Consider the following 458,729-nt stretch of genomic DNA (forward strand, 5'->3'; position numbering starts at 1 on the left):
TCGATGTCATGGACGACAGCGACGGGATCTGTCCGAGCTGGCGCTCCAGCGGCGCGGTCAGCAGCGACGCCACCACGTCGGGACTCGCGCCCGGCAACTGGGTCGTCACCTGCACCGTTGGAAAGTCGACCTGCGGCAACGCCGAGACCGGCAACGCCCAATAGCCGAGCGCGCCTCCGATCATCAGCGCGATCCCGAGCAGGGAGGTCGCGATGGGACGACGAATAAACGGTTCGGAGACGCCCATGTCTATCTCGTCTATTAGCTCGTCTATCAGCTCGCTGCCGCGAATTGGATGCTCAGGACCCTGTCCCCGGGATCAAGGTTGAGCCTTTGCGTTGCCGCCCGGCTGCCCGCTTTCCTGCGTTCCGCTTCTCGAACGGTTTTGATTTCCCTCACCCCGCTTGCCGCGGCGTTCACCATTGCTGCCGCCTTGATTGTCGCCGCGCCTGCCTCGGCGGTTGTGAGGCGCAAGATCCGCCGTCGGCGGCTGGTGGTTCTCGCTCACGACCACCTTTGCGCCGTCGGACAGATTGGCAAATCCCGTGGTGACCACCCGGTCCGTGGGAGCAATGCCCTTGGCAATCACAGCGTCATTTTCGTTCTGCTGCGTCACCGTTATCGGCTTCGCTGTCACGGTATCGTCGCTTCCGATCACATAGCTGAAGGTTCCGAGCGAACCGCGCTGCACCGCGGACGTCGGTATGACCGTCGCCTGCGACAGCGTTTCCACCTTGAGGCGGACATTGACGAACTGTCCCGGCCAGAGCTGGAGGTTTCGATTTGGAAATTCGGCCTTCAGCTTCAACGTGCCGGTCGTGGGATCGACCTGATTGTCGATGCCGACCAGCCTGCCGGTATCGGCAACCGTCGTTCCGTCGTTTCCGAAGACGTCGACTTCGAGAGCCCCTTTCGCGATCGCCGCATTCACGCGCGCGATCTGCTGTTGCGGCAGGCTGAACTGCACGGCGATGGGCTGAAGCTGGGTGATGATGACAAGTCCGGTCGCATCGGAAGCATGGATGATGTTGCCCCGATCGACCTGGCGCAGGCCCGTGCGTCCCGAAATCGGCGCGATAATCTTGGTGTAACCGAGCATCGCCTGGGCGGTGTCGATCGCGGCCTGATCGGCCTTGATGAGCGCCTCCTGTTGCGCGACGACCGCCGTCTGCGTATCGGCCTGCTGTTTCGATCCGGCGTTGGAGGCGGCCAGTTGCTGGTAGCGCTTCAGATCGAGGCGCATGTTGGCGAGTTGCGCTTCATCCTGAGCCTTCTTCGCGACCGCCTGATCGTACTGCGCCTGATAGATCACGGGATCGATCTCGCCCAGCACGTCGCCCTTCTGCACGTCCTGCCCTTCGGCGAAATTGACGGCGATCAGCTTGCCGTCGACCTGCGAGCGCACGGTGACCGTGTTCAAGGCCCGGACTGTCCCGACGCCGTCGAGATAGACCGGCACGTCCTGGATGCGCGGCGTTGCAGCCAGCACCGGAACGGCATGATCGGGCCGCGTCCTTCCGTCGCGCTTGTTCTGCGTGAATGCGGTCCAGCCGAGATAGGAGAGCCCTACGGCGACCAGGAGCACGATGACGATCCACACGGGACGTCGCCGTCCGCGGCCCGTCACCTTGTTGCGTATGCCGGCGCCGGCCGCCTTCGCGGTTTCGTCCAGACCCGGTTTAAAGAGCATTGCCCGCCCTCTCTATCCTCGGTTCCCAGCCGCCGCCGAGGGACTGATAAAGACTCACGATCGCCAGGAGCCGCGCAAGCTGCGCCTGCGACAGCGAGTCCTCCGCCTGAAACAGCGTCAGTTGCGTATTCAGCACGGTAACGATATCGGCGGTGCCGGCCCGAAGCTGCTGTTCGGACAGTTCGAACGCCCTGCGCGAGGCGGCAAGGACCTCCCGCTGGAGGCGCAGCCTCTCGGTGGTCTGGCGGATCGCGATCAACGCATTGTCGACGTCGGCGAACGCCGAAACGACCGTCTTGCGGTATGTCTGAAGCAGTTCGTCCTGTCGCGCCCTGGTATATTCGAAGTTGCCGAGAATCCTGCCGCCGTCGAAGATCGGCTGCGTCAGTCCGCCGGCCAGACTGAAGAAAGCCGCATGGGGCTGGAACAGCGCGACCAGGGCCGAACTCTGATAACCGCCCTGCCCCGTCAATTGAATGCTCGGAAAAAATTGCGCGCGCGCGCTGCCCACGTTGGCGGTTGCCGATGCGAGTTGAGCCTCCTGGCGGCGGATGTCCGGACGCTGCGTCAACAATTCCGACGGCAGACCCGGAGTCACCCGCGGGACGGCAATCCGGTTGAGCGAACCGCCCTTGACCTTCACGCTCTCTGGCGGACGAGACACCAGCGTCGCGAGCGCATTGATGTTCTGTCCCAGGATCTCACGAAGCGGCGGAACGGCGGCCCGCTGGTTGGCCAGCACGCTTTCCTGTTGCGCGACGTCGAGATCGCTCCCGGTGCCGGCCTTCAGCCGCTGCTTGATCGCCTCGAGGACGCGCGCGGCGCTGGCGATGTTGCGCTCGGCGGTACTAATACGATCCTGCGCCGCAAGGACCTGAAAATAGGCGTTCGCAACGCTGGTCAGCGTCGTCAGGTCGACCACATCGCGATCAAAGCGGCTCGCGGTCGCGGTTTCCTCCGCGGCCAGGGCGGCGTCGCGATTTTTACCCCAGAAATCGACCTCATAACTCGCGGCGCTCAGCGAAGTCGAGTAGTTCACGACCTCCCGACCGCCAATGCTCAAGCCGTTGGAGCTTGAGCCCGAAGTGCGGGAATAGCCTTCCTGACCCCCGACGCTGACGCTCGGCAGCAGCGCCGCCCCCGCGATCCGGGCCTGCTGGTCGGCCTGAATGATCCGCGCCGTGGCAGCGGCAATGTCCAGATTGACGGTCTGGGCTTCCTCCATCAGGCTCGTCAGTTCGGAAGAGCGAAAGCCGCGCCACCAGTCAAGCGTGGGCGGGGCGGCAGCCGCGCTCGGCCGCACGGCGTTGTAGCCGGCGGGAATGTCCAGCGCAGGATCCGGAAGATCCCTGGTCAGGATGCAGCCGGCCGACATCGCAGCCGCCGCCAACACCGGGAGAAGCGTGGCGGAACGCCAAATCCATGTCGAAGCCCTCTTCGGATCGACCGGGTCCTTCGCCGAAGGATCACTCACGCCGGCCCCCGACGGGCGGTGGACGATAGGTATTTGCGTGAGGTGGGGGCGTCCCGTGCCAACCTATTTCAGTGTGAAAGAACGATGCGGGCACCAGTCGTTATGCTTTCTCTTAGAACGGCCCTATTCTAGCGGCCCGATCAATCGACGGACAGTCCCTGCCCGGCCACGATCATTAGATACGTTCCATTGAAGCCACGCCCGCGGATGGCCCGGACTTACCAAAAGCCCCGTTTTGAAAGGCTTTCCCGGCGCTCCGGTCGCAAACAGGTGCGGCAATCTTACCAAGATTTCATGCATCGCTGCGGCTCCGGGCCGCACGCCACCGAGGATCCTCGGGTCAGGAAGCGTTCTTCGCGCGACTCGCTCCCGGCCAATACGGATGAAGCAGACGAATCAAAGCGCGCAAAACCCTTAAAACGACAGATATGCCCTTTGCAGGCGCGCGATCCTGGGCTTGAGACGGCACGCCGCAACAGCGCCGGCGGGCGTCCGTCGGGGTGGGTCATTGCACGGAATGGCTGGCCTGTCCTGCTGATGACCTTCGCTCACTTGTGCCGTCTCCACCTCTCAACTAGTCTGGTGGCTCAGAAGTTCGCATCGCGCGTCCGGCGGGTCCGTCAAGCGAACTGCTGAACCCGAACCACACCGGAGTCATAAGGTTGCCGATGTCCCTTTGATTTCGAAATTCGCGCCAAAGGTTGCTGCAAGGACATGCGACCTTCGGAATCGGGACACCAGGTTGCCGTCAAATCCCGCAACTGCTGACAAGATTTTAGCACCTCATGAGAATCAACAACGACGTCGTCGAAGCGATCGGCAACACACCGCTTGTCAAGTTGAGGCACGCATCGGAAACGACGGGATGCACCATTCTCGGCAAGGCCGAGTTCATGAATCCGGGCCAGTCGGTCAAGGATCGCGCCGGCAAACAGATGATCCTGGAAGCCGAAAAGCGGGGCGATCTCAAGCCCGGCGGCCTCGTGGTCGAAGGCACGGCTGGCAACACCGGCATCGGTCTCGCCGTCGTCGCCAGCGCGCGCGGCTATCGCACGATGATCGTCATCCCGGAAACGCAGAGCCAGGAAAAGAAAGACATGCTGCGGCTATGCGGAGCCGAACTGGTCGAGGTCCCGGCGCTCCCTTACAGCAATCCGAACAATTATCAGCACATCGCGAGGCGGCTCGCGGACGAACTGCGCAAATCCGAGCCCAACGGCGTGCTGTTTGCCGATCAATGGAACAATCTCGACAACCCCAAGGCTCACTACGTTTCGACCGGCCCCGAAATCTGGGAGCAGACCGGCGGCAAGGTCGATGGATTCATCTGCTCGATCGGGACCGGCGGCACGCTGGCCGGGACCGGCGCATTCCTGCGGGAGAAAAAGAAAGACATCGTCATCGGCGTCGCCGACCCCCGCGGAGCCGCCATGTATGAATTGTTCAAAAACGGCGTGGCCAAGGCAACTCCGGGAGGATCGATCACCGAGGGAATCGGACTCGGCCGGGTGACGCCGGTCATTGCCGATGCCAAGGTCGATGAGGCTTATCTCATTCCCGACGAGGAAGCCGTTCCGGTGATCTACGATCTGCTTGAACACGAGGGGCTTTGCCTTGGCGGCTCGACCGGCATCAATGTCGCCGGCGCAATTCGTCTTGCAAACCAGTTGGGGCCAGGCCACACGATCGTGACGATCCTGTGCGACTCCGGCAACCGTTATCAGTCGAAGCTGTTCAATCCCGACTTCATGCGCTCCAAGAACCTTCCCGTGCCGCAATGGCTCGAAAAGCGCAGCACGGTGAAGATTCCCCTCGCGCCGGCCTAGGCTGCCTTTAGCGCTCTCAACGCAGGATCTGGCTGAGGAAAAGCCGGGTCCGCGGATGTTTCGGATTGGCGAAAAAATTCGTCGGCGTATTGGATTCGATGATCTGCCCTTCGTCCATGAACACGACGCGGTCGGCCACCTCCCTGGCGAATCCCATTTCGTGAGTGACCACGAGCATGGTCATGCCCTCCCTGGCAAGATCGACCATCGTGTCGAGCACTTCCTTGACCATCTCCGGATCGAGCGCCGATGTCGGCTCATCGAACAGCATGACCTTCGGATTCATCGTGAGCGCCCGCGCAATCGCCACGCGCTGCTGCTGGCCTCCCGACATCTGGCCCGGATATTTGTTGGCCTGTTGAGGAATCTTGACGCGTTCGAGGAACTTCATCGCCGCCGCCTCGGCGTCCTTCTTCGGGACATGGCGGACCCAGATCGGAGCAAGCGTACAGTTTTCGAGCACTGTCAGGTGAGGAAACAGGTTGAAGCTCTGGAAAACCATTCCGACCTCGCGCCGGACTTCCTCGACGCGTCGCAGACTGGGGCCAAGTTCGATTCCATCGACGACGATCCGGCCCTCCTGAAATTCCTCGAGCGCGTTGATGCAACGGATCAGCGTCGACTTTCCCGAACCTGACGGACCGCAGACCACGATACGCTCGCCTCGCGCCACGTCGAGATCGATATCCCGCAGCACATGGAAGCTGCCGAACCATTTGTTGAGGCCGACGATGGAAACGATGGCGTTCGCGTCTGTCATGGCACATCCCAAGCTCAACTTCGCCCGTGCGGATTCAGCCGATTTTCGACGAACAGCGAGTATCGGGACATGCCGAAGCAGAACACGAAATAGATGATTCCGGCAAAAGCGAACCCGGTGAACAGCGTGGTGGGCGTCGCCCAGGTCGGATCCGCGAACGAGGCCCGCAAGCTTCCGAGCAGGTCGAACAGAGCGATGATGGAGACCAGCGATGTGTCCTTGAACAATGCGATGAAGCTATTGACCAGTCCGGGGATGACATGCCGCAGCGCCTGCGGCATCACGATGAGTCCCGTCGTCGTCCAGTATGACAGACCAAGCGCATGGGCGGCTTCGGCCTGTCCACGCGGAATCGCAGCCAGACCGCCGCGGATAACCTCGGCATTGTAGGCGCCCGCGAACAACGCGATGCCGATCAGAACCCGGACCAGGCCGTCGACGGTGAAGTTTCCGGGAAGAAAAAGCGGAAGCATGTAGGTCGCGAAAAACAGCACCGTGATGAGCGGAACGCCGCGCCAGAACTCGATGAAAGCGATCGAGAAAATCCGGATCAGCGGAATGGTGGCGCGCCGTCCAAGCGCCAGCGCGATGCCGATCGGTATCGACGACACGATGCCGGTCACAGACACCACGAGCGTCACCAGCAAACCGCCCCAGAGACGGGTATCGACGACCGGAAGGCCGCCGCGATCGAGGTGCATCACCGCGATCACCAGACCAATGCCGACGAACGTCGTCAGACCCGCAAACAACGCGCGCCAGCCCGCACGGAATGCGCCGTTGAGAAGAAAGAGCAGCAGCGACACGATCGCAGCAGTGCACGCCAAGTCGTACCAGACCGGCTGATCGGAATTCTGGAGCCGGTCGCGGAGCCACGTCAGCGGCCACGCCAGAAAGTTCGCCGCATCGCCGATCCATGCAACGGCATGTCCCGCAAGCCGTAATACCGGACCGATTCCGCCTGCTTCTCCTGACGCGGCGAGCTGCCGTCCGACATCGCCGACGCCGTCGGCCAAGCTCGAGAGAAAACCGGCGGTCCAGCGCACGCCGAACCCCTCGATGCCTCCGCCATGCAGCAGAAAAAAGGCTACGACGGGGAACCCAACAAAGAACAGGCCGGCGTTGAGACTCTTGGCGGGCAGACGAGGAATTAGTAGCGGCAACAATAAAACCGCGGCCAGCAGGAACGTCAGATTCACGCGCCACCGTTCAGGCTCGGGATAAAAGCCGTAAATGAATTGCGTGATCTTCGCCTGAACGAACGGCCAGCACGCCCCGACCGACTTTCCCGCGTCCGCGGCCAGACACGATGTTCTGTCCGTGCCTTCCCAGACCGCGTCCACGAGAAGAAACCTGATCGCCGGGACAATGATGAACCACAGCAGCACGATACCGACGACCGTCAGCAGCACGTTGCCCGGAGAATTGAGCAGACGAGTCCGAAGAAAGCTGGAAAAGCCAGTGGTTCTGACCGGCGGGGGCCGCTCCGGAACAAGGTCGGCGCGAACGAACGCGTAGTCGGACCGATCGGTCATCCGCCCATGCTCCTGGCGACGCGCCAGCCATAGACGCTCATGAGCGCACTTGTCGCAAGCGAGATCAGCAGATAGACGCCCATCGTTATTGCGATGATTTCGATGGCTTGCCCGGTCTGGCTCAGCGTCGTTCCGGCAAACACCGAGAACAGATCCGGATATCCGATGCCGACGGCCAACGACGAATTCTTCGTGAGGTTGAGGTATTGATTGGTCAGCGGCGGGAGGATGACGCGCATGGCTTGCGGCACCACGATCAATCGCAGCGTTGATCCGCGCGAGAGCCCGAGCGACGCCCCGGCCTCCATCTGACCTTTGTGGACCGAAAGGATTCCGGCGCGCACGACCTCCGCGATGAACGCGGCCGTATATGTCGAAAGCGCAACGGCGAGCGCGACGAATTCCGGGGTCAACCGCGCCCCGCCGGAAAAATTAAATCCTTTGAGGACAGGCGTCTCGAATGTGAAGGGAGCGCCGAAGAGGAGCACCACGACCAGCGGAACGCCAATCAACAGACCCGAAATATAAGGCCACACGACCACCACTCGTCCATATTGAAAGAGCGCGCGGCGCGAGTAATGGCGCAGCAAGAGGCAGCCGATGGTGGCAGCCACGACCGCGACGACAAAGGCAAGAAGCCCCTCGTGTTGTCCGATCGGCTTCGGAATGACGAAGCCGCGATTGCTGAGAAAGAAGGTGTCGAAGATCGAAAGGCTTTGCCGCGGACTCGGCAGCGTTCCCAGCACCGCAAGATACCAGAACAAAATCTGGAACAGCAGCGGCTGGTTTCGAACCAGCTCTACATAGCCGCCCGAAATGCGTGATATCAGCCAATTCGGCGACAACCGCCCGAGCGCCACGGCAAAGCCGATGATCGTCGCAATGACGATGCCGACCACGGCTACCAGCAGAGTATTGAGGAGGCCGACCAGGAACACGCGCGTGTAACTGTCGCTTTCGGAATACGGGATCAAAGTCTGGTTGACGCCGAATCCGGCGGTCTGCGACATGAAGCCGAATCCCGAGGCGACGTGCTGCGCCTCCAGGTTTCCCCTCGCGTTGGCCACGATCTCGTAGCCGATCCATGCCAGGATGGCGAGGAACAGGACCTGCAGCGCAAGTCCGCCCCAGCCCGCCTTCCCGCCTAGCGCACGCCGCAGCTTGAGGAAGAACTGCAGCGGCGGCTTTCGAGGCTCTGCGGCCATCGTTGCGGGCGTTGGCGCTAGCGGATCGGCGGCGCGTACTGAATACCGCCCCGGTTCCAGAGTTTATTGAGCCCCCGCGCGATCCCGAGCTTCGAACCCGCACCGACATTGCGGTCAAACGCCTCGCCATAATTTCCGACCGCCTTGACGATACGCGCGACCCAGTCCTTGGTCAGGCCCAGTTGTTCGCCGAAATTGCCATCGGTCCCGAAGACGCGCTTCAGTTCCGGGTTATCCGATTTGGCCATCTCGTCGACGTTTCTCTGGGTTATGCCGAGTTCTTCGGCATCGATCATTGCAAACAGCGTCCACTTGACGAGATCGAACCACTGATCGTCGCCGTGACGCACCATCGGCCCGAGCGGCTCCTTCGAGATGACCTCGGGCAGGACCGCGTGATCGGCAGGATTGGAGAGCTTCAGCCGTTCGGCATAGAGTTGCGAAATATCGGCGGTAAAAACGTCGCACCGGCCCGATTCGTAGGCTTTGATGGTTTCGTCGGCCGTGCTGAACGCGATGACCTCGTACTTCATCTTGTTGCTCTTGAAGTAGTCGGCAAGATTCTGTTCGTTCGTGGTGCCCGTCTGCACGCAGACTGACGCGCCGTTCAATTCCAGCGCCGAATTGACCTTGAGCGATTTCCTGACCAGAAATCCCTGTCCGTCGTAATAGGTCACGCCGGTGAAATTTCCGCCAAGCGACGTGTCGCGCGAGAGCGTCCACGTCGTATTGCGCGACAGGACATCTATCTCGCCGGATTGCAGGGCGATAAACCGGTCCTTGGCGGACAGCGGGACAAACTTGACCTTGCTAGGGTCGTTGAACACGGCGGCCGCAATCGCGCGACAGACATCCACATCGAGCCCCGTCCAGTTGCCTTTGTCGTCAGGCGCGGAGAACCCGGGCAACCCTTGGCTCACGCCACAAGACAGCATGCCTCGCGCCTTGACTGCGTCGAGCGTGGTCGTCGCCTTCGCAGACTCCTGCGCGGATGCCGATTGCAATGAAAGACCGGCAACGCAGGCGAAAATGACAGCAAGTACGCATTTCATGGTAATGCCTTTCAGGGACATCGATGGATCGTCAGTTCGGCGGCGTTCAGACGCCGGGTTGGGCCTTGCTCGATTTGTTTTCTTCACCAATCCGGCCAAAATGGACCTTGTCGATTACCGAGGCTGAAACTCGCGGCAGGCCTCTCGATACAGGGTTACCAAAGGAGCTGGATTTCATCACGGAAATGACTGGCGGGCGGCCTGTTCTAACATTCGCACGCTGTATCAGCGAGCCCTCCTGCGCGTGAAGCTGCCGGCGGAGTTTTTGAATTCGATATTAATTCGATATTGATGTCCGGGGCGCATAGCTAGCGAGGCGGTTCCGAAATCGCTTCATTTTCTCAGCCAGTCCCTCGAGCGAACTCCGCCGTGCAATGGTGTGTCTCCGGATTTACGACACCGATCGGGTCGCGCCGGTCAAATTCACTCCGCTGGCGAGCAGGGTCAAGGGGTTGACGAGGGTCTTCCCCTTCCTGTTACTAACAACATCACTCCGGAACCAGGATCCGGCTCGTTTCGAGGCAAGCGCGTCAGCGGCAAAATGCCTCCTTTGACAGCGGCGAACAGATGACCTTCTCAAAGGGCGGCAGACCGACGGATTCGCTTCGGGCGGAAACCAGACTTATCGTTTCGGGTCGAGACACCGAGGCGCAAAAGGGGTTTGTCAATCCGCCGGTCGTTCGAGGTTCGACCGTGCTCTACCCGACGGCCGGCGACCTGCATGCTCATCGCGGGGAATTCCATTACGGACGGCATGGCACGCCGACAACCCGCGCGTTGCAGGACGCGTTGATGACTCTCGAGGGCCCGCAATGCGCCGGCGCCGGCCTCGTTCCATCCGGCGTGTCCGCGATCTCCACCGCGCTACTGTCCGTACTGAAGGCCGGCGATCACATTCTCGTTTGTGATAACGTCTATCGGCCCACACGCCATTTCTGCGACGGACTCCTGCTGCGCTATGGGGTCGAAACCACATATTTCGATCCGCTGATCGGTTCGGGCATCGCTGCACTGTTCCGACCGAACACGCGTGCAGTCATGGTCGAGGCTCCGGGCTCCCAATCCTTGGAGATGCCGGACGTTCCGGCGATCGTCGCGGTCGCGCACGAACACGGAGCCCTGGTGGTTGACGACAATACCTGGGCAACCCCCCTGTTCCGCCGCGCGCTCGAACAAGGCGTGGACATCAGCATCCAGGCGGCGACCAAATATATCGGCGGACACTCCGACATCATGTTCGGCACCATATCGGCCAACGCCGAAGCCTGGCCTGCGATCGCCGAAGGCATCCGGCTGCTTGGCGTCTGCGCCGGACCCGACGACGTGTTTCTGGCGCTGAGAGGATTGCGCACCCTTGCCGTGAGGCTGCATCATCACCAGCAAGCCGCGATCGAGATGGCGCAGTGGCTCGCGAAACGGCCGGAGGTCGCGAGGATTCTGCATCCTGCAATGCCGGACGATCCCGGCCACGCAATCTGGAAGCGCGATTTCACCGGCGCATCGGGACTGTTCAGCATCGTCCTCAAGCCCGCGCCGCGAGAAGCCGTGGATGCGCTGCTCGATACGGTGGAATTGTTTGGCATGGGCTACTCCTGGGGCGGCTATGAGAGCCTCATCATTCCCTTCGATTGCACCGCTTATCGCACCGCGACCGCCTGGGCGCCGGGCGGGCCGACGTTGCGCCTCCATATCGGCCTGGAGAGCGTGGACGATCTCAAGGCCGATCTCGATCGCGGATTTTGCGCCTTCAACGCCATGCGGTGACCGCGGCCTCGGTCTGACGCTTTTCACCCTGTTATTTTGCTACGGCTGCGCCGAATAATAGAATTTGATCCGCGGCCGTTTGCCGATAGCCTGACTGTTCGACTCCAATTGTGGACGGGAAACCCATGGGAAGCCTCGTTCTTCTCGATCTGATGGGTGGCATCGCGCTTTTGCTCTGGGGCCTTCATATGGTCCGGAGCGGAATCCTGCGCGCCTTCGGTCCGGACCTTCGCCGGTTTCTGGGCAAAGCGCTTCGCAATCGCTTTGCCGCGTTCGGCGCCGGTCTCGGTCTCACCGCCTTGCTCCAAAGCAGCACCGCCACCGGCCTGATCACCAGTTCGTTCACGGCGGAAGGTCTCGTCAACCTGGTTCCAGCGCTTGCGATCATGCTCGGCGCGAACGTCGGAACCACGCTGATCGTTCAGGTTCTGTCATTCGATATCGCCGCCGTCGCGCCGGTCTTCTTCGTCATCGGGGTCACTGCATTCCGCAGCGGCGCCCGCTCGCGCATCAAGGACGTCGGCCGCGTCTTCATCGGCCTTGGCCTGATGCTGCTGGCGCTGCACATTTTGCTCACCACGCTGGCGCCGGCCGAAAACGCGCCCGGCGTGCGGATTTTTCTGAACGCCATCACCGGCGATCCCGTGCTGTGCATTCTCATCGGCGCGGTCGTGACCTGGGCCGCTCATTCCAGCGTCGCGACCGTTCTCCTCATCATGTCGCTCGCCTATTCCCACTTCGTTTCGCCATATGCGGCCTTCGCGCTGGTGCTCGGCGCCAATATCGGCAGCGCCCTCAACCCGATCTTCGAAGGCGCCCGCCGCGATAATCCCGCGAGCTATCGGCTGCCGGTCGGCAACATGCTCAACCGGCTCGTCGGAGTGCTGCTGGTCGCGCCGTTTCTACATCCGATCGTGGATGTCATGCTGACATGGCAGCCGCACCTCGCCAAGGCCACCGCGACGTTTCATATCGCCTTCAATGTCCTGACCGCGATCCTGTTTATCGGGCTGCTCGACGGCGTGGCGCGCATGCTCGTGCGGCTTCTTCCCGACAAGGCGCCAGAGACCGATCCGTCGCGGCCTCGCTACCTCGACGAGAGCGCGCTGGAAACGCCTTCGCTCGCGCTCGCCGACGCGGCGCGCGAAACGCTGCGCATGGGCGACCTCGTGGAAGCCATGCTGCGCAAGGTGATGGACGGGATGATGACCAACGACAAATCGCTGGTCGATCAGGTTTCGCGGATGGACGACGGCGTGGACGGCCTCGATGAAGCCATCAAGCTCTACGTCACCAAGCTGACCCGCGGCAGCCTCGACGAACGCGAGGGTCATCGCGCGATGGAGATCATCGCATTCGCCATCAACCTCGAACATATCGGCGATATCGTCGACAAGAACCTGAGCGAACTGGCGACCAAGAAAATCAAGCGCCGCTTTCAATTCTCGCCCGAAGGCGCCGGCGAGCTTTCGGCATTTCACAAGCGAATCATGGATTCGCTTCGTATCGCTTTCGGCGTCTTCATGTCCGGCGACGTCAACGAGGCTCGCTGGCTTGTCGCGGAGAAGGCCGCCTTGCGCAACTTCGAACTCGCGGCGATCGAACGGCACCTCGATCGGCTGCGCGAGGGACGCCTCGAAACGATCGAGACGACCTCGCTGCATCTCGACGTTCTGCGCGATTTGCGGCGGATACATTCGCACATTTGCTCGGCCGCCTATCCTGTCCTCGACGCGGCCGGCAAGCTTCCGGCGACACTGCAAAGCGAACCCGACATGAACGAAATTTCCAATCCGGCGCATCCCGTCCACGCGTTGACGCGGAGCCCTCCTCAACTCGATGATTGACGCCCGTTGAGCATGATGAAGTAGACGTTCCGGAAGTAGACGACCAGTCCGAGGGCCTGTCCCGCGATGAACACCGGGTCTCGCCGATACAGGGCGTAAGCAAGAAGAAGAACTCCGCCGCCGATCGAGAAGAACCAGAATGCAACAGGGATCACGCTTTTTCGGGCGCGCTCGGAGGCGATCCATTGCACGACAAACCGCATCGTGAAGAGCGCCTGCGCGATAAAACCGAGAACGACCCAGCCGTCGAACTTGGTCACGAACACATCGTAGAGATAATTGGACAGCATACTGACGGTATCAGTCATGATGCATCACCTCGGTCGCGACCGGCGTGGACTTTTTCCGACGTATCAACCACCACACGCCGGCGAGGTCCATGATTCCGACCCACAGCCGATCGAAGAAGCCGTAGTTCGACACGCCCGATCGCCGGGGCCGGTCGGTCACGTCGACATAGGCGATGTCGTAGCCTTCGCGCCGCACCAGCGCCGGAAGAAAGCGATGCAGGCCATCGAAGTAAGGCAAGGACAGAAACACCTCCCGCCGGAAGGCCTTCAGTCCGCAACCGGTGTCGCGCGTGCCATCGCCCAGCACCGAGCTTCGCACCTTGTTGGCGATACGAGACTGGAACTTCTTGAATCCCGTATCCTTGCGGCCGACGCGCTGACCGGCGGCAAGACCGATGCGGCCGCCGCCGCTCTCGATCGCGCCTATCAGATCCGGCAGAAACGCCGGATTGTTCTGGCCGTCGCCATCGAGCGTCGCAACGATCCGGCCGCGCGCCGCGCGCACCCCGGTCCGGACCGCCGCCGATTGTCCGGATGACTTTTCGTGGCGTATTTGACGAACGTTCCCGCGCCGGGCCATGATCGCCGCCAGCCGCTCGGAGGTCGCATCGGCGGAGCCATCATCGACGTAGACGATCTCGTAAACCCATCGACCGTCGAGCGCTGCAACAATCTCGTCAACGAGAGGCGCGACATTATCCGCCTCGTTGCGCACAGGCACAACAATGGATACCGCCGGCGCAGTCGTGCTGCTGGACATGTCGTCGTTCATCGTCTGATTGGTCCGTTGATCAGAACCCGCGCCAAACAGGTCTGGCCGAAGTCCGCTTCTTATGGCGCGCACGCGCTGTGGGCAACTCTTTTGGGCCTTTCGCGAAATGTTCTAACGCGTTCCCTCAGAGCGGAAGATGGCGATCGAGATTGTCTTGCCCTGCGAGAAGTTATAGCCGTCGATGCGAGTGGCGACGTTGTAGCGCAACCCGATCGCTTCGGCGCGCTGCGCGAACGCCCGTTCGGAACGGGATTCGACGAGCGCAAAGCGGCAGCTTCCATGGCCGAGGAAATCGGCCGCGCCCGCCCCGTCGGTCAGCAGCGTCGACGTTCCCGTCATGAAGACCAGACTTGGTTCATGATAGCCCGCCGCCGCGACCTTCGGCCCCACGCACACTACATTTCGCAGCGCGCGCGCGATTTCGGGACTGGGGAACAGCGGTGTCAGAGCGGCGACGATGATTCCGTAGACCGAAGCGCTCAGGAACAGTGCCGCCATGACCGCGTTCAGCAAGGAACGTTCGGCATTGCCGTCGTCATAGAGCCACCACGCGAACAATCCGGAGATCAAGGCCGCGGCGGCGAAAGGCCATGCGAGAAAAACCGGCTGGCGCGTCAAGGTAATCGTCGCGATGACCGCGAGCACCAGGGTGATCGCAGGGATGGCAAACCACCATGCCGCGCCCTTCCTTAGCCAGGATATGGACAGCAGGCGGTGCTCCAGCGCCCAGACCGACAGGATCGCGACCGACGGATACAGCGGCAGCACATAGTGCGGCAGCTTGGTCAACACCAGTTCGAGTACGATCCAGGATGGCATCAGCCAGGCGAGCAGAAACCGCACCTCCGGCTCCCGACGCGCGCGCCAGACCGCAGGCGCCCCCAATCCGGCCAGCGGCGCGCCGGGCCAGAACGTAATCCAGAACAGCAGGAAGTAGGTTCCGGGCGGCGCTCCGTGTGATTCCTGAGCTGCGAGCTTGCTCAGCATGTCGCCGCCGATCGAGTCCGCGAAGAAGGTGTCTCCGGCGCGAAGGAAAATCGCCACGAACCACGGCAAGACGAGGACCAGCATCCACATCAGCCCCCAGACGGGCCGCAGACGCCACAGCCATGACGCCGAGCGATCGAGAATGGCGACGGTCCCGATCGTCAATCCCACGAACATCAGGATCAATGGACCCTTGAGCAAAATTCCCCCGGCGAGCGCCGTCCAGAATATCGCCGGATACACCCAGGAGGGGCGATCCAGGTTTCCGTGCCGCTGCCACGAGAGATAAATCCGCGCCAGCGCCCCCATCGCCGCAACAACGGTCAGCAGCAGCATGGCATCGGTCTTGGCGAGACGCGCTTCAACCCCGAGCAATACCGAACTGCACATCATCAGCCCGGCCAGAACCGCGCTGCGCCGCGACACGAAAGCGAGCGCCGCCCAGTAGGTCAGAAGCACCGCGCCGATCGCACCGATCAGGGACGGGACGCGATACAGCCAGATTCGGATTTGGGCCCGCGGGAGTCCGAGCGAAGATGCCGTTTCGACGGCGGCTGCCTGCAACCAGTAAATGCCGACCGGCTTCTTGTAACGCACCTCGGATTGAAAGCGGATGTCGACGAAATCGCCGCTCTCGACCATCTGTTTGGTCGCCTGCGCGAAACGGGGCTCGTCGCGGTCGATCGGCGGGATGTTGAAGAAGCCAGGCAGAAAGAACAGCAGGCCGATGATCGCCAGAAACAGCACCGACCTGATATGGCGCGAGGCGACGAAATCGATCACGACCGCAAGCCCGCGCCCCGGGTTGACCGGAGCTTTCGGTTCACGCGACTGTCCAAATCGGGGACGGGAAAGGGTCTCAGCCATGGGGGTTTTCGCATACGCTGAACCCGACGCAGGGACAACAGCTTAGCCGGTCACTATTGAATTCTGATCGTAACTGTGTCCGCAGCGCCAGCAGCGTCCATCACCGTCAGCCGGACAAAGCCGGGTCCCGGCGGTTCGACCATCCGCTGACGTCGGCTTTCGATTTCTCCGACCGCTTTCCCGTTGACCAGCATCGTCATCGGCAAAACGCCGCCGGTCACCTTGACCGGCAGCGCGGACAGCTTCATCCCGTTCCCGCCTCCGGCATCGATCCGCGAACCGTTCAGTGGAAACTGGATACGGAGCGCATGCTCGTTGCCGGCCCGAATCAACTCGCCCGCAGGACGAAACCGCCGCAACGGAAACGGAAGCCTTGCATTACCGGCGATCAGAGTTCCGCGCGGAGCTTTTGGCAGGGGTGTCAGCAACTTGCCGGTGCGCGCGAAGGCATCGAATAAAACCGGGGCAGCGGCCACGCGTCCGATCAGGCCAGGCACCGGCGCGCCGTCCGGACGCCCGACCCAGACGCCGATCGTCATGCGGCCATCGAAGCCGACAGACCACGCATCGCGATAGCCGTAACTGGTGCCGGTCTTGAAAGCGATCCGGTTTCGGACCGCGTTTTCCGGAGGCGGCGTGCCCAAAAGGACATTGCCGACCTGCCACGCAGCAATCGGGTCCAGCAGCCGCAACGGCTCCCGCACCCCGTCGCCGTCGCGCTCGATCTCGCGCAAGGGCAACACGCTGCCCAGCCTGGGGATGCCGGAATAGGCCTGCACCAGATCATGCAGCGACACTCCCACGCCGCCGAGTCCCATCGCCAGACCCGGAACCTCGTCCTTCGGCAGCACCAGGCCGGTGCCCGCCTGTTTCAGCCGCGACGACAGCCGGCTGGCGCCGACGCGATCCAGCAGTTCGATGGCGGGAACGTTGAGCGACAATTGCAAGGCGCGACGCACCGGCACCGTGCCCTGGAACGTCATGTCGAAGTTCTCCGGCGCATAGCTGCCGAATCGAACCCGGCGGTCATCGATCAGGCTATCCGGATGAACGAACCCGTCTTCGAACGCCAGTCCATAGATAAACGGCTTCAGCGTCGAACCCGGCGAGCGCACGGCCCGTGTCATGTCCACCTGCCCGGCGCGTCGTTCGTCGAAATAATCAGCGGACCCGACATGGGCCAGCACGTCTCCGGTGGCGTTGTCGACGGCGACGATGCCGATGGAAATGTCCGGCCCCAGCGCCGCCGCGCGGTCGCGCGCCAGCGCCTCGAGCGTTCGCTGCAAACCGGATTCAAGCGTGAGTCGGATGACACTGGCATCCCTGACCGTCGCCAGCGCCTGATCCGCCGAATGCGGCGCCAGCCTCGGAAACGGCCTGCGCTTGCGCAAAACCGGAATCGTTTCGGCCCGTGCGGCATCTTCCGCCGAAATGCGTGACTCCTCGACCATGCGTTCGAGCACGCGGTCGCGGGCTGCGCGCGCAGCCGCCGGGTGCCGGTCCAGGCGACGCCTTTCGGGCGATTGCGGCAAGGCCACGAGCAACGCGGACTCCGCGAGCGACAACCGCTTCGGCTCCTTCCCGAAATAGGCGATGGAGGCCGCGCGGATACCTTCCAGATTGCCGCCGAACGGCGCAAGCGTCAGATAAAGGTTGAGGATTTCATCCTTGGAGAGTTCGTGCTCAAGCTGGAATGCACGCACGATTTGATGCAGCTTGGCGTAGATCGAACGTCGGCGGCGCGGTTCGATCAGGCGGGCAAGCTGCATGGTGATCGTCGATCCGCCCGAGACGATGTGGCCGCGCGTCAGCAGTTGGAGCGCGGCTCGCCCGAGCGCGAACGGGTCGACACCCGCATGCGAATAGAAACGCTGGTCCTCATAACCCAGCAACACGTTGAGGTATCCGGGATCGACGTCTGTCCTGGCATCGACCGGCAATCGCCACCGGCCGTCGGCCATGGCGAAGGCGCGCAGCAATTTGCCGTTGCGGTCGAGCACCGTGGTCGAGACTTCGCGCGCCTCCGCCAGCGGCAGAGGTCCCAGCGAGACGATCCAGCCCGCCGTCGCGACGGTGGTCGCGACCGTCACGACAGCGATGATCAAGGCCGCCAGTTTCATGCGTCGCCAGCGGCGCGGCCGTATCGTCATTATCGGGGTGTCGGACGCTGTCATTTCGCGGGATGCACCTCGACGCGGCCGGTGCCGGTGCGGCCGTAGCGCGAGGGATTGTACATGTCCTCGACATAGGCCTGCGGCAACACGTATTTGCCGGGCGATACCGCGCGCACCACGTAAGCGACGGTGAACACCGCCTTGTCGTTGGCCGCACGATCGATCGCCGCGGTGAACCGGTCGTCGCGGAATTCCGTGCTGACCGGCTCCTGGCCGTCCTCGATCCAGTCGAGGGTGCCGGTGTCGCCCGACGAGACCAGGTGGGGATTGTCGATTTCGAAACCCGCGGGAAGATAGTCGGCCACCATGATGTGACCGTAGGTCGGCTTCGCCTCCGTAATCTTGAGAACGACGGCGAACCGATCGTTCTGTCTCGCCTGCGCCGGATCCGCGGGCGTCCCGTCGAGCGTGAAATAGTTTCGCTCGATCGCAAAACCGTTCGACGTCGCCGGTTCAGGGGTCACCGGCGCGCCGGCCACGGAAATCGCCGCCTGTACCGGGGCATCGCCGGTGTTGGTGATCTTGATCGGCTTGCCCGCCATCTCGGCCGCCTTGTAGCTGCGATAGAGCGCGGTCTTGACCGGCGCCCCGTCGACGTCGAGCGACATGGACTCCTTCGCAAGCGCCCTCGCCGCCAGAACCAGCCACGCGTTCTCCTGCGTGGAAGTATAGGGCGTCAGTCCGCGCGCCGCCTCCACCCGCTGCACCGCCTGCGTCACCGTCGCTCGCGGCGCGTTGCCTTCGCCCGCCAGCGACACCAGCGCCGCCGCGTCGCGTAGCGCCGAGCCGTAGTCCGTCCGGCCGAACTCGATGACCGGTTTGGGCGCGAGACTTTCGGCCGCCGCCGCGTACACGCGCTCCGCCCGACGCCGGTCGCCCACGAGCGCGAGCGCCGCGGCGAGCTGTGCCTTGGCGATCGGCGTCGCCAGATCGTTCAGCTTGGTATCGGCGAGATAACGGAGGTCTCCGACCGGAGCGGTTCCGTTCCTGGCGAGAACGTAAAGCCCGTAGGCCAGATCACGGCCGCCGTCCTTCTCCGGCTCCGCCGCATTCACGACCGAGTTGCGGATGCGGTCGAGCGCGCTCCTGAACAGGGGATCGGGGACCGCAAATCCCTTTTCGCGGGCGCGGGTCAGGAAGTCGGTCACGTAGGCATCCAGCCATGGATCATCGCCGCCGGATGACCAGAGCCCGAACGAGCCGTTCGAGCCTTGCCGCGCCAGCAGGCGGTCGATCGAACTCTTGATGCGATCATCAACGCTCGTGTCCATCGCGAGATGCGCGCCGGCCGCGAGTTCATTGACGTAAAGCAGCGGCATGGCGCGGCTGGTGATCTGCTCGGAACAGCCGAACGGATAACGGTCGAGGGCTTTAAGAACGGTCGCCGCGTCCAGCGCCGACGACAGGCCGACCGACATCGACACGCCGCCGGTCCCTTGCACGAGATCGGAGAACATATCCGAGGTCAGCGTCAGGCTCTCGCCCTTCGCCAGCGTGCGGACCGAGCGGCGCGCCAGGATCTGGGTCGCGGGCTTGACCTCGAGATCGTAGTGCCGCGCCAGCGTCAGGCCGTTCGGCCCCTTGATATCGACGTCGAAGTGCGCCGTGCCGGATCCGCCGACCGCATCGAGCGTCAGCGCCGTCGAGCCGCGTTGCCTGGCCGCGAGCCTGATCGTTGTCGCGGGACTGCCCGCCACTTTCACGGGTCCCGAGGCTTTCACGTTGACGGCGTAGTCGCCGGGCGCGCCCTCGACGTTGTCGAGGTCGAAACTCATGGTGCCCTGGTCGCCGGTCAGCAGGAAGCGCGGCAACGTCGCCGTCAGCACGACCGGATCGCGCACGGTGACGTCGACCGTCGCTCGCCCCAGCTTGGTCGCGCTCCAGGCTACCGCCATCACCCGCGCTGTGCCGGCGAATTCCGGAATATCGAAGCTGATCTCGGCGGTGCCGTCCGCGGCAACCGTGACGATGCCCGAATAGAGCGCAAGCGGCTTCTGTGTCGGCGGACTGCCCTGCAACTCGGCCCCCGCCGAATCACCGCCCGTCCTGAGCTGACCGCGCGTCCCCTGCATGCCATCGATCAGTTGCCCGTAGAGATCGCGGATTTCCGACGTCATGCGGCGCTGGCCGAGATAATAGTCGTCCGGCGCTGGCGGCTTGTAATTGGTGAGATTGAGGATGCCGACATCAACCGCGGCAACGACGATCTTGGCGTCTTCGCCCGGGCTTAGGCCACCGACCTTCACAGGCAGCTTGAGCGTTGTCGATGGCCGCGCCAATGCCGGCGGCGACAGGCTGACGGACAGGGTGCGGGCCGTCCTGTCGATGCCGAACCATTTGATGCCGATCGCGCGGCCGGGCATCCGCCGTGCGGCGACGTCGAGCGGCCGCCGCAGCGTCGCCACGACATAAGCGCCGGTTCCCCAATCCTTGCCGACCGGGATTTTCACCTGCGAGGTGCCTTCCTTGACGTCTATGGTTTGCGTGGTGAGCAGCCGGTCGCCGAGAACGTTGATCGTGAGTTTGCCGGCGGACCGGGCGTTGACCGAAACGGTCATGGTGTCGCCTGACAGGTAGTCCGGTTTGTCGATCGAGGTTTCCAAGAGATCGGGCGTATCGGCGCTGCCGTCGGAATACCAGCCGACATCGAACTGAACCGAGGTCAGCGGACCGTTGGGATCGGACGATTTGACATCGAGACGGTAGCGTCCGGGCCGGGGAGAAAATTCGATCCGCGCGGGCTTGTTCGCGGCAATCGAGAGGTCACCGTCGGCGACACGCCTGGTCGATTTCACCGGCTCGTATTCCCACGACGAATCCTGACGATACCATTGATACCTGCTTTCGAGCTTGAGCAGTTCATAGCGCAGGCCCTCGCGCGCAAGCGAGGTCCCGTCGGGGGCGACGAAGGCGACATCGAAACCGGCCTTGTCGCCTTCCGCGACGTTCTTGTCGCCAAACAATGGCTTGACGCCGATCATGGCCGCGGGCGGCTTCACAGGAAGGACGAGCTTCCGCTCGACCGCGCGCCCGCCGGCCTCGGCCATGCGAATGAAGATCTGCGCTTCCTGCGGCCGGGTCGATGACGGCGGCGCGGCGAGGCTGACCGGGAACGTCGCGGCGCCGTTTGCATCGGCTTCGGGCAGGTTCTCGATCGGTTTGCGCTCGTTGTCGACACTCTCGTCGTCGGCCACGCCGAACTGATATCCGGCATAACCCGGGCGGCTCTCGACGGGAGCTACCAGCATATCGCCCTCGAGATGCAACCCGGATGCCGGTGCGCCGTAGAGGAAACGGCCGTCGACCTTAAGTTCTACCGGAGTTTCAGCACCTATCTGTTTCGCTTTGGTCGTTAAGTCGAATTCGATCCTGTCCGGAACATAGTCTTCGACCATGAAGGTGGTTTCGCCGACGGATCGTCCCTTCGGGTCGGTGAAGGCGCGAACCCGCCACGTCCCGGTGGGCACGGCCGAGTTGAGCGGCAGGCTCAGGCTTCGCCCGCCGGCGCCCTGATCGGCCAGCACGGCGCGGCGGAATTCGACCCCGTCGGGCCGTTCGACCACCAGCGTCAGCGGTCCGCCGGTCACGGCATTGCCCTGCCCGTCGCGCAACAATGCCGTCAGATGGATCGTCTCCCCCGAGCGATAGACGCCGCGCTCGGCATAAACGAAGGCATCGGCGCCTTCGGGCACGGCGCGGCCCGACACGCCGCGGTCGGTCAGGTCGAAGGCGCTCGCCTTCAGGCTGAGAAACGCATAGTCGGCGTTACCGGTGCTCACCGTCAGCAACGCCGGCGACAGCCCGCCCTCGCCTCTGGCGAGACCCGGCTCGAACAGCGCGTGGCCGGATTCATCGGTCTTGCGAGTCGCCAGGATCTCGTTGTTGCGGGCGATCAGGCGGACTTCCGCCTTGCCGATGGCATCGGTCGTCGCCAGCGAATTGACGAAGACGTGGATGCCGTCATTGCCGGAATAGGCGGTCAGGCCCAGGTCGGAAACGATGAACCACTGGGTCGCCAGCGAACCGGATTCCTCGTCGCTCGTCGAACCCGGTCCCTTGGGCGCGGCCGTCATCACGTAGACGCCGGGCTGAAGGTTTCCGAGCGCCTCGTCGACGGGAAACGCGGTGGTCACATCGGCATTCAGCGTGGCGGCTGTCGCAATCTCGCCCGACCAGACCTTGACCCCGCGTTCGTTGCCGAGATCGGACAACTGATAGCCGCTGAGCGTCTTCTGGAAGTCGCTGTCGATCACGGTGTTGATGAGATTGCGGTCGCCGATCCGGAACACCTGCACCGACACCGCCTGGGTGTTGACGCTGACCAGCGGAATGCCGCGCTGGCCGGTGCGCGGCAGCACGTAGGCGCGGCCGATGAAGCGGACGAACGGCTTGCGGTCCCGCACGTAGACGTTGAACTCCGCCGATTTCGGCAAGCCTTCCTTGACCGTCGAAGGCAGACCGGCGCGCAGATTAATGTTGTAGCGCTCGCCGTGCTTGAGACCCTCGACGCAGAGTTGTTTGTCCTCCGACGACAGCGCCGGACGGTCGGCGCCGGCAAGCGTCACGAACGGCGAAAAGTCGGTGCGCTTGGCAAGGTCCTCCGAGAACTGGAAGCAGACGCGCGGCGAGGTCGAATCCGAATCCACGGTGTAATCGAGCAGCCGGAAGCCGTGGTCGTCGCGCATCTTTTCGTATTGCTCGCGAACCTCGGCGACCTCGCGCAGATCGAGCGACAGCCGCAAGGTATCGAGCGCCGGTCGCCACAGCTTGCGCTCCGAGAAGGCGCGTCCGAGAACCGCCAGCGCATCGGCCTCGAGACCGGGATCGTGCGCCCGCTGATAGGCGATATAGGCGGCGGTGGAAGCCCGCTCGAGCAGGAAGGTCCGTTCCTGGCTCGTGGTCGGCCTGATCTGGAAAATCGTCCGCGCCAGCCGCAGCCAATTGCCGCTGTCGTCAGGGGCGACGGTCGCGATCTGGCTGAGAATCTGGAGGCCGCTGCGGAAATCGGATCGCTTGAAGGCGGCGTCGGCATCGGTCCGCAACGTCGGGGCCGATTTGGCGACGGCGCCCGCTTCGCTCTTGATCTGGGCCTCGAGCTTGATCGCCGCGTCGGCGAGATCGTCGCGCTTGAAAGCCTTGTCCGCCGCCTGCGCCGAAACCAGTCCAATCGCCAGCATCGCACAGAGAACGACGGCGCGCACCATTCCGGTCATGAAAAGCTCCCTGCGCGAAGAAATGCCGCACGGTGTCGGAATCCGAAGCTCGCCTCGCTGCGTGGCGAGCTTCCAATCCGGAGGGACACTAGCAAACCTATGATCCCGGTGTGATTCAGATTCGGAGTTCCGCTTTGAAGAGGTTCAGGGGACAATAAGGCAAACTTTCGAACCACCAGGAAAATCCGCGGAAGGTGACGGGCTCAAGCCCTTCCCCTTGCGATCCCGGACGAAACCGCATGCGATATTCCGAGCCGGTCCGTTCGCTCCCGACGACGGCACTCGCTAACGGCAAACCAGGTAGCAACGGCTCGTCCGTGCCGGTTCGTCGCCCGATTGGTCAGAATGGTTCGAATCGGGGCTTGGCGCGAGGTCGGTTTTTTCATATTGCGGTGATATGACCGGTCTTAACGGTCCCGTAGCTCAACTGGATAGAGTAGCGGATTTCTACTCCGCGGGTTGCAGGTTCGAATCCTGCCGGGATCGCCAATCGTCTTTTGCCACCAGTGATTTCAATAGGTTATCGTCACTTTTGCCTAACTCCTCGGGTGGGTTAGGCAATTTGATATCGAAACCGCTCTGCAGTTTCGCCATTGCGGTTGCGGCTAAACGCTTGCGCGCTGCGGCTCGGCAATACCGCTCAATCTCCCGAATATCGGTATGTCCCGTGATGCTCATGATTTCGAGGGCGCTGCATTGCGTCTCGGCTAGCCGCCTGCAGGCTGCTTTGCGCAGGCCGTGCGGGGACGACTTCGGCGGGAGGCCAGCCTCCTTCGCCGCGCCACTTATCCACGACGAGAACGCCTTTTCGCTGCGAGCGCGTCCGTTCTTGGTCTCGATGAAGGCTGGGCCGTCTTTCGGGCAGTCAGCAATATACCGGGCCAACTCGCGATGCACAGGAATGCATAACTCGACATGACCTTGGCTTTTTTGAGTGGTGATAACGAAGCCATCCTTCGTCAGGTGTGTCCAGCCCAGCCGAACAGCGTCGCTCCGCCGCAGGCCGGTGTGCAGCAAAACCTCCATTGCAAGCCGGAGCGGAGTGCCGACAGGCCAGCATCTGCGAAATGCGGCGATATCTTCCTCTGTCCAAGTGCGGTGCCCGGTGGTTTTCAGCTTCACCCTCTTAGCCACGACGACCGGATTGTCAGCGCGCATTCCAGCCGACACTGCGTAATCCATGACGGCTTTGAGGCGCTTGCGGAAATTGCTCGCCGCAGATGGCGTGTTGGCCATCTCATCGATCAACTTGTTGATGTGCTTCGGCTGGAGGCTGGCAATCGGCCCATCGCCGTGCTTGTCGACAAACCTATCCAGTACGCCGCGGTAGACGGCCTGTGTCGACTTCGCCAAAGCCTTGAATTCGGAGCTGCCATAGTAGCCCCTCACCGCCGCAGCAATCGTCCCTGCCCTGATTCGGCGCACCGCCGGTATCGGCTCGTCTGTCGACATTGCGGCATGATAGGCCGCCCAAAATTCCGGCGTGTATAGAGGCGCGGGCAACGCAATTTGCGGCCTGCCCGGCCGGCGCAGATAGACACGGGGTCTCCCGTGCCTATCGACGTACTCGTTTACGAATTTAGGTTTTCGCTGCCGCACGCCTTGTCCCAATATTCAGAGTCATAGTCGTTGGCCGCAGAAACGCCGTCAAATAACACGTCCAAAGCCACACGGTCCCATACACTTACACCAAATAGTTGAAGCGGCGCAGGAACGGTCCCCGCCTTCACCTGCTTGTCAAAGTGGCTCGGGCTGATTCCGAGATACCGTGCCGCCTCAACACGGCGAAGACCACGGGGGACAGTGCCGCCGCGTTGATTATCGTTGGCATGATGGAGCGTCATGGCGTCATCCAAGTTAATGACAATAGCTAAGAGTCGGCGTGCACTGGCGTCAACTCCGCCCCCGCTGGAGCGAGATCCACGAAACTCGATCCCCGACACACCTTCCCACCCGTCCTCGACGCCGGCCGCGGCTTGCGCACCGCGCCGGCGCCCCGCTCCAGGTCCGTAACTACCGTCCACTGGCCAGTCTGGCTGTCGCCGGTACCCCAACCCAAGGAATGCTCGGCGTCGACGTCAGGTTCTGGATCTTCACTGGGTTCTCGGCCGTCGTGTTCGTCTTCTAAGTCGTGGCCACCGTCTGCATTCATGTAAAATCCGCGCCCTTCTTGGCGCTGCAATTCCGGCATGAAGCCGGCGCTCCAGCCTAGGGAGGGTTCGTCGTCGGATCCGTCTTCAAGGTCGGGGTCGGGTTCGATGTCGGAATCGCCGTCGATCTGGTCGAGAAGGTCGATCAACAAGGAAATTTGGGCTTCGAGGACTTGGCGGGTTATTGGCAGATTCGTGGTATCGATAGAGTCAGCCATCGATCGCTCCATGCGCGGTTGGCGGTTAGGGCCGGTCGGGTGTTGCAAGCGCCCGGTCGGCCTGCTAATGTAACGCCACTGACATTACATAATGTAACGCCATTGTCAACACAGCGCCTTAAGACAGCCACGCTAAATCTTCGGATTAGTCCGGAGCTTAAAGCGCTTGCCGACAAGGCCGCCGCTGAAGACCAGCGGTCGCTGACTTCTCTTGTCGAAAAGCTCCTGACCGACTTTCTGAAGGCTAAGGGTTATTTAAAAAAGTGACACATGTTGATTTTCGTTCACTCCGAAGGTCAACAGATGGCGCCGCAAGCAAGAGCCGATCTTCCCTCCCGCCCCGAAGCGATTCGGCGGTTGGTTGAGTTAGGGCTGAAGAAGGGCAAGTAATAACCCCTACCCCGCGGGCCATGCTCGCACTATTCTAAGGCCATGATCGACGACGATCCTGAAATCGAAGAATCGCCGCTCAGTGGCACCGTGACGCGCGAGGGCATTTCGGTCCGCGTCGAAATCTACCGCCTGGTCGAGGGTGATCGAAGCTGGACGCTCGAGGTGATAGATCCAGAAGGTGGCTCTACGGTTTGGGATGATCGCTTCGCTACTGACCAAGATGCTTATGACGAGTTTTATCGAACGCTGGAGGTTGAAGGCATTCGGTCGTTTTTAGAAAAGCAGCCAGGATCGACAAAACACTAGGACGGGTGCGCTGCCCGGGGTTGGACGCGCTGTCGCGGACCATCAGCGAAAGTCGGTGGTGCGAGGCGCACTGGATATCCGGCGCCCGATGTCACGTTCGGCGCGCTTTTCCCATTTTTGCGCTTCCGCGATCCAGTAGTCACGCCGGTTAATATTAGTCTCGGCTTTCTCACGACATACCGCAGCTTCCGCCCGGCACGCAACGTAGTGATTCATTTTCGCGGTCATTTCGGAGTCTCCAAACCCGGCGATGATAGCCACTCGGTTGTGTGAGAGCGGTCTCTGCCCGCCGCGCTCTGCGGATAAGCCGGTCGCGTCGAACGCCTGGCTGGGTCCCCATTGCCTCTTTACGCAGGCGCTATGCTTCTTGGTCCAGGCGTCGATAAAGCGATCTGGGGTTCTGTGGAAAGCGAGGTCGAGTCGAGTCTGCATAGCGTGGCTCCTTTGTTAGCCGAAGGCTGTGTGAACGCCGCCCAGAGGTAATGAGGGCGGCGTGGAACGCTCAGAAAGCCGCTCGTGCGGTTCATTAGGGTTCGCTAATCGCCCCGAACTGCTGCTTCCGTCGTCCACCAAGCATCGCACTTAGAGCAGTGCCATTTATTGATGATGACATGGAGCGAATACCGCGAACTCACGGGTGCTGTCACGGTATACCCGCAAGCGCACGTATCAGTTCCCTCGGGACGCGATCTTCGGATAGGCAATTCACGAGGGACGCGGTTTGCCCATTTGCGCTCGGATTTTCTCTGCAGGTGAATCGGATAGACCATCGCATACATAGCTGGACTCCCTTTTGTGGGGCGGGAGCACAGGAGCGTCTCTCTGTCGCCAGCGCCGGTTATCCAGCGATCATTTAGATATGGGTGGCACAGCCGGCCGTAACCAGAGCCGCCCAAGGGAACCCAAAAAGAAATCGGTCCTTAAACTATAGGATAGTAAAGGCCAACACGACAGTGCCCTTGACCAATCGCACACCTATCTGAGGCTAATGGTTGAGATTTATCTCGAGGATTCCAGCCTCGGGTGATCGAAAACAATAAAAGCGCAGCGCGCTGCCATCTGAAGTCGATCGGAACACTACTTGGTCGTCACCATTCCACTGGCTCAGCTCTGCCACTAAATCATGGACGGTTAGCAGCTTCTCGGCATCTGGTGCGTTCCTGACGGGGGGCTCACCGCCTGGGCTCAATTCGCTATCGCGATTCATGACCAAACAACTCCGATACCCAAATTCTCGGCCGGCCCCCGCAGCGGACAAGCCCTCGCATAGCTAGGCTATCGCGTCTATTCGCAACGCTTCTTTCAGATCATCGGTGTCAATATCGAAGGATTCGGTCGTTAAACGCCCTCTGAGCGAATGGGTGGCTCTGAAGGATGTTGCTATCCGGCGGAATGCGAGGAACGACAAACCTTCGATTTCCTCCTCGTCGGTTACAACCTCATAGGTACCAGGCGGGAACGGTCGATCGATGCCGTCGATGCAGAAGCTATGTTTGAAAACGACGGAGTCTCGGCGGGATCTGACGGTCATATCGCTCTCCCCAATCACATTGGCGCCGAAGCTCCGAAGAAGGCTACCTGCGCAACTCTCGATCACGAGATTCGATCCCAGTCACCAACGCCAAATGACCGAGCCCAGAATTACTAACCCAAGGAACAAAGGAACAATGATCGGCGGAACGAGCCAGTCACGAACGCGAGATGGTGTCTGAATAGACATGAACACTTCCTGAAAACAAAACCCGGCACGCGCCGGGCTCCACTTTGCCAAAAGACAGGCTATTTCTGCTTCGGTGCATCCGAGGAAGGTTTGTTGTCGCCCTTGTTGTCGCGCGCGTTGTCTTGAAAGGCGGGCTTGGCATCGCTCGGAGGCGCGGTTTTCGGGGTTTCGTTTGAAGTGATCGGAATATCGGACATGCTGTTTCCTTTCCGGAAACGAACCTGAAATTAATTTTCTAGGCCTACCGCAAATATTGCCTTGGCCTCCACCCACAAGGGGCGAGTGAAAGTAAAGATACTGCCCGATGGAAGAAACCGTCCGTTGAGGCGAATTACAAGGACTTGAACTGCGCTTAGCGTCGCAGCTCGGCGTCTTATCCAAATCCAAATCCCAGCTCGGCCCGGACGGCGATGCTGCAGCGAGCAAACGTCACGGGTCCTGCTGACGGGCTGGCGGCTTCGGCGCTGGATTATTCGCTAGGTGTTTCCGACCTTCGATCGCATACTCTCGTATCACCGCGCGTCCATGGCTTTTATCGGTGACCGAGAGACCCGTCGCGCTCCCGCCCTTAGCCACGAGGAGCGAACATGCCCCCGATTATCTCTCCGATTCACATTCGCCGAAGTTTTAAACGCCTACATCGGTCCTTTGAAACCATTCTCATAGGAAAAAATGTTTTAATGAGAGAAGGCATTGCCCGTATTTTGCGCGCGGAAAACATCCGTGTACGGGCTTCGGGATCATCCCATGAAGTAATGGCTGGCACATTTCGGGCATCGCAACTGCTGTTTCTGATTGTCCATACCAGCGATGACTTCTCCATCGCAGTGAAACAAATCAACGTTCTCAGGGATAAACATCCTAGCGGGCGCATTATAGTTGTTGCCCACCACAACAGATCGACCGACCCGGATCTAGCGTTTCAGGCAGGCGCGGCTGGTTATCTCGTAAGCGACATGCCCTGCGATGCTTTCGTAAAATCAATCGAATTGGTTATGATGGGTGAGGCCGTTTTCCCGCGGGTGTTCCAGTCATCAGATCTCGCTAGGAAAAGTGAGGAGAGACGTAGCACTAGACGTGCCGACGAAGACGTAGGCGCGATCATTGCCTCAGAGGATACCTACACACCGCCTCTCTCTCCGAGAGAACTGGCAATTCTGCGTTGTTTAATCAGCGGCAGTTCCAACAAGTCCATCGCGCGGAAGATCGATATCGCAGAGGCAACCGTGAAGGTCCACGTCAAGGCAATTCTGCGCAAGATTCGCGTTCAGAATCGAACGCAGGCTGCGATTTGGGGAATGAACCATCCGTTACTGGAAAAATCGGCGAATAATGTCTCTCCGATTCCCCTCGCCGATTTAGATGAGCCTCTTTAATCTTTTTTTGTCTGAGGCCGTCATTGCCCTGGATAGGTCTGAAATAAAGCCCCCCCGCCTGCACACTCGTCCGCGCAATGGTGGTGGACGTCTGCCCGCCGGGAGACCCACATTGCCGGCGGGTTTTCTTTTGCCGGGATGGATTGGCGCGGAAGCCGCGCCGCCCGCTCCAGTCGCCACTCCGTCCAATCGATCGGCTGTGGCTCAATCTTTTGGCCGGGCTGATCCTCGGGCTAGGGCTTCTGGCAGAATTCCGCGTGTTGTTCTGGTACCATCCTGCAAAAAGGCTGGACGGCTCATAATGTGGGATTCGATACCAACATGGATCGGCCGGGCCGCCGTCGTGATCGCCATCATTTTTGTGATGATCGCGCTCTGGTACATCAGCCAATGATCGAGGCTGGGTCGCTAACCAGAAGCATAATGCGTGCTGGCAAATTTGCCAACGCCGACTTATTGCGGTCAATCGCGTCTTTCGATTGGACCAAGTTGGGCTTGATGCCTTTCATGCGGTTCACTGCACCCGAACGAACTTGAGATTCTCAGCCGAGACTTGATCGAAGTCTTTGATCTTGCTGTTCAGAGCCAGCGGCCATTCAGCCGGAGAAATCGTGAATGGCGTGCTCAAGGACGAGGTTTCCGCGTAGCCGGTTGTTTCAGCAAGTTGTCCGTTAATGAACTGGAAGCAGGTGATGATCGCCTTCCAAGTGCTGTCCTCATGCCAGACTTCGCACAACTCGACAGAGCGGCCATGGATTTGGCTAACCTTGGATGACGATGCAGTCGTGTACGTGCCCTGCCAAGTGTAGAGGGTAGTTAGCGTAGTCCCGTCAGGAATCGCGGCGATTCTATTCAACTGAAAACTTCCGGAGGAATAGACTGCAATGGGCGCGCCGACATCGAATAGCGCGCTGTTTGCAACCTTAACCGTCTTTGTCCCCGCTGTTGTGTCAGCCGTCAACGCAACGTCATAGCCCCCACGCGACGACAATAGCGGGTTGCTCGCATTCTTCGTCCAGCCCGAAGTGCCAAACGTGCCGGTATTATACAACTCGCCGGATTGCCATGAGGTGCCGTTGTAGCCGCTGTAAAATAACCGATAGGTAGAGCCATCCTTCAAGAAGCGGCCTGATGTTTCCAGATAGGTGCTTTCCCATCCGCTACTAACGGCAAGCGCCTGCCCAAGCACAGTCCAGTTTACGCCATCAAGCGATGTCGCCGCATAGATCGTTGTGCAGTTCGTGCCCGACGTAGCTCGCGAAAACATCATCTTGAATGGAGCGGAAGCGTCTGACGGCTCATAAAGAACGGCAGGCCGTTGGACGCTGGTGGCTCCCGATACGTTGGAATAAAGCAAAACAGGCTCTAGCGGCTTTTCGATCAAGCCGCCTTCGGTGCTGTAGATTTCAAGGAAGATGCTTTTCCTCGTGCCGTCGTAGCCCTCGTAATAGACATAAATCCTGTCGCCAACCAGGACGGGGCATGGGCACAAACGCCCGCCCGTGTCTTTGTAGGTCGTGGCATGATCCCACACGGGAGCGAGGACGCCAACGCGCCCCATAGCTAACGGGCTGGCACCCATCGCGAGGCCAAAATTATACGTACTAGCAGGCGTCGTGTTCGGACCTTGGCCGTTGTAAAAGCCGATGTAGCGCGGGGTTGCCAGTGTGTCAGCGCCTATCGCCGCCCGCGCCGCTGCAGCGTCCGCCGCCGTAAACAGTGCCTTGCCGATCGCGCTCGCGCCAGCCGCATCCTGCGCGGCAGCAGCATCCACCGCGGCAAGCAGCGCAGCGCCAACCGTGGACGCACCGGCAGCGGCTCGAACCTGTGTTGCAGTCAGTTCTTTTATTAGCTTTCCCGTTGTCCCATCGAACCCGGCAACAGCCAAATCGGTCGCACCAGAAGGCCCGACTACATCACCTGTACCGGAGCCGTCCTGTCCTTTCGGGATCTCAAAGTCGAATACCGCGGCACCTGGCGTCCCAACGTTGGTCACCGTAGCTGGTTGACCATAAGCGACACTTGTTACCGTGCCGACAGCTATCGTGGCGTCGGCTCCGGTAGCGCCAGTCGCGCCAGTATCGCCCTTGCTCGCAAAAACATCATAGTAGGATGCATTAGGCGGCGCATTGCCCGTAGTAGGCGCGGTGACGATATATGCCGTGCCACCATCGGTTAAGATGTCGTTGACTACGTATGCCGTTCCGCCGCTATACGCGCCCTTGTAATTAAATCCCTTAAACGTCCCCGCCGACACCCATGCGCCACCCTGCATCACCCACAGCGCACCAGTGTCGATCTTGAGAATCGCCTGCCCATCGTCCGCGGTAAGCGCTGGAGTTACGTCTGACGGCTGGCTGTATCCGGCTGGGAGATACCAGAGCAGGCCGTTCGTATTCAGAGTCGAAATCAGCCGCGACACGTCGACCATTGGCTGCGCGCCAGTGAAGCGGAGTGGGGAATCCCAAACGATTACGTACTGGACGTTGGTTTTATCAGCCGTCGCAGGAAGCACGAGTTCAAGGTGAGTGTCATCGGTAACGTCGACGATCTGGTTCTGCACGCCATCAATGTAGATGCTATCGCCAGCGCGCGCATTCACGCCCGACCAGATAACTCCGTCACCGGAAACTGTCGTACTGCCATTTGACACGGAAACCGTGCCTAGTTCGTAGGTGGGGAATGCGACCATTGCTCAAAGATTTCCTTCAGATGTCTCTAGATAGCCGAAGTAAAGCTTTCGCTTTTCCTCATCCTCCTGCGCTTCAGCGAGCGCTGCTGCGATTCTTGCTTTGACTTTGAGGTAGTCATCGTCACTAGCAGGCTCGCGCGCCTCTTCAATTGTCGCTTCCACGGCTGTCACACGCTTGTGTGCTGGTTCAGGCTTAAACAAAGTGATGGCATTCGTTTTCCTTTCATTGGTGGTTGCCGCGCGCCGTTACATCCACGGTCGCGCGGTGGTGGGGTTGGTAATTGAAAGCCACGGATGCGGCTGACTTCGAGGAGAACGGCTCTTTCCTCGAATTGCTTGCCGGTCTCGGAACTACGGCCCGCCGTTTCGGTTATCGACCGGACCAGGAGCGGAGACGATGGATTCAGATCGCATAAGCGAAGCCGCAGGGTCGGCTTTGGAGAAAACCCAGGACGCAGCAGGCAAGGTGAGGCAGGCTTTGATGGAAGCGACTCAGCGCCTATCTACGGCATCATCGCAAGCCTACGATCGCGGATACGAATTAGTAGAACAAAGGCCGGGCAGCTCGCTACTTGTGGCTGGTCTCATCGGTTTTGCGCTCGGTGTCCTTGTTACTCGCGGAACGCAACCTCGACGGGATTCCTTGCAGCGGCTTTATGATCGCTACGGCCCTTAGCAACTCGGCCCGAAGCCCGATCGCGACTTCTACTGACTCGCTATCGCCACCAATCAACGACCGCGGCTTAAGGTCTAACGGACACGCGGCGAACTTCGACCGACCGAGTGCGAGGGCAAGCCTGATTTTGATATCTCTCACCTTGTAGGGATCGTGCGGGCCGCGTTGCAGTTCTATGCCCTGTCGAAACAAAGAAACTGCCTCTGGCGTTAGATGCGCGGAGCGACGGCGCCTATTCTTGCGTATTCGAACGGGCATCAGCACGGATCCCCGAATTGCTCGAATCCCCAGCAGGCGTACTGAGAACCATTCGGGTGCTCGGCGTGCCACCTGGCCATGATTTGCGCCCCGTAGAGCTTCCACGCGCTGCGCGCCGCCTCCAGTTCGGGCTGGCCATGCCTGTCGAGTTCGCAGAGACCGTCCAGATCCCCTGTGCAAGGCCACCCCATTTCGAGTGCCCATTCCCAGTCATCAAAAGTGCCAGTGTCGCGCCGCCTGTTACGCCGTCTCCGCACCGGCATTATCGTCGCGCTCCGTAATCAGGTGTGCGAGGCGAGCGCGGCGCTTCTGGACCGTCGACGCCGTCGAGCGCAAGCTCACGCAGCAAACGGGCGAAACCGATACGGCTGTCGCGCTCAATGGCAACCTCTGGTCGAGGTTTTGGGCTTCCGAAGCGATCAATGAACGTCATTCCATCGCTCTCGATAATTTCACGTGCCTGTTGCCCGCGATCCCAGGCCTCTGCCGCGAGCGTCAGCAATCGGACGTGGTGCGGATCTAGATCGAAGTCGGCAATTACGGAGCGCCACCACTTTGCAGTCGGCGGCCGAAGGTGCGAAGGAGGTTTTGGTGAAGTCACATAGGTCTCCAGATTTTTGTTTAACCGGGGCAAGGCGCACGAGTGTTGTTGGGAGGCGCCGGTAGTTAGCATCGCAACCTGGAAGGCCATCGGACACCCCTCTACCCCACCCCATCAACCCGCCTGACACGAGAAACGCGCAACAGAGCCTCACATCCCTGATCGTCAGTGAATGCGATCAAAAACATCGGCGAATGCTCGTCGTCAGTAACACCGATGACGGTACAGTCAGTCCAGGCGCCGCCGCACTTGAACTCTGCGGGATAGCTAGCTACGGGGATCATACCGCGATCCCCCGCTTGCGCATCTTTTCCCGCATGCGACGTTGGGCCGCGAGATTGTTGTCGGAGCGGAGCGATGCCGACGTGCTTTCGTAGGCTGGGAATGCGGTCAGGGTTAGCTCAAAAAGATCAACGTCCGTGATCGTCCTCAACGGCAGTCGATCTCCACCATCATCCCACTTTTCTGCACGTACTCTAAATCCGAACGAGCATCCTTTCACATCCTGCCTGCCAACCGTGCCGAGCGCGGTCTGCCCCTCAGGCGTCGTCGGATCGACCTGGAGCGAAAAATATAAGCCTGCTCGATCCTCACGGAGAGACAGCGTCGTCGGGGTGCGACCCAGCACCCTGCCGGAGTCGTGATCGAGCAACATCACAACATCTGGCTTTTCTTTTAGGGTTCTGGTGAAAGCTCCGGGAGCAATCCTCTCTCGGAATTCGCCGGCAATCACAGTCTCGTCGTTAAATCGCACAGCAAAACCACTAATCACATTATCAGCCACGCGATTTTGCCTCCGCGGCGTCCAGGCGAGCCTCTCGCTTACCAAGCCTCGACTTCGACCGTAGCTCGCGGGCGATATCGATCGGGTCAGTGTTCGCGTATGTTGCTGGCTTTCCGGGAAGTTTGATGTGCCGTTTACTTTTCTGGCGCTTCTCTCGGGTGTTCTCGGCTTTTTCAAACATAACCAGCCTCCTTCGCCGCGCGCAGATAACGATCGAGATGACCATCGTGCCGATCACCGCAGAAGGTCGGTTGCATCGGGACGAGATGCGTCCACGCGATGTCGTTGGCGATAAAATCGTCGAGCAACGACTCGTAATCTTCACGCGCTACCCGCAGCGCAGTCACAGCGGCGACCATTGCTTTGACGCGACGGGTGTATTCGGGCCTAACCGCGGCGCATACCGCCACCGAGGCTGGACCACGAGCTTCTGCCAGTCTGCGGCGGATTATTTCCAATGCATCCTCCAGATCCCGCTCGGCACTACGGATCTCCGCTAGGCGCTTGTGCAAGAGCGTGTCGGTTTCTGGATCGTCACCGAGAATCTCTGCAACTCTCTGCGACGTGCGGTGCGTTGGCGCGGGAAGCGCTTTGATCTGCCTTTCCACTTCGCGGCGTTCTTCGCGTAAGGCGGATTGCCGCTCCAGCAGAGCGGATCGCTTGGCAACGAGCGCTGCATATTCCGGGCTCGATTCCAAGCTCGGTACTTCGAATGTCTCGGCTGATTTTTTCTTCGTAACTGGCATCAAAACAGATCCTTCATCAAATTTACAAACGCCTCACCTCGCACAACGCCCGCAATACGATGCGGTGCCTGCTGATGCGAAGCCAACTCTCCGGGCAGCACGAACCTGGTTACTGTGCCTTCTGGACTATGGGCGGATAGCTCTCTCCATCCATGCACGAATTCGAAGCGGTGGTTGCGAACATCTTCGAACGACTCGGCGTCACCGGATGTAACCATTAGGGCCTCGACAGTAAGATATTCGAGGGCAGACCGCGGAATGGAGTCTGGCGCATCGGCAGACAGGACAGCGCCGCCGGGCGTCATTGCGCTGTAGGCGCGGGCGTGATCGACGGCCTCGTGCAACATTGGAGCCGACATCAAGACAGCAAGGAGCAAGCAGGCATCGCGTTGGTCCAATTCCGGTGGCACGCCGGGCGCGCCGGATGGTAATAGCCCGGCTTCTTGAAGTCTCCGCGAGACGCCGGTGCTCCTACTGCGTGGGAATCCGATATGCGTCTGGATGGAATCGAGCACGCGATTCAATGTGGCCATGTGGCCGTGATCCTTTCAGATTTAGGTGTTGCGAGTTGAAGGGTAAATGAGAGACCGGCCGCGCTGCCGGAAAAAGGTGACGCGGGAGTTGAACCTGCGCCGAAGTTGTCACGTCACGTCGAGGGCAACGTGATGCCCTACATATAAATACGGTCCAACACTCCGACCGAGGGACGTCAGGCTGCCATTTTTTCTTCGAGGCAAGCCAACACCATCAACGCGGCGTCCTGCGCGGCCACAGCTTTACGCTCCGCCTGTTTGGTTTGGCCCCAGCCCATCGCCTGGGCGATCTCGCGTGCCGTCATGCCAGCGATGCTAAGGTCCAGCACCTTCGCGTGTTCACTTAGAGCCGCGTCGATACGCGGAGCGTCAATCGTCTCTACAATCTGCCGCTCGACAAGATCATGACCACCGTCCACGCCGCCCTGCATTGCGCGCGGGTTGCTATGAACGCGAAACGACAAGAACTCAGCGCCCTTGGCGATCACTGTAACGTGCCGTGGAATCCTACAGGCTGGATAGAGTCCGGCATTATTCCAAGCCTCATCAAACGAATGACGACCACCGACGCCGATCCGATCGATATCTCGCCTGTTGTCATTCGCTACGCCCATGGCTTGGACCCAATGCGCGGCGCGCAACCTACGGAAGTCCTCGCCATAACTCGGCACGGTACTGCGCTGGAATTTTTCCGGAAAGGCACCGCTTCCGCGAATACTGAGATGCCGCGCACTGTCTTCCTGACGTTCCTGTTCGGATTTCCGCCGCTTGCCCTTTGGTTGGCGGAAAAGTTCCGCGGTGTCATGCCAGCGATTATCTGAACCGCGCCATTCGGTAATAGCGCCCTTGGAATCGAACCGCAGGCGGGCACGCATTGGCGCGTCCAGATCCTGCGGTGTAATCGGGCCATAGCCGTCGCGGGCGCCGATAGCGTCCTTCGCGGCGAGCCGAACCATCTCGTCTGGAGATGGCCTCAACTCGACGACGCGATCTGGCAGAGGCTTGCCTCCAACTTCAGGAAGATTGGACTCGGCGGAAAGCCAAGTTGGGACCGATACAACGGTGCCGTGGCGAATGAGCCGCTTCAGGTCCTCTTCACGACCGGCGCGGGCGAGCCTAATTGCGAGCGGAAGCGCCGCGGTGGTTTTGCGCGGAGTGTTGTCATTATCATTCATGTTGGTTCTCGACGTGACGTGTTGACGTGCTGGCTGCTTGTGCGGATCTCGTTGCTTGTCGGCCGTCTGCGCGGCCTGGAGGGGCGGTTTCACTCTCTCCAGCGATCGGTCCCTTCCACCGGTCCTCCGATTCCTGCCGCCGTTCCACCATTCCAAATCATCTTTTGAGACACACTCAGAAGGCGTGAAAACAGAAGAAAAGGAGGATGATTTGGAATATTGGAATGAGAGAGATTTTTGTGTCTAACTATATATCTCTCTTAAAGAATCCCATTCCAAAGGCGTTGGAACGAAATGGAATGAGCTGGAATGGCGTCGCATTTTTCAGGCTTGCCATTCCAAAATTCCAATCCCGTTCCAACGCCATTCCAACCGTTTTGGAACGAGATTACGCGCCGTTCCACTTCAGTTTGCTGCCTCGTCCAACCATCGGCCGGCCAGACATGTCCATCACTTCACCGGACTGCGTAAGCCAAAGAACTGCTTGCTGAAGCTCGCGCATGTCAGAACCTGAGATGCCCTTACGCACCATCAACTTTGAGAGCGGCAAGGTGTAATCTTTAGCCTCTCGAAGGGCAGCTACGATTGCCTTGCGTAGGGCTTCCGCTGGTGACGCATGCATATGCTTTGCTGCACCCGACGTGACCAATTCAATCGAGGCATGAACGATTGCCCATCCCCACTCCACATCCGCAACCGAAATCAACGGCTGGGCTGGATTGCGGCTAATGGCGCGAATAGTTGCCAGCCTCACCGTATTCTCTGCAGCACGCCCGTTGATATTGCGTTCCGTTTCATTCCACGCTTCATGGTGCTGCCAGGTGAAAACATCGCCCCACCGACGATAGGCGTCACCGTCCTCTCCATCTTCGAACTCGACGACTATTTTTCCCACGCCGAGCATGTTCGCTGGCTTAGGGAAATGCTTCACCGCGGCCTGCAATGCTTCAACCAGTGTTTCTGGTGGAGCGTTATGGCGGTGGAGCTTTGGAGGCGCGATATCTGTCGGCGGACTTCCGGTTACGAACACAAACCGATTGATAAATCCGTCCGATATGGAGCGCTCCGAAAGTCCGGCATATAAAGTCTCCGGCGTTGTCATGCCTAGAACAGTGAGCGCAGGGCCTTTAATAGGCGAATCGTCCTTCTTGGTTTCACTGGAAGCATAGATTCGACCGTCGAACACCGAGTTTGCTTGGTCGTAGATGGCAAGCAGGAACTTGCGGATTGACGCGGCAGGCGCGGATGCGTGCCGTCCATTGACGTCCTGAAGGGTGACCCCGAATTCGTCGAATACGACAACTGTCGACGGATTCTTCCGAAGGATGCGCTCGATGGCGGCGTAGCTCGTAGGGTCGCCGTTTGTAACGGCGCCAGGCTTGCCAGCCTTCATTGCGATAGCACGGATAGCTTTCGGTGGATGACCTTTGCCTCCTGCCGTCTCTAGCAGGGTTGTTGCGAACATATTGAGGCCTGACAACGTCGGCCCGAGTGCGCGGTCGCCGAACATTCCTCCAATCAATGCTACGGCCGAAACCATCGATAATTCAGGCACGGGCACAATCGCGGTTGATGTAATCCAGCGCGCGACGTCAGCTAACAATCCGCCTGCCGACTCTGGCGCCATCGGGTCTGCCATCATTGCTGGCGGCGCGGGCAAGTCGCGCACGTCCTGCGGCGCATTGTCGTTGGCAGCAGTCGGCATGCCATAGACCGACACTTGCCATTCGAGGATGTCGCCCAAGCCGAGGTCGCGAAAGATAATAGACCGCCCAACCTGCTCATCGCCAGGAGGACCGCTCAGCTGCCAAACGACCGGAGCTTCACCACGGCCCAGATGTGGCGCTAGAAACACCGCGAACCTGCTTTCCTCGGCGCAGCCGTCCACATAGTCGACGAGCACAAACCAACGCTCGACCTCGGCGAACGTCTCTGGCACATCGTCATGGGCTGGCTTTATGTACTCTCCGCCCCGAAGCCGCTTCGCGTTCCAGTCTACGCCGCCGCGCTTGTGGAGCGGAGCCAGCCGGATGACTCCGCCAAGTGTATCGGCGAACAGGAAGTACAGCTCCGCAATACGCGAGATGTCTTTCGTTTCGAACATCTCTCGGAACGAAGGCGAGCTTTCGTCGGTGGAAGTGGATTCAGCGTGAAGTGCGGTCATGCCGGCTATCGCCCTTCCCCGAGAGAACCAAATCCGAGATCTTCTTCGCCGCTTCTGGAGAAAAAGTCGCATTGCGCGCAAGCACGCTGTCCGCAGTGATTTTGATTTTGTGGAGCCGAACGCCGTCGGTAACCTCGACTGACGCGCGCACGACATCGGGCGCGCCCGGAATGGGCGGCCACACGGATAGAAGTTTCACTTTTAGGATTCCTGGTTATTTTCGGGATGCACTCGGCAGTTGGTAGGGCCGATCGTGCTGGTAGTTAGGCGGCCTTTGTGACCGGTACCCACATTTGAACCAGCCGTCGCAATTTTTTGCGCGGCCTCATTCGGCTGGAGTTGTGTCCAGCTAAGGCGCCACATCGGCGTCCGTCAGACTGTGTAGAAAATAAAGGCCGGGATGACTTCGAGGTAGGCAATCGCCAAAATTCCCTATGGGAAACAATACGACTGAAATTGCCTAACCTCTGCCTTAAGTACCGATAATCATTGAATAAAATCAATCCTGCCGGGATCGCCACCCTGTTTTTTTCCACGCTGTTTTTTATCGTCCTCCTGTTCTTTTTGTTTGTTTTCGTTGCGACATGAGCTTTCCACGGCCATGGAACCGCAGGCTATCAGAGCTATAGGCTATAAACCGGATAATTCGCCATCGCCCGTCATCCTCTTTTCGAAAGACATCAAGGCCGGTTTCTTTGCTGATCAGATCGCCGGGATCTATCTTCAGGGTCCAGTCCAGCCGGACAACCGCGATGGTTCTGTCAACGATGATCTCTTTGACGTCGAGGACATAGCGGAATGTCCGTTGGGGATCATCGAGCGCCTTGTTGATCGTTGCGCAACGCGTTTCGTAGCCCGCCTGACCTTGACCCTGAACGTCGGAAACCAGTGATTTCGAGAACAGGTCGCAGGCTCCGGACTTGTCTCTCCTATTGAAGCTGGCTGTCCATTGTTGCAGGCGCGTTCTGATATCGGTCGCGTCATCGGCGATGGCAACCGCACAGTAAAACTGGAGTGCGAGGATTGGGCAGAGAAAATTGAGCCAGATATTGGCGTTTCTCTTCATGGCGACCTCTGCGAAATCGTCACGACGGCGGCGGAGTTTACCAGATCAGGTGCGCAGGATCGCAGGTTGCCGGTTCATTCGAGGCCGGAACCGTGGCCATGCCTAGAACGGAATATCGTCGTCCATGTCGCTGCGGCGGGCGCCGGCCGCAACGGCGCGGCGCGGGCCGCCGGATGAGCCTCCCGATCCGAAATCGCCGCCGCCGGAGTCATCCGATCCGAAGTTACCCCCGCTTCCGCCGCTGTTGCGGCCATCGAGCATCGTCAGCGCCGAGTTGAAATTCTGCAGCACCACTTCGGTGGAGTATTTTTCGACGCCGTTCTGATCGGTCCATTTGCGGGTCTGCAACTGGCCCTCGACGTAGACTTTCGATCCCTTTTTCAGATACTGCTCCGCAATCTTGCAGAGGCCCTCGTTGAAAATCACGACGCGGTGCCACTCGGTTTTCTCCTTGCGCTCGCCGCTGGTCCTGTCGCGCCAGCTTTCGGAGGTGGCGATCCGCAGGTTGGCGATCGGCCGGCCGTCCTGGGTCCGCTTGATTTCAGGATCGGCGCCGAGATTGCCGATCAGAATGACCTTGTTCACGCTCCCAGCCATCGCCGTTCTCCAAATTCAGCACGGATAGACGCCGCCGGTTCAACCCCGGCCGTTGGGCATCTTTGGGCAACCCTACACTCTCTGTCGCAGCACCGGGACGATCAATCCGCCCGTTATCCACCGGTCGAATATATATTGTTCCACGTTTGTTCTCAAGAGCGGCAGCATCACGATCCGATCGGAGCACGGATGTGCCGCCGTGGAGGTGGATTTTTTGCGCTTCGGAGCGGATCGATTTGCGCCGGACTGTGGCATTTGAGCGACGGCATTTTGTCGCACACGGGTATATAGAATTTAGCGAAATTAAGATCGCCCGCCAAGGTTGCAGGCCTGAAGTCTATAGAAACAAAGCAGAAGTCCGGGGAAGCACAATGAACAAGTTACTGATCGGGGCAGTCGGAGCTCTCGTCATCGGTTTCGGTGCCGCGCCTGCCTCCGCAGCCGACCTCGCTCCGCGTCATTATACAAAAGCTCCCCCGATGATTGCCGCGATCTACGACTGGAGCGGCTTCTACATCGGTGCGAACGGCGGCTGGGGATCGGCGCACGATCATCGTTTCAACGCGGCCGGAGTCAACCTCGGTTCCTACGACGCCGACGGCGGCGTCGCCGGCGGGCAAATCGGCTATCGCTGGCAGACCGGCAGTTGGGTGTTAGGTCTGGAAGCGCAAGGCGACTGGGCGGACCTGAGCGCCCGTACGCAAAACCTCAACAATACGGCGAACCAGATCGCCTCGAAACTGGATGCTTTCGGTCTGTTCACCGGTCAGGTCGGGTATGCGTGGAATAGCGCGCTGCTCTATGCCAAGGGCGGCGCGGCGGTGGTGGACCAGGGCTTCGACTTCATCTCTAACGCCACGGGCGCCAAGACCGCATCGAGCGGTACCGACACCCACTGGGGAGCAACGATCGGTGCGGGCGTCGAAGTCGGCATCGCCCCGAACTGGTCGGTCGCCTTTGAATACGATCATATCTTCCTGGATCGCCACGATGCCAACTTCACGACGGCGGCAGGCACTCCCTCCGCCGGAAATCCTTACCGTACGGGTGGCGACGTGGACCTGGTCACCGCGCGCATCAATTATCGTTGGGGCGGCCCGGCTATTGCGCGGTACTGATCTCGTCGATCTTCTTCTCTCGAAAAACTATTGAAGGCCGGCCTTTCCGCCGGCCTTTTGTTTTGCATTGGCGGTATCTTTGTGCAGCCGCAGGCGCACCGCTAGAGAGCGTTTTCAAGCGAAACGGCTAACGGTTCGCGTGAAGAAAACGCGTCAAATCAAAAACACGGAGTCCCGCTTCTGATTCCATCAGAAGCGGAAAGGCTTTAAGAGCCTGTTTGAAAAGTTTGCTTTCCGGGTGTCCCGGGCGCGCTGCGGCACGACGAGACGCTGCGCAGACCCGGGATCGTTGCAGAAAACCTCGCGAAAGACCCCGGCTTAGCAGCGCACCGTTTCACGCTGCGCTGCGTTCGGGGAACGGCCGGGAGATGCCCGGTGACTTTCCAAACAGACTCTAAGAATGGCGGCCCTGCTGATGCGGCAAGGCCATCGCGTGACGAAATCGTTGATGGTCGCTGCAACCCTCTGGAAATCACCCGCCGTTCTATCTACGTTCCACGGATAGCCATTACATGGCGCCAGCCGGAACCCGGTCCGGTGCGGCGCTCCCGAACGCGGCGCGATTTTCGCGTCCCGGAAAAAGCCCGTCATGGACGAAGTCATCAAGGCCAAGCGGCAACAAGCAGTTTCCGCCACGCGCGCCATCACGATCCGCGGCGCGCGCGAACACAACCTGAAGAACGTCGATCTGGAAATCCCGCGCGACAAGCTGGTGGTGTTCACCGGCCTGTCCGGCTCCGGCAAGTCGTCGCTCGCATTCGACACCATCTACGCCGAGGGCCAGCGCCGCTATGTCGAGTCGCTGTCGGCCTACGCACGCCAGTTCCTGGAGATGATGCAGAAGCCGGATGTCGATCAGATCGACGGGCTGTCGCCGGCGATCTCCATCGAGCAGAAGACCACGTCGAAAAACCCGCGCTCCACCGTCGGCACCGTCACCGAGATCTACGACTACATGCGGCTGTTGTGGGCGCGCGTCGGCGTGCCCTATTCGCCCGCGACCGGCCTGCCGATCGAAAGCCAGACGGTGTCGCAGATGGTCGACCGCGTGCTGGCGCTGCCCGAAGGCACGCGGCTCTATCTGCTGGCGCCGGTGGTGCGCGGCCGCAAGGGCGAATACCGAAAGGAACTGGCGGAGTATCTCAAGAAGGGGTTTCAGCGCGTCAAGATCGACGGCGCGTTTCACGAACTCGCTGACGCCCCGGCGCTCGACAAGAAGTTTCCGCATGACGTCGACGTGGTGGTCGACCGCATCGTGGTGCGGCCGGACATCGGCCAGCGGCTGGCGGAAAGTTTCGAGACCGCGCTGAAGCTCGCCGAGGGACTGGCCGTGGTGGAATTCGCCGATGCCCCTCCATCATCACCGGGCCGCACCGAAGATGCGAGACCCGGTGATTCATCATCTTCCAAAGAGAAGGATGGCCGGGTCAGGTCCGGCCATGACGAGAAGAAAAAGGTCGCCAAAATTCACGACAAGAGCGGCCCCGAACGCATCCTGTTCTCTGAAAGGTTCGCGTGCCCGGTGTCCGGCTTCACGATTCCCGAGATCGAGCCGCGACTGTTCTCGTTCAACAATCCCTACGGCGCCTGTCCGAAATGCGGCGGTCTTGGCGTCGAGCAGCATGTCGATGAAAACCTCGTCATTCCGGACAGGGAGCTGACGCTGCGCAAGGGCGCGATTGCGCCGTGGGCAAGGTCGTCCTCACCTTACTATCTGCAAACCCTGACCGCGCTCGGCAAGTTCTACAAGTTCACGCTGGACACCAAGTGGAAGGACCTGCCGAAAAAGACGCAGGTCGCGCTGCTGCACGGCTCAGGCGATGACGAGATCAAGTTTTCCTATGAAGACGGCGTGCGCTCCTACGATACCAAAAAGCCGTTCGAAGGCGTCATCACCAATATCGACCGCCGCTATCGCGAGACCGAAAGCGAATGGGCGCGCGAGGAACTGGGCAAGTATTTTTCCGACGTGCCGTGCGACGCCTGCAAGGGTTATCGGCTGAAGCCGGAGGCGTTGTGGGTCAGGATCGGCGGCAAGCACGTCGGCGAGATCAGCGAGTTGTCGGTGCGTCACGCCGGCGAATGGTTCGAGACCGTGCCGGACATGCTGTCGCCGCAACAGAACGAGATCGCCGGCCGCGTGCTCAAGGAGATCCACGAGCGGCTGTCGTTCCTGCTCGACGTCGGCCTCAACTATCTGACGCTGTCGCGGGCGTCGGGCACGCTGTCGGGGGGCGAGAGCCAGCGCATCCGCCTCGCCTCGCAGATCGGTTCGGGTCTGACCGGCGTGCTCTACGTGCTGGATGAGCCTTCCATCGGTCTGCACCAGCGCGACAACGCGCGACTGCTCGACACGCTGAAGCGGCTGCGCGACCTCGGCAACACCGTGATCGTGGTCGAGCATGACGAGGACGCCATCCGTCTTGCCGATCATGTGCTCGATATCGGCCCGGGAGCCGGAATGCACGGCGGACACATCGTGGCGCAGGGCACGCCAGCAGACATTATGAAGAATCCGAAGTCGCTGACCGGAAAATATCTGACCGGCGAACTGGCGGTCGACATTCCGGAACGGCGGCCGCCGAACCATCGCCGCACCATCAAGGTGGTGAACGCGCGCGGCAACAATCTGAAGAACGTCACCGCGGAAATTCCGCTCGGCCTGTTCACCTGCATCACCGGCGTGTCCGGCGGCGGCAAGTCGACGCTGCTGATCGATACGCTCTACAGGGCGATCGCGCGCAAGCTCAACCACGCCAGCGAGGGCGCAGCGCCCCATGATCGCATCGAAGGGCTGGAGCACATCGACAAGATCATCGACATCGACCAGTCGCCGATCGGCCGCACGCCGCGTTCCAACCCCGCGACCTACACCGGCGCCTTCACGCCGATCCGCGAATGGTTCGCGGGGCTCCCCGAGGCTAAGGCGCGCGGTTACGCGCCGGGCCGCTTCTCGTTCAACGTCAAGGGCGGCCGCTGCGAGGCGTGCCAGGGCGACGGCGTCATCAAGATCGAGATGCACTTCCTGCCGGACGTTTACGTGACCTGCGACACCTGCAAGGGCAAGCGTTATAACCGCGAGACGCTTGAGGTGCTGTTCAAGGGCAAGTCGATCTCGGACGTGCTCGACATGACGGTCGAGGAAGCCGCCGAATTCTTCAAGGCGGTGCCGCGGGTGCGCGAAACCTTCAAGACGCTGCAGCGCGTCGGCCTCGACTATATTCATGTGGGGCAGCAGGCCACCACCCTGTCAGGCGGCGAGGCGCAGCGCGTCAAGCTCGCCAAGGAATTGGCCAAGCGCGCGACCGGCCGCACTCTCTATATTCTCGACGAACCCACCACCGGCCTGCACTTCCACGACGTGAAAAAACTTCTGGAGGTGCTGCACGAACTGGTGGCGCAAGGAAACACCGTCGTCGTCATCGAGCACAATCTCGAGGTCATCAAGACCGCGGATTGGGTGATCGACCTCGGCCCCGAGGGCGGAGACGGCGGCGGCGAGATCGTCGCCTGGGGATCGCCCGAAGATATCGTGAAAGCGCCGCGAAGCTATACGGGGAAGTTTTTGATGCCGGTGCTGAAGAAAGCGGGAAAGCCGAAGCGGCGTGATGCGAGCGAGGCGGCGGAATAACGCCAAACGAGCCTGTCGATCGACCAGGTTCATCACCGGGTGGTATTGGCATCCGGCAAATACCGAGATCCATTGCTTGCTTCGACGAGACCCCAGCGAGAGAGCCGGATGACAACTCCGTAACTCCGATCGTGGAACTTGCCTTGCATTGCAACGTTGGAATCCGAGGCTCGATACGTCGAAATCACGATACGGAGTTGAAAATATGTTCAGTTTCAAACCAGTATTAGCCGCGGCCGCCATTGCTTTTGCGGTCCCGCTGGCCGTGACCTCTCCCAGCTTTGCGCAGGGGCCAAGGGCTCACGGATCTCACGCCATGGGCGGAGGCCACATGGGCCACGGAGGTGGTGGCCCCCACATGGGCATGCACATGGGTGGCGGACACATGCACATGGGTGGCCACATGGGTGGCGGCTGGCGGCATATGGCCAGCGGCGGCTGGCATGGCGGTGGTTGGCATGGCGGTGGTTGGCATGGCGGTGGCGGCCACTGGCATGGCGGGCATCGCCATGGCGGTGGTTTCTTTCCAGGTTTCCTCGCGGGTTCGGCGATCGGGTTCGGAAGTGCGTTCGCCAGTCCCTATTACTACGATGACCCCTATGGGTATTATGATTCCTATGGCTATTACGACGATAGTCCGACTTTCGAGGTCATTCCCAGCGGCGGCGACGACGTCGCGTATTGCCAGCGGCGATTCAAGTCATACGACGTACGCTCGGGAACCTACCTCGGTTACGACGGTCTGCGTCATCCCTGCCCGTGAAACAGAGCGGGGCTCGCTCGCGCTGGCCCGCGGGTAAATCTCGCCTCACGATCCAGGAGCGGTGCCTTGCGCGCCGCTCTTGTCACCTCCTCGCCGCCGAAATCGGCCGCCTGCAATACGGTATGGCGTCGCTGAGCCACCACAGCCACGGGTGCCCCCGCGGATAAGCCTGAGTCGCGGGGGCGCAAGTCATTGCGAACAATAAATACTTGGCCCTGTGAACAGCGTGCGAAGCTGACCCGGGAGCCGGTTCGAAGATTTTTTCGGCTTGGGAATCCCTGAGGACTCACTGATACTTGAGGCACTCCAGACGAGGGCTTGCCCTCTGGTTTTCCCTCGTTTCCCCCATATTTAGTATTTGATTCAGAAACTCGTACTAATCCTTGACGGGCGAGATGGAGTCGGCCTAGCCTCGATCCTGTTCGGCGCGAGCGCGTTGGGGGTCTCGCCGATCGCTTCTGAAGGGTTTCAGAATGGTGGCTTCGTTCGCCTGTCGAGGCAGCGGAGATGGATTTGTCCGCTCTGAAGCGGGGCCCTCCGGGGACGCTAAAAGCCGGGTCTGAACGGCTCGAATTGGGGTGTGAGGCGTTAAGTCCGAGGCGTGGTCGGGCCGCGAGGTTCCGATGCGGCGTCGGGCTGCCAAACAGGGCCGGAATCACCGGCTCGTGCGGGCCGCAAAAAGCCCGAGAATGGAAATCGCCGAAGCCGCGCCGAAGCGGTGACGGGGCAGTTACGGGGCACGACAGCAATGCGATTCGAACGGCGCTATACCAAAGACGGTCAGTCACCCTATGCGGAGATCGATTTCCGGCTGACGACGAGCGAGATCCGCAATCCGGACGGCTCGGTGGTGTTTCGCCTCGAGAATGTGGAGGTGCCGGAATTCTGGTCGCAGGTCGCCTCCGACGTGCTCGCGCAAAAGTATTTCCGCAAAGCGGGCGTCGCGGCGCGCCTGAAGAAAATCGAGGAAGAGACCGTGCCCTCGTGGCTGTGGCGATCGGTGCCCGACACCGACGCGCTCGCCGCCCTCCCCGAGGCCGAGCGCATCGGCGGCGAAACCTCGGCCAAGCAGGTGTTCGATCGGCTTGCCGGCTGCTGGACCTATTGGGGCTGGAAAGGCGGCTACTTCAGTTCGGAAGACGACGCCCGCGCCTTCAATGACGAACTGCGCTACATGCTGGCGCGCCAGATGGTCGCCCCGAACTCGCCGCAGTGGTTCAACACCGGCCTGCACTGGGCCTATGGCATCGACGGTCCCGGCCAGGGCCACTACTACGTCGACTTCAAGACCGGCAAGCTGACCCGGTCGAAGTCCTCCTATGAGCATCCGCAGCCGCACGCCTGCTTCATCCAGGGCATCGAGGACGACCTCGTCAACGAAGGCGGCATCATGGACCTGTGGGTGCGCGAGGCGCGCCTGTTCAAATACGGCTCCGGCACCGGCTCCAACTTCTCGCGGCTGCGCGGCGAAGGCGAGCGCCTTTCCGGCGGCGGCCGTTCCTCGGGCCTGATGAGCTTCCTCAAGATCGGCGACCGAGCCGCGGGCGCGATCAAGTCGGGCGGCACCACGCGCCGCGCCGCCAAGATGGTGGTAGTCGATGCTGATCATCCGGACATCGAGCAGTACATCGACTGGAAGGTGAAAGAGGAGCAGAAGGTCGCCGCGCTCGTCACCGGCTCCAGGATCAACCAGAAGCACCTCAAGGCGGTGATGCGCGCCTGCGTCAACTGCGAGGGCTCGGGCGACGACTGCTTCGTGCCGGAGAAGAACCCGGCGCTTCGCCGCGAGATCAAGCTCGCCCGCCGCGCGCAGGTCCCTGACAACTACATCAAGCGCGTCATCCAGTTCGCCCGGCAAGGCTACAAGGATATCGACTTCCCGGTCTACGACACCGACTGGGACAGCGAAGCCTATCTCACCGTGTCCGGCCAGAACTCCAACAACTCGGTGTCGCTGAAGGACGACTTCCTGCGCGCGGTCGAGACCGACGGCAACTGGAATCTGAAGGGACGCACGAACGGGAAGGTGACGAAGACCCTCAAGGCGCGCGATCTCTGGGAGAAGATCGGCTACGCCGCCTGGGCCTCGGCCGATCCCGGCCTGCACTTCAACACCACGATGAACGACTGGCACACCTGCAAGGCGTCCGGCGATATCCGCGCGTCGAATCCGTGCTCGGAATACATGTTCCTCGACGACACCGCCTGCAATCTGGCCTCGCTGAATCTGCTGACGTTCTATCGCAGCAGCGCCGCGACCGCTGCCACGCTCTCTCCCCCCTTGTGGGGGAGAGGTGGAGAGGGGGGTGAAGCTGCAAACGCCGGCGTCGATGGCTTACCCCCCTCCCTTCCCTCCCCCACAAGGGGGGAGGGAAAAGATCGCGCGTTCGACATCGACGCCTATGAACACACCGTGCGGCTCTGGACCGTGGTGCTGGAAATCTCGGTGCTGATGGCGCAGTTCCCATCCAAGGCGATCGCGGAGCTGTCTTACGAATTCCGCACGCTGGGCCTCGGCTTTGCCAACATCGGCGGCCTGTTGATGACCATGGGCCTGTCCTACGACTCCAAGGAAGGCCGCGCGCTGTGCGGTGCGTTGACCGCGATCATGACCGGCATCGCCTACAAGACCTCCGCCGAGATGGCCGGCGAACTCGGCGCCTTCCCCGGCCACAAGAAAAACGCCGGCCACATGCTGCGCGTGATCCGCAATCACCGCCGCGCCGCGCTCGGTCAAGCTTCCGGCTATGAGGCCCTCGCCGTCAACCCGGTGCCGCTCGACCATGCCTCCTGCCCGCAACCCGACCTCGTCGCCCACGCGACGAAAGCATGGGACGATGCGCTCGCGCTCGGTGAGCAGCACGGCTATCGCAACGCGCAAGTGACGGTGGTCGCGCCGACCGGCACCATCGGCCTGGTGATGGACTGCGACACCACCGGCATCGAACCCGACTTTGCGCTGGTGAAGTTCAAGAAGCTCGCCGGCGGCGGCTATTGGAAGATCATCAATCGCGCCGTGCCGGAAGCCTTGCGCGCGCTCGGCTATCGCGAGAGCGAGATCGCCGAGATCGAAGCCTATGCGGTCGGTCACGGCTCGCTGTCCAACGCCCCCGGCATCAACGTCTCGACGCTGAAGGCCAAGGGCTTCACCGACGAGGCGATCGAGAAAGTGGAGAAGGCGCTGCCGACCGCGTTCGACATCAAGTTCGCCTTCAACAAGTGGACGTTCGGCGAGGACTTCATCCGCGACACGCTCGGCATCGACTCGGAGGCCCTCGCCTCTCCGACTTTCGACCTGCTCGCGGCGGTCGGCTTCACCAGGCGCGAAATCGAGGCGGCCAACGTGCACATCTGCGGCGCGATGACGGTGGAAGGCGCGCCGCATCTCAAGGCCGAGCACTATCCGGTGTTCGACTGCGCCAATCCCTGCGGCAAGATCGGCAAGCGCTATCTGTCGGTAGAAAGTCACATCCGCATGATGGCGGCGGCGCAGCCGTTCATCTCGGGCGCGATCTCGAAAACCATCAACATGCCGAACGACGCCACGGTGGACGATTGCAAGTCGGCCTACTTGCTCTCCTGGAAGCTGGCGCTGAAGGCCAACGCGCTCTATCGCGACGGCTCGAAACTGTCGCAGCCGCTCAACTCGCAGCTCATCGCCGACGATGACGATGACGACGATGCCATCGAGGCACTGCTAGAGAAGCCGATGGCGGCGCGCGCCGCCGCCGTTTCCGAGAAGGTGGTGGAGCGGCTGGTCGAACGCATCATCGTGATGCGCGAGCGCGAGAAGATGCCGGATCGCCGCAAGGGCTACACCCAGAAAGCCGTCGTCGGCGGACATAAAGTTTATCTCCGCACCGGCGAATACGACGACGGACGCCTGGGCGAGATCTTCATCGACATGCACAAGGAAGGCGCGGCGCTGCGCTCCTTCATCAACAACTTCGCCATTGCTGTTTCATTGGGCTTGCAATACGGCGTGCCGCTGGAGGAATATGTCGACGCCTTCACCTTCACCCGCTTCGAGCCCGCGGGGCCGGTGCAGGGTAACGACTCGATCAAATACGCGACCTCGATCCTCGACTATGTGTTCCGCGAACTCGCGGTGAGCTACATGTCGCGCTTCGATCTCGCCCACGTCGATCCCTCGGAGTCCGGCTTCGACGCCATCGGCAAGGGCGTCGTGGAAGGCAAGGAGCCGGAAGGTCAGCCGCAGCAGGCCACCCGCTACGTCTCCAAGGGGCTGACCCGCTCGCGCACCGACAACCTCGTCGTCATGCGCGGCGGTGGGGGTGGAGCTGATATCGCTAACACGGATGCCGTCGCCAAATCTGATCAGCCGAGAATGGGATACTCGGATAGCAAAAGCGAAAACACAGTAACGGCTTTGCGGCTTGAGCCAGAACGTGATCGGTCGCCAACCGAAAAGCTTGAGACACAAGCGCGGAGCAAGTCTGGTTCAGCACAAGCAGCATCCGTGCAGTCTGGGCCTTCAAAAGCCGAACGACGCGCAGAAGCTCAAGCGAAAGGCTATGTCGGCGATATGTGCGCAGAATGCAGCAGCTTTACTTTGGTGAGAAACGGAACTTGTTTAAAATGTGACACTTGCGGTTCAACAACGGGCTGTAGCTAAGGCGACGGACTATGGCCCGAGATCACAAAGTTCGAATCAATGACCGCAAAGGCATCGCTAAAGTTGCGATGTCTTGGTGGCTCGTTGCGAACAGGCTTGGGCACAGCTTTAACATCTGCACATTTGTTACCGAGATACTTGCAAAAAGGCTACGCAACAAAGGGGCGCTCGAAATAATTTACTACCGCCATGAAGATTTGCGAGAGAAGGCGTGCGTAACCTTCAACCCACTAACGCTGCACATCGTCAAGCAAATCTGGATCGACGCGGACTTAGGTAAACCATACGCTCGGCGAATAGTCGCCCACGAAATTGGTCATATCGTGCTCCACGATAGTAATGCGGTAGCGTTCTCGGACGACAAAACTGCCCAGCTCAATTTCATTCAAGACGAAGAATCTGGCGAGTGGCAGGCGAACATTTTTGCCGACTATTTCTTAGTGCCCGATCATGTAGCTGTAAAACTCAAGGTACCCGATGTGATCGCCGGTCTGTGCGTAGTGACCGACGAGCTTGCCGAACGACGGCTCCGCGAAGCCAAGTCTGAGAAAGAAATATTGATGCCGACTTATGAGGGCGACATGTGCCCGGATTGCTCGAACTTCACATTGGTTCGTAACGGTACCGTCCTAGTGTGCGACACATGTGCTCGCCCAGCGGAATGTTAGCACAAACGGTTCGAGAAACGCTTTTCCGTTTTTCTCAACAAAAGTGGGGACAATCGTCAAACGCTAGGCTTGCAAAACGAACAAAGCATGATCGTTCATAGTATAAATGAATTGATTCGTTTTCCTGAAATACCAATGCCGAGGCTCGAACCTCGGCATTGGAACCCGTGAAGCACAGTTGAGGTACTTACGGGGGCACCGAGAAAGCATCGCTTCCTCTCAGTCGCGTGAGCAGTTAAGCGATTCTATCGTCCGGCGTCCAGCGGAGCTTCAACGTTTTCCAACGCCCAAAAGGGCAGGAGGCGTGAGAGATGGCAAAATATGATAGGAATTCTGGGAAAGCTTGGACGCCCAGCGAAGTGAAACAACTTCGCCAAGAGGCAAAAGGTAATACGCCGACGCGCGTGATCGGACTGCACCTCGGTCGCACGGAAACCTCTGTGCGAGCGAAAGCTTCGAAAAACGGCATTTCGCTCAAACCGACGAACCAATCCCCGTATAACCGCAAATAGCATTTCGGGGTGGCCACGAGCCGCCCCTTTTTTCATATCGGACCACTCACTGCTTTGCCTCAAACTTAATTTATCAGTGAAGGCAAGATGCTAATTTCGAAAGATTATTCGCATGGACTCTGTTTCTGTGAAGTATGGTTCTCCCGACAATCCGCTTAAGATCGGCGAGATCACCATCGAATGCTACGTATTGGAGGATGGAGAACGAGTCCTCCTATATTCAGACATTCAGAGAGCGATGGGTTTTGCTAGTGGCGGCTCAATGGTCGCGGGGAAGAATCGACTTGAGTTGTTTGCATCCCGTTGCCGTATTGCTCAGTACATTCCAGGGCATATACAGCTAAAGCTCGAAACTCCCATCGAAATTAAAAAGCCAAATGGGGCAAAAGCCTATGCCCTTCATGCGGAAGTTCTACCTGCATTGTGTGAAGCGGTCGTCGCAGCAGCACGCATGGGAGTTCTACAAGAGCAGCAGCTCTTTATCGCTCATCAATGTGAAGTATTGCTGAGCGGATTGTCTCGCGTTGGCATTATCGCGCTTGTTGATGAAGCGACCGGATATCAAAGATATCGCAAAGAGCAGGCGCTTCAGAAGATTTTAGACGCATATATTCTGCCGGAACATCGCCCGTGGATGAAAGCTGTACCTGTTGAGTTTTTTCAAGAGATGTTTCGAGTCTTCGGATGGCAACATAAGGCGGGCAACCGCGGCCCACGATATGCAGGCAAGCTTGTCCGCAATCTTATCTATCGCCATCTACCAAAGCCTGTCTTGCCCAAGCTTGATGAAATGAACCCCTCCTTGCAAAATTATCAGCGTAAACACCGACATCACCAACTTCTCACCGAGGGATTTGGCTTAGAGCACTTTCGCTCTCAAATGAGCGGCATCATGGCGCTGTTACGAGCATCCAACAATCGCAACGAATTTAATCGACTTTATTTGCGGGCGTATGGCGGCCAACTCGATCTCGATCTCGGCGACGGCTAGCCTGTGCGCTATATTCGCACATCACGGTGGTCGGCTTAACTTTCTGCCGGATGATCTACGCGCGCCCGCAAGAAGCTGTCTGTAAATCAGCAGCTACCCGCACGTCCACACCGGCCCGATCGGCGTCTGCGTCCAGCACGGGCCGACGCTGCCGCCGTTGTAGCGGCCGCGATAGAATCCGGGACGGCCGGGATAGCGCCATTCGCCGTTGTAAAAATTGAAATACTGCACGTTCGGATCGATGTACCAATGGCGCCGGGGACGGCGCGCGTTGCGCAGCACCGACGCCTCCTGCTTGAACAGCGGAGCGGCGTTGTTCAGCGGCTGACGATAGCCCGGCAGGAAGCCGTAAGAATGCGAGCGATGCGCGTGCTTCTTGTGACGCGGCGCGGCATCAGCCGCGATGGACGCGAGCGACAAGACTATGGCCATCGATAGACACAAGATTCGCGACATGAGGTCGATCCTGGCGCATTTCAGATTTTAGCTGAAACGCTGCGCGAATATGTCATTGCGAGCGAAGCGAAGCAATCCGGTTCTTGTTCTGGCCCCAATTGCTTCGTCGCTATCGAGACGACGACTGCGCGTCGCGCCGATCTCCTCGCAACGACAGCAACCAAGCGCGCCGCACCCGCCTTCACCTGCCGACATGCTCCAGCGCGCCGCCCTTGTGGGCCGCGACGTGATCGGTCTTGTCGCTCTTGATTTCGTATTGCGGGTCGTCCTCCGATGCGCGGTGGGTATGGCCCTTGTAGTCGAAATCCCCGGTGTGAATGGCGGTAATCTTTCCCGACACCCGGCCCGCTTCGGAATTCCAGCTCACATGATCGCCGACCTTGAATCTCTTCGCCATGACATCCCTCCGCTTCGCGTCGTGTTGACGCCGCTCTTTTTCCCACAACCGAAACCCGCCCACGAACGCGTCGGCGTTGTCGCCATGGCGCGATTTCGGCGGCAGCTTGTCGAGATGTTCGACATTGCCGCCCCCGATCAGCACCTCGTCCGGCTCCAGCGCGGCGGTGAGTTGCTCGACGATATCGGTGACGTGCTTGCGCCATTTCCTGCCGCCAAGGCGCTTCCGGCCGGCCTCGCCGGCATAATCCTCGTAGGTCTTGCCCTTGCGATAGGGCAGGTGTCCCAATTCCATCGGCTCCAGTTCGCCGTCGGCGATCATCGCGGAGCCTAGCCCGGTGCCGAGCCCGAGAAACAACATCCGCCCGCCGTGATAGCCACCGAACGCCTGCATCAGCGCATCGTTGACGACTTTCGTCGGTTTGCCGAAGGCTTTTCGGAAATCGAAGCCCTTCCAGCCCTCGCCGAGGTTGAAGGGATCGCGCAGCGGCCGATTGCCGGCGACGGGTCCGGGATAACCGATCGAGATGACGTCGTACGACCAATCCTTCGTCAGCGTCTTAACCCTGCGCACCATCTGCTTCGCCGTGAGATCGGGGCCGGATTCGAACTCGCGCTTGATCCGATCCTTGCTGGTCATCACCTTGACGTGAGATCCGCCGACGTCGATCGCGAGAATCGTTCGGGTCTTTCGGTTCGTGCGCGCTGTTTTCATGGTGTCTGCCTTCAGAACGCCTCATGCATGTCTCGGTTCCCATGAAGCGATCAAATGCGGCCGGATTGTCGCCGCGGGTTTGCACGCAGCGGCTTGCGGCCTCTCACGTTCGGCCCTAACTAGTTGTGGTATCCTGCCGTTCTCATTGCGATATCCCGCCTTTCCGGAGCCCTCCTTGATGACCGACGCCCCCTACACGCCGCCCAAAGTCTGGACCTTCGACAAGGAGAACGGCGGCAGGTTCGCCTCGGTCAACCGGCCGACCGCCGGCGCGACCCACGAAAAGGTGCTGCCCGTCGGCAAACACCCGTTTCAGCTTTATTCGCGGGGAACGCCGAACGGCCAGAAGGTCACGATCATGTTCGAGGAGCTGCTCGCGCGCGGCCACACCGGCGCGGAATATGACGCGTGGCTGATCCAGATCGACGGCGAACAGTTCGGCTCGGGTTTTGTCGAGGTCAATCCGAATTCGAAGATACCGGCGCTGATCGACCGCTCGAGACCCGTGCCGTTCCGCGTGTTCGAGTCCGGCGCGATCCTCCTGCATCTTGCGGAGAAGTTCCGCGAGTTCATTCCCAAGGCAACGGCGGCGCGCGCGGAATGCCTGTCCTGGCTGTTCTGGCAAATGGGCAGCGCGCCCTATCTCGGCGGCGGCTTCGGGCATTTCTACCACTATGCGCCGGAGAAGATCGAATACGCCATCAACCGCTTCGCGATGGAGACGAAGCGGCAGATGGACGTGCTGGACCGCCGGCTCAAGGACAACGAATATCTGGCCGGCAAGGAATACACGATCGCGGACATCGCGGTATGGCCATGGTACGGCGGCCTGGCCGAGGGCAGGCTCTACGGCGACAGCGCCACCTTCCTCGACGTCCAGAGCTACAGGAACGTGCAACGCTGGACCGCGCAGATCGCCGCGCGGCCTGCGGTGAAGCGCGGCCGCATCGTCAACCGCACCTCCGGCGATCCCGCAAGCCAGCTCCGCGAACGCCACGATACCTCCGATTTCGAAACCCGGACGCAGGACAAGCTGGAGAAACAAGCCTGACGCCCGCCCATCACATTCGCAGCCACTTCAACCTGGAGACCTCTTCATGCACGGAAAGGTGATCGTCATCACCGGAGCCTCCGGCGCGCTGGGCAAGGTCGTCGCGGAGACAGCCGTCGCGCGCGGCGCGCGCGTGGCCGGCATCGACCAGGCCGACGCAAAAGGAAACACCACAGCCGACCGGATCGAACTCGGCGGCGTCGATCTGTCCGACGCCGCGCAGGCCCTGAAGGCTATCGACGCGGCTGCCGCGCATTTCGGCCGGCTCGACGCGCTCGTCAATATCGCCGGCGCGTTCGCGTTCGAAACTGTCGCCGACGGCGACCCGAAAACCTGGCAGCGCCTTTACGCGATCAACGTGACCACCGCGCTGAACGCCTCGCGAGCCGCGATCCCGTATCTGGTTGCGTCCGGCGCCGGGCGCATCGTCAATGTCGGCGCGATGGCGGCGCTGCAGTCCGGCGCCGGCATGGGCGCCTATGCCGCCTCGAAAGCCGGCGTGCATCGCCTGACCGAAGCGCTCGCCGCCGAACTGAAGGGCAAGGTCACCGTCAATGCCGTGCTGCCCACGATTATCGATACGCCGGCCAATCGCCGGGACATGCCAAAAGCGGACTTCTCGACCTGGGTGACGGCGGATGAATTGGCAAACGTCATCCTGTTTCTGGCAAGCGATGCGGCAAGCGCCGTGACCGGGGCCCTGTTGCCCGTGCGCGGACGCATCTGAGCTTCCTTGCGCGTTATAAATTTTCATATATAACAAAAATGCGATAACCGGGTAACTTGTTCTTAACTGTCTTGTCCTTCAATCAGCCGGACAGCGGCCCTCCCTTACTATTCTTGCTGGTGACCATGGAATTTGCCCCGACCCTGTCGTGGGCCGGTTTCCTTTCCTCAGGTTCTGCAGGATCAGCGACGCATGCTTCAACGCCGCACCAGCTACGGATACGACGATTTGCTGGCTTGTGGCCGGGGCGAAATGTTCGGCCCCGGCGAGCCGAAGCTTCCGCTGCCGCCAATGCTGATGTTTGATCGTATCACGGAGATTACGGAAGGCGGCGGGAAGTACGGGCGCGGCCTGGTACGCACGGAACTCGACATCAAGCCGGACCTCTGGTTCTTCCAATGCCACTTCCACAACGACCCGGTGATGCCCGGCTGCCTTGGCCTCGACGGCCTTTGGCAGATGGTCGGATTTTATCTGGTCTGGCTCGGACGCGACCAGCATGTGCGGGCACGCGCCCTCGGACTCGGAGAACTGAAGTTCACGGGGCAGATCCTGCCGCACGCCCGCAAGGTGGCTTACACCGTCGACATCAAACGCGTGATGCGTTCCAAGCTTGTGATGGCGATTGCCGACGGCACGGTCTACGCCGACGGCGTGGCGATCTATCGAGCCAGCGACCTTCGGCTCGGCCTGTTCAGGCACCTTCCGGACTCGCCGATTGAGGCGGCCGGTTGATAAACTCAGGCTGTCGTCGTTCGGAGGTCGCCGTCGTGGAAACCGCTCTCTATCTTCCCGTCAAGCGTCATCTTGAAAGCCTCGGCTTCACGGTCAAGGGCGAAATCGGCGGCTGCGATCTGGTTGCGCTCAGCGGTGACGATCCCCCCGTCGTGGTGATCGGCGAGTTGAAGCTCAGCTTCAATCTCGAATTGATCCTGCAAGGCGTCGAACGCGCCGGCGCCTGCGACGAGGTCTGGCTCGCCGCGAGGTTGTCGATGCGCGGCAAGGGCCGCGAAAGCGACGCTCGCTATCGCAACCTGTGCCGGCGTCTCGGCTTCGGGATGCTCGGCGTGAGCGACCGGGGCGAGGTTGAAGTGCTGGTCGCGCCCTCCTCCGTCAGTCCCCGCCGCAATCCCAAAAAGCGCTCCCGCCTGGTCACAGAACACCGCCGCCGCAGGGGTGATCCTGTTGCCGGCGGGTCCACGCGGATGCCGATCATGACCGCCTATCGCCAGCAGGCGTTGAGCTGTGCGGCCGCGATGGCTTCAGGCCCGCGGCGCGTAAGGGATCTCAGGCCGGATAATCCCGATGCCGGGAAAATTCTTCTTCATAACGTCTATGGATGGTTCGACCGCATCGAGCGCGGGGTCTATGCTCTCACCGACGGCGGCATGGACGCGCTGCGGCGATGGCCGCAACATTCTTCGGGAGCCACGCCAATCGCCTCATGCGAAGGCGCGGCGTGCAATGGTACTGTCGTTGCGTCAGGAGATTATCGATAAGACCGGCGAGCCGGGCTTGTGCGCAGCGGCGCAGCCGGATGTTTCTCGCACCCGTTGGTATGGACTGCGACAATTTGCTGCGGCCATGATTCTGATTCAATCGGTTCGAAGAGTTAGCAGGCGCGTCAAAATGCATAGCTGTATTGCTACGTCAAATCGCGTATTGCGATGCGGTATCGAGTCTCCTAATCAGGACGGGATTTGAAGCCGTTTCGTTTGCCTGTGCGATTCTTGTCCCGGATTTCAAATCGAATCCGCTGGATGCGGAATAAAAACGAGCGAAACAGAATCTGAACGACCACGACGCGCTGATGTGCTTCATCGATGGTTTTCCCTGGTCCGGGTTCGTGCAAATCCATTGAGGCAAATGATGAGCGAAGGCTGGCAAACGAAATATGGAATCCGGCGTGTTCGCCGCGATCCTCCCACGTTGGAGGAAGCCATCTTCGCGGCCACCGGGATCACCGACGATCTCGACTCGCAGGCCGAGATCGCGGCATCGCTGATCGGAATGCCGCTCGACATCGTTCACGCCGAGATCAAAAAGACGGCCCGCACCGTTGCACGATCGCCGACAACGCGCGTGATTGCCGGCGAGCAAGGCGCGTTGCGCTCGGTTGTCGTCGAACGCCGCGTGGTCCGTAGATTCGGTAATGACAAACGAGTCTGACGTCGGGACTTAAAATCCAGAGTTCGTTTCAACGGCATTAAATCAACCCCCTGACTCATCATTTTGAACGTTATCCGGAAAACCGGTTCTTTCCCTGGCAGGCTTTGGAATCATGTTTCAGAACACGATGATTTCGGATTCGGCGGCGGAAATGGCTCTAGAATTGGCATGTATAGAATTGGCATGTGTCGGCGCAGTCAGGGAGGCGGGAAATGTCGGGTAATGGCGGCTTGCTGGTTTTGACGATCGGCATGCTAATCGTCGCGGCATCCCCGGCAAGCGCCTCACACGTGTCGCGAGAAACCGACATCGTCAATCTGCGGTTGGGCGAACGCGTCCTTGTCGATGACGGATCCTGTCCAGCGGGCCAAATCAAGGAAATCTCGGGAGCGAAACTTGGTCCGACCGGCGTCGTTCGCGCCCGCAAATGCGTGCCACGAACGGGTCCGAACCGGTGAACGGAACCGCAATCACTCTCCTGATGTGCAGCCTCCGGCCAAGCTATTTAGAAAAGTAGTCCGCGCATTTTTGTACGGCGGTATCGGCGGCACCCCATGGCATGATCGGCACCGAGGATGTCGAGTTCTTTGGAGAGCCCTCGATCAGCCGGTCGGAATAAACCATGTAGACAAGTACGTTTCGTTTCGTATCGCAGCCGCGCACGATTTGCATCTTCTTGAAGAACAGCGAGCGCCGCTGCTTGAACATGTCCTCCCCCTGTTCCATCTTTCCCTTGAAACGGATCGGTCCGATCTGACGGCAAGCCAACGAAATATCCGATACCTGCTCCGCCAGTCCCAGCCAGCCCTTGACGCCGCCTTTTTCCGGCACGGTGAAATGGCAAGCGACGCCTTCGATCTCGGGATCGTCGACGCCATAGGTCGCAAGCTTGTCATTCGGGGTCAGCAGATTGAATTTCGTCGAGCGGCGAAAGATCAGGTCGGGTTCGTCAGCCGCATAGGCTTGCGTTCCGGCCAGCACCGCAACCGCTACGAGGGCCAAGACCCGGGAGGTCCAGACGGCTCGTCCCTTGTCGTCATTCGTCTGACCTCGAAATGTCATCATTCGCTCCGTTGCTGGCCACGACCATGTGGGATCGGTTCTCGCGGAAGGGTCCGGATCCGCCCGAAACAGTAACAATTAGACTCCTGTGAAGAAATTCACACTATTTTTGACGGAAGCGAGGCCGCAGGCCGAATGCGCCAGTGAACGTGACACGCGCGCGGGGCACTAACGTGTGAACCAGGATTCGAGGAACGAAGGCGTGAATGAGCATTGGTTTTTCCTCCCGGCCTTGCGGTGGTTCACAGGTAAACTTTTCCTGCTCCGGCCAGTTCCGGTGCGGCTCGGACTGACCGCAATCCTGATCGGACTGGGATCACCCGCGCACAGCCAGATCTTCTGGCAGGACGATTATCCCGACGTCTATATCGAAGAGGTTCCACCTCCTTTCGCCACAAGACCCCCGCCGTACCGAGCCACGCATCACCGCCTCGCGAAGAAACGAGCGGCTGCGAAAGACGCGCGCAAGCCGAAAGGCCCGATCATCATCGCCATTTCGATCCGGCGGCAAACGCTGAAGATTTATGACGCCAACGGCCTTTTCGCCGAAACGCCGGTATCGACGGGAATGCCCGGCCACTCGACTCCGATGGGCGTTTTCAGCGTTATTCAGAAGCAGAAGTGGCACCGTTCGAACATCTATAGCAACGCGCCGATGCCCTACATGCAACGCATCACCTGGTCGGGCATTGCGATGCACGCAGGCGTGCTGCCGGGTTATCCCGCGTCGCACGGATGTATCCGAATGCCCATGAACTTCGCGGTGAAGATGTGGGGTTGGACCAGAATAGGCGCGCGAGTGATCATCACGCCCGGCGAAGTGACCCCCAAGGAGTTTTCGCATCCGGTTCTGATGACTCATCGGCCCGAACGCGCTCCGGTTGCGGTTGGGGTTCGAACCGCTGATGCGACCAGCGCGACGGAGCCGGCCACGGCTTCACCCGCCGCGCCGGCGACAGACGATCAGACTGCAACCGCCAAGCCGGCGGCCGAGCCGATCAAGGTCGAGACAGGCAACCCGAAGGATGCCGACGTCCCGGCGGCGGCGGTCAAGAGTGATGCGGAAACGGCCACTGCCGAAAACGAACAGCGAAACGCCGGTTCCGTCGGCGACGTCCCAGCCGCAGCGCAGGATCAACCTCAACCGCCGGGCGCCGTGCAAGCCGAACCTCCGACGATTCCTGCGCTCAAGCGCAGCGACCGGATCGCGGTCTTCATCAGCCGCAAGGACGGCAAGATTTACGTGCGGCAGAATTTTGCGCCCCTGTTCGATGCTCCTGTCACCATCACCCCGAGCGACCGGCCGTTGGGAACGCATGTGTTCACGGCGGAAACCGACACCAACGGCAAGGATGACTTCCGCTGGTCGGTCGTATCGCTTCCGGCGATCGCGCATAACAGAGAGCGGGTTCACCTCCGCCAAAGGTCGTGGCGCGAGCGAACGGCCCGTGTCGACGCAACGTCCGGGCCGGCTCCGGTTCCGGACAGCGCCGCCGACGCGCTGGACCGCATCTCCTTTCCCGAAGACGTCATGACGAAAATCGCCGACTCGCTCTCGGCAGGCGACTCCATCATCATCTCTGATCAAGGCATCAGCGGCGGCGAAACCGGCGAAGGCACCGACTTCATCGTCACACTGCGTTAGAGTCCTTCACCGTTTCAGGGAAACGGTGAAGGACTTCAGTTTCTGGAGCTGACGCGTTTTCCTTACGCGAACCGGTATCCACTTTGAAAACGCTATAGAGCATGATCCCGGAAAAGCCCGCTCCGGACGTGATCCGGGGTGAAAACCGGTTTCGGATAACACGGGCGGCTTCGGCCGATCTCGTCCGCCACGACCGATGGGAACAGCTAAGCGACTGGGGATAAATGCCATTTTCGTGGAAGGGATATTCGCAACTGCGCTAGCATGACAAAGCGTGGGCGATTCAACGCGCGACAACCTCTGGAGCAACTGAAATGCGCATCGCGACGGGGCTGATATTTGCAGGTGCGTTTTCGCTGTGCGCGACTGCGGCCGCCTGGTCGCAGACACCGGCTCCCAAAGGAGCGCCGCATCCCACCGCCGCCGTCCCAAGTCCCGCGCCGGCGAGCGGACCGAAGGTCGCCTGCAACGGCAACCCCGACGCGCTCGGCGTTGCGCGGGTGGTTCAGGTCGACACAACCGGCGGCCCGGGCTTCGGCTTCGAGCATTTCAAGCAGCTCGATTTCCTGCGGGACAAGGAAGTGGTGCTGACATTCGACGACGGTCCCTGGCCTGGACATACGCCCGCCGTCCTCAAGGCGCTTGCGGACCAATGCACCACCGGAATCTTCTTCTCGATCGGCAAGCACGCGACATACCACCCCGAGATCCTTCGGCAGGTTGCCGCGGCCGGCCACACGATCGGCGGGCACACCTGGTCGCACGCCAATCTCAATAACAAGAAGCTGTCCGAGGCCCAGCGCAAGGACGAGATCGAAAAAGGATTTAGCGCCGTCAAATGGGCGCTCGAGGCGGCCCCTGCCCCGTTCTTCCGCTTCCCGGCGCTGCAACATCCGCCGGAGATGGTCACCTACCTCGGCGAGCGCAACATCGCGATCTTCTCGTGCGACGTCGACTCGTTCGACTTCAGGGCGCACAGGCCCGAACAGGTGGTCGACACCATCTTCAAGAAGCTCGACAAGGTCGGCAAGGGCATCATTCTGATGCACGATTTCCAGAAGCATACTGCCGAAGCTCTACCGGAAATTCTGCGCAGGCTGAAAGCCGGCGGCTACAAGGTGGTGCAGATGAAAGCCAAGGCGCCGGTCGAGACGCTGGCGCAATACGACGAGGAACTGAAGAAGGACACCAAGCTGCCGACGGTGAGCACGCGCCCGGTCGACAGCGTCGTCCAGACGATCTCCGAATAGCGCGCAACGATCCGGGACGCACAATGCTTCGTATCGAAGGCTACGTCATCGTGTCGGCGGACGGAATGCTCGCCGATGCGAACCGCGTGATGCCGGAAGCGCTGAAATTCAAAGGCGACCTTGAGTTCTTCACCGCGGGGCTCGATCGCGCGGATGTCGTCGTGCATGGCCGCAACTCGTTCGAGGATCAACCCAACTCGCCGCTCCGCAAGCGGATCATATTGACTCATCGCGTCACGGGTATTGCCGCGCATCCTGACAATGCCAAGGCGACCTTGTGGAACCCTGCCGGCGCTTCGTTCGACGACGCCTGCGTGCATGCGGAGGTACGCGACGGAACGGCCGCCATCATCGGCGGCCCTTGCGTCTTCGAAATGTTTCTCGATCGTTACGACACGTTCTGGCTGTCGGAAGCTCCGCACGTAACGCTGCCTGGCGGCGAAGGCTGTTTCCCGGGCGTTCCCGAAGATTCTCCGCAAGCCGTGCTGGCGGCGCACGGGCTACAGCCTCGCGAGGTGAAAATCCTCGATGCGACGAACGACGTTCGCGTCACAGCATGGCGCCGCATAGGCTAGAGCCTTTCCGCTTCTGATGGAATCAGAAGCGGGGCTCTATGATTTTGATTTGACGCGTTTTCTTCACGCGAACCGGTAGCCACTTCGCTCGAAAACGCTCTAGGCTCCAAACCCGATCAGAGTATTGAGGTTAGGAAGCAAATCAGATTCAAGCTCTGCACGGAGCTTGACGATGGCGAATGAGTTTTGGCTAAGCGATGCGCAATGGGCAGCGATCGACCCGTTGCTTCCGAAGAACCGCCCGGGAGCGCGCCGGGTCGATGATCGCCGCGTGATCAGCGGGATCGTGCATGTGTTGAGGATCGGTTGTCGCTGGCAGGATTGCCCCTCATGCTACGGCCCGCCGACGACGATCTACAATCGCTTTCATCGATGGTCGGCGCGCGGCCTGTGGCAGAAGTTGTTTCGCGCCTTGGCAACAACAAACCCCAACGACGTGCACATGATCGACAGCACGACAGCAAAGGCGCATCGCTCGGCAGCGGGCGGAAAAGGGGGGCGGAGGAACAGGCGATTGGTCGCTCGCGCGGGGGGCGCACGACCAAAATCCACGCCGTCGTCGACGGCCAGGGCCGACCGCTCGCCATCGAGATAACACCCGGACAACGCGGATCTTCGCGTCGCTCTGCCTCTTCTCTCCGGTTTGCCAGCGGCACGCTTATGCGCCGCCGATGCCGCCTACGACAGCGACGGCTTTCGGCTTTTTCTGCGTCAACGCGGGACCCTCCCGGTCATCCCGAACAATCCAACGCGAAAGCGAACCCATCCCTTCGACGCCGAAGCCTATAAGCTGCGCAACCGGATCGAGCGCATGTTTTGCAGGCTCAAGGATTGGCGCCGCATCGCCACCCGCTACGACAAGCTGGCGCGCAACTTCGAAGCGGCCATCAATATCGCCGCTGTCATAACTTGGTGGACCAATTGAGTCTGGAGCCTAGAGTCTGTTTCAACTGCGTTGAATCAGACTCGTCGCTTATCTTTTTGTTTGAGCATGATCTTTTCCGAAAACCGGTTTCCACTTTTCGGGATCATGCTCTAGGTTTCGCCGACCGTCTCCGAGGTTCGCGGGCGGCCGATTCCCGCAATGATGAACAACGCCCCGATCAGCGACAGGTTCTTCAACGCTTGGATCATGTTGTTCCTGGCTTCGGGTCCGGTCTGGTTCCAGGAGTCGTGGTAGTAGAACGTCGCCGCGACGATGAATACCGCCAGCACCAGTGAAAAGAAACGCGCTCCGAGGTTGAGCGCGATAAACACGCCGCAGACAAGCTCGGTCGCGCCTACCGCGATGGCCAGCATGTGAGAGGTCGGCATGCCGGTGAGGCCCTCAAGTTGGGTCGTGAAGCCCATCAGCGCGGACGGGATAACAACCTTGGCCGCAATCCCTTCCGCCGTCCCCGCGATGTCGAACAGCTTGAACGCGCCTGACACGATGAACAACACCGAAAACAAGACCCGTCCCACAGTGATGAACGCTGGCATGATCGGCCCCCAATTAGGCAGACGTGAATCGTCCCTCAAGGGTTCGAGTATGGACGCCTCGCACAGTGTTTTGAAAGGCGGAAAAAAGGGCCGCTCGTCATATTTCAGCCGAACAAGGTCGGTTGTCGACTCGCGCGTTCCTGCGCCTCGACCACCGCCACGGCCGTCATGTTGAGTATTCCGCGCGCCGTCACCGACGGAGTCAGAATGTGCGCCGGCCGCGCGGGACCGATCAGAATGGGACCGACCTGGAGTCCGCCGCCAAGCACCTTGATCATCTGGTAGGCGGCGTTCGCCGCATCGAGATTGGACAGCATCAGGACGTTGGCGACACCCGTCAGCCGCGAATGCGGCAGAATCAGTTGTCGAGCCGACTCCGACAAGGCGGTGTCGCCCTGCATTTCGCCATCGGATTCGATCCCGGGATGACGTTCAGCGAACAGATCGGCCGCCCGACGCATCTTGCGCGCGGATTCGGTATCGTAGCTGCCGAAATCCGAATGCGATACGAACGCGACCTTCGGCTTGATGTTGAAGCGTTGCACATGCATCGCTGCCTGAGCGGCGATGTCCGCGAGTTCTTCGGCGGACGGATTGGGGCGCACCTGCGTGTCGGCTATGAAATACGCGCCCTTGCTCGTGATCATTAGCGACAGCGCGGCGAAGTCGCCGGTGCCGGGCATATAACCGATGATCTCGCGGATGTGCCGGAGGTGTCGCATGTAGCTGCCTTCGACACCGCACAGCATGGCGTCGGCTTCGCCACGCACCACCGCGAGCGCGGCAATGACCGTCGCATTGGTGCGGATCGTGGTCCGCGCGACATCGGGTGTCGCGCCGTGACGGCCGGCGACGTCGATATAGGACTGCACATATGAACGGTAACGAGGATCGTCCTCGGGATTGATGAGTTCGAAATCCGTGCCGGCCCTGATCGCGAGACGAAGACGTTTTATCCGCGTTTCCACGACAGCCGGGCGACCGACCAGAATCGGACGCGCAAGCTGCTCCTCGAGCACCTGCTGGGTTGCCCGCAGCACTCGCATGTCCTCACCTTCGGCGTAAATCACCCGAACCGGCCGGGTTTTCGCCTTGGTGAACACCGGCTTCATGACGAGGCCGGAACGGAACGCAAAGCGTTCGAGCCGTCCCTGGTATTCGTCGAAATTCGCGATCGGTCGCGTCGCGACGCCGGACGCCATGGCGGCTTTCGCAACCGCAGGCGCGATGCGCAGGATCAACCGCGGATCGAACGGACTTGGAATCAGCGAACCCGGTCCAAACCCTTCGGTCTCTCCGTCAAACCTGACCGCCGCGTCCGACGGCGGTTCGCGCGCAAGCCGCGCGATGGCATCGGCGGCGGCGCGCTTCATGTCCTCGTTGATCGCGGTCGCGCCGACGTCGAGGGCGCCGCGGAAGATGAAGGGAAAACACAGGACGTTGTTCACCTGATTGGGAAAGTCGGAACGGCCGGTGCAGATCATGGCGTCGGGCCGCACCTTGCGCGCTTCGTCCGGCATGATTTCCGGAGTGGGATTGGCGAGCGCCATCACCAACGGCTTGTCCGCCATCTGCGCGACCATCTCGGGCTTCAGCACGCCGCCAGCCGAAACGCCGAGAAACACGTCCGCGCCCGCGATCACATCGGCGAGCGTGCGCTTGCCGGTGTTCTGCGCATAGGCCGCCTTCCATCGGTCCATCCGTTCGCGGCCCTGATAGACGAGGCCGTCGATATCGCAGACCCAGATGTTCTTGCGCTGCGCGCCCATCGATACCAGGAGATCGAGGCAGGCGATGGCGGCCGCCCCCGCGCCGGAGGCGACGATCTTGATATCCGCAAGCGTCTTGCCGTTCAGGAGCAGCCCATTGGTGATGGCGGCTGCGACGATGATGGCGGTGCCGTGCTGGTCGTCATGGAACACCGGGATTTTCATCCGGGCCTTGAGCTGCTCCTCGATCTCGAAGCATTCCGGACCCTTGATGTCCTCGAGATTGATCCCGCCGAAGGTCGGCTCGAGCGCCGCGACCGTCTCGACCACGCGCTCGATGGTATCGGCTGCGATTTCGATATCGAACACGTCGATGCCGGCAAACTTCTTGAACAGGACCGCCTTGCCTTCCATGACCGGCTTGGCGGCGAGCGGGCCGATATTGCCGAGGCCGAGCACGGCGGTGCCGTTCGACACCACCGCGACCAGGTTGGCGCGGCCGGTCAGCGTCGCGGCTTCCGCCGGATCGGCGACGATCTCCTCGCAGGCCGCGGCTACGCCGGGCGAATAGGCGAGCGCGAGGTCGCGCTGGTTGGCGAGCGGCTTTGTGGCCTGTATTTCAAGCTTGCCGGGGCGCGGCGAGCGGTGGAAGGACAGCGCGGCGGAGCGAAGATCCTCGGAATACGACACGATAGACGTCTCCGCAGTTTGTTCGGCCCTCTATTTTTGCGGCAGATTGAGCCGGATGTGAAGCTCCCGCAACTGCTTCGGCGTGACTTCGGACGGTGCGCCCATCAACAGGTCTTCGGCGCGCTGGTTCATCGGAAACAGCGAGATTTCGCGCAAATTGGTGGTGCCACAGAGCAGCATCACGATGCGATCGACGCCCGCCGCCATGCCGCCATGCGGGGGGGCGCCGTACTGGAACGCCCGGTACATGCCGCCGAACCGCTCGACCACCTCGGCTTCGCCGTAGCCCGCGATCTCGAACGCCTTCACCATCGCTTCCGGCCTGTGATTGCGAATGCCGCCGGAAGCGATCTCGTAGCCATTGCAGGTGATGTCGTACTGGAAAGCGTTGATCGTCAGCGGGTCTCGGGTGTTCAGCGCATCGAGCCCGCCTTGAGGCATCGAGAACGGGTTATGGGAGAAGTCGATCTTCTTGTCGTCCTCGTTGTATTCGTACATCGGAAAGTCGACGATCCAGGCAAGCTCGAACCTGTCGCCGTCGATCAGGTTCAATTCCTCGCCGAGCTTGGTGCGGGCGAGGCCCGCGAACTTCCAGAACTTCGCCGGATCGCCGGCGACAAAGAACGCGGCGTCACCCGCCTTCAGCCCCAGTTGCTCGCGAATCGCGGCCGTACGCTCCGGCCCGATGTTGTTGGCGAGCGGGCCCGCGCCCTCGCCTCCCTCGCGCCACATGATGTAACCGAGGCCGGGCTGGCCCTCGCCCTGCGCCCATGAATTCATGCGGTCGCAGAATGCGCGGCTGCCGCCGCCCGGACCGGGGATCGCCCAGACCTGATTCTTCGGCTCCTCCAGCATCCGCGCGAACACCTTGAAGCCGGAGCCCCGGAAGTGCTCCGACACGTCCTGCATTATCAAGGGATTGCGCAGGTCCGGCTTGTCGCTGCCGTATTTGCGGATCGCCTCCGCGAACGGAATCCGCGGCCAGGTCCTGGTCACCGGCTTGCCCGCGGCGAACTCCTCGAACACGCCGGTAATGACAGGCTCAACCGCAGCGAAAACATCGTCTTGTTCGACAAAACTCATCTCCAGGTCGAGCTGGTAGAATTCCCCCGGCAGGCGGTCGGCGCGCGGGTCCTCGTCGCGGAAACAAGGCGCGATCTGGAAGTAACGGTCGAAGCCGGACATCATCAGGAGCTGCTTGTACTGCTGCGGCGCCTGCGGCAGCGCGTAGAACCTGCCGGGATGAATGCGGCTCGGCACCAGGAAGTCGCGCGCGCCTTCCGGCGAGGACGCCGTCAGGATCGGGGTCTGGAATTCGAAAAAGCCCTGCTCCTTCATGCGCCTGCGCATCGAATCGACGATAGCGCCGCGGGTCATGATGTTCTGGTGCAGCTTGTCGCGACGCAGGTCGAGGAAACGGTACTTAAGCCTTATATCTTCTGGATATTCCTGCTCGCCGGCGACCGGCAGCGGCAGCGTGCCGGCGGGGCCGAGCACCTCGATGTCGCTGGCATAGACTTCGATATCCCCGGTCTTCAATTCCGCGTTCTCGGTCCCGCCCGGACGGCGTCGGACCTTGCCCTCGATGCGCACGACCCATTCGGCGTGCAGCGTTTCCGCGATCTTGAAGGCTGCCGAATCGGGGTCGACCACGCATTGCGTCAGGCCGTAATGATCGCGCAGGTCGATGAAAAGCACCCCGCCATGGTCGCGAATGACATGGCACCAGCCGGACAGGCGGACCGTCTGGTCGATGTGGCTGTCGCGGAGCGCGCCGCAGGTATGGGACCGATAGCGATGCATGGAAATCCTGAAAGAATGCGTCAGAGGCGGAATCAGAGCGGGATCCAGGGCGGCGAGCGTCAGGGTTTACCCGAGCGCGAAGAGCGCGGCAACCGAATGACGGAGCTTGCAATGACTGTCAGGGATGCCATCCTTGACCGGAAAGGTCCGGGAAAGGAGCGCGCCGCGCGCCGAATGCGGGCAGACAAGGGCGAAAAGACGGACTATGGAGCGCTCATGGACCTGATCACGACCACCGATGAGCTGACCTCCGTCTGCGCCCGCTTGGCCAGGCACCCCACCATCACCGTCGATACGGAATTCCTTCGCGAAACCACCTACTATCCGCTGCTCTGCGTGGTCCAGATGGCGAGCCGCGACGAGGCCGTCGTCGTGGATGCCCTTGCCGAAGGGATCGACCTGAAGCCTTTTTTCGAGCTGATGTCGAACGAGCGCGTGTTGAAGGTCTTTCACGCCGCCCGCCAGGACATCGAGATCGTCTGGCATCAGGCCGGCATCATCCCCTACCCGATCTTCGACACGCAAGTGGCCGCCATGGTGCTCGGCTACGGCGATTCGATCGCCTACGACGTCCTGGTGGAACGCATCACCGGCTATCGGCCGGACAAAACCCACCGTTTCACCGACTGGTCGCGCCGCCCGCTCACAGAGGAGCAGCTCGAATACGCGGTGGCGGATGTCACCCATCTGCGGGACGTCTTCGCCGACCTCGACGCCGACCTCAAGAAACGCGACCGCAGCGATTGGGTCAGCGAGGAGATGGACGTGCTGACCTCGCCGAAAACCTATGACTTCCACCCCGAACGCGCATGGGAGCGATTGAAGACACGGGTTCGCAAACCGAAGGACCTCGCCGTGCTCATGGAAGTCGCGGCCTGGCGCGAACAGGAAGCCCAGAAGCGCGACGTCCCTCGGTCCCGGGTGCTCAAGGACGACGCGGTCGGCGATATCGCGACCCATGCGCCCACCAGCCCGGAGCGGCTGGCGGCGCTGCGCTCGCTGCCGAAGGGTTTTGAAAAATCGCAATGGGGCGCCGACATCGTCGCGGCCGTCCAGCGCGGACTTGCCCGGGATCCGCACTCCCTGCCGAAGATCGAGAAGCCCCGGAACAACTCGAACGGAGCCGCCACCGTCGAACTTCTCAAGGTGCTCCTGCGCATGACGTCCGAACGCCATGCCGTCGCCAGCAAGGTCATCGCAACGGTCGACGATCTCGAACAGATCGTGGCCGACGACGCAGCCGATGTCGGCGCGCTGCGCGGCTGGCGGCGCGAACTGTTCGGCGAGGCGGCGCTCGCGCTGAAGCATGGCAGGCTGGCGTTGGCGATCGAGAAGGGCCGCGTGGTGCGCGTGGAGCGGGACTGAGGTCGCTTCTCTCGGGTCGCTTCTCCTCGGCTATAGCGTTTTCGAGCGAGGAATGTCTTCGGACTTGACCCGAGGACGGATGTCGGCGTGAAGAAAACGCTTTAAATCAAAACTTTAGAGTCCGCTTCTGATTCCATCAGAAGCGAAAGGACCCTAGATTTGCCGGATGCTCTCGAAGCTGAAATGCGAGTCGGGCGGATTCTCGCCAATCCGGATCTTGTGATCATTCACAAAACGATAGGGCGGCACCGGCAGATTATACGGCGCCGGCACGCCGCTGAAGACGCGCCCCGCAAGATCGTATTTCGAACCATGACAGGGGCAGAAGTAGCCACCGAGCCAATCCGAGACCGGCGCCGACGCGCTCGGATTCGGATAATAGAGCGGGATGCACCCCAGATGAGTGCAGATACCGACAAATACGCCGTATTCCGGCTTGGCTGAACGGTGCCAGTTTTGTGCGTATTGCGGCTGCTGAAACTCTTTGGATTGGGGATCGGACAACCGCTCAACCAGCTTCGGATTCTGGAGCATCTTGAGCGCCGCGGCCGGCCGGTTGACGACGAAGATCGGATGACCGCGCCAGTGAACCACCACCTGCTGTCCCGCCTGAACCTGGGTCAGATCGAGTTCCACCGGACCGCCCGCCGCCAGGGTTGCCTTGTCGGGCTCGAGTTGCGCAATCATGGGAACGATTGAAGCCGCGACTCCGACAGTGCCCATGGCCGCCGTGGCAATGTAAAGGAAATCACGCCGCGTCCGTGCGCCGGAAGACATCGGGTCAGTTATCGGAGCCTTGGACGGAATATCGGTCATGGATTGCTCCGCAAGCAGACCGGCGCTCCTGTCGGACAAAATCGAACGGTCGCTCGCCGGCCCCCGCTTTCCTGAAATAGGCGCGGGCATTGGGATAACCCGCGTGAGGCGGTTCCGAACCGCCGGCACAATTCACAATGGTGAGACCGGACGGCCGCTTGCGGATCGTCAGCGCAGCACGATCGAACCGGAGCGGCCGACAAGGCGCGCCAGTTGCTTGAAGCGGCCGCCGACGCGATCCGCGACGAGATCGACCAGACGATGCTCGAACACCAGCTTCAGCTTGCGACCGCTGATCCTGAAATGGGTCGCGGATAATACACCGGGCCTGGCCGCCGAAATCAGATGAGCGACGCGAAAGGCTGCGCCGAGAATGCGCGCTCTCTCGTTCATGGCCGGCGTTACCAATTCGCGCACCACAGCGGACGGTTCATTGATCTCATTCAGTCCGACATATCGATAAAACACCGCAAGCGCGATGAACGTCCGCCCCTGATGGTCGACGTCGCCGAAATTGCCGTTCATGATCAGGTTGAGCGTCTGCTCGCCGCGATAGTCCGGATGGATGCGCCAGCCGATGTCCGAGAGCAGGCAGGCGGCGTGACGCAGTCGCCGATCCTCTTCGGTTTCGTGCAGTTTCGCGATCCGGATCAACCGATCGGTCCATCCGATCAACTCTTGCGCGTGACGCGCTGAACGCGACAACAGGCCGTTCAGCGTTTGCGCCGCGCAAATCAATCCATCCCTGGACCGCTCTCCGGCAGGCAGCATCGAATAAAGCAGACCCTCGCGGACGCCATAGGTCGAAAACATGATGGTCTTCGGCTTCGCGATCCGGATGACATATTCCATTACGAGAGCGGCATAAGTCAGCAGCGGCTGCCGCGCATCCGCGACCGCCTCGATATCCGCCAGCATATGAGACGCCGCCAGACGGCGAAGCCGCCTGACGAAATCAAGCGCGTCGGCGGCGGGAATGGAATAGCCGTGCATGACGCGGAGCGGGTAGCCGCTCTGGATGATATGAATCCGCGCCAGCGCCCGCCACGTCCCGCCGACGGCATAGAAGGTCCGGCCCCGGCCGGCCTTGAGCGGCGCGGCATCCGACAGTGCGTCTTTTACAATCCGCTCCGCGCGCTTCAGCGAGGTCTTCGATGCGTCCTGCAACGCGAGACTGCCGAGCGGCAGCGTCACTCCGCGCCGAACGCGGTGGCCGCGCACGCCGGTCAGCTCAAGCGAGCCACCGCCGAGATCCCCGACGATTCCGTTCGGCTTGTGAACGCTGGAGACGACGCCCTGCGCCGCCAGACGCGCCTCCCGCGATCCCGACAGGACTTCGACCGGCACGCGGCAGACGCGTTCCGCCCTGGCGATGAAATCCGCGCCGTTCGTGGCGTCGCGGCAGGCGGCGGTAGCGATGGCGTAAACGCGACCGACCTTCATCACCTTGCATAGCGCGTGAAAGCGCCGCAGCGATGTCAGCGCCTTCTTGATCGCATCGGGCGCGAGCAGGCCGGTGGATTGCACCTCGCGGCCGAGCCCGCACAACGCCTTCTCGTTGAAGATCGAGACGAGGCTGCGCTCCAACGCTTCGTAAACGACGAGGCGGACCGAGTTGGAGCCGATATCGATAACGGCGACGCTGGAGTCCGGTTTGCGCCGAGGCTTCCGCACAGGCCCGCTACGGAGGCGGCTGCCGCTCTGCGCGACGCGTGAGGCGGCGCGGCGAGGATTCCTTGAGCGACTTTCCACGGCCGGACAGACTCGGGTTCGTCATGAAATAGTTGTGCAGGTTGAAAGGCTCCTCACCCTTCGCGGCCTTCATACGCGTTGACGATCCATCCGGCAACAACCGCCAGCTCTGTTCGGTATCCTTCAGGTTCGCAACCATGATCTGCTCGAGAACCTGCTGATGCACCGTCGCATTTTGCAACGGGCACAGAATTTCGACGCGCCGGTCGAGGTTGCGCGGCATCATGTCGGCGGACGAGATATACACAGCCGCTTTCGGGCCCGGCATGGGTTGCCCCATGCCGAAGCAGTAAATCCGGCCGTGTTCCAGAAAGCGCCCGATCACGGACTTGACGCGAATGGTCTCCGACAATCCGGGAACTCCGGGCCGCAGGCAGCAAATGCCGCGCACGATCAGCTCGACCGGAACGCCGGCCTGCGATGCCTCATACAGCGCATCGATGATGTCGGGATCGACCAGCGCATTCATCTTCATCCAGATCGCCGCCGGCTTGCCGTGGCGCGCGAAATTGGTTTCGCCGCGTATGTGATCGAGGATCCGGTTGCGCAGGGTCAGCGGCGACACCGCCATCTTCTCGATGTCGCTCGGCTCCGCGTAGCCGGTGATGTAATTGAACACGCGCGCGGCATCGCGGCCGATGATCGGATCCGATGTAAAATACGACAGGTCGGTATAGATGCGCGCGGTCACCGGGTGATAGTTGCCGGTGCCGGTGTGGACGTAAGTCGCGAGGCTGCCGCCTTCCCGGCGCACGACCAGCGACAGCTTGGCGTGCGTCTTCAACTCGAGGAAGCCGTAAACCACCTGCACGCCGGCGCGCTCGAGATCGCGCGCCCACCGGATGTTGGCCTCCTCGTCGAACCGCGCCTTGAGTTCGACAAGCGCCGTGACCGACTTGCCCGCCTCCGCGGCTTCCGCCAGCGCCCGCACAATCGGCGAGTTGTTGGAGGTGCGGTAGAGCGTCTGCTTGATCGCGACGACGTCGGGATCTCGCGCGGCCTGCTGCAGGAACTGCACCACGACGTCGAACGATTCATAGGGATGATGAACGATCAGGTCCTTCTGCCGGATCGCGGCGAACACGTCGCCGCCGTGATCGCGCACGCGCTCGGGATGGCGCGGCACGTAGGGCACGAATTCAAGATCGGGCCGGTCGAGCCGCGTCAGTTGCGACAGCTCGTTCATGGCCAGGACGCCGTCCACCAGCAACACTTCGTCGTCGGTTGCCGACAGCGCTCGCTGTACAAATGCGCGCAGTTCTGCCGGCATCGCGGCTTCGATTTCAAGGCGGATGACGGAGCCGCGCCGGCGGCGCTTCAATGCGGTTTCGAACAGGCGAACCAGATCCTCCGCCTCTTCCTCGATTTCCAGCTCGGAGTCCCGGATGATGCGGAACGCGCCCTGCCCCTTGACCGTGTAGCCTGGGAACAGCCGGTTGATGAACAGGCTGGTGGCGCCTTCGAGCGTGATCAGCCTGACGGGGTCGTCCTTGGCCGCCGGCGGCAGCCGCAGGAAACGGTCGATCTTGCCGGGCATGCGGATCAGCGCATTCATCGACTTGCCGTCGGACGCGCGCGCGAGTTGCAGCGCGATGGTGAAGCCGAGACTCGGAATGAACGGAAACGGGTGCGCCGGATCGATGGCGAGCGGCGTCAGCAAGGGAAAGATATTGTGGAGAAAGTGATCCGCGATCCACGTGCGTTCGGCCTTGGTGACGTCCTTGCCGTCGATCAGGACAATGCCAACCTCGGTCAGCACGTTGCGCAGATCACGCCAGATCGCCTGTTGATCGCTCGCAAGATTTGAGACGGTCTCGTTGATAAGAACGAGCTGCTCCGACGGCGTCAGGCCGTCCGGACTGCGCTCCGTGATCCCTTCCCGCACCTGCGCCTTGATGCCAGCGACGCGGACCATAAAGAACTCGTCAAGGTTATTGGCGGAAATCGACAGGAAGCGGACGCGCTCGAGCGCGGGATGGCCGGGGTTGACCGACTCCTCAAGCACCCGGCGATTGAAATGCAGCCAGGACAGCTCGCGGTTGATGAATCGTTCCGGGCTGGTCCGGATCGCGGAGTCCGGCTCCGGTTCTTGTTTTTTACCTTCAATAACAATCGCTTGAACGGAATCCATAGATTTATTGGTCCATATCTCGTCGAGCCGCCGGCAAGCCGCGCAAACAGCAGCGAACCATGGGTCAGCTCGATGACGTTTCAATGACATTGACGTTCCGGAACGCCGGCGCGTCAAGATCGGCCGAAGGGGACGGGCGCGGCGGAAATCGTCCGGTTTTCAGTTTCGATCGCGCAGCAATTCGGCGGCGAGCGCGCGCGTCACCGGCCGGCCCTGCCGCAGCGATTCCGCATCGAGTTGTTCGACGATCCGCCGAACCGCAGCGAATGATCTCTCTATTCGCGTTGCGATAAAGTTGACGACGGTCTCGTCAATGCTCATCTGGCGGTCCGTGCAGAGCTTGACGACCAGCGCCCGGAGCAAGTGATCGTCGGGCGGCATCAGCGTGACCACAGGCACGGCGCGAAGCCGCGACCGCAGATCGCGCAACCCGATCTCGATGGCAACGGGAGGCGCCCGCGCGGTAAGCAGGACGAAGGCGTCGTCCTCACGGGCAAGATTCATCAAATGAAACAGCGCAAGTTCATCGAAGGCCCGCGGGTTGAGGTCCTCGACGACCAGCGCGCCGGTCGCCAGCGCCGCGGGCACCGCCGTCGCGCTCACGGCGTGCGCGCCGACCACGCGCGCGCCCGCCTGCTCCGCCCAGATCGCCGCGAGATGACTCTTGCCGCAACCTTCGGGGCCGGCAAGCAGCATGATCCGGTTTGGCCACTCCGGCCAGCTTTCGATCAGCGCCAGCGCCGCCGCATTCGCCGAGCCTTCAAGAAAATCGTCCCGCGAAAGGCTTTCCGCGTGCGGCAACGCGAATGCGAGCTGACGGGGTCCGGGGCGGCCTGCCACGCATCTACTCCATGCCAGATCCAACTCGCGCGCACCATCGAGCGACCTTCATTTCTGCTCGATGGTGCTCATGTGGCGCACCCACTCCACGAGATAAAGGGACACTGAAACCAGGGTCAGGACCGCAATACCGGCCATCAGAATTGCCTCGTAGGGAGAGGTATTGAACCCGAAGCCCAGAGCCGCCAGCACCAGCGCCGCAAACGCAACCTGCGCTCCCGTGTTGAGCTTGGAGACCATCAGCGGCTTCATGGGTATCGGCTTGTTGAACAGCCACGACACGATCACGGCGCCGACGATCATGATATCGCGCGAAACCACCAGGATAACCAGCCAGCGGGGGACGGCGCCCCAGATGCCGAGCGCCACGAAGATCGAGACCAGCAGCGCCTTGTCGGCCAGGGGATCCAGAAGCGCGCCCAGTTCGCTCGCCATGTTGAAGCGCTTGGCGAGAAATCCGTCCACCGCATCGCTGACACCGGCGACCACGAAGATTGCAAAAGCGATTTCCATCTGATTGGAGGCGATAGCCCAGATAATGATCGGCACCAGCAGAATGCGACCGAGTGTAATAATGTTCGGAATACTCACGCGACGTTTCCCGCCCTCCGGCCCGTTTCCGCATAACCAATGCGGAATTCGAGGCTTCCGCAGCCCGGAACAGCCTCCTGTCTACATAGTATATGCTGAGGAGACTTTGCGAGCGAGCTGCCTATTTTGTCGGAAAGGGCCCATGATCGGATTTAGGATAGGCTCAATCGACGGGAATTGATGGGCTAAGGTCTTGCCAAGTCTGCATTTCACAGGTTACTAGGTGAGTTAGCTTTGTACTTTCTCCCGCAGTGTAGCTCGCATCTTATGTGCGAAGTTCGCTGTTGATGACATGTGGCGCCGCTTGTCGGGCATTTGCAGAGCTGCTCCGATTGGCAAACCGATTCTCGCTGGAACACGAATAATGGTCGCGCTCAAAAAAAAGTCGTCTGCTCGAACGACCTATCGCGATGCTGGGGTCGATATTAGATTAGCGGATGATTTTATTAGAACAATTGGTCCAATCGCGGACGCGACAATTGCCGAGCGATCAGGTCCAATGGAAGGGATCGGCGGATTTGGCGCCCTTTTTGATCTGAAGCGTGCCGGCTTCCGCGATCCAATTCTGGTTTCTTCGACCGACGGGGTGGGCACCAAACTTCGAATTGCTATCGAAACCGATCAAGTCGATACGATTGGAATCGACTTAGTTGCAATGTGCGTTAACGATGTGCTGGTGCACGGTGCCGAACCACTTTTTTTTCTAAACTATTTTGCTCTTGGTAAACTCAATAATAGACTTGGAGAACGAGTTTTAAAAGGAATCGCGGAAGGATGCCGTCAAGCAGGGGTAGCTTTGGTCGGTGGAGAGACTGCGGAAATGCCTGGCTTTTACGCGGATGGCGATTTTGACCTCGCGGGTTTTACTGTAGGTGCTGTTGAGCGCGGACAAGAGCTCCCTCGCCGTCAGGATATTTGCGATGGGGATATTCTCATCGGCATTTCATCTTCTGGCGTACATTCCAACGGCTATTCGCTTGTGCGTAAACTCGTTGAGCGATCTGGCCTCAAATGGTCCGATTCTGCTCCTTTCGAACCAAGCAAGACCCTGGGGGACGCATTACTTGAGCCGACCCGGATATATGTGAAACCCGTTCTGCAGGTTCTCAAAAGTACCGACGGCATCAAAGCCTTTGCACACATTACGGGAAGCGGTGCTCTTGGAAAGCTTCATCGCATCCTTCCGAGTCCTTCGGCTAATGGAGTCCGAGCTCATATTGAGTTGGGCACTTGGCAAGTACCAACGGTGTTTCGCTGGCTACGTGATCAAGCGAACTATTCTGATTCCTACGAAGATGAGAAAGAGTTATTGCGCGCCTTTAATTGCGGAATTGGAATGGTGGCGGTAGTTGCAAGAGAGAAGGCGAAACAAATACTAGAACTCCTTAAAGCTTCCAAAGAAGAAGCTTTCGTTATTGGAAAGATAGAAAACCATGGCGAGCCTTCTGGGCATTGGCCTAAGGTCGAAGATGCTGTGCGTCTTACCGGGAATCTGTCATTCGAATAGAAACTGTGTGCGTTGAAGCGTTAACGTGAACACTCATGAAACGCCGCGTCGCAATCCTGATTTCCGGGCGCGGGTCGAACATGACCGCGCTGGTGGAGGCCGCAAAAGCCAAGGACTTCCCGGCTGAAATCGCCGTCGTTATTTCCAATAAGGCCGCAGCGGAGGGCCTCGCCAGAGCGCAGGCGGCCGGCATTCCAACCCTCGTCATCGAGAGCAAACCGTTCGGCCAGGACCGCGCGGCGTTCGAAGCCAAACTGCAATCGGCGCTGGACGACAACCGCATCGATCTCATCTGTCTCGGCGGTTTCATGCGGCTGTTCACCGCCGATTTCGTCCAGCGTTGGCAGGGACGAATGCTCAACATCCATCCGTCGCTGCTTCCGTCGTTTCGCGGCCTCGATCCTCACGGCCAGGCGTTGCGGGCCGGCGTGAAGATTTCCGGCGCGACTGTCCACTTCGTCATTCCGGAGACCGATGCCGGTCCCATTATCATCCAGGGCGCGGTCGCGATACGCGACGACGACACGGCGGAGACGCTGGCCGCGCGCGTGCTGGAGATCGAGCACCGCATCTACCCGGATGCGCTGCGGCTTGTCGCGAGCGGCGGCACGCGACTGGACGGCGACATCTGCAAGACGTCGGCAAACGCCAGTCCGGACGACAGCCTGATCTCACCCTCGGTGATATGACCGGGTCCGGACCGGAAAAGGACAAGTCCCCGGGTCGCGAATTGGAGGCACGCCGCAGCGGCTTGCGCCAATCGCCGGAAACATAATGGAGTTATGAGACCTTCAGATTTTCAGCCGAGGTCTTGCCGCGATTTTCGACCAGATCGAATTCGATCACCTGATCCTCATTGAGGGTGCTGAGGCCAGCCCGCTCCACGGCTGAGATGTGAACGAAGACGTCCTTGTCGCCGGTCGTCGGCTTGATGAACCCGTACCCCTTGGTCGGATTGAACCATTTGACGGTGCCCTTCTGCATCGTCCGCCTCCCCTGTCTGGGTATAAAAAAGACGCGGCCGCGCACCACGCCACAAACGGCCCCCTCCTGATCTCTGCTGAACCTTCGAATTCGCGAAACGCACAGACGAACGGACCAAGATCCGATTGCACCAGGATTGCAACACGAAAATTACCTCTTAGCAAGCCACGACCAGCGATCGTGAAACTGGCCGAGGCCGTGGTTTCCAAACGCCGGCGGGACGACACACCCGGCTAATGATACGTCGTTTCAACGGGTCATTGCGGACCGACGCGGCGGGGGCACCGGCCTTGCTTTGCGGGCGATGTCCCGGCTATCCACATGTTTGATACTGCGGTGAAAAACGCGGCGCGACGGATCAAGCCCGTTCTAGAAACGCTCGGCGGAGACCTGCATCCGCCTGCGCCAGAGCGAGCCGGCGATCAGCACGATGATCGCTCCCAGTACGGCACAAACAATTTCCTCTCCGGTCCCGCCGTGAACGGCAAATTGCGGCGCAAGGCCGAACCGCGCCAGCATCGTATCCAGAAACGCACCGGCGCCAGCGTCGAACAGCGCGTGCAGTCGCGGCGCGACCGCCGGATCGGTCGCGATGACATCCCCCGCGATCCAACCCAGCAAGGCCGCTCCGGCCCACACCAGAAAAGGCAGGCGATTGAGCAACAGCATGATCAGCGCGGCGCCGGCCACGATCAGCGGCACGCTGATGGCCAGTCCGATGATCAACAGCGGCAAACTGCCATTCGCGGCCGCCGCGACCGCGATCACATTGTCGAGACTCATCACGATGTCCGCGACGACCACGACCTGAACGGCGGCCCACAGATGCCGGGCCGCGGCAACCCCCTCCTCGTCCTCCTTCTCCGGCACCAGCAACTTGGCGGCAATCACGAGCAGCGCGATGCCCCCCGCCAGCTTGAGGTAGGGCAATTCCATCAGGGTTGCGACAATCCCCGTAAAGACAATGCGGAGAACGACCGCGGCGGCGGCTCCGAGGACCATGCCCCAAAGCCGCTGCGGCGGCGCCAGCCCGCGACAGGCCAGCGCAATGACCAGCGCGTTGTCGCCGGACAACAGCACGTTGATCCAGATGATCTTGCCGACGGCAAGCCAGAACGCCGAATGATGCGACTCGCTTCGAAATTCGGCGAAGACCGATGTGATCGTCGCCAGATCGAAGATGTGCAGCAGTGAATCCAATGGCGTCCTTTACCTCACTGTCTAGCCGACGATCTCGTTACTTGAGAAAAACTGGGCGATTTCGACCGCAGCGGTATCGGTTGCGTCCGATCCGTGAACGGAATTTTCGCCGACCGACTTCGCATGGAGCTTGCGGATCGTGCCGTCGGCGGCCTTGGACGGATCGGTCGCACCCATGATCTCGCGATACTTGAGGACGGCGTTGTCCCCTTCCAGCACCTGCACGACGACGGGAGCGGAAATCATGAAATCGACCAACTCTCCGAAAAAGGGGCGCGCCTTGTGCACGGCATAGAACGTTTCGGCCTGCTCGCGGGTCATGCGGATGCGCTTCTGGGCCACGATCCGCAGGCCTGCCTTTTCGATCAGGGCGTTGATCGCACCGCCGGCTTGAGAATGGAAAAGGTGCGTTCAGTCGCCATGTCGAGATCCTTGATTGAGCGGCCGTGGGAATTGCGGCGCTTATATCGGCGCGCCTCATTGACGGCAAGCGCGCTCGGCACGCCAACGCCAGGCTGGCAACGCAGAGAAACAGCCCGCACAGGGGATCGCGCGCCATTGAAAATCTGGCGATTTCGGTAGGTAACGCGTTTTTCCCAGCGCATGCGATGGCGAAGCTGCTATAAGCGCCCCCACACCAGCTATTAGTATGAACGAACTGGCTCGACAGATGAGTGGATTCAAGGAGCCCGGCTTTGCTGACCGCCAAAAGGCGGCGCTTGAGGCCCGGAAAAATATTCTCGACAAGTTTCGCGCGCAGCCCGGTCCTGACGACCCCGTCGTGAAGCAAAGACAGGCCGAGCGCGAGGCCCATGCGGCGGCCCGCGAGACGGCGCGGCAGGCCCGCGAAGCCGAGAAGGCTGCGCGAAAGGCCCACGAGGCGGAGGCCGCTGCAGCCGCCGCCGCGCAGCTCGCTCTGGAGAAAGAAGAAGCGACGGCCGCCAAGGCCACTTTCGAAAGCGAACGCAAGGCGGCGCGCGATGCCCGCTATGCCGCCAGAAAGAAGCGGAAGAAGTAACCCGCGATACGGCGGACGTTGGTCCCTTACCCAGTATACCGGCGGCATACCGGCGAAGGAGCGGCGGAGACGAACCGGCCAATGCGGCGTCTCGTCGCGAGCAGGACTGACCGAAAGTCGCCAGGACGAAAACCCGGCAGTGTAATTATCAAGCGGCGGGCTCGATCTCGGCGAGTTCGACGCCCTCCTGCACGATGTCGCCGACCTTGCACCTGATCGTTTTCAGCGTCCCCGCGTAGGGTGCGCGCAGCGTCTGCTCCATCTTCATCACCTCAAGCGTGAGAATGGGTGCGCCCTTCTCCAGAACCGCGCCCTCCTGCGCGAGCAACGCAACCACGATGCCGGGCAGCGGCGCAATGATGCGGTCCTCATTGGCCTGCTCCTCGTCGTCACCGCCGAAGGGATCGACCCAGTGCAACGCGAACCGGCCGTTACGAGTCCGCACATACACCTCGCGGCCATCGACAACAAAGACGATGCGGCTGCGCATCCCATCCAGCGTCAGCGTGATATCTTCCGCTTCGTCCGGCTCGAATGCGAATGCAATATCCTTGTCTCCGACGCGCAACTGCGACGGCCCGTTGCCATAGACAAGAATGACTTCGTGCTCGCTCTGTCCGTGACGAAACACAAATTGGCGTTGACGGCGACCGACCGGCATCCAGCCCGCGGTTCGCCACGGTGACGCCGCATCGGTCCGAGAGGCCTCGCGTTCCACCTGCATGATGCCCGCAACCGCGCCAGCAAGTTCGGTTTCGCCAGGCGCCGCCGACATCCCGGTCAGGTCTGTCAGATGGCGTTCGATGAAGCCGGTGTCGATGGCATTGGCGCGCACGTCGGTATGCGTCGCCAGCGCGGACAGGAACGGAACGTTGGTGACGACGCCGCGGACGTCGATCCCGTCCAGAGCGCGCGCGAGCCGGCTGATCGCGGCATCGCGGGTTTCCGCCCAGGCGATCACCTTGGCGAGCATGGCGTCGTAATGCGGCGAGACCGTATCGCCTTTGCGATAGCCGGAATCGATACGCAAGCCGTCAATCTCCGGCGGCGTGCGCCAAGTGGTGATGCGGCCGACCGAAGGCATGAAATTCCTGTTCGGGTTCTCGGCGTAGACGCGCGCCTCGATGGCGTGGCCTTTCATGACGATCCGATCCTGCGCCAGCGGTAGCTTTTCGCCAAAAGCAACGCGGAGCTGCCATTCGACCAGATCGATGCCGGTGATGAGTTCGGTCACGGGATGCTCGACCTGCAAGCGCGTGTTCATCTCGATGAAGAACACCTCCTTGCCGTCGGACACGAACTCGACCGTGCCGGCACCGACGTAGTTCACCGCGCCGGCGGCCTTGCGCGCCGCTTCGCACACTGTGTCGCGCCGCGCCGCGTTCAGGGTCGGCGAAGGCGCTTCCTCGATCACCTTCTGGTGCCGTCGCTGCAAGGTGCATTCGCGATCGAACAGCGACAGCAGATTGCCGTGCGTATCCCCGATCACCTGCACCTCGATGTGGCGCGGGTTCTCGACGTACTTCTCGATCAGCATCCGCTCATCGCCGAACGCCGCTTGCGCCTCGCGCCTCGCGCTTGCCAGCGCCGCCGCAAGCTCACCGGCCTTGCGCGCGATCCGCATGCCGCGGCCGCCGCCGCCGGCGGATGCCTTGACCAGAACCGGATAGCCGATGCGGTTCGCCGCACCTTGAAGCGTTGCGTCATCCTGCGCCTCGCCGTGATAGCCGGGCACTAGCGGCACGCCCGCCTTCTCCATCAGCGCCTTGGCGTTCGATTTCGAACCCATCGCCGTCATCATCGCTGCCGTCGGGCCGACGAATACGAGGCCCGCATCGGCGCAGGCTTGCGCGAAGGCAGGATTCTCCGACAAAAACCCGTAGCCCGGATGGACGCCTTCCGCGCCGGAGCGGCGGGCGGCGGCAATCACCTTGCCGATATCGAGATAGCTGTCGCGGGCGGGCGCAGGTCCGATCAACACAGCCTCGTCGGCGATCGCGACATGCAGCGCGTCGCGGTCGGCCTCGGAATAGACGGCGACAGTGCGCAGCCCCATGGCGCGGGCGGTGCGGATCACGCGGCAGGCGATCTCGCCGCGATTGGCGATCAGGAGCGTGTTGAAGCGCCGATAGTTCGGAGCGCGCGCCATGGTCACATCCTGAACAGGCCGAACGTCGTCGGCTCAACGGCTGCATTGGCCGCCGCCGACAATCCGAGCGCCAGCACCAGGCGCGTATCCACCGGGTCGATCACGCCGTCGTCCCACAGCCGCGCGGTGGCGTAATAGGGATTGCCCTGGCTTTCGTATTGCGCGCGGATCGGCGCCTGGAATTCGCGCTCCTCCTCGGCCGACCAGGTGCCGCCTTTGGCCTCGATGTTCTCGCGTCGCAGCGTGCTGAGAACGATCGCGGCCTGCTCGCCGCCCATCACGGAAATTCGCGCGTTCGGCCACATCCACAGAAATCGCGGCGAGAAAGCACGGCCGCACATGCCGTAATTGCCCGCGCCGTAGGAGCCGCCGATCACCACGGTGAATTTCGGCACGGCGGCGGTCGCGACCGCCGTGACAAGTTTAGCGCCGTCGCGCGCGATGCCGCCGGCCTCGTATTTCTTACCGACCATGAAGCCGGTGATGTTTTGCAGGAACACCAGCGGAATGCCGCGCTGGCAGCACAGCTCGATGAAATGCGTGCCCTTGAGCGCGCTTTCGCTGAACAGGATGCCGTTGTTGGCGACGATGCCGACCGGATAACCCCAGATATAAGCAAAGCCGCACACCAGCGTCTGCCCGTAGAGCTTCTTGAACTCGTCGAATTCAGATCCGTCGACAATGCGCGCGATGATGTCGCGCACGTCGAACGGCTTGCGGCCGTCCGCTGGCACCGCGCCGTAAATTTCCTCTCTGGCGAACAGCGGCTCTCGCGGCGCGCGCATGTTGAGCGGCGCGTGCTGCGGCGGCTTCAAGGTCGAGACGATGCGGCGCGCGATCCCGATCGCGTGGGCATCGTTCTGCGCATAGTGATCGGTGACGCCGGACTGCCGCGAATGCACGTCCGCGCCGCCGAGTTCTTCCGCCGTGACGACCTCGCCGGTCGCGGCCTTCACCAGCGGCGGACCGCCGAGAAAGATCGTGCCTTGATTACGGACGATGATGCTCTCGTCCGACATCGCCGGCACATAGGCTCCGCCCGCGGTGCAGGATCCCATCACGATGGCGATCTGCGCGATGCCCTGCGCCGACATGGTGGCCTGGTTGTAGAAGATGCGGCCGAAGTGGCGCTCGTCGGGAAAGATCTCGTCCTGCCGCGGCAGGAACGCGCCGCCGGAATCCACCATGTAGATGCACGGCAGATTGTTCTGCCGCGCGATATCCTGCGCCCGCAGATGCTTCTTCACGGTCATCGGATAATAGGTGCCGCCCTTGATGGTGGCATCGTTGGCGACGATCACGCACTCGCGGCCCGAGACGCGGCCGACGCCGGTGATGATGCTCGCCGAATGCACGTCGCCGCCGTACATGCCGTTCGCCGCCAGCGGCGACAGTTCGAGAAACGCGGTGCCGGGATCGAGCAGCAGATCGACGCGCTCGCGGGCCGGCATCTTGCCGCGCGAGGCATGGCGGGCGCGCGCGGCCTCGCCGCCTCCGCCCGCGGCGATCGCGAGCTTGTCGCGCAACTCCGCGACGAGAGCCTTCATCGCTTCAGTGTTGCGCGCAAAATCGGACGAGGTGGGATCGATACCGGAACGAAGCGCCATGGCGGCCCAGGATGGTGGCAGGCGTTGAAGCTCTCGTCTGAGCATGTTTCTTTTAGACGGAATCAGCAACCCGTCATGCCCGGCTTTATGACGGGCATCCACGTCTTTGGAATTTCAGCGAAAAACTATGGAAGGCCGGGACCATAGGCGAGCGAAGCGACGCCGTTCTTCAAACGGCTATGGCCGAGCGGCAACGGCGCCCTTCCCCGAACGGCCATTCCGGGCCATGACGATTATGGGCGACGCGACCTGCGCTAATGCGTCCAGGGCTCGATGCGGCGAAATGCGAAATTGTCGGCGTAGGCCGCCTTTCGCTCCGCCTTCGGCTTCGGCTCGATCACCTGATAGGGAATGCCCTCGCGCTCACAATAGGCGATGGCGTCCTCCTTTGTATCGAAGCGAATCGTGATCTGCTGCTTCATGTCGCCGGAGCTGGTCCAGCCCATCAGGGGCTCGATGACCTGCGGCTGCTCAGGCTCGTAGTCGAGCTGCCATTCCCTGGTCTGGACGACCCCCGATTGCATCGCATTTTTGGCGGGCTTGAAGATACGTGCTGTCATGGATCGCTGTAACCTGCTGCCATGCCGCCCGGCAAAGCCCGACGGACCCGTTGGGTATATTCTTTATGCCGCGGCAAGACAATCTCGTCGACTGCGGCAGTGCGGCAGGGAGACGCATCCGGCGGCCCGGTCCTTCCGGCCTGCCAGAGTAGCTGCGGCCGACATAGGTGTGCTCCAGCACGAGCCCGCGCCCTTTTTTCAGCACGTCGAGCCAGCCTTTTAATAGCCGCAGCCGATGGCAATGACGTCCCCTGCGGCGGGCTGAATACCGTCGACACCGCCTCGATGGGCCGGGCAAGGTAACTCTGGTCGGGGCACCCAGATTCGAACTGGGGACCTGCAGTACCCAAAACTGCCGCGCTACCAGGCTGCGCTATACCCCGATCTCCTGGAAACGTGTCGTTACATGCTTCCGGCTGACCCAGCAAGCGGCCTGGCGACTTTCCGCTTCTCGGAGCGGGCTTTTATGATTTTGATTTGACGCGTTTCTCCACGCGAAGGGATGTCCATCCTCGCATCAGCCCGCGGACATGCTTTGCTTGAAAACGCTTCAGGGGCGTCAATGACCGTTGAAGAGCGGATGCGAAACCCGGTCGCCCGGCGCAATACCGTACTTTTTCGCGGTCCCCGCAATCACCTCGAGCACGGCTTTTGCCAGGCCGCGCGAGGGAATGATCTGGGTCGAAAGCGGCTCGGTGTTCTCGGCGATCCGGAGAACGCGGCCGTCCGGATCGATAAAGATCATGTCGAGCGGGATATAGGTGTTTTTCATCCACATCGACACCTGCTGGGCCGGGGAAAAATCGAACAGCATGCCCTGCCCGTCCGGCAGATGCTTCCGATACATCAACCCGGTCTCCTTCTCCTTCTCGGTCTTCGCCAGTTCAACCGAGAACACCTTCACGCCAGTCCGAGTCGCGATTTCCAGCGGCTGGAATTCGGCGGCGCGAACACCGTCCAACGTGACCAGGCCGATGCAGGAAATCAGCGCAATCCATAAACCGACGCGCAGACACGCCAGACCGAGTTTCGGCATCCGCATCATCGGGGACAACTCGTCAGGATAAAAAATCACGGGTAAGCACCTGGATCGCCGGGTCCAGGATTCATAACGGGCGGCCGCCGCGGCCGCAAAACACGATTTCCGGAAAGCGCGCGCGCTTGCCCGACCCGTTGGTGGATCAGTGAGAGAACAGACCGGGGGCACCGGTTTCCGGTTGAACTTCGGCAGCCATCATGCCCTTGGAGCCCGGCCCGAACCGAACCAGAACGAACTGCCCCGGCCGGAGTTCGGTCATGCCGAAGCGCCGCAGCGTTTCCATATGAACGAAAATGTCCGGCGTCCCCTCACCGCAGGTCAGGAATCCAAAGCCGCGCAACCGGTTGAACCATTTCACCTGCGCCCGCTCCAGGCCGCTGGTCGGCGTCACGCTGACGTGGGTGCGTGGCGGCAACATCTGCGCCGGATGAATGGCCGTGGACTCGTCCATGGAGGTGATCCGAAACGCCTGATAGCCCTTCGATCGCTGCACGCATTCGCAGACCAGACGGGCCCCCTCATAAGCCGTCTGATAGCCGTCGCGACGAAGCACGGTGACATGCAGCAGCACGTCCGGCCAGCCGTTGTCCGGGACGATGAAACCGTAGCCCTTTGAAGCGTCAAACCATTTGATGACGCCGCTGATCTCGACGATGTTCGTAGGGGATTCTCCGAGCCCCGTGAACGGGCCGAGCCCCGACTCCCGATCCGCCGTTCCACAAAAGTCCTTCGACCCGAGGCGATCACTCACCGCCGGACCTCCAAGCTTCCTGGATTCAAATCCGTCCGACCCCATGACGCAGCACCCCACACAATTTACTACAGCTACTGTCTGTTACGGCTATCGTCTATGCAACACCGTTATTTACGGATATATATAACCGAGCGAATCTTATTAATCAAAAGATAACACTCTCGCGAGCGTCGCAAGACAAAAAATAAATTGACCGCGACCTATGAACAGCCTTGCACATCCGCGAATCATTTTCGGCCCCGGGGCCCGTTAACCATTTCCGTATCGTCAATGGCGCGTCGGATAGAAGGAATGATCTGTCCGATGCCTCTTTTGTCGAGAACATCGGCTCTGCTCCACATCATTCTGGTGATATTCGCGGAAGCTGGGAAGATTGGCGCACGTTATTCACGGCATTTTAGGCGCGGGTAGCATCTATGCAAGGTCTCTCGATTGACGCGTGCCCCCCGCTTTGTTGAAATCATTCCAGACAGAGCCGGATAATTTAATTCGCAAGGGCGGAAGGAGGGAGCGCGATGGCGCACAGGCAGATAAATCAGAGCCGTCCCGACCACAATCCCGGGTCGGAGCGAGCTGATATCGTGCGGCGCGTCGCCAGCTTCAAGGCGCATCAAGCCCGGCTCCAGCAGGAACGGAACGCTTACTACGAGTCGGTTCGCGCGCAAATGAGCAGAACACTGGACGGAACGCGGCGTACGAACACCGCAAATCCGCCCGAGTGAGTGAGGCTTAAACTCCTGGGAAAAATATTCCCGACAAATATTCTCCGGGACTATTCACCGGAGAATTTCGATCTGTGATCGACCCTTCTGTGATCGACCCTCCGGCGCCTCCAGCGTCGGATCACCAGCGATGGCGCCAGTGGTGCCAGTGTCTGTGGCCCCAGTATCTGTACGGGCCTCCGTAATAGGCATAAGGCCCGCCATAATAAGCGGGTGACCACCCGTAAGCCGGTCCATAATATGGCCGATAGTAGCGCGGCCGATAATAGCCCCCGTAATATCCGTAGGGTCCATAATAGTATGAACTCGCTGCAGCGCCCGCAGCCAGCGCGCCGAGGGCGAGACCAAATCCAAGACCGGGTCCAATTCGATGGGCTTGAGCCGGCACCGGCGCAACAACAGCACTACCGATTGCCGCCACGGTCGCAATCGTGATCGCCATTCTTTTCATGTGCATGTTCTCCCGCGAAACGTCCGAAAAAGCAACGCGGTTCATTCGGTTTGGTTGCACTCGGAAAGCGGCCGGATCGGAACAGCCCTTCGAGCCATTATCAAGGAATCGATGTTTCGGAATCCATCAATTATGCGATTGTCTTGAGCCGTTTAGCGCACGAACAGCGAGATGAGGAACGCGAGCACCACGCAACCCACCAATCCCGCGAGAAAAATGGTCTTGCGGGCTTTGGTTCTCAGGATGATCTCGCCACCGCGCGCCTTCTCGGCCGGATAAGGTTTCGGCGGCGGGGGTGGCTCTGCCGGGCTTTCGCGTACCATCCTGGTCAATGGCGGGCGGCCGAATGCGTTCCGCCGGCGAGATCGAATGCCGCTTGACGGTGTGTTCACGCCGAACCAGGCAAAATCAAATTGCTCACGGCGCGAAAAATCCGTCTCGCCGCTCTGCTTTCGCGCCGGTTCGTTGCTATCTGCCAGTGTGGCGGCTCGTTTTCATTGCCTAATCGAGGCTGAACCTAAACCACACCCTTTGATTTCGAGGTTCGCATCAAAGGTTGCCGCAAGGGTATGCGAACTTTGAAATCGGGACACCAGGCCGGATCCGACGTCTCAGGAGACATGGAACATGCGTTACCTTCACACCATGCTGCGCGTGCGCGACCTTGAAAGCGCGCTGAAGTTTTACGTAAATGCCCTGGGCCTAAAAGAAGTCCGCCGCGTCGACAACGACAAGGCGAGGTTCACGCTGGTCTTCTTGTGCGCACCGGAAGACGAGAACCTCGTCAGGCAGTCCAGGGGGCGCGGCGCGCCGCTGATCGAATTGACCTACAACTGGGATAACGAAGCATACGGAGAGGACCGTTATTTCGGTCACCTCGCTTATGAGGTCGACGACATCTATGCGACGTGCGAGCGGCTTATGCAGCTCGGGGTCACGATCAATCGTCCGCCCCGCGACGGGCAGATGGCGTTCATCCGCTCGCCGGACCGGCACTCGATCGAGTTGCTGCAAAAGGGCGAGGCCCGGCCCCCGGCTGAACCGTGGAATTCGATGCCGAACACAGGTCACTGGTAGCCGGCGGACGGCTGCGTCAACCCCGGTGACCTTGCGTCTCGTCAAGCCACGCGTGACGCCGACGCACGACAACTGCCTCTCCGCAGAAAACAGTCACGGCCGCTATTCCGAAGCGCGACGCGCCGGAACGATTCCGGTCCCTGCCCGTTCCACTTGCAAGATCGACATCCGAGGAGACGAGAATGGGACGCGGACTTTTGCTTTGGCTGTTAGGCGTGCCGATACCGGTGATTATTCTTCTTTGGCTGTTCTTCGGTCGCTGACGCTTCCAGCGTTAAAGGGCCTCGCTTCGGTGAGGCCTTTTGACGTTCGCCATAGCTGGCATCCGATCTCGAGTCTTTCGCTCCCCGGCTGAGCAGGGGTGACCCATCCGGACGCGGGCACGTCAGCGTCCGATGCCGCCGCCACCAACGCCGATGCCGCCGCCGATCCGGACGCAGCTTGACGAGCCCTCGACCCACACAAAGCCTGGTCCGAATTCCGCACAAGGTTTTCGCGCAGGCGGGGCGGCTTTCCTGGCCGGCTGCTCGGCCTTGATATCGTGGTTGGAGATATGTGAGCCGCGCGTCTGCGCCCACGCGGGCAAGCCGGCGACGGACAGCGCCACGACAATTCCGCGTAACGATCGCCACGTCATGCCCGGATGCTCCGTCGCAGATCCGCTTCAGCCTCTCGCAGCCTCTTTTTGCATCGCTTTTCGAGCTTGCATCGCTTCCGAGGTAAGCCCCCGAACCGCATTCGGCCTCCTTCGGGGAGAGTGCTTGCCCCTCCGGTCAAACGCCACTATACGTTCCGCCGCTGCCGCCGGTCCGGTTAGCCGCCTCCCGGAGACCTCTCCTGTCAGGGCAATGCCAGGACATTGATCTGATGGAAGTATTGCAGCGGATTTGAGACTGAAACGACGGCGCCAATCGTCGCTGAAAAGTTCAGCTCCCTTCGTCTATCGGTCAGGACGCCACCCTTTCACGGTGGAGAGAGCGGTTCGATTCCGCTAGGGAGCGCCAGCGCCAATTTTGGCGTTGAATTCATTCAATAAAATTGATCTGATTGACCCGCTTTTTTGGAACGGATGTTCTGGTGGGTCACGGCCGATGCTGGTCGGCCTGTTCGATCCGAATCCCGAACCGGAGACGCCGGCAAGGGCGGTCCGCCGTTGCACTGGTCTCGCCGCTTCGACGATCCGATGCCGGACGGCAGCACGATTCGGACCAGCGGTCACAGCCGGTGATGTTATTCCTAAATGGAGCGCAGCATGGTAGTCCGAATGGCATTTCATCTGGAGGGTGAACACTATGAGCGTCAAAACAGGCTGGATTATCGGAGGCGCGATCCTCGCGCTGCTGGTCATTCTTTCCTACGTCTACGCCGGGAACGGCCAGCATCCGACGTATATCCCAACGCAGACGCAGCCGCAGGGATGAACTGTGTGCGGTCACCCCATCCACCAAGCCAGCATCACCCTCTTGAGACAGGTCATCTATAGTTCACGCTAATTCCGCCGTTCCTGCGCTGCCGAAAGGCATCAGGCGTTCAGGAGGAGGCAGCTGCGTAAACGAGCGACGCCAAGCTCACTGCGCGGTTCTGAAGATTAAAAGCCCCCCCCGTACAGGAAACTGTGCGGGGGGTTTGGCATTTGGCGCCACGCAACCTCTCCCACCCACGCATTGTCTGGCCGGACGGGGTCTCCCAGATGCCCCAAAACCCGTCTCGCCCGCCGGTGCCCGAATCGCCGGAATGGCATTTCGTTGTCCATTTGCGCCTGGGCACCCCTCCACCCCACGCATTGCTTTGGGCCAGAGCAAAACATGGATATCAGATGTATGTATCTTTGGTGCGTCGCATGGCGGTCCGAGATCAGGGTCACCGCCACGAGAAAGGCAAGATCAACCACACCATAGGAGACTTGGCATGTCTGATCATAGCGGACCTGTTTATTCGACCGCGGAATGGATGGATTATCCGGAGCACGAGAAAACGTATAAGTTCTTCGTTAAACTAGGAACGACTTTCGCGGCCACCGTCGCCACCGTTCTCGCGTTGATGGCGATTTTCCTTACGTGATTATCCGCTCGTCGTTCGACGACGACGCCTCGTAGTTCATCCAAAACAGTCCGCCCTCACCGGCGGGCTTTTTGCGTCTTTCCGCCCCGCTAGAGTGTTTTCAAGCGAAGTGGCTACCGGTTCGCGTAAAGAAAACGCGTCAAATCAAACCATAGAGCCCCGCTTCTGATTCCATCAGAAGCGGAACGGCTCTAGGAACTCTGCAGTGCGGCGTAATTTGTCTCCATCGACTGATTGCCGGTCGTGGGATCGGTGATGACGGTATTGATCGTCATCTGGCCAGCGCTGGTCAGTTGCATCTGGGAACTGCCGACGCGGAAGACATTGTTGGTGTTGATATAGACGCGTCCAGTCTGCAGCCCGGTATCGGCACTCTGAAAGCGGACGGTCGCGCGATACCCGCTGACGTTCGAAATTTTGAGTGTAACCGGCTTACCGTTGGAGTCCTTCGCCGTCCAGGTGCCCTGCCATTGCGATGGATCGACATTGGCAAACTTTGAGCCGGGCGGGATCGAGATCTCTGTCGGAGCGGTATAGGCCGATTGCAGAATGCTGAAGATGTTGGTCGATGACGCCGACGTGATTGCCATGGGTGGGTTCCGCGTCTGAATCAAGTCTGCTGGATCAAGAAGGACCAATTGCACATTAAAGCTAATCAGGTATTAACCTTCCGCCAATGCAGCTATTCTTTGATTGGAGCGCTCTTGAACGCGGGCCGACTATGAGCTCGTGGGTGGTAAGCGACACGCCTGTCAGTTCCGGCGGATCTGACGAGCCGACATTCCTCTGCTTCGGTGCGGGTTCTTGTGTGGCCAGCCGGCGGTGTCTAATCCGCACTCCGTGCGTATCAGCAGCAACCATATTGATCACGAGATCGAATCTGGTCGCGAATTGAAACGGTAGTTCCGAGGGCGCGCCCCTACATCCGTTCTGGCACGTCGATGCCAAGCAAATCGAGCGATCTCTCCAGAACGAGACCGGTCAGGCGGCACATCGCGAGCCGCGACGCCCGCTCGGCGGCGCTGGGAGCCGTTAACACCGGACATTCCGGGTAGAAATGGCTGAAGCTCCGCGCGAGCGTGAAGGCGTATTCCGCCAGTACGCTGGGCTCCAAGCGCCGCGCAGCGTCGGATACGGCCGCGGGGAAGCCGAGGCACGCAAGCAGCAAATCCATTTCCGGCCGCGATGCCGGCGCCGGCATGCCAGCGCACTCCCTTCGCTCATCCGCTTTCGCGACAATGGAGCGGATACGGACACACGCGTACTGCAGATATGGCCCGGTCCGACCTTCAAATGTCACGAACCGCTCAGGATCGAAGACGTAGCCGGACAGTCGCTCGCCGCCGAGGTCTGCGAACTTCACCGCGGCAATCCCCACCTTGCGCGCCAGCTCGGTCTTTGCCGCCTCGTCGAGGCCGATGCCGTATCCACTTTCCGCAAGACGCAGTGCCGCCTTCGCCACCGCTTCGTCGAGCAAGTCGGAGAGCCGAGCGACACCACCTTGACGGGTCTTGTAGGGCTTGCCGTCCGGTCCATTGACGGTACCGAAGCCGACATGACGCAACTCCGCGGCGCCGGAGAGCCCGGCCTTGCGAGCGGCCCGGAATACCTGCTCGAAGTGGAGTGCCTGCCGCTGGTCCACGACATACAGAATCCTCTCCGCGCCCATTCTGGCGACGCGGTCGGCCAGCGTCGCCAGATCGGTTGTCGCGTAAAGCGCGGCGCCGTCGCCCTTGGCAAGCAGCAGCGGCGGCATCTCCTTCCGGTCGTTGGCCTCGGCGATCGGAAACACGGTTGCACCGTCGCTTTCGATGGCCAAGCCGCGGCGCTTGAGATCATCGACCAGGGGGCCGATCAGCGGCTGCGCATCACTCTCGCCATTGAGGAGATCGAACCGCACGTTGAGCGAAACGAAGTCACTTTTCTGGGCCTCAAGCGACAGTGTTCGAAGCGAACGCCATAATGCCGTCAACCCGAGGTCGCCCGCCTGGAGCGCGGCGGTATCGGCGCGCGCTTCGGCCATCCGGGCGGGATCCGCAGTGCAAGCGGCGGCAGCTTCCGGGTATAGGAGTTCTAATTCGTCCACTGTCACGGGCGCGGCAGTCGGCCAAGGCCCTTCGAAACCGGGCGCAAACCAGGGCGACGACGGCGCACGACGCCTGATCTCCGATATTAGCATGCCCAATTGCAGCCCCCAGTCGCCCAGGTGCGCGTCGGCAACGACCTTCCACCCCAGTGCCTTATGAATCCGCCGCAGGCTTTCGCCGATGACCAGCGAGCGCAAATGTCCGACATGGAGCGGCTTGGCGACGTTCGGACCGCCAAAGTCAATGATGGCAACCCGGCCCCGACCTTCGTCGGCGATGCCGAGGTTTTCGTCCAGCCCCATCTCGGCGGCGGTCCGTCCAAGCAGAGCAGGCGAAAGCCGCATGTTGAGGAATCCAGGTCCGGCCACGGAGACTTCGGAAAACTCCGGACGCTGGCGGATCATGTCCTTGATGGCGGATGCAATCGCCCCGGGATTGCCACCGACTGCCTTTGCGGCTGGCATCGCGCCGTTGCACTGCAGGTCAGCCAGTTCAGGCCGACCTGAAACCACAGCGTGCGCATGCTCGGAAGGCAAGTTAAGCGCAACGAAGGCATCGCGAAGGATGGCATCGATTTGGGCTGTAAGCGGCTGAAACATCGGTCATCTCCAGAAACGAACGAACGGGATCGTATCGGCCGCGCACAAGCGCCAGCCGGTCTGGATCAGCGTCGTCGTCTCGGAAAGACCTGGATCGATGTCATAAGGAGCAGCTACTATTTTTCGGATCGCATCTCAAGTGCTCATGCGACCCGCAGCGTCGAAACGCGAGCGGAAGGCCAAGAGAGTGAATCCTTGAACCCGGCTGTGAAGAAAGGTCAGGCACACGAATGATGCCGCGATGCTGTTGTACAAAATCCGATGCTGCTGACTCAGATCCAATAAAGACAGTTGCTGTGCATCGATCCCGCCAAGATCAATGGCTCACCGTTCCGACTCCGCTCCGAATACATATATCGTCACAACAGCTCAGCTCTGGCTTTCAGCCACCGGGTGACGCGGGGAGGAATTTTTCTACCACCACCGCCGGCGAGATGCGCCGCAAATGCAAGCTCGCTGGCAAACTTGTCGTTTATGCCGCATTGGATCTTGCAGAAACGTTCCACAAGTTCCGCGCCTCGTGGCGTCAACATCGCGCCCGCGTTGGGTACGAACAATCTCACCTGGATGCCTAATCCTACATTCCACATCATGGTAGGTTAGATCCATCGCGCGCGCGGCTGCTGCGATTGATCCATGTTTTGCGATGGCCCGGAGGCCGCGCCATCGGACCATCCTGTGATCGTCACCTGTCGTCTTGGCCGCGAGAGTCTCCTGAGCGAGGTCGCCGAAGGTCAGGGCATCGCGCTGCAATGGGAATCCGCGTCGGCCTCACCAGCCTCGGCGTTGTGTTCCGACAGGTTTATGGCGGCGTTGCAACACGCGGGACGTGAACTAACCGTAACGAAGGAACTGCTGTTCCTTCGGAACGCGTACTGAGCGCGCCGGTTGTCCCCGACATTGAGCGAAAAAAGGGAGAGCCGACATGTCAGACGACGCAGACGCCACCGGTATCAACAACTCGGGAGGATCGCTCGACGCTGAGGCGAAGAAAAAGACCGGCAAGACCATGGAACAGTTGACGGAGGAAAAGAGGAAAGAACTCGACGAGAAGATCAAGAAAGGCGGGGACGAGAATATCAAGTACGCCAAGCCAGGGAGGAGCGACATCCTGCCGTAGAACGTGGGGCTGGTGGGCTCGGAAGGGATCGATCCCTTCGGAGCGTTCGCGCTCACGTCTTGCCAAATCCTGAGCCACCCTGGGTCAAACAGCGGCCTTCATTGTCCATTGTCGTAGAAGCGTCATGGCGCAGGCGTTCGCAGACGAGCGGACGACGCATAGCAGGGTCGCCAGAATGACGATAACTCCGTGGCTTATCCTCGGATATAGTTTGGATGCTGGTGTCAGTGTCGCCGGCAATGGGGCTGCCGGTCTTCCATACCCATTTGGCTGGCAGCCCCGCTCCGACAGCGCGCAGCGTCGCCAGAGCAATGGTGATTGGTCGCATTGATCTCTGATGCATAAGGATAGCTGGAGCCATTCCGGCTGATGGAATCAAAGCCGGGCTCAAGGGATCCGGATCTGCTTCACTCGAAAACGCTGTAATCTACCGCTAGGCGCGGTGCGGCGGCCGTCGCGGCCACGGTGAAGAGGTTCTGATCGCGCATCCGCATTTCGGACCGGCGAAGAAACGCGCGATCCTCGTTATCCGGAAGTTCCTGGTGAACTACTCTCACCGTCTCACCAACGAGCAGCTCAAGCCCTCGCAATCTTCCCGTAGCTCACCGCGGCCGTCGCGCTCCATGTCGTGAATCGGGCGGGATTGTCGGAGCCGTCACCGGATGGCCCGCGATGATGCCGAATTGGGAAGCATAAGAATCTCGTGGAACCCCTCCGGGTCTTACGTCAGCCCAACGCTTGACAATGCTCAACCGTCCTGATCCGCCAAGCGCGCCATGGCCGCCCTGCCCCTCGCGCTGCGCCGAGAAGAATGACGCCGGGCCAGGCGCGCGCCCCCTGTACAAACAGTCGCAGGGCAGTCATACTCCGCGCCTGACTTGAAGGGAGGTAACGTGATGAACGAACACGGTCGCTCCAATCAGTTGATCTGGGGCATAGCTGTTATCGGCGTGATGTTCCTGGGCAGCATGGCCTTGGTATGGAGCAGCAACGGCCGACTTACAAGTGAAGCGAAAGCGGCGGTTCCGCCTGCGCCTCACGCGGCACCTCATGCAGACGCGACCGCCGGGCTTGAAAAGCGGGTGCTCAATCTTGAAGCCAAGATGAAGACGCCGCCCTCATTCGACACGTCGCAGATCGAAGCACAGCTCAAGGATCTGGGATCCCGCATCGCAGCCGTACAAACGCAGTTAGGCTCTTTCAAGGGAGCGGATTTCAACACTCTCGAGGCGAAGCTGGAGACAAAGATCGATAAGGCGGGGACGACAAGTTCTGAATCCGTCAAGAAGTCGATAGGCGCTCTTCAGACGGACGTGGGAAATCTGCATACACGCCTTGATCAGCTCTCGCAGCAGGTTGCTTCTGTCGGGGAACCTGCTTCCAAACACAGCAGTTCGCACTCCTCGCATTCTTCCCACTCGAAGTCGAGAAGAGAATAGAGATACGAGCGCGGATTTGACGGCCCTGAGGCGTTGCGCCGGGAATACAGGTGCAACGCCGACAGGCGTTTGCTGATAATCGTAGCAATCATGCCGCCGCTTGCCTTCACCTCTTTTCCTTCACTTCGCCGACAGCCGCGGCAATGTCAGGCATCCCTCGATAGCGGCGCGTCGACACTCCATAACCAAATTAAGGCCGGAGTTCAGGTCAACGCAGTTGGATGAAACTCTGGGCGTGAAGCAGTCGCGCAAGCAATTTTCCGAGGGCCTGCAAGCTTGGGAATAAGTCGAACGCTTCAGCCAGGAAAATGAACAAAAGCGCATGAACAATATACATGCGGCCCTCGAACCACGCGAGCAGGCGTCGAAAAAGACCCTTTGGATACGAAAACCCGGTAAAAATAAAAACGCTCGCCAATCCCAGAACGAATGCGCCAATGACATCGCTCGGATAGTGAAGCCCGACGATAATCCTGGGAATCGCGACGATCGCCGCGACCCAGACGAAACAAAAAAGCCCGGCGGAACGCTTCTCAACAAAAACAACCGCAGCTAGGGCGAAAAACAAGGTCGCCGTATCGCTCGGAAACGAATTCGTCCGATCCCACGGCGTTCGGGGAATGACGGTGTCGAGCGGAATGGCCAGATCTATGATCGGACGTATATGGACGGCGGTATGAAACTGCGACCAGACCGATAACATCGTCGCCAGACAGACCGCCAACAGTCCGGCCAGCATTCGAGCGCGACGCTCCGGTTGTTCGTTGGCGAACCAGAGCGCGACAATGGAAAAAAACAGCGGGAATCCTCTAAAGAGCGAATTGTTCGCGAGGTCCCAGAGGCTCTGGTTTCGCCCGCCGAATGCATTGAACGCAAGCAGGATTTCTTTATCGAGAGCCATAATGGTCGTCGTTAATGTACTCATCGCATCAACCGGAAATGAAGGTTCGTGCAAGCGCAGATATCCAGGGGGCTTGCTATTGCGTGCAAACTCGTCGCCGGTCAACAAGCAATCATGGCTGGCGGCCGTTCACCGGCACAAAATCCACGGCTATCGCGGCCCACACAGGGAGAGATGCGATCGGACCTCGTTTGCTGGCGCCTGAAGCGAGCGCGCGAACGTATCGCTGAATATGTGAAAACGGGATGCAAAGGACGCCCGAAGCAGATGTGCTTGCGACGGCGACGGCGCTGTGTGGCCCGCGCCTGTAGCGTTTTCGCGCGAAGCATGTCCCCGGGGCCTGATTTCGAGGATGGATACCGGTTCGCGTGAAGAAAACGCGTCAAATCAAGAACCTGGAGTCTTTCACCGTTTCCGTCAGAGGCAGGAAGGGGTCGATCCAAATCATGAACGTGTTCGATTCCGGCATTTCAGACTCGAGCGGGAGACGGACGGAAAGCCGCCGCACACTTTTCCTCCCCCTCCTCCCTCGCGGGGGCGACCGCCCCCTCGCCACTCGCCTATCGCCATTACCCTTTGTTGACGTTTCTTTGCGAAGGTCCGGCAAAGCGAAAACGTAACCAGAATACGATAACAGGCTTCAGCGATGACCATGGCGGCCGTGATCGGGAGCCAGACGGCGACGGCACAGGCGCAGTCGGGCGAGCGGCGTATCGCGCATATCGACATCCTTCATGATATGCGCGAGGCCGAGCCGATCTGGCGGCGCCTCGAGACATCACAGTTCTCGACCCCCTATCAGCGCTTCGACTTCCTCTCTGCCTGGCAGCGGCACGTCGGAACCGGCAACGATCTTCGGCCCTGCATCATTGTCGCCTGCGACGCCGAGCGGCGGCCGTTGTTGTTGTTGCCGCTCGTGGCAGAAACCGAGAACGGCGTCGGCGTCGCCCGCTTCATGGGCGGCAAGCACACGACCTTCAACATGGCGCTCTGGCAGCGGGATTTCGCGGCCGCGGCCACGCCGGCCGATCTCGACATGCTGCTTCGCGGAATCCGCCAAGCTCCCGCGAAGCTCGACGTGCTGGCGCTCACGCGGCAACCGCGGCGCTGGCGCGACCTGCAAAATCCGATGGCGCTGCTGCCGGGCCAGTCTTCCGCCAACGGCTGCCCGCGGATAACGATGGCGCCGGGCGCGCCGCCGGCCGAGCGCATCAGCAACTCGTTTCGCCGTCGGCTCAAGGGCAAGGAACGAAAGCTGCAGGCGCTGCCCGGCTACCGCTACTGCGTGGCCACGACCGACGCTGAAATCAAGCGGATGAGCGACGCGTTCTTCACCATCAAGCCGCTGCGGATGGCCGCGCAGAAGCTGCCGAACGTGTTCGCCGATCCCGGTGTCGAGGATTTCCTGCGCGCGGCCTGCCTGACCCCGCTGCCGGGCGGCGGTCGCGCCATCGAAATCCACGCCCTCGAATGCGACGCCGAGGTGATCGCGATCTTCGCCGGCGTCGCCGACGGGCAGCGCTTCTCGATGATGTTCAACACCTACACGATGTCGGAGAACGCCCGCTACAGTCCGGGGTTGATCCTGATGCGGGATATCGTCGACCATTATGCCGAGCGAGGCTACACCTCGCTCGATCTCGGGATCGGATCGGACGACTACAAGCGCCTGTTCTGCAAGGAGGACGAGCCGATCTTCGACAGCTACCTGCCGCTCACCACGCGCGGCAGGATGGCCGCCCTCGGCATGTCCTCGATGGCTCACGCCAAGCGGATCGTCAAACAGACGCCGGCGCTGAAGCGGATGGCGCAGGCGCTGCGCGGCGCGCTGCGCCGCTGACGACGCGATATTTCGAGAGCCTTTCCGCTTCTGGTGGAATCAGAAGCGAAAGCTCTATGATTTTGATTTGATGCGTTTTCTTCACGCGAACCGGCACCCGTCCCCGGGGTGAAGCCCCAGGACATGTTTCGCTCGAAAACGCCGTGGCGAACGATCAGGCCGCCTCGCGGGGATCGGTCCGGATCTCCGGTGGCAATGACACCGGATCGAGCATCGTCACCGAGGCGAAGCCTATGGTCGTGAGTTGGCCGCTCAACCGTGCGCGCGCCTCCGCGGTCATCGAGGGATCGGGAACGACGATCGCCCGCGCTTGATCGGTCAGCAATTTCGCCGGCAGATCGGTGGCGGTGCCCGCGGCGAGCAGAACGTGGTCGTAGACGCGCAGCAGAGCATCGAGGGCAATCGTCAGGCGCGGCGATTGCAGCAGCGCGCGATCGATGCCGGACCGCCCCGCGAGGACGAGATGGAGCGGCGACTGTCCGTCGCGGCTGATGACCTGCCCGAAGGAAGCCTCCCCCAGCATCAGTTCGGCTACGCCCGGCGCCGTCGGATCGACCGAGGCGGCGGTCAGGGTCGACGATGCGAGCGACAGATCGACCAGGACGACCTTGGCGTTCTGCGCCAGAAGCCGCGCGAGCGCGAGCGCGCTCTGCATGACGCTCTCGTTCCGGCCGGTGCCCATCAGCGTGACCTTGCGCGCGGACTCGCCCGCAATCCGCAGGTCATTCGCGAGACGGTCGATCCCGATCAGGTCCACCGCAGGCTCGGAACGGATTTCGCGCGGCGCCGGCGCGACTTCCGCCCGCGGCGCAACGGCGTCGAACGCCGCCGGCGCCCGTGGCGCGGTGATGCGCAACAGTTCGCCGGTCGCGACAATGCCGGCCGTCAGCATCAGGGTCGCCAGCGTCGCGATCAGGACGATCGGCAGCTTTTTCGGATACGCCGGCGTGTTCGAGACGATGCCGCGCGAGATGATGCGGCCATCGGAAGGTGCGGCGTCGATGTTTTCGCGCGTGGTGGCCTCACGATATTTCGCGAGATAGGATTCCAGCAGGTCGCGCTCCGCCCTCGCCTCGCGCTCCAGCGCGCGCAGCTTGACGTCGTCGCCGTTGGATGACGTCGCCTGCTTTTTCAACTGGTCGAGACTGTTGCTGAGACTCTCGACCCGGCCGCTGGCGATGCGCGCGTCATTCTCCAGCGAACGGGAGATTTTCTCGGCCTCCTCGCGTATCTGATGATCGAGATCGGCAAGCTGGGCCTTCAGTTCCTTGATCCGCGGATGCTGTCCCAGCAGGGTCGACGACTGTTCCGCCAGTTGCGCCCGCAAGGTGACACGCTGTTCCTGCAGCCGGCGCATTAGTTCCGAATTGAGAACCTCGGAAGCCTCGATCGGCTTGCCGCTCTGAAGCATCCCGCGGATCAGCCGCGCTTTCGATTCCGCGTCGGACTTGAGGGCGCGTGCGTTGTTCAACTGGGTGTTGATCTCACCCAGTTGCTGGTTCGACAGCGAGGTGTTGTTGGTGCCGATGAAAAGGCTGGACTTGGACCTGAAATCCTCGACCCGCGATTCGGCATCCGAAACCTTCTTGCGCAGGCTGTCGATTTCTCCGGACAACCACTGACCGGCGGTCTTCGCCTGCTCCTGACGCGCGCTCATTTGCAGGACGAGATAGCCGTCGGCGATCGAGTTGGCGATGCGCGCCGCGAGTTCCGGATCGCGCGACTGGAATTCAATGACGATCACGCGGGATTTATTGACGGCGTACGCCGTCAGCCGGCTGTAATAGGCATCCAGAACGCGTTCCTCGGGCGTCATCCGCAGCGGGTCGCGGCCGATTCCGAACAGCGCCAGCAGCGACCTGATCGGCGACACGCCGCGCAGCACCGGATCGAATTCCGGATTCTGCGCAAGCTTGTTCTTCTCGATCACCTCGCGGGCGAGATCGCGCGACAGGACGAGCTGGACCTGGCTGGCGACGGCTTCGGGATCGAGCGCGTTGCGCTCGTCGTTGCGCTCGCCGTTCGGACGCAGGAAAACGTTCTCGCGGCCATCGATCAGGATGCGGGCTTCGGACTTGTATCTGGGCGTGATCAGGTTGACGACGGTGAGCGAAAGCACGAAAGCGAGCAGCGTCGGGATGATGATCGCGCGCTTCTTTCGCATCAGCGCCCGCCAGATCGCGCGCACATCGAGATCGCCCGGCTGCGGCGAAGCGGCGCCCGACGGCGCAACCACGGGCGCGGACACCGTGTTCGGGGGCGACTTCCTGTCCTTGCCGTTACGCCATAACGCAAACCGCATCGCATACTCCCGCCGAACGCTTACGTCCCTCGACCTGCCGCCGCGACGATTACACCCCATTATGGTTGCCGCCTGGTTAACTCAACGAGCAGGCGCATTCGCCGACCGGTGCGTCCCGATTTGCCGATTACGCTTTATTAACCACAAAAGCCCTTAAATGGATTTGATATTTCATGGAAATGCCTGATGCGAAGCGTGCGCGCCATCACCCTGTGCCTGCTGACCGCGCTGGCTCTGTCGGGGTGCATGCGGCGCCCGGCGCCGGCGGCGATGGTGCGTCCGCACAACGATCTCGATGCGCTGGCCTATGGCGGACCGCGGGCCGCCGCGCCGCCGCCGGTGGTCCGCCGCGACATGAGAAACCGGCCCTCGCGCACCGCCGTGCCCGTCGTCTACGCCGCGCCGCCGCCGCCCGTCGTGCACGATCCCGCCTACCGCCTCGATGCCGGCGACCGGCTGCGCATCGTGGTCTACGGACAGGAGGGACTCACCAACACCTATCTGGTCGATGCCGGCGGCAGCATCACCATGCCCCTGATCGGCGCCGTCGCCGCGCGCGGCCGCACCCCGGCCGAGCTGTCCGCCGCGATCGCCGCGCGCCTGCGCAACGGCTATATCCGCGAGCCCTATGTCGCCGCCGAGGTCGAGGCCTACCGGCCGTTCTTCATTCTCGGCGAGGTGGCCGCGCCGGGGCAGTATCCGTTCGTGCCCAACATGACGGCCGAGAGCGCGGTCGCCATCGCCGGCGGCTTCTCGCCCCGCGCCAAACGCGACCGCGTCACCCTCACCCACACCGACGCCCGCGGCACCGTCCGCCTCGTCGTGCCCACCACCACCCTGCTCAGCCCCGGCGACACCGTCCTCGTCAATGAACGATGGTTCTGAGGCATGACGCCATCGTCCGATCGACCGCTTCGCATCCTGCATGCTGTCCGCGCGCCGGTCGGCGGAATCATCCGGCACATTCTCGATCTCGCGAACGGCCAGGCCAGTGGCGGCCATCTGGTTGGCATCGTCGCCGACAGCCTCACCGGGGGCGAGCGCGCGGATGAGGCTTTCGCGGAGATTGCGCCGCGACTGAAACTGGGTGTCCACCGCATTCCGATCCGCCGCGAACCCCACCCCACCGACCTGTTTGCGTGGACGCGGTTCGCCGCGCTGGCTCGAAAGTTGAAGCCGGATATCCTTCACGGACACGGCGCAAAAGCCGGCGCCTTCGTACGGCTCAAGGGACCGTCGAAAACCACCATCCGAGTCTACACGCCGCATGGCGGGTCGCTGCACTACCCGCTGACGACGATGAAAGGCGCGTTCTACAGCCGTCTCGAACGAGCGCTGATGAACCGCACCGACCTGTTCCTGTTCGAGAGCGCATTCGCGCGCAATACGTATCAGCGGATCGTCGGCACGCCCGCCGGCCTTGTGAAATGCGTATTCAACGGCGTCACCGCCAATGAATTCGATCCGGTCGCGCTTTCCGACGACGCGACCGATGTCGCCTATGTCGGCGAGTTCAGGCACATCAAGGGCGCCGATCTCCTGATCGATGCGGTGGCCCGATTGCGAGCCGGCGGCAGGCCCGTCACGCTCACCCTCGGCGGCGACGGCGAGGAAACCGAGGCATTGAAAGCCCGGATCGAGCGGCTCGATCTCGGCGATGCGGTCCGCTTCATCGGACATGTCAAGGCGCGTTACGGATTCTCGAAGGGCCGATTGCTGGTCGTTCCGTCGCGCGGCGATTCCATGCCGTACGTTGTGATCGAAGCGGCCGCGGCGGGCGTTCCCACGATCGCGGCGAACGTCGGCGGCATTCCCGAGATTTTCGATTCCCATACCGACGCACTGTTCCCGCCCGACGACGTCGGCGCCATGGCGGAGGCCATCAAGACTGCGCTGGATGAACCCGCGGCCGCGGCCGAGCGCGCGAAATCGCTGCGCGAGCGCATCTTCCTGCACTTCTCGCAGAAGGCGATGGTCGAAGGCGTCATGGCAGGCTATCGCGAGGCGTTTGCGAAACGTTAACCGTTTCCGGAATGCTTCGGGTTCCACGAAACCAAATCTTCCCGATTAGTCCTTAAGTCCGGACTGCACGGCACCACATCGCGCCGTGCACGCAGATGCGGACTTGAGGACATGAACCTTATCAACGCTCGCTCGAGGACTGATGCGGCGAGCAGCGGCCGTGCGGTTCCCGTGGAGCGCCGGCGACGGCTGTCGCCCGCGGCGCTCGCGATCACCAATCAGAAGGTGCGCCCGGCCTATTCGCCCGTCGTCATCGCCGGCGTCGTCCGTGCCGCCGACTTCGTGCTGCTGAGCCTGATCGGTATCGCGCTCTACCTCGGATACGTCGCCCGCATCGACGGCTTCAACTGGGATTTTATCGCGGCGATTCTGGCGGTGGCCGCCGCCGCGGTCGTCTGCTTCCAGGCCGCGGATATCTACGAGGTCCAGGTTTTTCGCGGCCAGTTGCGGCAGATGACGCGGATGATCTCGTCATGGGCCTTCGTTTTCCTGCTGTTCATCGGTGTCTCGTTCTTCGTCAAACTTGGCGACACCGTCTCGCGACTCTGGCTGGCCTCGTTCTTCTTTGTCGGCCTGGCCGGCCTGCTTGCGGGGCGGCTCGTGCTGCGCGCGATCGTCCGCCGCTGGGCGCGCCATGGCCGGCTCGATCGCCGCACCGTCATCGTCGGCGCGGATGAGAGCGGAGAAAATCTCATCAACGCGTTGCGAGCGCAGGACGACTCCGACATCGAGATTCTCGGCGTGTTCGACGACCGCAACGATCAGCGTGCGCTCGAAACCTGCGCCGGAATCCCGAAGCTCGGCAAGGTCGACGACGTGCTTGAATTCGCGCGGCGGACACGGCTCGACCTCGTGCTGTTCGCGCTGCCCATCTCGGCGGAAACCCGCATTCTCCAGATGTTGAAGAAGCTGTGGGTGCTGCCGGTGGATATCCGGCTGTCCGCGCATACCAACAAGCTTCATTTCCGTCCGCGCGCCTATTCCTATCTCGGCGAAGTTCCGATGCTCGACGTCTTCGAGGCCCCGATCACCGACTGGGATCTGGTGCTGAAATGGCTGTTCGACAGGGTGGCCGGCGTCTTTATCCTGCTGCTGGTCTCACCGGTGATGGCGCTGATCGCGCTCGCGGTCAAGCTCGATAGCCCGGGCCCCGTGCTGTTCCGCCAGAAACGCTTCGGCTTCAACAACGAACGCATCGACGTCTTCAAGTTCCGCTCGTTGTTTCACGATCAGGCCGATCCGCTGGCCGCGAAGGTCGTCACTAAAAACGACAGCCGCGTCACCCGCGTCGGACGCTTCATCCGCAAGACGAGCCTCGACGAACTGCCGCAGCTTTTCAACGTCGTCTTCAAGGGCAACCTGTCGCTTGTCGGGCCGCGCCCCCACGCCATCCAGGGCAAACTGCAAAGCCGCCTGTTCGACGATGCCGTGGACGGCTATTTCGCGCGCCATCGCGTCAAGCCCGGCATCACCGGCTGGGCGCAGATCAACGGCTGGCGCGGCGAGATCGACAACGAAGAAAAGATCCAGAAGCGCGTCGAGTACGATCTTTACTACATCGAGAACTGGTCGGTGCTGTTCGATCTCTACATTCTGCTCAAGACGCCGCTGGCCCTGTTGAAGTCCGAAAACGCTTATTGATCCGATCCTCGCGCGTTGAGTTTTTCGAGAGTGTGATGGCGTATCCCGCGGCGTTTGACAGTTCGTTCCCACCCTTGACGCAGGCGCCGGGCGTCGTCTCGCTCCAGCGCGCGCTGCTGTGGCTGGTCGGGGCCGGCGGCGCGATCGTCTATATCGAGCCCAGCCCGTACGAATTTGCAACCTTGCTCGCGATGATCGTATTCGTCGCGACGGGCCTGCGGATGCGACTGGCGTTCGTTCCGCTGGTGCTGCTGCTGTTTCTGCTCAACCTCGGCTACACGATCTGCGCCGCATATCTCATGGACAAGACCCAGATCGTCAACTGGATCATGACCTCCTGGTACATGGCCCTGACGGTCATCTTCTTCGCGCTGGTGTTTTCGCAAGACACCGCGGCGCGGCTCGACCTGCTGCGGCGCGGCCTGATCTTCGGCGCTGTGATCGCGTCTCTTGCGGGCATCGCGGGCTATTTCCATCTGGTGCCGGGCGAACACGACGTGCTGACGCTTTATGGCCGCGCGCGCGGCACCTTCAAGGACCCGAACGTGCTCTCCGCGTTCCTGATCCTCCCGGCGCTGTTCGTTCTGCAAAGCATCGTCACGGACAGCTTCGGAAAGGCTGTTCGCAGCGCCATCGTGCTCGGGATCATCAGCCTTGCGCTGCTGCTGGCGTTTTCGCGCGCGGCCTGGGGCCAGTTCGTGCTGACATCGGCGTTCATGCTGGCCTTGATGTTCCTGACCAGTCCGTCAACGAAACAACGGTCGCGGCTGGTCACGACCGCGGTGGTCGCGGCCGCCGTGATCGCGTTGCTGCTGGCGATCCTGCTGTCGTTCGATTCGATCGACAGCCTGTTCAAGGAGCGCGCGAGTTTCGACCAGAGCTACGACGAGGGCCGTTTCGGCCGCTTCGGCCGTCATATTCTCGGCTTCCAGATGGCGCTGAACCTGCCGCTCGGCATCGGCCCGCTGCAGTTCACGCGGTTCTTTCCGGAAGACACCCACAACTCGTATCTGAACGCCTTCATGTCAGGCGGGTGGATTTCGGGCATCTGCTATCCCGTGCTGATCTTTACCACCGTCATTCTGGGCTTTCGCTACATTTTTGCCCGCGTCCCCTGGCAACGAGCCTATCTCGCGATCTTCGCGGCGTTTCTCGGCACCGTCGGCGAGAGCTTCGTCATCGACACCGATCACTGGCGCCACTTCTGGATGATGCTCGGTATGATGTGGGGTATGTTCGCGGCCTCCCACCAGTACGCGGCCGCCTCCCGGCAGCCTCCCGTTCGGCAGATGCCGCTATAGGGCCGGGCAAAAGGGCTATGCCTCGATCGTGAACGTCATGCCGGCGCGATCGACCAGACGCTTGAGCAGCGCGTCCTTCATCGCAGCGCCCGGCGTCCAGAAGCCGCCCGCGACGTCGGGAGTGTCGCGCCGCAGGCAGATCGCGCATTCCGCGATCATCCTGGAGGTCGATCCGTAGCCGGGATCGCGGTCGCCGGTCACGACCGCCTTCACCTGCCGTCCGTCGGGTGCGATACCGACGAAGAGAAGATCGTAATATCCGCTCTCGCGCTCCTCCTTCGACGGCCCCTCGCCCGGTTTCGGACCGCCCTGCGCGCCGAGCTTGTTGTTGGCGGCGATGATGGCCTTCGCGGTCGCCTCGCCGGTGTCTTTCGGCCCCGCCACCATCATCTCGTCGTAGACGAAATCCCGCCCGTAGGGGAAACCGAGCAAAAAGTTGGAGCGGTGGACGTTGCGGGTGTTGATGTTCGCCATCACGAACGGCGCCACCCACATCCCGAGATCCTCGTCGAACAGCGGTTTGTTGCCCGGCGGCTGCTTCGGCCCCTCGAACCCCGGCGTCAGCACGAAGGGGTCGCGCAGCTTCGGCAACAGGCTCGGATCGTTGGCGGCCGCGGCGAAGATCGCCTTCATGCTCGCGGCCGTGCCGCCGGAAAACGTGCCCTTCATCTTGCGCACGCGGCCCTTGACCCGGGGGACGCTCGATCCGAACTGCTTCTTCGCGGCCTCCTGTAGAAAGAACACGCCGAGCTCGAACGGCAGCGAGTCGTAGCCGCAGGAGAACACCATCCGCGCGCCGCTCCTGCGCGCCTCCGCCTCATGGGCGTCGATCATCTGCCGCATCCAGATCGGCTCGCCGCAGAGGTCGAGATAATCGGTCCCGCCGGCCGCGCAGGCCGCGACGAGACCGGAACCGTAAAGCTGATAAGGTCCGACCGTGCTCAATACCGACGCCGTGCGGCCAACCATGGCCTCGATCGACGCCGGATCGCCGGCGTCCGCGGCGATCAGCGGCAGGTCGCGCGGCGCGCCGATGGCGTCGCGCACCGACGCGAGCTTGTCGAGGCTGCGGCCCGCGATCGCCCACCTCAGATCGCTGCCGCGATACGCCGTGGCAAGATATTCCGCGACCAGCCGGCCGGTGAACCCGCTTGCACCGTAGACGACAATGTCGAATTCCGCCGACGCCATGGCCGATTCCCCGAAAGCGTCCTGCTTAGCCCGCGGGCGCGCATCTGCCTATGTGCGCATTCTGAAGGTAGCGCAACCACGTCCCTGCGCCCTGAACCTGCCCTGGAACGCGCCGCTACCTTCGGACCGGTTCATCACGCAAATACTATTTGGATACCTCTTTTGCGCCTCGTTTATGAGGTTTTTGTGCCACACTTGCCCGCAAAGCGCCTTAAACGAGGCTTCGAGCCGTTCATAGCTGTTCGAATCTTCAACCTGCTGGGAACCGTTATGTTATCAAACAATACTCAACGGCTGTCAGATTTTGAGTATTGCTAATGCGATTTCAGATAATTGTACCTATTGCGATCGGCTTGGCGGCCTTGCCTATCGCGGCTCATTCTCAAAGCGGTTTTTCGATCAACGATGCGTTAAAGCAAGCGGTTGCCACGAACCCCGGCGTTGGGGAGGCCGCCGCCAACCGGCGTGCGACCGAGTCGGAACTTCGTCAACAGCAGGGAACGCTGCTGCCGCAGGTGCGCGTGGAAGGACGCTGGGGTCCTGAGCGGTTCAACCAGAATGTTGTTCCGGCTCCCCTTGGCAATGGAGATTGGATGAACGGACGCGCCGCATCGGTCGTCGTTCGGCAGTTGCTATTCGACGGTTTTACCTCGATCAACGAGATCTGGCGCCAAACGGCGCGCGTTAACGCCGCCGCAGCGCGCGTTCACGAGCGAACCGAACTGCTGGCGCTCGATGCCGCCGAAGCCTACATCGACGTGACGCGCTATTTGCGTCTTATCGCCATAGCCGAAGATAACGTCAGGGTTCACCGAAACCTGTTCGCGAACGTCCAGGCCCGCTTTGACGGCGGGCGCGCGGGGGAAGGAGATCTTGAACAGACGCGTGAGCGCGTCGAGGCCGCCGAGGCGACCCTGGCCGGTTTCCGGCAGAGCCTGGATGAAGCTCGCGGGAAGTATCGCAGAGCCGTCGGCCTGGAGCCGATCAACCTGCGGACGCCCGGACGGCTCGGTGGAATGCCGAAATCGAAAGATGACTCCCTCGCCCGGGCGCTGCAGTTCAATCCCACCATCAAGGCCGCCGATGCCGATGCGCGCGCAGCAAAATACGCGTTCGACGGTACGGCCGGCGCGTTCGTGCCGAACGTCTATCTTGAGGGACGTGCATCGCAGGGTATCGATTCGGACAGCTATGTCGGACGCCGTGACGACGTCAGCGGCAAGGTGGTCGTAAGCTGGGATATCTTTCGTGGCGGCCAGGACACCTGGAAGCGAAAGGAAATGGCGGAGCGGTACATCGAAGGCACGATGCGGCACGCCCGCCTGCAGCGCGATGCGGTGGAATCGATCGACAAAGCCTGGGCTGCCCGAACGCTGACCGCCGACCGGATCGCCGCCTTGAACCGGCAGATCACCTCAGACCGTAAAGTCATCGTTTCCTATCAGAAGGAATACGAACTTGGACAGCGCTCCCTGGTCGATCTTCTGAACGCACAGAACCAGCTCTTCAACGGGCTGGTGTCCTTGGTCTCCACCCAAGGCGTCGCGGTGTTCGCCGACTATCAGCTCCTCGCCGCGATGGGTGAACTGGTCGAATACATCAAAGCGCCTCCGCCGGCCGACGCAGCACCGCTGCCGATCAAGCCGTTCGGGCTGTTCCCGACCAAGTTTCCGCCTGTGCTGCTGCATGCGCCGGTGTCCGGACCCGCCCCCCTCAAGACCGAGATCGGTCAGCCAGTCGGTCCTCTGAATTATGCGTCGACGGGAAGTCGGACTGCTACCCGGGATCCCGGCTTTACCGACCGTTGGAGTGCGGTCAACCCGGCGTCCGAATTGGTCGAGGCCGCCGCCAACTGGCGCGCAATGCCTCACGAGGCTGCGGCTGCGAAATAGTCTCGGCGGGCCAGCGATAATTTGGGCGGCGAGATTGCCGGCCGTGCTCTTTATGGCGTTTCGAGTGAAGTGGTTACAGGTTCGCGTAAGGAAAACGCGTCAAATCAAAATCCTGGAGCCCGCTTCTGATCCCATCAGAAGCGAAGGGTCTCTAGAATTGAACCGATGCAGCGGCATGCTGCTGACAGTATAAATTAGTATTATTGCTACGCCGGTACGAATTAGTATTGTTTTGATGTTTTCCGATTTCCGGACCTGATTGCGCTTACGATAGGACGGCATCGAGCCAGGCCAGGAAAGCGATCCGTGAAACCCAACGCGTCAGTCAGCCATCAGTCGGACGAGTCCGGACGTGCGGACAGTCAACCGGACTACCTTGCCGACGCGTTACTTTATCTCGCCGCCCACCATGGTCGTGCGATCAGCCGTCAAGCCCTGATCGCCGGACTTCCCACGGTCGACGGAAAGTTGACCGCGACGCTCGTCGAGCGCGCGGGGCTGCGCGCGGGTCTCGAGATCGAGCCGGTCCAGCGCGCCCTTGCCGATATCCCCGCGCTGGTTCTTCCCGCGCTCCTGATTATGAAAAACAGGCCGCCTTTCATCCTGATCGGCATCAATGGCTCGGAAGGAACCGCAACCGTCATCGACGCCATGAAGCTGGAGGCGCGCGAGACCTACGGAATATCCGAACTGGCTGCGAATTATTCCGGCTACACCTTTCTGGTCAAACCGGCAGGCCTGGCGGATGCTCGCGCCATCGCAGCAGGCGATGCTCCAAGGACGCATTGGTTCTGGACCGTGGTTCGCAAGTTCGGTTCGAACTACTGGCATGTCGCCCTCGCAGCGTTTCTCGTCAACATGCTTGCCCTCGCCGCCCCGCTGTTCACGATGAACGTCTACGATCGCGTCATTCCGAACGGCGCGATTCCGTCATTGATAGCGCTCGCGGTCGGTCTCGGCCTCGCGATCGTTTTCGACTTCATCATTCGAATCGTGCGCGCCCGGATCATCGACATCACCGGCAAGAAAATCGATGTCGTTCTGGCATCCGATATTTTCGAGCACGTTCTTGCGTTGAAGATGGCGAACCGGCCGACCTCCGTCGGCATCCTCGCCAACCAGATGCGCGATTTCGAATCCGTCAGGGATTTCTTCACGTCGGGAACGATCGTTGCCGCAACCGATCTTGTGTTCGCCATCATTTTCATCGGCGTCCTTTTTCTGATCGCAGGACCTCTCGCCTGGATCCCGCTGACCATGCTGCCGATCGTGCTGACTGCGGGCATCATCCTGCAACGCCCTCTCGACCGGGCGATAAACCGACTCCAGGCGGAATCGGCTGCCCGGCATGGCGTCCTGATCGAGTCCTTGTCGGGAATAGAGACCGTCCGCGCGACCGGAGCGGAATCGCGAATGCAGACCGCGTGGGAACGTTCGGTCGCGGCGACCGCAAGATCCGGCGAGGAAGTCCATCTCTGGTCATCCATCGCGCTGACGGTTTCAAGCTCTGCTCAACAGATCACCAGCATGCTCCTGATCGTCGTCGGCGTTTTTCTGGTCCTCGACGGTCAGATCACGATGGGCGCGCTGATCGGCGCAAATATGCTGTCGGGTCGCGTGCTGGCGCCAATCTCCAGCCTTGCCTCCCTGATTACGCGCGCCACGCAGACAGTCATCTCGCTGCGGGCGATCGACAAACTCATGAATCTGGAGCGCGAACGACCGCCGGGGCGCACCTTTGTCGAGCGAAAGATCGCGCAAGGCTCGATCGTCTTCGACAACGTCAGCTTCTCCTATCCAAACAGCAACGAGAGTGCTCTGGAAAAGGTCTCTTTCAAGATCGCGCCCGGCGAGCGGGTCGCGATCATCGGTCGCGTGGGATCTGGCAAGACCACGGTCGGTCGCCTGCTCGCCGGCTTCTACGAGCCGCGGGAAGGAAACGTCTCGATCGACGGCATCGACTCGCGGCAATACGATCCGGCGGACCTGCGCACCGGCATCGGTTTTGTCATGCAGGACACCGACCTGTTTTTCGGCAAGCTGCGCGACAACATCACGCTTGGCAAACCCTCCGCGACGGACGAGGAAGTCGTGAGCGCCGCGAGGCTTGCCGGCGTCGAACAGTTCATCGCGGGACATCCGCTCGGCTACGACATGCCGATCTCCGAGGGCGGGCGCAGCCTTTCCGGCGGACAGAAGCAGGCGATCGGCCTGGCGCGCGCCATGATCCGCAATCCCAAGATCATCTTCATGGACGAGCCGACGGCGCACTTCGACGTCCGCAGCGAGGCCGAATTTCTCGAACGCCTGAAGACGCTCGCGAAAACCGACATGACGATCATCGTCTCGACGCACCGGCCGTCCCTGCTCTCGCTGGTCAATCGCATACTGGTGTTCGAGCGCGGCAAACTGGTTGCGGATGGTCCGCGCGAAGCGATCCTTGCGACCCTCCAGGCAACCGCGCGGGCGAATGCCAAACGCAAAGCCGAACCGGTCAGATTCGAAACTCCGGCGATGACGTCAAATGCACCAGTCTGATTTCGCATTCGCGAACGATGTGCGCGCGGCCGTCGAACTCCGCACTCCGCGGACATCGAGCATGATCCTGTTCTCGACGCTGGCCCTGATTGTGGTCGCGTTGATATGGGCAAATTTTGCAATTCTGGACGAAGTCAAGCGTGGCCATGGCCGCGTGATCCCAACTCAGCAGATGCAGGTCTTGCAGTCGCTCGAAGGCGGCATTGTCGGCGCCATCCTGGTGAAGGAAGGCGATATCGTCGCCAAGGGCCAGACCGTGATGCGCATCGAGGATATCAAATTCGCGTCCGAACTCGGCGAGATTCGCGAGCGTCGATACGCCACCGCCGCGCGCGTTGCACGGCTGGAGGCCGAGTCGGCCGGAAAAAGCACGCTGGAATTCCCGCCCGAGCTTGTGAAAGCCGCACCTGCCGCGGTGGCGGCGGAGCAGAGCGTGTTCCAGGCCCGCGCCCGCAAGCTCGCGCAGGACATCGACGTGATCGCCCAGCAGGCAACCCAGCGCCGAAGCGAGCTCGAAGAGTACAGGGCGACGGCGGACAAACTGACCAATACGCTGAAGCTTTTGCAGCGCGAACTCGATCTCACGCAGAAGCTGTATCACCAGAAAGTCGTTCCCGAGATTGAAATGCTGCGGGTCCAGCGGCAGGCCACCGACATGCAGGGGCAGTTGGAAGTCGCAAAAGCATCGATGGCCAAGGCGGAGGCGGGAATTCATGAAGCGGAATCACGCCTCAAGAACGCGAAGGCCACATTGCGGGCGCAGGCCGACGAAGACCTCGCAAAGTCCCGCGGCGATCTCGCGGTGCTCGAGGAAAATATCAAGTCGGCAAAGGACCGTGTTTTCCGCGCGGAAATGAAATCCCCGGTGCACGGCATCGTCAACAAGATCAACGTGACGACCATCGGAGCCGTCATTCAGCCCGGCGGCAACTTGATGGACATCGTTCCGCTGGACGATAACCTGCTGGTCGAGGGCCAGATCCGGCCGCAGGACATCGCCTTCATCAGAGCCGGCCAGGATGCGATCGTGAAGATCTCGGCCTACGACTCGTCCGTCTACGGATCGCTGAATGGAAAGGTGGAGCGCGTCAGCGCCGACGCGATCACCGACGACAAGCCAGGCCGCAACGGCGAGAAGGAAACCTTCTATCGCGTCATCGTACGAACCGACAAAAACCATCTCGGCACCAGCAAAGCGCCGCTGCCGATCATTCCGGGCATGGTCGCAACCGTCGAGGTGATGACGGGACACAAATCGGTGCTCGATTATCTGATACGGCCCGCCCGCCTGCTCCGCGACGAGGCGCTCCGCGAGCGTTAAGCGGCGCGCAGTTCGGCTATCGCCCGGCGGCGGTGGCTCGTGCTTTTCACTTTGATTCAAATCTTACGCAATTCTTCGATTAAATCTGACGTGCTTCGGCATCCTCTTATTGGCCTCGTTGCCGGATATCCGGTTGAGGCAACGCCGCTTTAACGCGGTTCTAGCCGCGCTCGACTATTGATCGTCCCAAACACGGGACGAGGATCGGCTGAAGCCGACCGACGATCCCGGGAAAACTGGGGCGTCTCATGTTGATCGGATTCCGGTGCCGCATCGTCGTCACGGGGACATTCCTGAGCCTCGCGATCCTGGCCGGCACCACGCACGAAAGCCAGGCGGCCAGGAAAGACAGACTCAAGACCCACATCTTCGATGACCTGATAACGCCATCGATGCTGGAGTCGCTCAAGCCTGCACCGGCGCCGCGGACCGGCGGCGCGCGCTTCTTCTCGATCAACGGCGTTCTGGCGAGGCTCGACGGGAAAGCGCCGCCCGACCAAAACGTCCGCGTCGCTTCGACCGCCGGCGAGACCGTCGCCTCGGATGTTCCCGGACCGATCGCAGGCGCGATGTCGGCGACGCAGGTGTCGGCCGAACCGTTCGGCCTGTTTACGTTCAAGGCCCCCGAAGGTCCGCTATGGCGCAAATGGCGCGCGTTGAAAGCGAATTACGACGTCGAGATGCGGGCCGTCGCGGCCTGCCGCAGCGATCCCGCCACCTGCACGCCGGCTGCCAGCCGTTTCGTCGCGCTCGCCGCCGAAACGAAGGCGCATGACGGCCTTGCCCGTCTGGAAACCGTGAACCGGCTTGTCAACCGCGAGATCGCCTACGCCAGCGACCTGACGCAGCATGGCGTGCTCGACGTCTGGTCGGCCCCTCTCGCGTCGCTTCGCAGCGGTCGCGGCGACTGCGAGGACTATGCAATTGCCAAATACGCGCTGCTCAGGGAGGTCGGCATCGCCGAGCAGGACCTGCGCATCCTGCTGGTACGCGACCGCTCGGTTCGCGAGGACCACGCCGTGCTCGCGGTTCGGCATCGCGGTAGCTGGATCATCCTCGACAATCGCCGCGCAACCCTCGCGATCGATAGCGAGGCCGGTTACCTGACGCCGATGTATGCGCTCAACGCGAACGGCATCAGCCTGTTTGCCTCGCCCTACCTGTCGCAGCGACATGATCGCAACGTGGATGCGGTGCTGCCCGCGGCGGATGGCGCTGATGCGGCTGAAGGCGGAGGGTCGTCCGCGCCGCTCGTCACTTTCCGAATCCGCGATATCGTCGAGCCAAAGACCCCAGCGGTTTTGGGAAACGCTGGCTCCGAACATCCTCTTCTGCTCTGATGATCGCTGCCAGGGCGCCGAAGGCCGCGCCCTCTTCGAGTAAACGGCCGCGCCCTTCTCCTCATCCAGGCTGCATGGCGTACGGTTTCATGCTAATCTTCAGGCTCGGCGGCGACGTGATCCGCCGCAGCCGACCCTGCTTGCATGGTGCGCTCCGTGACATCAAAAACCCGCGCCGCTCTGGAACCTTTTCAAGCAAAGCGGATACCGGTTCGCGTGAAGAAACCGCATCACATCAAGATCATGGAGTCCTCTTCTGATTCCATCAGAAGGGGAAGGGCTCTGGACGGCATGGTCTCGCTGGCGACATTCGGCGTGAGTTTCTCGCTCGCTGTCGCCCTGATGTCTTCGGCATGGGCGCAGACTGCGACCGTCGAGCGGTCGGCCAAAGGCGCGGCAGCCGCCAACATCCGGGTCGGTCTCTATCTCAACGTCAAGCCCGACTGCACCAGCGGCCCCCTGCCCGCCATTCGGCTGCTCAAGCCGCCGGCCAACGGCACGCTCACGATCAGGCGCGGTAACGTCACAGCCACCAACTACAAGCAGTGCCTCGCGCTCGAAGTGCCCGGTTTCGTCGCCTTCTACAAGTCGAAGCCTGATTTCGCCGGCGTCGACAGCGCGACCATCGAGGTGAGGTACCCGGCAGGCCGCACCGAAATCCAGCGCATCAGCATCACCGTCGGCGGCGGCAAGGGCGGGCAGAAGATTTAGAGCATGATCCCGAAAAGTGGAAACCGGTTTTCGGGAAAGATCATGCTCAAACAAAAAGATAAGCGACGAGTCTGATTCAACGCAGTTGAAACAGACTCTAGGTGTTTAGTCCCAGCATGTCATGGCTTGGCTGACGGGTGAACAACTGTGGCTTTTCGGCGCTGATTTGTTTGATGGCTTCGAGCGGGGTTTTGAAGCGGAGTGCCTTGAGCCGCTTGGCGTAGTTGTAGGCCAGCAACCAGTCCCGGACGTGGCGTCGCAGGTCGTCGATCGAGGCGTAGTGGAAGGCGCGAACGGTGGCGTCTTTGATGGTTCGGACCATTCGTTCAGCCTGGCCGTTGGTCCAAGGATGATAGGGCCTGGTGAGCCTGTGCTCGATACTGTTCTCGGCACAGGCCCTTCCGAAGACGTGAGCGACGAAGCCGCCCTCGGCTCTCTTGTCGTGCTGGACGAACTGAACGCCGTTATCCGTCAGCACCGTGTGGACCTTGTAGGGAATAACTCTCACCAGCGCCTTGAGGAAACCCGCCGCCACGAGCTTGGTTGCCTTCCGATAGATTCTGGCGAAGACCAGCTTGGAGGTCCGGTCCACGGCCACGAACAGATAGGCCTTGCCGCCTTCATATCGCAGCTCGGCGATGTCGATGTGGAAGTAGCCGATCTCGTAAGCCTTGAACCGCTTCGGTTTTTCACGATCGATCTTCGGCAGCCGAGAAATTCCATGACGTTGAAGGCAGCGATGCAATGACGAGCGCGTCAGGTGCGGGATGACGTCCTTCAGTGCGACGAAGACGTCGTCCAGGGGCAGACGGGACTGCACGCGCAAAGCGACGATCGCGGCCTCCTCAATGCCCGAGAGGACGGAGCTTCGCTGCTGTTTCGGACCCATCGGCTCGTCCTCGACCGTCTGACGGAGCCGCCATTTCCTCACGGTCTTCTCGTTGATCCCGAAGCGCCGCGCGAGTTCCGCGGCTGAAGCCTGCGATCGCTGTAGCTCCGTTCGAACGGCGTGCGTGGTCGTGGCGCTCCCGTGAAGAACTTGGCCCATAGCGCGTCCCTCTCTGACGACGATAATGATACGCCATCACACTGTGGGACTAAACATCTAGGCTCCAGACTCAATTGGTCCACCAAGTTATGACAGCGGCGATATTGATGGCCGCTTCGAAGTTGCGCGCCAGCTTGTCGTAGCGGGTGGCGATGCGGCGCCAATCCTTGAGCCTGCAAAACATGCGCTCGATCCGGTTGCGCAGCTTATAGGCTTCGGCGTCGAAGGGATGGGTTCGCTTTCGTGTTGGATTGTTCGGGATGACCGGGAGGGTCCCGCGTTGACGCAGAAAAAGCCGAAAGCCGTCGCTGTCGTAGGCGGCATCGGCGGCGCATAAGCGTGCCGCTGGCAAACCGGAGAGAAGAGGCAGAACGACGCGAAGATCGCCGCGTTGTCCGGGTGTTATCTCGATGGCGAGCGGTCGGCCCTGGCCGTCGACGACGGCGTGGATTTTGGTCGTGCGCCCCCCGCGCGAGCGACCAATCGCCTGTTCCTCCGCCCCCCTTTTCCGCCCGCTGCCGAGCGATGCGCCTTTGCTGTCGTGCTGTCGATCATGTGCACGTCGTTGGGGCTGGTTGTTGCCAAGGCGCGAAACAACTTCTGCCACAGGCCGCGCGCCGACCATCGATGAAAGCGATTGTAGATCGTCGTCGGCGGGCCGTAGCATGAGGGGCAATCCTGCCAGCGACAACCGATCCTCAACACATGCACGATCCCGCTGATCACGCGGCGATCATCGACCCGGCGCGCTCCCGGGCGGCTCTTCGGAAGCAACGGGTCGATCGCTGCCCATTGCGCATCGCTTAGCCAAAACTCATTCGCCATCGTCAAGCTCCGTGCAGAGCTTGAATCTGATTTGCTTCCTAACCTCAATACTCTGATCGGGTTTGGAGCCTAGAGCGGGGTGGGTTTAGGTTTGGTTATATCCTGCGTTTGCGAAGTAGTTGGTGCATTCGTCCGGTGAGACGGTTTGCAGGATCGACCCGATAGCATCGTAGACAGCCTCGGCGGTTCGCTGAGCGGCCTTGCGCAGCCAGTGTTTGAACTTGGCGAAGAACTGCTCGATCGGGTTCAGATCGGGCGAGTATTTCGGCAGATAGAAGAGCCGAGCGCCAGCGGCACGGATGGCGCGACGCACGGCGTTGGCCTTGTGCGAGCCGAGATTGTCCATGATGACGATGTCGCCGTGCCGCAAGGTTGGGGCCAGAACCTTCTCGACGTAGAGAAGGAAGGCTTCGCCGTTGATCGGCCCCTCGATGAACCACGGGGCAGTGATGCGATCGTGGCGCAAGGCGGCCATGAAGGTCATGGTCTGCCAGCGGCCGTGCGGCACCTTGGCTTTGATGCGTTGACCGCGCAGCGCCCAACCCCGCAGCGGCGCCATATTGGTTTTGGTCCAGGTCTCATCGATGAACACCAGCCGAGTGGGATCGATCCGATCCTTATACTTGGCCCACTGCGCCCGCCGACGGGCGACATCGGGACGATCCTGCTCGGCGGCAATCAGCGTCTTTTTTTGTAACTGAGCTTCTCAGCGTGGATGAACTCCCACATCGTGCGATAATCGACCTTGAGGCCACGTTCAGTGAGTTCAGCCACCAGACCGCGCACGGTAAAATCCTTCCGGCACCGCTGGATCAGCCACTCGCGGTGCGGCCCCGAAATCTTTTTTGGCCTATAGCCGCCGATCTGGTCCGGCTTGACGCTGCCGGTCTCGAGGAAGCGCTGCACCCAGTTTATCGCCGTGCTGATGCCGACTCCAAATCGGGCCGCCGCCTGATGCCGCGACAGGCCACCTTTGACGACAGCCCTCACCACCCGCTCACGAAGGTCGTCCGAATAGGGTCGTCCCATCCATACTGGCCTCCTGCCCAGCCAGCATGTTGAATCAGATGCACTCCGATTTGGGAATCCCCAATCGATTCAAACTAGACCCATCCCGCTCTAGACCGGTTCCTGTTTAGGCGGAATCGGATTTTGGTTTTCAAATCAGGGGTCTTCTGATTCAAGATTCTTGCTGGATTGGAGGCCAGCAAGGATGGGACGACCACTTTCTGGCGATCTTCGACGGCGGGTTGTGGCAGCGGTCTCGAAAGGTGAGAGCTGCCGCTCGGTTGCCTCACGGTTCGGGGTTGCGATTTCCTCGGTCGTGAAGTGGTCTCAACGCTATCGTGCGACCGGGTCCGTTGCGCCGGGCCAGATGGGCGGCCATCGCAAGGCGGTGCTGGAAGCGCATCGCGCCTTTATCGCGGCCCGGATCCGCCAGACGCCTCATGTGACGCTGCACCAGCTCAGGGACGAATTGGCCGCGCGCGGCATCAAGGTCGGGCATAATACGATCTGGCTGTTCCTGCGGCGCGAGGGATTACGGTTCAAAAAAAACACTGTTCGCCCTTGAGCAGGGCCGGCCCGACGTCCTGCGCAGACGTCGACGCTGGCGATCATGGCAAGCGGGCCTCGATCCTCGCCGGCTGGTCTTCATCGACGAGACCTGGATCAAGACCAACATGGCGCCGCTGCGCGGATAGGCTCCAAAGGGCGAGCGCCTGCGGGCCTTCGCACCGCACGGTCACTGGCGCACACTGACCTTCCTCGGCGCGCTGCGCTGGAATCGCCTCACGGCCCCTTGCGTCTTCGACGGGCCAATCAACGGCGAGTGCTCCCGCGCCTATGTCGCCCAGCAACTCGTGCCGGTTCTCAAATCCGGCGACATCGTCATCATGGACAATCTCGGCAGCCACAAATCCGCAGAACTGCGCCGCATGATCAACGCCGCAGGAGCCAGGCTCTGGTATCTGCCGCCTTATTCTCCCGATCTCAATCCAATCGAGCAGACCTTCGCAAAGATCAAGCATTGGATGCGCATCGCGTAAAGGCGAACCATCGACAATGTCTGCCGCACCCTCGGCGAACTCGTCCAAGCCATCCAGCCAGCAGAATGCCAAAACTACTTCATCAACGCAGGATACGCTTCTACCTAAATAGGAAATGCTCTAGAGCGACGCACGGAGGCATTCGCCAAGGCACTGTCACAGCATGAAGATGAAGAGGGCCGCGGGATGACTCCAGCGGCCCTTTAATCGTCATTCAGACAGAATGATGCCGCTATACCACGACTTGATGCTGTGACTGGTCGATCATGTGACCCAGCACAACGTCCACCACATTGCCCGCGTGATTGTAGCCAGACAAGATCGCGACCGTGTGCCAGTCCCCGGCGTTGGAACCGCTCGTATCGACCTGAACGCTGATGTCACTACTACCGCTCGCCTGCAACCTGACATCGTTTGTGGTTTGGTGGCCGTTGTAAACCGCGTCGAGCAGGGCTCCAAGGTCAAGAACGTCGCCTTGCGTGTGGCTGTAGTTCAGGATCGTGTCGATGCTGTTGTGGCTGCCGCCATCATATTCCCCGGCACCGAAGGCGAAAACATCCGGGCCAGTGCTGCCGATCAGAACATCATTTCCGTCGTGTCCGGCGAGCGTGTAGCCGTCCTGTTCCGAGATGGTAGTTACAGACGGCTTGCCTTGGTCGACTGTGCCGCCCTTATTGGTGAACCCCGACGAGATCGAGAACGTATCTCCCGGATCGCCCGTCAACGTCACCGAATGGTTGCTATCCAGATGGGCAGCCCAAGTCACGCCGCCGGCATTGCCGCCGTTCAGATGATTCCCATGACTATCCGTCAATCCCTCGTACACAGTTTCTGCCGATGCACCGCCTTTACCAACCTTATAACTATACTGGGTGCTACCCACTGTGAGGTAGACCGTATCGTTTTTGTCATAACTGGGATCGAACGTGATCGTCGTGACCTGGGTCGATAACGCCGGTCCCGCGACGATGATGTCATCGCCGGCCGTTCCGTCGAGAATCAGGTCGTTCGTGTCTTGCTGATAGGTCACATGCGCAGTGTCCGTACTGCCCTGACCGTCGGACACCGTTACGTCGAATGTACCACCGGGCGTGCTGTCGTCATCAATGAAAACCCAGTGGTCTGAATTGCTGTGCGACAAACCATTCTTGGCGAAACCCGAACTATGCGACACCGAAGAAACGGTCAGCGGATCGCCATCGGGATCCAGTACGTAGTTCAGAAACGCCGCGTCGGATACGGTAAACTGGTTCGAGCCGTAACTCGAAACGACGGTCAGATCACTTTCAATGACCGGTGCGTGGTTCACATGTTGGACGGTGATCGCGACCGTATCCGTGTCGGAAAGCGGCCCGCCGGTTCCGGTATGGCCGTTATCATTGGTGGTGATCGTCAACGTATCCGAGCCACTGTAATGCGAGTTGCCCTGATACGTCAGCCCATCCAACGCCGCGTTCAAATGCGTGAGATCACCGGTCAGCGTCACGTGGCCAGTGTTGTTGCCAACCACCGTCAGGCCGGCGACTGCCGCAAGGGTCAGTGCGCCGTGTTGAACATCAAGCGTAACCTGCTCGTCGCCGCCATTGCTGTCGACATCGGACACGGAAATGCGATTTCCGTTCGCCGCGCTGAAGACAAGTGCGGTGTCCTCGTTTATTGACTGCGCGCCAGGGACGCTGTTGACCGGCGCATCGTTCACGGCCGTCACAGCTATCGTCAGCGCCGCCGAGGCGTGATCGCCATCGTTGTCGGCCAGAACGTACGTAAATGTCTCATTGGCATCGGAAACGAGATTTTGCGGCGCCGAATACGACCAGTCGCCCGCTGCGTGCGAACCGCTTGCCGCAAAATAGAATGTGAAATGCCCGCTCAGGCTGGTGCCGACCGCGGCAAGCTGAGTCCCGCCGATCGTGGCGATAGCATTCCCGCCCGAGTCGGTCTCGGTGATCGACGCCGTCTCGTCCGTCTTGCCGTTCCAGGTGTAGGTATGGCCGTCGAACGTGATTGACAGAATACGGCCCCCATCGGCCCCGAAGGCGTCGCCGTTGCTCAGCACATTGCCCGACGCATCGCTGCCAACCAACGTCACCAGGGCATCGATCAGGTCGCTGAACTGGGAGACGTTGACCGTATCGACATGACCATCGACGTCAACCTTATGAAGTGTGCCGTTGTCGAGGCCGTTGCCGATACCGATCGTGGTAACCGAAATGGGCGCGGTCGCATTGTTGACGAAATTATTCCAGTTCGTAGCCGTGGTGTCGTCGAGCGCTCCGTTGCTCCCAACTTGTTCATTCGGATTGCCGTCGCTCAGGAAGAACACCTGATTGTTCGCGCCGGCGACAGCCGTGTAGTGTGCCATCAAGGTCTTGATGCCGGCCGTGTAGTCCGTGCCGCTATTGAGCGGACGATGCGCGAGCAGATAGGCGATTTCAGTGTCGAACGCGGTCTGGGTCGTGTACGGCCCGTAAGCGTTAGCCGACGATGAGAATGCGACCAGTTCGATCTTCACGTCGCCGGTGGCATTGGCGAAGATTTCATCACCCGCCGCCTTCACCGCGTTCAGCATCTGGCTGTACTCGCTGCCATCGATGCTGCCGCTGAAATCGAGCACGAAAGCACCGTTGAAATCCTGGACGACCTTCTCGCTGACCGATTCCGATTCCGGCACCGCCACCGGCGCGTCGTCGATGATGTCGATCGTCAGGTTGGCCGGAGCGTTGGTGCTGCCGTCCGAATCGGTCACCGTCACCGCGAACGTAGGCTTCACCTCTGACGTCCGGCCGTCATCGACGGCCGGGCTCTTGAGATAGTTGTCCGTCAGCGTGTATTTATAATCGATCTCGCTATGGGCGGCGTCCCACCACACTTCGAGGCTGCCGCCATGCGCGCTGTCGTCGATCAGCGTATGTTCGCCGGTCAACGCGACGTTGTGATCGTCGACCTTGATCGACGCAACGCCGTCCGGCGCGTCCACGCCGACCGAACCGGTCGCGACCGTGTTCGTGCCGCCGACACTTGAACCCGAAGGCTCGCCGCTACGCGCCGGCAAGCCCGCTTCGTAAACCGTGTCCGTCGCACCCCCGACCTCGGGTGGCGTCACCGTCACGCCCGCGTTCTCGCTCTGGATCGTCAACGTCGCATGCGACAGGTCGCCGTCGCCGTCCTTGATCGTATAGGTGAAGACGTCGTTGACCGTGCCCGCCGTTGTCGTCGCGCGGGCGTAGGCGTAGCTGCCGTCCGCGTTCAGCGTCAGGTCACCGTACTGGCCATGAATCAAATGTCCGACCGTCGCCAGGTTGTCGAGATCCGCATGGGTGTCGCCCGGGGCCACGCCGACCACGCCGCCACCCGACGCGAAACCGTCCGCGCCCGCAACGTCGTTGTTAAGAACGCCATCCGTCGCCAAGACTTCGAGCGTTCCGCCTCCCGTCACGCTATTCGTGTCGTCATGCGCAACTGGCGCATCGTTGACGATGTCGATCGTCAATGTGGCGGACGAAGTCTGATTGTCGATATCCGTTACCTTGATATCGAAATCGTCGTGCGTACCGTTGCCGATCGTGCTCTTGAACAGAGTATAGCTGTAGCCGATCGCGGTGGAACTGAAGCTGGTGATCGTCAGGTCGCCGAAATCGCCGCTGATCGTGTGGCCCACGAAACTGGCATCGACAGCTTGCCCCTTGACCGTCACGACCGATGGGCCGTCGCCGAGGCTGATCGCGATCGTGCCGGTGTGGGTTTCGCTCTTATCGCTGTTGTCATCGGGAATCGAATTAGCCATTTCGCCGGAGCCGGCAGGCAGGCCGCCATGGGGCGGAAGACCCGCTTCGCTGACCGACACGGTGACGTCCGAAACGCTCGGCAGATGATCGACGGAGTTGATGTTGACGAGGAATTCGCCGGCACCGAGCTTGACGCTGTCGCCGTCGTAATCCGTCACAATCACGAAATTCGAGAAGTCGATCTGGTTCGACAAACCACCATCGATCGGTTTGTAGAGATCGAAAATCGCGTGACCGGCTTCCGAGGTTGACATCGTCAGCGTGAAGATCACGGTCCCGCCGGCAACGCCGGTGATGGTGTCCCCGTTCGACGACATGGTGATCTGGGTGCCGTTGTAGCTCAGCGTCCCGACGTTCTGCGACGCGAAGGAGGTGAGCGACCAGGTGCCCGGTTGATCGGGGCCGATATCGACCAGAGACGTCAGGTCGATTGTGGTCTCGATATAGTTTTGCGTCGGAGCAATTGTGCTGGTGACAGACAAATTATCGAGGATCACCCGGCCCGAGAAGCCGGGATTGTCGATCTCGAAATGCGTAAGTTCGAGGCCGGCAAAGGCCGTGAACAGCGCACTCGGCGTTTGAGAATTCGACAGCGAGAGCGTCACCGAATGCTGCACGCCGTGAATATCGATGCCGATCGCCGTGGCGTTCAGATTGCCCGAGCCCCACAGGCTCAGGTTGACGCTGTTGAGCGTGAAAGAGGTTCCAGGATCAGCCTGAAGTACGAACGGGCTGAAGCCGGTCGGCTGGCCGTTCACAAGCGGCGCGTCGGGTCCATATAAAACATGCTCGCTACCAACAAGCGCGACGTGGCTTCCCGGCACATGCAGATTCGACGATCCCAGATTCGGTGTCTGGTCCGGTGCGTCGCTGTCAAATGTAAAGGTGAAAGGCGTTACCACCGGAACCGGAATGTCGCCCTCGCTCACATTGCCGGTTGCGGTCTCGCCGGTCACTACCGGCACGTCATCGTTGACGACGACCGTGAAGCTGCCGGGCGTCGAGTCGCCATCGGAATCGGTGGCGACGTAGTTGAACGACAGCGCGATGTTGTTCTCGTTGTCGCCGAGAGCGTGATCGAGCCGGTCCAGCAAAACGAAACGGAACGAGCCCGATCCGTCGTCGGACAGCGACACCTCGAATACGGTGCGGATATCGTTGCCCGTTCCCGCCTTGCCGTACAGGATCGTTTGGTCGCCATTGAACGAGAAGTGGATATCCTCGCCATGCGAGGTCAGGTGGCCCGCTGTCAGCGTTCCGCTGAACGCGGCGGGCGCGGCGCTGTCGAAAGTGACGCTGCGATCGCCCACGCCATCCGGGTGGTCCTGAACCAACCGACCGGACGCTCCGGCCGTCGAATCCACGCTGTCAACACCCGTGTCCGCATTATCGGCGCCCCACTTGATGCCGAGCAGGCCGGTCGCCGTGGCTTCGTTATGATCATGATCAGCGTCGGGAACGGCGATATCGCCGGCCGACGGCGTAGGCTGGTCGTGATGCCCGTCCGGCACCAGGCCGTCCTCATCGACGACAACGGCCGCAACCAGGCTGACGTTGTCGATCAACGCGCCAAGCGAGTTCTCCTGTCCGATCGCGTGGAAACCAAGCACATCGCCGGGACCGGTCCCTTCAACGAAAACGGTGATCTGCTGCCAGGCTCCAGGCGCCATGCCGGTGGAGTCGATCGTCTTCACGACATCGCCGTTCCACAGCACTTCCATGCTGCCGCTGTCGGGGTCGCCTTCGCTTGGGCGCGGCGCGTACCAGAAGGTCAGCATGTAGGTCTGGCCGTCTTCGGTGCCGGCGACGGTCTGCTGGATGGTGGAATTGGTGTGGCCGGTATTGTTGGCATGGCCGGACAGATTCCCTCCGGTGAGGTCGGAATCGAGTTCGATCAGGGTATTGCCATCCTGCGCCGGCACGCCGCCGGGACCGGAGCCATCGGTATTGTTGATCTGCACCTCGAACGGCACATTGCCTCTGCCGTCGCCGAGGTCGGCCGACGTCCACGTTCCGTCGAGGCTGTTATAGATCGACCACTGGCCGGCCCCGAGGTCGTCGTGCCCCTGCTCGAAGCTGCCATTGACGATGAGGTTGGTCTGCGTGGCCACCACCGGGACGTCGTTTTCGATGGTGATGTTGAGACCGCCATTCAGCACGGCGCTGTCGCCGTCGCCATCGGTCGCGGTGAACAGCGACGCCAGATTGAGCGTGAGCGTGCCGGTATCGCCGCTCGCCGGATGATCGATGTTGCCGAGCAACGTGAAGGTATAGCCGCCCGAACCGTCCGCGCCGAGCGTAAAGATTAGCCGGTTATCGGCCGTGATGCCGCTCAGCGTGCCGCCTGAAATCTCGTAGTGGATCGGCGAGCCATCGGACGTCAGGCCAGACATGGCCCCCTGGGCGGCGGCATTGAAGCCGAATTCGCCCGGACCGTCAGCGCCGAAGCTCACCAGTGCGGTCAGGTTGTCATGAGTGATCGTGATGGTCGTCGGCTGGCTGGCCGGCGCACCTTCGAGATTGCCGGTCTGAACGCTGTTGTGCAGGCCGTCTTCATAGACTCTGCCGACGTCGACGTTGCCGCCGAGCGCAACTGGGCCGTCGTCCTCGAAACGAATATTTGCTGAAATATCGAGCGATTTGGTGACGTAATCGCCATCACCATCGGTCGCGGTGACCGAAACGCCGAGCGTGTTCGCATCCAGGGAGACGCCTTCGTCATTGCTGGTGGTGTCGCCGTGCCGGAGCGAAACATACTGCGCCACGGTCACCTGGCCGGTCGCCGCATCGATGTGCAGCGCGAAGGCCGCGACCACATCGCCGCCATCCGAATAGACGCCGAGCACACGCCCCTGCGAATCCAGGACGAGATCGATCGGAGCGTGGCCGGTGGTCTCAAGCCCGGAGTGCACAGGACCGTTGCTGCCGAGATCGAAAGCATATTTTAGACCGTCGGAAGCAGAAGGGCCGTCGGCGCCATAATCGACGCTGGCCGCGACGATCGCACCCGAGCCCTGCGCATACTGTGGCGACATATCGTGATCGGTTCCGGCTTGGACACCGGCGAACAGCCCTGAAACCAGGGCTGCATTGACCTCGCTCGAATCGGGATCCTTGCCTGCGGTCTCGTCCACGATGATGACGTTCGACAGCTTCACATTGGCGAGATACGTGCCGGTGTTGTCGCCGCCGGCGCCGACCTCCCTGAAGGCAAGCTCGTTGTCGCCGCTTCCCGCCGTCACCGGCAAGGAAATCGTCTGCATCGTGCCGGTGTCGGGCACGAAAATCCCGACGGAGATTCCATTCCAAAAGACTTCGACCTTGGCGGTGTCCGGATAATCGCCGGAATTGGGCGCTCCGAGCCCGATCTCAAAGGTCAGGTTATAGGTCGCGCCTCCGGCAAGGCCGTGGATTGTCTGAGAAACCTGGACGTTGCCCGGCGTGGCCTCGAGATCCACCATCACGCTGTGCGTGGGGCTCTCCGCGCCGCGGTAGCCTTCGCCGACCTTCTCCAGTTGCGTCGAGCCGAACGTATCCGACGACGTGATCGTCCAGCCGTCGGCGTGTCCGTTGGCGACACCGCTGCCTTGTCCCCAGGCATTGTTGTTGGACGTGAAGCCGCCAAAGAACAATCCGTTGGCGATGCCGTCGATATGGCTCAGCGACAATGTCGGGCCGTCGTCCTGGAAGACGATGTTGCCGCTGATGTCGATGGTCTTCGCGGCGTGGTCACCGTCGCCGTCGGTGACGGTCAGGACCGCCTGAACGTTTTGCAAGAAACCGGTCGTGGGATCGTCGTGATCGGCATCGCTCGAACCCTCGACCGGATTCTTGAGCGAGACATACTGCGCAACGCTGATGCCGCCGTCCTGATCGATCGCGATGGCGAAAGCGGCGGGATCGACAAAGCTGCCGTCAGCGTGTTGGGGATTATTGGAGCTGTAGCCGTTGGTCACGGCCGAGCCGCTGCCCGTTCCGTCGTAGCGACCGACGATCAGGCCGTTCTCGATGAAGAGATAGATCTCGTGCCCGTCGGTGGTCCGGAGGCCGGAATCCGCTTGGTTTCCGCCATTGATGGCAAGCGAAATGATTTTCGCGTTGCTGGCCGCGGCACCATCGGCGCCGTAGTCCACGCCGCCGACCTGCACCACCCCCGCGCTGAAGGCGTAGCCGAGCGCGCCGTGATCCAGTTGCGAGGAGTTGACATCGTTGTCGACGCCCTTTTGCGCGACATTGTCGAACAGCGTCTTAACGGGCGTTGAAAGATTATCGTAGCTGACGTCGTTCGACGGGTTGGGGTCGTGCGCCGGATCGTAAGCCGGATTGGAAGCGTTCTGAACGCCGGGCGTCTCGTCCTGGATCACCGTTCCCGAAGCGGAGAAGCCGGTGATCTGCGGCCCGTCATCGGCGAACTTGATGTTGCCGCCAAGATCGATCTTGGCCGAATCCGTATTCTGGTCGCCGTCGTAATCAGTGATGGTCGCCGTTGCGACCAGCGAGATCAGGTGGCTGGCAAGATCCTTGGTTTGGCCGTCATACGGTCCCTGGGTCGCGCCTGGCAAGCCGTGATCAATCGACTCGTACTGCGTCAGGGTCACCTGACCGCTCGAATCCACGGACACCGTGAACACGGTATTCGCGCCGCTCACGTCGCCTGCCGACAGCGCGGTCGAGCCGACGATCGCACCTTGCGCGTTCTCATAGAGATAGACGGACTGACCCTGGTGATCCAGATGGGAATCGACACGGCCATGGCTGTCCGGCGACGCCGTGATGTCGAGCGAATACGTCGTGACGGTCTCGCCGGGACCGTCGGCGCCATAATGCGAGGTCGCGGCGAATGAGCCGGCGAAACTCGCACTCGCCGTCGAGTGACCCCCATCCGTCGTCCCGGCGTCATAGGTCTTCAGATCGGGGCCCGAGGAAATCCCCTTCACCGATACCGTCGGTACGTCGTCGATGACGCCGACGAGGAAGCTGTTCCCGTCAAGCGCGATCGCGTCCCCGTCGTAGTCGGTGTATTGGAGCAGCCCCGAAAGGTTGAGCTTCTCGACGCCTTCGATGTTATCCGCCGGAAGATCGTCGAGCGGCGCCTTCAGCGTGAACGTCCAGTTGCCGTTGTCGTAAACTTTCAGCGTGAAGACGTCGTGCGCACCCGCCCCGGTCGTGCCGGCGGTCAGCAATTCATAGTGGCCGCCGATGTCGGAGCCGCTTGTGGTGCCGGTGACGGACACCGTGCCGCCATGCGACAGGACCGGGCTCCCGCCATCGGTGGTGACGCCTGAGCCGATGACCTGCGACACGAAGGAGAACTTGCCGCCATCGTCCGCGCCAGGATCGACCAGTGTCGCCAGCGAGTTGAAGCCGACGCCCGAGACGGTCTGCGTCGTATTGTCAAGGAAGAAGCCAAGGAGCTGACCGTCTCCGTCGCCATAGGCGCCGGAGCCGCCGGTGGTGTCCTCGTTGCCGCCTCGAAGCTGCTCCTCCTCGACGACGCCATGGACCTGGCCGCCCTGAACCGCCTTCGGAATGTCGTCGGTCACGGTGACGCTGAAGGCGCCGTCCAGCGTGATGCTGTCGCCGTCGCCGTCGGTGACCTGAATGATCCGGCCGAAATCGATCGCGCCGGTGGCCAGATCCGGATTGCCGTCCTGCAGCGTCGTATTGGTGTCCGCGCCCGACGGCGGCTTGTCATGGTCGAGCTGGTCGAACAGCTCGAAATTGTAATTTCCGTTCGCCGTCAGCGTCAGCGCGAAGACGGGCCGGTCGCTGGGGCTGGGCCCTGACGAACCATGATCGACGTAGCCGACCAGCACGCCGTCGACGAACGTATAGGACAGCGCCTCGCCCTTTGACGACAGATGAAGCGTCTCGAGCTGGCTCACCGCGTTGGCGGTGAAGCTGAACGAGCCGAGCCCGTCCGCGCCGGGATCGACCGTGCCCGACAGCGAGCCGGTCGCATAGGCCGCCCCCAAAATATCGGTGTGCGCGGGGAAGTCGGGGTCGGTGCCCTGCGACGCCAGCGTATGAATGTTGGCTTCGTTGACCGCCGCGGTCACCGGGCTGTCCGTCAGCGTCGGACCGTCGTCTCTGAAAACGATGTGATCACCGATGGTCACCGAACGGGTGACGGTGTCGCCGTCGTTGTCGGTCACCGCAAGCTCGACCGACACCAGTTGCCCCAGCGTCTTTGTATCGTTCTGGTCCGGGTTGATGTCGTGACGGATCGACAGGTATTGCGCGATGCTGATATTGCCCAGGGGGCTCAGCGCGATCGCAAATGCGGCAACGTCGGCCGCATTGCCGTCGAAGACGCCGTCCTGGTTACCGTCGATGCGGCCGACAATGAGGCCGTTCTCCTCGACCAGATAGATCTTGGCGCCCTCCGTCGTCCTCAGGCCGGAGTCCACGCCCGGTTCGCCCTGGACGGGCACGCCGTTGATCTGCAGCGACAGCGCCGCATGGGCCGGCTCGTCCGCGCCCGGAAGAAACGTACCCGCCACCACCGGCGCGATGTTCGTCGCATAGATCGGCTTGTTGTCCATGTCCGGGTCATGGCCGACATTGGCTACGCTCTGGAACTGAGGCGCGACCACCAGCGTGACCGGCCAGCCGACATCGTTGCCTTGCTCGCCGGCGGTTTCGTCGATCGTCACCGAAGCGCCGGTCGCCGTCAGCGTCACCGCCGGAACGTCGTCGGTGATTTCGATGGTCAGCTTGCCCGCCAGCGCAACGCCGTCGCCGTCGCCGTCCGTCGCCAGGATCAGCGAGCCGAAGTCGAGCCCGTCGACCGTCGTGTCGTTCGCACCCTGAAGCGCCGTGTTCTTTGAATTGGTGCCGTCATCGACGTGATCGAGCTGGTCGTACAGTTTGAACTGGAACTGGCCCGTCGCCGCATCCACCGTCAGCGTGAACACCGTGCGGTCATGGGAGTCATAATGCCCGTTGCCCCGATCGACATAGGCGGTCAACGTGTTGCCGTTCACCACGTAGTGAATCGTGCCGCCTTTCGAGGTCAGGCCGAGCGCATCCAACGTCGCCGCCGCGTCCGCCGTGAAGGAGAAGCCGCCCTCGCCGTCCGCGCCGAAATCGACCGAGCCCGCGAGCGAGCCTGTCACCACGGCCGGCCCCGTCAGATTGTCTGCCGGCGAGCCAGTGACCGAGCCGTCGCCGGCGCCGTCGTTCGGGCTGGTCCCAACAGACTGCAGGGTGACGATGTCGCCCTCGTCCGCGTGATAATGAGGCACGTCCTGATCGACGAGCACCGGCGAGTCATCATCGACGCTGATGGTCAGCGTCGATGTCGTATAGTCGCCGTCGCCATCGGTGATGGTGAATCCGAAATCGAGCGCCAGGTTGTCCTCGAAGGAACCCGCAGCGCCGTGCCCCGGATGGTCGAGCGGCGCCTGCAGCGTGAAGGTGTAGGTGCCGTCCGAACGGATTTCGAGCGTGAAGGCAGGCACATCGACGCCGTTGACGTTCATCGTGCCGACCAGCGTGCCGCCCTTCTCAAAACCCGCGGTCGCATTGCCGGCCGCGTCCTTGCCCGCCACCCAGGCGGTATCGATGGCGTAGGACGTTCCGATCCCATCAGTGCCAACGTGAATGCCATGCAGGCCGCCATTGCTCAGGGCGGCCTCGATCGACCTGAGGCCGTCGCTGCCGGCGTCGAAATCGATCTTGCCGGAGGAAACGAGACCGAAGCCGTCGTCGCCGGGACCTCCGGCAATGCCGTGCGCCAGGTTTTCGTCGTCGAGCACCTGTGAATGAACCGCCTTCAGGCTGACATCATCGATCAGCGCGCCGAACTCGTCGGGCGTGCCGGTGCCGGTGAAGGCCAGCACCGCATCGTCGACGGGAGCGGTGACCTCGATCGTGATCTGCTGCCACGTATTGGCGGCGTAGGTCGCGTCGTCGGAATCGAACACCTTCACGCCGCCGAAGGTCACTTCCAGACCGGCCGTGGTCGCGGCGTCGCCGCGCGGCGCGTACCAGAAGGTGAGTTCATAGGTCTCGCCGGCATGGGTGCCAGCCACCGCCTGCTGGATGGTGGAGTTGGAAGACTCCGGATTCGGAGTCGCCTGATTCGAATGCCCATTGCCTTGGAAATCGCCGTCGAGTTCGATGATCGCCGTGCTGTTGCCGGGCACGCCGCCGGCGCCTCCGGTCTGCACCTCGAACGGAACGCCGTTGCCGGCGCTCCAGCCCGCGATCTGGTTGAATATCTCCCAGTCGCTGCCGCCGAGCTGCGGATGATTTTCGAAGCTGCCGTTGACGATGAGGTTGGGTCCGTAAGCACCCTGATCGGGCGTGACGCTACGGATCACCGGACCGTCGTCGTCGAAGTGGAAGGCCGAGCCCTGCGACGTGATGAGATCGACGGTTGCCGCCCGGGTGGCCGTGTCGCCGTCGCCATCGGTGACGGTTACGGTCATCTGCAGTCCGACCGGGCCAGCGCCGTCCAACAGACTCAGGATCGCTTCGCTGTCGAACTTGTTGCCATCGCTACCATGGTCGATCGCCGCATAGAGCGTCGTCTGCAACTGCGGACCATCCACGGTATCGACGATTTTGATCGTCAGAACATCGGTCTCGATGCCACCGACCATCGCCTTGCCGACGATCGTATTGGTGGCCCCATCGAGATAGAGCGTGATCGGTCCGCCATTGGTCGCTTTCAGGTTGGTTTCCACGCCACCGGCCGAGATGCCCGTGAACGCAAAGCCATGAGCTTCTTCAGCGCCTTTTCCGTCGGCGCCGTATATGGCCGTGACGTCGAACAGGCTGGCGAGACCCCCGTTGCCAAGGCTGGTCGTGACCTGCGCCAGTGTGCCCGCCGCATCGTCATGGTTGCCGCTGTCGGGCGACTCACCGATAGCCGCATTGTAGCGATCGTCACCGACCGTCTCGTCGAGTCCGATCGTCAGCCGGGAACCCGCTTCGCCATCCGCCGTCACGGTGAGCGTCGGACCGTCGTCGTCGAACCGTATGTTCGCCGAGATGTCCGCTGACTGCGACACATGATCGCCGTCGCCGTCCGTCACGGTGACGGTGACCGACAACGAGCCGGTGTTGAGGAACACGCCCTCGTTGTTGCTGTTGGTGTCCGGCTGATGCAGCGACACGTATTGAACGAGCGAGAGCACGCCGGTCGTCGGGTCGATCCGGAACGCGAACGCGGCGTCCCCTTGCGCGTCGCCAACCCGGCCGACGACGTAGGTGACCCCGCCATAGGTCTCGTTGAATAGATAGATTTCCTGCCTGGCTGTCGTCATCAGGCCCGAGTCGGTCCCGTTGACCGTGGCGGACAGCGAATAGACCGTCGCCTCCGCGGCCGAATTATGCCACGGGCCGTCCGTGCCGAAATCCGCCGCGATGTGGACCACGGCGGAAATGCCGGCGGCGAACTGCGGACCGCCCGTCATGTCCGCATCGACGCCCTTGTTCGCGACGGCATCGAACGAGGTGTTGGAATCGACGTCGTTTGTGCCGGCCTGATTGCCGGCGGTCTCGTCAATGACGATGACGCCGACCGACACGTTTGCCAGATAGGTGCCCTGATTGTCGGGCGTACCCGTCTCGCGGAATTCAAGCAGGTTGCTTCCGTCGCCAAAGCCGCCTGTGATCTTGAGGTCGTAGGCGGTCATCTGACCGTTCGGCGTGATATCAGCAATCAACTGTCCGCCGAACCAAATTTCCAGATGTGCCGAATCCGGGAACGGAGCGCCGGCCTCGAAGCGCAGGTCGTAGATCTGATCGTTGACCAATCCCGTAACGGTCTGGCTGATCTTGACGTCATGCGGCGAGGCGTCGAGATCGACCATGTCGCCGTTGTTCGACGAATGCATGCCCTGATAGCCGTCGCCGACGCGCTCGAGCTGCACCGCGCCGCTGCCGGTGTTACCGATCTGGTCGCCTGCAGCATGTCCGTCGTTGGCATCGGCGATGGTCCAGCCGCCGTTGTGGCCCGTGGCCACGCCGCTGTCCTTGCCCCAGGCGTTCCCGTTCGGCGCGAAGTTTCCGAAATCGAAGCCGTTGATCACGCCCGGCGCGGTGACGGACAAAGTCGGCCCGTCGTCAAGGAACGAGATCGAGATGGCCGGAAACGTCGCCGTTGCAACCAGCGTGCCGGCGGTAACGGTCTGGGTGACATGAACGAGGCCGCCGAGATTGACCGAGTCGTTCGGATTGCCCGTGTCAGGATGGCTGATCGCCGCGTATTGCGCCACGTCGAGCTTCAGATCCGGCTCAAGGTAAAGCGCGAACACGATCTTGCCGTCGGCGTCGGGCACGCCGCCGGTCCCCTCGCGGCCGACCACGAGGCCACCCACGGTATAGAGGAAGATTTCGTTGCCGCTGACCGTCGCCTTCAAACCGGAGTCCACGCCGTTGAACGCGTGGCCTCCGGCGTCCGTCAGAGCATAGGTCACCGTGCCGGTTTTGGCGGTCCCGAAGGTCGCCGTGGACGCGCCCACGACGGGGTCATGACTCTGCGCCCAACCAATCGCCTCGGCCAACGCCGCAAGCGGCGCCGGCAGATCAGCCAACGGCTGATCGTTGGCGCCGTCCGCCGCGCTCTGAACGCCGGCGGTCTCGTCCTCAACCACCGACGTGCCCGACAGCGAGAAGCCCGGCGTCGGGCCGAAGCCTTGATTGTTATTGTTCTCCGCCAGAATGTTGTCGATCTTGAAGCCGGGCAGTTCCTCCTGGCCCAGCAACGCAAGCGGATTGCCCACCGCGAGCGGATCGATGCCGACTGAGGTAAAATTGGCGCCGGACGCCTGCGCGCCGCTTCCATCGCCGGTGCCTGCCGCCGGAAGGACCGATTGATCATCGGTGACCGGAAACAGCGTCGCGAATTCCGCGCTGGTGATATCGCGACCGGGCGCCACCTCTACGGTGATATCCTGCAGCGGCTTGCCGGTGCTGTCGAAAAACGGTTCGAGCGTGACCGTCGAATGGTTGTCGAACAGGATGATGAGCTTTTCGCCGATGTGAACCAGCGTGATCTTTTCGCTCGCGATCGCCGAGAGATCCGCCTTGACGCTCCCGTCATAGCTCAGGGACACGACAACGGACTGATCGCCGTAGGGCTTGGTTATCTTGACGATTCGTGGATGCTGTTTGTCGCCGCCGTTGCTGCCGGTTCCGGAAGTATCCGCCTGCGCAACTTGGAACGGTCCGTTCATGACGCTGTCCTCAAAAAACTCAAATCCGGCAAATGGATTTAACTGAATCTTACCCATCATAATCTTGCCGCATTGAAACAGGTCAAGAATTCTTTCGATCAATACTGATGCAGTTCTGGGTGTGGTTAAATTACAACGCTCGCTAGACTGTCGCGTTTTCGAGCGACGAGGCGCATTGACCGGCCGGAGCGCATACCGGATGATCGCGCAGGGCTTACGCGAGGCTGACCATGTCAATCAAAAATATTTTTAATTTCAAATATTTAGCTTTTGCCGGGATATTTGCTCTGGGGAGTCAGATGCCGGCGCGTGGGGCGGATCTCGGTATTGTGCCGCCTAGCGGCGCGGTTCTCGGCGGTTGCTCGGACATCGTCCTGAGCTGCGCGAACGGTCGGGAATACCCGATGTGCCCGATCGCCGTGAGTCTCGCAGGCGATATCGTGACGGCCGAGCTTCACACCGGGTTGAATCGTCCGGCTTACGTCCGGCTCGTCCCGATGGGAGTCGGCTATCGTTATGCCGGCCGCAATATCTGGCTGGACGGGCTACGGGAAAACGCGATCCTGAACTTCGGCAAGCACAGTTCGGTCGCCTGCACCGTCACCACGCCGTAAGCGCGGGTCGCGACGGAAATCGCGACCGCCGCCGCGACACGCGTCCGAATCTCCCGGGCGTCTGGATGGCCGAGAGTCCGGATATCACCGGATCATAAACCCGCCAGAGCTATTCCGGCCTTGATGGAATCAAAGCCGGGCTCCAGCTTTCTATTTTGACGCGTTTTCTTACGCGAACCGGTATCCGCTTCGCTTGAAAACGCTATAGTCCCGACGTATGCGCGATCGCAGTTCATGCGATTGCGTTTTATTTTCCCGCAATCGAACCCGCATCAGTCCTTGGCGCGAAGCACCGCGTGAGTACGGCGCGGATACATGTATGCCTTGGGATGCACATAGACCGGGCAGACATTGTAATTGGCGTGCTGTTGCCAATTCCACTTCCAGCAGCCGACATCGACAGCGGGATCGAAATAATTATCCGGCACGTCACCGAACGCATGCGCGCGCCCGCTCGGAACGGCAAACGCCGCCGCAAACGCGGCCAGGATCAGGGCACGGCGAAAAACGGTCATAACGACTCCATCGGAGGAATAATATACGCGCGAGTATGATGCGACCAAAGATTAAGAATCAATATTCCGCGGCGTCCTGACCCCTGCTTTACCGACACTTCAGCCGGTGTGGCGATCAACCGGAAATAGACCGGCACGATGACAAGGCCGGTCCTGCAATTTGGTCGGAGCGAGAGGATTTGAACCTCCGACCCCTAGTCTCCCAGACTAGTGCGCTAACCGGGCTGCGCTACGCTCCGTGCCGTTACGGCTCCATTCCATTATAGCGCTTTCAAGCGAAGCGGTACCGGTTCGCGTGAAGAAAATGCGCCAAACGAGACGAAGCCCCGGCCCTGATTTCATCAAAGCCGAAGGTAGCTCTAGCCGCGTTCCAGAGGCGGCGCAAGAAGCGGCGGCGTCCGCCCGAGCGACGCCAAAACGCGACTGCCGGAAACCGTCAGCCGTTGCCGAGCGCGTCGTCCAGCAGCCGCCTGCAGGCGACCAGGTCGGCCAACGCATCCTTGAGTCGTGCCAAGTCGACCGCTGCGTTCACGCCCGGAATTGCCGCGCTGTCGAGACCGGACCACAGCACCTCGTCGAGATTGTGCCGCAGCGGCTTGTGCTCGGCCGGCTCCCGCGCACGGACCGGAATGTCGCCGGCGTCCCCGTCGCCTTCTCCGTCCTCATCCTCGTCGTCGGCCTCGTAATCGGGGGCGCCGTCATCATCGATCTCGCCGAGCGTGCTGCGGATATCATCCTCGATGGCGCCGAAGGCGGCTGCGGACGACCCCTCGGTCAGGCCCTGCACCGATTTGATGCCGTGCTCTTTCAGGATTCGCTGCACGCCGCGGATCGTATAACCCTCGCTGTAAAGCAGATGGCGGATGCCGCGCAGCAGGTCGACGTCGTCCGGGCGATAGTAACGCCTGCCGCCGCTTCGCTTCATCGGCTTGATCTGGGCAAACCTGGTTTCCCAGAAGCGCAGCACGTGCTGGGGAACATCGAGGTCGGCGGCGACCTCGCTGATGGTCCGGAAGGCATCCGGTGCTTTGTCCAAATGCTCGCTCCTCTGCCAATTGGGCTTCGAACGCCGAACTCGTCAGCCAGCCATGTTACTCAGCCTTGGTGTTGGCGCCGTTGCCGTTGATCCGCTGCTTCAGGATGGCCGACGGCTTGAAAACCATGACGCGGCGCGGAGAGATCGGCACCTCGGTGCCGGTCTTCGGATTGCGGCCGATGCGCTGGCCCTTCTTGCGCACCATGAACGAGCCGAACGACGACAACTTCACCGTCTCGCCCTTCTCCAGGCAGTCGGTGATCTCCTTGAGAACGAGTTCCACGAACGCGGACGACTCGGTCCGCGACAGTCCCACCTTTTTGTAGACCGCTTCGCAGAGATCAACGCGCGTGACGGTTTTTCCGGTTTCTGTCATCGCCTGCCCCAAGCTTCCGGCGAACAATTCGTAACTGAAATTAAGAGTTTAACGACGCACGGTCAACCTATCACATCATGCTTTCGCACGATAGTTGACGACCATTGCGGCGGACATTTTAATTCAACTCTTACCACCGCAGGAGCACTGAGCCCCAGGTGAAGCCTCCACCCATCGCTTCAAGCAGTATCAGGTCGCCTCTTTTGATGCGTCCGTCGGCGACGGCAACCGACAACGCCAGCGGAATCGACGCAGCGGAGGTGTTGCCGTGGCGATCGACGGTCAGCACGACTTTCTCGGGCGCAATGTGCAGTTTGTGGGCCGATGCATCGATGATTCGCTTGTTGGCCTGATGCGGAACGAACCAGTCGATGTCGTCCGCGCTCGTGCCGGACGCATTGAATGCATCGACGATGACGTCGGTGATCATGCCGACCGCGTGCTTGAACACCTCGCGGCCTTCCATCCGGAGATAACCCACCGTTTGGGTCGAGGAAGGTCCGCCGTCGACGTAAAGTTTTGATCGATGGCGGCCGTCCGAGCGCAGATGCGTGGTCAGAATGCCGCGATCGGAGGGCTTGCCGGGCTGCTTTTGGGCCTCCAGCACGACCGCGCCGGCCCCGTCGCCGAACAGCACGCAGGTCCCGCGATCGGTCCAGTCCAGAATGCGCGAGAAGGTTTCCGCGCCGATCACCAGCGCGCGCTTGAAAGCGCCCGCGCGCAGGAAATTGTCGGCGGTGGCCAGCGCGAACACGAACCCGGAGCAGACCGCCTGGAGGTCGAAGGCGGCGCCGCGAACGATGCCGAGCCCGCTCTGAACCGTGACGGCGGTGGCCGGAAACGTATTGTCCGGCGTCGAGGTCGCCAGCACGATCAGGTCGATCGACTGCGCGTCGATCCCGGCGTGAGCGAGCGCAGCGTTCGCCGCATGGATGGCAAGGTGCGACGTAAACTCATCCTCTGCAGCGATGTGGCGCTGCCGAATGCCGGTGCGCTGGACGATCCACTCGTCAGAGGTATCGACCCTGGTGGCCAGTTCGGCATTGGTCAGGACCTTTTGCGGCAGATAGGAGCCGCAGCCGAGCACGACCGAACGTATCGCAGTCAAGAGAGGGCCTCCTGCACTGCCGACGCCGAAGCAAGGGTGTGGCCGTGGCGGTTGAGCGTCTGGTTGATCTTGGTCAGGAGATCGTAACGGACCATCTCATAGCCAACATCGACAGCGTAGGCAAAGCCTTCGGCATCGGTTCCCCCATGACTCTTGACCACGATTCCGTTAAGTCCAAGGAATACGCCGCCATTGGACCTGTTCGGGTCCAGCTTTTCCTTGAGCGCCTTGAAGGCGCCCCGGGCAAGAAGATAGCCGAGTTTTGAAGTCCATGTGCGCGACAGCGCCGCCCGCAGGAATTCGCTGATCTGCCGCGCCGTGCCTTCGGCGACCTTAATGGAGATATTGCCGCTGAAGCCTTCGGTCACGATGACGTCCGCAGCGCGTTGGCCGATACCGCCGCCTTCGACGAAACCGATGAAATCGAGTTGCGGCAGATCCGCCGCGCGCAGCAACTCGGCCGCTTCGCGGATTTCCTCGCGGCCCTTCATTTCCTCCGTGCCGATGTTGAGAAGCCCGACCGTCGGCCGTTCCAGATCGAACAGCACCCGCGCCATGGCGCTCCCCATCACCGCCAGCGCCACCAGATGCCGGGCATCGCCACCGATGGTGGCGCCGACATCGAGCATCACCGAGTCGCCGCGCTGGGTCGGCCAGATCGCCGCAATGGCCGGACGCTCGATCCCCGGCAGCATGCGGAGGCAAAAACGCGCCATCGCCATCAACGCGCCGGTATTGCCGGCCGACACCACGACGTCGGCCTCGCCTTTCTTTACCGCGTCGATCGCAAGCCACATCGACGAGGTCTTGCGGCCACGGCGCAGCGCCTGGCTCGGCTTGTCGTGCATGCTGACGGCGACGTCGGTGTGGATGACGCGGGACACCGCCTTCATCGCCGGCTGCGCGGCGAGTTGCGCTTCGATCAGGGCGCGGTCGCCGTAAAGCAGAAACTCGGAATCGGGATGACGGTTCAGGAAAATCGCGGCGCCCGGAATGACCACCGATGCGCCGATGTCGCCACCCATGGCGTCAAGCGCGATTCGAACCTTTTTCGGCATGGAAATCCCGGAAAACCCTGATCTCTTGCGGCCCCGAAGCGCGCGGCCACACAAGGGCGGCGCTTCATCGGCCCGGCCGCGACAATAGCGTGTCCCGGCCTCGATACAACATAGCGCAGGCGCGGATTTCCGCAGCCCCGCGACTCAAAAACAGACGTCAAAGATCACATGAAATTCTTTTATCTTCAATAGTTTAATCGTTTTGTCCTGAGGTATCGCATCCGGCGTCTCATCCTCAATCCTGCCTTGGTTTCTTCCTGCGCGGCGGATTCGGATCGATTTTCAGCGCCTTCAAGGCGGCGAAGGGACGATCCTCGGGGTCAACCGTGCTGGATGGCGGCGCGAAAACGGCATCGGGTTTGCGCGGATAAGGGTCGATTCCGAGAAACAATACGTCGGTCGCGAGACGGCCGAGATCGATGACGCCATTGACGATGGGCTCGGGCGCATCCGGAAGGTCGCGGCCGTCCTCGTCGCCGGCATCGCCATCGATGGCTGCCGCGAAGCTCCGGACCCGGCCTTCCGGCACGAAAAGAAGGTCGACGTCCTCGACAATGTCGTTCTCGACCGGATCGAGCGACACCACGCAGGTCTGCCCCACGCGCGCCGACACCCTGCCCCGCACATGCACGCTGTCATGGCGCCCGGGCGTCAGATCAAACGACGCACGGGCGACTAGGATGTCGCGCAAGCCGGCGATCTTCGCCAACGCCTTTCGCACAGCCTCGTCGGCCTCGATGTCGCGATGAAGGCCGGTTTCCGGAATCTGCACGACCGCGATCCGCGCGCTCCAGGGATTCGCGATCGTCTGCGGCCTGTCTCTGGCGGTCATCCCCTGCTCTTTCATGTCCGTTGCGCGAGGTCCGGAAACCGCACTCCGCCGGCCGGCGTCGCGCCGTCGTCGCCGGCGGGCGCAGCCATCGCCTCCGCCACATAGTCGGCAAGCCGCCGCGCGCTTTCGATATCCCGGCCGTTATAGATATTCCTGTCGATGGCTTTCGCCAGCGGCTCGCGCCCCTCCGCGAGCGCCCGGTCGTAGGCCGCCGAGCGGCCGTAGAAGGCTTCCCCGAACGCATGCATGCGCTTGGGAACGGTCAGGTCGCCGACGCCCATTTCGCGCAGGTTGGCGTCCATGTCGCTGCAGAAATGATCGAACAGGGCCTGCGAAAACTCCTTGTCGTCCCTCTGCTTCAATCGCGACAGTGCTATCCACAGGTGCAGCAAAATCATGTCGAAGCGGCCATCGACCGTGTCCGGCACCTGCAAGGTCTGATAAAATAACGGCTCTCGCGCCTGCGTCACGATCATGCCATAGATCGCTTCAATGGTGCCGCGCGACGGAGCGCGGGATTTTCTGAAGTGACTGAACGGCCAGAGCATGTGGGTTCCGAAATTCAGCCCGCAGGCTTTCAGGTTGCGCACTCGCAGGATCATTGCCGGGCACGTCGTTGCCGGGTACGTCAATGGCTCGCGCGATGCAAGAGAATGAGGTCGGCCCCGGAAATGACTGTTTCGGCTCCAAAGATAGCACATGGCCGCCCCGCATCGCGAGGGCAGCGCTTGCGCGCCACGCTCGCCGCCACGCTGCTGTGCGCGGCCATGGCCGGCTGCACCGGCGAGCAGTTTCAGAAGGGCTACATCCTGCCCCCCGGCGCTCTCGAGCAGATCCAGATCGGCGCCAGTCAGGATCAGGTGCTGATCGTGATGGGCACGCCGTCCACGGTCGCGACGCTGAACGGCCAGGTCTTCTATTACATCTCCCAGCGGGCGGAGCGGAAGGTCGCCTTCATGCCGCAGAAGGTCACCGATCAGCGCGTGATCGCCATCTATTTCGACAAGAACCGCCAGGTGATCCGCCTCGCCAACTACGGCATGAAGGACGGCAAGATCTTCGACTTCATCAGCCGCACCACGCCGACATCGGGCCAGGAGATCAGCTATCTCCAGCCGTTATTTAAACTGTTGAGTCCGAATTAGGGCGGGATCGTTCACAACGGAATATTATCGTGTTTCTTCATCGGCGCGTCGACGTGCTTGTCCCTCAGCATCGCCAGCGCGCGGGCGATGCGTCTGCGGGTCGAGTGAGGCATGATGACGTCGTCGATATAGCCGCGCTCGGCGGCGATGAACGGCGACAGGAAGCGGTCCTCATATTCTTTCGTGCGCGCCGCGATCTTTTCCGCGTCGCCGATGTCCGAGCGGAAGATGATCTCCACCGCGCCCTTGGCGCCCATCACGGCGATCTGCGCGGTCGGCCAGGCGTAGTTCATGTCGGCGCCGATCTCTTTTGAAGCCATCACGTCGAACGCACCGCCGTAAGCCTTGCGCGTGATGACGGTGACCAGCGGCACCGTGCATTGCGAATAGGCGAACAGGAGCTTCGCGCCGTGCTTGATGAGCCCGCCGCATTCCTGCGCGGTGCCCGGCAGGAAACCGGGTACATCGACGAAGGTCACGATCGGGATGTTGAAGGCATCGCAAAAACGAACGAAGCGCGCGGCCTTGCGTGATGCATCGGAATCGAGCACGCCCGCCAGCACCATCGGCTGGTTGGCGACGAAGCCGACGGTGCGCCCGGCGACGCGGCCGAAACCGGTGACGATGTTTTTCGCGAACGTCTCCGCGATCTCGAAGAAGTCGCCCTCGTCCACCACTTTAAGGATCAGTTCCTTGATGTCGTAAGGCTTGTTGGGACTGTCCGGCACCAGCGTATCGAGCGAGTCGTCAATACGCTCGATGTCATCGAAGCTCGGCCATTCCGGCACGCCGTCGGTGTTATTGGCCGGCAGGAAATCGATCAGGCGGCGCACCTGCAACAGCGCCTCGACGTCGTTTTCGAACGCGCCGTCGGCGATGGAAGACCTGGTCGCGTGCACGCTGGCGCCGCCGAGTTCTTCCGCGGTCACCACCTCGTTGGTGACGGTCTTCACCACGTCGGGGCCGGTGACGAACATGTAGCTCGTGTTCTTCACCATGAAGATGAAGTCGGTCATGGCCGGCGAATAGACGTCGCCGCCGGCGCACGGTCCCATGATGACGGATATCTGCGGGATCACGCCCGAAGCCTGCACGTTGCGACGGAACACATAGGAATAGCCGGCGAGCGCGGCGACGCCTTCCTGGATACGCGCGCCGCCCGCGTCATAGAGGCCGATGATCGGCGCACGCGCCTTCATCGCCATGTCCTGGATCTTCGTGATCTTCAGCGCGTGGGTCTCCGACAGCGAGCCGCCGAACACGGTGAAGTCCTTCGCGAACATGAAAATCTTGCGGCCGTTGACGGTGCCCCAGCCGGTGACGACGCCGTCGCCCGGCACCTTTGACTTGTCCATGCCGAATTCAGTCGAGCGATGCTCGACGAACATGTCGAACTCCTCGAACGAGCCTTTGTCGAGCAGAAGCTCGATGCGCTCGCGCGCCGTCAGCTTGCCGCGCGCATGTTGCGCCGCGATGCGCTTCTCGCCGCCGCCGAGCTTTGCGGCCGCGCGGCGGGCGTCGAGGGTTTCGAGGATGTCCTTCATGGCCCCCTGCACGGGTTTGATCAACGAGGTTGCATCAGAGCCTAGCTGCCATTTTTGAGGCTGTCATCAATGGGACGGGTGACGATGCGCTTAGGCCCGTCCCGACAGCCGCAGCACGAACACCAGCACCTCGGCGACAGCCTTGTAGAGTTCGGCCGGAATTTCGTCGCCGAGTTCGACATGCGACAGCGCGCCGGCCAGCACCTCGTTTTCCTCGATCGGGATGTCGTGCTCTTTGGCGACCTCGATGATCTTCGCGCCGAGCGATCCCCTGCCCTTGGCGACCACGCGCGGCGCGCCGCTGCCCTTGTCGTAGTGAAGGGCGACCGCGACTTGATCCCTGGTCTCCATGCTCATAGGGCGCGATCCAGAAAATGGCCGGCCGGCGCGGACCTCAGTTGCGGTGGCGCACCCTCGCGGATGACGATGTCGCCCGGCTGCAATTCGGCGCGGCTCAACGCCTGGCTCAACTGCGAGGCGCCGGCGCGCAACCGGCTTACTGTCGCGGGACGCTCGGCCCAAAGCCGCACCGAGGTGCTGTCGCCGGCGAGCGACACCAGCGCGTGAACCGGTCCGGCGGGCTCGACGTCGAGCGAGAACCGCGCGCGCCAGACCCGCTTCGCGGTCTCGGCATCGCGGCCGGCGGCATCGCGTGAAATCTCGAACTGCGCGATGGCGGTGCCCGACGGGGTCGCGAACGGAATCTCGAAATTCCAGCGCGGCGTGATCTGGTCAGGCCTGAGCCCGGTGGTGTCGACCCGATCCGGGAGGGAGGCAACCTGCAACAGCGTCTGCCGCGCGATCGCAGCGTCGGTGTCGTCAAGCAATCGTCGCGCGATGTCGCCCGCCGGTGCAGCCGGCGACAGCATCGGCATCGCGACGGGTTGCGCGGTCGGCAGCGCGCCGCGAAACGGCGGCGACGGCGTGCTGGTGCGCACGATGAAAACGTTGTTCTCGCTGGGTCCGTTCGGCTGCGCGACCCTGAGCGCCGAAGGTTCCGCCGCCGGATCGCCGTCGAGTCCGAGGTCCGCGCCGAGACCGGTTCCGCCGCCGCCGTTCTGAATCACCTCCTGCAGAAGGTTCAGGGCAGCGCCAGTGGCGGCCGCGCGGACGCCTGCATCGGGCGCTCTGGAAAACAATGTCTGGTTCGCAAGCGTCGCGGTGTCGGCGTCGTCGGTGACAGGCAGCCGCGCCTGCGGCAGATAGACTTCCTGCGCTTCGAACTCGGGCGACAACGGCGGCGCGCCCGATGCTGTCGGCGCGGGTGACGCCGCAGGTTGTGATGGCGGCTGCGAACCCGCGCCGGCGGACGGCGCATCATGGGCGGCGGCCTTGCCGATCGAGATCGAAAGCGCCTCGCGAAGCACGAGCAGCGCGGCCTTGAGATCGGGCAATTGCGCGGCGGCCGAGGTCGATGCCGATTGCGCCGTTGTCAGCCCGGCCGCCAGCGATGTTTCCAGAAAAATTCCGGAATTCCGGAACGCGGTCTTGATATCGCTCCCGGTGAGGTTCGGACCGAGGTCGGGACGCAACGCCAGCAGCCGTTCCATGGCCTGTTGGACCTGCGGTGGCAACGCGCCCGATCCGGCGGCCGTCAGCAGATCGGCGTAGAGCGGCGACAGGCTGCCTTGCCGCGTCGCAGCGGCCTGCGCCGCGGCCGAGACCGAAAGGGCTTCCAGCGCGGTCAGCGTGGGCGTTGGAGACGATACATCCGCCTTGGCCGCCGTCGCAGCGGCCGCGACGTCGGGCGCGAGCGTCACGGAATCCGCCGGCTCCGCCATGGCAGCGGCCGCCGGGTTGGGCGACCCGCCCTGCCCGGCCACCGCGAGCCTGAGCCCCTGCGCGGTCTGCGACACCTCAAGCTGAAGTGTCTCGCCGACCTGCAACGGAATTTCGGACAAGACCTCCATCGTCAGGTTGGCGATGGCGATGCGGACGAGATTGTCGGCAAGGACCTGCTGAACCCGCGCGTCGACGACCGTGCCCGGCTGAAGCGCGGCCTCGGACCCGGTGTCCTGCACCGCGATAACCGGAAAGATCGGATTGATCGAGATCGCCATGAAAGCCTCGTTTCGGATGCGAGGCTAACTGCGGTGTCTAAACCCCTTCTTAACCGAATGGTTGAACCTGCGCCGCCAGGACGGCCGCAGCCGCCCTGAAATCGGACAGCCGAGCGGCCTTCCGCGCCGCTGCCTCCTCGTCCACGCCCCAGTGCTCGCTGTTCCAGTCCTCGTTGACATGCGCGGCGGTCCAGACCTCGTCGGCGTCGAGCCTCCCGCGCATCAGGGCGAGCGCAAGCAATGCGGAGCCGGTCAATGTCGTGACCACATGCAGCGCTCCCACCGCCCAGGGGTCGGACGGCAGCGCCGCGCGGGCGGCTGCGGTCGCGGGATCCGGCTGGCGGACATGCACGATGCCTTGGGTGAGGATGAAATGCGCGCCCAGCGTTTCGGCCGCCCAGAACAGCACGGGATCCCATTGCGCGGCTTCGCGGGCGACCAGCGCTTCAGGGTGACCGGCGCGATAGAACAGAAGGTCGGTTTCAAAATATCTGGCGATGTCCGCCACCACCGCCTCGACACGGCCGGTCACGCCGTCGATGACGCTGTTGGCGAGCCGCGTCATCGGCATGGTCATGGGGTCGATGACGTCGCCCTGCGCCTGCCATTCGGCGGCGATCATTGCGGCGATTTCCTGAGACGGCGCCACCAGCGGGTTGCGCGACGGCGTGCGCACCGGCTTGCCGTCGAGCAGGATGGCGAACCCGTCAGGAGTCTCGCTCACGCTCGCGGAGGTATAGAAGCGCTTGCGCTGCCCGGCGCGCGCGGAGTTGCGCGCCGCCTCTTCTGGATCCAGCGATGACGGGCCAAGACCCTCTTCGAACACTTCACGCATGGCATATTCTCACATCGCCCTGAGGTCGGCCCCGGCGCAATGGCAAAGACCTATTCCTCCGGCGCATTCTCGATCGGGTCGAACCGGTCGGCTTCAAGGCCGAGCAGGTTCCAGGATTGCAGCATGTGCGGCGGCAGCGGCGCGCTCACATCGATGACGCCGCCGCGCGGATGCGGGATCACGATGCGGCGCGCCAGAAGGTGAAGCCGCTTCTGAAGACCGCCAGGCAACTGCCAGTTCTCCTTGTTGAAATACTTGGGGTCGCCGACAATGGCGTGATTGATGTGCGCCATGTGCGCGCGCAGTTGATGGGTCCGGCCCGTCACCGGTTTCAACGATACCCAGGCGAGTTTCTGCGCCGAGGTTTCCACCACCGCGTAGTAGGTCACCGCGTGGCTTGCGCCCTCGTCGCCATGCGCGGCGATCCGCATGATCGAGTCTTCCTCGTTTTCCTCCTTGGCGAGATAGGTCGAGATGCGGCCCTGCTTCGGCTTCGGCACGCCGGCGACCAGCGCCCAGTAGATCTTGCGGGCCGAGCGATGGCGGAACGCACCGGTCAGAGCGGTCGCCGCGAAGCGCGTCTTGGCCACCAGCAGGCAGCCGGCGGTCTCGCGATCGAGCCGGTGCACGAGGCGCGGGCGCTGGCCTTTCGCATCGCGCATCACCTCGAGCATCCCGTCGATGTGCCGCGACAGGCCGGAACCGCCCTGCACCGCAAGGCCGGCCGGCTTGTTCAGCACCATGACGTCGGCATCCTCGAACAAGACCATCTTCCGTAATTCGTCGCGTGTCCTGGCCTCGGCCTCGGACAGGTGTGTCGTGGCCTTCGGCGCGTCGAGCTTGAGCGGCGGGATGCGGACCTTGTCGCCTTCGTCGAGCCGATCCTTGCTGTCGGCGCGCTTGCCGTTCACGCGCAACTCGCCTTTGCGGACGATGCGCTGAATGTGGGAAAACGACAGCCCCGGAAAGCGCGCTTCGAGAAAACGATCGACGCGCATGTTGGCTTCGTCCGCGCTCACGGCGACCGTCTGTACCTTCGTCGGCAACGGCGCTGGTTCGGGTTTGGCGGGCGGTTCGATGGAGGGCGCCGTGCCGCGAGGCGTGGCTGCCCGCGGCGGCCTGCCAGGCCGAACGGCCTGACCTCGCTCGCCTCCGAAACGCTCGGCCGCATCCCGCCCTTCCGGACGCGTCCGTTTGGGCCGAGCACCTTTGGACAGAGCGCCTTTGGGACGCCCGCTGTCCGAACCGCGGGATTTCGCGAGCGGTCGTTTGACGCGGCGGCTCATCTGGTCCTCAAATTACGAACAACCGTGTTGGTCATGCACGAGCCGGCAGCGTCACGGTTCAATCGCGTCGCTCGCCGTTTACCCGGCCGCTACGGACAGGCCGCCTGCCTTTTGAGCATGACGAGGTCGGACACCACTTGTCCAGAGAGCTTGAGCTTGCTGGCCTCACTCGCTGCCGTACATGCGCCCGGGGCGTCGCCGGTCTGCAACCGCGCAAGTCCGAGGCTGGCCCACCCGTCGGCGAAGTCCGGCGCGTCGCGCACGCCCTCCTCCAGAATCGTTTTTGCCTCGGCCGGACGCTTGGCTTTCAGCAGCAGACGTCCGTAATCGGCCTTGAGCGTTGGCCGCGGCTTCGGCTGATGAAGCGCAATCTTGAACAATTCTTCGGCGTATTCGAGGTCGCCGAAGCGGGCCGCCGCAACCACCGCGAAGCCTTGATAGACGGCGCTACGCTCCGGGGCGAGCAACCACGCCTGATTGAATCGCTGGGCCGCCTCCGGAAAGTCGCCGCGATCGATATGCGCAAAGCCGCGCTCGATCGCGACGTCGAAAACCTTCTCGCGCGAGCCGAGCTTGTCCGCCTCCGCGAGAAAATCGCTGTCGGCCTTGCGCTGCTCAGGGGTCTTGTCGGCGAATCCGAAGAACGGCTGCTCGTCGATCGGCGCCGCGAATGTCTTCTTCGTCACCGTGACGCCGGGCGCGGTCTCGACAGTCTCCGCGTGCGAGGACGCCACCCACGCGAGAGCGCCGATGGCGATGACGCAGGCACGGATAAACTTGATGGTCACTTGCTGCTCTCCTTCTCTCGTCGCAGCTTCGCCCAATAGTCCAGCCGCTTCCTGATCTCGCGCTCGAAGCCGCGATCGGGCGGATCGTAGAACGTCCGCCGTCCGAGCGTCTCCGGAAAATAGTCCTGCCCGGAAAAGCCATCCGGCGTATCGTGATCGTATTGATAACCTTCGCCGTAGCCTTCTTCCTGCATCAGCCTGGTCGGCGAGTTCAGGATGTGCCTGGGCGGCAACAGCGAACCACCCTCCTTTGCAACCCGCTTCGCCGCGCCGAACGCCTTGTAGGCGGCGTTCGATTTCGGCGCGGTCGCGACATAGATCACGGCCTGCGCGATGGCGAGTTCGCCCTCGGGCGAGCCGAGAAAATCATAGGCGTCCTTCGCGGCGTTGGCGACGACCAGCGCCTGCGGATCGGCAAGACCGATATCCTCCACGGCCATCCGCACCACGCGGCGCGCGAGAAACAGCGGATCTTCGCCGGCCTCGAGCATTCGCGCCAGATAATATAATGCCGCATCCGGGTCGGAGCCGCGCACCGCCTTGTGCAGCGCGGAGATCAGGTTGTAATGGCCGTCGGCGGACTTGTCGTAGATCGGCGCGCGGCGCTGCAGCACGCCCTGCAACTGCTCGGCATTGAACACCTCGCCATCACGCGCCGAGCGCCAGACCTCCTCGACCAGCGTCAGCGCCGCGCGGCCGTCGCCGTCGGCCATGCGCACCAGCGCGGCACGCGCCTCGACATCGAGCGGCAGCGGCTTGCCCTCGGCCTGTTCGGCGCGGGCGAACAGTTTCTCGATCGCAGTCGCATCGAGCGAGCGGAACACCAGCACGCGCGCCCGCGACAGCAGCGCCGCGTTCAGTTCGAACGAGGGATTCTCGGTGGTGGCGCCGACCAGGACGACGGTGCCGTCCTCCATGACGGGCAGAAACGAATCCTGCTGCGCGCGGTTGAAGCGATGCACCTCGTCCACGAACAGCAGCGTTCCCGTGCCGGTCTCGCGGCGCGCGCGGGCGGCGTCGAACGCTTTCTTCAGATCGGCGACGCCGGAGAACACGGCAGACAGCTGCTCGAAGTGCAGCGCGGTCGCGTCCGCCAACAGCCGCGCCACCGTGGTCTTGCCGGTCCCCGGCGGTCCCCAGAAAACCAGCGAGCCGAGCGTACGGGTTTCCAGCATCCGGGTCAGCGCGCCGTCCGGCCCGAGGATGTGGTCCTGCCCGACCACGTCTGAGAGCGCCAGCGGACGCAGCCGGTCCGGCAGCGGACGCGGCGCATCGTTCTCCAGACCCGCAGCGGCGAACAGGCTTTTGGATTCGCGCTGGCGCTTCGGACTCATCCGCCGAGCATGACTTGGATCTGCTGGCCACCGCGCATCAACGTGATCCGCCAGAGCCGCCTGGCCTCGCCGACGGCCCGTTCGAGATCAGCCGTCTTGGTGATCTTCTTGTTGTTGACCGACAGGATGACGTCGCCTTTCCTGAAGCCGAGATTTGCGGCCATCCCATCGCCCGTCAGCGCGATAACCACGACGCCCTCGGTGCCGGAGTCCAGATGGAGATCGTCAGCGAGCGCCGGCGAGATATTGGCAACCTTCGCGCCCTGGAATGGCGACGGCGCAGTGATCGTGATCTCGTCGCGGCCTGTGTCCGGCGCCGTCTCCAGGGGAACAGTGAGCTTGACCAGCCTTCCGTTGCGCTGGACTTCCAATTGCGCCGTGCCGCCGAGCGGGCGCGTGGCGAAGCGATAGTCGAACGCGTTGGGATCCTCGACGGGCTGCCCGTCGATCGACACGATCAGGTCGGAGAGCTTGAGCCCGCCCCGCGCCGCCGGACTTCCCGGCGTAACGCTGGCGACCAGCGCACCCGCCGGGACTTTCAGGCCGATGGTCTCGGCAATTTCGGGCGTCACGGCCTGCAGCCGCGCGCCGAGCCAGGGCCGCTTCACGGCCTTGCCGCCGTTCTTGGCGGACGCCACGACGACCCGCACCATGTTGGCCGGAATTGCAAAGCCGATGCCCTGCGAGCCACCGGAGCGCGAAAAGATCGCCGTGTTGATGCCGGCAAGGCGACCGTTCATGTCGACCAGCGCGCCGCCGGAGTTGCCCGGATTGATCGCCGCATCGGTCTGGATGAAGAACTGATAGTCGGTGATGCCGACCTGCGTGCGCGCCAACGCCGAAATGATGCCGTGCGTCACCGTCTGCCCGACGCCGAAGGGGTTTCCGATCGCGAGCACCACATCCCCGACCTGCAACTCATCCGAATTCGCGAAATCAAGCGTCGGAAACTTCTCATGCACGCCCTTCAGCCGCAGAATCGCGAGATCGGTCCGGGTATCCTTGAGCACGATCTCGGCTTCGAACTCGCGCTTGTCCGCCAGGGCCACCTTGACCTGATCGGCGCCCTCGATCACGTGATTGTTGGTCACGACGAGCCCGGAAGGATCGACCATGACCCCGGAGCCGAGCGACCGCTGCATCTGTTCGGGCTGCTCGCCGGGAACGCCGAAGAAGCGGCGAAAGATCGGGTCATCAAGGAGCGGGTTGCGATTCTGGATCACCTTGGCCGCATAGACATTGACCACGGCCGGCGCCACCCGACGCACGATCGGCGCGTAGGATAGCTGGAGTTCGGCTTGAGAGGCCGGGGCGCGGCGGTCCTGGGCGTGAACGGGCGCCAACATCGTCAAGGCTACGACGAGCAGGGCGAACAGGCGAAACGGCATCATGAAGCGATTCCCAAGGTGAGAACCGCAGATATAAGCGCCTCAGCCGTTCAAGAGAAGCAAAAGGCGGCGGTTTCGTAATCGTTCCATCGGATTTCCCGGTCGATGCCCCGCAATTTTCCGCGATGCGCGGGCCTGTTCCCTTCGCAAGGCCTTGCGAAACTCGACAGTCCGGCTTGACTGCGCGAGATACGCCGGACGATCAGGTGCCGGCGAAAGGCAACCACCCCTACGATCCGCATCAGCCATTGCATTTCGACGGCGCAAACAAAAACGGCGCCCGAAGCGCCGCTTCCGATGTCTTTGGATACCGCAGAAGGTGTTAATCCTCCTCGGCGGCCTTCTCCTGCACCGGGCCGGAATCCTGGCCCTTGGCATCGAAGTCGCGGTCGACGAACTCGATCACCGCCATCGGCGCATTGTCGCCATAACGGAAGCCGGCCTTGATGATGCGGGTGTAGCCGCCCTGACGGTCCTTGTAGCGGGGCGCCAGCACGCCGAACAACTTCTTCACCTGATCGACGTCGCGCATCTCGCTGATCGCCTGACGGCGCTTGTCGAGACCGCCCTTCTTGCCGAGCGTCACGAGTTTCTCGACGATCGGACGCAACTCCTTCGCCTTCGGCAGCGTGGTGACGATCTGCTCGTGCTTGACGAGCGAGGCCGCCATGTTGGCGAACATCGCCTTGCGATGCTCCGCGGTGCGGTTGAGCTTGCGGTGAACCTTGCCGTGACGCATGTCGCTTTCCTCAATCCCTGTCGCGACCGCGGGTCGGACATCCAATGCAGGTGGGCATCCTGCGTTCGCCCTCCGAACTTGCTCCCGTCATTCCGGACGTTGCGAAAGCAGCGATCCGGAATCCAGAAACGGCTCGGGCATCATTTCTGCCATTCCGGGTTCGAGCCTGCGGCTCGCCCCGGAATGACAGAAACTCAGTAATGATCCTCGAAGCGCTTGGCCAGCTCGTCGATATTCTCCGGCGGCCAGCCCGGCACTTCCATGCCGAGATGCAAACCCATCTGCGCCAGCACTTCCTTGATCTCGTTCAGCGACTTGCGGCCGAAGTTCGGCGTGCGCAGCATCTCGGCTTCCGACTTCTGCACCAGGTCGCCGATGTAGACGATGTTGTCGTTCTTCAGACAGTTTGCCGATCGCACCGACAGTTCCAGTTCGTCCACCTTCTTGAGAAAAGCCGGGTTGAACGCCAGATCGGGGATGATCTCGGCGGCGACTTCCTTGCGCGGCTCCTCGAAGTTGACGAAGACGTTGAGCTGATCCTGCAGGATGCGCGCGGCGAAGGCCACGGCGTCCTCCGGCGTCACGCCACCGTTGGTCTCGATGGTCATCGTCAGCTTGTCGTAGTCGAGGATCTGGCCCTCGCGGGTATTTTCGACCTTGTAGGATACCTTGCGCACCGGCGAATACAGGCTGTCGACCGGGATCAGGCCGATCGGCGCGTCCTCGGGCCGGTTGCGCTCGGCGGCAACGTAGCCCTTCCCGTTGGCGACGGTGAATTCCATGCGGATTTCGGCGCCGTCGTCGAGGGTGCAGATCGGAAGCTCGGGATTGAGCACCACGATGTCGCCGACGGTCTGGATATCGCCTGCGGTGACGGTGCCGGGCCCCTGCTTCTTCACGACCATGCGCTTGGGGCCTTCGCCCTGCATCTTGATCGAGATGTCCTTGATGTTCAGCACGATGTCGGTGACGTCCTCGCGAACGCCGGCGATCGAGGAGAACTCGTGCAGCACGCCGTCGATGTGCACCGACTGCACCGCAGCACCTTGCAGCGACGACAGCAGGATGCGCCGCAGCGCATTGCCGAGCGTCTGGCCGAAACCGCGCTCGAGCGGCTCGGCGATCAGGGTCGCGAAGCGCGCCGGATCGCCGCCGGGAACGACCTGCAGCTTGCTCGGCCGAATGAGTTCTTGCCAATTTTTCTGGATCGTCACTGTATCACCCATGCCGTCAAGATCTCTGGCGTTGGAGGCGCGGATCAACCCGCGCGATAAAAGGTCTTGGACCCGCAATGACGGCGAACCGCCCGCGGTCGAAATATCAAACGCGCCGACGCTTGCGCGGACGGCAGCCGTTATGCGGTATCGCGGTCACGTCGCGGATCGAGGTAACGGTGAAGCCCGCCGCCTGCAGGGCGCGCAGCGCCGATTCGCGGCCCGAACCCGGGCCCGCTACCTCGACCTCCAAGGTGCGCATGCCGTGTTCCTGCGCCTTCTTGGAGACGTCTTCCGCCGCCACCTGCGCCGCATAAGGCGTCGATTTGCGCGATCCCTTGAAACCCATGGTTCCGGCCGACGACCAGGCGATGGTATTGCCCTGCGCGTCGGTGATGGTGATGGTGGTGTTGTTGAACGACGAATTCACATGCGCGATACCTGACGCGATGTTCTTGCGTTCGCGGCGGCGCACGCGTGTCGCAGCTTCCTTACCCATTGTCAGCCTTTCCTGTGATCTCAACGCCGCCGTAATGCCAGCGGCTCCACCAGCGGGTAGCGAACGGCAAAGCAGCGATAGAAACGACTATCCGCTGTTCCCGCTCGCTTATCGCTTTCGTTACTTCTTCTTGCCGGCGATCGATTTGGCCGGCCCCTTGCGGGTGCGCGCGTTGGTATGGGTGCGCTGGCCGCGCACCGGCAGACCGCGGCGATGACGCAGGCCGCGATAGCAGCCGAGATCCATCAGCCGCTTGATGTTGATTCCGACCTCGCGTCGAAGGTCGCCCTCGACGAGATAGTCGCGATCAATGACCTCGCGAATCTGAAGCACTTCCTGATCGGTCAGTTGCGCGACCCGGCGATCCGCCGGAATGTTGACCTTCTCGATGATCTCGGCGGCATTCTTCTGGCCGATGCCATGGATGTATTGAAGCGCAATGACGACGCGCTTGTTGGTCGGGATGTTCACGCCGGCGATGCGGGCCACAGACTTCTCTCCTGCCGCCAGCCCGTGATGGGCCAGCCTTTCCTTCGATATTTCAGGCGGGTATCCTCAAACACAAACACGACGCCCAACCCTCCGCAATCCCGGGGTCCGGCATCGTCTGAAACCATCCGACTGGATACCAGCTTATTAGGGATTTAGTATCGTTTCGTCAACCGTTTCGCGGCTTTTGCTCGCGTTTTCATGACTTTTTAGACGGCTCTCCGGCTTTCGTCCGTTCGCCGGTTCCCTCATCCCGGAAGGAGAGACCGCCGGGGCGATCACTGGGGCTTTCTACGCCTTTTTGGATAGATTTCGGCGGCTCACCACCTGCGGACGCCGAATTTGGACATCGGTACCCCCGACCGCCTCAGGACGCGGCGGATATCCCGCGTGACGTCCTCGACGGCCATCATGCCGTCAACGGTCAGCAGCTTGCCGCGTTCCGAATAGTAGCGAATAAGTGGCTCTGTCAGCGCGCGATAGCTCGCCAGCCGCTTCGAGAGCACCTCGGGCGTATCATCGGAGCGCACCTGCTCGCCCCGCGCCTTCATTTCCGCGACCCGACTTTCCACGCGCTGCAACAGCGCGTGCTCATCGACACGAAGCTCGATGGCGGCATCGAGATTAAGCTTCTTGGAGTCGAGGAGCCGGTCCAGCGCCTCGGCCTGCGGCACGGTGCGCGGAAAACCGTCAAGAATGAATCCGTTCTTTGCATCCGGCTGGTCGAGCCGGTCGGAAATGATGCCGATGACGACGTCGTCGGGGACCAGCCCCCCGCTCGCCATGATATCCTTCGCCTTGAGGCCGACCGGCGTTCCGGCGGCGACAGCCGCGCGCAGCATGTCGCCAGTGGAAAGCTGGATGATTCCGTAGTGTTGGATCAGGCGTTGCGCCTGCGTTCCCTTTCCCGCCCCCGGCGGCCCGAGAAGAATCAGTCTCATGAAGAATCGCCCCCTCGCCGGGTGAGCCAGCGGCCGCGCACCTGCGCTTCGACATCGAGACCGGGACACATCGGCGCCGATCCTCGCGCAAACTCATAAGCCACGTTGCCATAGGCAATCAATGAAATATGAAGCACGGCGGCGGGCAGGCTGCCATGAGCGTAGTGCTCGCCTCGCCGGGACCCGCAGTCAGCGACGAGAATCCATCCTGCGCAGCCACGCCGGACAGTTGCGCCTAAAGCATTGGCGCCGGACGCCGATGTGACGGACCGGCGGATTCCGGAACTATCGGCGCCGCCCCCTCAGCTTGGATCTCTTGATCAGCCCTTCATATTGATGGGCCAGCAGATAACCCTGCACCTGCGACACCGTGTCCATCGTCACGCTGACGACGATCAGCAGCGACGTGCCGCCGAAGTAGAACGGCACGGCCGCATAGGAAATCAGGATCTCCGGAATCAGGCAGACAACCGCGAGATAGATCGCCCCCGGCACGGTGATGCGCGAGAGCACATAGTCGATATATTCGGCCGTGCGCTCGCCCGGCCTGATGCCCGGAATGAAGCCGCCGTGTTTTTTCAGGTTGTCGGCGGTCTCGGTCGGGTTGAACACGATCGCGGTGTAGAAGAAGGCGAAGAACACGATCAGCACGAGATAGAGAATCAGAAACAGCGGCCGGCCGTGGCCGAGTTGTGTGGTGATCCATTGGAACCATTCCGGCCCCTTGCCCGCGTTGAAATTCGCGACAGTCGTCGGCAACAGCAGCAGCGACGATGCGAAGATCGGTGGAATCACGCCCGAGGTATTGAGCTTCAACGGCAGATGCGAAGACTGGCCTTCGAACATCTTGTTGCCGACCTGGCGCTTCGGATACTGGATCAGCAGCCTGCGCTGGGCGCGCTCCACGAACACGATGAAGGCGATCACCGCCACCACCATGATCAGAACGATCAGAATGATTCCGGTCGACAACGCACCCTGACGCCCGAGTTCAAGCATGTTGGCGAGGGCGGACGGCAGCTCGGCGACGATGCCCGCCATGATGATGAGCGAAATTCCATTGCCGATGCCGCGCGAGGTGATCTGCTCGCCGAGCCACATCAGGAACATGGTGCCGCCGGTCAGCGTGACCGCGGTCGAGATCAGGAAAAACATGCCCGGATTGCTGACGACGTTGCCGGCGCCCTGGAGGCCGACGGCGATGCCGTAGGACTGGAAGAACGCCAGCACCACGGTGAGGTAGCGCGTGTACTGATTGATCATCTTGCGGCCGGATTCACCCTCTTTCTTGAGGGCCTCGAGCTTCGGCGACACGGTGGTCAGCAGTTGCAGGATGATCGATGCCGAAATGTACGGCATGATGTTCAACGCGAAGATCGCCATGCGGTTGATGCCGCCGCCGGAGAACATGTTGAACATCCCGAGGATGCCGCCGGCCTGTGAGTTGAAGACCTTCTGCCAGACTGCGGGGTCGATGCCCGGCAACGGAATGTAGGTGCCGAGCCGGTAGACGAGCAGCGCGCCCAGCGTGAACCAGATTCGCTTCTTCAGTTCGTCGGCTTTCGCGAACGCCGAGAAGTTAAGGTTCGCCGCCAGTTGTTCCGCCGCTGAGACCATATTCAGCTTTCTCCCGCGCCAACCTTGCCGTCATGCTCCGCGATAGTGGGCACCCGGACGTCGGACCTCTTGTGGTGCTCGGCTTTCGATAAATCTACCATCCGCAAGTCTACCGTCGCGCGCCAAAACAGGCGATGACGCAGATGTTACGCTGCTTCACCCTCGTCCTTCTTCGGCGCAAGGATTTTCACCGAGCCGCCGGCCTTCTCGACCGCCGCGACCGCGGACTTCGAGGCGCCATGAACCTCGATGGTGAGTTTCGCCTTGATCTCGCCGCGGCCGAGCAGGCGGATCCCGTCCCTGGCGCGCCGCACCACGCCGGACTTCACCAGCGACTCGGCGTTGACGGTCTCGTTCGCGTTGATCGAACCGGCGTCGATCGCGGCCTGGAGCCGGTCGAGGTTGATCTCGGCGAACTCCAGCCGGAAAATGTTGTTGAAGCCGCGCTTCGGCAGGCGGCGGTGCAGCGGCATCTGGCCGCCTTCAAAGCCCTTGATACGCACGCCCGAGCGCGCGGTCTGGCCCTTGCCGCCACGGCCGCCGGTCTTGCCCTTGCCGGAGCCGATACCCCGGCCGATCCGCATCCGCTTCTTCCGCGAACCTGCGTTGTCGGCGATATCGCTGAGTTTCATTGTCGCGTCCTCGTCATGTCCGCCGTGCCGGGCTTTCCGGCCATCCACGTTTCTCGTTCCGGCACCAGGCCGGGCGTGACGGCAAATTGTTACGTCTCGTCGATCACCCTGACGATGTGCCGAACCTTCGCGATCATGCCGCGAACCTCGGGCGTGTCCTGCAACTCGGCGACCCGACCGATCTTGTTGAGCCCGAGCCCGACCAGCGTCGAACGCTGCACGTGCTGGCGGCGGATCGCGCTGCCGGTCTGCTCGACCTTGATCGTCTTTGCGGCCTTATTCGCAGTCTTGGCCATCGTCCTCACTCCAAAAGTGCTGTCCGGCTGGTTGACCGGACCGGCGACCGCCGCTCCGGCTCAGCCCTCGTTATTCGGCAACCGCTTCGACGTCGCCGCCGACGCGGCGCGCCTGCAGCGCGGATACCTTGATGTTGCGGCGGGCAGCGACCGAGCGCGGCGAATCCAGATGCTTCAGCGCATCGAAGGTCGCGCGAACCATGTTGTATGGATTGGACGAGCCGACCGACTTCGCAACCACGTCCTGGATGCCGAGCGTTTCGAACACGGCGCGCATCGGGCCGCCGGCGATGATCCCGGTGCCGGCCGGCGCGGCGCGCAAATAAACGCGGCCTGCGCCGTGACGCCCTGCGATGTCGTGATGCAGCGTCCGTCCCTCGCGCAGCGCCACGCGCGTCAGATTGCGCTTGGCCGATTCCGTCGCCTTGCGGATCGCCTCCGGCACTTCGCGCGCCTTGCCGTGACCGAAGCCGACGCGGCCCTTCTGGTCGCCGATCACGACCAGCGCCGCGAAGCCGAACCGCTTGCCGCCCTTGACGACCTTCGCCACACGATTGATGTGGACGAGCTTGTCGACGAACTCGCTGTCGCGCTCCTCGCGATCCCTGCTCCGTTCGCGTCCGCCGCGTTCGCGTTCACCTGCCATGGTGTTTTTCCGATCCTTGTGAGGCTTCCGCCCCGTCCTGTCCGTTCGATACCAATTTCAAGACGCGTATTCCTGTCGCAAAACCCGTTTCCGCTTTTTGCGGGCCACGCATTTAGAAGCTCAATCCACTCTCGCGGGCCGCATCAGCCAAAGCCTTGACGCGACCATGATAGAGATAGCCGCCGCGATCGAAGACCACTTCCTTGACGCCGTTCTTCACCGCCCGCTCCGCCAACAGCTTGCCGACCGCCTTGGCGGCTTCGATGTTGGCGCCGGTGTTGCCCGCCTCGCGCATCGCCTTCTCCAGCGACGACGCCGACGCCAGCGTCTCGCCCTTCTGGTCGTCGATGACCTGGGCATAGATGTGCTTGGACGAGCGGAACACCGACAGCCGCGGACGGCCGTTCGCGGTGCGGCGCAACGACAGCCTCACGCGTTGCTTGCGCCGGGCATTCGTAATCTTCAATTTCGACATGACCGGCTCCGTTACTTCTTCTTGCCTTCCTTGCGGAAGATCTTTTCATCGGCGTACTTCACGCCCTTGCCCTTATAGGGCTCTGGGGGACGATAGCCGCGGATCTCGGCCGCGACCTGACCGACGCGCTGCGCATCATTGCCTGTGATCGTGATTTCGGTCGGCTTCGGCACCGCGATCGTGATGCCTTCCGGAATCGCGTAGTTGACGTCGTGGCTGTAGCCGAGCGCGAGCTGCAGGGTCTTGCCCTGCAAGGCGGCGCGATAGCCGACGCCGACGATCTCGAGCTTCTTCTCGAAACCCTTGGTGACTCCCGCGACGAGGTTGGCGACCTGCGCGCGCGCCGTGCCATACAGCGCCTGCGCGCGGTTGGTCTCGTATCGCGGCGCGACCTTCACCGCGCCGTCCTCGAGCTTCACCTCGACATCGTCATGGACGACGAACTGAAGCTGGCCTTTCGGCCCCTTCATCCTGACGGTCTGCCCTTCGACGGTCGCGGTCACACCCGACGGCACCGTGACCGGCCTCTTGCCAATGCGTGACATGGCTCAATCCTTCATCTTGGTCTGTGCGCGTTGTCGCAAAACCGGTTTCCACTTTCGCGACATGCGCACTAGAACACCGTAAAGAGAACTTCGCCGCCCACGTTCGCGTCGCGCGCATCGTGGTCGGCCATGATCCCCTTCGGCGTCGACAACACCGAAATTCCCAGCCCGTTGTTGACGCGGGGCAGATTCCTCACCGAGGCGTAAACCCGCCGGCCCGGCCTGGAGACGCGCTCGATCTCGCGGATCACCGGCTCGCCGTCGAAATACTTCAGCTCGATCTCAAGCTCGCTGCGGCCCGAGGAATGCTCGACGCTGGCGTAGCCGCGGATATAGCCCTCGCTCTTGAGAACTTCGAGCACGTTGGCGCGCATCCGCGAGCCCGGCGTCGAAACCTTGGACTTGTTGCGCATCTGCGCGTTGCGGATGCGGGTGATGAGATCGCTGATCGGATCGTGCGTGGACATCTGGCGATCCTCCTTACCAGCTCGACTTCACGAGGCCGGGAACCAGGCCCCGCGAGCCGAGATCGCGCAGCGCGATGCGGCTCAGCTTGTTCTTGCGGTAATTCGAACGCGGACGTCCGGTCAGTTCGCAGCGGTTGCGAATACGCGTCGCCGACGAGTTGCGCGGCATTTCGGCAAGCTTCAGGGTGGCGGCGAAGCGCTCCTCCATCGGCTTGGTCTTGTCGGCGATGATGGCCTTCAGCCGCGCGCGCTTCGCAGCCGCGTTCCGGTTCATCCGCCTGCGCCGGTTGTTCTTCTCGATCGAACTCTTCTTTGCCATGCTTGGCTCCTTGCCTTTCCGCGTCTGAGCGCCTTTCAGCGTCTCACTGCCGGAACGGAAAATTGAATGCGGTCAGCAGCGCCCGGGCTTCGTCGTCCGTCTGCGCGGTCGTGCAGACGGTGACGTCCATGCCCCAGCTCTCCCCGACCTTGTCGAAGTCGATTTCGGGAAAAATGATGTGTTCCTTGATGCCGAGCGAGTAATTGCCGCGGCCGTCGAAGCTCTTCGGATTGAGGCCGCGGAAGTCGCGCACGCGCGGCAGCGCGACGTTCACCAGGCGATCGATGAACTCGTACATCTTGGCCTTGCGCAGCGTCACCTTGCAGCCGATCGGCTGGTTTTCGCGCAGCTTGAAGGTCGAGATCGCGACGCGCGAATAGGTCACGATCGCCTTCTGGCCGGCGATCAGCGACAGGTCGGCGGCCGCGGTCTCGGCCTTCTTGCGGTCGTTTACGGCCTCGCCGATTCCCATGTTGAGAACCACCTTGTCGAGGCGCGGCACCTGCATGACGTTGCCGTAGCCGAACTGCTCGGTCAGCCGGGCGCGGATGCTCTTGTCATACTCCGCGCGCAGGCGCGGCACGTAAGCCGTCTCAGCCATCGATCTCCGCTCCCGAACGCTTGGCGACACGCACCTTGGTGCCGTCGGCCTGAATCTTGAAACCGACGCGGGTCGGCTTGCCGTCCTTGCCGACGATCGCGATCTTGGACAGGTGGACCGGCGCCTCCTTCGAGATGATGCCGCCCTCCTGGTTCTGGGTCTGCTTCTGGTGACGCTTCACCATGTTGACGCCGCGCACCAGCGCCCTGCTCTCCGCGGGACGCACCTCGAACACCTCGCCGGTGCGGCCCTTGTCGCGGCCCGACAGGACGATAACCTTGTCGCCTTTCCGGATCTTAGCGGCCATCACAGCACCTCCGGCGCCAGCGAAATGATCTTCATGTGGTTCTTGGCGCGCAACTCGCGCGGCACCGGCCCGAAAATACGGGTGCCGACCGGCTCGGACTGGTTATTGATCAGCACGGCCGCGTTGCGGTCGAAACGGATCACCGAGCCGTCGGCGCGGCGGATGTCCTTGGCCACCCGCACCACCACCGCCTTCATGACGTCGCCCTTCTTCACCTTCCCGCGCGGGATGGCTTCCTTGATCGACACGACGATGATGTCGCCCACCGTTGCATAGCGGCGCTTGGAGCCTCCAAGCACCTTGATGCACATGACACGGCGTGCGCCTGAATTATCGGCCACGTCGAGGTTGGTCTGCATCTGAATCATTGATGCACCTTGTCCTCTTTCTGATGCGCAAAATCGCGCTTAAGCGGTTTTCTTCTGTTCGCCCCGGACCACGGTCCAGCGCTTCAACTTCGAGATCGGCTTGCTCTCCTCGATCCACACCATGTCGCCCGGCTTGAACTCGTTGTTCTCGTCGTGCGCGTGATAGTTTTTCGAGCGGCGAATGGTCTTCTTGTAGAGCGGATGGGTGAAGCGGCGATCGACGCGCACCACGACCGTCTTGGCCTGCTTGTCGCTGACGACCACGCCCTGCAGCGTACGTTTCGGCATCTTAAAGTCCCTTATTTCTTCGCGTCGCGCTTTTGCGCGGCGATGGTCTTGATCCGTGCGATATCGCGGCGGGCTTCGCGCAAGCGCGAGGTATTCTCCAACTGCCCGGTGGCGCGCTGGAAGCGCAGATTGAACCGCTCCTTCTTCAGGCCGGCGACGGCGTCGTCCATCTGGTCGGGGGTCATCGCGCGGATGTCAGCGGTCTTCATGGCGGCCATGTCGGTTACTCCGCGATGCGCGCGACGAAGCGCGTCTTGATCGGCAGCTTGGCGGCGGCGAGCGTCAGCGCTTCCTTCGCGGTCTGCGCGGCGACGCCGTCGATCTCGAACAGGACCTTGCCCGGCTTGACCCGCACCACCCACAACTCCGGCGCGCCCTTGCCCGAGCCCATGCGGACCTCGGCCGGCTTTTTCGAGACCGGGACATCTGGGAACACGCGGATCCAGACGCGGCCGGCGCGCTTCATGTGGCGCGTCAGCGCGCGCCGCGCGGCCTCGATCTGGCGCGCCGTGATGCGCTCGGGCGCCATCGCCTTCAGGCCGAACTGGCCGAACGCCAGCGTCGCGCCCGAGGAGGCGACGCCGTGGATGCGGCCCTTGTGCGCCTTCCGGAACTTGGTCTTCTTCGGTTGCATCATGGCTTACGCCCTCAAACCTTCTCTTTGCGCATGAGCCGGTTCGAAAACCGGTGACCGCCTTTCGGGATCATGCTGTCGTTCAGGCCGCATCGCGACGCGGACGGTTGTCGTCGCCGGACAGGCGCTTGTCCTGGGCCATCGGATCGTGCTCGAGGATTTCGCCCTTGAAGATCCAGACCTTGACGCCGCAGGTGCCGAACGTCGTGAACGCCGTGGCGACGCCGTAATCGACGTCGGCGCGCAGCGTGTGCAGCGGCACGCGGCCTTCGCGATACCATTCCATGCGGGCGATTTCGGCGCCGCCGAGACGGCCCGAGCAGTTGATGCGGATGCCCTCGGCGCCGAGGCGCATCGCCGATTGCACGGCGCGCTTCATCGCGCGGCGGAACGCGACGCGGCGCTCGAGCTGCTGCGCGATCGATTCGGCGACCAGCGTGGCGTCGAGCTCCGGCTTGCGAATTTCGACGATATTGATGACGACGTCCGACGAGGTGATGTCGGCGACCCTCTTGCGAAGCTTGTCGATATCGGCGCCCTTCTTGCCGATCACGACGCCGGGACGCGCCGAATGGATCGTCACGCGGCACTTCTTGTGCGGGCGCTCGATCACGATGCGCGCCACGGCCGCCTGCTTGAGCTCCTTGTGCAGAAGCTCGCGGATCTTGACGTCCTCGTGCAGCAGCTTGCCGTACTCGCCTTTGCCGGCATACCAACGGGAATCCCAGGTCCGGTTGATGCCAAGACGCAGCCCGATCGGATTGATCTTTTGACCCATCGTTTTCTCCTGCGCCTCTTTAAGCGCTCGCCTCGGCCTCGACCTGACGCACTATGATCGTCAGTTGCGAGAACGGTTTATAGATACGGCCCGAGCGGCCCCGGCCGCGCGGTGCGAAACGCTTCATCACCATGCCGTTGCCCACGAACGCCTGCGCCACGACGAGATCGTCGACATCGAGGTCGTGGTTGTTCTCGGCGTTGGCGATCGCCGACTCCAGGCACTTCTTCACGTCGCCCGCGATCCGCTTGCGCGAAAACTGCAGGTCGGCAAGCGCCGCCGACGCCTTGCGGCCGCGGATCAGCTGCGCAACGAGGTTGAGCTTCTGCGGGCTCACCCGAAGCATCCGGGCGATCGCCTTGGCCTCGTTTTCCGGGAGGCTCCGTTCGCGCTTGGGCTTGCTCATGGCTTCGTCCTACTTCTTGGCTTTCTTGTCGCCCGAGTGGCCGTGGAAGGTCCGCGTCGGCGAGAACTCGCCGAACTTGTGACCGACCATCTCCTCGTTGACCGACACCGGCACGTGCTTCTGGCCGTTGTAGACGCCGAACACCAGCCCGACGAATTGCGGCAGGATGGTGGAGCGGCGGCTCCAGATCTTGATGACGTCGTGACGGCCGCTCGCGCGCGCGGCATCTGCCTTCTTGAGCAGCGAGCCTTCGACGAACGGGCCTTTCCAGACTGAACGAACCATGTCCGGCGATCCTTACTTCTTCTTCCGCTTGTGGCGGCTGATGAGAATGAACTTGGTGGTCGACTTGTTGGAGCGGGTTTTCTTGCCCTTGGTCGGCTTGCCCCAGGGCGTCACCGGGTGCCGGCCGCCCGAGGTGCGGCCTTCGCCGCCGCCATGCGGGTGGTCGATCGGGTTCATGACCACGCCGCGGTTGTGCGGGCGGCGGCCCATCCAGCGGGTGCGGCCTGCCTTGCCGACCGAGGTGTTCATGTGGTCCGGATTCGACACCGCGCCGATGGCACCGCGACAGCGGCCGTGCACCAAGCGCTGCTCGCCCGAATTCAGGCGAAGGATGACGTAGTCCTGGTCGCGGCCGACGATCTGGGCATAGGTGCCGGCGGAGCGCGCAAGCTGTCCGCCCTTGCCGATCTTCATCTCGACGTTGTGAACAATCGTGCCGACGGGCATGTTGCCGAGCGGCATGACATTTCCCGGCTTGACGTCGACATAGTTGCCGGCGACGACGGTGTCGCCGGCGGCCAGACGCTGCGGCGCGAGAATATAGGCCTGCTCGCCGTCCTGATACTTGATCAGCGCGATGAACGCGGTGCGGTTCGGATCGTATTCGAGCCGCTCGACGACCGCCGGCACGTCCACCTTGCCGCGCTTGAAATCGACGTTGCGGTAGGCCTGCTTGTGGCCACCGCCGCGAAACCGCACGGTGATGCGGCCGGTGTTGTTGCGGCCGCCCTTGGCGCGCTTGCCCTCGGTGAGCGTCTTGACCGGCTTGCCCTTGTAGAGGACTGAGCGATCGACCATCACCAACTGGCGCTGGCCCGGCGTCGTGGGATTGAATGTTTTAAGTGCCATGATCTATCGCCTTAAAGCCGTTTTGCGCCTCAGAGCCCGGTGGTGACGTCGATGCGGTGGCCCTCTTCAAGGGTCACAACCGCGCGCTTGCTGTCCGACTGCGAACCCAGGCTGCCGCGGAAGACCTTGGTCTTGCCCTTGCGCACCAGCGTGTTCACGCCCTTGACCTTGACGTCGAACAGCTTCTCGACCGCTTCCTTGATCTGCGGCTTGGTCGCCTTGCGCGCCACCTTGAATACGACCTTGTTGTGCTCGGAGGCCATCGTCGCCTTTTCGGTGATGACCGGCGAGACGATCACGTCGTAATGCTTCGCATCGATTGTCATTTGAAGCGCGCCTCCAGCGCATCAACCGCCGCCTTGGTCAGAACCAGCTTCTGGCGACGCAGAATGTCGTAGACGTTGATGCCCTGGATCGGCAGCACGTCGATGTTCGGAATGTTGCGCACGGCGGTTTCGAACCCGGAATGAACCTGAGCGCCGTCGACGATCAGCGCACTGGTCAGGCCGAGGCCCGAGAAATGGCCGATCAGCGCCTTGGTCTTGGCATCCTTCAGCTCGGCGCTGTCGATGACGATCAGACCGCCGTCCTTGGCCTTCGCCGACAGCGCGTGGCGCAGCGCCAGCGCGCGCACCTTCTTCGGCAGATCGTGCGCATGGCTGCGGACGACCGGACCGAACGCGCGACCGCCGCCGCGGAACTGCGAGACGCGGGCGGAACCGTGACGGGCATTGCCGGTGCCCTTCTGCTTGAACATCTTCTTGCCGGTGCGCCAGATTTCCGCGCGGCCCTTGGCCTTGTGGGTGCCGGCCTGACGCTTGGCGAGCTGCCAGTTGACGCAGCGCTGGATCAGGTCCTTGCGCGGCTCGAGACCGAAAATCCCGTCCGAGAGCTGGACCGAGCCTGCAGCCTTGCCTTCGAGGGTGGTGACGTTCAGTTCCATGTTATGCACCCTCCTTCTCGGCCGGGGCATCCGCCGGGACCTTGTCATCGCCGGCAGCCTGCGCGCCGCCGTTCGCAACCTTGAACTTGCCGGGCTTGGGCGCTTCCTTCGGCAACGGCTTCTTGACCGCGTCACGCACCGCGATCCAGCCCCCCTTGGAGCCCGGAACGGCGCCCTCGACCAGAATCAGCCCGCGCTCCACGTCGGTCTGCACCACGCGCAGATTGAGCGTCGTGATGCGATCGACGCCCATGTGGCCGGGCATCTTCTTGTTCTTGAAGGTCTTGCCGGGATCCTGACGTCCGCCGGTCGAACCGATCGAACGATGCGAGACCGACACGCCGTGCGTAGCGCGCAGACCGCCGAAGTTCCAGCGCTTCATGCCGCCGGCGAAACCCTTGCCGACCGAGGTGCCGGTGACATCGACGAACTGGCCGACCACGAAATGGTCCGCCTGAATTTCAGCGCCGACCGGAATCAGCGAATCCTCGGACACGCGGAATTCCGCGACCTTGCGCTTGGGCTCGACCTTGGCGACCGCGAACTGGCCGCGCTCAGCCTTCGGCAAGTAGACCGTCTTGCGCACGCCCGAGCCGAGCTGCAACGCGACGTAGCCGTTCTTCTCGCTGGTCCGGTGACCCAACACCTGACAATTGCTCAGCTTCAGCACGGTCACAGGGACATGCTCGCCGGTCTCCGTGAAGACCCGCGTCATCCCGACCTTTTGTGCGATCACTCCGGAGCGCATCGGCGTGCTTCCTGTTCTTTCTGTCCGCTAACGTTCGGACTGTTCCCTAACTTCGTTTCGACTTCCGCGCGCCCTGCCGAATCGGCGGGCTGCCGCGTCAGAGCTTGATCTCGACGTCGACACCCGCGGCCAGATCGAGCTTCATCAAGGCATCGACCGTCTGCGGCGTCGGATCGACGATGTCGAGAAGGCGCTTATGCGTGCGCATCTCGAACTGCTCGCGGCTCTTCTTGTCGACATGCGGCGAACGGTTGACCGTGAACTTCTCGATCCGCGTCGGCAGCGGAATCGGTCCGCGGACCTGCGCGCCGGTGCGTTTCGCGGTGTTCACGATCTCGCGGGTCGACGTATCGAGAATCCGATGGTCGAACGCCTTGAGACGGATGCGGATATTCTGGCCGTTCATTGCCTTGATCTCTCTGTTCCGTCATGGCCGGGCTTGTCCGGCCATCTACGTCTTGAAAAGAAGTCGTGGATGCCCGGCATCAAGCCGGGCATGACGAAAGCTGGTTACTCAATAATGCTGGCTACCACGCCCGCTCCGACGGTGCGTCCGCCCTCACGGATGGCGAAGCGCAGCTTCTCCTCCATCGCGATCGGCACGATCAGGTGCACTTCCATCGCGACGTTGTCGCCCGGCATCACCATCTCGGTGCCGGCCGGAAGATGCACCACGCCGGTCACGTCGGTGGTGCGGAAATAAAACTGAGGCCGATAGTTGGTGAAGAACGGGGTGTGGCGGCCGCCCTCCTCCTTGGTCAGGATGTAGGCTTCGGCCTTGAACTTGGTGTGCGGCTTCACCGAGCCCGGCTTGCACAGGACCTGACCGCGCTCCACTTCCTCGCGCTTGGTGCCGCGCAACAGCGCCCCGATGTTGTCGCCCGCCTGACCCTGGTCGAGCAGCTTGCGGAACATTTCGACGCCGGTCACCGTGGTCTTCTGCGTCGGACGGATGCCGACGATCTCGATTTCCTCGCCGACCTTGACCACGCCGCGCTCCACACGTCCCGTCACCACCGTGCCGCGGCCCGAGATCGAGAACACGTCCTCGACCGGCATCAGGAACGGCTGGTCGATCGGACGTTCCGGCTGCGGAATGTACTCGTCGACGTTCTTCATCAGTTCCAGAATCGCGTCATGGCCGAGCTTGGGGTCCGAGTTCTCCAGCGCCGCCAGCGCCGAACCCTTCACGATCGGAATCTTGTCGCCGGGGAATTCGTACTTCGACAGCAACTCGCGGACCTCGAGCTCGACGAGTTCGAGCAGCTCCGGATCGTCGACCATGTCGCACTTGTTCAGGAATACGACGAGAGCGGGCACGCCGACCTGGCGCGCCAGAAGGATGTGCTCGCGGGTCTGCGGCATCGGGCCGTCCGCCGCCGACACCACCAGGATCGCGCCGTCCATCTGCGCCGCGCCCGTGATCATGTTCTTCACGTAGTCGGCGTGGCCCGGGCAGTCGACGTGGGCGTAGTGACGGTTCGCGGTTTCGTATTCGACGTGCGCGGTCGAGATCGTGATGCCGCGCGCCTTCTCTTCCGGCGCCTTGTCGATCTGATCGTACGCCGTGAACGTCGCCCCGCCCGTCTCCGCGAGAACCTTCGTAATCGCAGCCGTCAAGGACGTCTTGCCATGGTCAACGTGACCGATCGTCCCGATGTTGCAATGCGGCTTGTTACGTTCAAACTTCGCTTTGGCCATTTGACTCTCCGTTCAGTCGTTGACTGTCGCCAGCGACAATCAGGCAAACTTCTTCTGGACTTCCGCCGACACGTTCGCCGGCGCTTCAGCATAATGATCGAACTGCATGGTGAAGGTTGCGCGCCCCTGGCTCATCGAGCGCAGGTTGTTCACGTAACCGAACATGTTCATGAGCGGCACCATCGCATTGATGACGTTGGCGTTGCCGCGCATGTCCTGACCCTGGATCTGGCCGCGCCGCGAGTTGAGGTCGCCGATGACCGAACCGGTGTAGTCTTCCGGCGTCACCACCTCGACCTTCATGATCGGCTCGAGCAGCACCGACTTGCCCCGCTGCAAAGCCTCGCGGAAGCACGCGCGCGTCGCGATTTCGAACGCCAGCGCCGAGGAGTCGACGTCGTGGTACTTGCCGTCGATGAGTTGCACCTTGACGTCGACCACCGGGAAGCCCGCGACCACGCCGGAGGAGAGCACGCTTTCGATGCCCTTCTCGACGCCGGGAATGTATTCCTTGGGCACCGCACCGCCGACGATCTTCGACTCGAACTCGTAGCCTTTGCCGGGCTCGCTCGGCTCGACGATCAGCGTGACGGCGGCGAACTGGCCGGTGCCGCCGGTCTGCTTCTTGTGGGTGTAGCTGTGCTCGACGCGCTTGGTGACGCGCTCGCGGAACGCCACCTGCGGCGCGCCGATGTTGGCGTCGACCTTGTAGGTGCGCTTGAGGATATCGACCTTGATGTCGAGATGGAGTTCGCCCATGCCCTTGAGGATGGTCTGGCCGGACTCCTGATCGGTGGAGACGCGGAACGACGGATCTTCCGCCGCGAGCTTCGCCAGCGCGACGCCGAGCTTTTCCTGGTCGGCCTTGGACTTCGGCTCGATCGCAATCTCGATGACCGGATCGGGAAATTCCATCTTTTCGAGAATCACCGGATGGGCCGGATCGCACAGCGTATCGCCGGTGCGCGCTTCCTTCAGGCCAGCCAGCGCGACGATATCGCCGGCATAGGCCTCCTTGATGTCCTCGCGGTTGTTCGCATGCATCAGCAGCATGCGGCCGATGCGCTCCTTCTTCTCGCGCGTCGAGTTGATCACGCCGGTGCCGCTCTGGAGAACGCCGGAATAGATGCGGCAGAAGGTGATGGTGCCGACGAACGGGTCGTCCATGATCTTGAACGCCAGGAGAGCCATCGGCTCCTTGTCGTCGGCATGGCGGACGACCTCGTTGCCCCTGTCGTCAATGCCCTTGATGGCGGGCACATCGAGCGGCGACGGCAGATAGGCGACGACAGCGTCGAGCAGCGGCTGCACGCCCTTGTTCTTGAACGCCGTGCCGCACAGCACGGGATAGAACGCGCCGGTGATGACAGCCTTGCGGATCAGCCCCTTGAGAGTCGCTTCATCCGGCTCGGTGCCGTCGAGATAGGCAGCCATGGCGTCGTCGTCGAGTTCGACGGCGGCTTCCACCAGCTTCTCGCGATATTCTTTCGCCTTGTCGGCGAGATCAGCAGGAATCTCCTCGACATCGTACATCGAACCAAGAGCGTCCTGATTGAAGACCAGCGCCTTCATGCGGACGAGGTCGACCATGCCCTTGAAGTTGTTCTCCGCTCCGATCGGGAGTTGCAGCGCCACCGGGCGCGCGCCGAGACGATCGACGATGTCGGCCATGCACTTGTAGAAGTCGGCGCCGGTCTTATCCATCTTGTTGCAGAAGACGATGCGCGGCACCTTGTACTTGTCGCCCTGGCGCCAGACGGTCTCGGTCTGCGGTTCGACGCCCTGGTTGGAGTCGAGCACGCACACCGCGCCGTCGAGCACGCGCAGGGAGCGCTCCACCTCGATGGTGAAGTCGACGTGGCCCGGGGTGTCGATGATGTTCAGCCGCTTGCCGTCCCAGAACGCAGTGGTCGCGGCGGAGGTGATGGTGATGCCACGCTCCTGCTCCTGCGCCATCCAATCCATCGTCGCGGCACCTTCGTGCACTTCGCCGATCTTGTGGCTCTTGCCGGTGTAATAAAGGATGCGCTCGGTCGTGGTGGTCTTGCCGGCGTCGATATGCGCCATGATACCGAAATTACGGTAATCCTCGATAGCATGTTGGCGGGGCATGGAACTGTCCTTGAATTCCTGTTGTCGCCGTTACCAGCGATAGTGCGAGAACGCGCGGTTGGCTTCCGCCATCTTGTGCACGTCTTCGCGCTTCTTGACCGCGCTGCCCCGATTGTTCGACGCGTCGAGCAGCTCGGCCGAGAGCCGCTCCGTCATCGTCTTTTCATTGCGTCCCCGCGCGGCCGTGATCAGCCAGCGGATGCCGAGCGCCTGACGTCGGGTCGAGCGGACTTCCACCGGCACCTGATAGGTGGCGCCACCGACGCGGCGCGACCGCACTTCGATGGTCGGCATGACGTTCTCGAGCGCCTGCTCGAACACCGTGAGCGGCCCCTGCTTGGTCTTGGCCTCGATCAGGTCGAGCGCGCCATAGACGATGCTTTCGGCGACCGACTTCTTTCCGGCATACATCACCGAGTTCATGAACTTCGTAATGACGATGTTTCCGAACTTCGGATCGGGAAGCACTTCACGCTTTTCGGCAGAATGGCGACGCGACATCGTTTCTCTTCCCGCTTATTTCGGACGTTTCGCGCCGTACTTCGAACGACGCTGCTTGCGGTTCTTGACGCCCTGGGTATCGAGGACGCCGCGGAGGATGTGGTAGCGCACGCCGGGCAAGTCCTTGACGCGGCCGCCGCGGATCATGACCACGGAATGTTCCTGAAGGTTATGCCCTTCACCCGGAATATAACCGATGACCTCGAAGCCATTGGTCAAGCGCACCTTGGCGACCTTGCGCAGCGCCGAGTTCGGCTTCTTTGGAGTGGTCGTATAGACACGCGTGCACACGCCGCGCTTCTGCGGCGACTGCTGCAACGCAGGCACCTTCTTGCGCGACTTCTGTGTGACGCGCGGACTTGCGATCAGTTGGTTGATCGTCGGCATCGTTCGCCTTCACCCTTATATTACGCGAAACCCGAAGCGGTTCCGCAGATTCGTCCGGGGCTATCGCCCACCCGCTCGCTACGCATGAAACGATTCACGCAAAACGAAATCGCGCCAACCGTTCATCGCTGAACGGAAAGCGCTTCGACACCACAGAGGACCGCGATCAACGCCAGCCGGAAGGAACCGGCCAGCTTCCACCGAGGTCATGCATCCGAAATCAATCTCGAGAGAACTCGCTCAAGAGAACGACTGTCGTCCTGGCATTGCCTAGCTATCATCGGCAGCGTCTGAGCAGCATTCGTCGAGGTTGGTGCCCGTCTCTATCAATTAAATCAGATAGAAAGGGTAGTCCGTTCCGACGTTGGCGTAACTCACCGCCTGCCGTTAAGTGCGCGGGTTTTATCCACCGCGAGTCGCCAAGTCAAGGCTAAAGCGCGGTCACACAAGCACTTCCACCCGTTGATCACCGGACATCCGGCGCAATCCCCTGTCGCGGAAAATCGCCGACAGCCCGCTTCACCGCCCGGCCGGACAGGCTTCAAAATAAAGCACTTTCCGGCCCGGAAGCCGGACGAGACCAGGACCGAGGCCAACTCTGAGCGGTCACACCCGCGAATCCGGCTCTTATTCCTGAGATATGTCCCCGCCTCCGCCGCCGCATGCCGGTGAATTTGAGACTCACCTCGTCAAAGAGGTTGCCATTGCACCGGAGGAGGCAACAGCGGCGTGCGATGATCGCGAACCTCGGAGCTGCAGCGCGGCGAGTTCCAGTAATGTCGACAATAATAAGAACCCGGGCCGGGTCGGGGTTGAGGCCTGCGGTGGTCGCGAACCACCGGCCCCGACGTGAAGATCGGATCGTGGCCTGGACCCGGTCCATGCACGGGATGATAGACGACGGGACCGTGGCTCGACCCCGGCCCGTGGACGGGACCCGTGCCGAAAGGCCCGCCGCCGCAGTCGATGCAGCGTCCGTGCCCGCCGCGATGGGCCAAAGCAGCGCCGCCGCCTGCCGCAACGACCAGTGCGAGCGAACAGCCGGCAATGAAGGCATCGTCTTGATCGCGCTCGGCGGCGCTTTCGACGAAGCGGCCCGATGACGAATGCCGCTAGCTAGACTAGATCGAGGAAGCGTGTGACGGCCAGACGTCCCTGTTGGAGCATTCCGGATAGCCTGATTTCGACAGGATGCACGCGCAACTTCAATATCTGAAGCGACCAGCCCGCAGGGCAGCGTCAGGCGAAGCCAAGATCCGCCGTCCCACGACGCCTTCGACCGCGCAGCCGCACAATCCGACATGCGCAGTCGGACGTCGCGGACGACGCTTCGCTGATCCGCAACACACGTTGCCGGAGCCACATCATAAAATAATGGGTGTCAAATATGCCGCGCTCAGCGCGACCGGATGTCTGCGTTATCAGATGTCGCAGCATCGCCGCGAAAGACGTCCACACACGCTAAAGCGCCGCCAGTCGGCCACCTCATCGGCGACGACAAGCAGCGCTGTAGGTCATATAGACCGATTACCAGTGCATCGCGCCAAGCGGCCTAACGCATCTTGCCGCTGGGACGGTCAACGCCGATCGAAAGGTGCAGAATTCGGAAAGCGTCGATCGTAACACGGAACCGAGCAATACCTAGCAAACTCGGAAACTTTACCGGCCTCCGCGGTCGAACCAACTCAAGGAACTCCGCAGCGGCGGCGACGACGTATAATCAGTTAATTAGTGAGCCACAGGCTCACGCCGTCTATTTTTTTGATCGAGACTAATGACCGTGCGCGTGGCCGTTCTTGGCTTCACGATGGGCCAGCTCGCTCAGCAGCTTCTGTGCCAGCAGATCCTGGCCTTCCTGATCAACGGGAAACGTGTTGGCGTTGCCAAGGTAGCCAAGAGGAGCACTCTTCGCGCCTAGCGTTCCCGAACCGGCATGGATCACCTTGCCATCCGAAGTGTAAGAACCTTCGACCTGCTTACCCAGAGATTCATCGTAAAAAGAAACGTGTCTCGGCATCGGTGCATTCCTCCATTATTGGACTGCCCTGTGTACCGATGGACACAGCGACCGTATAGCCAACTAGTTTACATAGTTGATATTTTTATTTGGTGAAGGATCTGGGTAGCAGCCTGTCGTACTCGCGCCGAACCGCGCGATAGCACTCGCACGATGTGCGCTCCAACAACCTGCGATCCAATATCGTGATGATGCCGCGGCTGTATGTGAGAGCCTTCTGTTGCTGAAATTTTTTCAGCTCGGCATTAACCGCCACGCGACTGACGACCAGCAACTCAGCCAGGAATTGTTGCGTGAGTCGAAGCTCGTCGCCGTCGACGCGATCGTGAGACTTCAACAGCCATCGTGCGCAACGCTGAAGCAGCGTATGGCTGGCATTGCACGCAACGGACTGCATCACCTGCGCGAGGAATGCTCGAGAATACGCGTTGAGCTTGCGCCGGAATACCGGCAGACGTGCCTGCAACTCCTGAAAGTCGGAAAAGGAAATGCGGATCGCATCACCTGACACCTGGACCACGGCACGGTGCATCGACTGGTCGTCACCCATGATGGCTCCGACGTTGATCAGGCCCTCACGCCCGGTGGTCGACGTTTCGGCCGTCTTGTCGGCCTTGAGCGGGGCGACGTTGGAGATAATCGCCGTCTCCGGAAAGTATACATAATCAAACGGGCCGCGTGGTTCGTATAGCACACGGCCCAGCGTCAGCTTGACGGGCTCGCACAGCTTTTGAACTTCGATCCATTCCGAGTCTGGGATAGTCGCCAACAGGGCGTTTTTTGGTCTCTGTGTCATTGTCCCCGGTCACCGGTTCGTCAGGATATTCGAACCAGCCGGCACGGTTACGATCCTTGCAAGACCGAAGGCAAGCCGCGCCCCGATAAAGCTCCGACTCGCCGTAACCGTTTTCGCCGCCAGTTCAATCAAACCTTTATCGTAGAACTGCTTGCCAAACATTCCGATACGTCCGTCTCCCAATGCGTTGCACGACCTCGAACGCCACCGCAGGGGCAACGCTCGCGGAAAGGCGATGGCTGTCACTCATCGATATATTTAATACGATATAACGTGACCCAAGCCAACTCTGCTCTGCCGGCGACCGGGTCCAACACCGCGCCAGCCCTAGCGATGCGCGGCAAGGCTCACCTTCTTGCTTTTGGGCGGGACTGGCACCGACCAGGATCGGACCCGGTCGCGAAGCCGACGGAGGCGGCCGTAGCCTCGCTGGCGGAGCGCTTCCAGCGAAAACGCCAGCGATCGACCGGGTCCGACATCGACGAGCAAATCCGCCATTTTTCTGCGTCCGGCCCAGAGCTGAGCCATGAAGCTTCCTTCGTATGAACAGGAATCGATCGCCGCCACCCCGGTTGAAAACAAATCGTCCGTGATTTTATCGATGAGCAACGCGCCAGGCGAGTATTTTGCGTAGTCGGGACTAAACGCGGTTTTCCAGGTATAGGCCGTGGCGCCGCAATACATCAGCACCTGCGCTGCAATGGCACGTCCGTCGACGCGAAGCAATGCGACCGACGCGCTGCCGTGCTCGGCGAGCGTAACGACCATCCGTCGGGCGAAAGCCGCATCCGCGGCATCACACAGCAAGGCCGTGCCGCGCGCGCCCTTCCAGCCCGCGGCTTCCAGCTTCAGGAACGCCTCGAACGCCTCCCGCACGTCGGGCGCACGGTTGTTGACGATATCGACGATGCCGGCCGCAGAAAGCCGGTTCCAGTCCTGCCGCAACTTCTTCCGGGTCGAGCCGGACCGTTTCGTCCCCACGTCGGGGGTCGCGAAAGGTCGCGTGCTCTCTGACAACCGAAGCTGCGCACCGCCCTGCTCCGCGAGCGCGTTCACAAGCATTTCAAAGCTCAAAGCTTCGGCGTCGAGCGACTTAAGATTGATCACCTTGGGCAGCAAGGGGCTGTTCCGGATCGCCGACAGGAAGGCCGGAATGACATCATGGACGAAAGCGGGATCCACAACGGGGTTTGACAGAAAGGCGTAGTTGTACGGCAGCGCCTCCAGCAGCGCGGGCCACAACCGCGAAATCCTGCGTACGCGAAAGGCCCAGATGCCGACCAGCCTTCTCGGTTCGGCGCTATCGTCCCACGCCGACAGAACCTGAATGCGCGCGAATCCGGTTTCATTCGCGACGGTCAGCGCGAGGGGATTCATGAAAACGTTGGAAGAAGCCCGCCGGACAAGATCGTCCCATGGCGCCGTAATGTCCGGCGTTGGTGAACAAATGCTTACCGAAATCATCACGCGCCTCGAGCGATCCTGTCGGGCGGCATAGTGTCGTTACGGGCATTGTTTTTCTGTTAAGTTGTATCGATCCTGTCCGCCGTCGATCGCTTGATGCCCTTCAAGGTTTTTTTGCTTTTTCGGCGCAATGATCGACCCGCGGAACAAGGACGAATTCATGCGTTACACGGACATCGCGATCGTTGGCGGCGGATTGGCCGGCGCGACCGCTGCCGCGATGCTGGGCCGCGCAGGAATTGCCGCGATCATGATCGATCCGCACGCGGCTTACCCAGCCGACCTGCGCTGCGAAAAGCTTGGCGGCACTCAACTTCCACGACTGCGCCGAACCGGCCTGGATGAAGAGATACTGCGCGCAACGACCCTCGATGGCGAGGTCTGGGAAGCGCGGTTCGGCTTCGTTGTCGCGAAAAGACCCAGCGACCAGCACGGCGTGATGTACGACACGCTTGTCAACACCATGCGGGCGCAAATCCCGCCCGGCGTGGAAATTCTTTACACCAAGGCCGTTGAAGTCGCCACCAGCGACGAACGCCAGTGCGTGGTGCTGGCGGACGGCGAAGAGATTTCCGCGCGGCTGATCGTGCTCGCGAACGGCCTCAGCATCAGCCTGCGCCACATGCTCGGCCTTCAGCGGCGCGTCATCAGCGAGTGTCATTCCGTGACGCTGGGGTTCGACGTCGCTCCGGTCGGCCGCCCGACGCTGCCCTTTCCGGCCCTGACCTACTGGCCGAGGCGCGTGGCCGACCGTTTGGCCTATCTGACGCTGTTTCCGATCGGCAGCACGATGCGGGCGAACATGATGGTCTATCGACCCACGGACGACATCTGGTTCCGCAAATTTCGCGAGAACCCCGAAGCGACGATGCGCGCGATGATGCCGGGCCTCGACCGCATGGCCGGCGACTTCAAGGTTGTCGGGCCGATCAAGATCCGGCCGGCGGACCTGTACGTCACGGAAAATCACCGGCAAGCCGGCGTCGTTCTTGTCGGCGACGCTTTCGCGACATCGTGCCCGGCCGCGGGCACGGGAACCGACAAGGTGTTCACCGACGTCGAGCGGCTTTGCAACGTCCATATCCCGAACTGGCTCGCGACCGAACGCATGGACCGCGCCAAGATCGATATGTTCTATGACGATCCGGTGAAGACGGAATGCGATGCATGGTCGACCGCGAAAGCCTGGCACCTGCGCTCGCTGTCGATCGACAATGGCCTGACGTGGCGTATACGCCGGTGGGCGCGCTTCGTCGGGCGGCTGGCCCGGGGCCTAACACGTTCGAGCGAGAAATCCGGCATGCTGCCGGCCGCATCGATGTCGCGTACCAATTCCCACGAGGGCAGGCTCGCCTGAGCGATCAGGCGGGATCGGCCTTCCCCGGCGGAATAGGGCCTCATAGCGTTTCCGAGCGAAGGATGCCCGGGGGCTCGACCGGGGAATGGATCCCGGTTCGCGCGAAAACATCATAGTTCCGATCGCACTGCTGCGCGCAGCCGGCGCGCTATGCATCTTCATGATGCGCGTCGTCATGCCGATGGCTCTGATCGTCCCAGAGCTTGCGGTAGAGGCCGTTGGCCCTGATCAACTCCGCGTGGGACCCACGCTCGACCGCCCGACCGCTGCTGATGACGATGATCTCGTCCATATCGACGACCGAGGTCAGGCGATGGGTCGAGAAGATCATGGTTCGTCCCCTGGCCGCCCTGAGAAGCGTGCGATTGATCGCGGCTTCGGTGATCTGGTCGAGCGCGGAGGTCGCCTCGTCGAGCAACAGGATCGAGGGATCGCGAACGATCGCGCGCGCAATCGCTATGCGCTGGCGCTGGCCGCCCGACAGCGTATCGCCGCGCTCGCCGACGACAGTATCGTAGCGCCGGGGCAGGCTCATGATGAAGCGATGAATCTCGGCCTTCTTCGCCGCGGCCACGACTTCCGCGTCGCTTGCGTCTTCCTTGCCCAAGCGAATGTTTTCGCGGATCGACATGTTGAACAGCATGTTCTCCTGAAACACGATCGCCATGCTCGATCGCAGCGACTCGCGCGTCACCTTGCGGGTATCGAGGCCGTCGATGGTGACGCGGCCGTCGTCCGGCACGTAGAGGCGCAGGATCAGGTTGAGCAGCGTGCTCTTGCCGGAGCCGCTCGGCCCGACGATCGCGATGCGCTTTCCGACATCGAGCCTGAGACTGAGGTTGTCGAGAACCGGTGTCTCGGCGTCCTCATATCGAAAGGTCACGCGATCGAAGGTAATGTCGTGGGTAATGCGCGGCAGGTCGGGCGCGCCAGGGCGATCGGCGCCGCGCGTCGGTTCGTCGAGCAGTTCCTGCATGTGGCGCACGGCGGCCGCGGCCTGGATCGAAACCGGCACATAGGACATCAGATGGGCGATATTGTATGAGATTTCCCAGAACGCGCTTTCAAACGTCACGAACGTTCCGATCGTGATCTGGCCGCTGGTCGCGAGATAGCCGCCGATGCCGAGGACGACGAGATGCAGCAGCAGCACGGCGATCGTGACGGAGCGCTCGACCATGCTCGACAGGAACGTTGAGGATGCGATCTTCTTCCGGGTCTCCTCGTTGCGTACGGTGAACCAGCCGCGGGCGCGGCGCTGCAGGCTGAAGGCCTTGACCAGAGCCTGCGCGGCGATGTTCTCCTGGACCACGCCGAGGATCGCCGACTCGTTGACCTTCTGCTCGTAGTTCGCCTGCACCGCCTTCGGCGTCAGGAAGCGCGGCCCGATCAGCGTGATCGGAAAGATCAGCAACGCGACCACCGCGAGCTGCCAACTCAGGAACAGCATCAGGACGATGCCTGCCACCAGTTCCATCGCTGGCAGCAGTCCCGTGTTGACCGTGGACTCCATGGCGCCTTCGAACGCCGAGAGATCGACGGAGAAGCGTGAGAGAATTTCGCCCCGCTTTGTTCGCGCAAAAAAAGCCGACGGCAGATCCTGCACGTGATTGAACAGCCGGAGCCGGACATCCGAGATGACGGACGACGATAGCCGGGCGTCCCAGCGTTCATACCAGATCGAGATCAGCGAGGTGATGACGCCGGCGACGGCGAGCGCCGACAGAATCCGGATCAGGACGCCGAAATCCTCCTCGCCGAGCGCATCGTCGATCAGAAACTTGAGACTCAGCGGCATGATGACGTTGAACAGCGTCTCCACCAGCAGGCCGAATCCGACGAAGGCAAGCGCCTTTCGATAGTTGCCGAGCAGCGGCCGAATGAACCGATAGACCGTCGCGATCGCGCCGGCAGCCTCGCGCGCCGTATAGACGGATAGATCTTCGTCGTCATCATCGTCGAGGTCGGGTTCGTCGTCCGCGTCCTCAACATCATCGACGTCTTCGTCGTCCTCGATGCGCGCCCGCAGACGCGCTTCGGGAACGACGTTGCGCGGAGTTGAGCGAGACTCGGCCGCCGATCCGCCGTTGCCGGGAGAGGTCTCGCTCAACACTTTCGCCGCATCCTCGAGAGCGGAGAAATCGTCGTTGGTCGGCTGTGCCTTGGGCACGTAGGTTCACCGTTGCAGGACGGCCCGTTCGGCCGTTGAATTCGATTGAAAGCGGCGGCTTAGACTGCCGGAGCAATTCGCCGCAACCGGCCCATCACTCGCCGGAATGACGGGTCAAATCCCCGTCGCCGTCGTACCCTACTTTGTCGAACAGGGAATATCGCAAGCTGTCGGAATCCGCGTACCACTGACCCGGACCCTTGTTGGCTGCATTGGCAACCGTCCACAATTCGGCAGTGCAATCGTTGCGATTCATGGAAAGGTCGAAACCATTGTTGAAAAAGATCTCCGACCATTCCCACCAGGTACCGAGCTTCTTGACGCCGCGCAGCAGATCGTAGCGGTCGATCAGCGCCGGCTCCATGTCGGAGGTGACGGAGCCGAAAATCAGTCCGGTTTTAATGACGCGGTTCAGTTCGCGAACCGCCCGCAACGTCCGGGATTCCGGAACATGGCACAGGCTCGTTTCGTAGACGAAATCGAACTGTCCGTCCGCGAAGGGCATATCGAGAATCGAGCCCGACAGGTTAAACGCCTTCAGCGCCGTTGGCGTCATCGCATGGATGGCGCGGTTGTTCTCGATGCCGACGGCATCGATGCCGCGGTCGCGCAGCGCGCCGACCAGTTCACCACTCGCCGAGCCTGCCACCAGCAGCTTGCAGTCCGTCGTCCTGTGCCAGGCGACCCGGATCATCTCGACCAGGAAATCCGGATCGCTGAACTGCTGCCAGACCTCACGATAAGGGCCGAGACCGCGATAGTTGGCGAAGTAATCGCGATTGATCCGGTCGAATGCGTTGGCGTCGGTCCGGCCGCGGGCGCGGCGGAGTTTCATCATCTCGGTGACGACGATGTCGGTCGCCGCATCCGATGAATCCAGCAGGCCATTGAGCGTCGAATCGAACAGGTAGTCGCCGACCAGCACAAGCCCCGGATGCTCCTTCGGCTCGGGCCGATGGTTGGTCATGACGTCCCGCGCGGGAAGACCGCCGGGAATCGCGTTGACCGACGACATCCAGCGATGGATCTTGCCTTCGAGGAAATGCGCGCGTGCGTTGCCGAGCGAAGCCGGGAGCGACTTCAGCGCCGTTTCGATCAGCTCCCTGTCACTGATGTTCGCGAACGCCAGCGCGTCGGAGCCGGCGATCAGCCAATTCAGCACGCCATGACGGCCGACGTCGTGCCGCGCGCCTTCGTTGTAAACACAGCAGCCGCCGAAGGCTTCGGACATGAACCACGCGCCTGAAATCTTCTCGCCCCAGAACGGTTCGTCGAACAGCACCGACACGCGCAGGTAATGCGCCGGCCGGTCGAAGTAGGCGACGTGCCTGACCATCGACTTGCGCAACTGCTCGCCGTCCCACCCGACCGTCGCGAGCCAGCTATGGGGCAGGCACATGATGACGAGATCGAAGTCGCGGGTCTCCGGTCCCTTGCCGTTCATCATGTTGAGCTGATAACGGCCGCCCGGCGTCTTGCCGACCTTGAGGACGCGGTGATTGAGCTGGATGTCGGCATCGACCTCCGACTTCAGGCAGTCGATCAACTGCTCGTTGCCATTCTGGATCGAATACAGGCCGATATAGCCGTCCACATCCATCACGAAGTTCTTGAGCGCATTCAGTCCGTTGGTGTTGTGGCTCTCGGTGGCGATATCGGAGCGCGCCATCACCTTGAAGAAGCGTCTGGCGACGGGGTCAGCAATCTCCTTGTCGAGCAGTTCCTCCGCCGTCATGAACGCCCAGGGATGCTCGTTGTCTCGTGCGCCTTCATAATACGCGATCGGCGACATCATCTCGGTGCAACGCTTGCGAAAGGCCTCGATGGCGTCGGCGGTTCGCGCCCCGTATTTGCGGCGCATGCCGGGAACGTCGTCGAGGAGTTCGCCGTCGAGTTGCACCTGCCCGGCATCCATCGGAATCGTCTGCAATCCGAAATGCTGGATCAGTTCGCGCAGCGGGTCCGGCCCCGTCATCGAGTAGTCGTAGATCTCCGCAACTCCCGCCTCGTACATTGCCGGCGCGGCCTCGAACTTGCGGGTCAGCAGCTTGCCCCCGAGGCGGTCGGAAGCCTCGAAGATGGTGACGCGACACAGTTCTCCGAGCTTTTTCCTGAGGTGCCAGGCGCTCATCAATCCGCCAGGGCCGCCACCAACAATTGCGAGATCAAGCATTTTCTTCTTTCGACATCCGCGCCTGGCGCTTTCGCGGCCCCGGCCCAGCCTTTCCTCAGAGCCGGCGAACGAGGCCAGCACAGCTCCTCTAATGGAGGAAGCGTCAGCTTCCCCATTCCTCGCTTTTACCTGCAGCCGTGTCTGATCTGAGTCTGGAGGCTGCCTTAGGAAAAGCCCTTTCCACATGAAGGGAAGATGAACAAACCGAACCCCGCCGAAAAAAGCCCGTCGGACGCCGCGCAACGAAAAAAAGGGCCGGTTAGACCGGCCCTTTTCAGCATAAAATCATACGTTTTCTACTCCGCGGGCGGAAGCGCAAGCGGTTCGGCTTCCGGCGCGGACGGCACGATCGCCGCCTGCTTCTCGCGTTCGTCGAGAATCAGCTTGTCGCGCTTGACCGCGACTTCGCGGATCTTGGCCATCGACGCGCCGGTCCCTGCCGGGATCAGCCGGCCGACGATGACGTTTTCCTTGAGACCCTCGAGCGGATCCACCTTGCCGTTGACCGCGGCCTCGGTGAGCACGCGCGTGGTCTCCTGGAACGACGCCGCCGAGAAGAACGAACGGGTCTGCAGGCTCGCCTTGGTGATGCCGAGCAGAACCGGCGTCCCCGACGCGACCTTCTTGCCCTCTTCCTTGGCCTTGGCGTTGAGCCGGTCGAACTCGATCTTGTCGATCTGCTCGCCCGAGATCATGTCGGTCTCGCCCTGATCGGTAATCTCGACCTTCTGCAGCATCTGACGGACAATCACCTCGATGTGCTTGTCGTTGATGAGCACGCCCTGCAACCGGTAGACCTCCTGGATTTCGTTGACCAGATAGGCAGCGAGTTCCTCGATGCCCTTGATCGCCAGAATGTCGTGCGGCGCAGGGTTGCCTTCGACGATGAAGTCACCCTTCTCGACGATGTCGCCATCCTGCAGATGGATGTGCTTGCCCTTCGGAATGAGATACTCGCGAGCCTCCTCTTCCTTGTCGGCCGGCTCGATGGAGATGCGGCGCTTGTTCTTGTAGTCGCGGCCGAACCGGATGGTGCCGGCGATTTCCGCTATGATGGCCGCGTCCTTCGGCCTGCGGGCCTCGAACAGTTCGGCCACCCGCGGCAGACCGCCGGTGATGTCGCGTGTCTTGGCGCTCTCGGTCGAGATACGCGCAAGGATGTCGCCGGGCTTCACCTTGGCGCCGACGTCGACCGACAGAATCGCATCGACCGACAGCATGTAGCGGGCATCGCCGCCACGGGGCAGCTTCAGCACCTTGCCGTCCTTGCCCTTGATCACGATGGCCGGGCGCAGATCGGCTCCGCCGCGCGTACCGCGCCAGTCGATGACGATGCGCTTGGCGATACCGGTCGATTCGTCGAGCGTTTCGGAGATCGACTGACCTTCGATCAGGTCCTCGAATCCGATGGTGCCCTCCACCTCGGTCAGAACCGGCCGGGTGTACGGATCCCACTCTGCGATGCGCTGGCCGCGCTTGACGGTGTCGCCCTCGTCGACATGCATGCGCGCGCCATACTGGATACGGTGCGTCGCCCGCTCGGTGCCGTCCGCATCGACCACCGCGACAACCATGTTGCGCACCATCGCAACCAGATGACCCTCGCCGTTTCTCGCGATCGCCCTGTTCCTGATCGTGATCTTGCCGTCGAAGTTCGACTCGATCACCGACTGCTCGTTAATCTGCGCCGCGCCGCCGATGTGGAACGTGCGCATCGTGAGCTGCGTGCCGGGCTCGCCGATCGACTGCGCCGCGATGACGCCGACCGCCTCGCCGTGATTGACCGGCGTGCCGCGGGCCAGATCGCGGCCGTAGCACTTGCCGCAGATGCCGTTGACCAGTTCGCAGGTCAGCGCCGAGCGGATCTTGACCTCCTGGATGCCGGCCTTCGAGATCTGGTCGACATGGCTTTCCTCCATCAAGGTGTTGCGCTTGACCAGCACCTTGTTGCTCGCAGGATCGCGAATGTCCTCGCACGCCGTGCGGCCCAGGATACGCGATCCCAGCGACGCCACGACCGTGCCGGCGTCGACGATGGCGCGCATCTTGATGCCGAGCTTGGTGCCGCAGTCGTCCTGCGTGATGATGCAGTCCTGCGCGACGTCGACCAGACGGCGGGTCAGGTAGCCCGAATTCGCGGTCTTCAACGCGGTGTCCGCAAGGCCCTTGCGGGCGCCGTGGGTCGAGTTGAAGTATTCGAGAACCGACAGCCCCTCCTTGAAGTTGGAGATGATCGGCGTCTCGATGATCTCGCCCGAGGGCTTGGCCATCAGGCCGCGCATGCCGGCGAGCTGGCGCATCTGGGCCGGCGAACCGCGCGCGCCCGAATGCGCCATCATGTAGATCGAGTTGACCTGCGCCTCGACGCCCTTGGAGCTTTTCTTGACCGCCGAGATCTCCTTCATCATCTCCTTGGCGATTTCTTCCGTCGCCTTGGACCAGGCGTCGACGACCTTGTTGTACTTCTCGCCATGGGTGATCAGGCCGTCGTTGTATTGCTGCTCGAAATCCTTCGCCAGCGTGCGCGTGGTATCGACGATCTTCCACTTGCCGTGCGGAACGACCATGTCGTCCTTGCCGAACGAAATGCCGGCCTTGAACGCGTTGTAGAAGCCGAGCGCCATGATCCGGTCGCAGAAGATCACGGTCTCCTTCTGACCGCAGTGGCGATAGACCTGATCGATCACGCCCGAGATTTCCCGCTTGGTCATCAGCTTGTTGATGACGTCGAACGGGATCTTCGGCGACTTCGGCAGCACCTGGCCGAGCATGACGCGGCCGGCGGTGGTTTCGATCAGGCGCTTGGTCTGCTCGCCATCCTCGCCGATCACATCCCAGCGATACTTGATCCTGGTGTGCAGGTGGATGACCTTGGAATACAGCGCGTGCTCCAGCTCGGCCATGTCGCCGAACACCTTGCCTTCGCCGGGCAGGCCCTCGCGCATGATCGAGAGATAATAGAGACCGAGCACGATGTCCTGGCTGGGCACGATGATCGGCTGGCCGTTCGCCGGATGCAGGATATTGTTGGTCGACATCATCAGCACGCGCGCTTCCAACTGCGCTTCCAGCGACAGCGGAACGTGCACGGCCATCTGGTCGCCGTCGAAGTCGGCGTTGAAGGCGGCGCAGACCAGCGGGTGAAGCTGGATCGCCTTGCCCTCGATCAGCACCGGCTCGAACGCCTGGATGCCGAGACGATGCAGCGTCGGCGCGCGGTTCAGCAGCACCGGATGTTCGCGGATCACCTCGTCGAGGATATCCCAGACCTCGGGACGCTCCTTCTCGACCAGCTTCTTCGCCTGCTTCACCGTGGTGGACAGGCCCTTGGCGTCGAGCCGCGAATAGATGAACGGCTTGAACAGCTCCAGCGCCATCTTCTTCGGCAGGCCGCACTGGTGCAGCTTCAGTTCGGGGCCGACGACGATGACCGAGCGGCCGGAATAATCGACGCGCTTGCCGAGCAGGTTCTGGCGGAAGCGCCCCTGCTTGCCCTTCAGCATATCGGCGAGCGACTTCAGCGGACGCTTGTTGGCGCCGGTGATGACGCGGCCGCGGCGGCCGTTGTCGAACAGCGCATCGACCGCTTCCTGCAACATGCGCTTCTCGTTGCGGATGATGATGTCGGGCGCGCGAAGCTCCATCAGCCGCTTCAGGCGGTTGTTGCGGTTGATGACGCGGCGATACAGGTCGTTGAGGTCGGAGGTGGCGAAGCGGCCGCCATCGAGCGGCACCAGCGGACGCAGGTCCGGCGGAATCACCGGCACCACGGTGAGGATCATCCACTCCGGCTTGTTGCCGGAGAAGCGGAAGGCTTCGACAATCTTCAACCGCTTGGCGAGCTTCTTGTGCTTGATGTCGGACTCCGTCGCCTGCATCTCGGCGCGCAGTTCCGCTTCGAGCTTTTCGAGCTCAAGTCCCTTCAGCAGTTCGCGGATCGCTTCGGCGCCGATCATGGCGGTGAACGAGTCCTGGCCGTATTCGTCCTGCGCGCGGAGATATTCCTCTTCCGACAGCAACTGCCGGTCCTTGAGCGCGGTGAGGCCCGGCTCGAGAACGACGTAGTATTCGAAGTAGAGAATCCGCTCGAGGTCCTTCAGCGTCATGTCGAGCAGAAGGCCGATGCGCGAGGGCAGCGACTTCAGAAACCAGATGTGAGCAACCGGCGCGGCCAGCTCGATGTGGCCCATGCGCTCGCGCCGCACGCGCGACAGCGTCACCTCCACCGAGCACTTCTCGCAGATGATGCCCTTGTACTTCATCCGCTTGTACTTGCCGCACAGGCATTCGTAGTCCTTGATCGGCCCGAAGATGCGAGCGCAGAACAGGCCGTCGCGCTCCGGCTTGAAGGTGCGGTAGTTGATGGTCTCCGGCTTCTTGATCTCGCCGTAGGACCACGACAGAATCTTCTCCGGCGACGCGATCGAAATCCGGATCTGGTCGAAGACCTGGGCCGGGGTCGTCGGGTTGAAAAGATTCATGATCTCTTGGTTCATGGTATTCTCCTCGACACCGTTGGAGCGAAACTCCGCGGGTCGGTTAAATCTGGGCCTGTTCCCTCTCCCGCTTGCGGGGGAGGGTTAGGGAGGGAGCCGACTGCCAGAGCCCCCACCCGCCGGACATTCGTCCGGCGACCTCCCCCGCAAGCGGGAGAGGTGGAAACAAGCGTTACTCCGCCGCCTCCGCAGGCGTCGCGCCGCCGATCTTGGAATTGTGCAGATCGACATTGAGGCCCAGCGAGCGCATTTCCTTGACCAGCACGTTGAACGATTCCGGAATGCCGGCCTCGAAGGTGTCGTCGCCGCGCACGATGGCCTCATAGACCTTGGTGCGGCCGGCGACGTCGTCCGACTTCACCGTCAGCATTTCCTGGAGCGTGTACGCCGCGCCGTAAGCCTCCAGCGCCCACACCTCCATTTCGCCGAAACGCTGGCCGCCGAACTGCGCCTTGCCGCCCAGCGGCTGCTGGGTGACGAGCGAGTAAGGCCCGATCGAGCGCGCGTGGATCTTGTCGTCCACGAGGTGATGCAGCTTGAGCATGTAGATGTAGCCCACCGTCACCTTGCGATCGAACGGGTCGCCGGTCCGTCCGTCATAGACGGTGGACTGGCCCGACTTGTCCATGCCCGCCAGTTCGAGCATCTGCTCGATGTCGGTTTCCTTGGCGCCGTCGAACACCGGCGTCGCGATCGGCACGCCGCGGCTGAGATTGCGGCCGAGTTCGACGAGCTCATGATCGTTGAGCGACTTGATGGTCTCGTTGTCGCCGTAGACCTTCTTGAGCGTCTCCTTCAGCGGCTTGGTTTCCTGCTTCGCGCTGGCGAGATAGGCATCGACGGCCTGCCCGATCCGCCTGCCGAGGCCCGCACAGGCCCAGCCGAGATGCGTTTCGAGAATCTGGCCGACGTTCATGCGCGAGGGCACGCCGAGCGGGTTGAGCACGATGTCGGCATGGGTGCCGTCCTCGAGGAACGGCATGTCCTCGATCGGAACGATCTTCGACACCACACCCTTGTTGCCGTGACGGCCCGCCATCTTGTCGCCCGGCTGGATCTTGCGCTTCACCGCGACGAAGACCTTGACCATCTTCATCACGCCGGGCGGCAGTTCGTCGCCGCGCTGCAGCTTCTCGACCTTGTCGAGGAAGCGCTGTTCGAGGCCCTTCTTCGACTCGTCGTACTGCTTGCGCATGGCCTCGATCTCGGCCATCAGCTTGTCGTTCGGCGAGGCGAACAGCCACCACTGCGACTTCGGATGTTCCTCGAGCACCGACTTGGTGATCTTGGTGTCCTTCTTGAAACCTTTGGGACCGGCAATGCCCTGACGGTTCTCGAGAAGGTCAGCGAGGCGGCCGTAGACGTTGCGATCGAGAATCGCCTGCTCGTCGTCACGGTCCTTGGCAAGACGCTCGATTTCCTCGCGCTCGATCGCCAGCGCGCGCTCGTCCTTGTCGACGCCGTGACGGTTGAACACGCGCACTTCCACGATCGTGCCCTGCACGCCCGGAGGCACGCGAAGCGAGGTGTCGCGGACGTCGGAGGCCTTCTCGCCGAAGATCGCGCGCAAGAGTTTTTCTTCGGGCGTCATCGGGCTCTCGCCCTTCGGCGTGATCTTGCCGACCAGGATGTCGCCGGCGCGCACTTCCGCGCCGATGTAGACGATGCCGGCCTCGTCGAGGTTCTTCAGCGCCTCTTCGGAGACGTTCGGAATGTCGCGGGTGATTTCCTCGGGCCCCAGCTTGGTGTCGCGGGCCATCACCTCGAATTCCTCGATATGGATCGAGGTGAAGACGTCCTCCTTGACGATCCGCTCGGAAAGCAGGATCGAGTCCTCGAAGTTGTAGCCGTTCCACGGCATGAACGCGACCAGCACGTTGCGGCCGAGCGCAAGCTCGCCGAGATCGGTCGAGGGACCGTCGGCGATGATGTCGCCTTTCCTGACGATGTCGCCGACCTTCACCAGCGGACGCTGGTTGATGCAGGTCGACTGGTTGGAGCGCTGGTACTTCATGAGACGATAGATATCGACGCCCGACTTGGTCGGGTCGAGATCTTCCGTCGCGCGGATGACGACGCGGGTGGCGTCGATCTGGTCGATCACGCCGGAGCGGCGCGCCGCGATCGCAGCGCCCGAGTCGCGGGCGACCACGCCTTCCATGCCGGTGCCGACGAACGGCGCCTCGGCGCGCACCAGCGGCACCGCCTGACGCTGCATGTTCGAGCCCATCAGCGCGCGGTTGGCGTCGTCGTTCTCCAGGAACGGGATCAGCGCAGCGGCGACCGAGACGAGCTGCTTCGGCGACACGTCCATGAAGTCGACCTTGTCCGGCGTCACCGGCAGCACCTCGCCGGAATGGCGGCAGACCACGAGGTCCTCAGTGAAGCGGCCGCGGTTGTCGAGCGGCAGGTTGGCCTGCGCGACGTGATAGCGGCCCTCCTCCATCGCGGAGAGATAGACCACCTCGTCGGTGACGCGGCCGTCCTTCACCTTGCGATAGGGCGTCTCGACGAAGCCGTATTTGTTGACGCGCGCGAACGTCGCCAGCGAGTTGATGAGGCCGATGTTCGGACCTTCCGGCGTCTCGATCGGGCAGATGCGACCGTAATGCGTCGGATGCACGTCGCGCACCTCGAAGCCGGCGCGCTCGCGGGTCAGGCCGCCCGGTCCGAGCGCAGAGAGCCGCCGCTTGTGGGTGATCTCGCTGAGCGGATTCGTCTGGTCCATGAACTGCGAGAGCTGCGAGGAGCCGAAGAACTCGCGCACGGCTGCCGCCGCGGGCTTGGCGTTGATCAGGTCCTGCGGCATCACGGTGTCGATATCGACCGAGGACATTCGCTCCTTGATGGCGCGCTCCATGCGCAACAGGCCGACGCGATACTGGTTTTCCATCAGCTCGCCGACCGAACGCACGCGGCGGTTGCCGAGATGGTCGATGTCGTCGATCTCGCCCTTGCCGTCGCGCAAGTCGACCAGCGTCTTGATGACGGCGAGGATGTCTTCCTTGCGCAAGGTGCGATAGGTGTCCGGCGCGTCGAGGTCGAGGCGCATGTTCATCTTGACCCGGCCGACCGCGGACAGGTCATAGCGCTCGCTGTCGAAGAACAGCGACTGGAACATGTTCTGCGCCGAATCCAGCGTCGGCGGCTCGCCCGGGCGCATCACCCGGTAGATGTCGAACAGCGCATCCTCGCGCGTCATGTTCTTGTCGGCGGAAAGCGTGTTGCGAATGTAGGGACCGACGTTGACATGGTCGATGTCGAGCAGCGGCAACTCCTTGTAGCCCTGCTCGTTCAGCGCCTTCATCGACTTCTCGGTCAATTCCTCGCCGGCCTCGGCGTAGATTTCGCCGGTCTTCGGATTGACGAGGTCCTCGGCGAGATACATGCCGACCAGCTCCTCGTCGCTCATGCGCAGCGCCTTCAGCCCCTTCTCCTGGAGAAGGCGGGCGGCGCGGACCGTGAGCTTCTTGCCGGCCTCGAGCACGACCTTGCCGGTGTCGGCGTCGATCAGGTCGTTCAACGTGGAATAGCCGCGGAAGCGCACCGGGTCGTAGGGCACGCGCCAGCCTTCCGGATTGCCGCCGGACTTGGCGCGCTTGTAGATGATCTTCTTGTAGAACGTGCTCAGGATCTCCTCGCCGTCGAGGCCGAGGGCGAACATCAGCGACGTCACCGGAATCTTGCGGCGGCGGTCGATGCGCGCGAACACGATGTCCTTGGCGTCGAACTCGATGTCGAGCCACGAGCCGCGATAGGGAATGACGCGCGCGGCGAACAGCAGCTTGCCGGACGAATGGGTCTTGCCCTTGTCGTGATCGAAGAACACGCCGGGCGAGCGATGCATCTGCGAGACGATGACGCGCTCGGTGCCGTTGACGACGAAGGTGCCGTTCATGGTCATGAGCGGAATGTCGCCCATGTAGACGTCCTGCTCCTTGATGTCCTTCACCGACTTCGCGCCGGTTTCCTCGTCGATATCGAACACGATGAGGCGCAGCGTCACCTTCAGCGGGGCGGCATAGGTCATGCCGCGCTGGCGGCACTCGTCGACGTCGTACTTCGGCGCCTCGAACTCGTAGCGCACGAATTCGAGCTGCGAGGTGCCGGAAAAGTCGTTGATCGGAAACACCGACTTGAAGACCGCCTGCAGGCCCTCGTCGAGCCGGCCGCCGGGCGGTTCGTCGACCATCAGAAACTGATCGTAGGACGCCTTCTGAACCTCGATCAGGTTCGGCATCTCGGCGACTTCCCGGATATGCCCGAAGAACTTGCGAACCCGCTTGCGACCGGTGAACGTCTGCTGCACCATCGTGGCCTCTCATCTCGTCGCCCGGAGGGGCAAACCTTCCGAAGCGCGATCGACGTCGCCCCCGGGTTGAATCTCTGAACGCTCTCAAGAGCGGAACTCAAATGTCAGGACTTGAATCCTGAAATGGAACGCCAGGCTCGCAGAACGCAAAACGACGTGCTGGGTGCATGCGTACACCCAGCCCGTCAAAACCATCTCCAAACGGACCGAAAAAGCCCGAAATCGCTGCTCTCCCAACGGCTTATGAAGGAACGCCGCCGTTCCCGCCATCCGCCGTGCTTTCGTGCTGCCACCCGATATGGGACGGCAATCGTGGAGATTCGAGGGGCGTTCCCCTGAATTTCCACACTTTTCTGTGTACAACAGACCGAGCCCGGGCCCGGCGGCTGTGCCCGGCGAGGGCGATTGCGCCCGTCCGGAAATCCCGTTCACCCTCACCCCCGTCATGGCCGGGCTTGACCCGGCCATCCACGTCTTGGGGCGATCCCCAGGTCTCGCTACAGGTCTCGCTACGCTCGCCGAATTGACGAAGAGACCCGGATTTCGCTGGAGTAACCTCTCCATCCTCGTCATGGCCGGGCTTGACCCGGCCATCCACGTCTTTGGTGAGGCCGATCCCCGGATCGCGCTCGGCTCCGCCTCGCTTGTCCGGGGATGGAATTTCGTAATCGCCGGCTGCGCCGTGATTACTTCAATTCCACCTTGGCGCCGGCCTTCTCGAGCTGGGCCTTGATCTTCTCGGCTTCGTCCTTGGCAACGCCTTCCTTGACCGGCTTCGGCGCACCTTCGACCAGATCCTTGGCTTCCTTGAGGCCGAGGCCGGTAATGGCGCGAACTTCCTTGATGACCTCGATCTTCTTGTCGCCCGCGGCTGCGAGCACGACGGTGAACTCGGTCTTCTCTTCGGCGGCCGGAGCGCCACCGCCGGCGCCCGGCGCAGCCGCGACAGCCACGGCGGCGGCGGCCGACACGCCCCACTTCTCCTCGAGCAGCTTCGCCAGTTCGGCAGCCTCGAGCACGGTCAGCGCCGAGAGGTCGTCAACAATCTTCTGCAGATCAGCCATCGATATATTCCTTTAACGTATTCGGTTCGAACCAGATTTGACTTGCGAAGGGCCTTACGCCGCTTCGTCCTTAGAGGCATAGGCCTGGACAACGCGCGCGAGCTTGGCCGCGGGCGCCGTCGAGAGCTGGGCGATCTTGGTGGCCGGCGCGACCAGAAGGCCGACCAGCTTGCCGCGCAGTTCGTCGAGTGACGGCAGCGAGGCGAGCGCCTTCACTCCGTTCACGTCCAGCACGGTTTTGCCCATCGAGCCGCCGAGCACGACGAAGTTCTCGTTCGTCTTGGCGAATTCGACGGCGACCTTCGGCGCCGCCACCGGATCGCTGGAAGTCGCGATCACGGTCGGGCCCTTCAAAAGGGCGCCGATGGCAACGACGTCTGTGCCTTCAAGAGCGATTTTGGCGAGACGGTTCTTCGAGACCTTCACCGACGCGCCCGCCTGCTTCATCTGCTTGCGCAGGGTCTGCATCTGGGCCACCGTGAGGCCGGAATAGTGAGCAACGATCGCGACGCCCGTAGACTTGAAAGTCTCGTTGAGCTGTTCGACCGCTTCTTTTTTTGCCGCTCGTTCCACAGCAAGCTCTTTCCGTTTGGCGGCCTTTGCCTCGAGGCTGGGACCGCCGGGTTATACCCATCGTCCAGCCCGGATCCTGATCCCGAGACCGGCTTCGAGATACCGGTCTCAAGACACGCCGGGCGTGACGACATTCAGTAGCCTGCCCTCCCGCTTCCAGCGGCCTCACGGCCAAAGAGCACGGGGTGTCGAGGTTCGAACCCAATCTGCTGCCTTCCGCTCATAGCGCGGAAAGCGAAATCCGGTCTTCACCCGTCTATGCAGGCCATGCAATTAAGCCGTTGGACTAACTTGCGTTTGCCTCGGGCGCCTGCAGTCTCGGACAGGATGAGGTCGACAACGTCGTCCCTGACGGGACGACCGAAGACCCCGTTCGCACCGTTGACCCAGCAAAATTGACGCCCCGTCCTCCCGAACCATCCGAATGGACATGCGGGAAGGCAAGACTCCTATCTCGTTGGATTTTTGGAATGCGAACACGGACATGCGAGCGCAAGCCAGCACGTCCGGAGCGCGGTGTTTAACGAATCTTTGCTGCATTGCCAAGTCCTAAATCATGCAATTTTCCGGCCAGCTTCGATCCGGACAAAATATCGCATCCCGCATCGGCCAGCATCAGCGACGCCAAGGACGGCGCGGCAGGCGATGTCGGCATCGCAGGCATCGCAAATAAAAAGGCGGGCCCGGAAACTCCGAGTCCCGCCTTCATTCGCCGCAGCGGTCCCGGCCTCAGCCGAGCACGGTTCCCGGCTCGACCTTGACGCCCGGACCCATGGTCGAGGACACCGCGATGCGCTGGATATAGGTGCCCTTGGCGCCGGCGGGCTTCGCCTTCGCCACCGCGTCCGCCAGCGCCTTGATATTCTCGACGAGTTTCTCCTCCGAGAACGACGCCTTGCCAATGCCGGCCTGCACGATGCCGGCTTTCTCGACGCGGAATTCCACCGAACCGCCCTTGGCGCCCTTCACGGCGCCGGCGACGTCCATCGTCACGGTGCCGATCTTCGGATTCGGCATCATGCCGCGCGGGCCGAGCACCTTACCCAAACGGCCGACCAGCGGCATCATGTCCGGCGTGGCGATGCAGCGATCGAAGTCGATCGTGCCGCCCTGCACCTTTTCAACGAGGTCCTCCGCGCCGACGACGTCGGCTCCAGCGGCCTTGGCTTCGTCGGCCTTGGCGCCGCGCGCGAACACGCCGACGCGTAGCGTGCGGCCGGTGCCGTTCGGCAGGCTGACGACGCCGCGCACCATCTGGTCGGCATGGCGCGGATCGACGCCGAGGTTCATCGCGATCTCGATGGTCTCGTCGAATTTCGATTTGGCGCGCTCCTTGACCAGCTTGATGGCCTCGGCGATCGGATAAAGCTTCTCCCGATCAATGCCTTCGCGAGCCTTCTTCAAACGTTTTCCGGTTGCCATGGTTGGTTACTCCGCCACCTGAAGGCCCATCGAGCGGGCGGAGCCCTCGACCATGCTCATGGCCGATTCGACGGTGTCGCAATTGAGGTCCTTCATCTTCTTCTCGGCGATCTCGCGCACCTGCGCCTTGGTCACCTTGCCGGCGGAATCACGGCCCGGCGCCTTGGAGCCGGACTGGATCTTCGCCGCCTGCTTGAGGAAGTAGGACATCGGCGGGGTCTTCATCTCGAAGGTGAAGGAACGATCGGCGTAGATCGTAATCACCACCGGAATCGGCGTGTTCTTTTCTTCCTTCTGCGTCTGGGCGTTGAACGCCTTGCAGAATTCCATGATGTTGAGGCCGCGCTGACCAAGCGCGGGGCCGATCGGCGGCGACGGGTTCGCCGCACCGGCCGGCACCTGCAATTTCAGGTATCCGGTCACTTTCTTTGCCATGCGTCACTCCTGTTGGTGGTTGCGGCTCGAACGGCTGGCGACCGCCCTCACCTCCCACGGCTTTCCGCGGAAATCCCTTCCGCACGTCATGGCCGGGCTTGTCCCGGCCATCCACGTCTTCACAACCATTCCGCGCCAATTCAAAGACGCGGATGCCCGGCACGAGGCAGGGCATGACGGCTAAACCTTCTCGACCTGACCGAACTCCAGTTCCACCGGCGTCGCACGACCGAAGATCGACACCGCGACCTTCACGCGCGAGCGCGCCTCGTCGATTTCCTCCACCACGCCGGAGAACGACGCGAACGGGCCGTCGGCCACGCGGACATTCTCGCCGATCTCGAACGACACCGACGCCTTGGGCCGCTCCACGCCTTCCTGCACCTGGTGCATGATGCGCATGGCCTCGGCTTCCGAAATCGGCATCGGCTTGTTCTCGGCGCCGAGGAAGCCCGTGACTTTCGGGGTGTTCTTGATGAGATGAAACGCCTCGTCGGTGAGGTTCATCTTCACCAGCACGTAACCCGGGAAGAACTTGCGCTCGGTATCGACCTTGCGGCCGCGCCGGACTTCCGTGACCTTCTCGGTCGGCACCAGCACCTGCTCGAAAAGGTCCTCAAGCCCGCGCTGCTTGGCCTGCTCGCGGATGGATTCCGAGACCTTCTTTTCGAAATTCGAATAGGCGTGGACGATATACCAGCGCATGCTCATGGTTCAGTTCCGTGCGCGTGTCGTTCGCGCTGTGTCATTTAATGAAAGTCGAGCACGAACGTGATGAAAACGCGGATAATTTGATCCGAGAAAAAGAAGAAGATCGACGCCAGCGCCACCATCAGGAACACCATGATCGTCGTGACCGTGGTCTCCCGGCGCGACGGCCAGGTGACTTTCGCGGTCTCGGTGCGTACTTCCTGCAGGAATTTGAACAGGCTGAAAGCCATCGTCGATGATCCGCGTTGGTTTGCCGGTCTGGGTTCGAATATCCGGGCAGCCTCTCTCGCACGCCCACCCCTCTGTTTGAGGGTAGCCGCCCTGCGGGCTCGACTGTCCGGGAAATTCAATGCCGCGTCGGATATCCGTCAAATCGGGCCGACAGCAGGTGGCGCTATCTACTGCCCTCGGCCGGAAAGGTCAAGGGCACGGCCTGCCACGCGCCGTTCAGCAACGTGCTGCGGTGCCGGCCGCAAGACACGGATATTTCTACGGATTAGCTGGCAGGAGTGGCAGGGCTCGAACCTGCGACCCCCGGTTTTGGAGACCGGTGCTCTACCAATTGAGCTACACTCCTAGCGGGTGCCTCTATAGCGAACGCAAAACGCCCCGTCAGCCCTAAAAATGGGTCGACGTATCGAGAATCAGAAAGTCGAACGCAACGAGACGGATGTTTCGGCCCGTTCATCTGCTTATCTCTTTCGACTGCCATCACCCGCGAATGGGGGCGTATTGCCTCGATCGTCGACCCGGTATTGAGTGTGGGTCCTTACAACAAGGAGCGCTCACCTCTAGAATGGGAGCGATGGACGATCAGGAGCCACAATGACCGCCGACCAATCACCACAGGCGAACGACAAACCACACGACGAGGCAGCCGCCTGGGTGCTGAAAAACCGTGACATCAACCAAAGCGCGCACGAAGCCCGCGCATTTGAAGCGTGGCTCGACCATAGCCCCGAGAACAGAACAGCCTATGAGGAGGCCGAGCGGCGGGCAGGCAAAGCCGGGACGGCCCGGACGGGTCAAGCCGGGACGGTCGACAAACCGCGCAGTAACGCCGCCAAGATCATTGCCGTCGCGATTCTCCTCGCAGCGCTCGCCGGCGGCGCCTTCATGCTGCTGCATGGATGATCGGGTCCGCCGTCCCGTCGGCATCGCTTTGGAAGCCGCGTGAGATGCGGAAGAGCCGCTGTGGATCCCCCGGTCGCAACTTCGGGGCTGTGCCGGCACTGTGGCAACAGCACACCACAGCCGTTCGCAGAAAAACGGAGGCATCGATTTACGCTTGTTTCACCGGGCAAAACTAGACTTCCAACCAGAACCCGGCCGCAAGTTCGGCCCCGAGACAACTTCGGGCGGCGGCGCAACGTCAGGAGTATCCGATGGTATTCGTGACCTTCATGATGGCATTGGCAACGGCTGCGTTCTACGGCGCCGGCAACTATGGCATCGGCGCCGATCAACTGTGCTATTACGGCGCGACATTTTGCGTCCACCCGGACTGGCTGGCGATCGCGACCCTGTTGCTGGTGATCTGGACGCTGTTCTTGAGGGTCGACCGCATTTGATGGATGCGGAATCGCTGCGTGTTTCGCACAAAAAAGGCCGGCTGCGCGCCGGCCTTTTTGTCGGATATCGTATCGCCTGATCCGACGCGAGCCGCGCCGATCTGACGCCGGTCTCAATAATGAGGCGCCGGAGGGCCACCCCAGCCAAAGCGATAGTTCACGCCGGCCTTCACGGTATGCTCGTCGTTGCGGAAGCTGGCTCCGACGACGTCGGCAGGCGAACCCGCGGCGAACGTCGTCTTGCCGAAATTGTAGTACTGATATTCCACCTTGGCGGACCAGTTCGGCGCGAACATGTATTCGAGACCGGCGCCGATCGTATAGCCGTCATCACGATTTCCGGTGGTCGCGAAAGACTGCGGAACGCCCGCGGCATCGGTGATGCCGAGCTTGCTGTCGCGGAACGCATAACCGCCCTTGGCGTACAACAGCGCCGGTCCCCAGGTGTAGCCGAGCCGGCCGGTCACCGAGCCAAGACCGCGATCGTTGCTCGTCACAACGCTGCCGCCTCCCGGAAAGACCACGCCGCCGTTGTTGTTGGCGAGCCAGCTATACTGGGCCTCCACGCCGAGCACCCAGTTGTTCGCGAACTGATAATCGGCGCCGCCCTGAACGCCGCCGAGGAAGCGGCCATCGCTTCCGCCGAGGCTGCTATCGCCGCCGAACGCGCCGCCGAGATGGCCGCCCACGTAGAATCCGGTCCAGTTGTAGACAGCCTGTGTCGGCGTATAGGGCGGCGGCGCTTTGGTATAGGTTCGCGGCGGAAGATCAGCCGCGAGCGCCGGAGCGGCGAAAGCTGCGACGGCCGCCGCCGCGAACAAGAATCTCTTCATGACGGGTTTCCCCCTTTTTGTCGGATGCCACCATCGTCAAACAACGTGGCGCGAATTTGGTTGCCCAAAGGCAGCCGTGTTGCAGTGATCGTCCGCAACCGTGATGCGCGGGCAACATTCACGGCCCCATGTAGGCTCTCTCGGCCGGAAAACCAGCAGCGGGCGCAAGACCAGCATTCTGGCCGGTCGTCCTCCCTGTCGTGAGGTTCCGGGCTCTCCGAAATGTGATCCCGGCTCTCGGCTTACCGCGTCAGCTTTTCCAGTTCGGGAAACGGCGCGTAGACGGCCCCCGCGCAGACCTCGCCGGCATTCTCGATCATGCGGTCGAGCCGTGCATCGACATATACCACCGCGCGCTGCACCACACCGCCGTAGCTGCCGTCGATCTCGCGGGCATTGTAACGGAGACAGCTCACATAGCGCAGCCGGCCGCCGACGGTACGCTGAGCCGGCGCGGCCATCGCGGCGTCGCGAACGCCAACAGGATTGTTGAGGTAGGTTCTGAGAAACGCGAGGATCTGAGCGCGGTAGTCCGCCGGAAACGGCTGATCGGCGATACCGCGATCATCGGTGTAGACCATCTCGCCCTTATCGCCGCCATCGGTCACGCAGGCAGCAAGCGACGACGCCAACAAGACGACCATTGCGAATTTAGAAGATCCCCCCAACTTCGGTCTCGTCTCTCCGCTTCCCCGGAAAGCTCTTAGACCGTCCGCAGCCGGAAGGAAATTCGCAATTCAGTTATCGGTGATTAAGTGCGGGTCGAGCTTGCAGCGACCGGCGATCGATCGCCGCAAGCCATGACCGCACCGCGTAACGGAATCAGTGGTGGTGTTTGTGGAAATGACGATGGCGATGAACGTGCCGGCGGGGATGATGGTGATGGCGTCCCATCTTGGCGTTGGCATTCAGCACATTCGACTTGAGGGTCGCCGACTTGGTGGCCGGGGCATGGCTTGTGCGGGCGGTGCCGGCCATCGCGGGCGCAACAAGCACGGAAGCGGCGAGCAGCGCGGCGGAAATCGTTTTCAGCATGGTGGTCTCCTTGGAGATTGATACCGAGGTGTCCGGCCGGGTGGCCGGATCCCCGGATTCACGCGGGCCACGATGGGACCGCCCCGCTGAACGAGGGCTGAATGCGGCAGCAGCCGCTGTTCATCCGGATGAATGGCTGGTCATATTGGCGTCGCCGGTTGCCTGGAATAAGTTCGCATTACGGACCGCAGCGGAATACGAAAGGCCGTTCGGCGCAGATCTTGTCGCATCCGCTAACCATGGAGAGATCGGAGTCTCGACACGCGACCGCGAAACGCGGTTAAGTCTCGCCTCGACACCCGCCGGCACCGCCGGAGACAAACGAGCACGTCATCAGCCCGGCATGAGCTTGCAATTATCATGACCTCACCCCGATCCCATGACCGGATCGCGTTCGTCGCGGGCGCAAGCCCCGAAGCCCAGCAGGCGCTGACGGAGCTGGTCGCGATTTACGGCAATCACGATCCCGCGGATGCCGATGTGCTGGTCGCGCTCGGCGGCGACGGATTGATGCTGCAAACGCTGCATCAGAACATGCGGTCGGGCAAGCCGATCTACGGCATGCACCGCGGCACCGTCGGCTTTCTGATGAACGAATACAGCCGGCACGATCTGCACGCCCGCCTCGCTGCCGCGACCGAGACCGTGATCCACCCGCTGCTGATGCGCGCGACCGATATCCACGGTGGAGTGCACATCCACCATGCCATCAACGAAGTCTCGCTGTTTCGCCAGGCCCATCAGGCCGCTCGGCTGCGCATCCTGATCGACGAGCGCGAACGCATGGCGGAGCTTATCGCCGACGGCGTCATGGTCGCGACGCCGGCCGGCTCGACCGCCTATAATCTTTCGGCGCAGGGACCGATCCTGCCGATCAACGCGGCGCTGCTGGCGCTGACGCCGATCAGCCCCTTCCGTCCGCGGCGCTGGCGCGGCGCGCTGTTGCCGAACACCGCCGTCGTGGTGATCGAGGTGCTTGAAGATGAAAAGCGCCCGGTGGCCGCCGTTGCCGACCACGACGAGGCCCGCGACGTCCGCCGCGTCGAGATCCTGTCCGACAAGACGATTTCGATGCGGATGCTGTTCGATCCGGGCCACAGCCTGGAGGAGCGAATCCTGCGCGAGCAGTTCGGCTATTAAACCCGTCTGCCCCCTTTTCGGGAGAGGAAGAACGGCAACCATTCGTTAACGGCGACGGCATATAGTTAACGTCGGGTATATCGGATCCGCTCCCGCACCATGTACGGCATCGACTTCAACAAGCTGCGGTTTCTCGTTTGCGACGACAATGCGCATATGCGCCGCATTCTGCGCACCCTGCTGCATTCGTTCGGCGCGCGCGAAGTCTACGAGGCCGAGGACGGCGCCACCGCCCTCGAAATGTACACCCATTACGTTCCCGATATCGTCATCACCGACTGGGCAATGCCGATCTTCGACGGCATCGAGCTCGCACAGATGATCCGCCAGCCCGAGTCGAAAGGAAATCCGTTCGCCCCGATCATCATGCTGACCGGACATTCGGAGAAGCGCCGCGTCACCGTTGCGCGCGACGCCGGCGTCACCGAATTCCTGGCGAAGCCGATTTCGGCCAAGGGCCTCTATCAGCGAATCCTCAACGTCGTGGTCTCGCCGCGGCCGTTCATCAAGACCAAGAACTATTTCGGCCCGGATCGTCGGCGCAACACCAGCAACGCCTATATCGGCCCCGAGCGTCGCGGCACCAAGGAGCCCGATATCATTGCACAGCCGTCGCTGCTGGATAAGGCCCGGGCCCCCGGCTAACGAGGCGCAGCGCATGCAGAAGGACGAACCTCCCGGGCTGAAGGTCGAGACATTCGCCGACCATCACGTCATCACGCCGCCCAATCGGCTGCGCAAAGTGATGCGGCTCGTCGACGAGAAGAATTTCGACGACCCGGTCGCGCGCGCCGAGAAGGCGCTGGCGGGATTGTCCAACGAATTCTCCAAATGGATGGCGATCGAACGGGACCGCCTTGCCGCCGCCCACGCGGCCATTCTCCAGGATGGATTCACACCGGCCGCGCGCGACGAACTGTTTCGCGCCGCGCACGACATCAAGGGCGACGCCGCAACTTTCGGCTATCCCTTCGCCGCAGCCGGTGCCGAAAGCCTCTGCCGGATCATCGAACATTCGCCGGCCCTCGACCGCGTGCCTGCGGAATTGATCGCTTATCACATCAACGCGATCCAGGCGATCGTGCGCGAGCACACGACCCCCGGCACCGAGGCCATGGCGCAGGAGATCAACCGCAAACTGCGCCTCGTTGCCGACGAATATCTCGCCGCAGTCAATCGTGACCGGCCCGAGCATCTCGAAGCCATCTTCACGCCGAGCATCGCGCCGGTGGAATAGAACGTTTTCAAGCGAAGTGGCTATCGGTTCGCGTCAAGACAACGCGTCAAATCAAACCATGAGCCCCGCTTCTGATTCCGTTGGAAGCGGAAAGACTCCAGCGTCCGGTCGTCCCCGCGAACGCGGGCTCCCCGTACGTCGCGGATTCGGCGACAGGCCGGCAAAACTTGGTGAATGGGGGTCCCTGCGTACGCCGGGACGATGAGGATTCCTACGGTTACGCAGCCGCAAGCAGCTCGCTGAGCAGCGGTTCGCGGTACGCTCGCGGTGCAATCACCGGCTCGTCAAACCTCGGCTTACGGGACGCGGGCTCGTAAGTCGCCGGCTCGTCAAACCTCGGTTCGACGCGCTCGGGTTCGCAAGAGACCTCCGCGTACGGCTCCGCCTCGTAAAGCCCGGCTTGGCATGGCTCCGTTTCGTAAGATTCCGCTCCGCAAGATTCCGCATCGTCGAACCTGGCTTCATCCGGCTCACGATCGTCGAGCCGAGCTTTGAACCCGAGGCGGTCGAAGAAGCGCGGCCTGTCAGACACAGGTTCGCAGAACTCCTCGCGGAAATCCGGCTCGTACAATTCGGGCTCGGATAACTCCGTCTCGCAAACCGACGCTTCCTCAAACGCCGGCTCCGCCGCTCGTTCCGCAACCAGCTCATCGCAGAATACACGCGCTTCCTCGCGCGCCGATTCCGTCGCGAAGCGCCGCAGCAGGATCAGCAGAGGCTCCGAAACCTCGGACGCCGTTTCGCACATCGTCAGGACACGCTCCACCATACGGCGACGCAGGCGCGTCGCACCGCCGACCGTTCCGACGAAGCCGATCTCGTCGCGCGCTTCCAGCGCGGCTCGAAACGCAGGGAACGTAGATTCCGGCAACCCCGCCCGCGTCAACAGCGCGGACAGGCTGGCGCCGCCGCGATCGTGAACTAGCGCAACGACGCGATCCAAAGGCAGGCCCGACAGTTCCACCAGCGCATGGTCGAACAGGTCTTGATTGCCCGACAGCAACGCGCGCAGGATCAATCCGGCATTGAGTTGCCCGGTGGCGCGCAGGTGCGCGACCAGACCGCGCATCTCGTCGTCTCCCGCACACGCGGCGATATTGACGACGGAGCGATCACGGGCGTCGCCGACCGCGCGGCCCGCGCGATCGGCGTCGAGCCAGTTCTTCGCGACGACGAACCGCGCCAGCGTATCGGACAGTTTTCCGATCAGCGCGAACCGCGTGGCTGCGGGCAGATCGTCGAGCGCCAGCATCGATTCCCTGATTGCAGAGAGGTGGCCGTGCCGCTCGACGATGCGGTTCCAGGATAACGGCGCGAGATCGGCGCCCGGATTTTCGATCAGCTCAAGGGCCGCCGCCGCCGAGCCCACCTCCGCGATGGCCGCGCAGACCGATACCGGAATGCGGGCGCGGCGCGCGACGGCGCATTGCACATCGCTGTTGCCGGTCGCGACGATGTCGACGAGGTCCGCATCGATCAGGAGCGGAGAATGTTCGAGGACCAAAACGGCAACCGACGGCTGATCGACCGAAAGCGCCTGGACGATGGCCGCCGGCGCGGTCGCGTTGCGCGCGAAAACCTCCGCCATCGCCTGGCGAACCAGCGGAGACGGATCATCGAGCTGCATCAGGAGCGCGCCCTCGGCGGCCGCGCGATCGTCATCGGAGAGATCGGAGATGAGCCAGGCTCTGGCCAGTGCTCGCGTTGCTTCCGCCCGCTCGCCCGCGGTGGCGGACCGTACCCAACTGATGAATTGCCGAACGATCATGGTCTTTCCGGCTTACACAACTTGAGACGACACCGTGATCCGATGCCACTGTCATAGAAAATAAACCACGACGCTTAACAAAGGGTTCACCATAACCGGTTGCCTTCGTTGACGTTTCGTTAACGAGAATAGACGCGGCGAAAATGCCCTGTTGAAAGCAATGAACCTGTTGAAAGCAATAAACAGGAGGGTTTGCAAAAAAATGCAAGTTTCGGGGGATGACTTCGGATGACGAATCTTCACCTCTCCCGCTTGCGGGGGAGGTCGAACGCGAAGCGTTCGGGTGGGGGCACGCTGACTAGCCCCTCCCCAACCCTCCCCCGCGAGCGGGAGAGGGAGCCCGCAGTGCTCCAAGGAATTCCTGCCTAAATGAGACCGTCTAGCCGCTGTAAGCGCCGCTGCGGTCGCTGAACAGATCGAACGGCTGACGCGGACCAGGCGCGGACGATGTCTGCGCCTCCGGGGCCGCCGCGACGGATCGCGTGCCCCACAGTTCCTGAACCGCCGGAGACACCGGCTGCGTGCGCTCGCCGACCTGAAACAGCGAACGAAACATCGGCTGGCTGGGCGCGGCGGATGCGATCGTCGCAGATGATGCCACGACCGGCGTGACGCCGCCGCGCGTGTCGGGCAGACGCGACAGGTAAACCGCATTGTCGGACGACGTCGCAAATTGCGCCGCGGACGCGACCGCCACCGGCGCGCTCACGCCGAGCGATGCCATCGCCGTGCGGGTCGCGGGCGAGCTGGCGGCGACGGCGTAGCGACGATCCAGATCGGCGTAGACTTCCGATACGCTGCGCGCCCGGCCGTCGCTATCGTAAAAGATCGGACGGTTGGCGGCGGCGGCGTTCGGAAACAGCCGCGCGCCGGATGCTTGCGGATTGTCCTGCGCATTCGCGATCAGCTTCGCGGCTCCGCCGACGCCCATGAAATGCGCCATATAGAGTTCGCTGTCGGTCGGACGGCGGCCGATCAGGCCGGTCAGCTTGAAGCTGTTGGATTGCGTCAGCACGCCGGCCATGGCGGAGGCGATGGCCGGATCGTCACGCAGCTTGAGGATCGCGGCGCGCGTGGCGGGATCGCTGACGGAATAGCTGCCCGACGGAGATCTGGTGATGGCATCGGCATAGCCGTTATAGCCGAGCGCGGGGCCCGCCTCCTTCACCGTGCCGAGCCAGGTCTGCTCGATGAACTGGTAGAGCCCCTTGGCGGACGAAGTGGGCGCAGCAGCTTGAGGATCGAAGTTGGATTCCATCTTGGCGGTTGCGAGCAGGTATTCGAAGCTCGCGCCGGTGACGTCGGCCGCCTTGCGGATGGCGGTCGCGATCCCGTTGAAAAGGCCGGTCAGTCCGGCGCGCGACGGATCGCTGGCGGCGTTGGCGGCATCGACGGTCATGGTGGTCTCTCGCTCCCCGCGAAACGACCGCTCGCATTTCAACGCGATCTCGGCAAACCCGCCGTCGATGCCGGCTCCCACCGGCAGCGGACGGCTTTCACTGCGGAGCAAGGTGGAAGATTATGGTTAACGGTGCGTTAATGCGAATAAATCAGGCCGTTGCGATAGATCGACACTTCGATATCCATGCCCAAACTCCCGGCGACTTCCGCAAGCGGGGATGGAAACGTCGACGAGATCGCCATCGCACTCTCATGGAACGGAATCGCGACGTCCAAGCACATCGAACCTATCGATTCATTGGAAACAAGCGGTACGAGGACCGGTGCAATGCTTCGAATATGATTTAAGGCGGCAGACCAATAATCATCGGCTTCAGGGATATCGATTTGAGCATAACTCGTCGAGCGTCCAGGAATTTTCTCATACCGATCCAAGACCAACCCCAAAGTCCGCTCCAGTTCGGAACGCGCGATTGTAACGTCACTTAGCCGGACTACGATCGAAATCGGTTGCACACTCACGGACGGCTCCGTGTCAGGACTTCTTATAGACCTCGGCGGGATCGAACAGCCTGTCGGCATCGACAAACCTCACGCGCGCTTCGCCGCCCTCGCCTTTGGTCACCGCCCGGTAGAAACAGGATCGCCGTCCCGTGTGGCAGGCGGCGCCGCGCTGCTCGACCTTGATCCAGACCGCGTCCTGATCGCAGTCCGTCCGCATCTCGACCACCCGCTGGACCTGACCCGAACTCTCGCCCTTTCGCCATAACGCCTTGCGTGAACGGCTGTAATACCAGGCGTCGCCGGTCTCGACGGTCCGCCGCAGCGCCTCCTCGTTCATGTGCGCAACCATCAGCACATCGCCGGTTTCGGCATCGGTCGCGACACACGTAATGAGCCCCGACGCATCGAAGCGAGGCCGGAACAGCAGCTCCTCCTCGATTCCGTTTTGGGATGAAGTTGTCGGTTGAGACACAGGAAATCGCTCAGAAATATCGTCGGGGACTCGGCGAAGTGATCCGACATGCGCAACACGCTCGGGTCGTGGACGCAAGTGCCAAATCCAAAGCTCCACCAACAGCTTAAATTTCGCGAGCGATCCTTTACCGGAATCGAAACACTAGCGGCTTGGCCCTCGCACCATCGACAGGAATCGTGCCTGCTCCGCCGGATTGTCGCGGAACACGCCGGTGAACCGGCTGGTGAAGGTCAGGGCGCCGTGCTTGGCCACACCGCGCACCGACATGCAGGTATGCTCCGCCTCGATCATCACCGCCACGCCGCGGGGTTTGAGCACTTCGTCGACGGCGGCGGCGATCTGGGCAGTCATGTGCTCCTGGGTCTGAAGACGCCGGGCAAAGATGTCGGTCAGGCGCGCCAGCTTGGATAGTCCGACCACCCGCTCGACCGGCGTGTAGGCGATATGCGCCTTGCCGTAGAACGGCATCATGTGATGCTCGCATTGCGAGGTAAACTGGATGTCGCGGACCAGCACGAAATCATCATAGCCTGCGGTTTCGCCGAAGGTCCGGTTCAGCACTTCGGCCGGACACTGATGGTAGCCCTGATAGATCTCGTCATAGGCCTCGACCACCCGGCGCGGGGTATCGAGCAGCCCCTCCCGATCCGGATTTTCGCCGATATAGGACAATAGCGTCCTGACCGCGTATTCTGCTTCGTGGCGCGACGGACGCGATCGGTCCGGCTGAACGGCTGCCGCCATGAATTCCGACGGATCCAGCTCGGCGGGGGAAAATCCGGCAGTCTTAGCGCTGGAAGTCTTGGCGCTGCTGGATTTGACTTCGGAAGGTTTGCTGCCGCGCAGCGGCTTGATCAAAGCGTCCATCTTTACTCCGTTCGACCGGCCTCGCTTGAGACCGGAGTGTCACCGGGCAGACGGGGCGGCATTGCGAGCCACCGGACGCCTGAGTCCCTTGATATTGAACATTGCAACAGCCGAATTGAACTTCAATCCGAGTGCGGCGGAAAATCGCCGGATTGCGTTTCCCGGCATTGGATCCATATATAGGCTTCGAGGTTCCCGCCGCCAAGAGCGTCGCCTGCCTCCTCAGCGAATTCAACGTTTTGGAATCTGATGCTGAACGACGTTTACAACAAGACCATCATCGAACTGGCCGGCAACATTCCACGGCTGGGGCGTCTTCAGGCACCCGATGCCAGCGCCACGGCTCATTCGAAACTGTGCGGCTCCACCGTCAAAATCGACCTCAAGATGGACGGCCCCATCGTCACGGACTTCGCCCACGACGTGAAGGCCTGCGCGCTCGGCCAGGCCTCGTCCTCGATCATGGCGCGCCATGTGGTCGGCTCGACCGCCACGGAGTTGCGCGAACTGCGCGAGACCGTGCGCAGGATGCTGAAGGAAAACGGCGCGCCGCCGCAGGGCAAGTGGGCCGACATCGCGCTGCTCGAACCGGTGCGCGACTACAAGGCGCGGCACGCATCCACCATGCTGACGTTCGACGCCGTGGTCGACGCCATCGGCCAGATCGAGGCCAAATCGGTTGCATCGACCCCACTCACATCCGCGCCAAGCTGAAGCAGTTCGTTTCGCTTGAACGTTGCTATTGATTATGAGGTGGCGGAGCAACCGCAGCCACACCGCCGGTCGGAACCGCTTCGGCGGTCTTGGTCGGCCTGCTGACGACGGTCCCCGTGGCAGCCGTATTTGCAACGCTTGCCGGAAAGCGGTCCTGCACCGGTTTGGCGACGAGGCTGGCGACGGGCGCATCCATAGTCCCGCTGTCCGGCAGCACGTCCGCGACGCGGTCCGTCGTCACCAGATTGGTCGAGTGCAATTCCGCCGGCGACAGTTCGTGGAGACTTTCCCATGGAGGAATGCTGAGCGCCAAATGCAGCAAATCCCCGGTCCCGCCCATGTCGAAGGTATACTTGGCGAGCCGGCCTATGTCGCGCTCCACAATCATCAAATCGTCGGCGGAGTAGCTGGCGGCCCTCGCATCGTCGGCGCGATCGCCCATCCAGATCTGATGAACACGAACATGCGCGCCATCAGGTACATAGCGGGCTTTGCCTGACAACAACATGAACACGCACATGGACTCGCAATAGGCTTCGGGAAGCACGGCTGCGCGATCGCCGTTCGTGGTCTTGACGACAGCGCTGGTCCCGACCGTCGTGCGCAAGCCGAGTTCACGCCAGCGTCGGCCAAGCGCAATGGCGTCGTTGACCGAGCCGCCGCTGGAGTCCAGCACAACCGTCACGCCGGTAACATCGCGTCCGGCGGTGAAGTCATCGAAAGCTTTCGGCGTCTCGGCGGTGACGATACCGACCGCGCTGATCCAGCCCCGACAGTGCGACCCGCAAGCAGTCCAGGTGAACCGCATCGGCTGCTTTCGTGCTTCGGCGGTCACATTGGCCAAAACCGGTTTATCGAACGCGGCCGCAAGACCGGGCATGGCAAAACAAAAGGCCGCCGCGCATAGGAGCGCCCATCCACAGAACCCAGATGATGTCGCGAGCCTCAAGTCGGTCCTTCCCCCGTACCCCGCTCTTGCCGATCAATACAGCCGGCCGAACCGCGGCCCGTGAGTCCGTCACCGGATGGTCCGTAAAACGTAGCCGCCGGATTCGGCGACGTCCATACCACCTTTGCTGCGTTTGCGCCCGGAAGTATACGATATCTTGGCACCTGTGACGAAATTGCCGAACTGAGGGTTCCTTGCGGGAACTCCCGCGCGATTCATGAAACCAACGCCGCAAAGTTCCAAGCCATGCCCGGATTGCGCGAGAGCGGCCTTGCGGCTGCCGCGTAACGCCGGACGGATGCTGATCTGGATTTATCGCCACACCCTGTCGCCCCTTGTGGGCTTCAACTGCCGGCACCTGCCGACGTGCTCGGCCTACGGCGACGAAGCGATCGAGCGCTTCGGATTGTGGGGCGGCGGCTGGATGACGCTGGCGCGGTTGTTGCGCTGCCAGCCCTGGGGCACGTCCGGAATCGATAATGTTCCGACAGCGAAACCGCCCGGCGCAGCCTGGTATCGGCCGTGGCGGTACGGCCGCTGGCGCGGCGTGAACAATCCGGAAAATACCGACGGCGATTCCCGCTAGATGCGAGCTATCAGGAGGTTGTCCATCTAGTCTCTCCCTGGAACACTGAAGGCTTCGCAACCTCAGCTCCCTCGGTTCAGACCAGATGGACAACCTCCTGATAGCCCACAGCTTAGTGCGCGACGACTTCGACCTCGCCGTCGACGCCGTTGACGACCTCGAAGCCGCGCTCAAAGACCTTGCCGTCGTTCTTGGCGATCACGCGATATTCGCCTTCGGCCAGGATCACGCGGGGAAATGCGCCGATCGATTCCTTGATGACGTCGCCACCGGGGGTCAGCACCGACCATGCGGTGTTGGCCAGCGCCTCGCCGCCCTTGTCGCTGACGAGCTTCAAGGTGATGACCGCGGCGCGATGCGAGACCGTCACGTCGGTCAGCTTCGCCGCCTGCACGCGGATGTCCGATCGCACAACCGAATTCGCGTCGCCGTAGTTGGAGACGATGTAATAGGTGCCCTCCGGCAAGAGCAGCACGTCGCCCGCGGTTGCGCTAGGAACGAGCGGCGCGCGTTCGGTGCCTTCGAACTGGCTGCCCTTGTAGATGCTGAAGGAAATCTGGTTCGGCGGAATCACCGACGTGCCGACGCGGCCCTCGATCCGCAATCCGCCCGCCGGCAAGATGAACGACTCGTGATCGGTATCCGGCTTCAGCGTTACCGGGCGCACAGCGCTGACCAAACCGAGTGAAACATACACCACGTAGCCGCCCGGCGGCAGAACGATGTTTGGTGTCGCGCCATGATCCTCGCGCATCAGCTTGAATGCGCCGCTCTGGTCGGGGCGATCGGAATAAACCCGCCAGATCAGCCCGCTGTTGATGACCGGCAGATCCTTGCCGTAACGCGCGGTCAACGACAGAACCGCCTGCGCGGGAGCCGCGACGCCGGGTGGCGGCGTCATCAGCGGCACGACGGCGGCCGGCGCTTGCGTCAACGGCGCGGGCAGGCTCGGCATCGAGGCCGGACCGGAAGGCGGCGCCAGGCTGATTGCAGGCCCCGAAGGGGCGTCGGGAACGGCGGCCGGCGGCACCGGGGGCGGACGTTCGCCGAACAACTGCGCCGTGGCCGCGCATGGCAGCGTCACAAACAGCGCGACCGATGCGCGCAACGGCCACGAGTGCCAGCCCGAATTGAATCGATGATTGCCCCCGGAAAACATGGCGCCGGTTTTTCCCGGAAAACACGGCAAATTCAAGCCACCACATTCGCTCACGGCTGCGTCCCGCCCTTGAAGGGCCTAAAAGCGCGGCCTCCCGGTTGAAACGTCTTCATCCGGTGATAATTTCCTTCTAGTCGGTGCAACATCCGGCAGCAGATCTTTCGTGCGTTCGTCCGCCGGAAGCACGGAAGCCGATGTCTCAGTTAGAGAATTCCGCTGTGCTTGAGGGTTTGCGAGGCCACGGCCAGAATGGGTCGAACGGCCAAAAGGTTGGATTGGACAGTGTCAAGCGGCCGGTGATAGGGCTCGCTCTGGGCGGCGGAGCCGCGCGCGGCTTCGCGCATATCGGCATTCTCCGCTCGCTGATCGCACATGGCATCGAGCCCAATGTGGTGGTCGGCACCTCCATCGGAGCCGTGGTCGGCGGCGCCTATGCAGCGGGTCGTCTCGACACCCTGGAGGAATGGGCGCGCAGCCTGCAGCCTCGGAATATCTTCAGCTATCTCGATATCCGGCTGAACGGCTCCGGACTGATCGGCGGCGCCAAGCTCACAGCCCGGCTCGAGGCGTCGCTCGGTCAGATTCAGATCGAGGAGCTGCCGCTCAAGTTTGCAAGCGTCGCCACCGAGGTCCGCACCGGTCACGAAATCTGGCTCACGCACGGCCGCCTGGTCGATGCGATGCGCGCGTCCTATGCGCTGCCCGGAATCTTTGCACCGATGCTGGTGGGCGATCGCTGGCTGGTCGACGGCGCGCTGGTCAACCCGGTACCGGTCTCCACAGCCCGCGCGCTAGGCGCCGAGATCGTGATCGCCGCCAACCTTTCCAATGACGTCTTCGGTCACAGCATTACGATCTTCTCTCACGGCACGCAGAGCGAGGCACCAGAGGAGATCGTCGAGGCCGCGCGGCCGAAACGTGGATTCGGCAAGTTCTTTTCCGCCGAGCGGACCGTCAAGCGCGAACTCTTCGGCGGCGGCAGCCGCCCCGGAGTTATGACGGTCATGACCGATGCATTCAACATCATGCAGGACCGCATCACCCGCGCGCGTCTCGCCGGCGATCCACCGGATCTGTTGATCCAGCCGCGGGTCGGCCAGATCGGCTGGTTCGATTTCCATCGCGCCAACGATCTGATCGCGCATGGTGCGCGCGCCGCTGATCGCGCCGTCGAAGCAATCGTCGAAGCGATTGAGACTCTGGCCCCGCCGGCGAGCGCCGCCGACGCCGATACCGGAGCCAACATCTGATGAGTGTTCAGGCGGTCTTGATGTAGTCGCGCAACGCTTCCTGCTCAGCCTCATATTCCTGAACGCGCAGCTTGACGACATCGCCGATCGAAACCAGGCCGACCAGCCGGTCGCCCTCCACCACCGGCAGATGCCTGAACCTTTCCGACGTCATGACTTCCATGAGGTAAGCGAGCGTGTCCGACAAACGGCAACTGACAACCTTGCGGGTCATGGCGGCGCTGACCGGCTCGTCGAGCGCGCCCGCGCCGCGTTCGTCGAGCGCACGGACGACGTCACGCTCGGACAGTATGCCGTCGATGCGCGTGCCATTCATCACGAGAACGGAACCGATATGCCGCTCCGAGAGAATTTTCACGGCAGCCGACAACGTCGTGCCCGGCTCGACACTTACGACCTGGTGACCCTTGCCCTCGAGAATGGAACGTACCGTCATTGTCGCCTCCTGCGGAGGAGATCGCGCGGCATCTTCGCGCGATCCTCGTTCTCAGGCGGCAGTCGAAACGTTCGATCTTTCGCGCGCGAACGGCGAGACGCTTTTCTTCACGCGAACCGGATTCCACTTCGCCTGAATAGACGACCATGATGAATGAAATCGATCCGCACCGCAAGCGATCCTGATCGCGAGCATCCGCTATCGAATCTGGTCGGCGTCGTCCGAGGGTACGTTCGCGGCTTCGCGTGGCACCGGATCGAACAGCGAAAACAGCACGAGACCCGCCAGAAAGCCCCCGATATGGGCCTGCCAGGCGACGCTGCCGGGCTCGGCGCCGATCGCGACCGATCCCGTCCCGAAGATGACGTTGACGCCGAACCAGATCGCGAGAAACGCGAGCACGCGCGGATTTTGCAACGCGCGCGTCAGCGACAACGCCGGCACCTGCGCCGCCGCGTCGGCGTCGTCGCTGCGGAACGACAGGAAACTGCCGCGCACGAACGCGAAGCGGATCGCCGCCGCCATCGCGCCTGACACCGACGCCGACGCCCCGATCATCGGCGCGATGCTGTGCTCATGGGTCAAAAGATGCGCGACCGCGCCGGCGACGGCAGTCACCGCCATGAAAAGAAAGAACCTGAAGGCGCCGAAGCGGCGCGCCACCGCGCTGCCGAACGGCAGCAGCCACAGCACGTTGAAACCGATGTGACTGAGGTTGGCGTGCAGCAGCGAATAGGTCACGAAAGTCCAGATCTTGGCGGCGCCTCCGCCTGGAAACGCTGTCGCCAGGAGATTCGGATCGTATCGCTTCGGGATAAAGCCGAACGCTTCGACGATCCAGTATTCCAGATCGAGCGGAAGCGCAGCCCATAGGACATAAACGACCGCAAGCAGGCCGATATAGGCGGTCAAGCCTCCCGGCAGCGTGAGGATCGGTTCACGCCGCGGTTCCGGCGGGATATCTGACGGAAGGTTTGGCGGAGAGTCCAAGGGCTGCGACCTGGCGGCTCAAGCGGGCGATGCGCAGCAATAAGCGGTTTGGGCGGATTTGCAAGAAAACTGCCGGCTAACAAAAAATACCGCCGGACGATGCCGCCCTGACGGCCCCGCCCCACGCGATGCCATCGACAGCACGATGGTTTCTCGGAAACGACGACCGGGACCGCTGAATGGCGAGAATGTAAAGCGCATACATTGATCAATCACGCTGACGCCTGGAAACGAACCATCGTGCGAGTCCTTTGTAAAGGAGCACCATAACGATCAGCGCCCCCGTGCCCTTCAGGAACAGGGATAACATTTCCTGAGGACTGCGAGTGCTGTGATCCCTGACCCTCTCGGTGGCGGGCTCGCTCGCCGGCACGCCGGGTTCGTCGCCGGACTCGCGAGCCGGGGCAACGTCGCCGTTCGGGGAAGGCGCTGCGGATCCGCTTTCCCCAACAGCCGGCCCCGGCGCCCCGAAACTCTCGGAAGCGGCCGCAATGAAGGCCGTTTGAAGGCCGATCACAAGACCGAGAACGGACACCCAAAAGCGCAAGATTTTTCCCGCCTGTCTCATCCCGCGTTTGCCCCTGCCATCATCGAGTCCGGGATAACCGCCGAATTGCGCTCTATCCGTCTCATGCCACTACCGTTTCAACCGGCAGCCGGCGCCGGATCAATGCCACCAATACCTCAATCCTGTCGTTGCTGTCGATCTTGAACGACGGCGCCGCCACAGCCCGAAGGACCCGCCCGGGTCGACAAACGCAAAAAGCAAAAAGGGAGGGTCTGAGAAACCCTCCCTTTGATATGTACAGATTGTCCGCAGGGATATTTCGATATTCGAAATCCCGCGATGGTGCGAGGCGTTCGACGTTCCGCCGGAACCTGGAGAAAAACGGCGGGAGACGTAGCCGGACAGTACCAGCTTATTCCAGCGAACCACTCCGATAGTTAATTTAACGTTAACGGCACAAAGGCGTGCGCCGAAGGCTTCAAAGCCGCCGGCGGCATAGACGCTGCAAGGACCCTCCTGCACAACAGAAATGGAGCCGCGGCGCCCTGAATCGGGACAGATACGTCCGCTTCGCGCCGCACCAGGACGGTATCAAAGTCATGAAGCACCCATCGAACCGCGCGTTCTACGCCTATTGGGACACAAAGCGCGACGGCGAGCGCGCGCCCGACCGGCGCGCGATGGAACCGGCGGCTGTCCGCGAACTGCTGGGGGACATCTTCGTGCTCTCCTGCGACCCGAGGCACGGCTATCCGTTCCGCGTCGCGGGCACCCGGGTTTGCGCCCTCCTCGACCGCGACCTCAAGGGACAAGACTTTTCCGAGCTGTTTACGACGGCCAGCCGCGCCGAAATCACAGATGTCCTTGGCGCCGTGTCCGAAGAACTGCTCGCCGCCGTCGCCGGCGTGACCGCGACCGCAAAGGACGGTTCGCTCGCGCGCTTCGAACTGCTTCTGCTGCCTTTCAACACTCGCGCGCATGCGCCCGTCAGCCTCACCGGGCTGCTGGCGCCGATGCAGCATGACGGTCAGCCGCTCGGCGACTTCACCCTCGTGTCGTGGCGCTACATGAACCATCCGCCGCAGCGCCTCGTCCCGCGCGTGCTCAAGAAGCTCGCGATCGCCCGCGGCTTCATGGTTTATGAAGGATTGCGCTGACCAACCCACCCGCGGCCCATGCATGCCGCTCACGCTGCCGCCGACCGATATCAGCCGACATTATGCCCGCGTTAGGGATTTACCCGCAGAATGCAGCATTCTGATACCGTCATTCAATGGCGGCAGATCATCCCGCCGGCGCCAGAACATCGTCATGCTCGTGAATTTTGTCACTGACGAACCTGGGAAGATCCCCGCGATCCGCGCGATGCTCGAACCGCAATTCCACATCGTGCCGCAAGTGCTGCAAGGTGAAGAGCCGCAACCCGGCACCAGCGGCATGCTGATGGTCGACGCCGACCTGCGCAAGATGGACTGCGTCGACCGGATCAGGCGCGTGCTGGGGGTCAAGCGAACGAACCCCGAAAAAATGTTCGTCGTTCCCGGCCATCTCCGCTCCATGATCGCGCAAGCCTATGCGCTTGGCGCCACGGCCGTGGTATCTCGCCCGCGCGAAATCATATCGAAGCTGACCCAGTTCGCGAATGAAGAGAAGGCGAACCACGGCGATGCGGATACAGCCTCGCCGGAAACGGAGAACAGCGCAGCCGCCTTCGTCTCGATGTTCGAGACAGCGCGCGAGGGCAGGCCAGTCAATCTGGCGGATGCCGAATACGCCACGTCGCAGATCATAACGAACATCGTGCGAAACGGATTCGACCGGTGGCTCTACGAGGTCCGTCGCCACCACGAAGGCACGTTTCAGCATTGTATGCTGGTGACGGGAGTAGCGGTGGGATTCGCCCTCGACATCGGCTTCAGCGAAGCCGACGTAAAGCGGCTCGGACTCGCGGCGACGCTTCATGACATCGGCAAGGCGAGGATTCCGCTGGCCGTTCTCGACAAGCAAGGAGAATTGACGCCGGGCGAAGAAGAGATCATGCGGTGCCATCCCGTGATCGGATACGACCTATTGAAGGACCTGCCCAAAATCAGCAGCGAAGCGCTCGACGGCGTCAGGCACCACCACGAGTATCTCGATGGCTCCGGTTATCCGGACGGCCTTGCAGGGTCCGACATCAGCGACCTCGTGCGGCTTTTGACGATTTCGGACATTTTCGCGGCACTGATCGAATTTCGGCCCTATCGGCCGGCAATGTCGCGGCCGGATGCCTACAAGATCCTCTGCGGCATGGACGGCAAGCTGGAAGGCGCTCTGGTGAAGGCGTTTCAAGGCATCGCGCTCAACGGCCCGAAACCGTCGACCCATTGACGGGCGCGCGCAAAAGCCTTTGCGCTTCTGATGGAATCAGAAGCGGGGCTCTATGATTTTGATTTGACGCGTTTTCTTGACGCGAACCGGTAGCCACTTCGCTTGAAAACGCTCTAAAGCACCGCCGCAGACCATCCGGGATGGACAAATCATCGCAATCCGTCAAAACTCCGCTCTAACCCAACCGTCCTAATATTTTCCACGTGGCAGGCACTCCCACCATTCTCGTCCTGGACTCCGGCCTTGGCGGCCTGACCGTGCTGCGGGAGATCGTCAAGGCCCTGCCCGGCGCGCGCTACGTGTATGTCGCCGATGACGTCTTCTTTCCCTACGGCCATCACAGCGAAGACGAAATTATCGCCCGCGTGGTGCCGCTGGCCGGCGAACTGATTGCCGCCCACGCTCCCGATCTCGTGGTGATCGCCTGCAACACGATGTCCGTCTCGGTGCTGGGACCTTTGCGCGCCGCCTATTCCGTGCCGTTCGTCGGCACGGTTCCGGCGATCAAGCCGGCCTGCGCCGCGTCCAAGACCAAGCGCGTCTCTGTGCTCGGCACCCGGGCGACCGTTCAGCGCGAATACACCCAGGCGCTGATCCGCAATCACGCCCAGGCCTGCACCGTGACGCTGGTCGGCGCGGCGAACCTCGCCTCGCTGGCGGAGGACGCCCTGCGCGGCAAAACCGTCAGCGACGCCGATATCGTGAGCGAGATCGCGCCGTGTTTCGTTCCGGCCACTGATGGCGGCGGGTTGCGCACGGACGCCGTCGTGCTCGCCTGCACGCACTATCCGCTGCTGCTGGATCGGCTGATCAGGCTCGCGCCCTGGCCGGTGGCCTGGATCGACCCCGCGCCCGCGATCGCCCGGCGCGTCGTCGATCTACTCGGTCCGGACAGCATCGGCAGGCATGAATCTCCGCCGGAAATGTTTTTTACCTCCGGCCGCTCCCGCACGCTGACGAACGCTCTCGCGCCGTTCTTCGGCGGGCGGGTCCCGGCCTGAACCGGGCGCAGCCGCCGGGATCAGCGGTCGCGCAAACCGCAATCTCCGCTGAAATTAGCTGCGCTTTGGTTTGACAGGGCAATGGTTTGTCCCTAGAAACCCACCTGCGCGCGGGCCGGTTTTCGGCCCGCGTTGCGTTTCGCGACCCGTGGTCCTGTCCATCAAGCTTATGGGCCGGACCTGTCGGCGGCGGATCCAGCATTCCCCGAAAAGCGGTTTTTCCGATTTTGGGAGCCATGCCGGATCATCCGCACAGGAGGGCGCGTCTCCTCAACCCGTAAACTTGACAAGAGGACGCGATGACTAAGCGCAACGAGGCGAAGTACAAGATCGATCGCCGTATGGGCCAGAACATCTGGGGCCGCCCGAAGAGCCCCGTCAACAAACGCGAATATGGTCCCGGCCAGCATGGCCAGCGCCGCAAGGGCAAGCTCTCTGACTTTGGCACCCAGCTCCGCGCCAAGCAGAAGCTCAAGGGCTATTACGCCAACATTTCCGAACGGCAGTTCTACGCCATCTACGTCGAGGCGACCCGCATGAAGGGCGACTCCGGCGAGAACCTGATCGGCCTGCTCGAGCGCCGCCTCGACACCGTGGTCTATCGCGCGAAATTCGTGCCGACCATGTTCGCCGCACGCCAGTTCGTCAATCACGGCCACGTCAAGGTCAACGGCCGCCGCGTCAACATCCCGAGCTACAAGCTCAAGGTCGGCGACGTCATCGAGGTCAAGGACGCCTCGAAGCAGCTCGCGCTGGTGCTGGAAGCCAACCAGCTCGCCGAACGCGATGTCCCCGACTTCATCGATGCCGACCACAACAAGCAGGTCGCGAAGTTCATCCGCATCCCGCACCTCTCCGACGTGCCGTTCGCGGTGCAGATGGAACCGCATCTGATCGTCGAATTCTATTCGCGCTGATCCCTGCCGCGATCTGAAAAAAGCCCCGGGCGTCCGGGGCTTTTTTATTGCCACATGTTTTTATTGCGATGTGGAGGTGCGGATCAGTCGTCGTCCCGTTCGCTCTTGGTGACTTCACCGCTCCTCGGATCGACATGAAGGTCGTAACGGACACCCTTGAGATCGGCCTCAAGTTCCCAATGACCGTCGTCGGCCTCGACCTTGCCGAAGTTGGTGTATCCCTTGGCCGTCAGCTTCTGAATGACCTGATCCGCGGGCATCCAATCGGCCCCCGGCTGGTCGGCACGGGCAAGGCTGGCAGCCGTCATGGCCGCCGCCATCGCGATCGCGACATATCGTAATTTCATCCCATGATCTCCCTGCGACGAACTGGCTTGCACGAGAACAGCCGTTCGTCGTCGGGGTTCCTCATACTGCGACGTCACGCCTCATGTCGTGAGCGGTCACAGGTGAGCGTCATCGGGATTTTTCACGCTGCCGCCGCGCTCCGCGAGCGGTTGCGGCTTCCTCACCGCGGCGATGGATCGTGCCATCACCGCCCATTCGCTGCGCTGACGATCGCGTCAATATCCTGCGCCGTGTGATCCAGCGCCTTCGCGAGCGCTAATCCGAGCCGCGCGGACCAGGAGCGTGTCAGGCCCGTCCTCAGGCCGATGCGGGCGCGTTGAAGGTGATGCCCTTGTCGGAGAAAAGCTTCTGCAGTTCGCCGGCCTGGAACATCTCGCGGACGATATCGCAGCCGCCGACGAATTCACCTTTCACGTAAAGCTGCGGGATCGTCGGCCAGCTCGAATAGGTCTTGATGCCGTCGCGAAGGTCCGGAGATTCGAGCACGTTCAGGCCCTTGTAGCCCACGCCGACGTGGTCGAGAATCTGAACCACCTGCCCCGAAAAACCGCACTGCGGAAACTGCGGCGTGCCTTTCATGAACAGCACGACATCGTTCGACTTCAGTTCGTTCTCGATGAATTCCTTAATGCTCATCATCACATCCTTATAGCCGCGAGTTGACAGGGCCGCAGGCGGCCCCCAGTTGGCCCAGCTATAACCCGAAACCGTTGTGTAATAAAGTAAATTGCCGGGGAGCTGCCATGCACGGTCTTGTCGCCCAGAGTTGTCACGCTTTTCCGCCCTCCGTCGCAATCGACAGGCCGCCCGCCGCCGCCTACCCTCCGGTGCGAGCCTCATGCAGGGTGCTGAGTTGGTTTCCTCCGGGAACTCATCGTCCGGAGCAACGTTCTCTCCCAAACCGGAGATGTCCGTGACGAATCCAGCGTCTGCCGCGGCCAAGATAGCCGCTCCAACTCCCCCGCCACTTTCCAGTTCACGACCATTGGCCACCCGCCTGGCGGATGCATTTCTCGCTGTCCGGAGCGAGACGGAGCGGCGCGCAAGACCGCTGTCGCCGGAAGATCAGATGGTGCAGTCGATGCCTGACGCCAGCCCGGCGAAATGGCACCGCGCCCATACCACATGGTTCTGGGAACAATTCCTGCTCGGCCAGCACAGTCCCGGCTACGCTCCCTTTCATCCCGATTACGCCTTCCTGTTCAACTCCTATTACGTCAGCGCCGGCCCGAGATATGCCCGCGCCCAGCGCGGCCATATCACGCGGCCGGGCGCCGGGGAGATCACCGCCTATCGCCGGCACGTCGATGCCGCGGTCGTCAAATTCTTCCACGACACGAGCGACAGAGTGCTGGCGCAGCTCGTACCGCTGGTCGAAGCCGGCCTCAACCATGAACAGCAGCATCAGGAACTGATGCTGACGGATATTCTGCACGCGTTCGCGCAAAATCCGACATCGCCGGCTTACGATGCGTCGTGGCGTTTTCCGACGCCTGTCGCGGGCGCCGGCGAATGGATCACGTTGAATGAGGGCATCCATACCGTCGGGCATCAAGGCAAGGGCTTTCATTTCGACAACGAGAAACCTGCGCACCGCGCCCTCGTGGGACCGGTGAAGCTCGCGCGCCATCTCGTCACCAACGCCGACTGGCTCGCCTTCATGGACGACGGCGGCTATCGCACCGCGACCTTGTGGCTGATGGACGGTTTCGCCGCAGCCACCGAGGAGGCATGGGAGGCGCCGGGCTATTGGCACAAGACCGGCGACGGCTGGCAAGCCATGACGCTTGCGGGCTTGCGGCCGGTCGATCCCGACGCGCCGGTCTGCCATGTCAGTTACTACGAGGCCGATGCATTCGCGCGCTGGAGCGGCAAGCATCTGCCGACCGAGATGGAATGGGAGGTCGCCGCGCGCGCGGGTCATCTCGACGACGCGTTCGGCACCGTGTGGCAATGGACGCGAAGCCCCTACGCGCCCTACCCCGGATATCGCGCGGACCGAAGCACGCTTGGCGAATACAACGGAAAGTTCATGGTCAACCAGTTCGTGCTGCGCGGCTCGTCGCTGGCGACGCCCGAGGAGCACGGCCGCGTCACCTACCGGAACTTCTTCTATCCGCACCACCGCTGGCAATTCACCGGTCTGCGCCTCGCAGATTACGACACCTGATCATCGTCAACCCGAAATGCGTCGCGACGCGCCAGGGAGGCTGTCATGAATCTGCACGCTGCCGCTTCGGCCGGGACACTTCCCGACCAGACGACACCGGCATTCGCGAGCGACGCCATCGCAGGACTGACGCAACATCCGAAACAGATTCCACCGAAGTATTTTTACGACGCCGCCGGCTCCGAACTGTTCGAGCAAATCACGCGGCTGCCGGAATACTATCCGACCCGCACCGAGCTTGGCATCCTGCGCGAGCGTGCAGCGGAGATCGCTGCGATCCTGCCCAAGCACGCGGCGCTGGTGGAGTTCGGCGCCGGCGCCGCCACCAAGGCGCGGCTCCTGCTGAGCGCATGCGAATTCGCCGCCTACGTGCCGGTGGACATATCGGGAGATTTCCTCAACGCGCAGGCGCGAGGACTGCGAAAGGACTTTCCGCATCTGCAAATCTATCCGGTGACCGCGGATTTCACCGCGCCGTTCGTTCTGCCCGATCAGGTCAGGGCGATGCCGAAGGTGGGCTTCTTCCCCGGCTCGACGCTCGGCAACTTCGAGCCCCACGAAGCCAGCCGCTTTCTGCGCGGAGCCTGCAGGATTCTTGGCGAAGGGGCGCATATGCTGATCGGCGTCGACCTCGAGAAGAACGAGCGGGTGCTGTACGACGCCTATAACGATGCCGCCGGCGTCACCGCGCGGTTCAATCTGAACATGCTGGCTCGCATCAACCGCGAACTCGGCGGCAATTTCGACCTGTCCGCATTCACCCATCGCGCGATCTACAATCGCGAACGCCACCGGATCGAAATGCACCTCATCAGCAAAAGGCCGCAGACCGTCCGTTTGCAGGGCCGCAGCATTCCGTTCCGCACCGGCGAGAGCATTCACACCGAAAGCAGCTACAAATACAGCATCGATCGCTTCACCGCGCTGGCGAAGGGCTCGGGCTGGAGGCCGATCGCATCGTGGACCGATCCCGACGGAATGTTTTCGGTTCACGCGCTGGTATGCTGAACCCGGGCGTCGCCTCTTACGCGTCCCGATGCGAATCGGATCCCAGCGAGATCGCCTCCCACGCCGCCACGATCATCAGGACAGCCGCGACAGCCGCCGCAAGCGACAGCGGCGTGAACCGGGACGCGAATGGGATCAGCACGACGAGCAGGACGATTCCGACGAGGTGCGAGAGCTGGTAGATGCCGCGAATCGCGTGCTTGAACAGGATCGTTCCGATCAGGTAGAGCAGCGGGCCGCCGACGATGCTGAGCGTTTCCTTGGCCCCGACATGCCCTCCCGGATGCGCCAGCAGCAACTCGTCGCCGACGGCGGACACCACGATGCCGGCAACGACCGGCAGGTGCAGATAGGTGTAGGCCAGCCGCGCCAGCCGTCCTGAATCCGACGATTGCGAAATGTGTTCCGATCCGGCTTCCGCGCCGAGATGGAAGTAGACCCACCACATCGCGATGCTGCCGACGAGCGCCACCACGAAGGCGCTAACCGTGGTCACCGTCCACACCGCCTCGGCAAAGGTCGCGCCGGTGACGACGATGGATTCGCCGAGCGCGATGATGATGAACAGCGCGCAGCGTTCGGCCATGTGGCCGCCCTCGACTTCCCAGTCCTGCGTGGTCGAGGCGCCGAGGCGTGGCGTATGAAACCGCATCGCGGGGCCGGCATATTCAATCGCGAGCGCGACCAGCCATAGGGCGATGCGAACATTGCCATCGGCCAGCCCGCCCGCGATCCAGAACCCCGCGCTCGCGACAAGCCAGATCAGGATGCGGATGAAGTTATTGCGCTGGCCGACCGCCGTCGTCGGCACCGACCAGAGGAAGAACAGCGTCCGCCCGACCTGCATGGCGGAATAGGCGGCTGCGAATATCAGGCCGCGGTTGTCGAAAGCCTTCGGAATGGAGGTCGACAGCAAGAGGCCGCCGAGCATCAACCCGAACAGCATGATCCGCACCGGCGCGCGGTCGGGGTCGAGCCAGTTGGTGGTCCACGAGGTAAAGACCCAGACCCACCACACTGCCAGCATCAGCATACTGACTTGCAGCACGCCGAGCGGCGTGAAGTGCGCAAGCAGCGTGTGGGAGATTTGCGTGATCGCGAAGACGAACACCAGGTCGAAAAACAGTTCGACGTAGGTCACGCGGTTGTGCTGGTCAGGGCTGCGCTCCCGCAGGAGCCTGCCATCGTCGTTGGCGCGCGGCATCACCCCCTCTGCGACGGCGCGGCGGGAACTACTCCGGAACGCCGGTCTGCAACGCCAGTGCGTGGAGCACGCCGCCCATCTGGCCCTTCAGCGACTGATAGACGATCTGATGCTGCTGCACGCGGGACTTGCCGCGGAACGACTCCGAGATCACGGTGGCCGAGTAATGGTTGCCGTCGCCGGCGAGGTCCTGGATCGTCACCTGGGCGTCCGGAATCGCCTCCTTGATCATCGACTCGATTTCCCGCGCTTCCATCGGCATCAGAGTGTCTCCCAAATCCGCCACATCCCGGAATCGCCGCGACGGCAGTTCAACTTAATATGGCTATCTCGTCACGTCACGCAGCTCGATCCCATACTCGCACGAACTTTGCCAATCGCAAGAGCGAAGGTAACCCGCGCCGAGCAGCACCAGCTTGCGGCACGCGCTGCGTGCTGTGAGTTGGAGTCACCCTTTTCCGGCCATATAGTCCGGCAGCCAGCGTTCAAAACCGTGCTGCAAGGCCTTGACGGCGACGGCGCGCTCTCCGGCGATGGCGATCTCGCGCCCGCCGGTCAGGCCGATCTGGACGCAGGGCACCTCGACCGCCCTGAGCTTGGTGAACACGCTCAGCAGGTCCTTCTCATGCACGGTGACGATGTAGCGCGCCTGATCCTCACCGAACCACCAGGCATGCGGCACGATCGCTTCAGGCGCCGCATCGAGAACGGCGCCGATGCCGCTCGCCATCGCCATTTCAGCCAGCGCCACCAAAAGTCCGCCGTCGGAGACATCATGCACGGCCGTAGCGGTGCCGGCGTGGATCATGCCGCGCACCACGTCGCCATTACGCTTCTCCGCGGCGAGGTCGACCGGCGGGGGTGCGCCCTCCTCGCGGCCGCAAAGGTCGCGCAGATATACTGACTGGCCGAGCCAGCCCTGCGTGTCTCCGATCAGCAAAATCGGATGACCCTCGGCCTTGAAGGCGAGCGAAGCGGACCTGGTGAAATCGTCGAGCAGGCCGACGCCGCCGATCGAGGGCGTCGGCAGGATGCCGCGTCCATTGGTCTCATTATAAAGGGAGACGTTGCCGGACACGACCGGGAACTCCAGCGCGATGCAGGCTTCCGAAATGCCCTTCAGGCAACCGACGAACTGGCCCATATTCTCGGGCCGTTCCGGATTGCCGAAGTTCAGGTTGTCGGTGATCGCCAGCGGACGGCCGCCGACGGCGGTGATGTTGCGCCACGCTTCCGCGACCGCCTGCTTGCCGCCTTGATAAGGATCGGCCTCGCAATAGCGCGGCGTCACGTCGACCGTGAGCGCAAGCCCCTTCGGCCCGTCCTGCACGCGCACGACGGCCGCATCGCCGCCCGGCCGCTGCACGGTGTTGCCGCCGATCACGTGATCGTACTGCTCCCACACCCAGCGTTTCGAGCAGAGTTCCGGCGTCGCGATCAGTTTCTCCAGCGCGTCAGCCACCGGCAGCGGGGCCGCGACATCGCGGGCATGAACGACGGGCAGTTGCGGCGACGGCACATGCGGCCGATCGTACAAAGGCGCTTCCGATTCCAGTTCCTTGATCGGCAGGTCGGCCATCACGTCGCCGCCATGCTTCACCACGAAACGCTTGCTCGGCGTGGTGGTGCCGACGATAGCGAAATCGAGGCCCCACTTGCGGAAGATCGCCTCCGCTTCCTTTTCCTTCTCGGGCTTGAGCACCATGAGCATGCGCTCCTGGCTTTCCGAGAGCATCATCTCGTAGGCGCTCATGCCGGTCTCGCGCGTCGGCACGCTGTCGAGATCGAGATCGACACCGAGGTCGCCCTTGGCGCCCATCTCCACCGCCGAACAGGTCAGCCCCGCCGCGCCCATGTCCTGGATCGCGACGACGCAGCCATTCGCCATGATTTCAAGACAGGCTTCCAGCAGCAGCTTCTCCGCGAAGGGATCGCCGACCTGCACAGTCGGGCGCTTCTCCTCGCTGTCGTCGTCGAATTCGGCCGACGCCATGGTCGCGCCGTGGATGCCGTCGCGGCCGGTCTTGGAGCCGAGATAGACGATCGGCATGTTCACGCCGGATGCCGCGGCATAAAAGATCTTGTCGGCGTCGGCGAGGCCGACCGCCATGGCGTTGACCAGAATGTTGCCGTCGTAACGGGTGTGGAAGCGCACCTGCCCGCCGACCGTCGGCACCCCGAACGAGTTGCCGTAGCCGCCGACGCCCGCGACCACGCCCGACACCAGATGCCGCGTTTTCGGATGCGACGGATCGCCGAAGCTCAGCGCGTTGAGGCAGGCGATCGGGCGCGCGCCCATGGTGAAAACGTCGCGCAGGATGCCGCCGACGCCGGTGGTCGCGCCCTGATAGGGCTCGATGTAGCTCGGGTGGTTGTGGCTCTCCATCTTGAACACCACCGCCTGCCCGTCGCCGATGTCGATAACGCCGGCGTTCTCGCCCGGCCCCTGGATCACCCACGGCGCTTTCGTCGGCAGCCCGCGCAGATGGATGCGCGAGGACTTGTACGAGCAATGCTCGTTCCACATCGCCGAGAAGATGCCGAGTTCGGTGAAGGTCGGCGTCCGGCCGAGCAGCTTGAGAATGCGCTCGTACTCGTCCGGCTTGAGGCCGTGCGAAGCGACGAGTTCGGGGGTGATCGGGGGTTCGTTAGATTGCATGGACAAAAATGTCGGCGTTTCTCACGCCGCCCGCTCCAGATGCGCGACGAGGCCGGCAAACAGCCCGCGGCCGTCGGTGCAGCCCATGACGTCTTCGACGTGGTTTTCCGGATGCGGCATCATGCCGAGCACGTTGCCGCGCTCGTTGATGATGCCGGCGATCGACTGCGCCGCGCCGTTGATGTTGTGGGTGTCGCCGACCTCGCCCGACGGCGAGCAATAGCGATAGAGAACGCGGCCCTCGCCTTCGAGGCGGCGGACGGTCTCTTCATCGGCGGCGTAGTTGCCCTCGCCATGGGCGACCGGTACGCGGATCACCTGACCGGCATTGTAGCCGCGCGTGAACGCAGTATCGGACCGCTCGACCCGCAGATGCACGTCATGGCAGATGAACTTCAGCCGCGCATTGCGCATCAGGATGCCCGGTAGCAGGCCGGATTCGCAGAGAATCTGGAAGCCGTTGCAGACGCCGAGCACGAGACCGCCTCGAGAGGCAAAGGCGCGCACCGCGTCCATGACCGGCGCGCGCGCGGCGATGGCGCCGCAGCGAAGATAGTCGCCATAGGAAAACCCGCCGGGCACCACGACGAGATCGGTGCCTTCAGGCAGCGAGGTTTCCGCGTGCCAGACCATGGCGGGTTCGCGCCCGGACACGAGCCGCAAGGCGCGCGCCATGTCGCGCTCGCGATTGATGCCGGGAAAGACGAGAACTGCGGATTTCACAGCGTCGGAGCATCCTGAATTTCGAGGCGACCTTCGTGGCGCACCATTGTCGCGTGAATGCTCGAAATTTCCTGAAACACGCCAGTGATTTCCTGACGAATACCATTCTGAGCTGTTCGGGACGCCTGCATTTCCTGCTTGAGTTCATCGATCTTGCCATCGATCTGCGCAAGCCTGGCCTGCATCGACTTCAACACCTCAAGAACGAGTTCCGACGTGACCTCAGCCATTGTAAAACCTTAAGCTTTTACCTCGATAGCATAATTCTCAATCACGGTATTCGCCAGCAACTTGTCGGCGGCGGCCTTGAGCACGGCCTCGGCCTTGGCCTTGTCGGCGCCGGCGAGTTCGATGTCGAACACCTTGCCCTGGCGAACGCTGGCGATGCCCTCGACGCCCAGCGACTTCAGCGCGCCCTCGATCGCCTTGCCCTGCGGATCGAGAATGCCGGTTTTCAAGGTAACGGTGACGCGCGCTTTCATTTTGAAACGTAACCCGTCTGCTTCCCCTCTCCCCTTGCGGGAGAGGGTGGTCCGAATGTCGCCAGCGGCATAAGGACCGGGTGAGGGGTCGCTCCAAATGCCGAACCAGTCCCCTCACCCGGCTCGCAATGCTCGCAACCCTCTCCCGCAAGGGGAGAGAGATTTACCCCTTCACCAGCACTGGGCCGGAGCCGACGGGACGTTCGTTTTCCATCAGGATGCCGAGCCGCTTCGCAACTTCGGTGTAGGCTTCCACCAGCCCGCCGAGATCGCGGCGGAAGCGGTCCTTGTCGAGCTTCTCGTTCGACTTGATGTCCCACAGCCGGCACGAGTCGGGCGAAATCTCATCGGCGACGACGATCCGCATCATCTCGTTCTCGAACAGCCGGCCGCATTCCATCTTGAAATCGACCAGGCGGATACCGATGCCGAGAAACAGCCCGGTGAGGAAATCGTTGACGCGGATCGCCAGCGCCATGATGTCGTCGATCTCCTGCGGAGTCGCCCAGCCGAACGCCGTGACATGCTCCTCGGAGACCATGGGATCGTTGAGCTGGTCGTTCTTGTAATAGAACTCGATGATCGAGCGCGGCAGTTGAGTGCCTTCCTCGATGCCCAGCCGCTGCGACAGCGATCCCGCCGCGACGTTGCGGATCACGACCTCGAGCGGCACGATCTCGACCTCGCGGATCAGTTGCTCGCGCATGTTGAGGCGGCGGATGAAATGGGTCGGCACCCCGATGTCGTTGAGGTGCTGGAACAGGTACTCCGAAATCCGGTTGTTGAGGACGCCCTTGCCCTCGATCACCTGATGCTTCTTGGCATTGAACGCGGTCGCGTCGTCCTTGAAATGCTGGATCAGTGTGCCCGGCTCCGGTCCTTCGTAAAGCACCTTGGCCTTGCCTTCGTAAATGCGACGCCGACGGCTCATTGGGATGTACCGTGTGTTGTTGAAATCCATGAAACTGGGTGCTCCGAGCGCTTGATGTGACCCGTGGCGGAGCTGCCGCGAAGGCCGGGACCTTGAACAGAACAGGAAACAGAACAAGAACCGGGCCTGCCCGCAACCTAGCCGATTGAGCCACCCGGCACAATCAATTCAGGCCTTTAGCGGGAAGTTTTACCCGCTCGCTGCGACCATGCGCCCGTTGTTCCCGGATCGGCCCATCCTTATCTAGGTTGTTGAATCGGCTGCGGCAACGTGGCCGCTCACGGCTTCTTCATCGGCAACGGAACCGGACCTGGCCATGACCACATTCGACAAACGTGAAGAAGGTTTTGAGAAGAAATTCGCCCTCGACGAGGAGCAGAAATTCAAGGCCCTTGCCCGCCGCAACAAGCTCCTGGGACTGTGGGTCGCGGAGAAGCTCGGAATCACCGGCGATGCCGCCAATGCCTATGCCAAAGAGGTCGTCGCCGCCGACTTCGAACATCCCGGCGACAGCGATGTGCTTCAGAAAGTGATGGGCGACCTCTCCGCCAAGGGCGTCGCGCTCACCGAACCGCAGCTCCGCGCGCAAATGGACGTGCTGCTGGCGGAAGCCATCGCCCAAGTGAAAGCGGGAACGTAGAGGCGCGGGATTTTCGCGCTATTTCCGGGTAATCCGGAACGTCATCGATCCGTTGACCGTGAAACCTTCCTGCTGCGCCGGACCGTACTGACGGGTGGAATTGATGTTGCTGCTGACCGATTCCAGCCGGCATTCGCTGGCAAGCGTCGCCTTCAACAGATCGCATTCCCGCGCCGCAGTCGCATAAATCGACTGCCGGGCTTTCTCCCGCAACTTTTCAGCCTCGTTACTCTCGCCGGACGGACCGGGCACAAAAAAGCTCACCGTGCTCTGGACCCGCACAAAGCCATCCTGACGATGCTGCAATTCGACCACATCGGCGCTCCGCCGCGCGAGTTTATCGAGCACCGGCGATTGCGCGGCGGCGGCCGTCCCCACCAGCAACGTGCCGGCAACAACGGCAAGCAGACTACAGCGTGTCATATGACTTTCCTCGCGTGCGACGTTCCATGCGCGGGAATAACAATCGGACCTTGTCGTTTGAACAATCCGAACGGCGAAAAAACCAGCCTTATATTCAGGGCATGTTAACCGAAGGCGCCTGCACCCCACTGATCCGTCCGTCACGACAACGACCGGCGCTATCACTCCTCCTTGAAGCCGTATTCGAGATTATTCCCGGTCGCGCCGTAATACTTGAACGGCAGGAACTTGCCGCTCATGCCGATCCTGACGCGGTCGCCCTTGGGATGGGCGACGCGCGCGATCTCCAGGTCGAAGTCGATCGCGGACATGATGCCGTCGCCGAATTCTTCCTCGATCAGCGCCTTCAGCGCCGGTCCGTTGATCATGACCAGTTCGTACAACCGATAGATCAGCGGATCGGTCGGCGGCATCGGCGTGCCCTGCCCGCGCATCGGCACCTCGTTGAGCATCGCGATTTCCGTCTTGGAGAGGCCGAACAGCTTTCCGGCCGCCGCCGCCTGCGGCCTGGTCAGCTTCATGTGGCCGAGCAGCGCGCTGACGATCAGGATTTCCGAAAACCCGCCGATCTCGCCGGCGATGTACTTCCAGCTCCATTCCTTCTCGCGCTTGATGTCGAGAATCTTTTCGGTGAGGTCGGAACGCTTCATCATGTCCTCCCGTCTGAAAACGTCTGGGACGATGGCGATGCAATGCACATGCCATGGACAAGACAGCAATTGACCTGAGAAAATCGGCGCGGACGGCGAGCGGTTGACCAGAATTTGCGCAACGAATGCCGGATTAGCGGGCATTCCATAACCGGCGCAGCTACGCGCGAGGCATACGCGAAGCGCTAGCCTCAACCCCTTGCCGTCGCCGAAGAATAGGATTATATTCCGCGACATGACCCCACCGCACATACCTCCCGCCCTCGCCCGCCTCCGCGTCAAGCCGGACGAACCCGCCGAGGGCTCGACCGTTGCAGGTCCGCCTGCCGTTCAGGCAAGCGACCGGCCAAAGGGCACACGGCGGCCGCATCCGGATTCCAGCGTCCGTGCCGTGCGGCACCTTGTGGAGACGACCACGCTGACCTTTGCACAGATACAGGCCCGAACCGGCGTCAACCATTCGACGATAACGCTCTGGAAGCGCAATCATGGCTGGACGCGTCCGGCGTCCGCGGCGCGCCATTCCTATGACGTGCCGCTCTGGCGGGCCGGCCCACGGCAAAAGACGGCCGCGTTGACAGGACGGCTGGTTGCGATCGCCGAGCGGATGGTGCGCGAGTTGGAGGAGAAACCGGACACCGACATCGACAAGCTGATGCAGGCGATGGAGGCGTTGAAGATGGCGCGGCTGGAGGCCAGGACCCGAAATCGTCACTGGCCTGTCATCGGCCCCTCGCGCACAGGCCGGGAGGTTCTCAACGAGCAGAAGGCGATCCGCGCCGCGCTGAAGGAGATGCGCCGCGGCGGCGTCGACATCGACCGCGCCCCGCAGGAGGCTTTGGATTTGGTGATCGACGCGAATATGCCGGAGGAAGAAGATCACCCGGCGTTGAGGCCGAGGGGGCAATGAAGGTAATTGCGACGCTTGAGCCGCTCGTCTCTTACTCAGCCCGGATCAGCAGATAGCAAACACCGAAAAGCCATAAAATCTGCAGATCATCCATCATCGCATGTTATGCGATTAACATTATATATATAAATCAAATACTTAACTTCTATAGACACGGAACTTAAAATAGAAGCGCCATACTCTTTGGAGAGTAGTCCTCGCCGCTATTGCATGGACTTAAACTGATTCCGTCCGCCAGATGCTGCCATTTCCGCCGTTGACGCGTTTAAGCCGCGCTTAATCCGATACACCATCAGCGGTACGACATCGATCATAAGTCAAAATATATTGCATTATTAGTAGCTTGAAGCGCGGGGCGTTCAGCCGGCTTTTGGGGAAAGAAGATAACGACGGTAACGGCAATGCTTCCGCCGCTCGTCTCTTATTCAGCCCGGATCAGTAGGTGGCGAACACCGAAGAGTCATAAAATCTGTGAATAATATATCATCGCAAGATATGCGATGTATATTAATGCATGTAAAATCGACTATCTAAGTCAATGTCTTAGTAGTAGAAAATCTCAATTTATAGATCGCAATAAATTTGACCAATATCATTTTACAGCGCATAGTCGCTTTAAATTCAGGCTGCGATTGCTGCCTGCTCACTTGAATCGGGAGAAATGCGGTGGTCGAGACACGGTTAAAAGTAAGGCTGAACAAAAGCGCAGGAGAGCTTGAAATTGAAGGGTCGGAGAAGGCAGTTGCCGAGTGGTGGGAGAAGCTTTGGCCCGAGTTGCACCATCAGGAAATGTCAGCGCCAGTTCTTCACTATGGTGAGTCACGAGGATCAACGATTACAAAAACAACGTCCCAAATGCCGGAAGTGTTTGGAGAGTTCTTTACCGAATTCCGGTCGGACATCACTGACGTGGACAAGATATTAGTCGCCGCCGCCTTCATCCAAGCGCGCGACACCGAACGGCTATTCACGACAAAGTCCGCAAACCAATCGTTGATCGATCAGAATATTAAGGTTGCGAACGCGTCTGAGAACATACGGCGGCTTATCCGTACAAAGCGTGCATTCGTTGTTTCCGACGGGAAGTACCGGATATCCGCTAGCGGGCTCGAACATCTCAGCTCGCTTAAGATAAGCGCGTGATGAAGGGGAACATTAGCAATGACAGAAAACTCCACCGATCCTGCTAAAGCCGCGAAGGCGGCGCAAAAGATTGTCGATATTCTGATTAATGAAGATGTCGTCATTCGACAGCGCGCAATACAAGCTGCAATGCTGCTGCTCGGCGAGGCTATGCCGCGTTCTGCTAATGTCCGACCCCATTCTGGGGACGACGAACCTAACGAAGATCAAGCCGATTTGGCATCGTTTTTTAATCGCGGGGATGAATTGAAACCTGCCGATTACGCCTATCTGTGCGCCGCGTACCATTTTTCTCAATTCGGCTCTGTTCCTTTTTCGATCGCCGAGATTCGTGAAATCGCGACGGATGCAGGCGTGGTCATCCCGGATCGCCTCAATATGACATTTGGGTCGGCCACCAAAAAAGGGAAAAAGTTATATCAAAGTGCGGGCAAAGGCTCTTTTCGGCCAACGGCGACTGGCAGCCTTGAATTTGGGGACCGCTGGAACGTGAAGCCAGGCCGGAAAGCAAAGTCTCTTCTGACCGCTAAAGGTAATGGAGCGGCGGATGCTGCAATTAGATGAGGCGAAGCGAGTTCTCCATGGGCCCAAACTAGCTAGTAGAGATCAACTGCTCGTTTTGCTCTCCATTAAGCCGACCGAGCCTTTGTCTGTTAAAAGAATCAAAGAACGCTGCGCTGCGGCAGGATTGCCGCGGCTTGCGAAGATGAACCTTTCCGACATCTTGGGGTCCGCCGACGGCTCGGTTGCACGCACTCCGCAAGGATGGGAACTGCAACAACCGGGGATTCTGCGTGTACGAGAAATTGCGCAGGCTGCGAATATCAATCTTGTCATCACGCACGCGAGTCGGTCGCTTAGAGGCCACATTGATTCAGTGGTCGACCCACTTACAAAATCATTCGTTATGGAAGCGATAACTTGCTTCGAGGCGCATCAATATCGTGCTGCAGTTGTTTTCTCTTGGGCTGGAGCAATCGCCCTTCTGCATCGACATGTATTTTCTCACAAACTGACTAACTTTAACGCGGAGGCTACTCGTCGCGACACCAGGTGGCGTACCGCCAAGCAACAAGACGATTTAGGTCGTATGAAAGAACATGATTTTCTGGATGTATGCGAGGCCATCGGGACAATTGGGAAGAACGTGAAACAAATCTTGCAGAATGAATGTCTAATGCTTCGGAATGCGTGCGGTCATCCAAACTCGGTGTCTATTGCTGAGAACAGCGTAGCTGCTCACATTGAGAAACTAATCAAGAATGTGTTTTCGAGATTTTGACTGATTGCACTTTCAATACCGCCCCGAACACGTGAGAGAACACTACCGCGATTGCTTTGTACGGCGAACTGCCATGAACTACGAGGGCCTATCTGTGGCTAAGCGCGACACCAGCCCATCCAGCACCCGTGCCAGATCGGCCTCCACCTTCACCGCCTCGATATCGACCACGCGATAGCCGCGCTCGGTGAACCACGCCGCCCGCGCGGCGCGGTCGCGCGCGATTGTCTCGCTCTCGTTCGCGTTCACCAGTTCGATCGCGAGGCGCTGCGCGAACGACACGAAATCCGGAATGTGCCGGCCGACCGGGGTCTGCCGCTTGAACTGGCCGGCGAAGCGGCGGTCGGAAGTCAGCGCCTTCCACAGGAGGCGCTCGGCATCGGTGGGATTTCGCCTGAGCAGCCGCGCCAGCCCGCGTACCGTGCTGCTGCTGTCCGCGGACGCTCCACCCGGCCCCTGCTCGGCCAACAGCGCCCGCAGCCGCGTCGCCTGCGCGCCGTCGAGCACGCCGCCCTTGGCCGGGCCCTTGCGCCCTTCCGCGATCGCCATGACGACTCCATGGAGCGTGTGCATGTCCTGCTTGGTCGGCTCCATGCGGGTGAAGATGTTGCGCAGGTTCACCAGCATGGTGTCGCGCTTCTCCGGCGGGCGGAGGAATTCCACCTTGTCGAGTTCGGCGACGAGATTGTCGAAGAACGCCTGCATCTGGTGCTGGGAGGCCCGCTCCGAACGTTCCGGCATGGCGAACGGCAGTTCGCCCTTCGTCACCAGCTTGAACCATTCGTAGCCCATCAGCAGCACAGCCTGCGCCAGATTGAGCGATGCGAAGCCCGGATTGACGGGATAGGTGATGATGCGGTCGGCCATCGCCACTTCCTCGTTCAGAAGGCCGGCGCGCTCGCGCCCGAACAGGATGCCGACATGGCCGCCGGCCGCGATCTGCGCGTTGGCCTCAAGGGCGGCCGCCTCCGGCGCGACGACCGGCTTGGCCTGATCGTGGGCGCGCGCGGTGGTCGCGAACAGCAGCGTGCAATCGGCCACGGCGTCGGCGACCGTGTCGAACAACTCCACCTTGCCGATGATGTGATCGGCGCCCGCCGCCGCGCGCTGCGCCGCGACATTCGGCCAGCCGTCGCGCGGGTTGACGATGCGCAGCCGCGTCAGGCCGAAATTGCCCATGGCGCGCGCCGCCATGCCGATGTTCTCGCCGAGCTGCGGCTCGACCAGAATCACGGTGGGACCAGTCAGATCGATGCCGGTTTTCGTCCTGTCGGTGCCGGACATCTCGCCTCGTCTTTTATCTTACGCTTGAGATTCTGGTTCAACCGCGCCGCTCGCCGCGTCTTCGATTGCGCTTTTCCGAATTTTTCTCAAGTCAAATAACACACTTAGTGGAATCGAGTTGAACTTGCAGGGGAAGATGAATGTTGGCGACCAAGTTTCAGCCGGGCTCGCCGGTGAAACGTCAGAACGTCTGGAGAATCAGCGCGGTAATGCCGTCCATTCGGCTTTCGCCTGCGCTGTCCCGATGCTATAGCCGGACACTTGCAGGTTTCCTCTCCCGAAACGGCCCGATCTCCAAATGACAAAAATCAAGGTGACCAATCCGGTCGTCGATCTCGACGGCGACGAGATGACCCGGATCATCTGGAAATACATCAAAGAGAAGCTGATCTATCCGTTCCTGGATATCGACCTGATGTACTTCGACCTGGGGATGGAATCCCGCGACAAGACCGACGACCAGATCACGATCGACGCCGCCAACGCCATCAAGAAGGTGGGCGTCGGCGTCAAGTGCGCCACCATCACCCCCGACGAGGCCCGGGTGAAGGAATTCGGCCTCAAGCACATGTGGAAGTCGCCGAACGGCACCATCCGCAACATCCTGGGCGGCGTGATCTTCCGCGAGCCGATCATCTGCAAGAACGTGCCCCGCCTCGTCCCCGGCTGGACCAAGCCGATCATCATCGGCCGCCACGCCTACGGCGACCAGTATCGCGCCACCGACATCAGGTTCCCCGGCAAGGGCACGCTGAGCATGAAGTTCGTCGGCGAGGACGGCACGGTGATCGAGCGCGAGGTGTTCAAGGCGCCCGGCCCGGGCGTCGCGATGGAAATGTATAATCTTGACGACTCCATCGTCGATTTTGCCCGCGCCTCGCTGAACTACGGTCTGCTGCGCGGCTACCCCGTCTATCTCTCGACCAAGAACACCATCCTCAAGGTCTATGACGGCCGCTTCAAGGACATCTTCCAGGATATCTACGACCGCGAGTTCAAGACGCAGTTCGAGGCCCGCAAGCTGACCTACGAGCACCGCCTGATCGACGACATGGTGGCCTCGGCGCTGAAATGGTCCGGCGGCTATGTCTGGGCCTGCAAGAACTACGACGGCGACGTGCAGTCGGACACGGTGGCGCAGGGCTACGGCTCGCTCGGGCTGATGACCTCGGTACTGCTGACCCCGGACGGCCAGACGGTCGAGGCCGAAGCCGCCCACGGCACCGTGACGCGACACTACCGCGAACACCAGAAGGGCAAGGAGACGTCGACCAACTCGATCGCCTCGATCTTCGCCTGGACCCGCGGCCTGTCCCATCGCGCCAAGCTCGACGACAACGAGGCGCTGGCGCATTTCGCGGCCACGCTGGAGAAGGTCTGCGTCGACACCGTCGAGGCCGGCTTCATGACCAAGGACCTCGCGCTTCTGGTCGGCGCCGACCAGCGCTGGCTGTCCACCACCGGCTTCCTCGACAAGGTGGCGGACAACCTGACCAAGGCGATGGCGGAATCGTAACGCGCCGCCTCCCCAATCCTCTCCCTCGGGGTGAGGAAGCGGACCGTACGCAGCATCTATCTATCTGAATAGACCAGAATCAGACGGTCACGCCGCCGACGGCGCGCTCCCCTCTGCCGAGTTCGGATTGCTGTCGGGAGGCGCAGCCGCATCGGCGGGGTGGCTCTCCGGCAGGATCTCAGCATCGGCGGTCTGCGCCAGCATCGCGCGGGCGATTTCAGTTTCGCCCATGATGACCGATGTCGCGCCGTGAAACTTCAGATGAGCGACCTCCTCTTCGGAATGCGCCCGCGCGATGATCGGCAGGCTTTCGCTGATGGCGCGCGCCTTGGCGACGATCTGGCCTCCCTCGAAACCGTCCGGAATAGCGACCAGGAGACCCCGCGCAGCGCCGACATTGGCCGCCTGCAGCATGCCAGGCGCCGCGGCGTTACCGGTTATGACCTCCACGCCTTCCTGCTTGAGCCGCTCGACGGTGCCGGGATTGTCCTCGATCACGAGAAGCGGCGTCCCCGCCTCGCGCAGCGCGCGGCTGACGACGCTGCCGACGCGGCCATGTCCCACCAGCACGACATGACCGGTCAATGCCGACACCGGCAGCGGCACCTGCGGGGATTCCTCCTCTGAATCATTCGAAGGTTTTTCGCCATTCTTTTTCTCGACACGCGCCATCACGCGGTCGAGCACCGCGAACCACAACGGATTGAGCATGATGGTGATGATCGCGCCTGCCAGCACCAGGTCTCGCCCGCGCTCGGTCATCAGCGACAGGCTGACGCCGAGGCTGACCAGAATGAACGAGAATTCGCCGATCTGCGCCAGGCTGGCGGAGATCGTCAGCGCCGTCGAGTTGGAATAACCGAACACGCGCACGATCGCATAGGCCGCCAGCGACTTGCCGAACAGGATGATGAACAGCGTTGCCAGCAGCGGCAGCGGCTCTTTCATAATGATCAACGGATCGAACAGCATCCCGACCGAAACGAAGAACAGCACCGCGAACGCATCGCGCAGCGGCAGGGTTTCGGTGGCGGCGCGCTGGCTGAGTTCGGACTCGCTGAGGATCATGCCGGCGAAGAATGCGCCGAGCGCGAACGATACGTCGAACAGCGTCGCCGCGCCGAACGCCACGCCGAGCGAGATGGCGAACACCGCGAGCCTGAACAGTTCGCGCGAGCCGGTATGCGCCACATAATGCAATATCCACGGGATCACGCGGCGGCCGACCACCAGCATCAGCGCCACGAAGGCGGCGACCTTTCCGAGCGTCAACGCCATCGGCCAGGCCAGCGCCGACACCGCCATGGTGGTCGCGGCCTCGCCGTTCATCAACCCCGCGAGCGGCGGCAGCATCACCAGCGTCAGCACGCAGGCGATATCCTCGACGATCAGCCAGCCGACGGCGATGCGGCCGCGCTCGGTCTCGATCAGGCGCCGCTCCTGCATCGCACGCAACAACACCACGGTGGATGCCGTGGAGAGCGCGATGCCGAACATGATGCCTTTGCCGGTGCTCCATCCGAGCACCCAGCCCAGCCCCCAGCCCATCACCGTCGCCGCCGTGATCTGCACCACCGCACCAGGCACGGCGATCGCCCGCACCGACCACAGATCCTTCAGCGAGAAGTGCAGCCCGACGCCGAACATCAGCAGGATGATGCCGATCTCGGCGAGTTCATTGGCGATGTTCTGGTCGGCGACGAAGCCCGGCGTGAACGGCCCCATCAGGACGCCCGCCAGCAGATAGCCGACCAGCGGCGATACGCGGGCGCGCTGCACCAGCGCGCCGAAGACGAACGCCAGCACGAGGCCGATCACGACCGTGGAGATCAGGGGCGTATTGTGTTGCATGGGGCATATTGTTGCATGTGCGGGCAGGATGCCACACGGTTAGCGGCTACCCATCGCCGCACCGTCCCGCGTCTATCCTTTCGCTGCCACTTCGAACTGGCACCCAGACCTATATGCGCGATTGCCCACGCGAACTGTCTTATGAAATTCCACCGCAAGACGTCACGGTGCTGACATCTTGCTGCGGACATCATCGGCCACCCGGAGAGAAAGGTGCGCCATGTCCAGTTCCTCCAGTTCCGTCGGCCGTTTCGTCTGGTACGAATTGATGACCAGCAACGTCGAAGCCGCCAAGGCATTCTACACCAAGGTCGTCGGATGGCAGGCCGAGGACGCGGCCGTGACCGGCATGACCTACACTCTGTTCAAGGTTGGCGAGGTCCATGCCGCGGGCCTGATGGCGCTGACCGAGGATGCGCGCAACCGGGGCGTACCGCCATGCTGGACCGGCTACGTCGCGGTCGACGACGTCGATGCCGGCTCCGACCAGTTCAAGAAGCACGGTGGCGCGGTCCACGTGCCGCCGCGCGACATTCCCAATACCGGTCGCTTCGCCATCGTCGCAGATCCGCAAGGTGCGGTGCTGGCGCTGTTCAAAGGCGCAACGCCGCAGCAAGCTCCTGCGTTCGGTACGCCCGGCCATGTCGGCTGGCATGAATTGATGGCCGCCGATTGGGAAAAAGCCTTCGCGTTCTACGCCACGATGTTCGGCTGGCAAAAGGCCGACGCCATCGATATCGGGCCCATGGGCAAATACCAGCTTTTCACCGCCGGCGAGCAACCGATCGGCGGCATGTTCAACAAGCCCGCCAAAATACCGGCGCCGTTCTGGCTTTATTATTTCAGCATCGACGCGATCGACGCCGGCGCCGAACGCGTAAAATCCGGCGGCGGCACCATCATCAACGGGCCGATGGAAGTGCCGGGCGACATGTGGATCGTGCAATGCATCGATCCGCAAGGCGCGATGTTCGCGCTGGTCGCACCGAAGAAATAACCGCCGCGCATAAACGTCTGACGTGAATCGAATCTTTTCGTGTCTGATGAATCAGAAGCGAAAAGGCTCTAACCGCCCATCGCCGCCGCGATGGCGTCCAAAGCCGCGCCCGCCTTGGCGCCGTCGGGACCGCCGGCCTGCGCCATGTCCGGCTTGCCGCCGCCGCCCTTGCCGCCGAGCACCTCGGACGCCTTGCGCACGAGATCGACCGCCGAGAAGCGCGTCACCAGATCGGGCGTCACGCCGACCACGACGCTCGCCTTGCCGTCGCCGCTGGTCGCGACCAGCGCGACGACGCCCGAGCCGATCTGCTTCTTGCCCTGATCGGCGAGGTTCTTGAGATCCTTGATCTCGATGCCCTCGACCGAACGCGCCATCAGCTTGATGCCGCCGACGTCGCGCACGCCCGCCGCCGCGCCGGAGGATGCGCTCGCGGCCCCGCCTCCCATGGCGAGTTTCTTGCGCGCCTCGGACAGTTCGCGCTCGAGCTTCTTGCGCTCCTCCATCAGCGAGGCGATCCGCGCCGGCATGTCGTCGAGCGTGGTGCGCAATTCGCCTGCGGCGGTCTTCGCAAGCTGGATGGCGTCGTTGGCGTGACGGCGCGCATGATGCCCGGTCAGCGCCTCGATCCGGCGCACGCCCGAGGCCACCGCGCTTTCGCCGGTCACCGAGATCAGGCCGATATCGCCGGTGCGTTTCACATGGGTGCCGCCGCAAAGCTCGACCGACCAGCCGAGCGTGTTGCTCGCAGCGCCCTGCCGGCCGGTGCCGCCCATCGACACCACGCGAACCTCGTCGCCGTACTTCTCGCCGAACAGCGCCCGCGCGCCCGCCTCGCGCGCGTCGTCCACCGCCATCAGCCGCGTCGTCACCTCGCCGTTTTCCAGCACGACGTCATTGGCGATGTCCTCGATGCGGCGCAGCTCGTCCGCACTGATCGGCTTGTTGTGGGCGAAATCGAAGCGCAGCCGCTCGGGCGCGACCAGCGAGCCGCGCTGCGCGATATGATCGCCGAGCACCTGTCGCAGCGCCTCGTGCAGCAGATGCGTCGCGGAATGGTTGGCGCGGATCGCGGAGCGCCTTGCGTGATCGACCTCCAGCGCCAGCGCCATTCCTGGCGCGAGCGTACCCTGCTCGACGGTTCCGAGATGCACGAACAGATCGCCCGCTTTTTTCTGCGTGTCGGTGACGCGGACGCGAACGCCCTCGCCGCTCAGAACGCCGGTGTCGCCGACCTGGCCACCGGACTCGCCGTAGAACGGCGTCTGGTTCAGAACGACGGCGCCGCTCTCGCCGGCCTTGAGGTCATCGACTTCCCTGCCGTCCTTCACCAGCGCGGCGACGACGCCTTCCGCGGTTTCGGTCCCGTAGCCGAGAAATTCCGTCGCGCCGAGTTTTTCGCGCAGCGGAAACCAGACCGCCTCGGTCGCCGCCTCGCCCGAGCCCGACCACGACGCCCGCGCCTTGGCCTTCTGCCGTTCCATCGCATCGGTGAACGACGCCAGATCGACGCCGATGCCGCGCGCACGCAACGCGTCCTGGGTCAAATCAAGCGGGAAGCCGTAGGTGTCGTACAGCGTGAACGCGGTCTCGCCGTCGAACATGTCGCCCGTCTTCAGCGACGCGCTTTTCTCATCCAAAATAGACAGCCCGCGCTCCAGCGTCTTGCGGAAGCGCGTCTCCTCCAGCCGCAGCGTTTCCTCGATCAGGGCCCGCGCGCGCTGCAATTCGGGATAGGCTTCGCCCATCTCGCGCACCAGCGCGCCGACCAGCCGCCACATCAGCGGCTCCCTGGCGCCGAGCAGTTGCGCGTGGCGCATGGCGCGCCGCATGATCCGGCGCAGCACATAGCCGCGGCCTTCGTTCGAGGGCAGCACCCCGTCGGCGATCAGGAACGAGGAGGCGCGCAGGTGATCGGCGATCACGCGCAGCGACGCCTTCATCGGACCGCGCGGGTCGGCGCCGGTCAGCTCGGCTGCGGCGCGGATCAGCGCGACGAACAGGTCGATATCGTAGTTGTCGTGCTTGCCCTGAAGCACGGCGGCGACGCGCTCAAGCCCCGCGCCGGTGTCGATCGAGGGCTTGGGCAGATCGAGACGGCTGCCGTCCGGCAGCTTCTCGTATTGCATGAACACGAGATTCCAGATCTCGACGAAGCGGTCGCCCTCCTCGTCCGGCGATCCCGGGGGGCCGCCGGGAATCTTGTCGCCGTGATCGTAGAAGATCTCCGAGCACGGACCGCAAGGGCCGGTGTCGCCCATCTGCCAGAAATTGTCAGCGCCCGCGATGCGGATGATGCGCGAGTCCGGCAGGCCCGCGATCTTCTTCCAGAGGGCGAACGCCTCGTCGTCGTCGATGTAGACCGTGGCGGTCAGCCTGTCCTTCGGCAGGCCGAACTCCTCGGTCACCAGCTTCCATGCCAGCTCGATGGCGCGATCCTTGAAGTAGTCGCCGAACGAGAAGTTGCCGAGCATCTCGAAGAAGGTGTGATGGCGCGCGGTGTAGCCGACATTGTCGAGATCGTTGTGCTTGCCGCCGGCGCGCACGCATTTCTGCGAGGTGGTGGCGCGCCGATAGGGCCGCTTCTCGACGCCCGTGAAAACGTTCTTGAACTGCACCATGCCCGCATTGGTGAACATCAGCGTCGGATCGTTGCGCGGAACCAGCGGCGACGAGGGCACGATCTCGTGGCCCTGGGCCGCGAAGTAGTTCAGAAAGGCCGACCTGATGTCGTTAACGCCGCTCATTGTGTTCCATCGCGTCAATTAGGGGCTCGCGGCCCTGGGCGCGCATTCCGCAAATGTGGATACCGGTTTCGCGGTCGGGAATACGCGCAAGTTAACAGTCGCATTTTGTCCAGCGACCGCTTTTAGACGGGGGTAGCCGGGCTGTCCAGAAAGTGTGCAGGAGGATCAGGGGCTTGGCCGGTCCAAATAACATCCGTTGAAAGATGTTGCAGTGCGTTGACAGTCTTGTCGAAGCCGTGTTTTCCTCATATCTGCTTGTAAGTCGCGTCGGGAGAGACCGGCCGCTTCCTGAACGGGAGCCGGCTGGCGCCGAAGGAGCAACCGCCCCGGAAACTCTCAGGCAAACGGACCGCGCGACTGGTTACATCTGGAAAGAGGCCTCGACCGTGTGCGGTCAGGGGTCCGCCGACGGGATAATACTCTCAGGCACAGCGACAGATGGGGTCTCTAACGGGTTTTCAGGGAATCGTCCCTTTTAACCGCAAGGACCCCGATGGCGACGCACGTTTCCGAAGCGCCGACCCTGCAAAGAACGCCCCTGCACGCGCTGCATCTGGCGCGCGGCGGCAGGATGGTGCCGTTCGCCGGCTATGAGATGCCGGTGCAATACGCATCCGGCGTGCTGAAGGAACACCTCCACGTCCGTGCCGGAGCGGGCCTGTTCGACGTCTCGCATATGGGCCAGATCGCGCTACGGCCCAGATCCGGCAAGGTCGGGGACGCCGCGCTCGCACTGGAGCGACTGGTGCCGCAGGATATCGTGTCGGTCGCGCCGGGGCGGCAGCGCTACGCGCTGTTGACCAATGCGGCCGGCGGCCTGCTCGACGACCTGATGGCGGCCAATTTCGGCGACCACCTGTTCCTGGTGGTCAATGCCGCCTGCAAGGACGCCGATGCCGCGCATCTGCGCAAGCATCTCGCCGAGACCTGCTCCATCGACGTGCTGGCCGATCGCGCGCTGGTCGCGCTGCAGGGCCCCAAAGCGGCATCCGTGCTGGGCAAGGTCTGTCCTGAAGCGCCGGCGATGCGCTTCATGGAAGCCGGGCCACGCCCGGCCGTCATAGGCGGAAAGACCATCGACTGCTTCGTCTCGCGCTCCGGCTATACCGGCGAAGACGGCTTCGAGATCTCGATCCCCGCGCGACATGCCGAGGCGCTGGCATCGGCGTTGCTCGACGATCCGGACGTGATGCCGATCGGCCTCGGCGCCCGCGACAGCCTGCGGCTCGAGGCCGGCCTCTGCCTTTACGGCCATGACATCGACACCACGACAACGCCGGTCGAAGCCGCGCTGGAATGGTCGGTGCAAAAAAGCCGGCGTCGCGGCGGCGCGCGCGCGGGCGGTTTCCCCGGCGCCGACGTGATCCTTTCCCAGTTCGAGCAGGGCGCGGCCCGCCGCCGCGTCGGACTTCTGCCGGAAGGCCGTGCGCCGGTGCGCGAAGGCGCACGATTGTTTGCCGATGCGAATTCCGCCGATCCGATCGGGGTCGTGACGTCAGGCGGCTTCGGGCCGAGCCTGAACGCGCCGGTCGCAATGGGTTATCTGCCGACCCCGCACGCTGCCGTCGGCGGTCTGGTCTTTGCAGACGTTCGCGGACAACGGCTGCCGCTGCGGGTGTCCGCGATGCCTTTCGTTCCCCACAATTACAGGCGCTGAGGATTTTCCATGACCGTTTTGTTTACCACCGACCACGAATGGCTTCGCATCGAGGGCGATACGGCGACCATCGGCATCACCAACTACGCGCAGTCGCAGCTTGGCGACATCGTGTTCGTCGAGCTGCCGAAGGTCGGACGACAGTTGAAGAAGGCCGAAGCCGCGGCCGTGGTCGAGTCGGTCAAGGCGGCCTCCGACGTTTACGCACCGATCACCGGTGAGGTTCTCGAGGTCAACGACGCGCTCGGCGCGGATCCGGCGCTGATCAATTCCGACGCTGACGGCAAGGCGTGGCTTTTCAAGCTCAGAATCGCCGACAAGAGCGAACTCGGTGGTCTGATGGATGAGGCCGCCTACAAGGCGCATACAGCTTGACCGTTTTTTCGTCATGCCCGGCAAAACCCGGCCATGACGCAGGTATTCAACTTTGCATCGAGGAGCATTTCGATGACCGTCCGTGAAGAGCCCGCCACGACTTTCGCGCGCCGCCATATCGGGCCATCGTCACGCGACATCGCGACGATGCTTGAAACCGTCGGAGCGAAGAGCCTCGCCGCGCTGATGGACGAGGCGCTGCCCCCTGCGATCCGGCGGAGCGCGCCGCTCGATCTCGGCGATGGCCTTCGCGAAGGCTTGAGCGAAACCGAAGCGCTGGAGCACATGCGGACTCTCGCCGCGGGAAACCAGGCTTTCACGTCGCTGATCGGGCAAGGTTATTCCGGCACGATCCTGCCGACGGTGATCCAGCGCAACATCCTGGAAAACCCCGCGTGGTACACGGCGTACACGCCCTATCAGGCGGAAATCAGCCAGGGACGGCTGGAAGCGCTGTTCAATTTCCAGACCATGATCTGCGACCTTACCGGGCTCGACGTCGCCAATGCCTCGCTGCTGGATGAAGCAACGGCGGTGGCGGAAGCGATGGCGCTGGCCGAGCGCGCGTCGGCGGTGAAAACGAAAACGTTCTTCGTCGATCACGAGGTGCATCCGCAGACGCTGGCGGTGCTGCGCACCCGCGCGGAACCGCTCGGCTGGACGCTCGTCGCCGGCGATCCGCTGCGCGATCTCGACAAGGCCGACGTGTTCGGCGCGGTGCTGCAATATCCTGGCACGTCGGGCGCGGTGCGCGACCTGCGTCCGGCGATAGCCGCGATCAAGGCCAAAGGCGGTCTCGCGGTGGTCGCCGCCGATCCCCTGGCGTTGACGCTCCTCGCCTCGCCCGGCGAACTGGGCGCCGACATCGCCGTCGGATCGGCGCAACGCTTCGGCGTGCCGATGGGCTATGGAGGGCCGCACGCAGCCTACATGGCGGTGCGCGACGCGCTGAAGCGGCTCTTGCCCGGCCGCATCGTCGGCCTTTCGGTGGACTCGCACGGAGCGCCGGCCTATCGCCTCGCGCTACAAACCCGCGAGCAGCACATCCGCCGCGAGAAAGCCACCTCCAATATCTGCACAGCGCAGGTGCTGCTGGCGGTGCTCTCGTCGATGTACGCGGTCTATCACGGTCCCGAAGGGCTGGCGCAGATCGCGCGCACCGTGCATCGCCGCACCGCCACGCTGGCGGCGGGCCTGACGAGACTCGGCTTCGCGCCGCTCAACGATGCAGCCTTCGATACCCTGACCGTGAGGGCCGACGACCGGCAAGACGAGATCGTCACCCGCGCGCTCAGCCAGGGCATCAACCTGCGGATCAACGCCGACGGCACGCTCGGCATCGCGCTCGACGAACTCACCCTGCCGGAGATTGTCGAAGCGGTGTGGCGTGCGTTCGGCGGCGCGCTATCCTACGCAGACGTCGAAACGCATGCCCCCGACCTGCTGCCCGCCGATCTCGGGCGCAAAACGGCCTACCTGACTCATCCGGTGTTTCACGCGCACCGTTCTGAAACCGAAATGCTGCGCTACATGCGAAAGCTCAGCGACCGCGACCTCGCGCTCGACCGCGCGATGATCCCGCTCGGCTCCTGCACGATGAAGCTCAACGCCACCACCGAAATGATTCCGCTGACGTGGCCGACGTTCGCGTGCCTGCACCCGTTCGCGCCACCCGAGCAGGCGGAGGGTTATTACGCGCTGTTCGAACAATTCGAGCAATGGCTGCTCGACATCACCGGCTACGATGCGGTGTCGCTGCAGCCGAATTCCGGCGCCCAGGGCGAATACGCCGGGCTTCTGGCGATCCGCTCCTATCACGCGTCGCGCGGCGAGGCGCACCGCACGGTGTGCCTGATCCCCTCCTCCGCGCACGGCACCAATCCGGCCTCCGCGAACATGGCCGGCATGGAGGTCGTGGTGGTGGCGTGCGACGAACGCGGCGACGTCGACGTCGGGGATCTCAAGGCCAAGGCGGCGCAGCATGCCGACCGGCTCGCCGCGATCATGATCACCTACCCTTCGACGCACGGCGTGTTCGAGGAGCGCATCCGCGAGATCTGCGACATCGTGCACGGCCATGGCGGCCAGGTCTATCTCGACGGCGCCAACCTGAACGCGCAGGTCGGACTGGCGCGACCCGGCGATTACGGCGCCGACGTCAGCCACCTCAACCTGCACAAGACCTTCTGCATTCCGCACGGCGGCGGCGGACCGGGCATGGGTCCGATCGGCGTGAAAGCGCACCTTGCGCCCTTCCTTCCCGGCCATCCCGCGACCGACGGCGCAAAGCCGTCCGCGGCCGGACCGGTCTCGGCGGCGCCGTTCGGCTCGGCCTCGATCCTGACCATCTCCTATATCTACATCCTGACGATGGGAGGCGAGGGCCTCACGCGGGCCACCGAAGTCGCGATCCTCAACGCCAATTATGTCGCGCAGCGGCTCGATCCGCACTTTCCGGTGCTTTACCGCAACGTGAAGGGGCGCGTCGCGCACGAGTGCATCATCGATCCGCGCGCGCTGAAGGCCAAGACCGGCGTCACCGTCGACGATATCGCCAAGCGGCTGATCGACTACGGCTTCCATGCCCCGACCATGAGCTTTCCGGTGCCGGGGACGCTGATGATCGAGCCGACCGAATCCGAATCGAAGGCGGAACTCGACCGGTTCTGCGACGCCATGATCGCGATCCGCCACGAGATTGCGGAGATCGAGGCCGGACGCTGGAGCGTCGAGGCCTCGCCGCTGCGCCACGCGCCGCATACCGTGCATGACATCGCGGCCGATAACTGGTCGCGACCCTACAGTCGCGCCGAGGGCTGTTTCCCGGCCGGCACCTCGCGCTCGGACAAATACTGGCCGCCGGTCGGGCGGGTCGACAATGCCTATGGCGACCGCAATCTGGTCTGCTCCTGCCCGCCCATGGAAGACTACGCGCAAGCCGCGGAGTGAGGTTCGCTCCTGCGAGAAGCCTGGCGCTTAATTTTTCTCGTCATGGCCGGACTTGTTCCGGTCATCCACGTCTTCTCTGGAGCCGGCAAGCAAGACGTGGATGCCCGTGACAAGCACGGGCATGACGGAATGAAATACAATGAAATACAACGTCGCCGGGCGGGGCAAGGTCGTCAAAAACACAAACGGACGCTGGGGATGTCGGCAACTCAACATCCACAGCGCCCGTCTGCTTTCCGAGAGGCGCGATAGAGGCTTCCGCAAAGGATTCCCGTCTTCGCGGATCGCACCGAACCCGAGCCGACAAGGCCCGCGTCTCGAAAGTGATGCTCGCTCCCTTCGACCTTCAGTCCTCCGATGACTCCTCGTCATCCGCGTCGCGCTCGGGGCTGCCGGCCAGAATCTGCTCGGCGATCAGGCCCGAGTTCTGCCGGATCGCCATTTCGATCTTGGCGGTGATGTCGGGATTGGCCCGCAAAAACGCCTTCGCGTTCTCGCGTCCCTGCCCCATGCGCTGGCTGTCATAGGAGAACCAGGCACCGGATTTTTCGACGATACCCGCCTTGACACCGAGATCGAGGATTTCCCCCATCTTGGAGACGCCCTCGCCGTACATGATGTCGAACTCGACCTGCTTGAAAGGCGGCGCCAGCTTGTTCTTCACCACCTTGACGCGGGTCTGGTTGCCGACGACCTCGTCGCGCTCCTTGATCGCGCCGATGCGGCGGATGTCGAGGCGCACGGAGGCATAGAATTTCAGTGCGTTGCCGCCGGTGGTGGTTTCCGGAGAGCCGTACATCACCCCGATCTTCATGCGGATCTGGTTGATGAAGATCACCATGGTGTTGGACTTGTTGATCGAGGCGGTGAGCTTGCGCAGCGCCTGACTCATCAGCCGCGCCTGCAATCCGGGCAGCGCGTCGCCCATCTCGCCCTCGAGTTCGGCGCGCGGCACCAGCGCCGCGACCGAATCGATGATCAGCACATCCACCGCGCCGGAGCGCACCAGCGTATCGGCGATTTCCAGCGCCTGCTCGCCGTGATCGGGCTGCGAGATCAGGAGGTCGTCGACATTGACGCCGAGCTTGCGGGCGTAGACCGGATCGAGCGCGTGCTCGGCGTCGATGAAGGCGCAGATGCCGCCCTTTTTTTGCGCCTCGGCGACCGCATGCAGCGCCAGCGTGGTCTTGCCCGAGGACTCCGGCCCGTAGACCTCCACGATGCGTCCCTTGGGCAGGCCGCCGACGCCGAGCGCGATATCGAGCCCCAGCGAACCCGAGGAAATCACCTCGACGTCCATCGACTTGTCGTTCTTGCCGAGCTTCATCACCGAGCCCTTGCCGAACTGGCGCTCGATCTGAGACAGCGCGGCGGACAGGGCCTTGGACTTATCCATGGAGGATCCTTCGACGATACGCAGGGCAGCTTGGGACATAGGCCGGGCTCCTTATGAACGGGATTCGCGAGGGGGACAACGAATGGTGTCGCGGGTGATCAGGTGACACCAATGTACCCTCTTTGTTCTAAGTTCGCAATATGTTCTTGACCCCTTTGTGTGCCTAAGTTGCCGAGCCAAGTGTCGTAATCCGTCTTAAGCCGTTGCGCATGGGCAAGAGAGAAGCCGATTTCTTCTCCCTCCTCCCCGCGATTCTCCTAATATGATCTTAAGGTTCTGGTGCCAATCTACCGTCATGAAAACGATTTTCATGCTCGCGATCGTGCTGTTCGTGGTCAATCAGTGGGACCAGAACTACAACAACGGGACATTGACCCGCGCCGGCTTTTCATTGGCAAGAGCCCTCAGCCAGTCGTTCGGCATATAGGGCGTTTCCATTTTTGCCCGATTTCACGATTCGAATGTCAAATCCGAAACCCGCGCTATAAACGTTTTCGAGCGAAGCGAATTCGCGCGAATAAGACACTTTAGAGTCTGTTTCAACTGCGTTGAATCAGACTCGTCGCTTATCTTTTTGTTTGAGCATGATCTTTTCCGAAAACCGGTTTCCACTTTTCGGGATCATGCTCTAGATCAAAGCTTTATCTCCAATTTCTGATTCTACCAGAAGCGAAAGGTTCTAGGACCCTAGACTTGCTGATGATCTTGTCGTTCCAGTATTCGCAAAAAATCCTCCTCCCGAAAGGGACGTGAAACGGTTGCCTGCCTTCCAGGGTGATCCAGCTCACAGTAACCGCACGCCCGGCCGCATAACCTCCGTCTCACGAACGTCAGGAGATCGAACTTGCCGCCGTCTCGGGCGGCGCGTTCGAACTGCCGGAAAACCTTCGTCTCGCCGCCACGCCGGCCGGCGGACGGGACATGAAGGGTATCTTCGTCAGGCCGGTGCTCGGCACCTATCAGACCCGATAAATAAAATGAGGAGAACACCATGACCCGTCAGAACTGTAACCGCGACGTGCGCGAACTGAATGCGCGCGAGATCGACGACGTTGCCGGCGGATTGTCCCTGCATGTCGGCAAAGGTCCGCTGCTTCCGTTTCCGCCCTCGACCGGCCCGACGATTCCGGTCGATCCCGAACCGGTCATCGTCTACGTCTGATCGCCCCTTTCGGCAGAACCGCCAGAGATCGCCTCAAGGGGCAGTCTCTGGTTTATGCGGGACACTCCTGCCCCAAACATGCGCTCGGCCAGCAACAGTGTTGCCCGGAATCATCATTCCGGCAGGGAGTCGGATGCCGGGATAGAATCCTTTTGACTGTGCGACGCGTTTTGATTTTTCTGGCAGTCGCTGGGTAGCAGGATGAGTACGTACGATGCTGGAAACGATCACCGCCGTGTTTGGAATTATGAGTGTCGGCATTTTCCTGGCCCACGCGATCGACGGTTATTGGTCGCGGCCTTAACCGGACGACGCACCACTTTTCAGACCGCCCTGCTTCGTCCGGCCGTCACGTCTCCGCCAGGTCGAAATCCTGACGTAACCGTGCAGCCATGTCCCGAACGCGTCCCCGCCACAAGTCTGGATTGGCGATCGGTCCGGCCTCCGGCTTGATCGTCAGCATCGCGTTCCATGGATTTCCGCCGTAGACGGTCACCACCAATCCCCTTGCGGGCGCGCCCTCGAGCGTTTGCAACGCCTTCAGAATGATATCCGCCAGTTCGTCCGCGGTTTTGCAGCGGTCGTTGCTTTCCGCCGGTTGATCCGGCGTCATCACGGAGACGGCATCCGAAGACGGGCCACCGGGCGGCTCCCGCGTCGGCCGGGTTTTGTCCCCCGGCGATTCGGACAGAGCGAAGGGATCGTCTTCAGGCAGATCGGGCTGAGACGGCAACGCGTTAGGGCGCGTGCCCAGCACGTTCTGGATCAGGGCCAGCAATCCCTTATCCATGCCGCTGCTGTTACCCACGTCGCTCGCTCCGGTCGCTTGAGCTGCCCTGCCCTGACAAATATCCCTGTCATTGGCCGGCCCGTGAGTATCTTGCAGGAGTTTCAGCCCAGCGCCACCGCAATCAGCACCGTGACGAGCACGCCGAAACCGGCGAACGCGATATTGAGGAAATTCCGGGCCAAACCAGGTTCGGTGGTCAGCATGATGTTTCTCCCCGGTACGCAGAACAAGTTTTCTTAGAATGGGCGCAGAATCTTAATCAAAACTTTCAGGTTGAATCGCGAATCAGTGCGCCTGCGGCGACCCCGGGGCGATGGACCGTGGCGCACTGACAACGTGATCCGAATCACGCCGCAACAGGAAGACGGCCGTTACATCTGCCCGGACATTGCGGAAACCTTTACCGCCGCACCGACGGGAGACCGACATGACCCAACCGATCGCCGGCATTCGCGACCTCACGACGGACGAAATCGATCTCGTCGGCGGCGGACTGACCTGGGATTATGAAATCCGGTCCCCCGACGGCGTTCTGGACGTAGGCGTGAAACTCGACAAGACCACCGGACGGGAAATTCCCTACGCGATCTGGACCGCAGCACAGTAGCTTTCATCCATATACCGGCCAAGATTTAGGATATTTCAGCTACCTCTACGAGATCTGCTTGAACCTTTTGCGCGGTGCGACGACAGAGAATGGGCTGGGGGATTGCACTGCCCAGTCTAGGCACAACGTCACCGGGCGATCATATTCCGCTCAGGTGACGTTGTTGTTTGGAGAACGGTTACGTTCGAGCCCGGCAGATCTGAAGCGGAAAGTCGCTGGAGCCTGATTCAACTGCTCGAAAGCGTGTCGCAATTGCCCATCCTTGCCGGATTCGACCGGCAATCGATCAATCTTCCCAGTGCGCGGCATATGGGCGAGCAGAAGCGAAGCCGCTCTTCGAACGGCTATGTACCGCCCGCGACCCCTATCCTGGACTTCGGCCTGTTTTTGGCGCCGGCCTTGGGCTCCCGGTTTCGCACGCTGCCCCAGGGATCATTGGATGTCGTCGCGTCTGGAATCTTCCGCAACGTATCCTTGTAGGCTTTTTCGGTCGCCTGCTGTTTCGCGATCTCTTCCTGCGTCTTGCCGGGGCCGTCGGCGAGCAGGTTGAAATGCGGCGACTGTGCAAGGGCCGGCCCCGACAATAATGCCGCCATCAGCACGGATGCGCGCAGAACCTCCATCGAAATTCCCTCCTGCCAGTGCCCGCCGACCGATCGCTACTTCGGTTTCTTTTCGGCGGATGAAACGCCGAGACTCCCCCAGGGATCAAATTTCTCCTTGGAATCGGGGATCGTCTTGAGCGCTTCGTTGTAAGCCTTCTGGTTCACCTTCGTTTTCTTGGCCGGCTTCCGATCGCCGCCGTCACCGCGGCGATGATGACCGCTCCCCATCTGGGCGTCGGCGGGCGTCATCGGCGCCATGACCATCGTTATCGCAGCACCGACCGTGAACGCAAATGCAGCCCGCTTCATTGGTCCCTTCCTCTGCGAGAGCGGTACGCCAGGCCGGTTGCAACATTAAGGCAACCGCGGATCGCAAACCATTGAGCGAACCCAAAAATATTCGGGTTGCCGTTTTGACGGGTCGCCGGAGCAGCGCTTCCCGCCGTTCGGACCGTGACGTGCGATGCGAGGTCCCCCCGCTCAAGCCCGTCCGGCGGCCATTGTCGTCGGTCCTGGCTTGGTAAACACCCGGTAAATGCCGATGCGTATATTAAGCGTCGGCGCCAATATTATCTTCGAAGGTTTCCCCTAGCGTCTGCCGGAAGCAAGATCACGGCGCGGCGACGCGCGCGTGATCTCGCAATCCGTGCATGGGGGTTGGGGACATGGTCGATATTGTCAATTGGGCTCCGGTGCGCCGCTCGTCTGCGCGAGGGTTCGCGGCGCGCACCCCCCAGACCGCAACACGATGTGACGCCTCAGCGCTCGCGTCGATCAGCATCGACCAATGGCGAACGCTTGCCGACCGCGCGGTCGAGCCCAATGCCTATAATCTCGCCGACTGGGAATTGCCGCTCGACGCAACGGCGCGCGACCGGACCAATGCCTCCGCGCTGACGGCACGCGCCGACGTGTCATCCGCCAACCCCGATGCCGGCGCGCTCATCGGCCTGATTCCGGTCATCTCCGCCTGGAGAGCCTACCGGATTCCGCTTCCCGTTCTGGTCAGCGCCGATCCCTATGGAACGCTGAGCACTCCGCTGCTCGATCGTGACTTTCCGAATGAAGCCGCCGCCATGCTGTTGCGCAAGGCTCGCGCCATCGGCCGGCACGCGCTGATCCTGCGCAACGTCGCGCTCGACGGCGCCGCCATGAAAGCGCTCACCGCGGCGCTGGACCACGACGGCATCAGGCCGCATCTGCTACAGACCCAAGTGCGAGCCTGTCTCGACGCGACGCAGGACGCCGACGACCTGCTGCGCGACGCGCTCGGCGTCAAGAAGCTGAAAGAGCTGCGCCGGCAGCGCAATCGCCTTGCGGAGCAAGGCGAGGTTTCGTTTCAGGTCGCGCGCGCGCCCGGCGATGTCGTGCCGGCGCTCGAAACGTTCCTTGAACTGGAAGCCAGCGGCTGGAAAGGGAAACGGGGCACCGCGTTGCTCCAGCACGACGGGGATGCGGCCTTCATCCGCCGCGCGGGCCCGTCGCTGGCCGAGCGAGGCCAATGTGAAATCGTGACCCTGCGCGCGGGCACGACGCCAGTGGCCGCAGCCATCGTGTTGCGCCATCAGGATCGCGCATTCTATTTCAAGCTTGGCGTGGATGAGAATTTCGCAAAGTTTTCGCCCGGCGTGCAGTTGACGCTCGACCTCACGCGGCATCTTTGCGCCGACACGACAATTGCGACGGCTGACTCGACGGCCGCCCCGGATCATCCGATGATAAATCCGATCTGGCGCGGCCGGCTTGCGATCGGCGATGTGCTGATCCCGCTTCGCCGCCGCAGTCACGTCGTTCCGCTCGCTAGGGCGGCGCTGGCCCTGCGCCAATCGATACGCGAATCCGCGCGCCGCGTCGCCCATATCATCCGCAAGCGTCGGGAAAGAAACACATGAGCGTCTCCGAACCGGCGCCGGTCATCACCGCGGCCGACGATGCGCTGCGACGCGACTTCCCGCTCAAGCCGTTCGCGATCCGGCACGCTCTTGCGGGACATCCGCTGCTGACGCTGCCGCGCATCGCGCAACTGGCTGCCGAGCTGCCGCGCGACCTGATCGAGTACAATTCCGGCAAGGTGGCGATCAGCCAGGACCCCGATGCGATTCCCGCGATCGACCTCGATCCGATCGAGGTGGTGAAGCGGATCGAGACCGCCGGCGCCTGGATGGTGTTGAAGCGCGTGGAGAACGCGCCGGAGTATCGTCGCCTGATCGAGGATGCGCTGCTTTCGGTCGCGCGCGCCCGCGGCTTCGACAGCCTGCGCGCCGCCGGATTCGAGCAGATCGAGGGCTTCCTGTTTGTCTCGTCGCCGAATTCGACCACGCCGTTCCATCTCGATAGCGAGGACAATTTTTTCGTCCAGATCCACGGCGAAAAGTTCTTCACGATCTACGACAACAGCGACCGCAGCCTCGTCTCCGACCACGAGATCGAGCGTTCGATGACGAAACACCGCAACCTGAAATTCGACGCGAGCTTCGCGCCGCGCGGCATCGAATTCCACATGTTCGGCGGCGACGGCTGCTTCGTGCCTTACCAGTGGCCGCATTGGGTGCGCACAGCCGGGTCGCACTCGATCTCGATGGCGATCACCTGGAAAACGCGCGAGGTGCGCCGCTTCAACGATTTGCATTTTTTCAATTCGATGCTGCGCGGCATCGGCTGGCCGCAAAAGCCGCCGGGTGTGCAACCCGCGTTCGACGCGGCCAAGCTGGCGTTCTATCGCGCGGGCACTGCGGCGGTCAGGCCGCTGCGCGGCTCGATGACGATGCGGCGGATCCTGCGCCGCATCGCGCTCGGCAAGCGGGCGAACTATTATCTCAAAGACGCCTAGAGCCTTTCCGCTTCTGATGGAATCAGAAGCGGGGCTCTATGATTTTGATTTGACGCGTTTTCTTTACGCGAACCGGTAGCCACTTCGCTTGAAAACGCCCTAGCTATTCCGCCCGAGGACATGCTTCGCTTGAAAACGCTATAGCCGGCCGGGCTCGGCAGCTCGCCGGGTCCGACTCTTGCCGTCGCGATGCCAGGAAGGCTCGTCCGGGCAGGACTGCCCCCTGTCATCGCCGTGGCGACCTGTGGTATGGATCGTCTCCGTCGAACCGCACGAGGCCGCCGATTGTCGGGCATTTCACTCTACACGCTGTCGGTCTGGGTGCTGCCGCTCGTCATCGCGATCACCTTTCACGAAGCCGCGCACGGATTTGTCGCGCACCGGCTGGGTGACAACACCGCCTGGCAGCTCGGCCGCGTCAGCTTCAATCCGCTGAAACATATCGATCCCTTCGGTACCGTGATGTTGCCGGGGATTCTGCTGCTGTCGCACGCGCCGTTCCTGTTCGGCTACGCAAAGCCGGTACCGGTGAATTTCCGCAACCTGAGCCATCCCCGCATCGACATGGTCTGGGTGGCGCTCGCCGGCCCCGCCACCAACATCCTGCTGGCGCTGGCCGCGGCCCTGGCATTTCACGGGCTCGGCCTGATTCCGGCCGACGGCGCCCGGTGGGTCGCCGACAACCTGCAGAACGCGCTGATCATCAACGTCATTCTCGCTGTGTTCAACATGCTGCCGATCCCGCCGCTGGACGGCGGTCGGGTCGCGGTCGGGTTGCTGCCGAATGCCCTCGCCATCCCGCTCTCCCGCCTCGAACCCTACGGACTGCTGATCCTGATAGGCGTGCTCCTGCTGCTTCCGATGCTCGGCAGCCAGCTCGGTCTCAATCTTGACGTGATCTCCTCCATCGTGAGAACAGTCACCGGTTATGTGATACAGCTTCTGCTGCTGATCACCGGCAATATATAAAAGGCGTTGCAAGGGGCGTAGTCAGTTGATCAAAGCACAGGACAAAATGATTGCAAGGCGCGCCGACACCAAGGCGCGCGCCGACTTCGCGACCTGGAAGATGATGACGAAACTCAATGGCACGTCGTCGCTGCCGGCCGAAGCCCTGGCATTCCTTTCAAGCTACGGGAATCTTCTCGAGAAGATGCCGGAGGCGGAGGCGAGCGAGGCCACCATCGTCCTGATTTACAACGACTACTATGCGGAGATGGGCGGCACCGGCACGCCGCCGGACATCAAGTCGGTGCCGAAAGATCCGATCGTGGAACTCGATAACGTCACCGCCTTCAGACGGCCCGAGGCTCAACAGCCGCAGACCAGAAATTCGGGGGCGAAGGCAAAACCGCGCTTGCCGGTCGCGCTGATCTTCACCCTGCTCATCGTGATTTACGTCGGCATCCGCTATTATTTCTTGCGATAAGCAAGGCGACGCAGCGGTGTCTCGCCGGCCGGGATGACCTCTCGGCCTCTGCGACGTCGCCCCCTGCGAAGTCAGCCCTTGTTCTTCACGCGGAAAACCACCGGCAGGGTAAAGCTCAATCCCTCGTCCGCTATCAGCGGCGGCGGCGGCGGCACCGGATCCGAGCGGTGCAACATCGCGAGTGCGGCTTGATCGAACACCGGATCGCCCGATCCCTTCACGATGGAAGCCGAAACGATATGGCCTAGGCGATCAAGCACGAAGTTGACGAGAATCCGCGCGCTCTTCTGCGTGCGCTCGGGCGGATAGCGCTTGTGCTTGTCGAGATGGGCGACCAGTTCCTTTTGCCAGGTGGCGCGGATGCGACGGTCGCTCGTGCCGGTGCCTTGCTGCGGCGCGACCGAACGCTCCGATTCCGGCGCGTGTTCGACGCTCGGCATCGCGGTCGCCTCTGCCGCCACCGATTCCTGCGAGGCGGACGTCTGCACCGCCGCCTTCTCGGGATCGTCTTTGACCGGCTTCTTCGAGTCGTTCTCGGTGACGATCCGATCCGGATCGTCGGTCTCGGTCGGCTTATCCTTGGGCAGATCGGTTTCCTTCACGACCGCCTTCTGCTCGGCAAGCGCGGGCGACGCCACCGACGCGTCGGTGTCCGGTCCGGGCGGAAGGTCCATCGCCTCGCGATGCGGCGAGGCCAGGTCAAGCCCGATCTCGATCGCCGGCGCGCCGAGATCGTCGTCGGACTCGTCGGGCCGCATGTGAGCTATCGCCAGCGCCACGCAACCGAGATGGATAGCGAGCGCGGCGACCGCTGAGAAAACCCAGAGACGGCGGGACGGCGAGGACTCTGCGATGATCTCTGGCATGGTTCAAGGCTTTGTATTGTTCGCCTTCGGAACGGACTGGGCATCGGGGACGCCCTCGAGCGCCACCAGCTTGATTTTCGTGTAGCCGCCCGCGCGCAATATCTCCAGCACATCCATCAGATCGCCGTAAGGCACCGCGCGATCCGCGCGCAGGAAGATGAAACTGTCCTTGGTCATGTCGGGCGTATTATCGAGGGTCCTGACCAGATCGACCCGCTTGACGAGAGTTTCTCCGATCGCGACCGCAAGATCGGCCTTGATGCTGACGTAGGTCGGCTTGTCCGGCTTCTTTTGCGGGGTCGCGCTCGACGTCGGCAGGTTGACCGGCAGATCGACGGTCGACAGCGGCGCAGCCACCATGAAGATAATGAGGAGGACCAGGATGACGTCGATGAACGGCGTGACATTGATCTCGTGCGCCTCGGCGTACTCCTCGTCGTCGTCAAAGCCGCCTTCCGCAATCGATGCGCCCATCGCCTACCGCCTACTCCGCAGCGCGCGAGTGCGCGCCGCCAATGGAACTGCCATGGGTCCGGTCGAGGTCGCGCGACAGCAATCGCCCGGCAGACCCCGATGCGCGGCCGACCAGTTCGATGTAGCCTTTCGTCACACGCGCGAAGTGATTGTAGATGATGACCGCCGGGATCGCCGCGACGAGGCCGAGCGCGGTCGCAAGCAGCGCTTCGGCGATGCCGGGCGCGACCACGGCGAGGTTGGTGGTCTGCGCCTTCGAAATGCCGATGAAACTGTTCATGATGCCCCAGACGGTGCCGAACAGGCCGACGAAAGGCGACGTCGCGCCGATGGTCGCGAGCAGCCCCATGCCGAGCCGGATGCGCCGCGACTCCGCGCGGACGATTTCGGCGAAGCTCGACGCCGCCCTTTCCTTGATGCCGGCGTCGCTGGATATTCCGGCCGACAGCCGCGCCTCGTGCATCGCCGCCGCCAGCAGCGATGCCAGCACGCCGTTCCTGGCGCCGAGCGCCATCTGCGCTTCCGCCAGCGAGCGCGCCTCGCTGATTTTCGTCAGCGCCGCCCCGAGGTTACGGCGCGCCAGCGACAGTTCGACCATTTTCGCGATGCAGATCGTCCAGGTCACCAGCGAGGCGAACGCAAGACCGATCATCACAAACTTGACCAGAATGTCCGCCGACAGAAACATCGACCACGGCGACAGTTCGTGAGGCGTCGTCTCCGCCTTCAGCGGGTTGATGGCCGTCGCGCTCGAAGCGGACGCGGCATCGGCGGCAGGCTGTTGCGATATCGCGGGGGGCGTTGATGCCGGCGTCTGGACCGGAGAGGCGACCGGCGCTGACGGCTCCGGGATCTGCTGGGCGGCGGACGGAGACGACACCCCGGACGGCGGCGGCGCGGCAGTTGTGTTCTGCTGTGCGGCTACGGGCGACGCCAGCGACGCAAACGTCAACGCGGCAGCCATCGGCAGAACTCTTAGAACTATTCTAAACATTGGCTGCTCATACCTCGGCCCAATAGCGGATGAGATTGTGATAGATGCCCGTCAATTTGACCGTTTCAGGATCATCTCGCCCGAGACGTTCGACAAGATTTTGAATCGCCGTGTCCAAGTCGAAGATCAGGCTGCGCGCGCGGTCATCCCGTACCATGCTCTGAAGCCAAAAAAAAGACGCTACGCGGATGCCCCGCGTCACCGGCGTGACCAGATGAAGGCTGGACGCCGGGTAAAGGACAAGATCGCCGGCCGGCAGCTTGATTTCATGCGAACCGTAGTTGTCTTCGACCACCAGTTCGCCGCCGTCGTAGTCGTCCGGTTCCGATAAAAACAACGTGACCGACAGGTCGGTTCGAATGCGCAGGCCCGTCAAACGATCGCCGCGCACGGCGTTGTCGACGTGAACGCCGAAATGATGTCCGTCCGATGCGACGTAGCGGTTGAACAGCGGCGGGAAAATCTGCAGCGGGATCGCCGCCGAGATAAAGCGCGGATTCGCCGTCAGCGCCGAAATGATCCGGTTGCCGAGCGCTCGCGCCACCTCGCTGTCCGGCGGCAACTGCTCGTTCTTCTTGACCAGCGCCGACTGGGCGCCGGCAGTGGAACGGCCATCCTCCCATTTGGCCGCGTCCATGACGCGGCGGAAATCGGCCACGTCATCCTTTTTCAATACGCCGGGGACGCAGATCAACATGTCTTCCTCACGCCCATGTCCGACCCGGCCCGGACCTCAGCCGGAACCGGACATGTTTCGTGTCATCCCCCTCGCCCCGTCGGCGCTATCACGCTCTAGAACTTCGCGCTGACGACGAGATAGCCGGCGCGTCCCGGCGCAACCTGCACGAACGGGGCCGCACTTTGATAGAGCGCGTCGTAATAGAGCTTGTTGAAGATGTTGTTCACGTAGAGCTTGACCGTGATGTTCTTGTCGATCTTGTGCTCGACGAAGGCGTCGAAGCGCCAGTAGCTCGGTAGCGACGTGCCCTGGTTGGCCGCAAGCAGGGTGCCGCCGTAGATCTTGGAGCGATAGGTCGCCTGACCCCCGACCTCCCAGTCGTCCGCGATTTGATACTTCGTGAGGATGTTGAACGACTGATGCGCAATGTTGGCGAGTTTCAATCCGACGTTCGATGAATAAAGCGCGAGATTGGGCGGCAGCACGTTCGACTTGAGTATCTTCGAGTCCATCAGCACCAGGCCGCCGAACACGCTCCACTTGTCGGTGATCTTGCCGGCGGCTTCCAGATCGATGCCCTGGATGCGATAGGCGGCGCCGGCGACGATGGTGTTGGCGACGCCGTTCACGGTGCCGACTTCGCGCGCGTTATCCTTCTCTGTCTGGAATAATGCGGCGGTCAGCAACAGGCGCCGGTCGAACAGCTCCCACTTGGTGCCAACTTCGGCCCCCTTGTTGCGTTCGGGACCGAACGCCTGGCCGAGATTGGTGAAATCCGGCCCGCCGTAAGAGGCGCTCGACGCATCGAGTTCGGCGCCGATCGGATTCGAGGATGTCGCATAGGCCGCATAAACGCTGGCATACGGCAGCGGCTTGACCACGATCCCGCCGTTGTAGTTGACGAGGCCGGAATCGAGGGCGCTCTGGCTGTTGTTGGCATGGTTGAACGCTGAATAGTCGTAATCGTCATAGCGCACGCCGCCGTTGAGGATGAGGAAGTCGTTATAGTTGGCGGTTTCGATCAGATACGCGCTCTTGGTATCGACGGTCGCATTGAGCGGCGTGCCTGCCAGCGTCGCGCCCGAGAAGTCCGAATACGTGATGCTGGACGGATCGCCGTAAGGGTTGTTGTAAGGTACGAGCACCGCGCCGCTGCTGCTCTGCAACCCGCTCTGGCTCAGAGCCTCCGAGGTCAGGCCGGCATACTTGTCGATCGACACCTGCTCGCGGGAGAATTCCGCGCCGACGACGGCCGTGTGCCTGAACGGACCGGTATCGAACTTGAAGGTCGCGTCGCTCTGGTTGGCGAGTACGTTGACGGTCTGATAGCGACTCTGCGCGTTGAGCTGCACATAGAGCGGGTTGCTGGCATTTGGAAACGTTGCGGGAGGGAAAGTCTTGACGTTCGGCGCTTCGGCGATCGTGCCGATGTAGTTCAGGATGGATCGTTCCGCGCGGAAGCGGTTATTGAGCGTGATGTTGTCGTTGACCTTGAGTTCGCCCTGGACCGTTCCGATGTCCTGCCTGACTTTCTGGAAATCCCGGTCGAGCGAGCCGTACCAGGTGTTGCGCGGCACGCCGCTGTCGGTGACAGGCCGGTTGTTCACCCGATCCCATGGCACGCCAAAGTCCGGGGTGCCGTTCAGATCGGTGTGAATGTAGTTTGCCAGAACCTTGACGTTGTCGGTCGGCGTCCACTTGACGGCGGCAAAACCGCCGTAGCGGTAGTCGGTCGTGAAGTCCCTTCCCGCGACCCTGGCGCCCTGCGCCAATCCGCCGGCGCGGATCGAGAGCGTCGGACTGATGACCTGGTTGACATCGAAGGTGATCCGGCGGGTGGCGTCGGTGCCGAACTCGCTCCTGGCATTGTAGAAATTGCGGTCACCGGCCTGCTTGGTCACGATATTGATGCCGCCGCCAGCGGTGCCCCGACCGGCATAGCTGGACGCGGGCCCGCGAAGGATTTCGACCTGCTCGGTGAAGAAGTTCTCGCGGACGCTGACCGCTGGATCGCGGATACCGTCCACGAAGATGTCGTTGCGGGCATCGAAACCACGGATGAAGAAACGGTCGCCGAAAGCGTTGCCGCCCTCGCCCGATCCCAGCGTGACGCCGGCGGTGCTGCGTCCGATTTCCCGGAGCGAGGTCGCGTTCTTGTCTTCGAGCACGTCCTTTGTAAGGACAGTGATGGTCTTCGGCGTGTTGACCAACGGCTCGGTGAACTTGCCGGATTGCACGCGCGTGGCCTGATAGGGCGCGTCGGGGTTGGCATAGGGATCGGCATCAGGCGACGCCAACTGTCCCGCGTTCGGATACGGCACCGGCGCGGCCTGGGGCGGCTGGGTGCGGCGCGCCGCATGGCGCAACGCCGTACGCGCCCGGACGTGGTCCGCCGTGGGCTTTGACGCAGCATGATGCGGGCGAACGACCGGGGCATCGATCGTCACCGGCGGGAGGCTGGGTTGCTGCGCTTCGGCGGAGGAGAAGGAGGCAACCGCAATGAGACTTGCAACGGCGGAGACCTTGCCGGCGGAGCTGACGTCAAACGGCTTGTCGATCGAGTCGGCCGCTGCGATTGTCCGCAACGATCTCGGCATCCTTGCATTGCTCATGAAGTCCCCCAATAAAACGGGCAATTGGCGCAATTGACGCTGCGCGGATTTGCCACATTGGGAGCGATACCGATCTGGATTTTGGGGGTCAATGTGATTTGATGAAATAGCGGCGTTTGGCTTTTTGAATATGTCTAAATCATAGCGATTCTAAATTGTTCGACCGATCCGGCGCGGACGTTTGTGCTTAATCCTCTTGACTGCGCTGTATTTGAAACGCTTCCGCTCGCCGGAGCGCGACGACGCATCAATCGGCGCTCGGCGGTTTCATGAGCGAAAGCATTTCGTCGACGGTCTTTTGCGCGACGCTCCGGATGCGGTCCGTATCGTCCGTCCCGGCGATGTTGACCTGCCGCACCACGGCTTTTATCTCGTCGCGGAAATCGGTGAGAAAACGGAGCGGGTCGGGAGAACTGTTGGCCACGCGCGCGATCAAACCCGTAATCATGATCTGGCAGGCCATCATCCGGCCATTCAGTTCGTCCATCGCTCACTCCCTTTTGCGTCTCCGGCAGCGCCACGACGCTGTGCCATGGAAGAAGAAGTCTCGGGCGACAATCCGGGGATTGCACGTAAGCTCGCGACGTGAAGCAGGCAATCGTTATTCGATCGCAATATCGGTCGCATTTTCGGCGGAGCGCTTGGTTTCGGAGCCGCTCTTGAGGCGACGCTTGACGTCGCGAAGGACCTCAAGACTCGCTTCAATGGTGCTCGCCGGCATTCCCTGCAAGACATCCGCGGCGATGGAGTCGCGCAGGCTGTCCAGCTCGTCGACGAACAGGCGTCCCGCCTCGGTCAAGAACAAGCGGTTGGCCCGGCGATCCCGCGGATCCGGTCGGCGCTCCAGAAGGCCCTGATCGACAAGCCGGTCAAGCAGGCGGACCAGCGAGATCGGCTGCAATTCGAGGACTTCGGCGAGATCAACCTGCGACAACCCTTCCTTCTGGCGGAGCTGAAACAGCACGATCCACTGAGCCCGCGTGGTCCCGCGGCCCTTGGCGCGGACGTCGATATAGTTGCGCAGCAGACGCGAACTTTCGATCAATTGCGCGACGAACTGACGTTTGAGATCGGTGGACATCGGCTGCGCAGGGTCCAAAGTTTTCCAATTGTTTAGGATTCTCAAGGAATGGTGTGTTTACACATAATATGCACACATATATCTACGGCCGTCCGGACAATTTTTGAAGTCCCGATTTTCCAGTGCCAGAGCCAATGTCCCGGTCGCGAATTCTTCGTTGGACGTCCCTTGTCGTCGTGATCGCCCTGGCGGGCGGCGGTTACGCGCTTTGGCGACGTGGAGGGAGCGAACATAACGGCGCGGATAAAGCCGACGCCGCGACGGCCAGGCCGGTTCCCGTCAGCATCGCAACCGTAGAACGACGCGATTTCCCGATCTATCTGACCGGACTCGGGACGGTTCAGGGTTTCAATACCGTCGTGGTGCGGACCCGTGTCGACGGCCAGATCGACCGGATCGCCTTCAAGGAGGGCCAACTGGTCCAGAAGGGCGACCTGCTCGCCCATATCGATCCGCGCCCTTTACAGGCCGCGCTCGATCAGGCCAAGGCCAAGAAGAGGCAGGACGAAGCCAATCTGGCCAACGCCAGCCTCGACCTGCAACGTTATACCAAGCTCGGCGAATTCGCGACGCGGCAGCAGACCGACACCCAGCGATCCACCGTGCAGCAGCTCACCGCCCAGATCGCGGCGGACGAAGCCGCGATTTCCAACGCACAGACCCAGCTCGACTACACCAGCATCCGCGCGCCGATTGCGGGCGTTACCGGCTTCCGTCTGGTTGATCAGGGCAACATCGTCAACGCCTCGACGCAGACCGGCATCGTCACCATCGCGCAGATCGAGCCGATCGCCGTGATTTTCACCGCTCCGGAAGGGCAGCTCCCGCAGATCAAGGACGCCCTCGCCGCCGGATCGCCGAAGGTGATCGCGTACTCCACCGACGGCAAGCGAATCCTGTCGCGGGGAACGCTGATGCTGATCAACAATCAGGTTGATACAACAAGCGGAACAATCCGGCTCAAGGCGGTGTTTGACAACAAGGACCACGCGCTCTGGCCCGGACAGTCGGTCTCGACCCGGCTGCTGGTGTCTACCCTGAAGGATGCCGTCGTCGTTCCCGACGACGCCGTCAAGCACGGAACCGAAGGGCTGTATGCCTATTCCGTCAATACGGCGAACAAGGCGGAGCTTCGCAAGATCAAGATTGGCAAGTCTATCGATGGCCAGACCGTCGTCGAGGACGGGTTGGCTCCGGGAGAACGTGTTATCGTCGCCGGACAATATCGGGTTCAACCGGGATCGGCGGTGACCACGACGGTCGCGGAATCCGAACCGTCCGACGGCAAGGCCCCTAAATGAACGGCAGCATTTCCGCACCGTTTATTCGCTACCCCGTCGCAACGTCGTTGCTGATGGCCGGCATTCTGTTCGTCGGTCTGGTGGCGTTTCCGCTGCTCCCGGTGGCGCCCCTGCCGCAAGTCGATTTCCCCACGATCCAGGTCCAGGCGAACCTGCCCGGCGCGAGCCCCGAAACCATGGCGTCGTCGGTTGCGCAGCCGCTCGAGCGGCAAATGGCGCAGATTCCCGGCATCGCGCAGATGACCTCGACCAGTTCGATCGGCTCGACCGCCATCACCATCCAGTTCGATCTCAATCGCAACATCGACGGCGCGGCCAACGACGTTCAGGGCGCCATCAACGCCGCCGGCGGCCAGTTGCCGAAAAATCTTCCGAGCCCGCCGACCTATCGCAAGGTCAATCCCGCCGACTCGCCGATCATGCTGTTGTCGGCGACATCCGATACCCTGCCCCTGACGACGGTGAGCGACGACACCGACGCCCAGATGGCGCAGCAGATCAGCCAGATTTCCGGCGTCGCGCAAGTCTTCGTCGGCGGCCAGCAGAAGCCCGCCATCCGTATCCAGATCGATCCGGCGAAGCTCGTCGCGAAGGGCCTGTCGCTCGAGGACATCCGCAACCAGATCACCCTGACGACGGTCAACGCCCCCAAAGGCAGCATCGACGGCGGCACGCGCAGCTATACGATCTATGCCAACGACCAGTTGACCGCATCGAAGGACTGGAACGACGTCATCATCGCCTATCGCAACGGCGGTCCCTTGCGCATCCGCGACATCGGCCGGGCGGTATCGGGTCCCGAAGACAACAAGCGCGCGGCGTGGGCCGACGGAAAGCGCGGCGTGTTCCTCGTCATCTTCAAGCAGCCCGGCGCCAACGTCATCGACACGGTCGACCGGATCAAGGCGGAACTGCCCAAGCTGATCGCGACGATCCCGCCCGCGATCAAGATCAAGATCATCAGCGACCGCACCACCACCATTCGCGCCGCGGTCGAGGACGTCCAGATCACGCTGCTCATCACCATCTGCCTCGTCGTGATGGTGATCTTCCTGTTCTTGCGCAGTTTCTGGGCCACCGTCATCCCCGCCGTCACCGTTCCCCTGGCGCTGCTCGGCGCTTGCGCGCTGATGTGGCCGTTCGGCTATTCGCTGGACAACCTCTCGCTGATGGCGCTCACGATCTCGGTCGGCTTCGTCGTCGACGACGCCATCGTCATGCTTGAAAACATCAGCCGTTACATCGAGGAAGGCGAGACGCCGATGGCGGCGGCGCTGAAGGGCGCGGGCGAGATCGGCTTCACCATCATGTCGATCAGCATTTCGCTGGTCGCGGTGCTGATCCCGCTGCTGTTGATGGGCGGCATTATCGGGCGGCTGTTCCGCGAATTCGCGGTGACGCTGGCGATGGCGATTTTGGTGTCGCTGCTCGTGTCGTTGACGCTGACGCCGATGATGGCGTCGCGATTCCTGCGCAGCCAGCACGACGTCCGGCACGGCAGGCTGTACCAGATCAGCGAGCGCGGCTTCGACGCCATGCTCAACGGCTATCGCCGCGGGCTCGATCTGGTGCTGCGCTGGCGGCGGACCACGCTTCTCGTATTCTTTGTGACGCTGGGCCTGTCGATCTACCTGTTCGTCATCATCCCGAAAGGGTTCTTCCCGCAGCAGGACAACGGCATGATCCTCGGCACCTCCGAGGCGGCGCAGGACATCTCCTTCGACGAGATGAAGAAAAAGCAGGAGGAACTTGCGCGAATCGTGATGGCCGATCCGGCCGTGTACAGCGTCGCCATGTTCATCGGCGGCGGCGGCAGCGCGCTCAACAACGGACGCATGTACGTTACGCTGAAACCGCGCGAAAAGCGCGACGCCTCGGCGCAGCAGGTCATCGCGCGGCTGCGGCCCAAACTCGACAAGGTGGAAGGTGCGCGGCAGTTTCTTCAGGCGTCGCAGGACGTCCGGCTCGGCGGCCGCGCCACCCGCACGCAGTTCGAATACACCCTTCAGGATGCCAATCTTGACGAATTGAATACCTGGGCGCCGAAAGTGCTGAAAAAGCTGCAGACGCTGCCGCAACTCCGCGACGTCGCCACCGACCAGCAGACCAACGGCACCACGCTGACGCTCACGGTGGATCGCGACGCCGCGTCCCGTTACGGCATCGCGCCGCAGCTCATCGACGACACGCTCTACGACGCCTTCGGACAGCGGCAGGTCGCGCAGTACTTCACCCAGCTCAACAGCTATCACGTGATCCTTGAAATCCTTCCCGAGTTGCAGGGCAAGGTCGACACGCTGGACAAGATCTATGTGAAATCGCCGCTCACCGGCGAACAGGTTCCGCTCTCGGTTTTCGCCAAGTGGACGACGGTGCCGGTGCGGCCGCTCTCGATCAGCCACCAGGGCCAGTTTCCGGCGATCACCATCAGCTTCAACCTCGCGCAGGGCGTCGCGCTGGGACAGGCCACCGATGCCGTGCAGAACGCCATGCGCCAGCTCGGCACGCCGGCCACGCTCAACGGCAGCTTCCAGGGCACCGCGCAGGCCTTCCAGCAATCGCTCGGCACCGTGCCGCTGCTGATCCTGGCCGCGCTCGTCGTGGTGTACCTGATCCTCGGCATCCTCTACGAGAGCTACATCCACCCGATCACCATTCTGTCGACGCTGCCGTCGGCGGGTGTCGGCGCGCTCGCGACGCTGATGCTGTTCGGCTACGACTTCAGCCTGATCGCGCTGATCGGAATCATTCTCCTGATCGGCATCGTCAAGAAGAACGGCATCATGATGGTCGACTTCGCGATCGCGGCGGAGCGCGAGGAGCATCTGTCGCCGGAGGAATCCATCCGCAAGGCCGCCCTGCTCCGCTTCCGCCCCATCATGATGACGACCATGGCCGCGATGCTGGGAGGCGTGCCGCTAATGCTCGGCACCGGCACCGGCGCGGAAATCCGTCAGCCGCTGGGCTACGCGATGGTCGGCGGATTGCTGGTCAGCCAGGCGCTGACGCTGTTCACCACGCCGGTGGTCTATCTCTACCTCGACCAGTTTTCCAACTGGCTGTCCGGCTGGGGACGCGCAGGCGCCTCGGGCGGCGGTCGCGACCTGTCGGGCAATGCCTCCGTCAAGGAAGCTGCCGAATAGCGCCGTCTCGACGGCCGCAACAGGCTCGCGGATACCCGCTCCAACAGGACTGGACCGCGAACGTCGACACGGCTATATCACGCGGACAAATCGCCCGATTTGCTTTTCGGCGCTCCCGGAACACCTCCGGAAAAAGCGCCGTAAAAGTCGCCTCGGTGGGGAATGGTGTAACGGTAGCACAACAGACTCTGACTCTGTTTGTCTAGGTTCGAATCCTAGTTCCCCAGCCACTCCTTCGTACACGATCGATAGGCAGGCTTCGGTGCAGCGCGATTGCTCTCGATCCGAGCCGACGAAGTGCTATCGCCTGCGGTCACGGCCGCCCGAGGGTCGAAACTCTTTCGGAGACGCGACAGCCGCAGAGGTCATAGCGGTAAACAAATCCTTAAACCGTGTCGGCGGCAGCCGGCCGGTTCCCGTTGTGCATGGCTGATCTGCCTGTACTCCTTTCCGCCCGGTTTAACAGTTTCTTGCAATAACCCATGAGATCATCGGGACCGCAGCAGCACAAGACACAAGAAATGTGGTTCTCAAAATGCTTCCTTCGACTCCCACCAGTTCATTCGGGCGCGTGATTTCGGTACGCGGATCACAGGCTCGCGTCGGCATTCTGCAGACAGGCCGCATGTCGCCCGCGGCGGCGCGGGCCACCGTCGGCCGGTTCATCAGCCTGCGCAGCATGACCTCGACCATCGTTGCCATGATCACCGAGGTATCCTGCGAGCATTTGCCGTCCTCGAACGAATTCATCGCCAGCGCCTCCGTCGATCTGCTTGGCGAAATCCTTGACAGTTCCGGTCCCCGTCCCCGATTCCAGCGCGGCGTCACCAACTATCCCGCGATCGACGACGCGGCCGACCTTGTCACCAACCAGGAGCTCCGCACGATCTACGCTCCCAACGGTATGGACCTGATCGATGTCGGCATGCTGCAGCAGGATCAGTCCGTCACGGCCTATGTCGACATCGAGGAAATGCTCAGCAAGCATTTCGCCGTGCTTGGTTCAACCGGCGTCGGCAAATCGAGCGGCGTTTCGCTGCTCATCAACGAGATCCTGAAGTCGCGACCCAGCCTCCGCATCTTCCTGCTCGACGTGCACAACGAATACGGCAGATGTTTCGGCGAGCGCGCGATCGTGCTCAACCCGCGCAATCTGAAATTGCCGTTCTGGCTGTTCAACTTCGAGGAAATCGTCGACGTCCTGTTCGCAGGCCGCCCCGGCGTGCCGGAGGAGCTCGATATCCTCGCCGAGGTGATCCCGATCGCGAAGGGGATCTATACGCAGTATCAGCACGCCGATCGCGTCGGCCTCAAGCGCATCGATCCCAAGAGCGTCGGCTTCACCGCCGACACGCCGGTGCCTTATCGCCTGGTCGACATGATCTCGCTGATCGACGAGCGCATGGGCAGGCTGGAGAACCGCTCGTCGCGCATCGTCTACCACAAGCTGATCTCGCGCATCGAAACCGTGCGCAACGATCCCCGCTACGCCTTCATGTTCGACAACGCAAACGTCGGCGGCGACACGATGGCCGAGGTCGTCAGCCTGTTGTTCCGCCTGCCCGCCAACGGCAAGCCGATGACCATCATGCAGCTTGCCGGCTTCCCCGCCGAGGTCGTCGATTCCGTGGTGTCGGTGCTCTGCCGCATGGCGTTCGACTTCGGACTGTGGAGCGACGGCGTCTCGCCGCTGCTGTTTGTCTGCGAGGAAGCCCACCGCTATGCGTCGGCCGACCGCAGCATCGGCTTCGGCCCGACCCGCAAGGCGATTTCCCGCATCGCCAAGGAAGGCCGCAAGTACGGAGTCTATCTTGGCCTCGTGACGCAGCGCCCGGCCGAACTGGACGCCACCATCATTTCCCAATGCAACACGCTGTTCACGATGCGCCTCGCCAACGAGCGCGACCAGGCGCTGCTGCGTTCGGCGGTCTCGGACGCGGCGGCGAACCTGCTCTCGTTCGTGCCCTCGCTCGGAACGCGCGAGGTGCTGGCCTTCGGCGAAGGCGTCGCGCTTCCCACCCGGCTGCGCTTCAAGGAAGTCCCGGCGCACCAGTTGCCGCGCAGCGAAGCCACGATCTCGACGGTGCCGTCCGCCGGCCGCGGCCACGACATGCAGTTCGTCGATGCCGTTCTCGAGCGCTGGCGGGGAGCAACCTCGCATCGCGACGTTCCCAACGATCCCGGTCTCATGGAGAGGCCGGCCGCGCGCCTGCTGGATACACCGATGCTGCAGCCCTCGCTCGGCCTCGATCCCGACCGTTTCACGCTTCTTAAAAGACCGCTGCGATAGAGCAGGCCCGGTGCGGGCGAAACCGGCAACCGTTGCCGAACCGGATGGCGAACGCCACCGACATGCGGTCCGATGACGTGTCCTCTCCCATGGACGGCAGCCGAAGCTGCGTCGGCCATCCGACGCCGGCCATGGCGACTTTTTGTGTGAGGACCGCGCGCGCCGTGATATAGAACGCGCTGGAGCTTGCGGACCGGGCGGCCTCCCATGGGAATACAGCGGCCAAAGATGCCGGAGGAAGAGCACGTCGTGCTCCAGTTTCGGCCACGTCACCCGCCCCGCCCCAGGAGACTGCCCGAACAACGGCCCTCGGCAAATGCCGCCGACGCCGGCTCCCCCGAAGAAGCCGGCCATTCGTCGCGTCACCCACCTGCTCCCGACCAACCGGACGACTTCCGTCACCGGATGCTCGCCAATGCGGCTGCATTTGCCTTCACGATCGCATTGACCGCCGTCGGGCTGTGGCTGGCCGTGAGCATCGCCGATTTGCGCAACACGCGCGACTGCGCCCTGACGGGACTTCAGGATTGCGCAGGCAGCGCGCCCTTCCGGAGATAGGCTGCAAGGATCAAGAGCCCTGATTCGGCTGAGGAATACGGCTCGGCGGAGCGCCCGGCACCATTGAACTCGGGACAGCGCTCCGATATATGGGCACTCGACCCCGCACGATGGGCCGGACGTTGCGGGGGCGACGCCGCCGCCGACCGCCGATACGGCGTTTATCTTCCAATGTATCAAAGGCTTAAAGATGTCCTCCACATTCGATCGGGTCGCCACCATTATCGCGGAAACCTGCGACATCCCGCGCGATACGATCACGCCCGAGAGCCACGCCATTGATGATTTGGGGATCGACAGCCTGGATTTTCTCGACATCGCATTTGCGATCGACAAGGCATTCGGGATCAAGCTTCCGCTGGAGAAGTGGACCCAGGAGGTCAATGACGGCAAGGCGACGACCGAGCAATACTTCGTCCTGAAAAATCTCAGCGCGCGCATCGACGAGCTGGTCGCCGCCAAGGGCGCCTAATCGCGCGGCCATGGATCTCGCATACTTTCACCTGATTGACCGCATCGCCGACCTCGATATAGGCACGAAAACGATCGCGGTTGAGGCCCAGGTGCCCCGGCAAAGCACGATCTTCGAGGGTCACTTCCCCGGATACCCGCTGATGCCGGGCGTTCTGTTGATCGAATCGATGGCGCAGGCGTCGGGCTGGTTGCTGATCGCCCTGATGAAGTTCGAGCGCATGCCATTTCTCGCCGCGGTCAAGGAAGCCAAGATGCGAACGTTTGTGACTCCCGGCGAACTTCTGAGCATCAAGGCGAGCATCGTTCACGAAGGCTCCGGCTACGCCATGACCCAGGCCGAAGTCAGCGTCGGCGGCAAACCGCGGTGCAACGCAACGATCACGTTCGGCCTCGCCGCCTTCCCGAACGCGGATTTGCGCGGACACATGGAGGCCATGGCCACGCGTATCGGGTTGTCCCAACACGTGATCGCTCATGGCTGAGAACCCGTCGCCTTCAAAGCCGATCGAAGCCTGGATCACCGGCATCGGGCTGGCCACGTCGCTGGGCGAAGGCATCGATGCGCACTGGGACGCGCTGGACGGACGGCGGATCAATGTCGACGACGAGGGCTTCGCGCCCTACGTGGTTCATCCGCTGGCTCCCGTCAATTTCGACGCGCAAATCCCCCGCAAGGGCGATCAGCGCCAGATGGAAGCCTGGCAGCGTATCGGAACCTACGCCGCGGGGCTGGCGCTCGATTCCGCCGGCGTCAAAGGCAACACGGACATCCTGGCGCGGATGGACATGATCGTCGCCGCAGGCGGCGGCGAACGCGACCTCGTCGTCGACGCCGGAATTCTGAACGCAGAGGCAAAGGGCAACGCCGCGCCCGGCTTTCTCAACGAACGGCTGATGAACGACCTGCGGCCGACGCTCTTTCTCGCGCAGTTGTCCAATCTTCTCGCAGGCAACATCGCCATCGTCCACGGCGTGACCGGCTCGTCGCGCACCTTCATGGGCGAAGAAGCCGCAGGCGTCGATGCGGTGCGCATCGCGCTGGCTCGTATCGCCGCCGGCCAGAGCGACATCGCGCTTGTCGGCGCAGCCCATAATGGCGAGCGCAAGGATCTGCTCCTCCTCTACGAATTCGGCGACTTCAACCTGAAAGAAAAATTCGCGCCGGTCTGGGCGCGTGAGCCGCACGGCGGTTTCGCGCTCGGATCGGGCGGCGCTTTTCTGGTGATCGAGTCCCGCCCTCACGCGGAAGCGCGCGGCGCCAAGCCGTTTGCGCGCCTGACCCATGTCGTCGCCGACCATGCCCGGCGCAAACGCTCCGGCGATATCACCTCGACGCTGGAATCGCTGTGGTCCAAGCTCGGCAGCCCCGCGGAGCGGGCCGCGATCATCACCGGCGCCACCGGCGCCGAGCCGGTCACATCAGAAGAACGCGCCTTCCTCCGCGCCCATCCGGACATCCCGGTGCGCTCGACCGGAACGATGTTCGGCCATACGCTGGAAGCGCAGTTTCCGCTGGGTCTGGCTATCGCCGCGCTGTCGCTGTCGCGCGGGGCGTTGTTCCCGCCGGACGATTCATCGGATCAGGAGATCGATATGGCCAGCCCTCCGGCCCAGATTGTCGTGATCGGAGCCGGGCACTGGCGCGGCGAAGGCATGGCGCTGGTTGAAGCGATCGGCTGAGTCGCACTAGAACCATGTCCGTTCCGATGAAACCGGAACGGGGTTCTAGATTCTTGTTTTGACGCGTTTTCTTCACGCGAACCGGTATCCACTTCGCCGGAAAACGCTCTAAGGATTCGACGGGGGAAACCATGACCGCCATGCGCGACAAATCCGGCAGGCCTGTCGTCGTCGTCACCGGCATGGGCGTCGTGACGTCTCTCGGCTCCGGCAAGGCCGACAACTGGAGCAGGCTTTGCGCCGGTGAATCCGGCATCAGGACCATCACCCGCTTCCCGACCGAGGGCCTCAGAACCACGATGGCCGGCATGATCGATTTCGTTCCGGTCGAGCCGTTCTCATCGACCGACCTCTCGGAACGACTCGCGGACATCGCGACCGAGGAAGCGGTTGCGCAGGCGGGCATCGGCCGCGCCGGCGATTTTCCGGGCCCGCTGTTTCTCGCGGTCGCCCCGGTCGAACTGGAATGGCCGCAGCGTCAGGAACTCGGCCGCGCTATCGGCGCGAACATCGACATCGACTACGATCAGATGCTGCGGGTCAGCGGCGGCGGCGGGTTCAAGCAATATCATCGCCGTTTCCTGTTCGGCTCCGTCGCCGATCATCTTGCCGAAACCTTCGGCACCAAGGGCTCGCCCATTTCGCTCTCGACGGCCTGCGCCTCCGGAGCAACCGCAATTCAACTTGGCGTCGAAGCGATCCGCCGCGGCGAAGCCGACGCCGCGCTGTGCGTGGCAACCGACGGTTCGGTCAATCCCGAAGCGCTGATCCGGTTTTCGCTGCTGTCCGCGCTGTCGACCCACAACGACCCCCCGCACGCCGCGGTACGGCCATTCTCCAAAAACCGCGACGGATTCGTGATGGCCGAGGGCGCGGGCGCGCTGGTCCTCGAAAGCTACGAGGCCGCGACCGCGCGCGGCGCAAGGATCCTGGGCATCGTGGCGGGATGCGGCGAACTGGCGGACTCCTTCCACCGCACGCGTTCGAGCCCCGACGGCAAACCGATCGTCGGATGCGTCCGCAACGCGCTGGCGGACGCGGGCGTGACGACCGAACAGATCGACTACATCAACGCGCACGGCACCGGAACGCCGGAAAACGACAAGATGGAATATCTCGGCATCTCGACCGTGTTCGGCGAGCGCGCCAGGCAGATTCCGGTCTCCTCGAACAAATCCATGGTCGGCCACACGCTCTCGGCGGCGGGGGCCGTCGAAGCGGTGTTCTCGCTTCTGACGCTCGAGCACCAGCGCATTCCGCCGACCATCAACTATGACGTGCCGGATCCGGCGATCCCGTTCGACGTCGTTCCCAATCAGGCTCGCGATGCACGCGTGACCACGGTGATGTCGAACTCGTTCGGTTTCGGCGGCCAGAACGCGTCGCTGATCCTGACGCGCGAACCGGTCTGACGGCGCGGTGCGGCGGATCCTTGCCCGGTGTGCTGACATGCTGGCGCGTTCCGAGCGCCCGCCGAGCATCATCGCGATCGTTTCCTGATGCGCCGCCTCCTGCTTCGAACCCGCGCGCGACTGCGCGACGCGATCAAGCCCGTGGGCGCAGCCACGATCGGCGCGCTGACAATCGCGCTGTTGCGCGCGACGCGACATTTCGATCCGATCAAGACAGCGAACCTGTTCGGCCGCATCACGCAGAAGATCGGACCGATGCTGCGCGAGCAGAAGATCGGGCGCGCCAACCTGACCGCTGCGTTCCCCGAAAAGTCGCCGGACGAAATCGAAAAGATTCTCGCAGGGGTGTGGGACAATCTCGGCCGCATCGGCGCCGAGTTCGCCCATCTCGATCACATCTGGGATCTTGATCCTGACGATCTTGGAAACGGCCGCGTCGAAATCGAGCCGAAGAGCCAGAAGCTATTTGAGCGGCTGCGCGACGACGGCAAGCCCGCGCTGATCTTCGCAAGCCATCTCGGCAACTGGGAGCTTCCCGCGGTAGCCGCCGTCGCGCACGGGCTCGATGCGGCGGTGCTGTATCGCCGGCCGAATATCGCTTCGGCCGACCGCGCGATCGAGCAATTGCGCTCCGTCAACATGGGAACGCTGATCCCGGCCGGCAGCGATGCGCCGTTCAAACTGGCGCACGCGCTGCAAAGCGGCCAGCATGTCGCCATGCTGGTCGATCAGTATTTGACCAACGGCGTGGACGTCACCTTCTTCGGGCGCAAGACCAAGGCCAATCCGATGCTGGCGCGCCTGCTGCGGCAGATCGAATGCCCGATCCACGGCGTGCGGATCATCCGCCTGCCCGGCCACCGCTTCCGCGCCGAGCTGTCCGAGGAGATCGCTCCGGTGCGCGATGCAAACGGCGAGATCGACGTGCAGGGCACGATGCAGGTTATCACCTCAGTCATCGAAGGCTGGGTCCGCGAATATCCGGATCAATGGCTGTGGCTGCACCGCCGCTGGCGGTAGAGCACGAACCGATCTGGTTGAATCGCGCCGCGCATCGTCATGCCCGCACGTGTCGCGGGCATCCGCGTCTTGAGGTTTGCTGCGTTTTAACGGAAGCGCTTTTATCTCGTCATTGCCGGGCTTGACCCGGCAATCCATCTTTCATTGAAAGAAGATGGATGCCCGGATCAAGTCCGGATATGACGAAAGCTAATTCCGTCAAAAAACCGCATACTCTGGTATCGGCTCTACGAAAAAGACGTGGATGGCCAGGACGAGGCCCGGCGATGACGGATCAGAATCGCGGCAACCCCGTCGTCGCGGCGGCGCGCTCACCGCCCGGTCTTCACGCGGGTCCACAGCCGGTTGATCGTGCGCTGGGTGGCGGGATCGCGCGCGGTGATGACGAACAGCCGCTTCATCGTGGCCGCGTCCGGATAGATCGTTTTGTCGTTGATGACTTTCGGATCGATCAGCTTCTGGCTGGCCAGATTGCCGTTGGCGTAGGACAGAAAGTCGGAATTCTTCGCCGCCACGTCGGGCCGATAAAGGTAATTGATCAGCTCATACGCCTCCGTGACATTCTTCGCATCCGCAGGGATGGCGAGATTGTCGAAGAACATCTGCGCGCCTTCCTTCGGAATCGCATAACCGATCTCGACGCCGTTATGGGTCTCCGCCGCGCGGTTCTGCGCCTGCTTGATATCGCCGGACCAGCCGACGACGAGGCAAAGCTCGCCGGTGGCGAGGCCGTTCAGATATTCCGAGGAATGGAATTTCCGAACTGAAGGCCTGATCTTGCTGACGAGAGCCGCCGCCTTTTCGAGATCGTCCTTCCTTGTCGAATTCGGATCGAGACCCAGATAGTTCAACGCCGCCGGCAAAATATCGTCGGCGGAATCGAGCATCTGGACGCCGCAGTCCCTGAACCTGGCAATCTTGTCCGGATCGAAGACGATGTCCCAGCTATCGATCTTGCCGTCGGGTCCAAGAATGCGCTGCACGGCCTTGACGTTGTAGCCGATGCCGGTCGTGCCCCACATGTAATTCGCTGCGTACTGGTTGCCGGGGTCGTAGACCGCGAGCTTCTCCGTCACCGCCGGCCAGGCATTGGCGAGATTCGGCAGCTTCGATTTGTCGAGCTTCTGGAAAATACGGGCGCCGATCTGTCGCTGCAGGAAATAGGCCGTGGGCACCACCACGTCGTAGCCCGACTTGCCGGCGAGGAGCCTCGTCTCCAGCGTCTCGTTGGCGTCAAACGTGTCGTAGACCACCTTGATGCCGGTCTCCCTGGTGAAGTCATCGAGCACGCCCGGCGCGATGTAGCTCGACCAGTTGTAGAAGTTGACGACCCGCTCCGCCCCATGCGCGCGCGGCGTTGGTGCCACGCCGAAACCGAGCGCGAACGCGGCGGCAATCCCGATCGCAACCGGAAGGCCGGCGAAGGCCCTGTTCATCGAGACCATCAAGCCGTCAGCCGCCGGTTCGGGTCGGCAGCCCCACCGCTTTCCACGCAAGAATTCCACCGGCGAGATGCTTGTCGTAGGCAAGCCCGCCGGCCTGCGCCGCCATCGAGGCCGTCACCGAGCGCTTGCCCGAACGGCAGGCAAACACCACCTGCTTGCCTTCCGGATCGGGAATTGCCTTTGGATCGAAGGTCGACAGGGCGACGACGACCGCGTCCGGAAAGGCCTCCGCCGCGACCTCGTTCGGCTCGCGGACGTCAACCAGCAGATACCGTCCGTCGGCAACGCCTTTCGAGACATCTTCGGGCATCAGGTCGTGAACGACAAAATTCTGATCCGCCAACGCATCCTCCTCGCGATTTGCATTCGGGCGCTCGCACGCCCGATTTCGCCTGCTGTTTCCAGACGCGGAAGGTCGCCCCTTGCGCCGATAAAATCAAGCATCGTCGCAATTCTAAATCCTGAGAATGTTTAGCAGGAGATTCGATACGGTCGCGACGTCACTTTCTTGTCAACCCCATCAGTGATGTCCCGGTTTCGGGCGGGCTCGCGGCGGCGCCCCTATAAAATCGTGTGCCGGTCGCGTGGAACCGACAGCGGACCTATCCGGACGCTCTGAAAGAGGCTCGACGGGCGGCGGGATTGAAGAAAGCGGTCAGGATTGTTGTGGAGGCGTGAGGGGATTACCGCGAAAACAAAACCATGAACTCAGACGTCATCAATGTCTTCGCTTGCGGGATGACGACGTTTCGCAAACCCTATCCTTCCGATATGCCCGACGACGAATGGGCGCTTGTTGCGCCGTATCTGACGCTTCTGCCTTAAGGAGAGCGGACAACGCGTCCACGCTTTACGCGTGGTTTCAACGGTCCGCGCTATATCGTGAAGACCGGCGCGCCCTGCGCTGGATGCTCGCGCGGCTTACGACGGAGCCAAACGAAAGAAAGGCTCGAAGCTGCATCTAAATGATGACCTGCGTTCCCACCTCGACCACCCGCCCGGTCGGAATCTGGAAATAGTCCGTCGCATCGTTGGCCGAGCGGCTCAGCGCGATGAACAGCCGATCCTGCCATAGCGGCATTCCCGACTGGGCGGACGGCTTCAGCGACCGCCGCGAGACGAAAAACGACGTCGCCATGATGTCGAACTGCCAGCCGAGCTTGCGCGCGATCGCCAGCGCCTTCGGAACGTTCGGCGATTCCATGAAACCGAAGCGCAGACTGACGGTCGAGAATTTCTCGCTGACCGTTTCCATGCGAACCCGATCGCCGAGATCGACGCGCGGCGTCTGCGTGGTTTCGATGGTCAGAATGACGTTGTGTTCGTGGAGAACCTTGTTGTGCTTGAGATTGTGCAGCAACGCGGTCGGCACGAAATTGGGATCGCTGGTGAGAAAAACCGCCGTGCCCTTGACGATATGCGGCGGCCGCTTTTCAAGGCTTTTGATGAGGTCGAGAAGCGGCACCTCCGTGCGCCTCGTCTTCTTGACGAGGATGGCCGCGCCGCGACGCCACGTCCATATCAGCACCACCATCGTGAAGCCGAACAGAAGCGGCACCCAGGCGCCTTCGAACAGCTTGAGAAGGTTGGCGCTGAAGAATATCACGTCGACGACGACAAGCGGAACGACCAGAGCGGCGGCGGCGGCCGCCGGCCAATTCCACAGCTTCCAGACGACGACAAAGCCCATGATGCCGTCGGCGACCATCGTCGTGGACACCGCGATCCCGTAGGCCGAGGCGAGCCCGCTGGAGGTGCGGAACAACAGCACCAGCAGCAGCACGCCGACCAGCAGCAGCAGATTGACGCGCGGCAGATAGATCTGGCCGGCATGGGTCTCGGAGGTGTAGCGCACCTCGAAACGCGGCAACAGGCCGAGTTGCACGGCCTGGCGAATGAGCGAAAAGGCGCCGGTGATGACGGCCTGACTCGCGATCACCGTGGCCGCGGTCGCCAGAACGACCAGCGGCAGAATCATCGGCGCCGGCGCCAGACGAAAGAAGGTATTCTCGATGGCGTCGGGATGGGCGAGGATCAGCGCGCCCTGCCCGAAATAGTTCAGCAGCAGCGCCGGCAGCACCAGGCAGAACCAGGCGGCCTGAATCGGCTGGCGACCGAAGTGGCCGAGATCGGCATACAACGCCTCGCCGCCCGTGACCGACAGAAAGACCAGCCCCATGATGACGAGACCGATCAGGCCATGATTGAGCAGGAAGTGAGCCGCGTACCACGGATTGACCGCCAGCAGCACGTGCGGGTCTTCATGGATGTGCAGGACGCCGAGGACTGCAATGGTCACGAACCAGAGCGCCATCACCGGCGCGAACGCCGAGGCGACGCGCGCGGTGCCGCGGCTCTGCACCGCGAACAGCACGATCAGGATCAGCAAGGTCAGCGGGACGACGTAATCGTCGAGCGCGGGCGCAACGAGTTTCAATCCTTCGACCGCGGACAACACCGAGATCGCCGGCGTGATCATGGAATCGCCGATGAACATCGAGGCGCCGATCACGCCGAGCGCCAGCAGCAGCACGCTTCTGCGCCCCAGCGCCCGCTGCCCGAGCGCCATCAGCGAGAGCGTCCCGCCCTCCCCGTTGTTGTCGGCGCGCAGCAACAGAAGAACGTATTTGGCGGTGACCACGATGAACAGGGACCACAGGATCAATGACAGCACGCCGAGCACGATCGCCGGCGTCACCGTCCCCCGTTGCGCCGCATGATTGACCGCCTCGCGGAATGCATAAAGCGGCGACGTCCCGATGTCGCCGAAGACCACGCCGATGCTTCCGAGCGTCAGCGCCCAGAAGCCGCTTCTCGTTGCCGAAGCTTCGCCTGCGGCTTCAGCGGGGGGATCGCTCACGGCCATGCCGTCTTGCAACGCTCTGCTTGTGATTTTGATCCGGGGCTATCGCCTACAACCACAGGCAGGTCAATCCATCGAATATCCTTGACAAACCTGCATCGATCCCGTCTGGCAGGCTGCCAAATGCCGGTAAAATAGTATTGTGGATAATCAGGGTTTCAAGTTCGGAGGCAACGGAGGCGCCTCGCGCATCAGGGTGATGGTCACCCGCCGGTTCGCGGCGAGCGAGGGATCGTCCGGAAACAGAGGCGTGTTGTCCGACTTGCCGGACACCGCGAAGATATGGCTCGGCGGCAACCCTTCCCGTTCGAGAATCTGGCGGACGGCATTGGCGCGGTCCGCCGACAGGTCGAAGCCGTCGTAATCGCTGCGCGCCGGCATGAAGTTCGAGGCGGTATGGCCGGTGATCGAAATCCGCAAAGGCGTCGCCTTGAGCGGAGCCGCGAGCTTTCTGATCAGCATGCGCGTCCGCTCGTAAGGCTCCTTGGACCCGTCCGCGAACATCGATCGGCCGTCCTGGTCGACAATCTCCAGGTTGAGACCTTCCTTGGTCTCCTCGAACATGATGTGCTTGGAGAGTTCGGTCAGCTCCGGCATGTCCTGCAACGCCTGCCGCAGCGACGCCGAAGCGAGCGCGAACTCGCGATCGGTCTTGAGGCGCGCGCCCTCGGTCTTGGAATGCTCCTGCTCGTCGGGGGTCGGAGTGGTGGAGGTTTCCTCCGGCGGGACGTGCGCGGCGTTCTTCAATTTCGGTCGCGTCGGCAGGCCGTCCGATTCGACGATTCCGGAATATCGCACCTCGGTCTGAGAGCCGAAGGCGTCGCGCATCGAGCCGGCGACGATCTTGAGTTTTTGATTGTCCATCGTGGAAAAGGCGACGAGCATCACGAAGAAGCTCATCATCAGGCCCATCAGATCGGCGAACGTGACGAACCAGCCGTGCCCTCCGCCGTGCGCATCGCCGCGTTTTTTCTTGGCCATCGCCGGTTTCCCAATTGCCGCCGGATCAGGCCGGAACCGGCTCGCCTTCCTCCTGGCGATGCTTTTCCGGCAGATAGGCGAGCAGCATTTCGCGCACCAGCGCCGGGCTCTTGGAATCCCGGATCATCAGGATGCCGTCGATGATCAAGGTGCGATTGGTTTCCTCGTCCAGCAGCTTGCCGTGCAGCTTGTCCGCGATCGGAAGGCAGAACAGGTTGGCGACGAGCGCGCCGTAGAGCGTCGCCAGCAGCGCCGTCGCCATGAACGGGCCGAGCTTGGACGGATCGGTCATGTTGGCGAACATCTGCACCATGCCGATCAGGGTGCCGATCATGCCGAACGCGGGAGCACAATCGCCGATGGCTCGGTAGATCTTGCTTCCCTCGTCGAGATGCATGAGAAAATTGTCGCGATCGCGCTCGAGATTGTCGCGGATGAATTCGAGATCGTAGCCGTCCGCCACGAAACGAATTCCCTTGGCGAGAAACGGCTCGTTGGTCTCGACCTTCTCAAGACCCACCGGCCCCTGCTTGCGGGCGATCTCGGCGATCCGCGCCAGTTCGTCGACGAGGTCGCGCGCCGACAGCCGGCTCATGGTGAAGGCGAACCTGGCGCCGAGCGGCAGGCCGTGCAGAATCGCGCCAAGCGGGAAGCGGATCATCGTGGCGGCGGTCGCACCGCCAAAAATGATGATCACGGCATGTTCGCTGACGAACATATGGAGATCGCCGCCCATAAAGACCATCACGGCGACTACGAGCGTGCCGAAAGCAAGTCCGGCACCCGTCATGATATCCATGGGAAACTCCAACGCAGGCGAACCACCGACCATCCTGGACGGCGACGCGGCCCGCTCTGAGCCACGCGTCCCCACCCTAACTTTGACGCGATTAAAGACGCGTAAAGCCAGGCACCAGGGCAGCCGCGTCGGTGCGGGCACTCAAGGTCCGGACTGCCTCCCCCCCGAGCCAGGCGCGGCCGAGCAGGCCCCCGTTCATGCCCGGCTTCGACGTCTTGAAATCCGAACGGGATCAAAGACGTGGGCGACCCGGACGAAGGCGGGCGAGAACGCCGGCCGGCAAGCGGCGTCGAATGGTGTCATCAGCAGCTATCCGCGCGGCCGTCGGATGATCTCGCCGGCATCCTCGCAAACATCTCCGCCTCCGATCGGATTGCGAACGCCCGCATGGTGTCCCACTTCCGAAGGAGTAAATGGTCGTCTTTCTAAAACTGATAGACGTAAAGACCGCCGGGAGATACTATGTAAACTACTTGACGAACGACTCCGGTGGCAGCTCCACGACATATAGACCGGAGCATAGTTCGGAATTCTTGGTGCAAGGGCGATTTCTTTGGTCAGGAGCCACCGTGAAAAATTCAGCTTTAGGGGCTAACGTGACGGCGGCGGAGCCGTCGGGCAACCCGAAGGTTTTGTGCATTTCGACCGCAGCGTTCGCGCTCGGTTTCGCGATCTGGGGAATGTTTTCCGCCCTCGCCCCGTTTCTGATCAAATGGTACAGCTTCACCAGCACCCAGGTGCTGATACTGGCTGCGATGGAACCGTTGTTCGCGGCCGGCATCAGTATCCCGCTCGGGATCTGGACCGACAAGTTCGGCGGCCGGACGGTTTTCACGATCCTGCTTGTCTGCCTCTCGGTGGTCCTGATTTTGGGGACGTTCGCCGAGAGCTATATCGGCTTTCTGCTTCTGGGAACGATGCTGGGCCTCGGAGGCGCGAGCTTCGTGGTCGGCAACGCCCACGTCTCGTCCTGGTACCCGAAATCGAAACAGGGGACCGCGCTCGGCCTTTTCGCTCTGGGTAATGTCGGGATCACGATCGGCATGATGGCCGTGTCGTTTCTGATCACCGACGTGCTGGATACCAGCGATCCGGACGGCTGGCGGATGATCTTCCCGATCTTCGCCATTCCGACGCTGCTGATGGCCGCGGTCTACATGTTCTTCACGTCGGATCCGCCGAACCGGACGCTGAAGAACACATCGGTCAAGGAAATCTTCGCCGTCTACCGCTCGGGCGTCGTGGTTTGGCTCGTTCCCGCCCTGTACTGGGTGGCGTTCGGCACGCTGGTGTTCTTCGCCTCGACCATGCCCACCTATCTCGTCGATCACTGGCATGTCGATGCGACGACAGCGGTGGCGGTCTATACGCCGATACTGGTGGTCTGCGTGGCGGCCACACGGCCGCTGGGTGGCTGGCTGGCTGACCGTCGTGACGTTTTCACGCTGCTGACCTGGATGTTCGGCGCGATGTCGATCCTCGCCGTATTGATGGCCATGCAGATTTCGCTGGCGGTTCAGTTGTTTACGATATTCGGCCTCGCCCTGGTATCGGGCGCGGCTGCGGCCGCGGTCATCAAGCTGATCCCGATCTACTTCGTGCACGTCGGCGCGGTCAGCGGACTGGCGAAGGCCGCGGGCGCGGCCTGCGGCTTCACGATGACCGCCATCCTCGCCGCCAGCAACTTCCTGTTCGGCGGATACACCTTGGGCTTCGTCGTCTGGGCGTTGATGAATATCGGAGCTTTCTACATCTCGTTTTCGCGAGTCGGCTTCAGGAACGTCAAACCGGTGTCCGCAGCTCTCGCGGAAACGGTTCCGGCGCATTGAAACGGCCGGCCGCCGACGGAAAGCCTGAACCATTCGAAGACCGCGCCGCCGGCGCGGTCTGTCGGCGGATCGAGACCTTCAGGTCACATTTCAGGTCACATACGGGCAAAGCCGTTTGACATAGGCGAGGAAGCGCTCCGCCATCGAGGCGATCGCCCGGCGGTGGCCTTCATTGGCTTGCGTGTCGGCCACATGTGTGTCGGCCATATGCGTATCAGCCATATGTGTATCGCCCATGGGCGCCTCCGGAGGATGAGGCCATAGAACGCGCAGCCGCCTCCTCCGTTCCTACGCCGCCGCCCCACTGATCGAGGTTATTGCGCGCAATGCGAAAAGATCGCCTCGCGAGCTGCATTGTTTTGTCGACGCAGGCGTCTGGCCGATCGTCGCGGCGGGAACTTGCAGGCTGCTCCGCGGGCCCGCGCGCTTGCCTGCCAGGGCCTTTTCGCTTCTGATGAAGTCGGAAGCGGGCTTTAAATTTTTGATTTGACGCGTTTTCTCCACGCGAACCGGTAGCCGCTTCGCCCCAAAACGCTATCAATGCGGGCGAGAAGGCCGGTTGTCCTGCTTTCGAGGCCGGGTCGGCACGATCGGCGGCTTGGACAACGCAGCGGGTATTGCCGCGTCGGCCGGCGACGTCACATCAGGAAAAGTCTCCTGCACCGCAGCCTTGACCTCCTGGTCGCGATAGGATTTCCAGCCGATCGGAAGGCTCAGCAGAAAAATGATCGAACCGAAGGAAAGAACGACCCACGGATAACTGATCAACAGCGCGATGACGAATACCACCGCCACGAAGACCGGCAGCACCAGCTCCGGCGGCACGCGCATTCCGATCATCTTGCCGGAGAAAACCGGCAGCCGCGAAACCATGAGGATCGCGATCAGCAGCGTGTAAAACGCCGTCAGGACCGCGGGCGGCTGCGGGACGCCCAGGAACGCCAGATAGACCGGCAGCAGCACCGCGATCGCCCCCGCCGGCGCGGGCACGCCGGTAAAGAAATTCGCGGCAAAGGCCGGCTTGTTGGGGTCGTTCATCGTTGCGTTGAAGCGCGCGAGCCGCAGGCCGCCGCTGATCGCGAATATCATCGCCGCGATCCAGCCCACATTGTCGAGGTCGCGCAACTGCCAGAAGTAGAGGATCAGGCCGGGCGCAACACCGAAATTGACGAAGTCGGCGAGGCTGTCGAGTTCGGCGCCGAACTTCGACTGCCCCTTGATCATCCGGGCGACCCGGCCGTCGAGCCCGTCGAGCACGGCCGCGAACACGATGGCACCCACCGCCAGCTCCATCCGTCCTTCGGTCGAAAGCCGGATCGCCGTCAGGCCCGCGCAAATCGCAAGCAGCGTGATGAAATTCGGCACCAGCATCCGCACCGGGATCGGGCGAAACCGGCGGCGGCGCATCTCGGATGATTTCTGGTCGTATGGCGTTGGCACGCCTCCTATATAGCAGAGCCCCGCCGAGGCCGCACCCCCGGCTAGAGCCTTTCGCTTCTGATTCAATCAGAAGCGAAAAAATGCTCCAGCCGTCCTGACGGTCAGTTGCTGCGGAAGGTCCGTCCGCTCTCCCCAAGCTGGAAGTCGGCGAGCACGGTTTCGCCGGCGATCGCGGTTTGTCCTTCGGATACCAGCAGCGGCGTTCCCTCCGGCAAGTAGACATCACACCGCGAGCCGAACCGGATCAGCCCGAAGCGCTCGCCGGTTTCGATCGTCTGCCCGTCATGCACGAACGTGACGATACGGCGCGCGACCAGTCCGGCGATTTGAACCACCCCGATCAGGCCGTTGTTCGGCGTCGATATGACCAGCCCGTTGCGCTCGTTGTCCTCGCTCGCCTTGTCGAGATCGGCATTGATGAATTTGCCGGGACGATAGACGATCCGTTCGATCTTTCCCGCGACCGGACTGCGATTGACGTGGCAATTGAACACGCTCATGAAGATCGAAATACGCACCATCGGCAGTTCGCCGAGTTCGAGTTCGGCAGGCGGCACCACCGGCGCGATCATCGAGATGCGGCCGTCCGCCGGCGACACGACGAGACCCTCGCGGATCGGCGTCACACGGGCCGGATTGCGGAAAAACAGTGCGCACCATATTGTCAGGAGCGTTCCGATCCAGCCCAGCGGAGTCCAGATCCAAAAGAAGATAAGGCTGGCGAGCGCGAAGCCGCCGACGAAGGGATAACCCTTCGGATGAATAGGCGAAATCTGGGCGCGAATGGATTTCGCGCTGGAGCGAATGGATTTCGCGATGGATAAGAGTGTCTGTCGATCCATGGATATGAGAACCTGATGATCTACGATGAACCTGAAGGCGGGCTTTACGGAAATGCGCGTCTTGCACAGAAAACCCAGATCCGCAAGCCAGCGCCGCGGCGAAAACCCGAAGCCTGATTCGGGACAACGATCTTGGAGGTATTCTACTCTGCCGCAGCCGCCGGCGCTACCAGCGGATCGTCCACGGACGGAGGAGCCCGATTCGGCGCATCGTCGTCATCGCCGATCAGCGCCAGTTTCTCCCGCGCCGCCTCGGCCTCCCGCTGTCTATTCCACATGCCGGCGTAAAGCCCGTTCGCCGCCAAAAGCTCGCCATGCGTGCCGCGCTCGGCGATTCGGCCTTGATCGAGCACGATAATCTCGTCCGCGGCCACGATGGTCGACAACCGATGCGCGATCACCAGCGAGGTCCGGTTGCGCGAGACCCGGTCCAGCGCCTCCTGGATTTCATGCTCGGTGTGGCTGTCGAGCGCCGAGGTCGCCTCGTCCAGCACCAGGATCGGGGGGGCCTTCAGGATGGTGCGCGCAATCGCCACGCGCTGTTTCTCCCCTCCGGACAATTTCAATCCGCGCTCGCCCACCTCCGTCTCGTAGCCTTTGGGCGACATCCTGATGAAACCGTCGATCTGCGCGGTGCGGGCGGCGGCCTCGACCTCTTCATCGGTGGCGTTCCAGCGGCCGTAACGGATGTTGTAGCGGATGGTGTCGTTGAACAGCACGGTGTCCTGCGGCACCATCCCGATCGCCGCCCGCAGCGACACCTGCGTGACGTCGCGGATGTCCTGCCCGTCGATCAGGATGCGGCCCTCGGTCACGTCATAGAGACGGAACAGCAGCCGCGACAATGTCGATTTGCCTGCCCCCGACGGTCCGACGATCGCCACCGTCTTTCCCGCGGGCACCTCGAACGTCACGCCCTTGAGGATCGGACGATCCGGATCGTAGGAAAACCGCACATTCTCGAACCGCACCGAGCCGTGCCCGACACGCAGCGGCTGCGCGCCGGCGCGATCCTTCACTTCCGGATTGCGGGTCAGCACGGCGAACATCTTTTCGATATCGATGATCGCCTGCTTGATCTGGCGATAGACCATGCCCATCAGGTTGAGCGGCTGGTAGAGCTGGATCATCATGGCGTTGACCATCACGAAATCGCCGACCGTGTGCGTGCCGTTGCGCACGCCGATCGCGCACATGATCATCACCGTCGTCAGCCCGGCCGTGTAGATGACCGCCTGTCCCCCGTTGAGAACCGCCAGCGAGGTATAAGTAGAGACGCTTGCCGCTTCAAAACGCTCCATCGAGCGGTCGTAGCGTTTCGCTTCCCGCAACTCGGCGCCGAAATATTTCACCGTTTCGTAGTTCAGCAGCGAGTCGATCGCCTTCGCATTGGCGTCGGAATCGGACTCGTTCATCCGGCGGCGGATCTCGATGCGCCACTGCGTCGCCCGGTAGGTGAAGGCCATGTAGACCACCACGGTCACAAGCGTCGCCAGCACGTAGCGCCAGTCGAACTGCCAGAGCAGCACGCCGGTGAGCAGCCCGACTTCGACCGCGGTCGGAATGAGCTGGAGGATGACGAGCCGCACCATTTCCTCGATGCCGTTGCGGCCGCGCTCGAGCACGCGCGTCAAGCCGCCGGTCTTGCGCTCGAGGTGAAACCGCAGCGACAGCTCGTGCATGTGGACGAAGGTCTGGTAGGCGAGCCTGCGCACCGCGTGCATCGCGACCTTGGCGAAGATGCCGTCGCGCCACTGGGTGAGCAGCGCCATCAGCACCCGCACGGAGCCGTAGGCCAGCGTCATCGCGAGCGGCGACAGGATCAGCCACATCGCCCAGTTGTCGGGCTGCACCGGCGCGCTGCCCGCGCCGTTCAGCGCATCGATCGCCCACTTGAAGGTGAACGGAACGATCAGGGTGGCGACCTTAGCCGCGAGCAACAGCAGCATCGCCCAGACGACGCGCATCTTCAGGTCGGCGCGCTCGCCGGGCCACATATAGGGCCACAAATGCAGGAGCGCCCTGCCGAGCGTCGCGTTCCGGCTCGGATCGTCGGAAGGTTTTGCCGGCGGGCTCGCCGGACGCGCGGCGGCGCTACGCATGGATCGCGCCTGAGGCAACCGGCGGCAGCGGCCGCCGCCGCAAATATCGTCCGATCAGTGTCATATATCGACTGTCATATAGAGCGTTTGGATGCCGCGTACACCCTTGACGGGCGATTCTTTTCGTTGCGGAGGGCAGCCCCCGAGGCTTGACCCGGCGCCGGCAATAGCCGAGCCTTGACGCAGTAATTGTGCGGGGCCACATCGATTCCCATGAGCATTATCAAAACGGTCTGCGTCTATTGCGGCTCAGGCCCCGGTACAAATCCCAACTTCGTCAAAGCTGCCGTCGCCCTTGGTAAAGCGTTCGCCCGGAATAACGTCGGGCTGGTCTATGGCGGCGGCTCGGTCGGCCTGATGGGCGCCATCGCGACATCCGTCCTCGACAACGGCGGCACGGTCACCGGCATCATTCCGGATTTCCTGACCTCGCGCGAACATGCGCTGGCGCGCGTGCAGGAGATGATCGTCACGCGCGACATGCACGAGCGCAAGAGGCTGATGTTCGAGCGGTCGGACGCATTCATCGCCCTGCCCGGCGGGGTCGGCACGCTGGAGGAACTGGTCGAGCAACTCACCTGGCAGCAACTCGGGCGGCATGCCAAGCCGATCCTGCTGGCGAATGTCGACGGCTTCTGGGAGCCGCTGCTGGCGCTGCTCGCTCACATGCGCTCCACCGCCTTCATCCGGCCGACGCTCGCGGTCAACGTTCTGCAAGCCGACCGCGTGGAGGACATCCTGCCGAAACTCCGCTCCGCCGCGACCCTCGCGCGCGATGCCTCGAAGGAGATGCCGGCCGACGTCGCCGACCGGCTGTAGCCTCAACGCAGGACGGCCGGTCTGCACGACGCGACCGTTCCTCACGCCGGCGCGTCGGCTTTCACCAGCTTGTGGAAAATCGAATCCATCAGGGCCTGGAACGACGCATCGATGATATTGGGCGACACGCCGATCGTGGTCCAGCGCTCGCCCTCCTCGTCCTCGCTCTCGATCAGCACGCGCGTCACCGCGCCGGTGCCTCCGTTGAGGATGCGCACGCGATAGTCGATCAGCTTCAGCCCGTCGATGTACTTCTGGTATTTGCCGAGGTCCTTGCGCAAGGCGACGTCGAGCGCATTGACCGGACCGTTGCCTTCACCGGCGGAGATCAGCATCTGGCCGCCGACCCTGACTTTCACCACCGCCATGGCGACCGTGACGCGCTCGCCATGGGAATTGTAGCGCTGCTCGACATTGACGTCGAACTGCTCGACATCGAAATACTCCGGCACGCGGCCGAGCGTGCGCCGCGCCAAGAGATCGAACGACGCGTTAGCGGATTCGTAGGCGTAGCCCGCCGCCTCGCGCGTCTTCATCTCGTCGATCAGCCGTCCGAGCTTCGGATCGTTCCTGTCGAACGCAATGTGCGCCCGCTCCAGTTCGGCGAGCACGTTGGAGCGGCCGGCCTGATCCGACACCAGCACCTTGCGGCGATTGCCTCGTAAGTCGTGGGGTCCTTGAGGATCGCGGACGCATGAATGCCGGTCTTGGTCACGAACGCGCTTTCGCCGACATAAGGCGCGTGGCGGTTCGGCGCGCGGTTCAGCATGATGTCCAGCGTGCGCGACGCCTGCGTCAGCGTCGCGAGCTTGTCGTCCGTCACGCCGATCTCGAAGGCGTCGGAGAATTCTTTCTTCAGCTTCAGCGTCGGAATCAACGAGCAGAGATTGGCGTTGCCGCAGCGTTCGCCGAGGCCGTTCAGGGTGCCCTGGATCTGGCGCGCGCCCGCGCGCACCGCCGCGAGCGAATTGGCGACCGCCTGCTCGGTGTCGTTATGGGCATGGATGCCGAGATGGTCGCCGGGAATGTGCGTCGCGACCTCGCGCACGATCGTCTCGATCTCGTTCGGCATGGTGCCGCCATTGGTGTCGCACAGCACCACCCAGCGCGCGCCGGAGTCGTAGGCCGCGTGAGCGCAGGCGAGCGCGAAGGCCCGATCCTGCCTGTAGCCGTCGAAGAAATGCTCGCAGTCCACCAGGACCTCGCGGCCGGCTGCCGCGGCGGCCTTCACGCTGTCACGGATCGACGCCAGGTTTTCGTCGTTCGTGGTCTCCAGCGCGACCCTGACCTGATAGGCGGAGGATTTTGCCACAAAGCAGATCGCATCCGCCTTGGCCTCGATCAGCGCGGCCAGACCCGGATCGTTGGACGCCGAGCGGCCGGGCCGCCGCGTCATGCCGAACGCGGTGAACCTGGCGTGGCCGAGCGCCGGCTTGTGCGAGAACAGTTCGGTATCGGTCGGGTTGGCGCCGGGATAGCCGCCCTCGACATAATCGATGCCGAGGTCGTCGAGCATCTTCGCGATGATCTGCTTGTCCTGCAACGTGAAGTCGACGCCGTTGGTCTGCGCGCCGTCGCGCAGCGTGGTGTCGAACAGATAGAGACGCTCGCGGCTCATGGCGCGTCCCTCGCGGCCAGCGTCTTCTTCATCGTGGTGTTGGCCAGCCACTCGTCGCCGATCGTCACCGAATTGCGTTGCATCGCGACGTAGCCGCGGCCTGCGAAAAACCGTTCCGCCGTATCGCTGGCCTCGACGGTCAGCGCCGTGGCGCCGCGCGCGCCGGCGAGTTTCTCCAGCGCGTCGCACAACGCGGTCGCGACGCCCTGCCTCGCCGCGCCCGGATGCACATAGAGCATGTCGATGCAATCCGCACCCTTCAGCGATGCGAAACCGACCGGCGAGCCCTGCAGCGTCGCCACCAGCGTCAACTGGCTCACAAGCCGCGCGCCGAACTTGTTCTCGTCGTCCGCGGCGCTCGCCCATGCGACCTGCTGCGCCTCGCTGTAATCATCGCCGGTCAGTTCCTCGATGCTGGCGACGAAGATCGCCGCCAGCACGGCAACGTCGGCGGGCAGCATCGGCCGCAGCGCGGGTTTGGGAAGCGCCTGTCCCATCGCGTCACAATACCTCCTTACTTTCTTCTCCCCTCGCGGGAATGGGTGGCGGCGGGCGCATGATGTCCGCCACCTGACCGTCATGCACGGGCTTGACCCGTGCATCTATCCATAAAGACTGAAAGATCATCGTTTTGATGGATTGCCGGGTCGAGCCCGGCAATGACGAGTAGAATTTCATCGCGCGATCTCCCATGTCGTCACCGGCTTGCCGTCGGCGTCCTTGCCGTCCTTCAGCACGACGCCCATAGCGGTGAGTTCGTCGCGGATGCGGTCGGATTCCTTGAAGTCTTTTCGCGCGCGAGCTTCGGTGCGCCGCGCAACGAAATCCTCAATCAGCTCGTCGTCGATTGCTTTGCCGAAAAAAGCAACCTTAGAAGTGCCCGCAATAGATACAGTCGCCGAGACCTTCCTTCCCAACCTCTGTCGATCACTAGTAATGCCCAAAAATTGCAGTGCTGCCGAAAGTTCTGCCTTCCTTTTCGTACGATGAAGTCCGTGAAGCTCCGCCACCACTTGTGGAGTATTTAGATCGTCAGATAAGGCGGCAAGCACGACATCAGGAACCGCCGATATAGACTTCACTCCATCTAAATGTTCGCACCAACTCCAAAGCATCTTGTGAGTTTCGTTTAAACTCTCAAGAGTCCAATCGATCGGCTGCCTATAATGGGTTCGAAGCATATTCAGCCGAAGCGCTTCACCCGGCCAGCCGTGGCCATGCCAATTATTTAGCAATTCATTGATCGTCACGAAGTTGCCCAAACTCTTCGACATCTTCTCGCCTTCGACCTGCAGGAAGCCGTTGTGCATCCAGGTGTTCGCCATCGTGGGCGTGCCGTGGGCGCAGCGCGACTGCGCGATCTCGTTTTCATGATGCGGGAAGATCAGGTCAAGGCCGCCGCCGTGGATGTCGAAGACGTCTTTGCCATCAGGTCCGCCGAGATAGGCCGCGCTCATCGCCGAGCACTCGATGTGCCAGCCGGGCCGCCCCCTGCCCCACGGACTGTCCCAGCCGGGCTCGTTCTCCGACGACAGTTTCCACAGCACGAAATCGGCCGGATTTCGCTTGTGCGCGTCCACCGCGACCCGCGCGCCGGCCTTCTGCTCCTCCAGCCTGCGGCCCGACAGCGCGCCGTAGTCCGGCATCGACTGCACGTCGAACAGCACCTCGCCGCCGGCCTCGTAGGCGTGGCCGCGCGCGATAAGCTGTTTAATTAACGTCACCATGTCGGTCCGGCCGTCGGCGCGCGGCAGCACGAATTCGGTGGCGCGCGGCTGATGCGTCGGCGGCAGGCAGCCCAGCGCGGCCACATCAGCCTGAAACTGATCCGCGGTCTTTTCGGTGACCTTGCGGATCGCCTCGTTCAACGGCAGGCCGGGAAAGTCCCGCGCCGCGCGGTCGTTGATCTTGTCATCGACGTCGGTGATGTTGCGGACATAGGTGACGTGGTCGGCGCCGTAGAGATGCCGCAGCAGACGGAACAAGACGTCGAACACGATGACCGGCCGCGCGTTGCCGATATGCGCGAAGTCGTAGACCGTCGGACCGCAGACATACATCCTCACGTTCGACGGATCGATCGGCGTGAAAACACGCTTCTCCTTGGTCAGGGTATCGTAAAGGCGCAGTTCCATGGAATCCCGCTCCAAACAGCCGGGCGTCCGGTGCTCTCTCATGAGATTAAAGACGGCCTCGGCCAGCGAATCGCTAGCGCATAATCTCGCGGCAAATGCCACAAATGGCGAGACAACCGTTCATCCCGCTACCCTGGAACGGCCGGGGTGCCCCGTCAAGGCCGCGCCCCATAAACGCCTCATTTCGCCGCGAAATCGCCCCCGTTCATATGGCTGGCGGAAGCGAGCCTCCATTTCCGGTAAGCGATGCGCATTCTCCCCCTGTTTCCGGCAACCATATTTCTGGGCATATCTCTCTTCGCGGGAGGCGCGGCTTGGGCGGACAGCCATGTTTTTATCGTCGCCAATCACGCCGACGGTTACGGCATCGACCAGTGTCTTGCCTTGGGGGAGAGATGCGGCGCCCACGCCGCGCACTCCTACTGCCGGTCACGCGATTTTGTGCAGGCCACCGCTTACAGGCGCATCAAGCCCGACGAGATGACGGATTCGATTTTGAAGCCCGCAGGCTCGTGCCGGCACAGCAGCTGCAACGAATACGTCGCGATTACCTGTCAACGCTGACCTACCGGGAAGACCTGTCGCGCTGAGTCCGCCACACCGGCGCCCCGGAAACGACGTGACGCTGCCGTGAGAAGCAGATATGAAACGGTGACGCTGGCGAAGGTCATCGGGTAATGCATCCGGCCCTGCATCGGCGTCTTGAGACGCAATCAGGCTCGCCCGGATTGTTGTAATTGAAAATCACCGCAATGGGCGCGTCTGCGTTCGGAAGACAACATCTCCTCGTAGAGTAGTTTGCAGCATCGCCCCGGGATCGCTCTGATGGCGGATCATGCCTGATTGTTTGTTTGTCCGCCGCACGATGCGGATTCTGGCCTGCGTCGTCGCCCTCGGCACCGTGGCCCCTGCCGCCGACGCCCTGGCGCAGGGCGCTCCGCCGCCGGGCGTCAATCCGATTTGCCCGCGGCTCGAGGCACAGCTCGCGAGCATCGAGCGCGGTGGCGGCAATCCCGCGATGGCCGACCAGATCCAGCGTTACGAGGATGCCGCGCGTCGGCAACAGTCGGAGCTGGATCGCGTGACCGCGCAAGCCAGGCGCATGGGTTGCGACAGTTCGGGATTCTTCTCGCTGTTCAACGGCCAGTCCGAGCAGTGCGGGCCGGTGAACCACCAGATCCAGCGGATGCGGACCAATCTCGAGCAGATCACCACGAATCTGGAACGGCTGCGTACGGGCGCGGGCAACCCCGACGGCGACAATCAACGCCGTTCGGTGTTGATAGCGCTGGCGCAAAACAATTGCGGCCCGCAATACACAGCGGCCGCGCGAAACCTGGGCAACTTTTTCGGAAACCTGTTCGGCAATTCGCCCGAACACATCGATAACGCGGAGCTTCCGCCGGCCAGTTCGGGCTCGCCGTCCGGGACCTATCGGACCGTCTGCGTTCGTTCGTGCGACGGATTCTATTTTCCGATCTCGTTCGCCACCGTGCCCAGTCGTTTTCCCGACGACGAGCGCACCTGCAAGAACCTTTGTCCGGCGGCGGACGCCACGCTCTATGTCTATCGCAATCCCGGCGAGGACATGAGCCAGGCGGTCTCGATCAACGGACAGCCTTACTCATCGTCGCCGAACGCTTTCCGATATCGTCAGGTGTTCAACCCATCGTGCTCCTGCAAGCCCGCGGGCGAGACCTGGTCGGAGGCGCTCAAGGGACTGGACGACAAGGCCGCGGCAGCGCAGCAGGGTGACATCATCGTCACCGAAGACGGCGCGAAAAAGATGTCACAGCCCGTCGCCGGCAAAGGCTCGCAAAAGAAGGACGCGGCTGCGACGACCGCACCTGCGCCCAAGACCACCTCCGCCGGCGCGGCGCCGACGGGCTCCACGACGTCGAACAAGCCGATCCGTTCGGTCGGACCGCCGTTCATACCCGCGCAATAGAGCATTTTCACGCGGAACGGATTTGCTGTAACGGGATGTTGGAGTCTCGACGGATGTCATTCCGGGGCGCACCGACGGCGCGAACCCCGAATCCAGCATTCTTGGGCCATCGTCGAAAATCCGGATTCCGGATCGCCGCTGACGCGGCGTCCGAAATGACTGGAAGAGTTTTTTGAACAGCTCGTTGTAGCGTTTTCGAGCGAAGCGGACACCGATTCGCGTGACGAGAACGCGAATTCATCCTGATTTATTTTCCGCCGTCATCCCTCGAAGGCTTCCGCGGAGCTTCGGCTCGCGCGGGAAACAAGTTCATCATCCGGCTTCGGCAACGGCTTGCCGCAATCGCGAAACCGGTTGGTGATGGGATAACGGCGGTCGCGGCCGAAGTTCCTGCGCGTGACCTTGACGCCTGGCGCCGCCTGCCGGCGCTTGTATTCGGCAACGTTCAGCAAGTGATCGATCCGCGCGACCACGTCACGGTCGAACCCTTCCGCGACGATCGAGGCCAGCGGCTCGTCCCGCTCGACCAGCCGCTCGAGGATGGCGTCGAGCAGCTCATAGGGCGGCAGCGAATCCTGATCGAGCTGGTTTTCGCGCAGCTCCGCCGTCGGCGGCCGCGCGATGATGCCGGGCGGGATCACCTCGCCCGAAGGCCCGAGCGCGCCGTCCGGCTTCCATGCGTTGCGCAGGCCGGCGAGGCGAAACACCTCGGTCTTGTAGATATCCTTGATCGGATTGAAGCCGCCGTTCATGTCGCCGTACAGCGTCGCGTAGCCCACCGACATTTCCGACTTGTTGCCGGTGGTCACCACCATCGCGCCGGTTTTGTTGGAGATCGCCATCAGAAGCGTGCCGCGCGCGCGCGACTGCAAATTTTCCTCGGTGATATCGCGCGGAAGCCCCGCGAACGTGCCTGAGAGAATCTCCTCAAAACCGTTCACGGCGGGCGCGATCGGCAGCACCTCGTAGCGAATGCCGAGCGCCTTTGCGAGCTTCGCGGCATCGTCGAGCGAGACCTGTTCGGTAAAGCGGAACGGCAGCATGACGCCGCGGACGCGCTCCGCCCCGAGCGCATCGACGGCAATCGCCGCGCACAAGGCCGAGTCGATGCCGCCGGACACGCCGAGCAGCACGCCGGGGAAGCCGTTCTTCCGGACATAGTCGCGCAAGCCCAGCACGCACGCGGCATAGTCGGCCTTGTCTCCCTCAAGCTGGGACGCCACCGGTCCCGCGCACTGCCAACCCGCCGCGGACCTGGTCCATTGCAGTGTGACGACGCTTTCCTCGAAAGCGGGAAGCTGCGCGGCCAGCGAGCGATCGGCGTTCAGCGCGAAGGACGCGCCGTCGAACACCAGTTCGTCCTGACCGCCGACCTGATTGAGATAGACCAGCGGCAGATCGCTCTCGGTCACGCGCGCAACCGAGATCGACAGCCTGATGTCGCTTTTGCCCTTCGCATAGGGCGAGCCGTTGGGCACGACGAGAATTTCCGCGCCGGTTTCCGCCAGGCACTCGACCACGTTCTCGTATTCGGCGGATTCCTCGACCCAGGTGTCCTCGCAGATCGGAACGCCGATCCGCACGCCTCGAATTTTCAAGGGTCCCCCGACCGGTCCCCGCGCGAACACCCGTTTCTCGTCGAACACGCCGTAATTCGGAAGGTTGACCTTGAAGCGGATCGCCGCAACCCGTCCCTCATCCAGCAGCGCATACGCATTATAAAGCTTGCCGTCGTCCACCCATGGCGTGCCGATCAGCATGGCCGGTCCGCCGTCGGAGGTCTCGCGCGCGAGATCCTCGACCGCCTCGCGGCACGCCGCCTGGAACGAAGGCTTCAACACCAGATCCTCGGGCGGATAGCCCGCGATGAACAGTTCCGGAAGCGCCACCAGCGCGGCGCCCTCGGCCCTGGCCTGCGCGCGCGCGGCGCGAGCCTTGGCCGCGTTGCCGGGGATATCTCCGACGGTCGGATTCAACTGGCCGAGCGTGATCTTGAAGCTGGTTACGGTCATGGATGCACGTTGCCCGCGGGCCTCAGTTTTCTGCAATGGTCACGCTTATAGCGGTTTCGAGCGACGTGGACAGCGGCTCGGGTCAAGAAAACACGTCCGGTCAAAATCTAGAGTCTGTTTCAACTGCGTTGAACCGGACCCGTCGCTTATCTTTTTGTTTGAGCATGATCTTTTCCGAAAACCGGTTTCCACTTTTCGGGATCATGCTCTAAATGAAGCCCATGCGCTCAACGATCGCGCTGCCCCAGGTCAGCCCGATGATGAGCAGCGCCACGCCGACCGCGGCCGAGCCGACGTCCTTGACGTGCCCGATCTGCGGATCGTGATCGGTCGTCAATCGATCCGCCAGTTTTTCGATCGCGGTATTCAGAAGCTCAATCGCCAGAAGCAGCAGGACCACCGCCACGAGTTCGACGCGCCGCGCCGCCGTCGCTCCGACAAGCCACGCCAGCGGCAGCGCCAGCAGGAGCGCGAACAATTCCTGCCGGATGGCCTGCTCGGAGCGGATGGCAAAATTCAATCCGTTCCAGCTATTGATGGTGGCGCGCCATAAGCGCGACACCTCAGAAACCCGCGACCGCGGGGATCGGCTTGACCTTGCCCTCGCGATCCTGCCTGAGCAATTCGGCGATCAGGAACGCCATGTCGATCGACTGCTCGGCATTCAGGCGCGGATCGCAGACGGTGTGATAGCGGTCGTTGAGGTCCTCGTCCGTGATCGCACGCGCGCCGCCGATGCACTCGGTGACGTTCTGTCCGGTCATTTCCAGATGAACGCCGCCGGCATGCGTGCCTTCCGCGGCGTGAATGCTGAAGAACGACTTGACCTCCGACAGGATGCGATCGAACGGACGGGTCTTGTAGCCGCTGGTCGAGGTGATGGTGTTGCCGTGCATCGGATCGCACGACCACACGACAACGCGGCCCTCGCGCTGCACCGCGCGGATCAGTTGCGGCAGGTAATCGCCGACCTTGTCCGAGCCGAAGCGGCCGATCAGCGTCAGCCGCCCCGGCTCGTTGTCCGGATTGAGCACGTCGATCAGCTTCAACAGTTCGTCCGGCTTGAGCGAGGGGCCGCACTTCAGCCCGATCGGATTCCTGATGCCGCGGAAATATTCGACGTGGCCATGATCGAGCTGGCGGGTGCGGTCGCCGACCCAGATGAAATGGCCTGAAGTGGCGTACCAGTCGCCGGTCGTGGAATCGATCCGCGTCAGAGCCTGCTCGTAGCCAAGCAGCAACGCCTCGTGGCTGGTGTAGATATCGGTCGCGCGCAGTTCCGGGTGACTCTCGAGATTGAGCCCGCAGGCGCGCATGAAATTGAGCGCGTCGGAAATCCGGTCGGCCAGTTCCTTGTAGCGCCGCGACTGCTGGGAATCCTTGATGAAACCCAGCATCCACTCGTGCACGCTGCCGAGATTGGCGAACCCTCCGGTCGCGAACGCGCGCAGCAGGTTCAGCGTCGCCGCCGATTGCCGATAGGCCATGATCTGACGATGCGGATCGGGCACGCGCGACTGCGCGGTGAAGGCGATGTCGTTGACGATGTCGCCGCGATAGCTCGGCAGTTCGACGCCGTCGATGTTCTCCATCGGCGACGAGCGCGGCTTGGCGAACTGGCCGGCAATGCGGCCGACCTTCACCACCGGCAACGCGCCGGCATAGGTCAGGACCACCGCCATCTGCAGCAGCACGCGGAAGAAGTCGCGGATGTTGTTGGCGCCGTGCTCGGCGAAGCTCTCGGCGCAGTCGCCGCCCTGCAGCAGGAACGCCTCGCCGTTTGCGACTCGGGCCAGGGCCTTCTTCAGATTGCGCGCCTCACCCGCAAAAACCAGCGGCGGAAACGTGGCAAGCTGTGCCTCGACTTCGCCCAATGATTTCGCATCCGGATAATCCGGCATTTGCTGCACGGGCCTGGCCCGCCAGCTATCGGGTGTCCACCGCTCGGACATGAGGTCAACTCCTGAGGAAAAACCGCCACTTAACGGGGAAGCGGCGATGGGCCGTATATACACAGCCTGGCCGCGCCGCGCCAGTTGGCATTAAGTTTCTCCGCGCAAGGCATTGAAAATAAACGGTAATTCATAAACCTGTTGTCCAGCTCGCCTGTGCGACGGCATCGGCCGAATCGGGGTTCGTTTACCCGCGGATGTTCGATCACCGGCATGGCCTCGGCGTTACCGCAACGACTTGAAACCGGCCGCCGAAAATCCTCACTCCGCCGCTTTGCGCACGTGACGGGCGGTCGGCGTCCGCATGGTCACGAGTTCTTCCGCCGCAGTGGGATGCAACGCCATCGTCGCGTCGAAATCCGCCTTGGTCGCCTTCATCCTGATCGCAATGCCGAGAACCTGCACCATCTCGGCGGCACCATCTCCAACGATATGACAGCCCAGCACGCGATCCGTCGTCGCGTCCACCACGAGCTTCATCAGAATGCGGGTGTCGCGGCCGGATAGGGTCGCCTTCATCGGTCGGAACGTCGTCTTGTAGATATCGACGCTGGTGAACTGCGCGCGCGCCTGCGCCTCTGTCAGCCCCACCGTGCCGACCTCGGGTTGCGAGAAGACCGCGGTCGGAATGTCAGCATGATCCACGCGCGTGGGTTTGTCGCCAAACACCGTATCGGCAAATGCGTGACCCTCGCGGATCGCAACCGGCGTCAGGTTGAAGCGATGCGTGACGTCGCCGACCGCATAGACGTGCGGCACGTTGGTTTGCGAAAAACCATCGACGGCAACGCCGCCGTTCTTCGGGTTGATGGCAACGCCCGCCTTTTCAAGCCCGAGGTTTGCGACATTGGGATGCCGGCCGATCGCAAACAGCACCTGATCGGAGGCAACGCTCGACCCGTTCGACAGATGAGAGGTGAACTCGTCGCCGTGCCGATCGACCCTGTCGACCGTGCATCCCGTCAGGACGGTGATGCCGTCCTTTTCCATTTCGGCGCGGACATGCGCGCGGACATCGTCGTCGAACCCGCGCAGGATGTTGTCGCCGCGATAGATCAGCGTCACATCGCTGCCGAATCCGGCGAAGATGCAGGCGAATTCGAGCGCGATGTATCCGCCGCCCTGGATCGCAATCCGCTTCGGCAACTCCGCAAGATGAAACACCTCGTTGGAGGAGATCACATGCTCGATGCCGGGAATGGACCGCCCGTGGTTGGGCGCGCCGCCCGTTGCGATCAGCACATGCTTGGAGCGGATTGTCTCGCCCGTGGCAAGCCGCAGCGTGTGCGGGTCGTCGAACACCGCCCTCGCCTTGACGACGCGAACGCCCGCTTTCTCGACGGCGGACGTGTAGGCCGCCTCAAGCCGGGCGATCTCCCGGTCCTTGTTGGCGATCAGCGTCGGCCAGTCGAAGGTGGCGGAGGGGATCGACCAGCCGAAGCCTGCGGCATCCTCGATGTCGTGGCGGATGTGAGATCCGTAGACCAGGAGCTTCTTCGGCACGCAGCCGCGGATGACGCAGGTGCCGCCCATCCGGTATTCCTCGGCGATCATGACGCGCGCGCCATAGCCGGCTGCGATGCGGGCGGCGCGCACGCCGCCCGATCCACCGCCTATGACGAACAGATCGACGTCGAAATCAGCCATTCCGAAGCCCGACCGAAGTCAGATTTCCTTATCAGATTTCCTTGCCGCGCTTGCGCATTTCCGCACGGAATTCGCCGTTGACGACCGCCGCGAACTGCTGCGCCCACTGGTTCATGAATGCCATGCTCGCCTCGATCGCCTTGGGCTCCTCCGCGAGCAGTTTCTGCCCCAGCGGAGACTTGTAAAACGTGACCAGATCCTTCAACTCCTGCTCAGTAAAGTGGCTGGCGTAAATCTTCGCCATGCCGTCGCCAATTTCCTTTTCGCGACCCGCCAGCGACTTGGCAACGATCAAAGCGACCTCGTTGAGATCCTTTTGATAGTTCAGGTTGGATTGCAGCAGCGTGGTCTTGGTCCGCTCCACGATGCCCGGAACGGCATTCGCATACATCGCATTCGCGTGTTTCAGCGTCAGAAGCTCCTTGGCCGAAGCAATGGCTGCGGGCGTCGGCGACACCGGCTGCTGAGCCAGCGCAATGCCTGAGAACATCAGCGCCACGGCAAGGCAAGCCGCCGGCAGAAACCTAAACAGACCCTTCATTCGACTCTCCTGGTTGCGGCGCTACTGCCGCTCAACAATGCGAACTCCCTGTGCACCCGCCAGCATCACCACACGCGCGAGACCAATGAACAGACCATGCTCGACGACGCCGGGTATCGGATTCAACAGCCCGGCCAGGTGGGACGCATCGGGTATTTGCCCGAGATGGGCATCGAAAATCCAGTGGCCGCCATCGGTGACGAAAGCATGGCCGTCCGGCCCCTTTCTGACGACCATTTGACCGGAAGCGCCGGCTTTCGCAAACGCCTCGGCAACGGCACGTCGCGTCGCCGCCAGCCCGAAGGGAATGACTTCGATCGGCAGAGGAAAACGGCCAAGTCCCGCGACCCATTTTGTCTCGTCAGCGATCACGATCATCCGCTCCGACGCCGCAGCGACGATCTTCTCGCGCAAAAGCGCCCCGCCGCCGCCTTTGATCAGGTTCAGATCGGTGTCGATTTCGTCGGCGCCATCGACCGTCAGATCGAGCCGGTCGAGATCGTCCAGGGTAGTCAGAGGAATACCGCACCGCTCCGCGTCGGCTCGCGTCGCTTCCGATGTCGGCACGCCGACGACCTTCAGTCCGTCCCGGACGCGCTCGCCCAAAAGCTCGACGAAGTGCCTGGCGGTGGATCCCGTTCCCAGACCCAGCCTCATGCCGTCCTCGACGTATTCAAGGGCACGCGCCGCAGCCTGTCTTTTCAATTCATCCAACGTCATGACGACCTCGATCACGTGCAGTCTCGCCTTGGCCGGCGAGGCGCTTCCCGAATAATCTGGAAGCTCGCTTTGCAACCGAGGCGGGTCGGTCAAGCGAACCTCAAGACCCGCACCCTGTTACGGTTGCCGATGCCCCTTTGATTCCCGGAGTTCGCGTCAGTCCGTGTTGCAGACACGCAAACTCGGCGGGACACTAGCTATCCGCGAGGAACAGGGCAATCGGGCGTTTCCGCGTCCACATCCGACCGGGTCCCTACTTCGCCCTTGCATGTCCCCCGGGAGGCGGGTACCGATCCGCCATCATGATGTCTAACCCCTTCCCCATGGTCGTCTTCGACCTCGACGGGACGCTGGTCGATACCGCGCCCGATCTCGCCGCCGCACTCAACTTCGTTCTGGATCGCGAGGGCCTGCGCACGGTGTCCTTGCCGACGGCCCGTTCGATGATCGGCGCAGGGGTTCGACGCATGATCGAACGCGGCCTCGAACACGAAGATCACCCCGCGACAGCCGATGACGTCACGCGGATGATGGGCGATTTTGTCGATTACTATACAGCCCATATCGCCGACGAATCGCGTCCTTTCGAGGGGCTCTTGGAGGCGCTCGACGACCTGGCCGCGCGAGGATATCGTTTTGCGGTCTGCACCAACAAGCTGGAAGCGCTTGCCAGGCTGTTGCTCGACCAGTTGGGATTGAGTTCGCGGTTTTCCGCTATCTGCGGAGGCGACACCTTCGGCGTCTCCAAACCCGACCCCGCGATTCTGCAGCAAACGGTCGCGCGCGCGGGCGGAAGCATGCAGGCCACCATTATGGTCGGCGATGCAGGCCCTGACATCGGGGTGGCGCGGCGGGCCCGGATACCGGTCATAGGGGTTACATTCGGCTACACCGAAGTCCCGGTCGCGGAACTCAAACCCGACCGCCTCATCGGTCACATGCGAGAGTTGCCGGAGGCCGTCGTCGCTCTCCAAACCGCGACGCTGAACCTAACGGATTGATTAAGCTGTCAGAATTCGACGTGCCGTCACGGATATTAACAGTCTGTTAATAATTGCGATCGCCGCTATTGCGGCTGTCCGGCCTCACTTCTATGGTCCGCGGGGAGGCTGCGGCGGCTTGCCGCAACCAAAATGGCGGATTGATCGAACATGCTCCGGTTTATCGTAGCTGCCGCAGCAGTTATCGGCCTTGCCGGCTGTTCTTCACTTTCGCTCGACACGTTCAAGCCGGCGCCACCGAAGGTGACGGTGCAGTTGGATTCGGTTCCGTCGGGGGCGGATGCCCGGACGTCGCTCGGCCAGTCCTGCAAAACCCCCTGCTCGGTGGAGGTTCCGACCGCCGAAAGCTTCAGCGTCTCCTATACGCTGGCTAATTACCAACCTTTGACGGTGCCGGTGCAGGTGACGCATCACCCCGGTGATTTGACATCGCCCGCGACCACGACAGCCGATCCCAACCCGGTGGTCGGTGAATTGCAGGCGGTCACGCCCGCGAAACCCGTCCGAAAAAAGCGGCGCAAACGGCGCGCGCCAAAGGCGGCCGCGGCGGCCTCCTCGCCCGCGGCGGCCTCGCCTTTCCCGGACCCGGCTTCAACACCGGCGCCGCCGGATCGTTAATTTCTTACGCACCGCAGCAAATGCCTCCCCGACGCATTGCGCATTGTCTGGTCGCGCCAATATGCCTACATTGCAGCGTAGGTACGCTTCCTCGTTGCGCAACAAGGCAAATTGAATGACCGGCTTTTCTGCCCTCACCGAGACTTCGGGCTCCCGGAAAATGGTCGACCCGTTTGGCCGCACCATCAGCTATTTGCGCGTATCGGTCACCGATCGCTGCGACCTTCGCTGCTTCTATTGCATGTCCGAAGACATGACGTTCTTGCCGAAGGTCGATCTGCTCACGCTGGAAGAGCTTGATCGTCTGTGCTCGGCGTTCATCGCCAAGGGCGTCCGCAAGTTGCGCCTGACCGGTGGCGAGCCGCTCGTTCGCCGCAACGTGATGTCGCTGTTCCGTTCTCTGTCCCGGCACCTCGAAACCGGGTCGCTTAACGAACTGACGCTCACGACCAACGGATCGCAACTGGCGCGTTTCGCCTCCGAGCTGAAGGATTGCGGGGTGCGCCGGATCAACGTGTCGCTGGATACGCTCGACCCGGCCAAGTTTCGCGAGATCACGCGTTGGGGCGACATGCAGAAGGTCATGGCCGGCATCGATGCGGCGCAGGCCGCGGGCCTCGCCGTCAAGATCAATGCGGTCGCACTCAAAAATCTCAATGAGGATGAAATTCCCGCTCTGATGGAGTGGGCGCACGGCCGAGGCATGGCGCTGACCCTCATCGAGGTCATGCCGATGGGCGATATCGGCCAGTCGCGCACCGACCAGTACCTGCCGTTGTCGATGGTGCGCGCGCGGCTCGCCAGCCAGTACACCCTCACCGATCTGGACGACAGCACCGGCGGTCCTGCCCGCTACGTCCGGGTCAGCGAAACCGGCGGGAAACTTGGCTTCATCACGCCGATGACTCACAATTTCTGCGAGTCCTGCAACCGCGTCCGCATCACCTGCACGGGCACCCTGCACACCTGCCTCGGCCATGAAGACGCGTCCGACTTGCGTCGGCCGCTTCGCGCATCCGCGGGCGACGAACTGCTGTACGAAACGATCGATCGCGCCATCGGCCTCAAGCCGAAAGGTCATGACTTCATCATCGACCGCCACAACCGTCCGAGCGTAAGCCGGCACATGAGCGTAACCGGCGGGTAGGCGGGTCAACGCGCGGACGGCGCCGCTCAAAACTCCCACGATATCAACAAACCTCCGGTTGACGGCGGCAGTCCGACACTGGAATGGTGCGCCGGCTTCAATGGTAGCGCGGACCGGCAGTCGGCTGCATTCAATGGAGGCGCCGAAACTCCCGTGGCGCGCCGCCTGCTCCGTCCGACAGCGGCTTGCGTGAGCGGTGCCGTCCTGCAATCCGGCTTCCAAAATCGCGGCCGGCAGGCCGCGAGGAGGATGTGATGCGTCCGTTACTGGCCCTGAGCAGGGCCATCGACCAGCTCAACGAAAAAGTCGGACACCTCTGCAATATCCTCGTCCTGCTCGCCGTCCTGCTGAGCGCAGGTAATGCGATGATCCGATATGCCTTCGACTACAGCTCGAATAGCTGGCTCGAACTGCAGTGGTACATGTTCGCCATCCTCGTGATGCTCGGCGCGTCCTACACCTTCAAGCGCAATGAGCATGTCCGCGTCGAGATCTTCTATCTGTTCCTGTCCGAGCGCGGCAGACTCTGGCTCGATCTCATCGGCACCCTCTTCTTTCTGATTCCCGCCTGCCTGCTGCTGAGCTACCTGTCGTGGCCGTTCTTCATGCAGTCCTACGCGGTCGGCGAAACGTCGGGGAATGCGGGCGGCCTGCTCCGCTGGCCGATCAAATTTGTCGTGCCGTTCGGGTTCGCCATGCTCGCGCTTCAAGGCGTATCGGAAGTGATCAAGCGCATAGCGGCGTTGCTCGGCGTCGTCACGATCGATACGGCGTACGAGAGACCGACCCAATGATCACGCTCCAGATGATGCCGCCGATGATGTTCGGCGGCCTGGTTCTGGCGATGCTGATCGGTTTTCCGGTAGCCTTCACGCTGGCCGCGGTCGGTCTCTCGTTCGGCTTCCTCGCCATTCATCTCGGCTTCTTCGACCTGAATTTTCTTCAGGCGATTCCAGGACGCGTGTTCGGCAGCGTGCTGTCCAACGAACTGCTGCTTGCGATCCCATTCTTTACGTTCATGGGATCGGTGCTCGAACGCTGCGGGCTTGCCGAGGACATGCTCGACTCGATGGGCCAGTTGTTCGGGCCGATCCGCGGCGGCCTGGGCTATTCGGTCATTCTCGTCGGATTCATTCTCGGCGCCATCACCGGCACGGTCGCGGCGCAGGTGATTGCGATGGCGCTGATCTCGATGCCCGTGATGATGCGCTACGGTTACAACACGCGCTACATCACCGGCGTGCTTGCGGCATCCGGCACCATTACCCAGCTCGTTCCGCCGTCGCTGGTGCTGATCGTTCTCGCCGACCAGCTCGGCAAGTCCGTCGGCGACATGTACCTCGGCGCATGGGGACCTTCGCTGTTCCAGATCGCGCTGTTCGCCGGCTACACCTTCCTGCTCGGCCTCTTCAAACCCGATCACGTCCCCGCGGTGCCGAAGGAATTCCGCACGCTCACCGGCTGGCCGCTATGGCGGAAATGCCTGATGGGCATCATTCCCTCCGCCGTCCTGATCTTCGTCGTGCTCGGCACCATGATGATGGGGCTCGCGACGCCGACGGAAGCCGGCGCCATGGGCGCTGTCGGCGCCATCGTTCTGGCGGCCATTCATCACAGGGATTTCAGCACCACCGGCCGAAAAGTCCTGATCATCGGCGCGATCGCCGGCGGCATCGGCACGCTTGTCGGAATCTTCATAGCAGAAGGACCGATCTTCAGGATCGCCTTCGCCGTCACCTATCTCGCGGTTGTGTGGATTTGCCTGGAAGCCGCCCGCATTCCCGACCTGCGCGACCTCATCAAACAGGGCTATCAATCGACGATGCGCCTCACCACCATGGTGACGTTCATCCTGATCGGCTCGACCTGCTTCTCCGTGGTGTTTCTCGGCGTATCCGGCGGTGAGTGGCTCGAACATCTGCTGACGTCGCTGCCGGGCGGCGCATGGGGCTTTCTCGCCTTCATCAACGTCTTCATCTTCTTCCTGGCGTTTTTCCTCGATTTCTTCGAGATCGCCTTCATCATCCTGCCGATGATCGCGCCGGTGGCGCAGAAGCTTCTCGCTCCGATCGTCGGCGCGGACGCCGCCCTGATCTGGTTCGGCGTCATGATCTGCGTCAACATGCAGACCTCGTTCCTCCACCCTCCGTTCGGTTTCGCGTTGTTCTACCTGCGCGGCGTCGCGCCGCGCGAAGTGAAAAGCTCCGACATCTACTGGGGCGCCATGCCATGGATCGGATTGCAGATCATCATGGTCGTGCTCGTGATCGCGTTCCCCGCAACGGTGACCGGCCTGCTCGGCAAACCGGCAACCGTCGATCTCAACAAGATCAAGATCGAGGTCCCCGATATCGACGTCGCTCCGCTCGATTTCGGTCCCCCGCCGAAAACGCGGCAATAACCAGGCCTTTGAAGACCTGAGAGCGTATCAGCCGCGCGTACGCGATCGGATCATGAAAGTGTCGTAGGTATATTCGGCCACCTGCCACCACAGATACTCGTCAGAGCGATAAGCCTGCATGGTCTCGATCGTCTTCTTGAAGTCGGGATTCTTCGCGGAAATCTCGCTCCACAACTCATTCGTGGCTTTCAGGCAGGCATCAAGGATTTCGTTGCTGAAGGGCCGTAGCTGCGTTCCCCCCGCGACGAGCCGCTTGAGGGCCGTCGGGTTCTGCATGTCGTAACGGGCCGTCATCCAGGTGTTGGCGTTCGCCGCCGCGTTCGTGAGTACCGCCTGATAGGTCTTCGGCAACGTATTCCACTTCTCAAGATTGCAGAACGCGTGAACCGTCGGGCCGCCCTCCCAGAAGCCGGGATAGTAGTAATACTTCGCGACTTTCTGGAAACCCAGCCTTTCATCATCGTATGGACCGACCCACTCGGCCGCATCGATCGTGCCCTTTTCAAGGGACGGATAGACATCGCCGCCGGCAAGCTGTTGCGGAACGACGCCAACCTTCTGCAGCACCTGTCCGGCAATACCGCCGATTCTCATCTTCAAGCCCGCCAGGTCGGCGACCGTCTTGATCTCCTTGCGGAACCAGCCTCCCATCTGCGTGCCGGTATTGCCGCAGGGAAAACTGATGACGCCGAACTTCTTGAAGAACTCATTGGCGAGTTCATTGCCGCCGCCCTGATACAACCAGGAATTCTGCTGGCGCGCATTGAGGCCGAATGGGACGGACGCGAAGATCGCGAACGTCGGATCCTTCCCGACATAATAGTAAGACACCGTGTGGCTCATCTCGACCGTGTTATTTGCCGTCGCATCGAGCGCCTGCAATCCGGGAACGATCTCTCCAGCAGCAAAGAGCTGGATTTGAAATTTGTTGTCGGTCATTTCCGCGACTTGCTTCGCAAAATAATCGCCACCGCCATAGATCGTGTCGAGCGATTTCGGAAAGCTCGACGTCATGCGCCATTTGATCTCCGGCGCCGATTGCGCGATTGCCGGCGACGCTACGGCTGCGGCCGCCGCGCCGGTTGCCGAAACTTTCAAGAAATCACGACGTTTCATTCACACTCCTTACAGGACGCTTCCCTTGACTCCCGGCGAGCAGTCGTCGGCAGCTCGTCTTGGCTGGTGGTCCTCGATTCCAATCTTCGCGGAGAGGTCAGCCGAAACGGCACGCGGTCTCGGAATCGGATCGTTCGCACGGTCTTTAACACGGAGTTCGGCCGCTGAAAACGCACGGCAGCCACTCGCAGGTCCATCAAACAGACTTGAAAGCGGCCTGCGGAATGAGGGTTCTAGACTGCGGCGGTCGCGCTCCGAAGCTGGTCGCGGATGCGTCCGGCAATAGTGCGGTAGATCGCCGCGTGCGGTCCGTCAGGATCGCTCTCCACGACCGGACGACCTGAATCGGAGGTTTCGCGAATCGACATATGCAGCGGGACTTCGCCGAGGAACGGCACATCCAGCCGTTCCGCTTCATGTCGCGCGCCGCCGTGGCCAAAAATGTCGCTTCGCGTCCCGCAATGCGGACACTGGAAAAAACTCATGTTTTCGACAATGCCGAGAACCGGCACGTCGACCTTTTTGAACATGGCGAGCCCGCGCCGCGCGTCGATCAACGATAAATCCTGCGGCGTCGACACGATCACGGCGCCCTTGAGCGGCACGGTTTGCGCCAGCGTCAGTTGCGCATCGCCCGTCCCAGGCGGCATGTCGACGACCAGAACGTCGAGCTCGCCCCAGGCGACATCCCGCAACATCTGCCTGATTGCGGACGTCACCATCGGGCCGCGCCAGATCATCGCGCGCTCTTCATCGATCAGAAAACCAACCGACATGATCGCGAGACCGAACCGCGAAATCGGAATCATTTTCTTGTTGTCGTTCAATTGCGGCTTTTCCCGAATACCGGTCAGTCTCGGGATCGAGGGTCCGTAGATATCCGCATCGAGCAGACCGACGCGTAAACCGAGCGCCCGCAGGCCCAGCGCGAGATTGAGCGCGGTGGTCGACTTGCCGACGCCGCCCTTGCCCGATGCAACAGCGATAATGGCGGCAACGCCTGGAATATCCGCCTGCCGCGCCATCGGCGAACCCGAAGCGGGCGGCGACCGATGTGTCGACACATGCGGAATCCCCTGCGCGGACCGCGGCAGCGAACTTGCAGCGGCGGCGCCCGGCTTGCGTTCGGCGGTCAGAGCCACCAGCGCAACCGACACTCCCGGAATCGCGCGCACGGCCGCCTCCGCCTGGGCGCGAACGTCTTCCCATGCCCGGGTCTCCGACGCCTCGACTTTGATCGAGAAAAACACCTTGTCGCCGCTGACAGCGATCTCCGACAAAACGTCGGCGCCGGTGAGTGCCACGCCACTGGGGGAGAGGACACCGGCCAGTCGATCGAGAACTTGTTGCGATGTTACGTTCAAGTCGTCTCTCCGGAGCCGGTGCGCCCTGCTTCGCTCTACATGGCGATCCGCCGCACTCCGGTCAACGTCCACGCTTAACTAATCCAAAGACGGGGTTTGAGCGGACCCTTCAGCCACCGCATCGTAGTTAAGCTCGATCGTCACGCCGTTCGGGTCGCAGACGAAAATCTGCCAGATGGCTCCGCCGGGGACCTGGCGATCCCTGAAAGGGAAGCCTTTCGATTCCAGACGCTGTTTCATGCCGCTGAAGTCGCGGCTGGCGAAAGCGACGTGATGGACGACCCCGGAATCCGGCTTCTGCGGCTCCGAGGTCGGCGAGATGTCGACGAGGTGAACGACCGGCTTACCCTCGCTATAAAGCCACGCGCCGGGAAACGTGAAGTCCGGCCGATCGCCCTTGGTCAAACCGAGAATCTCCTCGTAAAAGCGCACGGACTCGGCAAGCTTGCGGGTCCGGATATTGAAATGATCGAGCACGCCCACGCTCATGTCACGGTGTCCTTTGTTTGACCGGCAACCGATTACCCAGCCAACCCTAACGCGTTTCGAAACGTCTTGGAATCCGCCGCCGCCCGCCCTCAAACCTCCGATCGCATCGCCGTCGCGTCCGCGCTCCTTCAGGATTTTCCGCTTTTGCCGCTATAGCCTCAAGGCTATGCTGGGCGGCGGGCGAGATTTGATCGCGACGCACTCATCCCGCTCTCATCCGCAAAACGCCCATCAAACAGGCTCGGCCGGAATGACGGCAAAACCCTTTTCTTGAACAAGGTTCGGACATGGCCAAAGTCGCATTTCTCGGTCTCGGCGTCATGGGATTCCCCATGGCAGGACATCTCGTCGCAAAGGGCGGCCACGAGGTGACCGTGTTCAATCGAACGCCGGCCAAGGCCAGGGCGTGGACAGACAAATTCGGAGGCAAATCCGCGCCGACGCCACAAGCGGCCGCCGAAGATCAGGATTTCGTGATGGCTTGCGTCGGCAACGATGACGACTTGCGCGCAATCACGGTCGGCGCCGGCGGCGCATTTGCCGCAATGAAGCGAGGCGCAACCTTTGTCGATCACACGACCGCCTCGGCCGAGGTTGCGCGTGAACTCGATGCCGAGGCGACCCGGCGCGGCTTCAATTTCGTCGACGCTCCCGTCTCCGGCGGGCAGGCCGGCGCGGAAAACGGCGTTCTCACCGTCATGTGCGGGGGAACGGAGAACGCTTACGCCGCCGCCGAACCGGTCATCGCGGCCTATGCCCGGATGTGCAGGCGGCTCGGCCCGGCGGGCGCGGGCCAGTTGACCAAGATGGTCAACCAGATCTGCATTGCCGGCCTCGTGGAAGGGCTGTCGGAGGGCATCCACTTCGCCAGGAAGGCCGGACTCGACGTCAGTTCGGTGGTCGAGGTGATCTCGAAGGGCGCCGCGCAATCGTGGCAGATGGACAACCGCTCCACGACGATGAACGAAGGGAAGTTCGATCACGGCTTCGCCGTCGAATGGATGCGCAAGGACCTTGCGATCTGCCTCTCCGAGGCCCGCCGCAACGGCGCCAGCCTTCCAGTTACAAGCCTGGTGGATGCCTTCTACTCGGAAGTCGAGAAAATGGGCGGCCGCCGCTGGGACACGTCGAGTCTTCTGGCGCGGCTTGAACGTTAACGGCTGCCGGATTCACAAGCGGCGTTTCGCCGCCGAAAGCGCTGTTCTCAGGAGGATTTAACGATCCATTAACCGAAATATCCTGCACTTTAAGGCAGCCCTTAATGATTTAGCGCCAGAGATATAAGCGAGTAAAGGCTCGCGCGGTCGCGTGCAGGATTTGTGTCTGGTTGATGAGTACCCCCGCCGATAAACCTGAAGTCGTCGAGCTTCCGGTCGCTCCCGCGATTGTGCCCTCCGCACGTCATCGCCGCGCCGCCACGCAGCGGGTCCGCGAAGCGCGGGACCGGTTGACCTCGACGAGCGGAACCCGCCCCGCATTCGATCACGAACTGCTCCGGCAATATGCGCAAACCCGGCTGTCGGCGTCCTTCGTGGTGATGCTGCTTGTGGTCTCGGCCGGTGTGCTGTTCGGCTTCTGGATGGCGCCCGCCTCGGCGGCGGCGTGGACCTTCGGGACGCTCTGCATCCATGTCGTTATCATCTACAATTGCAACACCTACCTTAAAAAGTCATCATTCTCCAGCAGCACGCGGAAATGGCGCGCGCGTTTCATCCTGCTCGATCTTTTGTATGGTTTGTGCTGGACGACGATCCTGGTCCATCCCGCCGGTTCGGATCCGGTCGCCAACACCCTGATGATGTTTCTGATGCTGCTGGTCGTGGCCGTATCAAGCATGCTCGCCGCCAGCTTGCCTATTGCCGCCTTTGCCGCAACGGCTCCGGTGACTTCAGCGATCGCGCTGAAGTTTGCGATCGACGGCACATTCAACAATTACGTCCTGGCCGTGCTCGCGCTGGTCGCGGAGGGCTACTTTGCATTGCTGGCGTACCGGCTGCATACCACAACGCTGGCGACCCTCGAGGCGCGCGCGGAAAAGGATGCCTTGATCGGTGAACTCGAGCAGGCAAAGGCCATTTCGGATGAGGCGCGACATCGTGCTGAATCGGCCAACGTCGCAAAATCACGATTTCTGGCTCAAATGAGTCACGAGTTGCGAACGCCGCTCAACGCCATCCTCGGATTCTCCGAAGTGATGAAGAGCGAGATTTTCGGAGAGCACGCGGTCGCGGTTTACAAAAGCTATTCGGCCGACATTCATAATTCCGGCGTTCATCTGCTGAACCTGATCAACGAGATCCTCGACCTGTCGCGGATCGAGGCCGGCCGTTACGAGCTCAATGAGGAAGCGGTGTCTCTTGCTCATGTCGTCGCCGACTGTCACCACTTGCTGAAGCTGCGCGCCTCCAGCCGGGGCATTACGATTCACGAGGTGTTCGAGCAGGGCATGCCGCGTATCTGGGGCGACGAGCGCGCCACCCGCCAGATCGTGCTCAACCTGTTGTCGAATTCGATCAAGTTCACGCCACAGGGCGGGGAGATCTGGCTGAAGGTCGGATGGACAGCCTCGGGCGGACAATACCTCAGCGTCAAGGACAGCGGGTCGGGAATCGCCGAAGACGAAATCCCGATCGTGCTGGCGTCGTTCGGGCAAGGCTCGAATTCGATCAAATCCGCCGAACAAGGCGCGGGCCTTGGATTGCCGATCGCCAAGAGTCTGATCGACATGCACGGCGGCACGTTCACCCTGCGGTCCAAGCTCCGCATCGGCACCGAAGTCATCGTCACCTTTCCACCGGAGCGCGTGATGTCCGCCCTCGCGCCGATGGGAGAAGAAGCCCCGCCGCTTCAACCCCCGCAAGCGGCCGATCCGGCAGCGGAGGAGAGACGCCGCCTGCGCAACAAGCCGATCATGAACGCCGGCACAGGTCTTTAGACAAAGCTTCGGGAGCACATGAATGACCGCCACGGTCCTGAATGAGTATCCAAACACCGTGCTGAGCACCTTGCATCAACCGGCCATGGCCGAAAATCCGGCGGGTGCGTTATGATCCGTATCCTGCTCGTGGTTGTGATGCTGGCGGCGACCGCGGGAGCCGTGGTCGCCTATGGCGATCCCGCGCGAATATCGGCTGCGGGAAGCCTGGTCTCGACCATGCTGCGCGAGGCCGCTGCCGGACCCCCGCGAAGCGTTCAGATTCCCCGCACCCGGAATGGCGATTTCACTCTGCACGCCAAGATCAACGGCGTGAGAACCGCGATGATCATCGACACCGGCGCGACCTCCGTTGTCCTCACCTACGAGACAGCTAAGGCCGCCGGGTTGCCGCTGGAGTTGCTGAACTATGACGTCGACGTCGAGACGGCCGGCGGACACGCGCGCGCGGCGCGGCTGACGCTTGACCGCCTTGCTGTCGGGAGGCTCGTCGAACGATCCGTGCCCGCGCTGGTCGTTCCACGCGGCCAGATGAAAACCAATCTTTTGGGGATGAGTTTCCTCAACCGACTCGAGAGCTGGGAAGTCCATGCAGACCGATTGATGCTGCACGGCTATCCATAAGCATCCGTCATTCCAGTGGGCCGGGAGGAGCGGTCGCATCAAACGGCGCCGCCAATGTCTCGTCATTGTCGATCCGCTCGGTCGGGAACGTCCGCCCACGATCAAGGACGTCGCATCATGACCCCGTGAGCGGATATCGTGAGCGGCGTTTCAGCGGTCGCGCAGCGCATGCCGAAGCGCACCGAGATCGATGCAACGACCGAGATCGTTCAGATCGACCGGAAGCCGCCGCCGCCAGTTGGGGTGCTCGTTCATCGTGCCCGGAATGTTCGGCTGATCCTTCGATCCAACCAGATCGTCGAGCGCGATCGCGAGGATGCGCGATGGCGTGCGCGCGAGGAATTCAATGGCTCCGTAAAAATCCCTCGGCGCGATATGTTCTTCGCCCAACTTCCATTCGAACGCGCGGCATGCATGCGCCCGCATCTCGTCCGTCTCGCCGGGATCGAGACCGAGCTCTCGCTTGACCCTGAGATCGAAATGCGATTGCCAGCCCGCGAACGACGCAAGGTCATGGGTGTTGAAGGTGACAAGGGCATTCGCCGCATAGCTCGATGGCCCGGCAAAAGCGCCATCATGGCCACGTTCGAACATCATCACTTTATAGGACCAAACCCCCCATTCGGCGAGAACGTCGCGAAAGCCGTCCGGCACCGTGCCCAGATCCTCCCCGATCGTGATGCAGCGCTGACCGACGCTCTCCTGCGCGATGACGCCGAGCAGCGCCTCCAACGGCATCTCCACATAGACGCCATCCCGCGGCGGTGCTCCCGACGGTATCAGGTAAAGCCGGTTGAGCCCGAGGACGTGATCCAGCCGTATGGCTCCTGCGAAACGCATCGATGCGCGCAGCATCTCCCGAAAGGGTGCGAAGCCGCTCGCCTCGAGTCCGGCGGCATTGAACCCCGCCAGTCCCCAGTCCTGTCCCGCCGTGTTGAGCTGATCGGGCGGCGCGCCAACCGAGAGCCCGCGCGAGATGGCGTTCTGCTCGTTCCAGGCGTCGAACCCGCCGGGCTGAACGCCGACGGCGACATCGAGATAAAGCCCGACCGCCATTCCGCGTTCGGCGGCAAGATCGGCGCATGACTGCAACTGGAACGCCGCGCACCATTGCATGAACTCCACGAATTCAATCTCGGCACGCCGCGGGCCGTTTCGAAAGGCCTGAATCCGTGCATCGTCGGGACGGCGCCACTCCTCCGGCCACTGCCACCACGGCAACGGAGCGAATTGCCGCCGCAGCACCTCGAAGCAGGCAAAGCGCTGCAGCAATCCGCCGCGCTCCCGCCTGAACGCCTCGAACCCGATTCGAGCGCTCGTATCTGCGGTATTGAATGCCTCGAACGCATGTCGGAGCGCTGCGAATTTCAATTCCGCGACGGCTGCGTAGTCGATCAGTTCGCCGTGGCGGACCTGATCGCGTCGCTCGCGATGCTGCGCCAGCCATGCGCGGGAAAAATCCGGCAACCGCTCGGGATCGATGTAAAGCGGATTGAGAAACAGACGGCTGTTCGGTGCATATGGACTGCATTCGAGCGGGCGATCATCGAACAGCGCATGAAGGGGATTGAGTCCGATGCCGGCGCAGCCCCAATCCGCGCTCAATTCGATCAGTGCGGCGAGGTCCGTGAAATCGCCGATTCCCCAATTGCGCGACGACGATAGCCCGTAGAGCTGAACCGACAGCACCCAGACTCTATCGAACGAACCTCGATGGGCTTTCCCTGGTGTCACCAGCAACGGAATGGAATCGATCGTATTTCCGGGCTCATTCTCGAGTTCCAGCCGATAGGTGCCGATTGCCACCGATTCCGGCAGATCGATCGTCGCCCCGGCCACGTATCCTCGCGCAAGCACGGCGTTGCCCTCAACGAGCCGCCAACCGATTCCGTTCGCCCCGGAGCCTACCGGCACACGACGATTGTCGGCGTCCGCGACGACAACGACGGGTTGCTTCAGATACGGGTGTCGCGAAGGGGACGGCAGACCATCGAGAACGGCGCGCAACCGCTCGCCGTTCACCACATGGCGATGGCCCTGCCCGTCCACAAATTCCAGATCGATGCCAAGATCGCGCGCCTTTGATTGAACGTCCATCCCCACGCCTCGAACCGAACGCGGTTTCGTCAGGATGAAGTTCCCGCGAAGAAAGGTAACGTCAGCGCAAGGTGACAAGTTCCACGGGGAACTTTGCGGCGACGCGAAGGTTAATCAGGCGGGTCCTCATCCACCAGCGGGTTAGCAGCGCGTGATGTCCGTATCAACGCAAAAGAACATGCCGTTACGGGCGGGCGAACGAGGCGCCACGGCAGGCAGCTTTCACATCGAGGACGTCTATCCCTGCGTTGACGCCGGGCGATTTTCGGTCAAGCGGCGCGTCGGCGAGACCGTCGAGGTTTGGGCGGACATATTCCGAAGCGGTCACGACATTATCGCCGCACAATTGATCTGGCGGCGCGAGCAGGAGCGCGACTGGCACAAGTCGCCGATGAACCTGCACGACAACGATCGCTGGTTCGGCAGCTTCACGCCCGGCGAGCCCGGGCGCTACGTCTATGCCATCGAGGCATGGACCGACGAATTCGCGACATGGAAGCATGGCTTCGAACTGAAGCAGAACGCCGGCCAGGACGTCACGCTCGATGCGCTGGAGGGCGCCGCATTGCTGACGCGCGCTCAGTATGGCAGCAAGGAAGCGACAACGATCATCGTCCGTCAGTGCGAGGAGTATCTGAAAAGCGGCGATCCCGGATGCCTGCTTGTGCCGGAACTGGCGAACGCCATGGCTGAAAGCCGCGAACGCGGCGATCTTACGCGCTCGCAGCTCTACCCGCTGACGATCGACCGTGACCTTGCGGTGGCGGGTGCGTGGTACGAAATGGTGCCACGCAGCCAGAGCGCGGTCTCCGGCAAGCACGGCACCTTCCGCGACTGCATCGCACGCCTGCCCGATATCGCCGCGATGGGGTTCGACGTCCTTTATTTGACGCCGATCCATCCGATCGGCCGCACAAATCGCAAGGGACGCAACAACGCGCTGACTGCCGCCGAAGACGACCCCGGCAGCCCCTACGCCATCGGCGCCAGGGAAGGCGGGCACGATGCGATTCACCCGGACCTCGGCACCTTCGACGACTTCCGTGATCTGATTGCCGCCTGCAAGGCGCATGGGATGGAGATCGCACTTGACATCGCGGTGCAGTGTTCGCCCGATCATCCCTGGCTGACGCAGCATCCGGACTGGTTCAAGCGGCGCCCCGACGGCTCGATGCGCTATGCGGAGAACCCTCCGAAGAAGTACGAGGACATCGTCAATCCGGATTTCAGTTGCGACGATGCCGGCTCGCTCTGGAACGCGCTGCGCGACGTTATCCTGTTCTGGGTGAACCAGGGCGTGCGCATCTTCCGGATCGACAATCCGCACACCAAACCGTTCAATTTCTGGGAATGGCTGATCCGCGAGGTCCAGACGAAAGACCCCGGCGTCATCTTTCTTGCCGAGGCGTTCACCCGGCCGAAGGTCATGAAGGGACTGGCGAAGCTCGGCTTCACACAGTCATACACTTACTTCACCTGGCGCACCCGAAAATGGGAAATCGAATCCTATCTCAACGAACTGACAGGATACCCGGAGCGCGATTACTACCGGCCGAATTTTTTCGTCAACACGCCCGACATCCTGCCCTATCACTTGCAAAGCGGCGAACCCTGGATGTTCAAGTCGCGCGTGGCGCTGGCGGCGACGCTGTCGAGCAGTTACGGGATCTACAATGGCTTCGAGCTTCTGGAGCACGAACCCATTCCGGGACGCGAGGAATATCTCAACTCGGAGAAGTACGAGATCAAGGTCCGCGACTGGAACGCACCGGGCAACATCAAGCCCTACATCGCAGCGCTTAACCAGGCGCGCCGCGCCAATCCGGCACTGCTGCAAACCCGCAATCTGAGATTTCTAGCGGTTGATAACGATCAGATCGTCGCCTTCGTCAAGCAAACGGCGGATGCCAGCAACACCATCGTCGGCGTCATCGCGCTGTCGCGCGATGACTGCGAATTCTGGCTGCCGCTCGATTCAATCCGAATGTTGGTCGCCGACGGACTGTCGCCCCCGGTCGCGCTCGAAAACCTCATGACCGGCGAGCGTCGCGCTATCGAGTGGGGCGGCGCACGTCTGAGGATCGATCCGCTCCGCGATCCTGCGCTTTTGTTTCGTTGTCTGGCGTGAGGTCCGCCATGAACGACATGACTCAAATCCGTACCGACAGATACGTCCAGACCGACGATCTCTGGTACAAGGACGCCATCATCTATCAGCTTCACGTCAAGGCGTTCGCCGACAGCAACAACGATGGCATCGGCGATTTCGCCGGCCTGACGGGCAAGCTCGATTACCTTCAGGAATTGGGCGTCACCACGCTGTGGCTGCTGCCGTTCTATCCCTCTCCCGGGCGCGACGATGGATATGACATCGCCGATTACGGTTCGGTCAATCCCGACTTCGGCACGATGAAGGACTTTCGGCGCTTTATCGCCGAAGCGAAGCGCCGTGGACTTCGCGTGATCACCGAGCTCGTCATCAACCACACCTCCGACCAGCACCGGTGGTTCAAGCGCGCCCAGCGCAGCCCGCCCGGATCGAGCGCGCGCAACTGGTATGTCTGGAGCGATACCGACAAGAAATACCAGGACACGCGCATCATTTTCACCGATACGGAAAAGTCGAACTGGGCCTGGGATGCCGAAGCCAATGCCTATTACTGGCACCGTTTCTTCACGCACCAGCCGGATCTCAATTTCGACAATCCGCGCGTGGTCAGGGCCGTCGTTCAGGTCATGAAGCGATGGCTCGATGCAGGTGTGGACGGCTTCCGGCTGGATGCCATTCCCTATCTCTGCGAGCGCGATGGCACCAACAACGAGAATCTTCCCGAAACGCATGCGGTGATCAAACACATTCGTGCGGAGCTCGATGCCTACGCCAAGGGCAAGGTGCTTCTGGCCGAAGCCAATCAATGGCCGGAGGATGTCCAGTCCTATTTCGGCGAGGGCGACGAGTGCCACATGGCCTACCATTTCCCGCTGATGCCGCGCATTTACATGGCGATCGCGCAGGAGGATCGCTTTCCGATCACGGATATCCTGCGGCAAACACCGGATATTCCGGCAAACTGCCAATGGGCTATGTTTTTGCGCAACCATGATGAGCTGACGCTCGAAATGGTGACGGATATCGAGCGCGACTATCTCTGGTCGACCTATGCCGCCGACCCCCGCGCGCGCATCAATCTCGGCATTCGCCGCCGCCTGGCTCCCTTGATGGACAATGACCGGCGCAAGATCGAGCTGATGAATTCGCTGTTGATGTCGTTTCCGGGCACCCCGATCATCTACTACGGCGACGAAATCGGGATGGGCGATAACATCTATCTTGGCGATCGCAACGGCGTGCGCACCCCCATGCAGTGGACTCCTGATCGCAATGGGGGATTTTCGCGATGCGACCCGGCGCGGCTCTATGCGCCACCGGTCATGGATGCCGTCTATGGCTACGAGTCCGTCAATGTCGAAGCCCAGTCGCGGAGCCTGTCGTCGCTCTTGAGCTGGATGAAGAAGCTGATCTCGGTGCGGAAATCCAGTCCCGCCTTCGGCCGAGGCGTCATGTCCTTCGTGCGTTCGTCGAATCGCAGCGTCCTCGCTTACGTGCGTCAATACGAGGACCAGGTCGTGCTTTGCGTCGCGAACCTGTCGCGATCGGCACAGGCTTCCGAGCTGGATCTGTCGCACTGGAAGGGCCGTTCGCCCGTCGAAATGCTCGGGCGGACCACCTTCCCCGATATCGGCGAGCTGGCTTACCTGATCACGCTCGCACCTTACGGATTCTATTGGTTCCGGCTGACCGAAAAGCCGCCGTCGCCGAATGTCGCGCCAATGATCGTGCCCGACTATGAGACCCTTGTGGTTCCGCTGGGCTCGACCTGGATGTCGCTGGCGCGGACCCGCTCGATTTTCGAGCGCGACGTCCTGCCTTCGCATCTCGCCCGCGCGCGCTGGTTTCCCGAACGTTCGGCCGGCGCCATCACCGCGCGCGTCCCGGCTGCGATACCGCTCATGAAAGATCAGATCTCCCGGCCATGGCTGATTATCTTCGACGTGACCCATCGCGGACAGTCGGGACGATACGCAATGCCGATCCGGATCCGCTGGGACCGGCTCGACCGTCGCAAGTTCGATCCCCAAAATATCGCCGCCGTGCGGCAGGGATCCCGCGAAGGAACCCTGATCGATACCGCCCATGAAACCGATCTGATCGCCGGCATCATCGACGGCCTGCGCCAACGGGCAACCTTCGAGGAAGGCGAGTTGCAGCTTGCCTACCGTCCCACGGAACGGCTCGCCTCGATTGCAGAAGAGCCGATCTCCAACGTTCGCGCGGTGCAAACCGAACAGTCGAACAGCACCGCATTGGTGGACAACAAGTTTGTCGTCAAGATCTATCGCAAGCTGGAAAACGGCGTCAATCCGGAAGTGGAAGTCGGCCGCTTTCTGACCGACGTCGCCGGGTTCGCCAACACGCCCGCGCTGCTCGGCAGCGCCGAACTGACGGGGCCGGATGTCGAGGCCGCCGTCGCCATCGTCCATGCCTTCGTCGGCAACCAGGGCGACGCTTGGACGGTCAGCAACGCCGCGCTGGATCGCTTTGTCGACGAGCAGCGGCTGGTCGGAGCGAACGATTCGGCTCCGGCGCTCGAGGAGAAGGCCGCATACCAGCGCTACATGGTGCAAACCGGCAAGCGGGTCGCGGAAATGCACGTCGCCCTGGCCAGCCGCGACGATATCGCAGATTTCCGCCCCGAGCCCGTGACGGCTTCGGACGTCGCGCACCTTATCGATCGCCTGATGGCGCGCGCCGAGAAAACGTTCGACCGCCTCGCCCAAGCCAAGCTCTCCGAGTCGGACCGATTTCTTGCCGACGAAATTCTGGGCTATCGCACCGCGTTGCGCACCCGGCTCGCCGAGCTGCTGCCACCCTCGATTCAAATGTACAACATCCGGCATCACGGCGACTTTCATCTCGGGCAGATTCTCGTCGTTCGCGACGACGTTTTTATCATCGACTTCGAAGGCGAGCCCCGTCGGAGCCTTCCTGAGCGACGGATGAAGGCGCCGGCGGCCCGTGACGTCGCCGGATTGATCAGGTCCATCGACTATTCCGTCACCTCCGCGCAGGAGCGCGCGCTCAAGACCGGAACGGACGAGGACGGACGGCTGGCTGCGGCGTTGTCGGCATGGCGGGACGAAGCGACGCGAACTTTCCTGACGGCCTACCGCGAAGCAATGCCTGACTCCCGGCTATGGCCGTTGGACAACGACGACGCCGAGAGCACGCTGCGATTCTTCCTGCTCGAAAAAGCGTTTTATGAAATCGATTATGAACTCGCGCATCGCCCGGACTGGCTGCGCGTCGCCTTGGGCGGCGCGCTTCGCGTGCTGCGCAAACAGGGAACGGACCGCGCATGACCGAACTGTCATCCGAAGCCCGCGCCATCGTCGAGGGACGGCATTCCGATCCTTTTCACTATCTCGGTCGCCATCGAGAGAACGACCGCCAGGTGGTTCGCGCCTATCTGCCTGAGGCATCCGAGGTGCGCGTCGTCGATGAGCACGGCAAAGAGTCAACGCTGACGCGTATTCATGACGCCGGACTTTTCCTGGGTAACCTGGCGGACGGCGCCGAACGCTACCGCCTTCGCGCCCGCTATGGCGCCGACACGGTCGAACTCGAGGACCCTTATCGCTTTTCGCCGATCCTCGGCGATTTCGATCTCTATCTGCTCGGCGAAGGCACGCATCAGCGGCTCTACGACAAGCTCGGCGCCCATCCGATGACGATGGACGGTGTGGACGGCATCGGTTTTGTCGTGCTTGCGCCCAACGCGCGGGCGGTCGCTGTCGTCGGCGATTTCAATTTCTGGAACCGAAGCCGGCATCCGATGCGCGTACGAAGCAACGGATACTGGGAATTGTTCATTCCCGGCGCACGCGTAGGCGATCGCTACAAATTCGCGATCACGGATCAGCGCGGTGATCTCCTGCCGCTGAAATCCGATCCGATGGCGTTTGCGGCGGAGGTACGACCGAACACCGCGTCGATCGTATTCGACGAGGCGGCGTTGACGCGTCCCATGTCTGCGCCCGCCGCCATCAATGCACGCAACGCTCCGATCTCGATCTACGAGGTCCATCTCGGGTCGTGGCGGCGCGGCGACGGCAACCGCTGGCTGTCCTATCGCGAAATCGCGGACGCCTTGCCGCGATACGCCAGCGAACTCGGCTTCACCCACATCGAGTTGATGCCGGTGAACGAGCATCCGTTCGACGGCTCCTGGGGCTACCAACCTACCGGCCTTTACGCACCGACCAGCCGTTTCGGCCCGCCTGAGGATTTCGCGCATCTGATTGATGCCTGCCACCACGCCGGGCTCGGTGTCTTGCTGGATTGGGTGCCCGGTCACTTTCCCGACGATCCCCACGGCCTCGGCCACTTCGACGGCACCTCGCTTTACGAACATGCCAACCCGTTGCAAGGTCGCCATCTCGACTGGGGCACGTTGATCTATAACTACGGCCGCACCGAAGTCGTCAATTTCCTCGTCGCCAATGCATTGTTCTGGCTCGATCGCTACGGCGTTGATGGCCTGCGCGTCGATGCCGTCGCCTCCATGCTCTATCTCGATTACAGCCGCCCCGAGGGCGGCTGGATTCCCAACAAGCATGGCGGCCGTGAAAATCTTGAAGCCATCGAATTTCTGCGCCGTTTCAATCGAGAGGTATTCGGACAGTTCCCGCACGCGACAACGGTGGCCGAAGAGTCGACGGCGTGGCCGCAGGTCTCGCGCCCGGCCGAGTTCGGCGGCTTGGGGTTCGGCTACAAATGGAATATGGGCTGGATGCACGACACCCTGAACTACATCGGCAAGGATCCGATCTACCGCAAGCACCACCACGACCAGATCCTGTTCGGACTGCATTATGCATTCTCGGAGAACTTCATCCTGCCGCTGTCGCATGATGAGGTCGTGCATGGAAAGCGGTCGATCCTTGGCCGCATGCCGGGCGATGACTGGCAGCGTTTTGCGAACCTGCGCGCATACTACGCGTTCATGTTCGGCCACCCCGGCAAGAAGCTGATGTTCATGGGCGCGGAGTTCGGTCAGGAACGCGAATGGAACCACGATCGCGCTCTCGACTGGCACCTCCTCGATCAAGGCCGTCACCGGGGAATCCAGGCTCTCGTTCGTGACCTCAACGCACTCTATCGCGAACTGCCCGCACTGCACGAACTGGATTGCGACCCGTCAGGCTTCGAATGGATCATCGCCGACGACAATGACCGCAGCGTCTTCGCATGGATGCGCAAAGGAGAAAATGGACGGGCGCGCTGTCTGGTGATCGCCAACTTTACCCCGACCGTTCATCGCGACTATCGCGTGCGGGTGCCCTTTGCCGGCCAGTGGCGCGAAACGCTCAATACCGATTCCGCTCATTACGGCGGAAGCAACGTCGGCAACAGCGGCACGGTGGAGACACTGGACGGGATCATTCCCGAACTCGGCCTGACGCTGCCGCCGCTCGCGGTCATCTTCCTGGTGCCGGAACCTGCATGATGAGGATCTCGGAAGGCACGCATGTCCGCCTCGGTTCGAACTGGGATGGGCGCGGCACGAACTTCGCCCTCTTTTCGGCTCATGCGGAAAAGGTCGAACTCTGCCTGTTCGACAGCCACGGGCGACGGGAAATCGAGCGCATAGCCCTGCCCGAGCACAACGAGAACGTCTGGCACGGCTATCTGAGCGATGTCGCGCCGGGCCAGCTCTATGGCTATCGCGTCTACGGACCCTACGAACCCCAGCACGGTCATCGCTTCAATCACCACAAACTGCTGCTCGATCCTTACGCCAAGAAAGTCAGCGGACGGCTGGTCTGGAGCGACGCGCACTTCGCCTACCGCACCGGAAGCCCGCGCGAGGACCTGTCGTTCGACCGGCGTGACAATGCGCGCGCCATGCCGAAGGCCACCGTCACCGACGAGACATTCAACTGGGGCCGGCGCGAACCGCGTCCCAGTGTTTCCTGGGAAGACACGATCGTCTACGAAGCTCATGTCAAGGGCCTGACCAGGACGCGTCGAGACATTTCTCCTGAACTGCGCGGGACCTACCGCGCGCTCGCGGCGCCCGCCATGATCGATCACCTGCGACGACTCGGCGTCACCACGATCGAGCTTCTGCCGATTCATGGTTTCGTCGATGACCGCCAACTGGTCGAGCGCAAGCTGAATAACTATTGGGGCTACAATTCCATTTCGTTTTTCGCGCCGGAGCCGCGCTACGCCAAGGATGGCGCGCTTGACGAATTTCGCATGGCCATCGCCCGCCTTCACGACGCCGGCTTCGAGGTCATGCTCGACGTCGTCTACAACCATACCGCAGAAGGAAACCACCTCGGGCCGACGCTGTCGTTCCGCGGCATCGACAACGCCTCCTACTATTGGTTGATGCCGGACAATCCCCGCTACTACGACGACTTCACAGGCACCGGCAACTCGTTGAACCTGACACACCCTCGCGTGCTGCAAATGGTGATGGACTCTCTGCGATATTGGGTCGAAGTCTGCCACATCGACGGCTTCCGCTTTGATCTCGCCAGCACGCTGGCGCGCGGTCCCCATGGATTCGACCGTAAAAGCTCCTTTTTCAATGCGATCCGGCAGGATCCCGCTCTCGCCGCCGTCAAGCTTGTCGCCGAGCCCTGGGATATCGGCGCCGGCGGCTATCAGGTCGGTGGATTTCCTTCACAATGGTCCGAGTGGAACGACCGGTATCGCAGCACTTTGCGCCGTTACTGGGCCGGCGAAGGAAATCTGATCGGCGACGTCGGCGGCCGCATGACCGGATCGTCGGATCTCTTCAATCATGACGACCGATCGCCGCGCGCCGGCATCAATCACGTCACCGTTCACGACGGTTTTACGCTCGCCGACCTGTTCTCCTATAACGAGAAACACAACGAGGCCAACGGCGAGGACAATCGCGACGGCTCCAATGACAATCACAGCAACAACTGCGGCAACGAGGGGCCGACCGACGATCCCACGATCGTCGCGCTCCGCCGCCAGCTTCGCAAGAACCAGCTTGCGTGCCTGCTGCTCGCTCAGGGCGTTCCGCTTCTCCTTGCGGGCGATGAGGTCGGCAACAGCCAGAATGGAAACAACAACGCCTATTGCCAGGACAACGAGATCGGTTGGATCGACTGGAGCGGACTTGGCCACGAGGGCGACGACATGACCGACTTCGTCGGACGTCTTACCGCCATCCGCAGACGCTTTGCGCAGATCAGGTCGCGCCAATGGGTGGTCGGAAAGAAAGCTGACGGCTCCTCTGGCGTGCTGTGGCTGACGCCGGACGGGAATGAAATGACCGAAGCGGATTGGAACTTTCCCGAAGGACGGTTTCTCTCCTACGTGCTCGGGCCCATGGAGCACGGCCAGCAGGCAATCTATATCGTGCTTAACGCTGCGCCTGAGCCGATCGAGTTCAAGATGCCGAATATGGAGGAGTACAAGACATGGGCGATCGTGCTTCACACGACCGACAATGATGCAGAAGGCAGCACGCACAGCCCCCACGCGACCATGCAGGCGCCGCCCCGCAGCGTGATCGCGTTTGCAGGCCAGCCATGAGAACCGGCCGCTTCGGCCCCGTTCTTCGGCCGGACGGCGCGACGTTCCGGCTCTGGGCGCCCGCGGCCGACGAAGTCGCCGTCATCACCGACACCACGCACACGATGGCAAAAGATAGCGGCGGCTGGTTCATCGCCGAGGTGGCCGCGGCGCGATCCGGCACGCGCTATCATTACCGAATCGACCGCGACACGGACGTTCCCGATCCGGCTTCATCATATCAGCCCCGTGACGTTTCCGGTCCGAGCGAGCTTGTCGATCACGGCAGCTTCCGGTGGAAAACGGCCGGCTGGCTTGGCAGGCCGTGGCACGAGACGGTCATCCTCGAATGCCATGTCGGCACCTTTACGCCGGAGGGCACTTATCGCGCCATGATCGGAAAGCTCGATCATCTGGTCTCGACCGGGATCACCGCACTCGAACTGATGCCGCTCGCCGACTTCGCCGGGGCGCGGAACTGGGGCTACGATGGCGCGCTGTGGTACGCGCCGGATCACGTTTACGGCACGCCGGACGATCTCAGGGAATTGATCGATCAGGCCCACCTGCGCGGACTGATGGTCTTTCTCGACGTCGTCTATAACCATTTCGGGCCGGAAGGAAATTATCTTTGGCGCTATGCACCGCAGTTTTTCTGCGACGCAGAGACGCCATGGGGGAGCGCGATCGACTATCGCGTTCCCGAAGTTCGCGCCTTCGCTGTCGACAATGCGCTGCATTGGCTCGACAACTATCGGCTGGACGGCCTTCGTCTCGACGCAGTGCATGCCCTCGCCGAGACAGGAGAGCCCTCGATCCTCAACGATATCAGCCGCGCTGTCGGCGATCTGGCACGACAAAGCGGACGACATATCCACCTTGTGCTGGAGAACGACAATAACGGCGCGGCGCTGCTCGATCCGTCTTCGTGCATTCCGGATGGAAAGTATCGCGCACAATGGAACGACGACTACCATCACGTCTGGCACGTCATCCTCACCCAGGAGACGCACGGCTATTATGGCGACTACGCCACGCAACCGCGCCAGCTTCTCGCGCGGACGCTGCGCGGCGGCTTTGCCTATCAAGGCGAACCCTCGGCTCATCGCGGCGGGCGCGCGCGCGGGGAACGGATCGGCACGCTGCCGCCTGCCGCCTTCGTAAACTTTCTTCAGAACCACGACCAGATCGGCAACCGCGCGCTGGGCGACCGCCTCGAATGGACCGCCGACGCGCGAGCCATCGAGGCCGCGCTCGCGATCACCCTGCTCGCGCCCATGCCGCCGCTGATGTTCATGGGCGAGGAATGGGGAGCGACGACGCCGTTTCCGTTCTTCTGCGACTTCACCGGCGACCTTGCCGATGCGGTGCGAGCCGGACGACGAAGGGAATTCGCCGAAGCCTACGAAATGTTCGGGGATGAGGTACCCGATCCTCTCGCGCAGTCAACGTTCGAGTCGGCTGTTCTGGCGTGGCCCGAGAACGGTCAACACCTGCCGCGCCACGCGCTCGTCAGGGAATTGTTGCGGGTTCGCAGGGACGCGCTTGGGCCACACCTCGGCCACGCCGCATTTGCTTCCGCCGAACTGCGCCAAAACGATCGCCTGTTGATCGCATACTGGCGTCTCGGCAACAGCGCACTCTTGCATCTTCGCGCCAATATCTCGGATCACAACGTCACCAACGATGCATCTGCAATGCCGGGCCGCCTGATCTGGGGCGGAGAGCCGCCTGCGCGCTTGCCGGCCTGGTCCGTATTCTGGTCCATGGGAGCGACCTGATGGACGGCGGCATTCCGCTTGCAACTTATCGCCTGCAATTCACGTCGCGTTTCACTTTTGATGGCGCTGCGGCCATCGTTCCGTATCTCAAGAAACTGGGCGTCACCCATATCTATGCATCGCCCTTCATGAAGGCACGGCAGGGCAGCACTCACGGCTACGACATCGTCGATCACAATGTTCTCAACCCTGAGCTCGGCGGTGAAGACGGATTCAATCGGCTGAGCGCGGCTCTGGCGTCTCATGAGATCGGCCTGATCCTCGATTTTGTTCCAAACCATATGGGCGTTCACCATGCGGACAATGCCTGGTGGCTGGATGTGCTCGAATGGGGTCCGAAGTCGGCGTTCGCAGATACCTTCGACATCGATTGGGACATACTTCCGTTCCGCAGCAAGCCCGGACTGTTGCTTCCGATATTGGGATCGCCTTACGGCGTTCCGCTCACGCGAGGCGAAATCGAGTTGAAGTATGATCCGCGGGAGGGAAGTTTCTCAGCCTGGTATTTCGAACACCGGCTCCCGATCGTACCGGATCGCTACAGCGACATCCTCAAGACCATCGCGGGCCAGATTCCGCCGAATTCCACCCGCGACGACCTGCTCTCCGTCGCCATGCGCTATGGCAGCCGGAAAAGCCGCGAGCGCGATCGTGCATCAGCGCTCAAACGCGACATAGCAGCCGTCGCTGGCGGTGCAGTCGCCATCCGGCAGGGCCTTGAGGCTTATCGCGCCGGCCCTGACAGGCCCGCGCAGACCGAAGCCCTTCATCGCCTGCTGGAACGGCAGCATTACAGACTCGCGCACTGGAAGCTTGCAACCAGCGACATCAACTATCGACGATTTTTTGACGTGAACTCGCTGGCGGGAATTCGCGTCGAGGATCACGATACGTTCGACCATGTTCATGCTCTCGTCCGCCGCTTGATCGCCGAAAACAAGATTCAAGGCCTGCGGCTCGATCATATCGACGGATTGTACGATCCTGCGCAGTATTGCAGACGTCTCCGGCGCCTGGTCCACGAAGCCCAGGGCGCACATCGCCGTCCGTTTTATCTGTTGATCGAGAAGATTCTGGAAGATGACGAAGCCCCGCCAAAATTCGCCGGCATCGAGGGTACCACGGGTTACGAGTGCCTGAACGCCATTTCCCGAGTGCTCGCCGACGAGAATGGCCTGGAGACCCTCGACGAAGTCTGGCGTCAGGCCAGCGATATCGCACCCGCATTCGATCCCATATTGCGGGCCGCAAAGCGGCGAGTGATCGAGACTCTCCTCGCGAGCGAATTCACCGTTCTCACCCGATTGCTGGCCCGCATCGCCGCCGGTCACTACTCCACGCGCGATTATTCCGCCGACAGTCTTCGGCAGGCCTTCGAGTTGTTCGTCCTGCATTTTCCGGTGTATCGCACCTACATCACGCCGGCGGGACCGACCGAGGGCGAGCGAAAGCTCATTGCCGAGACGATCGCGAAAGCGCGGCAGGAGTGGTTCGCCGCCGATGATGGGATTTTTGACTTTCTTCAGGACGCGCTGACGCTCGATCTGCTAGCCCCCGGACGGTCGGGGCATAGCCGTCGGCGGGTCCGCCGGTTCGCGCTCAAAGTCCAGCAGTTCACCGGGCCGACGATGGCCAAGTCTCTCGAAGATACGGCCTTTTATCGTTATCACCGCCTTCTTGCTTTCAACGAAGTCGGAGGAAACCCGGCCGCACCGGCTCTCGATGTCGACGGCTTTTACCGAAAGATGCTTCAGCGCGCCGGCCGCCAGCCGCACGGACTGAGCACTACAGCCACCCACGACACCAAGCGCGGCGAGGACGCGCGCACCCGGATACTCGCGCTAACCGAATTGTCGGCCGAATGGGCGAGCATGGTGGGACGCTGGAAAACCTGGAACGCGGGATTGGTTTCTACGAGCAACGGCACCCGCAGCCCGTCGGTGGCGGACGAATACATGCTGTATCAGGCACTGATCGGCGCCCTTCCCCTCGACGACATCGAGCCTGCGTTTGTCGCGCGAATGAAGGCATACGCCGAGAAAGCCTGTCGCGAGGCCAAATTGCAAACAAGCTGGCTGAATCCCGACTCGGTGTACGAAGACGGCGTCCGGAAATTTCTGACCGGCATTCTGAATGAACACCGGTCGCCCGAATTTCTCCAATCCCTGAAAAGCTTCGCGCGCCGCACATCGCTGATCGGCGCGTTGAACTCGCTGACCCAGATTACCTTGAAAGCAACGATTCCCGGCGTTCCGGATTTTTACCAGGGCACCGAGCTTTGGGACTTCTCGCTGGTTGATCCGGATAACCGGCGGCCGGTGGATTTCGCGGCGCGCCAAGCCATTCTCGATGCCGATGCGACCGATATGGCGGCGCTAGCCGAGAGCTGGAAGGATGGCCGTATCAAGCTGCTTTGGACGCATCGCCTTCTGGACATGCGCAAGCGCCACGCCAAGGTTTTCACCAATGGGGATTTCAGACCGCTCGCCGTGGAAGGCGCGCATCGCCGTCACGTTATCGCATTTGCCCGCGCTTACCGCAGCGAGGCCATCGTTGTCGCGGCCTTACGGCACTTTGCGCCATTCACGGACGCCGGCATGATGTGGCCGGCGTTTGATCGCCTCGATGCCCGCGTGGATCTCGGCAATCTGGCTATTACTCATCCGGCCGCAAGGGAACGAAAACTTGACCTCAAGCGACTGTTCGACCGCCTTCCGGCAGCTTTGCTGCCGGCGCGCATTTCCACAGAGTTCGCGATCGCTCGGTCCAGGCGGCTGGAGCAGAGGTTCCAAAAACAAAACAAGCGCGATACGGTCCAAGTGAAGAACCACAAAACCGCCAATTGAGCACGGACTGCGAGAAACATCTTAAAATTTCTGGCGAAGTCGCGGCTGGGCATCACCAACGATGGCGGAAACAGATCGGATTGCAGGATGGTCTTTGAATTCTCTCCAAAGCGACATCGCGTTCCCGAAAATAACGCGTCGATCCGGCCCAGATCCGGAGACGATGACATCGCGGAGATCAAGAGCGCGATACTGTCCAAGATCGTTCTGGTCGCCGGGAAGGATGTGAAGCGCGCCAATATCCATGACTGGTATATCGCAGCGGCGCTGACGTTGCGCGACCGCATCGTCTATCAATGGCTTCAATCCGACCGCGCCGCCCAGAGCCGAGGCGACAAGCGCGTTTATTATCTGTCTCTTGAGTTTCTGATCGGGCGGTTGCTGACCGACGCTTTGACGAACATGTCGCTGATGGAATCGTTCCGCACGGCCATCGAGGATCTCGGCATTGACTTCGACGCGTTGCGCGACGTGGAACCTGACGCGGCGCTGGGCAACGGAGGCCTGGGACGACTCGCCGCGTGTTTCATGGAAAGCATGGCGACGCTTGCAATTCCGGCGTATGGCTACGGCATTCGCTATGAACACGGGTTGTTTCGCCAGATCATTTCAAATGGATGGCAGGAGGAATTTCCCGAACAGTGGTTGCGGTCGGGAAACCCTTGGGAATTCGAACGCGGCGACGTCGTGTTCGATATCCACTATGGCGGGCGTCTGGAACGCTTGGAACAGGCCGACCCGCCAAGAACGCTTTGGATACCGGATGAAACCATTCAGGCGGTCGCCTACGATACGCCGGTCGTCGGCTGGCGCGGCCGTCACGTCAACGCGCTGCGACTATGGTCCGCACGCGCCGTCGATCCGATGCGCCTCGACACCTTCAACAGCGGGGACCACCTTGGCGCGATGTCGGAGATGGCGCGCGCCGAGGCGATCTCGAAATTCCTTTATCCAAGCGACGAAACGCCGGCCGGCCGCGAATTGCGCCTGCGCCAGGAATACTTTTTCGTTTCCGCCTCGCTGCAGGATATCCTCGACCGACATCTGCATACCGACGGCGACATCCGGTCGCTGCCATCCCACGCGGCGATTCAGCTCAACGATACCCATCCCAGCCTCGCCGTTCCCGAACTGATGCGGCTGCTGACAGACAAATATCAAATCGATTGGGGCGATGCCTGGGACATCACCACCAGGACAATCTCCTACACCAACCATACTCTGTTGCCGGAAGCGCTTGAGACCTGGCAGGCCGAATTGTTCGCTCGAATGCTGCCACGCCATCTCGACATCATTTACCGGATCAATGCGGACCATCTTACGGCTGCGGAAAAGCATTCGGGAGCCGATAGCCGATTTAGCGCATCGGTATCGCTGATCGACGAAACCGGCGGCCGCCGCGTTCGCATGGGCCATCTCGCCTTCGTCGGCTCTCATCGCATCAATGGCGTTTCCGCCATGCATAGCGAACTCATGCGCGAAACCGTGTTCGCCGACCTGAACAGCCTTTATCCGGGCCGCATCACCAACAAGACCAACGGCATCACCTTCCGCCGCTGGCTGCATCAATGCAATCCGAAGCTTACCTCTCTGCTGCAGGATGCATGCGGTGGCGCCGTGCTGGATGAGCCTGAGCGGCTGCGGACGCTCGAGCGATTGTCGGACGACCACGCGTTCCAACAGAAGTTTCAGGCCATAAAGCGAGCGAACAAGGTCGCGCTCGCGCGGGTCATAACTGACCGGCTTGGTATTGTCGTCGATCCGACGGCACTGTTCGACGTCCAGATCAAGCGCATCCATGAATACAAGCGTCAGCTTCTCAACGCGATAGAGACGGTTGCGTTGTATCAAGCAATACTTGCAAATCCCGAAGGCAACTGGACGCCGCGCATCAAGATTTTTGCCGGGAAAGCCGCCGCGAGCTACCGGCAGGCCAAGCTGATCATCAAGTTCATCAACGACATCGGCAGCGTGATCAACAACGATCCCGCGATCAGGGGCCTCCTCAAGGTGGTCTTCATTCCGAACTATAATGTCAGCGCCGCTGAAGTGATCGTGCCGGCGAGCGACCTGTCCGAACAGATTTCCACCGCCGGCATGGAAGCTTCCGGAACAGGCAACATGAAGCTCGCGCTGAACGGCGCAATCACAATCGGAACGCTTGACGGCGCCAATATCGAAATTCTCGAGCATGTCGGCGAGGACAATATTTTTATCTTCGGCATGAAAGCAGATGAGGTCGTCCGCCACCGCGCCACGGGACTGGACGCCACCGACGTCATCTCATCGTCGCCGAGACTGGCCGGCGTGATCGAAGCCATTGAGCGCGGCGTATTTTCGCCGGACGACGTTTCGCGTTTTGCGCCCATCGCGCACGCGCTGCGGTTTCTCGACCACTATCTGGTTTCAGCGGATTTCGAGGATTACTACCGCACGCAACGCGCCGTCGACATGAAGTGGGGCGGTCCGGAGTGGGCTCGCTCCAGCATTCTCAATGTGGCGCGCATGGCGTGGTTCTCGTCCGACCGCACCATCCGGGAATATGCCGAGGATATCTGGAATATTCCTCTGACCTGAGAACCGCCGCGCAATACGGCAGCATCCTTCTGAAAGGGAGGCGCCGGCGGGGTGAGAGCCGCCGGCGCGGTCGACAAGCGATCCCTGCGGAAGATGCGTCTTGTCGACGAAGGTGGCAAGGCGATCGTCTCCGACCGCTATGGGTCAAGCCACCTTGAACTGTTTGGCGATTTCCACCTTCCAGATGGAAGGGCCCTGCTCCAGATAGGTCCACGAGAATTCGCCGGGGTGTCTGGTCTGGATTTGGGAGTGAAGCGGTATCGGATCGTAGTCGCTCACCAGTACGAACGACTCGCCCGCCCTCAGATCGCCGACGATCCGAAAAGCCTTGGTCTGGCGCTGCGCCGGATTCAGGTTGCGGAAGTCGATCTCGGCGACATCAGTCTCTTCGATTGTCTGACACATGACCGCTCCTGTCGCCCCAATGGGGCCGCTGGAAAGAGCTTGCCTTCGAACGATCCTCGAGATTCAGGGACCCAGAATCACCCTGATGCATGCGGAATAATCGCTCGATTAAGATGCACAGTCAATACATCTTTTTGCAATACATCTTTTTGGACGACATCTGCAAACGTTAACCGGTCGCCGCAAGGGAGTGCGCTGAACCTGGACCGCATAGCGCGTGGCGGGCCCACCGGGCTTCGGCGAGAACCGGCAGGCAGGCTCAACGTGAGATCGGGATGGGTCCAAAAAAACAAGGGCCCCGAGGGGCCCCTGCATCACACCGCGTCTTTCGCCGCCTTGACCGGCCGAGCCCTGACGATCTTTCGGGCCGGCTTCGCCTTGAACGTCATCGGCTCGCCGGTAAAGGGGTTGGTGCCCTTTCGCGCCTTGGTCGCCGGCTTTTTGATAACCACGAACTTTGCGAAGCCCGGCAGCAGGAAGGTGCCGGTCTTCTTGAGTTCCTTGTAGCCTGTGGTCGCAAGCGCCTCGAGAACGCCCTTCACGTCCTTCTTGGATAATCCGGCCTGATCCGAGATTTTCTCAACGAGCTGCGATTTCGTCATCTGGGTTGCCATCATCGATCCTGTCTGTTGATTCGGCCCGGAAAACAATATTTCGAAATCCAGCCAAAAAAACACGTCTTGTGGGATTTATAACAGCTTACTTCATCCCGCGGCTGGCGCCCGGCATCGGCCCCTGCGATCCTGGACAGCCGGCGCGGAGGAGGTCCTCGGCAAACCTTCGTGGACCCCCGGCGCGCGCAAACAGAAGTGAGGCGGCATACGGCTCGCGCGGCCACTGGACGGGTGCAAATCGTGCTATGCGCGGACGATGAAGATTCTGTTCCGCATGGGCGCGTTTATCCTGATCGCGGCGGTCGTATTCGCGACGCTCGGGCCGCCGCGCTATCGCCCGCACGCCCCGCTCGGGCAGGATGGCGAGCACGCCCTCGCCTTCGTTCTGGTCGGACTCGCCGTAGGCCTCGCATTTCCGCGGCGACGCCTCTTTGTCGCGGTGGTGTCCGTCATTCTGATCGGCCTGCTCGAGATCATGCAACTGTGGGCGCCCGGCCGCCATGCGCGGCTGGAGGATTTCCTGGTCGATGCCTTGGCAGCGTGTGTCGGCCTCGCCGTCGCTGCCGCGATCGGCCGGCTTGCCACACGATGGAGCGGATCAAAGGCCCGATGAACCTCGGCGGGCCGAACCTGTCGCGTCTTGCACATCCTGAAATCGGAACAATTCGCAACTACGGAGCCACGCTGCGAATGAGTGGCGCTTGCGGGATCGCCTGCGCTTTTATCCCGGGTGACGGACTGCTAAACCTCCACGGATGCAGCCCGCCGCTTCCAATTCGAAAACGAGAATCGCTACCGTCTCGATAATCGCCAGCGCCAGCATGGCGGCGATCAAATTCGTGGTCGGCGTGGCGATCGGAAGTCTGGCGTTGATTTCCGAGGCTCTGCACAGCTCGGTCGACCTCGTCGCCACGGTTGCCACCTGGATCGTGGTGCGCATTTCCGACCGCCCCGCCGACGACGAACATCACTACGGCCACGGCAAGATCGAAAGTCTTTCGGCGCTTGGCGTCATTGCGCTTCTTTACATCCTTGCAGGCGGCATCGTCGTGCAAGCCTACGCCCATTTGCGCGAAGGCGCGCCGGCCCCGACGCTCTCCGCCATTCCGTTCGTCGTGCTGGTGGTCGACATCGCCGTCAATGCCTGGCGGGCGCGCGCGCTGCACCGGGCCGCGCTCGACACCCGCAGTCAGGCGCTGGAAGCCGACGCCCTGCATTTTGCTTCCGACGTGCTTGGATCGGTCGCCGTCATCATCGGGCTGTCGCTGTCCGGACTGGGTTACGCGTGGGGCGATGCCGCTGCTGCGATCGGCGTCGCCGTCCTGATCTCGGTGCTGGGTTTGCGGCTCGGACGCGCCACCGTGGAAACCCTTCTGGATCGCGCGCCGGAAGGCGCCGCGGAAAGGGCCGGCGCCGCGATCAGGGCGCTGCCGGGCATCGTCGACGTCGAGCGGTTGCGGGTGCGGATGGTCGGTCCCCGGCATTTTGTCGACGTGATCGCCAAGGTGCCGCGAACCTATCCGATCGACCGCATCGACGCCATCAAGCAACAGGCGCAGGACGCCGTGTCCGCCGCTCTCGGCGACGCCGACCTGACATTCACCGCGATACCGGTCGCGCATGACAACGAAAGCGTCCGCGAGCGCATCATGGTGATCGCCCGCAATTCAGGTCTCGCGATTCATCACGTCACCGTGCACGATCTCGGAGAAAGGCTGACGGTCAGCATCGACCTCGAGGTCGACGGCGAGATGGCGCTGGTGGATGCCCATGCAATCGCACATCGACTGGAACATGACATTCGCCACGAGTTCGGTGCGGACGTCGAGGTGGACACGCATATCGAGCCGCTGGAGCCGGAGCTTCCGCTCGGCGCGGATGCCGCCCCCGCACGGATCGACGCCATCAGGAAAGCCCTGTCCGGTTTCGTCGCAGGCGGCGCGATCCATGACATTCACAACGTGCGCGTCCGGGACACCAAGGCCGGCGAGATCGTCAACTTCCATTGCCGCGCCGCGCCATCGATGAGCGTCGCCAAGGTGCATGAACGGGTTGACGAGATTGAGCGCGCATTGCGCCGCGCCTTCCCGAGCGTCAAGCGGGTCATCAGCCACGCGGAGCCCCCCCGCGGGAGTTGATCGCTGCCGCGGGGGCACGTTCTTGTTTCGGACTCAACACGAACAGCCTCGCAGGCCCTGGAATCTCCGTTGGACAAAATTTATTTCGTATTAACGAATCGTTGACTCTCGACAGCTCCGAAAAAGTGGATTCAAATCGCGGTGATTCGGACGGGCCGGGCTGTCGCTCCGAACGCGTGTACGGAAAATTCTCACGGGGGCCGAAGGCATGGCGCGCGCTCAGGCGGCGAACGCTTGCGCTCAATCCGATTCGATCAAGGGATTGGCGCGATCGATCGCAAAACCAGCCTACCGCAGGCTGCTGATCGCAGAGCCCGTGCTGCGCCGTGCCGTTCCGATCCTGATCATCGCGTTTCTGGTGACGATATGTTTCGGCGCCCTGGTGCAGGTCATCGATCAGACGCGCCAGAAACAGGCGATGACGAAACACGATCTGTTGGCGCTCGCCGATCTCCTGGCCGAACGGCTCGAGCATGTCGGCGTCATCCGGCAGGACCGTCCCGCCTCCATCGAACGACTTCGGAACCTGTTGCCCGACCTGATTCCCTCCTGGGGCATTGTCGCCGGCCGTCATATCATCATCACCGGCGCCGATCAGCGCGTTCTCGCGCGCGTGCCGGCCGAAGCTACGCCCGGCGAGAGCGACCGGATTCTGGACCTCATCGGCATCGCGCAATCTCCGGCATTGCGCGGCTCGTCGCCGGCGAGCGTCACCGACATCGTCCTGCTGGACGGCAGCGAAGTGTTCGCGACCCAGCGCGTCGTCAGACCCTTGCTGGGCCAGGTCACCGTCATCCAGGAAAAGAACGATTCAATATGGCGTCCGGACACCGCGCTGTCGATCACGCTGTCGGCAACGACCGGATTCGTGGTCCTGATCCTGGGCTTTGCATTCCACTGGCAATCCACTCGCGCGCGGGAGGGCGACCTCATCAACGATGCGGTCCGCGGCCGGATCGACACCGCGCTCAACCGCGGTCGCTGCGGCCTTTGGGACTGGGATCTGTCGCGCGGACGGATCTTCTGGTCGCAATCGATGTTCACCATGCTCGGACTGGAAAGTCGCAGCGACCTGCTACCCTTCGGGGAAGTCAGCGCGTTGATCAATTCCGACGACATCGACCTGTTCGACATTGCGGACCAACTCATCGCGGGAAAGATCCGTCATATCGATCAGAGTTTCCGGATGCGGCACCGCGACGGACACTGGATCTGGTTGCGTGTGCGTTGCGAACTCAGTCAGGGTACGGGCGGCCAGGGCGCGCATCTGATCGGGATCGCCGTCGACATCACCGAACAAAAGAGCCTCGCGGAAAAAACCGTCGAAGCCGATCTGCGGCTGCGGGACGCGATCGAAACCATCCCCGAGGCCTTCGTGCTGTGGGATGCCGACGACCGCCTGGTCCTTTGCAACTCCCACTTCCAGCGCCTGCACAAACTACCCGACAGCGCGGTCGCGGCCGGTACCTCCTACGAAACCGTGATCGAAGTCGGCCGCATGCACGAGATCAGGGCGCGACAGCCCGGAACCGGCACCGCCACGCCTGGCGCGCGAACGTTCGAAGCGCAACTGGACAACGGCAATTGGCTTCACATCAGCGAGCGCCGCACCAAGGACGGCGGCTACGTGTCGGTCGGAACCGACATTACCCGGATCAAGGAGCACGAGCAGAAGCTCGTCGAGAACGATCTCCGGCTGCGGGCGACGGTCATCGACCTCAAGCGGACGCAGGCGACGCTCGAGCAACAGGCGGCCGAACTCGCCGACCTTGCGCGGAAATATGCGGAGGAGAAGGACCGCGCCGAAGACGCCAACCGAGCGAAATCGAAATTCCTCGCCAACATGAGCCACGAACTGAGGACACCGCTCAACGCCATTATCGGATTCTCCGAGATCATGAGCAACGGCATGTTCGGCGCGCTCGGCTCGAAGAAGTACGGCGAATACTGCCACGATATTCTGACCAGCGGCCAGTATCTGCTCGAAGTGATCAACGACATCCTGGATATGTCCAAGATCGAGGCCGGTCGCATGAAGCTCGACAAGGAGCCGCTCGACCTCGCCAGGACAATGGCGGAATCGCTGCGGGTGGTCTCTGGCCGCACCACCGACAAGAGCCTGTCCTTTGACGTCAGGATCGACGATGACGTTTCCATCGTCGCCGATCGTCGCGCGATCAAGCAAATCATCGTCAATCTGCTGTCCAATGCGGTGAAGTTCACGCCCGACGGCGGACGGGTCCTGGCGCGAAGCCAGGTGTCCGAAAATTCCGTCGTCCTGACCATTGCCGACAGCGGCATCGGCATAGCGCCGCAGGCGCTGCGCAGACTCGGTAAACCGTTCGAGCAGGTCGAAAGCCAGTTGACCAAAACCCATGCGGGATCGGGGCTGGGGCTGGCGATCGCCAAGTCTCTGGTCAACCTGCACGGCGGGTCGATGCGGCTTCGCTCGAAACCCGGCACGGGGACCGTCGTCCGCATCACCCTGCCCCGCCGCGACGCGGCGCGGCCTGCGGACTGTGTCGCAGCTTAGAGCGTTTTCGAGCGAAGTGGCTACCGGTTCGCGTAAAGAAAACGCGTCAAATCAAAACATAGAGCCCCGCTTCTGGTTCCATCAGAAGCGGAAAGGCTCTAAGCTCCGCCTTCCATCAGCCTGAGAAACACGCCGCGCACATCTGCCTGGGTATCGCGGACGCGCGCTTCAAGCGCCGAGAAGTCGGGGGCATCCCCGGCCCGCGCCATCACCGGCAGCAGATCATTGCCCGCCGTTGCCGGCTTGAATTTGTCGCTGACGCAGAGCCGCAGGATTTGCGTCAGATCATGATAGAGCCGCGCCGCGGGCCGCAGGATTTCCGCATCCGGCAACGACAGAACGCCCAACCGCTGCGCGTTGTCGAGCGCCTGCTGTGTATTGACGCTGAGAATGTCCGGCTTGTCCGCCGCGTGGACGAGCTGAAGATACTGCGCGATAAAATCGATATCGACCATACCGCCGGCGGCGTGTTTCAGATCCCAGATATCCTGCTCGCCTTTTTCCAGCGCGATGGCACGGCGCATCTCCGCGACATCGCTGGCTATCAGTCGGGCATCGCGCCGCCGCGTCAGAATATTCCGGATGACACGTTCGATCCGGGCGCGAAACAACGGCGACGACGAGATCACGCGCGCACGCGTGAGCGCCATGTGCTCCCAGGTCCATGCTTCGTGCTCCTGGTAATCGGCAAACGAGTCGATATGCGACGCGACGGGGCCGGCGCGGCCAGAAGGCCGCAGCCGCATGTCGACATCATAGAGGACGCCGTAATTGGTGCGGGTGGTGAACGCGCTAATGAGACGCTGGGTGAAGCGGGCAAAGTATTGCGCGCCGTGCAGCGGCCGCGCGCCGTCGGAATCGGGATGTTCGGAATCGAAATCGTACAGCAGGATCAAATCCAGATCGGACGATGCGGTCATCTCGCGGCTCCCGAGCTTGCCCATCGCAACGATCGCGGTCTCCTGCCCTGCGATCCATCCATACTGGTCGGCGAACTGGTCCTTCACCAAACCATGCACGGTGTCGACGATCCCTTCAGCCACGTCGGCGAATACCTGCCCGGCCTGGCGTGCCGACACGGTGCCGGACAGGATGCGCGTGCCGATGAGGAACAGGCTTTCCTGGCCGAACAGCCGCATCCGGTCGAGAAATTCCTCATAGGAATTCGCGTCCTCGAGCGTGGCAGCCAGCCGCGCCGACAGTTCGTTCCGATCGGGCATGGCGCCGAAGAAACGCGGATCGATCAGCCCGTCCATGATCTGGGGCCGACGCGCCAGCATGTCGGCGAGCCGCGGCGCCGCGCCGAGCACGAGCGCGACCAGCGCGACGAGATCCCTGTTCTGACTGAGCAGCGAGATCAGCCGGCCGCCGCGCTGAAGCGCCTGCAAGAACCGATCGAATGCCATAACCGCGCTGTCCGGCTCCTCCGCGCGCGCCAGACCGTCGATCAGCGCCGGCACGAAGGCCTCGAACGCGATGCGTGTCGCCTCGACCTTGAGGGCTCGATATCCGCCCGCCATCCATTGCTGGATGGTGCCGGCGACCATTCTCGGCTGCCTGAAGCCGAGCTTCAGCAAATGATCGAGAAGCCGCACGTCATCGGGTCCTGCGGCGTATTCCACCGCCGGCAGATTGACGGTGCCGGCGGCATCGCCTTCGAACAGCCGGCTGTAGTGCCCCTGCACGCAATTCAGGTGCACAAGCAATTCGGCGGCAAAGCTCGCCCGATCGTCAAATCCGAGGAATCGCGCGAAGCGTTCCATCGCTTCGATATCGGCGGGCAAGGTGTGGGTCTGCTCGTCGGCCATCATCTGGATCCGATGCTCGACCTTGCGCAAAAACAAATAAGCGGCTGCCAGTTCGTCCCGCGCCTGCTCCGTGATCCAGTTGCTCGAGGCGAGAATATTCAGCGCGTCCAGCGTCGAGCGCACCCGCAATTCGGGATGACGTCCGCCGGCGATCAGTTGCTGAGTCTGCGCGAAGAATTCGATCTCACGAATGCCGCCGCGTCCGATCTTGACGTTGTGGCCTTCGACGGCGATCTCGCTTTGCCCGCGAAAGGTCTGCATCTGCCGCTTCATGTCGTGAACGTCGGCAAGGGCCGCGAAATCGAGATGCTTGCGCCAGACGAAGGGCGAAATCTCCGCGATCGCGGTCTCGCCAGCCTTGCGGTCGCCGGCGCAGGGTCGCGCCTTGATCATCGCGGCGCGCTCCCAGGTTCGCCCTTCGCGCTCGTAATAGTCGAGCGCGGCGGCGGTCGAGACCGCGACCTGGGTCGAGGCGGGATCCGGCCGCAGGCGCAGATCGACCCGAAAGACGTAGCCGTCGCCGGTTCTTTGTTGCAGCATGCGCGCAAGCGACTGCGTGAGGCGCACGAAGAACGGCTGCGGCTCGATCCCAGGCGCGAGCGTCGGCGCCGCGAGATCGAAGAAGACGATCAGATCGATATCGCTGGAATAGTTGAGTTCGCCCGCGCCCATCTTGCCCATTGCGAGCACCACGAAGCCGCTGCCGTCCTCGGGCCGGTCGGCGTCGGAAGGTTGCAAACGGCCACGCGCAGTCTCCTGCCGCAGCAGGAACCGCAACGCGCTCCGGACCGCGGCAACGGCGATATCGGTCAATGCCGCCGTGACCCGCATCACCGGCCAGACCCCACCGATGTCGCACAACGCGATCAGCAGCGCGGCTTCCGCCTTGACGGCGCGAAGCTGCCGCATGGCCTCGGTCTCATCGCCCGCCTCCGCCGCGTCAGACATTTCCGCGACCAGCCGGGCGAGATGGTCTTCGGGCTCGCCGCGAAACAGTCGCAGCGTCCGGTCCGGATCGGCGCGCATCAGGTCGAAAAGATAGGGAGACGACTCCGCAACACCGAGCAGGACGGCCCGGATCAGGGGAAACGAAGCAATCAGGGCCCGTATTGCGCCCGATTGCTCCGGCGTCAGGTCGGACAGCCAGTCCTCAAGACGGCGTTCGGCCTCGGCGTGCGCGAACACCCCCGGTCCGTCCGCAAGACGCGCCGCCAGACAGGCCCGGTCCGCGTCGTCCTTCGCGGATGAAATCATGCGCCAATCTGTTGCACGTCCGGCGTCGGCGCCGCAAGCCCTTCACCGTCCTGCGCAGGGATCGACAGCGTCGCTCGCAGGCCGGGACCCGCGTCGTCGAGCGCGAGACTCCCGCCATGCAGCGTCGCCACCGCGGACGCCAGGCTCAGGCCGAGGCCGGACCCCGGCAGCGTCCGGCTGGTTTCGAGCCGCACGAAGCGTTCGACGGCGTGCTTGCGGTTAGGTTCGGGAATCCCGCAACCATGATCGGTCACGGCGAGAATGATGCGGTCGCCGTCGCGGCGGGCTTCGATCAGGATTGCCCTGTCGACTTCGGATGCATTCGCACCGAGCGGCTGCGCCGACGGCTTCGGCCGTCCGTACTTGATCGCATTTTCGACGAGGTTCGCGAGCGCCTGGCTTATCAGTTCGCGATTGCCATGCAGCGGTGCGGGCCCGGTCCGAACGCTCAACGTCAGCCCGTTGTCCTCCGCCAGCGGCTCGTAGAGTTCGTGGATACCCTGCGCGACCTCGGCGGCGTCGAAATCCGCCATGTTGTCGCGCGCCTGTCCCGATTCCGCCCGCGCTATCATCAAAAGCGCGTTGAAGGTGCGGATCAGGCCATCGGATTCCTCGATGGTCTGTTCCAATGCGGCGCGATAGTCGCCCTCGCCGCCGGATCTGGCGAGCGCTTGCTCGGCGCGATTGCGCAGCCGCGTCAGCGGCGTCTTCAGGTCGTGAGCGATGTTGTCGGAGACTTCCTTCAGCCCGTTCATCAGCGTTTCGATGCGTTCGAGCATCGCATTGAGGTTCTCCGCCAGACGGTCGAGTTCGTCGCCGCTGCGGCCAACAGGAAGCCGGCCGCCCAGGTCTCCGGCCATGATGCGCTGGGTGGTTCCGGTCATCGCATCGATCCGGCGCAGGACGCGCCGCGCCACGAAGACGCCGCCGCCGAGTCCGAGAACCACCACGATCAGAAGCGACCATTGCGCGGCCGAAGCCACGACGCTGAAGATGCGATGGCGTTCCTCGAGATCCCGGCCGATCAGCAGCCGAAATCCATTGGACAACTCCGTCACATTGACCAATGCGCGATGGTCGGTCTTGTCCTGCTCGTCGAGGCGGCGGTAGGCAGTCTCGGTCCAGCCGGTGGTTGCCATCACGCCGGGCTGAAGCGACCCGACATTGCCGGCGACCGCCAGTCCGGCCGGCGTCGTTACCAGATAAAGATTGGAGCCTGGCCGCAGAGCGCGATTTTCGATGGCGAAGACGAGCCCGCGCAAGCCGCGGCGGTTGAAAACACCCGTGAGCAGGTTGATTTCCTCGCTCACCGTCGCTGCGATCTGGTCGGTAATCAGGCGGCGGGTATTCCAGGCGAAATATCCGAGGAGAGAGGCCGCAAACAGCGCGAACAGCAGCAGATAGACCAGCGTCAGCCGAAACGCCGTCGTGCGAAACAGCTTACCGAACGCCGTCACCTTCTTACCGGATGTCGTCGCGGATCATGTAACCGGCGCCGCGAATGGTGTGAAGCAGCGGCCGTTCAAACCCCTTGTCGATCTTGGAACGCAGCCGCGAAATATGCACGTCGATGACGTTGGTCTGCGGATCGAAGTGGTAGTCCCAGACGTTCTCGAGCAGCATGGTCCGGGTCACGACCTGCCCTGCATGTTTCATGAGATATTCGAGCAGGCGGAACTCGCGCGGCTGCAGCGTCAGCTCCTCTTCGCCACGCGCGACACGATGCGACAGCCGGTCGAGTTCGAGATCGCCGACACGATAGACGGTCTCCTCGCGACCGCCCTGGCGGCGCGACAGGACTTCCACCCGCGCCAGCAATTCGGCGAATGAATAGGGCTTCGGCAGGTAGTCGTCGCCACCGGCGCGCAAACCCCTGATGCGATCGTCGACCTGACCGAGCGCCGAGAGAATGAGCACGGGAGTCCGGTTGCCCTTGTCGCGCAGGGAGCCGATCACCGAGAGCCCGTCGCGTTTCGGCAGCATCCGGTCGACTACCAGCACGTCGTAGTCCCCCCCGTCGGCAAGCGAGAGTCCCTCCTCGCCGTCACTGGCAAGCTCCGCGACATGCCCGACCTCGCGAAACGCCTTCACGAGATAGTCCGCGGACTCGCGATCGTCTTCAATGATCAGCAGGCGCATCTGGTTGCTGGAATTGCCCAAGATGTATTGTCTTTCCATCACCATGGCGCGCTCATCGCCCGCGCGCAAGACCGCGAGAATGCCCCGCAATCCGCAAAAAAGCGGGCGGCGGAGCTTGGGGCGACTCCACCGCCCTAGTCCTTCCGACGGAGGGGGGCTGTTCCCATCGGAAGGTAACTCAAGGGGACGGGCTTTTGGCCCGCCCCCCGGAAAGTGTCGTCAGCGGGGGCGACTGATGCCGGCGACCCTTCCCATCTCTTGCAAGGCTCACACCCGTTATCGATCGAGCATGATCTCAGTCCGAAAACCCGTTTCCGCTTTGCGCTGGCGCGGCCCTTCGGGTCGGGATCATGCTCTAACCCTTCGCGATCGGCACCGCGACAAATCGCGCCGTGCCGCCGGTGCGAACCCGCATCAGAATGCTCTTCTTGTTGTCGGCGCGCGCCGCCTTGATCGCCGCGCGCACGTCGGCCGAGTTGGAGACGCTCTTTCCGCCGACCTCGAGGATCACGTCACCTTCCTTGAAACCGCGATCCGCAGCCGCGCTCTTCGGATCGACGTCGATGACGACGACCCCCGCGGCGCCGGCGCCCGCAACCGACGCTGCCGGCGCGACCGTCATGCCGAGCCTGGGAACCTCGCTGCCGCGCGAGAACTCATGATCACCGTCGAAACCGGCCTTTGCTTCGACGGTGTTGGGCAGCGTGCCGAGCGTCAGGTTGACGACCTTGTCGGCCCCCTTGTGCAGGATGTTCAGCTTGATCGAGGTCCCCGGCGCAAGGCCTCCAATGGTCCGCGCCAGTTCGCGCGCATCCTTGACGGTAGCGCCGTTGACCTGCGTGATCACATCGCCGGACTCGATGCCGGCCTTGGCCGCCGGACTGTCGGCCTGCGGCTCGGCCACCAGCGCGCCTTCGGCTTTCTTGAGGCCGAGGCTATCGGCGATATCTGCGGTGACCGGCTGGATCTGGACGCCGATCCATCCGCGGCTCACCGAACCCTTGGACTTGAGCTGCGCGACAACGTTTTTCACGGTGCTGGCGGGAATCGAGAACGCGATGCCGACGCTGCCGCCGGACGGCGAATAGATCGCTGTGTTCACCCCGATCACGTCGCCCTTCATGTTGAAGGCCGGGCCGCCTGAGTTGCCCTTGTTCACGGGTGCGTCGATCTGGATGAAATCGTCATAGGGACCGTTGCCGATGTCACGGCCGCTGGCCGACACGATGCCGGCGGTCACGGTGCCGCCAAGACCGAACGGGTTGCCGACAGCAAGCACCCAGTCGCCGATCCGCGCCTTGTCGTCCGACAGCTTCGCAAACGGGAAATTCGAGCCGCCCTCGACTTTGATCAAGGCAAGATCCGTGCGCGGATCGGTTCCGATCACCTTGGCGGTATAGGTCTTGCCGTCATCGGTCGTGACTTCGACCTTGTCCGCGTCGTCGACGACATGGTTGTTGGTCACGGCATAGCCGTCGGACGAAATGAAGAAGCCGGAGCCCTGCCCCGTCACGACTCCGTGGCGGTGGCCGCGCAATCCGGGCGGCAGTCCGTCGGGTCCGCCGAAGCGGCGGAAGAACCGTTCCATCGGCGAACCCGGCTGGAACGGCAAATCATCATCACTGGCGGTCGACTTATCCTTTATGCGAACCTTGACCGAAATCACCGACGGTCTCACGCGCTCGACGATATCGGCAAAGCCGACCGGATGGTCGACCTTGCTGACGTCGTGGTTGACCTGCGCATGGGCAGGAGTTGTGAAGAGATCGGTTTTGGCGGCCTGAGGAGCGAACCCGTATGCTGCCAGCCCGAGGCCGGCGCCGACAGACGCCATGAGCGCGAACCTGCGCGCGGTAACCCCGAAGCGGCGGGTGGGCTTGGGCGAAGGAAGCGGAGATAGGTCGGTAGGCCGGTCGGTCATGCGCGGAAGCTCCAGAACAAGATTGATCAGTATCGGGGAAGCAGCACTTCAGGTTCTGAAGATGGGGATTCGCGCCTTACAGCGGGCTGGCCGGGAAATTAATGTTTCGTAACAATGGGCAAGCCGCCTGATACGGCGGTTTATAGCGTTTTCAAGCGAAGCATGTCCTTGGGGCTTGACCCGAGGATGGGTACCGGTTCGCGTGTAGAAAACGCGTCAAAACAAAAAGCTGGAGCCCCGACTTTGATTCCATCAAAGCCGGAATTGTTCCAGCGCACACCGGCACAAGGCTCATTCGCTCAATTGCATAACACCGGCTTGCAGCGACCGACGTCAACTGAGCGAACGTTCCTGCCGGTGCATTCCGAAGTTCGGTCGCAACAGCGCCGTCGGCCCAAGGCGTTCACGTCGGTCGCGGCGATGCGAATGATGGCGTCGAGCCGCTATCCGGGCTCACCGGGTTCGGCTATCAGCTTCGCCAGCCGCGCCTCTTCGTCCGCGCTCAGTCGCGGCGGCGTATTCGCGGCCGCCTGCATCGCCTTGGAGCGCCGCCGGCTGTAACCCAAAAGCGTCAGCCCGCCGCCTGCCAGAACCAGTGGGGTCAGCAGCCAGAGCAGCAACGTGTTCGTTTCGAAGGGCGGCTTCAGAAGCACGAAGTCGCCGTAGCGGGCGACCAGAAAGTCCAGCACCTGCTGATCGCTGTCGCCGGCCGCAATGCGCTCGCGCACCAGCAGGCGAAGGTCGCGCGCCAGCGGCGCCGAGGAATCGTCGATCGACTGGTTCTGGCACACCATGCAGCGCAATTCGCGCGACAGATTGCGCGCGCGTGCTTCCTGCGCGGGGTTGGACATGATCTCGTCGGGCAGCACCGCAAGAGCGGGAGACGCCATGGCGAGCGCAAGGCAAACGAGAGCGCCGAAAACATGCGGGAGCGCGCGCCGCGAAAGGAGCCCTCTCCGCGAGGGCACGGGCGGCGATTCCTGCATGAGGTCATGCATGATAACGGCCTCACTCCGCCGGCTGGAGGATGCTAATGGCTTTCGCCGGCTTCGGCGCGCCGACCCGGAGGCGACGGTCGGACAGCGAGAGCACGCCTCCAAAGGCCATCAGAACCGGTCCGAACCAGATCAGCAGCACCATCGGCTTGTGGTAGATCCGCACCGCGACCGAGCCATCGGCGGCGATGTCGCCGAGCGAGATATAGAGCTGGCTCACACCCCGCGTCAGCAGCGCGGCTTCCGTGGTCGATGCCGCGCGCGTGGTGAAGTTGCGCTTCGACGGCGTCATCACCGCGATCGGCTGCCCGTTCTCGCGCACGGTGAAACGCGCGATGTGTTCGCGATAGTTGGACTGCTGCCGCTGCGACGTGCCATCGAAGGTCAGGCTGTAACCGCCGACCTTCGCCACGTCGTTCGGCTTCATGGAGGCGATGAATTCGGTGTTCCAGGTGGTTTCGCAAACGATGCCGATCAGGGCCACGCCGAGGCCGGCGTGAGCGAACACGGTGCCCCAGGTCGAGCGCGGCAGCCCCTTGGCGCGGCGGAACGACACCGGAAGCGGCGCACGGAAAAGATTGATGCGCTCGGCAAGATCGCTGAGGGCGCCGAGAATCACGTACACGGCCAATCCAATTGCCAGCGGCGCGAAGGTGCTGCCGCCGCGCGTCCATGCCCACAGCACGGCCACCGCGATCGCGCCGCCGATGCCGGCGGCCATCAGCCGCTGCGAGGCGCCAGCCAGGTCGCCGCGCTTCCACGCCAGCATCGGCCCGAACGGCACCGCGACCAGCAGCGGAACGAACAATGGAGCGAATGTCAGGTTGAAGAACGGCGCTCCGACCGAAATCCTGTTGCCGGTGAGGACCTCGAGCGCGAGCGGATACAGCGTGCCTACGAATACGGTCGCGCAAGCGGTGGTCAGGAACAGGTTATTGAGCACGAGCGCGCCCTCGCGCGAGATCGGCGCGAACAGCCCGCCCTGCTTCAAGGAGGAGGCGCGCCAGATATACAAGGTCAGGCTGCCGCCGATGAAGGTGCACAGAATCAGCAGGATGAAAACGCCGCGCGTCGGATCGGTGGCGAAGGCATGGACCGATGTCAGTACGCCGGAGCGCACCAGGAACGTGCCGAGCAGCGAGAGCGAGAAGGTCAGGATCGCGAGCAGGATGGTCCATACCTTCAGCGCATTGCGCTTTTCCATCACCACCGAAGAATGCAGCAGCGCCGTTCCCGCCAGCCATGGCATGAGCGACGCGTTCTCCACCGGATCCCAGAACCACCAGCCGCCCCAGCCCAGCTCGTAATAGGCCCAGTACGATCCCATCGCGATTCCGAGCGTCAGGAAGATCCACGCCATCAGCGTCCATGGCCGCACCCAGCGCGCCCAGGCGGCATCGATGCGCCCTTCGATCAGAGCGGCGACAGCGAAGGAGAACGCGATCGAGAAACCGACATAGCCGAGATAGAGCATCGGCGGATGCACCGCGAGCCCGATATCCTGCAGCACCGGATTGAGATCGCGCCCTTCCATCGGCGGATTGGCAATCCGCGCGAACGGATTCGATGTCAGCAGGATGAACAGGTAGAACGCGCTCGCGATCCAGGCCTGCACCGCCAGCACATGGGCGCGCAGCGACTGCGGAAGATTATTCCCGAAGGCAGCGACCAGCCCGCCGAACAACGCGAGGATCGTCACCCACAGCAGCATGGAGCCCTCGTGATTGCCCCAGACGCCGGTGATCTTGTAGATCATCGGCTTCAGCGAATGAGAGTTCTGGTACACGTTGAGGACCGAGAAATCGGAAATGACGTGCAGCGTCACCAGCGCGAGGAACGAAGCGCCGACAAACAGCAGTTGCGCGAGCGCGGTCGAGCGCGCGACGTTCATCAGCGCGCCGTCGTGCAGTCTCGCGCCGATGATCGGAACCGTGGACTGGATCAGCGCGAGTCCGAGCGCCAGCACCAACGCATAATGTCCTGCCTCGGCGATCATTGCGGAACCCCCTGCTTGCCTGAGGCCTGCTTGTTGGAGGCCTGTTCGCCGTAGTCGTCTTTCCAGTGGCCCTGCTTCTTCAAGGCGTCCGCGACTTCCTTCGGCATATAGGTTTCGTCATGCTTGGCCAGCACGGTGTCGGCGCGGAATACGCCCGAACTGTCGAGCGCTCCCTCGGCGACCACGCCCTGCCCCTCGCGGAACAGATCCGGCAGGATGCCCTTGTAGGTGACCGGAAGCGTCGCGGTTCCGTCGGACACCTTGAACTTGACCGCGAGATTGGAGCCGCGGACCAACGAGCCGGCTTCCACCAACCCGCCCAGACGGAAACGTTGGCCAGGCTTGATGTGATGTTCGGCCACCATGACCGGAGTCGAAAAGAACACGATGGAATCACGAAATGCGTTCAGCACCAGCGCGACCGCGATTCCGAGCACTGCGAGCGCTCCGCCGATTATCGTCAACCGCCGCTGCTTGCGGGTCATGCTGTTTCACCTGCGCGGAAAGCAACCACCTGAATCATCCATCTATACCGAGAGCCTTGAGCCCTTCGTTGAGCTGGCGCAAGCCCGCTTCATTTTGTCCGAGCGCGCGGCGGGCGTCATCGCGCACGATACGTGATTTCTCCGGCTCGTTGAGCACCATATAGGCGCGGGCCAAGCGGAGCCATCCTTCGACATCATTCCCGTCATGCTTCAGACGCGCTGCGAGCCGGTCGACCATGGTATGGATCATCGCGGAACGATCCGTTTCGGTCATGTTGCTCGCCGCAGCCACCGCGTCTTTCGTCGGACCCGGCGCGCCGCCCCCGACCTGCGCCAGCGCCTCCTTCACCGTGTCGCGCCACTGCGCGTCCGCGGGCGCATCGGCCAGCAGAGCCTTCCACATCTTGACCGCGTCGGCGGTGCGGCCGTCCTGCTCCGCCGCCATCCCGAGGAAAAAGCGCGCCTTCGCCTCCTTGGGATCCAGGGCGACCGCGCGCTCGAACTCCTTCTTCGCGTCGGCGGTGACGATGCCGTTGGCGGCTCCGGCAAGCGCCGCACCGAGATCGGCGCGGCGCTCCGCGGTTTCGCCTACGTAGGTGATCACGTTGCGATAGGCGCGCGCGGCGGCGTCGAAGCGGCCGAGCTTTGTCAGCACCGGCGCGATCACGGTCCAGCCGCGGCCGTCGGTGGGATTCTTTTCCAGATGGGATTCAACCTGCTCCACCAGGTTATCAAGCGATTGCGACGCTTCGCCCGACTGAACGCGCTCCGCAAGCGGAAAATCGGGCAGTTGCGGCGACCCGAGCGGCAAGTAGACCGCAAGCGCCATCAGCGGAATCCCGGCCAACGCCACCACCGCCACCGTGCGGCGCAGCCAGAGCTTGGAGTCCTGCCGCTGACCGCTCTCCGCGTCGGCCGCCTCCAGAAGCCGGCGCCCGATCTCGACTCGCGCGGCCGCCGCCTCCGGCGCGCCGATCAGGCCGGCTGCAGCATCGCGGCCGACTTCGGCCAGTTGATCCCGATAGACCGTGGTCTCGCTGCCGCCGGGCGCCTGGGCCCGGGCCGAACGACCGAGCGGCCACAGCACCGCGAAGACCGCTCCAGCGGTCATCAGCGCAAACACAAACCACAGCGTCATTGCATCAGCATTCCGGTGGCCCGGCGCAGGAAACGGCCGGTCCGATGGCCGGGTTACATCACGACTGGACAGGGGACGCAATTGACAATTGCGGCACAATTGGCGGGGAACAGCGGCAACCCTATGATTCCAGAGCAGGATCGGCAAAAGCGGATACCGGTTTTACGCCCGGCCGCGCTTTTTCTTTTCACCAAACCGCCCGCTTTGGCGGATGATGCGCGAGAGTTGTTCCGGCTTTGATGGAATCAAAGCCGGGCTCCAGCTTTTTGTTTTGACGCGTTTCCTTGTACACGAACCGGTAGCCGTCCTCGGTCAAGCCCGAGAACATGCTTCGCTCGAAAAACGCTCCGGCAGGTTCCGAAATGCATTTGCCGGACTTAGCCGGCTCGCGACGACTTGGGCGACGACTTGGGCTCGGCCGCCAGCGCATTGTCGGCGGCCCGGCTCATCAACGACGAATAATCGTGGCCGAACAGAACCTCGCAGAAGCGGATCGTCGCCCGGACCTGCTGCTGGCGGAACGCGCGGGCGCGCTCATCGCCGCTGCGAAGCGATTCCACCAGCGTTTGCGCGGCCAGCTCGACGTATTGCTGCAAATCCGAATAGGTGCGCATCGTCACTTCGTTGATGGCCAGTTCGCTGGCGTAGGTCCGGCACACCGCGACGAAATCGATCAATGCCGCGACTTCCTCGACCTCGGCCGGATCCATCCGCGCGCCCGGCGGAATCTCCTTGTCGGGCCGCTGGCGGAGCAGACGTCGCACCCGACCGGGGACGCCGTCGATTTCCGATTGCAAACCGTTGGAAATATCGACCCTGATCGCCGCGAGCTGGCGGCCCCAGTTTGAATCGGCGCGGATATCGAGCTCGGTCCGCAAGCCCCGGATGCCGTCATGCACGGTCTTCAGACGTTCGGAGACGTTTTCGAAATGCCCTCGCCGGATGTCGGCGCGCAAGCCGGCCGAAGTCCGCGACAGATCGTCGAGCACCAGCGTGACCGCCGCGCCATAAGGCGTCGCCGCCACCCGGAACTCGTCGTCCGAGCCTGCGAACTTGATCGCCAGCCGGATGACCTGCCACGATGCGGAGAGCCGCTGCATCACCAGCGACAGCACGAACGGGGCGGCCACCGGGGTCAGCAGGGAAGGAACGTTGAGCGCGGGCATCAGAAGGGCAATCTGAGGCTCCCCGAAGACCCGCATAAAACTCGGCAACCGGATAATGAGGGTCTCGAGCGCCTCGCGGGCGTTCAGGACGGCCCCGATTGAAGCAAAGTCTTCAGCGACGCTGGGCGCCCCGATGCGGCCGAGAGTCCGCTGACGGTCAGTGCCATCGGCCACCCGCTGGATGGCGGCCGCGGCGGCCGCCTGCAAGGTCCACGCCGCCGCCTCGATATCGGACGCCGTTACGGTTTCGGTCGCAAGCGCAGCCTCGAACGCGCGCACGGCATCCGGCGCGCCGTCCTGCGCCAGCCATTGCCAGACAGGCATGAGCGAGGTGCGCCGGATCTGCCCGGAGCGCGGCGCGGACTCGCCTTCGATGAGAAACGGCTCCAGCGGACGAAACAGAAGTCGGGCCGGATCCTTGCGCGGCTGCCGCATGCTGTCGTCCGGGCCGCGGACGATCCTGCGGAGTTCCCCGAGCACGAAGCTGGCGACCGCGACATCTTCGTCGCGCTCGACGGCACGCTCGAATTCCCGCAACAGCAGTGCCTGCGACTTCGGCGGAAGTTGCGCGAGATAATCCTTCAACCGTTCGAGTGAGGCCTGGTCCATGCACATAAATCTTGACGCGAACGATCGCGCGGCCACCGGAGGAGCCCGTGGCACGTCATAGCAGGGGCGGTCTTAAGGATGCGTTGAGGAGGACGGGAGCGTTTTCAAGCGCAACATGCCTCAGGCTTGACCTGAAGACAGATACCGGATCTCACGAAGAAAATCGTTTAAAATCAAAAATATAGAGCCATGTTTTCCTCCTCTATCGGAAGCGGAAGGGCTCTAGCCTATTGCGGCCCACTTGCCGTCGCCGTTTCGGCAGGCGGTTTTGCGCACGGTTTCGAGCTGACCGCCGATCGTGACGGTGTGGGAGTAGCCGCGGCAGGTCGCACCCTTCAACTCATACTCCGGGCCGGCGACGATATTGCCATGGCGACCGGAAACCGGATTGCGCCAGGCGATCGGCGCGCCGGGCGCGCCTCGCTCGAGGGCATCCATCTGAGCCTGATAGGCCAGGCGGCGATCGTTATCATCCAGCTCTGAATCAAGTTTTGGCCCAATCAAGAGACCGAGCGCTGCTGCGGTCGCAACCGCGCGCTCGCGCGCCGGATCGCCCGCCCTTCCCGTCTGGACGGCGAACGCGCCGGTCGACAAGCTCGAACCGTCGGGACCGCCCGAACTTGTCATATCGCAGCCGCCGAGAGCGAGCATCGCCGCGACGACAACCAGCGCATTTGTCCTGCCCATGACTCTCTCCGGCGCGCTCCAGCCCGGAAGATTCGCGTCCGGTCGCACAGGAGCGGGCAATTCGGGCGGGACTGCGGCGACACGGCCCGCCCCTTCTTTCCGAACCAGCGAACTCGTGGACGGATTTAACATTCGCTCCCGCCCCTTGCAGCCTGGCAAGCCGATGTCGGAATCAAAACTCCGCCGAAAGACGGCCGCCACCCGCTTCATGCCGCCGGCAGCGCCAGTTCGGCCCGCAGCCCTCCGATCGGGGACGAGCCGAGCGTCAGGCTGCCGCCATAAAGCGCCGCCAGATCGGTCACGATCGACAACCCAAGTCCGGATCCGGGCTTGGTCTCGTCGAGCCGGCGGCCGCGCTGCGAGGCCTGCATCTGCTCCGCGTCCGACAGTCCGCTGCCATCATCGTCGACGACGATATGCAGCATCGCCGGTCTGGCTCCATCGGCGGGACGGACGGAAACCCCGATGCGCACCCGCGACCGCGCCCACTTGCAGGCGTTGTCGACGAGGTTGCCGGCCATTTCCTCGAGGTCTTGCCGCTCGCCGCGAAATTTCGCGCCCGCGCTGACCTCGACATGGATGGCGACGGCGCGGTCGCGATGAATTTTTTCCATGGTCCGTCGCAGCGCCTCGATGACCGGCGCGACATCGGCCACGGTTGCAATGACAGTGAGCCGCGCAGCGATGCGGGCCCGCTCCAGGTGATGGGCGACCTGATTGCGCATCACCCCCGCCTGTTCGAGCACCTTCGCGGCGAAGGGGTCGCGTTGATGCGCATTGGCTTCGTTGACGATGACCGACAACGGCGTCTTGACCGCATGCGCTAGGTTTCCGACGTGGGTTCGCGCGCGTTCGACGATCTCGCGGTTGGCATCAATCAGCGCGTTGGTCTCGCGGGCGAGCGGCGCGATCTCGACCGGAAATTCGCCCTGGAGCCGCTCGGCGCGGCCGGAGCGGATGTCGGCGATGGCGTCTGAAATGCGCTTCAGCGGCGCGAGACCGAACCGCACCTGAAAAATCGTGGTGAGCAGCAACCCGATCGTGAGCGCGGCAAACGTGCCGCCGAGGTAATAGTCGAAGGCTCGCGTCTCGTCGAAAATCTCGGTGGCGTCTCCGGCCACCGTGACGCGGAATTTGCCATCCGCGCCGAGATCGACCGGCCGCTCCGCCATGCGCAGGATCTGGCCCTCGGGTCCGTCGACATATCCGACGCGGACCCCCGACGAGGAGAGCTCAATGCCCTGATCCTCCAGCTTCGGCAGCTTCTTGTCCCATAGCGAGCGCGAGGCACGGATCTCTTTCTCGTACGGATCGGTGCGCACGATTTCCCAGTACCAGCCCGACAGCGGCAGATCGAACAGCGGCTCGCCGAGCGACTGGAACTGACGATCGGGCGGCTCGTCCGGCGTCGCCACCTCGGCGATCAGGGTGCGGAGATAGAGGTTGAGGCGGCGGTCGAAGGCGCGCTCGGACGCCGAGCGATAGACCGACGACAGCACCACGCCGGTGATGAGCAGAATGACCACGACCCAGGCGGTCGCGGACAGGTACAGCCGCGTTGCGAGCGAATTCGAGCGGCGGGCCAGAAATTCCCTAACGCGCATCTGCCGGCGGCGTCAGCAGGTAGCCGAGCCCGCGGACGGTCTGGATGATATCGACGTCCAGCTTCTTGCGGATGCGACCGACAAAGACCTCAATGGTGTTGGAGTCGCGATCGAAATCCTGATCGTAGAGATGCTCGACCAGTTCGGTGCGTGACACGACCCGCCCGGTATGGTGCATGAGATAGGCGAGCAGCCGGTATTCATGCGATGTCATCTTGATCGGATTGCCGCTGACGCTGACGCGGCCGGTGCGGGTATCCAGCGTCACCGGCCCGCAAGTCAGCTCCGACTGGGCGTGACCGGTGCTCCGGCGCAGCAGCGCGCGGATGCGCGCCAGAATTTCCTCGAGGTGGAAGGGCTTTGCGACATAGTCGTCGGCGCCGGCGTCGAACCCCTGCACCTTGTCGCTCCAGCGGTCGCGCGCGGTGAGGATCAGGACCGGCATGGTGCGCCCCTGGCGCCGCCAGGCCTCCAGCACCGAGATGCCGTCCATCTTCGGCAGGCCGATGTCCAGCACGACGGCGTCGTAGGGTTCGCTGTCGCCGAGGAAATGTCCCTCCTCGCCGTCGAACGCGCGATCGACCACATAGCCGGCGTCGGTCAGCGCCGTCGTAAGCTGACGATTGAGGTCGGGATCGTCTTCGACGACGAGAAGGCGCAAGGCGGACTCCGCTGATTCCACCCGCCAAGATGACCCGTCGCGGCGTGAATGGCAAATGAACGCCGGGGCCCGCTTGTGTCATATTTTCCAGCGGCGGACATACCGCCCGGACGGCCCCCGCGCCCGCTCCGGGCGGTCTTACGTGGTCGTCGAACCGTCATCGGGCGGCAGCGGATTCAGGAACGCGTCGGCCGCCGCGTTGATCCGCTCCAGCACCGCATCGATCTCGTCAGACGTGGCGTTGCTGCCGCCGATCAGGCCGGCGATGGCCTGAACGTAGGGTATCGACGAGATCACGCCCTGCTCGATCGCGGGCGCGGCCTTGACGATCGCGCTGACGATGGCTTCTGCGGCCGCGAGGCCGGCTTCGATTTCTGCTGCTGTGACCATGTTATCGTACTCCCGATGCAAGGATCTGCTGGACGGCGATCAGCGCCGACTGCGCCGCCGAGAGCGCGTTGGTGATATCGACGGACGGATAGGCCTTTTGCAGCGCGACCAGATTGTTGACCGCAAGGCGCGCCTTGAACATCGCAGCCTGCAGCCTCTCGATCACCGATCGCCTCGCGCAGATGTTGGCCGCGCCAGGCACCGTGCCGGTCCGGCAAAGCGGCAGCGCCTTGTAGGCGTTGGCGGCGTTCACCGCGACGCCATAGGCGTTTTCGATGCCGTAGACGGTGTTGAGCGCAACGGCCGTGTTCAGATTCAAGGACGGCAGCGCGACGGTCTGGCAGCCTGCCAGCGCCAGACCGGAGACGAGCGCTGTCGCGGCGACGAGCTTTCGCATGGGAACTCCTGTTGTTCGCGGATTTACTTGAGCGCGCCGGTCGCGGCGCTGACGGTCGGCACGTCGGGACGCGCGGCCGTAACTGAGGGGACCGCTTTGGTGCCGGCCTTGACGTAAAGGCCCCACGCCACTGTGAAGAGCGTGCCGATCGCGCCGATAATGCTGGTCACCTGGTCGGAGGTGACCCAGCCCTTGCCGGTGGCGAAACTGCCGGCCGCGATCAACAGATAGCGCACGACCTGCCACACCGAATCCGATGTCATGTATGATCTCCAATGATGTTGCGATTGCCTGAGCCCGTCAGGCGGCGGAAAAAACCATGGCTTGCGCCCGACGCCACTCGGCGTCCGTCATGGGATACGGCTTGCCCGCTTCCCACTGCGCTTGCGCTTTCATCAGCGCGAGGCCCTTCGGAGAGGCGAGCAGCGCAGGCGTGATCCGGGTTTGCGCCGTTATGCCGACATGCTTGCCGAGGAAGGCCATATAGGCCGCCGACGAATTGTGGCCGGACCACTTCTTGATCGCGGACGACAGCGATATGTTGCAGTAGCCGACTTTCCACAGCGCGAACTGCGCCGCCGCGCCATGGACGACATCCGGGAACACGGCGATGTGGTTGGATTGTCCATCTTTCAGGACAACGTCGCTGACAGCTCCCCAATTGTTGGCGTGCTTGCCGCCCCACATCGCGCCGGGGTTTTTGTATCGAATGGACGCGGGTTCGGTCATAGGTTCGCGCCCCCGAAATCGAGGTTGGGCATTGGATCGGTCCTTTAAGGTGTGGTAGGTGGGTCGGGCGGTGACGGCGTGATAACCGGCCCGCGAAACAGCAAGAGGCTCAACCCGCTAGGCCGGGTGGCCCCACGAATAAACCGTTAGCAGCAGCGCCGGGTCGCTCCCGACGTGGCGGTCAATAATGGGGGTCGGCACCTCTTGCTGCTGATTATCAACCACCCGGCACCAGCCGGGCAGCGCAGAGGGCTGTCATGGATACTCCGACCAGAGATGCGATGATTTTTGCCGGTGTCATCGGACTCGGCGTGATCATGCTCATGATCTTCGCCGCGCAGATCGCGCCGCATGGTCACTGACGGCATCGTCGCAGCAGGTTCAGGGATTGGGCCGGATCGATCATCCAGCAGGACTGCAAGCCAAAGGCTACTGGCGACCGAACGCCATAAAGCTAAACCCTCTGTCAATGGCGACCCCGGCTGAGCCAGTCCCGGTGATGGCAAGCGTCGTGCTGTACGATGATCGGCTCCCCAGCATCTCCTGAATCGTTTCCGTGACTCCCACCCCTCCGAACTGGTTGACGGTGGCAATTACTGCGAAACTCGTCGATGCGAAGGGAGTCGTGAAGCTGATCGTCAGATTCCCCGTCGAATTCTTGCTGATGCCGGCGATGTTGAAGCCGGCCGACAAGGTGTATGTGCCACCGGACACGGTGAAATAGCCCCATGCCTTGGCGGCGCTGTCATGATCCTGTTGATGCGCCGGCGTTACCGCCGACGTATTGTCGGCGCCCGCCTGCTGTTGCGATTTGGTTGCAACCGCCCGAGCCCCGCCCCCGATTACCTGCCAGCGCGCGGCGGTGCCGTCGTAACGCAGGATCGCGGCCTGCTTCGCCGCGATCGTCAGGTCGCCGCCGAGTGTCAGACGGTTCGATGCCGACGACGACGTGCTTTCATCGAGCAGCGTGACAGGCTGGCTTCCGACATTGATGATGGCGAGGCAGCGCCCTTCCGCTCCGCCGGCCAGGCCCGAAATGTTGCGCGCGGCGTTCGCTTTGATTTGCAGCACCGACGCCGCCGCAAGACCGGCGGGGCTATAGTCATTCTGATCGGTGGTGATCTGCGCCGGTGAAATGACGCCGCTCAGCGACAGCCCGCACGGAAGCGTGAGATTGCCGGTGTCCTGATCGATATTGAACGCCTCGGTCCAGCTTGATCCGTCCGGCGACACCTTGAGCTTGAAGGTATCGGCGCCGACCAGGCCGAACTCCGCGCGGCCTGAGAAATTATCCGAGAAGAACACCGACGCCGTATTGGCCGAGCCTTCCTTCGAGAGCTGAAGCCGCATGTCGCCGGTGCCGCCGTCGGCGGCATCGATGGCGGCGAACAACGCGGCGTTGGACTTGACGCTGAGAAGATTGGGACTGCTCGCCGCCGTGTTGACGCCGAGATGCGCCACGTTATCGAGCGCATCGGTGCCGCCCGCGCCCTGCCAGGCCGCGCCGCCGAACACGAACAGGCTGCTGTCAGCCGCCGACCAGATGCACCATCCGGTCTTCGGCGCGAGGAAGGCCCAGGCGTCGTCCTGCCAGGTCGCGATGGTGTTGTCCTTTCCGGCCCACGCGCCGGTCGCGCCGCCTGCGACCACATGACGTTCGCCGTCCGCCGGACTGGAGGGCGGTGTCGTGCGTGTCCGATCGAGCACGCCGATCTGGACCACTGCGTCGAGAATGCGTAGCGCCTCGTTATGGGTAACGTGCTTCTGCGCCTGGCTGCCGTCGATATACGGCAGCCCGAGATTCGGTGTGTCTGTCATGGCAACTCAGAGGGTGAGAGTAAGTTCAGTGGGATGGCCGGCGCCGACCGTCGCCGACACTTGCGCGACGCGAACATGCAGGCTGGTTTGCGCGGCGCCGAAATCGGCGAGTTCGTCGGCGCTGGCGTAGAGCGCCTCGGAGGCGCCGCACGCGATGCTTCGCACGATCGAACCGCCGGAGAAGATGTCGAGCGTGTAGGCTTCGCTGTCCTCACCCAGCGGCACCTCCACCCCCCAGCCGTCGCCGTCGATGCGCGTCCGGCGAATCCACGAGATGCGAACCCCGTCGCTCTCGCGCGACGCCTTCACATGCACCGGCGACAGCGGCAGCAACGCGGTCGCCTGCGGCGTCACCGTCAGCGCGACCGCGGTCGGATCGTCATGGTTGCGTCCGGCGGCGGCGAGCCGCACCAGGATCGGCCGGGCGAGCGCATTCAACCCGCGCGCCAGCGGCGCGAGATGCGTGTCGAGCAGGACGAAGGGCGCGCCCGCCGGCAATGCGTCCGCAATGGCGTATTCGCTGCCGGCCTGCCCGCGCAGCAGGCGGGACACTTTATAAGTGCCCTGGTCCACCAGCTCCGCATTGGCGAACTGCAGAACTTCCCAGTCGCCGTCGGTGTTCTGCACGGCGGCCGCGTTGGCGCCCGCCAGCACGCGGGCATCGGAGAGCGACGTCAGCGCGCCGCCATAGAGCCGCACGCGAAAGACGTTGCCGCAGTCCCACCGGCTGGAGGGTCCCGCCGGCAGCGGGTCGAGCGTTTCGCCCAATGTGGCGGGCGCCGGGATGACCGCGGCCGGCTGAAAGCTGGCGCCGTCCGGCGATGTCCAGACCGTCACCGACACCGGCCACGGGCTGGCGAAGACCGCGAGCCGCGTCAGGATCGGCGGCTCCGACGATTCGATGGTCGGCAGGTCGAGCACCGCGGCCTGAACCGGCCCGAGCGCGGCCGGTATCGCCGACGCCATCTGTCGCGGCGTCGACAGCGGCACCGAAAACACTTCGGGATCGATGCTGCGCGCGGTCACCTGCCGCGCTTCGGCATCGAGCGTCGCGCTGATCTCGAACAGCCGCCGGCGCCCGCTGATCGTCACCGCGATCACGTCGCCCGCCGTCAGCGGCAGGCATTGCGGGCCGAGCGAGAACGCGGCGCTCTCGCGTCCCGCCCACAGGTCCTGCAGCCAGACCTCGGCCCGCCGCGCCATCGCCGCGTCGTCGCTGACGACCGCGAGATCGGAGTGAACGCTGCGATTCGAGCCGCCCGCCAGCCGTCGCGACGTCACCGCAGAGCGCCTGTAGTCCACGGTGCCGTCGGTAAAGCCGAAACCGGCTTCGCGCGGCAGTTCGGTTTCCTGCGCGCGGGTGAGCCGAGCCGGCGCGCCGTCGTCGGGCAGCACCAGGTCTTCCTCGGCGAATTCGGCGACCGGCGCGCCGCCGCGTGAAATGAAGCGCAGCGTTCCGTCGGCGGCGGTGGCGTCAAAAGCATAGGCGCCGGCAAGCGGCTCGATCATGGCGCGCGGCGACATCGGCCGGTCGATCACGTAGCCGTCGCAAGCCTCGCGCAGCGCCGAGGTGTCGGCGCCGGCGATACCGCAGTCCGCGAGCAGCGTCTCCACCAGCGCGTCCATCGGCGCGGTGCCGAGACGGCCAGTGAGCCAATGCCCGGTCTGCCAGTTGGGCCCGTCGCTCCAGACCTCGGTCGCGGCGGGAAACGCCGGATAGGGCCGCGCATCCCAGGTCCACAGATGGATCGCGGACGCGTCGATCATGCGCCCGCCATAGATCGCGGAAATCGGATTGTCCGCATCCGCCGCGCCGAACGCCGGATCGAGCTTGCCGAGAAACGCTTGCAGATAGCGGCGCTGGATCAGATCGTCGCGATTGCCACCGGAGAAATACGGCAGATTGTTTTCCGACGATTTGGGATCTGGAAACACGCTCGGCTGGTTGGCGCCCTTGTCGACCGCCGGGCAGCCGACCTCGGTGAACCAGACCGGCTTGCCTTGCGGCACCCATGCGGTCGGGCTTGCCAGTTCAACGCCACTGATGCGCTCGTAATGCGCCGACGACCACCATGACCTGATGTCCTTGACGCGGAAAGTCCACGGCTTGCCGAGGCCATCGGTGATCGGCGTGCGATCCTGCGTAGCGCGCGCGGCGGCGTCGGTGTAGTACCAGTCGAACCCCTCGCCGCTATAGACGTTACCCGCGAGATAGCCGACGTCGTAGGTCGAAGCCGCGATGCTTGAGTCGAGATGCCCGGCCTCGTCGCGCCAGTCCGCGAGCGGCGCGTAGTAATCGATGCCGACGACATCGATCGCGCTCGATGCCCACAACGGATCGAGCGGAAAACGAACCTCCGACGCATCCGGCGTGACGACATCGGCGCCGTATTCGGTCCAGTCCGCGCCATAGGTCACGATCGTCGATGACCCCACGATGGACTTTACGTCCGCCGCGAGCGCCGCCAGCGCATTGACGGCGGGATAGACGCCGCTGCCGGAGCGCACCCGCGTCAGCGATCGCAACTCCGATCCGATCATGAAGGCGTGGACGCCGCCGGCGGAAGCCACCAGGCTCGCATAGTGCAGGACCATGTTGCGATAATTCCAGCTTCCGCCGGAGAAGAAAGTATCGACCTGCGTCGCCGCCGCCGGTGCGCCTTGCGGCGAGCCCGTCCGCCCCGGCGCGGGATCGCAGGTGATGCGGCCGCGCCAGGGATAGGCCGGCTGCGACGAGGCCCCGCTCCAGGGATCGCTCAGGCCGTTGCCCGCCGGAATATCCATCATGACGAACGGATAGAACGTGACCTTCAGGCCGCGCGCCTTCAACTCGGCGATCAGATGCACGACGCTGACATCCGAAGGCGTGCCGCCGAACGCCGGACGGCCATCGACCTGCGACACCACATAGGCGCTTGCCCGCGTCACGCCGGCCACCGACCAGTTGCCGCCGATGGTGGATTTGATCGCGCTGTCGACGCCGGGACGAACGATGCAGCTTCCGGCGCGAAGGTCCGATCCGAACCATGCCACAACGACAGCCACGCGTTCGAGATTCGGGCACACGGCCTGGAGATCGTCGAGCGCCGCGATCACGTCGGACTCCGCGTTCGGCACGTGACGGTTTTCCGGCGCCGACTGGCCCGGACCGAGCGACTGCACGACGGTGGACGGCTCGTAGCCGAACTCGGTGGTGCCGGGGATCAACGTCACCGCGCGCGTCATCCGTTCGAGTTCGCCGATGGGGCGGATGATCTCGAACGAGAGCTGTGGAATGCGGTTGCCGAAATTCGCCAGCGGCAGCCGCTCGAACACGACATAGGCAAGCCCGCGATAGGCCGGCGCATTGCCCGCGCCTTCCTTCGCGACGATCAGATCGTCGGGCGACTGATCCTCGCTGCCGCGATGAACGCGGATCGTCAGGCCGGAGACATCCAGCGGACTGCCGTCGGCCCAGATCCGCCCCACCCGTCCGATCATGCCTTCGCAAAGGCCGACCGCGAAGTTGGCGAAATAGCTATAGGTGGTGGTCGTCGTGGTCGGGCCGCTGAACAGGCCGCCCTTGCCGCCGGACGAGGTGGTTTCGCTGTTGACGACTTCCTCCAGCGGCGTCGCCCAGATCACCTGGCCGGACAACCGCGCGCGGCCATAGACGCGCGGGATCGGCGCGCCTTCGGTCGAAGCCATCACGTCGAGATCGGCGAGACGCGGCCCGACCACATTCTGGTTGCCGGGACCGAACACCTTGCGGTCGATGACATTGCCGACCAGCGCGCCGGCGATGCGGCCCGCGATCGCGCCGGCCGGGCCGAACAACGCGCCGGCGGCGGCGCCCGCGACGGAAAGAACCAGCGCTGCCATCAGACCGAAACTCCGGGAAAGCGAAATGCATAAGCCAGCCGCCGCCGCCACCACGGCGCGAGAGCGATCTCGCAGACGGCCGCGCCGTCGTGCGCATGAATCATCGTGCGCTCGCTGGAAGCGATCGCGACATGCTTGGCGACAAAGCCGTCGCGCCAGCGGAACAGCAGCACGTCGCCAGCCCCGAAGCCGTCGCGCGCGACCGGCACCAGATGGCGCAGCGCCGCGGCCGCCAGCGTCTCGTCGCCCTTCGCCTCGGCCCAGTCCGGTGCATAGGGCGGCGGCGTTTCCGGTTCGTCGCCGATGCAGTTGCGCCAGACGCCGCGCACCAGGCCGAGGCAGTCGCAGCCGACGCCCCTGAGCGAGGCCTGATGGCGATAGGGCGTGCCGATCCAGCCGCGCGCTTCCGCGACGATGGCCGCACGAGTGATGGGAACTGGCATTTTCATGTTCTTTCCGTCGAAGCCGTCATTGCGAGGAGCGCAAGCGACGAAGCAATCCGGCAATCCCCGAAGAACCGGATTGCTTCGCGGAGCCCGTGATCGGGCGGCGCTTCGCGCCGGCCCGTTGGCCCGCAATGATGCGAGAACGGACCTACCCGCCCGCGCCGGGCACCGGATAGCTCACGACGAAATCGTTGCCGGGAATCTGCGGAAAGCCGCGGAAATTAGCGGTATTGGCGAAGCGGTCGCGGCAGGTCGCGAAGCTCTTGTCGCAGCCCGCGGTGATCGTGAAGCCGTCGCCGGCCGCGATCGGCTCGGCCATCGCCTGCCACAGCGACAGCCGCACCTCGCCCGAAACGATCCGGTGCTGTTTCACCTCGACCGCAATGCCGATATTGGCCCCGCCGGTCCACGCCAAGCGCCCCGCGGTGAACCAACCCTCGGCAAAGCCGCCCAGGCCTGAGACTGCGATGATCGACGTTCCCTCCATCGCCGTCACCGCGCCGCTGCCGTGATAGGCGGCATCGGCAAGATTGACGCGGCATTTGCCGTCGCCGAGATCGACGCCGCAACGCGCCGTGAACAGACGCCCGCTGTCCTGCGCCAGCGCATCCGCAAGCCCGCGCAGTTCCGCGGTGAACGCCTGTCCCTCGCGGCGGACCTCGCCCAGCGTGCCGCGCGCGATCAGGACTTTCAGCGCGACGTCGCTCCAGTCCACCAGCCAGGTTGCGATCTCGGCGGCGTCGTAACGTCCGGCGGCGAGATCGGCCTCGGTCAGCGCATCATCGGAAAACGCGCCGGAGATTTCGGAGCCGTCGACCGACAGGTCGAAGCGGCTGGTCGCTTCCGACGCGGTGAAGCCGGTGGCGGCGCGGCAGGCGACGCCGCCGACCGAAAGATCGCAGTCGTGATCGGTGAAGCCGAGCACGACGCCGTCGCGCCGCGTCACGATCCAGCAGCGCGCCAGCGTGGTCGCGCCGGAATCGAGTTTGGCCTGAAGCGCGGAAGGGATGCTTCTCACAGACGTATCTCCACCAGCGGAATTTTCGGAATGGCGCCGGCGGCGAAGGTCGAGAGATCGACTTCGAGGTAGTCGGTGTCGAAGCGCACCGGCACGTCGAAATTGAACCCCGCGGTGACGGCCGCTCCCGCCGGAGGAACCTGTCCGGCGGCAAACGTGACGACGCCCGTCGTCGCATCGCAATTGAACGCGGAGCCCGCCGCTACTTCCTGGTCGGCGACGGCGACGCGCACGCTGCCGCTGACCGGCTTTCCGATCGCGCGCGCATAGGGCGCGAACGCACCGCCATATGTCTTGATCAACTGAAACGACGCGGTGGCGCCGTCGCCGATGCCGATGACCTGATCGCGCGGCGAAATCGCGACGCCCGTCATCGCCGAGCAGCAATCCAGCCGGTCGCGCCAGCGAAAGCCGTAGAGCCGGCCGCGCCGCTCCTCGAAGAAGGCGACGACGGCCTGCAAGGCGTCCAGCGTCCTGACGCCGTAGCCGGCGTCATAGCGCCGCCGCGACTGCGCCCAGCGCGCGTTGCGCGCCTCGCGACCCGAGCCGAAGCTCACGATATCGGTGCGCCGTTCCGGCCCGCCCGCGCTCTTCAACGCAATATCGAGCGGAAACAGGACTTCGTGGAAACTGGTCATGGGTTACCTGACGTTCTTCGTGTCCCGGGCGCGATGCGGCGCCTTCCGCGCCGCTTCGCAGAACCGGGACCGTCCCAAAGAATTCGTGGCGGTCCCGGATCAGCGATGCAGCATGCCGCTGACGCGGCATTCCGCATCGCGTCCGGGACACGAAACGCGAGTCACAAACTCCGTTGCCCCCGCGCCACCGCGCGCGCGATCTGGCCGGTGACGTAGCTCTCGGAGCGGCGGAAGCTGTCGAGATCGGGCGTGGCGATCTGCACCGTGATGCTGTTGCCGCCGCCGTTGCCGGAAACGCCGAGCCGACCGTCGGGGCCGCGCGCCAGCGGCATGATCGCCTCCGGTCCCGCCTCGCCGGCAAGGCCGACGCCGCCGTCCATCATTGGAAAGTAACTCGGCGCGCCGATCACCCCGCCGGACGCGAACGGCTTGATGGCGCCGAGCGCATTGGCCTGCACGCCGGTCGCGCCGATGCTGCCGGTGAGCCCCGAGAACAGGCTGGAGATGCCGCTGGTCAGGCTCGCCGCCAGCGGCTTGAACGCGGCGGTCACCGCGAGGCTCGAGACGCGCAACGCCAGCGTCTTCAGCACGTCGTCGAACTGCTTGCCGCCGGTGATCGATGACGAAAAAGCCTGCGTCATCGCGCGGGCAAAGCCGCTCGCGCTGATCGTCAGCGCCTGGGTCTTGGCGTTAAGGCTGTCCAGCGTGCTGGACGCATCCTGCAGGCTCGTGTCGTCAGTCATTGCGTCCTCCCTCGTGCGACGTGTCGGGAAACCGCGCCAGCAGATCGTCGAGATCGGCCCGCGCCAGCGGCGCGACGGACGGCCCCCGCACCGCGCGGATCGCCTGCGCCAGTTCGCGCGGCGTCATCCGCCAGAAGGCATCCGGCGCGAGCCGCAGCACGCCGAAGCCGAAGCCCATCGCGTCCGCCCATGGAAACGGCTTCACCGCGTGGCGCCGTCATCGAAGGTCGCCGCGATCAGCTCGGCCGCGATTCTGACGAAGCCGGCCACCCCGCCATCGACGGTCATGACCGCGACCTCGTCGTCGGTGATGGCCTCGCCCGCGCCGCGCAAGCCCGCGCCGATGATGCGGGTCAGATCGCGCGCCGATGGCCGCCCCGAACCGAAACGCTCCGCAAGCGCCACCAGGTCGTTGGCGCCAAATGCGGACTCAAGCTCGGCGAGCGCCCCCAGCGTCAGCACCAGCGTGCGTTGCCGCCCGCCAAGCTCGGCTGCGATCTCGCCGCGATATCTGTTGGGCATGACACGCTCCATTTAAAATGAGTGGACCCTGTTTCCCGGACGCGATGCAGCGCGAAGCGATGCAGCGCCGATCCGGGATCGTTGCAACGGCATTCCTCGCAACGGCCCCGGCTCTGCGGAGCGGCATGAAGAATGCCGCGTCCGGGGCACGGCGAGGCCGAATGAAATGCGATGTGACCTCACATCGCCGTAAACGTCAGAGCGCCGGCGGATTCGAGCGCGAGGTCGAACGTCACCTCGCCATTGTGCTCGCCGGCAAATTCGAGGCTGGCGATCTGGAACAGGCCTTCGATGGTGCCGAAGTCGGGCACCACCACCTGACAGTCGTTGATCGTGCCGTCGAAGAACGCCTGCCGCACCAGCGCGTCCGACGCTGCGTCCTTGAACAGGCCGCGTCCCGACAGCGAGGCGCGCTTGACGCCCGCGCCCGCGAGCAATTCGCGCCAGCGGTCGGTCGATTCCGCATTGGTGATATCGACGATCTCGGCGTTGAACGCGATCCTGCGGCTGCGCAGTCCCGCCACCGTGACGAAACTCGCGCCGTCGTTCATCTTCAACAGCAGGTCCTTGCCTTTTTGTGCGCCCATGACGGCTCCTCAAAACATTAAGTTGTCGGTTCGGTCACGGCGCGGAATCGCACCTGCGCGTGATAGGTACGGCCGTCCGACTCGCGCCGGATATCCGCGACCGCGAAGCGAAAGTTGACCAGCCGAAAGCCCGCAAGCGTCAGCGGCGCATCGTCGAGCGCCTGCAGCACCGCGCCGGCGATGGCGTGGGCCTCGCTTTGTCCGCCCTGGCGCGAGCGCGCATGCAGCGTGATCTGGTGTTCCTGGGTCGGCCCGTCGTCGACCGACGCGTCGGTGACGCGCGCCTCCCCGATCGAGACGTAAGGCAATAGCGCGCCGCGCGGCGGCTCGTCATAGACCCGCTTGCCGCCGAGCGCCGCATAAAGCCCGCTGTCGGCGGCGAGCGCATCATGCACGGCGGCGCGAAGCACTGAATTGGCGCTGGTCATTGCGATGTCCTTCCAAGAAATGCGATCACAGCGCGGGCACGCGATAGCTCGCGATCATGGCGCTGACGCTGGCCGGCATCATCGCGACGCTCTGGCCGATAGCGATCAGACCGCGGTTCTCGTACCAGTGCGCCACCAGCGTCCGCACCGCATGGCGCAGCGCATCCGGCACGTCGGTCGCGTCGGTACCGAATCCGATCTCGACATCGAGTTCGATGCCGGCGGTCGCGCGTCCCGGCGGCGGCAGGCCCCACGTCGACGGCGCGATCACGCCGCCCGCCTTGTCGACGACAAGCGTCCCGGCATCGATCTCGATGGCGGCCCCGGCGGAGTCGTAGACGCGCGCCGCGACCAGCGAGCGCAACGGTCCCCTGCCGGGCTTGACGCGACCGTCATTCGGCCACCGGTCCAGCACGAAGCGCCAGGTCTGCGCGATCAGGGCGCAGCGCGTCATGGCCTCGACATGGCTGCGCGCTGCCGCAACTAGCGAGGCGATCACGGTGTCGTCGCCATCGTTCTCCGCGCGCAGGAAGCTCTTGGCCTCCGCGACCGACCACGGTTCGATCGCAGGCCCGCTCAGAAGTATCGACGGCATATTTGCGCCTTTCCTTTGCTTGATGAATACGCCAGCCGGCTTGCTTCACCTCTCCCGTCGAGAGAGATGTCGGCCTGCTCGGCCGCGCAATCGCGCGGAGCGGACCGGGTGAGGGGTTACGGCTTGTCGAGAGGTGGTGCCCCCTCACCCCACCTCTTTTTGCGAGAGGAAGCCTGTCGCGTATCCAGTTGACAGCCGCGCAACGCGATGGCTGACATCGCTCCATGATTCATGAACGTATTCGCCTGGCTGTGGCCGCGACGGTCCTGACGCTGATGCAGCCCTCATTCGCTATGGTCGGCGGCGGCGGCACGCCCTCGCCCGCGGCGGCAGGCGCGGTCGTCACCATCGTCGGCTCGCACGGCAACTCCTGCACAGGCACGCTGATCGCGCGCGATGTCGTTCTCACCGCGGCGCACTGCATCGCGCCCGGGACCACCACCAAGATCGTGGACTACAAGAGCCAGCCGCCGCGCCTGCTCGATATCCGGCGCACCGCCGTTCATCCGCGGTTCGAGATGCAGAGCCTGCTGGCGCATCGCGCCACCGCCGATGTCGCGCTGCTGCAACTCGCCTCACCCCTTCCCGCGCAACCCGCCGCGCTCGGCGGCGCGCTGATGCCGATCACTGTCGGAATGCGTCTCACCGTCGTCGGCATGGGCGTCGCGGTCGCCGGCGACGGCCGCAGCGGCGGCGTGGCGCGCGCCGCGAGTCTGGCCGTCACGGGACGGCCCGGCACCTTGCAGATCCGCCTGGTCGATCCTTCAACCAACAACACACGAGCCGGCCTCGGCGCCTGCACCGGCGATTCCGGCGCGCCGGCGTTTCTCGATTCGGGCGGCGGCGCCGTCATCGCCGGCGTCGTGAGCTGGTCGACGGGGCCGAACAACGCGTCAGGCTGCGGCGGCCTCACCGGCGTCACGCCGCTCGCGCTCTATCGCGACTGGATTCTGAAAACGGCGCGAGGCTGGGGCGCGGGGATATAGGGAGCGCCGGTTTACTCTGGCTTTATTCCCGTCAGCTTCAAATCGCCATCCATGACGGCAAGCGCCATCCCGGCGTCGCCGGCCTGAGGCATCCAGTGACTCTCCGCGATAGCCTCGATTTGCCGGCGAGCCTCGACGGGCAACACCTCGCGCGTGTGTATCGCGGCCTTGAGCCTGACCTGCATGTTGGGATAGTCGTAAAGCGCCATCAGCGCGCGCCGCTGATCGCCCGGACGTCCTTTCAATTCTTCCAAGACTTCCAGCATTCGATCAAAGAGACGATTGAATTTTGTGAGTTCGTGGCCGAGAAGCGCATCATCCTGTGCGGCCGTGATTGCCGCAAATCGACCCACCAGTTGATCGACAGACATCGTATCGAGTCTGATTTTCCTGAAGATCATGGCTTGAGAACCTCGAACATGACTAATGCACCGAGACCGACCTTCCGGCGTTCTTCCCAACTCTTATCGCGCAGATATAACAAGGTTTGTTTCTGTCATCTCTCACTTCGGGATGTAGCTGCCCTCATCGAGCCTTCTGATAGCAGTCGCAGCCTCTCCGTTCTGTGGCTCGATGCCGGATTCACGGATACTTACAAGGGCATTGCGAGCCAAGTCCGGATAGAGCGCGAGGAGCGCGCGCGCTGTTGCCAAACGAACCTGAACATTCGAATGTGAAAGCAGCGGTAACAGCGCCCTTCGCTGATCGCCAGGCATTTCCTTAAGCTCCGCCCTTATACGCTCCATCTTTTTGTACAAGCGATTATACTTAGCATTGTCGATCACATAGATCGCATTATATTGCGCAAGGCCGATCTCGACAAACTGAGTAACGAGATTTCGCAATCGGGCATAGTCGGGCTGATCGGTGGGAATCATTGAAGCACCCCTTTGTCCCTCAGGATCTTCAACCCCTCTTGCATCTGCTCATCCCAACTTCTGCCGCGAAGATAGTCACGAGGTGACAGACCGCCGTAATCTATATTGGCCCTGGAATAGTAACCGTTAATGTCCAGATGCTTCACGACAGGAATCCGCACCGTATTCTCGGCACTGTCAATCCGCACGCTCCCGAATTGCAGCCTGTTTTGCGCGAACTGACCGACGATATGATGATCCTCGTAGCCAGCCTCGGGAGGCATTCGAGCGCGCGCTTGGAGTTCTTCCAGCGGAGCCGGAGGATCATCAGCAGTTTTGATCATATCGGTCAGGCGTTTCAATTCCTCAGCCTGATCCAGTGCTCCGAGGAAGATGTCCGCCGCCGGCGACAGGCGGCCGACGACACGCAGCCACCTGACAGCTTGACGAACAAACTTCATCCGCCCTTCAGTCGTCTCGGGCCTTTTCGGCGGAATCGGCGGAGGACCGTCATCCGGCGGCCAATCGCCGGCAAGTTGCACGCCTTCGATCGTATTGTCGCGCGGCGTGATCTGAAAGAGGCCGAGATTACCCCCTCCTGCGCCGCCGTCCGTCCACTGGCCGCCGTCCGGATTGCCCGCCGGCACGCGTGTCTGGTTTGGGTTAAATTTGCGCGCCAGCGCGGGAAAGGCTTTGGCGACATCTACGCCCGGCGGAAGAAACCGCGCAGCGTCGGGGCGAACCCAGCGGGCCGCATCCGGCCGCAGCCATCGCGATTGCTGATGGCGCAGCCAAGCGTCATGGTGCGATGACATCGGATACTGCCTGTCATTGGTAGCGTTTTCGAGCGAAGTGGATACCGGTTCGCGTCAAGAAAACGCGTCAAATCAAAATCATAGAGCCCCGCTTCTGATTCCATCAGAAGCGGAAAGGCTCGGATGATGGAGAACGGAGATGTCGCGTCCCGGATGCGACGCCAGCCGCGAAGCGCTGGGCTGCCGATCCGGGACCGCTTCACGAAAGAAGCCGCACTCCGCGGCGGTCCCGGTTCAGCGACGCGGCGGGGCACGCCGCATCGCGCCCGGGACACGAGACGCCTCAACTCGCCGCGAACTTCATCAGCTTGATGGCGTCGAAGTCCTGCACGCCGCCACCAACGCGCTTGGTGGTGTAGAACAACACGTAGGGTTTCGCCGAGTAAGGATCGCGCAGCACGCGCACGCCGGCGCGGTCCACCACGAGGTAGCCGCGGCGGAAATCGCCGAACGCGATCGACAGCGAATTCGTCGCGACATCCGGCATGTCCTCGGCCTCGACCAGCGGGAACGTCATCAGCGAAGCGCGCCCGCCCGCCAGCGACGGCGGCTGCCACAGATAAGAGCCGCCGGTATCCTTGAACTTGCGGATCGCGGCTTGCGTCTTGCGGTTCATCACGAAGGCGGCGTTCTGGCGATAGCCGGCCTTCAGCGCGTAGACCAGGTCGACAAGTGCATCGGAGGGGTTCGACGCAGCGAACCCGCCGGCGAGGCCGCTGGCGACGTAGCCGAGCTTGCCCCACACCCATGAACCGTTGGCCACGGTGTCGGATTGCAGGAAGCCCTTCGGCTTGCTGCTGCCGTCGCCGTTGACGAAGGCCGCGCCCTCCTGCACCGCAAAGGTCAGCTCCACCTCCTGCGCGATCCACTCGTCGATATTGACGGCGCTGTCATCGAGCAGCGTCGCGGTCGCCGCCGGCATGGCGTAAAGCTCCATCGCCGGGAAGCTCAGGGCGTCCAGCGTCGGCGATGTGGTTTGCGTGCGCGAGTCGGTCTCGCCGACCCAGCCGGTGGCGGGCCCCGCCGTCATGAACGGCTTCTTGTAGACGTTGCCGGAGATGGTGCGCACCGACGAGAGCGCGCGGATCGGCGAGATCGCCGCCAGCCGTTCGCCGATGGTCTGCTCCAGTTCGACCGGCACCAGGTAGCCGCCGTCGGGATTGGAGCCGACGGACATGGCCTTGGTCTCCAGGTCGCGCAAGGCGCCCGCCTCGCCGCCGCGCACATAGGCTTCGAATGCGCTCTTGTGCTCGCGGGACATGGCGTCGCCGGCGATGCGGCCGCGGCCTTCGAGCGCCGGACGGGCGTGCTTCAGCGCCAGTTCGTCCATGCGCTTGTTCTGCGCGTCGAGCGCGGCATTGATGCGGTCGACCTTTTCCTCCAGCAGCACGTCGCCGCGCTTCTTCTCCAGCCGCGCCAGGCGTTCGTCGTTGGCCGCCTTGAATTCCTCGAAAGTGACGCGGAAGTCGTCGTAGTCGCCGCGGGCGGCGACGCCGGATTTGTGCTCCGGCGCGGTGTCGGTGATATCGAAGTCCATTCGCATTCTCCTCGGTGGTCGTGGTTTCACGGCTGTGTCGTTCAAGACTTGTGAACGGCACTGCGCTAGAATGGCCTCCCGCAACGGCAGCACCGTCGAGGCAAACCATGCGCTTTCTGATCTTTGTCTGGATAACTCTCGTCGTCGCCGCCACAGCCAGCGCGTGGTATGCGATGGAGCCATTGCGGCGCGGTGCCGCAAGGTTCTGGATCGGCGTTTGCGCGGTGCTGCTGGCGGCGTTCGCGATTTCCTTCGTGATGCTGGGCGCCAGCGCCGAAAAATCGCTGCTGTCGATCTCGCTCTATTTCCTGAATTGGGGCATGGCGGCCGGCGGCGCGGCGGTCTGCGTCGGCGTCATCGCCGGCCTCTCGCTGGCGCTGGCGTTCAAGCGGTGAAGCGCGTCGGCATCAGCCGGGTGAACGCCGTCCACGGCATGACGAATTATGACGGAATCAACCGCCGTCATACCCGGACGTGATCCAGGCATCCATCCTCTCAAAAAAGATTGCCGGGTCAAGCCCGGCAATGACGAGATGAAGGCGTTCTCAAGGTGAAGGAGTTCTCCTCGGAACACAACGTGCCTACTCTACCGGCCCTTGCGCTTCGCGCGCAGTTCCTTGTTGAACTTCATCAGCTTGTCGAGCTGCTCCTTGGTCAGATCATACCACTCGATATGGCTGGAATCCTGCCGGCGCTGCGATTCCAGACCGTCGAGCTCTCCAAGGAACTTCCGTACCAGCCAGTATTCGCGCTCGTCAGGCCACGACAGATATGCCTCAACGCCCTCGACGTAGACTTCGATTTTATACTTCGCCATGATCCGCTCTATTCATTCCGGGGAAATGCTCCCTGGCAAGCCGAATACGGCATCAATATCCTCTTTCCGTTTCTCCTATTCGATCGCGTCCCGTATCAGCGTCAGCACCCCGCGCATGTTGTCAAAGTAATAGCCGGGCTCGGCATCGTTCCATATCCGCTCCAACTCGGCGTCCGTAGGGTTTTGCGCGAGCAATTCCTGCAGGAAGCGCTTGACGACCGCTTGATCCTGTTTGTTCGAACATCTCAGGGCCTTCGCAACCCACTCGTCCATCGAGGAGACTTCCGCGCTGCTGCCCTGATAGAAGCATTGGACCACGTGGTCGAACTCTTTCGGAACCAACATGACCTCTCCTTGCTATTTGCGAAGTTCGTTTTTGGGAAAGGCCGACGCTTGTCTAACGACCCTTGCGCTTCGCGCGCAGTTCCTTGTTGAACTTCATCAGCTTGTCGAGCTGCTCCTTGGTCAGATCATACCATTCGATATGGCTGGAATCCTTCCGGCGCTGCCATTCCAGACCGTCGAGTTCTCCAAGGAACTTCCGTACCAGCCAGTATTCGCGCTCGTCAGACCACGACAGATATGCCTCAACACCCTCGACGTAGACCTCGATTTTATATCTCGCCATGATCCGCTCTATTCATTCCGGGGAAATGCTCCCGATCGGCGAGACGAATACGGCATCAATATCCTCCTTCCGTTTCTCCTAATCGATCGCGTCCCGGATCAGCGTCAATACCCCGCGTATGTCGTCAAAGTCGTAGTTGGCCCCGGCATCTCCCCATATCCGCTGCAACTGCGCGTCCGTAAGGTTTTGCGCGAGCAATTCCTGCAGAAAGCGCTTGACGACCGCCCGCTGCTGTTTGTTCAAATACTCCAGGGCAAACGCAATCCACTCTTCTATTGTGGAGACTTCCTCGTCGCTGCCCTGATAGAAGCATTCGACCAAGCGGTCGAACTCTTTCGGAACCAACATGACCTCTCCTTGCTAGTTGCGACGTTGGTTTCCGGGATAGGCCGGCAACCTCCTGAAAGACCCACATTTAGTCGGGCCGCTTCACTCCCTGCACGCGCCTGAACTCCATCAGGGCCACGAACTGATCCTCGGTCTCGAGATAGTAGGAATCCGGTTGGTCGGGATAGCGCTTCGTCTGGCCCGCCGGCTCACCGACCAGGCCGCGCAGGAAGGCGACGCCGTCCTTGAACTCAGCCTCGTGCCGCCACGGCAAAATCATGCTGACACCATTATGAGCACAATAAATTTCAACGCTATATCGGGACGTCATGATTTTTATCGCCTGCGATCAGGGTTGGTCGGGAATGCCGTATCGACATCAGCCGGGTGAACGCTTGTCTAACGGCCCTCGCGTTTCGCGCGCAGCGCCCGCGCCGGAATTTCATCACGCACGCTGCTCCTAATCGATCGCGTCCCGGATCAGCGTCAAGACCCCGCGTATGTCTTCGAAGAAGTAGTTGGCCCCGGCATCGTTCCATATCCGCTGCAACTCGGCGTCCGTAGGGTTTTGCGCGAGCAATTCCTGCAGGAAGCGCTTGACGGCCGCTTGATCCTGCTTGTCCGAACATCTCAGGGCCTTCGCAACCCACTCTTCCATCGTGGAGACTTCCTCGTCGCTGCCCTGATAGAAGCATTCGACCACGTAGACGAACTCTTTCGGAACCACCATGACCTCTCCTTGCTATTTGCGAGGTTCGTTTTTGGGAAAGGCCGAACGCTTGTCTAACGACCCTTGCGCTTCTCGCGCAGCTCCTTGCTGAATTCCATCAGCTTGTCGAGTTGCTCTTGGGTCAGATCATACCATTCGATATGGCTGGAATCCTTCCGGCGCTGCCATTCCAGACCGTCGAGTTCTCCAAGGAACTTCCGTACCAGCCAGTATTCGCGCTCGTCAGGCCACGACAGATATGCCTCAACGCCCTCGACGTAGACTTGGATTTTATACTTTGCCATGGTCTGCTCTATTCATTCCGGGGAAATGCTCCCTGGCAAGCCGAATACGGCATCAATATCCTCTTTCCGTTTCTCCTATTCGATCGCGTCCCGGATCAGCGTCAGCACCCCGCGTATGTTGTCAAAGCAATAGCCGGGCTCGGCATCGTTCCATATCCGCTGCAACTCGGCGTCCGTAGGGTTTTGCGCGAGCAATTCCTGCAGGAAGCGCTTGACGACCGCTTGATCCTGCTTGTTCGAACATCTCAGGGCCAGCGCAACCCACTCTTCCATCGTGGAGACTTCAGCGCTGCTGCCCTGATAGAAGCATTCGACCACGTGGTCGAACTCGTCCGGAACCACCATGACCTCTCCTTGCTATTTGCGACGTTGCTATTTGCGACGTTCGTTTCTGGGATAGGCTGTTATCACGCTGAAACCCCTGGCAGCGCGTGGATCGTGTACGATAGATACGCCGACCCCATAGGTGTCCCTCCGGTAAGGCACCTCATCGATGTCTCCCCTGAAAGCCTCGCGGCCGGTCTTGTAGCCAAAACGATATGTTACAAAGCTGTCTGCCGACTGTCCACTCGCCACGGCCTCGACTTGATCCCGATTCTGCTCAAGTGTCCGGTTAACGAAATCGTTTGCACTTTCCACGGAGTCGAAAGATCCGTCAGCCTTGCGGGCATATCTATATATGCCGGAATCACCACGATCAATCGTCGTGCTCGCCAGCAGTTCTTCATCCGTCTTGCCGACATGCTTGCGCAAGGCGTGGCCGCCTCGCGCTTCCTCCTCCCGCAGGTCGACCGGTCGCTTGTCCGGCAGGTTTTGCGCATACTGCTCATACGGGCGTATCCCATCAGGGGTGGCATCCGACAGAACACGCGGATCGTTGATGCCGCCGCCGCCATCCGTCCACTGCCCGCCGTCCGGATTGCCCGCCGGCACGCGCGGTTGGTCCGGGTTGAACTTGCGTTGAAGCGCGGGAAAGACGTCATGAGGATCGGTGCCGGGAATAAGAAAGCGCGCGGCGTCCGGCCGGATCCATCTGTAGGCATCGGGCCGCAGCCAGCGCGCGCGCTGCGCGGCTTCGAATACATTTTCATGACTTGCCATCAACGTGCTCCCGCGATCTGCGCGCGCGCCGCGCCTTGCAGCGCCACGCGTCGTCCTTCCCTGCCGCGCAGCGACGCCACCACCGGGCGCGGGCGGAGCCGCGGCGCCGGTTCATCCGCGGCCTCCGTCATGCTCCGCCGGCCGCGCTCGGCCTGTGTCCGCACGCGCGAACGCGGCGACGGGGGCGTCGCCTGCTTCACCGCGCGGACACGCGCTCCCGCCAGCAGCGGGAAGGTGACGATGGAAATTTCCCACAGGTCGACCTGGTAGAGTTTGCGCACCCGCGTTCGCGGCTCGATCCGGCCGCGCACGGTGCGATAGCCGATCGACAGCCCGTCGACCGCGCCGGCTTCGACCAGCGCCAGCAGTTCGCGCGCACGCGTCACGTCGGGGATCAATTTCCCCCGCGCCCACAGCCCGCGAAAATCCTCGCGCAGTTCGAGCCAGATGCCGACCGGCTCGGCGGGATCGTGCTGGAACAGCATCGGGACCTTGCGCAGGCCGCGCGCTTTAAGCGTCTGCGCGAACGCGCCGGGCATCACCATGTCGCGCGCCTGGTCGATCTCGCCGAACAGGCTGGCATAGCCTTCCACCGTGCCGTCGCCGGAAAACGACAGACGCGACACGGACGACAACGGGGCGTGCATGATCGACCTCGCAAATGGCGGGGGGAACGGATTTTTCGAAATTCGAAACGGCGTGTCGTGCCCGCCGCGCGCCGCTTGCGGCGGACGCTACGTGGCGCTCAGCCCTTGCGGCTGCGTTTCGCCGGCTTGCGCCGTGTCTGAGCCTTGGCGCGGGGCGCGCGCGCCGCAGCCGCAGCCGGCGCCTTGCGCTGGGCTCGATCGAGATGCGCGAGGAATTCGCGGAACACCGTGAGGTGATCCCGCGATGTTTTTGTCTCAGTGCTGAACGAGCGCAGCATGCTGTGAAGGTTGTCCATCAGTTCCGATCCTTGTCGAAGGTTACGGCGCGGCGGTGCGCCTTGCGATTGAACCGCTCCAGTTCACGGACGAAATCGTCGAAGCGACGCGAGGCCGCCGACAGTTCGCGCAACGCGAACAAAAGGCCGGCGCTGGCCGCGCTCGCCCACAGGAACAGCGCCAGATGCGCGAGGTCGCCGCGCTCTGCGAAGATGCGGATGAGGTCGGACATCGATTGAACCCATGGCGGGGCGTCATGACCGGACGTGATCCGGCCATCGTCTTCATCAAAGGAATTCGCAACAGGAACGCGCGGGGCAGGCCCGCACCCGAAACGGATCAGGACCCGACTACGGATCGGGAAACGTCTCCGGCGGCAGATCGCTGCTTGCGATCCATTCGATACCGGTTGGCAACTTGCCGTCGGTCTCGATGAATTCCTTCACCGCTTTCCAGGCAACAGGAAACGGCACGAACAGCCCCACCGACAACGGTGTGCCATGCAGGGACCGCACGAATTCGCCGAGACGGCTAAGATCGACTTTGGAATAGAAGATCTGCTTGCGCTGGATACGGCCATCCCATTCGTCGTATTGCAAATAGACGCCAAGGTCGCGATTACCGGTCATGTCGAGATTGACCGTAACCTGGTCATGACGAGCCAAGTTATCGGTGCCGTACAGACCTTCTGCACTCAGTCCCCAACTATCGTTACCTCCGGCATACGACCATTCGTGCCCCTTCGGAGCGAGAAAGAAACGCGCAAGCTCACCCGATGAAGGCCAATCGCTCGCGCGCTTGGAATCGAAATAGATACGTTTTTTCATCTGGAGTGCCTATTCAAGCCAATGGCCATTCCGCACCGTACTTCTCGCACCATTCGCGGTATTTATGAATGTCACAGTCGGATCAGCCGCCCCATATCCCGGTGATCCGGAGTTCACCCCGAAATACAACTTTCCATCGATCTCGGCAGCCGTGCCGTTCTCCGGCCGCCATATCGGCTCGCCGAAAAGATTGGGCTCGAACGACCGCATGATGCGAGCACCAGGCGAGTTGAGCGCGCCCTACTCCAGCCGGTCGCCGCCCTCGATCGGCGCGTAGCCGACGGCCTCGCGCTTCTCGTTGAGGGTGAGAAACGCCGCGTTGCTGACGCGTTCCCACAATGCTGCGCGATCGGCGGCGAGCGCATCGATCTTGTCGGCGTCCACGACGATGCGGATGCTCTCGCCGAACTGCGGCGACAGCCACTGAGCGAACGAATTGCCGAGGCGCGAGGCCAGCGGCAGCACGGTCTGGCGGAAGAAGCAGCGGTTGGCTTCCTGGAAATTCGCGTAGGTGTTGTCGCCGGGAATGCCGAGCACCATCGGCGGCACGCCGAAGGCGAGCGCGATCTCACGCGCGGCGGTGTGCTTGGCCTCCAGGAAATCCATGTCCTTCGGCGTCAGCGACATCGCCTTCCAGTCGAGCCCGCCTTCGAGCAGCAGCGGCCGGCCCGCGTTCACCGCACCCTGATAGGTATCGGTGAGTTCGCGCTTCAGCCGGTCGAACTGCGAATCCGACAGCACCGCGCCCTCCGGCCCTGAATAGACCAGCGCGCCGGAGGGACGCGCGGCGTTGTCGAGCAGCGCCTTATTCCAGGCCGAGCCGGCGTTGTGAGTGTCGATGGCGACCGCCGCCGGCTCGATCGGCGCGAGACCATAATGATCGTCGAGCGGATGGAAGAATGTCAGGTGCAGGATCGGCGGCACCGCGGATGACGCCTGAACGAAACGGATGCTGCGACCGCCGACCGCGTATTCATAGGCCTCCGCCCAACCATCGGCGCCGGGCGCCACCTTCATGCGATCGGGCCGCAACGCGTAAAGCTCGCGCACGCCGCCGTCGAGCGCGACCGCCTCGACATACGCATTGCCGGACAGCAGAAGATGCGACACCAGCATTTCGAGGAACGCGCCGCCGTCCTGCCGCGCGTTCGGCCGCGACAGCAGCAGCGAGAGCGGATGCGCCTCGCGCTCCTGCGCGCCCTCGAACACGAGGTAGCTGCACGAGGCCACGTTCTCCGCGATAAGCCGCACCGCGCGATGCACGATGGCGTTGTTGAGATAGCCCTCGCGCGCCAGCGCCGCATAGTCGCGCGGCGTCCACCGCGCGCGGCCGCCGCTCTCGAAAGCGAGCAGCTTCGCCGTGCGGCTGGCTTTTGTTTCGGGCGGGGCGAACATGTTTTTCAGGCGCAGGCGCATCGCAAAATGTCCTTCATCGTCGAACTGCGTCACAATAAGAGATTGTCATTGCCGGGCTTGACCCGGCAATCCATCATTGTCGCATGAACTACTGGGTCTATATTCTCGCGAGCGCGCCTGGAGGAACGCTATATGTAGGCGTGACGAACAATCTCGTTCGTCGCATTCATGAACACCGCGAGGGAGTGGCTGACGGGTTCACACGCAAATACGACGTGAAGCGACTCGTCTATTTTGAGGCTCACGACACTGTCATGGCAGCAATTCAGCGTGAAAAGAACATCAAGCACTGGCCGCGCGAATGGAAGATCGATCTGGTCGTTAGAGACAATTCCACTTGGCGCGATCCTTACGAAGATATCGCCCGATAGAATGTTGGCGCGTCACGGCCAAGCTTGATCTAGCCCCCCACCCTTCTTGAAAAAGATGGACCCGCGGGTCAAGCCCGCGGGTGACGCCGAATACGCCGAGCGACTGAGTCACAATCCCCTCACCCGCGGCTGGGTGCGCGGCGCCAGCGCCAGCGACGTCACCGCCCACACCAGCGCATCGAGCCGGTCCGGCGAGCGTCCCGACGACAGGCCCGACAAAGCGAAGTCGCACATCTCGTCTTCCAGCGCGGCGAAGCTGCCGGCGTGACGAACGCGGCCCTGCTCATAGAGCGTCGCCACCGGTTCGGCGCGCAGCCACTTGCCGCGCGTCGCGCGCACCGGGATGACGGGCACCGCAGCATCCACTTCCGCAATCACGGACTTCACCATGTCGCCGCCCTGGTTGACTTCCGCCACCAGCGCATCCGCTTCGCACCGACGCCACAGCGCGATCGCCTTCGCCGCCCACAGCGCCGGCGTCGCGCCCGCCACCGTTTCGTCGGCGATCACATAAACGATGCCGCCCTCCGCCAGCCCCGCCGCGACGATGCCGCAGGCGTCGGCGCGCTTGCCGGAAGTCGCCGGCGGATCGACCGCGACCACGACGCGCTGCAACGGCGGCGCCTCGCGCACGCGACACCTCTCAAGCAACGCGCGCGACCACAGCGCGTCGGGACGATCCTCGATGATCTCGCCGTCAAGCTCCTGACGTCCCAGCCGCGTTCCGGCGTAGCGCGCCATCACGCCTTGCAGAAAGGTCGGCGCCAGGTTGAAGGCGTTGGCCCGCGTCGGCGCACGCGTGACCACGCTCGCCGCATCATTCATCAGGCGTTTCAGAAGCGCGGTCGGCCGCGGCGTCGTCGTAATCAACTGACGCGGCTGCGATCCGAGCCGCAAGCCGAACTGCAGCATGTCGAACGCGGCCTCCGCGTAGCGCCATTTCGCCATCTCGTCGGACCAGGCGCAGCCGAATTGCGGTCCGCGCAGGCTTTCGGGATCCTCAGCGGAAAATGCCTGTGCCACCGCGCCGTTATTCCATTCCAGCCGCTTGCGCGAGGGCGACCACGACGGCCGCTCGTGGGCGGCATGAACCGCGAGCAGACCGGAGACGCCTTCGATCATCACCTCGCGCGCGTCGTGTTCGGTCTCGCCGACCAGCGCGATGCGCGACACCGCCTCGCTCGCGAACGGCGGCAGGCCGAGCGCCTGCGCGCGAATCCATTCGGCCCCGGCGCGGGTCTTGCCGGCGCCGCGGCCGCCGATCATCAGCCAGATCAGCCAGGGCGCGCCATTCGGCGCGCGTTCCGGCGGCCGCTGATGGTCGTGCGCGAAGATATCCCATTGCCGGGCGAGAAACCCAAGTTCCGCCTCACTCATGCTCTCCAGCAGCAGTTGCCGCTGGCGCGGCGACCACCTGCTCCAGTCGGCGCGAAAGCGCGCGCCGGAGCTCGTCGAGATCGCGGGGCACGGCGTCGTCATCGGCTGGCTTCACCTTCTCCTCACCGGCGCGCAGCCGCGTCACCTCGCCGAGCGTGCGCGCCAGACTCGCAAGCGTGCGCGCGCGGCGTTCCGCCTCGGTGCGCTGCTGCGGCTTCACATGACTACCGCCGACGATGACCTCGATCAGCGACAGTTCGCGCTCGATCGCGCGCGTCACCCGTTCGATCAGCACCGCGCCGCTCGCGGGCGGCGGATCGTCGATCCGCTCCACCGCCGTGCGCTTGACGCGCGGGCTCGGTTCATCCTTGCGCCGGACGGCCGCGCGCCGCGCGCGCTGCCCGTTCAATCGGAGCTTTGCAGCCTCGTCACGGTCATCGACGGCAACAGGACCATCACCGACGTGCCGCGTCGTGGCGGCCATGGTCGCCTTGCGCGCGGCTACCGCTGCCTGTGTTTTGCGCGACCGCGTTCGCGCGGCCTTCGATCTGACAGATCGCGGCTCCGCATCGGCTGAAACCGCTTTCGTCTGCGCGTCAGGTTTAGCCGTCCGCGGCTTCGATTTCGACGCCGGCGCGAGAGCCTTTCCAGACTTCGTCATCGCCAAATTTACGCGCGACGCAACTCGCGCTGCCGCCGGCTTCCGTGCCGGTCTGGCGGTTCGCGTCACACCCATTTTGATGTCGGAAAGCTCCCTCAAGGCGGAACCGATGCCGCCGAATTCCTATAGCGTTTTTCAAGCGAAGAGGAATCCGGTTCGCGTGAAGAAAACGCGTCAAAAAAACGAGAGCCCGGCTTTGATTCCGTCAAAGCCGGGATAGCTCTAGCGAAAGAATATGAGCCAGACCGCGCCCAGAATCACCACCGCCAGGCCGGTGCTGATGACGAGAAGCATAAAGACGGACGGGCCGGGCTCGGCCTGCCGCGCTTCCGTCGGGGTCTCCACGATCTGATCGTCCTCGTTCGTTGCCATCCACCTTCTCCCTGCTTCCCTTGCGATCCGTGCGGATCGCATGCTCTGCATGGACTGGGGAAACGCCAGATCTGAAGTGATGTTCCGCGCAAATGCCTGCTGCGTCAATGTGATACGCGTCCCTCGGTTTCAAACGGACCTCGCTGGATGGCTTTTTCCAGGCGGACGCGAGATCGGATTTGCTCGGACCAAGGAACGGGAACGGCGCGGTCATCTTGCGGCGCAACTGTGGAGCATGGCGTAAACCTACTCCGGCAGCGTCACGCTGTCAAGGTATATTTTCCTAGGAATATTTACCAAACCTACGTTGTTTATTTGAACGCGTCGTGCACTGCGACGAACACCGCGTTGAGATTGCGGCCGATGCCGTTGACCGCGACCAGGATGACGATGCTGAGGCTGCCGGCGATTATCGCATACTCGATCGAAGTCGCACCGGACTCGCCGCGCGAAAAGGCCGACTTAAGCTCTGCAATGAAACGCATTGCCAACTCCAATCGATGGATGCGCGAATTCGCGCAAGCCTGGAAATGGCAACCTACAGGCGAATGACTGCACAGACCCTTAAGCGATACCCTCAACGAATGCTTAAAGACGATCGCGAAAATTCCGCGCGCGGGTCACACCTGGGGACCCGCGAGCGGCCGCTCCTCCATCAGCGTCAGCAGCAGCGCCGCGCCGGCCAGCAGCACCGCGGCGGCGGCAAACACATAGCGGAACGCCGCCGTCAGATCGGACGCGGAGATCGCGTTGGCCTGACCGGCGCCGTCATGACCGATCGAGACGTTCGCGCCCAGCACCATCAGCAGGATGGCGGCGAACGCGGCGACAGCGAACGACGAGACCAGCGCACGGAAGAAATTCATCGCGCCGGTGACGGTGCCGACCTGCGGCCGCGCCACCGCGTTCTGCAGCGACACCACGCTGACGGGAAACGTGGTGCCGAGACCGAAGGCTAACAGCGAAAGCAGCGCCAGCAGCGGCCATAGCGGCATCGCAACCAGCGCCAGGATCGTGGCGATGGCAGCCGCGGATGCCGTCCCGATGATCGCGACCCGCTTGTAGTGGACCGCGCGCGTCATGGTGCGGCCCGCCAGCGCCGCGCCGCCGGTCGAGATGGCGGCGATCGGAATCAACGCCAGTCCCGATTCGCTGGCGCTGAGATGATGGACCACCTGATAGTACAGCGGCAGATGCACGGTGAGCCCGATGATGGCGCCGAGCGCAAGGGCGCCTGCCGCGATCGCGTAAGGGACGACGGGGCCGCCTATCAGCGACAGCGGCAGGAAGGGTTCGGGCGTGTTGCGCGCGTGCCAGACGAAACCGGCGGCAAGCACGAGCGAGGCGCCGAGCATGGCGGCGATGACCGGCGACAGCCAGGCGAAGCGGTTGCCGCCCCATGTCAGCACCAGCAAAAACACCACGGCGGACGCCATCAGCAGCAGGCCCCCGATCCAGTCCACCCTGCGGCGGCGGTGGAACACCGGGATCTTTCCCATCCTCGGCAGCAGCAGCGCCAGCGCGACGATACCGAGCGGCACGTTGATCCAGAATATCATGGACCAGTGCAGATGCTCGGCGAACACGCCGCCCAGCACCGGCCCGGCAACGCCCGCCGCGGTCCATACGCCACTGAAATAGGCCTGGTACTGGCCGCGCTCGCGCGGGCTCACCACGTCGGAGATCACCGTCTGCACCACCGGCAGGATGCCGCCGCCGCCAAGTCCCTGGACCCCGCGCGCGGCGATCAGCGTCGCCATGTTCGGCGCCAGCGCACACAGGACCGAGCCCACAATGAACAGACCGAGCGCAACGATGATCATGGCGCGGCGGCCGTAGATGTCGCTGAGCGTGCCGAACACCGGCGCGACCGCGGTGGACGCCAGCAGATACGCCGTGATGATCCACGACAGGTTGCTGACCTCGAGAAACTGGTGGCCGATGGTCGGCAGCGCGGTTGCGACGATGGTCTGGTCGAGCGCCGCCAGGAACATGGTCAGCATCAGGCTGACCATGATGGTGCGAACTTCGGTCCGGTTCAGCGGGACGGGTCTCGCAATCGGCGCTGCATCCGCGTGGCCGGCCGTCTTGCCCTGATATGTCGCGCCATCACGGGAGATCGGGCCGGTCGAATCCCGCGGAGGGGACGGCACTCCGACCGGCTGATTGAGGTTGCTCATGCGGACGGCACAAAATTTTCGACCGAAAACGGCGGGCCTAGCGGGAAAATGCTGCGTGATTTTACGTTAATTATATAACGGCACGGTTAGCCTATCCCCTATAACGCTTGCGCGGGCGTTCGAACAGTAGGTGGCCGCACGTTGCCAATCGCAAACATGTGATGGGCGAGCAAGTTGATTCCGACATTTGCATCCCGTTCCGGCGAATGCTCTGTGAGGGTCGGAAACTCGGAAGCAAGGAACATCAGCGAATACAAACTGCTGGCGGATTCGACATTTGCATTTAGTAAAATCACTCCACTGGTCAGCTCCCCGGCCGCCTTCTCAGCCGGGCGCGCTTGGGTAACCGGGCCGGCCACTGCACGATGTGATTCTCGAGTTCGGAATCTGGAATCTCGTCCTCCGTGCCACGCACGCGACCGCGGACTGAAACCCCCGCCTCGTGCACCGTATTCGGGTCGCCTGAAATCAGCGGGTGCCACCAATAGAGATCACGTCCCTCCGCGACCAGCCGATAACCGCAACTCGGCGGCAGCCAGTTCATGGCCCTGACATTTTCCGGTGTCAGGCGGACGCAGTCCGGTACCCGCTCGGAGCGGTTCGCATAATCCTTGCAGGCGCAGAGCCCAGCATCCAGCAGCCGGCAGGAAACGTGGGTGAAATAGATATCGCCGGTATCCTCGTCCTCGAGCTTTTCCAGGCAGCAGCGCGCGCAACCGTCGCACAGGCTCTCCCATTCGGCAGACGTCATCTCCTCCAAAGTCTTGGTCTTCCAGAAGAAACCGTCCTGTTCGGACGAGCGCGCGGGCCGTTGCGTCATCGGTTGGATCACGGGTTACATACGCCCCGTCTATGGGCTTTGGTTGCTCCTCGCGCAAGCACCCTTTCAGGATTGGGGCGAGGAACTCGCCGGCGGGGCCTGACCATTGGTTTCTCGCCCTCGCTCGGATAGAAGGAACCCGGCTTCCCGAGGCGACCGACGCCGCTTGCAGCGTCGATTCCGCGTGCCTTTGGTTTGCCGCAACGCTCTCGCATGACGTGTCGGCGGCGCCGGACGGACGCTGCTGTCAATTTGCAGATTGGTCGGGCCCCGGTGCGCAACATCCTGCCGCAAGATTGGAAAAAGCGAATCCGGCACTTCCTGCTGGACTTCGATGCGCGCATCGATTCGACGCTGTTCTCCTCGGCCGTCGGCGCGCGCGAACTTTACGAGCGCTTCTCCACCTACATGGACCGCTTTTATGTCGGCCGCTGGAAACGCTGGGTCTTCATCGAACCGTTGTCGGAAGCCGCAACGCTCGGCCTCGGCGGCCTCGTCGTCCTGCTGTCGCTCGCGCAGCCGGCGTTCCGCGAAACCGCGGATGAGGACTGGCTGAAGAAATCTGATCTCGCCGTGACGTTCCTCGATCGTTACGGCAATCCGATCGGCAGCCGCGGCATCAAGCACAACGATTCGATTCCCCTCGAGGAATTCCCCGACAACCTGATCAAGGCGACGCTCGCGACCGAAGACCGCCGCTTCTATGATCACTTCGGCATCGATATCAGCGGCACTTTCCGCGCGCTGGTGACCAACGCGCAAGCCGGCGGCGTGCGGCAAGGCGGCTCCTCGATCACCCAGCAGCTCGCGAAGAACCTGTTCCTCTCAAACGAACGTACTATCGGGCGCAAGATCAACGAGGCGTTTCTGGCGATCTGGCTCGAGACGCGCCTGACCAAGAACGAAATCCTGAAGCTGTATCTCGACCGCGCCTACATGGGCGGCGGGACATTCGGCGTCGACGGCGCGGCGCATTTCTACTTCAACAAGTCGGTGCGCGATATCAACCTTGCCGAAGCCGCGATGCTCGCCGGTCTGTTCAAGGCGCCGACCAAATACGCGCCGCACATCAACCTGCCCGCCGCCCGCGCCCGCGCCAACCAGGTGCTCGACAACATGGTCGATGCGGGTTTCATGACCGAGGGTCAGGTGTTCGGCGCGCGGCGCAATCCCGCCACCGTCGTTGATCGCCGCGACGAGAACGCGCCGAACTATTATCTCGACTGGGCATTCGACGAGATGCGCAAGCTGGTCGATACGTTTCCCCGCTCTTATACCGAGCGCGTGTTCGTGGTGCGCACCGCCATCGACATGAATGTGCAGCACGCGGCGGAAGAGGCGATCGAGAACCAGTTGCGCCAGTTCGGCCGCGACTATCACGCGACCCAGGCCGCAACGGTGGTCGCCGATCTCGACGGCGGCGTGCGCGCGATGGTCGGCGGCCGAGATTACGGCGCAAGCCAATTCAACCGCGCGACCGACGCCATGCGTCAACCCGGATCGTCGTTCAAGCCGTATGTCTACACCACCGCGCTGCTCAACGGCTTCAAGCCGACATCCACGATCGTCGACGGCCCCGTCTGCATCGGCAACTGGTGCCCGCAGAACTACGGCCACTCCTATTCCGGCACGGTGACCCTCACTCAGGCGCTGACGCGCTCGATCAACGTCGTGCCGGTGAAGCTTTCCATCGCGCTCGGCAAGGGCGAGAAGAATCCCGCCAAGGCCGGCCGCGCCAAGATCATCCAGATGGCGCGCAAGTTCGGCATCGTCACGCCGCTGCCCGATACGCCCTCGCTGCCGATCGGCGCCGACGCGGTCAATTTGCTCGAACACGCCGTCGCCTACGCCGCGTTCCCGAACAAGGGTAAGGCCGTCACCCCGCACGCGATCCTGGAGGTCCGCACCGGCGCCGGCGATCTGGTCTGGCGCTACGACCGCGACGGCCCCAAACCACGCCAGATCATTCCGCCTTCGGTCGCCGCCGACATGGCGATGATGATGAGCCACGTGGTCAGCGAAGGCACCGCACGCCGCGCCATCCTCGACGGCATTCCCGCCGCGGGCAAGACCGGCACCACAAACGCTTATCGCGATGCCTGGTTCGTCGGCTACACTGGTAACTTCGTGTGCGGAGTCTGGTACGGCAACGACGACTATTCACCGACCAACCGCCTGACCGGCGGCGCGCTGCCTGCCCAAACCTGGCACGACATCATGACCGCGGCGCATCGCGGCGTCGAAATCAAGGATATTCCCGGCGTCTCGGCACCGGCAAAACCAGCCGCCACCGCCGATGCCAAAACCGCCGCCGGCGAGGACGATGCCAATCCCGCTCCGCCACCCATCCTGACCAAGCGCGGCGCGGAGATCCTGGTACGGGTGGAAAAGATGCTGGACGAAGCGGGCAAGACGATGGGAAAAACCTCGGCCGCCGAATCCGTCCATCCGGCTCCTACCGAAGCACCCCACCCCGTTTCGGACGGCGCGGCTTTCTCCGAAAGTTTCGCTGCTGCAACGTCCGGCAACCGGGCGACGCCGGCGCCGCCCAGGAATTAAATTTTGACAGAAACGCTTGCCCAACAACGAAGAACTTACCCTCTCCCATGGAGTCGAGACGAGCGAAGCTCGCTCTTGGCGGGCTGGAGTGAGTGGGCACGGTCTCATTGTTGCATTGTCCCCCTCGCCCTGCACCATGGCGTGTCGAAGACGCGCGCGATCGTGCTTATCGCGCCAACCTCTCCCCGATGGGGAGAGGTGAAGGGGGACAGTCCTCCCGTTCCATCTCACAGTCATAGCGTCTAGCGCAGTGCGGCTGATCTTCCACATCCTGTTGGCGCTTATTCTCGCCATCGTGGTCGGCCTCGGAGCGACCTGGGTCACCACGACGCGAGGCACCGATTTCGGCACGCTGACCATCGGCGCATGGACCGCGAGGCCAAGGACCGGGACCTCCGACATCGACCCCTATTCACGCGCAACGATTGCGCGCAGTGGCGAACTGCCGATCGGAACCGGCGACGGCATCGCGTTCCTCGCGACCACCGATGACAACAAGCGGCCCCTCGATGGCCGTTGCGACGTCGTCGTCAGCGGCGTCACGCCGGCGGCGCGGTTCTGGACGCTGACGCTGTACGACCGGAAAGGTTATCTGGTGGCGAACTCGCTGCAACGCTATGGCTTCACCAGCGAGGAGATCGTAAGGAACTCCGATGGTTCGTTCGCGGTGCGGGTGGCATCTCGCGCACGCGCGGGCAACTGGCTGCCGACCGGCGGCATCGAGCGTTATGTGCTGATGCTTCGGCTTTACGACACCCCTGTCGGAGTTGGGACGCGAACCCAGCGCGACGCGCCGATGCCCTCGATCGCGACCGGAGGGTGCTCGTGATCCGCGTGCTGTTTGCGATCGTCGGCGGCGTCCTGCTTGGCGGGGTCGTGCATCTCGTCAGCGTGCTGGTGCTGCCGCAGATCGCCTCGCAGGACGCCTATTCACGGCTGGCGGCGATAACCACTCCGAATGCGGTGACGCCACTACCGCCCCCTGATCCGGGCCACTCGCTGATGCCGTTCATGGATCCGGCCTTTGCCGTCGCCGTCTGCCGCTACGACCTGTCGGACGGATCGATCAAGCTGACGGCGCCGGTGAGCCAGGCCTACACGTCGGTGTCGTTCTACACCCATAGCGATGTCGCCTATTACGCCATCAACGACCGTTCCGCCGGACGCAAGGTGATCGAGCTCAATCTGATGACCGAGGCGCAGCACGCGGCGCTGCCCGAGGAAGAAGACGTCACGGCGGCGGATCGGCTCATCATCGATTCCCCGTCGACGACGGGGCTGATCGTTCTGAAGGCCTTGGCGCCCGAGCCGGGCATGATGGAGCAGGCGAAAGCCTCGCTCGCCGCCGCAAAGTGCCGGCTGCAGACCGAACCGCCCGTGGTGAAGCCCGAAGCGGAGCGGTAGGTGAGCGAAAGCGACGCCGTTTTTCGAACGGCTATGCCAGGGCATGACGCCGGGAGCGATCTATCCCCGCGTGCGCAAGGCGCGGCCGATCACGGGCGCTGCGATAACCGGGGGATTGGCGGTCAGCGCCGCGAGCTGGCCGATCAGACGATCGGCATCGGCCGCCATGGTGTCCGGCGCCTGAATCACCAGATGCTCGAGCGCCCAGCGATAGGACGCGATCCGCTGTTCGAGGCACTGCTGCACCCACTGCACGATCAGGGCGTTCTCCGCCATGCGCGCGACAGCGTCGGTCCGCTCGCGCGCCGACAGGTCGGAAACGAGCCTCAGGCTGGCGTTGCGCTTGCTGTCGAGATCGAACACCTGCCGCGCGGTATTGAAAAATGGATCGAAGCGCGTGATGTCGTCGCGCACGTCGTCGATCAGTTGCGCATAGCGGGAGGCATCCGAGCGGTGCGGCTCGTCGATGAGCTGGCGGCCATAGGCTGAGCGATCGAACGCGGGCTTCTGGCGCCATGGCGGGGCGAAAGGCTTGTAGTCGCCGAACACGCTCTTCCAGGCGGGACGCGAATGCGGCGGCTCGATCAGGGGATAGGCGAGATCGCGCAGCATCCTCTCGTTGTCGGTCAATTGGAAGTGCGACGGCTGCCGGCCGATGCTGCCGGTCGCCTCCGCGCCCATCCAGCGGTGCATGTCGTCGTTGCGGACATCCTGGCGGGTACGGCCGAAATCGCCGCCGCTGCATGCGGCAAGCGTTGCGCCAAGAACAATCACGGAAACGAGCGACACGAGGCGCGAAGGCCCTCGACCTGCTGACGTCGTTGGAGCCATCCTGGCCTTGATGGAATCAAAGCCGGGCTCCAGCTTTTCTATTCGACGCGTTTTCTTAGCGCGAACCGGTTTCCACTTCGCTCGAAAACGCTCCAGCGGATTCTCCGGCATCGATCCGTATCCGAAAATCAGGATCGGGCGCGACGGCGGCGGCGACGACCGGGAGCCGTGCCCTCCTCCGGCCCGCTCCCGCCACCGGTTTCGCCAGCCTCGCGGTCGATACGAATGACTGGCAGGATCACGACAGTTCCCGTCCGGCTGTCCGAAAAGCGGTCCATCGTCGATCCGGGCCGCGAAGCCGCATCCGCCGGAAATGTAATAACGATGCCCATGCCCAGTGCCTCCTCGCCCCAGCGCCGGCCCGGTTTCGGCAGCGCTGCGCCGGGATTTAGAACCGGGCATGGTTAACCGCGCGTTAAAGCGGGCACGCTAGATTGAGGCGAAGAGTTCTCCGCAAGCGTACGCCGACATGACCGCACCTCAGATGTTTCCCGGCTTCGACGGGTTGTTGACGCTGTCCCGCCGGGACGGTGTGGATATCCGACCGACCCTGCTGCGGGTGTTGACCGACCTTTACGTGCAGACAAACACGCACTCCACCGAAGAAGAGCAACACTTCGTCGAACTCACCTCGCGCCTGATCGATCAGGTCGACGACGCCACCCGCGCTGCGGTACGCGCCCGCTTGTCGATCTATCCGCGGACGCCGGCAGCGATCATGAGTCGGCTGAGGCTTCATGCCTGCGCCCAACCCCGCACTCCCAGCGCTACGAAGCCCGCACCGCCGGCCGCAGAAACGAAGCCCCGCACGATCGCAATGTCGATGGAGTCCAGGGAGGCCGCTGAAATCAGCAGGATGTTCTTCGCCGCAAACGCCAGGGATCGCGCCTTGATCCTGCACGATCTCGCGACAGCGCCGCTGCGGCCATCGCCGCGTGTCCATCCGTCCAGGGCCGCCCGCGCGATCGAAACCCTTCACATGGCCGCGTTCGCGGCCGACATCGACAACTTCACGGCCGAACTGGGCGAGACGCTGATCCTTCCCGCCCGCATCGCCGAACGGGTAGTGAAAGACCCGGGCGGCGAGCCGCTCGCCTGCGCCGTCAAAGCCGTCGGCATGTCCTCAAAAATCTTTCAGCAGGTGCTGCTGTTTCTCGATCCCGCAATCGGCACGTCCGTCATCGCGGTGTACCGGCTGTCACGGCTCTACGACCTGTTGAACGAGCGCTCGGCCAGGATCATGCTGGCGGCCTGGCGCGGGGCGACGCTGACGGAGGCACGGGCCAAATATCGTCCTGCGCTTTATGACGACGAGCGCCGTCGCGGCCGGACGGCGTCGGCGCACGGGCATCCCGGCGTTGCCCAGCCAGACGCGGCGGTCATCACGCGCGGGACCGGGCGCGACTCGTCCGGCAGTTAGAGCGTTTTCAAGCGAAGTGGCACCGGTTGCCGGGCCTGACCCGGCAATCCATCATCTCCGAAAAAGATGGATGCGCGGGCATGGCGAGCGGAAGCGACGCCGTTCTTCGAACGGCTATGCCCGCGCATGACGCGGAACTTCGAGTTGGTTCTGCGTATTCGAAACCCGCACTGAAAAACGGCGCCTCAAGACAGCGCCATCGTCTCCTTGACCTTGGCGACCAGGGCACTGAGCGCGAAGGGCTTCGCAAGAAAAGCGAACTGCTCGTTTTCCGGCAGGCTCTTGTCGAACGCTTCTTCAGCATAGCCCGAGACGAAGATGATCTTGAGATCGGGATTGCGCTTGCGCATCTCGCGCAATAGCGCGGGGCCGTCCATCTCCGGCATCACCACGTCCGAGACGACGAGATCGACGGCGCCGCTTTGCCCGTCGAATGCTTCCAGAGCCTCGATGCCGTTGGAGGCTTCGATCACGCTGTAACCGCGCGAGCGCAGACCGCGCGCGTTCAGCGAACGAAGGCCGTCTTCGTCCTCGACCAGCAGGATGGTGCCATGCCCCGTCAGGTCGCCCGACGCAGGCTTGGCTGCCGCGGACGAGTCCCTCGAAGATCCGCCGGTCGCGGCTTCGGGCCTGTCATCCGTCTCCGGGTGATATCGGGGCAGAAAGATGCGGAAGGCAGTCCCCTCCCCCGGTCTGGAATCGACGTAGATGAAGCCGCCGGTCTGCTTGACGATCCCGTACACCGTCGACAGCCCGAGCCCGGTGCCCTTGCCCACCTCCTTGGTGGAGAAGAACGGTTCGAAAATTTTATCGACGATGTCGGGCGGAATGCCAGTGCCGGTGTCGCTGACCTCGACCAGCACGTAGTCCGCGGCCGGTATCCCCTTGTAGCCGAACGTCGCGACCTCCGCCGCCGCGACGTTGGCGGTGCGGATCGCAAGCTTGCCGCCGTTCGGCATGGCGTCGCGCGCATTGACGACCAGATTGACGATCACCTGCTCGAACTGCGAGACGTCGGCCTTGACAGGCCACAGGTCGCGCCCGTGCACGACACCCGGGAACGTGACTTTCTCTCCGATCAAGCGCTTGAGCAGCATGCCGATGTCGCTCAGGGTGTCGCCGAGATCGAGTACCTTCGGCTGCAAGGTCTGCCGCCGCGAGAACGCCAGCAACTGCCGCACCAGCGCGGCGGCGCGGTTGGCGTTCTGCTTGATCTGCATGATGTCCTGGAACGACGGATCGGTGGGCTTGTGCGCGTTCAGCAGGAAGTCGTTGGCCATCATGATCGCGGACAGCACGTTGTTGAAATCGTGCGCGATGCCGCCGGCGAGCTGGCCGACCGATTCCATCTTCTGCGACTGATTGATCTGGTTTTCCAGCGTGCGACGCTCGGTCGTCTCCAGCATATAGACGATCGCGGCCTCGGTATCACGATCGTCGTCCTCCACCGCGGTGACGAAAAACTGGCCCCAGCGCTCGCGGGCGCCGACCAGCATCACCTCGACCGGCGGAATGTCTCCCTGCCCTTCCGCCGCGGCCTGGATGGCCGCGCTCAACTGGCCGCGATCGCGTTCGTTGACCGCGGCGAGAATCGATTTGGCCGCCGCGCCATCGGAGCTGAGAGTTTGCGCGAGTTTCGCGAACCGCGCGTTGGCGCGATGGACGACGCCGGACCTGTCGACGGTCGCGATCGCCATCGGCGTGTGATCGAAGAAGCGCATGAAGCGCACCTCGGCGGCGCGCTGCGGATCGACGCGCTCGTCGCGGGCGCGGCTGATCACCAGCGTCCGCGAGGGGCCGGGCACGCCGTCAGCGCCGAATGCCAGCTTGTGATAGAGGCGGGCCGGCATGGTCTTGCCGTTGCGCATCCGCAGGTCGATATCGAACACCTCGGTCCGGACCTCGCCCGGAGCGGCGGCGATCGAGGTCAGCAAAGCCGCACCGTCGCCGGAGACGATGTCGGTGAGCTTCAAGCCGCCCGAGCCGACCTCGGCGAGATCGTGATCCAGCCAGTTGGCGAGCGTCGCGTTGACATAGGCGAGATCGCCGGACCGGTCGACGGAGAAGAAGCCGCACGGCGCATGATCGAGATATTCGATCGCATGGCGCAATTCCTGGAATACGTCTTCCTGCCGTTCGCGGTCGCGGGTGATATCGGCGATCGACCACACGGCGTATCGGGAGTGCCGCTTCGCCTGGCCGAGCGGGCGAACCCGCAGCCGCAGCCAGCGGCCGTGCTCGCCGTCTGCGGCGGCAACGCGCACCTCTTCCTGCTGGCGCTTGCCTTCGCGCGCGGCCTTCAGCAGCCGGAACACCGCCTCGGAGACGTCGGGGTTGCCGATGAAGACGCGCTCCACCGGCCGCACATCCTGCATCGAGGTGGCGCCCGTCAGCGTGAGATAGGCGGAGTTGGCATAAACGATGTGCCCGCCGGAACCGGTAACGGCGATGCCGTCGAACGCATGATCGGCGATCGGGCGCATCAGCGGATCGTCGGCGGTGCGGTCGGCGAAGCGGACGATCCCGGCCGCGAACGCGAACAGCGTGAACAGGCCGACCATGGCCAGCAAGGCCAGCAGCGCCAGGATATAAGGCTGGGCATTGGCGCGCCCGAGCGTCATGAACGCCACCGCAGCCGCGACGATCGCGCCCGCGACCAGCAGCACCAGCAGGATGCTGCCGCTCCGCCGTCCCGGCTCCTGCGCGACCTGCGGCGAATCGATGTCGGGATCGGACGTCATGGAATCCGGCGGGCCTGTCGCAGCGGGCGCGGAATGCGCGTGCGCCGGGCCCTGAGTGCCTGAATCGGGCCCGGCAGCGCAAGCACCTCATGGGCTGATCCCGCCATTTTCCCACCCGGATACTCTTCCCGATACCGTCGGCCGGTCAGAGGCGGCGTCCCGAAAGACCGCGTTTCAGGCCCATGACGTAGCCGATGATTTCGGCGACCGCGTGATAGTGCTCGACGGGGATCTCGTCGTCGACATCGACGGTGGCATACAGCGCGCGGGCGAGCGGCACGTTTTCGACGATCGGAATGTCGTTTTCGCGGGCGATTTCCCTGATCTTGAGCGCGATGTTGTCCGCGCCCTTGGCCACGCAAACCGGCGCCGACATACCGCGCTCGTAGGACAAGGCGACCGAATAGTGCGTCGGATTGGTGATGATGACCGAAGCCTTGGGCACCGCCGCCATCATGCGCTTCTTCATGCGCGCGGCCCGCAACTGCCTGATCCGGGCCTTGATGTGCGGATCGCCTTCCGACTGCTTGAATTCTTCCTTCATCTCCCGCAGCGACATCTTCTGCCGTTCGAACCACTGCCGGTACTGAAACAGGTAGTCTGCGATCGCGACCACCGCGAGCATCGCGACCACCGCGCCGAGCAATTGCAGCGTCAGGGTTTTGGTGGTGGCGAGGATCGCGTTCGGATCGAGCTGGACCATCGCGTCGAGCCGCCAGCGTTCCGGCCAGAGCACCGCCGTCATGACCGCGCCGAGCGCCAGCACCTTGAAAAGTCCCTTGGCGAAGTTTGCGGCGGCCTGCTTGCCGAAAATCCGCTTGGCGCCGGACACCACCGAAATCTTGCTGAGCTTCGGCTTGAGCGTTTCCCCCGACCAGACGAACCGGTGCTGGACGACGTTTCCGGCAACGGCTGCCAGCATCAGCATCAGCAGCGGCAGGCCGAGCGCAGCGGCGACGACGTATTCGATCTGCCTGGCCAGCGCCAGCAAACCGGGACCGTCGGCTCGGATCTGCCAGGAATTGGCGATCAGATTGCGCAGCGGCATCTCGAATCCGCCGCCGACCGAACCTGCAAATGTCGCCAGCACCAGCGTCGCACCGGCGATCACGAACCAGGTGTTGACCTCCTGGCTCTTGGCGACATCGCCGCGCTCGAGCGCATCGTCGAGGCGTTTTTGCGTCGGGTCTTCTGTCTTCTCGGTATCGTCGCTCTCGTCGGCCATCGTCGCTATACCCTTAGTTCGACAACGTCAGATCGCGCATCACGCCGATAAAATAGTCCATGTAGGTTCCCATCATGGACACCAGCACGGCGGCGAGAATTATGAAGCCGATGAGGATCGAGAGCGGCACGCCGATGAAATAGACCTGCATCTGCGGCATCAGCCGCGCCAGCACGCCAAGCCCGATATTGAAGACCAGCCCGAATACCAGAAACGGCGCCGACAGTTGCAGGCCGATCTTGAAAGCGGCGGCGAAGGCGCGCGTCGCCAGCGCCGCCACGTCGCCGCTCGGCATCAGTTCGCCAGGCGAGAAAATCCTGTAGCTTTCGTTCAGCGCGGCGATGACCAGGTAGTGCGTGTCGGTCGCAAACAGCAGCGTAATTCCCAAAATAGTCAGGAAGTTGCCCATCAGCGCCGCCTGCTGGCCCTGTGTCGGATCGATCGATGTGACGAATCCAAGTCCGAGTTGCTGCGCGATGATCGAGCCTGCCACCTGCAAGGCCGCAAGAGTGACGCGCGCCGTGGCGCCCAGCACCACGCCGATGATGATCTCATGCACCATCAAGACCGCCAGCGGCGTGATCGACTGCATATCGACGTGATAGGCATCGCGATGCAGCGGCAGGATGATAAGCGTCAGAAGCAAGGCGATGGCGAGCTTGATCCTCACCGGGATGAAGGTCTCGCCGAACCCCGGCAGCAGCATCACCATCGCGCCGATGCGGGCGAATGCCAGCATGAAGGCGGCGCCAAGGGCGGGCAGAAGCGAGACATCGATGCGCATGCCTCGATACTGTGCATCAGCCGCCGATGATTCGCGACGAAATCCGCATCATTTCGCTGTGCAGCGCATCGGCCATGAACGGCAGCGCCAACACCAGCGTCACGAAGATCGCCAGAATCTTCGGCACGAAGACCAAGGTCTGCTCCTGGATCTGGGTCAACGCCTGCACCAGCGAAATCACGACGCCGACGATCAGGCCGACGCCGAGCAGCGGCCCGGAGACAAGAACGATGGTCCAGATCGCCTCGCGCGCGACGTCCAGTGTTTCAGCGCCGGTCATTGCAGTCTCCCATGTACTTTCCTCCGTCATTCCGGGACGCGCGTTCTTTACGCGCGGACCCGGAATCCATTCTCCCCGCCTGGCCATGGATTCCGGGTTCGCGCTGCGCGCGCCCCGGAATGACGACTTGAACCGAAGCCATACCCATACGATCAGATCGGCATCTTCATGATGTCCTCGTAGGACTGGATCACGCGGTCGCGCACCGACACCAGCGTCGACACCGCGACGTCGGTGTCAGCCACGGCCGTCACCACATCCATGACATTGGCCTTGCCCGACGCCATCGCCACGGTCTGCGCGTCGGACTTCCGCCCGGCTTCCATCACGCTGCCGAGCGCATCCTTGAGCACCGAACTGAACGAGGGGCCATCGCCGTCCGAGGTCTTGCCGGCGGCGGCGCCGGAATCCATCATCCTGGCAAGGCTCGCATAGGCGTTTGCCGCAACTGTGGGTGATGCCATGGTCAGATCTCCGATCAGGACTTGAGGATATCGAGCGTGCGCTGGAGCATCCGGCGCGTCGCGCTGATGATGTTGAGGTTCGCCTCGTAGGACCGCTGCGCGTCGCGCATGTCGGTCATTTCGACCAGCGAATTGACGTTGGGATATTTGACGTTGCCGTTGGCATCGGCGGCCGGATTGCTCGGCTCGTACTTGACGCGAAACGCCGACATGTCGGGCTTTACCCGACCGAGCGTCACCACTTTCGCATCGAGCGCGCGATCGAGAGCCGACGAAAAGGTCGGCACCTTGCGCCGGTAGGGATCGCCACCCGGCACTTGCGCGGTGGAGTCGGCATTGGCGATGTTTTCCGAGATCACCCGCATCCGCCCGGCCTGCGCGCGCAGACCGGATGTCGCGATGCTCATCGATCGCATGAAGTCGGCGCCATTATCTGCCATGATGTGGTCTCCTTCCGTTCAGCGTTGCGTCAGGCCTTGCCGACAGCCATTTTCAGCAGGTGCAGGCTTCGGCTGTAGAGCGAGGTTACGGCGGCATAGTCCATCTGGTTGGCCGATACCTTGAGCATCTGGTCCTCGAGGTTGACCGCGTTGCCTGCGGGACGGGTCTGAAAGCCGGCATGGCGATTCTGGTCGAAGTGCGAGGCCGGCCCCGAGCCCGCAATATCCTGCCCCGAGGTGGTGCGCATCATCACCAGCGTCGCGCCGCTCGAGGCATTGCCACCCTGTGCGTCGAACTTCGGTTCGACGAGATCGCGCGGCTTGAAGTTCGGCGTGTCGGAGTTGGCGATGTTTTCGGCAAGAACGCGCTGGCGCTCCTGATGCCACTGCATTCGGGTGCGCAGGGCCGCCAGCGCAGAAATATCGTTGATGGGCACAGCGAGCCTCCGCTCCGGCCTCGGGGCGACGCGCCACCGAGGTAGGCAGAATTTGCCGCCCTTATGGTTAACGGCCGGTTAAGAACGCGAGCGGGGATGATTCCCACCGGCCGCCCGCCAGATCCGGCACCGGACGCTCAGTCCCGGACGAGGCATTTGTCCGGATACTGCGTTAACCACCCTTGTTAACCGGAACCTTTGACGCTCAGAAGTTGTTTTGGTCTGGTCGATTCATAGGTTATTAAGGCTGTCGGCGGCTCTTTTGCCGAGGGGTAACAGATTGGGCCAAGGCTCGGTCGTCACGGGAGGGTGCCGACAGGCATTCGACGATCCGAGGCCGAGAAGGCGCTTTCTGTCAGGAACACAGCATGCAGATAGTCATGTTCGTCGTCGCGTTCATTGTGGTCCTGGCGCTGATCGCCGGGACCGCCTGGCTGGTGCGGCGATTCGGTGGAAACCGTCTCGGCCCCAATGGCAACCGCGGACGAATGCCCCGTCTGGCGGTAATCGACGCCGCCGCCATCGACGGACGCCGGCGGCTGGTCCTGGTTCGCCGCGACAATGTCGAGCACCTCTTGATGATCGGCGGACCGTCCGACATCGTCGTGGAGCCGAACATCGTCCGAGCCATGCCGGGACGCGATCAGGTGCCGCAACGTCCGTCACCGGGCAACGAGCCGTCCCTGCCGCGACTGCCGCCGCTGGCCGAAACCGGCTGGTCGGAGTCCGACGGGGCGCGTGATTCGCTCGATCATCCCGAACCTCAGATACAGGAACCGCAACGACCGCTCCGTCCTCCCTTCCCCGATGCCGCGCGCCGTCCGGCCGCCGCCGAGCGCCACAGCGATCCCCTGGCCGGGTTCACGCCCGAACCCATGAGCCGGACCGATATTCGCGGCGCCCGTCCGGCGCGAAACGAGCCCGCGATGCCGCCGCGGCCGCCCGCACGTCCGGCGGAAATTCCGCGTACGGCCGAGCGCCCGGCATCGCCGCCGCCCGCGCCAGCGCCGGCCGTGCAGCCGCCCTCCATCTCCAGTGCGGACCATAATCTCGCCGAAATGGCGCAACGGCTGGAGGCCGCACTTCGGCGTCCGACCGGCAACGGCAGGCCGGCAGCAGCCGCGCCGCCGGTCGCCCCCGAACCACCGCCCCGTCCGCGAAGCGGAGAAACGCCGGCCGCCCCCGCCCCGCGCGGCGAACCATCGGCGGCGCAGCCCGCTGCACCGTCGAGCCCGAAAACCGGCTTCGAGCACATTGAAGACGAGATGGCGTCCCTGCTCGGACGCCCGAAGTCGCCTTCGTGAAATCGGCGACCTATCCGCGTAGAGTTCTATTCCTTCTCGTCCTGATAGCCGCCGGATCGCTGGCAGATCCGGCGAGCGCGCAGGACATCAGCATCAACCTGGGCGGCGCCGGCAACGGCGGCGTAACCGAGCGCGCGATCCAGTTGATCGCGCTGCTTACGGTGCTGTCGATCGCACCGTCGATCCTGATCATGATGACGTCGTTCACGCGCATCGTGGTGGTGCTGTCGCTGCTGCGTACCGCGCTCGGCACCGCGACCGCGCCGCCCAATTCCGTCATCATCGCGCTCGCGATGTTCCTCACCGCCTTCGTGATGGGACCGACGCTGCAGAAATCCTACGACGACGGCATCAAGCCGCTGATCGCCAACCAGATCACCGTCGAGGAGGCGCTGCAGCGCGCGTCCGTTCCGCTGCGCGGCTTCATGCAGAAGAACGTGCGCGAGAAAGACCTCAAGCTGTTTATCGACCTGTCCGGCGAGCCTCCGCCGGCGACGCCCGCGGACCTGTCGCTACGCATCCTGATGCCGGCCTTCATGATCTCGGAACTGAAGCGCGCCTTCGAGATCGGATTCCTGCTGTTCCTGCCGTTCCTCATCATCGATCTCGTGGTGGCGTCGGTCCTGATGTCGATGGGCATGATGATGCTGCCGCCAGTCGTGGTGTCGCTGCCGTTCAAGCTGATCTTCTTCGTGCTGGTGGATGGCTGGTCGCTGGTGGCGGGCAGCCTGGTGCAGAGCTACGGGAGTTAGAGCATGATCCCGAAAAGTGGAAACCGGTTTTCGGAAAAGATCATGCTCAAACAAAAAGATGAGCGACGAGTCTGGTTCAACGCAGTTGAAACAGACTCTAGAGCATTTCCTATTTAGGTAGAAGCGTATCCTGCGTTGATGAAGTAGTTTTGGCATTCTGCTGGCTGGATGGCTTGGACGAGTTCGCCGAGGGTGCGGCAGACATTGTCGATGGTTCGCCTTTGCGCGATGCGCATCCAATGCTTGATCTTTGCGAAGGTCTGCTCGATTGGATTGAGATCGGGAGAATAAGGCGGCAGATACCAGAGCCTGGCTCCTGCGGCGTTGATCATGCGGCGCAGTTCTGCGGATTTGTGGCTGCCGAGATTGTCCATGATGACGATGTCGCCGGATTTGAGAACCGGCACGAGTTGCTGGGCGACATAGGCGCGGAAGCACTCGCCGTTGATTGGCCCGTCGAAGACGCAAGGGGCCGTGAGGCGATTCCAGCGCAGCGCGCCGAGGAAGGTCAGTGTGCGCCAGTGACCGTGCGGTGCGAAGGCCCGCAGGCGCTCGCCCTTTGGAGCCCATCCGCGCAGCGGCGCCATGTTGGTCTTGATCCAGGTCTCGTCGATGAAGACCAGCCGGCGAGGATCGAGGCCCGCTTGCCATGATCGCCAGCGTCGACGTCTGCGCAGGACGTCGGGCCGGCCCTGCTCAAGGGCGAACAGTGTTTTTTTTGAACCGTAATCCCTCGCGCCGCAGGAACAGCCAGATCGTATTATGCCCGACCTTGATGCCGCGCGCGGCCAATTCGTCCCTGAGCTGGTGCAGCGTCACATGAGGCGTCTGGCGGATCCGGGCCGCGATAAAGGCGCGATGCGCTTCCAGCACCGCCTTGCGATGGCCGCCCATCTGGCCCGGCGCAACGGACCCGGTCGCACGATAGCGTTGAGACCACTTCACGACCGAGGAAATCGCAACCCCGAACCGTGAGGCAACCGAGCGGCAGCTCTCACCTTTCGAGACCGCTGCCACAACCCGCCGTCGAAGATCGCCAGAAAGTGGTCGTCCCATCCTTGCTGGCCTCCAATCCAGCAAGAATCTTGAATCAGAAGACCCCTGATTTGAAAACCAAAATCCGATTCCGCCTAAACAGGAACCGGTCTAGAGTGATTCATCTTTAGAGGGAAACGCATCCCCGGACACAGCGGACTCGCCCTCTCCCATCCAGACTCGGGGTTGCCCGAGTTTGGGCCCTTGTGATTCTGAAGTACGTCTGAACCCATCAGAATCGGAAAGGCTCCAGACTGGCCGCCGCGTCCCGTCAGCGCGATGCCTCGACCTGCTTCAGCCCGACGATCCGCGGCAGCGTGCCCGTGGAGGAGGAATCCGCCTTCGCCGCACCAGCCGGCGATGGCGCTCTCGCCCTCATATCGGGAAAGCGCGACGTCATTTCGCGCAGGAAGCCGTCGAGCGTATCGACCTTCGCCGCCATCTTGGCGATCTGCTCGAACTCGGCGCTATTGCCGGGCGCAGGCTTGCTCGCGGTATCGAATGCGAGCTTGTCGGCGGCGCCGCTCATCAGCGGCGCGTATTTTTCGCGGAACCGTGCAAGCCCTAGCGCGTCCTCGGCGAGCGCGTAGCCGATCACGGCGCGGATGATGTCGCCCTTCTCATTCGAGGTGAGAGGCGTGAAATCGCGCCAGCGATCGCCGTAATAAAGCTCGATCTGTTCGGACGCTTCGCGCCAGCGCCTTGACGCCCAGTAGATATCCGACCGCAGGCGGATCGCCTCGCGCCCGGTGAGATTGGAGATGATGTCGAGAGCGAGATCGCGGCGGCCGATGTCGCTTTCGGCGCGCGCCTCGAGCAGCAACCGCTGTTGGCGCAATTCGCCGGCAAGGTCCGCGATCCGCGTGGTGCGAAGCGCGGCGATCGCACGGTCCGGCTTGCGGTTCATCAAATAGACCATCGCGAGCCGAGCGGCGACCTGCGCGCGCGCCGCACCTTCCAGCCGATGATCGACCTGATATTGCAGGAGATCGGCCGCCTGGTCGAGGAGGTCGACCGCGACAAGGCGGTCGGCGAGCCGGCGGATCATTTCGTCGCCGCGACGGCCGATCGGCGTCAGATCGCGATAGTCGTAGAACATCGCGAGTGCATCGACCGGCGGAAGATTGTCGCCCTTGGAGGTGAGGAAGAGCTGGGCGAACAGCGCCGAAGCGTCGTCCTGCATCTGGCGCGACACGGGGGAGTCCGGCTCCAGCTTGGTGGCGGTTCTTGCGACCGCCAGCGCTTCGGTGTAGCGGCCGGCGTCGGTGTAGAGCGCCATCAGCATCTTCAGCGTTTGCACTTCCAGCCCGTCGCCGCGCCACATCACCGAGAGCGTTTCGAGATCGCGCAGCGCCTCCTCCGGCTTGATCTCGTTGCGCTTCTGTCGCAACGCGATGTCGTGGATCTGCGCCTCGGTCGCGGCTTCGCGATCCGGCGAGGCCATCGCCTCCTCGTATTGGGCAAGCGCATCCTTGTCGCGCCCGAGCGCTTCCGACAACCTTCCGCGCATGACCGTGACCTCGGGCTTCATCTCGTCGGGAACGCCGAGGACCTCGAGATCGCTGCTGCGCGCTGCGACGCCGGAATAATCCCCGACCTCGAGCGAGGCCCGCATCGCATCGGCGACGATCAGGCGTTGCAAATCGATCGGCAATGCGGAGATGGCGAACTGAGCGTTCTTGAATTTTTCCCGCGCCTCCGCCCACTTGTGCTGCCGCGCGAGCGCAAGAGCCTTCCAAAGCTGGGAATCGTAATTGGCTCCGATCGCCGGATTGGCGAGATCCCGCATCGCCGCCGCCGTATAGTTGGTCAATGAACTCGCGACCGAGTGGACGATCAGCAGAACCGGATCTTCCTGTCCAGGATCCTGTTCGGACAGCGCGAGGTCGAGAACGGCCTTGGCTTCGTAATAGAAGCCGCGCGCCATGTAGAATCGCGCGAGATCGATCCTCGCCGCGGTCCGCGCCTCGTCGTTACCCGCCCTCGACGCCGCGTCGACCAGTTCATCGAGCCGCTGGAAGAAATTTGCCTCGCTGTCCTTCCGCCACTCTCCGACATCGAAGATCGGCCGCGCCGCGGTCGTTGCCCGCTCGGGACCGGCGTTGGCCGCGGACAAAGTGAGACCGCCGGGACGGGTCACCGTGACCTTGTCGGGCGCGATTCCGACGGCAAGATCGTCGGCCTTCGGCTCGATCACCACGCCATGGGTCGACTCGCGTAGCGAAAATTCCACAAATTCCTGATGCCTGACGAAACCTTGCGCCGGCGGAAGCGCGGTGACGACCAGGAGGGCGTCGCCCGAATCGGGATCGACGATCCGGTGCAGTCTGCCGGCGCCCGCGAGCGGCACGGTGACGCTCGCATGAAGGCGATCGACGACATTGCGCTGCAAGGTGAGCGCCCGTGACGGGGTCTGCACGGCGTCGGCGAGCGTCACCATCCAGCGCCGGCCCGGTGCGACGGGGGCAGAACCGGCGGGATCGCCGGCCGAGAGCGAGGCCAGTTGCGGACGTGACAGGCGGATGCGGATCGCCTGCCCGTTATCCACGGGGCGGCGGTCGATGTCGGTGATGAGCGACCCGCCCTCTTTGCGGATCGCGCCGACGTCGATCGGCTTTTCCGAGTCGAACACCAACCACACCGTATCGGCACGGCGAAACAACGCGGCCGGCGTCGGGGAGCCGAAATCAAACGTCACGCGCAGGCCGTCGCTTCGCCGGACCGCGTGAAGCGTGACGCCATCATTGGCGATGCCGGTCACCGATGAGGCCGGCGTGGCCGCCGGTGGTGCAACTTTTCCCGAGTCCTGTTTGGCGGAACTCTTCTCGATCTGCGCGGGCTTCGCCGGCATCGCCTCCGGAGCCGCAGCCTTCGAAGCGGCAGCCTTCGAAACAGCAGCCTTCGAAACAGCCGTCTCGGGCGTCGGCGCGGGCGGCGTTTCGACGACGGCCGGCTTTTCGGACGCGGGCTTTTCGGGGGCACGCTGATCGGACGCGACGGGCGCGGTAATGGCTGGCGGAGGTTCAGGCGTTTTCGCAACCGGCGCCGATTTGCCGTCAGGCAATTTGACGTCGGATGCCGCGGGCTTGACCGTCAGTCCGGCCTGCTCGGCAATCGTCTCCGAGGTCGGCCGTGGAATCCCGGCAGCCTTTCCAGGCGCGGCAGCGGCCGGCTTCCCCGCTCCAGCCGGCAGCGCATCGGACAATGCGAGCGGCACCGGCAGAGTCGGTTTGCCGGCCTGGTGAAAACCGATATCGACGATGTAATTCTTCTCCTCGCGAAACGAATGCACGTCGACATCGCCGATCAGTTTCATGTCGATGCGCGAGCCGTCGCCCTCGACCTTCTGCGCGATCGAGGCGACGTCGGCGGGCGCAACCAGTTTCGCATCCGCCAGATCGAAAGTCAGCGCCGGCTTGAACAGCAGGACGAGCTTCTGATCGTTGAGGGAGGAAGACACGCCAGCGCCATCCGGCAGCTCGAAAACGTAGCGCACGAAGGTCGGCTGCACCGAGACGCGCACGCGAACCGGCGGACGCTTCTTCGCCGCTTCCAGCGTGCGCTGCTCGCGCAAGGCACGCTCGGCGGCGCGCGCGCGTTCCGCCAGTTCGCGAACCACCTCCTGCGGCAGACCCGGCGGCGGCCCCTTCCAGCTATCGGGCATCAGATCGATGAACACGCGCTCGCCCGCCATCATCGTATTGACGGTTACCTTGCGCGCCAGCGCCAGACGAATGGCCGAGCCGTCGGGGTCGCTGCGCGCCGATCCGACATAGTCCGGCGCCGCGTCTGACAGCTTGTCGACGGGAATATCGACCGGCCGCTTGAAACGGATCACCAGGATGGTGCCCGCCATCGTCACTTCGGAATCGACGTCGTCGTCGAGCTTGAGCACGAGACGGGCAAAACCGTTCGCCGCCACAAGGCTCGCCTCGCCCCGGACGGCCTGCGCGCGGCTTGCATCGGGAAAAACGATGACGATCAGCAAAAAAAACGTTGCAAACGCCGGAACGCGGATGCGCCAAAGCCGACGCGCGCAAGCACGTGCCGGAGCATGATCCCGAAAAGTGGAAAACCGATTTTCGGATAAGGTCATGCTCAATCAAAAGGATAAGGCTGGAGTCTGGTTCAACGTCGTTGAAACAGACTCTAGCGACCAACATCCAACGGCAGTCGTCCGCGCCATTCCAGACCGTCTCTCGACCCAAAGCTCGTAACCGGCGACTGAACGCCGATCAGACCGGACTCTAGAATTGTGGAATTAAGGACTTGTTAAACAAGCGAAATGGATAACGGCCTGATGAGATCGGAGAGCTGGTTTTCCTCACCGCAGGATCATGCGGGTCCAAATTCGGGTAAACCCAAATTTGGACGTAGAGGGAGTTCACTGCGCTCGATAATACGTTTCCACCAAAAACGTGAACCACTCTAATTGTGGTTCTGAGGCGTCGGCCTGCCCTCGATCTTCGGAAGATCGGCGGCCGCGGTGGTGGCGTTGCCGCTGGCCTGACGCGCCAGTTCGACTGTCAACCGTTCGGCCGCCTCGGGCGACATCTGGCCGAGAATGTCCGACATCTTGCGCGGCGCGATCTTCGAGGCGATCTCGAACAGCACCGGCATTTCCAGCCGGTCGAACACCTTGGCCGCGTCCTTCGGCTTCATGTTCTCGTACATCGTCACGAGACCCTTGAAGCGGGCCGCTTCAGCCTCGTTCTTCTGCTCTGTCGCGGTTGCGATCCGCGACTCGATGCCCTTCATCTCCTCGACGCGGCCCTCGATGCGCTTTTCGGCGGACTTCAAGAGACTCTCGCGAATGTCGATTTCCCGAGCGCGTGCGTCGAGTTCCTGGCGCCGGCTCTGAAGCCGCTCGAGGATCGCTCGTTCGGAAGGCGACACCGTTTGCCCGGGTTCGGGAATGGTGACAGCGTCCGCTTTCGCCAATTCGGGCGCTCCGAGCGCCGGCTTGGAGTCCTCTTTCTTCGGCTCATCCTTTCCGGCAGCACCGTCCTCGCCAGCGTCGTCCTTCTTCTTCGCATCGACCGATCCGGTGACGTCGCCGGCATAGGGCGTTGCGCCCGGAAAGTTCAGGTTGTCCTGTGCCCATGACCGCCGGGTCGAATTCGGCTGATCATCGAAAACGTAGCCGCCGTCGATCACAAGCCCCGCGACCTTAAGCACCGCGAGGCCGAACACCGCGACCACAACGACGGGAATGACCCGGATGTCCCTGAAAGCGTTCATGCCGCGAGGCCGCTGGCCCTTCTGCGTTCGGAAAATGCCCGCGCCGCAGCCGCGATCGAGCGGGCATCAGGTGTTGCGGCCTCCGGTTCCGGGGGCGTCGCCGGACGCGCCGCCTGAGCGATCCTGGACAGCCGCCGCATAAGCGCGTCGCCCTCCATCAGTTGTTTCGAAAGCTGCCGCGACAATTCGGTCGCGGAGACGATCTGGTTGCCGAGATTTTCGTTGACGTCGCGCACCGTGTGCTTGAGCCCGCCGATGGCGCGCTCGGCGATTTCCGTCGCCGTGATCAATTCCGCGATAGTCGCCTTCAGCGACTGCTCGTCCGCCCTCAGCCGCTTCAGCCGCTTGTTCAGCAGCATGCAGTAACCGATTGTCAGGATGAGGAGAACCGCGACAAGGCTCTCGATCGCTAGTCCGAAAGAGTGGTTCATTGGGCCTCCATCATCTTGGTCTGTTCGTCCGCTCTCTCGAACATGGCGAAGGTCGTGTTCGGTTTGCGCAAATGTCTCGATACGCGAATGGCGACGCGGTCGCCGACGCGTCCCATGCGGCCTTCGGTCAGCGTGACGCTGCCGCACCGCACCGCCACCGACGCATCGGGACGCAGGTCCAGCGGCAGCGTGTCGCCGACCTTCAGCGTCATGAGCTGCTTGAGCGGGATTTCGGCCTCGTACAGCACCGCGTCCACCGCGACCTGCGCCTGCGCGATCTCGGTGGCGAAATGGCTTTCCCAGATCGGATCACGGCCGAACTTTTCGCCCATGAACATCTGCAACAGCACGTTGCGGATCGGTTCGATGGTGGCGTAGGGAAGCAGCAGTTCGATGTAGCCGCCGCGATCTTCCATATCGATGCGCAGGCGGACCAGGATCGCGGCGTTGGCCGGACGGGTGATCGCCGCGAAACGCGGATTGGTTTCGAGCCGGTCGATCGTGAATGACACCGGCGACAGCGGCCGGAACGCCTGTTCGGCGTCGGCCAGAACGACCTCGACCAGCCGCTTCACCAGATTGGTTTCGATCGTCGTATAGGGCCGGCCTTCGATCCGCAGCGAAGTCTGGCCGCGACGGCCGCCGAGCAGCACGTCGATCATGGAGTAGATCAGGCTGGAATCGACCATCGCCAGCCCGAAGTTCTCCCACTCCTCGGCCTTGAACACGCTGAGCACCGCCGGCAAGGGAATCGAGTTCATGTAGTCGCCGAAGCGGACCGAGGTGATACGGTCGAGCGAGACCTCGACATTGTCGGAGGTGAAATTGCGCAAGGACGTCGTCATCAGCCGCACCAGGCGGTCGAACACGATCTCCAGCATCGGCAGGCGCTCATATGAGACCATCGCCGAGTCGATGATCGCCCGGATGCCGGAACTGTCGTCGACGTTGACCTCGCCGACGCTGAAGCCGAGCAGACTGTCGATTTCCTCCTGCGAAAGAACCCGTTCGCCGCCGTTCTTGCCGTTGCCGAAATTGCGGCCTCCATCCTCGACCATGGCGGCCCACTGTTCCGCCATCGCTTCCGTGAGTTCATTGGCGGCAGCGGCCTTCTCGGCCTCCTCAGGATCCTCCGAACCGAGCGAGGCTTCCCACTGGGCTGCGATTGCATCCTGGTCCAACTGATCGTTATCGCCCGCCATGACCCCGGCCCCGTCCTCTCATCACTGGATGACGACTTCCTTGAACAGCACCGCATTGACATGACCGGGCGAGATTGCCGTGTTGACCCGCTTGGTCAGTTCTTCCTTCAAGCGAAACAGTCCGGCTGAACCGTTGAGATCGCTCGGACGCAGCTCCCTCATATACGTCTGAAAGAGATCCGTGACCCGCGGCAGCGCGGGCTTGATCTTCTCGACCTGCGACTCGTCCTTGACCTCGAGAACGACCTTTACCTTGAGATATTGCACGCGCTCGCCCGGCGCCCCGACCAGGTTGACGAGCATATCGGGGACGTCGACGAAGGCCGGCGGCTTCGGCGGCGGCGCTTCCGCGTGCTGTTCGTCGCCATGACCGTGAAAGAGGAAGAACCAGGCGCCGGCGCCGCCGGCCAGGCAGAGCACCGCGACCGCCGCGACGATCAGAATCAATTTCTTCTTCCCGGAAGCGGGTGGTGGCGTATCGCCTTCGGCGGCCGCTTTCTCGGCCTGATCTTTCTCTGCCATCGTCAGTTCGCCCGTGAGAGGAAGTTAGTCCGATGCCGCCGGGCAGGCTAACGACGCGAAGCAGATGCCCCGGCGCATGGCAGGCCCCACAGGCGTTAACACTAGGTTCGCAATGGTTAATGGATTCTTTCTTTTAACCATGCGGTAGGAAGATTTTGCCGAGCCGTTATGGTCAACAAGATCTTATTGCCGCCCTGCCCGCGCTCGCTCTTTTCCATAACGAATTGAAAAAATAGAATTTTCAGACCTGGCACGGCTTTCGCTAGATCCTTGTCGAACCGCAGGCTTGGGAGAGCTGTGAGGTTCGAAACGATCCGTCGGCGGCCTGGGAGGGCCTGACGCGGGTCCTTCAAGGGGAGAACCACCGATGGAGAATACGCTCCTCATCGGACTGTCGCGGCAAATGATGCTCGAACGGCAGATGGATGTCATTGCGAACAACGTCGCGAACGTCAACACCAACGGGTTCAAGGCCGACCGTTCGCTGTTCGAGGAATACCTGATGCCGGTCGCGCACGAGGACAACTTCGTCGGCGGCGACCGCCGCCTGAGCTTCGTGCAGGATCGCGCCACCTTTCACGACTTCTCCGGCGGCGCGACCGAGCAGACCAAGAACCCGCTCGATGTCGCCATCGACGGCAAGGCGTTCCTGGTGGTGAAGACACCGGCAGGCGAACGCTATACCCGCGACGGCGGGCTGCAGATCAACGCGCAGGGCCAATTGGTCACGGCATCGGGCGATCCGGTGCTCGGCTCCAACGGGCCGATCACGTTCCAGCAGACCGACCACGACATCGCGATCTCCGACGACGGCACCGTGACCGTGATCGAGGGCACCAACAACGCCGCCGACTCGATCCGCGGCAAGCTGCGGCTGGTCTCCTTCGCGCAGGCGCAGAAACTGCTCAAGGAGGGCTCCAACCTCTACGCCGCGGGCGAGGGCAACTTCGCCCAGCCGGACACCACGGCGCGGGTCCGCCAGGGATTCATCGAGCGCTCCAACGTCAATGCGGTGACCGAGATGAGCCGCATGGTCGAGGTGTCCCGCGCCTACACGCAGATGGCCACGCTGCTGCAACAGCAAAGCGACCTGCAGAAATCGGCCATCGAAAAACTCGCCGACGTTCCGGCATAAGGAGATAGATCATGCGCGCTCTTTATACCGCGGCGACCGGAATGGCGGCTCAGGAGCTGAACGTCCAGGTCATCTCCAACAACATCGCGAACCTTCGCACCACCGGCTACAAAAAACAGCGGGCCGCGTTTCAGGACCTGATCTACGACCACGTCCGCCGCGTCGGCGCGCAGGCTTCGGATCAGGGAACGATCCTGCCCGTGGGCATCGATCTCGGCGGCGGCGTCAAGACCGTCGGCACGCCGCGGCTGATGAGCCAGGGCACGCTGTCGCAGACCGGCAACGATCTCGACATCGCCATCCGCGGCGAAGGCTTCTTCAAGATCCAGATGCCGGACGGCACCTATCAGTACACCCGCGACGGTACGTTCCAGATGGACAACCAGGGGCGCATCGTCAACGCGCAGGGAAATCCCGTACAGCCGACAATCACGATCCCGCAGAACTCGTCGGGCATTACCATCAACGCGCAGGGCCAGGTGTCGGTCACGCTGCCGGGATCGACCACGCCGACGGTGCTCGGCCAGATCGGCCTGACCCGCTTCATCAACAAGGCCGGGCTGCAGCCGGTCGGCGATAACAACTTCACCGAAACGCCCGCCTCCGGGCCGCCGCAGGACGGCATCGCCAACATCGACGGCTACGGCGACATGCAGCAGAGCAACCTCGAACAAGCCAACGTCGAGGTGGTCTCCGAAATCTCCGATCTGATCGCCGCGCAGCGCGCCTACGAGATGAACGCCAAGGTCATCAGCGCCGCCGACCAGATGCTGCAATCCGCGGCCGCGCTATTCCGCTAGGGAGGCTGACCATGGCGATCCGTTCCCTCCTCGTCGCCGTCGCGCTGCTGGCAACGTCCGTTCCGGCGCTGGCCGCGAACGACGCGGCTCCGCCGCGCGTCGCATTGGCGAGTGCGATCCAGACCGCAGCCGGCACTTCGGTTCCTTCGCTGCGCGCCAACGTCAAGGTCGCAGGCGATGTGGTGCGCATCGGCGACGTCATTGACAACCCCGGCGACGCCGCGCAAATCGCGATCTATCGCGCGCCCGACCCGGGCACCACCGGCACCCTGTCGGCAACGCAGGTGCTCGACGTTCTCCGAGCGCATCAGGTGATCGGCGTCGATACTCACGGCATCCGCAACGTCTCGGTGACGCGGCTTGCGCGCACCCTCGATGCCGACGACATCGAACTGCAGGTCGCCGTCGCGCTCGAGCACCGCCACGGGCTCGGCGACGCCAAGAACCTGTCGCTGACCTTCGATAAAGAGCTTCGTGCAATCCATCTCGATGCCGCGAACAACGGCGACATCAACCCGGTCGAGGCCTGGTTCGACCCGCGCAACGGACGCTTCGACGTCACGCTCGAAGTGGGCAACGACTCCGGCGCCGCACCGGCCCGACTGCGCTTCACCGGCACTGCCGTCGAGACCGTCGAGGCCCCCGTGCTGGTCCGTGACGTCGACCGCAACACGCTGCTGAAATTCTCCGACGTGGTGATGGAGCGCCGTCCCAAAGCCGAGGTCGGCAACGACGCCGCGGATCGCGACCACGTCATCGGAATGCAGATACGGCGGCAGATGCACGCCGGCCAGGCTCTACGCAACTCGGACCTGACCAAGCCGGACCTGGTGCAACGCGACCAGGCCGTGACCCTGATCTACAAGGCGGCGGGAATCTGCCTCACCGTGCGCGGCAAGGCGACCGAGGCCGGAACCGAAGGCGACGTCGTCAGCGTGCTTAACCTGCAATCGAAACGCACCGTATCCGGCGTGGTGGTCGGGCGCGGCCAGGTGTCGGTTTCGCCGGCCGCTCCGGTCATCCCGCGCAGGCTGGCGAGCGCCGCGCAAGTCGCCGACGCCGCATCCACCCCGACCTCCGTCAGCGACAGCGTGCCTGCATCTCCAAAATCCGAGTGACGTTCATGTTGAAGCCCACGAACATCAACCGCATCGTTCTGACCGGCGCATGTCTTGCGGCCGCCGGCCTTGCCAGCGGTTGCTCGTCCATCGATCGCCTGTCCCAGATTGGCGAGCCACCCAAATTGACCGCGATCGACAATCCGACGACGCAACCCGGTTACAAGCCGGTGCAGATGCCGATGCCGAAGCCTGAGACGGTGTCGTACAACGCCAACTCGCTGTGGCGGAACGGTTCGCGCGCGTTCTTCAAGGATCAGCGCGCTGCGCGCGTCGGCGATCTCTTGACCGTCACCGTGAATTTCACCGACAAGGCCAACATCGCCAACGAGACCCAGCGCAGCCGCACCAACAAGGAAGATTCCGGCATCACCGACTTCGCCGGTTCCAAGCTGCTGGGCCCGACCGCGCAAAAGATTCTTCCCGGCCGGCTGCTGACGACCGACTCCACCTCCTCGAGTGACGGCAAGGGCTCGGTGCAGCGCCAGGAGAACCTGCAGACCAGCGTCGCCGCCGTCGTCACCCAGGTGCTGCCGAACGGCAACCTCGTGGTCGAAGGCAAGCAGGAAATCCGTGTCAACATGGAAATCCGTGAACTGATCGTCGCCGGCATCGTGCGGCCCGAAGATATCCAGAGCGACAACACCATCGACTCCAGCAAGATCGCGCAGGCCCGCATTTCCTATGGCGGACGCGGCCAGATCAGCGACGTGCAACAACCGCGCTACGGTCAGCAGGTGATGGACGTGCTGCTGCCGTTCTAGCTCTTTCCCGGCTCCCCGCCGCCTCGCGACTCTCGGGCGCGAGACGGTGACTGCGCGGCCTCCGGCGGCTCCCCTGCCGGAGGCCGCATCGTTTTCGGCGCATCAAGTTGACACGCCGCTCCGTTTCTTCCGAAGATCAATAAAAATTCATGAAACCGGTCTGCGCGCCGGGACTGGCAATACTTATGTTCCATGACATAGCGCGAGATTGCCGGAGTCCTTCCATGTCATCAATCGTTCGCATCCTGCTTATCGTTGGCCTGGGCCTGGCCGCGACGCCGGACGCGGCGCAGGCGCGTCACCGCCACCGCCATATTTACACCCCGATGCCGTTGGCGCCGATGGCAACGCCAGCCCCATCGCCGCGCCTCAACACCAGCGGCGTCAATCAGCCGGGCGTGCCGAACACTTTGCGGCCCGGCACCATCGGCACCGGCGCCGTGCCGAGCGGCCTGAACGGCGACAGCCCTATCGCGCCCGGATTTCCCGGCAGGGTCGGGCGCGACTGACGCGATGTCGCGAACCGGATCAAGGACGCAGATGGCCGGAACACATCCGGCCATGACCAATTGCGACATCTCGGACTCGGCATACCGGTCCCACCGGACCTTTGCCGACACACGCTCCAGTCCCGACGAACCCGCTGCGGCAAGAATCCGGTTCAACTGCCGGCTTTCTGAACTATGCTTGATCGCATGGAACGCGCGTTAAGGAGTTGCGGTTTTGACGTCGAAACCCGATCCCGATCTTCAGCAACGCGAGGCGCTGCTCCAGACCGTGCTTCGCAACTACTTCGCGTCCGATAAGGCCGGGATTTTGCGCACCATCCAGTCCGAGGCGGAATATATCGATCTTGACTCCGGCGCGACGCTGCTGCGTCAGGGCGACGTCAGCGATGACGTCTACTTCGTCCTGTCCGGGCGGATGCACGCCTTTTCCGAAACCGAATCCGGCGCGCGGAAAATTCTCAGCGAGATCGGGCGCGGTGAATCCATCGGCGAACTCGCTCTGTTCACCGGCGAACCGCGCTCGGCCACCATCGTAGCCGCGCGCGATACCCTGCTGGTCAAAGTCACACGCGCGATGATCGAGCGCGCGATCGTGCAGGATCCCGAAATCGAGATGTCGATGATGCGGCTCGTGATCCGGCGATTCCGCCAGCACGAGCGCGAGCGCCAAGTCGCGCCGGTGGCGGTGAACGTCTGCATCCTGCCGATCACGCCGGGGCTGGATGCCGCCGATTTCGCGCAAAGCCTGCGCGACGCGCAAGCCGTGGAGGCGCGGCCGGTGAGCGTGGTCACCGCCGATGACATCGCCGGACGCTTCGGCGCCGCCGCGGTTCGTCAGGCCGGACGGCGCCATGATGCGCTCGCCGGCTATATCGACGAGATCGAGGCACGAAGCCGCGCGGTTTATCTGGCTGCCGACGGCCACGACACCGCCTGGACGCGATTCTGCCTGCGCCATGCCGACGAGATTCTGCTGCTTGCCGACGCCCATCGCGATCCAGGTCTCTCCGGTGTCGAACGGGGGTGCCTGGCGCCCGAAGCTCCGATCTCGATCGCACGGCAGACGCTGGTCCTGCTGCACGAGGCGGATACGAGAATTCCGACAGGCACGGCGCGATGGCTGGACGCGCGTCCAGCGGCACGGCACTTTCACGTTCGCCCCAAGCTGTCCCGCGACATGGCTCGCATCGCTCGCATCATCTCCGGGCGGAGCATAGGACTCGTGTTGTCGGGCGGCGGCGCGCGCGGCTTCGCCCATGTCGGCGTCATCAAGGCGCTGGAAGAAAACGGCATCCCCGTCGACACGATCGGCGGCAGCTCGATCGGCGCGGTGATGGGTCTGGTGCTGGCGCTCGGTCGCAGCGCGGTTGAGGTCGAAGCCGCAGTTCGCAAGGCGTTTCTCGAGCATCCGATGGGCAACGTGACAGGGGACTACAACTTCATCCCGCTGGTATCACTGATCAAGGGCGCGCGGACGCGCAGCGCGATGATGCAGGCCGTGCGCGACGCCACCGGGCTGGACGCGATCGACATCGAGGATAGCTGGATCACCTTCTTCACGATGGCGTCGGATTTTTCCATCGGCCGCGAAGCCGTGCTGTCGCGCGGCGACCTTATCCGCAACGTCGGCGCGAGCTATGCGATTCCGGGCGCGCTGCCGCCGGTCTTCGTCGGCGGACACATGATGTACGACGGCAGCACCTTCAACAATTTCCCGGTTGACGTGATGGCCCAACGCGGCGCCGGCCGCATCATCGGCGTCGACCTTTCGGTCGACCGCGAGCAGGTGTTCGACATTGACTGCGTACCCGGAACGCTTGCGCTGCTGCGCGACAGACTCAGGCCGCGCGCCAAACGGCGCTATCCTCTGCCGAGCGTGCCGGAAACGATGCTGCGGTCGTCGTTCATCACCTCGATCGCGAAACAGAAGGTGATGGGGAAATTCACCGACCTGTTATTCCAGCCGCGCGTTCCCGACGGCCGCCTGCTGGACTGGAACCGTTTCGAGGAGATGGTTGCCGCGGGCTACAGCCACGCCAGGCAGGTGCTGGCCGGGCTGACCGCCGAGCGCCGGGAGATGTTCCGGTAGCAGGTTGTTGCCGAGATCCCTGTCTCGCAGCAGCGCGAGCCCCTACTCGTCCCGATAAATCTTTTCGCGTTTCTCGTGGCGCTCCTGCGCTTCGACCGAGAGCGTCGCGATCGGACGCGCCTCGAGCCGCTTCAACGAGATCGGCTCGCCGGTTTCCTCGCAATAGCCGTAAGTGTTGTCCTCGATCCGCTGCAAGGCGGCGTCGATCTTGGAAATCAGCTTGCGCTGCCGGTCGCGGGCCCGCAGTTCGATGGCCCGGTCGGTTTCGGAGGACGCGCGATCGGCGAGATCGGGATGATTGACGTTCTCTTCCTGAAGCGTCTGCAGCGTGATCTTCGCCTCACGGAGGATCTCTTCCTTCCATGCCAGCAGCTTGGCGCGGAAATACTCGCGCTGACGCTCGTTCATGAAAGGCTCTTTTTCGGAGGGCTTGTAATTCTTCAGCTTTTCCAAATGCATTCCATTATCCGTGCAAGACGCCGGACGGCTCGGCTGCGGCCGACAGTCCAGCTGCGGCCGAGCTTATATAGCGGCCGTTTGTGACAGACAATATCGCCGCATCGAAGACCCCGCCCCCTGACGAGCTGAAATGAAAGAGTTCCGACCTTTTACGCGCCCGCCGGCGAGAAGCCGATCGATCCGGGCCGGAACCAGCCGGCTACCGGCGATCACCCGAATGGCTGAGGGAACCCGATCCATGTACCGCCGAAGCGGACCGGACAAACCCATGGGCGCCGGGTTCACCGCCGTGGCTTCCTGTTCTCAATACTGCCCGGCCTTGGCGAGTTCGACCTCGACGCGCAGTTCGATCTCCGACAGCACCGCGTCGAGACCGACATCGCCAGAGGACGATTTCAGGTCGGCGGCGGCGGCGCGCAGCCGCGTCACTGTCGAGGAATCGAAGTTGCCGGACAGCAATCCGATCTTGAGATCGTCGAGCACGTCGAGCGCGTTCCTGCCTCGCTGCACCGAGCGTTTGCGCCGCTCCACCGGATCCTCCTCGACGCCCTGCAAGGCCAGCAGCGCATCGATCGTTGCGGTGGCCTTCGGCGCAGCCGCCGCCCGATTTTCCGTCGTCGCGGTCAGATCCGGCAGGGAAAATTCGCTTCCACCGCTCCGTCGCGCGCTAGAAGTTTGCGTCGCCTGCGTCGTTCCGTTCGGTCCATAAATTCGCATCGCATGCTCACGGGGTTGTGATGATAACGAACCGCGTCACCCCGGCCCGGGACACTGCCGCCTCCGAACGAGTGTCACGACACGAATGATGCCGGCACTGGAACGGTGGACCGTTATGGTTAACGAAGCGTGAACGCCCGGCAAAAACTGCCGAGGGCGGCAACTTCGCCGCCGCCTTCCGCTCGCCCGACTTGGCCTGCCGAGTCGATCTTCAAACGATATCAATATCATGGAACGTGACACCGCGATGGCACGAGCTTCGCATGGTTAACGACGGATGACCGCCATGGGAGTGGCGGCCAGCCGGACCGAACCCTCAGCGGGGAGCAGAGGATGCCTGGCGTTGGTATTTCAAGGATCGTCCGCATCGCCGTCGCGACGCTCGTCGCGCTGGCGCCGCTGGGCGCGCCCGCGCCCGCCCACGCGACCTCGCGGATCAAGGATCTCGCCAACATCGAAGGCGTGCGGCAGAACCAGTTGATCGGCTACGGCCTTGTCGTCGGCCTCAACGGTACCGGCGACACCCTCAACAACATCCCCTTCACCAAGCAATCGCTGCAGGCGATGCTGGAACGCATGGGCGTCAACATCCGCGGCGCCACGATCCGCACCGGCAACGTCGCCGCCGTGATGGTGACCGGCAACCTGCCCGCCTTCGCCACTCAGGGCACGCGGATGGATGTCACGGTGTCGGCGATGGGCGACGCCAAGAGCCTGCAAGGCGGCACCCTGCTGGTCACGCCGCTGCTCGGCGCCGACGGCAATGTCTACGCGGTGGCGCAAGGCTCGCTCGCGATCGGCGGCTTTTCCGCTGAAGGCGCTGCGGCCAGCATCACCAAGGGTGTTCCCACCAATGGGCGCATCGCCAACGGCGCCATCGTCGAGCGCGAAATCGAGTTCGCGCTGAACAGAATGCCGAACGTCCGGCTGGCGCTGCGCAATGCCGACTTCACCACCGCCAAGCGCATCGCCGCCGCGATCAACGACTACCTCGGCACAAAGACCGCCGAGCCGATCGATCCGTCCACCGTGCAACTCTCCATCCCGCCGGAATTCAAGGGCAACGTCGTTGCGCTCCTGACCGACATCGAACAGTTGCGGGTCGAGCCGGACATCGCGGCAAAGATCGTCATCGACGAGCGCTCCGGCATCATCGTGATGGGACGCGACGTTCGCGTCGCCACGGTCGCGGTCGCGCAGGGCAACCTCACCGTATCCATTTCCGAAAGCCCGCAGGTCAGCCAGCCCAATCCGGTGTCGCGCGGGCGCACGGTGGTGACGCCGCGCAGTGCCGTCGGCGTCAGCGAGGACGGCAAGAAACTCGCACTGGTCAAGAACGGCGTCTCGCTGCAGGAACTGGTCGATGGTCTCAACGGACTCGGTATCGGGCCGCGCGACCTGATCGGCATTCTGCAGGCGATCAAGGCGGCCGGCGCGATCGAAGCCGACATCGAGGTGATGTGATGCAGCCCCAGGTCGACGGCAGCCTGATCACAAGCGCTTATCGCAGCATGCCTCGCAAGGCGCTGATGCCGATGCCGAGCGGTCGCCCCGATCCGCAGCTCGAGCAGGCGCTGCAGAAAGTTTCTCCGCAGGCGATCGAAAAGGCCAAGACGACCTCGCAGGACTTCGAGGCGATGTTTCTGAATTCGATGTTCTCGCAGATGACCACGGGTCTGAAGGGCGAAGGACCGTTCGGCGATACGCCCAGCACCGGCGTGTGGCGCTCGATGCTGACCGAACAGTATTCCAAATCCTTCGCCAGGGCCGGCGGCATCGGCGTGTCGGACGCGGTGTTCCGCACCTTGATCATGCAGCAGGCGAGCGAGGCCAAGCCCGCGCCAAAGGAGGCCACATGACGCCGGGATTCCGGGAGCCACGGGCGTCCCCCGCTCTACCGCCGGTCGCGACTCCGGCCGACGCACGCAAACTCGCCGAGGACATGCTCGATACCATGAATGCGCTGCTTGCTGTCATCGAGCGCGAGACCGAACTGGTGCGCGCCGGGAAGATCCGCGAGGGCATGGCGCTGGAAAGCCAGAAGAGCGGGTTGTCGCGCCGCTACGCCGGCGAGATCGGCCGCTTCAGGGCCAGCCAGGCCTACATGATGCAATCGGTGCCCGATCTGCTCGCGGCGCTGCAGCGCCATCATGAGACGTTCAGGGCAATGCTGCAGGTGAACCTGACGGTGCTCGCCACGGCACACGCGGTTTCCGAAGGCATCGTACGCGGCGTCAGCGCCGAAGCCCAGCGCCTCACCCTGCCGCAGACCTACACGGCCAGCGGACAGCGCAGCGCGCCGCCGCGCCAGCACACCAGCCCGATCGCGGTCAGCCGCACCCTGTAGCCTCCGGCGATCCGACCGGCTCGCGTCCCGGGCGCAATGCGGCGTCGAAGATGCCGCCTCGCAGAACCGGGATCGTCACCCATGCCGCCGTCGCGACGGCCCCGGAGCAGCAGCGCACCACCGGCGCGCCGCGCGGCATCGGGGACGCGGCAACGCCGCGCATTTGAATCAAACCGGCGCGGATATGGAACCGGCGCGTTCACCACGTTCCCTAACGCGGCATTGAGACATGAAAGCTAGCCTTGCGATCAAAAGGGGGTCGGGATTTGACTTGAAGGGAGCCTTGAGGAGGCGACCATGGGTACGGATTTTAGCATCAAGCCGGTTGGCGCGCCGGTTGCAGCACTTGCCGTTCAGCCGGCGCCCAGCGCGACGGTCGACGCAGTGGCGACTCAACTTCCGCCGAGCCAGAGCGTCACTGCGGCAGACGTGAGCGCGCGCGTCCGCAACGAGCCGCAAGCCTCGAGCGATACGCTGTCGCATCAGGTGATCGTCGACAGGGACGCCGCCTCGATGGTCTACCAGGTCGTCGACAACCGAACCAGTTTGGTCGTGAAACAGTATCCCGACGAGGCGATACTGCGTCGGCGCGCCTATTTCCGCACGCTCGATATGGTGAAGACCGAACGCGAACAGTCGATGGCCGACCGGCGGGCGTAACTCGACGACCAATTTTGATGGACATACGCCGTCTCGAGCGTGCGGATCCGTCATGACCGGGCCGACCTGAGCGGTGCCGGCCGTGATGTTCGGCGTTACGCCCGCCCGGACAGGCCCGCCGCAAGATTGCAGTTGATGTCGATCAGCGGCTTCAGCTTCGCGGGATCGGGATCGACCTGCATATCGACCGTCTGCTTCATCACGAAGACGCCGATATTGGCGATGTTCTGACGAACTTCCAACGGCTGCTGGTTGCTGTCGCTATCCGCCGCGCTCATGAAGATCGACCACAGACGACGATTGAACAGCAACGCGTCGTGCATGCTCTTGTCCGGCCCCTTCCAGTTATTCTGGATTTCCTGTAGTTGCCGCGCTGCCTTCAGCAATGCCTGGGCCTCGATTTCACGGGGAGACGACGAGGTTTGAGCCGTCCGGGCGTAGGCTTGAGCAGCATTTGACATTCAATAACCTCGGGGGAAGCAGCGGGCGCGCGCTTCGGCGCTGCTCGTATGTCTAACAGGCCGGCGTTTAAAATAAGTTACCCGGCGTTTTCAGGTACGTCTAAAAAATGGCACGCCGACGCAGGCGGGCTCGTCGCGCAACGCCGGGAGGCCGCGTTCTTTTCAGAAGCCGGCCACAAAAGATACGGCGGTAAGATGGAGCGGATACAGGCACGCGACGCCGCGCCTTGGGTCGTTATAGCGTTTTCAAGCGAAGCATGTCCTCGGGCTCGACCCGAGGATGGATACCGGCTCGCGTAAAGAAAACGCGTCAAAACTAAAGCTGGAGCCCGGCTTTGATTCCATTAAAGCCGGAATAGCTCTAGCGGAGGAGCTGCAGCACGCTCTGCTGCGACTGGTTGGCCAGCGCCAGCGCGGACACCGCGATCGACTGGCGGGTGGACAGCGCCTGGCTGTTCGCCGCTTCCTCGTTGGTGTCGGCGAGCGTCAGGTTCGACGAGCCGGTCTGCAGAACGTTGATCAGGTTCTTCGAGAAGTCCTGGCGGATCTGCACGATCGACAGGTTCGAACCGAGCGTCGAGGCCTGCGTGCGCAGCGTGCTCGACGCCTTGTCGAGGCTCGCGATCACGCTGTTGGCCGAGCCGTTGTCCAGGAAGTCGGTGCCTACCGTCAGGGCCGACAATCCGAGGCCCGCCGCATTCATGTTGGCGCCGTTGATGGCGAGCGTCGACTTTCCGCTCTCGTTGAAGATCAGCTTGAGCTGGTCGCCGTTGAGCAGATTGATGCCGTTGAAGGAGGAGTCCTGCGCGGTCGTGTTAATCTGCTGAATGATGTTGTTGTACTGATTGACAAGACCGGCTCGGGATGCCTGAACCCCGGCATCCTGAACGGGCGCGGCGGCGATGAGGCCGTTGAAGGCATAACCGGCGGCGGCCGCGGTCCCGCCGATCGTGCCGATCGTCGCGGAGGCGGCCTCGTTGCTGGTCGAGATCGTGATCACGCCCGCTCCGCTGATCGTGGCCTGAAGATTGTTGGAAGCAAGCTGCGCGTTCAGGTCGTTGAGGGTCTTGACGGTGCCGTTGGTGCCGTCGCCGAACGTGATGTTCGTCGCCACGCCGCCGCCGGTTGAATCGATCGTCAGCGTCTTGCCGTCGAGGTTCCCCGCGCCGCCGCCGCGCGCCGTCGTCCCCGCGCTCAGGCCGAGCTTCGCGAGCACGCCGGCCGGCGTGGAGTCCGTCAGCGTCAGGTCATGAGCGATACCGGTGTTGAGCGCGATCTGCCCGCTGCCGTTGACCGACGACGCGGTGCCGGGCGTCGTATTGCCGTCCAGCGAATCGATCACGCCGGTCAGCGCACCCAACGTCTGGTCGATGCCGATCGTGACGTTGCCGCTCGCGTCGGTCGTCGCCGCGCCTGAGGCGACGAACGTGACGGTCTTGCCGTCGACGGAAAAGCTGTCGCCGGCCGCGGGGCCGGTCGGCGTCGCGGACGTGCCGTCGGTCAGTGCGCTGATAAGGGTCGCGCCGGTTGCGAGAGCGCCAGAGGCGCCGGTCTTCAGGGCGGCGCCGGGCGTCGCTGCGGCATTCGTGAATGCCGCCGTGCCTCTCAGGTCCAGCGCGGTGGCGCCCGTCACGGGAAGGCTGTCGACCGACGACTTCTGCGAATAGCCGACCTGCGATTGCAGAACCTGATTGGCGACCGATTTCGCCGAGTCCACCAGCTTCTGCAGCGAGGTCAGGCCGGTGTTGGCCGCCTGCAGCACCTGCACGCCGTTGCCGATGCCGTCGAGCAGACTGCTGATGTCGTTGGCACGATTGTCGAGCGCGGCGGCGGTGAAATAATTGGTCGGATTGTCGAGCGCCGTGTTGACCTTCTTGCCGGTGGAAAGCCGGTTCTGCGTTCTTGCCAGCAGGTCGGCGGTGGACTGCAACGAAAGCAGATTCTGGCGAACGGATGCCGAGAGGACGATATCGGACATGTCTGGCCCTTCCCTGACGTAGGCGGACGCCGGCTCGTCGCAAAGAGCCGGTTCCTGACCGGAAAGGTGAACAAGACGTTTTAATTTATGGTTAACAGCAGATTAATGCGGCGATCACTCCGGCCCTCGCCTCCGTTCGCGGCACCTGACGCGCTATCTGATGATGCGCCACCTGAATCCGACCAACGAAATGGAAGGTAACTGAAGACTTTAACGCAGCGTGTTCAGGACGGGATCCGGATATTCAGAATCGTGTCTCGCAAAGTTTCTATCTTGTTTTCTCAATGAGTTGCCACCTACTGCTGATATTCCAGCTCAGAATAAGGTTGCCCTGCCCGCAAACGAAAAAAACGGCGGGGTTTCCCCCGCCGTTTTCCGTTGTCTGATATGTCGCTTACGATCAGCGGAGCAGTTGCAGCACGCTCTGCTGCGACTGGTTGGCCAGCGCCAGCGCGGACACCGCGATCGACTGGCGGGTGGACAGCGCCTGGCTGTTCGCCGCTTCCTCGTTGGTGTCGGCGAGCGTCAGGTTCGACGAGCCGGTCTGCAGCACGTTGATCAGGTTCTTCGAGAAGTCCTGGCGGATCTGCACGATCGACAGGTTCGAACCGAGCGTCGAAGCCTCCGAACGCAGCGTGCTGGACGCGTCGTTGAGCGAGGCCAGAACCTTGTTGGTCGAGTCGTTGTCGAGGAAGTCGGTGCCAGCGGTCAGGGATGAAAGTCCGAGACCGGCCGGATCGAAGGTGACGCCCTGGATGCTCAGGGTGGACTTGCCGGTCTCGTTGAACACCAGCTTGAGCTGGTCGCCGTTGAGCAGGTTGACGCCGTTGAAGGACGAATCCTGCGCGGTCGTTCTGATCTGATCGATCACCGTATTGTACTGGCTGACCAGCGTGGCGCGGGTGTTCTGCGCGTTGGCATCCGCCACCGGGGCGGAACCCGCACCGGCCGTGAACAAACCCGCACCCGTGGCCGAACCGCTCAGCGCACCGATCGTCTGCGACGCATAGTCGTTGGTCGTGGTGATCGTGATCTTGCCGGTCGAATCGATCGACGCGATCAGATTGTTGTTGGCCAGCACGGTATTGAGCTGGTCAAGCGTGCTCACATTGGTGGCGACCCCGGTGGAGCTATTGTAGGTCTGGGTGCCGCTGCCGAACGTGATCTTGAGGGCCTGACCGCCGGCGGTCGAGGCGATGTCCAGCTCGCCCGACAGACCGCCCGACGTGGTGGTGGTCTTGTTCGAGCCGTAAAGCGTGGTGCCGCTCGCGGAAATGGTCGTCACCGCGGTGGTGCCGTCCGCCGCGAATGCGCCCGAACCCGAATCGAGGCCGAAGCTGCTGAGGGCGGTGCCGCCAAGCGTGACGCCGTCGGCGCCGGTGCCGGTCGCGATCGTGATCTGGCCGCTGGTGCCGTCCGTGGCCGCAGTGGTCGCGCCGGTGATGGCGTTGATCGCGGAGATGACGTCGCCGACGGTTTTCGTGCCGGCGTCGATATAGGTGGTGTTAGCATCGGTGCCAGCGCTGGCGTTGGCGCCCGTGCCATTCACCGAGTCGTAGAACTGGATGGTCTTGCCGTTGACGGTAAGAGTTTTGCCGTCGAGGGTGCCGCTCGTCGTGAGGTCGTCGGTGGTGGTACCGCCTGCGCCGGCCAGATTGGTGGAAGCCGTGATCTTCGCAGCGGTGGCGTTCAGGTTGTTGACAGCGGTGCCGGTAAAGGTCTCGGTGTCATAGGTCGTGGTCGATGTCGTGGTGCCGAGCAGGTTGCTCGCGGTCGCGCCGGTGATGGTGGCGCTGGCCTCGGACTTCGTGGAATAGCCCGAGGTCGCCTGCAGCGCCTGGTTGGCGATCGACTTGGCGGTATCGACCAGTTGCTGCAGCGAGGTGATGCCGGTGTTGGCCGCCTGCAGCACTTGCACGCCGTTGCCGATACCGTCGAGCAGGTTCGAGATATCGTTGGCGCGATTATCGAGGCCCTGCGCCGTGAAGTAGTTGGTCGGGTTGTCGAGCGCGGAGTTGACCTTGTTGCCGGTGGCGAGACGGTTCTGCGTGGTGGCGAGCAGGTCTGCGGTGGACTGGAGGGAAAGCAGGTTCTGGCGAACCGATGCGGAGAGAACGATATCGGACATATTTCATACCTTTCTGGTGTGAATACACTGACGCGCGTACGCCGAAGACATTCCTTCGGTCGAGGCGACACAGTGATGAGAAGACTCTAAGAAAGCATGAACCGGATCGGAGACTCGCAAGCCTCCTGGCGCTCGGACCTGACGAACGCCGGGACCGGATTTCGCCCGCGCTGCTTGGCTTTAGGGAATTCCGGCGTGGACGCCGAGCGCAGCGTTTACCAAGCGTTAACCATAATCGGAAAGGATCGCGGCCGGGGCTGTCCGCGATGCTCGCGCCGACGTGGCCGTCCGCCGCATTTTGCGCAGCAAAGGGCGGCACCGTCCGCTCCGGCACGCTTCGTTCACGACAGGGAAACGTCATGGCGCTGAAAGTCGAACTGAAGCCGCACGAGCGCATCATCATCGGCGCATGCGTCATCACCAACACCGACCAGCGCGCACGGCTCCTGATCGAGGGCGACAGGATTCCGATCCTTCGCGAGAAGGACATCCTGACGCCGGAAACGGCGGATACGCCCGCCAAGCTGGTCTACCTCGCGGTGCAATTGATGTATCTGTCGCCGGAGCCGCAGATCAATCACGGCACCTATTTCAGCCTGTTGCGCGATATCATCACGACCATGCCGGGCGCATGGCCGATCATCGAGGGCATCAACAACGACATCCTCAACGGCGACCTCTACAAGGCGCTCAAGGAAGTCAGGAAACTGATCGCCTACGAGAAAAAGCTGACGGACATGAGCGAAGGCACGGCGCCGCGCGCCGACGCCGGGCAGAAGCGCTCGGCCTGATATCGCGAAGCGACGCCGTTCTTCGAACGGTTATGGGGCGAGCGGAAGCAACGACGTTCTTCGAGCGCTTGTGCCCGGCCATGACGCGTTAATCCGACGCCCGATCGCCTCAGCTTCCGGATTCGCGAGCTTCGGTTTCACGCGCGCCGAATTCAAGCACCGCCGTCACCAGGGCGTCGATATCGCGCATTCCCGTGCGATGGTTGACGATCGCCGCGCGGATCGCCAGCCGGCCGTCGAGCATGGTGGTGGACGGCGCTGCTATACCTGACTCGTGCAGCGATGCGACGATCTCCGCGTTGACCCGGTCGGCGTCATTGGCGCGATAACGGAAGCACACGATGTTGAGTTGCACCGGCGCGAGCAGTTCGAGCTTCGGCTCGGCAGCAATTTTCGCCTCCAGATAGCGCGCCAGCGCGCAGGTCCGCTCGATCATCGCGCCGAGCCTTTCGGTGCCGTAGGCTTTCAGCGTGAACCACGTCTTCAGCGCGCGGAAGCCGCGCGACATGTCCGGCCCGTAATCGCAGGGCCACGGCGAACCCGCCGCGAGCCCGCGCGTCTCCCGGCGCAGATAGGCCGCCGGCGCCGCAAACGTCCGGCGGTGCTGCTCGCCATCGCGAACGAGGAGAAAGCCAGCGTCATAAGGCACTTGTCCCCATTTGTGAAAGTCGAAAGCGATGGAGTCGGCACTTTCGAGCCCGGCGAGACGCGGCGCGATCTCCGGCGACAGCACGCCGAGCGCGCCGTATGCACCGTCGACATGCAGCCACAGACCCTCCTCGCGGCACAGCGCATGCAGCGCCGCCAGATCGTCGATCGCGCCGACGTCGACCGTCCCGGCCGAGCCGATCACCAGAAACGGCGCAAGACCCGCCGCGCGATCGGCTGCAATCTGCGCACGCAATGCATCGACATCGATGCGATGGCGGCGGTCGACAGGAATCCGCCGCAGCGCGTCGGTACCGAATCCGGCGAGGTCCATGGCCTGCGCGACGCAGCCATGCGTCGCAACCGACGTATAGGCGGTGAGACCGCCGCCGCGATCGGGCAGTCCCCGCTCGCGCACGGACGGTCCGAGCCGCGCCGAACGCGCCACCAAGATCCCCATCAGGTTCGCCATCGACGTTCCCGTGACGAAGATGCCGCTCGCCGTGTCGGGAAATCCGAACATCTGCCGCATCCACAGAACGATCTGGCGCTCGACCTCGATCGGAATGTGATCGCGGCCGCCGAGATTGGCGTTCAGCCCCGCCGCCAGCATTTCAGCCAGCATCCCGACGGCGGTGCCTCCCCCGTTCACCCATCCCATGAAGCCGGGATGAACGTTGCCGGCGGCGTACGGCGCGATGTAGTCGTAAAACTCCCGATAGATTTCGTCGAGGTCGCCGCCGGCCCGCGGCAGCTTCTCGCGAAAACGCGCGCGCACGTCCGCAGGAATCGGCCGCCATACCGGGCGCTCGCGAACGCCGGCGATGTAATCGAACATATCGTCGAGCATCCGGTGCCCCTGCTCGCGCAGCGCGCGCCAGTCGTCCGGATCGAGCGTCTCGCCCGCGTCAGGCTGCGCACCCGGCCGTCCCGGCGGCGGCCCGTCGCGCCGTGCGGCCGTCACGCCGCGCGACCCAGCTTGTTGCGCGCGCGCAGCCGGAGCATGTCCCCGGACGTCTCGAAATTCATTCGTGGTCCCCGAACCAACTTGACCTGAGCAATTCAATTCGAGGCTGCGGGGCCCGAATGTCCTGCCAAGCTGCAAATTGCCACGGTTCAGAACCTAATTCCAGTCGTCAGCCGACCGGCAGGAACTTCACCAGACTGAGCTGCGAGAGCATCGAGGTCGTCTGGTAGGAGGCCTGCAGATCGGTCTGCAGCGCCAGCAACTGGCTCGCGACCTCGTCGGTGGAAACGTTTTCGGCCTGATCGACCATGTTCTGCATCGTCGCCTGCGTCAGTTTCTGCCGCGCGGTGGCGTCCTGCATCACCGTCTGCGCGTTGGCGAGATCGGATTGGATATCCTGGATGTTCTGCTTGCCGGGCGTGGCCGTCAGGTTCTGCGCCACGCGCGAATTGAGCGCCGAAATCTGATCGGCCGCGTTCGGATCGGTGGGCGACGTCGTCACGGCCGCGAGAACCGCGACCGACTCCATCAGCGAACGGATGGCGTCCTCGTTGGCGCGCATGCCGTATTGCACCGTCACCGACGGATCGACCCGCACCGTCGAGGTCGCGCGCGCCGATCCGGTGCCGGCATCGCCGGTGTACCACTGCACGGTGTTGGCGGCCGTGCCGTTCACCGCTGCGGTGGCGGTAGCCAGCGTCGCCGGCGGGGTGGTATCGACGCGCTGCGGCGGCTGGTCGAAGAAATCATGCGTCGCCTGGATGGCGGAGGCCGCAACCAGCGACGTCTTGGCCAGCGTTCCGATCGAGCTTGTCAGCGCGGCGTTGAGATTGGCGGCGGTCGCCGCCGGCGTTGCGCCGATGGCGAAGCTGCCGGCAGGCGTCGGCGTTTCGGTGGACGCCGTGAGCTGCACCGTTTCGCTGGTGCCATCGGGCAGGTTGAAGGTGAAGCTCACCGTGTCGCCGTCGGCCGGGTTGGTCGCGCCGAGATCGATCGACGCCTGTGCCGGCGTGACCGTGACGCCGGCAGCACTCGTTGAACTGACGCCGGTCAATTGCGCGCCGTAGGGCGACGTGGTGCCCTCGGCGGCGGTCAGCGCCGCATTCAGGTTGGCGGCCGTCGCCGTCGCATTGGCGCCGATCTCGAACGATCCCGCGGGCGCCGGCGCCGTGGTCGTCGCCGTCAGTTGAACGGTCTTGCTGGTGCCGTCGTCCTGCAGGAAGGTGAAGTTGAAGCTATCGCCATCGGCCGGATTGGCGGCGAGGTTGACCGTCGCCGGCGTGTTGGTGACGGTCGCTCCGGTCAGCGTCGAGGTGACGTTGCTGAGCTTCATGCCGTAGATCGAGGGCGACGCATCCTCCGAAACCGACACCGACGTCGCGGTCGGCGAGGCAACGGTGACGCGGCCGAGGCCGTCCGCGCCGAGATCGGCCTGGTTGCGCTCGGAGATGACCTGCTTCAATCCGGCCTGCCCCGCGCCGTTCCCGTTCAGGATCAGATCGGACGACGCCACCGGCTGCGTGTAGATCGTGCTGCCGGAAAAGATGTAGCGGTCGCCGGCCTGCGTATTCAGGATGCCGACCACCGACGAGAATTCGGCCACCGCGGTCTGCTGGCCTGCGGTCTGTCCCGCGCTGTTCAGCGCCTGCGATCCGCTGTTCGCCGCGGTCTGCAACTGCGTGCCGATGTCGGACAACGCCTGCAACGCGGTATTGGCGACCCCGATGTTGGTGTTGATCTTGGTCATCGTATCGGTGTAGGCGGCGATGTTCGACAGTTGCGCGCGCGCGGCGATGGCAAAACCTTCGTTGGCGCCCATGCCCGAATAGGTCGTTGCTTTCTTGCCGCTGGTGAGCTGATTCTGCAGATCGGCCATCTGCGACTTGAGACTCTGGACCGAGCTGGAGAGAATCGTGTTGCCGAAGCTGATGCCGTTGATTGCCATGCGAACCGCCCTACACCGTTACACCTGAGCCTGAAGCAGCGTCTGCATCATGGTCTGCACCACCGACATCACATGCGCGTTCGCCGCGTAGGAATTCTGCAACGCGATCAGGTTGGTCATCTCGGTGTCGATGTTCACGCCCGCCTTGGCGTTGAATTTTTCCTGCAGCGTGTTGACGACGACGTCCTGGCCTTGCGCGACCTGCTTCGCCGTCGTCGCCGCGCTGCTCTGCACGCTGACGAACTGCTGCAGGAAAGACGGCAGCGTACCCTTGAACGGCGCCGCCGCAGACCCGAGGCCGGTATTCGGCGCGTAGCTGAACGTCGCCGAGGTGAGCTGGTCGAAGAGAAAGTCCGAGCGCGTGGTGTCGCCGGCGGGCGTCATCGGAGATGTATTGTAGACCGTCAGCTTGGAAGGATCGGCGAGCAGCGCGGCGTTGACCTGAATGCGCCCGGCCAGCCCCGTGATCTGCGACGCGGTGCCGGTGATCGCGCCTGTATAAAGCGAGGCGCGATCGGTGAAGAACGGCAGTTGCGGATTGCCCGAGGTGAGCGACTGCGTGGTTGTCGTGGTGGAAGCCGCGGTCACGGTGGACGCGCCCGAGCCGTCGTCGGTCACGCGGAGCTGCGAGCCCGACGCGGAAAATGTCAAATTCGCGGTCGCACCGATCTGGGTATTGAGTTGCGAGGCGATCGAGGCGAGCCCGCCGGAAAAATTGACGCCGATCACCTTGTCGTTGGGATTCGAAGCCGTGTTCGGTAAAGGCAGCGCGGTCGGGTCGTCCACGCGCACCACAGTGACGGTGTGCGAGACGTTGCTCGAGTCGGTATAGGTGACGTTGAAGGAGTTGCCAGGCAGCACGTTCGACAGATCGAGGTCGAAACCCGACGGAGGACCGGCGACCGGCGTACCGCTTGTCGTGACATCGGACAGCGCGCTGGCGAGCGTCGCAGCCATCTGGTCGACCTGATTCTGCGCCTGCACCAGCGTCTTGTCGCGCAACTGGACGTCGGCGGCGATCTGGCCGGAGTTGATGCCTTGCGAGGCGATCATGTCGATCTTGGCGCCGTTCGGGAGCTGGCAGGTGATGGTGCCGACGCTCGACTTGCCCGGATCCGCACTCCATTGCGAATTCGCGGTGAGCGAGGACTGCGCGTTGAACGACAGCGTCGACGCCTGCACGCCGCCGACGAGCTGGACGCCCGACGTTGTGAACACCGACGTCTGATTGGCACCGTCGGTGACCGCACGGATATCCATCAATTTGGAAAGCTGGTCGATCGCACTGTCGCGCTGGTCCATCAGCGTCGCCGCAGCCGGGTCCTGGGAGCTCATGCCCAGCAGCTTCTGATTGATCTGGGCGATCTGGGACATCGCCGCGTTGGCCTGCGAAACCGATACCGAAATGTCCTGTTCGGCGTTGGAGCGCAGGGTCTGGATGCCGCTGGTGGTGGCGTTGAGCTGCTGCGCCAGCGCCTGCGCCGCGTTCAGCACCGAGGATTGCGCCGCCGTGTTGCCCGAACTTGCCGACAACGCCTGCAGCGCGGAGGTGAAGTTGTTGTAGGCCGTTTCCAGCGTTCCGTCGTCGCCGGGCGTTCCATAGACATTCTGCAACTGGCCAAGCACGTTCGCGATCTGGTCGGCATAGGCGCCGCCGGCGTTTTCCGTACGCAACTGCGACTGCACGTAGGTATCGAGCGTGCGGTTGACGCCGATGACGCGGACACCTGAGCCGGTATCGCCGGTAACGATCTGGTCCTGCACCAGCGTCTGTGAGACGTAGCCGGGCGTGTTCGCGTTGGCGACATTTCCCGAGACGATCGACAGCGCCGCCTGGTTGGCGCGCAGGCCGGACATCGCGATGGAGAGGGCCGAACTCAAACTCATCTTTTTGCCCGCTTCGAAACCGGATCAATCGGCACCGCGAGCAGAGTCCGATTCAACCTGCGTTGAATCAAACTCTGCTTTATTCTTTCGATTGAGCATGATCTCATCCGAAAACCGGTTTCCACTTTTCAGGATCATGCTCTATCGCAGCACGTTCAGGAGATCCTGAACCATGCTGTTCGCGGTGGTGATGACCTTGGTGTTCGCCGAGTAAGCCTGTTGCGTCACGATCAGCTTGGTGAACTCGTCGGCGATGTCGGTGTTGGAGCCTTCGAGCGACGAGCCGCTGATGTGCCCCGCCGCGCCGGCGATCGCGGGCCCCGACTCGTCGGTCACCGCATAGGCGCCGCCATCGAGCGCCTTCAGATAGTTGGTGCCGTTGAAGTGCGATAGCGACACCTGCGCGAGGGAGAGGTTCTGCCCGTTCGAGAAGGTGCCGACCACGATGCCGTCATTGTTGACGGCGACCGACTGCAACTGGCCGGCAGCGTAGCCGTTCTGGTTGATCGCATTGACGGTGGCGTTGCCGCCGCTGCTGGCATACTGGGTCAGTCCGCCGGAACCGAGATTCAGCGTGAGGTTGCCGAGCGACTGGGTGCCGACGGTGACGCCGGGAATGACGATAGACGAGCCGACCGGGCTCGAGAGCTGGCCGTTGGTGCCGAAGGTGAAGTTGGTGCCGACGTTGACCCATGCCGCCTGCGTGCCGGTGGCGTTCGGATTGGCCTGGTAGAACAGATTCCAGGTATCGGAATGACCGGCGCCCAGCGAAGCGCTATCGGTCTTGGCCCAGCGCAGTTGCAGGTTCACCGAAGTGCCGGTCGCGTCGTAAGCCGTGACCGCGCCGCCGCTGATCGATTCCTGCTGGAACATGGTCTGATCGTTGGCGATCACGACGCCGGCGCCGGGCGTGCCCCCGCCACCACGCGCCATGTTGGTCGTCGCGCCGAAGCCCATCGAAGCCCAGCCAGCGGATGCGCTCGTTACTGAGAGATTCTGCGCCGTGCCAGTGTGCAGGGTGATCGCGCCGGTGCTGGCGTCGATCGTCGGGGCCTGCCCCGTGATCGCGCCGATCTTGCCCAAAAGGTCGCCGACGGTATCGTCGATGCGCACATGCGTCGCATCCTGTACACCGGTGCCGGCCGCAGTGAAGGTAATGACAGTGCCGTCAACGGTGATGGTATTGTTGACCGCAAAACCAACGGGCAGCGAGTCGCTCGGCGCAGTGCCGGACAACAGCGTCGCACTGGTAATCGCGACCGGCGGCGTCTGTTGGTTGGTCGCCGGCGAACCAGTGGTGGCGGCGTCGGTATAGGGTGGCGCCGGCGTGCCGACCACAAGCGGATTGAAGTTCGTGGTGAAGTCGGACGGATTCAACCCGCCGGCCGCGGTGATGGTGCCCGCGGTCGCGGTCGAACTCGACAGCGTCGTCGGTACGGACGGAAGATTGGCGGCGTATTGCAGCGTCGTGGTGGCCTGCGCGGGAACGAAGTTGTTCTGGAACTGCAGCACCTGCGGCACGTTGCCGAGCGGGTTGCCGGTCTTGGGATCGACCGGCACGCCCATCAGGTAGTAGCCGGCGCTGTTGACCAGGTTGCCGTTGGCGTCGACCTGGAAATCGCCGCGCCGCGTGTAGTAGGTCACGCCAGAAAACACCGGCTGGTTGTCCACGCGCCCCGTCGGCGACTGGACATTGAAAAATCCATCGCCGGTGATCGCCATGTAAGTGCCGACCGTCGAGGCCGACACCGTCCCCTGACTGGTGATGGTCGCCGTCGAGTACGCCGTCACGCCGCCGGCGACCTGACGGTTCGAGGTGGTCGAGTCGGGGATCAGATCGCTGAAGGCGGTGGCGATGCCCTTGTACCCCGTGGTCTGGGCATTCGCGATGTTGCCGGAAATGTTTTGCAGCGCAAAGGACTGCGCCTGCAAACCGCCGACCGACGTATTCAATGCGTCGAAAATACCCATAACATCGTCTCCAACTCGATCCGGGCGGCTTTTCCGGAGATCAACCAAACCACAGCCGCAGCCGGAAATGACGTCGCAAGCTCCGTGCCAACTTAAAAAACTAGTTATTTCAGTAAGTTAGAATAAGGCCATGGCTTTTGAGCCAGAGCATTCCTGCCTGACAGGGCAACTCTTGCCGGGGGGAGCGCGATGGTTTCGAACCAAGCATGACGGTTCGCGGGAAGGAAAAATGCGGCGGCTTGGAGTGACAGTGGCTGCTTTCGCTGTCGTCATGCGCGGACATGGCCGTTCGAAGAACGGCGTCGCTTTCGCTCGCCTATGGCCGTTCGAAGAACGGCGTCGCTTTCGCTCGCCTATGGCCGTTCGAAGGACGGCGGCGCTTGCGCTCGCCTATGGCCGTTCGAAGGACGGCGGCGCTTCCGCTCGCCTATGGCCGTTCGAAGAACGGCGTCGCTTGCGCTCGCCTATGGCCGTTCGAAGGACGGCGGCGCTTCCGTTCGCCTATGACCCGCGCATCCATCTTCTTCGAAAAAAGGATGGATGCCGGGTCAAGCCCGGCAATGACGATGGATCGCGATGTTTCCGTCCAGCCGTCAGATCTGGAAACTTCGCGCAGCGAAAGCCTACGTCGCCGACGGGGACGCCGGATGGAAGACCAGCGCCAGCCCGTCCATGCAGTAGCGCAGGCCGGTCGGCTTCGGACCGTCGTCGAAGACGTGCCCGAGATGGCCGCCGCAGCGACGGCAGTGGATTTCGGTACGGGCCATGCCGAAGGTCGTGTCGGTGGATTCGCCGACCGCATTGTCGAGCGGTTTCCAGAAGCTCGGCCAGCCGGTGCCGCTCTCGAATTTCGTCTCGGACGAATAGAGCGGGAGGTCGCAGCCGGCGCAGGCGAATGTGCCCTTGCGATGCTCCTTGAGAAGCGGGCTGGTGAAAGGCGGCTCGGTGCCGTGCTCGCGCAGGATGTGGTACTGCTGCGGCGTGAGCTGCGCCCGCCATTCGGCGTCGGTCTTTTCGATCTCGAACTTTTGGGCGGGTTTTGTCTCGGCCCTGGCGGGCCCCCCGCGCAGCCAGCGCAAGCCGAGCAGGCCTGCAAGGCCGGCGGCGGATGCGAGCAGGATACGGCGGTCGATCATGGTTGTCTCCGTGGGAGTCGGTGTGACGATCAATGAACCTTGGGTTCGACTGAAATAGGCGGCCACGCCCGACAAAGTTACACCGATCCTGGTCGGTCCCGCTCACTTTTTGGTGCTGTCATGCCGGAATAGTACATTTTGTCGTGGGATACCCCGCAGAGGACCCCTACCCTGCGCTCGACCCCCATGACAATAACGGCATCGGAGGTCGGCCGGAGCCGGGAGCGACCCTGAAACGATGGCGCTTTTTTTCAGATCATAAGCTGGCATGTCCGATATTCCCAGAATCTTTAATGATGCGCTTGCTGCTCTCAATAATAGAGACCTGAAGCGCGCCGAAGAATTGTTCAGCCGTGTCGTCCGAGCCGACAGATCGAATGTTCCCGCTCTCAACCTTCTGGTCGTGGTCCTGATGGCCATGGAACGCTTTGCCGAGGCAGAGCCGTTCATCGCAAGAGCGATATCCATAAATCAGAAATCCGACGTCTCGTTTTATAACTACGGGCTGATTTCCAAACGCCTGAACAAGCCGCAGCAGGCCCTGGAAAATTTCAGCAAGGCCCTGGCTTTGAATCCGACCGTCGCCGAGACGTGGAACAACAGAGGGACCGTATTCAACGATCTCGGAAACCATGATTCGGCGATTGCGGACTTCGACAGGGCGATTTCATTGAATGGATCGTATGGCGAAGCCTATGCCAACAAGGGCAAGGCGCTTTCGGTCCTCAAGCGGCATGCCGAGGCGCTCGCTGCATACGACAAAGCGCTCTCGATCAAGCCTGCCCTCGCTGAACCCTGGTTCGGTCGCGGCAATGTTTTCTATGATCTCAACCGCTACGATGAAGCCTTCGCCGCTTATGACAGGGCTTTCTCCATCAAGCCTGACCTGGAGGGCGTCGAAGGGGCGCGGCTTCATACGAAAATGCGCTTGTGCAGTTGGGAAAAACTCGGTGATGAGATCAATCGGCTTACGACATCTGTTCGATCGGGCAAGCTCAGCAGCGGCCCTTTTGCATTGCTGTCTCTCTGCGATTCAGCCAGCGATCACCATCGCTGCGCGCGAACGTGGACGACGGCCAGGAATCCGCAAACGGTCGAGCCGATATGGCAGGGCGTGATCCATGCGCACGATAAAATACGTCTCGGTTATGTCTCTACCGACCTCAACCGGCATCCAACCGCACATCTGATGGCGGAATTATTTGAGCTGCATGACCGGACGCGTTTCGAACTATTCGCCTATTCCATAGGACCTGACGATGGATCGGATGTTCGCAAGCGGCTGATGAACTCATTCGACGCGTTTATTGCCTGCGAAGATCGATCGGACGCCGAAGTCGCGCGCGCAATTGCCGACGCTGAAATCGATATCCTGGTTGATTTGAATGGTTTCACGAAAGGTGCGCGCACGGATATCTTCGCGCGCCGTCCCGCTCCCCTACAGGTCAACTACCTCGGCTATCCTGGGACAATGGCTGCTTCGTACATCGATTACATCATTGCCGACAAAACAGTTCTCAGGTCTTCCGACGCGACGCTTTACTCGGAAAAGATCGCCACGCTGCCTCATAGCTATCAACCCAACGACCGGAAACGGCTGATCGCCGATACGTCATTCCAACGGGGTGATGTTGGACTTCCCGCAGACAGGTTCGTGTTTTGCTGCTTCAACAACAACTACAAGATTCAGCCTGAAACCTTCGGACGCTGGATGCGCATTCTCAGGGCGGTCGATGAAAGCGCGCTTTGGCTGCTGGCCGAAAACCAAACGGCTATCGAAAACCTGAGAAAGGAAGCCGAGGTCAGAGGCGTCGATCCGGCGCGTCTTGTCTTTGCCAGGCGAGCGGAGCCACCCGAGCACCTGGCGCGCCATCGCCTCGCCGACCTTTTCCTGGATACGCTGCCATACAGCGCTCACACAACGGCGAGCGATGCGCTTTGGGCAGGCCTGCCGGTACTCACCCAAATCGGTGAAAACCTTTGCAGGCAGGGTTGCCGCGAGCCTGTTGAGCGCGATCGGTCTGCCCGGGCTGATTGCTCAAACGTCGGATGAGTATGAGAGTCTCGCCATCGACCTGGCCACAAATCCCGACAGGCTCGCCGCGATCAAGGACAAGCTTGCAAGGAATCGTCTGACTACGCCTCTGTTTGATACCGAATTATTTACGAGACATATCGAGGCTGCGTATCGAGCCATGTACGATCGGTATCGGGCCGGCCTGCCGCCTGATCATATCGTCGTACCCGCGTGATCCAACGGACCGGGCAAGTCGCATCAAACCGATTATCCATCGCGATCGCTCGCGGGCGCCGACGGCGGTGCGTGACGAGTCATCGATCGCAGCGGCCGCGTTCCTGCCTGACGACTGGCCTCGGCGAGCCTGACCTCGCGCGCTCGCGCCCTGATGCGCGCGCGCTCGCGATAGCGGGCGAGCGCGCCGGCGGCGGCGGAACGTGCCCGGGTCGCAATGCCGATGGCGTAGCCGGCGGCGCGTCCGGTCGGTCCGCCCGCCCACACCAGTTCGAACGGCGAAAACAGCCGCCAGCGGTCGTCGCCTTCGAATATCCCGCTGGCGATCAGTTGCCCCGCCGTCGCCGACGTGTTCAATCCCTGCCGGCCGAAACCGCTCGCGACCCACAGTCCGGGCTGCAGCCGGCCGATCTGCGGCATGCCGTGCACGGTCTGCCCGATCGCGCCGCTGAAGACTTCTGCGATTTCGACCGTGCCGAGTTGCGGGAAAATGGCGCGGATGCGCCTGCAGATCGCCGCGGCATGTCGATCCGATCGCGCCTCCCAGGTGGTTTCCGGGCTGGCCCACATCAGCCTGTCACCGTCGACGATCCGGAAATGATCGATGCCGTCGGTGTCGATGACGGAGCCCTGAAATGCCACCGCCTCGGCGAGCCGTGCGCCCAGCGGCGCCGTGACGGCGGCATGGCGCCAGACCGGGACCAGCGTATCGGACAATCGCCGCAGCGCTCCGCCGAGATGGACATTGCCCGCAAGCACGACATGGGAAGCCCGCAGGCGCGCCTGCGGGGTCACGATGCGCTTTCGAATCCCGAACGGATCGAGCCCGACCACCGGCGTCTCTTCGAAGATGCGCGCGCCGGCGTTGCGGGCAAGCTTCGCGAGGCCGTGAACATATTTACGTCCTTCGATCTGGAAGGCTCGCGGATAATGCACGGCGTGAAAATACCGGTCCGTGCGCAAGGTGTCGCGGACGCGATCGACCTGCCACCCCTCCACCTCGGTCGCGAAATCCTCAGCCAGCATCTGCAGATGGCTGACAAGCCGCTCGCCGGCATCGACGTTGGAGACTTCAAGCGCGCCTTCGCTCAGCGCAAGGCCGGGAATGATATGTTCGGCGGCATGGGCGCGAACATAATCGGCGCCCTGCCGCGACAGCGACCAGAGTTCGCAGGCGTCATCGAAGCCGACCCGCGCGATCAGATCGGAAAGCGGAAGCGCGTAGCCCGGCATGACCGTTCCGAGATGATGGCCGGACGCGTTCCAGCCGACATGGCGCGCTTCGAGAACGACGACGCTCGCGCCGGTCCGCGCAGCTTCCAGCGCCACCGTGAGTCCGGCAAGACCCGCCCCCACCACGCAAATATCGACATCGAGATCGGCGCTCAGCCGCACACGTTGCGGCGCGGCCACGGCGGACACCGTATCGCCGGGACTATCGGCCGCATCTGTGCTTTCCGAAATCATGGCGTTTTCTTACGGATTTGCGCCAACCTTGTCATCTTGTCGCCCTGTCCGTGCAAGGTTGCAGATTGATCGACGGGATCGATACCTGTATCCCGCGTTACGGTCATGCTTCAATGCCGAATCGAGACTGAGTCATGCGCCGCCTGTTGCTGCTTCGACACGCCAAAACCGAGAGCGATACACCCAGCGGCGGCGATCGGGACCGCCCGCTGGCCGCACGCGGCCGCAAGGACGCCGCCGAACTCGGCGCCTGGCTCGCCGGACAACAATCCCTTCTGCCCGATCTGGTTTTCATTTCGACCGCCGTGCGGGCACGCACCACCTGGGATATCGTCCGGCAGCGGATTTCGGATGATGTGCCTCCGGAGATTGCCGCGCATCTGCCGGATCTTTACGGCGCCCAGCCGACGCAGCTATTGGCGCTCATTCGTTCCGCTGCCGCGCAGAAGTCCAGACGTCTGATGATCGTCGGGCACAATCCCGGCCTGCACGAACTCGCGCTCGGCCTGATCGGCGGCGGCGATGCGGCCGGGCGCGCGGCGCTGGCCCGCAACCTGCCGACGTCGGGACTTGCGGTGATCGACTTTGCCGCCGAGAGCTGGAATGGCGCGGCCTTCGGAAGCGGACAGCTCGCGCGGTTCGTCAGCCCGAAACTGCTGAAGGAGGCTTAGAGTCTGATCAGCGCGCCCAGGAACGACATCCGTCGAGACTTATTCAACGTCCTGCCAGCGCCGATGCCACTCGCGAGAGCGCCGATCAGGGCAGCAAATCCTGCGGCAGCGCGTCGAAGGTGTAGGCGCGCGGTCGATTGCGGCGCATGTAGCCGCCGGCCTGCCAGCCGAACAGCGCCGACAGCCCGACGATGAACAGCGCGCCCGCCCATTCGCCGATAACCAGCGCCCGCACCAGCAATGCGGCCATCGCCACCGACAGCAACGTCAGCACCCCCACCCCTGCGAAATAAAGCGCGGGCCTCAGGCCGCCAACCAGCGAAGCGCGCGCGCCATGCAAGGCGAGTCGGCGATGCAGTTCGACAATGAATACGCGGTAATCCTTGTCCTGCGTATCCATCAGCGCCAGCGTCTGCCAGGTCGTGGACATTACAACGATGCGGCCGCCGTCGCGATGCAGGATATCGGTGCGGAAGCGGCGCGATTGCATCGACATGGGCCGATACGACATCCGAACAGCCGCAATATCCGCATAACGCCATATCCCGGACCGGCTGCCGGCCTGCCAGGATATTCCCTCATCCTCCAGCACGAACCGATGCGCCGATCCGATCAGCGACGCCCGGTAGGCGTAGCCGAGACCTGGCGGCGTCTCGGGTGGCAGCGACACGATCGGCGTCCTTCGCACAACGGGCTTTCTCTTGCTCGCGAGGCGGGTTCTATCCTACAAATCCTTCATGGCTGAAGCGGCTTATTTTCCGCGCCATCTGATTCTCGGCGGCGCGATGGTATCCGGCATATTGCTCGCGCTTGCGGTGCACATGCTGGGCGCGCAGATCGGCCTCGATCTCGGCGGCCTGTGGCGTTCCGATGCCAGGGAGTTCATGCCGGCGGGCGCCGCGATCGCATGGTGGCTGGTCGCAACGGCCGCCTTCTCCGGCAGCTATTTCGTCGCGACGCTGATGCACAGCGCGCCGTCCGGCCGTATCCAGCAGCGACTGCGGCAGTTCCTGATCGCGATCGCCGTGCTGTTTCTTGCAGGCGCCGGACAGGCCGCCTCGGCGCCGAGCGCCGTACCCACGGTCGAAGGCCTCGTGGCCGGGCTGGCCGTGCTCGGTCTCGGCGCGGCGATGGCTTTCTGCGGCGCGTATTTCGCGCTGCGCAAGAGCTGACAACCCCGGCGTCCATCATGCCCGCGTCCCGGTCCAGCGTCGCCAGCCCTGGGCCGGGCGTTTTCTTGCATCATGCATTCACGAATTGTTTCCCGACGCAATACGCTGCCGTCATACAATTGACGGATCAACGCCGGGTGCGGCTTCGAGGTATCCTCCGACGAAGAGGCTCAAATCGACCATGGAACAGAAGAGGTTTTATGCCTATATGCAATAACGGTCGTGGCGCAACATCATCGCAGCCGGTGCAAGACCCGAGATGTTTGGACCATCGGGATCGTTTGGACCATAACGACTCATCTGTCGGGCCGGCGCGCCATTTTGTCCCGTGGATTTTTCGCGTATGAGTGACGGAACAGCCGCTTGCCCCTCCTTCTCTCCAACCGGCTCAAAACAAAAAAACATGCGTGACCGGCGTGGGGGTTTGCTTCATTGTCCGGGCGCGTCCGTCCAGCGAACGTCTGAACCGCTTCACCAGAATCGCCGGAATATAGTGAGATTATAAGAGTGCCCTTGATATCGAAGCTCGTTGGAGATTACTGCAAGGATATGCGAATTTTTAGATCGGGGTCCTAGTGCCCTCAATCTGAAGTTCGCCTCGTTATATAGCGCCTTCCGTAGCAAACTTCGGACTCGAAAGGGCATTGGCAATTTATGATTCTAGTGTGGTTTAGACTCGGACATTCGCTTGAAGCGCTTGCAGAGAAAAAATGAGGCAAACTTCCGAACCACCGTGCTGGCGGGAGGACGAATGCATCGGCTGCTGACCGCGCTCCAGGGCGGCTTCAAGGAACGGATCGGCTGGAAACGCCTTGGCGTCGTTGCGAGCCTCGTCATCATCGCCTTCGCGATCATGACTCTCGTCCGCACCCTCAAGGGCGTCGACACCGGCGTTATTCTGATCGCACTGACGGAGAAGTCGCCGCACGAGATCACCATGGCCGCGCTTTGCGTGATCGGCGCGTTCTGTACGCTGACATTCTATGACTTCTTTGCGCTGCGGACCATCGGCAAGGATCATATCCCCTACCGGGTTGCCGCGCTCTCTGCGTTCACGAGCTACACCATCGGCCATAATGTCGGCGCCACGGTCTTCACCGGCGGCGCGATTCGTTTCCGCATCTATTCGGACCACGGACTGAACGCGATCGATGTCGCCAAGGTCTGCTTCATCTCGGGACTGACGTTCTGGCTCGGCAACCTGTTCGTGCTCGGCCTCGGCATGGCCTGGCACCCCTCGGCCGCAAGCGCGATGGACCTGCTGCCGCCATCCATCAACCGGCTGATCGCGTTCGGCTGCCTCGCCGGCATCGTGGTCTATCTCGCCTGGATCATCACCGGTCGCAATCGCCGCGAACTCGGACAGAACGGCTGGAAAGTCGTGCTGCCGTCGGCGCGGCTGACCTTCGTGCAGATCCTGATCGGCGTCGTCGATCTGGGATTCTGCGCTTCGGCGATTTACCTGCTGATGCCCGCGCAACCGCCGATCGATTTCGTCTCCGTGTCGGTGGTCTTCATTCTGGCGACCCTGCTCGGCTTTGCCAGCCACGCTCCCGGTAGCCTCGGCGTATTCGACGCGGCGATGCTGGTGGCCCTGCCGCAGTTCGGCAAGGAGCAGTTGCTGGCGACGCTTCTGGTCTACCGCACGCTCTATTTCGTGATTCCCTTCGCCATCGCCATCACCATCATGGGCACGCGCGAACTCTGGCTCAACGTCGTGCAGCCCTGGCAGCACCGCCGCGTGACCAACGCCGACGGCAACGATAGCGGTAGCGGTAGCGACGGTAACGACGGCGGCGGCACCGCTCCAGACCAGGCGACCCCACCGCCGCGTGCTGTCAAGACACGGGTCTCGCAGGAGTGAGCCGCCCGCCGTGCGATCCTGTCGCCGCAATCGGTTCCGCCGTTCATGGCCGATCGTCTTCGCCCGTCACATTCGCTTCATCCATTGGTCGATCCGACGAACCTCTCTTATTTCCGCCAAAACTATCGCGTCAAAACCGTTCATGGCCCGCCCTCACGCCTTCTCCCTCATCCGGATTCTCCTGACATTGCTCGGCACGCTCGCCGCGCAGCAAGCCGCCGCACAGTCCGCTGCGGGCGATCCCGCCTCTCCGGCCCAGGCCACGCCAGTCCAGGTCATGCCGGTCCAGGATCAGGCGGCCGGAGGAATGGAGATTTCGTGGGAGGTCCGCAACCGTTTCAGGCTATTCCGCGAGGAGCGCGACTTCCAGATCCACGTCGCAACCGAACGCAACCAGAGCATTCTCGCCGCCGAGCAGGCGCTGGAATTGCAAAGCGACGGCCGCGGCTGGGCCCGCAACGCCGTGAATCGCCTTTGCGTTGACCTCGGCGGCCATATCAGCGAGCCCTGCACCCGCGACAAGGTCAAGGAGAGCTATCTGGCACCGACGGAACATCCCGTCACCGTGCGCCTGACCGGCGCGATCCCGGTCGGCGCGGTGTGCGCCTGGTCGTTCGACGACGGCGACGGCCCACGCACCACGACGCAGGACTGCGCCGAGCCGATCGACTTTCGCGCCCGCTATGGCCGCGCCACCAATGCCACCGTCGATGTCACGAGCGGCAGCGACGCGCCGCAGCGCCTGACGACCCAGATCAAGGTGCGCGACATCCTCATCGCCGGCCTCGGCGACTCCATCGCCTCGGGTGAAGGAAATCCGGACCGCGCCATCGCGCTGTCCGACGAAGGCTTCTGCTTCCGCTCCTATCTCGGCGGCCCGACGAGCGAATATTACCGACCGAGCCGCGCCGGCTACAAAGGCGGCCGAGCCTGCGGCACCTCCGGATCGCTCCAGACCTGGCAGCATTACAGCGCGTTGTGGATGAACGCGGCCTGTCATCGCTCGCTTTACAGTTACCAGACCCGAACCGCCCTTGCGCTCGCGGTGCGGTATCCGCACATCGCCGTGACCTATCTGCCGCTCGCCTGCACCGGCGCCAGCATTCCCGACGGAATGCTGGGTTCGCAGCGTGCGCGCGAATGCCTGACCACGAAGTCGTCGGCCAAGTGTCAAGGCACCGTCAATGGCCAGATCGCCGAACTGCGCGACGCGCTTGCGGCTGCGAAACGCCGCCAGCCCGATCGCAAGCTCGACCTGGTGCTGCTGACCGTCGGCGCCAACGATATCAATTTCTCGGGCCTCGTGTCCGACGTCATCGTCGATGCGCCGACCGAGCGCGCACTGTTCAAGCGCAGCGGCCTGATCGGATCGGTCGATGATTCCCGGTCGAGTCTCGCGCGCGACCTGCCGCAATCCTTCCGCCGGCTGCGCACCGCGTTGAAGCCGCTGCTGGACAACGACCTGTCCCGGGTGGTGTTCGTCTCCTACGCCGACCCGGCGCTGGCCAACGGCGGCGTGCCCTGCGCCGGCGGCAAGGCCGGCTTCGACGTGCATCCGTCGTTCAACGCCGATCCGCGGCGGCTGGCCGAGGTCGAGGGCTACGTCCGGAACGAATTCCTGCCGCGGCTGAAGGCGATCGCGCTGTGCCAGTCCGGCGTGATCTGCGGTGATCCCGACAGCGATCGCATGACCTTCGTCGATGCGCATCAGGCGGCGTTCGCCGATCACGGGTTCTGCGCGCGCGACGGCAACGATCCCGAATTCGACCGCGCATGTTTCTCGGCCAGGGGAGACAGCTTCGTCAGCGACATCGTGGAGGCACCGCAGCAGCCCATGACGTGCGGGCGCCCGGCCAGCGATTTCCGCGCCTATCTGCCGCGCGCGCGCTGGATCCGCGACGCTGACGACAGCTACTTCACGGCGATGACCTACCCGCAGGCGCTGCCGGCGTCGGTGCAGCCGTCCGACATCCATGACGCGACATGGGGCCTGCTCTCGGCGGTGTATGGCGGCGCGATCCACCCGACCGCCGAGGGCCATGCCGCGATGGCGGACGCCGCGCTGCCGGCGGTCGAAGCCGAACTGCACCTCAACGGCGCCGATGGCAGCGACGTGACGGGCGAACCCCTGCCGCCACTGGCGCCGCCCTCGCCGGTTTCGCCCGCACCCCTGACGCCGCCAGCGGCGATCCCGCCCGCACCGCAGCGGTAAACCTGGAGCGGTTCACGATTACACGGAATCAATGCGCGCTCCGGCGTCATGCGCGGGCATAGCCGTTCGAAGAACGGCATCGCTTTCGCTCGCCTACTCCGTCACGCGAAGAAAAACGCGTCAGAACAAAAAGCTAGAGCCCGGCTTTGATTCCATCGGAAGCGGAAAGGCTCCGGGATGCTCCATCCCGCCCGCGTGCGAAATGGCTGAGGGCGAACCATCCGCGGAAGGCTTTTCGTTCGGCCACGTTGCCGTCGAGGCGGAGCGTACCGTCGTCGACTGCCGCGCGAAGCGACCGGTACCCGAGCCAGATTTCCACCAGCGTGCGGAGGCTCGCGGTGACCCAGAGATCGACTTCGAAGCCGGGATCGCGCGTGCAGATGTCGATATCGCGCGGTTCGAACACCAGCCAGTAAAGCCGCTTGGCGACCGGCGCGCCATCAAGATGAAAATGCACCACCCTGCGGCCCGCGAGGTCGCGACCCGACGAGCGCCAGTGACGCCGTATCTCCCACATCAGGATGAACGGATCGAGGTTGTCTTTGCTGACGATGTCGCGCTTGAGCCACCGCTGCGCCCAGAAGCCCATCGCTTCCAGGACCGGAAACAGCGCTTCCCCTGCTTCGGTGAGGCGATATTCACCGCGGCCGCCAACGCCCTTCGTTCGATGGACGATCCCGGCATCCTCCAATTCGCGCAAGCGCTTTGACAACAGCGCCGAGGACATTCGCGGCACGCTTTCGTGGATTTCGTTGAAGTGCGTGGCTCCGACGCAAAGCGCCCGCACAAGGAGGGGCGTCCATCGTTCGGCGACGACTTCCGCCGCGATGGCGATCGGACAGTGCTGGCCATAGCCCCGGCGTTCGCTCATGAGGCTTATCGTACATGCCGCGCCGCCGCCAGCCAAGTTCAGATTATGAAGTTGAGGCTGCGCAGAAACCGTGTGCATCGTGATGTTCGAGCCTGAGAAGGGGACCGTTTCGTTTTTGGAACGGCCGCCCGGCTAGCCCTACCACGGGAGACGGTCATGTCGATATTGCGATCCAAGTCGCTTCTTTTCGCTGCCGCGCTGGCGTCAGGCGCGCTCGCCCTGGCTTCTGCCGGTCATGCTCGCGGCGGTCCCGGCGGGCTGGGCCCGGTTCATGGTCCGGGATCGAGCCACAACCCGGTCAGCGCGCCGACCGTTCGCGATCACCGCGGACCACAGCACAGGCCCAACCCCAGGGCCTATTATTGCCGGCGTCACTGGAGTGCGCCGGGTTGCAACGTCCACGACCATCGCACGCCGCCGCCGATCCCGTGTTACGGCAACCTCTGCTGAGGCGAGAAAGCCACGCTGTCAAACAGGAGGTCGAAATGCGTCATGACAATCGACTGCGCGAATTTGTTCTTGCTCTTGCTGTCGTATCGGTTGTCGCAGCGGCATTCGTCGCGACACCCGCTGCCGCCAAACGAGGGGCGGGAGCGGATGCGGGAGCGGTAATCAATGCCTGTGACCGGGCGAAATACTGCGTGTACAGCCAGGATCCGAAGACCGGTTCATTAAACGGATGTGACACGCAAACCGATACTTGCTTCACTTGCCCAACGGACGGCAGCCACAAATGCTATCAGACCAGGCGGTCGCCCACCGGCAAGCCTGGCATGGGCAGGATAGGCGGGATCAAACTGGCTCCGGCTCCACGCGGATATCACCTTCCGACTTCTGTTGGCGGACTGAACTCGCCTGTGGGCGGTCAATCGAAATTCAAAGCCGCTTATGGCCGCAGCACGGGCCCGACCAATCCCAACGGGCCGGATATTCCGGGAAAGGGCAACGAGCCGTTCAGCTCGGCCCGTCAGCACCACCGATAACGCAGCGGGGCGGAGGCGCGCCCCGAACACCTGCGCGCCGCGCCCTCAATTCACCCCGAGCTTCTTTTGCAGGCTCGACGACGAGGTGGTGTACTGGAACACCAGCCGCTTGTCCGGATAGACGTAGCGGTGCGCCTTCTGCGCCATCAGCGCGCCTTCGTGGAAGCCGGAGAGGATCAGCTTCAGCTTGCCGGGATAGGTGTTGATGTCGCCGATTGCGAAAATGCCCGGCACGTTGGTCTCGAACGACGCCGTCTCGACCGGGATCAGGTTGTTCTCAAGCTGGAGTCCCCAGTTCGCGACCGGCCCGAGCTTCATCGTCAGCCCGAAGAACGGCAGCATGGTATCGCAACTGATCGTCGACATCGCATTGTCGCTGCCCTTCACCTGCGCGCCGGAGAGCTTGCCGTCCGCGCCCTCCAGTGCCGTGACCTGACCGATTTTCAGATCCATCTTGCCGTCGGCGACCAGCTTGCGCATCTGCTCCACGCTATGGGGAGCCGCGCGAAAATCGTCGCGGCGGTGCAGAAGCGTGATGCGTTTCGCCAGCGGATGCAGATTGAGCGTCCAGTCGAGCGCGGAGTCGCCGCCGCCGACGATCAGGATCTCCCGTTCGCGGAACTGCTCCATCTTGCGCACCGCGTAAAACACCGAGGTGTTTTCATAGGCCTCGATGCCCGGCACCGGCGGCCGCTTCGGCTGGAACGAGCCGCCGCCTGCGGACACCACGACGACCTTGCACTCGAACACCTTGCCGGCGTCGGTGATGACGCGGAATCCGGGATCGCCGATCTTCTCGATGCTTTCCACCATCTCGTTGAGGTGAAATGTCGGATTGAACGGCTTGATCTGCTCCAAAAGCGCCTCGGTGAGGCCCTGGCCGGTCACCAGCGGAATGCCGGGAATGTCGTAGATCGGCTTCTCCGGATAAAGCTCGGCGCACTGTCCGCCGATCTTGTCGAGGATGTCGACAAGATGAACTTTCATATCGAGCAGACCCAGCTCGAACACCGCGAACAGTCCGCAAGGGCCCGCACCGATAATCAACACATCCGTCTTGATCGCTTCGCTCATCTCGAAAAATCTTTTCCGTTAAATTCCCAAGCTGGGCCGGACAATGCCGGCCGCGCCGATGATAGGAGGTGTTTACGCCTGCCGCTCCGGCGTCATGACCACGAGGCCGTCGAGTTCATCGCTCACCTTGATCTGGCACGACAGCCGGGAATTCGGCCGCACGTCGTAGCCGAAGTCGAGCATGTCCTCTTCCATCGGCGTCGGCTTGCCGACCTTCTCGATCCAGGCTTCGTCGACATAAACATGACAGGTGGCGCAGGCGCAGGCGCCGCCGCATTCGGCCTCGATGCCCGGTACAGCGTTGCGGATCGCCGCTTCCATGACGGTCGCGCCGTTCTCGACGTCAACAGTACGGGTTTCGCCGGAATGGTCGACAAAGTTGATCTTGGTCATTTGTGTAGCGCTGCCGAACATAACTCAATGGTGGATACGGGCTGTCGTATAACGAAACGATCCGGCCAGCGCCAGCGGTCGGCGCAAAAAGGCGGGCGATTCGTCAGGGACGGCCGGCGATATGTCAGGAGCGACGCAGGATCGCGTCGATCGCCTCGCAGGCTTGGCTGATTGTCCGGTTCAGCGCAACCCGCGGCCCGGCTGCGTCGGCTCCGTTGCGGAGCGCGGTCTCCAGCTCGCCGGCGGCAACTGCGACGTGAACCGCGCCGACCGCCCGCGCCGACCCCTTCAACTTGTGCGCCAGGGTCGCCGCATCCGGCGGGAGTCGCGCCAGCGCGGCCGCGAGCTCGGTGGCCTGACCCGCGAACATCGCCAATACCTCGCGCTCGAGACTGTCATCGCCGAGCGTTATACGGCGGAGATGGTCGAAATCGATCGGGCCATCGTCCGGAACCAGTGGAGGCGACGGCATCCAGGCGACCTGCTCAAGGGAATACGGCATTGCTGCGATCCGGGATCCGATGCGCGGCGTAGGCTGCCCACAGGATCCCGCTGAGCCAATCACGGGCTGGTTAACAGAACGTTTCGCGTACAAACCTCGGGTTCTGCCGCCATCCCGCCTGAAACGAGCTGGCGTTCAGTAATTTTCAGCATCTCGAAGCGGTTAGCGGTGGCGGCCGTTAACGATGATTAAGAATGTATTAACGACAACCATTTCATTCGCGACGCCAAGCCAATAGGATGTTTGGGGGAAGTGACCGACAAGAAAGGGCGGTGGCAGCAGCCACCCCCGGAACCGGCTTGGGGCTCGGGTCGGCGACCGGACTTGCAGCGGCGACGCGAACCTGCGGCGGTTTGCGTAACACGAGGGCGTGGACTGACATGGCGAACAATCCCAAAAAGGTCAAAGATCCGACAGAGGTCGCTCTTTCCGCCATTCAGGAGGCGCTGAACGTCGGCGAGGCGTCGGCGGGGATTTCAGACCAAACCACGCCCCGTCACGAGATCGCCCCGCCGTTCCCGACCCACGGCGAGGATGATTTTGACGCCCGAGCGGCCGCCGACCGGCTGGCTTTCGAAGCCGCCGACGGACCGCAATTGACGCGACGCCCCGCCAATGACGATCGCGAAACGATCGGGCAGATCCTTCAGGCCATCCAGAATGGCCGTCCTGCCCGCAATATCTATACGCTCGCCTCACTTTTCGCCGGTGTCTGGATTCTCGGCGCCGGCCTGCTGACGATCAGCTTTCTACCCTCGCTGCAGGCCGCAATGGGCCAGGGCAGCGGCGGCACGCTCGCCCTCGCCGGCCTGATTGCCCTGTTTTTCGCTCCCGTCCTGCTGTTCTACTTTCTGGCCAGCCTGGCGTGGCGCGGCCAGGAACTGCGCATGATCGCACAGTCGATGGCGCAAGTGGCGATCCGGTTTTCCGAGCCCGAGGGCCTGGCCAGCGACTCGGTGGTGACCGTCGGTCAGGCGATCCGGCGCGAAGTCGCCGCGATGGGCGACGGCGTCGAGCGCGCCATCGCCCGCGCAGGCGAGCTGGAAGCCCTTGTCGCCAACGAAGTCGCCGCGCTGGAACGCGCCTATTCCGATAACGAGGTGCGGATTCGCGCGTTGCTCCAGGATATCGCGCACCAGCGCGACAACCTCGTCGGCCAGGCCGAACAGGTCCGCAGCGCCATATCGGGGGTCCAGATCGACCTGCGACACGATATCGCGCTGATCAGCGATGCGATCGCCTCGCGCGTCGACGAGGTCGCAAAAGGCATCACCGGTGCTCTGGAAGAGCGCGGCGAGCACATCACGACGGCCCTCAGCAACGCCGGCGACAACATGATCCTCGCGCTCGGCGAACGGGGCGGCGATTTGCTCGACCGGCTTGAGGAGGCCAGCGCCGAGACCGCGCGCGCCGTGCTCGATGCCAGCGAGCGCCTGACCAGCAGCCTTAATTTCAAGACCGGTCACGTCCACGACGAATTCGCCGATCTGGCCGACCGGGTCCATGACATGCTCAATGAGCGGGTCGAGCGGATCACGAGCGAATTCGAGCAGAAGTCGGCATCGATTGTCGAAGGCATCTCCGATCGCACCGAACAGGTCCACGACTCCCTGAAAAATTCCAGCGACTCCCTGCTGGTGGAACTCGAGCTTCGCGGCGGCGACCTCGCCACCAAGATCGACGACGCTGGCAACCGGCTGGCAACCCGGATTCTGTCATGCGGCGACAAGGCGAGCGAAGCGCTCGACGTCACGGTCAATACGCTGGTGGCCAAGGTCGCCACCCAGACCGAAACCGCGCACGATACGCTCAGTCTCCAGATGAGCGCGTTCGATCAACTGGTGAAAGACCAGGGCGCCGAGCTCGCGGAGAAGTTCGCACGCGACAGCGGCACGCTCGGCGCGCTCATCACCCGCCACATCTCGGAGTTCGATCGCACGGTGAAGACCTTCGGCGGCGAGATCGTCGACCGGCTCGGCCAGCGCACCGAAGATATCGCCCGGAGCATGAAGGCCTATGTCGATACCTTCGATACGCGTCTGACGTCCAATGGCGGCGAGATCAGCGCCACGCTGGATCAGCGCCTGGCGCAATTCGAAAACTCGCTCCAGTCGCGCGTCACCAGTCTCGATGCTTCGTTCGACGCCAAAATCAAGTCGTTTGACGCATCGGTCAACGGCCGCCTGGCGACACTCGAGCAAATCTTCGATTCGCGCGCAAAGTCTGTCACGGAAACGATCGACAACCGACTCGGCACACTCACCTCCTCGCTGTCCGATGGCGCCGCCCATGCGATCGGCTCGATCGAGAGCCGCCTCGCGCACTTCGCGTCATCGCTGAGCGAAGGCGCAACGCAGGCCGTCGCTGCGCTCGAAGGGCGCATCTCGGGCGTGACCGGAACCATCGACGAACGCAGCGCTTTCCTCGCCGATACGATCACGGCGAGATTCGAGGAAATTCATCAAGGCCTCGACGAACGCGTCGGCTTCGTCGCGACAACCATCGAAACGCGCGTCGCCCAGTTCGAGGACCTGCTTGGATCGCGGATCGAAGCCGTGGCCGGTCGTTTCGAATCGAGCGGGAGGGAGGTCAGCGATACGCTGTTGGCGCGCACCGAAGAGCTGTCGCTCGGCATCAGGTCTCATGTCGAGGATGCGGAACGCTCGCTGACCAACCTGGTGGTCAACACCAGCGAAACCATTCAGACCGGGGCTCGCGCCGCCCAGCAGTCCCTGCTTTCGGTCTCCACCGAAGTGGGCGCTCAGTTGCAGTTGACCTCGACGGAGGTGGAGCGCGCTCTGACGACAGCGGGAACCGCCGCCGCCAACTCCATCCTCAACAGCGCCCGCGATGCGCAAACGACGCTGGTCAACTCGTCCGCCGAGACTGTGAGCCAGGTCAAATCCTTGTCGGCGGAGATCGAGCAGACGCTGTCCGCCGCCGGAACCAACACCGCAGATTCAGTTGTAGCCGGCGCACGCGCCGCGCATACCACGCTGGTCGCCGCGTCCTCGGATGCCGCAACACATGTCAGATCGCTCGCGGGCGACATCGAGCGCACCCTTACGACCGTCGGATCCGACGTCGAACGCCTGCTGTCCACGGTCGGCACCTCCACCGCCGAAGCCGTGCTGTCGAGCGCGAAGGCAGCCCAGACCACGCTCGTCAACGCTTCGACCGAGGCCGCGGGCCACGTCAAGTCACTCGGGTCCGACATCGAGCGGACATTGACGGCGGTCGGCACCAACACGGCCGCCGCCATTCTCGGCAGCGCTCGCGAGGCCCAGAGCACGCTCACCACGGCTTCCGCCGATTCCGCCAGCCAGATCAAGACGCTCTCTTCGGAGATCGAACGCTCCCTCCATGCGGCCGCAGCGAACACGGCGGAGATCATTCAGGCAAGCGCGCAGAATGCACACACCTCCCTGGTCTCCGCGTCCGACGAAGTCAGCACCAGATTCAAGTCGGCATCGACCGACGTCGAGCGACTGATCTTTGCCGCCAGCGGCAGCTTCGGCACGACGATCACCGGCAAAACGGACGAAATCGTCAATTATGTCCAGCAGCAGACGGACCGCCTCTCGCAAATGATCGACAGCAAGCGCGGATCCCTGGTCGATGCGCTGGGCGGCAAGGCGGATCAGCTCACCTCCGATATCGATCGCGTTACGTCCGACGTGCTGAAATCGATAGAGGTCAAAGGCCAGGCGTTCTCGCAGTCCATCGTCGCGAACGGTTCAGACGTCGTCCGCACCATCACCAACGCGGGCGAACTGGCGACCGGCGCGATCAGCAAGTCAATGAAGGATCTCGAGCAGGCGTCGCGTTCGGCCATCGAGCAGTCGCGCCAGGCATCCCTCATGGCCGTCACCGACATGCAGGAGACCAGCAAGATACTCCGCACCGATACGGTCGCCTTGTTCGAACGGCTGCGCGAGGGCAATATCCTTCTTCAGGAGGTCCTCACCGGCGCCCACGAAAACCTCAATTCGCTGGAGCGCGCGCTCGTCACGCGCGTTGCCGACTTCGTATCGACCATGAAGGATGTCACGTCGCGGAACGGCCTCGCCACGCAGGCGCTCGAGGATCAATTGGCAGTGTTCAACGCCAAGGCCGCCAGGGCTCTCGATGATCTGGGTGCGCTGTCCGGCCAGTTCGAGACCCATGGGAATACGCTGGTCGAAGCTGCGGCACGGGTCGAACAAAGCAACCGAAGCACAACATCGTCGGTCGAGGAACGCAAGTCCGTGCTTGAATCGCTTGTGACGGCGATCGACTTGCGGACTACCGACTTCGATCAGCGACTGACGCGATTCACGACCCTGCTCGACGAATCGCTCGCCGCCGCCGAAGAGCGCGCGCGCGACATCGCGCGGGTGGTAGCCGAGACCGCCGGCGCGGGATCGGCGGCGATCAGCCGCCAGTTCGAGGCGGTTCGCGCCGCGGCCGAGGAAGAACGCCGCCTGACATCCGAGTCCATGAGCGAAATCTGCCAGCAGGCGACCGAAGAAGCCGACTCGATGCTCAAGCAGTCCGCCGGCAAGTTTGCGATCCTGGTCAAGGATATGAAGCAGATGACTGCGGAAATGCGTGCCGAACTGGAGACGACGCGCAACGAGCTTCGCCGCGGCGTGCTCGAGATACCGCAGGAGGCCGCCGACAGTACCTCCCAGATACGCAAGGTGATCGTCGATCAGATCGAAGCACTCGCGGAACTCAACCGGATCGTCGCCCGCCATGGCCACGGTTTCGACGTTGTCAGCAGCGCCCGGTCCGGTTTACAGCACGAGGAAGAGCCGGTGGCGGCGCAGGCCGGAAGCAGAAGTGCGACGACTGCGCGCTCAGCTTCTCGCATGCGTGACAGCGGCAGCGCGTCGAACCTCCCGCCGCCCGATCTTGGCGCTCCTTCACCACGCCGTACGGAAGCTCCGCCCGTCAGCCCGACAAGCGCGGCGCAAGGAAACGACGATTGGCTCTCGGATTTGCTGAACCGCGCCGATACAGGCGGCAATGACCACCTCCAGCGCGGACGCCCCGCGCAGCAGGCCGATAACCCGCTGGACTCGCTGTCGCTCGACATCGGCCGCTTGATGGATCGCAACCTTGCCGGAGAGATGTGGGATCGCTACCAGCGCGGCGAACGCAAGGCCTTCAGCAAGCGTCTCTATACGGCCGCCGGACAGAAGGCCTTTGACGAGGTCGCCCGCAAATACCGTGCCGACCGCGCTTTCAAGCAGACCGCTGATCGCTACGTCGCCGAATTCGAGCGTCTGCTGGACGAAGCCGCGCGCGATGACCCCGCGGTGATACGCGACCATCTGCTATCGGAGACCGGGCTGGTCTATACTCTGCTCGCCCATGCGGCGGGACGGCTCGGATAAAGGTCCCGCTTTAACGGCGACGAAGCGGCGCCGCTGCGATGGCGGTCCAAGACCCCCCGCGCAGGCAGCGCCCTCACCTCCTCCTGGGCGAGCGTTCCGACGTCGCCGGCGCGGGCGCACTGCTGGCGGCGTTCGGGCCGAACAGCAGCCGGGTAGGATTGCGATCCAGATTATTGACGGCATGGCTGATGTCGCCAAGGGTGCGGCGGCCGTCGGCCATCAGCGCGCCTGAACGCTTGTTGAAGTCATCGGCAAGTTCGCGAATCGACTTCACCGTCGGAAGCAATTCGCCGCCCCCCTTGCCGCCGGCGATGGTGTTGAGGCCGAGCATCAGGTCATCGGTCTTCGCCATGACGCCGTCGGCCTTGTTCATGACGTCGTTGAATTTCTGCACCAGGTCGCCGATTTTCTCCGCGTTGTGAGCGAGCGAGGCGGTGAAGGTCTCGACGTTCTGCAACGTGTTCTTCACCGCCGCTTCGTTTTCTGCGACGACGCGATTGACGTTTTGCAAGGTCGCGCGGATCGACTCGGTCACATCCTGCAGGCCGGCCGGATCGGCGGTCAAAACCGGAACGCCGTCCACGTCGAGAGGTACGGGCGGCGCCGCAACCTCGCCGCCCTTCAGCGAAATCGCGGCAACGCCGGTCAATCCCTGGAATTCGAGTCCGACCCGGGTGTCCTTCCGGATCGGAGCGGCGTTTTCAACCATTGCAAGCGCAACGACACGGCGTGGATCGTCAAGCTTGACCGACACCACCTCGCCGACGCGAATGCCGTTGAAATTCACGCTGCCGCCATTGCGCAGGCCCGAAGCCGAGCCCTCGAATACGATACGAAGCGGGCTGCGCGCCTTGGTGGTGTGGAGGCTCTGGAACCAGAGCACGAAACCGAAGGCGGCCGCGATCACAGCAAGCGTGAACGATCCGATCAGCACGAAATTCGCCCGCGTTTCCATCAATCCGCTCCGATACCAACTCAACCTGCGACGGCGCGGGCGCGCTTGCCGTGAAAATAGGCTTTCAACCAGGGATGCTGCGAGGCCAGCAAGTCGGCCATCGACCCTGCCGCAATGATCTTACCGTTCCCTAAAACGGCGATGCGGTCGCAAGCCGTATGAAGGCTGTCCAGGTCATGAGTTACCATGAAAACCGTCAGCCCCAAAGTTCGTTGCAGCGTCCGCACCAGGTCGTCGAAGTCCCCCGCTCCGATCGGATCGAGGCCTGACGTCGGCTCGTCAAGGAAGACCAGTTCGGGATCGAGCGCCAGCGCCCGCGCCAACGCCACCCTCTTGATCATCCCGCCGGACAGCTCGGACGGATAGCGGTCGGCGACCTCCGGCCCCAGTCCGACCATGCCGAGCTTGGCGACGGTGATCTCGTCGAGCAGCCGCCGCGAAACCTTGAGATATTCCCGAACCGGGAACTGGATGTTCTGACGGACATTCAGCGACGAGAACAGCGCGCCCTGCTGAAACAGCACGCCCCAGCGGCGCTCGACCGCGCGCCGCGCCGTCGCATCCGCAGTCTCGAGATCGACGCCGAAAACCTCGACGCTGCCGCCGATCTTCGGCACCAGTCCGATGATGGTGCGCGTCAGCACGGATTTGCCCGCACCCGACGGACCGACGAAGCCGAGAATCTCGCCGCGCTTCACGTCCAGGCTCAGGCCGTCCAGGACCTTCGTGGCGCCGAACCGGACGGAGATGTCGCGGACGCGGATAACGGAATCGGATGCGTCTCCAGCCATTACATGCCTATCGACGCGAAGAAGATCGCAAACACGCCATCCATCACGATGACGAAGAAGATGCCTTTCACGACCGACGAGGTGGTGCGTTGTCCGAGCGATTCGGCGCTGCCCTGCACGGCAAGCCCCTCGACGCAGGCGACGATCCCGATCACGGCCGCCATCACCGGCGCCTTGATCATGCCGACGACAAAGTGATCGATCGAGATCGCGTCGCGCAACCGGATGAGAAACGCCTCCGGCTGTATGCCGCCGTAAAGCCACGCCACCAGGCCGCCCCCATAGAGCGCGGCGATCGCGCCGAGAAACGCCAGGATCGGCAGCGCGATCACCAGCGCGAGCATCCGCGGCAGGACCAGCACCTCGATCGGATCGAAGCCCATGGTGCGCAGCGCGTCGATTTCCTCGCGCATCTTCATGGAGCCAAGTTCGGCGGTGTAGGCGCTGCCGGAGCGACCCGCCACCATGATCGCGACCAGCAGCACGCCGATTTCGCGCAGCACCAGGACGCCGAGCATGTCGACGACGAAAATATCCGCGCCGAATTTGCGGAAATGAAAGATGCCCTGCTGCGAGATGATGCAGCCGATCAGGAATGTGATGAGAACGATGATCGGAACCGCGCGCCAGCAAACCTGTTCGAGATGATGAACGGTCGAGGTCAGGCGAAAAGACCGCGGATGGCGAACGACCCGGCCGCCGGCCACCAGCACCGCGCCCAGCATGCCGATCAGGCCCGTCAGCGTCGTTCCGAACCCGACAACGTTGCGCCCGACGTCCTCGAGCAGGCCGGTCAGTGCGTTCTGAGGTACCGCCGGCGGCGCGGAAGCGACGGGAACGCGGCGGACCTCGTCAACGAGGCTCGCATAGTTCGCGGAGAGCCCGGAAATCTTCGCCTCGACATTGCCCAGGGTCAGGCTGCGCCGCAGCCGTTCGATCAGCCACGCACCGAAAGTATCGAGGCTGGAGATCTGCGACACGTCGATGACGATATCGGGCCGGCTGCCGGTCAGCTTTTCCGCCTCCGCCACCATCCGCTCCAGCGCCGGCGCAAAACGCGCCGTCCAGGGGCCGGCCGCACAGAGCGCCAGACCGTCGCCTCGCGCAATCTGCTGCAGTGTGGGGCTATCACCCAAAACCAGCTCCCGGCCCGAATCTCTGCTATTAAGGCGAAACCTTTAACATGACCTCAGCGGCCGTGCTGCGATATCCCTCCCGATCACAGCCGGCCGCAATGCATACGGACTTGTCGAACTTGGAAACGTCGCGGTACGACGCAACCACGCTGCGGTGCCGCATCGAGCATTGGCCGATTGCGGGCAGCTTCACGATCAGCCGCGGGGCAAAGACCGAAGCCGTCGTGATCGTCGCCGAGATCAGCCGGAGCGGACACACCGGACGCGGAGAGTGCGTTCCATACGCCCGCTACGGAGAGACTCCCGAAGGCGTCCTCGCCAGCCTTCTCGCGATGGAGGCGCTTCTCGCGGCGGGCCTGGATCGCCGATCCCTGGCGTCCGCCATGCCGGCAGGCGCGGCGCGTAATGCGCTGGACTGCGCGCTGTGCGACCTTGAAGCCAAATGCAGCGGCCAGCGGATCTGGACGTTGCTGGATCGCCCCACCCCTGCCCCTCGTTCCACCGCCTACACGATCTCGCTCGGCTCGCCTGAGGTCATGGCGGCCACGACCGCCAAAGCCGCCCGTCGCCCGCTCCTCAAGATCAAACTCGGCGGCGACGGCGATCCCGAACGCATCGCCGCCGTGCGCAAACAGGCGCCGGAATCGGAACTGATCGTCGACGCCAACGAGGCATGGACGCGTGATAACCTGGAGCGGAACCTGGCGGCATGCGAAGCCGCCGGCGTCACGCTGGTCGAGCAACCGCTTCCCGCAGGCAACGACGCGGCGCTGGCTCGAATTCGCAGGGTCATCAGCGTTTGCGCCGATGAAAGCGTCCATGACCGCGTCTCGCTCGATGGCCTTCGCGAACGCTACGACGCCATCAACATCAAGCTCGACAAGACCGGCGGCCTGACCGAAGCCCTCGCCATGGCGGATGCGGCGCAGGCGCTGGGTTTCGAGATCATGGTCGGGTGCATGGTCGCGACGTCGCTGTCGATGGCGCCCGCCATGCTGATCGCGCGGCAGGCCCGTTTCGTCGATCTCGATGGTCCGCTATTGCTCGCCAGGGATCGCGACGACGGCCTCCGCTATGAGGGAAGCACCGTTTACCCGCCCGAGGCCGCGCTCTGGGGCTAAGAATCTGTTTGGAAAGTCACCGGGCATCTCCTGGCCGTTCCCCGGACGCAGCGCAGCGTGAAACGGTGCGCTGCTGAGCCGGGGTCTTTCGCGAGGTTTTCTGCAACGATCCCGGGTTTGCGCAGCGTCTCGTCGTGCCGCAGCGCGCCCAGGACACCCGGAAAGTAAACTTTTCAAACAGGCTCTAAGTCCACCGGCCGGCACAGCGTCCGGAAGGTCGCGCCCCCCGGCTCATAAAGCCTCCACACGGCGAATCACTTGCCGTCCCGGATGCGACGGAATGGGGATTTCTGATTCGGACGGCGTCAATTCAATTGCGATTCGCGGCGGATCATGGTGATCGTTACAGTTGCGCACAATGATTTGCGCGACGAGTTTGCCATGGCCGATGAAGCTTTCGCCCTGTCGCCGATGTCCGCCAGCGCTGCACCGCTCGGCGCCGCGGACTTCGACGCCATTCGCGAAGCCTTCATGGAGACGTCGCGGGGCCGGTGGTTTCTGACCGAGTACGCCAGGCGCAACCGCAACGCGGATACCGCCATGGTGCTCGATGCCGTTGCACGCATCGAGCAGACCGTCGCCGCCCAACAGCAAGCAGCGACCAGCGACGCGCTGCCCAAGGCCCTTGCTGCGATCAAGGTTAGCGTCGCCGAAGCAAAGGCCGCCGCAGCCGCGTCATTCGACAAGCGGATCATGGACGATACGCTCGCCCCGATCGAGAGGGGCGCTCGCATCATCCGCGAAATCTCGTGGAGGTGGCGCGAGATCGGCGGCGACAGCAGGATTTGCGATATTCTCGATTCGCAGGCCGGCGTGATCGACGCCGTTTATGAGCAACTCGCCGCCAGAGACGATTCCGCGGCGCTGCAAGTTGTGTTCGGGTTGATCGAGTCGACGCTCGACGAATTGTCGGACCCACCTGCCGCGACGACTCCGCCGCCTCGCGCGGAAACCGTGACCCCATCCCCGGCAACCGCCGACGAAGCTTCCGCCTCGCGTGAGGACGCCGCGCCGCCGGAGCGAGCGGCCGCCGACGCCGGTATAGTGTTTTCGAATGAGGTGGAATCCGGTTCGCGCGAAGACAACGCGTCAGATCAAGAATCACAAGTGTTTCATCATTTCGGTGAAACGGTGGAAGAGTCCAGCGTTGGATCAGAAAACGCGGCTTCCGCATCCGAAGCGCAGGCCGCCGCCGTCGATACAGCGAAAACGGAATTTCCCAGCGAACAATTGTCGGCCGCCGCCGTGAACGAACAGGACACGGCGCATGACGATGCCGTGCTCGATCTGATCGCTCTCGAAATGGGTGCGCCCGATTTCGACGAACCCGAAACCGTGGACGCCGCTATCGGCGATCCGGTGATTGCCGAACCGGCGCGAACTGCCGAACGCGCCGCCGACAACTCCGATACAAGTCCTCGTGAGGAATCCGGGACCATTCCCGAAATTGCCGCGCCGCCTTCGCTCGGCGCGTCGCTGCTGGAGAGCGGCATCGTCCCGCGCGCCACGCCCCGCTCCGATCCGCTGGCGCCGATCCGGCGCATGACGCAGGCTGAAAAGATCGCGTTCTTTTCCTGACTCCGTTTCCATTGCAGGCGCAGATCACGCTTCCATGGCGACGTTGTCAGTCGCGGTCCTCTCTGTAGAGATGGTGGATCGGGCCATGACCGTGGCCGACGCCGAGCCGATCCGCCGCCGCGATCGCTCCGGTGATGTAGGCCTTCGCGCCGCGCACGGCGGTTTCCATGTCGTCACCCTTGGCGAGGCCGGCGGCGACCGCCGACGACAGCGAACATCCGGTGCCGTGAGTGTTTTTGGTGGCGAGGCGCGGAGCGGCAAGCGCCAGCATTTCATCGCGCGTAACGAGATAGTCGATGCTCTCCGCGCCACCGCCGTGCCCCCCCTTGATCAGGACCGCCGCGCAGCCGAGCGCCAGCAAGCGTCGCCCCTGTCGCGCGATGTCGCTTTCGCTTTCGGCAACGGCCTCATCGAGCAGCACCGCCGCCTCCGGCAGGTTCGGCGTCATCAATTGCGCACGCGGAACAAGTCTGCTCCGTAACGCCTCCACCGCATCGCGTTCCAGCAGGCGAGCCCCCGACGTCGCGACCATCACCGGATCGAGCACCACATGCGCGGGCGACCAGCGCAACAGGCCGCCGGCGATGGCCTCGATCACGGCGGCGTCCGCGACCATGCCGATCTTGACGGCTCCGACGTCGAGATCACCGAACACCGCATCGATCTGCGCGGTCACGAAATCCGCCGGCACATGGTGGATCCCCGACACCCCTCGCGTGTTCTGCGCCGTCAGCGCCGTGATGACGGACGCGCCATAGACTCCGAGCGCCGCGAATGTCTTGAGGTCGGCCTGGATTCCCGCACCACCGCTGGAGTCGGATCCGGCGATGGTCAAGGCAATGGGGACTGTCATCCGTGTTCTCGCGCCAGGGTCGTCCGATCGCGCCAGCATAGTTATTCATTCGCGGCAGGCATAGGCGCGGGCAGCAACCGGAGCGCCCGTTAAGTCGCCGGTCGCTCGATTTTTCGGCGCAGCTCGGTATCCACGCGGCTCGAACGCGCTATATTGAAACCTGACGTCCTCCGGAGATACGCGATGGTTCCTTTCTTCGTTCAGTTCAAGTGCAAGCTCGGCCAATCCTATGCCGTCGCCAACGCTCTCGCGGAGGCCGAGATCGCCTCGGAGATCTACTCCACCGCCGGAGACTACGATCTGCTGGCGAAATTCTACGTCGATAACGACACCGATATCGGACACTTCGTGAACGAGAAGGTGCAGGTCATTCCGGGCATTCAGGACACCCACACCATCATCACTTTCAAGGCATTCGGAACCAACTAGCCGTTCCTGCATCTGGAACAAATGGTGGTACGCGCTGTTAAAGCTCGCGCCAAGCCGAACATGATCAGGAGAAAACAATGAAAGCCGCCAAGATTTCTCTCGCCACACTCGCCCTCGCTGCCGCCATCGGGTTGGCAGGCCAGGCGTCCGCCGAAACGCTGAAAGCAACCCTGAACGGCGCATCCGAAGTGCCCGCCAACACCAGCAAGGGCACCGGGACAGTCGAGGCGAATTACGATCCGGCGACCAAGAAACTGACCTGGAAGTTGACCTATTCGGGTCTGACCGGTCCGGCGACGGCAGCCCATTTCCATGGCCCGGCGGCCGCCGGCCAGAATGCGGGCGTTGCGGTTGCAATCCCGAATGCGACGTCCAGCCCCGCCGAAGGCAGCGCCACGCTGACCGACGCGCAGGCCGCCGACCTTTTGGCCGGCAAGTACTATGTCAACGTTCATACCGCAGCCCATCCGGGCGGCGAAATCCGCGGGCAGGTCACGAAGTAGTCCTGGCCCAATCGCAAGGCATTCGGCAAAGGGCAAAGGGACGAACCAAGGTTCGTCCCTTTTGTCGTCCGCCGGACCGGGGTTCTTAAAGCTGGCGCTCGCGCGCGCGGATCGCCGTCCAGACCCGCTCGGGCGTGGCCGGCATGTCGATGTGGTCGATTCCGTATTCGCGCCACAGGCCGTCGATGATGGCGTTGACCACCGCCGGGCAGGAGCCGATGGCGCCCGCTTCGCCCGCTCCCTTCACCCCGAGAGGATTGGTGGCGCAGGGGACGTTGCGGGTTTCGAAGGTGATCGAGGTGCCGTCGGCCGCACGCGGCAGCGCGTAATCCATGAACGTGCCGGTGACGAGCTGCCCGTCCGCGGCATCATAGACCGCCTGCTCCATCAGCGCCTGGCCGATGCCCTGCATGGTGCCGCCATGGATCTGTCCCGCCAGCAGAAGCGGATTCAACGTCATGCCGAAATCATCGACGACGACATAATTGACCAACCCGATCTTTCCGGTCGCCGGGTCGATCTCGACCTCCACGACATGGGTACCGTTCGGGTAGGTGCCGTCGGCGCTGCTGAAACTCTCATTGGCTGTCAGCTTCGAGGGGTCGGCGACGCGCTTGGCAAGGTCGGCGAAGGAGATCGAACGGTCGGTGCCCGCGATACGAACCAAGCCGTCGCTGATTTCGAGATCGGCCGGACTGGTTTCGAGTGCCTCGGACGCGATCTCGCGGAGCTGAACGCCGAGCTTGCGGGTCGCCCGCTCGACACTGACGCCGCCGGAAGGAATCGAGCTCGATCCGCCGGTGCCAAGGCCGGAGACGACCACGTCGGTGTCGCCCTGGATCATATGAATTCGTTCCGGCGGCAACCCAAACTGATCGGCGATGATCTGCGCATAAGCGGTGGCATGGCCCTGCCCGCTCGACTGCGTGCCGACCAGCACCGTGACGTCGCCGTCTGCGTCGAGCCGCACATCGGCCCGCTCGCGGCCCATGGTGCCGCAAATCTCGACATAGGTCGCCAACCCGATGCCGCGAACCAACCCTCGCTTTTTCGCAGCCTTCGCCCGCTTCGGAAATTCCTTCCAGCTTGCGATCTCCATGGCGCGCTTCATATGCGCTGCGAAATCGCCCGAGTCATAAATCTTGCCAGTCGCGGTCTTGTACGGCATCGCTTTCGGCGAAATGAAATTCCTGCGCCGGATGGCGTCCGGCGTCATGCCGAGCTTGCGCGCCGCGGCATCGACCAGCCGCTCCACCACATAGGCGGCCTCGGGGCGGCCGGCGCCGCGATAGGCATCCACCGGCACGGTGTTGGTGAACACGGCGCGCACGCGGCAATGAAACGCCTGGATATCGTAAAGGCCCGGCAGCATTCCGGCCCCGCCATACGGAATGTAGGGACCGAAGGTGGAGAGATAGGCTCCCATGTCGCCCATCAGGTCCACATCCATGCCGATGAACCTGCCGTCTTCCGCCAGCGCCATGCGCGCGGTCGTGACGTTGTCGCGGCCTTGCGAGTCACCGACAAAATGATCCGATCTCTCTGCCGTCCATTTGATCGCCTTACGAAGTTTTTTCGAGGCGACCGCGATCAGCGCGTATTCGCGATAGGGAAACAGCTTGGTGCCGAATCCGCCGCCGACGTCGGGACAGATCACGCGCATCTTTTCCATCGGAATCTTCAGCACGGACTGGCAAAGAATCTCGCGCAGCCGATGGCTGCCCTGGCTGCCAGCCGTCAGCGTCAGGCGATCGTGCTTGGCGTCGTATTCGCAGACGGCGGCGCGCGTCTCCATGTAGTTGGTGACGACGCGCGGATTGACGATCGAGATTTCCGCCACCGCATGCGCACCCGCGAAGGCGACGTCGGCCGCGTTCCTGTCGCCGATCGAAACATCGAACAGGAGATTGCCCGGGTGGTCGGGCCAGACCTGAGGCGCGCCCTTCTTCACGGCGTTGGCGACACCCACCACCGAGGCGAGCGGCGTCCACTCCACCTCGATCGCCTCGAGCGCGTCGCGCGCGTGCTCGACCGTATCGGCGACCACGAAAGCGACGGCGTCGCCGACGTGCCGCACCTCGTCGCGCGGAAGGATCGGATATGGCGGCGCGGTGAAGGGCTGGTCCGGAAGATTGAACTGGCAGGGCAGGCCGCCGAGATCGGCGACGTCGGCCGCGATGAGGATCAGGGCGACGCCCGGCAAGCCGCCGGCGCGCGACGCATCGATCCTGTATCTCGCATGGGCATGAGGCGAGCGCAGCATCAGCGCATGCAAGGCACCCGGCGGCGCATGGTCGTCGGTATAGCGGCCCTTGCCGCGAACAAGCGCGTCGTCTTCCTTGCGCCGGACGCTCTGGCCGATGCCGAATTTCACGGGAGCCATATGATCTCCGCCGCCGTTGCAGGATCGTTATACTGCAGGGAAGCCCCAAGAGGCTAGCCCCGCACCAGCGACCTCAACCAGCGCGGACCGAACAACAGCAAGATCACGCCGGCGTAGACGAGCGCGCCGACGACGATCAGCAGTCCAAGAGCCGCCTCGTCGCGCATCGTGCTCCACTGTGCGAACTGCGCCAAGGCGACGTGCGCGGTCAACCACAGCGCCGCCGCAAGCACCACGCCCGCGATCAGGAATTTGCCGAGCGAGACCCGCAACGAACGATCGATCTCGAAGTACCCTGCCCGCACCGCAAATCCGATCACGAGCAGAAGATTGACCCAGGCGCCGACCGCGGTGGCCAACGCCAGACCGACCTGCGCCAGCGAGCCCATCAACGCGACCTTGAGCGCGAGATTGACGCCGATCCCGGCGAGCGAGGCCTTCACTGGCGTCGCGGTGTTCTTGCGCGCGTAGAACGTGGCGACCGCGCTGCGGATCAGCACGAAAGGGATGAGGCCGACCGCGTAAGCCGACAGCGTCGCTCCCGCGGCAGCGGCATCGGCTGCGGAAAACGCGCCGCGTGCGAACATCGCCCGCATGATCACGTCAGGCACGGTGAGGAACGCCGCGACGAACGGCATCGAAAACAACAGCGTGAACTCGAATGCCCGGCGCTGCGACGCCGTCGCGCCCTCGTGATCGCCGCCCGTGATCCGCCGCGACATTTCCGGCAGCAGCACGGTGCCGATGGCGATGCCGATCACGCCGATCGGCAGTTGATTGAGCCGGTCGGCGTAATACAGCGCCGACAACGCTCCGGTCGGGAGAAAGGTCGCGATGATGGTGTCGGCGAACATCGCCAGTTGCGTGCCCATCGAGCCCACGGTGGCGGGCGCGAGCGCGCGAAAAAACGATCTGATGTCGTCACTCAGTTCGAGCGGCGAGAACCGCGGCAATCCCCCGTGCCGGCCGAGATCGCCCGCCAGCAGAAAAACCTGAAGGAAGCCGGAGATCAGCACGCCCCAGGCCGCCGCATGCCCGGCGCTCGGGAAAAAGGCCGCGAGCGTCAGTGTCATGATCATCGACAGATTGAGAAAGATCGGCGCAGCCGCCGCGCTGGCAAAGCGATGCATGACGTTCAGCATGCCGCCGTACAGCGTCACCAGCGTGATCAGCAGCAGATAGGGAAAGGTGATCCGGGTCAGTTCGATCGCCAGCCGTCGCTGCTCGGCGTCGTCGGAGAACCCCGGCGCCAGGATGCGCATGGCCTGCGGCATGAAAATCCACGCCACCACAAGCAGAACGACCTGGGACAGGAACAGCAGCGTGAAGATGCGATCGGCGAACAGTCGCGCCGAGGCCTCGCCTCCCTCCCCACGAACATGCGCGTAAGCCGGCACGAATGCCGCATTGAAGGCGCCCTCGGCGAAAATCGCGCGGAAATGATTCGGCAGCCGCAACGCGACGAAGAAAGCATCCGCGACCGGCCCGGCGCCGAGAACCGCGGCGAGCACGATGTCGCGCGCAAATCCCGTCAGCCGCGAGAGCAGCGTATATCCGCCGACGGTGAAAATGCGTCCAAGCATCCGGCGTTTCTACAGGATCGCCTCCCGGCGCAAAATGGCGAAATCAGTGCGCAAGCACGGCGCGCACAGCCTCGATGATCCGCTCCTGGGTCAATTCATCGAGGTAGGCGTGCATCGGCAGGCTGATGACCTCGTGCGACAGCCTTTCGCTGACGGCAAGGCCTTCGGCCGCCACGGGGAAATTCCGATACGCGGTCTGCTGGTGCAGCGATTTTGGATAATAGACCGCAGTCGGAATGCCCTGTGCCTTCAGCGCCGACGCCAGCGCGTCGCGGCCTCCGTTCGGCAGCCGGAGGGTGTACTGCGCCCATACCGACGTGCAGTCCGGCGCCACGCGGGGCACGATCGCAACGTCCCCGAGAGCGTCGTTGTAACGTCGCGCGGCCGCGTTTCGCGCTACGATCTCGTCGGGAAATACCTTGAGCTTCTCGATCAGGATCGCCGCCTGCATCGTATCGATGCGCCCCGTGAGACCCAGCCGCACGTTGTCGTACTTGTCCGAACCCTGCCCGTGCACGCGCACGCTGCGCAACGTGTCCGCCAGTTCGTCATCGTCGGTGAAGATCGCGCCGCCGTCGCCGTAGCAGCCGAGCGGCTTGGCGGGGAAGAAACTGGTCGCGGTCGCAAGGCCGAACGTACCCAGCCGTTTTCCCTTGTAGGTCGCGCCGAACCCTTGCGCGGCGTCGTCGAGAACGAACATGCCCTCGGTCGCGGCCACGGCTGCAATCGCATCGTGATCGGCGGGCTGACCGAACAGGTCGACGGGGATGATGGCCCTTGGCCTGAGGCCCTGCTTTTTGGCGACCGCGATACCGCTCTTGAGCGAAGCAATGTCGATATTGAACGTCGTCTCATCGACATCGACGAACACCGGCGTTGCGCCGAGCAGCGCCACGACCTCGCCGGTCGCGCAGAAGGTGAATGTCGGACAGATCACCGCGTCGCCCGGGCCGACGTTTTTCGCCAGCAGCACCATCAGCAGCGCGTCGGTGCCGCTGGCGCAGGCCACCACATGCCTTGCGCCGCTGAACGTGGCCAGGTCGGCTTCCAGGCGTGCGACTTCGGGGCCGTTGATGAACTGGCAATGCGTCAGCACCCGCGCAACCGCATCGTCGATACGTTTGCCGAGACGACGGCGCTGTTCGACGACATCAATAAATGGAACAGCCTTCGCAGGCATGTGCTGCTGCATTCAGTCCTCTGGACGATCAGCCGGCGACGCGGCGCGGAGCCGGCCGCGCCGGCGGCGCGACGGAAGACGGCGCTTCAAGGCACTTGATCGCGATCTCGAGGCTGGCGACGCCTTCGCCGCCGCTCACCGCCGGAGCCTTTCCTGAGCGCACCGCATCGACGAACGCGATCAGTTCGGCGCGCAAAGGTTCATCGTGGCCTACCGGGAGGTGGCGCATCGAATAGCTGCCATCCGGCTGGAAACCGAAGCATTCGGTGACCTGGCGGGTCAGCAGATCGCCCATGATGTATTTGCCGCGGGTGGCGACCGTGACGCTGCGGGCCTTGAACGGCGTCAGCCAGTTCGTATTGATATGCGCGAGCACGCCCGACGCGGTTCGGAACTGAAGCAGGGCGATATCCTCGCGCTCGGCGATGGCGCTGGAAAGCTGGGGCTGCACGTCGACGATTTCCGATTCGGTGAACCAGCGGATCAGGTCGATGTCATGCACGGCAAGGTCGATCACAACGCCGACATTCGACATGCGCGGTGGAAACGGACCGACCCGCGTGATCGCGATCGAAAGAATATCCTCGCCCCGGATCGCCTGCTTGATGGCGGCGACTGCCGGATTGAAGCGCTCGACATGGCCGACCATCAAAGTCAGGCCGGCGCGCTGAGCGGCGGTGACGATCCTGCGCCCCTCCTCCACCGTCGAGGCGATCGGCTTCTCGACCAGAACATGAACGCCGCGCTCGATACAGGCCAGCGCCAGCTCACAATGAAGGTGTGTCGGCGCAGCGATGGTAACCGCGTCGACACCGGCCGCCATCAGTTCGTCGAACGTCCCGAACGTCCGGCACCCGATCAGCTCGGTCGCGCGAGCGCGGTGCGCGAGCAACGGATCAACGATGCCGGCGAGCCTGACGCCGGCGAGGCCGGCCAGCACGCGACCGTGATTGCTGCCCATGATACCGGCGCCTATCACGCCGACACGCAGCACACGCTCCGACCCTGCAGTTTTCAATGCAGATGGCTTCGAACTCATTCGATACCCCGAAATCGACCGGCCAAGGCACCCCCCGAAACCCGACCGTGCGCTCTCACTAGCACGCCATAACGAAAGTGGCGATTAGAGGAATAACAATCCCAACACGTTTTGATTCAAAGAATTACATGATACTTAAACTTGTAGGACTTATAGCAGCATCGTTGGAACAGGCTTGAACAGTGTTTCCACAGATTAGCTGATTCGTTCCTCGCGCGGCAGCTCAGCTTCGCTGATAGTCATCCTCGATCCGGATGATGTCGTCCTCGCCGAGATAGCTGCCGGTCTGCACCTCGATCAGTTCCAGCGGAATCTTGCCGGGGTTTTCCAGCCGGTGGGTGGCTCCGATCGGAATATAGATCGACTCGTTCTCATGCACGATCTTGACGAGATCACCGACCGTCACCCTCGCGGCGCCCCGGACCACGATCCAGTGCTCCGAACGATGATGATGTTTTTGCAGCGACAACCGCTCGCCGGCCTTCACAGTAATGTGCTTGACCTGATGCCGCTCGCCCCTGTCGATCGACTGATAGGCGCCCCATGGCCGATGGACCCGCAGATGCTCTTCGGTGACCTGCGGCGCCACGGTCTTCAACTTCGCGAC

410 protein-coding genes, 6 tRNA genes, 7 pseudogenes and 1 riboswitch (2 of these 424 running past the window's edge) are annotated in these 458,729 nt (G+C 62.6%); of the genes and pseudogenes, 145 read left to right on the forward strand and 278 right to left on the reverse strand.

Annotated features, from left to right (window positions below):
* From ACMDCM_RS06850 to ACMDCM_RS06860, 3 genes are all read right to left on the reverse strand, one after another.
* Positions 1–247, reverse strand: partial view of a multidrug efflux RND transporter permease subunit gene (locus ACMDCM_RS06850; RefSeq protein ID WP_412772871.1) — the beginning only. Its footprint begins 2,882 nt before the window's first position; only the first 247 of its 3,129 coding nucleotides appear in the window; it begins with the start codon at positions 245–247; its stop codon lies off the left edge, out of view.
* Positions 248–319: 72 nt separating this feature from the next.
* Positions 320–1,690, reverse strand: coding sequence for an efflux RND transporter periplasmic adaptor subunit (locus ACMDCM_RS06855; protein ID WP_412772872.1), 1,371 nt, complete (start codon positions 1,688–1,690; stop codon positions 320–322).
* Positions 1,680–3,065: an efflux transporter outer membrane subunit gene (locus ACMDCM_RS06860; protein WP_412774685.1), complete on the reverse strand. Its 1,386-nt coding sequence runs from the start codon at positions 3,063–3,065 to the stop codon at positions 1,680–1,682. Before ACMDCM_RS06860 ends, ACMDCM_RS06855 begins: the two co-directional genes overlap by 11 nt.
* An 884-nt stretch (positions 3,066–3,949) precedes the next feature.
* Here ACMDCM_RS06860 and ACMDCM_RS06865 point away from each other — a divergent pair.
* The gene (locus ACMDCM_RS06865) at positions 3,950–4,990 is read left to right on the forward strand and encodes a cysteine synthase A (protein ID WP_412772873.1); all 1,041 of its coding nucleotides are present in this window, start codon (positions 3,950–3,952) and stop codon (positions 4,988–4,990) included.
* 16 nt (positions 4,991–5,006) lie between these two features.
* On the opposite strand, the gene ACMDCM_RS06870 is transcribed toward ACMDCM_RS06865, so the two are convergent.
* From ACMDCM_RS06870 to ACMDCM_RS06885, 4 genes are read right to left on the reverse strand one after another with little or no spacing between them, the layout of a single operon-like run.
* On the reverse strand, positions 5,007–5,750 hold the full coding sequence (locus ACMDCM_RS06870) for an amino acid ABC transporter ATP-binding protein (RefSeq protein ID WP_412772874.1): 744 nt from the start codon (positions 5,748–5,750) through the stop codon (positions 5,007–5,009).
* Between the two features lie 14 nt (positions 5,751–5,764).
* Positions 5,765–7,285: an amino acid ABC transporter permease gene (locus tag ACMDCM_RS06875; RefSeq protein ID WP_412772875.1), complete on the reverse strand. Its 1,521-nt coding sequence runs from the start codon at positions 7,283–7,285 to the stop codon at positions 5,765–5,767.
* Positions 7,282–8,490, reverse strand: coding sequence for an amino acid ABC transporter permease (locus tag ACMDCM_RS06880; protein ID WP_412772876.1), 1,209 nt, complete (start codon positions 8,488–8,490; stop codon positions 7,282–7,284). The genes ACMDCM_RS06875 and ACMDCM_RS06880 overlap by 4 nt, the downstream gene beginning before the upstream one ends.
* Positions 8,491–8,507: 17 nt before the next feature.
* Positions 8,508–9,542, reverse strand: a complete 1,035-nt coding sequence (locus tag ACMDCM_RS06885; protein ID WP_412774686.1) for an amino acid ABC transporter substrate-binding protein — start codon at positions 9,540–9,542, stop codon at positions 8,508–8,510.
* A 567-nt stretch (positions 9,543–10,109) separates the two neighbouring features.
* On the opposite strand from ACMDCM_RS06885, the gene metC reads away from it, so the two are divergent.
* Positions 10,110–11,306: a cystathionine beta-lyase gene (gene metC, locus ACMDCM_RS06890; RefSeq protein ID WP_412772877.1), complete on the forward strand. Its 1,197-nt coding sequence runs from the start codon at positions 10,110–10,112 to the stop codon at positions 11,304–11,306.
* A gap of 125 nt (positions 11,307–11,431) precedes the next feature.
* Positions 11,432–13,153 (forward strand): Na/Pi cotransporter family protein, encoded by a 1,722-nt coding sequence (locus ACMDCM_RS06895; RefSeq protein WP_412772878.1) that lies wholly within the window; start codon positions 11,432–11,434, stop codon positions 13,151–13,153.
* On the opposite strand, the gene ACMDCM_RS06900 is transcribed toward ACMDCM_RS06895, so the two are convergent.
* The 5 genes from ACMDCM_RS06900 to ACMDCM_RS06920 all read right to left on the reverse strand — a co-directional run bounded on the left by ACMDCM_RS06900 (position 13,138) and on the right by ACMDCM_RS06920 (position 23,456).
* The gene (locus tag ACMDCM_RS06900; protein WP_412772879.1) at positions 13,138–13,461 is read right to left on the reverse strand and encodes a lipid-A-disaccharide synthase N-terminal domain-containing protein; all 324 of its coding nucleotides are present in this window, start codon (positions 13,459–13,461) and stop codon (positions 13,138–13,140) included. The two genes, ACMDCM_RS06895 and ACMDCM_RS06900, sit on opposite strands and share 16 nt — an antisense overlap.
* Positions 13,454–14,203 carry a glycosyltransferase family 2 protein gene (locus tag ACMDCM_RS06905; RefSeq protein WP_412772880.1) on the reverse strand — a complete coding sequence of 250 codons (750 nt, stop codon included), beginning with the start codon at positions 14,201–14,203 and terminating at the stop codon, positions 13,454–13,456. Before ACMDCM_RS06905 ends, ACMDCM_RS06900 begins: the two co-directional genes overlap by 8 nt.
* A gap of 123 nt (positions 14,204–14,326) precedes the next feature.
* On the reverse strand, positions 14,327–16,069 hold the full coding sequence (locus ACMDCM_RS06910) for an ArnT family glycosyltransferase (protein ID WP_412772881.1): 1,743 nt from the start codon (positions 16,067–16,069) through the stop codon (positions 14,327–14,329).
* A gap of 53 nt (positions 16,070–16,122) precedes the next feature.
* Positions 16,123–18,243 (reverse strand): penicillin-binding protein 1C, encoded by a 2,121-nt coding sequence (gene pbpC, locus ACMDCM_RS06915; RefSeq protein WP_412772882.1) that lies wholly within the window; start codon positions 18,241–18,243, stop codon positions 16,123–16,125.
* Positions 18,240–23,456 carry an alpha-2-macroglobulin family protein gene (locus tag ACMDCM_RS06920; RefSeq protein ID WP_412772883.1) on the reverse strand — a complete coding sequence of 1,739 codons (5,217 nt, stop codon included), beginning with the start codon at positions 23,454–23,456 and terminating at the stop codon, positions 18,240–18,242. Before ACMDCM_RS06920 ends, pbpC begins: the two co-directional genes overlap by 4 nt.
* Before the next feature lie 412 nt (positions 23,457–23,868).
* On the opposite strand from ACMDCM_RS06920, the gene ACMDCM_RS06925 reads away from it, so the two are divergent.
* Positions 23,869–23,945 (forward strand) — tRNA-Arg (locus tag ACMDCM_RS06925).
* Here the strand turns inward: ACMDCM_RS06925 and ACMDCM_RS06930 are convergent.
* The 3 genes from ACMDCM_RS06930 to ACMDCM_RS06940 form a co-directional block, all read right to left on the reverse strand.
* Entirely contained in the window at positions 23,904–24,908 is a 1,005-nt protein-coding gene (locus ACMDCM_RS06930) for a tyrosine-type recombinase/integrase (protein ID WP_412774687.1), read from the reverse strand. The two genes, ACMDCM_RS06925 and ACMDCM_RS06930, sit on opposite strands and share 42 nt — an antisense overlap.
* 119 nt (positions 24,909–25,027) lie before the next feature.
* On the reverse strand, positions 25,028–25,300 hold the full coding sequence (locus ACMDCM_RS06935) for a helix-turn-helix transcriptional regulator (protein WP_412772884.1): 273 nt from the start codon (positions 25,298–25,300) through the stop codon (positions 25,028–25,030).
* Between the two features lie 26 nt (positions 25,301–25,326).
* On the reverse strand, positions 25,327–25,824 hold the full coding sequence (locus ACMDCM_RS06940; protein WP_412772885.1) for a hypothetical protein: 498 nt from the start codon (positions 25,822–25,824) through the stop codon (positions 25,327–25,329).
* 432 nt (positions 25,825–26,256) lie between these two features.
* Here ACMDCM_RS06940 and ACMDCM_RS06945 point away from each other — a divergent pair, with 432 nt between their 5' ends.
* Positions 26,257–26,523: a hypothetical protein gene (locus ACMDCM_RS06945; protein WP_412772886.1), complete on the forward strand. Its 267-nt coding sequence runs from the start codon at positions 26,257–26,259 to the stop codon at positions 26,521–26,523.
* A 42-nt stretch (positions 26,524–26,565) separates the two neighbouring features.
* On the opposite strand, the gene ACMDCM_RS06950 is transcribed toward ACMDCM_RS06945, so the two are convergent.
* From ACMDCM_RS06950 to ACMDCM_RS06960, 3 genes are all read right to left on the reverse strand, one after another.
* Entirely contained in the window at positions 26,566–26,955 is a 390-nt protein-coding gene (locus tag ACMDCM_RS06950; RefSeq protein WP_412772887.1) for a hypothetical protein, read from the reverse strand.
* An 838-nt stretch (positions 26,956–27,793) separates the two neighbouring features.
* A complete protein-coding gene (locus tag ACMDCM_RS06955; protein ID WP_412772888.1) occupies positions 27,794–28,054 on the reverse strand; it encodes a hypothetical protein in 261 nt (86 codons plus the stop codon).
* Between the two features lie 248 nt (positions 28,055–28,302).
* Positions 28,303–28,440, reverse strand: coding sequence for a hypothetical protein (locus ACMDCM_RS06960; protein WP_412772889.1), 138 nt, complete (start codon positions 28,438–28,440; stop codon positions 28,303–28,305).
* 390 nt (positions 28,441–28,830) lie between these two features.
* Here ACMDCM_RS06960 and ACMDCM_RS06965 point away from each other — a divergent pair, with 390 nt between their 5' ends.
* Positions 28,831–29,619: a LuxR C-terminal-related transcriptional regulator gene (locus ACMDCM_RS06965; protein WP_412772890.1), complete on the forward strand. Its 789-nt coding sequence runs from the start codon at positions 28,831–28,833 to the stop codon at positions 29,617–29,619.
* 514 nt (positions 29,620–30,133) lie between these two features.
* Here the strand turns inward: ACMDCM_RS06965 and ACMDCM_RS06970 are convergent.
* The 10 genes from ACMDCM_RS06970 to ACMDCM_RS07015 form a co-directional block, all read right to left on the reverse strand.
* A complete protein-coding gene (locus ACMDCM_RS06970) occupies positions 30,134–32,311 on the reverse strand; it encodes a glycoside hydrolase family protein (RefSeq protein ID WP_412772891.1) in 2,178 nt (725 codons plus the stop codon).
* A gap of 3 nt (positions 32,312–32,314) precedes the next feature.
* The gene (locus ACMDCM_RS06975) at positions 32,315–32,473 is read right to left on the reverse strand and encodes a hypothetical protein (RefSeq protein ID WP_412772892.1); all 159 of its coding nucleotides are present in this window, start codon (positions 32,471–32,473) and stop codon (positions 32,315–32,317) included.
* 1,034 nt (positions 32,474–33,507) lie between these two features.
* Positions 33,508–33,936, reverse strand: coding sequence for a hypothetical protein (locus ACMDCM_RS06980; protein WP_412772893.1), 429 nt, complete (start codon positions 33,934–33,936; stop codon positions 33,508–33,510).
* Between the two features lie 190 nt (positions 33,937–34,126).
* Positions 34,127–34,630, reverse strand: coding sequence for an HK97 family phage prohead protease (locus tag ACMDCM_RS06985; protein ID WP_412772894.1), 504 nt, complete (start codon positions 34,628–34,630; stop codon positions 34,127–34,129).
* 173 nt (positions 34,631–34,803) lie between these two features.
* Entirely contained in the window at positions 34,804–35,376 is a 573-nt protein-coding gene (locus ACMDCM_RS06990) for a hypothetical protein (protein WP_412772895.1), read from the reverse strand.
* The gene (locus tag ACMDCM_RS06995) at positions 35,376–35,909 is read right to left on the reverse strand and encodes a hypothetical protein (RefSeq protein ID WP_412772896.1); all 534 of its coding nucleotides are present in this window, start codon (positions 35,907–35,909) and stop codon (positions 35,376–35,378) included. The genes ACMDCM_RS06990 and ACMDCM_RS06995 overlap by 1 nt, the downstream gene beginning before the upstream one ends.
* A 176-nt stretch (positions 35,910–36,085) precedes the next feature.
* Entirely contained in the window at positions 36,086–37,084 is a 999-nt protein-coding gene (locus ACMDCM_RS07000; RefSeq protein ID WP_412772897.1) for a hypothetical protein, read from the reverse strand.
* A 388-nt stretch (positions 37,085–37,472) separates the two neighbouring features.
* Entirely contained in the window at positions 37,473–39,248 is a 1,776-nt protein-coding gene (locus tag ACMDCM_RS07005) for a DUF3987 domain-containing protein (RefSeq protein WP_412772898.1), read from the reverse strand.
* A 544-nt stretch (positions 39,249–39,792) separates the two neighbouring features.
* Complete coding sequence (locus tag ACMDCM_RS07010; protein ID WP_412772899.1) at positions 39,793–40,314, reverse strand: YybH family protein; 522 nt, start codon at positions 40,312–40,314, stop codon at positions 39,793–39,795.
* A 102-nt stretch (positions 40,315–40,416) separates the two neighbouring features.
* Positions 40,417–40,911 carry a single-stranded DNA-binding protein gene (locus ACMDCM_RS07015; protein ID WP_412772900.1) on the reverse strand — a complete coding sequence of 165 codons (495 nt, stop codon included), beginning with the start codon at positions 40,909–40,911 and terminating at the stop codon, positions 40,417–40,419.
* Positions 40,912–41,282: 371 nt separating this feature from the next.
* Between ACMDCM_RS07015 and ACMDCM_RS07020 the strand changes: the two genes are divergently transcribed.
* The 6 genes from ACMDCM_RS07020 to ACMDCM_RS07045 all read left to right on the forward strand — a co-directional run bounded on the left by ACMDCM_RS07020 (position 41,283) and on the right by ACMDCM_RS07045 (position 53,230).
* Positions 41,283–42,029 (forward strand): outer membrane protein, encoded by a 747-nt coding sequence (locus ACMDCM_RS07020; protein WP_412772901.1) that lies wholly within the window; start codon positions 41,283–41,285, stop codon positions 42,027–42,029.
* Positions 42,030–42,618: 589 nt separating this feature from the next.
* Positions 42,619–45,660, forward strand: coding sequence for an excinuclease ABC subunit UvrA (uvrA, locus tag ACMDCM_RS07025; protein WP_412772902.1), 3,042 nt, complete (start codon positions 42,619–42,621; stop codon positions 45,658–45,660).
* A gap of 331 nt (positions 45,661–45,991) precedes the next feature.
* Entirely contained in the window at positions 45,992–46,423 is a 432-nt protein-coding gene (locus tag ACMDCM_RS07030) for a BA14K family protein (RefSeq protein ID WP_412772903.1), read from the forward strand.
* A 748-nt stretch (positions 46,424–47,171) separates the two neighbouring features.
* The gene (locus ACMDCM_RS07035; RefSeq protein WP_412772904.1) at positions 47,172–51,059 is read left to right on the forward strand and encodes an adenosylcobalamin-dependent ribonucleoside-diphosphate reductase; all 3,888 of its coding nucleotides are present in this window, start codon (positions 47,172–47,174) and stop codon (positions 51,057–51,059) included.
* Positions 51,060–51,070: 11 nt separating this feature from the next.
* Positions 51,071–51,727 (forward strand): ImmA/IrrE family metallo-endopeptidase, encoded by a 657-nt coding sequence (locus tag ACMDCM_RS07040; protein WP_412772905.1) that lies wholly within the window; start codon positions 51,071–51,073, stop codon positions 51,725–51,727.
* A gap of 624 nt (positions 51,728–52,351) precedes the next feature.
* Positions 52,352–53,230, forward strand: a complete 879-nt coding sequence (locus ACMDCM_RS07045) for a P63C domain-containing protein (RefSeq protein WP_412772906.1) — start codon at positions 52,352–52,354, stop codon at positions 53,228–53,230.
* Between the two features lie 93 nt (positions 53,231–53,323).
* Here the strand turns inward: ACMDCM_RS07045 and ACMDCM_RS07050 are convergent, their stop codons facing one another.
* The 3 genes and pseudogenes from ACMDCM_RS07050 to ACMDCM_RS07060 form a co-directional block, all read right to left on the reverse strand.
* Positions 53,324–53,686: a hypothetical protein gene (locus ACMDCM_RS07050; protein WP_412772907.1), complete on the reverse strand. Its 363-nt coding sequence runs from the start codon at positions 53,684–53,686 to the stop codon at positions 53,324–53,326.
* A 181-nt stretch (positions 53,687–53,867) separates the two neighbouring features.
* Positions 53,868–54,083: a hypervirulence associated TUDOR domain-containing protein gene (locus ACMDCM_RS07055; protein ID WP_412774688.1), complete on the reverse strand. Its 216-nt coding sequence runs from the start codon at positions 54,081–54,083 to the stop codon at positions 53,868–53,870.
* 39 nt (positions 54,084–54,122) lie between these two features.
* Positions 54,123–54,797 (reverse strand): annotated as a pseudogene (locus ACMDCM_RS07060) (ROK family protein); the annotation flags it as partial.
* 178 nt (positions 54,798–54,975) lie between these two features.
* Between ACMDCM_RS07060 and yghU the strand changes: the two are divergent.
* The 6 genes from yghU to ACMDCM_RS07090 all read left to right on the forward strand — a co-directional run bounded on the left by yghU (position 54,976) and on the right by ACMDCM_RS07090 (position 59,202).
* Complete coding sequence (gene yghU, locus ACMDCM_RS07065) at positions 54,976–55,848, forward strand: glutathione-dependent disulfide-bond oxidoreductase (RefSeq protein WP_412772908.1); 873 nt, start codon at positions 54,976–54,978, stop codon at positions 55,846–55,848.
* Between the two features lie 46 nt (positions 55,849–55,894).
* The gene (fabG, locus tag ACMDCM_RS07070) at positions 55,895–56,575 is read left to right on the forward strand and encodes a 3-oxoacyl-ACP reductase FabG (RefSeq protein WP_412772909.1); all 681 of its coding nucleotides are present in this window, start codon (positions 55,895–55,897) and stop codon (positions 56,573–56,575) included.
* A gap of 192 nt (positions 56,576–56,767) precedes the next feature.
* Positions 56,768–57,310 (forward strand): bifunctional 3-hydroxydecanoyl-ACP dehydratase/trans-2-decenoyl-ACP isomerase, encoded by a 543-nt coding sequence (gene fabA / locus ACMDCM_RS07075; RefSeq protein ID WP_412772910.1) that lies wholly within the window; start codon positions 56,768–56,770, stop codon positions 57,308–57,310.
* A 35-nt stretch (positions 57,311–57,345) separates the two neighbouring features.
* Positions 57,346–58,074, forward strand: coding sequence for a DUF2161 domain-containing phosphodiesterase (locus ACMDCM_RS07080; protein WP_412772911.1), 729 nt, complete (start codon positions 57,346–57,348; stop codon positions 58,072–58,074).
* Between the two features lie 370 nt (positions 58,075–58,444).
* On the forward strand, positions 58,445–58,744 hold the full coding sequence (locus tag ACMDCM_RS07085) for a hypothetical protein (protein WP_412772912.1): 300 nt from the start codon (positions 58,445–58,447) through the stop codon (positions 58,742–58,744).
* A gap of 212 nt (positions 58,745–58,956) precedes the next feature.
* Complete coding sequence (locus ACMDCM_RS07090; protein ID WP_412772913.1) at positions 58,957–59,202, forward strand: DUF6719 family protein; 246 nt, start codon at positions 58,957–58,959, stop codon at positions 59,200–59,202.
* A gap of 43 nt (positions 59,203–59,245) precedes the next feature.
* Here ACMDCM_RS07090 and ACMDCM_RS07095 read toward each other — a convergent pair whose 3' ends face one another.
* Positions 59,246–59,806: a CreA family protein gene (locus ACMDCM_RS07095; RefSeq protein ID WP_412772914.1), complete on the reverse strand. Its 561-nt coding sequence runs from the start codon at positions 59,804–59,806 to the stop codon at positions 59,246–59,248.
* A 202-nt stretch (positions 59,807–60,008) separates the two neighbouring features.
* Between ACMDCM_RS07095 and ACMDCM_RS07100 the strand changes: the two genes are divergently transcribed.
* From ACMDCM_RS07100 to ACMDCM_RS07115, 4 genes and pseudogenes are all read left to right on the forward strand, one after another.
* The gene (locus ACMDCM_RS07100) at positions 60,009–61,451 is read left to right on the forward strand and encodes a L,D-transpeptidase (RefSeq protein ID WP_412772915.1); all 1,443 of its coding nucleotides are present in this window, start codon (positions 60,009–60,011) and stop codon (positions 61,449–61,451) included.
* A gap of 314 nt (positions 61,452–61,765) precedes the next feature.
* Entirely contained in the window at positions 61,766–62,701 is a 936-nt protein-coding gene (locus ACMDCM_RS07105; protein WP_412772916.1) for a polysaccharide deacetylase family protein, read from the forward strand.
* Positions 62,702–62,724: 23 nt separating this feature from the next.
* Positions 62,725–63,276, forward strand: coding sequence for a dihydrofolate reductase (locus tag ACMDCM_RS07110; protein ID WP_412772917.1), 552 nt, complete (start codon positions 62,725–62,727; stop codon positions 63,274–63,276).
* 172 nt (positions 63,277–63,448) lie between these two features.
* Positions 63,449–64,201 (forward strand): annotated as a pseudogene (locus tag ACMDCM_RS07115) (IS5 family transposase).
* A 110-nt stretch (positions 64,202–64,311) separates the two neighbouring features.
* Here the strand turns inward: ACMDCM_RS07115 and ACMDCM_RS07120 are convergent.
* The 3 genes from ACMDCM_RS07120 to aspS all read right to left on the reverse strand — a co-directional run bounded on the left by ACMDCM_RS07120 (position 64,312) and on the right by aspS (position 68,960).
* Complete coding sequence (locus ACMDCM_RS07120; protein WP_412772918.1) at positions 64,312–64,758, reverse strand: DoxX family protein; 447 nt, start codon at positions 64,756–64,758, stop codon at positions 64,312–64,314.
* Between the two features lie 104 nt (positions 64,759–64,862).
* Complete coding sequence (locus ACMDCM_RS07125; RefSeq protein ID WP_412774689.1) at positions 64,863–67,160, reverse strand: NADP-dependent malic enzyme; 2,298 nt, start codon at positions 67,158–67,160, stop codon at positions 64,863–64,865.
* Positions 67,161–67,187: 27 nt separating this feature from the next.
* Positions 67,188–68,960, reverse strand: a complete 1,773-nt coding sequence (aspS, locus tag ACMDCM_RS07130) for an aspartate--tRNA ligase (RefSeq protein WP_412772919.1) — start codon at positions 68,958–68,960, stop codon at positions 67,188–67,190.
* A 216-nt stretch (positions 68,961–69,176) separates the two neighbouring features.
* Between aspS and rnd the strand changes: the two genes are divergently transcribed.
* The gene (gene rnd, locus ACMDCM_RS07135) at positions 69,177–70,325 is read left to right on the forward strand and encodes a ribonuclease D (RefSeq protein WP_412774690.1); all 1,149 of its coding nucleotides are present in this window, start codon (positions 69,177–69,179) and stop codon (positions 70,323–70,325) included.
* Between the two features lie 153 nt (positions 70,326–70,478).
* On the opposite strand, the gene petA is transcribed toward rnd, so the two are convergent.
* The 5 genes from petA to ACMDCM_RS07160 all read right to left on the reverse strand — a co-directional run bounded on the left by petA (position 70,479) and on the right by ACMDCM_RS07160 (position 76,455).
* Positions 70,479–71,141: a ubiquinol-cytochrome c reductase iron-sulfur subunit gene (petA, locus tag ACMDCM_RS07140; protein ID WP_412772920.1), complete on the reverse strand. Its 663-nt coding sequence runs from the start codon at positions 71,139–71,141 to the stop codon at positions 70,479–70,481.
* A gap of 168 nt (positions 71,142–71,309) precedes the next feature.
* Entirely contained in the window at positions 71,310–72,815 is a 1,506-nt protein-coding gene (ppx, locus tag ACMDCM_RS07145; protein ID WP_412772921.1) for an exopolyphosphatase, read from the reverse strand.
* Between the two features lie 7 nt (positions 72,816–72,822).
* A complete protein-coding gene (locus ACMDCM_RS07150) occupies positions 72,823–75,024 on the reverse strand; it encodes an RNA degradosome polyphosphate kinase (RefSeq protein ID WP_412772922.1) in 2,202 nt (733 codons plus the stop codon).
* A 159-nt stretch (positions 75,025–75,183) separates the two neighbouring features.
* A complete protein-coding gene (locus ACMDCM_RS07155) occupies positions 75,184–75,864 on the reverse strand; it encodes an HdaA/DnaA family protein (RefSeq protein WP_412772923.1) in 681 nt (226 codons plus the stop codon).
* A 48-nt stretch (positions 75,865–75,912) separates the two neighbouring features.
* Entirely contained in the window at positions 75,913–76,455 is a 543-nt protein-coding gene (locus ACMDCM_RS07160; RefSeq protein ID WP_412772924.1) for a CDP-alcohol phosphatidyltransferase family protein, read from the reverse strand.
* Between the two features lie 364 nt (positions 76,456–76,819).
* On the opposite strand from ACMDCM_RS07160, the gene purM reads away from it, so the two are divergent.
* Together purM and purN are read left to right on the forward strand one after the other, a co-directional pair.
* Positions 76,820–77,962 (forward strand): phosphoribosylformylglycinamidine cyclo-ligase, encoded by a 1,143-nt coding sequence (gene purM / locus ACMDCM_RS07165; RefSeq protein WP_412772925.1) that lies wholly within the window; start codon positions 76,820–76,822, stop codon positions 77,960–77,962.
* Between the two features lie 35 nt (positions 77,963–77,997).
* Positions 77,998–78,651, forward strand: a complete 654-nt coding sequence (gene purN, locus ACMDCM_RS07170; protein WP_412772926.1) for a phosphoribosylglycinamide formyltransferase — start codon at positions 77,998–78,000, stop codon at positions 78,649–78,651.
* Positions 78,652–78,742: 91 nt separating this feature from the next.
* On the opposite strand, the gene ACMDCM_RS07175 is transcribed toward purN, so the two are convergent.
* From ACMDCM_RS07175 to ndk, 3 genes and pseudogenes are all read right to left on the reverse strand, one after another.
* Positions 78,743–78,946: a cold-shock protein gene (locus tag ACMDCM_RS07175; protein WP_412772927.1), complete on the reverse strand. Its 204-nt coding sequence runs from the start codon at positions 78,944–78,946 to the stop codon at positions 78,743–78,745.
* Between the two features lie 369 nt (positions 78,947–79,315).
* A complete protein-coding gene (locus ACMDCM_RS07180) occupies positions 79,316–80,146 on the reverse strand; it encodes a TerC family protein (RefSeq protein WP_412772928.1) in 831 nt (276 codons plus the stop codon).
* A gap of 21 nt (positions 80,147–80,167) precedes the next feature.
* Positions 80,168–80,568: pseudogene (gene ndk, locus ACMDCM_RS07185) on the reverse strand (nucleoside-diphosphate kinase).
* 248 nt (positions 80,569–80,816) lie between these two features.
* On the opposite strand from ndk, the gene ACMDCM_RS07190 reads away from it, so the two are divergent.
* Positions 80,817–81,164, forward strand: a complete 348-nt coding sequence (locus tag ACMDCM_RS07190) for a DUF6481 family protein (protein ID WP_412772929.1) — start codon at positions 80,817–80,819, stop codon at positions 81,162–81,164.
* 148 nt (positions 81,165–81,312) lie between these two features.
* On the opposite strand, the gene ACMDCM_RS07195 is transcribed toward ACMDCM_RS07190, so the two are convergent.
* From ACMDCM_RS07195 to ACMDCM_RS07230, 8 genes are all read right to left on the reverse strand, one after another.
* A complete protein-coding gene (locus ACMDCM_RS07195; protein ID WP_412772930.1) occupies positions 81,313–83,313 on the reverse strand; it encodes an acetyl/propionyl/methylcrotonyl-CoA carboxylase subunit alpha in 2,001 nt (666 codons plus the stop codon).
* Between the two features lie 2 nt (positions 83,314–83,315).
* On the reverse strand, positions 83,316–84,920 hold the full coding sequence (locus ACMDCM_RS07200; RefSeq protein WP_412772931.1) for a carboxyl transferase domain-containing protein: 1,605 nt from the start codon (positions 84,918–84,920) through the stop codon (positions 83,316–83,318).
* A 254-nt stretch (positions 84,921–85,174) separates the two neighbouring features.
* Complete coding sequence (locus ACMDCM_RS07205; RefSeq protein ID WP_412772932.1) at positions 85,175–85,480, reverse strand: ETC complex I subunit; 306 nt, start codon at positions 85,478–85,480, stop codon at positions 85,175–85,177.
* A gap of 306 nt (positions 85,481–85,786) precedes the next feature.
* Positions 85,787–85,863: transfer RNA gene (locus ACMDCM_RS07210), tRNA-Pro, on the reverse strand.
* Positions 85,864–86,039: 176 nt separating this feature from the next.
* Complete coding sequence (locus ACMDCM_RS07215) at positions 86,040–86,516, reverse strand: DUF192 domain-containing protein (RefSeq protein ID WP_412774691.1); 477 nt, start codon at positions 86,514–86,516, stop codon at positions 86,040–86,042.
* Positions 86,517–86,661: 145 nt separating this feature from the next.
* On the reverse strand, positions 86,662–87,315 hold the full coding sequence (locus tag ACMDCM_RS07220) for a cold-shock protein (protein WP_412772933.1): 654 nt from the start codon (positions 87,313–87,315) through the stop codon (positions 86,662–86,664).
* An 801-nt stretch (positions 87,316–88,116) separates the two neighbouring features.
* Positions 88,117–88,446 (reverse strand): hypothetical protein, encoded by a 330-nt coding sequence (locus ACMDCM_RS07225; protein WP_412772934.1) that lies wholly within the window; start codon positions 88,444–88,446, stop codon positions 88,117–88,119.
* A gap of 152 nt (positions 88,447–88,598) precedes the next feature.
* Positions 88,599–88,769: a hypothetical protein gene (locus tag ACMDCM_RS07230; protein WP_412772935.1), complete on the reverse strand. Its 171-nt coding sequence runs from the start codon at positions 88,767–88,769 to the stop codon at positions 88,599–88,601.
* Between the two features lie 304 nt (positions 88,770–89,073).
* On the opposite strand from ACMDCM_RS07230, the gene ACMDCM_RS07235 reads away from it, so the two are divergent.
* Positions 89,074–89,523, forward strand: a complete 450-nt coding sequence (locus ACMDCM_RS07235) for a VOC family protein (RefSeq protein WP_412772936.1) — start codon at positions 89,074–89,076, stop codon at positions 89,521–89,523.
* Between the two features lie 385 nt (positions 89,524–89,908).
* Here the strand turns inward: ACMDCM_RS07235 and ACMDCM_RS07240 are convergent, their stop codons facing one another.
* Positions 89,909–90,160, reverse strand: a complete 252-nt coding sequence (locus tag ACMDCM_RS07240) for a hypothetical protein (RefSeq protein ID WP_412772937.1) — start codon at positions 90,158–90,160, stop codon at positions 89,909–89,911.
* A gap of 292 nt (positions 90,161–90,452) precedes the next feature.
* Between ACMDCM_RS07240 and ACMDCM_RS07245 the strand changes: the two genes are divergently transcribed.
* From ACMDCM_RS07245 to ACMDCM_RS07255, 3 genes are all read left to right on the forward strand, one after another.
* A tRNA-Glu gene (locus ACMDCM_RS07245) sits at positions 90,453–90,527 on the forward strand.
* 288 nt (positions 90,528–90,815) lie between these two features.
* Positions 90,816–90,944 carry a hypothetical protein gene (locus ACMDCM_RS07250; RefSeq protein WP_412772938.1) on the forward strand — a complete coding sequence of 43 codons (129 nt, stop codon included), beginning with the start codon at positions 90,816–90,818 and terminating at the stop codon, positions 90,942–90,944.
* A gap of 487 nt (positions 90,945–91,431) precedes the next feature.
* Positions 91,432–91,584 (forward strand): aa3-type cytochrome c oxidase subunit IV, encoded by a 153-nt coding sequence (locus ACMDCM_RS07255; RefSeq protein WP_412772939.1) that lies wholly within the window; start codon positions 91,432–91,434, stop codon positions 91,582–91,584.
* 191 nt (positions 91,585–91,775) lie between these two features.
* Here the strand turns inward: ACMDCM_RS07255 and ACMDCM_RS07260 are convergent, their stop codons facing one another.
* The gene (locus tag ACMDCM_RS07260; RefSeq protein ID WP_412772940.1) at positions 91,776–92,174 is read right to left on the reverse strand and encodes a hypothetical protein; all 399 of its coding nucleotides are present in this window, start codon (positions 92,172–92,174) and stop codon (positions 91,776–91,778) included.
* A 329-nt stretch (positions 92,175–92,503) separates the two neighbouring features.
* Positions 92,504–94,270, reverse strand: coding sequence for an arginine--tRNA ligase (gene argS / locus ACMDCM_RS07265; RefSeq protein WP_412772941.1), 1,767 nt, complete (start codon positions 94,268–94,270; stop codon positions 92,504–92,506).
* Here argS and ACMDCM_RS07270 point away from each other — a divergent pair.
* Positions 94,187–94,504 (forward strand): hypothetical protein, encoded by a 318-nt coding sequence (locus tag ACMDCM_RS07270; RefSeq protein WP_412774790.1) that lies wholly within the window; start codon positions 94,187–94,189, stop codon positions 94,502–94,504. The genes argS and ACMDCM_RS07270 overlap by 84 nt on opposite strands.
* Positions 94,505–94,629: 125 nt before the next feature.
* Here ACMDCM_RS07270 and ACMDCM_RS07275 read toward each other — a convergent pair whose 3' ends face one another.
* On the reverse strand, positions 94,630–94,863 hold the full coding sequence (locus ACMDCM_RS07275; RefSeq protein ID WP_412772942.1) for a hypothetical protein: 234 nt from the start codon (positions 94,861–94,863) through the stop codon (positions 94,630–94,632).
* A gap of 332 nt (positions 94,864–95,195) precedes the next feature.
* Between ACMDCM_RS07275 and ACMDCM_RS07280 the strand changes: the two genes are divergently transcribed.
* Both ACMDCM_RS07280 and ACMDCM_RS07285 read left to right on the forward strand, forming a co-directional pair.
* Complete coding sequence (locus ACMDCM_RS07280) at positions 95,196–95,390, forward strand: hypothetical protein (protein ID WP_412772943.1); 195 nt, start codon at positions 95,196–95,198, stop codon at positions 95,388–95,390.
* A gap of 896 nt (positions 95,391–96,286) precedes the next feature.
* The gene (locus tag ACMDCM_RS07285; protein WP_412772944.1) at positions 96,287–96,829 is read left to right on the forward strand and encodes a hypothetical protein; all 543 of its coding nucleotides are present in this window, start codon (positions 96,287–96,289) and stop codon (positions 96,827–96,829) included.
* Positions 96,830–97,037: 208 nt separating this feature from the next.
* Here the strand turns inward: ACMDCM_RS07285 and ACMDCM_RS07290 are convergent, their stop codons facing one another.
* The gene (locus ACMDCM_RS07290; protein ID WP_412772945.1) at positions 97,038–97,835 is read right to left on the reverse strand and encodes a phosphatase PAP2 family protein; all 798 of its coding nucleotides are present in this window, start codon (positions 97,833–97,835) and stop codon (positions 97,038–97,040) included.
* Between the two features lie 541 nt (positions 97,836–98,376).
* Here ACMDCM_RS07290 and ACMDCM_RS07295 point away from each other — a divergent pair.
* Entirely contained in the window at positions 98,377–99,570 is a 1,194-nt protein-coding gene (locus ACMDCM_RS07295; protein WP_412772946.1) for a GNAT family N-acetyltransferase, read from the forward strand.
* A 154-nt stretch (positions 99,571–99,724) separates the two neighbouring features.
* Here the strand turns inward: ACMDCM_RS07295 and ACMDCM_RS07300 are convergent, their stop codons facing one another.
* A complete protein-coding gene (locus tag ACMDCM_RS07300) occupies positions 99,725–101,872 on the reverse strand; it encodes a GumC family protein (RefSeq protein ID WP_412772947.1) in 2,148 nt (715 codons plus the stop codon).
* A 186-nt stretch (positions 101,873–102,058) separates the two neighbouring features.
* Here ACMDCM_RS07300 and ACMDCM_RS07305 point away from each other — a divergent pair, with 186 nt between their 5' ends.
* The 4 genes from ACMDCM_RS07305 to ACMDCM_RS07320 all read left to right on the forward strand — a co-directional run bounded on the left by ACMDCM_RS07305 (position 102,059) and on the right by ACMDCM_RS07320 (position 106,836).
* A complete protein-coding gene (locus ACMDCM_RS07305) occupies positions 102,059–102,757 on the forward strand; it encodes a polysaccharide biosynthesis/export family protein (protein ID WP_412772948.1) in 699 nt (232 codons plus the stop codon).
* A gap of 3 nt (positions 102,758–102,760) precedes the next feature.
* On the forward strand, positions 102,761–103,894 hold the full coding sequence (locus ACMDCM_RS07310; protein WP_412772949.1) for a glycosyltransferase family 4 protein: 1,134 nt from the start codon (positions 102,761–102,763) through the stop codon (positions 103,892–103,894).
* Between the two features lie 111 nt (positions 103,895–104,005).
* On the forward strand, positions 104,006–105,535 hold the full coding sequence (locus ACMDCM_RS07315) for an undecaprenyl-phosphate glucose phosphotransferase (protein ID WP_412772950.1): 1,530 nt from the start codon (positions 104,006–104,008) through the stop codon (positions 105,533–105,535).
* 35 nt (positions 105,536–105,570) lie between these two features.
* Positions 105,571–106,836 carry an O-antigen ligase family protein gene (locus tag ACMDCM_RS07320; protein WP_412772951.1) on the forward strand — a complete coding sequence of 422 codons (1,266 nt, stop codon included), beginning with the start codon at positions 105,571–105,573 and terminating at the stop codon, positions 106,834–106,836.
* 15 nt (positions 106,837–106,851) lie between these two features.
* Here ACMDCM_RS07320 and ACMDCM_RS07325 read toward each other — a convergent pair whose 3' ends face one another.
* Complete coding sequence (locus ACMDCM_RS07325; RefSeq protein ID WP_412772952.1) at positions 106,852–108,027, reverse strand: saccharopine dehydrogenase family protein; 1,176 nt, start codon at positions 108,025–108,027, stop codon at positions 106,852–106,854.
* A gap of 317 nt (positions 108,028–108,344) precedes the next feature.
* Between ACMDCM_RS07325 and ACMDCM_RS07330 the strand changes: the two genes are divergently transcribed.
* The 5 genes from ACMDCM_RS07330 (at position 108,345) to ACMDCM_RS07350 (ending at position 115,829) form a co-directional block, all read left to right on the forward strand.
* Entirely contained in the window at positions 108,345–109,919 is a 1,575-nt protein-coding gene (locus tag ACMDCM_RS07330; RefSeq protein ID WP_412772953.1) for a TolC family outer membrane protein, read from the forward strand.
* A 306-nt stretch (positions 109,920–110,225) separates the two neighbouring features.
* Positions 110,226–112,457: a type I secretion system permease/ATPase gene (locus tag ACMDCM_RS07335; RefSeq protein ID WP_412772954.1), complete on the forward strand. Its 2,232-nt coding sequence runs from the start codon at positions 110,226–110,228 to the stop codon at positions 112,455–112,457.
* Positions 112,444–113,778, forward strand: a complete 1,335-nt coding sequence (locus tag ACMDCM_RS07340; RefSeq protein ID WP_412772955.1) for an HlyD family type I secretion periplasmic adaptor subunit — start codon at positions 112,444–112,446, stop codon at positions 113,776–113,778. The genes ACMDCM_RS07335 and ACMDCM_RS07340 overlap by 14 nt, the downstream gene beginning before the upstream one ends.
* Positions 113,779–114,026: 248 nt before the next feature.
* Positions 114,027–115,118: a transglutaminase-like cysteine peptidase gene (locus ACMDCM_RS07345; RefSeq protein WP_412772956.1), complete on the forward strand. Its 1,092-nt coding sequence runs from the start codon at positions 114,027–114,029 to the stop codon at positions 115,116–115,118.
* 291 nt (positions 115,119–115,409) lie between these two features.
* The gene (locus tag ACMDCM_RS07350; RefSeq protein WP_412774692.1) at positions 115,410–115,829 is read left to right on the forward strand and encodes a hypothetical protein; all 420 of its coding nucleotides are present in this window, start codon (positions 115,410–115,412) and stop codon (positions 115,827–115,829) included.
* 97 nt (positions 115,830–115,926) lie between these two features.
* Here the strand turns inward: ACMDCM_RS07350 and ACMDCM_RS07355 are convergent, their stop codons facing one another.
* The 3 genes and pseudogenes from ACMDCM_RS07355 to ACMDCM_RS07365 all read right to left on the reverse strand — a co-directional run bounded on the left by ACMDCM_RS07355 (position 115,927) and on the right by ACMDCM_RS07365 (position 118,731).
* Positions 115,927–116,877, reverse strand: coding sequence for an IS481 family transposase (locus ACMDCM_RS07355; protein WP_412772957.1), 951 nt, complete (start codon positions 116,875–116,877; stop codon positions 115,927–115,929).
* A gap of 70 nt (positions 116,878–116,947) precedes the next feature.
* Positions 116,948–117,702, reverse strand: a pseudogene (locus tag ACMDCM_RS07360) (IS5 family transposase).
* 85 nt (positions 117,703–117,787) lie between these two features.
* Positions 117,788–118,731, reverse strand: a protein-coding gene (locus ACMDCM_RS07365; RefSeq protein ID WP_412772958.1) for an IS630 family transposase whose coding sequence is annotated in 2 segments (ribosomal slippage) — positions 117,788–118,393 and positions 118,396–118,731 — 942 coding nt in all. Because the reading frame shifts where the segments join, the coding sequence is not laid out codon by codon here.
* Between the two features lie 184 nt (positions 118,732–118,915).
* Between ACMDCM_RS07365 and ACMDCM_RS07370 the strand changes: the two are divergent.
* A pseudogene (locus ACMDCM_RS07370) lies at positions 118,916–119,858 on the forward strand (IS630 family transposase).
* A gap of 124 nt (positions 119,859–119,982) precedes the next feature.
* On the opposite strand, the gene ACMDCM_RS07375 reads toward ACMDCM_RS07370, so the two are convergent.
* Positions 119,983–134,724 (reverse strand): DUF5801 repeats-in-toxin domain-containing protein, encoded by a 14,742-nt coding sequence (locus ACMDCM_RS07375; protein ID WP_412772959.1) that lies wholly within the window; start codon positions 134,722–134,724, stop codon positions 119,983–119,985.
* Between the two features lie 299 nt (positions 134,725–135,023).
* On the opposite strand from ACMDCM_RS07375, the gene ACMDCM_RS07380 reads away from it, so the two are divergent.
* Positions 135,024–135,338, forward strand: coding sequence for a hypothetical protein (locus ACMDCM_RS07380; RefSeq protein ID WP_412772960.1), 315 nt, complete (start codon positions 135,024–135,026; stop codon positions 135,336–135,338).
* A gap of 272 nt (positions 135,339–135,610) precedes the next feature.
* Here ACMDCM_RS07380 and ACMDCM_RS07385 read toward each other — a convergent pair whose 3' ends face one another.
* From ACMDCM_RS07385 to ACMDCM_RS07420, 8 genes are all read right to left on the reverse strand, one after another.
* Complete coding sequence (locus tag ACMDCM_RS07385; protein WP_412772961.1) at positions 135,611–135,853, reverse strand: hypothetical protein; 243 nt, start codon at positions 135,851–135,853, stop codon at positions 135,611–135,613.
* Positions 135,854–136,014: 161 nt separating this feature from the next.
* Positions 136,015–136,092, reverse strand: a tRNA-Pro gene (locus ACMDCM_RS07390).
* A 197-nt stretch (positions 136,093–136,289) separates the two neighbouring features.
* Entirely contained in the window at positions 136,290–136,889 is a 600-nt protein-coding gene (locus ACMDCM_RS07395) for a MerR family transcriptional regulator (protein WP_412772962.1), read from the reverse strand.
* Positions 136,890–136,944: 55 nt separating this feature from the next.
* A complete protein-coding gene (locus tag ACMDCM_RS07400) occupies positions 136,945–137,265 on the reverse strand; it encodes an integration host factor subunit alpha (protein WP_412772963.1) in 321 nt (106 codons plus the stop codon).
* A 130-nt stretch (positions 137,266–137,395) separates the two neighbouring features.
* Complete coding sequence (locus ACMDCM_RS07405) at positions 137,396–138,373, reverse strand: beta-ketoacyl-ACP synthase III (RefSeq protein WP_412772964.1); 978 nt, start codon at positions 138,371–138,373, stop codon at positions 137,396–137,398.
* Entirely contained in the window at positions 138,370–139,431 is a 1,062-nt protein-coding gene (plsX, locus tag ACMDCM_RS07410) for a phosphate acyltransferase PlsX (protein WP_412772965.1), read from the reverse strand. The genes ACMDCM_RS07405 and plsX overlap by 4 nt, the downstream gene beginning before the upstream one ends.
* Positions 139,432–139,666: 235 nt before the next feature.
* Complete coding sequence (locus ACMDCM_RS07415; RefSeq protein ID WP_412772966.1) at positions 139,667–140,263, reverse strand: YceD family protein; 597 nt, start codon at positions 140,261–140,263, stop codon at positions 139,667–139,669.
* A gap of 11 nt (positions 140,264–140,274) precedes the next feature.
* The gene (locus tag ACMDCM_RS07420) at positions 140,275–140,811 is read right to left on the reverse strand and encodes a ubiquinol-cytochrome C chaperone family protein (RefSeq protein WP_412774693.1); all 537 of its coding nucleotides are present in this window, start codon (positions 140,809–140,811) and stop codon (positions 140,275–140,277) included.
* A 123-nt stretch (positions 140,812–140,934) separates the two neighbouring features.
* Here ACMDCM_RS07420 and ACMDCM_RS07425 point away from each other — a divergent pair, with 123 nt between their 5' ends.
* Positions 140,935–141,408 (forward strand): outer membrane protein assembly factor BamE, encoded by a 474-nt coding sequence (locus ACMDCM_RS07425; RefSeq protein ID WP_412772967.1) that lies wholly within the window; start codon positions 140,935–140,937, stop codon positions 141,406–141,408.
* Between the two features lie 11 nt (positions 141,409–141,419).
* Here the strand turns inward: ACMDCM_RS07425 and ACMDCM_RS07430 are convergent, their stop codons facing one another.
* The 39 genes from ACMDCM_RS07430 to rpsL all read right to left on the reverse strand — a co-directional run bounded on the left by ACMDCM_RS07430 (position 141,420) and on the right by rpsL (position 170,430).
* On the reverse strand, positions 141,420–142,952 hold the full coding sequence (locus ACMDCM_RS07430; RefSeq protein WP_412774694.1) for an acyl-CoA carboxylase subunit beta: 1,533 nt from the start codon (positions 142,950–142,952) through the stop codon (positions 141,420–141,422).
* Positions 142,953–143,042: 90 nt separating this feature from the next.
* A complete protein-coding gene (locus ACMDCM_RS07435; RefSeq protein ID WP_412772968.1) occupies positions 143,043–143,309 on the reverse strand; it encodes an EscU/YscU/HrcU family type III secretion system export apparatus switch protein in 267 nt (88 codons plus the stop codon).
* Positions 143,306–145,012, reverse strand: a complete 1,707-nt coding sequence (gene fliK / locus ACMDCM_RS07440) for a flagellar hook-length control protein FliK (protein WP_412772969.1) — start codon at positions 145,010–145,012, stop codon at positions 143,306–143,308. Before fliK ends, ACMDCM_RS07435 begins: the two co-directional genes overlap by 4 nt.
* A gap of 49 nt (positions 145,013–145,061) precedes the next feature.
* Positions 145,062–145,847: an ATP12 family chaperone protein gene (locus tag ACMDCM_RS07445; protein WP_412772970.1), complete on the reverse strand. Its 786-nt coding sequence runs from the start codon at positions 145,845–145,847 to the stop codon at positions 145,062–145,064.
* Between the two features lie 50 nt (positions 145,848–145,897).
* A complete protein-coding gene (locus tag ACMDCM_RS07450) occupies positions 145,898–147,133 on the reverse strand; it encodes an RluA family pseudouridine synthase (protein ID WP_412772971.1) in 1,236 nt (411 codons plus the stop codon).
* An 89-nt stretch (positions 147,134–147,222) separates the two neighbouring features.
* Positions 147,223–147,921, reverse strand: coding sequence for a tetratricopeptide repeat protein (locus tag ACMDCM_RS07455; protein WP_412772972.1), 699 nt, complete (start codon positions 147,919–147,921; stop codon positions 147,223–147,225).
* Positions 147,918–149,255 (reverse strand): replication-associated recombination protein A, encoded by a 1,338-nt coding sequence (locus ACMDCM_RS07460; RefSeq protein ID WP_412772973.1) that lies wholly within the window; start codon positions 149,253–149,255, stop codon positions 147,918–147,920. The genes ACMDCM_RS07455 and ACMDCM_RS07460 overlap by 4 nt, the downstream gene beginning before the upstream one ends.
* Complete coding sequence (locus tag ACMDCM_RS07465; RefSeq protein WP_412772974.1) at positions 149,252–150,646, reverse strand: DegQ family serine endoprotease; 1,395 nt, start codon at positions 150,644–150,646, stop codon at positions 149,252–149,254. Before ACMDCM_RS07465 ends, ACMDCM_RS07460 begins: the two co-directional genes overlap by 4 nt.
* A 319-nt stretch (positions 150,647–150,965) precedes the next feature.
* The gene (gene rplQ, locus ACMDCM_RS07470; protein WP_412772975.1) at positions 150,966–151,382 is read right to left on the reverse strand and encodes a 50S ribosomal protein L17; all 417 of its coding nucleotides are present in this window, start codon (positions 151,380–151,382) and stop codon (positions 150,966–150,968) included.
* A 194-nt stretch (positions 151,383–151,576) separates the two neighbouring features.
* Entirely contained in the window at positions 151,577–152,608 is a 1,032-nt protein-coding gene (locus ACMDCM_RS07475) for a DNA-directed RNA polymerase subunit alpha (RefSeq protein ID WP_412772976.1), read from the reverse strand.
* 94 nt (positions 152,609–152,702) lie between these two features.
* Entirely contained in the window at positions 152,703–153,095 is a 393-nt protein-coding gene (rpsK, locus tag ACMDCM_RS07480; protein ID WP_292611394.1) for a 30S ribosomal protein S11, read from the reverse strand.
* A 120-nt stretch (positions 153,096–153,215) separates the two neighbouring features.
* Entirely contained in the window at positions 153,216–153,584 is a 369-nt protein-coding gene (rpsM, locus tag ACMDCM_RS07485) for a 30S ribosomal protein S13 (protein WP_412772977.1), read from the reverse strand.
* A gap of 320 nt (positions 153,585–153,904) precedes the next feature.
* Positions 153,905–154,525: an adenylate kinase gene (locus tag ACMDCM_RS07490; protein ID WP_412772978.1), complete on the reverse strand. Its 621-nt coding sequence runs from the start codon at positions 154,523–154,525 to the stop codon at positions 153,905–153,907.
* Between the two features lie 285 nt (positions 154,526–154,810).
* Positions 154,811–156,142 carry a preprotein translocase subunit SecY gene (secY, locus tag ACMDCM_RS07495; protein ID WP_412772979.1) on the reverse strand — a complete coding sequence of 444 codons (1,332 nt, stop codon included), beginning with the start codon at positions 156,140–156,142 and terminating at the stop codon, positions 154,811–154,813.
* A 146-nt stretch (positions 156,143–156,288) separates the two neighbouring features.
* On the reverse strand, positions 156,289–156,774 hold the full coding sequence (rplO, locus tag ACMDCM_RS07500; protein WP_412772980.1) for a 50S ribosomal protein L15: 486 nt from the start codon (positions 156,772–156,774) through the stop codon (positions 156,289–156,291).
* An 89-nt stretch (positions 156,775–156,863) separates the two neighbouring features.
* Entirely contained in the window at positions 156,864–157,070 is a 207-nt protein-coding gene (gene rpmD / locus ACMDCM_RS07505) for a 50S ribosomal protein L30 (RefSeq protein ID WP_412772981.1), read from the reverse strand.
* Positions 157,071–157,140: 70 nt separating this feature from the next.
* A complete protein-coding gene (rpsE, locus tag ACMDCM_RS07510) occupies positions 157,141–157,716 on the reverse strand; it encodes a 30S ribosomal protein S5 (RefSeq protein ID WP_412772982.1) in 576 nt (191 codons plus the stop codon).
* Positions 157,717–157,828: 112 nt separating this feature from the next.
* The gene (gene rplR, locus ACMDCM_RS07515; protein WP_412772983.1) at positions 157,829–158,191 is read right to left on the reverse strand and encodes a 50S ribosomal protein L18; all 363 of its coding nucleotides are present in this window, start codon (positions 158,189–158,191) and stop codon (positions 157,829–157,831) included.
* An 11-nt stretch (positions 158,192–158,202) separates the two neighbouring features.
* A complete protein-coding gene (rplF, locus tag ACMDCM_RS07520; RefSeq protein ID WP_412772984.1) occupies positions 158,203–158,736 on the reverse strand; it encodes a 50S ribosomal protein L6 in 534 nt (177 codons plus the stop codon).
* A 68-nt stretch (positions 158,737–158,804) separates the two neighbouring features.
* The gene (gene rpsH / locus ACMDCM_RS07525) at positions 158,805–159,203 is read right to left on the reverse strand and encodes a 30S ribosomal protein S8 (protein WP_412772985.1); all 399 of its coding nucleotides are present in this window, start codon (positions 159,201–159,203) and stop codon (positions 158,805–158,807) included.
* A gap of 13 nt (positions 159,204–159,216) precedes the next feature.
* Positions 159,217–159,522: a 30S ribosomal protein S14 gene (gene rpsN, locus ACMDCM_RS07530; protein WP_141383216.1), complete on the reverse strand. Its 306-nt coding sequence runs from the start codon at positions 159,520–159,522 to the stop codon at positions 159,217–159,219.
* Between the two features lie 43 nt (positions 159,523–159,565).
* The gene (rplE, locus tag ACMDCM_RS07535; protein WP_412772986.1) at positions 159,566–160,123 is read right to left on the reverse strand and encodes a 50S ribosomal protein L5; all 558 of its coding nucleotides are present in this window, start codon (positions 160,121–160,123) and stop codon (positions 159,566–159,568) included.
* Positions 160,116–160,430 (reverse strand): 50S ribosomal protein L24, encoded by a 315-nt coding sequence (rplX, locus tag ACMDCM_RS07540; protein ID WP_412772987.1) that lies wholly within the window; start codon positions 160,428–160,430, stop codon positions 160,116–160,118. Before rplX ends, rplE begins: the two co-directional genes overlap by 8 nt.
* Positions 160,430–160,798 (reverse strand): 50S ribosomal protein L14, encoded by a 369-nt coding sequence (rplN, locus tag ACMDCM_RS07545; protein ID WP_002712291.1) that lies wholly within the window; start codon positions 160,796–160,798, stop codon positions 160,430–160,432. The genes rplX and rplN overlap by 1 nt, the downstream gene beginning before the upstream one ends.
* A 39-nt stretch (positions 160,799–160,837) precedes the next feature.
* Positions 160,838–161,086: a 30S ribosomal protein S17 gene (gene rpsQ / locus ACMDCM_RS07550; protein WP_011510063.1), complete on the reverse strand. Its 249-nt coding sequence runs from the start codon at positions 161,084–161,086 to the stop codon at positions 160,838–160,840.
* An 11-nt stretch (positions 161,087–161,097) separates the two neighbouring features.
* Positions 161,098–161,304, reverse strand: a complete 207-nt coding sequence (gene rpmC / locus ACMDCM_RS07555) for a 50S ribosomal protein L29 (RefSeq protein WP_412772988.1) — start codon at positions 161,302–161,304, stop codon at positions 161,098–161,100.
* 5 nt (positions 161,305–161,309) lie between these two features.
* Positions 161,310–161,723 (reverse strand): 50S ribosomal protein L16, encoded by a 414-nt coding sequence (gene rplP, locus ACMDCM_RS07560; protein ID WP_412772989.1) that lies wholly within the window; start codon positions 161,721–161,723, stop codon positions 161,310–161,312.
* A 79-nt stretch (positions 161,724–161,802) separates the two neighbouring features.
* Positions 161,803–162,498: a 30S ribosomal protein S3 gene (gene rpsC, locus ACMDCM_RS07565; protein ID WP_412772990.1), complete on the reverse strand. Its 696-nt coding sequence runs from the start codon at positions 162,496–162,498 to the stop codon at positions 161,803–161,805.
* Between the two features lie 19 nt (positions 162,499–162,517).
* The gene (gene rplV / locus ACMDCM_RS07570) at positions 162,518–162,904 is read right to left on the reverse strand and encodes a 50S ribosomal protein L22 (RefSeq protein WP_412772991.1); all 387 of its coding nucleotides are present in this window, start codon (positions 162,902–162,904) and stop codon (positions 162,518–162,520) included.
* Positions 162,905–162,913: 9 nt separating this feature from the next.
* A complete protein-coding gene (gene rpsS, locus ACMDCM_RS07575) occupies positions 162,914–163,189 on the reverse strand; it encodes a 30S ribosomal protein S19 (protein ID WP_292619257.1) in 276 nt (91 codons plus the stop codon).
* A 12-nt stretch (positions 163,190–163,201) separates the two neighbouring features.
* Positions 163,202–164,038 carry a 50S ribosomal protein L2 gene (gene rplB, locus ACMDCM_RS07580; protein WP_412772992.1) on the reverse strand — a complete coding sequence of 279 codons (837 nt, stop codon included), beginning with the start codon at positions 164,036–164,038 and terminating at the stop codon, positions 163,202–163,204.
* A gap of 29 nt (positions 164,039–164,067) precedes the next feature.
* Positions 164,068–164,364, reverse strand: a complete 297-nt coding sequence (locus ACMDCM_RS07585) for a 50S ribosomal protein L23 (RefSeq protein ID WP_412772993.1) — start codon at positions 164,362–164,364, stop codon at positions 164,068–164,070.
* Positions 164,361–164,981 (reverse strand): 50S ribosomal protein L4, encoded by a 621-nt coding sequence (rplD, locus tag ACMDCM_RS07590; RefSeq protein WP_412772994.1) that lies wholly within the window; start codon positions 164,979–164,981, stop codon positions 164,361–164,363. The genes ACMDCM_RS07585 and rplD overlap by 4 nt, the downstream gene beginning before the upstream one ends.
* 1 nt (position 164,982) lies before the next feature.
* Positions 164,983–165,729 (reverse strand): 50S ribosomal protein L3, encoded by a 747-nt coding sequence (gene rplC, locus ACMDCM_RS07595; RefSeq protein WP_412772995.1) that lies wholly within the window; start codon positions 165,727–165,729, stop codon positions 164,983–164,985.
* A gap of 97 nt (positions 165,730–165,826) precedes the next feature.
* Positions 165,827–166,135: a 30S ribosomal protein S10 gene (gene rpsJ / locus ACMDCM_RS07600; RefSeq protein ID WP_002712302.1), complete on the reverse strand. Its 309-nt coding sequence runs from the start codon at positions 166,133–166,135 to the stop codon at positions 165,827–165,829.
* Positions 166,136–166,239: 104 nt separating this feature from the next.
* Positions 166,240–167,430: an elongation factor Tu gene (gene tuf / locus ACMDCM_RS07605; RefSeq protein WP_412772996.1), complete on the reverse strand. Its 1,191-nt coding sequence runs from the start codon at positions 167,428–167,430 to the stop codon at positions 166,240–166,242.
* A 39-nt stretch (positions 167,431–167,469) separates the two neighbouring features.
* Positions 167,470–169,542, reverse strand: a complete 2,073-nt coding sequence (gene fusA, locus ACMDCM_RS07610; RefSeq protein WP_412772997.1) for an elongation factor G — start codon at positions 169,540–169,542, stop codon at positions 167,470–167,472.
* A 30-nt stretch (positions 169,543–169,572) separates the two neighbouring features.
* Positions 169,573–170,043, reverse strand: coding sequence for a 30S ribosomal protein S7 (gene rpsG / locus ACMDCM_RS07615; RefSeq protein ID WP_412772998.1), 471 nt, complete (start codon positions 170,041–170,043; stop codon positions 169,573–169,575).
* 15 nt (positions 170,044–170,058) lie between these two features.
* Positions 170,059–170,430 (reverse strand): 30S ribosomal protein S12, encoded by a 372-nt coding sequence (gene rpsL / locus ACMDCM_RS07620; protein ID WP_412772999.1) that lies wholly within the window; start codon positions 170,428–170,430, stop codon positions 170,059–170,061.
* A gap of 926 nt (positions 170,431–171,356) precedes the next feature.
* Here rpsL and ACMDCM_RS07625 point away from each other — a divergent pair.
* Positions 171,357–171,533: a hypothetical protein gene (locus ACMDCM_RS07625; RefSeq protein WP_412773000.1), complete on the forward strand. Its 177-nt coding sequence runs from the start codon at positions 171,357–171,359 to the stop codon at positions 171,531–171,533.
* 668 nt (positions 171,534–172,201) lie between these two features.
* Here ACMDCM_RS07625 and ACMDCM_RS07630 read toward each other — a convergent pair.
* The 4 genes from ACMDCM_RS07630 to ACMDCM_RS07645 form a co-directional block, all read right to left on the reverse strand.
* Entirely contained in the window at positions 172,202–172,447 is a 246-nt protein-coding gene (locus ACMDCM_RS07630) for a hypothetical protein (RefSeq protein WP_412773001.1), read from the reverse strand.
* Positions 172,448–172,532: 85 nt separating this feature from the next.
* Positions 172,533–173,216 carry a Crp/Fnr family transcriptional regulator gene (locus ACMDCM_RS07635; RefSeq protein ID WP_412773002.1) on the reverse strand — a complete coding sequence of 228 codons (684 nt, stop codon included), beginning with the start codon at positions 173,214–173,216 and terminating at the stop codon, positions 172,533–172,535.
* Between the two features lie 36 nt (positions 173,217–173,252).
* The gene (locus tag ACMDCM_RS07640; protein ID WP_412773003.1) at positions 173,253–173,405 is read right to left on the reverse strand and encodes a hypothetical protein; all 153 of its coding nucleotides are present in this window, start codon (positions 173,403–173,405) and stop codon (positions 173,253–173,255) included.
* 165 nt (positions 173,406–173,570) lie between these two features.
* A complete protein-coding gene (locus ACMDCM_RS07645; RefSeq protein ID WP_412773004.1) occupies positions 173,571–174,707 on the reverse strand; it encodes a GNAT family N-acetyltransferase in 1,137 nt (378 codons plus the stop codon).
* 160 nt (positions 174,708–174,867) lie between these two features.
* Between ACMDCM_RS07645 and ACMDCM_RS07650 the strand changes: the two genes are divergently transcribed.
* Positions 174,868–176,064: an NAD(P)/FAD-dependent oxidoreductase gene (locus ACMDCM_RS07650; protein WP_412773005.1), complete on the forward strand. Its 1,197-nt coding sequence runs from the start codon at positions 174,868–174,870 to the stop codon at positions 176,062–176,064.
* 148 nt (positions 176,065–176,212) lie between these two features.
* Here ACMDCM_RS07650 and ACMDCM_RS07655 read toward each other — a convergent pair whose 3' ends face one another.
* The 12 genes from ACMDCM_RS07655 to ACMDCM_RS07710 form a co-directional block, all read right to left on the reverse strand.
* Positions 176,213–178,234 carry an ABC transporter ATP-binding protein gene (locus ACMDCM_RS07655; RefSeq protein ID WP_412773006.1) on the reverse strand — a complete coding sequence of 674 codons (2,022 nt, stop codon included), beginning with the start codon at positions 178,232–178,234 and terminating at the stop codon, positions 176,213–176,215.
* A gap of 94 nt (positions 178,235–178,328) precedes the next feature.
* Positions 178,329–180,407: an FAD-dependent oxidoreductase gene (locus ACMDCM_RS07660; RefSeq protein ID WP_412773007.1), complete on the reverse strand. Its 2,079-nt coding sequence runs from the start codon at positions 180,405–180,407 to the stop codon at positions 178,329–178,331.
* A gap of 296 nt (positions 180,408–180,703) precedes the next feature.
* A complete protein-coding gene (gene rpoC / locus ACMDCM_RS07665; RefSeq protein ID WP_412773008.1) occupies positions 180,704–184,903 on the reverse strand; it encodes a DNA-directed RNA polymerase subunit beta' in 4,200 nt (1,399 codons plus the stop codon).
* A 172-nt stretch (positions 184,904–185,075) separates the two neighbouring features.
* On the reverse strand, positions 185,076–189,215 hold the full coding sequence (rpoB, locus tag ACMDCM_RS07670; RefSeq protein ID WP_412773009.1) for a DNA-directed RNA polymerase subunit beta: 4,140 nt from the start codon (positions 189,213–189,215) through the stop codon (positions 185,076–185,078).
* 686 nt (positions 189,216–189,901) lie between these two features.
* Positions 189,902–190,279, reverse strand: coding sequence for a 50S ribosomal protein L7/L12 (gene rplL / locus ACMDCM_RS07675; protein ID WP_412773010.1), 378 nt, complete (start codon positions 190,277–190,279; stop codon positions 189,902–189,904).
* A 54-nt stretch (positions 190,280–190,333) separates the two neighbouring features.
* Positions 190,334–190,852, reverse strand: coding sequence for a 50S ribosomal protein L10 (gene rplJ, locus ACMDCM_RS07680; RefSeq protein ID WP_412773011.1), 519 nt, complete (start codon positions 190,850–190,852; stop codon positions 190,334–190,336).
* Between the two features lie 520 nt (positions 190,853–191,372).
* Positions 191,373–191,561, reverse strand: coding sequence for a hypothetical protein (locus ACMDCM_RS07685; protein WP_412773012.1), 189 nt, complete (start codon positions 191,559–191,561; stop codon positions 191,373–191,375).
* A 20-nt stretch (positions 191,562–191,581) separates the two neighbouring features.
* Positions 191,582–192,274, reverse strand: a complete 693-nt coding sequence (gene rplA / locus ACMDCM_RS07690; RefSeq protein WP_292695905.1) for a 50S ribosomal protein L1 — start codon at positions 192,272–192,274, stop codon at positions 191,582–191,584.
* A gap of 6 nt (positions 192,275–192,280) precedes the next feature.
* Entirely contained in the window at positions 192,281–192,709 is a 429-nt protein-coding gene (rplK, locus tag ACMDCM_RS07695; RefSeq protein ID WP_079446311.1) for a 50S ribosomal protein L11, read from the reverse strand.
* 180 nt (positions 192,710–192,889) lie between these two features.
* Positions 192,890–193,420, reverse strand: coding sequence for a transcription termination/antitermination protein NusG (gene nusG / locus ACMDCM_RS07700; RefSeq protein WP_009797155.1), 531 nt, complete (start codon positions 193,418–193,420; stop codon positions 192,890–192,892).
* Positions 193,421–193,458: 38 nt separating this feature from the next.
* Complete coding sequence (secE, locus tag ACMDCM_RS07705) at positions 193,459–193,650, reverse strand: preprotein translocase subunit SecE (RefSeq protein ID WP_412773013.1); 192 nt, start codon at positions 193,648–193,650, stop codon at positions 193,459–193,461.
* Positions 193,651–193,921: 271 nt separating this feature from the next.
* A tRNA-Trp gene (locus ACMDCM_RS07710) sits at positions 193,922–193,997 on the reverse strand.
* Positions 193,998–194,245: 248 nt separating this feature from the next.
* Here ACMDCM_RS07710 and ACMDCM_RS07715 point away from each other — a divergent pair.
* Positions 194,246–194,554 carry a FecR/PupR family sigma factor regulator gene (locus ACMDCM_RS07715; RefSeq protein WP_412773014.1) on the forward strand — a complete coding sequence of 103 codons (309 nt, stop codon included), beginning with the start codon at positions 194,246–194,248 and terminating at the stop codon, positions 194,552–194,554.
* A gap of 251 nt (positions 194,555–194,805) precedes the next feature.
* Positions 194,806–194,991 carry a hypothetical protein gene (locus ACMDCM_RS07720; RefSeq protein WP_412773015.1) on the forward strand — a complete coding sequence of 62 codons (186 nt, stop codon included), beginning with the start codon at positions 194,806–194,808 and terminating at the stop codon, positions 194,989–194,991.
* Between the two features lie 113 nt (positions 194,992–195,104).
* Here ACMDCM_RS07720 and ACMDCM_RS07725 read toward each other — a convergent pair whose 3' ends face one another.
* The 3 genes from ACMDCM_RS07725 to ACMDCM_RS07735 all read right to left on the reverse strand — a co-directional run bounded on the left by ACMDCM_RS07725 (position 195,105) and on the right by ACMDCM_RS07735 (position 196,859).
* Positions 195,105–195,824: an outer membrane protein gene (locus ACMDCM_RS07725; RefSeq protein WP_412773016.1), complete on the reverse strand. Its 720-nt coding sequence runs from the start codon at positions 195,822–195,824 to the stop codon at positions 195,105–195,107.
* A gap of 242 nt (positions 195,825–196,066) precedes the next feature.
* On the reverse strand, positions 196,067–196,468 hold the full coding sequence (locus ACMDCM_RS07730; protein WP_412773017.1) for a hypothetical protein: 402 nt from the start codon (positions 196,466–196,468) through the stop codon (positions 196,067–196,069).
* 178 nt (positions 196,469–196,646) lie between these two features.
* On the reverse strand, positions 196,647–196,859 hold the full coding sequence (locus ACMDCM_RS07735; protein ID WP_412773018.1) for a His-rich protein BRANT: 213 nt from the start codon (positions 196,857–196,859) through the stop codon (positions 196,647–196,649).
* Between the two features lie 360 nt (positions 196,860–197,219).
* On the opposite strand from ACMDCM_RS07735, the gene ACMDCM_RS07740 reads away from it, so the two are divergent.
* The 3 genes from ACMDCM_RS07740 to ACMDCM_RS07750 all read left to right on the forward strand — a co-directional run bounded on the left by ACMDCM_RS07740 (position 197,220) and on the right by ACMDCM_RS07750 (position 199,236).
* Positions 197,220–197,999: an NAD kinase gene (locus ACMDCM_RS07740; protein WP_412773019.1), complete on the forward strand. Its 780-nt coding sequence runs from the start codon at positions 197,220–197,222 to the stop codon at positions 197,997–197,999.
* A 99-nt stretch (positions 198,000–198,098) separates the two neighbouring features.
* Entirely contained in the window at positions 198,099–198,644 is a 546-nt protein-coding gene (locus ACMDCM_RS07745) for a response regulator (protein WP_412773020.1), read from the forward strand.
* A gap of 13 nt (positions 198,645–198,657) precedes the next feature.
* A complete protein-coding gene (locus tag ACMDCM_RS07750) occupies positions 198,658–199,236 on the forward strand; it encodes an Hpt domain-containing protein (RefSeq protein WP_412773021.1) in 579 nt (192 codons plus the stop codon).
* Between the two features lie 217 nt (positions 199,237–199,453).
* Here the strand turns inward: ACMDCM_RS07750 and ACMDCM_RS07755 are convergent, their stop codons facing one another.
* From ACMDCM_RS07755 to folE, 5 genes are all read right to left on the reverse strand, one after another.
* On the reverse strand, positions 199,454–201,004 hold the full coding sequence (locus ACMDCM_RS07755; RefSeq protein ID WP_412773022.1) for a DUF2336 domain-containing protein: 1,551 nt from the start codon (positions 201,002–201,004) through the stop codon (positions 199,454–199,456).
* 379 nt (positions 201,005–201,383) lie between these two features.
* The gene (locus ACMDCM_RS07760) at positions 201,384–202,403 is read right to left on the reverse strand and encodes a transglycosylase SLT domain-containing protein (RefSeq protein WP_412774695.1); all 1,020 of its coding nucleotides are present in this window, start codon (positions 202,401–202,403) and stop codon (positions 201,384–201,386) included.
* Positions 202,404–202,540: 137 nt separating this feature from the next.
* Positions 202,541–202,927 (reverse strand): hypothetical protein, encoded by a 387-nt coding sequence (locus ACMDCM_RS07765; protein ID WP_412773023.1) that lies wholly within the window; start codon positions 202,925–202,927, stop codon positions 202,541–202,543.
* Positions 202,928–202,940: 13 nt separating this feature from the next.
* Positions 202,941–203,381 carry a phosphoribosyl-AMP cyclohydrolase gene (hisI, locus tag ACMDCM_RS07770; RefSeq protein ID WP_412773024.1) on the reverse strand — a complete coding sequence of 147 codons (441 nt, stop codon included), beginning with the start codon at positions 203,379–203,381 and terminating at the stop codon, positions 202,941–202,943.
* A gap of 144 nt (positions 203,382–203,525) precedes the next feature.
* Positions 203,526–204,251, reverse strand: coding sequence for a GTP cyclohydrolase I FolE (gene folE / locus ACMDCM_RS07775; protein WP_412773025.1), 726 nt, complete (start codon positions 204,249–204,251; stop codon positions 203,526–203,528).
* A gap of 249 nt (positions 204,252–204,500) precedes the next feature.
* Here folE and ACMDCM_RS07780 point away from each other — a divergent pair, with 249 nt between their 5' ends.
* Positions 204,501–204,965 (forward strand): iron-sulfur cluster assembly scaffold protein, encoded by a 465-nt coding sequence (locus tag ACMDCM_RS07780; RefSeq protein WP_412773026.1) that lies wholly within the window; start codon positions 204,501–204,503, stop codon positions 204,963–204,965.
* A 25-nt stretch (positions 204,966–204,990) separates the two neighbouring features.
* On the opposite strand, the gene ACMDCM_RS07785 is transcribed toward ACMDCM_RS07780, so the two are convergent.
* Positions 204,991–205,914, reverse strand: a complete 924-nt coding sequence (locus ACMDCM_RS07785) for a COG3904 family protein (RefSeq protein ID WP_412773027.1) — start codon at positions 205,912–205,914, stop codon at positions 204,991–204,993.
* Positions 205,915–206,131: 217 nt separating this feature from the next.
* Here ACMDCM_RS07785 and yidD point away from each other — a divergent pair, with 217 nt between their 5' ends.
* On the forward strand, positions 206,132–206,500 hold the full coding sequence (gene yidD, locus ACMDCM_RS07790; RefSeq protein ID WP_412773028.1) for a membrane protein insertion efficiency factor YidD: 369 nt from the start codon (positions 206,132–206,134) through the stop codon (positions 206,498–206,500).
* Positions 206,501–206,612: 112 nt separating this feature from the next.
* Here yidD and ACMDCM_RS07795 read toward each other — a convergent pair whose 3' ends face one another.
* The gene (locus ACMDCM_RS07795; protein WP_412773029.1) at positions 206,613–207,659 is read right to left on the reverse strand and encodes a hypothetical protein; all 1,047 of its coding nucleotides are present in this window, start codon (positions 207,657–207,659) and stop codon (positions 206,613–206,615) included.
* A gap of 218 nt (positions 207,660–207,877) precedes the next feature.
* On the opposite strand from ACMDCM_RS07795, the gene ACMDCM_RS07800 reads away from it, so the two are divergent.
* The gene (locus ACMDCM_RS07800) at positions 207,878–208,909 is read left to right on the forward strand and encodes a patatin-like phospholipase family protein (protein WP_412774696.1); all 1,032 of its coding nucleotides are present in this window, start codon (positions 207,878–207,880) and stop codon (positions 208,907–208,909) included.
* Positions 208,910–208,916: 7 nt separating this feature from the next.
* On the opposite strand, the gene ACMDCM_RS07805 is transcribed toward ACMDCM_RS07800, so the two are convergent.
* Positions 208,917–209,345, reverse strand: a complete 429-nt coding sequence (locus ACMDCM_RS07805; RefSeq protein ID WP_412773030.1) for a CBS domain-containing protein — start codon at positions 209,343–209,345, stop codon at positions 208,917–208,919.
* Positions 209,346–209,543: 198 nt separating this feature from the next.
* Positions 209,544–210,335 carry a rhomboid family intramembrane serine protease gene (locus tag ACMDCM_RS07810; protein WP_412773031.1) on the reverse strand — a complete coding sequence of 264 codons (792 nt, stop codon included), beginning with the start codon at positions 210,333–210,335 and terminating at the stop codon, positions 209,544–209,546.
* Between the two features lie 1,107 nt (positions 210,336–211,442).
* On the opposite strand from ACMDCM_RS07810, the gene ACMDCM_RS07815 reads away from it, so the two are divergent.
* The 4 genes from ACMDCM_RS07815 to rpsD all read left to right on the forward strand — a co-directional run bounded on the left by ACMDCM_RS07815 (position 211,443) and on the right by rpsD (position 215,131).
* Positions 211,443–212,000 (forward strand): PAS domain-containing protein, encoded by a 558-nt coding sequence (locus ACMDCM_RS07815; protein ID WP_412773032.1) that lies wholly within the window; start codon positions 211,443–211,445, stop codon positions 211,998–212,000.
* A 154-nt stretch (positions 212,001–212,154) separates the two neighbouring features.
* On the forward strand, positions 212,155–213,213 hold the full coding sequence (locus ACMDCM_RS07820; RefSeq protein ID WP_412773033.1) for an HD-GYP domain-containing protein: 1,059 nt from the start codon (positions 212,155–212,157) through the stop codon (positions 213,211–213,213).
* Positions 213,214–213,416: 203 nt separating this feature from the next.
* Positions 213,417–214,214: a glutamate racemase gene (gene murI / locus ACMDCM_RS07825; RefSeq protein ID WP_412773034.1), complete on the forward strand. Its 798-nt coding sequence runs from the start codon at positions 213,417–213,419 to the stop codon at positions 214,212–214,214.
* Between the two features lie 299 nt (positions 214,215–214,513).
* Positions 214,514–215,131 carry a 30S ribosomal protein S4 gene (gene rpsD, locus ACMDCM_RS07830; RefSeq protein ID WP_412773035.1) on the forward strand — a complete coding sequence of 206 codons (618 nt, stop codon included), beginning with the start codon at positions 214,514–214,516 and terminating at the stop codon, positions 215,129–215,131.
* 83 nt (positions 215,132–215,214) lie between these two features.
* Here rpsD and ACMDCM_RS07835 read toward each other — a convergent pair whose 3' ends face one another.
* Both ACMDCM_RS07835 and grxD read right to left on the reverse strand, forming a co-directional pair.
* Positions 215,215–215,478, reverse strand: a complete 264-nt coding sequence (locus ACMDCM_RS07835; protein ID WP_412773036.1) for a PepSY domain-containing protein — start codon at positions 215,476–215,478, stop codon at positions 215,215–215,217.
* A gap of 298 nt (positions 215,479–215,776) precedes the next feature.
* Positions 215,777–216,115 (reverse strand): Grx4 family monothiol glutaredoxin, encoded by a 339-nt coding sequence (gene grxD / locus ACMDCM_RS07840; protein ID WP_292617308.1) that lies wholly within the window; start codon positions 216,113–216,115, stop codon positions 215,777–215,779.
* A 277-nt stretch (positions 216,116–216,392) separates the two neighbouring features.
* Here grxD and egtB point away from each other — a divergent pair, with 277 nt between their 5' ends.
* On the forward strand, positions 216,393–217,649 hold the full coding sequence (egtB, locus tag ACMDCM_RS07845; RefSeq protein WP_412773037.1) for an ergothioneine biosynthesis protein EgtB: 1,257 nt from the start codon (positions 216,393–216,395) through the stop codon (positions 217,647–217,649).
* A 45-nt stretch (positions 217,650–217,694) separates the two neighbouring features.
* Positions 217,695–218,657, forward strand: coding sequence for an L-histidine N(alpha)-methyltransferase (egtD, locus tag ACMDCM_RS07850; RefSeq protein WP_412773038.1), 963 nt, complete (start codon positions 217,695–217,697; stop codon positions 218,655–218,657).
* Between the two features lie 16 nt (positions 218,658–218,673).
* Here the strand turns inward: egtD and ACMDCM_RS07855 are convergent, their stop codons facing one another.
* The 7 genes from ACMDCM_RS07855 to purC form a co-directional block, all read right to left on the reverse strand.
* On the reverse strand, positions 218,674–219,861 hold the full coding sequence (locus tag ACMDCM_RS07855) for a low temperature requirement protein A (RefSeq protein ID WP_412773039.1): 1,188 nt from the start codon (positions 219,859–219,861) through the stop codon (positions 218,674–218,676).
* Between the two features lie 28 nt (positions 219,862–219,889).
* Complete coding sequence (locus ACMDCM_RS07860; protein ID WP_292611719.1) at positions 219,890–220,123, reverse strand: BolA family protein; 234 nt, start codon at positions 220,121–220,123, stop codon at positions 219,890–219,892.
* 186 nt (positions 220,124–220,309) lie between these two features.
* On the reverse strand, positions 220,310–222,520 hold the full coding sequence (gene purL / locus ACMDCM_RS07865) for a phosphoribosylformylglycinamidine synthase subunit PurL (RefSeq protein WP_412773040.1): 2,211 nt from the start codon (positions 222,518–222,520) through the stop codon (positions 220,310–220,312).
* A gap of 21 nt (positions 222,521–222,541) precedes the next feature.
* Positions 222,542–223,243: a phosphoribosylformylglycinamidine synthase subunit PurQ gene (gene purQ / locus ACMDCM_RS07870; RefSeq protein WP_412773041.1), complete on the reverse strand. Its 702-nt coding sequence runs from the start codon at positions 223,241–223,243 to the stop codon at positions 222,542–222,544.
* Positions 223,240–223,473: a hypothetical protein gene (locus tag ACMDCM_RS07875; RefSeq protein ID WP_412773042.1), complete on the reverse strand. Its 234-nt coding sequence runs from the start codon at positions 223,471–223,473 to the stop codon at positions 223,240–223,242. Before ACMDCM_RS07875 ends, purQ begins: the two co-directional genes overlap by 4 nt.
* A 9-nt stretch (positions 223,474–223,482) precedes the next feature.
* Positions 223,483–223,725 carry a phosphoribosylformylglycinamidine synthase subunit PurS gene (gene purS / locus ACMDCM_RS07880; protein ID WP_412773043.1) on the reverse strand — a complete coding sequence of 81 codons (243 nt, stop codon included), beginning with the start codon at positions 223,723–223,725 and terminating at the stop codon, positions 223,483–223,485.
* Positions 223,726–223,888: 163 nt separating this feature from the next.
* Positions 223,889–224,656: a phosphoribosylaminoimidazolesuccinocarboxamide synthase gene (purC, locus tag ACMDCM_RS07885; RefSeq protein ID WP_292695607.1), complete on the reverse strand. Its 768-nt coding sequence runs from the start codon at positions 224,654–224,656 to the stop codon at positions 223,889–223,891.
* 316 nt (positions 224,657–224,972) lie between these two features.
* Here purC and ACMDCM_RS07890 point away from each other — a divergent pair, with 316 nt between their 5' ends.
* Complete coding sequence (locus ACMDCM_RS07890; protein WP_412773044.1) at positions 224,973–225,296, forward strand: DUF1476 domain-containing protein; 324 nt, start codon at positions 224,973–224,975, stop codon at positions 225,294–225,296.
* Positions 225,297–225,314: 18 nt separating this feature from the next.
* Here ACMDCM_RS07890 and ACMDCM_RS07895 read toward each other — a convergent pair whose 3' ends face one another.
* Together ACMDCM_RS07895 and cynS are read right to left on the reverse strand one after the other, a co-directional pair.
* Positions 225,315–225,719, reverse strand: a complete 405-nt coding sequence (locus tag ACMDCM_RS07895; RefSeq protein ID WP_412773045.1) for a hypothetical protein — start codon at positions 225,717–225,719, stop codon at positions 225,315–225,317.
* Between the two features lie 161 nt (positions 225,720–225,880).
* Positions 225,881–226,369: a cyanase gene (gene cynS / locus ACMDCM_RS07900; RefSeq protein ID WP_412773046.1), complete on the reverse strand. Its 489-nt coding sequence runs from the start codon at positions 226,367–226,369 to the stop codon at positions 225,881–225,883.
* Between the two features lie 235 nt (positions 226,370–226,604).
* Here cynS and ACMDCM_RS07905 point away from each other — a divergent pair, with 235 nt between their 5' ends.
* From ACMDCM_RS07905 to ACMDCM_RS07920, 4 genes are all read left to right on the forward strand, one after another.
* Positions 226,605–227,279 carry a hypothetical protein gene (locus ACMDCM_RS07905; protein ID WP_412773047.1) on the forward strand — a complete coding sequence of 225 codons (675 nt, stop codon included), beginning with the start codon at positions 226,605–226,607 and terminating at the stop codon, positions 227,277–227,279.
* A 666-nt stretch (positions 227,280–227,945) separates the two neighbouring features.
* Positions 227,946–228,422 carry a hypothetical protein gene (locus ACMDCM_RS07910; protein ID WP_412773048.1) on the forward strand — a complete coding sequence of 159 codons (477 nt, stop codon included), beginning with the start codon at positions 227,946–227,948 and terminating at the stop codon, positions 228,420–228,422.
* An 18-nt stretch (positions 228,423–228,440) separates the two neighbouring features.
* Positions 228,441–228,986 carry a hypothetical protein gene (locus ACMDCM_RS07915; RefSeq protein WP_412773049.1) on the forward strand — a complete coding sequence of 182 codons (546 nt, stop codon included), beginning with the start codon at positions 228,441–228,443 and terminating at the stop codon, positions 228,984–228,986.
* Positions 228,970–229,704, forward strand: coding sequence for a hypothetical protein (locus ACMDCM_RS07920; RefSeq protein WP_412773050.1), 735 nt, complete (start codon positions 228,970–228,972; stop codon positions 229,702–229,704). The genes ACMDCM_RS07915 and ACMDCM_RS07920 overlap by 17 nt, the downstream gene beginning before the upstream one ends.
* Before the next feature lie 78 nt (positions 229,705–229,782).
* Here the strand turns inward: ACMDCM_RS07920 and ACMDCM_RS07925 are convergent, their stop codons facing one another.
* Positions 229,783–230,988 carry a TrmJ/YjtD family RNA methyltransferase gene (locus ACMDCM_RS07925; protein WP_412773051.1) on the reverse strand — a complete coding sequence of 402 codons (1,206 nt, stop codon included), beginning with the start codon at positions 230,986–230,988 and terminating at the stop codon, positions 229,783–229,785.
* A 298-nt stretch (positions 230,989–231,286) separates the two neighbouring features.
* Here ACMDCM_RS07925 and ACMDCM_RS07930 point away from each other — a divergent pair, with 298 nt between their 5' ends.
* On the forward strand, positions 231,287–232,504 hold the full coding sequence (locus ACMDCM_RS07930) for an NADP-dependent isocitrate dehydrogenase (RefSeq protein ID WP_412773052.1): 1,218 nt from the start codon (positions 231,287–231,289) through the stop codon (positions 232,502–232,504).
* A gap of 87 nt (positions 232,505–232,591) precedes the next feature.
* Here ACMDCM_RS07930 and ybaL read toward each other — a convergent pair whose 3' ends face one another.
* The gene (gene ybaL, locus ACMDCM_RS07935) at positions 232,592–234,355 is read right to left on the reverse strand and encodes a YbaL family putative K(+) efflux transporter (RefSeq protein WP_412773053.1); all 1,764 of its coding nucleotides are present in this window, start codon (positions 234,353–234,355) and stop codon (positions 232,592–232,594) included.
* Positions 234,356–234,575: 220 nt separating this feature from the next.
* Between ybaL and ACMDCM_RS07940 the strand changes: the two genes are divergently transcribed.
* A complete protein-coding gene (locus ACMDCM_RS07940) occupies positions 234,576–235,352 on the forward strand; it encodes a VOC family protein (protein WP_412773054.1) in 777 nt (258 codons plus the stop codon).
* Positions 235,353–235,420: 68 nt separating this feature from the next.
* Here the strand turns inward: ACMDCM_RS07940 and alaS are convergent, their stop codons facing one another.
* A complete protein-coding gene (gene alaS / locus ACMDCM_RS07945) occupies positions 235,421–238,099 on the reverse strand; it encodes an alanine--tRNA ligase (RefSeq protein ID WP_412773055.1) in 2,679 nt (892 codons plus the stop codon).
* Positions 238,100–238,356: 257 nt separating this feature from the next.
* A riboswitch (glycine riboswitch) is annotated at positions 238,357–238,461 on the forward strand.
* Positions 238,462–238,592: 131 nt separating this feature from the next.
* Between alaS and gcvT the strand changes: the two genes are divergently transcribed.
* The 3 genes from gcvT to gcvP all read left to right on the forward strand — a co-directional run bounded on the left by gcvT (position 238,593) and on the right by gcvP (position 243,080).
* Positions 238,593–239,756 (forward strand): glycine cleavage system aminomethyltransferase GcvT, encoded by a 1,164-nt coding sequence (gene gcvT, locus ACMDCM_RS07950; RefSeq protein WP_412773056.1) that lies wholly within the window; start codon positions 238,593–238,595, stop codon positions 239,754–239,756.
* A gap of 9 nt (positions 239,757–239,765) precedes the next feature.
* Positions 239,766–240,131, forward strand: coding sequence for a glycine cleavage system protein GcvH (gene gcvH / locus ACMDCM_RS07955; protein ID WP_412773057.1), 366 nt, complete (start codon positions 239,766–239,768; stop codon positions 240,129–240,131).
* Positions 240,132–240,203: 72 nt separating this feature from the next.
* Positions 240,204–243,080: an aminomethyl-transferring glycine dehydrogenase gene (gene gcvP / locus ACMDCM_RS07960; protein ID WP_412773058.1), complete on the forward strand. Its 2,877-nt coding sequence runs from the start codon at positions 240,204–240,206 to the stop codon at positions 243,078–243,080.
* Positions 243,081–243,426: 346 nt separating this feature from the next.
* Here gcvP and recA read toward each other — a convergent pair whose 3' ends face one another.
* Positions 243,427–244,515 carry a recombinase RecA gene (gene recA, locus ACMDCM_RS07965; RefSeq protein WP_412773059.1) on the reverse strand — a complete coding sequence of 363 codons (1,089 nt, stop codon included), beginning with the start codon at positions 244,513–244,515 and terminating at the stop codon, positions 243,427–243,429.
* Between the two features lie 256 nt (positions 244,516–244,771).
* On the opposite strand from recA, the gene ACMDCM_RS07970 reads away from it, so the two are divergent.
* Both ACMDCM_RS07970 and ACMDCM_RS07975 read left to right on the forward strand, forming a co-directional pair.
* Positions 244,772–244,903, forward strand: a complete 132-nt coding sequence (locus ACMDCM_RS07970; RefSeq protein ID WP_412773060.1) for a hypothetical protein — start codon at positions 244,772–244,774, stop codon at positions 244,901–244,903.
* A gap of 564 nt (positions 244,904–245,467) precedes the next feature.
* Positions 245,468–245,638 (forward strand): hypothetical protein, encoded by a 171-nt coding sequence (locus tag ACMDCM_RS07975; RefSeq protein WP_412773061.1) that lies wholly within the window; start codon positions 245,468–245,470, stop codon positions 245,636–245,638.
* 349 nt (positions 245,639–245,987) lie between these two features.
* Here ACMDCM_RS07975 and ACMDCM_RS07980 read toward each other — a convergent pair whose 3' ends face one another.
* A complete protein-coding gene (locus ACMDCM_RS07980; RefSeq protein WP_412773062.1) occupies positions 245,988–246,446 on the reverse strand; it encodes a hypothetical protein in 459 nt (152 codons plus the stop codon).
* 409 nt (positions 246,447–246,855) lie between these two features.
* Between ACMDCM_RS07980 and ACMDCM_RS07985 the strand changes: the two genes are divergently transcribed.
* A complete protein-coding gene (locus ACMDCM_RS07985) occupies positions 246,856–247,035 on the forward strand; it encodes a hypothetical protein (RefSeq protein ID WP_412773063.1) in 180 nt (59 codons plus the stop codon).
* A 344-nt stretch (positions 247,036–247,379) separates the two neighbouring features.
* On the opposite strand, the gene ACMDCM_RS07990 is transcribed toward ACMDCM_RS07985, so the two are convergent.
* The gene (locus ACMDCM_RS07990) at positions 247,380–247,658 is read right to left on the reverse strand and encodes a hypothetical protein (RefSeq protein ID WP_412773064.1); all 279 of its coding nucleotides are present in this window, start codon (positions 247,656–247,658) and stop codon (positions 247,380–247,382) included.
* 36 nt (positions 247,659–247,694) lie between these two features.
* Positions 247,695–247,949, reverse strand: coding sequence for a hypothetical protein (locus tag ACMDCM_RS07995; RefSeq protein ID WP_412773065.1), 255 nt, complete (start codon positions 247,947–247,949; stop codon positions 247,695–247,697).
* A gap of 356 nt (positions 247,950–248,305) precedes the next feature.
* On the opposite strand from ACMDCM_RS07995, the gene ACMDCM_RS08000 reads away from it, so the two are divergent.
* The 4 genes from ACMDCM_RS08000 to ACMDCM_RS08015 all read left to right on the forward strand — a co-directional run bounded on the left by ACMDCM_RS08000 (position 248,306) and on the right by ACMDCM_RS08015 (position 251,899).
* Positions 248,306–249,532, forward strand: coding sequence for a GNAT family N-acetyltransferase (locus tag ACMDCM_RS08000; protein ID WP_412773066.1), 1,227 nt, complete (start codon positions 248,306–248,308; stop codon positions 249,530–249,532).
* Positions 249,529–250,470 (forward strand): JmjC domain-containing protein, encoded by a 942-nt coding sequence (locus ACMDCM_RS08005; protein ID WP_412773067.1) that lies wholly within the window; start codon positions 249,529–249,531, stop codon positions 250,468–250,470. Before ACMDCM_RS08000 ends, ACMDCM_RS08005 begins: the two co-directional genes overlap by 4 nt.
* Positions 250,471–250,719: 249 nt before the next feature.
* The gene (locus ACMDCM_RS08010; protein WP_412773068.1) at positions 250,720–251,439 is read left to right on the forward strand and encodes a site-2 protease family protein; all 720 of its coding nucleotides are present in this window, start codon (positions 250,720–250,722) and stop codon (positions 251,437–251,439) included.
* A gap of 25 nt (positions 251,440–251,464) precedes the next feature.
* The gene (locus ACMDCM_RS08015; protein WP_412773069.1) at positions 251,465–251,899 is read left to right on the forward strand and encodes a hypothetical protein; all 435 of its coding nucleotides are present in this window, start codon (positions 251,465–251,467) and stop codon (positions 251,897–251,899) included.
* 71 nt (positions 251,900–251,970) lie between these two features.
* On the opposite strand, the gene ACMDCM_RS08020 is transcribed toward ACMDCM_RS08015, so the two are convergent.
* The 7 genes from ACMDCM_RS08020 to ACMDCM_RS08050 all read right to left on the reverse strand — a co-directional run bounded on the left by ACMDCM_RS08020 (position 251,971) and on the right by ACMDCM_RS08050 (position 258,605).
* Complete coding sequence (locus tag ACMDCM_RS08020) at positions 251,971–252,765, reverse strand: TonB family protein (protein ID WP_412773070.1); 795 nt, start codon at positions 252,763–252,765, stop codon at positions 251,971–251,973.
* Between the two features lie 3 nt (positions 252,766–252,768).
* Complete coding sequence (gene exbD, locus ACMDCM_RS08025; RefSeq protein WP_412773071.1) at positions 252,769–253,239, reverse strand: TonB system transport protein ExbD; 471 nt, start codon at positions 253,237–253,239, stop codon at positions 252,769–252,771.
* Positions 253,240–253,249: 10 nt separating this feature from the next.
* Positions 253,250–254,233, reverse strand: coding sequence for a tonB-system energizer ExbB (gene exbB, locus ACMDCM_RS08030; protein ID WP_412773072.1), 984 nt, complete (start codon positions 254,231–254,233; stop codon positions 253,250–253,252).
* Positions 254,234–254,240: 7 nt separating this feature from the next.
* A complete protein-coding gene (locus ACMDCM_RS08035) occupies positions 254,241–254,930 on the reverse strand; it encodes a Fe2+-dependent dioxygenase (RefSeq protein ID WP_412773073.1) in 690 nt (229 codons plus the stop codon).
* Between the two features lie 95 nt (positions 254,931–255,025).
* The gene (locus ACMDCM_RS08040; RefSeq protein ID WP_412773074.1) at positions 255,026–257,524 is read right to left on the reverse strand and encodes a TonB-dependent receptor; all 2,499 of its coding nucleotides are present in this window, start codon (positions 257,522–257,524) and stop codon (positions 255,026–255,028) included.
* A gap of 247 nt (positions 257,525–257,771) precedes the next feature.
* The gene (locus tag ACMDCM_RS08045; protein ID WP_011510023.1) at positions 257,772–258,011 is read right to left on the reverse strand and encodes a hypothetical protein; all 240 of its coding nucleotides are present in this window, start codon (positions 258,009–258,011) and stop codon (positions 257,772–257,774) included.
* Positions 258,012–258,125: 114 nt separating this feature from the next.
* On the reverse strand, positions 258,126–258,605 hold the full coding sequence (locus ACMDCM_RS08050; RefSeq protein WP_412773075.1) for a MarR family winged helix-turn-helix transcriptional regulator: 480 nt from the start codon (positions 258,603–258,605) through the stop codon (positions 258,126–258,128).
* 134 nt (positions 258,606–258,739) lie between these two features.
* On the opposite strand from ACMDCM_RS08050, the gene ACMDCM_RS08055 reads away from it, so the two are divergent.
* The 10 genes from ACMDCM_RS08055 (at position 258,740) to ACMDCM_RS08100 (ending at position 270,483) form a co-directional block, all read left to right on the forward strand.
* Complete coding sequence (locus ACMDCM_RS08055) at positions 258,740–259,906, forward strand: efflux RND transporter periplasmic adaptor subunit (RefSeq protein WP_412773076.1); 1,167 nt, start codon at positions 258,740–258,742, stop codon at positions 259,904–259,906.
* The gene (locus ACMDCM_RS08060; RefSeq protein WP_412773077.1) at positions 259,903–263,049 is read left to right on the forward strand and encodes a multidrug efflux RND transporter permease subunit; all 3,147 of its coding nucleotides are present in this window, start codon (positions 259,903–259,905) and stop codon (positions 263,047–263,049) included. Before ACMDCM_RS08055 ends, ACMDCM_RS08060 begins: the two co-directional genes overlap by 4 nt.
* Before the next feature lie 156 nt (positions 263,050–263,205).
* Positions 263,206–263,279, forward strand: a tRNA-Gln gene (locus ACMDCM_RS08065).
* A 305-nt stretch (positions 263,280–263,584) separates the two neighbouring features.
* Positions 263,585–265,339: an ATP-binding protein gene (locus tag ACMDCM_RS08070; RefSeq protein WP_412773078.1), complete on the forward strand. Its 1,755-nt coding sequence runs from the start codon at positions 263,585–263,587 to the stop codon at positions 265,337–265,339.
* Positions 265,340–265,546: 207 nt separating this feature from the next.
* Positions 265,547–265,897 carry a hypothetical protein gene (locus ACMDCM_RS08075; protein WP_412773079.1) on the forward strand — a complete coding sequence of 117 codons (351 nt, stop codon included), beginning with the start codon at positions 265,547–265,549 and terminating at the stop codon, positions 265,895–265,897.
* A gap of 190 nt (positions 265,898–266,087) precedes the next feature.
* Positions 266,088–266,369 carry an acyl carrier protein gene (locus ACMDCM_RS08080; RefSeq protein ID WP_011510017.1) on the forward strand — a complete coding sequence of 94 codons (282 nt, stop codon included), beginning with the start codon at positions 266,088–266,090 and terminating at the stop codon, positions 266,367–266,369.
* Between the two features lie 10 nt (positions 266,370–266,379).
* Positions 266,380–266,853, forward strand: coding sequence for a 3-hydroxyacyl-ACP dehydratase FabZ family protein (locus ACMDCM_RS08085; RefSeq protein WP_412773080.1), 474 nt, complete (start codon positions 266,380–266,382; stop codon positions 266,851–266,853).
* Entirely contained in the window at positions 266,846–268,051 is a 1,206-nt protein-coding gene (locus tag ACMDCM_RS08090) for a beta-ketoacyl-ACP synthase (RefSeq protein WP_412773081.1), read from the forward strand. Before ACMDCM_RS08085 ends, ACMDCM_RS08090 begins: the two co-directional genes overlap by 8 nt.
* A gap of 131 nt (positions 268,052–268,182) precedes the next feature.
* A complete protein-coding gene (locus tag ACMDCM_RS08095; protein ID WP_412773082.1) occupies positions 268,183–269,463 on the forward strand; it encodes a beta-ketoacyl-ACP synthase in 1,281 nt (426 codons plus the stop codon).
* Between the two features lie 87 nt (positions 269,464–269,550).
* Complete coding sequence (locus ACMDCM_RS08100) at positions 269,551–270,483, forward strand: lipid A biosynthesis lauroyl acyltransferase (RefSeq protein WP_412773083.1); 933 nt, start codon at positions 269,551–269,553, stop codon at positions 270,481–270,483.
* Between the two features lie 311 nt (positions 270,484–270,794).
* On the opposite strand, the gene ACMDCM_RS08105 is transcribed toward ACMDCM_RS08100, so the two are convergent.
* On the reverse strand, positions 270,795–271,919 hold the full coding sequence (locus ACMDCM_RS08105; RefSeq protein WP_412773084.1) for a polyamine ABC transporter substrate-binding protein: 1,125 nt from the start codon (positions 271,917–271,919) through the stop codon (positions 270,795–270,797).
* Positions 271,920–271,935: 16 nt separating this feature from the next.
* The gene (locus ACMDCM_RS08110) at positions 271,936–272,238 is read right to left on the reverse strand and encodes a rhodanese-like domain-containing protein (RefSeq protein ID WP_412774697.1); all 303 of its coding nucleotides are present in this window, start codon (positions 272,236–272,238) and stop codon (positions 271,936–271,938) included.
* Positions 272,239–272,666: 428 nt separating this feature from the next.
* On the opposite strand from ACMDCM_RS08110, the pseudogene ACMDCM_RS08115 reads away from it, so the two are divergent.
* Positions 272,667–272,828 (forward strand): annotated as a pseudogene (locus ACMDCM_RS08115) (transposase); the annotation flags it as partial.
* 61 nt (positions 272,829–272,889) lie between these two features.
* Here ACMDCM_RS08115 and ACMDCM_RS08120 read toward each other — a convergent pair.
* From ACMDCM_RS08120 to ACMDCM_RS08130, 3 genes are all read right to left on the reverse strand, one after another.
* Positions 272,890–274,794: a potassium transporter Kup gene (locus ACMDCM_RS08120; RefSeq protein ID WP_412773085.1), complete on the reverse strand. Its 1,905-nt coding sequence runs from the start codon at positions 274,792–274,794 to the stop codon at positions 272,890–272,892.
* Positions 274,795–274,941: 147 nt separating this feature from the next.
* A complete protein-coding gene (locus ACMDCM_RS08125; protein ID WP_412773086.1) occupies positions 274,942–275,772 on the reverse strand; it encodes a flagellar motor protein MotB in 831 nt (276 codons plus the stop codon).
* Positions 275,773–275,797: 25 nt separating this feature from the next.
* Positions 275,798–276,571 carry a motility protein A gene (locus ACMDCM_RS08130; protein ID WP_412773087.1) on the reverse strand — a complete coding sequence of 258 codons (774 nt, stop codon included), beginning with the start codon at positions 276,569–276,571 and terminating at the stop codon, positions 275,798–275,800.
* 569 nt (positions 276,572–277,140) lie between these two features.
* Between ACMDCM_RS08130 and ACMDCM_RS08135 the strand changes: the two genes are divergently transcribed.
* On the forward strand, positions 277,141–278,400 hold the full coding sequence (locus ACMDCM_RS08135) for an MFS transporter (RefSeq protein WP_412773088.1): 1,260 nt from the start codon (positions 277,141–277,143) through the stop codon (positions 278,398–278,400).
* A 90-nt stretch (positions 278,401–278,490) separates the two neighbouring features.
* Here the strand turns inward: ACMDCM_RS08135 and ACMDCM_RS08140 are convergent, their stop codons facing one another.
* The 4 genes from ACMDCM_RS08140 to ACMDCM_RS08155 all read right to left on the reverse strand — a co-directional run bounded on the left by ACMDCM_RS08140 (position 278,491) and on the right by ACMDCM_RS08155 (position 282,784).
* Positions 278,491–278,637: a hypothetical protein gene (locus ACMDCM_RS08140; RefSeq protein WP_412773089.1), complete on the reverse strand. Its 147-nt coding sequence runs from the start codon at positions 278,635–278,637 to the stop codon at positions 278,491–278,493.
* Positions 278,638–278,937: 300 nt separating this feature from the next.
* Positions 278,938–279,807 (reverse strand): CDP-diacylglycerol--serine O-phosphatidyltransferase, encoded by an 870-nt coding sequence (gene pssA, locus ACMDCM_RS08145; RefSeq protein WP_412774698.1) that lies wholly within the window; start codon positions 279,805–279,807, stop codon positions 278,938–278,940.
* A 134-nt stretch (positions 279,808–279,941) separates the two neighbouring features.
* Complete coding sequence (locus tag ACMDCM_RS08150) at positions 279,942–280,682, reverse strand: phosphatidylserine decarboxylase (protein WP_412773090.1); 741 nt, start codon at positions 280,680–280,682, stop codon at positions 279,942–279,944.
* Positions 280,683–280,825: 143 nt separating this feature from the next.
* Positions 280,826–282,784, reverse strand: coding sequence for an ABCB family ABC transporter ATP-binding protein/permease (locus ACMDCM_RS08155; RefSeq protein ID WP_412773091.1), 1,959 nt, complete (start codon positions 282,782–282,784; stop codon positions 280,826–280,828).
* Positions 282,785–282,997: 213 nt separating this feature from the next.
* On the opposite strand from ACMDCM_RS08155, the gene ACMDCM_RS08160 reads away from it, so the two are divergent.
* Complete coding sequence (locus tag ACMDCM_RS08160; RefSeq protein WP_412773092.1) at positions 282,998–283,603, forward strand: LOG family protein; 606 nt, start codon at positions 282,998–283,000, stop codon at positions 283,601–283,603.
* Positions 283,604–283,644: 41 nt separating this feature from the next.
* Here the strand turns inward: ACMDCM_RS08160 and cimA are convergent.
* From cimA to cysS, 4 genes and pseudogenes are all read right to left on the reverse strand, one after another.
* Positions 283,645–285,221 (reverse strand): annotated as a pseudogene (gene cimA, locus ACMDCM_RS08165) (citramalate synthase).
* Positions 285,218–285,718, reverse strand: a complete 501-nt coding sequence (locus ACMDCM_RS08170) for a GNAT family N-acetyltransferase (protein ID WP_412773093.1) — start codon at positions 285,716–285,718, stop codon at positions 285,218–285,220. Before ACMDCM_RS08170 ends, cimA begins: the two are co-directional and overlap by 4 nt.
* 4 nt (positions 285,719–285,722) lie before the next feature.
* Entirely contained in the window at positions 285,723–285,899 is a 177-nt protein-coding gene (locus ACMDCM_RS08175) for a hypothetical protein (protein ID WP_412773094.1), read from the reverse strand.
* The gene (cysS, locus tag ACMDCM_RS08180) at positions 285,896–287,356 is read right to left on the reverse strand and encodes a cysteine--tRNA ligase (RefSeq protein WP_412773095.1); all 1,461 of its coding nucleotides are present in this window, start codon (positions 287,354–287,356) and stop codon (positions 285,896–285,898) included. Before cysS ends, ACMDCM_RS08175 begins: the two co-directional genes overlap by 4 nt.
* Before the next feature lie 246 nt (positions 287,357–287,602).
* On the opposite strand from cysS, the gene ACMDCM_RS08185 reads away from it, so the two are divergent.
* On the forward strand, positions 287,603–287,920 hold the full coding sequence (locus tag ACMDCM_RS08185; RefSeq protein WP_412773096.1) for a hypothetical protein: 318 nt from the start codon (positions 287,603–287,605) through the stop codon (positions 287,918–287,920).
* Between the two features lie 271 nt (positions 287,921–288,191).
* Positions 288,192–289,304, forward strand: coding sequence for a DUF2865 domain-containing protein (locus ACMDCM_RS08190; RefSeq protein WP_412773097.1), 1,113 nt, complete (start codon positions 288,192–288,194; stop codon positions 289,302–289,304).
* A gap of 260 nt (positions 289,305–289,564) precedes the next feature.
* Here the strand turns inward: ACMDCM_RS08190 and ACMDCM_RS08195 are convergent, their stop codons facing one another.
* The 6 genes from ACMDCM_RS08195 to rpiA all read right to left on the reverse strand — a co-directional run bounded on the left by ACMDCM_RS08195 (position 289,565) and on the right by rpiA (position 296,176).
* Positions 289,565–291,316 carry an NAD+ synthase gene (locus tag ACMDCM_RS08195; RefSeq protein WP_412773098.1) on the reverse strand — a complete coding sequence of 584 codons (1,752 nt, stop codon included), beginning with the start codon at positions 291,314–291,316 and terminating at the stop codon, positions 289,565–289,567.
* 208 nt (positions 291,317–291,524) lie between these two features.
* Positions 291,525–291,878 carry a diacylglycerol kinase gene (locus ACMDCM_RS08200; RefSeq protein WP_412773099.1) on the reverse strand — a complete coding sequence of 118 codons (354 nt, stop codon included), beginning with the start codon at positions 291,876–291,878 and terminating at the stop codon, positions 291,525–291,527.
* A 1-nt stretch (position 291,879) separates the two neighbouring features.
* Positions 291,880–293,268, reverse strand: coding sequence for a class II 3-deoxy-7-phosphoheptulonate synthase (locus ACMDCM_RS08205; protein WP_412773100.1), 1,389 nt, complete (start codon positions 293,266–293,268; stop codon positions 291,880–291,882).
* Positions 293,269–293,529: 261 nt separating this feature from the next.
* Positions 293,530–294,915, reverse strand: coding sequence for a glutathione-disulfide reductase (gene gor / locus ACMDCM_RS08210; protein ID WP_412773101.1), 1,386 nt, complete (start codon positions 294,913–294,915; stop codon positions 293,530–293,532).
* A 31-nt stretch (positions 294,916–294,946) separates the two neighbouring features.
* Positions 294,947–295,456, reverse strand: a complete 510-nt coding sequence (locus tag ACMDCM_RS08215; protein WP_412773102.1) for a DUF2059 domain-containing protein — start codon at positions 295,454–295,456, stop codon at positions 294,947–294,949.
* A gap of 21 nt (positions 295,457–295,477) precedes the next feature.
* Positions 295,478–296,176 (reverse strand): ribose-5-phosphate isomerase RpiA, encoded by a 699-nt coding sequence (rpiA, locus tag ACMDCM_RS08220; protein WP_412774699.1) that lies wholly within the window; start codon positions 296,174–296,176, stop codon positions 295,478–295,480.
* 305 nt (positions 296,177–296,481) lie between these two features.
* On the opposite strand from rpiA, the gene ACMDCM_RS08225 reads away from it, so the two are divergent.
* The 5 genes from ACMDCM_RS08225 to ACMDCM_RS08245 all read left to right on the forward strand — a co-directional run bounded on the left by ACMDCM_RS08225 (position 296,482) and on the right by ACMDCM_RS08245 (position 301,343).
* A complete protein-coding gene (locus ACMDCM_RS08225; protein WP_412774700.1) occupies positions 296,482–297,177 on the forward strand; it encodes an HAD family hydrolase in 696 nt (231 codons plus the stop codon).
* 150 nt (positions 297,178–297,327) lie between these two features.
* The gene (locus tag ACMDCM_RS08230) at positions 297,328–297,795 is read left to right on the forward strand and encodes a hypothetical protein (protein ID WP_412773103.1); all 468 of its coding nucleotides are present in this window, start codon (positions 297,328–297,330) and stop codon (positions 297,793–297,795) included.
* Between the two features lie 115 nt (positions 297,796–297,910).
* Positions 297,911–298,942 carry a GTP 3',8-cyclase MoaA gene (moaA, locus tag ACMDCM_RS08235; RefSeq protein ID WP_412773104.1) on the forward strand — a complete coding sequence of 344 codons (1,032 nt, stop codon included), beginning with the start codon at positions 297,911–297,913 and terminating at the stop codon, positions 298,940–298,942.
* Positions 298,943–299,196: 254 nt separating this feature from the next.
* A complete protein-coding gene (locus ACMDCM_RS08240) occupies positions 299,197–299,736 on the forward strand; it encodes a TRAP transporter small permease subunit (RefSeq protein ID WP_412773105.1) in 540 nt (179 codons plus the stop codon).
* Positions 299,733–301,343, forward strand: coding sequence for a TRAP transporter large permease (locus tag ACMDCM_RS08245; protein ID WP_412773106.1), 1,611 nt, complete (start codon positions 299,733–299,735; stop codon positions 301,341–301,343). Before ACMDCM_RS08240 ends, ACMDCM_RS08245 begins: the two co-directional genes overlap by 4 nt.
* Before the next feature lie 27 nt (positions 301,344–301,370).
* Here the strand turns inward: ACMDCM_RS08245 and ACMDCM_RS08250 are convergent, their stop codons facing one another.
* The 3 genes from ACMDCM_RS08250 to ACMDCM_RS08260 all read right to left on the reverse strand — a co-directional run bounded on the left by ACMDCM_RS08250 (position 301,371) and on the right by ACMDCM_RS08260 (position 304,312).
* Positions 301,371–302,459 carry a TRAP transporter substrate-binding protein gene (locus tag ACMDCM_RS08250; protein ID WP_412773107.1) on the reverse strand — a complete coding sequence of 363 codons (1,089 nt, stop codon included), beginning with the start codon at positions 302,457–302,459 and terminating at the stop codon, positions 301,371–301,373.
* Between the two features lie 233 nt (positions 302,460–302,692).
* The gene (gene apbC / locus ACMDCM_RS08255; RefSeq protein ID WP_412773108.1) at positions 302,693–303,823 is read right to left on the reverse strand and encodes an iron-sulfur cluster carrier protein ApbC; all 1,131 of its coding nucleotides are present in this window, start codon (positions 303,821–303,823) and stop codon (positions 302,693–302,695) included.
* 78 nt (positions 303,824–303,901) lie between these two features.
* Complete coding sequence (locus ACMDCM_RS08260) at positions 303,902–304,312, reverse strand: VOC family protein (protein WP_412773109.1); 411 nt, start codon at positions 304,310–304,312, stop codon at positions 303,902–303,904.
* Positions 304,313–304,599: 287 nt separating this feature from the next.
* On the opposite strand from ACMDCM_RS08260, the gene ACMDCM_RS08265 reads away from it, so the two are divergent.
* The 3 genes from ACMDCM_RS08265 to ACMDCM_RS08275 all read left to right on the forward strand — a co-directional run bounded on the left by ACMDCM_RS08265 (position 304,600) and on the right by ACMDCM_RS08275 (position 307,871).
* Positions 304,600–305,469: an NAD(P)-dependent oxidoreductase gene (locus tag ACMDCM_RS08265; RefSeq protein WP_412773110.1), complete on the forward strand. Its 870-nt coding sequence runs from the start codon at positions 304,600–304,602 to the stop codon at positions 305,467–305,469.
* A 173-nt stretch (positions 305,470–305,642) separates the two neighbouring features.
* The gene (locus tag ACMDCM_RS08270) at positions 305,643–307,247 is read left to right on the forward strand and encodes a sensor histidine kinase (RefSeq protein WP_412773111.1); all 1,605 of its coding nucleotides are present in this window, start codon (positions 305,643–305,645) and stop codon (positions 307,245–307,247) included.
* Between the two features lie 111 nt (positions 307,248–307,358).
* The gene (locus tag ACMDCM_RS08275) at positions 307,359–307,871 is read left to right on the forward strand and encodes a TIGR02281 family clan AA aspartic protease (RefSeq protein ID WP_412773112.1); all 513 of its coding nucleotides are present in this window, start codon (positions 307,359–307,361) and stop codon (positions 307,869–307,871) included.
* Between the two features lie 150 nt (positions 307,872–308,021).
* Here ACMDCM_RS08275 and malQ read toward each other — a convergent pair whose 3' ends face one another.
* The gene (gene malQ / locus ACMDCM_RS08280) at positions 308,022–309,968 is read right to left on the reverse strand and encodes a 4-alpha-glucanotransferase (RefSeq protein ID WP_412773113.1); all 1,947 of its coding nucleotides are present in this window, start codon (positions 309,966–309,968) and stop codon (positions 308,022–308,024) included.
* A 154-nt stretch (positions 309,969–310,122) separates the two neighbouring features.
* Between malQ and ACMDCM_RS08285 the strand changes: the two genes are divergently transcribed.
* The 7 genes from ACMDCM_RS08285 to ACMDCM_RS08315 all read left to right on the forward strand — a co-directional run bounded on the left by ACMDCM_RS08285 (position 310,123) and on the right by ACMDCM_RS08315 (position 326,794).
* Positions 310,123–312,096, forward strand: coding sequence for an alpha-1,4-glucan--maltose-1-phosphate maltosyltransferase (locus tag ACMDCM_RS08285; protein WP_412773114.1), 1,974 nt, complete (start codon positions 310,123–310,125; stop codon positions 312,094–312,096).
* A gap of 8 nt (positions 312,097–312,104) precedes the next feature.
* Entirely contained in the window at positions 312,105–315,389 is a 3,285-nt protein-coding gene (treS, locus tag ACMDCM_RS08290) for a maltose alpha-D-glucosyltransferase (protein ID WP_412773115.1), read from the forward strand.
* Positions 315,386–317,536 carry a 1,4-alpha-glucan branching protein GlgB gene (gene glgB / locus ACMDCM_RS08295; protein WP_412773116.1) on the forward strand — a complete coding sequence of 717 codons (2,151 nt, stop codon included), beginning with the start codon at positions 315,386–315,388 and terminating at the stop codon, positions 317,534–317,536. Before treS ends, glgB begins: the two co-directional genes overlap by 4 nt.
* Entirely contained in the window at positions 317,536–319,611 is a 2,076-nt protein-coding gene (glgX, locus tag ACMDCM_RS08300; protein ID WP_412774701.1) for a glycogen debranching protein GlgX, read from the forward strand. The genes glgB and glgX overlap by 1 nt, the downstream gene beginning before the upstream one ends.
* Entirely contained in the window at positions 319,608–321,371 is a 1,764-nt protein-coding gene (treZ, locus tag ACMDCM_RS08305; protein WP_412773117.1) for a malto-oligosyltrehalose trehalohydrolase, read from the forward strand. Before glgX ends, treZ begins: the two co-directional genes overlap by 4 nt.
* Positions 321,371–324,217, forward strand: a complete 2,847-nt coding sequence (treY, locus tag ACMDCM_RS08310; protein WP_412773118.1) for a malto-oligosyltrehalose synthase — start codon at positions 321,371–321,373, stop codon at positions 324,215–324,217. Before treZ ends, treY begins: the two co-directional genes overlap by 1 nt.
* A gap of 87 nt (positions 324,218–324,304) precedes the next feature.
* Entirely contained in the window at positions 324,305–326,794 is a 2,490-nt protein-coding gene (locus ACMDCM_RS08315) for a glycogen/starch/alpha-glucan phosphorylase (protein WP_412773119.1), read from the forward strand.
* Between the two features lie 144 nt (positions 326,795–326,938).
* On the opposite strand, the gene ACMDCM_RS08320 is transcribed toward ACMDCM_RS08315, so the two are convergent.
* Together ACMDCM_RS08320 and ACMDCM_RS08325 are read right to left on the reverse strand one after the other, a co-directional pair.
* On the reverse strand, positions 326,939–327,199 hold the full coding sequence (locus tag ACMDCM_RS08320; protein WP_412773120.1) for a DUF2249 domain-containing protein: 261 nt from the start codon (positions 327,197–327,199) through the stop codon (positions 326,939–326,941).
* Between the two features lie 314 nt (positions 327,200–327,513).
* Positions 327,514–327,813: an HU family DNA-binding protein gene (locus ACMDCM_RS08325; protein WP_412773121.1), complete on the reverse strand. Its 300-nt coding sequence runs from the start codon at positions 327,811–327,813 to the stop codon at positions 327,514–327,516.
* Positions 327,814–328,069: 256 nt separating this feature from the next.
* On the opposite strand from ACMDCM_RS08325, the gene ACMDCM_RS08330 reads away from it, so the two are divergent.
* The 3 genes from ACMDCM_RS08330 (at position 328,070) to ACMDCM_RS08340 (ending at position 332,484) form a co-directional block, all read left to right on the forward strand.
* Entirely contained in the window at positions 328,070–328,426 is a 357-nt protein-coding gene (locus tag ACMDCM_RS08330; protein WP_412773122.1) for a VanZ family protein, read from the forward strand.
* A 142-nt stretch (positions 328,427–328,568) separates the two neighbouring features.
* Positions 328,569–329,951 (forward strand): cation-efflux pump, encoded by a 1,383-nt coding sequence (locus tag ACMDCM_RS08335; protein ID WP_412773123.1) that lies wholly within the window; start codon positions 328,569–328,571, stop codon positions 329,949–329,951.
* Between the two features lie 208 nt (positions 329,952–330,159).
* Complete coding sequence (locus ACMDCM_RS08340) at positions 330,160–332,484, forward strand: PAS domain-containing sensor histidine kinase (protein ID WP_412773124.1); 2,325 nt, start codon at positions 330,160–330,162, stop codon at positions 332,482–332,484.
* A 98-nt stretch (positions 332,485–332,582) separates the two neighbouring features.
* Here ACMDCM_RS08340 and ACMDCM_RS08345 read toward each other — a convergent pair whose 3' ends face one another.
* From ACMDCM_RS08345 to ACMDCM_RS08475, 27 genes are all read right to left on the reverse strand, one after another.
* Positions 332,583–335,546 (reverse strand): bifunctional [glutamine synthetase] adenylyltransferase/[glutamine synthetase]-adenylyl-L-tyrosine phosphorylase, encoded by a 2,964-nt coding sequence (locus ACMDCM_RS08345; protein WP_412773125.1) that lies wholly within the window; start codon positions 335,544–335,546, stop codon positions 332,583–332,585.
* Positions 335,543–337,003, reverse strand: coding sequence for a sensor histidine kinase (locus ACMDCM_RS08350; protein WP_412773126.1), 1,461 nt, complete (start codon positions 337,001–337,003; stop codon positions 335,543–335,545). Before ACMDCM_RS08350 ends, ACMDCM_RS08345 begins: the two co-directional genes overlap by 4 nt.
* A 4-nt stretch (positions 337,004–337,007) precedes the next feature.
* Positions 337,008–337,685: a response regulator transcription factor gene (locus ACMDCM_RS08355; RefSeq protein ID WP_412774702.1), complete on the reverse strand. Its 678-nt coding sequence runs from the start codon at positions 337,683–337,685 to the stop codon at positions 337,008–337,010.
* Positions 337,686–338,040: 355 nt separating this feature from the next.
* Positions 338,041–339,606 (reverse strand): Do family serine endopeptidase, encoded by a 1,566-nt coding sequence (locus ACMDCM_RS08360; protein WP_412773127.1) that lies wholly within the window; start codon positions 339,604–339,606, stop codon positions 338,041–338,043.
* A gap of 443 nt (positions 339,607–340,049) precedes the next feature.
* On the reverse strand, positions 340,050–340,592 hold the full coding sequence (locus ACMDCM_RS08365; RefSeq protein ID WP_412774703.1) for a cytochrome c-type biogenesis protein: 543 nt from the start codon (positions 340,590–340,592) through the stop codon (positions 340,050–340,052).
* 22 nt (positions 340,593–340,614) lie between these two features.
* Positions 340,615–342,597 carry a heme lyase CcmF/NrfE family subunit gene (locus ACMDCM_RS08370; RefSeq protein WP_412773128.1) on the reverse strand — a complete coding sequence of 661 codons (1,983 nt, stop codon included), beginning with the start codon at positions 342,595–342,597 and terminating at the stop codon, positions 340,615–340,617.
* The gene (gene ccmE / locus ACMDCM_RS08375; protein ID WP_412773129.1) at positions 342,594–343,082 is read right to left on the reverse strand and encodes a cytochrome c maturation protein CcmE; all 489 of its coding nucleotides are present in this window, start codon (positions 343,080–343,082) and stop codon (positions 342,594–342,596) included. Before ccmE ends, ACMDCM_RS08370 begins: the two co-directional genes overlap by 4 nt.
* Before the next feature lie 34 nt (positions 343,083–343,116).
* Positions 343,117–344,220, reverse strand: a complete 1,104-nt coding sequence (gene ccmI, locus ACMDCM_RS08380; protein ID WP_412773130.1) for a c-type cytochrome biogenesis protein CcmI — start codon at positions 344,218–344,220, stop codon at positions 343,117–343,119.
* A gap of 377 nt (positions 344,221–344,597) precedes the next feature.
* Positions 344,598–345,995, reverse strand: a complete 1,398-nt coding sequence (locus ACMDCM_RS08385; protein ID WP_412773131.1) for a hypothetical protein — start codon at positions 345,993–345,995, stop codon at positions 344,598–344,600.
* Positions 345,996–346,217: 222 nt separating this feature from the next.
* Positions 346,218–346,682: an RT0821/Lpp0805 family surface protein gene (locus ACMDCM_RS08390; RefSeq protein WP_412773132.1), complete on the reverse strand. Its 465-nt coding sequence runs from the start codon at positions 346,680–346,682 to the stop codon at positions 346,218–346,220.
* A gap of 206 nt (positions 346,683–346,888) precedes the next feature.
* A complete protein-coding gene (locus tag ACMDCM_RS08395) occupies positions 346,889–348,286 on the reverse strand; it encodes a sensor histidine kinase (protein ID WP_412773133.1) in 1,398 nt (465 codons plus the stop codon).
* Complete coding sequence (locus ACMDCM_RS08400) at positions 348,276–348,947, reverse strand: response regulator transcription factor (RefSeq protein ID WP_412773134.1); 672 nt, start codon at positions 348,945–348,947, stop codon at positions 348,276–348,278. The genes ACMDCM_RS08395 and ACMDCM_RS08400 overlap by 11 nt, the downstream gene beginning before the upstream one ends.
* Positions 348,948–349,085: 138 nt before the next feature.
* Entirely contained in the window at positions 349,086–349,337 is a 252-nt protein-coding gene (locus ACMDCM_RS08405; protein ID WP_412773135.1) for a hypothetical protein, read from the reverse strand.
* Between the two features lies 1 nt (position 349,338).
* Positions 349,339–349,734: a hypothetical protein gene (locus tag ACMDCM_RS08410; RefSeq protein ID WP_412773136.1), complete on the reverse strand. Its 396-nt coding sequence runs from the start codon at positions 349,732–349,734 to the stop codon at positions 349,339–349,341.
* A 23-nt stretch (positions 349,735–349,757) separates the two neighbouring features.
* Entirely contained in the window at positions 349,758–349,997 is a 240-nt protein-coding gene (locus tag ACMDCM_RS08415; RefSeq protein ID WP_412773137.1) for a Pam3-gp28 family putative phage holin, read from the reverse strand.
* Positions 349,998–350,034: 37 nt separating this feature from the next.
* Complete coding sequence (locus ACMDCM_RS08420) at positions 350,035–350,463, reverse strand: hypothetical protein (protein WP_412773138.1); 429 nt, start codon at positions 350,461–350,463, stop codon at positions 350,035–350,037.
* 429 nt (positions 350,464–350,892) lie between these two features.
* Complete coding sequence (locus ACMDCM_RS08425) at positions 350,893–352,281, reverse strand: DUF2793 domain-containing protein (protein WP_412773139.1); 1,389 nt, start codon at positions 352,279–352,281, stop codon at positions 350,893–350,895.
* Positions 352,282–352,287: 6 nt separating this feature from the next.
* Positions 352,288–356,142, reverse strand: coding sequence for a baseplate multidomain protein megatron (locus ACMDCM_RS08430; protein ID WP_412773140.1), 3,855 nt, complete (start codon positions 356,140–356,142; stop codon positions 352,288–352,290).
* Complete coding sequence (locus ACMDCM_RS08435; RefSeq protein WP_412774704.1) at positions 356,142–356,585, reverse strand: C40 family peptidase; 444 nt, start codon at positions 356,583–356,585, stop codon at positions 356,142–356,144. The genes ACMDCM_RS08430 and ACMDCM_RS08435 overlap by 1 nt, the downstream gene beginning before the upstream one ends.
* A 151-nt stretch (positions 356,586–356,736) precedes the next feature.
* On the reverse strand, positions 356,737–357,606 hold the full coding sequence (locus ACMDCM_RS08440; protein WP_412773141.1) for a DUF2163 domain-containing protein: 870 nt from the start codon (positions 357,604–357,606) through the stop codon (positions 356,737–356,739).
* On the reverse strand, positions 357,603–358,244 hold the full coding sequence (locus ACMDCM_RS08445) for a phage distal tail protein, Rcc01695 family (RefSeq protein ID WP_412773142.1): 642 nt from the start codon (positions 358,242–358,244) through the stop codon (positions 357,603–357,605). The genes ACMDCM_RS08440 and ACMDCM_RS08445 overlap by 4 nt, the downstream gene beginning before the upstream one ends.
* Positions 358,245–358,405: 161 nt before the next feature.
* On the reverse strand, positions 358,406–358,987 hold the full coding sequence (locus ACMDCM_RS08450; RefSeq protein ID WP_412773143.1) for a phage tail tape measure protein: 582 nt from the start codon (positions 358,985–358,987) through the stop codon (positions 358,406–358,408).
* A complete protein-coding gene (locus ACMDCM_RS08455) occupies positions 358,980–359,192 on the reverse strand; it encodes a rcc01693 family protein (RefSeq protein ID WP_412773144.1) in 213 nt (70 codons plus the stop codon). The genes ACMDCM_RS08450 and ACMDCM_RS08455 overlap by 8 nt, the downstream gene beginning before the upstream one ends.
* On the reverse strand, positions 359,189–359,509 hold the full coding sequence (locus ACMDCM_RS08460; RefSeq protein ID WP_412773145.1) for a gene transfer agent family protein: 321 nt from the start codon (positions 359,507–359,509) through the stop codon (positions 359,189–359,191). Before ACMDCM_RS08460 ends, ACMDCM_RS08455 begins: the two co-directional genes overlap by 4 nt.
* 179 nt (positions 359,510–359,688) lie before the next feature.
* Positions 359,689–360,096: a phage major tail protein, TP901-1 family gene (locus tag ACMDCM_RS08465; RefSeq protein WP_412773146.1), complete on the reverse strand. Its 408-nt coding sequence runs from the start codon at positions 360,094–360,096 to the stop codon at positions 359,689–359,691.
* A gap of 17 nt (positions 360,097–360,113) precedes the next feature.
* Positions 360,114–360,524, reverse strand: a complete 411-nt coding sequence (locus ACMDCM_RS08470; RefSeq protein WP_412773147.1) for a DUF3168 domain-containing protein — start codon at positions 360,522–360,524, stop codon at positions 360,114–360,116.
* A 25-nt stretch (positions 360,525–360,549) separates the two neighbouring features.
* The gene (locus ACMDCM_RS08475; RefSeq protein WP_412773148.1) at positions 360,550–361,119 is read right to left on the reverse strand and encodes a head-tail connector protein; all 570 of its coding nucleotides are present in this window, start codon (positions 361,117–361,119) and stop codon (positions 360,550–360,552) included.
* A gap of 224 nt (positions 361,120–361,343) precedes the next feature.
* Here ACMDCM_RS08475 and ACMDCM_RS08480 point away from each other — a divergent pair, with 224 nt between their 5' ends.
* Complete coding sequence (locus tag ACMDCM_RS08480; protein WP_412773149.1) at positions 361,344–362,105, forward strand: S1 family peptidase; 762 nt, start codon at positions 361,344–361,346, stop codon at positions 362,103–362,105.
* Positions 362,106–362,116: 11 nt separating this feature from the next.
* Here ACMDCM_RS08480 and ACMDCM_RS08485 read toward each other — a convergent pair whose 3' ends face one another.
* The 4 genes from ACMDCM_RS08485 to ACMDCM_RS08500 all read right to left on the reverse strand — a co-directional run bounded on the left by ACMDCM_RS08485 (position 362,117) and on the right by ACMDCM_RS08500 (position 365,314).
* Positions 362,117–362,506 (reverse strand): DUF2019 domain-containing protein, encoded by a 390-nt coding sequence (locus tag ACMDCM_RS08485; RefSeq protein WP_412773150.1) that lies wholly within the window; start codon positions 362,504–362,506, stop codon positions 362,117–362,119.
* 102 nt (positions 362,507–362,608) lie between these two features.
* The gene (locus tag ACMDCM_RS08490) at positions 362,609–362,983 is read right to left on the reverse strand and encodes a DUF2019 domain-containing protein (RefSeq protein WP_412773151.1); all 375 of its coding nucleotides are present in this window, start codon (positions 362,981–362,983) and stop codon (positions 362,609–362,611) included.
* The gene (locus tag ACMDCM_RS08495; RefSeq protein ID WP_412773152.1) at positions 362,980–363,777 is read right to left on the reverse strand and encodes a hypothetical protein; all 798 of its coding nucleotides are present in this window, start codon (positions 363,775–363,777) and stop codon (positions 362,980–362,982) included. The genes ACMDCM_RS08490 and ACMDCM_RS08495 overlap by 4 nt, the downstream gene beginning before the upstream one ends.
* A gap of 283 nt (positions 363,778–364,060) precedes the next feature.
* A complete protein-coding gene (locus tag ACMDCM_RS08500; RefSeq protein ID WP_412773153.1) occupies positions 364,061–365,314 on the reverse strand; it encodes a phage major capsid protein in 1,254 nt (417 codons plus the stop codon).
* A gap of 107 nt (positions 365,315–365,421) precedes the next feature.
* Here ACMDCM_RS08500 and ACMDCM_RS08505 point away from each other — a divergent pair, with 107 nt between their 5' ends.
* Positions 365,422–365,709, forward strand: coding sequence for a hypothetical protein (locus tag ACMDCM_RS08505; RefSeq protein WP_412773154.1), 288 nt, complete (start codon positions 365,422–365,424; stop codon positions 365,707–365,709).
* Positions 365,710–365,900: 191 nt separating this feature from the next.
* Here the strand turns inward: ACMDCM_RS08505 and ACMDCM_RS08510 are convergent, their stop codons facing one another.
* The 14 genes from ACMDCM_RS08510 to ACMDCM_RS08575 all read right to left on the reverse strand — a co-directional run bounded on the left by ACMDCM_RS08510 (position 365,901) and on the right by ACMDCM_RS08575 (position 372,367).
* Positions 365,901–366,131, reverse strand: coding sequence for a hypothetical protein (locus ACMDCM_RS08510; protein ID WP_412773155.1), 231 nt, complete (start codon positions 366,129–366,131; stop codon positions 365,901–365,903).
* Positions 366,132–366,206: 75 nt separating this feature from the next.
* Entirely contained in the window at positions 366,207–366,476 is a 270-nt protein-coding gene (locus ACMDCM_RS08515) for a hypothetical protein (protein WP_412773156.1), read from the reverse strand.
* A 52-nt stretch (positions 366,477–366,528) separates the two neighbouring features.
* Entirely contained in the window at positions 366,529–366,759 is a 231-nt protein-coding gene (locus ACMDCM_RS08520) for a hypothetical protein (RefSeq protein WP_412773157.1), read from the reverse strand.
* Between the two features lie 78 nt (positions 366,760–366,837).
* Positions 366,838–367,107 (reverse strand): hypothetical protein, encoded by a 270-nt coding sequence (locus ACMDCM_RS08525; protein ID WP_412773158.1) that lies wholly within the window; start codon positions 367,105–367,107, stop codon positions 366,838–366,840.
* A gap of 67 nt (positions 367,108–367,174) precedes the next feature.
* Positions 367,175–367,366 carry a hypothetical protein gene (locus ACMDCM_RS08530; protein WP_412773159.1) on the reverse strand — a complete coding sequence of 64 codons (192 nt, stop codon included), beginning with the start codon at positions 367,364–367,366 and terminating at the stop codon, positions 367,175–367,177.
* A 180-nt stretch (positions 367,367–367,546) separates the two neighbouring features.
* Positions 367,547–367,816 (reverse strand): hypothetical protein, encoded by a 270-nt coding sequence (locus ACMDCM_RS08535; protein ID WP_412773160.1) that lies wholly within the window; start codon positions 367,814–367,816, stop codon positions 367,547–367,549.
* A 53-nt stretch (positions 367,817–367,869) separates the two neighbouring features.
* Complete coding sequence (locus tag ACMDCM_RS08540; protein WP_412773161.1) at positions 367,870–368,100, reverse strand: hypothetical protein; 231 nt, start codon at positions 368,098–368,100, stop codon at positions 367,870–367,872.
* Between the two features lie 75 nt (positions 368,101–368,175).
* Positions 368,176–368,445: a hypothetical protein gene (locus ACMDCM_RS08545; RefSeq protein ID WP_412773162.1), complete on the reverse strand. Its 270-nt coding sequence runs from the start codon at positions 368,443–368,445 to the stop codon at positions 368,176–368,178.
* 27 nt (positions 368,446–368,472) lie between these two features.
* Positions 368,473–369,201, reverse strand: coding sequence for an RNase A-like domain-containing protein (locus ACMDCM_RS08550; protein ID WP_412773163.1), 729 nt, complete (start codon positions 369,199–369,201; stop codon positions 368,473–368,475).
* Complete coding sequence (locus tag ACMDCM_RS08555) at positions 369,201–369,848, reverse strand: HK97 family phage prohead protease (RefSeq protein WP_412773164.1); 648 nt, start codon at positions 369,846–369,848, stop codon at positions 369,201–369,203. Before ACMDCM_RS08555 ends, ACMDCM_RS08550 begins: the two co-directional genes overlap by 1 nt.
* A gap of 98 nt (positions 369,849–369,946) precedes the next feature.
* On the reverse strand, positions 369,947–370,144 hold the full coding sequence (locus ACMDCM_RS08560; RefSeq protein ID WP_412773165.1) for a hypothetical protein: 198 nt from the start codon (positions 370,142–370,144) through the stop codon (positions 369,947–369,949).
* Positions 370,144–370,356 carry a hypothetical protein gene (locus ACMDCM_RS08565; protein ID WP_412773166.1) on the reverse strand — a complete coding sequence of 71 codons (213 nt, stop codon included), beginning with the start codon at positions 370,354–370,356 and terminating at the stop codon, positions 370,144–370,146. The genes ACMDCM_RS08560 and ACMDCM_RS08565 overlap by 1 nt, the downstream gene beginning before the upstream one ends.
* Before the next feature lie 118 nt (positions 370,357–370,474).
* The gene (locus ACMDCM_RS08570; protein WP_412773167.1) at positions 370,475–370,951 is read right to left on the reverse strand and encodes an Imm1 family immunity protein; all 477 of its coding nucleotides are present in this window, start codon (positions 370,949–370,951) and stop codon (positions 370,475–370,477) included.
* Positions 370,952–371,191: 240 nt separating this feature from the next.
* The gene (locus tag ACMDCM_RS08575) at positions 371,192–372,367 is read right to left on the reverse strand and encodes a phage portal protein (protein ID WP_412773168.1); all 1,176 of its coding nucleotides are present in this window, start codon (positions 372,365–372,367) and stop codon (positions 371,192–371,194) included.
* Between the two features lie 83 nt (positions 372,368–372,450).
* Here ACMDCM_RS08575 and ACMDCM_RS08580 point away from each other — a divergent pair, with 83 nt between their 5' ends.
* Entirely contained in the window at positions 372,451–372,738 is a 288-nt protein-coding gene (locus ACMDCM_RS08580) for a GIY-YIG nuclease family protein (RefSeq protein WP_412773169.1), read from the forward strand.
* A 108-nt stretch (positions 372,739–372,846) separates the two neighbouring features.
* On the opposite strand, the gene ACMDCM_RS08585 is transcribed toward ACMDCM_RS08580, so the two are convergent.
* The 6 genes from ACMDCM_RS08585 to ACMDCM_RS08610 all read right to left on the reverse strand — a co-directional run bounded on the left by ACMDCM_RS08585 (position 372,847) and on the right by ACMDCM_RS08610 (position 378,148).
* A complete protein-coding gene (locus tag ACMDCM_RS08585) occupies positions 372,847–374,115 on the reverse strand; it encodes a DNA-packaging protein (protein ID WP_412774705.1) in 1,269 nt (422 codons plus the stop codon).
* Positions 374,108–374,599, reverse strand: coding sequence for a hypothetical protein (locus ACMDCM_RS08590; protein WP_412773170.1), 492 nt, complete (start codon positions 374,597–374,599; stop codon positions 374,108–374,110). The genes ACMDCM_RS08585 and ACMDCM_RS08590 overlap by 8 nt, the downstream gene beginning before the upstream one ends.
* 399 nt (positions 374,600–374,998) lie before the next feature.
* Positions 374,999–375,148: a hypothetical protein gene (locus tag ACMDCM_RS08595; protein WP_412773171.1), complete on the reverse strand. Its 150-nt coding sequence runs from the start codon at positions 375,146–375,148 to the stop codon at positions 374,999–375,001.
* Positions 375,149–375,459: 311 nt separating this feature from the next.
* Positions 375,460–375,633, reverse strand: a complete 174-nt coding sequence (locus ACMDCM_RS08600) for a Flp family type IVb pilin (RefSeq protein ID WP_412773172.1) — start codon at positions 375,631–375,633, stop codon at positions 375,460–375,462.
* A gap of 135 nt (positions 375,634–375,768) precedes the next feature.
* Positions 375,769–377,328 carry an MDR family MFS transporter gene (locus ACMDCM_RS08605; protein ID WP_412773173.1) on the reverse strand — a complete coding sequence of 520 codons (1,560 nt, stop codon included), beginning with the start codon at positions 377,326–377,328 and terminating at the stop codon, positions 375,769–375,771.
* A gap of 304 nt (positions 377,329–377,632) precedes the next feature.
* The gene (locus ACMDCM_RS08610) at positions 377,633–378,148 is read right to left on the reverse strand and encodes a YcgN family cysteine cluster protein (protein ID WP_412773174.1); all 516 of its coding nucleotides are present in this window, start codon (positions 378,146–378,148) and stop codon (positions 377,633–377,635) included.
* Positions 378,149–378,421: 273 nt separating this feature from the next.
* Between ACMDCM_RS08610 and ACMDCM_RS08615 the strand changes: the two genes are divergently transcribed.
* From ACMDCM_RS08615 to ACMDCM_RS08625, 3 genes are all read left to right on the forward strand, one after another.
* Entirely contained in the window at positions 378,422–380,707 is a 2,286-nt protein-coding gene (locus ACMDCM_RS08615) for a transglycosylase domain-containing protein (protein WP_412773175.1), read from the forward strand.
* 250 nt (positions 380,708–380,957) lie between these two features.
* A complete protein-coding gene (locus ACMDCM_RS08620) occupies positions 380,958–381,536 on the forward strand; it encodes a DUF1214 domain-containing protein (protein WP_412773176.1) in 579 nt (192 codons plus the stop codon).
* A complete protein-coding gene (locus tag ACMDCM_RS08625) occupies positions 381,533–382,111 on the forward strand; it encodes a DUF1254 domain-containing protein (RefSeq protein ID WP_412773177.1) in 579 nt (192 codons plus the stop codon). The genes ACMDCM_RS08620 and ACMDCM_RS08625 overlap by 4 nt, the downstream gene beginning before the upstream one ends.
* A 60-nt stretch (positions 382,112–382,171) precedes the next feature.
* Here the strand turns inward: ACMDCM_RS08625 and ACMDCM_RS08630 are convergent, their stop codons facing one another.
* The gene (locus tag ACMDCM_RS08630; protein WP_412773178.1) at positions 382,172–382,942 is read right to left on the reverse strand and encodes a hypothetical protein; all 771 of its coding nucleotides are present in this window, start codon (positions 382,940–382,942) and stop codon (positions 382,172–382,174) included.
* A gap of 128 nt (positions 382,943–383,070) precedes the next feature.
* The gene (locus ACMDCM_RS08635) at positions 383,071–383,274 is read right to left on the reverse strand and encodes a hypothetical protein (protein ID WP_412773179.1); all 204 of its coding nucleotides are present in this window, start codon (positions 383,272–383,274) and stop codon (positions 383,071–383,073) included.
* A 137-nt stretch (positions 383,275–383,411) separates the two neighbouring features.
* Here ACMDCM_RS08635 and ACMDCM_RS08640 point away from each other — a divergent pair, with 137 nt between their 5' ends.
* A complete protein-coding gene (locus ACMDCM_RS08640; RefSeq protein WP_412773180.1) occupies positions 383,412–384,362 on the forward strand; it encodes a DUF2336 domain-containing protein in 951 nt (316 codons plus the stop codon).
* Positions 384,363–384,547: 185 nt separating this feature from the next.
* Here the strand turns inward: ACMDCM_RS08640 and cckA are convergent, their stop codons facing one another.
* From cckA to flgB, 7 genes are all read right to left on the reverse strand, one after another.
* Positions 384,548–387,103 carry a cell cycle histidine kinase CckA gene (gene cckA / locus ACMDCM_RS08645; RefSeq protein ID WP_412773181.1) on the reverse strand — a complete coding sequence of 852 codons (2,556 nt, stop codon included), beginning with the start codon at positions 387,101–387,103 and terminating at the stop codon, positions 384,548–384,550.
* A 145-nt stretch (positions 387,104–387,248) separates the two neighbouring features.
* The gene (gene flhB / locus ACMDCM_RS08650) at positions 387,249–388,328 is read right to left on the reverse strand and encodes a flagellar biosynthesis protein FlhB (protein ID WP_412773182.1); all 1,080 of its coding nucleotides are present in this window, start codon (positions 388,326–388,328) and stop codon (positions 387,249–387,251) included.
* A gap of 13 nt (positions 388,329–388,341) precedes the next feature.
* Complete coding sequence (fliR, locus tag ACMDCM_RS08655) at positions 388,342–389,112, reverse strand: flagellar biosynthetic protein FliR (protein ID WP_412773183.1); 771 nt, start codon at positions 389,110–389,112, stop codon at positions 388,342–388,344.
* 16 nt (positions 389,113–389,128) lie between these two features.
* On the reverse strand, positions 389,129–389,392 hold the full coding sequence (gene fliQ, locus ACMDCM_RS08660) for a flagellar biosynthesis protein FliQ (protein ID WP_412773185.1): 264 nt from the start codon (positions 389,390–389,392) through the stop codon (positions 389,129–389,131).
* A 152-nt stretch (positions 389,393–389,544) separates the two neighbouring features.
* Complete coding sequence (gene fliE, locus ACMDCM_RS08665) at positions 389,545–389,856, reverse strand: flagellar hook-basal body complex protein FliE (RefSeq protein WP_412773186.1); 312 nt, start codon at positions 389,854–389,856, stop codon at positions 389,545–389,547.
* Between the two features lie 14 nt (positions 389,857–389,870).
* Positions 389,871–390,296 carry a flagellar basal body rod protein FlgC gene (gene flgC / locus ACMDCM_RS08670; protein WP_412773187.1) on the reverse strand — a complete coding sequence of 142 codons (426 nt, stop codon included), beginning with the start codon at positions 390,294–390,296 and terminating at the stop codon, positions 389,871–389,873.
* Between the two features lie 29 nt (positions 390,297–390,325).
* Positions 390,326–390,733 (reverse strand): flagellar basal body rod protein FlgB, encoded by a 408-nt coding sequence (gene flgB / locus ACMDCM_RS08675; RefSeq protein WP_412773188.1) that lies wholly within the window; start codon positions 390,731–390,733, stop codon positions 390,326–390,328.
* Positions 390,734–391,101: 368 nt separating this feature from the next.
* Between flgB and ACMDCM_RS08680 the strand changes: the two genes are divergently transcribed.
* Complete coding sequence (locus ACMDCM_RS08680; protein WP_412773189.1) at positions 391,102–392,037, forward strand: flagellar biosynthetic protein FliO; 936 nt, start codon at positions 391,102–391,104, stop codon at positions 392,035–392,037.
* Complete coding sequence (fliP, locus tag ACMDCM_RS08685; RefSeq protein WP_412773190.1) at positions 392,034–392,789, forward strand: flagellar type III secretion system pore protein FliP; 756 nt, start codon at positions 392,034–392,036, stop codon at positions 392,787–392,789. Before ACMDCM_RS08680 ends, fliP begins: the two co-directional genes overlap by 4 nt.
* Before the next feature lie 113 nt (positions 392,790–392,902).
* Here the strand turns inward: fliP and ACMDCM_RS08690 are convergent.
* The 6 genes from ACMDCM_RS08690 to fliL form a co-directional block, all read right to left on the reverse strand.
* A protein-coding gene (locus tag ACMDCM_RS08690) for an IS630 family transposase (RefSeq protein WP_412772097.1) occupies positions 392,903–393,845 on the reverse strand; the annotation gives its coding sequence in 2 pieces (ribosomal slippage) (positions 392,903–393,508 and positions 393,510–393,845; 942 coding nt in all).
* Between the two features lie 250 nt (positions 393,846–394,095).
* Positions 394,096–397,920, reverse strand: a complete 3,825-nt coding sequence (locus ACMDCM_RS08695) for a tetratricopeptide repeat protein (RefSeq protein ID WP_412773191.1) — start codon at positions 397,918–397,920, stop codon at positions 394,096–394,098.
* Positions 397,921–398,252: 332 nt separating this feature from the next.
* Positions 398,253–399,065, reverse strand: a complete 813-nt coding sequence (locus tag ACMDCM_RS08700; RefSeq protein WP_412773192.1) for a MotE family protein — start codon at positions 399,063–399,065, stop codon at positions 398,253–398,255.
* Positions 399,062–399,496, reverse strand: coding sequence for a DUF6468 domain-containing protein (locus ACMDCM_RS08705; protein WP_412773193.1), 435 nt, complete (start codon positions 399,494–399,496; stop codon positions 399,062–399,064). Before ACMDCM_RS08705 ends, ACMDCM_RS08700 begins: the two co-directional genes overlap by 4 nt.
* Complete coding sequence (fliM, locus tag ACMDCM_RS08710) at positions 399,493–400,698, reverse strand: flagellar motor switch protein FliM (protein ID WP_412773194.1); 1,206 nt, start codon at positions 400,696–400,698, stop codon at positions 399,493–399,495. The genes ACMDCM_RS08705 and fliM overlap by 4 nt, the downstream gene beginning before the upstream one ends.
* Positions 400,699–400,719: 21 nt before the next feature.
* Positions 400,720–401,220 (reverse strand): flagellar basal body-associated protein FliL, encoded by a 501-nt coding sequence (gene fliL, locus ACMDCM_RS08715; protein ID WP_412773195.1) that lies wholly within the window; start codon positions 401,218–401,220, stop codon positions 400,720–400,722.
* Positions 401,221–401,587: 367 nt separating this feature from the next.
* Here fliL and flgF point away from each other — a divergent pair, with 367 nt between their 5' ends.
* From flgF to ACMDCM_RS08745, 6 genes are all read left to right on the forward strand, one after another.
* Positions 401,588–402,355 carry a flagellar basal-body rod protein FlgF gene (flgF, locus tag ACMDCM_RS08720; protein ID WP_412773196.1) on the forward strand — a complete coding sequence of 256 codons (768 nt, stop codon included), beginning with the start codon at positions 401,588–401,590 and terminating at the stop codon, positions 402,353–402,355.
* Between the two features lie 11 nt (positions 402,356–402,366).
* A complete protein-coding gene (gene flgG / locus ACMDCM_RS08725) occupies positions 402,367–403,155 on the forward strand; it encodes a flagellar basal-body rod protein FlgG (RefSeq protein ID WP_412773197.1) in 789 nt (262 codons plus the stop codon).
* Positions 403,156–403,166: 11 nt separating this feature from the next.
* A complete protein-coding gene (gene flgA / locus ACMDCM_RS08730) occupies positions 403,167–404,273 on the forward strand; it encodes a flagellar basal body P-ring formation chaperone FlgA (protein ID WP_412773198.1) in 1,107 nt (368 codons plus the stop codon).
* Positions 404,274–404,278: 5 nt separating this feature from the next.
* A complete protein-coding gene (gene flgH, locus ACMDCM_RS08735) occupies positions 404,279–405,037 on the forward strand; it encodes a flagellar basal body L-ring protein FlgH (RefSeq protein ID WP_412773199.1) in 759 nt (252 codons plus the stop codon).
* 224 nt (positions 405,038–405,261) lie between these two features.
* Entirely contained in the window at positions 405,262–405,546 is a 285-nt protein-coding gene (locus ACMDCM_RS08740; protein ID WP_412773200.1) for a hypothetical protein, read from the forward strand.
* A 214-nt stretch (positions 405,547–405,760) separates the two neighbouring features.
* Entirely contained in the window at positions 405,761–407,635 is a 1,875-nt protein-coding gene (locus ACMDCM_RS08745; protein ID WP_412773201.1) for a patatin-like phospholipase family protein, read from the forward strand.
* 42 nt (positions 407,636–407,677) lie between these two features.
* Here ACMDCM_RS08745 and dksA read toward each other — a convergent pair whose 3' ends face one another.
* Both dksA and ACMDCM_RS08755 read right to left on the reverse strand, forming a co-directional pair.
* Complete coding sequence (gene dksA, locus ACMDCM_RS08750; protein ID WP_412773202.1) at positions 407,678–408,043, reverse strand: RNA polymerase-binding protein DksA; 366 nt, start codon at positions 408,041–408,043, stop codon at positions 407,678–407,680.
* Positions 408,044–408,397: 354 nt separating this feature from the next.
* Positions 408,398–408,811 (reverse strand): flagellar assembly protein FliX, encoded by a 414-nt coding sequence (locus ACMDCM_RS08755; RefSeq protein ID WP_412773203.1) that lies wholly within the window; start codon positions 408,809–408,811, stop codon positions 408,398–408,400.
* A gap of 333 nt (positions 408,812–409,144) precedes the next feature.
* Between ACMDCM_RS08755 and ACMDCM_RS08760 the strand changes: the two genes are divergently transcribed.
* The 4 genes from ACMDCM_RS08760 (at position 409,145) to ACMDCM_RS08775 (ending at position 411,818) form a co-directional block, all read left to right on the forward strand.
* A complete protein-coding gene (locus tag ACMDCM_RS08760; RefSeq protein WP_412773204.1) occupies positions 409,145–410,275 on the forward strand; it encodes a flagellar basal body P-ring protein FlgI in 1,131 nt (376 codons plus the stop codon).
* Complete coding sequence (gene flgJ / locus ACMDCM_RS08765; RefSeq protein ID WP_412773205.1) at positions 410,275–410,670, forward strand: flagellar assembly peptidoglycan hydrolase FlgJ; 396 nt, start codon at positions 410,275–410,277, stop codon at positions 410,668–410,670. The genes ACMDCM_RS08760 and flgJ overlap by 1 nt, the downstream gene beginning before the upstream one ends.
* Positions 410,667–411,158 carry a hypothetical protein gene (locus ACMDCM_RS08770; RefSeq protein WP_412773206.1) on the forward strand — a complete coding sequence of 164 codons (492 nt, stop codon included), beginning with the start codon at positions 410,667–410,669 and terminating at the stop codon, positions 411,156–411,158. Before flgJ ends, ACMDCM_RS08770 begins: the two co-directional genes overlap by 4 nt.
* A 297-nt stretch (positions 411,159–411,455) precedes the next feature.
* A complete protein-coding gene (locus tag ACMDCM_RS08775; protein WP_412773207.1) occupies positions 411,456–411,818 on the forward strand; it encodes a hypothetical protein in 363 nt (120 codons plus the stop codon).
* 95 nt (positions 411,819–411,913) lie between these two features.
* Here ACMDCM_RS08775 and flaF read toward each other — a convergent pair whose 3' ends face one another.
* The 3 genes from flaF to ACMDCM_RS08790 form a co-directional block, all read right to left on the reverse strand.
* Positions 411,914–412,279, reverse strand: a complete 366-nt coding sequence (flaF, locus tag ACMDCM_RS08780) for a flagellar biosynthesis regulator FlaF (protein ID WP_412773208.1) — start codon at positions 412,277–412,279, stop codon at positions 411,914–411,916.
* A 361-nt stretch (positions 412,280–412,640) separates the two neighbouring features.
* Positions 412,641–414,257: a flagellin N-terminal helical domain-containing protein gene (locus ACMDCM_RS08785; protein WP_412773209.1), complete on the reverse strand. Its 1,617-nt coding sequence runs from the start codon at positions 414,255–414,257 to the stop codon at positions 412,641–412,643.
* Positions 414,258–414,657: 400 nt separating this feature from the next.
* Positions 414,658–416,385: a flagellin N-terminal helical domain-containing protein gene (locus tag ACMDCM_RS08790; protein WP_412773210.1), complete on the reverse strand. Its 1,728-nt coding sequence runs from the start codon at positions 416,383–416,385 to the stop codon at positions 414,658–414,660.
* Positions 416,386–416,744: 359 nt separating this feature from the next.
* Here ACMDCM_RS08790 and flbT point away from each other — a divergent pair, with 359 nt between their 5' ends.
* Entirely contained in the window at positions 416,745–417,176 is a 432-nt protein-coding gene (flbT, locus tag ACMDCM_RS08795; protein WP_412773211.1) for a flagellar biosynthesis repressor FlbT, read from the forward strand.
* Between the two features lie 109 nt (positions 417,177–417,285).
* Here the strand turns inward: flbT and ACMDCM_RS08800 are convergent, their stop codons facing one another.
* The 5 genes from ACMDCM_RS08800 to msrB form a co-directional block, all read right to left on the reverse strand.
* A complete protein-coding gene (locus tag ACMDCM_RS08800) occupies positions 417,286–418,695 on the reverse strand; it encodes a pyridoxal phosphate-dependent decarboxylase family protein (protein WP_412774706.1) in 1,410 nt (469 codons plus the stop codon).
* Positions 418,696–418,960: 265 nt separating this feature from the next.
* Complete coding sequence (locus tag ACMDCM_RS08805) at positions 418,961–420,736, reverse strand: flagellar biosynthesis protein FlgL (RefSeq protein WP_412773212.1); 1,776 nt, start codon at positions 420,734–420,736, stop codon at positions 418,961–418,963.
* An 18-nt stretch (positions 420,737–420,754) separates the two neighbouring features.
* Positions 420,755–422,623 (reverse strand): flagellar hook-associated protein FlgK, encoded by a 1,869-nt coding sequence (gene flgK, locus ACMDCM_RS08810; RefSeq protein ID WP_412773213.1) that lies wholly within the window; start codon positions 422,621–422,623, stop codon positions 420,755–420,757.
* Positions 422,624–422,764: 141 nt separating this feature from the next.
* On the reverse strand, positions 422,765–424,594 hold the full coding sequence (locus ACMDCM_RS08815; RefSeq protein ID WP_412773214.1) for a flagellar hook-basal body complex protein: 1,830 nt from the start codon (positions 424,592–424,594) through the stop codon (positions 422,765–422,767).
* Between the two features lie 623 nt (positions 424,595–425,217).
* Positions 425,218–425,730: a peptide-methionine (R)-S-oxide reductase MsrB gene (gene msrB / locus ACMDCM_RS08820; RefSeq protein ID WP_412773215.1), complete on the reverse strand. Its 513-nt coding sequence runs from the start codon at positions 425,728–425,730 to the stop codon at positions 425,218–425,220.
* 268 nt (positions 425,731–425,998) lie between these two features.
* On the opposite strand from msrB, the gene ACMDCM_RS08825 reads away from it, so the two are divergent.
* Both ACMDCM_RS08825 and ACMDCM_RS08830 read left to right on the forward strand, forming a co-directional pair.
* On the forward strand, positions 425,999–427,783 hold the full coding sequence (locus ACMDCM_RS08825) for an O-linked N-acetylglucosamine transferase, SPINDLY family protein (RefSeq protein WP_412773216.1): 1,785 nt from the start codon (positions 425,999–426,001) through the stop codon (positions 427,781–427,783).
* Positions 427,701–427,982, forward strand: coding sequence for an O-linked N-acetylglucosamine transferase family protein (locus tag ACMDCM_RS08830; RefSeq protein WP_412773217.1), 282 nt, complete (start codon positions 427,701–427,703; stop codon positions 427,980–427,982). Before ACMDCM_RS08825 ends, ACMDCM_RS08830 begins: the two co-directional genes overlap by 83 nt.
* Before the next feature lie 32 nt (positions 427,983–428,014).
* Here the strand turns inward: ACMDCM_RS08830 and ACMDCM_RS08835 are convergent, their stop codons facing one another.
* Positions 428,015–429,448: an NAD(P)/FAD-dependent oxidoreductase gene (locus ACMDCM_RS08835; RefSeq protein WP_412773218.1), complete on the reverse strand. Its 1,434-nt coding sequence runs from the start codon at positions 429,446–429,448 to the stop codon at positions 428,015–428,017.
* 134 nt (positions 429,449–429,582) lie between these two features.
* Here ACMDCM_RS08835 and ACMDCM_RS08840 point away from each other — a divergent pair, with 134 nt between their 5' ends.
* Positions 429,583–430,119 (forward strand): SixA phosphatase family protein, encoded by a 537-nt coding sequence (locus tag ACMDCM_RS08840; RefSeq protein WP_412773219.1) that lies wholly within the window; start codon positions 429,583–429,585, stop codon positions 430,117–430,119.
* 85 nt (positions 430,120–430,204) lie between these two features.
* Here the strand turns inward: ACMDCM_RS08840 and ACMDCM_RS08845 are convergent, their stop codons facing one another.
* Positions 430,205–430,792, reverse strand: a complete 588-nt coding sequence (locus tag ACMDCM_RS08845) for a hypothetical protein (protein WP_412774707.1) — start codon at positions 430,790–430,792, stop codon at positions 430,205–430,207.
* Between the two features lie 64 nt (positions 430,793–430,856).
* Between ACMDCM_RS08845 and ACMDCM_RS08850 the strand changes: the two genes are divergently transcribed.
* The 3 genes from ACMDCM_RS08850 to ACMDCM_RS08860 all read left to right on the forward strand — a co-directional run bounded on the left by ACMDCM_RS08850 (position 430,857) and on the right by ACMDCM_RS08860 (position 435,367).
* A complete protein-coding gene (locus ACMDCM_RS08850) occupies positions 430,857–431,291 on the forward strand; it encodes a hypothetical protein (RefSeq protein WP_412773220.1) in 435 nt (144 codons plus the stop codon).
* Between the two features lie 751 nt (positions 431,292–432,042).
* Positions 432,043–433,155, forward strand: a complete 1,113-nt coding sequence (locus tag ACMDCM_RS08855) for a lysylphosphatidylglycerol synthase transmembrane domain-containing protein (protein WP_412773221.1) — start codon at positions 432,043–432,045, stop codon at positions 433,153–433,155.
* Positions 433,156–433,297: 142 nt separating this feature from the next.
* A complete protein-coding gene (locus ACMDCM_RS08860) occupies positions 433,298–435,367 on the forward strand; it encodes an SGNH/GDSL hydrolase family protein (RefSeq protein WP_412773222.1) in 2,070 nt (689 codons plus the stop codon).
* 133 nt (positions 435,368–435,500) lie between these two features.
* On the opposite strand, the gene ACMDCM_RS08865 is transcribed toward ACMDCM_RS08860, so the two are convergent.
* The gene (locus ACMDCM_RS08865) at positions 435,501–436,238 is read right to left on the reverse strand and encodes a winged helix-turn-helix transcriptional regulator (protein ID WP_412773223.1); all 738 of its coding nucleotides are present in this window, start codon (positions 436,236–436,238) and stop codon (positions 435,501–435,503) included.
* A 156-nt stretch (positions 436,239–436,394) separates the two neighbouring features.
* On the opposite strand from ACMDCM_RS08865, the gene ACMDCM_RS08870 reads away from it, so the two are divergent.
* Both ACMDCM_RS08870 and ACMDCM_RS08875 read left to right on the forward strand, forming a co-directional pair.
* Positions 436,395–436,688, forward strand: a complete 294-nt coding sequence (locus ACMDCM_RS08870) for a hypothetical protein (protein ID WP_412773224.1) — start codon at positions 436,395–436,397, stop codon at positions 436,686–436,688.
* A 35-nt stretch (positions 436,689–436,723) separates the two neighbouring features.
* Entirely contained in the window at positions 436,724–437,221 is a 498-nt protein-coding gene (locus ACMDCM_RS08875; RefSeq protein ID WP_412773225.1) for a hypothetical protein, read from the forward strand.
* Positions 437,222–437,266: 45 nt separating this feature from the next.
* On the opposite strand, the gene ACMDCM_RS08880 is transcribed toward ACMDCM_RS08875, so the two are convergent.
* From ACMDCM_RS08880 to ACMDCM_RS08890, 3 genes are all read right to left on the reverse strand, one after another.
* Positions 437,267–438,295: an NAD(P)/FAD-dependent oxidoreductase gene (locus tag ACMDCM_RS08880; RefSeq protein ID WP_412773226.1), complete on the reverse strand. Its 1,029-nt coding sequence runs from the start codon at positions 438,293–438,295 to the stop codon at positions 437,267–437,269.
* A gap of 72 nt (positions 438,296–438,367) precedes the next feature.
* Complete coding sequence (locus ACMDCM_RS08885; protein ID WP_412773227.1) at positions 438,368–438,688, reverse strand: 2Fe-2S iron-sulfur cluster-binding protein; 321 nt, start codon at positions 438,686–438,688, stop codon at positions 438,368–438,370.
* Positions 438,689–438,812: 124 nt separating this feature from the next.
* Entirely contained in the window at positions 438,813–439,190 is a 378-nt protein-coding gene (locus tag ACMDCM_RS08890) for an Hpt domain-containing protein (protein ID WP_412773228.1), read from the reverse strand.
* Between the two features lie 380 nt (positions 439,191–439,570).
* Here ACMDCM_RS08890 and ACMDCM_RS08895 point away from each other — a divergent pair, with 380 nt between their 5' ends.
* On the forward strand, positions 439,571–444,571 hold the full coding sequence (locus ACMDCM_RS08895; protein ID WP_412773229.1) for an apolipoprotein A-IV repeat region-like domain-containing protein: 5,001 nt from the start codon (positions 439,571–439,573) through the stop codon (positions 444,569–444,571).
* 73 nt (positions 444,572–444,644) lie between these two features.
* Here the strand turns inward: ACMDCM_RS08895 and ACMDCM_RS08900 are convergent, their stop codons facing one another.
* The 3 genes from ACMDCM_RS08900 to ACMDCM_RS08910 are packed head-to-tail and all read right to left on the reverse strand — an operon-like array spanning position 444,645 to position 447,453.
* Positions 444,645–445,526: an MlaD family protein gene (locus ACMDCM_RS08900; protein WP_412773230.1), complete on the reverse strand. Its 882-nt coding sequence runs from the start codon at positions 445,524–445,526 to the stop codon at positions 444,645–444,647.
* A 20-nt stretch (positions 445,527–445,546) separates the two neighbouring features.
* Entirely contained in the window at positions 445,547–446,317 is a 771-nt protein-coding gene (locus tag ACMDCM_RS08905) for an ABC transporter ATP-binding protein (RefSeq protein WP_412773231.1), read from the reverse strand.
* Positions 446,317–447,453, reverse strand: coding sequence for an MlaE family ABC transporter permease (locus tag ACMDCM_RS08910; RefSeq protein ID WP_412773232.1), 1,137 nt, complete (start codon positions 447,451–447,453; stop codon positions 446,317–446,319). The genes ACMDCM_RS08905 and ACMDCM_RS08910 overlap by 1 nt, the downstream gene beginning before the upstream one ends.
* A gap of 98 nt (positions 447,454–447,551) precedes the next feature.
* Between ACMDCM_RS08910 and dgcA the strand changes: the two genes are divergently transcribed.
* Positions 447,552–448,574 carry an N-acetyl-D-Glu racemase DgcA gene (gene dgcA / locus ACMDCM_RS08915; RefSeq protein WP_412774708.1) on the forward strand — a complete coding sequence of 341 codons (1,023 nt, stop codon included), beginning with the start codon at positions 447,552–447,554 and terminating at the stop codon, positions 448,572–448,574.
* Between the two features lie 381 nt (positions 448,575–448,955).
* Positions 448,956–450,152 carry a hypothetical protein gene (locus tag ACMDCM_RS08920; RefSeq protein ID WP_412773233.1) on the forward strand — a complete coding sequence of 399 codons (1,197 nt, stop codon included), beginning with the start codon at positions 448,956–448,958 and terminating at the stop codon, positions 450,150–450,152.
* 46 nt (positions 450,153–450,198) lie between these two features.
* Here ACMDCM_RS08920 and thiD read toward each other — a convergent pair whose 3' ends face one another.
* Positions 450,199–451,005 (reverse strand): bifunctional hydroxymethylpyrimidine kinase/phosphomethylpyrimidine kinase, encoded by an 807-nt coding sequence (gene thiD / locus ACMDCM_RS08925; RefSeq protein ID WP_412773234.1) that lies wholly within the window; start codon positions 451,003–451,005, stop codon positions 450,199–450,201.
* A 183-nt stretch (positions 451,006–451,188) separates the two neighbouring features.
* On the opposite strand from thiD, the gene ACMDCM_RS08930 reads away from it, so the two are divergent.
* Positions 451,189–451,434 (forward strand): Lrp/AsnC ligand binding domain-containing protein, encoded by a 246-nt coding sequence (locus ACMDCM_RS08930; protein WP_412773235.1) that lies wholly within the window; start codon positions 451,189–451,191, stop codon positions 451,432–451,434.
* 77 nt (positions 451,435–451,511) lie between these two features.
* Positions 451,512–451,937 carry a CHRD domain-containing protein gene (locus ACMDCM_RS08935; RefSeq protein ID WP_412773236.1) on the forward strand — a complete coding sequence of 142 codons (426 nt, stop codon included), beginning with the start codon at positions 451,512–451,514 and terminating at the stop codon, positions 451,935–451,937.
* Positions 451,938–452,022: 85 nt separating this feature from the next.
* Here the strand turns inward: ACMDCM_RS08935 and ACMDCM_RS08940 are convergent, their stop codons facing one another.
* The 5 genes from ACMDCM_RS08940 to ACMDCM_RS08960 form a co-directional block, all read right to left on the reverse strand.
* Positions 452,023–454,320: a xanthine dehydrogenase family protein molybdopterin-binding subunit gene (locus ACMDCM_RS08940; RefSeq protein WP_412773237.1), complete on the reverse strand. Its 2,298-nt coding sequence runs from the start codon at positions 454,318–454,320 to the stop codon at positions 452,023–452,025.
* Positions 454,321–454,373: 53 nt separating this feature from the next.
* Complete coding sequence (gene murJ / locus ACMDCM_RS08945) at positions 454,374–455,903, reverse strand: murein biosynthesis integral membrane protein MurJ (protein WP_412773238.1); 1,530 nt, start codon at positions 455,901–455,903, stop codon at positions 454,374–454,376.
* 43 nt (positions 455,904–455,946) lie between these two features.
* On the reverse strand, positions 455,947–457,095 hold the full coding sequence (locus ACMDCM_RS08950) for a DegT/DnrJ/EryC1/StrS family aminotransferase (protein ID WP_412773239.1): 1,149 nt from the start codon (positions 457,093–457,095) through the stop codon (positions 455,947–455,949).
* A gap of 16 nt (positions 457,096–457,111) precedes the next feature.
* Positions 457,112–458,122, reverse strand: coding sequence for a Gfo/Idh/MocA family oxidoreductase (locus tag ACMDCM_RS08955; protein ID WP_412773240.1), 1,011 nt, complete (start codon positions 458,120–458,122; stop codon positions 457,112–457,114).
* A gap of 223 nt (positions 458,123–458,345) precedes the next feature.
* Positions 458,346–458,729: the 3' end of a mannose-1-phosphate guanylyltransferase/mannose-6-phosphate isomerase gene (locus tag ACMDCM_RS08960; RefSeq protein WP_412773241.1), read on the reverse strand. It continues 1,029 nt past the right edge of the window; only the last 384 of its 1,413 coding nucleotides appear in the window; its start codon lies off the right edge, out of view — the gene reads right to left on this strand; it ends in the stop codon at positions 458,346–458,348.

The sequence above is a fragment of the Nitrobacter sp. genome, assembly GCF_047149785.1.
In the GTDB taxonomy this organism is placed as follows: Bacteria; Pseudomonadota; Alphaproteobacteria; order Rhizobiales; family Xanthobacteraceae; genus Nitrobacter.

Excerpts from the sequence above, each read along its gene's own strand:
- ACMDCM_RS06855 (WP_412772872.1), bottom strand. The coding sequence starts at position 1,690 with ATGCTCTTTAAACCGGGTCTGGACGAAACCGCGAAGGCGGCCGGCGCC.
- ACMDCM_RS06860 (WP_412774685.1), bottom strand. The coding sequence starts at position 3,065 with ATGTCGGCCGGCTGCATCCTGACCAGGGATCTTCCGGATCCTGCGCTG.
- ACMDCM_RS06865 (WP_412772873.1), top strand. The coding sequence starts at position 3,950 with ATGAGAATCAACAACGACGTCGTCGAAGCGATCGGCAACACACCGCTT.
- ACMDCM_RS06870 (WP_412772874.1), bottom strand. The coding sequence starts at position 5,750 with ATGACAGACGCGAACGCCATCGTTTCCATCGTCGGCCTCAACAAATGG.
- ACMDCM_RS06875 (WP_412772875.1), bottom strand. The coding sequence starts at position 7,285 with ATGACCGATCGGTCCGACTACGCGTTCGTTCGCGCCGACCTTGTTCCG.
- ACMDCM_RS06880 (WP_412772876.1), bottom strand. The coding sequence starts at position 8,490 with ATGGCCGCAGAGCCTCGAAAGCCGCCGCTGCAGTTCTTCCTCAAGCTG.
- ACMDCM_RS06885 (WP_412774686.1), bottom strand. The coding sequence starts at position 9,542 with ATGAAATGCGTACTTGCTGTCATTTTCGCCTGCGTTGCCGGTCTTTCA.
- metC (WP_412772877.1), top strand. The coding sequence starts at position 10,110 with ATGACCTTCTCAAAGGGCGGCAGACCGACGGATTCGCTTCGGGCGGAA.
- ACMDCM_RS06895 (WP_412772878.1), top strand. The coding sequence starts at position 11,432 with ATGGGAAGCCTCGTTCTTCTCGATCTGATGGGTGGCATCGCGCTTTTG.
- ACMDCM_RS06900 (WP_412772879.1), bottom strand. The coding sequence starts at position 13,461 with ATGACTGATACCGTCAGTATGCTGTCCAATTATCTCTACGATGTGTTC.
- ACMDCM_RS06905 (WP_412772880.1), bottom strand. The coding sequence starts at position 14,203 with ATGTCCAGCAGCACGACTGCGCCGGCGGTATCCATTGTTGTGCCTGTG.
- ACMDCM_RS06910 (WP_412772881.1), bottom strand. The coding sequence starts at position 16,069 with ATGGCTGAGACCCTTTCCCGTCCCCGATTTGGACAGTCGCGTGAACCG.
- pbpC (WP_412772882.1), bottom strand. The coding sequence starts at position 18,243 with ATGACAGCGTCCGACACCCCGATAATGACGATACGGCCGCGCCGCTGG.
- ACMDCM_RS06920 (WP_412772883.1), bottom strand. The coding sequence starts at position 23,456 with ATGACCGGAATGGTGCGCGCCGTCGTTCTCTGTGCGATGCTGGCGATT.
- ACMDCM_RS06930 (WP_412774687.1), bottom strand. The coding sequence starts at position 24,908 with ATGTCGACAGACGAGCCGATACCGGCGGTGCGCCGAATCAGGGCAGGG.
- ACMDCM_RS06935 (WP_412772884.1), bottom strand. The coding sequence starts at position 25,300 with ATGACGCTCCATCATGCCAACGATAATCAACGCGGCGGCACTGTCCCC.
- ACMDCM_RS06940 (WP_412772885.1), bottom strand. The coding sequence starts at position 25,824 with ATGGCTGACTCTATCGATACCACGAATCTGCCAATAACCCGCCAAGTC.
- ACMDCM_RS06945 (WP_412772886.1), top strand. The coding sequence starts at position 26,257 with ATGATCGACGACGATCCTGAAATCGAAGAATCGCCGCTCAGTGGCACC.
- ACMDCM_RS06950 (WP_412772887.1), bottom strand. The coding sequence starts at position 26,955 with ATGCAGACTCGACTCGACCTCGCTTTCCACAGAACCCCAGATCGCTTT.
- ACMDCM_RS06955 (WP_412772888.1), bottom strand. The coding sequence starts at position 28,054 with ATGACCGTCAGATCCCGCCGAGACTCCGTCGTTTTCAAACATAGCTTC.
- ACMDCM_RS06960 (WP_412772889.1), bottom strand. The coding sequence starts at position 28,440 with ATGTCCGATATTCCGATCACTTCAAACGAAACCCCGAAAACCGCGCCT.
- ACMDCM_RS06965 (WP_412772890.1), top strand. The coding sequence starts at position 28,831 with ATGCCCCCGATTATCTCTCCGATTCACATTCGCCGAAGTTTTAAACGC.
- ACMDCM_RS06970 (WP_412772891.1), bottom strand. The coding sequence starts at position 32,311 with ATGGTCGCATTCCCCACCTACGAACTAGGCACGGTTTCCGTGTCAAAT.
- ACMDCM_RS06980 (WP_412772893.1), bottom strand. The coding sequence starts at position 33,936 with ATGGCCTTCCAGGTTGCGATGCTAACTACCGGCGCCTCCCAACAACAC.
- ACMDCM_RS06990 (WP_412772895.1), bottom strand. The coding sequence starts at position 35,376 with ATGCCAGTTACGAAGAAAAAATCAGCCGAGACATTCGAAGTACCGAGC.
- ACMDCM_RS06995 (WP_412772896.1), bottom strand. The coding sequence starts at position 35,909 with ATGGCCACATTGAATCGCGTGCTCGATTCCATCCAGACGCATATCGGA.
- ACMDCM_RS07000 (WP_412772897.1), bottom strand. The coding sequence starts at position 37,084 with ATGAATGATAATGACAACACTCCGCGCAAAACCACCGCGGCGCTTCCG.
- ACMDCM_RS07005 (WP_412772898.1), bottom strand. The coding sequence starts at position 39,248 with ATGACCGCACTTCACGCTGAATCCACTTCCACCGACGAAAGCTCGCCT.
- ACMDCM_RS07010 (WP_412772899.1), bottom strand. The coding sequence starts at position 40,314 with ATGAAGAGAAACGCCAATATCTGGCTCAATTTTCTCTGCCCAATCCTC.
- ACMDCM_RS07015 (WP_412772900.1), bottom strand. The coding sequence starts at position 40,911 with ATGGCTGGGAGCGTGAACAAGGTCATTCTGATCGGCAATCTCGGCGCC.
- ACMDCM_RS07020 (WP_412772901.1), top strand. The coding sequence starts at position 41,283 with ATGAACAAGTTACTGATCGGGGCAGTCGGAGCTCTCGTCATCGGTTTC.
- uvrA (WP_412772902.1), top strand. The coding sequence starts at position 42,619 with ATGGACGAAGTCATCAAGGCCAAGCGGCAACAAGCAGTTTCCGCCACG.
- ACMDCM_RS07030 (WP_412772903.1), top strand. The coding sequence starts at position 45,992 with ATGGGCCACGGAGGTGGTGGCCCCCACATGGGCATGCACATGGGTGGC.
- ACMDCM_RS07035 (WP_412772904.1), top strand. The coding sequence starts at position 47,172 with ATGCGATTCGAACGGCGCTATACCAAAGACGGTCAGTCACCCTATGCG.
- ACMDCM_RS07040 (WP_412772905.1), top strand. The coding sequence starts at position 51,071 with ATGGCCCGAGATCACAAAGTTCGAATCAATGACCGCAAAGGCATCGCT.
- ACMDCM_RS07045 (WP_412772906.1), top strand. The coding sequence starts at position 52,352 with ATGGACTCTGTTTCTGTGAAGTATGGTTCTCCCGACAATCCGCTTAAG.
- ACMDCM_RS07050 (WP_412772907.1), bottom strand. The coding sequence starts at position 53,686 with ATGTCGCGAATCTTGTGTCTATCGATGGCCATAGTCTTGTCGCTCGCG.
- ACMDCM_RS07055 (WP_412774688.1), bottom strand. The coding sequence starts at position 54,083 with ATGGCGAAGAGATTCAAGGTCGGCGATCATGTGAGCTGGAATTCCGAA.
- yghU (WP_412772908.1), top strand. The coding sequence starts at position 54,976 with ATGACCGACGCCCCCTACACGCCGCCCAAAGTCTGGACCTTCGACAAG.
- fabG (WP_412772909.1), top strand. The coding sequence starts at position 55,895 with ATGCACGGAAAGGTGATCGTCATCACCGGAGCCTCCGGCGCGCTGGGC.
- fabA (WP_412772910.1), top strand. The coding sequence starts at position 56,768 with ATGCTTCAACGCCGCACCAGCTACGGATACGACGATTTGCTGGCTTGT.
- ACMDCM_RS07085 (WP_412772912.1), top strand. The coding sequence starts at position 58,445 with ATGAGCGAAGGCTGGCAAACGAAATATGGAATCCGGCGTGTTCGCCGC.
- ACMDCM_RS07090 (WP_412772913.1), top strand. The coding sequence starts at position 58,957 with ATGTCGGGTAATGGCGGCTTGCTGGTTTTGACGATCGGCATGCTAATC.
- ACMDCM_RS07095 (WP_412772914.1), bottom strand. The coding sequence starts at position 59,806 with ATGACATTTCGAGGTCAGACGAATGACGACAAGGGACGAGCCGTCTGG.
- ACMDCM_RS07105 (WP_412772916.1), top strand. The coding sequence starts at position 61,766 with ATGCGCATCGCGACGGGGCTGATATTTGCAGGTGCGTTTTCGCTGTGC.
- ACMDCM_RS07110 (WP_412772917.1), top strand. The coding sequence starts at position 62,725 with ATGCTTCGTATCGAAGGCTACGTCATCGTGTCGGCGGACGGAATGCTC.
- ACMDCM_RS07120 (WP_412772918.1), bottom strand. The coding sequence starts at position 64,758 with ATGCCAGCGTTCATCACTGTGGGACGGGTCTTGTTTTCGGTGTTGTTC.
- aspS (WP_412772919.1), bottom strand. The coding sequence starts at position 68,960 with ATGCATCGCTATCGGTCCCATACCTGCGGCGCGCTCCGCGACAGCCAC.
- rnd (WP_412774690.1), top strand. The coding sequence starts at position 69,177 with ATGGACCTGATCACGACCACCGATGAGCTGACCTCCGTCTGCGCCCGC.
- petA (WP_412772920.1), bottom strand. The coding sequence starts at position 71,141 with ATGACCGATATTCCGTCCAAGGCTCCGATAACTGACCCGATGTCTTCC.
- ACMDCM_RS07150 (WP_412772922.1), bottom strand. The coding sequence starts at position 75,024 with ATGGATTCCGTTCAAGCGATTGTTATTGAAGGTAAAAAACAAGAACCG.
- purM (WP_412772925.1), top strand. The coding sequence starts at position 76,820 with ATGGTCGCGCTCAAAAAAAAGTCGTCTGCTCGAACGACCTATCGCGAT.
- purN (WP_412772926.1), top strand. The coding sequence starts at position 77,998 with ATGAAACGCCGCGTCGCAATCCTGATTTCCGGGCGCGGGTCGAACATG.
- ACMDCM_RS07175 (WP_412772927.1), bottom strand. The coding sequence starts at position 78,946 with ATGCAGAAGGGCACCGTCAAATGGTTCAATCCGACCAAGGGGTACGGG.
- ACMDCM_RS07190 (WP_412772929.1), top strand. The coding sequence starts at position 80,817 with ATGAGTGGATTCAAGGAGCCCGGCTTTGCTGACCGCCAAAAGGCGGCG.
- ACMDCM_RS07195 (WP_412772930.1), bottom strand. The coding sequence starts at position 83,313 with ATGGCGCGCGCTCCGAACTATCGGCGCTTCAACACGCTCCTGATCGCC.
- ACMDCM_RS07200 (WP_412772931.1), bottom strand. The coding sequence starts at position 84,920 with ATGGCGCTTCGTTCCGGTATCGATCCCACCTCGTCCGATTTTGCGCGC.
- ACMDCM_RS07205 (WP_412772932.1), bottom strand. The coding sequence starts at position 85,480 with ATGACAGCACGTATCTTCAAGCCCGCCAAAAATGCGATGCAATCGGGG.
- ACMDCM_RS07215 (WP_412774691.1), bottom strand. The coding sequence starts at position 86,516 with ATGCCGAAACTCGGTCTGGCGTGTCTGCGCGTCGGTTTATGGATTGCG.
- ACMDCM_RS07220 (WP_412772933.1), bottom strand. The coding sequence starts at position 87,315 with ATGGGGTCGGACGGATTTGAATCCAGGAAGCTTGGAGGTCCGGCGGTG.
- ACMDCM_RS07225 (WP_412772934.1), bottom strand. The coding sequence starts at position 88,446 with ATGAAAAGAATGGCGATCACGATTGCGACCGTGGCGGCAATCGGTAGT.
- ACMDCM_RS07230 (WP_412772935.1), bottom strand. The coding sequence starts at position 88,769 with ATGGTACGCGAAAGCCCGGCAGAGCCACCCCCGCCGCCGAAACCTTAT.
- ACMDCM_RS07235 (WP_412772936.1), top strand. The coding sequence starts at position 89,074 with ATGCGTTACCTTCACACCATGCTGCGCGTGCGCGACCTTGAAAGCGCG.
- ACMDCM_RS07240 (WP_412772937.1), bottom strand. The coding sequence starts at position 90,160 with ATGACGTGGCGATCGTTACGCGGAATTGTCGTGGCGCTGTCCGTCGCC.
- ACMDCM_RS07250 (WP_412772938.1), top strand. The coding sequence starts at position 90,816 with ATGAGCGTCAAAACAGGCTGGATTATCGGAGGCGCGATCCTCGCGCTG.
- ACMDCM_RS07255 (WP_412772939.1), top strand. The coding sequence starts at position 91,432 with ATGTCTGATCATAGCGGACCTGTTTATTCGACCGCGGAATGGATGGAT.
- ACMDCM_RS07260 (WP_412772940.1), bottom strand. The coding sequence starts at position 92,174 with ATGGCAATCACGTCGGCGTCATCGACCAACATCTTCAGCATTCTGCAA.
- argS (WP_412772941.1), bottom strand. The coding sequence starts at position 94,270 with ATGTTTCAGCCGCTTACAGCCCAAATCGATGCCATCCTTCGCGATGCC.
- ACMDCM_RS07275 (WP_412772942.1), bottom strand. The coding sequence starts at position 94,863 with ATGATGTGGAATGTAGGATTAGGCATCCAGGTGAGATTGTTCGTACCC.
- ACMDCM_RS07280 (WP_412772943.1), top strand. The coding sequence starts at position 95,196 with ATGTCAGACGACGCAGACGCCACCGGTATCAACAACTCGGGAGGATCG.
- ACMDCM_RS07285 (WP_412772944.1), top strand. The coding sequence starts at position 96,287 with ATGAACGAACACGGTCGCTCCAATCAGTTGATCTGGGGCATAGCTGTT.
- ACMDCM_RS07295 (WP_412772946.1), top strand. The coding sequence starts at position 98,377 with ATGACCATGGCGGCCGTGATCGGGAGCCAGACGGCGACGGCACAGGCG.
- ACMDCM_RS07300 (WP_412772947.1), bottom strand. The coding sequence starts at position 101,872 with ATGCGGTTTGCGTTATGGCGTAACGGCAAGGACAGGAAGTCGCCCCCG.
- ACMDCM_RS07305 (WP_412772948.1), top strand. The coding sequence starts at position 102,059 with ATGCGAAGCGTGCGCGCCATCACCCTGTGCCTGCTGACCGCGCTGGCT.
- ACMDCM_RS07310 (WP_412772949.1), top strand. The coding sequence starts at position 102,761 with ATGACGCCATCGTCCGATCGACCGCTTCGCATCCTGCATGCTGTCCGC.
- ACMDCM_RS07315 (WP_412772950.1), top strand. The coding sequence starts at position 104,006 with ATGAACCTTATCAACGCTCGCTCGAGGACTGATGCGGCGAGCAGCGGC.
- ACMDCM_RS07320 (WP_412772951.1), top strand. The coding sequence starts at position 105,571 with ATGGCGTATCCCGCGGCGTTTGACAGTTCGTTCCCACCCTTGACGCAG.
- ACMDCM_RS07325 (WP_412772952.1), bottom strand. The coding sequence starts at position 108,027 with ATGGCGTCGGCGGAATTCGACATTGTCGTCTACGGTGCAAGCGGGTTC.
- ACMDCM_RS07330 (WP_412772953.1), top strand. The coding sequence starts at position 108,345 with ATGCGATTTCAGATAATTGTACCTATTGCGATCGGCTTGGCGGCCTTG.
- ACMDCM_RS07340 (WP_412772955.1), top strand. The coding sequence starts at position 112,444 with ATGCACCAGTCTGATTTCGCATTCGCGAACGATGTGCGCGCGGCCGTC.
- ACMDCM_RS07345 (WP_412772956.1), top strand. The coding sequence starts at position 114,027 with ATGTTGATCGGATTCCGGTGCCGCATCGTCGTCACGGGGACATTCCTG.
- ACMDCM_RS07350 (WP_412774692.1), top strand. The coding sequence starts at position 115,410 with ATGGTCTCGCTGGCGACATTCGGCGTGAGTTTCTCGCTCGCTGTCGCC.
- ACMDCM_RS07355 (WP_412772957.1), bottom strand. The coding sequence starts at position 116,877 with ATGGGCCAAGTTCTTCACGGGAGCGCCACGACCACGCACGCCGTTCGA.
- ACMDCM_RS07375 (WP_412772959.1), bottom strand. The coding sequence starts at position 134,724 with ATGAACGGACCGTTCCAAGTTGCGCAGGCGGATACTTCCGGAACCGGC.
- ACMDCM_RS07380 (WP_412772960.1), top strand. The coding sequence starts at position 135,024 with ATGCCGGCGCGTGGGGCGGATCTCGGTATTGTGCCGCCTAGCGGCGCG.
- ACMDCM_RS07385 (WP_412772961.1), bottom strand. The coding sequence starts at position 135,853 with ATGACCGTTTTTCGCCGTGCCCTGATCCTGGCCGCGTTTGCGGCGGCG.
- ACMDCM_RS07400 (WP_412772963.1), bottom strand. The coding sequence starts at position 137,265 with ATGACAGAAACCGGAAAAACCGTCACGCGCGTTGATCTCTGCGAAGCG.
- plsX (WP_412772965.1), bottom strand. The coding sequence starts at position 139,431 with ATGCCGAAAAAGGTTCGAATCGCGCTTGACGCCATGGGTGGCGACATC.
- ACMDCM_RS07415 (WP_412772966.1), bottom strand. The coding sequence starts at position 140,263 with ATGACCGCCAGAGACAGGCCGCAGACGATCGCGAATCCCTGGAGCGCG.
- ACMDCM_RS07420 (WP_412774693.1), bottom strand. The coding sequence starts at position 140,811 with ATGCTCTGGCCGTTCAGTCACTTCAGAAAATCCCGCGCTCCGTCGCGC.
- ACMDCM_RS07425 (WP_412772967.1), top strand. The coding sequence starts at position 140,935 with ATGACTGTTTCGGCTCCAAAGATAGCACATGGCCGCCCCGCATCGCGA.
- ACMDCM_RS07430 (WP_412774694.1), bottom strand. The coding sequence starts at position 142,952 with ATGAAGGACATCCTCGAAACCCTCGACGCCCGCCGCGCGGCCGCAAAG.
- ACMDCM_RS07435 (WP_412772968.1), bottom strand. The coding sequence starts at position 143,309 with ATGAGCATGGAGACCAGGGATCAAGTCGCGGTCGCCCTTCACTACGAC.
- fliK (WP_412772969.1), bottom strand. The coding sequence starts at position 145,012 with ATGGCGATCTCGATCAATCCGATCTTTCCGGTTATCGCGGTGCAGGAC.
- ACMDCM_RS07445 (WP_412772970.1), bottom strand. The coding sequence starts at position 145,847 with ATGCGTGAAGTGTTCGAAGAGGGTCTTGGCCCGTCATCGCTGGATCCA.
- ACMDCM_RS07450 (WP_412772971.1), bottom strand. The coding sequence starts at position 147,133 with ATGAGCCGCCGCGTCAAACGACCGCTCGCGAAATCCCGCGGTTCGGAC.
- ACMDCM_RS07460 (WP_412772973.1), bottom strand. The coding sequence starts at position 149,255 with ATGAGTCCGAAGCGCCAGCGCGAATCCAAAAGCCTGTTCGCCGCTGCG.
- ACMDCM_RS07465 (WP_412772974.1), bottom strand. The coding sequence starts at position 150,646 with ATGATGCCGTTTCGCCTGTTCGCCCTGCTCGTCGTAGCCTTGACGATG.
- rplQ (WP_412772975.1), bottom strand. The coding sequence starts at position 151,382 with ATGCGTCACGGCAAGGTTCACCGCAAGCTCAACCGCACCGCGGAGCAT.
- ACMDCM_RS07475 (WP_412772976.1), bottom strand. The coding sequence starts at position 152,608 with ATGGGTGATACAGTGACGATCCAGAAAAATTGGCAAGAACTCATTCGG.
- rpsK (WP_292611394.1), bottom strand. The coding sequence starts at position 153,095 with ATGGGTAAGGAAGCTGCGACACGCGTGCGCCGCCGCGAACGCAAGAAC.
- ACMDCM_RS07490 (WP_412772978.1), bottom strand. The coding sequence starts at position 154,525 with ATGAGACTGATTCTTCTCGGGCCGCCGGGGGCGGGAAAGGGAACGCAG.
- secY (WP_412772979.1), bottom strand. The coding sequence starts at position 156,142 with ATGGTCTCAGCGGCGGAACAACTGGCGGCGAACCTTAACTTCTCGGCG.
- rplO (WP_412772980.1), bottom strand. The coding sequence starts at position 156,774 with ATGAAACTCAGCGATATCGCCGACAACGCAGGTTCGCGGAAGAAGCGG.
- rpmD (WP_412772981.1), bottom strand. The coding sequence starts at position 157,070 with ATGGCCAAGACTGCGAATAAGGCCGCAAAGACGATCAAGGTCGAGCAG.
- rpsE (WP_412772982.1), bottom strand. The coding sequence starts at position 157,716 with ATGGCAGGTGAACGCGAACGCGGCGGACGCGAACGGAGCAGGGATCGC.
- rplR (WP_412772983.1), bottom strand. The coding sequence starts at position 158,191 with ATGTCGAAATTGAAGATTACGAATGCCCGGCGCAAGCAACGCGTGAGG.
- rplF (WP_412772984.1), bottom strand. The coding sequence starts at position 158,736 with ATGTCACGCATTGGCAAGAGGCCGGTCACGGTGCCGTCGGGTGTGACC.
- rpsH (WP_412772985.1), bottom strand. The coding sequence starts at position 159,203 with ATGTCCACGCACGATCCGATCAGCGATCTCATCACCCGCATCCGCAAC.
- rpsN (WP_141383216.1), bottom strand. The coding sequence starts at position 159,522 with ATGGCAAAGAAGAGTTCGATCGAGAAGAACAACCGGCGCAGGCGGATG.
- rplE (WP_412772986.1), bottom strand. The coding sequence starts at position 160,123 with ATGGCTGAGACGGCTTACGTGCCGCGCCTGCGCGCGGAGTATGACAAG.
- rplX (WP_412772987.1), bottom strand. The coding sequence starts at position 160,430 with ATGGCCGCTAAGATCCGGAAAGGCGACAAGGTTATCGTCCTGTCGGGC.
- rplN (WP_002712291.1), bottom strand. The coding sequence starts at position 160,798 with ATGATTCAGATGCAGACCAACCTCGACGTGGCCGATAATTCAGGCGCA.
- rpsQ (WP_011510063.1), bottom strand. The coding sequence starts at position 161,086 with ATGCCGAAACGTACGCTGCAGGGCGTGGTCGTCAGCGACAAGCAGGCC.
- rpmC (WP_412772988.1), bottom strand. The coding sequence starts at position 161,304 with ATGGCCGCCATGAAGACCGCTGACATCCGCGCGATGACCCCCGACCAG.
- rplP (WP_412772989.1), bottom strand. The coding sequence starts at position 161,723 with ATGATGCAACCGAAGAAGACCAAGTTCCGGAAGGCGCACAAGGGCCGC.
- rpsC (WP_412772990.1), bottom strand. The coding sequence starts at position 162,498 with ATGGGTCAAAAGATCAATCCGATCGGGCTGCGTCTTGGCATCAACCGG.
- rplV (WP_412772991.1), bottom strand. The coding sequence starts at position 162,904 with ATGAGCAAGCCCAAGCGCGAACGGAGCCTCCCGGAAAACGAGGCCAAG.
- rpsS (WP_292619257.1), bottom strand. The coding sequence starts at position 163,189 with ATGGTTCGTTCAGTCTGGAAAGGCCCGTTCGTCGAAGGCTCGCTGCTC.
- rplB (WP_412772992.1), bottom strand. The coding sequence starts at position 164,038 with ATGGCACTTAAAACATTCAATCCCACGACGCCGGGCCAGCGCCAGTTG.
- ACMDCM_RS07585 (WP_412772993.1), bottom strand. The coding sequence starts at position 164,364 with ATGACAATCGATGCGAAGCATTACGACGTGATCGTCTCGCCGGTCATC.
- rplD (WP_412772994.1), bottom strand. The coding sequence starts at position 164,981 with ATGGAACTGAACGTCACCACCCTCGAAGGCAAGGCTGCAGGCTCGGTC.
- rplC (WP_412772995.1), bottom strand. The coding sequence starts at position 165,729 with ATGCGCTCCGGAGTGATCGCACAAAAGGTCGGGATGACGCGGGTCTTC.
- rpsJ (WP_002712302.1), bottom strand. The coding sequence starts at position 166,135 with ATGAACGGCCAGAATATCCGCATCCGTCTCAAGGCGTTCGACCATCGG.
- tuf (WP_412772996.1), bottom strand. The coding sequence starts at position 167,430 with ATGGCCAAAGCGAAGTTTGAACGTAACAAGCCGCATTGCAACATCGGG.
- fusA (WP_412772997.1), bottom strand. The coding sequence starts at position 169,542 with ATGCCCCGCCAACATGCTATCGAGGATTACCGTAATTTCGGTATCATG.
- rpsG (WP_412772998.1), bottom strand. The coding sequence starts at position 170,043 with ATGTCGCGTCGCCATTCTGCCGAAAAGCGTGAAGTGCTTCCCGATCCG.
- rpsL (WP_412772999.1), bottom strand. The coding sequence starts at position 170,430 with ATGCCGACGATCAACCAACTGATCGCAAGTCCGCGCGTCACACAGAAG.
- ACMDCM_RS07630 (WP_412773001.1), bottom strand. The coding sequence starts at position 172,447 with ATGCCGAGACACGTTTCTTTTTACGATGAATCTCTGGGTAAGCAGGTC.
- ACMDCM_RS07640 (WP_412773003.1), bottom strand. The coding sequence starts at position 173,405 with ATGTTTGGCAAGCAGTTCTACGATAAAGGTTTGATTGAACTGGCGGCG.
- ACMDCM_RS07645 (WP_412773004.1), bottom strand. The coding sequence starts at position 174,707 with ATGATTTCGGTAAGCATTTGTTCACCAACGCCGGACATTACGGCGCCA.
- ACMDCM_RS07650 (WP_412773005.1), top strand. The coding sequence starts at position 174,868 with ATGCGTTACACGGACATCGCGATCGTTGGCGGCGGATTGGCCGGCGCG.
- ACMDCM_RS07660 (WP_412773007.1), bottom strand. The coding sequence starts at position 180,407 with ATGCTTGATCTCGCAATTGTTGGTGGCGGCCCTGGCGGATTGATGAGC.
- rpoC (WP_412773008.1), bottom strand. The coding sequence starts at position 184,903 with ATGAACCAAGAGATCATGAATCTTTTCAACCCGACGACCCCGGCCCAG.
- rpoB (WP_412773009.1), bottom strand. The coding sequence starts at position 189,215 with ATGGTGCAGCAGACGTTCACCGGTCGCAAGCGGGTTCGCAAGTTCTTC.
- rplL (WP_412773010.1), bottom strand. The coding sequence starts at position 190,279 with ATGGCTGATCTGCAGAAGATTGTTGACGACCTCTCGGCGCTGACCGTG.
- ACMDCM_RS07685 (WP_412773012.1), bottom strand. The coding sequence starts at position 191,561 with ATGAAGGCGGGACTCGGAGTTTCCGGGCCCGCCTTTTTATTTGCGATG.
- rplA (WP_292695905.1), bottom strand. The coding sequence starts at position 192,274 with ATGGCAACCGGAAAACGTTTGAAGAAGGCTCGCGAAGGCATTGATCGG.
- rplK (WP_079446311.1), bottom strand. The coding sequence starts at position 192,709 with ATGGCAAAGAAAGTGACCGGATACCTGAAATTGCAGGTGCCGGCCGGT.
- nusG (WP_009797155.1), bottom strand. The coding sequence starts at position 193,420 with ATGAGCATGCGCTGGTATATCGTCCACGCCTATTCGAATTTCGAAAAG.
- secE (WP_412773013.1), bottom strand. The coding sequence starts at position 193,650 with ATGGCTTTCAGCCTGTTCAAATTCCTGCAGGAAGTACGCACCGAGACC.
- ACMDCM_RS07715 (WP_412773014.1), top strand. The coding sequence starts at position 194,246 with ATGACCGCCGACCAATCACCACAGGCGAACGACAAACCACACGACGAG.
- ACMDCM_RS07720 (WP_412773015.1), top strand. The coding sequence starts at position 194,806 with ATGGTATTCGTGACCTTCATGATGGCATTGGCAACGGCTGCGTTCTAC.
- ACMDCM_RS07725 (WP_412773016.1), bottom strand. The coding sequence starts at position 195,824 with ATGAAGAGATTCTTGTTCGCGGCGGCGGCCGTCGCAGCTTTCGCCGCT.
- ACMDCM_RS07730 (WP_412773017.1), bottom strand. The coding sequence starts at position 196,468 with ATGGTCGTCTTGTTGGCGTCGTCGCTTGCTGCCTGCGTGACCGATGGC.
- ACMDCM_RS07735 (WP_412773018.1), bottom strand. The coding sequence starts at position 196,859 with ATGCTGAAAACGATTTCCGCCGCGCTGCTCGCCGCTTCCGTGCTTGTT.
- ACMDCM_RS07740 (WP_412773019.1), top strand. The coding sequence starts at position 197,220 with ATGACCTCACCCCGATCCCATGACCGGATCGCGTTCGTCGCGGGCGCA.
- ACMDCM_RS07745 (WP_412773020.1), top strand. The coding sequence starts at position 198,099 with ATGTACGGCATCGACTTCAACAAGCTGCGGTTTCTCGTTTGCGACGAC.
- ACMDCM_RS07750 (WP_412773021.1), top strand. The coding sequence starts at position 198,658 with ATGCAGAAGGACGAACCTCCCGGGCTGAAGGTCGAGACATTCGCCGAC.
- ACMDCM_RS07755 (WP_412773022.1), bottom strand. The coding sequence starts at position 201,004 with ATGATCGTTCGGCAATTCATCAGTTGGGTACGGTCCGCCACCGCGGGC.
- ACMDCM_RS07760 (WP_412774695.1), bottom strand. The coding sequence starts at position 202,403 with ATGACCGTCGATGCCGCCAACGCCGCCAGCGATCCGTCGCGCGCCGGA.
- folE (WP_412773025.1), bottom strand. The coding sequence starts at position 204,251 with ATGGACGCTTTGATCAAGCCGCTGCGCGGCAGCAAACCTTCCGAAGTC.
- ACMDCM_RS07780 (WP_412773026.1), top strand. The coding sequence starts at position 204,501 with ATGCTGAACGACGTTTACAACAAGACCATCATCGAACTGGCCGGCAAC.
- yidD (WP_412773028.1), top strand. The coding sequence starts at position 206,132 with ATGAAACCAACGCCGCAAAGTTCCAAGCCATGCCCGGATTGCGCGAGA.
- ACMDCM_RS07795 (WP_412773029.1), bottom strand. The coding sequence starts at position 207,659 with ATGTTTTCCGGGGGCAATCATCGATTCAATTCGGGCTGGCACTCGTGG.
- ACMDCM_RS07805 (WP_412773030.1), bottom strand. The coding sequence starts at position 209,345 with ATGACGGTACGTTCCATTCTCGAGGGCAAGGGTCACCAGGTCGTAAGT.
- ACMDCM_RS07815 (WP_412773032.1), top strand. The coding sequence starts at position 211,443 with ATGAAGCACCCATCGAACCGCGCGTTCTACGCCTATTGGGACACAAAG.
- ACMDCM_RS07820 (WP_412773033.1), top strand. The coding sequence starts at position 212,155 with ATGCTCGTGAATTTTGTCACTGACGAACCTGGGAAGATCCCCGCGATC.
- rpsD (WP_412773035.1), top strand. The coding sequence starts at position 214,514 with ATGACTAAGCGCAACGAGGCGAAGTACAAGATCGATCGCCGTATGGGC.
- ACMDCM_RS07835 (WP_412773036.1), bottom strand. The coding sequence starts at position 215,478 with ATGAAATTACGATATGTCGCGATCGCGATGGCGGCGGCCATGACGGCT.
- grxD (WP_292617308.1), bottom strand. The coding sequence starts at position 216,115 with ATGAGCATTAAGGAATTCATCGAGAACGAACTGAAGTCGAACGATGTC.
- egtD (WP_412773038.1), top strand. The coding sequence starts at position 217,695 with ATGAATCTGCACGCTGCCGCTTCGGCCGGGACACTTCCCGACCAGACG.
- ACMDCM_RS07855 (WP_412773039.1), bottom strand. The coding sequence starts at position 219,861 with ATGCCGCGCGCCAACGACGATGGCAGGCTCCTGCGGGAGCGCAGCCCT.
- ACMDCM_RS07860 (WP_292611719.1), bottom strand. The coding sequence starts at position 220,123 with ATGCCGATGGAAGCGCGGGAAATCGAGTCGATGATCAAGGAGGCGATT.
- purL (WP_412773040.1), bottom strand. The coding sequence starts at position 222,520 with ATGCAATCTAACGAACCCCCGATCACCCCCGAACTCGTCGCTTCGCAC.
- ACMDCM_RS07875 (WP_412773042.1), bottom strand. The coding sequence starts at position 223,473 with ATGGCTGAGGTCACGTCGGAACTCGTTCTTGAGGTGTTGAAGTCGATG.
- purS (WP_412773043.1), bottom strand. The coding sequence starts at position 223,725 with ATGAAAGCGCGCGTCACCGTTACCTTGAAAACCGGCATTCTCGATCCG.
- purC (WP_292695607.1), bottom strand. The coding sequence starts at position 224,656 with ATGAGCCGTCGGCGTCGCATTTACGAAGGCAAGGCCAAGGTGCTTTAC.
- ACMDCM_RS07890 (WP_412773044.1), top strand. The coding sequence starts at position 224,973 with ATGACCACATTCGACAAACGTGAAGAAGGTTTTGAGAAGAAATTCGCC.
- ACMDCM_RS07895 (WP_412773045.1), bottom strand. The coding sequence starts at position 225,719 with ATGACACGCTGTAGTCTGCTTGCCGTTGTTGCCGGCACGTTGCTGGTG.
- cynS (WP_412773046.1), bottom strand. The coding sequence starts at position 226,369 with ATGAAGCGTTCCGACCTCACCGAAAAGATTCTCGACATCAAGCGCGAG.
- ACMDCM_RS07905 (WP_412773047.1), top strand. The coding sequence starts at position 226,605 with ATGACCCCACCGCACATACCTCCCGCCCTCGCCCGCCTCCGCGTCAAG.
- ACMDCM_RS07915 (WP_412773049.1), top strand. The coding sequence starts at position 228,441 with ATGACAGAAAACTCCACCGATCCTGCTAAAGCCGCGAAGGCGGCGCAA.
- ACMDCM_RS07920 (WP_412773050.1), top strand. The coding sequence starts at position 228,970 with ATGCTGCAATTAGATGAGGCGAAGCGAGTTCTCCATGGGCCCAAACTA.
- ACMDCM_RS07925 (WP_412773051.1), bottom strand. The coding sequence starts at position 230,988 with ATGTCCGGCACCGACAGGACGAAAACCGGCATCGATCTGACTGGTCCC.
- ACMDCM_RS07930 (WP_412773052.1), top strand. The coding sequence starts at position 231,287 with ATGACAAAAATCAAGGTGACCAATCCGGTCGTCGATCTCGACGGCGAC.
- ybaL (WP_412773053.1), bottom strand. The coding sequence starts at position 234,355 with ATGCAACACAATACGCCCCTGATCTCCACGGTCGTGATCGGCCTCGTG.
- ACMDCM_RS07940 (WP_412773054.1), top strand. The coding sequence starts at position 234,576 with ATGTCCAGTTCCTCCAGTTCCGTCGGCCGTTTCGTCTGGTACGAATTG.
- alaS (WP_412773055.1), bottom strand. The coding sequence starts at position 238,099 with ATGAGCGGCGTTAACGACATCAGGTCGGCCTTTCTGAACTACTTCGCG.
- gcvT (WP_412773056.1), top strand. The coding sequence starts at position 238,593 with ATGGCGACGCACGTTTCCGAAGCGCCGACCCTGCAAAGAACGCCCCTG.
- gcvH (WP_412773057.1), top strand. The coding sequence starts at position 239,766 with ATGACCGTTTTGTTTACCACCGACCACGAATGGCTTCGCATCGAGGGC.
- gcvP (WP_412773058.1), top strand. The coding sequence starts at position 240,204 with ATGACCGTCCGTGAAGAGCCCGCCACGACTTTCGCGCGCCGCCATATC.
- recA (WP_412773059.1), bottom strand. The coding sequence starts at position 244,515 with ATGTCCCAAGCTGCCCTGCGTATCGTCGAAGGATCCTCCATGGATAAG.
- ACMDCM_RS07970 (WP_412773060.1), top strand. The coding sequence starts at position 244,772 with ATGAAAACGATTTTCATGCTCGCGATCGTGCTGTTCGTGGTCAATCAG.
- ACMDCM_RS07975 (WP_412773061.1), top strand. The coding sequence starts at position 245,468 with ATGACCCGTCAGAACTGTAACCGCGACGTGCGCGAACTGAATGCGCGC.
- ACMDCM_RS07985 (WP_412773063.1), top strand. The coding sequence starts at position 246,856 with ATGACCCAACCGATCGCCGGCATTCGCGACCTCACGACGGACGAAATC.
- ACMDCM_RS07990 (WP_412773064.1), bottom strand. The coding sequence starts at position 247,658 with ATGGAGGTTCTGCGCGCATCCGTGCTGATGGCGGCATTATTGTCGGGG.
- ACMDCM_RS07995 (WP_412773065.1), bottom strand. The coding sequence starts at position 247,949 with ATGAAGCGGGCTGCATTTGCGTTCACGGTCGGTGCTGCGATAACGATG.
- ACMDCM_RS08000 (WP_412773066.1), top strand. The coding sequence starts at position 248,306 with ATGGTCGATATTGTCAATTGGGCTCCGGTGCGCCGCTCGTCTGCGCGA.
- ACMDCM_RS08005 (WP_412773067.1), top strand. The coding sequence starts at position 249,529 with ATGAGCGTCTCCGAACCGGCGCCGGTCATCACCGCGGCCGACGATGCG.
- ACMDCM_RS08010 (WP_412773068.1), top strand. The coding sequence starts at position 250,720 with ATGGATCGTCTCCGTCGAACCGCACGAGGCCGCCGATTGTCGGGCATT.
- ACMDCM_RS08020 (WP_412773070.1), bottom strand. The coding sequence starts at position 252,765 with ATGCCAGAGATCATCGCAGAGTCCTCGCCGTCCCGCCGTCTCTGGGTT.
- exbD (WP_412773071.1), bottom strand. The coding sequence starts at position 253,239 with ATGGGCGCATCGATTGCGGAAGGCGGCTTTGACGACGACGAGGAGTAC.
- exbB (WP_412773072.1), bottom strand. The coding sequence starts at position 254,233 with ATGTTTAGAATAGTTCTAAGAGTTCTGCCGATGGCTGCCGCGTTGACG.
- ACMDCM_RS08035 (WP_412773073.1), bottom strand. The coding sequence starts at position 254,930 with ATGTTGATCTGCGTCCCCGGCGTATTGAAAAAGGATGACGTGGCCGAT.
- ACMDCM_RS08040 (WP_412773074.1), bottom strand. The coding sequence starts at position 257,524 with ATGAGCAATGCAAGGATGCCGAGATCGTTGCGGACAATCGCAGCGGCC.
- ACMDCM_RS08045 (WP_011510023.1), bottom strand. The coding sequence starts at position 258,011 with ATGGACGAACTGAATGGCCGGATGATGGCCTGCCAGATCATGATTACG.
- ACMDCM_RS08050 (WP_412773075.1), bottom strand. The coding sequence starts at position 258,605 with ATGTCCACCGATCTCAAACGTCAGTTCGTCGCGCAATTGATCGAAAGT.
- ACMDCM_RS08055 (WP_412773076.1), top strand. The coding sequence starts at position 258,740 with ATGTCCCGGTCGCGAATTCTTCGTTGGACGTCCCTTGTCGTCGTGATC.
- ACMDCM_RS08060 (WP_412773077.1), top strand. The coding sequence starts at position 259,903 with ATGAACGGCAGCATTTCCGCACCGTTTATTCGCTACCCCGTCGCAACG.
- ACMDCM_RS08070 (WP_412773078.1), top strand. The coding sequence starts at position 263,585 with ATGCTTCCTTCGACTCCCACCAGTTCATTCGGGCGCGTGATTTCGGTA.
- ACMDCM_RS08075 (WP_412773079.1), top strand. The coding sequence starts at position 265,547 with ATGGGAATACAGCGGCCAAAGATGCCGGAGGAAGAGCACGTCGTGCTC.
- ACMDCM_RS08080 (WP_011510017.1), top strand. The coding sequence starts at position 266,088 with ATGTCCTCCACATTCGATCGGGTCGCCACCATTATCGCGGAAACCTGC.
- ACMDCM_RS08085 (WP_412773080.1), top strand. The coding sequence starts at position 266,380 with ATGGATCTCGCATACTTTCACCTGATTGACCGCATCGCCGACCTCGAT.
- ACMDCM_RS08090 (WP_412773081.1), top strand. The coding sequence starts at position 266,846 with ATGGCTGAGAACCCGTCGCCTTCAAAGCCGATCGAAGCCTGGATCACC.
- ACMDCM_RS08095 (WP_412773082.1), top strand. The coding sequence starts at position 268,183 with ATGACCGCCATGCGCGACAAATCCGGCAGGCCTGTCGTCGTCGTCACC.
- ACMDCM_RS08100 (WP_412773083.1), top strand. The coding sequence starts at position 269,551 with ATGCGCCGCCTCCTGCTTCGAACCCGCGCGCGACTGCGCGACGCGATC.
- ACMDCM_RS08105 (WP_412773084.1), bottom strand. The coding sequence starts at position 271,919 with ATGAACAGGGCCTTCGCCGGCCTTCCGGTTGCGATCGGGATTGCCGCC.
- ACMDCM_RS08110 (WP_412774697.1), bottom strand. The coding sequence starts at position 272,238 with ATGCCCGAAGATGTCTCGAAAGGCGTTGCCGACGGACGGTATCTGCTG.
- ACMDCM_RS08120 (WP_412773085.1), bottom strand. The coding sequence starts at position 274,794 with ATGGCCGTGAGCGATCCCCCCGCTGAAGCCGCAGGCGAAGCTTCGGCA.
- ACMDCM_RS08125 (WP_412773086.1), bottom strand. The coding sequence starts at position 275,772 with ATGGCCAAGAAAAAACGCGGCGATGCGCACGGCGGAGGGCACGGCTGG.
- ACMDCM_RS08130 (WP_412773087.1), bottom strand. The coding sequence starts at position 276,571 with ATGGATATCATGACGGGTGCCGGACTTGCTTTCGGCACGCTCGTAGTC.
- ACMDCM_RS08140 (WP_412773089.1), bottom strand. The coding sequence starts at position 278,637 with ATGGGCGATACACATATGGCTGATACGCATATGGCCGACACACATGTG.
- pssA (WP_412774698.1), bottom strand. The coding sequence starts at position 279,807 with ATGCGCCGCCGCCGGTTTCGCCCGATCCCGGTGCGGATGCTGGTGCCG.
- ACMDCM_RS08150 (WP_412773090.1), bottom strand. The coding sequence starts at position 280,682 with ATGGATCGACAGACACTCTTATCCATCGCGAAATCCATTCGCTCCAGC.
- ACMDCM_RS08155 (WP_412773091.1), bottom strand. The coding sequence starts at position 282,784 with ATGCGTAGCGCCGCCGCGCGTCCGGCGAGCCCGCCGGCAAAACCTTCC.
- ACMDCM_RS08160 (WP_412773092.1), top strand. The coding sequence starts at position 282,998 with ATGAGCATTATCAAAACGGTCTGCGTCTATTGCGGCTCAGGCCCCGGT.
- ACMDCM_RS08170 (WP_412773093.1), bottom strand. The coding sequence starts at position 285,718 with ATGGGACAGGCGCTTCCCAAACCCGCGCTGCGGCCGATGCTGCCCGCC.
- ACMDCM_RS08175 (WP_412773094.1), bottom strand. The coding sequence starts at position 285,899 with ATGAAATTCTACTCGTCATTGCCGGGCTCGACCCGGCAATCCATCAAA.
- cysS (WP_412773095.1), bottom strand. The coding sequence starts at position 287,356 with ATGGAACTGCGCCTTTACGATACCCTGACCAAGGAGAAGCGTGTTTTC.
- ACMDCM_RS08185 (WP_412773096.1), top strand. The coding sequence starts at position 287,603 with ATGCGCATTCTCCCCCTGTTTCCGGCAACCATATTTCTGGGCATATCT.
- ACMDCM_RS08190 (WP_412773097.1), top strand. The coding sequence starts at position 288,192 with ATGCCTGATTGTTTGTTTGTCCGCCGCACGATGCGGATTCTGGCCTGC.
- ACMDCM_RS08195 (WP_412773098.1), bottom strand. The coding sequence starts at position 291,316 with ATGACCGTAACCAGCTTCAAGATCACGCTCGGCCAGTTGAATCCGACC.
- ACMDCM_RS08205 (WP_412773100.1), bottom strand. The coding sequence starts at position 293,268 with ATGTCCGAGCGGTGGACACCCGATAGCTGGCGGGCCAGGCCCGTGCAG.
- gor (WP_412773101.1), bottom strand. The coding sequence starts at position 294,915 with ATGGCTGATTTCGACGTCGATCTGTTCGTCATAGGCGGTGGATCGGGC.
- ACMDCM_RS08215 (WP_412773102.1), bottom strand. The coding sequence starts at position 295,456 with ATGAAGGGTCTGTTTAGGTTTCTGCCGGCGGCTTGCCTTGCCGTGGCG.
- rpiA (WP_412774699.1), bottom strand. The coding sequence starts at position 296,176 with ATGACGTTGGATGAATTGAAAAGACAGGCTGCGGCGCGTGCCCTTGAA.
- ACMDCM_RS08225 (WP_412774700.1), top strand. The coding sequence starts at position 296,482 with ATGTCTAACCCCTTCCCCATGGTCGTCTTCGACCTCGACGGGACGCTG.
- ACMDCM_RS08230 (WP_412773103.1), top strand. The coding sequence starts at position 297,328 with ATGCTCCGGTTTATCGTAGCTGCCGCAGCAGTTATCGGCCTTGCCGGC.
- moaA (WP_412773104.1), top strand. The coding sequence starts at position 297,911 with ATGACCGGCTTTTCTGCCCTCACCGAGACTTCGGGCTCCCGGAAAATG.
- ACMDCM_RS08240 (WP_412773105.1), top strand. The coding sequence starts at position 299,197 with ATGCGTCCGTTACTGGCCCTGAGCAGGGCCATCGACCAGCTCAACGAA.
- ACMDCM_RS08245 (WP_412773106.1), top strand. The coding sequence starts at position 299,733 with ATGATCACGCTCCAGATGATGCCGCCGATGATGTTCGGCGGCCTGGTT.
- ACMDCM_RS08250 (WP_412773107.1), bottom strand. The coding sequence starts at position 302,459 with ATGAAACGTCGTGATTTCTTGAAAGTTTCGGCAACCGGCGCGGCGGCC.
- ACMDCM_RS08260 (WP_412773109.1), bottom strand. The coding sequence starts at position 304,312 with ATGAGCGTGGGCGTGCTCGATCATTTCAATATCCGGACCCGCAAGCTT.
- ACMDCM_RS08265 (WP_412773110.1), top strand. The coding sequence starts at position 304,600 with ATGGCCAAAGTCGCATTTCTCGGTCTCGGCGTCATGGGATTCCCCATG.
- ACMDCM_RS08270 (WP_412773111.1), top strand. The coding sequence starts at position 305,643 with ATGAGTACCCCCGCCGATAAACCTGAAGTCGTCGAGCTTCCGGTCGCT.
- ACMDCM_RS08275 (WP_412773112.1), top strand. The coding sequence starts at position 307,359 with ATGATCCGTATCCTGCTCGTGGTTGTGATGCTGGCGGCGACCGCGGGA.
- malQ (WP_412773113.1), bottom strand. The coding sequence starts at position 309,968 with ATGGACGTTCAATCAAAGGCGCGCGATCTTGGCATCGATCTGGAATTT.
- ACMDCM_RS08285 (WP_412773114.1), top strand. The coding sequence starts at position 310,123 with ATGTCCGTATCAACGCAAAAGAACATGCCGTTACGGGCGGGCGAACGA.
- treS (WP_412773115.1), top strand. The coding sequence starts at position 312,105 with ATGAACGACATGACTCAAATCCGTACCGACAGATACGTCCAGACCGAC.
- glgB (WP_412773116.1), top strand. The coding sequence starts at position 315,386 with ATGACCGAACTGTCATCCGAAGCCCGCGCCATCGTCGAGGGACGGCAT.
- glgX (WP_412774701.1), top strand. The coding sequence starts at position 317,536 with ATGAGGATCTCGGAAGGCACGCATGTCCGCCTCGGTTCGAACTGGGAT.
- treZ (WP_412773117.1), top strand. The coding sequence starts at position 319,608 with ATGAGAACCGGCCGCTTCGGCCCCGTTCTTCGGCCGGACGGCGCGACG.
- treY (WP_412773118.1), top strand. The coding sequence starts at position 321,371 with ATGGACGGCGGCATTCCGCTTGCAACTTATCGCCTGCAATTCACGTCG.
- ACMDCM_RS08315 (WP_412773119.1), top strand. The coding sequence starts at position 324,305 with ATGGTCTTTGAATTCTCTCCAAAGCGACATCGCGTTCCCGAAAATAAC.
- ACMDCM_RS08320 (WP_412773120.1), bottom strand. The coding sequence starts at position 327,199 with ATGTGTCAGACAATCGAAGAGACTGATGTCGCCGAGATCGACTTCCGC.
- ACMDCM_RS08325 (WP_412773121.1), bottom strand. The coding sequence starts at position 327,813 with ATGGCAACCCAGATGACGAAATCGCAGCTCGTTGAGAAAATCTCGGAT.
- ACMDCM_RS08330 (WP_412773122.1), top strand. The coding sequence starts at position 328,070 with ATGAAGATTCTGTTCCGCATGGGCGCGTTTATCCTGATCGCGGCGGTC.
- ACMDCM_RS08335 (WP_412773123.1), top strand. The coding sequence starts at position 328,569 with ATGCAGCCCGCCGCTTCCAATTCGAAAACGAGAATCGCTACCGTCTCG.
- ACMDCM_RS08340 (WP_412773124.1), top strand. The coding sequence starts at position 330,160 with ATGGCGCGCGCTCAGGCGGCGAACGCTTGCGCTCAATCCGATTCGATC.
- ACMDCM_RS08345 (WP_412773125.1), bottom strand. The coding sequence starts at position 335,546 with ATGATTTCATCCGCGAAGGACGACGCGGACCGGGCCTGTCTGGCGGCG.
- ACMDCM_RS08355 (WP_412774702.1), bottom strand. The coding sequence starts at position 337,685 with ATGCGCCTGCTGATCATTGAAGACGATCGCGAGTCCGCGGACTATCTC.
- ACMDCM_RS08360 (WP_412773127.1), bottom strand. The coding sequence starts at position 339,606 with ATGACCGACCGGCCTACCGACCTATCTCCGCTTCCTTCGCCCAAGCCC.
- ACMDCM_RS08365 (WP_412774703.1), bottom strand. The coding sequence starts at position 340,592 with ATGCAGGAATCGCCGCCCGTGCCCTCGCGGAGAGGGCTCCTTTCGCGG.
- ACMDCM_RS08370 (WP_412773128.1), bottom strand. The coding sequence starts at position 342,597 with ATGATCGCCGAGGCAGGACATTATGCGTTGGTGCTGGCGCTCGGACTC.
- ccmE (WP_412773129.1), bottom strand. The coding sequence starts at position 343,082 with ATGACCCGCAAGCAGCGGCGGTTGACGATAATCGGCGGAGCGCTCGCA.
- ccmI (WP_412773130.1), bottom strand. The coding sequence starts at position 344,220 with ATGACGCTGTGGTTTGTGTTTGCGCTGATGACCGCTGGAGCGGTCTTC.
- ACMDCM_RS08385 (WP_412773131.1), bottom strand. The coding sequence starts at position 345,995 with ATGGACCAGGCCTCACTCGAACGGTTGAAGGATTATCTCGCGCAACTT.
- ACMDCM_RS08390 (WP_412773132.1), bottom strand. The coding sequence starts at position 346,682 with ATGGGCAGGACAAATGCGCTGGTTGTCGTCGCGGCGATGCTCGCTCTC.
- ACMDCM_RS08395 (WP_412773133.1), bottom strand. The coding sequence starts at position 348,286 with ATGCGCGTTAGGGAATTTCTGGCCCGCCGCTCGAATTCGCTCGCAACG.
- ACMDCM_RS08405 (WP_412773135.1), bottom strand. The coding sequence starts at position 349,337 with ATGGTCACAGCAGCAGAAATCGAAGCCGGCCTCGCGGCCGCAGAAGCC.
- ACMDCM_RS08410 (WP_412773136.1), bottom strand. The coding sequence starts at position 349,734 with ATGCGAAAGCTCGTCGCCGCGACAGCGCTCGTCTCCGGTCTGGCGCTG.
- ACMDCM_RS08415 (WP_412773137.1), bottom strand. The coding sequence starts at position 349,997 with ATGACATCGGATTCGGTGTGGCAGGTCGTGCGCTATCTGTTGATCGCG.
- ACMDCM_RS08420 (WP_412773138.1), bottom strand. The coding sequence starts at position 350,463 with ATGACCGAACCCGCGTCCATTCGATACAAAAACCCCGGCGCGATGTGG.
- ACMDCM_RS08425 (WP_412773139.1), bottom strand. The coding sequence starts at position 352,281 with ATGACAGACACACCGAATCTCGGGCTGCCGTATATCGACGGCAGCCAG.
- ACMDCM_RS08430 (WP_412773140.1), bottom strand. The coding sequence starts at position 356,142 with ATGGCAGCGCTGGTTCTTTCCGTCGCGGGCGCCGCCGCCGGCGCGTTG.
- ACMDCM_RS08435 (WP_412774704.1), bottom strand. The coding sequence starts at position 356,585 with ATGCCAGTTCCCATCACTCGTGCGGCCATCGTCGCGGAAGCGCGCGGC.
- ACMDCM_RS08445 (WP_412773142.1), bottom strand. The coding sequence starts at position 358,244 with ATGACCAGTTTCCACGAAGTCCTGTTTCCGCTCGATATTGCGTTGAAG.
- ACMDCM_RS08450 (WP_412773143.1), bottom strand. The coding sequence starts at position 358,987 with ATGACTGACGACACGAGCCTGCAGGATGCGTCCAGCACGCTGGACAGC.
- ACMDCM_RS08460 (WP_412773145.1), bottom strand. The coding sequence starts at position 359,509 with ATGCCCAACAGATATCGCGGCGAGATCGCAGCCGAGCTTGGCGGGCGG.
- ACMDCM_RS08465 (WP_412773146.1), bottom strand. The coding sequence starts at position 360,096 with ATGGGCGCACAAAAAGGCAAGGACCTGCTGTTGAAGATGAACGACGGC.
- ACMDCM_RS08470 (WP_412773147.1), bottom strand. The coding sequence starts at position 360,524 with ATGACCAGCGCCAATTCAGTGCTTCGCGCCGCCGTGCATGATGCGCTC.
- ACMDCM_RS08475 (WP_412773148.1), bottom strand. The coding sequence starts at position 361,119 with ATGCCGTCGATACTTCTGAGCGGGCCTGCGATCGAACCGTGGTCGGTC.
- ACMDCM_RS08480 (WP_412773149.1), top strand. The coding sequence starts at position 361,344 with ATGATTCATGAACGTATTCGCCTGGCTGTGGCCGCGACGGTCCTGACG.
- ACMDCM_RS08485 (WP_412773150.1), bottom strand. The coding sequence starts at position 362,506 with ATGATCTTCAGGAAAATCAGACTCGATACGATGTCTGTCGATCAACTG.
- ACMDCM_RS08490 (WP_412773151.1), bottom strand. The coding sequence starts at position 362,983 with ATGATTCCCACCGATCAGCCCGACTATGCCCGATTGCGAAATCTCGTT.
- ACMDCM_RS08495 (WP_412773152.1), bottom strand. The coding sequence starts at position 363,777 with ATGTCATCGCACCATGACGCTTGGCTGCGCCATCAGCAATCGCGATGG.
- ACMDCM_RS08500 (WP_412773153.1), bottom strand. The coding sequence starts at position 365,314 with ATGGACTTCGATATCACCGACACCGCGCCGGAGCACAAATCCGGCGTC.
- ACMDCM_RS08505 (WP_412773154.1), top strand. The coding sequence starts at position 365,422 with ATGCGCTTTCTGATCTTTGTCTGGATAACTCTCGTCGTCGCCGCCACA.
- ACMDCM_RS08510 (WP_412773155.1), bottom strand. The coding sequence starts at position 366,131 with ATGGCGAAGTATAAAATCGAAGTCTACGTCGAGGGCGTTGAGGCATAT.
- ACMDCM_RS08515 (WP_412773156.1), bottom strand. The coding sequence starts at position 366,476 with ATGTTGGTTCCGAAAGAGTTCGACCACGTGGTCCAATGCTTCTATCAG.
- ACMDCM_RS08520 (WP_412773157.1), bottom strand. The coding sequence starts at position 366,759 with ATGGCGAGATATAAAATCGAGGTCTACGTCGAGGGTGTTGAGGCATAT.
- ACMDCM_RS08525 (WP_412773158.1), bottom strand. The coding sequence starts at position 367,107 with ATGTTGGTTCCGAAAGAGTTCGACCGCTTGGTCGAATGCTTCTATCAG.
- ACMDCM_RS08530 (WP_412773159.1), bottom strand. The coding sequence starts at position 367,366 with ATGATTTTGCCGTGGCGGCACGAGGCTGAGTTCAAGGACGGCGTCGCC.
- ACMDCM_RS08535 (WP_412773160.1), bottom strand. The coding sequence starts at position 367,816 with ATGGTGGTTCCGAAAGAGTTCGTCTACGTGGTCGAATGCTTCTATCAG.
- ACMDCM_RS08540 (WP_412773161.1), bottom strand. The coding sequence starts at position 368,100 with ATGGCAAAGTATAAAATCCAAGTCTACGTCGAGGGCGTTGAGGCATAT.
- ACMDCM_RS08545 (WP_412773162.1), bottom strand. The coding sequence starts at position 368,445 with ATGGTGGTTCCGGACGAGTTCGACCACGTGGTCGAATGCTTCTATCAG.
- ACMDCM_RS08550 (WP_412773163.1), bottom strand. The coding sequence starts at position 369,201 with ATGGCAAGTCATGAAAATGTATTCGAAGCCGCGCAGCGCGCGCGCTGG.
- ACMDCM_RS08555 (WP_412773164.1), bottom strand. The coding sequence starts at position 369,848 with ATGCACGCCCCGTTGTCGTCCGTGTCGCGTCTGTCGTTTTCCGGCGAC.
- ACMDCM_RS08560 (WP_412773165.1), bottom strand. The coding sequence starts at position 370,144 with ATGGACAACCTTCACAGCATGCTGCGCTCGTTCAGCACTGAGACAAAA.
- ACMDCM_RS08565 (WP_412773166.1), bottom strand. The coding sequence starts at position 370,356 with ATGTCCGACCTCATCCGCATCTTCGCAGAGCGCGGCGACCTCGCGCAT.
- ACMDCM_RS08570 (WP_412773167.1), bottom strand. The coding sequence starts at position 370,951 with ATGAAAAAACGTATCTATTTCGATTCCAAGCGCGCGAGCGATTGGCCT.
- ACMDCM_RS08575 (WP_412773168.1), bottom strand. The coding sequence starts at position 372,367 with ATGCGCCTGCGCCTGAAAAACATGTTCGCCCCGCCCGAAACAAAAGCC.
- ACMDCM_RS08580 (WP_412773169.1), top strand. The coding sequence starts at position 372,451 with ATGAACTACTGGGTCTATATTCTCGCGAGCGCGCCTGGAGGAACGCTA.
- ACMDCM_RS08585 (WP_412774705.1), bottom strand. The coding sequence starts at position 374,115 with ATGAGTGAGGCGGAACTTGGGTTTCTCGCCCGGCAATGGGATATCTTC.
- ACMDCM_RS08590 (WP_412773170.1), bottom strand. The coding sequence starts at position 374,599 with ATGGCCGCCACGACGCGGCACGTCGGTGATGGTCCTGTTGCCGTCGAT.
- ACMDCM_RS08595 (WP_412773171.1), bottom strand. The coding sequence starts at position 375,148 with ATGGCAACGAACGAGGACGATCAGATCGTGGAGACCCCGACGGAAGCG.
- ACMDCM_RS08600 (WP_412773172.1), bottom strand. The coding sequence starts at position 375,633 with ATGCGTTTCATTGCAGAGCTTAAGTCGGCCTTTTCGCGCGGCGAGTCC.
- ACMDCM_RS08605 (WP_412773173.1), bottom strand. The coding sequence starts at position 377,328 with ATGAGCAACCTCAATCAGCCGGTCGGAGTGCCGTCCCCTCCGCGGGAT.
- ACMDCM_RS08610 (WP_412773174.1), bottom strand. The coding sequence starts at position 378,148 with ATGACGCAACGGCCCGCGCGCTCGTCCGAACAGGACGGTTTCTTCTGG.
- ACMDCM_RS08630 (WP_412773178.1), bottom strand. The coding sequence starts at position 382,942 with ATGGCTCCAACGACGTCAGCAGGTCGAGGGCCTTCGCGCCTCGTGTCG.
- ACMDCM_RS08635 (WP_412773179.1), bottom strand. The coding sequence starts at position 383,274 with ATGGGCATCGTTATTACATTTCCGGCGGATGCGGCTTCGCGGCCCGGA.
- ACMDCM_RS08640 (WP_412773180.1), top strand. The coding sequence starts at position 383,412 with ATGACCGCACCTCAGATGTTTCCCGGCTTCGACGGGTTGTTGACGCTG.
- cckA (WP_412773181.1), bottom strand. The coding sequence starts at position 387,103 with ATGACGTCCGATCCCGACATCGATTCGCCGCAGGTCGCGCAGGAGCCG.
- flhB (WP_412773182.1), bottom strand. The coding sequence starts at position 388,328 with ATGGCCGACGAGAGCGACGATACCGAGAAGACAGAAGACCCGACGCAA.
- fliR (WP_412773183.1), bottom strand. The coding sequence starts at position 389,112 with ATGCGCATCGATGTCTCGCTTCTGCCCGCCCTTGGCGCCGCCTTCATG.
- fliQ (WP_412773185.1), bottom strand. The coding sequence starts at position 389,392 with ATGACCGGCGCTGAAACACTGGACGTCGCGCGCGAGGCGATCTGGACC.
- fliE (WP_412773186.1), bottom strand. The coding sequence starts at position 389,856 with ATGGCATCACCCACAGTTGCGGCAAACGCCTATGCGAGCCTTGCCAGG.
- flgC (WP_412773187.1), bottom strand. The coding sequence starts at position 390,296 with ATGGCAGATAATGGCGCCGACTTCATGCGATCGATGAGCATCGCGACA.
- ACMDCM_RS08680 (WP_412773189.1), top strand. The coding sequence starts at position 391,102 with ATGCAGATAGTCATGTTCGTCGTCGCGTTCATTGTGGTCCTGGCGCTG.
- ACMDCM_RS08695 (WP_412773191.1), bottom strand. The coding sequence starts at position 397,920 with ATGACCTTATCCGAAAATCGGTTTTCCACTTTTCGGGATCATGCTCCG.
- ACMDCM_RS08700 (WP_412773192.1), bottom strand. The coding sequence starts at position 399,065 with ATGAACGCTTTCAGGGACATCCGGGTCATTCCCGTCGTTGTGGTCGCG.
- ACMDCM_RS08705 (WP_412773193.1), bottom strand. The coding sequence starts at position 399,496 with ATGAACCACTCTTTCGGACTAGCGATCGAGAGCCTTGTCGCGGTTCTC.
- fliM (WP_412773194.1), bottom strand. The coding sequence starts at position 400,698 with ATGGCGGGCGATAACGATCAGTTGGACCAGGATGCAATCGCAGCCCAG.
- fliL (WP_412773195.1), bottom strand. The coding sequence starts at position 401,220 with ATGGCAGAGAAAGATCAGGCCGAGAAAGCGGCCGCCGAAGGCGATACG.
- flgF (WP_412773196.1), top strand. The coding sequence starts at position 401,588 with ATGGAGAATACGCTCCTCATCGGACTGTCGCGGCAAATGATGCTCGAA.
- flgG (WP_412773197.1), top strand. The coding sequence starts at position 402,367 with ATGCGCGCTCTTTATACCGCGGCGACCGGAATGGCGGCTCAGGAGCTG.
- flgA (WP_412773198.1), top strand. The coding sequence starts at position 403,167 with ATGGCGATCCGTTCCCTCCTCGTCGCCGTCGCGCTGCTGGCAACGTCC.
- flgH (WP_412773199.1), top strand. The coding sequence starts at position 404,279 with ATGTTGAAGCCCACGAACATCAACCGCATCGTTCTGACCGGCGCATGT.
- ACMDCM_RS08740 (WP_412773200.1), top strand. The coding sequence starts at position 405,262 with ATGTCATCAATCGTTCGCATCCTGCTTATCGTTGGCCTGGGCCTGGCC.
- dksA (WP_412773202.1), bottom strand. The coding sequence starts at position 408,043 with ATGAACGAGCGTCAGCGCGAGTATTTCCGCGCCAAGCTGCTGGCATGG.
- ACMDCM_RS08755 (WP_412773203.1), bottom strand. The coding sequence starts at position 408,811 with ATGCGAATTTATGGACCGAACGGAACGACGCAGGCGACGCAAACTTCT.
- ACMDCM_RS08760 (WP_412773204.1), top strand. The coding sequence starts at position 409,145 with ATGCCTGGCGTTGGTATTTCAAGGATCGTCCGCATCGCCGTCGCGACG.
- flgJ (WP_412773205.1), top strand. The coding sequence starts at position 410,275 with ATGCAGCCCCAGGTCGACGGCAGCCTGATCACAAGCGCTTATCGCAGC.
- ACMDCM_RS08770 (WP_412773206.1), top strand. The coding sequence starts at position 410,667 with ATGACGCCGGGATTCCGGGAGCCACGGGCGTCCCCCGCTCTACCGCCG.
- ACMDCM_RS08775 (WP_412773207.1), top strand. The coding sequence starts at position 411,456 with ATGGGTACGGATTTTAGCATCAAGCCGGTTGGCGCGCCGGTTGCAGCA.
- flaF (WP_412773208.1), bottom strand. The coding sequence starts at position 412,279 with ATGTCAAATGCTGCTCAAGCCTACGCCCGGACGGCTCAAACCTCGTCG.
- ACMDCM_RS08785 (WP_412773209.1), bottom strand. The coding sequence starts at position 414,257 with ATGTCCGATATCGTCCTCTCGGCATCCGTTCGCCAGAATCTGCTTTCG.
- ACMDCM_RS08790 (WP_412773210.1), bottom strand. The coding sequence starts at position 416,385 with ATGTCCGATATCGTTCTCTCCGCATCGGTTCGCCAGAACCTGCTTTCC.
- flbT (WP_412773211.1), top strand. The coding sequence starts at position 416,745 with ATGGCGCTGAAAGTCGAACTGAAGCCGCACGAGCGCATCATCATCGGC.
- ACMDCM_RS08805 (WP_412773212.1), bottom strand. The coding sequence starts at position 420,736 with ATGGCAATCAACGGCATCAGCTTCGGCAACACGATTCTCTCCAGCTCG.
- flgK (WP_412773213.1), bottom strand. The coding sequence starts at position 422,623 with ATGAGTTTGAGTTCGGCCCTCTCCATCGCGATGTCCGGCCTGCGCGCC.
- ACMDCM_RS08815 (WP_412773214.1), bottom strand. The coding sequence starts at position 424,594 with ATGGGTATTTTCGACGCATTGAATACGTCGGTCGGCGGTTTGCAGGCG.
- msrB (WP_412773215.1), bottom strand. The coding sequence starts at position 425,730 with ATGATCGACCGCCGTATCCTGCTCGCATCCGCCGCCGGCCTTGCAGGC.
- ACMDCM_RS08825 (WP_412773216.1), top strand. The coding sequence starts at position 425,999 with ATGTCCGATATTCCCAGAATCTTTAATGATGCGCTTGCTGCTCTCAAT.
- ACMDCM_RS08835 (WP_412773218.1), bottom strand. The coding sequence starts at position 429,448 with ATGATTTCGGAAAGCACAGATGCGGCCGATAGTCCCGGCGATACGGTG.
- ACMDCM_RS08840 (WP_412773219.1), top strand. The coding sequence starts at position 429,583 with ATGCGCCGCCTGTTGCTGCTTCGACACGCCAAAACCGAGAGCGATACA.
- ACMDCM_RS08850 (WP_412773220.1), top strand. The coding sequence starts at position 430,857 with ATGGCTGAAGCGGCTTATTTTCCGCGCCATCTGATTCTCGGCGGCGCG.
- ACMDCM_RS08855 (WP_412773221.1), top strand. The coding sequence starts at position 432,043 with ATGCATCGGCTGCTGACCGCGCTCCAGGGCGGCTTCAAGGAACGGATC.
- ACMDCM_RS08860 (WP_412773222.1), top strand. The coding sequence starts at position 433,298 with ATGGCCCGCCCTCACGCCTTCTCCCTCATCCGGATTCTCCTGACATTG.
- ACMDCM_RS08865 (WP_412773223.1), bottom strand. The coding sequence starts at position 436,238 with ATGAGCGAACGCCGGGGCTATGGCCAGCACTGTCCGATCGCCATCGCG.
- ACMDCM_RS08870 (WP_412773224.1), top strand. The coding sequence starts at position 436,395 with ATGTCGATATTGCGATCCAAGTCGCTTCTTTTCGCTGCCGCGCTGGCG.
- ACMDCM_RS08875 (WP_412773225.1), top strand. The coding sequence starts at position 436,724 with ATGCGTCATGACAATCGACTGCGCGAATTTGTTCTTGCTCTTGCTGTC.
- ACMDCM_RS08880 (WP_412773226.1), bottom strand. The coding sequence starts at position 438,295 with ATGAGCGAAGCGATCAAGACGGATGTGTTGATTATCGGTGCGGGCCCT.
- ACMDCM_RS08885 (WP_412773227.1), bottom strand. The coding sequence starts at position 438,688 with ATGACCAAGATCAACTTTGTCGACCATTCCGGCGAAACCCGTACTGTT.
- ACMDCM_RS08890 (WP_412773228.1), bottom strand. The coding sequence starts at position 439,190 with ATGCCGTATTCCCTTGAGCAGGTCGCCTGGATGCCGTCGCCTCCACTG.
- ACMDCM_RS08895 (WP_412773229.1), top strand. The coding sequence starts at position 439,571 with ATGGCGAACAATCCCAAAAAGGTCAAAGATCCGACAGAGGTCGCTCTT.
- ACMDCM_RS08900 (WP_412773230.1), bottom strand. The coding sequence starts at position 445,526 with ATGGAAACGCGGGCGAATTTCGTGCTGATCGGATCGTTCACGCTTGCT.
- ACMDCM_RS08905 (WP_412773231.1), bottom strand. The coding sequence starts at position 446,317 with ATGGCTGGAGACGCATCCGATTCCGTTATCCGCGTCCGCGACATCTCC.
- dgcA (WP_412774708.1), top strand. The coding sequence starts at position 447,552 with ATGCATACGGACTTGTCGAACTTGGAAACGTCGCGGTACGACGCAACC.
- ACMDCM_RS08920 (WP_412773233.1), top strand. The coding sequence starts at position 448,956 with ATGGCCGATGAAGCTTTCGCCCTGTCGCCGATGTCCGCCAGCGCTGCA.
- thiD (WP_412773234.1), bottom strand. The coding sequence starts at position 451,005 with ATGACAGTCCCCATTGCCTTGACCATCGCCGGATCCGACTCCAGCGGT.
- ACMDCM_RS08930 (WP_412773235.1), top strand. The coding sequence starts at position 451,189 with ATGGTTCCTTTCTTCGTTCAGTTCAAGTGCAAGCTCGGCCAATCCTAT.
- ACMDCM_RS08935 (WP_412773236.1), top strand. The coding sequence starts at position 451,512 with ATGAAAGCCGCCAAGATTTCTCTCGCCACACTCGCCCTCGCTGCCGCC.
- ACMDCM_RS08940 (WP_412773237.1), bottom strand. The coding sequence starts at position 454,320 with ATGGCTCCCGTGAAATTCGGCATCGGCCAGAGCGTCCGGCGCAAGGAA.
- murJ (WP_412773238.1), bottom strand. The coding sequence starts at position 455,903 with ATGCTTGGACGCATTTTCACCGTCGGCGGATATACGCTGCTCTCGCGG.
- ACMDCM_RS08950 (WP_412773239.1), bottom strand. The coding sequence starts at position 457,095 with ATGCAGCAGCACATGCCTGCGAAGGCTGTTCCATTTATTGATGTCGTC.
- ACMDCM_RS08955 (WP_412773240.1), bottom strand. The coding sequence starts at position 458,122 with ATGAGTTCGAAGCCATCTGCATTGAAAACTGCAGGGTCGGAGCGTGTG.